Consider the following 461,373-nt stretch of genomic DNA (forward strand, 5'->3'; position numbering starts at 1 on the left):
AATCCGCATTTTTACATTTTAAACATATTGGCACAGGATGCCACGACACATTCCACTCCAAAATCGTCCTTAGTCACTTCCTGTCCCGGCTCGATCACGGCCACCCGGTGATCCCATTTAAGCGACAGAAACATTTCCAGGATTTCCACATCACCCTGGGTGATTACAAAATCCAGTTTCAGCACCTGGCTTAGGTGGCGGGCACAATGAATCCACTCATCCAGATCATAGGCACCTGAATCAATCATCATCAGGGACTTGTAGTTTTTAAACATAATTTCCATGATCATTTCAGCCCGCTTGGGCCCATATTTGTTGATGGCATAATGATATTCTTCTTTTAAAGACTTTTTCCCCATCATCCAACCGCGGGTGATAAAGTAGGTTTCACCCCGGATCGATTTGAGTTTCTCCTTATTATGAAGCAGAATCTGGATACAATCCTCAGAGCGCAACAGCGCCAATCTGGCATGGTCACTACGCAATCCGATCAGGGCTTTGCCGCAATTCCCGTAGCTGAGCAGAATGGTGTCGTATTCCTGATGATTGTTAATCTCTTTCTGCAGTTCCTGATTTAGCATATCCGGGTTGTTATGAAGTTCTGCACTCATCCAAATGGTGTCATAATTGATGCCGGTATTTTTCATCGCCAAGCTCATCTCGTCCTGAATCATTCCACACGCAATTAATAAGATACTTTCTTTCATCCCATACCTCAGTTATTCATAACTAATCGAAGGAAGCGACTGCCTCCAACCCTGAATCGTCACCGGTAAAGTACATAAGACCCCATCCAATGGGGTGATCTTTTTCATCCATCAGCTTCTGTTCCACCACCAGCACCGGATCACCTTCCATGATATCCAGCACCTGACTAACTTCGCCGGTTGCTGCCATGGCCCGAATCTTCAGCTTTTTGGTCATCGCAAAAATGGAGTTCTTTTTGGCCACCATTTCGGGAAAGGTCGCATAGCGAATTTCTTTCTCGACAATCGGAATGCCCCGGTAATACGGAATATACTTAACATCAAAGGCCTTTACCACCCCATCGCTGACAAATACCCGTTTGACCACGATGACATGTTTGTTTTCGGGGATTTCCAGGTTAAAGCCCACTTCATAGCTGGGCTTCACGACGTTGACTTCAATCAGTCGGATTTCCTCACCTTTTTTTTCAGTCGTCATCATTTCATCAAAATGAAGGGTGTACGAATCCAGATTCGGCTCACAGACATAGTTTCCTTTACCTGGTATGGAGTAAATATACCCTTCATTGACAAGTACAGCCAACCCTTTTCTGACCGTCATGCGACTGACATTAAATTCTTCACAGAGAAGATTCTCAGATTGTATGGCATCACCCGGTTTAATTTCTTCACTGGTTATTCTATTTTTTATTGCATCGACTATTTTTAAATATTCGGGGGATCCCATTTCTCTACCACCTTGGTCTATTTTCTATTTATTGTTTTTTCCGGTTTTTTCAATCATCCATAATTTGCATTTCTCGACCCCAGTCATCACATCTTTAGTGGCAAAATCGGCACCAACTATCTGAGCTGCCTTTTCATCAATGACAGCACCACCGATAATGACCCGGTAATCATCCCGGATGCCCCGGTTAACCAATTCACAGACTACCGCCCGCATTTCATAAATGGTTTCCTGCTGCATACCACTCATGCCGATGATATCCGGTTTGACGGTTTCAATAGCTTCGATGACCTGATACAACGATACATCCGTCCCTAAATCAATGAGTTCGAATCCGGCAGTTCTGGCAAAGGAACCAAAAATATTTTTGCCAATATCGTGACAATCTCCAAACACCGAAAAAAGCAATAGTCGCCCGATCTTATTTTTAGGGGTTACCTTAGTAACTTCTTTTAATTCTTCCAGCTCCATCACTTCCTGAAAAATGATCCCGGCAAAAATCAAATCCGCAATAAAATAATCACTGGTTTCGTATAATTTACCAACCCGTTCCATTCCGGTTTGGAGCCAATTAAAAATGTCAATTGGTTTAAACCCTTTTCGAATAGCAATCCGTACCAGTTCCAGGGTTCGATCCTCATATAATCCTTCGATGGATCTTACAATGCTATGTTTCATAATTTAAGTTCCACTCCCTTAAAGGTGTAAATTGAATACCACCACCACGTTTATCAACCTGGCTTTATCTAAATGATCACACCTGGAATTTCTAGTTTAATATTTTTCAAAGTTCTTTTAATTATAACCTAAATTATTTTTTTGATAATGGTATAATTGATATTTATCATACAAATTTTTATTTCTTTAAGTTTAGAGGCCTTTGCTCTTCTCTTAATGAAGAGCAAAAGTTACTAAACTGTCAACTTTTATGCCGCTGATTTTTTAGCATAGGTAAAATGATAGCAAGCAGGAATGATAACGGCCCCACCAATAATATTTCCCAAGGTTACTGGAAGAATATTGTTCAGAAAAGCCTGAGCCCAGGTTACATCTGCGCCGCAGAAGATCCCCATGGGAATAAAAAACATGTTGGCCACACTATGCTCAAAACCAGACAAAACGAAGAGCATGATGGGGAACCAGATCGCAAAGATCTTACCGATGATATCTTTGGCCCCGGATTGCATCCAGACCGCCAGGCAAACCAGCATATTACAGAAAATCGCCCGGATGATCACTGGCATTAAAGGAATCGCGCATTTCGCTTCGGCAATCCCGATGGCTTTGGCCGTCATGGCCTCACCATAAAGACCACTTTGGGACATCAACCAGGCCAATAAAACCGACCCGATCAGGTTGGCCATCCAGACCACCCCCCAATTACGGAGCATTGCACCAACCGTAATTTCTTTTTGAAAAGTGATAAGGTCATCAGGTTGTTTCCAGTAAACAGTTCTGCACCACAAATAACCACCAGCATCAAGCCCACCGGGAAAACCCCAGCCCCAATATACTTGGCAAAGGTCGCTTCAAAACCAGTACCGGCACCCGATGTAATAACCGTAAAACCATAAGCCCCAAAACCAATAAAGACACCAGCAAAAATACCCAAAACGAGCATTTTACTGATTGGTAGCTTGGCTTTATTATTACATCCGTTCACCATGTTCTCGCAGATTTCTGCGGGACTAAAAAAATTATTCACCCTCTCCTCCTAAACATAAAGTTTTCCGATTTTGATGAAATCGTTTGTCGAAATTATACCATACTTATATCGACCTGTATATACAAATATCTACAAATCTTATAAATTTAGCGCTAATAAAGATGTCTCTATTTGATCAAAAGTCATCCTATTTCTCTTCCGTGTAAATAAAAAAAGGATAAAGATCCGAGCTAACGCTCCCCTTTATCCTCGTATTTTTATTTTATTTTGGGGTTATTAAGGCTTAGACCCATCCCTGACAGATTTTAACGCCTTCTGCTGCATTGGTGGTAAATTGATCAGCACCCACATATTCACAGGATTCTTTCGTAACCGGATTTCCGCCAATGATCACTTTAGCATCGATGCCAGCAGCTTTGAGCGCATCGACCGTTTCTTTCATCGAATCGATCGCTAATGTTAAGACTCCACTCATACCAATGATCGCCGGATTGCAATCTTTGGCTTTTTCGACAAAGATTTCTGGAGCCACATCAATCCCCAGGTCAATCACTTCAAATCCTGCCGCTTCCGACATACTCTTAAAGATATTTTTTCCGATATCGTGTAAGTCACCATGAACCGTTCCGATAACGATCGTTCCAGCAACTGCTGAATCATCACCGCCTAAAACCGGTTTTAGCACATTGATAGCTTCGGTTAACAATTCGCCAGCAAAGATCAGATCGCCAACAAAATATTCGCCTTTTTCAAACAGATCACCAACCAGTGCCATACCACCCTGACAGGCAGCAACGGCTTCCTGTGCTTCTGCTTCAGAAGGATTCGTCGCCACAAAATCATTGAGCAGATCCATTACATCTTCTTCTTCTAAATCTCCAACTGCCTGTGTTAATACCTTTAAATCCAGCATTTTAATACCCCTTCTTTAAAAAAATCATCTCATAAAAAACTTGTGTGACATGTGTGTACATGTTTAGTCGTATGATACACCTTTAACATCCGATTGTCAAGTAAACGCTTCCAATTCTGACGGGTAAATTTTAACCAAAAAAAATCGCCGATAAACAGCGATTTTTCATTTTTTCTATTTTGTTTTCTGCCAGCTTCCCCGATAACGGAGAATCCGGGTGGTATTTAAAATAGTCAGGATGGCGGCACCAACATCGGCAAAAATTGCCAGATACATCTCACCCATGCCAAAGAAGGTCAAAGTCAGTACCGCAATTTTAATCCCCAGAGCCAGAACAATATTCTGAATCATAATCCGGCGAGTATATTTGGCAACGTCCACCGACTTGACAATATCCATGGGATCATCCTTCATCAGAATGATGTCGGCTGCCTCAATGGCGGCGTCTGAACCCAGGGCCCCCATGGCGATCCCCGCATCAGCCATCGCCAGCACCGGGGCATCGTTCATGCCGTCGCCGACAAAGATGGTTTTACCCTCCGGATTGTCAGCCTTGATTCGCTCAAAGGCCGTCACCTTATCCTGGGGCAGGCAATCGCCCATCACTTCATCAAGCTGCAGCTGCTGACCGATCTGGTTGGCAACCTGGGCATTATCCCCACTGAGCATCACGGTTTTTTTGACGCCCAGTTTTTTGAGCTGTTGCAAGGTGGCAAAGGTATTATCTTTGACTTTGTCCCCCAATACCAGGTACCCAGCCAGTTGCTTATTGATGGCAATATAGACAATGGTACCCGCCTCATCATTTTCGGCCAGTTCAATCTGATGATCGATCAGAAGACTCTTATTTCCGGCCAGGATTACCTGATTGTCCACTTCCACCCGGGTACCTTTGCCGGGAATTTCGGCATAATTTTTTAACCGGGTTTCATCAACAATAATTTGGGCATGGGCCGTAATTGCCTTCCCAATGGGGTGGTTGGAATAGTGTTCCCCGGCAGCTGCGGTACCGCTAACACTTCTGCTTCGCTAAAGCCTGGAGCCGCTACAGTTTTGATGACCTTGAATTCACCCTGAGTCAGGGTTCCGGTTTTGTCAAAGACAAAGACATCCGCTTGATAAAGAACATCCAGATAATTTCCACCCTTAATCAGAACCCCTTCCTTGGAAGCCCGGCCAATCCCACCAAAATAACTGATCGGAATCGATAATACCAGGGCACAGGGACAAGACACCACCAGAAAGATCAGGCTCTGGTAAAACCAGGTTTCCCAGGACGCACCAGGAATCAGAAGCGGCGGAATAATGGCCATAGCAATTGCTGAAAAGACCACAATCGGGGTATAATAATGAGAAAACCGGGTGATGAATTTTTCGGTTTTACCTTTTTTATCACTGGCTTCTTCAATCAGGTGCATAATTTTCATGGCCGTGGAGTTTTCGTAGTCTTTCTTCACCCGCATCTTCAGCACCGCATTACCATTGATCATCCCGCTGAGGATTTCATCCCCCTTTTCGACCTTCCGGGGATAGGATTCACCCGTCAGCGGCGAGGTATCCAAATGGGAAATCCCATCCATGATGATCCCATCGGCAGGGATTTTTTCGCCGGGTTTGATCACCAGCACATCACCCACCTTTACTCGTTTGGCATCAATAACTACCTCCCCTTCGGGGCCAACCCGATTGGCAGTAATGGCATTAAAGCTGATCGTTTCGGCAATCGAACGGCGGGCATTGTCGACAGCCCGATCCTGGAAATATTCGCCGATACCAAAAAAGATCATAACCCCGGCAGCTTCCGGCCATTCGGTTAAAACCAGGGCCCCAAAGGTGGCGATGGTCATCAGAAAATTTTCATCAAAGATCTGACCCTGTCCGATATTACGAAAGGCCAGTAGAATCACCCGATACCCGGCTAATAAATAGGCCCCCAGAAAAATCCCAATCGTGACGACTTCCAGATTTGCGGGCAGAAACGCCTGAAACACAAAACCCAGAATAAACAATCCAATGGCCGTAATCAGTTCCAGTTTCTGCCGTTTATCCATATCGCCCAGAGCTCCTGCGTGGGAATGCCCTGCGGATTGAGATATCTCACCCGGATGATGGGTATGTTCGTGACCATGCCCATCACAACCACAGGGCTCGGCTGCTGCCGTTGATTTGCGATTTTTGGAAACCACAACATGGGGCTCCAGCGAATGCACCAGTTTGACAATGGCATCATAGGTTTCGTCCTGAGCAAATCCCTCCCCTTCATCAATCACCAATGATCCGGTGGCCAGAGACAGACTGGCTGCCTGAACATTTGGCATTTTACCAACCAATTTTTCAATTTTTCCGGCACAATTGGCACAGTTAAGTCCTTCTAAAAATAGCTTCATGCTGATAACCTCTTTTCAATACTCCTAATGATGGCTTAAATGGGTGATGGTTAAGAGGACAATCACTTCCACGTGCGCATCATCCAGATGATAAAATTTCATTTGACCTTCTTTTCGATAACTAATGATCCGTTTGTCTTTAAGAATTCGCAATTGATGAGATACCGCCGTTCGGGTGACATCCACCAGGTTGACAATATCATTCACACACAACTCGCCATTTTCAAACAGCGCCGAGACGATTTTTATGCGGGTTGGATCACCCAGTACCTTAAAAAATTCAGCCACCTCAAACAAGGTTTCCTCGGTATGATCGTTTTTCAAAACTTTACTCATTGTATCTCCTTAATATGTGAACACTTGCTCACTTATTAACATCATAATAGCACATTTTGGTGCCCGAATCAAGCCTTATTTTCAAACACTTTTCGTCTCAATAAAGATTGACAATTGTCAAAAATAATGATAATTTGAACACATACAATATTTCAGCTGATTTCAACGCAAAAGGATAAAGGTCGCAATAAATGAGTGATGCCAAAGGATTATTGGACGAACGATTGATCCGTATTGAAAAAGCCGTAAATCTGGAAAAACCAGACCGGATCCCTATTTTTGCCTTAAACAGCCCGGAAGTGGCGGTAGACTATTGTGGTCAGCACCTTAAAACAGCCACCTGGAATCTTGAGATTCTCCGGGAATGTCTGCCCGTTTACTATCAGGATATGAAGGTCGATGCCGCCTTTGCGGCTTTTTTGCGCTGTCCGGGAATGTACACCATCATCGAATCTCAGAATTTCGTGCCCAATAAGGATGGCTTTATGCAGCATCCTGAAGTCTGCGGAATGCTGCCCAGTGAGTATGAAGAGCTGATCAAGGATCCCTTTAAAACCCTGGTAGAAAAGGTTCTGCCCCGGCAGTACAAAGCCTTTGCAAAACCCGGAATGCTGGGCGGACTCAACCTGGCCAAAGGCGCCCTTAGTTATCTGCGCCACAGCCAAATTCTAAAGGAAATTGATGCCCATTGCCGTGATACAGCGGAAGTTCCAATTATTTCTGACAATATGATCGAAGCCCCCTTTGATTTTCTGGCCGATCAGCTCCGCAGTTTTATGGGCATTTCGGTGGATATGCACCGCTGCCCCGAACTGGTGGAGCAGGCCTGTGAAGCTCTGCTGCCGCTGATGCTACGCTGGGGGGTGACCAGCTATTCCGGTCCGCCAAAAAGAATCCCTGCTATTTTTATGCCCTTGCACATGCCCGCTTTTTTAAGTCCCCAGCAGTTTGAGCGTTTTTACTGGCCGACCTTCTCCCGATTGGTCAATACCCTCACTGGGATGGGTTATACCGTCGCCTTATTTATTGAGGGGAATTGGTCGAAGTTTTATGATCACCTGGCCAGTCTCCCCCCCCATGTGATCGGAATTTTTGAATACGGCGACATGCAGACGATTAAAGAAAAGGTCGGTAAAACCATGTGCGTCATGGGCAATTATCCCATTGAAGTCCTGAAATCCCACTCCACCGCAGAATGTATCGATATTGCAAAAAAGATGATCGATGCCGGTGCACCCGGCGGCGGCTATATCTTTACCACCGGTAAAGCAATTATCCGGGGCAAAGGCCTGGATCTTAAGAAACTCCAGGCGGTTCATCAATATGTAGTCGATCACGGAAAGTACTAGCGAGGTATGATATGGAAACCATTGACTCTGAATATCTGAACTATTTTAAAACCCATATGGCCCAACATCCAGAATTAACCGAAGCGGATGAAAGCATTATGGCGGATCCCTGGGACATTAATGAAGATGTCCTGTTGGGTTATGTATTATCCCTATTGATCTAACTCGATACGAATCAGAGCGCCAGTTAAGGATTTGCTCCAGACAACAAAAAAGCAGAGATGAGTCAGCCATCCCTGCTTTTTTTGTGATACACCGAACTTTCCCCCGGATCTAAAAAGATCGGAGCAATTCGATTTCTTTTTGATAATCCTGCGCCACTTCCTGGGGCGTTTCCAGAAAAAAAGGCAGGTCTTTTAGTTGGGGGTGGATGACAATCTGCTTAAAGGCATTAATCCCCAGGGTTCCCAAACCAATTTTTTGATGACGGTCTTTGTTGCTGTTAAACGGCATCATGCTATCATTTAAATGCAGACATTTGAGATAGTTCAAGCCAATGATCCGCTCAAAATCTTCCAGCACCCCCTCCAGATTTCCGACCACATCATATCCTCCTGAGTAAACATGACAGGTATCCAGACAGACCCCCATTTTATCTTTTAATGCCACCTGATCGATGATCATTTTCAATTCCTCAAAGCTTCGGCCAATTTCGGTGCCTTTGCCGGACATGGTTTCCAACACCACGGTGGCCTTCTGCTCGGGCCACATTTCCTCATTGAGAATCTGGGTGATCCAGCTAATGCCTTGCTCCACCCCCTGTCCGGTGTGGCTGCCGGGGTGAAAATTATAAAGCTCACAGGGCAGCTCTTCCAGTCGCAGCAAATCTTCTTTAAATACCATCCGGGCAAATTCCCGGGTCTTCGGAGTTGCCGAACACATATTTAAAGTGTAGGGTGCATGAGCCAATAGATCACCAAACTGGTGCGCTGCCATAATCTGCCGGAGTCCGGCCACATCCTCCGGGTCGAGTGCTTTGGCCTTACCACCCCGGGGATTTCGGGTAAAAAACTGGAAGGTATTGGCATTAATTTTTACGGCTTCCTGACCCGCCTTCGTAAATCCACCCGCAATTGACAGATGGGGTCCGATTATTAACATTTTTTCTCCTCGTTCGCTGGTCTCAATTTAACTGCCAGTCTTAAATTTTATCCCAAAGCCACATCCAGTATCATCATCAGGGTGAAACCAAACATGACGCCGATGGTAGCAATATCGCCTTCATGACCCAGCCGAGCTTCCGGAATCAACTCTTCTGCCACCACATAGATCATGGCACCGGCGGCAAAGGCCAGGGCAAAGGGCAGCATCGGGGCGATAAAGACTACTGCGGCTGCCCCAATCACCGCTGCAACGGGCTCCACCATACCAGAGAATTGACCAATCAAAAAGGCCTTGCGTCGACTCATGTTTTCTCTCCGCAGGGGAATCGATACCGCTGCTCCTTCCGGGAAATTCTGCAGACCGATCCCCAAAGCCAGCGATACGGCCCCGGCCAGGGTCATTGCCGGAGAACCGGAAGCCAGACCACCAAAAGCCACCCCCACCGCCAGACCTTCGGGAATATTATGGAAAGTAATTGCTAAAACCAGCAATACACTGCGTTGCCAGGAGGTTTTAATCCCCTCCCGGTGATTGGTACCAGGATGAACATGAGGCAGCAGGCGATCCACCAGCCAAAGGAAAAAACCGCCCCCCAGAAAACCCAGAGACACAATCACATAAGCTGGCAAGGGACTTCCCTCGGCCATCTCAATGGCTGGGGCCAACAGCGACCAGAAGCTGGCAGCAATCATCACCCCGGCGGCAAAACCCAACATGGCATTTAATACCTTAATGTTAATTTCTTTGAAAAAGAAGACCAGAGATGCCCCTAAAGCGGTGACAAACCAGGTGAACAATCCGGCAAATAGAGCCAGCAAAACTGGCGGATATTCCAATAAAAAGTCCATTTACTCGCTTCACTTCCTTTCGTTACAGTGGATAATTTAAATCATTCTAATTTATTATCAAGTATACTATAAAATGGCGTCAAAAATCCATTCTTTCTTTTAAAACGGTTTCGCCCAAATTTCTTGTCTGGTTTTGCAAATAAACCTTGTTTATTTGGCTTCCCGCTCCTATAATTAATTTATCAGTCGGCACCGGCTGAAATAACGCTGAAGAAGGTAATAACAATGAAAAAAAGTGAATTAATTACAGTCTTTAACACGGTTCAGGAAAAGTTTGAAGATGCCATTACCGAAGAATTTTTTCTGCAACGACTCAAACCGTATGCTGATGAAGATGGTTTTGTCGATTACCACAAACTGGCAATGTTCGCCCACAACGAATCGCTGGCTTCTGCAAAAGGTTTCTTTTTTGAAGTCCTTTCAGAAATTTTAGTCGACGACGATGATGTGGTGCTCGAAGAAGATCTTGACGAAATCACCAGCGACACCCCCGAAGTAACTCCAGAATAAGAACTGAGTAATTTTCTACTGCAGTCTTTATCCGCAGTTATTAAATTATCCTGATTTCCCTTAATGCCCAGGCAGAAATACTTTTCTGTCCGGGCATTTTTTTACTAAACACGAATCACCTTGGCAGTGATCCCCGGTCATTCGCCGAAGGATACCCCCAGACTTTTGGCCACCTGAATCAACTCCGAATCAACGCCCACTTGTTTATTGTTGCCGATCACCTCTTCCAACGGGGCACTGGTCATCTTGCCATCCTGGAGCGCCACCATATTTCCAAACTTACCCTCAGCAATCAGCTCCACCGCTGCCACCCCATAACGGGTCGACAGGAGTCGATCATAAGCCGAGGTAATGCCCCCCCGCTGAAGATGACCCAAAACCGTACTGCGAATTTCGTGATCAGTGATTCGTGCTTCCAGCGCTATGGCCAGCTTATTGCCAATGCCTCCGAGACGCACCGGATCCGGAGAGTCACTGACAATTTTGGCAACCGTCAGCTCCCCACCCTTTTCCATGGCCCCTTCGGACACCACAATGATGCTAAAGGGCAGGCCCCGCTGGCTGCGCTCATTCATTTTTGTGACAATGGCATCCAGCGAAAAGGGTATTTCCGGTATCAGAATCACATCGGCAGAACCGGCAATCCCGGCATGGAGGGCAATCCAGCCGGCATTTCGACCCATTACTTCCAGAACCATAATCCGATGGTGGGACTCTGCTGTTGTATGCAGCTTATCCAGGGCATCCACCACCACATCAACCGCTGAATTAAAGCCAAAGGTCACATCCGTTTTAGATAAATCATTATCGATGGTTTTAGGCACCCCAATAACCTTGACTCCTTTCCTGGCAAAATCCCGGGCACTGGTCAGGGTCCCGTCCCCGCCGAGAACCACCAGGACATCCACCCCTTCTTTCTTCATATTTTCTACCGCCACATCGGACACATCTTTTCTAACACACTGGCCATTTTCTTCCACCTGGTAGTCAAAAAGATTATCCTTATTTGAGCTATAAAGGATGGTTCCTCCTTTGTGGAGAATTCCTGATACGCTATGGGCATCCAATTTGATAAAGTCATTATTGTATAACCCCCGGTACCCAAACTTATAACCAATCACCTCGTAACCGTAATTGGCGATCGCCGCTTTGGTTACTGCCCGAATTACGGCATTCAAACCGGGACAGTCGCCACCACCTGTTAGAATTCCAATTTTTTTTACCTGATTGTTCATTGTTTTGCTCCATTTCCTGGGTAAATAAATTTAATCTGCCCAAACCAGCCGTCTTTCGTTGCCATCAACCAGCCCGATGCATGATCGGGATCTTTATGCAACTCTAAAATAGCATTGATCCCTTCGATTGTTATCATCTCATACTGATATTATATCGGAGCAACCAAAAAATTACAAAGATTATCGGGAATAATTGCATAATTTTTGTTCCATGCTAAACAAAAAACCATCCACTGATTGGGATGGTTTTTTATGTAAATTCAACGGGCAAAAATTCTGCAAATTAGACTGATACCAAAAGCAATCAAAGAAAAAATGACGGCAATCATTAAAAATGAGGTCATCAGAACATTGTATCTCAGTATATCAACAGCCAGTATGGATTGAAACAAACCAATGGCATTGAGAATCAGCAAGACCAAAAATATAAAAACCAGGCCCTTGAAGGCACCCTTGATATCCGCCGGACTCAGGGAGATATGGGAAGAGATACAAATCGCTAAAAACAAAAACAGGTAAAAGCGACCGTTTTTAAAATTCTCGCTGGAGAAAATTAACTTCAGCAATTCCCCATAAGCACTGAACAGGTCACTAAATGAGGCCACGCTCAAGGTTTCAACCGCCAGACTCTGGGTCACCACTCCCATAAAACTTTCCAGCACCTGGGGTAGCAACAGCGCCAGCAATGCCATGATTACCAGCAGTCCACCAAAAATCGGGGCAATACCAATAAAAAAATTCCCCACCTGATGGTAGATATTTTTAGGATTATAGGCATGATTCACATACCCCATCACCCCATCCCGATCCGGTCGCTGAAACAATTTGATGGCGGTGATTTTATGACCAAAAAGCAGCGCCATCAGGGCGTGGCTGAGCTCGTGAACAGGGGTTCCAACAATCCCGGTGACCATGATGGCATTTCTGCCCAAGCCCTTGTGAAAATTGCGGTTGGATTGTGTTTCCAATATTCCCAGCAGTAGTCCGGCGAGGATAATGACCCCAGTAAAATAAAGGGTTTCCAGACCGGTTTTAGAAAACAGATCAATAATAAACATCGTTTTTCCTTTTGATTATGATTTTTTTGCCCCCGTCCCTTTACCAGGCAGACGGAGATTTTAACCATTATACCGAAAAAAGATTTAGAATTTCATTAGACGTATCCCTCATCGGCTTTTCTGGAATTTTACTAAGTTAGTGATTATCCCTGTCTTTCTGGGGTACACAATCTGTTAAGAGAAACCGGCCTGTCAATCACGGTTTTCAATCAAAGAAAAGAAGGAGACTATCATGGCAAAACTAAATTTTGGCAATCTTGTGCAGGGAGCAATGGGAAATGCGATGGAAGTCAGTGCTGAGGAACTGACAAATGAGTATTCAAAATTTTTGTTTGAAGGTGAAACCATTCAAAGTGGATTCAAGCTGATTCGAGATGTAATTATCTTCACCGATATCCGAATTATTCTGGTGGATAAACAAGGAACATCGGGCAAAAAAACAGCGATTCAATCGATTTATTTATCTCACATCATTAATGTGGATATGGAAACCGCAGGTGGCGGTCTGGATGACAGCGAAATCACTGTCACCTATCTGGAAAACGTGAATCGCATCAGCAATAATGAAATTTTCGGATCTCAGAAGTTTGAATTCGGAAAGAAAATGGATATTACCCCACTTTACCGTATGTTAGGCACACTGGCACTTAAAAATCGGCACGAAATCAACAATAAATGAAATGGTACTTCGATTTTAACATCACCAAAAAAATCGCCATTTATGTAAAACAACTCAAAATGAAAGAAAGGACTGCGTAAACAAATGAAAAATCATAAAGTAATTCTAGTTTTTTTTATTATAATGTCGGCCTTGCTTCTTGCCGGTTGCAGTGGTAGCAATGAGAGCACCAAAACCGATGAAAGTCAAAGCAACGGCGAAAAAAGCGCTACCCTCGATGAAAGCCTCAGTGGCGCAGCGCTCCTCAAAAGCTTGAATTTTAGCTATCCAGACTCTCTTAAGATGACCACAAAAACAGTTATGACCGATAATCTCAGTACCACCTCCACCACCTATACCAAAGGGGACAATTTCCGGATGGAAATGGAAATGCCGGAGATCGGCAAACAGATCACCATCTATAATGCCGCAGAAGGGATAACCTACCAGTATACCGAAGGACAGACAACGGGATTTTCATTTAAGGATCAGGAAATGACCACTGATCTGGGCGATCTGAACCTGGATGAAGGCGTCACCAGCATTGACGACATCACCGACATTTTCCCGGATAACGTGGTAGCCCGGGTAGAAACCCTGGACGGTGAAAAAGTGATCTATATTGAAACCACCGAAAACGACCCTGAAAACGGGGTAATGGATATGCATATGTGGTTTTCAACTAAATATGGCGTACCGCTGAAAACCGAAATTCTCAGCAATGGCACGGTGGTTATGAGCTCGATCGTCACCGATATTTCCGCCGATAACATTGCCGACAGTCAGTTTACCCCGCCATCAAACGTTGTCTTCACTGATTTTTCATCGATGAACCTGGATGATCTCACGACTATCCCCGAACCCTGATCGAGACTGTATCCATCACACCGCAAAAGGCCTGGGCACATGCTCAGGCCTTTATTCGTCTAACGATCAGGGACAGCGAATAAAATATCGAACCCACAAACAGTCTGAACAGAAGAGGTTATTGAAATAACAGTCGTATTTGGTATCTTCCACCAGACTACAACCACTGCGGAGATCGCAGTCAATGCAGGAAGGATACTGATTGTTGTAAACCGTGTTCCAGAAGTTCATTGTGAAGTTCTTTTTAAAAAAAGCTTTACTTTTTGTAAGGATTCAGGTAAAATGATCAAGCAGTAAAAAGTGATCTCGTAGCTCAGCTGGCAGAGCACTACCTTGACATGGTAGGGGTCGTTGGTTCAAGTCCAATCGGGATCACCATATTTCGCATATTAACGCCGTTTGCAGGTTTACTGCAGACGGTTTTTTTATGGAATTAACCAAATGGGATGATGTTTAGCTTTCTGTCATTATCATTATCTTCGTCATAAATGGAATCAATTAAGGTGGCAGTTTGTTTTTTTGCTGTTCCAGCACGTGGGTATAGGTACCCAATGTCTGACTTACGTTGCTGTGGCCCAGCAATTCCTGCACCGTTTTCGCCGGCTCTCCCAGTTCAAATAAGCGGGTTGCATAGGTATGCCGCAAATCATGAAAAGTCTTGTCAGTAATACCAATACTGGCATAGACTTTTTTTAGTTCCTGTAAAACGTTGGAAGAATCAAGCGGTGTATTCACAGGCGTTTTTAAAACTTCACAGAAAATATTATTAAATTGGGAGTTTTGAAAACAAATTTTGAGAGTGTGTTTAATTTTAAGCAGTTTTATCATACTCCATAATGGTCAGCTCACTGGCCAGTGCTTCAGCTTTATCGACGAGAATATCCAATTTTTCAGCGACAGAAGATGAAAAGTATTCTTCACCACACTGATCGCATTTATAACAGGGAACATTCTTAATAATGATGATGCAGTTTTTTAGGTTGGCAAAATAGGTGGTGGTCGCTGTTTCCATTGTGCCATTTTTACAGGTTAAACATTTCATTGTTCGAACTCCTTTCTTGTCTTCATATCCGACATCCATTTATCCGGATCTGGATAATAGGCCGTTACGATTTTTGCAGATTCCCCATTACTGGCAATTACGATATGCAGTGGGGTGTCTGGTGCAATGTAACCTAAGATTAAACAGCTTGGTGTCGGGAAATCATCTGGATAGTCTTCAATAATTGAACCTGACATAACGGCAATCCGTATATGCTTTGGTCGGATATTGCGCTGTTTGCATCGTTCAATAACGTGTTGAGTAAAAAAGACAACGTCTTTTTCATATAGTCCTCTTAAATCTTCAATTTTCATATTGTTACAACCTTATATCTGCTAATTGAAAAATATCATTTTCAGCTTCTGAAGTCTGCAATATCATCTTAAATTTCATAAATTTTGAGCTTCTCCCTGATTTTTTTAATGGAATCGATTAAAAAAATCGTTTGTCCCAATTCCATTTCATCAATTCCTTTATCAAGTGCCTTAAACAGTTCTTGTTCAAATAAATTTTGTTTGGGTTCTTTTACTGGTGAGGTCATACAAATTAACGCCTTTCCATTGTTTACCTGGCCAGCAAAATGCCCCCTGCCAGGAAATGTATCTCGTTTTAAACTAACGCATTATCACCAACGCGATTAAAAAGTCGTTTCTGCTGTCAGGGTAAAGTAATTCCGTTTAATATAAAATTCATTATAGCTGATGGGCATGTTATCTTCCATGGAAATGATATTTTGAGATACCAGAAAACAACAGTCGTCATGATCAAGCTGCAGGTTTTCCCGAACTTCCAGAGGGGGGTGAACGATATCGATGTTGAGAATTTTTTTATGCTGGAACTGCAGTTTCCCCTTTTCCATCAGCCCATGAAAATTAGCAAAGTTGATCACGTCTTCCACAATCGGATTTCCCTTCTGATAGGGTAGAAAAATGGACGCATATTGGATCACCTCTTCTTTTATTTTGGTGGCTTTCTGAATTTTAATGACCTTTTCAAAGGAGCCGATCTTCAGTTCCCGCATCAGTTTGCGACCCGGGGTAATAACGCCCACACTGACCAGTTTGACTTCTTCCACTTCCCCCTTCAGGCTGTCGATTTCATCAAAATAGAACTGGTACTGATTGGCCGTGGGTTCACATACATAGTTCCCCTTGCCGGGAATGGTGTAGATATATTTTTCATTTACCAACAAGGCCAGACTTTTGCGCAGAGTGGTTCGGCTGACATCAAACTGCTCAGCCATTTCGTTTTCCGATGGTAATAGATCTCCGGGTTTTAAGATACCTTTTTCAATTTTTCCTTTGATATCATTGACAATATCAAGATATAGAATTTTTCTCATTGCCCATCACCCATTCACTTCAAAAGCCATTGCTTGCAGATACTGACCCCTTCGATGGCATCGCTGGAGTAGTCATCGGCACCTACATATTTGGCATAATCAGTTCCCGCCAGAGCACCTCCTAAAATGATTTTCAGATCTTCCCGGAGCCCCTGGACAACGATTTCATCAATGACTTCCTTGATATTCTCTACTACTGAGGTGAGAATTCCGCTGATTCCCAGAATAGCGGGCTTTTCTTTACGGATAATTTCGATAAACCGTTCCGTGGAAACATCAGTTCCCATGTCAATGACTTCAAACCCTTCAGCTCGGAGCATACTGATAAAGATGTTTTTTCCAACATCGTGGATGTCGTCAAAAACCGTACCCACCACGATTTTTCCCAGACTCTTGCCATTAATGAGCTGGGTACTGTCCATGCCCATCATGCTCAGCAGGTTGGATACCAGTTCCCCGGCCATAATCAGATCGGCGATATAGTACTCCCCTTCTTCATAACGAACCGCCACCCGCTGCAGAGCAAAATTCAGTTGATTGGCAATTGCTTTTTTGTCTTTTCCGCTCTCCAGTTCTGCAGCCACCAGGGCCATCGCCCGTTTCTCGTCAATTGCTTCTACTGCGGCAATAATTTTTGTCTCCATTTTTCCCACCTGTATATTAAAACTAAAATTTGTGATCGTTTACCCGGTCTTTTTCAGACTGGCCTGCTATTTCATGTGTCTCATTTTATCACGGAATCTGACTTTTGTCTTTAGCTGACCTTGATATTTTTTAATGGCTTTTTAATGGTTTCAAGTGTATAATCAGGACGAAAACATTTACATCATAATTTGAATTTTAAAGATAGAGGTCGATATGAACGGTTATACAAAAACGCAATTACAAGAAAATCAAAAATATCTGGAGCTGTTGTCTCAAAATTTTCCTAATATTACCAGTGCCGTAGGCGAGGTAGTCAATCTCAAAGCGATCCTCAACCTGCCCAAGGGAACCGAACATTTTCTTACCGATATTCATGGTGAACACGAAGCCTTCAATCACGTCATGCAAAACGCTTCCGGTGCCATTAAGCGCAAAGTTCATCAGGAACTGGGCAACACCATTGCCTTTGAAGAACTGGAAGAGCTATCTACCCTGATTTACTATCCCGAAGAAAAAATTGATCTGATAAAAAAAGAACGGAGCCGGGAATCTCTGGATAATTGGTATAAACTGACCATTTACCGGCTGGTAAAGGTGTGTCGGGCAGCCGCTTCAAAATATACCCGTTCCAAGGTTCGCAAAGCCCTCCCCAAAGATTTTGCCTATATCATGGAAGAACTGCTTCAGGAGGACGAACACCGTTTTAATAAACGGGAGTATTACCATGAGATTATTGAGAGCCTGGTTAATCTGGAACGAGCCCAACACTTTATCGTGGAGATTTCCGGGGTGATCAAACGGCTGACCATTGATCACCTTCATATTATTGGCGATATTTATGACCGGGGGGCCGGTCCTGACGAGGTCATGGATACCCTGATGCGCCATCATTCACTGGATATGCAGTGGGGCAACCACGACATTCTATGGATGGGCGCTGCCGCCGGCAACGCAGCCTGTATCGCCAACGCCGTCCGAATCGCCCTGCGCTATGCCAACATGGATGTGCTGGAAAACGGCTATGGCATTAACCTGTTACCGCTGGCTTCATTTGCCAACCGGGTTTATGGTGACGATCCCTGTACCAAGTTTACTCCCAAAATTTCTGACAGCCACACCGTCTCCGATCAGGAAACAGCGCTGATGTCCAAAATGCACAAGGCCATTGCCATGATCCAATTCAAACTGGAAGAAACCATGATCGACAACCACCCTGAGTACAACATGGCCAAACGGCAACTGTTACGCCGCATTAACTTTGACAATGGCACCGTCGATGTCGAAGGTATTGTTTACCAGCTTAATGACACAAACTTCCCCACCCTGAATCCGTCCGACCCCTGTACCCTGACTGAAGAAGAAACACTGGTAATGGATCGTCTTGTTTATGCTTTTTTACACAGTGAAAAGCTTCAGAAACATATCCGGTTTATGTATGCCAAGGGCAGTATGTACAAGGTCTTTAATGATAACCTGCTTTTTCACGCCTGCGTCTTGCTAAATGAAGACGGCAGTTTTAAAGCCAAAGAGATCGCCGGGAAAACCTATGTCGGCAAAAGTCTGATGGACAAGTTCGACCAGATGGCTCGGGAAGCCTATTTCGGTAAAACTGACCAGGATGAAAACCCCACCCGCACCGACTTTTTGTGGTTCTTATGGTGCCATGAGGATTCACCCCTCTTCGGCAAAGACAAAATGGCCACCTTTGAGCGTTATTTCATTGATGACAAGGTGCCCCATAAAGAACATCATGCCCCCTTCTACCTGTTAATTGACGACGATGAAGAACTGGCCCGAAAAATTCTGATCGAATTTGGGGTTGACCCGGATCATGGTCACCTGATCAACGGCCATATTCCGGTGAAAGCCACCTCTGGCGAAAGCCCGATCCGGGCCAAAGGGAAACAACTGGTCATCGATGGTGGTTTTGCCCGGGCCTACCAGAAAACCACCGGCATCGCCGGCTATACCCTGACCTACAATTCCTATGGGCTGATTCTGATCAGCCACGATCCTTTTGAATCCGTGGAAAAGGCCATTTCTGACGGGGTTGATATCAAATCCACCCTAATGGTAGTGGAAAAAACCACCGAACGAAAACGGGTTCGCGACACCGATACCGGCAAAGCCATCATGGCTCAAGTGGAAGATCTGGAAATGCTAATCACTGCCTACCGCAAAGGCCTGATTAAGGAAAAACAATACTAAAAGTGAACCCCTAAAAAAAGAATCTCCACCAGACTTTGGCAGAGATTCTTTTTCTATTTTCAGCCTTAATTAAGCTGCTTTTTTAGCATAAGTAAAATGATAGCAAACAGGGATGATAATAGCTCCGCCAATAATATTTCCCAGGGTTACCGGAATAATATTGTTGAGGAATGCCTGAGCCCAAGTCACGTCTGCGCCACATAAAATGCCCATGGGAATAAAGAACATGTTGGCCACGCTATGTTCAAAACCGGACAAAACGAAGAGCATGATGGGGAACCAGATCGCAAAGATCTTACCGATGATATCTTTGGCTCCGGATTGCATCCAGACTGCCAAACAAACCAGCATGTTACAGAAAATCGCCCGGATAATCACTGGCATTAAGGGAATGGCACATTTAGCTTCGGCAATACCGATAGCTTTTGCTGTCATCGCTTCACCATACAGGCCGCTCTGGGACATCAACCAGGCCAGTAATACCGAACCGATCAGGTTGGCCATCCAGACCACGCCCCAGTTACGCAGCATTGCGCCGACGGTAATTTCTTTTTTGAAAAGTGATAACGTCATCAGGTTGTTACCGGTAAACAGCTCGGCACCACAAATTACTACCAACATCAGGCCAACCGGGAAAACCCCCGCACCGATGTATTTGGCAAAGGTCGCTTCAAAACCGGTACCAGCACCAGACGTAATAACTGTAAAGCCATAGGCCCCAAATCCGATAAAAACGCCGGCAAAAATGCCCAGTACAATCATTTTACCAATTGATAGTTTGGCTTTATTATTACAGCCTTTTACCATATTATCGCAGATTTCTGCGGGACTAAAAAAATTCATATTCGTTCTCCTCTTTCAATCAATAAAGTTTTAAGGATTTGTTCAAGATTAGTTTATTCTTTCACACTGACCTGTTTATGAATAATGAATTAAGAGGAATCCCGAAGGATCCCTCGATTTTCTGCTGAATTTTAGCTGTTTCTAGAATAAACCAGCAATTACGCCGTTTTCATCAACATCAATTTTTTCTGCTGCTGGTACTTTTGGCAGACCAGGCATTTTCATGATTTCTCCGGTCAGCGCGACAATAAAGCCAGCTCCGGCTGAGATATTAACCTGACGTACTGTGATTCTAAAACCAGTTGGACGACCCAGTTTGGTCTGGTCATCGGTTAAAGAATATTGGGTTTTAGCCATACAGATTGGCACCTTGTCAAAGCCAAGGGATGTCAGTCTTTCGATTTCTTTGGCTGCGGTCGGAGTAAAGTCTACGCCGTCTGCTCCGTAAATACGGGTGGCAATGGCTTCGATTTTAGCTTTGATTGGCATATCCAGTTCGTAACAGTATTCGAAGGTGCCTTCGCTTTCGTCAATTAAACGAACCACTTCTTTGGCCAATGCTTCCCCGCCTTCGCCGCCTTTTGCCCATACCTGGGAAATGGCCACGTTAACGCCCAGCTTCTGGCATTCTTCTTTAACCAGTGCCAGTTCAGCTTCGGTATCCAGTGGGAATTCGTTGATGGCAACAACCGCTGGCAGTTTAAAGACCTGGGTGATGTTTTCAACATGTTTTAACAGGTTTGGCAGACCGGCTTTTAAAGCGTCCAGGTTTTCGTTGTTCAGGTCAGCTTTGGCAACGCCGCCATTGTATTTAAGGGCTCGTACGGTAGCAACAATGATTACGGCATCCGGTTTTAAACCAGCCATCCGACATTTGATATCGAGGAATTTTTCAGCGCCAAGGTCGGCTCCGAATCCACCTTCGGTAACTACGTAGTCAGCAAAATGCATGGCCATACGGGTTGCGATTACTGAGTTACAGCCGTGAGCGATATTGGCGAATGGTCCACCGTGGATAAAGGCGGGTGTGCCTTCCAGGGTTTGTACCAGGTTTGGTTTTAAAGCATCTTTTAACAGGGCTGCCATGGCGCCGTTGGCTTTTAACTGTTCAGCGGTGATGGGTTCTCCGGCAACGCTGTAACCAACGATGATGCGTCCCAGTCGGGCTTTTAAATCAGAGATATCACTGGCCAGACAGAAGGCTGCCATAACTTCAGAAGCTACTGTGATGTCAAATCCATCTTCACGGACAACGCCGTCTCCGGATCCACCTAAACCATCAACGACGTTTCGCAGTTGACGGTCATTCATATCAATACATCGTCTCCAGGTAATTTTCTTGGCGTCGATTTTCAGTTCATTTCCTTGTTTGATGTGGTTATCCAGCATTGCTGCCAGTAAATTGTTGGCAGCTCCGATGGCATGGAAGTCACCGGTAAAGTGAAGGTTGATATCTTCCATTGGCACAACCTGAGCGTATCCGCCACCTGCGGCTCCACCTTTGACACCAAATACTGGTCCTAAGGATGGTTCTCTCAAGGCTACCAGGGTATTTTTTCCAATTCGTGATAATCCATCAGCAACCCCGATTGTGGTGGTCGTTTTTCCTTCACCGGCTGGTGTTGGATTGATGGCAGTGGTCAGGATTAACCGGGCTTTTTTTCCGGTTGTTTTCTTTAACAGGTTATAGTCTACCTTTGCTTTATACTTCCCGTATAAATCCAGATCGTCTTCTGTTAAACCCAATTTCTTTGCTATCTCACGAATATCCTGTGGTGTAGCTTCTTGTGCAATCTCAATGTCTGATTTAAATCCCATTTTTTCTCCTCCAATACTTTGATAAATATTTAACAACTACTATAAGTTTAACCGATTCGATAATAAAAATCAAACAATAGTTATGATAAAATTTTACTATAATTTCATCTGCAATCCCTGTTTCAATTGTTAATTTTGTATCATTTTTTACTCTAGATGCTTTTGGCTCATTATTTTCTTTAAATCTGTGTATTTATTCTCTATTATTAAATTTTATTTTCATTTTTATATCAATTTTTTTACAAATACACCATTTTATAATCTTTGAAAGCGTTTTATTATTGTTTTTGTAAATAGCATTAATCTTACAACTTTTAATCTTCCTATCCTTTCCGGGTAAAAGAAAAGCCGCCACCAGATCATAAAAAAATCCGATGAAGGCGGTTCATTTACTTAAGCATCAGCTGCAGTTGACACAAAATGATATCGTCCTGATTAACAATATCAATCCGATACTGGTTTTCCCCCAATTTCTCACCGAGCGCCCGGATCTGATCGCCGTAAAAGCATTGGGCCTTATAAATCATTTTTGCTTCAGCCAGGACCTTGCTTTTAACCACCTCCAGGGGCAGAACCTCAATGGCCCAAGCCAGATATTTGACATGGTTGACATGCTGATTAAAATCAATATCGAGAAACCGTACCGAGAAACACTTTTCGAGATCGACTTGATTGATTTTTGAAAGCTTCTTGAAGATCGGTTCCCCTTTATCAAAACACTCATAGGCATCCATCTCCGGATGTTCGTCAATACGCTCCATTTTTTCGGTCTCCCGGTTAATCAGCAACCACTGAGTATCGGCGGTAACCTTAACTACGCCACTTGCATCCTCGACGGTGAACCGTCTTGTGGCACAGAATTTCTCCATCCCGGTCGCCCGGGTCGTCACCATCACCTCATCCTGGTAGCGAGGATAATCGTAGAAGCGGATCGCATATTTGACCAGAAACCAGGCCAGATTGTTTTCCTTTAAGTAATCCCCACCCAAACCCAACTGATTGCCCTGGTTGGTGGAGGCTTCCTGAAAATAGTTCATGGCAGTGGTGGGCAGCATTTTCTCGGTGGAATCCGATTCGTAACAGGCCACCCGCTTTTTTTCCTGATAGACAAGGCTCATAAGCTGCTCCTATAAAAAACTACGGCGATACAGACTGATTCCGTCAAGGCTCCAATTGGCTTCAGTGAAGCTTCCCGGCTCCACCCGGTTGAGGGCCTGTTCCATGGTATACATCCGGGCATCGATCATGTCAATGTGATGGAGGAGTTCTGCTTCCGGAAACATTGGCCGTTTGGGACTGCCAAATTCCGGCTGGTAATGATGGGAAAGAATCATGTGTTTAAGCATCATCAGAACCTCCGGATCGGCGCCCAGAGACTGACCGACCAGCTCCAGTTCGACAATTTCCTGGGTGATGTGCCCCAGCAGTTTGCCCTCAGGGGTATAATCGGATACCGATCCGTTTTCATCCGAAACCATCTCATTGATTTTTCCGATATCGTGGAGGATGATGCCAGCATACAGCAGATCCCGGTTGATCAAGGGATAAATTCCCGCCAGACTCTTGCCGATACGGAGCATCGAATAAATATGATAAAGCAGTCCGCCCTTTATGGCATGATGATGCTTTTTGGCGGCTGGAAAATAGCTCAGAATCTCGGTTTGATCACTAAAGATTTTACTGGTGATGGCAGCAATGTCAGCATTGGTAAAATCATCAATGGTATCATTGATATAACCCAGCATTTCATCAATATCCACCGGTACGGTTTCAATAAAATCATTGATACTTACCTCATCTGATTCATCGACCAATCGCATTTTTTCGACGATCAGCTGTAGCCGGTTGTTGAATTCCTGAACCTTGCCCTTTATTTTTACCAGTTTGCCATTGGTGAAGATTTCCTCTTCCTCTGGTTTTACGTCCCATTTCTTCCCATCGATTTCGTCAAAATCGGCATCATTCAAGACCATATTAAAATAGCGACTGCCATTGGTAGCGGTTTTGGTCATCTGCGACTTTATAAAGAGAAAGCCCAGATAATTTTGCCCCTTCTGTACTGACTTGATTTTCAATTTATTCTCCTCTTGTTTTTTTATTTACACTGCTCTGGAAAAGCTTTTTCATACGTAGACAGACCATGCTTTAATACTTCCATACTCTTTTTCATATCCTCGCCATTAAGCACATAGGCAATCCGAACCTCATCAGCACCGTCCTGGGGGTTTAAATAAAAATCATTGGCCGGGGATAACAGCACTGTTTCACCCTGATAATCAAAATCAGTGATCAGCCACTCGATAAAATGACTGGCTTCTTTGATTGGCAACTTGGCCATAAAGTAAAAAGCCCCCCGGGGTTCTTTGCAGATAACCCCAGGAATTTCCTGAAGAGCAGCGTAAACAATCTCCCGGCGACAGGTATATTCCTTTAAAACCCCATCAAAAAAATCCCCATCCAGCTTCAGCAACGAAACCGCTCCAATCTGATCGATTGTCGAAACCGACAGCCGCATCTGAACCAATTTTTTAAGCTGATTCATCAGGGTTTTATTTTTGGAGACAATAAAACCGATCCGGGCCCCACAGGCGCTGTAGCGTTTGGAAATACTGTCAATCAGAATAAAATGCTGGGCCAGTTCGTCATACTGGGCCGGACTCAGATAGTCCTGACTGTCATAGACAAACTCCCGGTAAACCTCATCAGAAATCAGATAGAGATTGTGTTTGATGGCCAGTTTCACCATCACCTCAATTTCTTCCCGGGAAAAAACCTTACCGGTGGGATTCCCGGGATTGGTCATCAACAGCGCCTTGGTTCGGGGTGTAATGGCTGCTTCAATCACCGCAGCCGCTGGCAGGGCAAAGCCGTCTTCAGCGTAGGTTTTAAAACCAACCAGATTAACATCGGTGGCCGCCGCCATTTCCTTATAAATGCTATAGAGCGGTTCGGCGGTGAGGATTTCATCCCCGGCATTGCAGATTCCGATAAAGGTAAACAGCAAGGCTTCGCTGCCGCCGTTGGTGACAAAAAGATCCCCAACATCGTAATGAAGACCCAGCCGCCGGTAATAATCGCAAGCTGCTTGCCGAAGCTCGATGATCCCCTCCGGAGCCTGGTAGGATAAGACTTCCTGATCAATACAGTTAACACTGTCTAAAAAACCGGCCGGGGTTTTGATATCCGGCTGACCGATGTTTAAAAAATAAACTTTCTTGCCCTTTTTCTGGGCCTCACTAACCAGTGGATAATATTTTAAAAGGGCAGGTTCTCCCATTTTTTGGATACGCTGAGATGTTTTCATTTTTACTCCTGTTTTTTTGTATAATCACAATGACTCTTAAAAAATTATAAGCTTTATCGCTGAAAATTGCAAATATCTGAAGCCCATTTAATTGTGCAGTTTTAAAAATCGTGTTAAACTGATCATAATATACTATACTACCGGAGGCTTTATGAAACGATCAACACCAAACATTCCTCCTGTTCTGGAGTTCACCGAGGATTTTTTCTCCCTGCTGGCCTGGGCCCGGGATGAAGAAGAGGATATTGAAGGCCAGCATTTTAAAGATTTAACATTTAATAATGAGGATTTTTCCCAGCTCTCATTTCGGGAATCACTTTTTGAAAACTGTGACTTTTCGGACTGCAATTTTGAAAAAATCGACGGCCGGGATCTGCGTTTTAAGTCCTGCAGCCTGTCCAACAGCAGTTTTGCCGAGGGTTATTTCAATCGCTGTGAGTTTTTTGCCTGTAAACTGGTGGGTGCTGATTTTTTTCAAGCTCAGCTGGAAAATTTTCTGGCCACGGACTCCAGTTTTCAATATGCCAATTTTAGCAAGGCCAAACTCAAGGCCCTGGAAATTTCCCAATGTGATTTTAGCGAAGCCACCATTTCCGAGTGCAAACTCACTCAGATCAAACTGGATGATGTCAATTTCAGCCAAACCAGTTTTTTTAAAACGCCGCTGAAAGGACTGGACTTCACCAGCTGCCAGATTGACGGCCTGATCGTCTCTATCGAAGCATTAAGCGGGGCTGTTGTCACCACCTTCCAGGCCGCCGAATTGGCTAAGCTAATGGGTTTGATTGTCCGCTAATAACGCACTAACGAAAGGTCGCTTATGGAAACCATCCCGGCTAAAAATATGCTGACCCGAACCAAAAATAATTTCTGGTTCGGCACCGACTATAACATGAATATCTACCGGGGCTGCTCCCATGGCTGTATTTACTGCGACAGCCGCAGCGACTGCTATGGGATCAACGCCTTCGACCAGGTTCGGGCCAAAGAAAAAGCCCTGACCATTCTGGAGGATAACCTGCGCCGCAAAACTTTAAAGGGCGTGGTAGGTACCGGCGCCATGAGCGACCCCTATAATCCCATGGAAAAGAAACATCAGCTCACCCGTCAGGCCCTGGAGCTGTTTAAACGCTATGGTTATGGGGTGGCCATCGCCACCAAAAGCCCCCTTGTTACCCGGGATAAAGATCTGCTTGCCGCGATTCAGAAGCGATCACCGGTGCTGGTCAAAATCACCATTACCTGTGCTGATGACCCGCTGGCTAAACTCATCGAACCCCACGTAGCCCCCAGCAGTGCCCGCTTTGCGGCAGATAAAGAATTGTCGGACAGTGGCATCTTTGCCGGAGTCCTGCTAATGCCGATTCTCCCCTTTATCAATGATACCCCGGCAAATATTAAGGCCATTGTGACTGCTGCAGCCGAGCAGGGCGCCCGGTTTATTTATCCTGCCTTCGGGGTGACTCTGCGGGATTCCCAACGCCTTTATTATTACGATCAGCTGGATGCCCATTTTCCCGGCATCAAAAAAGAGTACCTCCGCCGTTTTGGCAATGCCTACAGCTGCGCCAGCCCTCAGGCCAAAAGTCTCTGGACGATCTTTACCAGGGAATGCCAGCATTATGGGCTACTCTACAAAATGGAGGACATTGTCGGCCATTATAAACTGGAGCACGGTAGCCAGCAGTTGTCATTTTTTGATTAGGTTCCTTGTACCGCAATTAAAAATTGATTGCTGCGTACCAGCCTCAAAAGGCCCTTTTCACAACCAGCAGACAATCACAGTCTGCTTTTTTTATACGACATAATGCAATATATATTTGACTTTTTGTTTTTTATAGTATACTATAAATCATGTCAGGAGTGATTAGATGAAAAATATAAAATTGAAGGTAGCCCGGGTTGAAAAAGATATCTCCCAGGCAGAACTGGCCACACGGGTTGGCGTCACCCGCCAAACCATCGGTATGATTGAAACCGGTAAATTCAACCCCTCTTTACAATTATGCATCGCCATCTGTAAAGCGCTGGGAAAAACGTTGAACGATTTATTCTGGGAGGAAAACGACAATGAAAAAATTTAAAAAAGTAGTTGATGAGCGTCAGGAACTGGAATTGTATAAAATCGAACATGTTTGTTTCTGGATTGTTTTCTGGCTGTTGCTTGGCAGTATTATCGTCCAGTCGATGTTTCTCAATGCCCCTTTTAGCCAATGGGGATTTGAGTGGGCCATCTTTATGATCTGCTGTGGCGGGGTCATGGTCGGCTGTTATAAAAAGGGTCAATGGGATTTCTACAGTAAACCCACCACCAAAAACTACCTGATCTACAGCCTGATCGGCTCCGGTTCTTTTGCCGTCATTTATGCCATTACGATGTATCTAAATCACGCTTATTTAAAAGACAATTTGCTGGCCCTGGGCGCTCTGACGGCCTTTATCTTTGCGATGTTGTTTGCCCTGATCTTTGTCGCCCTGTTTATTACCGGCACCCTGGTAAAAAAACGCCAGAAAAAACTGGAAAACCAGTTCAGCGATGATGATCTAAACTAGTCTATTCCCTAACCAACACCCTTTGACTGCACAAGGGGTGTTTTTCTTTCTGCTTTTTACCGTTTACTAAAAAATCAAACTTTACTTAAGTCCCAAATTTCTGCAATCGTTTTTCACCGGATTTCGTGTTAATTGCGTTTCGCTTTTTTATTTCTGTGCTATACTACAACTAATTTACACTGGATTTCGTATTATAAGATTTAATCGTAAGAGGTAAACAAATGAAAGAAAATTTAAACCTGATGGCGGTCTTTTGTGATGACAACGGCCAACTGGCCCGCTTTGATGAGATGTCGAATTTTGTCTTCTTTTCCAAAGAAGCAGCCCACTGGAGTCCATCCGAGCGGATTCCTTTTTCATGTGATCTATCGGGTGGTTTGGCTTCGATCCGGGAAAACATCAGCCAGATGCTGGGTGCCTTCAATGACTGCCGGATTATTATTGCCAAATCAATCAGCGGCGTCCCCTATCAGATTTTTGACCGTTCCGGCTTTGTTATCTGTGAATCTGAAGATTTTGATCCCGAACTTTTGGACGCCATCCAGGCCGATCTCATCAGCCAGAATGAGGACGCACAGGCCGATGCTATTTTATTATCCCGGACACCGGTAGAAACCGAGATCCCCGGATATTACCATTTTGATTTAACCGAGGTACAGAGAAAACACCCGGAGCTCAGTTCAAAAGCAGCGCTGTTGCCGTTTTTAAAAGAAACGCCATTTTATGCCCTTAAGCTGGTTTGTGATCATATCCCGCCATGGTTTGAACACCAGTTACCGGCAATGCAGATGCAATACCGGGTCGAAAATAAAAACAATTCCGCTACGCATGTGGTGATTACCCATGTCGTCTGTGAATAGAAGGAGCTTATTATGCCAACCTGCCAAACTGAAAACTATGGCCCCCTCGCCGGGGTCACCTATTTAGAAACCTATACCGACGGCTCACCCAAAGGCTGTGCCTTCGACGAACCCAATACCATCAATACCCCAGTCGGGATGCTGATTCCCCACTATGGTCCGGCCAACCTGAGAAATCGGGAGGGGCTGGCCCTGGAATTTTTTAAAAGCGGCCAGATTAAAAGTATCGATCTGGAAAATGCGACTGAGGTGATCACCTCTCTGGGAAACCTGTCCGCCGAACGAATCAGCTTTTATGAAAATGGCCGGATCCACCGTTTGTTCCCCTTAAACGGTCGGATTAACGGCTACTGGACCGAGCATGACGAATATACCCTGGCCAAACCAATGGCCTTTGATCTGGCGGTGGGAGCCTTTTCCGCCAAGGTCGTGAGCCTCTGCTTTTATGAAAGCGGGGCACTGAAGAGTCTGACCATGTGGCCTCAGGAAACCATCGAAATCAATAGTCCCGATGGGCTGGTGAAGGTGCGCTACGGTTTCTCCTTATATGAAAACGGCATACTGAAAAGTTTTGAACCCGCCCTGCCCGAACCCATTGTCACCCCGATCGGGATTGTGATCGCCTATGACAGCAACGCTCATGGCATTAATTGCGACGAAAATTCAGTGAACTATTCCCCCGCCGGGAAGGTCCGCTCCCTGATTACCGGCAACAACGGTTTGATGATCACCGCCCCGGAAGGCAAGCAGTTCGTCCAGCCGCTGATGAAACCGGGTACTCTGGATCCGGAGGTACTTGTTCCCGAACCGATGACCATTGTTTTTAGTGATGGCAAAATGGAAATCATTCAGGATAATATTGTAACAGTTGATTTAAAAACCGCCACCGTCCGGTCCATACTGGTTCATGATCCAATGAAAAAATCCTGCGGCGACTGTTCTTCCTGCTCCAGCTGTGGCTGATCGTTTGGGTGATATTTAAGGATCTCTTAAGTTTTATTTAAGCAAGAATTTGTCAATTGATTCAAAATACATTAGCAACCCGTGAAAATGATTTCATCCTATCTGACAGTTATTAAACGCATCAACAAACTAAAGTACAATCCCGGTTTGGGCTCAAAAAAAACACTCGCACTGCCAGCCAATTCTTAAACCCATTTCACTTTGAAAAGGGTTTACAAGCGAAGCAGCTTGACTTATCCCTTAATTCCATGGATAATAAGCCCATAGAAAACAATGCAATACGGATTTGACAAAGACAATGTGGTCTCAGCTCCTTACAATTGGGTAAGTGCTGAGACCTTTTTGTTACCCTCACATCTATCCCTATTTAGACAAAGAGGTCTTAATTTGGTGCTCAATCAGGGCGGCCGATTAAGACCTTTTCGTTTATGCAAAACAAAATAAGTTTTTTAGACAAGGAAGTCTTACCATTTACACTGTTGTGAAAGGCCAGGACTTCTTTTATTTTTGCTCAAAAACTTGCATTGGATCTTAAATTTTTCACACTCAGGAGGAACAGATTATGAGACAAATCGCTATTTATGGAAAAGGTGGTATTGGTAAATCAACCACAACCCAGAACCTGACAGCCGGACTTGGCTTAATGGACAAAAACATTATGGTAGTCGGATGTGATCCAAAGGCGGATTCAACCCGGTTGTTGCTTGGTGGTCTGGCACAAAAAACCGTTTTGGATACCCTTCGTGAAGAAGGCGAAGAAATCGAACTGGAAGCGATCTTAAAACCAGGATTCCGGGGCATTCAATGTGTGGAATCAGGTGGACCGGAACCCGGTGTTGGCTGTGCTGGCCGGGGAATTATTACTTCCATCGGGATGCTGGAACAACTCGGTGCCTACACCGACGATCTGGATTATGTCTTCTACGATGTATTAGGTGACGTTGTCTGTGGTGGTTTTGCCATGCCGATCCGTGAAGGTAAAGCGCAGGAAATCTACATCGTCGCATCGGGTGAAATGATGGCCTTATATGCTGCCAACAATATCGCAAAAGGGGTTCAGAAATATGCTTCAAGTGGCGGCGTTCGACTTGGTGGGATCATCTGTAACAGTCGTAATGTTGATGGCGAAAAAGAACTGGTTGATGCCTTTGCAAAAGAGCTGGGCAGCCAGATGATCTACTTTGTACCCCGTGATAACATGGTTCAACGGGCCGAAATCAATAAAAAAACCGTTCTGGAATTTGATGACACTGCCAACCAGGCTCAGGAATACCGTAATTTGGCTGCTGCTGTCGACAGTAATGAAATGTTTGTAGTGCCTACCCCAATGCATCAGGATCGTTTGGAAGAACTGTTGATGGAACACGGCTTGATGGACATTTAGTCGGTACATTAAGATTAATGCTTTAAGAGCGAAAGGAAGGTTTTACATATGTTAATGGTACGCGCAATTATCAGACCTGAAAAAACAGGCGTTGTTTTATCCGAAATGTTGTCCGCTGGATTCTCAGCTGTAACAAAACTGGATGTATATGGACGAGGAAAACAAAAAGGTATTAAAGTTGGGGACGTTTATTATGATGAAATCCCCAAAGTCATGCTGCTTTGTATTGTCAAAGACGAAGACAAAGATGATGTTGTAAAAATAATTATGAAATATGCAAAAACTGGCAAGGAAGGTACTTTTGGAGATGGTCGTATTTTCATTTCTCCCGTAGAAGAAGCGTATACAATCAGTACTGGAACAGCCGGCCTGTAAAAGGAGGAATTGATATGAAAGAAGTTATGGCGATTATCAGGCAAAATAAAGTAAACCAGACCAAAGAAGCCCTTGTCAACGAAGGCTATCCTGCTTTTACCTGTTTAAAGGTGCTTGGTCGTGGCAAGAAAAGTATTGATTTATCGATCATTCAGGATATTGTTGACGCTGGTGAGATGCCCGTCTCATCCATGGGTGAAGCATTAACCGAATCCTCCCGTTTAATTCCGAAACGATTTTTCACCGTGATTTGTGAAGACGAGGATGTCAGCAAGGTTGTTTCCATTATTATTGACAACAATCAAACCGGGAACCCCGGTGATGGTAAAATTTTTGTCATCCCAATTGAAGAGTCCATTCGGGTACGAAGTGGCGAAAAAAATGCGGATGCATTTTAGAAAGAGGTGATTTGAATGGATTCTAGAGATAAAGTACTCGATAAATACAGCTCTAAAATATATAAAAACCGAAAAGAACATGTCATAGAAATTGAAAGCGGTGAACCGCAAGTCATCGCTGCCGATACCCGAGCGATTCCCGGGATTATGACCAATCGTGGCTGCTGCTACGCTGGATGTAAAGGGGTTGTTATCGGCCCATTAAAAGATGTTGTCAACATCGTTCACGGCCCCATCGGTTGTGCCTACTACACCTGGGGAACAAGACGAAACAAAGCCAAGGGTGATGAAAACACCAAAGACTTTACTCAATACAGTTTTTCCACTGACATGCAGGAAACCGACATCGTCTTCGGCGGTGAAAAAAAATTACGCCAGGCCATCAAAGAAGCGGTTGAAATTTTCAACCCGGAATGTATCATGATCAGCTCCACCTGTCCGGTTGGATTAATTGGTGATGACATCCATGCGGTGGCTGCAGAATCTGAAAAACTGTACGGCATCAAGGTTTTAGCCTTCAGTTGTGAAGGGTATAAGGGCGTCAGCCAATCCGGCGGTCACCATATTGCCAACAACGGTTTGATGAAATACATTATCGGTACCGGTGATGCCGAACCTCAGAAATACTCGGTTAACCTTTTAGGTGAATACAACATCGGTGGTGACGGCTGGGAAGTTGAGCGGATCTTAAAGCGCATCGGTTACAACGTGGTCTCTGTCATGACTGGTGACGGCAGCTATGATCATCTTAAAAATGCCCATACCGCCGATCTGAACCTGGTTCAATGCCATCGTTCAATCAACTATATTGCCGAAATGATGAAAACCAAATACGGCATGGACTGGATCAAGGTTAATTTCATCGGTGTCGATGGGATTAAAAAGTCTTTAATGGATATTGCTCTGTATTTTGATGATCCCGAATTACTGGCTCGTACCGAAGCAGTTATTGCTGAAGAACTCGATGAAATTTCCGAAGCAATGTCTTATTATAAATCAAAACTGGATGGTAAAAAAGCCGCTGTTTACGTTGGCGGATCACGAACCCACCACTATATCAATCTGTTAAAATCGTTGGGAGTGGAAGTTATCCTGGCTGGTTACGAGTTTGGACATCGTGACGACTACGAAGGTCGTGATGTGATTCCGACGATTAAAATGGATGCCGATTCCAAAAACATTGAAAGTATTACGGTCACTAAAGACGAAGCAAATTACAAAACCTTCCATACGCCCGAAAAACTTGAAGCTTTGAAAGCCGCCGGTGTTCCGCTGGAAAAATATGATGGCTTATGGTCTGATATTTCCGAAGGTGCCATCATTACCGATGACTTTAACCATTTTGAAACAGAAGAATTTTTAAAACTATTAAAACCTGATATTTTCTTCTCGGGAATTAAAGACAAATTTATTATTCAAAAATCAGGAGTTCCCTCACGACAACTACATTCCTATGATTACAGCGGTCCCTACGCTGGATTCAGAGGAGCACTCAATTTCGCCAAAGACATTACAATGGCCACTTATACCCCGGTTTGGAATATGGTTCAAGCCCCATGGAAAAGTGAACCCACGTTAGTTGGCAGCTTAGGAGGTATGGAATAATGTTAGAATTAACCCCAAAAAAATTATCGGACCGATCCACCCTACGAATCAATCCGATAAAAACATGTCAACCAGTCGGTGCGATGTACGCAGCCCTGGGCGTCCACCAATGTATGCCCCACAGCCATGGCTCTCAGGGATGCTGTTCATTTCATCGGATGTTTTTAACCCGACACTTTAAAGATCCAGCTATTGCATCTTCCAGTTCATTTACTGAAGGAGCATCCGTATTCGGCGGTGGCTCCAACTTAAAAACGGCGATTAAAAACATTTTTGATATTTACGACCCTGAGATCATTGCAGTGCATACCACTTGTCTGAGTGAAACCATCGGTGATGACCTGAGTGGTTACATCCAGGATGCCAAAGTACCTGAAGGCAAATTGGTCGTTCACACCAATACGCCAAGCTATGTTGGTTCACATATTACCGGTTATTATAACATGATCTCCGGATTTATTAAATATCTATCTGAATCAACTGGCGAAAAAAATGGCAAACTGGCCCTCTTCCCCGGCTTTGTCAACCCTGGCGACATGCGGGAAATGAAACGGCTGATGAAGCTGATGGGTACCGAGTTCATTATGCTGCCCGATACCAGCGGCGTTTTAGATGCCCCAATGACCGGCAATTACACCATGTATCCCAAAGGCGGCACCACTATTGCTGATATCCGGGATCTGGGCAACTGTGAAATGAGTCTGGGCTTAGGCGAACTGACCTCTGAATTTGCCGCTGACACCCTGGAGAAAAAATGCAAGGTGCCTTACAAAACCCTGCCACTGCCAATTGGTGTCGAAAATACCGATGCCTTCATTATGGCTTTGAACCAGTTCTCTAAAAATGAAGTGCCTTATGAAATTGAAGAAGAACGGGGCCAGTTAATGGATATCCTCTTGGATTCTCATCAATACACCCACAACAAAACCGTGGCTATTTTCGGCGATCCGGACACTGTTTTGGGGATGGCTCAGATCGTTCTGGAAATGGGCATGATCCCCAAGTACATGGTAACCGGTACCCCCGGCGCTGCGTTTGATCGAAAAGCGTACGCTTTACTGGAAAAATTCGGCGTTGAAGGCTGTACTGCCAAGCAAGCCGGTGACCTGTTTGAACTGCACCAATGGATTAAAAATGATCCCGTTGACCTATTAATCGGCGGTACCCATGGCAAGCAAGTCGCCCGGGCCGAAGACATCCCGCTGGTTCGGGTTGGTTTCCCGATCATCGACCGTTATGTTCACTCTTACATGCCGATCGTTGGTTACAAAGGTGCCATCCGACTGGCTGAACTGATCCTCAATGCGCTCATGGACCGTCAAGACCGTGACTGTGAAGATGAAGATCTGGAAATGGTAATGTAACAATTGTCGGTACTGGGTTATCTCATTATCTACAACTGGGGTTAATCTTATATATACCCCCAGATAGCAAACAGAAGTAAGTCCGGAGACAATCATAAATCAGGTGTCTGCATCAAGGCGAACAGGCGCGCCTGTCCGATCTTGTAGCAGACAACGATTTGGTGATTGTCTCCAGGACGATTCTTAGAAACAAACACCAGGGGGGATTTTCTTCCCCTTATTTGAAAGGAGGCTGTACAATGAAAAATGATGCGGCAATTTTACCAGAAAGAGCCCAGTCGATCCGTTTTTCGGAATGCAGCGGCGACGGCATCAAGTGTGAGTCCGCCAGTGTCTCTGGGGCTGTCAGTCAACGGGCCTGTGTTTACTGTGGCGCCCGGGTCGTTTTAAACCCCATCACCGATGCCTTCCATCTTGTTCATGGCCCGATTGGATGTGCCAGCTACACCTGGGATATCCGCGGCAGTCTATCCAGCGGCGAAGAAGGCTATCGCAACTCGTATTCCACTGATCTGCGGGAAACAGACGTCATTTTCGGCGGCGAAAAGAAATTGGTGGCCGCCATTGATGAAATCATGGCCAGTCATGCCCCAAAAGTCATTTTTATTTACGCCACCTGTATTGTCGGCGTCATCGGTGACGATATCGACGCCGTCTGTCGCAACGCCGAAGCAAAGTACGGCATCCGGGTCATCGCTGTTAAATCCCCAGGATTCTCCGGAACCAAGAAAACCGGCTATAAAATGGCCTGTAATGCCATCATGAGCCTGGTTACCCCAGACGTTTTACCCGAAAAAACATGTGGGGTCAACATACTCGGCGACTTTAACCTGGCCGGGGAAATGTGGATCATCAAAAATTATTTAAGACGGATCGGCGTGGAAGTCGTTGCCAATATTACCGGCGACGCCAAAGTCGAGGATTTAAAACAAGCCCCTACAGCCCAACTCAATCTGGTTCAATGTGCCGGTTCAATGACCTATCTGGCCAAACAGATGGAAGAAGCCTTTTCAATTCCTTTTATTAAAGTCAGCTTTTTCGGCGTCACCGACACCTCCGATTCACTGATGCGGATTGCCTATGCGGTCGGTGATAAAGACGTGATCAAGCGCGCTAAAACCTTTATTGAAGAAGAAAAAAATAGAGTCATTCCTCTTTTAAATAAATATCGCAAAAATCTTGAAGGAAAAAAAGCCGCTATCTATGTCGGTGGCGGCTTTAAAGCAATCTCTCTGATCCGCCAGTTTCACGAATTTGGCATGAACACCGTGATGGTCGGCACCCAAACCGGGAGCAAGGATGATTACGAAGTTATCTCGCATCTGGTCGACGAGGATGCCGTCATTTTAGACGATGCCAATCCAGCCGAACTGGAAGCCTTTATGAAGGAAATGGGAGCCGATATATTAGTCGGCGGCGTCAAGGAACGGCCGCTGGCCTATAAACTGGGGGTAGCCTTCTGTGACCACAACCATGAACGGAAGCATCCTCTGGCGGGCTACGAAGGAACCCTGAACTTCGCCTCAGAAATCAACCTGTCGATGAACAGTCCGGTCTGGGAAATCATAGGAGGTATCAACAATGTCTAAAAATTTAGTCAACCTAAATATTAATCCCTGTAAAATGTGCATGCCGATGGGAACCGCCAATGCTTTTTATGGCATTCAAAAATGTATGAATATCCTCCATGGATCCCAGGGCTGCAGCACCTATATCCGCCGCCATATGGCCACCCATTACAATGAGCCGGTGGACATCGCCTCCTCTTCCCTGACTGAAGAAGGGACCGTTTACGGCGGTGAAAAAAATCTGATCATCGGCCTGGAAAATCTGATCAAACTTTATCAACCCGAAGTCATCGGCGTTTCGACAACCTGTCTGGCCGAAACCATCGGCGAAGACATTGAGTTTATCATCAAAAATTTCTACGCTTCTCATCCTGATGAGACGGTAAAAATAATTCCGGTCAAATCAGCGGGTTACGGCGGCACCCAATTTGAAGGCTTCACCCGGGCGCTCCAGGCGATTGTCTCCCATGTCGAGATGGACACTGCCAAACATAATAAGATCAACATCGTCACGACCATGATTTCCCCGGCAGATACCCGTTATTTAAAAGATGTGCTGGATCAGTTTGGACTGGAGTATATCCTCCTTCCAGATCTTTCCGAAAATCTCGACGGTGTCCACCAGAGTTCTTATTATCGGCTGCCGATGCATGGCACCCCTATTTCAGAAATCCAGAAAATGGCCGGAGCCCGGGCTACCATCGAACTGTCCGACACCATCAAGCCTGACGAATCCCCGGGGGTTTATCTCTACGAAAACTATGGCGTGCCCTACAAACGGCTGAACCTGCCAATGGGACTCCGGGATACCGATGCCTTAATGGACCTCTTGTCCGAACTGTCGAAAAAGAGCATTCCTGAAAAAATCGTTAAAGCAAGAGGGCGTTATCTTGATGGTATGGTCGACTCCCATAAATACAATGCCCTGGGTCGCATTGCCATCTTCGGCGAACCCGATTTTGTCGTTTCGGCGGTTCGGCTCTGTTGTGAAAATGGCGTGATGCCCGTGATCGCCGCCACTGGTTCTGCTTGTCCCCAGCTTAAAGAAAAGATTGAAGCCGAGCTTTCCAAACTGGCTGATGTGCTTTTTGTTGACAACTACGTGATCTTAAATGATGTTGACTTTGAAACCATTGAAGAAGAGGCCCTGCGACTCGGTGCCAACCTGATGCTGGGGAATTCCGATGGCCGCCGGATTGAAGAAAAACATGGGATTCCCTTGATCCGCTGTGCCTTTCCGATCCATGACCGCATCGGCGGCCAGCGGGTTCGGACCTTGGGCTATGAAGGCTCTCAGGTTCTCCTGGATCAGATAACCAACACCATTCTTAAAACAGTGGAAGGGGGATTCCGGGAAACCCTATACAACACCTATTATAATGAAGGGCCCAAATCCAAATACGGATTAGAGCCGGAAACGGAGGCACAAATGAAAGTTCTGGAATACAAAAAAACTACTGACCCACTAACCCCGCAGGCTCAGACCATTGAGGAAAAAACCGCCAACCATCCCTGCTATAGCTGTGGTGCCTCCCAGAAAAACGCCCGGATGCACCTCCCCATTGCCCCTAAATGTAATATTCAGTGTAATTACTGTGTCCGCAAATTTGATTGCCCCAACGAGAGCCGTCCCGGCGTGACCACCGACATTCTTTCCCCCGAGGCCGCTTTTGAAAAATATAAACTGGTTAAAGAAAAGGTGCCCAACCTCACCGTTGTCGGCATAGCCGGCCCCGGAGATGCGCTGGCAAACTTTGAACAAACCCGAAAAGCCCTGACATTAATCCATGAGCATGACCCCAATGTTACCTTCTGCGTATCCACCAACGGCTTAATGCTCCCCTACTATGCCAAAGAGCTGGCCAAACTGGGGGTATCCCATGTTACCGTTACCGTCAATGCGGTTGATCCGGCTATCGGTGCCAAAATCTACAAACATGTGGATTTTATGGGAAACCGCTACCATGGCGAAGCCGCTGCTTCAATTCTTCTGGCCAACCAGCTTTCCGGGATCAAGCTCCTGATTGATGAAGGGGGGATTGTCAAAATCAATACGGTCACCCTGATGGGAATCAATGATACCCACATCGAAGAAGTGGTCAAAACGGTCAAAGACATGGGCTGTTTTATCTCCAATGTGATGCCCCTGATTCCCGTGAAAGGCTCCGCCTTTGAAGGTTTAAAAATCGCCACCAACCGCGAAATCAATGCGATTCGTGATAAGTGCGGTGTTCATCTAAAACAAATGTATCACTGCAAACAATGCCGGGCTGATGCCATCGGCAAGCTGGACAGCGACATCTCCCTGGATTTCCGGGAAAATGAAGCCAGAAGTGAATCAAAGACCATAGTGTCCCCAAAGGGATTGCGCTTTGCGATCACCTCCAAAGGCGGGATGCTGGTGGATCAGCATTTCGGCCAGGCCTCTGAACTGTATATCTATGACTACCTTGACGACGAGGTTCAGTTTAAAGAAAAACGGGTGATCGGCAAGTATTGCAGCGGCGAAGAAGAATGTGACGAAAAGGAAGATAAGATCGGCACCATTCTAAAAGCCCTAAATGATTGCGACGGTACCATCACCATGCGTATCGGTGATCTACCCACCAAACGGTTAGAAAGCAAGGGTATCAAGGTCTTCACAACCTACGACCGGATTGAAGATGCTGTTAAAACCGCCGCCCAGGAAATCTTAAAGTCCGAACTGCGCACGGCCGGTAATTTCTAGCATTGCTCTATCGTACCGACCAATTATTAATCTGTTGTTTGCTGCGGAATCGGACAGGTTTATCAACCTGTTCGCTCCGATGCAAACAACATGATGTAATAATTGTCGGTACTGGGTTAACTTTTAGACAGACTTTCCGTCGGTAAAGTTGACAATTATTATCATTTAAAACTATTTATAAACGTATCAGGAGGAATTTAAAAATGGTTAGTCCTAAACATCATATTTTTATCTGCACCAGCTGCCGGATCAACGGCACCCAACAGGGGTATTGTTTTCAACAGGATTCAGTCAAAATCCTGCAGACCTTTCTTGAAGAAATCGACGAGCGGGAATTATCCGGTGATGTCATGTTAAACAACACCGGCTGTTTCGGCATCTGCGACAAGGGCCCCATCGTGGTTGTTTATCCCGAAGGCGTCTGGTATGGCAAGGTGACCGTCGACGATGTGGAACGGATTATGGACGAACACATCGAAGGCGGCAAGGTGGTCGAAGACCTGATTATTTAGCTCTCTTGGGGTAGTGCCATACTACCGTACCGACCAATTGTTAATCTGTTGAATGCGCACAATTCGTACAGTTGCGAATGCAAGAATGCCACCCTATTATGTTATAGCTCCGCAACTGTTCGCCTTGAGGCACACAACATGATATAACAATTGTCGGTACTGGGCTAATCTTTTATTTTATACTACACCAATTGATGCTGCCCTAACATTGGCAGCATCAATTTTAAATTAAAACAAACGAAAGCGGGGTACACAAATGGTTACTATTATTGATCGAACCTTGACAACCTTTAATACGTCCGGGATGACCAGCCAGGATCTTAACCATTTCTGTGACCTGCTTTTTACCTGTGGCGTCACCAAAATCGAATTGATCCCGGAGCTGGTTGACCGGCTTAATTTTCCGGTCACTGCTGCCGGTTTAAAACAATGGTTGGGGCAGCGACGTTTTTTTCTAACCCGGATTCTTCCCGAATCGCTCGCTTCGGCTGGCCCAGGGACGAAAGAACCGAAAGCCCTCTGGAAACTGGAGCCAAATGAGCTGGCGGAAAAAAATATTCCCGTTGGCAAATTACATTCCTGTCACCATCAAAAGATCCGGATCACCGGGCTGGAAGACCTGATGACCCGTGATTATTCAGAAGTTTTTAAGGCCCTGCTGGACAGCGGTATTGACACTCTGGATCTCTGCCCCGGCAATCACCACCATTGTGCCACTGCCATCGCTCTGGAATGGCTATTGGCTGGCGGGCAGAGTATCAGCTGCGGTTTTGCCAACCATCATAACTTCCCACCGCTGGAAGAAGTGCTGATGGGGCTAAAACTAAGTCAACCTGATTTGTTTACCGGTGACTTATCGGTTTTAAGTGAGCTGCGTGACCTTTATGAAAAACTGTCCGGCCAGCCGGTTGGCAAAATGAAGGCGATCATCGGAACCGATATTTTCAAGGTCGAATCCGGTATTCATGTGGATGGGGTATTAAAAAACCCCAATACCTATGAACCCTTTAGTCCCCAAAGCGTTGGTAACCAGCGAGAAATTGTCCTGGGCAAACACTCCGGCCGCCAAAGCCTGTTGTATAAACTAAACGATTCGCAATTATCTGAGTCAGCCGCCCATAGCATTTTAAAACATATCAAATCCCACTGCACTCAGTTAGGCCGAAACCTGTCCGATCGGGAACTGCGAACCCTTGCCAGAGAGGTGCAAAATGACAAACAGATATATTGTTGATACGACCTTAAGAGACGGCGAGCAAAGCCCCGGGATCGCCTTCTCTGTCCGCGAAAAAGTCACCATCGCCAAAGCTCTGGATACCCTGGGGGTTGCCCGGATCGAAGCCGGTACCCCGGCCATGGGCAGAGAGGAATGCCGGGCCTTTGAAAAAATCAAGCTGGCCTGTCAGAAAGCGCAGATTATTGGTTGGAACCGGATGAACCGCTCTGATATCAGCCAGTCCATCGGCTGCGGCGCCGACATTATTCATGTTTGTGTCCCGGCTTCAGATCTGCTGATTCGCGAGAAGCTGCGCACCACCCGAGGCCGGGTGCTGGAAACCCTAAGTGCCTGCGCCGCGGCTATCCACGATGAGAAAAGAGAACTAACCATCGGTTTGGAGGATGCCTCCCGGGCCGACTGGAATTTCGTCGTTTTACTGATTGAAACCGCCCGGGATCTGGGAGCTACCACCCTGCGTTTCTCCGATACCGTGGGGATCATGTCGCCCAGCCTCTGCAAGGCAACGATCAGCCGGATTCCCGACAACATCGACATTGAGGTACACATGCACAACGACCTGGGCATGGCCGTGCCCAACTCCATCCAGGGACTCCGCTCCGGCGCCAAATATGCCGATACCACCCTCTTCGGCATCGGTGAGCGGGCCGGCAACTGCAATTTGGAACATCTCCTGATCGCCACCCAGGGTCAACTGGACTTCGGTATCAACCTGGACGAACTGCAGTGGCGTCAAGCCGATCTAAAATCGATTATTTACAAAAATAACCCGGGGCGTATACCTGATCGAATATCCGCCCACTAAAAAAAACACCTCACGGTGTTTTTTTTACGTCTTATAATAATTACACTTCACCAAAACCACTGCCGACGAGTGCCACCAGGGTTTCCACGGCCAGCATTTCATCTTCACCGGTGGCAAAAATTTCAACCACATCGCCCTGCCCAATCCCCGTTGCCATAATACTCAAGAGCGATTTGGCATCACCCTCTTTGGAATCGTCGCCCAGTTTTTTAATGCGGATATCTGCTCTGAATTCTCCGGCCTTCTGACAAAACTCCGCCGCTGGCCGGGCGTGTAAACCGCTGGGATTAATAATCGTAACTGTTTTGCTATGCATACTTCTTACCTGTTAATGAATCTTTCATTCCTTTCCGTTTATTCATTTATTCGTTCCCGTCATCAACATGTTCGATTCGTCTTCTTATTATCTTCCCCTTTTTGACTAAAATAAACAGGCTTATAGATAGTTGATCATTTCTTTCAGCGAGTCAAAAACACAATCCGGAACCACTGCTGAATTCGCGACATCCGCCATTTTTGTCTCTCCAGTCAGCACCAGAAAACCCTTACCGCCGTTATTGACGCCAGTGGCCACATCGGTATAGATACGATCGCCGACAAAGGCCACGTCCTCTTTTTTATGCCCGGTAATGGCTAAAATCATCTCCATGGTTTCGGGAAAGGGCTTACCTAAATATTTTGGTTCCACTCCGGTGGATTTGGTAATTAAAGCACACATCGAACCGCAATCGGGGATAAAACCAGTTTCGGTGGGACAGACCAAATCCAGATGGGTGGATAAAAAGACTGCGCCATTGTTAATAAAGGTGCAGATTTTTTTGAGCTTTTCGTAGGTCAGGGTGGTATCAAAGCTGGCGACTGCCACATCTGGCTGCTCCTGGACCAGGTTGATGCCATGTTCCCGGAAGCGCTCCTCCAATAGCGGCGTGCCCATCAGATAGACCGATTGTCCGGGATAATAGGTTTTTAAATAGTTTATGGTCACATCCCCGGAGGTAATAATCTGGTCGGCTTCCACAAAGCAGCCCATTTTTTTTAGTTTCTCCTGATAAAAGCTGGATCCCCGGGATGAATTATTGGTGATAAAAATAAAATCTTTTTGATGGCTTCTGAGCGCTTCGATAAAATCCAGTGCCCCATCAATTAAACCGTTTCCCAGATAAAATGTTCCATCCATATCCAGAGCAAATAATTTAACATCTCTTAAGGCTTCCTCTTTTGACAATATCATTTTCAGTCGGCCCTCTTTATTTCTGGAGTCCCGAATCCAATTTTTTCCACGTGTTCAAAAACGTCATCGAATTCCAGCAATTTTTTTCCGCACTCCACGTCAGTAACCAGGACATTAATGAAACCGCCTTTGATGGCCCCCTGGATCGCCCGGGCTTTTTCAGAACCACTGGCAACACCAATGGAATGGGGAACCCGCCGAAGTTTCTTGATGTCAACCCCAATCACACAATTATCAGACTCAAAGGCTTCAGTGCTGCCATTGATATCAAAAAATTGCATACAGACATCACCCACCACATTTTTTTTGCGCATGGTTTCCATGTCTTTTTCATCGTAATAGCCGGTAGACATAATCGCCGATCCGCGATTGGGCACGCCGATCCCAACCACCGCTACGTCGAGCCCATCGCCCATTTTAATGATCCGCTTAATATCCGGCTCCTTCATTAATTCTTCTTTGATCTTGATTCCAGACACTCGGGCCGGGGCGTGGAGCAAATAAGAAACGCCGCCAAAAGCCTTTGCCAAAGCTTCGACAATGGTATTGGAGTGCAGCTCCATACCCAGATGTCCGATCCCACCGATGAGGGGAATGAAGGTCACCCGCTTTGAGGTTCCCTTTGAGATAAAACGATAGATCTGGCCAATGGAAGAACCCATCGAAACCCCGATAATCGTATCATCTTTAATTAACCGCTCGAGATAATTGGCAGTCGCTTTAGCCAACTCATCCTTCTGATCCCGGCTGTCCTGTTTCATATCCACAATGAAAACTTCTTTCAAGCCATAGCGACTCTCCAGCTTTTTTTCCAGATCCACATAGTTGTTACCAAAAATAGGATCGATAATAATTTTGACAATCCCTCGCTCCTTGGCGTTCTGAAGAATCCGGGACACCGTTGGACGGGAAAGACCCAACTCTTTGGCAATCAACTTTTGATTGATATCCTGGTTATAGTACATCTCACAGATTTTCACCATCAGACGTTCATCATCCACTACTTTTTTCATTCCCTCACCTCGCTATCTGTACTTTTTTTTATATTCATTTCTGAAATTTTGCAACTATTCCTTAATTATAGTATTATCGATGAAAATGTCAATCCTTTCATTTGTTTTTGTAAACGAGCAAACATAAAAGAGCCCCCCATATTTACCAATGCAAATATAGAGAGCTTCATTAAAACGATTAGACCCCATTTTTTACAATGCGATATCGCCTCGTTCTCCGGTTCTAATCCGGATACATTCCTCGACTGACTTAATAAAGATTTTGCCATCGCCAATTTCCCCGGTTCGCACCACACTCATAATCAACTGAATTATTTCTTCAACCTTGTCGTCAGCTACTACAATTTTTATTTCAATTTTGGGAATCATGTTCATCATTACCGAGGTGCCACGGTTATGAGCTACCCAACCATACTGGTTACCACATCCCAGTACTTGCCGGATATTCATGCCATTGACCTTTGCTGCCAAAAAAGCATCCTTGAGCGGTTCCAGCTTTTCCGGACGAATAATCGCTTCGATCTGTTTCATTTCTTTATCCTTTCGTTTTAGAATTACTGTCTTCTGGTATTTTAGTCGATCAGCCACTATTGGTCAATTCCAGAAAAAGCGGGATAACCTTCTTCACTATGTTCACTGATATCCAGACCCAGGGCTTCGGCTTCGGGAGCGACCCGGATTGCCATGACCTTTTTGAGGATTAGCATAATCACTGCCGTCATTGTTCCCGAATAAAGCACCGCAATCAGCAGCGCAATAAGCTGAACCACAAATAACTGGGTGTCACCAAAGAACAACCCATTCCATTGTGCTACCGGATTGATGGCTGTCTGAGCAAACAGCCCGGTGGCAATAACCCCCCAGATCCCACTGATACCATGACAACCAAACGCATCCAGGGTATCATCATAGCCGAATTTAACCTTCACCTTTGTTAAAAAGAAAAAGCAGATTGGACTCACCACAGCGCCGATAAACAAAGCCGCTTCGGTCGGTACAAAACCAGCTCCGGGCGTAATGGAAACCAAGCCGACGATCGAACCGGTAATGGCACCCATGACCGTCACTTTTTTATAAGCGACCATTTCAACCAGCATCCAGGTTAGCATCGCTGCTGCCGATGCCAGCAGGGTGGTCACCACTGCGTGAACCGCTAAACCGTTGGCAGCCAGGGCAGAACCGCCATTAAAGGCAAACCAGCCAACCCATAAAATCGCCCCACCGATGACAAACAGCGGAATATTATGGGGATGATAGGACTTAATGCCATATCCTTTTCGGGATCCCAAAATAATACAAGCCACCAGGCCAGAAATCCCCGAACTTATTTCGATGACAAAACCGCCGGCAAAATCAACCGCACCGAAACCGGCAATCAAACCACCCTGACCCCAAACCATATGAGCCATTGGATAATAAACCAGCAGCATCCAAAACGTTACAAAAATAAACAATGCCGAAAACCGCATTCTTCCCGACAGCGAACCGACCACAATCGCTGGCGTAACCATACAGAATACCAGTTGAAAAATAGCAAATAGCTGACCCGGGATACTACCCGCATAGGGGCCTGGCGCCGATGCACTAATGCCCCTGAAAAACACATTGCTTAAATCACCAATCACACCAAACCCGCCAAAATCCGGACCAAAAGCCAGGGAATATCCCACCATATACCACATCACCGTTGCCAGTCCGCAGCAAAACACCACTGACATGATCGTATTAAGCACATTTTTCCGTCGCACCATCCCGGCATAGAATAGTGCCAGTCCTGGGGTCATAAAAAAAACCAGCATGGTACAAATCAGAATAAATGTTACATCTCCTGAATTAATCATAATTTCCTCCATAATTCTCTTTTTTCGTTATTTATGCCAATCACTAAATCGGGTTCAGTGATTATCTGATCAACCCACTTTAAAACCTGCACGTATGGCCGGCCGCTATGCTTATCGCCTTTGATAAGTTGATTGAATTATCTGATAAATCAGTAATTCAGACGCTCAACGCAAAAAAAGACGACAACAAAAAAACTGTTATCGCCTTTGATCATCGCAATTCAGATCCGGTTCATCGCTGGGTCGATCCTCTTCATTGACAATCGACTGAACCTTTTCGCTATTATTTAAGGTTGATGCTACTATTTAATTTTAGCTGACCCATTTCCGACTCAGCAAGTCGAATTATAGCATTACTCAACCCGGGAGTCAATCCTAGAATTTCAAGAATCACAAAGCTGACAGTTATTTAAAATACGCCACAAAAAAAAGACGATTATATTTAAATATAATCGTCTCAGTCCTCAATCACTAACTTTTAAAGTGCAATATCGCCCCGCTCTCCGGTTCGAATCCGAATACACTCCTCCACCGGTTTGATAAAAATTTTACCATCACCAATTTCACCAGTTCGGACGGTATCCATAATCAGTTGGACAGTTTCCTCAACCTTATCATCGGCAACCACAATCTTTATTTCGATTTTAGGTAGCATATTCATCATGACCGAGGTTCCCCGATTATGGGCTACCCATCCAAATTGGTTCCCGCATCCGAGTATCTGACGGACGTTCATACCATTGACCTTTGCTTCTAAAAATGCGTCCTTTAAAGGTTCCAACTTTTCCGGACGGATAATTGCTTCAATCAGTTTCATAAGTTTTTTCCTTTCTTTACTGATTGCGAAGCCATGATGGCATGACTCCTCAACCACATTTCAATATCGTTCTATTGATCAATTCCCGAGAAAGCCGGGTAACCTTGTTCGCTGTGTTCGCTGATATCCAGACCCAATGCCTCTGCCTCCGGCGAAACACGGATAGTCATGACTTTTTTAAGCACCAGCATTATGACTGTGGTCATCGCAGCTGAATAGATAACAGAAATTCCTACGGCCATCAATTGTGCCACAAATAATTCGGTTGCCCCGAAAAACAAACCGTCCCACTGCGCAATCGGGTTTATGGCTGACTGAGCAAACAGACCAGTCGCTATACCACCCCAGATTCCGCCAATTCCGTGGCAACCAAAGGCATCCAGTGAATCATCATAGCCAAACTTCTGTTTGACCTTGGTCATAAAAAATAAGCAGATGGGGCTAACCAGAGCGCCAATCACCAGTGCCGCACTAAATGGTACAAATCCTGAACCCGGAGTAATGGCCACCAAACCGATAACAGCACCAGTCACCGCCCCCAGAACCGTCACTTTTTTATAAAGAATTGATTCCATCAGCATCCAGCTTAACATTGCAGCAGCCGATGCGATCATTGTATTACCCATCGCCTGAACCGCCAATCCATTAGCGGCCAGCGCTGATGCCCCATTGAAGGCGAACCAACCAACCCAAAGAATCGCGCCCCCGGTGAAAACCATTGGAATGTTATGCGGATGATACGCTAAAATACCATAACCTTTTCTTTTACCAAGGATGATACAGGCAATCAAACCAGAAACTCCGGAACTAATATGAATAACATTTCCGCCAGCAAAATCGACCGCTCCCAATCCGGCGATAAAGCCGCCTAAGCCCCAAACCATATGAGCCAATGGGTAATAGACTAGCAATAACCAGAAGGCAATAAAAATAAACATTGCAGAAAATTTCATTCGGCCTTCTAAGGCTCCCACCAGAATAGCTGGTGTAATAATACAAAACATCAGCTGGAAAATCGCAAACAGGGCACCCGGTATATTGGCCGCATAAGGTCCGGCTTCTGTGGCACTGACCCCACTAAAAAAAGCATTGCTCAAATTTCCGACAACACCCAGACCGCCAACATCTTCTCCAAATGAGATTGAATAACCGATGGCAAACCACATAACGGTCGCCAGTCCACAACAAAACAATACCGACATTAATGTATTAATGACGTTCTTTCGCCGAACCATCCCTCCATAAAATAATCCCAGGCCGGGGGTCATAAAGAATACCAGCATTGAACCGATCAGAACAAATGCGACATCACCAGAATTAATCATCTTAACTTCCTCTTTTCTTAATTATTTTGATTCAATCATTTAAATATGATAATCTTAAACCATTTAGTCATCTTCTTATGCAATTTATAATTTCAGTCTTTTGGGGAATTCGCCTAATGTTCTTAGTTCACTGGCAATTCATTGTCTTATTCTCATTCAAACAATAGTCAAAGACAAATCCTTCAAAAAAAGGCGATAACATTCATGACTGTTATCGCCTTTGATAAATTAATTTGCCTATTTTAGTTTGAAAAAAAGGTGATAACAGAAACTTCTGTTATCACCTTTGATAAGCGTCTTAAATCCCAGGTATCATCTTAATAGTCCGGTCTTCTTTGACTTCTATTAAGCTTACCTTAAGATATTTTTGATTATAACACCATAAAAATCGACTGTCAATGTGATTTTCATAAATTTTCAATGCAAACGGTTTTCTCTTTATTGCCCCGCCGTCACAACCACATCTTTTGTCTGACTTTGCCCATTCCGTTCAAAGGTCACACTGACCTTATCACCAGCATTAACTGCATAGAGAATTTCTTTCATTTTCAGCATGGTATTGGTTTTGACACCATTGATCTCTTTAATGATGTCCCCGGCAGCCAAACCTGCATTGGCGGCCCCACCGCCTTGTTGTACCGAAGCAATATAAATCCCTTCGTTAAAATTGACATCACTGTCAGTCAGATAATAATCAGCAATCGCCCGATCATAAGCGGTAATACCCATCACGGTGGAATCAAATTTACCGGTTGCGACAATTTCATTGAGAATCGGTTTTAAAATATTGATTGGAATGGCAAAGCCCATACCTTCCCCAGTGGTTAGTTTATAGGTATTAATCCCGATTACCTCACCGTTTTTGTTAACTAACGGGCCCCCACTATTTCCTGAATTGATTGACGCATCGGTTTGAATCAGATCTTCTGCCAGCCCGTTTTCCAATGGGATGCTCCGATTAAGAGCGGATATGATTCCTGCCGTAACGGTTCGCTCAAAATTAAGTCCCATCGGATTTCCAACCGCTACTGCCAGTTCTCCAACAACCACATTATCCGAATCTCCCAATTCCAATACCGGTAAATCCTTGGCATCGATTTTGATAATGGCCATATCCAGGGTCGCATCCGACCAGACCAGTTTGGCATCATAGGTATTCCCATCGGCCAGCGAAACCTTTAATGCCGATACATCATCCGATGCCACATGCTGGTTGGTCGCAATATAGCCATCACTGGTTAGGATGAATCCCGAACCCACGCCACTCGCCTCCTGAGGTCCATAAACAGTCATAGACACTCCGGTTGTTTCAATCCCCACCACTGATGGTGGCACGGTTTGGGCAATGGCTTCAACTACCGTGTCCGCCGAACCCTGATTGACAATAATTTCGTTCTTGGCACCTTGGATTACACTATTACTGTCGAAAAAAAAGTTGACACCTAGAAGCAGTACCCCAACAATTACGCCACCAATAATGGCTCCGATCATGCCGATGATCAGGGAGTTCGGTTTTTTTTCTTTTTTCAGATCGTCGTTCATCGTTTCACCTCAATCTTAGTTGAAGTTCTTTATAGATTAATTGCCTCACTCACACAGCTTCGCTTTGCCACCGAAAGTTTCACATCTCCATCCAATACCACACCGGAACCAGTAAGAATCCGGGCAGTGGTTTCATAGGCCAACAATGGATAGTTATTTTCCTGACTAAGGTGGGCCAGCACCAGTTTCCGGGTCCCTTCCTGTACCAATGCCAAGGCCAGATCTCCGGCTGTTTCATTGGATAGATGACCAAAATCACTTTTTATCCGCTGTTTGAGGTAGAAAGGATACGATCCGGCTTCCAGCATTGAAACATCATGATTGGACTCCAGCACGACCAGATCACAGCCGCACAATGCACTGCGCATTTCTGGCGTAATAATCCCTGAGTCGGTGGCGATTCCCAACCGGCTTTTGCCGTCAGATATGACAAAACCGGCTGAATCCGCTGCATCATGAGATGTTTTAAAGGCTTCAATTTGAAGATCCTGAATAATAAAAGGCTCTTCAAAATCAAAGATCTTTACATTATGCTCGGCAATTTTTCCCAAGTCCTTTTTCATTGCTGCCCAAGTTTTTTCATTGGCATAAATCGGCAGGTCAAAACGCCGGGACAAGACCCCAACCCCATGAATATGATCACTATGTTCATGGGTCACCATGATGCCACCGATTTCCCGGGGATCTTCTTCAATGGCGTCCATGGCAGACTGGATTCGTTTTCCGCTGAAGCCAGCATCAATGAGTATTTTGGTGCTGTTGTTTGAGACAAATAAACTATTTCCTGAACTTCCACTATATAAACTGCAAAATTTCAATCCTTGCTCCCTTGTTCATTTTAATATCTTGTAAAATTATTCCATTTAAATGCGCCAAGGACCAGCTGAATTGTTAGGATTATCCTAGCGAATGATGCTTAAACCTGACTTAACCTAACTTTACGGGATTTAAGATAGTCATCGTATCGTGCCCCTAAAAACCTCTAAAGGCAAGCTGGATCTTTCTCGGAAACCCGACGAATAACCGCCCCAAGATTTCGCAGATTTTCCTGAAGATTTTCGTAACCCCGGTCAATATGGACAATTTCAGTGATCTTTGTTTCGCCATCAGCAATTAAACCAGCAATCACCATGGCCGCCCCGGCCCGCAGATCCGTGGTTCGGATTTTGGTGGCAGATAAGGACTTTACCCCGGTAATACTGGCGGTTCGACTATTAATGGAAATATTGGCCCCCATCCGTCGTAATTCGTCCACGTATTTAAATCGGCTTTCAAAAATACTCTCGGTGATGGTGCTGGTGCCCTGGGCAATCGTCATTAAAACCGCCATCGGTTGTTGTAGATCGGTGGGAAAACCCGGATAAGGCATGGTCTTGACGTTGACTGCCTTTAATGGATGTTTTCCAATAACCCGAATTCCGTCGTCCTCTTCCAGAACGATGACCCCCATTTCGCTGAGCTTAGCCGTGATCGCCTCCATATGCTTGGGAATGACATTTTTAATTAAGATATCCCCTTCGGTGGCTGCTGCGGCCATCATATAGGTACCCGTGGTAATCTGATCCGGGATCACCGAATACTCGCAGCCGTGCATTTCTTCAACGCCGACAATCTTAATAACGTCTGTTCCCGCACCCTTGATGTTTGCTCCCATCAAATTCAAAAAGTTAGCCACATCAACGATGTGGGGTTCTTTAGCGGCATTTTCGATAATTGTTTTGCCATCAGCCCGAACGGCTGCCAACATAATATTGATGGTGGCGCCAACGCTGACAACATCAAGAAAAATATGGGCTCCTCTCAGTTCCGGAGCTTCCATTTTTACCTGGCCATGTTCAATCACCACGGTTGCACCCAAGGCCTGAAAGCCTTTGATATGCTGGTCAATCGGGCGATCCCCGATGTTGCAACCGCCGGGCAGGGGCACAATCGCTTTGCGGTATCTTCCCAGCAGCGCTCCCAGCAGATAATAAGAGGCCCGCATCTGGCCGGTTTCCTCTTCATAGTCTGACACATCATAAGAGATCGGTTTTTCGGTATTGATGATTAAGGTATCTTTTTCTCTATATATTTCAGCTCCCAGTTTTTCCAGAATAACAATCATTTTGTTAACATCTTTAATATCGGGAACATTATCTATTTTACTTGAGCAGGCACACAGTACTGCCGCCGGAATAATCCCCAGCACCGCATTTTTCGCCCCGGAGATCGCAACCTCGCCTTGTAGGGGGTTACCTCCTTCTATAATAAAAGCATCCATATTTATTCCTTTCAGTGCAAATGTATATGCAATATCCAATTGGTTATTATATCATAAGTTTCAGTTTTATCAAGAAAAGTATCGATTTTATGCCGTTTTTTTATCAACAAAGCCGTTTTTCTTATACTCTTTAAGAATTCTTTTCCCAGCTTAATGAAAGCAGGAATTCCTCACAAATTATTTTCAATGTGATATAATAGCTTAACACACTATTTATCAAAACTAAAGATTTTTAGTCGTGAGAAAGTATATTAATCCATAACTTGAGGTAACAAATGAATCGTTTTGAATTAGTTTCCAGCCATGATGACTTGGGTGTGACCCCACTCGAAAATATTTTTATTAATCACTATATGCCAACAGCCCGGGGAGACTACGTGAAGGTCTATCTTTACGGCTTAAAGCGATGCTTTAACCAGGGCCTGACCCCCATCAGCAACGAAGATATCGCCAAAGATCTGAATCTATTGGAAACCGATGTGAAAAAAGCCTGGGACTATTGGGCCGCCGAAAAAATCATCGCCATTGAATACACCGGCACCCGGGATGCCCTGGTCCGTTTTTATAATATCACCGGTACCATTCTTTATAAAAATGAGGCGATCCCCGAGACGACCGTACCTAAAAATATCCAGTCTTCCAATAGCATGGAAGACCGGATTCAACGGATGTACACCACCATCCAGGATATGTACGAAAGCCGGACGATCACAAAAAAAGAAACGTTGCTGTTTAAGCGCTGGCTGGATGACTATAATTTTACTCCGGAAGCGGTAATTCTGATTGTCGAATATTCCATTAACATGATCAATAAAAAAGATCGCACCTTTACCCCGACCCAGGTCGTCTCGTATCTGGAAACCGTAGCCAGAAGTTTTTATACGGCTGAGGTTCGTGATCATATCGAAGCCGAAGCCTATATCAAAAACTCAGCGCATCAACGAACGGCCTATTATCAGATTTTCAAATATCTGGGTATCCAGCGAAATCCGATGGTTTCTGAGCGGCAGATGATGGATACCTGGTTTAATGACTATGGTTTTTCAATGGAAATCATTGTCCAGGCCTTATCCCGCACCAACAAACCCAATATGAAATATATTGACGGCATTCTGAAGAATTGGCACGAACAAGGCTTTAAAACCCTGGAAGATATCAAAAATGACAAGCCAAAACAAAAATTTGCTCATAAAGAGTCCCTTGAACCGATGAGCGATGCCCGAAAACAGGCTTACCTGGATATGGAAGTTGATTATGCCGAGGATTTATGGCCGGAACTGGAGATAAACAATGAAGACCTATAATGAAGCCTATGCCCTGCTGCAAGAAAAGCAGCAAGCCTACCAATTTAAACAGCGACAGAAAAAAGCCATTCTTTATAACCAGATTCCCGAGCTTTCTGAACTGGATAATGAAATCAACCGCTTGGGGGTTGCCCTGACCCGAGCCACCATCGCCAAAGAAGTCAATAAAACCGCTCCTATCCGCCAGCAGATGAGTGCGCTTGAAGACAGAAAAAAAACTCTGGCCGGAGCAAAAGCCGCCCTGCTTGACCACTCGTATTACTGCTCCCTTTGTCGTGACTCAGGGATTCTCCCCGAGGGAATCTGTGCCTGCCTGAATCAGTGTCTGGCTGAACTCAGTTTTTCCAGCTATGATTTAAAAACCCGGGCCCAGCGGGAAACCTTTGAGAGCTTTAACCCTGACTATTATTCCCAACAGCCGATTGGTTCGGGATCAGCCAGTCATCGTTCCAACGCTCTTAGTATTAAACAGAATATGCTGAAATATTGTCAGAATTTTGAAAACATCGAAGACCAGCTGCTTTTTACCGGTCCGCCCGGAGTCGGCAAAACCTTTATGTCCAATTGCATCGTCAATAAACTCACCGAAAAAGGTTATGGGATTGTCTATGTCACTGCTGCCCACCTGGTGGCCAGCATTCAGGATCAGCTGTTCCGGGAGAAGAAGACCTCAACTGAGATTTATGAACCGCTGCTGCTCTGTGATCTTTTGATTATCGATGATTTAGGAGCTGAGTTTTCTTCAGAATACAGTCAAAAACAGCTCTACGAGGTGATTGACAGTCGCCTCAATGCCGAAAAAAAGATGATCATTTCCTCTAATCTGTCGGTTCTAAAAATCAAGGAGCTTTATGACGAACGACTTTCCTCCCGGATCTGTGGCCATTTTAAAACCATCCCCTTTCTGGGGGAAGACATTCGTATTCTCAAGGCCCGACGGGGCCGTTCATAAAAGAAGGTGTCCGGATCTTAATTCTGGACACCTTTTTTATTGGCAGCGTTTCTGATAAATTTGGGCATTTGAGACCACCGCTTCAAACTGATCGGCTAATTCGGCTGGCAACTTTTGCGTTTGCTCCATGGCCAGATAGCCCCCATCCATCAGCGAATCATGAAACATCCGTAGCACATCAATGCGTTCCTGTTCATTAAAGTGCAGCAGAACATTTTTGCAAACGATCAGGTCAAAATCATTGCCAATGCTTCTCAGGGTCAACAGGTTATGCTTCTGAAAACTTACCGCCCCCCGGATCTCATCGTTGAGCCGATAAAAATCCCGGTTATCGACCTTGATAAAATATTTTTCAAAAATTTCAGCGGGGATCCGCTGCACCTGCTCCCGGGGATACTCAGCCTGACAAATAATCTGATCAAACAGGTCACTGCCATCAATATCGGTTGCTTGGATCTTCACTCTTTCAAAACCACCCTGATCCAACCGCTCCCGCAGCAACATCGCCAGGGTGTAAGGCTCTGGCCCCATAGCGCAACCGGCATCCCAGATCTTAATCGTCGGCTTCGACCAAAGTTCCGGGATAGCATGGTTGCAGATCAGCTCCAGGGTATGTAAATCTCTAAAAAAATATGTAAATGCCATCGATTCCTCCCGCTTTTTTTCTGGGTGTCAAAAGTCATGAGCACTGGTCTATTCCCACCGCTACCGAAATTAAATCGTTTGACTATTCCGGCTTTTTCATCCCATATATATCATAAATTTCCTGGGTATATGCACCATCTTGCTGATAAACAATCAGGGGGGCATCGGTTTTTAACCCTGGCTTCCCACTTTTTCGCCCCTCAATCAAAACCAGATTCGCCTCTTTTTTTATTGAAGGATATACAAATTGCAGCTGCTTGACCTCGATTTTATAGAGTCGCATCAATGAAATAATGTCGCCTAACCGTTCCGGCCGGTGAACCAGAAACAGACGCCCCCGATCTTTTAACATGCGTTTACTGAAAATGAGAATATCTTCGATGCTGCATAGAATTTCATGTCGGGAAATTGTTTTTGTTTCGCAATTGTTCTTGAGTCCATCCTTGGCCCGCATATAAGGCGGATTACTCACCACGACATCATACGTGTTTGGTAGTATCTTATCATCTGGCGCTTTAATATCGCCTTGGATAATCTGGATCTGCTCTGATAAATCATTAAGTGCCATACTCCGCCTGGCCATTTCTACCAGCGGTTCTTGTATTTCCAGACCGGTGATCGAAGCCGCTCTGGTTTTGCCATAAAGCAACAAAGGAATAATCCCCGTACCAGATCCCAGATCGATGATATGAGGAGATCCTTTTATCCGACGCGAAACGAACCAGGATAATAAAACCGCATCCATTCCAAAACAAAAAAATTCAGGATTTTGGATTATTTTCAAATTATTTAATCCTAAGTCTTCGATTCGTTCCCCTTTTTTTAAAAAGTTATCCACAATTAACTCCTCCTAATCGTCGTCATTTCAGTATTTGGCGGGGTAATCAACAAGTTTATCCACAATTCCGCCAATTATATCCACTGTTTGTGGATAACTTTTGAAATTTTCCCACCTTTTCCCTGTAACTCCCTAAATTGCGGGATTTTTTTGACCCATCATTTTACAATCCGTTTGTTGATTGTTTTTTTGAAACTTATCCACATATACACAGCTAAAAGTTGAAACAACTCATCCCCTGATCAAAATCCCAATAAATAGCGGTTTTCAACTTTCAGCTTGAGAATTAAACTGGTCAATCACTGTTGATAAAAAATATTTTTTTGTATTTACTGGCTTTTTTCGATTTTCCCTTTAATGTAAGTAAAATCTTTGCTATAATGTGTAGTTGTAGAGGACTATTTCAAATTTATTGTAATGATTCGCCCTCCTCTAAAAGCTCCTTTATCATCCACGATTATGGTGATAAAGTCAATAACCAAAAAATATTGCATTGAAATTATTAGCGAAAGCGATGGATACTTATGAATAATGACAAAATCCAACCCAACAAATTGGATATTATTCTCGAAAAAAAACAGCTTCTGGATGCCACCATTCAGGAATGTGAAATACGAATTGATGCGAAGCTTGCTTCGCTGACTGATGACGGTTTCATTTCCCGTGAAGTCAGCTCCGATGTTTTTGAAGCATCCATCCAGAATCCCTACCACCCCGGAGAACATTTTCTTTCCGGGGTGGATATTTCAGATGATGACGCTCTCGATCAGGCCGTACTCAATTCCCGTCCTTTTGAAACACGTACCAACAGACTGGCCTTTGATGGTGAACACCTTACGAATCCATCCCCCCCCCTAAACCAATGGGTGGCTTTTCGACACCCATTGGGGAAATCGAGGATGATGACGAACTGCCCACCCTGTCAAAAATACTGGGTCGCACCACACCATACGCTTTCGAATCGGAACGGACAACTGCGATCCCCAAGGCATCCGTGGAGCCAACCACAACCGAGCTACCGCAGCCAAATACTGTCGATGCCATTCTCAATGCCAGATTTTCGGAAACTGAGCATGCATCACCTCCTGCTGGATCTGTTTTGGATGCCCAAATCCCTACCCAGACGCCCGAACCGGAATTTACCCAACCAATTGCTCCGGAACAACCCGTTTTAGCAACCGAAACGCCAGCTCATAAAAAACCGCCACCCCTTCCCAAGAAAACTGAAACGACTCAAGCGAAAACGAGCAAAGAAAAAAAGATTAAACCTGAAAAAAAAGCAAACCAATCCCCCCTCAAAAAGCCCAGCCTAACCGACATGGTTCCGCCGCTTGTTTTTTTCTTTATGGGATTAATGGTTTTTGGTACTTTTCTGATTTTCACCGCTTCCGAGTTTACTTTCATTGATTATTGTGTCGTATTTATTTTGTTCACCTGTCTGATCTTTACCATCGCCATGCCGTATGGAGCCAGTATCTTTTTTATGATTCTACTCCTTTGCAGTTATGTGGTTCTGTCACTAATTTCGGTTTTCTACCTGGAGATTCCTTTTGAATTCTATCAGATTGGTTGGCTGCTTGTAATCCCGATGGTATTATTGAGCAGTGCCTTGTTAATCCGAAAGATACGAGAATTGTTCCGTTTTAAAAAAATCTCGAACAGCAGCTTGCTTCCTATGATAATCTGGAAGAAAGTCCCGGACTGACCATTGAAAAAGCTTATTACAAGGATCTGAAATATGCCATGGAACGGGCTTCCCGGGGCGAAACCATCCTGACTCTGGAAATGATCACGATTCGCCATCTGGATGAACTCAAAACCATGAATGGCCCAAGACTTTGGGATGAAATTCTCTATAAAACCTTAAAGATCATCAAAACCCATTGCTACAGCACGCACCTGATTTATATCCTTGATGGCAGTGTTTTCAGCATTCTGATGGAAAACACATCGGTCAAAAATCAATTGCTGATCAATCAGGAAATCACCGATGCTTTTAATACCCTGATTTTGGATTATGAAAGCATTGAACCTGAAGTGACGCTCAACATCGCTTCGATTCCCTACACCCGGGATATCGCAAATCCCTTTGACTACCGTGCCCAGGTTCTCAGACATCTAAAAAAATAAAGCAGAAACCGTGTGATCGGCTTCTGCTTTTTTAATTCCCCAAAATGATGAAACAAAAAAGGGATGTGCCACGGCACATCCTTTTTTATTTAATAAACGATATAGGCTTCCAGATTCTGACGACCAAACTGAATACAGGCATCATAGGAATCCATATAAATATCAACGATTCCTTCGGTAACTGCACCACCCCGGTCTTCCACTGTATAGGTAGTGCCCATGGCCGGGATATAGATCTTGGTTCCGAAAGGCAGACCACTCCAGGCTGCTACGGTATGATTAGCTGTTGGCATCACGCCTGATGCCGTGGCATTTCCGGTTGCCGTATAAGCCGTACACTGGATCGTCATTTTTACCGCCCCTTCAGGAATGGTATTCGTGGCGGTTGACGGTGTCGCCGCTGGCGTCTGAACCGCTGGTGCCGGTGTTACTGGCGCTGGCGTCACCGGTGTTTCCACTACTGGGGTTTCCACCACGGCTGGCGTTTCCACCACTGGAGCGGGAGTTGCCGCAGCTGCCTTTGTCCCTATTTCGACAATTTCGGGAATCGGCGCTGTGACAATTTCATCGTAAATCACTTCCCGTTTGACTTCCACCCCGTTTTCGTAAAGAACCCGCTCAACCTGGCTCGATTCGCCATTAACACCAACCTGAACCACCTTTGTTTTACCTACTTCCATTTCTGGATTATCTTTGTTCTGGATCGTATAGGCAATGACCTGTCGACTCGGCAACTCATCTACCTGAACTCGGATGACCTTAACTTCTTCAACATTTTCCAAGGCGGTTGATTGTCCCGGGACCACCCGATCCAGGTCGCCCAGTTCAATATGATACTCTCTAAGTAAATCACCGACAGTTTTTGCTTCAGACTGATAAATAATGGTTTTTCCATCAAATGACAATTCACCGCTGGCTTTACTCTTCACTTCGACCGTGTCAACGGTAAACAGCACCGAGTTGGTATCCACATTGACCGTATATTGATCACCCAATTCAATGCCGTTATCCTCCAGCACTTCCCCGACATTCTGGAACATTCCACCGCTGAGCACGCGTTCCTGGTCATCAACGGTTACCTTGATCTCCTTGGCAAAAACAAAGGAACTGGCCGTTCCCACCACACAGGTGATGATCACGCTGGCCATTCCGATTTTTAAGATTGACTTTTTTCTTTTATGCGGGCTTTTATTCGCTTTTTCTATCATAAAACCTCCCTATCCATTTCAATCGACAGATTGAAACTCCGTTTCGTTACAATTTCTTTACAAATTGATTGTACTTCATTTCCGAATAATTGTCAAGATTAGAATTTACTGATTGACTTTTCTTAATTTTTCATTTAGAATATATCTAATTAAATTAATATAAACCGTTGATGCGGAGATAACGTTGGAAAATGCCCTTACAGAGAGCGAGGTAAGCTGAGAGCCTTGCAGAACGCAATCCTTCAAATGGACCGCTGAGGGCATGGTCAAAGGCTTAGGCCGAGTATTCCATGACGTGACAACTACGTCAGTGTTGAGGAATATGTTGGTATTCTGCAGAGGCAGGTTTGATCCTGCGAAAAAAGGTGGCACCACGAGTCGTTATACTCGTCCTTTACGTTTAGTAGAGGACGAGTTTTTTGTATTTACAGACCCCCTGTCTGTAATGAGTTAATCGCAGTAAGAAAGGAAAATACCATGGAAAAGATACCTTATAAGATTTATTTAAGTGAAGATGAGATGCCCAAATACTGGTTCAATCTTCGGGCCAAAATGAAAGAACTGCCGGAGCCTTTTGTCAATCCCGGTACCGGTGAGTACTGCACCAAAGACGAACTGCTGCCGGTCTTCTGTGAAGAACTGGTTGATCAGGAACTCAACACCACTGATGCCTACATTGAAATCCCCGAAGAAATCCGTGATTTCTACAAAATGTACCGGCCTTCACCGCTGGTTCGGGCTTATTGTCTGGAAAAAGAATTGGATACCCCAGCTGAAATCTACTATAAATATGAGGGCACCAATACCTCCGGATCGCATAAGTTAAACTCCGCCGCCGCTCAGGCCTATTATGCCAAAAAGCAGGGACTCACCTCCTTAACCACTGAAACCGGTGCTGGCCAGTGGGGGACGGCGCTTTCGATGGCCTGTGCCTACTTTAATCTGGATCTGTCCGTCTATATGGTTAAGGTTTCCGCCGAACAGAAACCCCATCGTCGGGCCGTCATGGAAACCTATGGGGCCAAGGTCATTGCTTCGCCTTCTGATACCACGAACGCCGGACGAAAAATTCTGGCAGAAACCCCGGACACCAACGGATCGCTGGGCTGTGCCATCAGCGAAGCCATTGAGGTAGCCGTCACCACCGACAACTGCAAGTATGTGTTGGGCAGTGTCTTAAACCATGTCGGTCTGCACCAGTCGATTATCGGTTTAGAAACCAAGGCTGCCTGTGACAAATATGACATTAAACCGGATATTATCATCGGCTGTGCCGGTGGCGGTTCCAATTTACTGGGACTGATTGCGCCATTTATGGCTGACAAAATTGAAGGCAAAAATGACATTGATTTTGTTGCCGTTGAGCCAGCTTCCTGCCCCTCATTAACCCGGGGCCGTTATGCCCTGGATTTTGGCGACACCGGGAAAACCACCCCGCTGATTCGGATGTACACCCTGGGCAGCGGCTTCATGCCATCTCCCAATCATGCTGGCGGGCTGCGCTACCATGGCATGAGCCCGATTATTTCCAAGCTTTACCACGACGGCTATATCCGGGCTAAAGCCTATACCCAGAATGAAGTCTTTGAAGCGGCCACCCAGTTTGCCCGGGTTGAGGGGATTCTGCCCGCCCCGGAATCCTCACATGCCATTAAAGCAGCAATTGATGAAGCCCTGGCCTGCAAGGCCTCCGGCGAAAAGAAAGTTATTGTCTTTGGTTTAACGGGAACCGGCTACTTTGATATGACCGCTTACATGAACTATAATGCCGGTAACATGACCGACTACGTCCCCACCGATGAAGATCTCCAGAAAGGCTTCGACAGTCTGCCCGAAATTGAACAAAAATAATTTTCGACCAATAAAGGCCGCCCGGCAATGGATGCTTTCCATTACCGGACGGCCTGTTTTTTTAAGATTATCGCAGGCGCCCCTGTTTTCTCAGGGCCGCTTTAACAGTGGGATAGAGATCAAAATCAGTATGCGGTAAAAAACGGGAGGCGTACATCCGGGAGATAAAGTCGGTGGCGGCACCAAATTCCAGATACTCGATCCGTTCCTGGAGCCTCGCAACAGCATCCATTTTTTCCCCATTGATCAACAGAGCATAAGCGCCCTCCAGGGAACTGTTCCCCAAAAACACAAAGCGTTCCCGGGGTAAATCCGGGTAAAGACCGATGGTAATGGCCGATTCCAGATTGATATAGGTTCCAAAAGCACCCGACACATACAATCGTTCAACATCCATCGGCGCCACCCCCAGTCGTTCCAGCAAATAAGCAACCATCGTGCTGGCGGCAGCCTTGGTGTCAATAAACTGACTCATATCCCGTTGGGTAAACAGCAGTTCTTGACCATTTCCGGATTCATCCTGACTGGCGTAGAGCACCCCGAATTCTCCATCACGGCTGACAATCCGCCGGGATTTTTCGGGATTAAAGCGGCCGGAAAAATCGATCCAGCCATTTAACAGCATTTGGGCAATCAAATCAACAATCCCTGATCCGCAAATGCCCAGCGGCCGGTGTCCGCCGATGGTCGTCAGAACAAGCTCATTCTCGGCAATCACAACCGAATCCACCGCACCGGCGGTGGCCTTCATGCCATTTTTGCTGATGCCGCCCTCCAGTGCCGGTCCGGCGGCCCCAGCGCCAGCTACCAGAAAATGCCGATTTCCCAGCACCATTTCGCCGTTGGTGCCAATATCAATAAACAGACCCAATTCTTCCTTCTCGTGCAGTCCAGCCACCAGCAAGCCGCTGACGGTATCGCCACCTAAATAGTTAGCCACCGAGGGCATACAATACAGATAACCACCGGCGTTAATACCCAGCTCCCGGGCCTCCAGATACCCGGTATGGTTAAACACCGGTGCAAAGGGATACTCAAAAATCGGCCAGGGATCAATCCCCAACAAAAAGTGAATCATTGTGGTATTGCCGGAAACAACCATGATAAAGGATTCCTGAGCCGTGATCCCAGTGGTTGTTTCCAGCCGCTGTAACAGTTCATTAAAGGTATTGACGGTTGCCTGCTGGACGGCGATGAGATGATCGGGTTTATTCTTGGCATAAAAGATCCGACTGAGAATATCATCACCATACTGGATCTGATGGTTTAAGCTGCTCTCCTCGCCCAATACCTTGCCGGTATTCAAATCAACCAATTTCATAGCGACCGAGGTGCTGCCCAGATCAACTGCTAACCCAAAATGCCGTTCACACTGATCACCAGCTTCCAGTTGTATCAGCTCCCAGCTTATCCCGTTATTTACCAGGGTCAGGGTGATTTCCCAATTGGCCTCCCGGCAGAGCGGATATACTTTTTTGAGCAGGCCACGGGAAAAACGCACTGTCCCAAATTCCTGGGTCAATGCGCTAAGAATCCGTTCCTGATCACCGATAATGTCGCCATTCCCCGGTGGCGACAGTTTAAGAAATACTTTCCTGGTTAATGCCTTAATCTTTTGTTCTCCCATACCCACCTCATTTAAGTTTTTATTTAGTGGCTTCCACTGACGGTTTCATATCGCCAACCATTGATGCCACCCAGATTATAGACGTTCTGATACCCCATTTTGACCATCTGGCTGGCTGCCCCCTGGGATCTGCCACCGCTTAAACAATAAACAAAGACGGTGGTGTTTTTTTCCGGTATGATTTCTTCCACCCGCTGAACCTGACTTAATGGCAGATTAATGCTGCCGGGAATATGCGCATTGGCATATTCAGCTGCTTCTCTGACATCGAGCAGCACAATTGCTTGATTGGTCTCCAATTGTTGCTTCGCTTCATCCGGGGATATTTTCTTAACTGAATGCCGTGATTCTGATTTTCTTAATAATAAGTTTAACATAATAATACCTTCCTTGCATAATTTATTGGTGTAAATTTTAACGCTTCTTGCTATGACTAGTTTACCTTCTTTCCCAATTTGTATCTGTGATAATGTCACACAAGGAAAATTTTTCAGCCATTAATCAGCGCCCGTTCACGTAATAAACACTTAGCAATATTATTCTGTTTATATTATAATGAGCAAAAGAGGTGAAGAGGATGTATAAGATATTAATAACCGATGATGAAGAAAAAATCAGAGCACTGATTAAAAAATATGCCATTTTCGAAGGTCATACGGCCGTGGAGGCCGCCAACGGCATGGAAGCGGTGGAGCTGTGCCGCAAAGAAACCTTTGACATTATTATTATGGATATTATGATGCCGGAACTGGATGGTTTTTCGGCTGTCAAAGAAATTCGAAAAAACCAGAACATTCCGGTATTGATGCTGTCAGCCCGGGGCGAAGAATACGATAAAATTCACGGTTTTGAGCTGGGCATTGATGATTATGTGGTGAAGCCCTTTTCGCCGAAAGAATTGATGATGCGAATTGATGCCATTATGAAACGAGCCGGCCGGGACCAGTCCCAGGAACACGACATCTTTGTGAAGGACGGCCTGACTGCTGACTTTACTGCCCGAAGAATCCTCATTGATAACGAAAATATTGACATGTCGCCCAAGGAATTTGACCTGATTTTTTATATGATCCGCAACAAAAACATTGCCCTGACCCGGGAAAAACTGATTACCGAAGTATGGGGTTATGATTTTTACGGGGATGACCGAACCCTCGATACCCACATTAAATTGCTCCGCAAAAGCCTTGGCGACTATGCCAGCCTGATCACCACGCTCCGGGGCGTGGGCTACCGGTTTGAAGGCTAGACCATTGAAAACAGCCAGGACATCATCCCCAAAGAAAAACAGCCCCCTTCAGATCAGCGTCAAATGGAAAATCTTTCTCTTCCTGCTTGGCTTTTGCGGCGTATTGCTGATGCTTCTGTGGTTTTTTCAGGTTGTTTTTTTGAATAGTTTTTACAAAGGTATCAAAATCAATGAAATCAAGGCTACTGCCAGCACCATTGAAAAGAGCATTAATGACGAAAATATAGAAACCATCATTTCGACGGTTTCAGAAAACAATGATATTTGCATCAAGGTGTTATCCTCTTCCGGAGAGACAATCTATTCTTCTCATGTTGTCAAGGGCTGTATTATCCACAGTAAACCGGACTTTGATGAAAAAGTCCTGCATACCCAAGTGACTGACAACAATGGTGAATTGTTTCAATACTACAACCACGATGGCTATAATAAAGAGACCCTACCGGAAGCGGCTCCCGATTCAGATCCGGCGCTTTCTGAAAACTCTGACGTTCAGACCAAACCGCCAGCCGAGGAAAAAGAAAAAGAAAAGGATACGCTTATTTATTCTAAAACCATCATAGACAATAACAATCAGGAATTAACCCTGGTACTGAACTCAATGATTTCCCCGGTAAATGCGACAGTAAATACGCTACGGGTGCAATTATATTATATTACCGGTTTCATGATTCTGTTCTCAGTAATCCTGGCTCTGGTAATCGCCAGATTAATTTCCCGGCCCATCGAAGCCATCAATAACAGTGCCAAAATGCTGGCTACCGGCGATTATTCAACCCGGTTCAAAGGTACCGGCTATAAAGAAATTGCCGAACTCTCGGATACCCTCAACTACACTGCCCGAGAGCTTTCCAAGGTTGAACTGCTGCGTCAGGAGCTGATTGCCAATATCTCTCATGATCTGCGCACCCCGCTCACTCTAATCAGCGGCTATGCCGAAGCAATGCGCGATTTACCGGATGAAAACAATGCCGAAAATGCCCAGATTATCGTCGATGAAACTAAACGCTTAACCACCCTGGTTAACGATGTGATGGATATCTCCAAGCTGCAAACCGGCAATCTCAGCATTCATCCTGCACCTTACAACTTGACTACCAGCCTCGGCGACTCGATAAACCGGATGAACAAACTAATGGAAATGGAAGGCTATACCATCGAATTTATCGCCGACCAGGAGGTCAATCTCGTAGCCGATGAAACCCGCATCTCCCAGGCCTTTTATAACCTGCTGACCAATGCCATCAACTATACCGGCGAGGATAAAAAAATTACCGTTACCCAATCCATCTTCCCAAATCCGGCTGATGATCTAACCGACTGGGTTAAGATTGAAGTGTGTGATACCGGCGAAGGGATCGCCGAAGAAGACCTCCCCTATATTTGGGATCGCTATTACAAAGTCGATAAAACCCACAAACGGGCAGTCACTGGCACCGGTCTGGGCCTGTCGATCGTCAAATCGATTCTGGATATGCACCATGGTGATTACGGCGTCACCTCCAAACTCAATGAAGGCTCGGTTTTCTGGTTTACCCTTAAAATTTAATCCCGAAAGAAGCTCCCCCAGTACCGACAATTGTTACATCATGTTGTACGCATCGGAGCGGACATGGCATCGCCTGTCCGATTCCGCAGCGAACAACAGATTAACAATTGGTCGGTACGGTAGTATATCGACAACCTTGAAGATGCACCTTTGGTGTGTCTTTTTTTATTTTCAGAACGTTCACAAAAAAAACACAAAGTTAACAAACGCTTAACAAACTGCTGGCGTATACTTTAGAAAAGCAGCGATAACGCAGAGAAATAACTATAAACGTTACGGAGGTAATACCATGATCACCAAAACATTTAAACGCTATGAAAATAAATATCAATTGAATGAAACTAAGCTCAAACAGCTGATGCCAGTTCTGCTGACGCAGATGAAACCCGACGCCTACACATCCCAAAATGGCAGCTATTCCATTTACAATATTTATTATGATACCGATAACTACGACATTATCCGTCACTCTCTTTCCAAGCCCTATTACAAAGAAAAACTCCGTCTGAGAAGTTATTCCATTCCCAACTCCCCGGAAGATCAGGTTTTTCTGGAGCTGAAAAAGAAAATCGGCGGGGTTGTTAATAAACGGCGGGCTACCCTCAGTCTCAACGAAGCTTCCCGTTTTATTTCAAAGCTCCAATACCCCCGGGAAATCAACACCATGAATCAACTGGTGTTGGAGGAGATTGAGTATTTCCTGAAAAATCATCCGGTCACCCCCAAAGCCTACATCGGCTATGAACGGATTGCCTTTGTCGGAAAAAACGACCCCGAACTCCGGGTGACCTTTGACTACAACTTAAAAAGCCGCCAGCATTGTCTCTCTCTGGAAAAAGGTGATTTTGGCAATTTGCTCATCCCCGCCGATCAATACTTGATGGAGATTAAGATCCTTGGAGCCATCCCCCTCTGGCTGACTCACGCTTTAACCGAACTTGATGTTTACAGCAGCAGTTTTTCAAAATACGGAAAAGCCTATAAGGATTATCGCAAACAGAGTATCGGTAAGCTGATTCCGCTACCCATTTATACCACCAATCAATTGACACCCTGTGTTAATAACTAAAAGGAGACTTACATGATTGAATCACTTTTTTCTACTACCCTGACCGAAACCCTGACCATCCAAACGGCTCTAAGCGTTATTTTTGCAGCATTGGCCATGGGCTTGTTTATCAGCTTTGTCTACACCCGCACCCGGGGCAAAGACGGGTATTCCCCTGGTTTTGTGGTTACCCTGATTATGCTACCGATGATTATTGCCATTATCATTTTGTTAGTCGGCAACAATGTTGCCCGGGCCTTCAGTCTGGCCGGTGCCTTCAGCCTGATCCGCTTTCGTAGTGCCCCTGGCGACCCTATTGATATTTCCTATGTATTTTTTACCCTGGCCGTCGGCCTCGCCTGTGGCATGGGCTATATCCTCTATGGCGCCATCTTTGCCGTGATTCTCTGTACCGTCATGGTCATCCTAAACATCACCAAATATGGCAAACCCAAGGTCAAGAACATGCAGTTAAAAATCACGATTCCTGAAGATATTGACTTTCAGGATTGTTTTGATGACATTCTTAAACACTATACCGTCAGTCATAAAATTCAACGGGTCAAAACCAGCGATTTTGGCGCATTATTTGAAATCATCTATTGCATCTGTCTGAAGGACGATGTCAATCAGAAAGAATTTATTGATAAATTACGCTGCCGTAATGGCAACCTGAGCATTGTCCTCAATACCGAAATCATAGATGAAAAAGTTTATATTTAATACTTCAAATTTGATTCAAATCGAAAACGACAGAAAGCGATATTTAAATCATTTTCTCGTCGTTTTCGTTTTTTATTCCAATCATTGAGAGGTCACTGGCAGATCAGCGCAATTGTTCACGTTATCATTCGTAATAAGGTGTACTCTATTGACTTTATTCCCGTTTGATTTATAATGGTAAAGTAAGTTTTTTTATCAGTTCATCTGGATAGGGTTGTTTTCAATGGCGAGAACAACCGTTACGTTATGCCTGCTGCCTGATAAAGATAAAACTAATTTTCAAGGGGGAAAATTTATGAATCTTCAACAACCGAATGGCAATGATGCCACAGGTACTTTCAACCGATCTAAAAGTGTTGTCCCATGCTCCGGACTCTGTTCACGCTGTGTGGACGGCTGTCGCGGAAATTGCGAAGTTTTCAAGGCCACTTTCCGAGGCCGGGAGCTGATTTATCCAGGTCCCTTCGGCGATGTCACCGCCGGTGGTGATAAGGATTATCCGGTCGATTATTCTCATTTAAATATTCAGGGTTATGCCCTGGGTGCCAAAGGCTTACCCAACGGCGAAGTGGGGACACCCGACAATACCCGCTTCCCCAACGTCAGCACTGAATGTGCCTATGGTTGGGACTCTAAAGTGGCCATGAATGTTCCAATCTTTACCGGTGCTTTGGGATCAACTGAAATTGCCCGGAAAAACTGGGATCATTTTGCTGTGGGTGCGGCCGTTTCTGGCGTAACCATTGTATGTGGCGAAAACGTCTGTGGGATTGACCCACGTCTGGTTCTTGATAAAAACAACATGGTTATTGAAGCACCCGACATGGATCGCCGAATTGAAGCCTACAAACGATATCACAATGGCAAGGGTGAAATCCTGATCCAGATGAACGTCGAAGATACCCGTCTTGGTGTTGCAGAATACATCATCAACAAACACCAGATTGAAACCATTGAGCTGAAATGGGGCCAGGGTGCCAAATGTATCGGTGGTGAAATCAAGGTTAATACGATCGAACGCGCGATGGAGCTGCAGCGACGTGGTTACATTGTCACCCCTGATCCAATGGATCCCGTGATTCAGGCCGCCTTTAATGACGGCGCGATTCACGAATTTGAACGCCACAGCCGTCTGGGCTTTATCAGCGAAGAAAGCTTTATGGCCGAAGTTGAGCGTTTAAGAGCCTTAGGTTATAAACGAATTACTTTAAAAACCGGCGCTTACGGTTTAAGAGAACTGGCGATGGCAATCAAATGGTCTTCAAAAGCTAAAATCGATTTGTTAACCATTGACGGTGCTCCTGGCGGAACCGGAATGAGCCCATGGCGAATGATGGAAGAATGGGGGATGCCTTCTATTTACCTGCATTCAGCCGCCGTTGAGTTTGCTCAAATTCTGGAAGCTCAGGGCGAGCGCGTTCCTGATCTCGCTTTTGCTGGCGGATTCAGCAGTGAAGACGGTGTTTTCAAAGCATTAGCACTTGGTGCGCCTTATGTCAAAGCCGTTTGTATGGGCCGGGCACTGATGATTCCGGGAATGGTTGGTAAAAACATCGAGCAATGGATGAAAGAAAACAACCTGCCCAAAACAGTCAGCGAATTCGGTTCCACAGCAGAAGAAATTTTTGTCTGCTACGAAGCTGTCAAAGAAATCGTCGGGGCCAAAGAAATTAAGAACATTCCTCTGGGCGCCATTGGGATCTACAGCTACTCTGACAAAATCCGGGTTGGTTTACAGCAGTTAATGGCTGGGGCCCGATGCTTCAATACCGACAGCATCACCCGCAACGAACTGATGTCCTTAACAGAAGAATGTGCCAAGGTCACCAAAATTCCATACCTGATGGACTGTGGTCGCGAAGAAGCGCTTTCGATTTTAAAAGGCTAAAAAGCATTAACTGAATGGCTTTATCAGCCGTCTGAATTTTTCTTAAGAAAAATTCAGACGGCTGTTTTAATTTGCTATTTTACTCCTTCACGGGTAAAATAAAATTAATTCTTTATAATGAAAAAGGAGATCACTCATGGGATTAAAAGATCTATTTAAAGATGTTACCGATCTGGCCAAGGAAAGTATTGATTCAATTCAAGCCGATTTAGCCCTTAAGAAAGAAGAACAGGAACGGTTAAGAGCAGAAATGGACCAACGGATTAAAAGCTATACCGATACCCTGGTGGAACAACTTATTAGTTCGACTGATACTTCGGCCCAGCCCCTGATCAATGCCGATGATGATGCGCTACTCAGCTTTACCAAAAATTTTAGCGAGAAACTGTTAATGCCTGTAAACAGTCCGGTGTCAACAAAAATCAATCTCCACCCCGATGAAGAAAAAGCCCTGAAGAATGTAACCAAAACCTTCCCCGGTTATAACATTCAGGAAAAGTTCCTGTTTCAATTCAAAGATGGCAAGGGACAAACCCTGCTACTGACCACCAGTAACCTTTATTTTAAAATTCTTTTCCCTGAAAACCCGTCCTTTTTTGCGGTGGGCTCAATCCCCCAAGAAAAACTCTTTTGCATCACCATCAATCAGGGCGATGCCCACTGCACCCTGCTGGTTAACGGCATTACCTTGATCACCACTCCAGTGGAAGAAATTAAAACCATCGACATCCTCACCCTTACAGAATACTTAAAGCGCCTGGGCAGTAACGATTTTGTGATTGATGACAATCAGATTGATGCCTTCATCACTGCCAAGCTCGATCCCACGACCCGGGAAATTGTTGCGGGTTTTCTGGAACCGGAGGAAAAGCTGGTCTATTTTGCCTGGGGACTGGGTAGCCTGGTTGCCAAAAAGTTCATCACCTGCACCAGCCAAAAAATTGTTCTTTATGATCGGGAATCAAGTTCCAAAAAAAGTTTTCCCTACGACCAGATCGTGTCACTGACCACCCAGCCCAGTACGGTTTCTTTTCTGGACTTGTCACTGACCCTGGGCATGAACCCCAATGACACCGAGATCAAAACCATTGATGCCATCGAAACCATCAGCATCCTTTATGCCCGGGAAGCCGAGCGGGTCATCCAGATTTATCAGTCCCATAAGCCAGACGCTGCCACTGCAGCAGCCCCAGAGCAGGCCCCAACTGAACCAGGCCAAACCGAAACCACCGAGCCGACAGCCGAAGACCCGATTGTGATGATCGAAAAACTGGCCGGTTTAAAAGAAAAAGGCATTATCAGCGAGGAAGAGTTCAATCAGAAAAAGCAGGAATTGTTGGCTAAATTATAAGCTCGTCTCCGCTTTATATTGATGCCACCTAAAAAACCGAGAACCGCACTTTTACGTGCGGCTCTCGGTTTTTTTGATTTTTAAACTATTTCGGTTAACATCGTCAAGCAACCATTCCCAATAACAGTTTGCAGGCTAATTACAGACCAATGTTGATTTTTACCGCTTAGTACTTATCCATTTCCATCGCATCCAGTATAATCTGGGGTTGATTCGATTCTACTTTGGTACTGTTATTGATACCAGTAGTGCGTTCTTTTGGGCGCTGGGACTGTTCCTTAAGCTTAAAGGCTCCAACCATGGCCTTAAGCATTTCGGCCTGACCGGTTAATTCTTCACTGGCGGCAGCACTTTCTTCTGCTGTTGCCGAATTGGTTTGCACCACCTGAGAAACCTGTTCAATCCCCTGAGTGATCTGGGCAATTTCTGAGGCCTGATCATTGGACGCCTGGGCAATATTGCCCACCAGGCCGGTTACCTTCTCAATTTCATTTAATATTTCTCGCAGGCTTTCCGCCGTTTCATCAGCAATCCTTGTCCCAACCTCGACCCGTTCCATCGAACCTTCAATCAGTCCGGTGGTTTCCTTGGCAGCTTCGGCACTGCGGGCCGCCAGAGTTCTGACTTCTTCGGCAACAACCGCAAAGCCTTTGCCATGTTGTCCGGCCCGGGCCGCTTCGACGGCCGCATTCAAGGCCAGGATATTGGTCTGGAAGGCAATATCATCAATAACCTTGATGATTTTTGAAATATTGTTTGATGATTCATCAATGTCACCCATAGCCGAGATCATTTTGCTCATCTGTCCATTCCCCACCTCGGCATTTTTACGAACTCGCACCGCCAGCTCGTTGGCCTCATTAGCCCGGCTGGCGTTTTGTTTGGTTTCACCAGCCACTTCTTCGATGGAGGCAGTCAGTTCCTGGATCGAGCTGGCCTGCTCGGTGGTTCCCTGGGCCAGCGCCTGACCACCATCAGAAATCTGTCGGGCGCCAATCTCCACCTGGGCAGCAGCCACATCGATATCGGACATGGTGCTACTCAAGCTGGCACTGATGCCATTTAGGGCTTCCTTAATCACCAGAAAATCCCCGGAATAGGTGGAGGTGATCTCCTGATCCAGATTTCCCCGGCTCATTTCTGCCAGCGTAATGGCAATCTCATCGACATAACGTTTCAGATTCGCAATGGTCTGATTCATCGCTTCTTTAATGATGGCATGGTCTCCCTGATAATCGCCGCTCATTTGAGTATTGAGATTTCCGGCTGCCAATTCTTTGAGCGTTTCGGAGGCCTCGTTGATGGGATGAATCACGGCATCCAGGGTCTGGTTAAAGCCAGCAATGACTTTTTCGTACTCCCCATTAAATTTTGTCTGATCCCCTCTAAAACTCAGATCTCCCTTAACGGCAGTGACCGCCATTTTTTGAGTTTCAGCCACCAGTAGAACAATGTTCTCCATCATTCCAATCAGACTCGGTATCAGGGTATCCTTATCACTTCGTTTACCGATGGCTTTTAGTTGCTGTAAGTCACTGAGTTCACCGGCCTCAATATGGTTGGCAATCGCAACAATTCGAACCAGCTGATCATGAACGGCATTAATGCCATTTCCGATCTCACCATAAATCCCCAGGTACTGATTCTCAATTTTTTGACTGAGATCATTCTGGCTCATCAATCCCAGGATCCGGTTGCCCTCCTGAAGTGCTCCCAGTCCCTCAATGCAGGCGTTGATGCTTTGTTTCAGCTTATCAAAATCACCCTGATAGGCTTTATTGATTTTTTCGGGAATTTCACCCTGACCAATACGGTTGACATATTCAGCAGCAATGTTTAAGGGTCCCACAACCGCATCCAGGGTGGCATTCACCCCTTTTACAATATCCCGAAAGCCCCCGGCAAATGCTTCGGCATTGCCTCTGGTTTCCAGTTTTCCCGCCACGGCTGCCTGAGACAATCGGGTTGCCTCGACGATCAAGTCGCGAATCGTCTTAATGGTTTGTTTCAGGGCTGGGGTGATTTCATCCAGATCATCTTTTTCTTCCAGATCAGCCGACACATCCCCAGCTGAGATCTGGTTCATGGTGCCAATCACAACGTTCTGAAGATCATCGGCAAACTCATCCATGGCCATTGCCATTTCGCCAATTTCATCCTCGGATTCCAGATTCAGGCGAATCCCCAGATGCCCCTTACCCATTTCTTTAATCATATGGTTGACACTGGCAATCGGTTTTGTGATGGACGTCGACAGTTTGTATAAAATAAATCCCAAGACCAGAAAGACAAACAATCCCGCCAGGGCGATCAACAGAATATTTTTGGTGATGGCGGCTTGAACACTGGCCATGGAATAACCGATGTTCAAGGCCCCCTGGAGTTCGCCATTGATGACAACCGGATACACCACATTATAAACATTGGCGTTTTCCGTTTCATTAAATAATTCCTGCGCAATCATTTCACCATCAAGAGCGACCGTTTTTATAACTTCATCATCCTGATAGCTTTTGCCTATATTGTCTTTGTTGCTGTCTGCCACCCCGACTAAATCTTTATCAATAAAACTGGCATAAACAATGTTTTCATCCGCTACCAATTCATCAATCAACGCCTGGTAGCCGAATTTTTCGGTCAGTTCCAGCACCCGATCGGCTGATACCCCAGCCTGCACAAATTCGCCGGTATTGCTCCTCACATAACCATACTTAAATAAGTTTCCCGTTTCGCTGTCGGCCCGGATTTCTTCCATCAGTTCCGGAGCCCCGCTGACCATAAACTCATGGATGGGATGATCTGCCGGTACAGTCCAGCCCAGATATTCACCATAGGCGGCCGTAAAAATGGTTCCTGCCGGATTATAGAGGTAAATGGGATTAATCCCGGTTTGCTGGGATAACTGGGTTAAGTATTCGTCGTTGACCCGATCACGGTTGGCAAAAATAATATTTCCGACACTGCGAAGCTGCGCCTCCAGCATTTCATTCATGGTTTTAACAGCTTCAGTATTATCCTCGATCCGACTGACAAAACGCTGGGATGACGAAAAACCATTTTCCCGCATCTCCGCCAGTAAGCTCTCCCGGGTCAGATACGACGAAATCGCCCCAATCATTAAGACCCCTACAAGCACGCAGATCAGCGGCACAAACAGCAGTTTTACTTTAATCGACTTTCTTTTCTGGTTACTTCTTTCTTCCATCTCCAATTACCTTCTTCCCCTTTTATTTGATTATTTCATCCGATCATTGATCGTTTCGGGACACAATTTAATTGTTTTTCTCGCTGGCAAATGCCTTGTAGATGGCCACACACATCATGATAATAATCAGTAAAAACGGCAGGGCCATAATGATTGAGGTATTTCGCATGGCAACCAGGCCACCACTAAAGAGTAGCACGATCGCCATCAGGGAGAGCAGCGTCCCCCAGATAATTTTAATGCGGGTATCCGGATTCAAATCACCATTTCGGGAAAACATCCCAATAACAAAGGTAGCCGAATCGGCCGAGGTCACAAAAAAAGTAATAATCAGAATTGTTGCCACAACGGAGATGATGCTCCCCAGCGGCAAATGGGCCAGGGTCGCAAACAAGCCGATTGTCACATCACTCGTCACTTTGGCGACTAAATCAACTCCGTCAAAAATTTCAAAATACAAGGCAGTTCCGCCAAAAACCGTAAACCAGATACAGCAAAAAATCGCTGGTAGAATAATGACGCCCAGGACAAATTCTTTCACTGTCCGACCCTTCGATATTCTGGCGATAAAGGTTCCCACAAAGGGACCCCAGGACAGCCACCAAGCCCAATAAAAAATTGTCCAGGTACCAATCCAGGGATCTTTTTCAAAGGGTGATAAGGCCAGACTCATGGGCAGCAGGTTCTGCAGATAGCCGCTGAGACTGACAAAAAAAGTATCAAGAATAAACACGGTGGGGCCAAAGATAAAAACAAACAGCAAAAGCAACACGGCAATAATGATATTGGTGTTGCTGAGTATTTTTATTCCCTTGTCCAGGCCGGTGGTTGCTGAAATCAAAAACATAATGGTGATCACAATAATAATAACAACCTGGGTCGTGATATTGTTGGGGATATTAAATAAGGTGTTTAAACCGCCGTTAACCTGCAGGGCACCCATTCCCAGCGACGTTGCCACCCCGATGACGGTTAATATCAGCGCCAGGATATCGATTACATGACCAATCGGCCCCTTGCTTTTTTCTCCTAAGAGGGGGTAGAGGGTGGAACTGATCAGGCAGGGCATTTTTTTTCGGAAGGTGACATAGGCCAGAGCCAGTCCGACAATCGCATAGATCGCCCAGGGATGAAGTCCCCAATGCAAAAAGCGTAGCGAAACGCCATCATCGCCGACTGATTTGAAGACGGTTCGATCCCCATCGGTGGTTGGGCATAATGAAAAACCGGTTCGGCGACGCCCCAGAAAACCAGGCCAATCCCCATCCCAGCGCTAAAGAGCATGGCAAACCAGGAAAAGTTGGAATACTCGGGACGGGCATCGTCATCCCCCAAACGGATTTTTCCAAAGCGGCTAAAGGCCAGATAAAGTGAAAAAGCCAGAATTCCCAGCACCGTTACCAGGTAAAACCAACCCAGATCATTGGTAATCACTCCAAACAACTGACTGGTGGCTCCCAACAGCTGTTCCGGGAATAAAAAACCAAAAATGAGAAACAACAGAATTAGTATAATTGAAACGTAGAATACCATCGTGTTCACTTCCTTTGATGCCAGAAAGGTGCCAAAATTAAAATCATTTTGGCACCTGTTCGGCAATGTTAAATTATTTTATCATCGTTTCAGATAATAGTCTAGGCTAATAATTGTTTACACAGTTCAACCGCTTCATCAGCTGTTTCGGCCCAGCCATCAGCGCCAATGTCTTCGCCCCATTTAGCACTGGTCGGGCCACCGCCGATAATAATTTTGTACTTGTCACGAAGATTATTATCATTGAGGTACTCAACCAATGTTTTTTGCGATTTCATGGTGGTGGTCAGCAGGGCGCTGGCAGCGATAATTTTTGCTCCCACTTCGTCCGCTTTAGCCACAAAATCTTCGGCTTTCTGATCGATCCCGATATCGTAAACTTTAAAGCCAGCCGAGGTCAGCAGGGCTCCGACAATATTCTTGCCGATGTCATGAATGTCCCCTTCAACGGTTCCCAGTACAATTTTACCCTTGTCTTCATAACCGCCTTCGCCTTCACCGGCAGCCAGCACTTCTTCAAGAACATCCATCCCGGCTTTCATGGCATCTGCCGCCATCATAACATCTGGTAGGAACGCTTCGCCATTTGTCCAGGCTTTACCCACTTCTTCAATCCCCCCGATAAAGCCCAGCTGAACGGCCTGTACCGGGTCTACTTTTTCAGCGATGACTCGTTCAGCCAACTCAACCGCTAAATCTTCATCACCATCCACAATTGCATCTTTAATTTCATCAAAAATTGTACTCATTATTCTTCTCCTTTTTACCTTTATTATTGTTATTTAATCAATTCTTTGGTTCGTTTTTCAATAAATGCTTCAATTTTGGCTTTCACGTCAGCATCCAGTTCTGGAGCAGTGTAATTTGCCAACACTTCCTGCCATCGGGCTTTGGCTCGCTGGTTGGTATCCAACCCATCTTTGGCCCACGCATCAAATGACTGTCTGTCACTTAAGGCTGGTCGGAAGAATTCGGTTTTAAAATTCTTACGCGTATGTTTCTGAGTCAGGAAATGTCCGCCTGGTCCTACAGTCTTAATGACGTCAAAGGCCATTTTTTCATCGCTATCACAATCAAAACCTTTTAGGTAGCGCAATACCATACCGGCGATTTCATCATCTACCATGAACTTTTCATAAGACATGGCCATGTAATATTGCAGAATCCCGGCTGTATGTAACACAAAGTTGACGCCGGTGGTGCTGGCTGCAAAGAGAACCATCATCGATTCATAACCGGCCTGGGCATCAACGGTTTTAGCATCACTCAAACCGCCGCCCCCACGACACGGAACACCATAGAACCGTGATAACTGGGCACTGGCTGATGCGAACAAGGCATTTTCCGGATTACCAATTGATAATGAACCGGTTGACATATCTGAGGCGGTAGAAGTTGATCCATAAACAACTGGAGTCCCGGGGTTGATACACTGAGCCAGGGTAATTCCTGCCAGAACTTCCGCATTCTGTAATGATAGCGCCCCTGCCATGGTAGCTGGTCCGGTTGATCCGGCCATTACCAATGAAGCAATAACCATTGGCTGTCCCGTTTCAGCGTAGGCCATTAAACCACCCAGCATTCGATCGTCATATTTAAGCGGTGTCACCGAGTTGATCAGGCAGATCAGAGCCGGTTTTTCTTTGATCACATCCAGTCCCCCATGAAGAATGGCGGTCATCTCGATGGAGTCTCTGGCAAATTCATAGCCAGATGAGCTACCCATAAAGCACTTGTCCGAATTGGTGATATGGCTGTAAGCCATTTTAAGATGACGGATGTCATCGGGCACATCAGTCGGTTCAACAACTGTCCCGCCGGTCATATGGATATTTTTGCTGGCACCAGCCAGTTTTACAAAATTATCATAGTCGGCCATGGTCGCATCGCGTTTACCACCATCTGCATCATAAATAAAGGGAGCGCCATAACCAGGCATGTAAATGGTATTACCATCGCCACAAACCAGATTGTGTTCAGGATTACGGGCATGCAGGGTAAACTGAGCTGGGGCCTTTTCAACCATTTCTTCGACAAAGTCCGGTTCCAGAAAAACGCGGTGTCCTTCGACCCGTTGACCATGTTTTTTGAAAATTTCGATGACCGGATCATACGAAAACTCAATCCCAATTTCCTTTAGAATTCTCATACTGTTCTTGTGAATCTTATTAATTTGTTCATCCGTTAATACATCAAATTTTGGTAACATCTAAAATACCTCTTTCTTTATTTATTCTTGACCTTCCACAGCCTGCTGTGCACTGCCAATGTTGTTTAACTCTTTACTGTTTATCAGTCCCTGGCTTTCATTGTAGTCGGCTTTCAGGGCTTTTAATATACTGACGCACATGACCAGCATGACCAGCATATAAGGGAAGGCGGCAACAATTGAAGCGGTTTGTAAAACTTTTAAAGCTGATGTTCCACCAACCAGGATCAGTACGATGGTAATGAGACCCTGGGCAATCCCCCAGCCGCCGCGAAGCTTTTTATCCGGATCCATATCGCCGCCGGAAGTCAACATTGCCAACACGTAAGTGGCTGAATTGGCTGCGCCAACAAAACAGACGACAATCAGGAAGATCGCCAGAATTGAGGTGATCCCATATGCTGGCAGCTGTTGCAGCAGTGCATAGAGTCCAGTCGTATAATCTGCGCCAACGGCAGCTTCAATGGCACCATTGCTTATTGCGTTTAGATTAAAGGCGGCACCACCATAAATGGCAATCCATATTAATGAAAAACCGGAAGGCAGTAAGGATACAGCAATAACAAATTCTCTGATCGTACGGCCTTTCGAAACCCGGGCGACAAACTGTCCTACAAACGGTGCCCAGGCAATCCACCATGCCCAATAGAAGACGGTCCAGCCGTTAACCCATTCAACATTTCCCATCCAGAAGGTTTGTCCCACCAGGTTTTGCAGGTAGGCGCCCAATGAATTGGTAAAATTATTTAAAATGTAAACACTGCCACCAAAAACAAAGATAAACACCATAAAGGCGATTGATAGCCAGATTTTAATATCTGCCGCCAACTGCATGGCTTTATGCAAACCGGAAACAGTCGCCAATGTAAAGATGGCTGTCATAATTGCAATGATAATCGAAATGGTCATTGGTGTCGCTTCAATGCCCCAGATGTAGTTAAGTCCAGTAGCAATCTGGCTTGATCCAAAACCAAGGCTGGTTGCGACCCCAAAAATAGTGGCAAAAACAGCCAGAATATCAATTGTTTTACCAATCGGCCCTTTTACCTTATCACCAATCAAGGGATAAAAGGCCGAACTGATCAGAAATGGCATGCCTTTTCTGAATTGGAAATAAGCCAGACCTAAACCACCGATGGCAAAAATGACCCAGGGGTGTAATCCCCAGTGAAAGAAAACGATTCGCATCGCCAGCTCCTGAGCCGCCTGCGTTCCGCCTTCACCCATTGGCGGGGTCAGATAATGCATGATCGGTTCTGACACCGACCAGAAAACCAGACCAATCCCCATTCCGCCTCCGAACAGCATCGAAAACCATTGAAAATTCGAAAACTCCGGTTTGTCGTCATCTTTTCCCAGTTTGATTTTTCCAAAGGGACTGACCACTAAACCGATGGCAAAAACGATAAAAATCCCCACCGCAACTAAATATAACCATCCAAAATTCGTTGTAATGATTGCAAACAGCTGATTAAAAACAGCGCTTGTGCCTTCAGTAAAAAGCAAGCTTAATAATACAAATACTAATGCAATCCCCGCTGAAACATAGAATACGGTTTTATCCTTCATCTTGGCAGCTGGTTTTTTTTCTTCCATCACACGTAATCCTCCTTCTAAATTTGTTTTTAGAATTTTTTTAGAATATTTTCATTAGTGGTGTTTCCAAAGTACCCAGTTTTGTGCCGGTAATTTTGTTGCAATAAGCCATCATGGCATCGGTTGTCGCAGTTGCCTGATATACCCAGCCTGCATTTGCCATTGGTCCATAAAGAATGAAATCAGCACCATGAGTAACTGGGAAAGTAAATACTGAGGCCCCTGCCGCTTCAAAATATGGGCTTCCTTTGGATCGCATTTTTTTCCAGAGGTATAAAGCATTTGACGCTGCACAGCCACCTGGTAAACCATATTGTTCCTTGATATCGCGAATCGCCATCGCTGTCCAACTGCTGCTGGCAACATCGAGCACGCCGGGGTCAATCAGGAATTGTTCCACGCCAGCTCTTTTTGCTTTGGTCAGCAGGCCCTCATGCTTTTCATCACCGACTAGCAGTTTAACCCGTTTGGCCGGTTGTAGATGCTTTTTACTAAACGCCAGAATAACGGCGGTCTTCACGCCGCAGGCCTGCATCACTTCAAGCTCATGCTCGGTACAGCTTTCTTCGAGTGAATTGTAGATGATGCGACTCATCGCTTCCGGGTCATTGGCAAAGTGCTTTAAGGTGTCAATTCGCACCTCAGGGCTGGGGCTGTCAAGCAAAATCGGCGACGTGGTATGCTTCAGAACAAACTCCACATGTTTGGTCAATGCCACCTCGGTGTCGCCAAGGACATCCACAATTCTAGGATTGCCAGTTTCTGCTGACAATTCCGCTTCAGCATCCAGTAAGACTTTGGCTGCATCTTCATCAAAGACACCTTTTTCTGAATCCTTAATAATTTTATGCCCCCGATAAAAAATACTGCCAATTAAAACCGTCGGATACTCCCCCGGTTGTCCACCAATTTTGGTGCCATTAATGTCGTAAACAAATTGATCTGTAGTAAATCTAAACATTTTGTACTCCTTCTAAAATAGAACTTAATAATTGCGAAACTCACAAACAAAAAACAAACTGCCCTTCTCCTCTAATCATCAGACCTTATGCGATGGCTTCTGTTTTTCTTTCTCGTAGTCGTATCGATTACAACTGCTTTTTTCTCCTTTCTTATATATTTACGAGATGTCGTGTTTGATCTGCCAATATGTATCGCAATTATCGTGCCAAAACAGCAAAATACCTTATATTCTATTTATAGCCATTTTTGACCATTCGTAACGAATTATTTTTTTCAGAAATGAAAAGCGACCCGTTTATTTTTCACTTTTGAAAAATCACGATTATTTTCTTTTTCACTTGAATAACAGACGATTTTGATTTATCATCAGTTCATTGATGAAAACGATTTGTATCTGGCGGTGTTTTCCCAGCTATGATGAAATCACACTAAATAATAAGGAGAACATATCTTAGGATATGTGATATGAAAATAATGATTACCAATGCCTTTAATCACAGTCCGGAATATCAGGCGTATCTGAAGACCCTCTCCAGCGAATTTTTTCTGGATATTCTGGAGAATAGTTTTATAGAGGTGACCGTTACCGATAAGGATGGCAAGGTTCTCTATGCCAATCCGGCCTGTCTGGAATACCATGGCATTTCTGCCGAAAAAATGTGGAAGTTAAATTTCTTAACCTCCTTCCAGGGCTTCTGGACTCCCCCTTCGACGGCAACTGCCATCAAAAAAAACACACCATTATCTCCCGCCAGCGGTCTCTGCTTACCGATGAGGAACACATCACCATCACCACTCCACTTTATAATCCCGATCACGAGTTGGTGATGCTGGTTTACAATACCTTAAAACGGGAGTCGTTTGTGGAGTTTGACCTGGACTATCTGAATCCTGAAAAAGAAACCGATGACGATGACGAACTCAAAGCCCACAAAGGTTCCCGTGAGGAACGAACCAAGGCCAGCAACAACATTGTTGGCCGCAGCTACATTCTCTACCAGACCCTGCATAAACTGAAGAAAGCGGCCAAATCCGATATCCCGATTCTGCTATTGGGTGAAAGCGGGGTTGGTAAGAGTCTGGTGGCCAAGTTTATTCATGATTGCAGCCCCCGGAAAGCCAACCCGTTTATTTCGATTAACTGCGCTTCCATTCCCGATAACCTGATTGAAAGCGAGCTCTTCGGCTATGTCCCCTATGCCTTCACCGGTGCCAGTCCCAAAGGAAAAAAGGGCCTGGTGGAAATGGCTGATAACGGCACCCTCTTTCTCGATGAAATCGGCGAATTGCAGCCCAATATCCAGGTTAAACTGTTGGATTTTCTGGAAAACAAACGCTTCACTTCGGTCGGTGGCTTGGAATCCAAAACCGTCAATACCCGGATTGTCACCGCCACCAACAAGAATCTGGAGGATCTGGTCGCTAAAAACAGCTTCCGGGAAGATCTCTACTGGCGAATTAACGGCATCACCCAAACCATCCCCTCCCTTCGGGAACGGCGGGACGATATTTTTCCGATTGCCCAGTATTATTTGAAGGAATACAATAAAAAATATAATCAGAATAAGGTTTTCTCAAATCCGGTAATCGAATCTCTGATTCAATACGACTGGCCGGGAAATGTCCGGCAATTGAAAAACGCCGTGGAGCAGATGGCAGTAATGAGTCTTGGCAGTGTTATCGGCATTGATAAACTGCCCGAACAACTGAGTTCCTTTTTCGCCAATGAGGGAATTAAAAAAAGACAGGTCATTTTTGATGACCTGGTTGAGAATTACAAACGGGGACTGATTGAAGATTATTTTGAGATCTACGGCAACATCAATGACCTGGCCGATTCTCTGGGGTTAAGCCAGACGACAGCTTATCGCCTGGTGAATAAGTACATCAAAAAATAACAACACCATAAACAGGGGGCTGAAAAGCTCCTTTTTTGGTGTTGTATTTAAGTGGGCCGATCCCACCAAGTCACGGTTTAATATGCTGTTTAAAATACCAGGGAACGATCCTTTGACCAGAACGATTTCTTATCCCAACTAAACTCGACATCGGCATGAATCTCGGTAAAATAATTCTGGATCAACCCATTCAAAACATCCAGGTTATCAAACCGATTATCTTTATCCATCGATTCAATCCACATGCTCTGCCCGCCGCAGGCATCACTCAAGTGCACCTTATACGCCAAATCCCGTTCTGTAATACGCCTATTTATCTCACTGATATTATCCCAGGTAATAATCATCTCCTGACACTCCTTTCATTAACGATTTCTCATTAGTTCTTGTACCCCAATAAGCTAATTTTATTCACTAATTTTTTATTATTTCTTTTTTAGCTGACAAACGGCCGACTGGTCGATCCGGGTGCCGCCGCACCTTTAGGGACAATGCGAATTTCGATCGCCTCCAGTCGCAGCGACTTTCCCTGAGTTCCGGAGCTACCGCCATTTTTGGCCCAATCCAACCAGCCGTAATTCTGGCTGTGAACCCGATAATAGACATCATAGCTGGTTGCCGCAGCGCCGGTCAAACGAATTTGAATCGCCTCCAACCGCAGGGATTGGCCAAAGGTTCCACTGGTTTGACCATCTCGCTTAAAACCCTGCCAACCAATGTTCTGAACATGGGTCTGATACTCAATCCCGAGATCATTGCCCAGATTATTCATTTTTATCTCAATTCCCTCCAATCGCAGGGATTGGCCTGATGTACCACTGCTCTGACCGTCACTTTTCCAGTCCTGCCAGCCGATATTCTGGACGTGGGTACGATAGGTCGACCCCACTGTGTCACTTGAATGAATGGCTGCCACCGCCAAACCCAACTGAATCAACCCACTACCATAGTAAGGATCGCTACCGGTTGTTCCCAGATCCAGGGCTGTACTTTTTAGAAGCGTTTCAACCGCTTCGGCATCGAGACTGGCATCCGCTGCCATCAATACTGCACAGGCGCCAGCCACAATCGGACTGGAAAAAGACGTACCACTGGCATATTCGTAGCCGCCACTTCTGGCGGTGGTTAAAACGGATTGGCCTGGGGCCACCAAATCCACCCGATCATTATACTGAGAAAAGGAAGCCCGGTTGTTATCCTTGTTTGTAGCACCTACCGATATAACATGGTCATAAGATGCCGGATAGGCATATTGTCCCACCCGGGAATTCCAGGACTCACCTTCGTTACCTGATGATGCCACCACTATTTTACCGGCGCTGACCGCCTCACTAACTGCTACCGCCAGTGAAGAAAAGGTTCCGTATCCGCCAAAACTCATATTGATGACCTTTACCTCCGGTCGCTCTGCAGCCGAAAGAATGGCAGCGCAAATATAGGCCACATCCAGCTGAGTATCCCCGCTATACATCCCCCCGGTACGGTAAGGGGCAATTTTAATATTGGCCAAACCGGAAATTCCCGCTGTGCCAATTCCATTATTGGTAACCTGCCGCAATACACCCACTGACAGCAGTACCGTGGCCAGCCAGATCCACCACGTTTGTCTTGCCGGTCACAAAATCATACCCGGCCACGGTGTTGCCAATCAGATCCGGATGATTGACATTTAATCCAGTATCAATCACAGCCACTACCACCGGGTCGGCATTGGATATCTGGTTCCAGATCTGATCGGCACCGATTCGTTGAAACTGCCAGGCCGAACCATTGGTCACATAAGGATCATTGGGCAATGATGTCACTTGAATTTTGTCGTTTTTATCCACCGTCAGGACATTGGGATTCTGGGCCAGATCAGCCATCAGCACATCCACATTTGTTTTATCACTGACTTCGATCAGATCAACCCGGTTCGATAGCTGCTCTCCAGAAGCCACCTCCTCGGTAGTCAATGCCAGCTCTTTAACATTGTCTTCACCACTTTTGGCGTAAACAATAATGATTTGCTGCTCCAGATTTTCGTTGGTATTCACTTCCGGCAGCTGTTCCATGGTTTCAATCTCGGTAGGTTCTCCATCACCGGATTCCGCCCCGTCACCCCCTGGCGCACTCATTTCCACTGGCGTTGTCGTCATAATAGACTGAACTGCCGGATTAACTGAATCTTCTGCGTGGCTCGTCGCTGGAAACAACAAACAAAAAACGGTCATGATTGCCAATCCTCGTTTTAATATGCCAAATCTCTTATTCATGATGTCCTCCTGCGCTGTTTCTGGCGTTGGTTTTGTTTACATTATCATTCATGATGTAATCCTTTACTCTTCTAATACTCATGCCATTTAGGATATATTACTATAACATAAATACTTTATTTTCTGCATCATTTCAGACAATGCTTAAAGATTTTAATATTATATTTGCTTAAACGGAACGATTTCTTTTGTAAATCAAACATCATAAAATTATTCCATATATTTTTAACATCACTTACTCTTAATACTGTCTTAAAGCGCCTCACATTATTGAAAGGGTCGCCAAAAAAAGAATCTACATCCATAGACTTTTCTTCATATCATTTTGTTTCTTAATATCTAATAACCAGCTTTATGTCAGCCTCACAATAATCCGATGCAGTACATCCACCGTTTCTTCCAGGTTTGTTGAAGCATCTTTGATATGATGATAAACTTCCCGTTTCTTTAGAGCCTCCATGGGGTCGGTTCCAGCAAATACAAACACCATGCCATCCATATAGAGTTTTTCGATTTCCCGGTGGGTCGCTCTCATTTTGCCCACCGCTTCCTCAGATTTGCCATGGTTCTTTTTAAGATCTTGAACCGCCTCAGCAAAAATTTCCACGCCTAAGTTTAACTGTTCCACCATACTGATGATGGTTTCATTGGCTTTGACATCAAAGGTTTTCATGGAAATCAGCGTTGACTGCGCGTATTTAAGAACCCGGTTCATCCCTACCGATATGGAGTAGATATCCCCCCGGTCAAAAGGCGTTGCAAATGCTTCCGTCAGATTTTTTTCCATTTCCATCCGGATTTCATCCGCTTCCTTTACATATCGGGTCAATGCTTCACAATCCGATTCTGCTGAGCTTTTCAACCAATCATATAATGCACCTACCCCCAATGCATTGCTTTGGGCCTGCATAAACAGCATCTGATGAAAATGATATTTTATTGGAAAAATCCGATCAATTATATTTCTTTTCTCCATTATGTTTTTCTCACTTTCTAAATCACATTAAAAATAACTGTTGTTATGGTATAAATAAAGGCGGATACCAAAGCCGACAAGGGAATGGTAATACACCACGCTACCAGAATTTCTTTAACGATACCCCAATGAACCATTTTATATTCATCGCCAGCACCTACTCCCATAATCCCACCAACGACAACATGCGTTGTTGAAACCGGTGCCCCAACCAGGTTTGCCCCTAAAATCGAACTTACCGAGGATAATTGCGAATTTAAGCTATGCAGCGGTTTAATATCAAAAATGCCCCGTCCCAGCGTCTTCATGATACTCCATCCACCCAGCAAGGTGCCCATGAACATGACAATTCCACCACTGACCCGAGCCCATAGCGGTGCCGAATGAACAACCGTGCCGCTCCAGGCGACCAGAGCCAATGTGAATAGCCCAATAATCTTTTGGGTATCATTGGACCCATGGCTGTAAGCAAGACCCGCCACGATGAACCACTGAATTTTATTGATCCGCTTATTGATGGAAACCCTGGCATTACGCAACAGCAGCTTTGTCATTTTTTCCAGAAAAAAGGCAATCGCAAAACCAATAACCGGAGACAAAAACAAGGCCATAATCACTTTTACAATACCGGTGATTTGGTGGCTGTCACCAATCAGCTCTGCCCAGCCCCATAAAATATGTTCATAACCAGAAGATACAATCACAGCACCAATGATTCCGCCGATGAGTGCATGGGTGGAACTGGAAGGCAACCCCAATTTCCAGGTTATTAAATTCCATAAGGTCGCTCCGAAAACTGCCGCAAAAAGAATCGTCAATAAAGCAGCATCGGTTGGCAGATCAATCAGCTCTGATATCGCATCAGCCACCAGATTCCCGCCGACTACCGCCCCAATCAGACCAAAGATAGAGGCGACCGCAATGGCTTGTTTCGGGCTGGCGGCTCCACAATTGATAAAGGTTGCCACCACCGAACTGGCATCGTGAAGCCCATTTGTCAATGCAAAAACAAGGCCGATTATAATGACTAAAACTAATATGATTGTGGCACTTACTGATATCATTTCTCCACTCCTGAAATCTTGCGAATATTCAACCTAATTTTATTTTTATTACCATATCAGCAGCCGGATAAGATGCCATAGTAATTACCCGATAAAAAATATCTCAAGCTGCCAAAAGACAGTTTGAGATATTGTTCTCATTAATCGAAAAACATCACATTACTGGTGGTTCCATCCGTTAGAAAGACAGCCTGAAGCATGGTTCCATCCTGGTTAACCCAAACCCTTATATAGCTAACCTTATTATCTTCAAAGGGAATCTGCGTTGCACTGGTTTCGGTCCCATCGCCGCCGAGGATATTTTTAACTTCGTCGTACGTTGCTCCATCGGGAATACTCTCTGCCTGCGCCTCGGTTACCGGCTTTGTTGTTAAAAAAGCCAGATCTTCGGTCATCGGATAAAACAAGGTTTTACTGGTAGCCAATCCATTTTCGTCAAACAAAACACTCACCCCAAAACCGGTGTTATCATTCACATATGCAAAGCTGTTTTTCATTTGGGCACTTTCGGTCGGAAGCACACCCAATTCGGCATCGACCTGTTCCTTGTTCTGATCTAATTGCACCTTATCATAAAACTCATACACGGTATCTCTCGAAACATTAGATTGACCGGTAGCACTGCCACTAGTTGTATTTCCGCCGCATCCTACCAGAACAGACACCAATATCATCACAACACCCGACACAAGCAATAACTTCAGTCTATTCATTCCATAACCCTTGCCTTTCTTAATTTCAGGATTGAATCAGCTTCAAAATTTCGGCTGTTATTTAATTATATAATTTTTACCCGAATATGTACATCTTAAATCTTAATTCGCTTCTTTTTATCTTTTTGTCTTGTTATAATTTCAATAACTTAGCACAGTCTCCATACAAATAAATTAGACATGGACGACGTTTCATTTTTTATGCTATTATATCCTTATACTACAAAAGAATGAGGACAGCCACCATGAATACCAGAGATAAAATCTATAATACTGCCAAACGGCTATACCTGGAAAACGGTTACGCCAACACACCAAACACCATGATCGCCAAAGAAGCTGGAGTCAATCTGGGTTTGGTCACCTATTATTTTAAAACCAAAGACATTATCGCCAGTGATATGCTCAATTACAATTATGAGACGCTCTATTCGCATTTGCTTAAGTATCTCCCCACGGATGATGAATTGTTACAGTTAATCACCTTTTTTAAATTACATTTTAAGCTGACCGGAATTGACCCGCACTATGACCGCTTTATTTACGAAATGAATAAATTCGATTTACTTGAAAAAGCCACCCGGGATGGCAATCTTTATGAACTATATAAAACATTGGTTGCCCAGAACAATCAAATTGCCAGCTCCGACAAAGGTCTCACCCTGGATTGTGCTGTAACTGCCTCTTTTGGAGTAATTCGGGCCTTAACCATGAAGCAGTACGAAAAGGAAATCCAAATTTCAAAAGAAGAAATTTTCGATCTCTGTATCAATCAGATGTTTTACTCGCTAAAAATTGATTCGAATCATTTGCTAATTAAGTCTCTAATCAGCTCAGCCAACTGTACCATTGATCGATTGCTCGAAGAATATCCCCAATTAACGCAAGTAAAAAATTATTTGTATATCGAAGATGCCGCTATTGTTCGCAAACAATAGCGGCATCTTTTATTTTTGTTTTATTGAGATATTAATCGTTTTCTTAAGGCTTTTTTTGGTTGTTTATTTTTATTTTACGAATTTAGTTGACTTTTTGCGATCGATCATATATATTGTAATTGCTCGCAAGCAATTACAATATTGGTTGTAAACGTGTTCGTTTTACTCATCACTTTAATGTATTTGACGATTCGCTTACGCACACACGTAAGCATCGCTAATAAAAACACCACACAAGGAGGAAAATATGTCAAAAATTCAAGAAGTCAAAGCAAAGGTCGAAGCTGGAAAATCAAAACTGGTCCCCGGACTGGTACAGGAAGCACTCGACGAAGGCAGCTCACCTGCAGAAATTCTCCAGGCCATGGTTGATTCCATGGGCATCGTTGGGGACAAATTCTCATCCGGCGAAATTTTTGTCCCGGAAATGCTAATTGCTGCCAAAGCCATGTCAAAAGGCGTGGAAGTATTAAAGCCACTGATGGCTGGCGATGGTTCCACCTCGCTGGGCACCTGCATCATCGGTACGGTTGCCGGTGACCTTCACGATATCGGTAAAAACCTGGTTTCGATGATGATTGAAAGTGCTGGTTTTGATATGGTTGATTTGGGCGTTGATGTCCCTGCTGATACCTTTGTTCAGGCGGTTAAAGACAATGCCAATGTCAAACTGGTGGCCTGTTCCGGTCTATTGACCACCACCATGCCAGCCTTAAAAGAAGCAGTACAGACCATTAAAGCCGCTCATCCGGAGATGAAAGTGATTGTTGGCGGCGCCCCGGTCACCCCAGAATATGCTGCTGAAGTCGGTGCTGATGGTTATGCCCCTGATGCCGGTAGCGCTGCCGTTAAAGCGAAAGAGCTGGTTACCGCTTAAATTCATCCTTCTTAAAAAATTAATTACAACAATTCCAAAAACCTAACATTTCCACCATTCTATTAAACATACCAAAATTTCAGGAGGTATTATTATGTTAACAAAACGACAAAACTTAATGGAAACCATCAAAGGCGGAAACCCCGATCGCTTTGTCAATCAATACGAGTTTATGGATCTGATCATGGAGGCTCCCATGGATTTACCGCTGGCACCTGCTCCTGGTACACGAGTAAAAAACAAATGGGGCATCACCTTCGATTGGCCTGCCGATCAAATCGGTTCATTTCCCATGCATGATGACGAACACAAGGCCTTAAAAGATATCACCGATTGGAAGAACCAAGTCAAAGCTCCGGCCATTGAAACCTCAGAAGAAGCCTGGGCTGCTGCCGTTGCCCATGCCAATTCAGTTGACCGCAACGACAAATTTGTCACCGCATTTTGTGCTCCTGGTATTTTTGAAATGACCCACCATCTGATGAGCATGGAAGATGCTCTGATGGCTTTGTACGAAGAACCCGAAGCCATGAAAGAACTGATCGATTATGTTGTTGAGTATGAATTGGCTTATGCCAATGAATATCTCAAACATATTCAACCCGATGCTTTATTCCATCATGACGATTGGGGCAGCCAAATCTCTACATTTATCTCTCCGGCAATGTTTGATGAGTTCATTCTGCCTGCCTACAAGAAAGTCTACGGCTTCTGGAAAGCCAATGGTGTTGAACTGATTGTTCACCACAGTGACTCCTATGCTGCGACGCTCGTTCCAGAAATGATCGAAATGGGTGTTGATATCTGGCAGGGCGTTATGACAACGAACAACGTGCCAGAATTGATCAAAAAATACGGTGGTCAAATTTCGTTTATGGGCGACATTGATAGCGGCCGGGTTGATTTCCCTGGCTGGACCCGTGAAAAAATTTATGAAGATGCGAAAAAAGCCTGCGAGGAATGTGGCAAACTCTATTTTATACCAAATTTAAGTCAAGGATTAAATATCAGCTCGTTCCCTGGGGTTTATGAAGCTACCAGCGAAGTGATCGACCAACTCAGTAAAGAAATGTTTTAAATCTTAATAGAAAAAATCAATTAGCTCTATCGGAAGCAAACTCAATGGGTTCTGTTTCATGATAGAGCTATTATTATTGAATAAAATCTTAAAAAAACATTTAGCCCGAACCCATACATCGTTGAGATTTAATCAACGTAATCTGTAAATGAATACAGGGCTTAACTGTGCGGTTTTGGCATACAATTGAACGCCATTCAAAAACACTGATTGCATTAATTTGCAAAATACATTATAAAAAAAGCGCCATTTATTCGATTCGATCAATAAATTTTTGTGGTAATTATCTGTCTTTATAGTATAATTATAAGACTCCATCTTGTCTATAACAATCGGGGATTTTTTAAGCTTAATATTTTACTAATATTTCTTTCGCTGACGATGGATACTTATAATATATATAGAAGGAAATAATAAATTCCCGTTTTATAATAATAAATACTATTGAATGTTTACTCAACCAATAGTATTCTGGTCATAACAAAAGATTTTTCTGAGGAAGGTTAAAATGCGTATGAAACACACTAGTTTACCACCAAAGCAGGGACTTTATGATCCCGCTTTCGAACATGATGCCTGTGGTATTGGAGCGATTGTCCATATCAAAGGAAAAAAATCCCATGATATTGTAAAGCAGGCCTTAACAACACTTGTTAATTTACAACACCGTGGCGGTCGGGGCTCCGAACAGAACACTGGCGATGGTGCCGGAATTCTGATCCAGATCCCCCACCAGTTTATGGAAAAAGCTTCGATTAAAGAAGGCTTTACTCTGCCCCAACCTGGCGACTATGGTTTGGGGATGTTATTTATGCCCACCGATGTCAATGAAAGAAACCAATGCGAAAGAATTCTGGAAGACATTATCATCGAAGAGGGTCAAACCCTGCTGGGCTGGCGTGATGTTCCGGTGGATCTTTGTGATCTGGGAAAAACCGCCGTTGACAGTATGCCTTTCCTCAAACAGGTGTTTATTCAAAAAGATGCGGCTTTAACCGATACCATGGATTTCGAGCGCAAGCTTTACACCATTCGAAAACAGGCTGAAAAGAAAACAAAAAAAGCCGGACTATCCTTTTACGCTGCCAGTTTTTCATCCCGTACCATCGTCTATAAAGGGATGCTAACCGAAGATCAGGTCGGTCAGTTTTATCTGGATTTACAGGATCCCGATGTGACCACTGCCATTGCCATGGTTCATTCCCGTTTCAGTACCAATACCTTCCCCAGCTGGGAAAGAGCGCACCCCAACCGCTATGTGATCCATAACGGTGAAATTAATACCCTTCGAGGCAACGTCAACTGGATGTACGCCCGTCAATCCCTGCTCCAGAGCGAGCTTTTTGGCAATGAGCTGGAAAAGACCTTCCCGGTTGTTGATGTCGATGGTAGTGACTCGTCCATCTTTGATAACACCTTTGAATTTTTGAGTCTGACCGGACGTTCTCTGGCTCACAGTGCCATGATGATGATCCCTGAACCCTGGGCCAAGCACCAAACCATGAGTCCTGAGAAAAAAGCCTTCTATAATTACCACGCCAGAATGCTGGAACCTTGGGACGGACCTGCCGCCATTGCGTTCACCGACGGTGTTCGCCTGGGTGCCGTTCTTGACCGTAACGGCCTCCGTCCTTCCCGCTACTATGTGACCAAGGACGACATGGTTATTCTTTCCTCAGAAGTCGGTGTTTTAGACATTCCCCCTGAAAACATTCTTTGCAAGGAGCGTTTAAAACCAGGACGAATGTTGATGATTGACACTGAAAAAGGTGAAATCATCAACGATGAAGATCTGAAACACGCCGTTGCATCGCAACAGCCTTACGCCGAATGGCTTGAAAAACATAACATCCCGATCACCAAATTACCAGAACCAAAGACAAAGTATGTCACTGATAAGGCAACCCTGATTCAGCGTCAAAAAACTTTCGGCTACACTTATGAAGATTTAAAAGCATTGATTATCCCAATGGCTAAAGACGGTGTTGATCCGATTGGTGCAATGGGTAACGATATTCCACTGGCCGTTTTGTCCGATAAATCCCAGGTTCTGTTTAATTACTTCAAGCAGATGTTCGCTCAGGTAACCAACCCGCCAATTGATGCCCTGCGGGAGGAATTGATCACCGGAACGGAAGTCTATCTCGGCGGCGAAGGTAACCTGATTAATCCATTGCCTGAAAGCTGCCATCAGATCAGTCTGGATATGCCTATTCTTAGCAATGAAGATCTGGAAAAAATCCGGGAGCTTAATGATCCCCGAATTAAAACCATTACCTTATCCACCTTGTTTGAAAGCAATACCGGTGGTGACGGTCTGGAAAAAGCCCTGAACGACATTTTTGCTGCCGCTGATCAGGCAATTGCTGACGGCAATACGATCATCGTCCTTTCTGACCGGGGCGTCAATGAAAAAATGGTTCCCATCCCATCGGCACTGGCGATTGCTGGTCTCCATCATCATTTGGTCAATAATTTGACCCGAACCCGAGTCAGTTTAGTTGTCGAGTCCGGCGAACCCCGGGAGGTTCATCATTTTGCCGTACTGATCGGCTATGGCGCCACCGCTGTTAATCCCTATCTGGCTTTCGAAAGCGTTGCTGATCTGATTGATCGTGGCATGTTAACCGATGTAGCCTATGAAAAAGCGGTCAAAACCTATATCAAAACCGTCAGTAAAGGGGTCATCAAGGTTCTGTCAAAAATGGGTATCTCAACCATTCTGAGTTATCATGGTGCCCAAATTTTTGAAGCCGTGGGGATCAACTCCGAAGTTATTGATAAATACTTCACTCGAACCCCTTCGCGAATCGAAGGGATTGGCATCAACGAAATCGCCCGGGAATCACAAATGCGTCATGATGAGGCCTACCGTAATCCCTTTGGCGATGCCAATGCACTGGAATCCGGCGGTAATTTTCAATGGCGGGCCGATGGTGAATATCACACCTATAACCCCGAAGCTGTTTATAAACTGCAAACTGCCTGCCGTAACGGTGATTATCAGACCTATCAGGAATACACGGCTCTGATTAACGAACAAAGTCAACGAACCTGTACGTTAAGAGGCATGATGACTTTTAAAGATCTTGCGCCGATTTCCATTGATGAAGTTGAATCCGTCGAAAGCATTTGTACCCGCTTTAAAACCGGAGCGATGTCCTACGGTTCGTTAAGCAGCGAAGCCCATGAATGTCTGGCCATTGCCATGAACCGGATTGGTGGCAAGAGTAATACCGGTGAAGGCGGTGAAGATCCCGAAAGACACATTCCTCTGCACAATGGCGATTCCCGACTCAGTGCCATTAAACAGGTGGCGTCCGGTCGCTTTGGAGTGACTAGCCACTATCTGTCCAGTGCCCAGGAAATTCAGATCAAAATGGCCCAGGGTGCAAAACCAGGGGAAGGTGGACAATTGCCTGGACGTAAAGTTTATCCCTGGGTTGCCAAGACCCGATATTCAACACCTGGTGTCGGTTTGATTTCACCACCGCCACACCATGATATTTATTCCATCGAGGATTTAGCCGAGCTGATTCATGACTTGAAAAATGCCAACCGTGAAGCCAGTATCAATGTCAAACTGGTTTCTGAAGTTGGTGTTGGAACCATTGCCGCTGGTGTTGCCAAAGCAAAAGCCGATGTGATTCTAATCAGTGGTTACGATGGCGGTACTGGCGCCTCACCGCGAACCAGTATCCGACACGCCGGTTTACCCTGGGAACTTGGACTGGCGGAAACCCATCAGACGCTGGTACTCAATAACCTGAGAACCCGGGTAAAAGTTGAAACGGACGGTAAACTGCTTACGGGTAAAGATTTAGCGGTGGCAACCTTACTGGGCGCTGAGGAATACGGCTTTGCGACTGCACCACTGGTTATTCTTGGTTGTGTTATGATGCGGGTCTGCCATCTGGATACCTGCCCGGTTGGGGTGGCAACACAAAACCCTGAGCTACGCAAGCGATTCACGGGTGATCCTGGTCATGTTGTTAACTTTATGAAATTTATCGCCCAGGAACTGCGGGAAATCATGGCCGAACTCGGTTTTCGAACCATTGATGAAATGGTTGGCCGTTCCGATAAACTGGAAATGAACAAAGCCATTGATCATTGGAAAACCAAAGGGCTGGATTTCTCCAGTATTTTATACCAACCAGCCATTCCAGAAGGCGGCGGTTTATATTGTCAAATCAAGCAAAACCACAATATCGAAAAATCCAAGGATCTAACCGAACTCCTGGCACTCTGCCAACCTGCTTTGGAAAAAGCTGAAAAAGTGGTCATTAACACCACAATTAAAAATGTCAACCGGGTTGTCGGTACCATCGTCGGAAATGAAGTTACCAAACGCTATGGTGAAGCTGGTCTTCCTGAAGACACCATCACCATTAACCTCAAAGGTTCTTCCGGACAAAGTCTTGGTGCCTTTATGCCCAAAGGCATGACCATCAAGCTGGAAGGTGATGCCAACGACTATTTCGGTAAAGGCTTATCCGGTGGAAAAATGGTCATTTATCCACCTAAAGAAGCGACCTTTGTTCCAGAAGAAAACATCATCGTTGGAAATGTCGCCTTTTATGGCGCCACCGAAGGCGAGGCTTTTATTCGAGGTGCCGCCGGTGAACGTTTCTGTGTAAGAAACAGCGGTGTTACTGCCGTTGTTGAAGCAGTGGGCGATCATGGTTGTGAATACATGACCGGCGGAAAGGTCGTCATTCTGGGAAAAACCGGGCGAAATTTTGCCGCCGGAATGTCCGGTGGAATTGCTTATGTGCTGGACTTGGATGAAAACTTCTGTGAATCCTGCAATGCTGAAATGGTTGATCTGGTAAAAATCACCGATGCGGTCGAATTGGCTGAGCTTAAAGAGTTGATCATCAAACACCATGATTATACCAACAGCTCACTGGCTCAAAAAATCCTGGAGGACTTTGATCACTACGCAAAACAATTCACCAAGGTTTTACCTCGAGATTATAAACGGATGCTGGATGCCATGGAACGGGTTAAAGCCCTCGGTCTTACCGGCGATGAGGCCTTAATGGCGGCTTTCGAAGAAAATAACCGGGATCTGTCCCGGGTAAGTGGAAACTAGAGAGGAGGTAAACAATTATGGGAAAATCAACAGGATTTTTAGAATATAACCGGGAAGTGCCCAAGGATCGGGAACCTCTTGAACGGATTAAAGACTGGCAGGAATTTCATTTAGAGCTGCCGGAAGAAAAACAACGTCTTCAGGGCGCCCGCTGTATGGATTGCGGCGTACCCTATTGCCACTCTGGCATGATGATTGCTGGCGGTGCCTCTGGCTGCCCAATTCATAATTTAATCCCTGAATGGAATGATATGATTTACAAGGGGTTGTGGAAAGAAGCCCTGATTCGACTGCTTAACACCAATAATTTCCCTGAATTCACTGGCCGGGTTTGCCCGGCTCCCTGTGAAGGGGCCTGCACCGTCGGCTTAAACCAACCACAGGTAACCATCAAAACCAATGAGTGCACCATTATCGATCATGCTTTTAAAGAAGGCTGGATTACGCCAAACCCGCCAAAACTGCGAACCGATAAAAAAATCGCCGTGGTGGGCTCCGGACCAGCTGGCCTGGCCTGTGCGACGGAACTCAATAAAGCTGGCCATAATGTTACGGTTTATGAGCGGGCCGACCGGATTGGGGGACTGCTGATGTATGGTATCCCCAACATGAAGCTGGATAAGATTAATGTCGTTCAGCGTCGGGTTGACTTGATGACCGCCGAAGGAATCAACTTTGTCACCAGTACCGAGGTCGGTAAAGACTACGCCATTGCCGATTTAAAAGCCGATTACGATGCGGTGGTTTTATGTGGTGGCGCCACCAAACCCCGGGATCTGCCAGTGGAAGGCCGAAATCTTAAAGGCGTTGATTTCGCAATCAACTTTTTATCAGCCAACACCAAAAGCCTGCTGGACTCCAACCTGACCGATGGTAATTTTACCTCTGCAAAAGACAAGCATGTGGTCATCATCGGGGGTGGTGATACTGGTACCGACTGTGTTGCCACCTCGATTCGTCATGGCTGTAAAAGTGTGCTGCAATTGGAAATCATGCCCAAACCCCCAGTTAATCGAGCTGAAAATAATCCCTGGCCGGAATGGCCCAAAACCTACAAGCTGGATTATGGTCAGGAAGAAGCAGTGGCCCTGTATGGCAGTGATCCCCGCCAGTACTGTACCACCACTAAAAAAATTGTCGGCGATGCCGAAGGCCATGTTATAGAAGTCCATACCGTGGAAATTGAGTGGATTGCTGATGAAAACGGACGAATGACCATGAAGGAAATCCCCGGAACTGAAAAAATTCTGCCAGCAGATCTGGTTTTACTGGCGATGGGCTTTCTGGGACCGGATGACCTGCTGGTTGACCAACTGGGTCTGGAACGAGATCCCCGCTCCAATGTCAAAGCCGATTACGGTGTTTACCAAACCAGTGTGGACAATATCTTTGCTGCCGGTGATATCCGTCGGGGCCAAAGTCTGGTGGTCTGGGCCATCAATGAAGGCCGTGAAGCCGCCCGAGCCTGTCACAATTATTTAACTAAAAAATAAATTGCTCCATAACGCATCTAAAACAGCCACAAAATCCGCACTGGATCGTGTGACTGTTTTTTTAGGTTCATCTTAATCTTTGGGTGAGTGTTTTAGACAATCACAATCTCACCTTCCAATATGCCGGCACTGTTCTCTTTTTCAAAATAGTTAAAGAGGGTCGTTCGGATGTCCTGAACCACTTCCAGGGTATAGCCTTCCAATCCATAGTCGGCCATATTTGTTGTGATCCGGTCAATCTGATCTGGGCTATAAACTTCCCCAATCAAATCCAGTCGCAGATTTTTTCTTTCCGGGTCAATGGTTGCTCGCATGGTGGTGGTTGTCGATGAATTGACTTCCGCATTGACAAAAGTTTCAACCTTGCTGGTCAAATTATTATCAATAATCGAATCTATTGCCACATAAGCAGCCGAAACGGCGGCCGGAATGGTGATTAGAATCATCCCGAGAATGAACCCCCGCTTTAAAATTTTATTGAAGCGCTCTTTAACCACCGCAGCTTGCTTGAGCTGCAGCAGCTTACAAAAAGCAAAGGTTGCCAGCATAATAAAAAAAGCATTAATCAGAAATAAATAAGCCGCCGGGAAAATATAATCCGGGTTGCTGTTGGCGATGCCATAGCCAACGGTACACATTGGTGGCATGAGTGCAGTGGCAATGGCAACACCGGGAATGACATTGGTTTTTTCTTTTCTAGTTATTCCGATGACCCCGGCGGTTCCACCAAAGAAGGCAATCAGCATGTCAAAAAAAGAGGGCCCGGTTCTGGCGATCAATTCACTGGTAGCCTCATGAATCGGGGTCAGCGAGAAATAAATGGAAGCGCCAATCAGGGCAATAATAATCTGAATCATAAAATTAAGGGCGGCGTTTCGTAGCAATAACCCGTCATAGGTCGCCAGACTATAGCCCATGGCAATGATCGGATTCATCAGCGGTGATATGAGCATCGCTCCAATAATAACCGCCGTTGAATTGGTGTTTAAACCAACCGAAGCGACAATAATGGCACAGAAAAGAATAATCAACGGGGCACCCTTTAGCTTCACACCAGCTACAATACTTTCGTGGATAGCATCGGCACCCATCTGATCGGATCGGATATCAAATAAACCATTTTTAAGATAATCAATCATGCTAAATCTCCCAATCTCATTTGCTTATTGTCTTTTATTACCCAATCGAGCATTAAACAAACCTCACTTTTTTATGATTATCAAAAAACTGACTTCTAAACTCCACCCATTTTCTGGCGCTCATTTTTATAGATCCGTCCAACCACAAAAAAGCTGAAAGCCGATTCCACAATTAATTCTGTAGAATCGGCCTCAGCTTACAATCTCAGTTGTCATTTTTTGGGACTCACCCCTTTCTGCTTATCAAAAATCTTCCGCTTCGCATTTCCAATGTAAATAGTTCACTTGCTCCAGGGATTATCTTACTTTTTATTTCGCTTTTACGATCCTTTTCTGCCGTTTTTGCATTGGGGATTTTTTATGAAATAAATTTCTGAACAATCTGTTCTCTCGTCCAAATTTCTCCCGTTTGTTACGCTGAATTTCAATTGAAAATCATCTTCTCTTCTCACGTTGATTACCTATTCTTGATCTATTATTTTTATTATGAACACATCGTTTTAAATGTGCTAATCATAATGTCAATACCGATCGCCAATAAATCTGACTGTGTTTAACGATGTACTCCTCAATTCTTATGACTTTAAGAATTTTTCCACCGTAGAGTCCATGATCGATAAAATCAATTCCTTGAAGTTTATCTCTGATCTTCTTTCAATCTGATAAGCTTCTCCCTGATTTTTTCATTCAGTTAAGTGATTCTTTACTTTTCTATGACCCTGTCATTTTATTGGAAAAGGATTTGGTTGATCCTTGATTCAATTATATTGTATCATGTTTATGGCAAAAGTAAACAACTGTGCTGTAAACGTTTGTAACTCTTTTGTAAAGAATCAATCTGGCTTTATTATGCCATTTTTAAAAATAATGCTTTGATCTTTTTTTTAATATTTATCGCCTTTTGTTAATAAATTCCTTCATTATGGGTATTAAATAAATGGCTATTCTTTCAAAGAGAGGTGTTGTAATGGTAAAAGTTGAAGACATTAGTATGAGCTACCGAGTTTATGGATCCGGATACCCTCTGCTTTTAATAATGGGTTATGGTGGAACCATGAACCTGTGGGAGGAACGGTTTTTACGTTCGCTGTCAAAAAAATACAAGGTGATTGTCTTTGACAACCGTGGCATGGGTGAAACCAGTTCAGGTCATAAGCCTTTTACAATTGAACAGTTTGCTGAAGACACCTATGAAATGCTGGTTGCATTAAAGATAGAAAGTGCCCATGTGCTGGGATGGTCCATGGGGGCATCAATTGCTCAGGAGTTAGCCTTAAGGCATCCTGAAATTGTTAACAAACTGATTCTATACGCTTCACTTTGTCATCCGGAAATCTTTCCTCCTGAACCAAAGGTTCTTTTCCGGCTTGAAAACACACTGGGAATTCCCTCTGAAAAAGGTTATGAGTGGCTGCGACTGATCTTCCCTCCTGAGTGGATAAAAAATAATCCGGATCGCATTCGGGAAATATTTCATCGCCCGCTGGGGGTTATGAATCCTGATTCGATCCTGAAACAAGCTGATGCGATCAACAAGTGGGAAGGTTCCTGTAATCGCATTCCTTTTCTAAAACACGAAACTCTGGTTATTGATGGTAAAGACGATTTGATTCTCCCTTCCGAAAATGCCGAATATCTGGCCAGTCGATTGCCGAACTCCAAGCTCATTTTGATCCCCGAAGCAGGACATGGCTTAATGTTTCAAAAACCGGATAAATTCACGTTAATCATTAATCTATTTCTTGACTGATACAACCGGTTCGTCCTTTAAATTTTGCAAACTCACAGCAACGCTGTTCCATAATAGATAATTCATTGCATGACTTGAGGCTGGTTTCTAAACGAAGAGACCAGCCTTACTTATATATCATTTTTTCTGGCTATCGGTTTATGCTAAAGATTTCCTCACAGACCGGATTTTTCTGCATAATTTCAACAAATAACGAAACAATATCGGGATCAAACTGTGAACCCGCATTTTTCTGAATTTCAGCTAAGGCATTTTGGCAATTTGTTGCTTTTTGGTAGATTCGGTTCTCAGTCATTGCATCATAGGCATCTGTGATTGCGATAATCCGTGACAACAGCGGAATCTCTTCTCCGACTAGGCCTTTCGGGTAACCACTACCATCCCAATGCTCGTGATGGCAAAGAATATACTCAGCGATCGATACCAGCTCTGGTGAAGCGCAAGCAATACGATAGCCAATTTCTGGGTGCTTTTTCATTTCAATCCATTCTTTTTCAGTCAGTTTTCCAGGTTTTACCAGAATCCGATCATCAATTCCGACCTTGCCAATATCATGAAGTGTCGCCAGTAATTCCAGATTGTCCAGTTCGATTTGGGAAAGATTGAGGGCTTGACCAATCATTCGCGACAAAGCCGCCAAGCGTTCAGAATGCTCCTCGGTTTCATGGCTTTTTTCATACATCGTCGCTTTGATTGAAGCAATAATAGCGCTATGTGAGCTGCGTTGCTCCAGTAGTTTGCGCTGGTTCATGTATAATTCAGCTCTTTTGATGGTTTCCTTCAAATCGCCATGGGGTTCTTCTTTTGTTCCCGAACCCAAGGCCACATTAATATGAAATGCCTCATTCAAAATCCGCCGATTATGTTCAGCAAAACTTTGCTTTATTTCTTCCATCTGTTTCAGCGCCGCTTCCCGGGATGTTTTTGGCATCAGGATGCTAAATTCATCACCTCCGGTTCTGGCAACTATTTCACCCTTCTGACAACTGTTTTTCATGATCCGGGATGTTTCAATGATCATCCGATCTCCAGCTTCATGGCCAAAGGCATCATTCATCAGTTTAATCCCATTGATGTCACCAATTATAATTGAAATCGGCAACTGTTCATTGATGTTAATCCGCTTTTGCTCTTCCTCCCAAAAGAGACGATTGTACAACCCCGTCAGATGGTCATGATAACTTAAATATCGGTATTTTTGCTCACTGGCTTCCAGACTTTTTTGGGATCTGATGATGATTTTTGCTTGTTTCTCAAGCCCCTCATAAATGATTTGGATAACAAATAACAAACCAATTCCCAGGATCTGACTGCTGATGGCAACGATCGGCCATCTTGATCCGTAATCAGCAATGGCAAATTCATTGAAAAAACTGCTGAACAACAGCACTGTAATAACCAGAAAAGCAAACAGATTAAAAGCAATAAATTTCAAAACCCATTTTTTATCCAGCAGCGACCCGGATAACACCAGCACCACTGTCACACATACCATTCCGGCTCCCATGGGTCCAGCCACAATCAGCACCAGCACACTGGCAAAATAGCCGGTCAGCAGGAAAAAGAGTTTTTTGATTCGCAGATTGATCTTATGATTAAGCAGAACAAAGACGGAGACAAAATACAGTAAAAACTCCATAACCGATACCACATACTTGCCTTCCTCATAAAACAGATAGGCACCGTAAAAGAACAGAATCGGCCCCAACAGAATAAAATAGAAGGTAATATCATAAAATAAATGATTCTTTAGATAATTGAGATCCCGATCTCGATTCCCCTCTCCGTTGTTTTTTATATTATAAGTAATGGCTCTCAGGTTTTTTAACCGCATTTTTATGAAGCCCATCATAACAGCAATCTTTTGTCTGATTATCTGATTCATCCTTCATAACCCTTTCAACACATACTGGAACTGTCATATTTCTATAGATATAAATGCTTAGTAATTTGATACCCCCTGTTTATACGTTTAGTCACCTGCCTTTTTAAATATCCCATTTCTGATCGTTTTTAAGCATTAAAAAACCGCCAATTGTTCATTGACAGACAATTGACGGTTTTTTATTTACTATACTTTTTCAGCAATGGTTCGAATTAACTCTTCTGAAGCTTTCCATCCCAGGCAGGAATCAGTAATGGATTTGCCATATACCCCACCATCGACTGGCTGGTTCCCTTCTTCAATGTAACTTTCAATCATCAGACCCTTCACATACTTTTTCAAGCTGGCGTCATAATGACGATTACGCAGGATTTCCCTGGCAATTCGGGGCTGTTCACCAAAACGCTTGTTGGAGTTGGCATGATTCAAGTCAATGATAACGGCAGGGCAGGAAAAATCCCGCTTTTCATATAACTTAATCAGATGCATAATATCTTCATAATGATAGTTGGGATAGTTGCGTCCATGCTGATCCACCGATCCGCGCATAATCGCATGGGTCAGCGGATTTCCATTTGTTTTTACTTCCCAACCCCGGTAGATAAAGGTGTGTCCTGCCTGAGCGGCCTGAATGGAATTCAGCATTACTGTAATATCACCACTCGTCGGGTTTTTCATTCCCACCGGAATTTCCAGACCCGAGACCGTTAACCGATGTTTCTGATTTTCCACCGATCGGGCCCCGATCGCCACATAACTGAGCAAATCTTCCAGGTAGGCATAGTTTTCGGGATATAACATTTCATCCGCACAGGACAAACCTGTTTCTTCAATGGAACGGATATGCAATTGGCGAATGGCTTTAATCCCTTCAACCATGTTTGCCTCTTTGTTTGCATCCGGTTGATGAAGCATCCCCTTATACCCTTCGCCGGTGGTTCGTGGTTTATTGGTATATATTCGCGGAATGATGATAATCTTATCGGCCACTTCCTTCTGAATTGCACTTAAACGATTCACATAATCAATCACGGCTGTTTCATTATCTGCTGAACAAGGCCCAATGATTAAGATGAAGCGATCGTCCTTTCCTTCAAACACATCTCGGATCATCTGATCCCGCTGGGTTTTTATTTTTTTGCCCGTTTCAGATAAAGGCATCATTTTCAAAATTTCACTGGGTGAGGGGATTTCCTGGATCAACTCAAAACTCATTTGTTACTCCCTTTTTCACAATTTTTCGCCAAAATTTACCCCGATCTGACCGCTGCCGGTAATTCTGACCGTTGTATCGACACTTTTAGTTTGTATTTATTATAGTGATTAATGTTCCAACTGACAAGGATTATTATTGATTCCCCGGCCATCCCAGATCGATAGACGATCCGGAGCCATTGTCCGGCTAGTATTGGACAGTACAACCGCCACGCTAAAGATCTGATCATCTGCTTCAAATCGAGCTTCGCCGTCATATTTTTGAGCGATGGCGGTCACCGACGCAATCCCAATACCAGATGACTGCTCTCTTTTCTGGGAAAGGTAGACGCCATTTTTCATTGAGATTTTCCCACTAAAACGATTGTCCACCGTAATATATAACTTGTTGCCAATAAACTGGGATGCCAGTTTAATCATCTTTTCCCCTGAGGTGATTCGCCGGTTGGCTTCCAGGGCATTTTCCAGAACATTTCCAAAAACCACACATAAATCCGTTTCATCAATTTTTAAATCCTGGGGCACCATTGCTTCAATGGTAAAATCAATCGCTTCCAGTTTACAAATATTGGCGTAATAGCCTAATATGGCATTAACAGCATCATTTTTGCAATACATAATATCGGCGATACTCAAGCGGTTCCCCAGCAATTCGGCGATGTAGCTTTCTGCCTTGTCCCCATTCTTCTGTTGGATCAATCCCAGTACTGCGTTTAAATGATGCCTCAGGTCATGTTCACCTTTGCGGGTCTCTTCAATACAGATCCCAAATTTCTTATAATACTCCGACTGAAATAGCAATTGTTGTTTAATAACCTCGTTGCTTTCGGCCAAAAGGATGTTTTTCTGAGTTTGTTCCAGCATTTCAATGACTACATAATAAATCAGGTAAAAGCCTAAAAAAGAAACCAAATTAAACACCAGAAACTGCCATTGTGCAATCAGGGCCGCATTCAGAGCGCCAAAGGCCAGACTGATAATATAGTAAACCATCGGGATAATCCAGAGGTAGCTCCAGGCCTTGTTGCGGGTCGCCATCACTTGACTAATTTTCTTTCTGAAAAAAATCCATACCAGGGGATACGTCAACGCCAGGATTACGCATTGAAACAGGTTAAAGTAGAAAGAATAGGAGGTTTGAACATAAACCCGATGCAATCCATACGTCAGATAAGCAATCTCCAGAAATTTGGCCATGGTAACAATAAACTCGGCATAGCTTTTAACCAGCAGTCCAACAAACAAAAGTTTAGCAGGCGTTCCCCGAACCATTGCGGTATAAACCCCCAGGTAGAGCAATAAAAAAAAGACGCTGTGAAAAGCACGCAAACTGTTCCAATTCGGAACCCATTCAATGATCATGATCACTGAAATGATGTTTAATACCATACACAAGGTACCCGCAGCGATTACCGTTTTTTTTGAATACCGGAGCTGCTTCCAGACCGGTATAAAGGCTAGAATAAAATAGGGGCCTATTGATAAAGCAATCCCCCAAACGATGTTCAGATTACTGCTTAGCACTGACTTCACCTCTGACTTTTGTAAACATAAAATCCAAATACCTTTGGCGAACTGCGACACTGTTACTACGGGGGATTCCCACCCGATCACCATTGTCCATGATAAAATCAGTGACCGTATAATTTGCAACGTGATTCATATTAATGATGCTGCAACGATGGCAGCGCAAAAAGGGTCTACCGCCTAGCATATTTTCTAGCTGAGATAAGGGCAGATAGGTCTTGATTTCTTCATTTTCCGTATGGATTACCGAGATCTTATTAAACACTTCCACATAAATAATATCTTTCAATCGAACGGCTACTTCCAGTTTTCCATTGGGAACCCGGATCACCTGAAGCTCCTTAGACAAAACTACCAGACAACGATCTAATGCTTCAAATATTTTTTCTTTCGTGATCGGTTTGATGATGTAGTGCTGGGCTTTTAACTCAAAGCCTTCGATGGCAAAATCCCTGCTTGATGTAATAAAAACCATTTGGCAGTCTTCACCTGAATTTCGCAGCCTTTTCCCAATTTCGATGCCATTGCCCTCTTCCAAATATATATCTAAAAAGACGATACAAAATGATTCGGGCTGATAATGGGCCCAAAAATCCACCGCCGTCGAAAAAAAAGAGATTTCGAAATCACAGCAATTAATGGCACTGTATTCTTTTAAATACCACTCAATTCTTTCCTGGTGTTCCTGTTCATCTTCACAAACTGCTATATAAACCATGCTGTCCTCCATCTGACCGTTGATTCATTAACTGTTTTTTGATAATTTTATCATATTCAATCCGATTTCACAATTTATTTGCAACTTTCCAGACAGCGTGAAACGGCTATTTTCACCGTGAATTTGAATTGTTATCACATTTGTTTGCTGTTATGATTGTCTTATGTTAAATTTATTTATGAGGTGAAAAGTATGAAAAAAATGAAATTTTTCAGTATCCTAATGGTTTTTGCTCTGTCGCTGTTTATTTTTACCGGCTGTAGCGGTTCATCATCTTCTGATGATTCCGATGATGCCACCGTTTATTCTCAGGATTTTACCATTGTTAATGACACCGGGATCGAGATTTACGCAATCTATGTTTCTCCCACTGGTGAAGCCAGCTGGGGTGATGATCTCCTGACTACTGATACGTTGCCAAGCGGAAGTTCAACGGACATCGTTTTTGATACCGAGGTTGAAGAACAATACTGGGATTTGATGGTTGCCGATTCGGCAGGTACCACCGTTGAGTGGTCGAACATTGATTTGTTCTCAGTTTCCGAAATTACCTTAAAAATTGAGAACGGCAATCCCACGGCTACCTTTAAGTAAAATTCAAAACCCGCTGAGAATCAATAAAAATTCTCAGCGGGTTTTTTAGTTCTATTTTTGAGTCGTTTTTCTTAAAACATTAAGGCGCTCATTTTATCAATGGCTTCATCGTTTGATTCATAAACACCTGGGAAGCAGCCAAAATTCAAACCATGGCTGGCCCCCGGAATAAAGTAGAGTTTACCACATCGTTCGCAGGCTTCCTTTGTTTTTTCAAAGACAATCTCCGGTGTCCAACCTGGGAAGTCAATGACACCACTGTCAATATCACCCATAAACGAAATTTGACCACCATATTTTTTGATCAGTTCGGGTACGTTATTGGTTGTCATGACCCCCTGCCAAATGTCGATTCCCATTTCAATCATCGCTGGAACCAGGTTGGCGGCATAGGAATCGCTATGATGAACAATCAACTCTACCCCGTTATCCTTGTAAAAACCATAGATTTTTTTATAAGCCGGAACAAAGAACTCCTCAAACATTTCCGGTGATACAAACGAAGAACGTTGGCTACCCCAGTCATCATGATGGAAAATACAATCGGGATGGAGGCGGCTAACCATTTCTTTGGCATAAGCCAGTTCATACTCAACCAGATAATCAATCAGATCATGCATCGCTTCGGGTTCTTCATACAGGGCCATCAAGGCATCTTCCATGCTCATCAGATGATGGGTCATTTCGAAGATTCCCGGCGCTACAAAGGCAGTTACAAATTCTTCATTGCGATCGACGGCATTCGCATGAGCAACCGCTGCTGCCCAGGCTTCATCTGACGTTTCCACCGCTGGTGCTTTTACCTGACTGCGCCAATCGGTGATATCTTTTAAAACCTTGTGCGCATCATCATGAATCGGAAAACCACCCAATTGACCTTCCGGCCAGGTAAAGGTAATTCCCCAGCCATTTTTTATTGTCTGTCCCGGCCCGCACATGGCTCCGATGGGCGCTTCCATAATCAAATTCATAAACTCATATTGTTTTACAAAGCGATCGGGATTTCCACCTTTAATGGTTTCCAGTAAATTCTGTCTTTTTGTCAGCATTCTAATACCTCCTAAAATTATATGGATCGTTGTGAACCTGCCTTGAGCAACGCCCGCTTGTTCTTTTAAACCGATACTGTTATGCGGTTACCAATTCTTTGGCTTTAACTGCCGCACTTCCGGCATCAGGAGCATAGCCATCAGCACCAACTTCAGTTGCGTACTCTGGCGTAACTGGCGCCCCACCAACGATTACTTTTAAATCCGGATACGCCATTTTAATCGTCTGAACCGCTTCTTTCAAGGCTGGCATGGTCGTCGTCAACAGACCGGAACAGGCTACCAGCTTGACATTTGCATTATCCTTTACTGCTTGAACAAAGGTATCAGCCGGGACGTCAACGCCCAGATCGACCATATCAAAACCGGCACTTTCAATCATCATCGAAACCAGGTTTTTACCGATATCATGAAGATCACCAGCCACCGTTCCGATAACACAAGTACCCAGCGAAGCTGAACCGTCACCAGCCATCAGCGGTTTTAACACTTCTACACCTTTAGACATGGCTTTAGCGGCAATCAGCATTTCCGGTACAAAGATTTCCCCGGATGAGAATTTATCCCCGACCACACCCATTGAATCCACCATGGCCTGAAGAATTTCTGCCGGTGCACTGCCTTCATCTAGGGCTTCCTGAACCAATACCGGAACCAGCTTTGACTTTCCAGCTTCAACCTTTGCTTTTACTTCTTCGATTTTTGACATTTTTTCCTCCAATTTTAAAATCGATTTATGATATCTGGATGATATCGGTTATATTAACGATTCCACGTGTGTGCGTGTAATCCCTAATTTCTGATACGATGACGTAACGACTGATGCTAGTTTTACAACTGTTAAGTTCTCAAATAGCCGTTATCTCGGGAATGTGATAGCGATTACATCGCTTGACTGGATCACTTTTGTGCCATTCTTTTTTACAGCACTCGTTGGCTGCCTGATTTAATCACTTTCGCAACTGAGACAATTTTAAATCAATTTAATGTTTATGTCAACAGTTATTTATAAAATCAATCGCTTTTACTAATTAGGAAATCATGGCTATTTACAAATCAAATCAGTCTCCATTTTTTCCGACTATTAAGTTAATATAAAAAATCTCCCTTTCCGGGTTGGCGCTTACAGCCAGACGGAAAGGGAGATCATATTTGCTATCTGTTAAAAGGGTTCCGTGGCAAACTGACTAGTTAAATAATACACACCCAACATAGGTTAGGGTATTAGGGCCATAGTAATATTCAAGCTGATTTAGTTTACACAAGTCACTAACAAGAATTCCAAAGGCTTCCATGGATGAGAAGGCTTTCTCGGGAAAGCGGCAGGCATCTTCTGGATAGGTACATTTTTGACACAGTGAACAACATCCATCGCCCAGTGGAAGCATATCCGCTTTTTTTTCAAACAGGGCTTCAACCAGCCGATCAAAGCTGGCATTGTGCTTGTTCTTGATCTCTTCCATCCCTTCAAAATCAAAACTGTCTTCTAATTCGCCGGTGGTTTGAACAATCACGCCATGCTTGTAATTTTTTACCTTTGTTCCACATTCTTCCAATGTTCCGCATCCCGGTGGACATGCCCAATTGGTATCATAGATCTGACACTTATTATCGGCACACATTTGTCTGACTTCGGGGTTTAAATCAATGGTGGAAACCTCAAGTTTGGCTGCTCTCGTAAATCCACTTTTATCGGCCAGATCCAATACTTCTGCTAATTCGATCATTTCGTTTTCTCCGCTTTCCTGTGATAACTATTTTTAGTTTTCACTAAATTAATGATAATTCTAGCACATTTTTTCGTATAAATATAGCCTTTTCTTGAACAACCATACAATAACAAACTCTTACTCGCATTTAATTTCAAAGCTTGAAGAAAGATTATCGGGAATCTGTACCGATCGTTCACATTAACAGAAATGCGATCATTGGAATCGTAACAACCGAAGCCAGGGTCGTGATAAAAACGCCTTTTGTAGCCAGCGCAACATTGTTTTCGTAGCGATTGGCAAAAAGTACCGAAGATGTTGCCACCGGCATCGCAATGATGATAATCACAATTCCCAGTAAATAGGGATTTATGATCACATTTCTTAAAATCACCCAGGCCAATAAGGGCAACAAGACCTGCTTAATAATCACGTAGGGATACAGTCTGAACTCGGCAAAAACGCTCCGAACTGAAATCCCTGATAAAGCAATGCCGATTACAATCATGGCCAGGGGCGTCGTCGTCGACCCGACGGTTTTTAACGTATCGTTAAGAAGCTCCGGAAATTTAAAATGGCAGGCAAACATAATAACTGCAATAATCGATGACACCATCCCCGGGGATAAAAACTTTCTTACATCCAGCGCATTTCGGCCCTCTTTTGACATCAGCATAATCCCCAGGGTAAAGTTGCTGACATTAAAAATTAGATTAAAGATCGTTGCATAAAAAATAGCGCTTTCCCCAAAAATCGATGCGATCACAGGAAAACCCATAAAGCCAACATTAGACCAAATGGTCATATACATGTATAAGTAACGGTCTTCTTTTGGCACCATCAGGATTCGGACAATCAAATAAGCAATAAACGGCATCACCACATAAAAAAGAATGGAAATTATAAACATCATAATGACATCCGAATTATTGGTATCCGCTGGCATGGTTGCCACCGAGGCCAGCATCATACATGGCAGCGTAATACTTAAAATAAAATTCGAAAGCTGTGATCCGAAATTTCCACTGACAACTTTTTTCTTTGCTGCAATATATCCAAAAGCCAAAATCAAAAATAATTCCAACATCTGGCTGATCACCACCATTATATCCATCGGCCTGCTCCTCAAATAAAAATAGCCTATCACAAGCTCGGTTTAAATTCAACCCAATTGCCAAAAGGAGCTCAAACTTGAAACCGTTTAAAGGTTTTGACCGATTCTCTTAAGCCTTGTCTAATGCTGCAGTAATCGCTCTTTGCGGTAACAATGTGAATTCAATATTTTTTTTAAAAAAACAAGAAATAAATTACACATTTAGTTGGTTTTCTGCTACAATCAACTTTAGACGGGTTAGCCTCGGCGAGACTGCCCGATGTTCTGATTTTAAAACAATAGAGGTAGCGATGAGAAAGAAAACCACCCCAAAATTACGAATCAAAAATTTACCCCGTTTCCTGATTTTTTCGGCAATGAGTCTGATTATTCTCGTTATCATTACCATGTCTTTGTTTTTTTTAATGAATAAAATGGCCGAAGCCTTTAATACCCAAAAACAGATCCTTCAGACTTCATCTGCCAATTCGTCCGACCCCAATGCTGCCAAAACAGAAACCGTAATCAGTAATAATCAGCAGAATGCCAAAACGGAAACCAAACCCCAGGTGACGGATGATGATCCCCTGGCCGATATAAAAGCTCGACTTCGGAGTGGAGACACTGCCGGGATCAAGGTTGTTTTTCTGACCTTCGATGATGGCCCCAGCGAAAATACCGGAGCACTTCTTGATATACTCAATGAATATGATGCCAAGGGCACCTTTTTTACCACCCTCCATGACAATGACAATGCCAAAGCCATGTATCGCCGGATTGTTGATGAAGGCCATACCCTGGCTAATCATACCAGCAGCCACGATTACGGCCTTTACAGCAATCCGGAAGCCTTTTTTGCCGATGTTGAGGAGCTGGATCAGTTCCAAAAATCAATAACGGGTCAAAAAGAAACCAGCCACGTTTTTCGTTTTCCAGGTGGTTCAACAAACTCCAATGAGGCCTGTGTTCAGGGCATCGTTAGTCGGGGCTTTAATTACAGCGACTGGAATGTTTCTTCCGGAGACGGCTGCTCTGATCCACCGCCAAGTGATGTCATTGCCCAAATGATTATTGAAGGATGTCGGGAAAACGATGTATCGGTTGTTTTATGCCATGCTGAACTCAAAGAATCCAGCCGAAATGCCATTCCCATCGTTATTGAAACGCTCCAGGCTGAAGGTTATGTCTTTTTACCGATGGAGAAGGACTATACCTATCCCCGCCATTTAGAAGTTTAACCGGCCGTTTTTACCCGGAATAACCAATAGACCCAAATAGTAAACCCACCGTTTTTGCGGTGGGTTTACTATTTGGGTCTGGGTCGTATTGCCGTACTTTCATATTGCTTATGACGGTACATATCATCTTCCGCCCGTTTAAATATTTCTTCGATATCTTCTGCCTCGTTATTTTTTGTTTCGTAGCCAAAAGAAATGGATACCGCCAATCCACCGACTTTTTCCGCTGCCGCTAGGCTTTTGATCTTATTGATCATCATTTCGATGACCGAACCCGCTGTTCGTGGTAAGATCACAATAAATTCATCCCCGCCCAGTCTAGCAACAATATCGTCCTTGCGACAGACCTGGCTGATAATGCTGGCCGTTTTGATTAACAGCTCATCCCCCATCAAGTGTCCCAACGTATCGTTGACGAATTTTAAGCCATTAACATCTCCCAGCAGAAGGGTCAATGGTAAATTTTCTTTTTTATCCAGTCTCGCCAATTCCTGTTCATAATACCGGCGATTATAAAGCCCCGTTAAATAATCATGATAGCTGAGATAGAGAATCTCTTTTTCATTTTGCCGTTTTTCATTAATAAAGCGGGCTTGAAGCAGATTCTGGAAGGCCATATTTGACAGCTGATTGGCAATGGTATGGAGTAATTTTGCAATTTTTTCAAACCGTTGGATGGACATCCGGGGCACTTCTCTAAATGCCCGCAAGACATCATCTTCATCGGCACCGATTTCCCGGGCATAAGCGACTAATTGGGACTCTTTGATGTTTTCATCCCGGACCTGACCGATCAGCCAATTGGCTACGTGTTTACCACCCACTGTAATCGCCGCCCCGGCATCCCACAGACCACCACTTAAACATCTTTTAATGATGGGCCCGTCGACTGAATAGGCACCAATTGCCGCATCCGATTTATAACAATTCTGACAGCCACGTACAGTCTTGCGAATAATATCCCGACAAAGCCTGGTGAAGTTGGAGGGTTCGGTTATTGGGGTGCCATCGGTCAGGGTGATCACTGAAGCAACACCGGTTGCCTCAGAAAACTGATCCTGCAATCGCTGAATGGTCTCCAGATCGATTAATTCAGAAAAGTCAATTGTGCTGGTATCTTCAGCTGGTCTGGTCAACTCCAGCATCCGCCTTTCTAATCGCTGTTCGATTTTTTTGCGATCCGTAATATCCCGGGCAGCCGCATAAACCAACTTTCCCTGGGGCCGGGAAGACCATTCAATCCAATGATATGTTCCATCTTTGGCCCGGTAACGATTGGTAAAGTTAACCACCGGGTTCTGTTCATTAAGACGATTCATCACCTCCCGGGTTACCTGAACATCATCCGGATGGACAAAATCCAGATACTTTGTCCGGATCAATTCTTCGCAACTGTACCCCAACACCTCTTCCCACGCCCTGTTTGTTTTGACAAAATATCCATCCATATCAGCAATGCACAAAAAATCCAGGCTCAATTCAAAGAAATTGTTCAATTCCTCCAATTGTGTCTTTTCCTTCGTGATATCGATAAAATGGGTAATAAAAAAACCTTTTTTCGGGGCATATGCAAGGACCCGACACCAAATGTTAAGGGCCGCCGTATATTGATCAAACTCTTTTTTGCCACCATTTAAAGCAATGTCACCATAGAAACGGATCCAATCAAAGCTGTCATTAACAATTTCTGGCAAAACCTCTGTGATTCGTTTCCCAAGTATTTTAGCCCCAAAGAGCCCTGTCAGTTTTTCAAAAGCCGGATTGACTTCAATAAACTCATAATCACACGGCTTACCGGCTTCATCACAGACAATTTTGTGATAAGCATAACCCATCGGGGCATGTTCCAGAATCGATTGATACATAGCGTCATTCATGCGGCTTCACCCTTTCAGCTAACTTTTATGAACCATAACAATTCTTATATACCCCAATGCTGGCGATTTATGCCTGGATCTTCTGCCAATCACTTCATTTTCTTCAAATTTTATCCGTTTCTGCATCTGTTCAACTTTGATCCCATTCATTGAAAAAGAGGATCTATCCCGGTTCGGACAAATCCTCTTAACTTATTATCGTGTCTATTTTCTGCTTATCTCAATCAGGCGATTTCCATACCCAAAATTAAAATGCTGCCTTGTAAATGGCAATCACATCATCTTTGGTTGGGCATTTGGGATTTCCACCGGTACAGATATCAGCCAGAGCCAGGTCAGCCAATTCGCTGAAATCTTCTTCTTTAACGCCGATTTCTGCCAGTCCAGAGGGAATGCCAACATCTTTAGACAATTGTTTGATGGCTTCAATGGCCAGTTCGTTAATTGCTTCTTTGCTTTTGTGCGCTGTATCAACGCCCATTGCTTCTGCCACCGCTTTTAAACGATCACCCACCGCATCGGCATTGAAGGCTGCAACATGAGGCAGTAGAATGGCATTGCAGACACCGTGAGGCAGATCATAAAAACCACCCAGCTGGTGAGCCATGGAATGGACGATTCCCAAGCCGCCGTTTGAAAAGCCCATACCGGTGACAAATTGTCCATATGCCATCTCATCCCGAGCCGCCACATTTTCTCCGTTGGCAACCGCTTCTCTTAAACTACCAGCGATCGCTTTGATCGCTTCTAAGTTGAATAAATCAGTAAACCGGGAAGCTCCGGCGGTGGTATAGCCTTCAACGGCATGGGTCAAGGCATCCATCCCGGTGGCTGCTGTTAATGATTTTGGCATTTTTACCATTAAATTGGGGTCATTAACCGCCACTGTGGCCAGGCAGTTTGGATCGACAATAACCATTTTCAGTTTACGATCTTCATCAGTGATAACATAATTAATCGTTGCTTCACTGGCGGTTCCCGCCGTTGTATTGATCGCTACGATTGGTAATGATTTATTGGCGGTTTTGCCAACACCTTCATAATCCCGCAGATCCCCGGGATTAGTAGCTAAAATGGCAATTCCCTTGGCCGTATCCTGGGGTGATCCGCCACCGATGCTGATTACAAAATCGCATTCGTTATCTTGCAAGGCCTGAAGACCGGCGTTGACATTGGTAACTGTCGGGTTTGGTTTAACATCAGAAAACATGGCATATGCCACTTCAGCATTATCTAACACATTGAGTACTTCCTGGACAATTCCAGCATCGATGAGCACCTGATCGGTTACAACTAATGCTTTTTTGACATTCATCCGTTTGATTTCCGGGGCAATGAGTTCGATTGCGCCGGGTTCCATAATTACGACTGGTGGAAAATAATAGGTTCTTGCCATTTTGGGTACCTCCAAATTTTTTCGACTGTAAACAGTTACATTTCTTTATCATTTTATCAAATTTTTGATGTGATTCAATTGACATAGCTCTCTAACTGTCACATAAGTGACAGTTAATAAAATGTGTCACTTTTCTGCGGCAAAAAAATAATCGTTATCTGATGACAGGGCAGCTGTTATCAAATAACGATTGTCATAAAAAATATTAACCTACAAAAACAATAAGTAGTGTCTGAGCTTTTCCGGAATTGCCTCAATCAGTAATTTAGCAAATTCAGCTGGCTCCATGACCATCCCCTCGGTCACCCATTTAAAGGTCATATCCATGGATCCCTGACAATACATGTCCAGTAGGAATTGATCATCTTTTTCCAGGGGCTTTCCGGTTTTTTGGACAATCCGATTCGTATAATAATCCGTTATCAGCTTTAAATCGTAATCAAAAATCGAATTGCAGTCACTGGATTTAAATGCCGCTGTAAAAAAATCTTTCTCCGCCCGGACAAAGGCAAATTTACGGGTTAGGCCTTCTTCCAGCGTGAGACTGACCCCCATCTGCTTAATTGATTGTTGCGCCAATTTATCAAAATACCAATTAACTAAGTCATATTTATCCTGAAAATAACGATAAAACGTCTGTCTTGTTAATTCACATTGATCAACAATTTCTTTAACGGTTATTTTATCTAAAGGCTTTGTAACCATTAGCGTTTTAATCCCCTGAGCCAACCGTTCTTTTGTTCGATCATTTGCATCCATTGATAACCCTCTTAACTAAATATTTAAATTTTTTACAAATTTATCACCAGTTTCTCTTATTAATCTTATCGACCTCGGTAATCGATGTCAATGAAATATTTTATCAACTCACATAAAATAATCTCGATTGCGCTCTTTTTAGATGGATCACTTAAAAAGAACTCCTTTTATTGACCGTTTCGCGATGCGTCGGTCAGTAATCGGAGTTCATTTTTAACAACCAGTAAAGTCAGCTAAAACCAATGGTTTTCGTCTACTGTACTGCTTTTTTGTGAATAGTGTGTGTATTTATGCTTTGATTTCTTTTTTGCTGATCAGATAAGCCATACCCATCAGTGCCAATAAGCCCATTGTAGCCATTAATGCATCCTGACCCATATCCTGAGTACCAGTTTTGGGGTTAGAAGATTTGCAATGTTTCCAATGGTGACAGCAATTAGGTTCCAGATATAGACAGGATGCGGTCAGATCGACATCACCGTAGCAAGGACTGATCCAAACACCTTCGCCGCCATAGATAGCTAACGGATTAACACCACCAGAGGTACAAAGATCCAGAATACCATCTCGGATTACAACCCAGCTAGCTGCATATAATGCAGTTGCTACACCAGTTTCGGTGGTTGATTTAACAGTTGTGTATCCGCCTTTAACGATGGCGTCATCGCCAGCGCCAATACCCATGCTCTGGCCACTAACTGAATCAGTAATGACATCGACATCGCCGCCGTTGATTACCAGGTCATTGTCTGCCCAGAGACCATAGGCTCCGCCGGTTCCAGTATGGACTGCCGTTGCATCAAGCCATCCGTCATTGATGATTAAATCGCCATTGTCAACAAGTATACCATAGGCATTATGGGTATTGTCACTTGTTAAAGCGGTTAATTCATAATCACCATCATTAAGCACGAGATCGCCGTCCATGACATGAATTGCTGAATATTCGCCGACTGCCGTCAGTTCGCCAGGTCCGCCCATGGTCAGGTTTCCGACAACTTCAACTGCGCAGCCATCCGGATTCACAACAAGGTTTTCACCTTTGAGGATCATGGCAAAATTGCTACCCATATCAGCTGCAACAACCTGTTTGCCAACAAAACCGTTTAAGGTTAAAGCATTGGTTATCGCATCATAAGAGTAGTCAGCACCAACGGTGTTCAGGAGTACATCAATAAAAGTTGTTGCATCTCTCCATAAACCGAGTGCGGGAACTGCTTTTACCTCAATGGTTCCTTCATCTGCTGCAGTTTCGATTACTGGTGCTTCTGCAACGGCTACAACCGGTGCATCAGCAGCTGGGGTTTCAGCAGCTGGCGTTTCCACTGCCGGCGCTGCTGCCACTGGTTCAACCATGCCGCTGGCGTTTCCACTGCAGGCGTTTCTGCTGCTGGCGTTTCTACTGCGGTATTTAGCACCTCATCAACTGGTGCTCCCTCAACTTCCAGAACCACGAGTGTTGGTTCTTCAACAACTTCTTCTGCGGCAAATGTTGATACCGGTATTAACATTAACACCATCATCACAACCAGCAACAAAGCCATCAATTTCGACATTTTTTTCACTTCACTATTCCTCCTTTCAATGGAATTGTTTTCTGTGTACATCACACCCCAACTGGTGTGAAATTACACAGTTATCACTACGATATTGTTTTTACCCTCTTTTATCATAAATAACAAAAATATTTAAAAAAAATAAATTATTTGAAATCTTTTTTTGTTAGCCGTTGGCATTCAAGTCCAGCATTTCACCAAAGTCTTTTTTTGACTTAGTTTTGTTAATTCAAGCTGCTGGCAAACGGTACAACGGTGGCTCCCGGGGCCGCCGAACCACTTGGCACAACGATGATCTGAATGCCTTCCAACCGCAGTGCCATCCCTTCGGTACCGGCACTAGCACCGTTTTTAGCCCAGTCCAACCAGCCATAATTCTGGGCATGGACACGATAATAAACATCATATTTACCCACATCGACACCATCGAGCTCAATCCGGATTCCTTCCAGACGCAGACTAAGACCGGTTGTTCCACTAAGGTCACCGTTGCTGACCATTGGTTGCCAACCGATATTCTGAACATGGGTCTGATACTGAATGGCCACATTGACTTCGCTGTTATCCACCAGAATTTTGATTCCTTCCAGGCGCAGGCCCTGGCCAACCGTCCCACTGATTTCACCATTTTTTTTGGCACTCTGCCAGCCGACATTCTGAACATGCGTGGAATAGTACACATCCACATAGGAAGCAGGCAGGCTGATAAAGGGTCGCATATTTGCATACGCATACGATTCTGCGGTCGATTCGGCATAACCATAGATGGTAAGATGGGGAATGGTTCCGAACACCTGTCCATCAAAAGTCAGGGTACTGTTAAAAATAGTAATTTTAGTCAGGGCATTGCAATTGGCAAAGGCCGCATAACCAATGGTCGTAACGGAACTGGGGATAATGATGCTGTTCAGCGCCTGGGCACCCCAGAACGAACCATTTCCGATGGTTGTTAAACCGTTTCCTAAAAAGACCGAATCCAGATTGGGACAATTGTAAAACGAACGCATCCCCAAACTTGTCACACTGTTAGGCAGGTTCACACCCGTTAAGCTGGTGTTTCCGTTAAATACATCGCTGCCTATTTCCAGCACACTTTTGCCATCAAGTGTAGCTGGGATATCGACATTACCACCGCTTCCCGTATAGGCAACAATCCTGATCCCCCCGACGATCGTATCATACCAGTAATCCCCGGCATGAATGCTGTTAAGCGAAATTTCTGACCGTTGTGTTCCTTCATTTAAGCTCTGGTTTTCATCACTGGCTTCCAAATCCAGGTTTTTGATTAATTCAGTATCATGATTCTGTTCTTTAGCTATAATACCGATTGGAAACACACAGATACCAGCAATGATCAGCCCACAAAAAACTTGTTTTACTAACCCGTTCATTTTTGGCCTCCTTTTTTAAAAATACGCATTCGTGCTTGCGAAACTAAAAACACCGCTTACGGTACTTTCGCAATTGTCTAAATTAATTCTTTACCATGTTCTTCAATGAACTAATCTGATCGCGATCTGTTCATCGTCTTCTGTAAAACCTTTGCTTATATGATCATCTTACCCTGAACTCATGGATTTAAACGATGGGTGTCGTTTTACTGATGCCATAAAAAAAGATCCGCTACCAGGTAACGCATCTTTTTTTGGTATAATATCACTATCCAAGCTTTCTTAATACAATTCAGGTCTCCGATCTTTAAAAACGGTCATGCTCTTTCTGGTTTGATCCAGTTCAGCCACGTCCACATCGGCGATAATCAATTTTTCTTCCGGATCAGCTCCAGCATCTGCCAGCAGCTTGCCCAGAGGATCAATGATCATCGAGTTGCCAGCGTTTTGTTGATCCTTTACTGCCGCACCACAGCCATTAACGGCGACCACAAAAAACTGGTTTTCGATGGCCCGGGCCTGATTCAGAACCCGCCAATGACGAACCCGGGGTAAGGGCCATTCAGCCGGGACAAAAAGCACCTTTGTACCAGCCAGCGCCTGTTTTCTGGCCCATTCGGGGAAACGGATCTCATAACAGATGATGATCCCGCAGGGAATGCCGTCAAGGTCAAAGGTAACCAACTGCTGGCCCGCCCCAAAACGCTTGTCTTCACCAGCATAACTAAACAGGTGGGCCTTGTCATAATCGGCAATAATTACTCCCTGCCGATTCACCACGTAGCCGGTATTATAAAACTGGCTGCCTTTTTTAGTGGCCACCGAACCACCGACAATGTTTATCTGCAATTCCCCGGCCAGTTGGCTTAAAAACGCTTTCGCCCGTTGTCCATCGACATCCGCCAACCGCTCATCCAGATCATCGGTAACAAATCCACCGCTCCACATTTCCGGCAACACCGCTACATCTGCCCCAGCGGCTGCAGCCTGACGAATTAAGCCCTCAGCATTACGATAATTAAGGTCGATCTGTTTTAGGATCACCTGCATTTGAATTGCACATATTTTCATTTGATATCCTTTCAATTACATCAAGGGTGCCATAATTCTTAAAACTGCCTGCCCCACTTTTGTTAAAAATGCGGTTTGCTCCCAATCCGAATAATGCACTTCCCGACTCGCATTGATACAATCCAGCAAGTCCGCCTTGATTTCCTGCACTGTTGGCGAGCTGCAAACCCAGGTACCGCATTCGTAATTCCAGGTCAGGCTGCGATAGTCCATATTGATGGAGCCAACGATAGCAACCTGATCGTCGGTGACCAGTACCTTGCCATGAATAAAGCCCGGGGTGTATTCATAAATCCGCACCCCTTCAGCCAGCAGATCGCCGTAAAATGCCCGGGTGGTGGCATAAACCAGTTTTTTATCGGGAATACCCGGGGTAATGATGCGCACATCCACTCCGCTACGGGCTGCCAGCAAAATACAGTTCGTCAGATCCGTATCCAGAATCAGATAAGGGGTCGTCAAATAAAGATACTCTTTAGCATTGGCAAAAATTGTCATATAGGTGTTGGCCGCCGGATTTCGGGGGTTCATCGGCCCATCACAAAACGGCATCACCAATTCATTGCCTGTTTCCGGGGCGGCTGTCCCCTTAAAAGCGTCCAGTTGCGAAATCGCCCCGGTGGAATAGTCCCACATATTAATAAACATGGTGGTGAGGCTAAAAACCGCCGCCCCTTCGAGCCGAATGGCCATATCCTTCCAATGGCCGAAACGCACCTTTTGATTGATGTATTCATCACCGATATTAATGCCACCGGTGATGGCCACCCGGCCATCAACTATGGTCATCTTGCGGTGATCCCGAAAGCTGATAAACTTAAACAGTGATGGCGAAAAAGGGTTATACGGAATACTCTTTATCCCGTGTGCCGCACAGCTTTGATAAAAATCTTTGGGCAGGGTCGACAGACTTCCCATCTCGTCCACCAACATCCGGATTTCTACCCCAGCAGCCGCTCTTTCATAGAGGGCGGCCATCAGTTCATCGTACATTTTACCACCGGTAACAATAAAATATTCCAGAAAAATAAATTTTTCAGCCGTTTTAATGGCTGCCAGGTTCGCCCGATGCATGTCCTCGCCCAGCTTCAAATAGGTCGTTCGGGTATTTTGCCAAACCGGCAGATCACTCAGCCGATGAACCAGCTCCACCTGTTTTCTGATGCTCTTGTCATCAATCGATTCCAACACAGCCTGGTTCTGTTCCAATCTTAAAAAGGTACGCTGATTCACTTCATCCCAGCGTTTTTTTGATTTTTTGGGAACCCGCTGCCGTCCCCAGATAAAATAAATAACAATCCCGACGGCTGGAAATGCCAACACAAAAATGATCCATGAAATTTTATAGGCGGCCGTCTTTTTGCGATAGACAATATTAAGCACCACAAAAACAGCCACCCCTTCAATGATCCAATAGGCAACCACTGCATCTTCAGAAAACTGCAGGATAACCAATCCGATGATTCCTAATTGCAAAGCAATTAAAACCACATTGACGATCAACCTGAACCTGTTTTGATAATGGTTCGACGAACTTCTCATTGCAACCTCTCTCCCACTCATTTCATAAAAAATCGGATCTCCCCGATTTCGCTGACTACTTTTTTTGTATTTTTATGCTTTTTTAATTATATGCTATGTTTAAGTCAGACACAACCAGCTAACGGCGTTTTTAGCGGATTAACAAAACCTATTGACTAAGCAGCTTTTATCGGTAAGCTCTGCCTTACTTGTCTCACTTACATATTTTGAATTTATTTAATAATCGCAGTCACCATCAATCGATTTTTTTTAACCGAGAAGCTTTTACTTGCTGACCAGTTCACATATTTTTTAGGTATTGCATCATTTTATTATGATATCAGGACAACTATCGTTTATGAAAACGATATTATAGTAAATTTATTTATTATTACAAATGTGTTGACAAAACCGTATTTGAATATTAAACTTGTTTATAATTCAACCATTAAGGAGGACAAGCATGACAGCTCATTTAACTCAGAAGGAAAATTTTTTACGGGTAGCCCGGGGCGAAATGCCGGAATATGTGCCGGTTTCATCTTATTTCGGTCCTAATGCACCGCTTCTTACCATGGCCGACCCCTGTATTTTAGGCAGTTTTCGGGGGCCTGGGGGCGGTGTCGACCCTTGGGGCGTCACCTTTGTAACCGGTGAAGAAATTAATTTTGCCGCCCTGCCAAAACCCAATGACTTTATTTTGACCGATGTGACTAAATGGCGGGATGTGATCAAAGCTCCGGACTATACCGGCTTTGACTGGGAAGCAGCAGCACGGGATGACCGTAAAAAATACGTTCAGGATCCTGACCAAACAGCCTTTGTTCTCAGTGGATTTGCTGACTTATTTCAGCAGTTCATCGGGTTTATGGGCTTTACTGAGGGGCTTTGCGCCATCTATGAAGAACAGGAAGAAGTTGAAGAGCTGCTTGACTACATGCTGGAACACTCCCTCTATATCACCAAAAATCTGCTTCACTTTTATAAACCGGAAGGCTATTACCTGCTCGATGATACCGCTTCAAAACTCAACCCCTTTATTTCGCCCAAATTATTTGAAGAGATCTTTGTACCCCGTTATAAAAAATGTCTGGATCTGGTCAGAGACGAAAATATTCCAATTTTTTACCATAATTGCGGTCGCTGCGAAGATTTGATCCCCTCAATGGTGGACATCGGGGTCAACGTTTGGGATCCGGCTCAGGTTGAAAATGATCTGGTGGGAGTAAAACAAAAATATGGCGCCAAGCTGGCAATCAACGGCGGTTTTGAATTTAGAATGCCCAGCACCTGGCCAGTGGTCGATGAAGAAGAAGTCCGGGAAGCGGTTCGGAACACCTTTGATCGACTTGCACCCAACGGCGGTTTTATCTTCAATGGGATGCTGACCTCGCTGGATTATTTTGACCCCAAGGTTCAGGAAGTCAACGGCTGGATCGTCGATGAAGCAAATCGTCTGAGCAAAACAGTTTACAATTAATATGAACATTATTATCTTAGGGGGATTTCTGGGTTCCGGAAAAACCAGCGTTTTATTGCAGCTGGCTGGCCATCTGATCGGGAATCAGCCTTCCAATACGACCCGGGTGGTCATTCTGGAAAATGAAATCGGTGAGGTCAGTGTTGATGACAGCTTACTCAAAAAAAACGGCTACCAGGTAACCAATCTATTTTCCGGCTGCGTCTGCTGTACCATGTCCGGAGAACTGATTCTGAATCTGCATCGGATCAGAACCGATTTCAATCCCGAGCTGATAATCATGGAAACGACTGGCGTGGCCTTTCCCGATAACATCCGCCAGACCATCAACCAGTCGCTGCCAGAACTTACGGTTCAGGTCACCTGTATCACCGATGCCAAACGCTGGTTGCGGCTGCTGCAGCCTATGGAGATGCTCCTGGAAGGGCAACTGGAAGCTGCTGATGTGATTCTGATCAATAAGATCGATCTGGTCGACGACCAGACCTTGTCCGAAGTGGAGACTTCCATCCGATCCTTTAACGACCACGCCAAATGCTTCAGAATCAGCGCCGCCCAGCCGATTGACCCGGTCATTTGGGGAACCATCTTGAATACCGAACAGGAGGCACCAATCAATGAATAGCCACCAACCTCACCATCGTCATGACGAAAATTGTGGTTGTCATGGTGACCATCACCATGCTGCGCCCGCCCATCAACCTGAGCGCCATCAACACAACCCTCAAGCGATTACGGTAAAAACCCATGATGCCAGCCTGGTTGGCTCATATCGCTTAACGATTGAGTTGAGCTTTGAAGAAGCAGTAACCACCCTGGATGCGGCGCTTAAAAAAATCGCCGCCCAAATTACTGAACGGGGGGGGATCATCGGCCATATCAAGGCCAATCTGACTACCGAAGGTCAAAGCTGTATGATTTCCCTCACCGAAGAAAAACCCGATTGGCATTACAACGACAGCCGTCGCTGTCAGGTAGAAGGAGTGGCGATTGTCTTCGGTATTTTACCTGAGCAGTTGACTGCGATTCTCAACACCGTTCTGGGCCCTTACCGCTTGGCCTAATGCCGTATCTAAACGAACTTGAAAAATACCTGTTACCGCATTATTATATGCTGCGTAACAGGTATTTTTGTTATTTTAGTAATTCCCGGATCACCCTGGGAATATCGGTGTTATTGATATAGGCACCCCGAACCGGGTCGGAACCCACAGCATATTTTCTAAACAAATCGGAACCCGGCCCTTTGGCAAAAATAGGCACCAGCTGATTCGTATGGCTTTGGCTGTTCCAGACCATCGTCGGCATGACCCCTTTTCCATTATTGACCACCTCATTATAAATACCACTACTGCCTGTTAAATAGCCGGTTTCGTGATCACTGGTGACAATCACCAGGGTTTCTGACCAACTGCTGTTACCTTCCACCCAGTCACACACCGCGGCAACGGCCTGGTTAAACGCAGTTTCTTCTTCAATCATTCGACCACTCTGATTCTTACTGGCGGCCCAATCAACAGCGCCGCCTTCAATCATCAGGAAAAATCCCTCCTCGTTATTGTCCAGTACATTAAGGGAAGCCCGGGCCATTGTCGCCAGCGAGGGCACCTGATTATTCAACGCAACCGCAAAAGGCTGGGCATTAACATCGCCAGTCCGGCCATACTGCAGGGTCGTATAAACCGGTGGCACGCCGATCACCCGATCCGGTGCGGCTCCGCTCTGGAGGGCTTCAAAATCGGCCTTGGTCTGGATCAGCCGCCATGAGTCAGGATCGCCATCACCATCAGCATCATTGCCCAAGGCTCCCGCCTCCAGAGCCTCCCAGGTTTCCTGACCTCCAACAAATTGATAATGCTCGGCTTCAATGCTGCTACGTTTAACGCTGTCATCATTATATAAAGGATTTCCAGCGCCCATGATCACATCAATCCTACTATCTCTGATCATTTCATTGGCAATCCCACTGTAATTACTGCGATCCGTGTCATGCGCCACAAAAGCTGCCGGGGTGGCATGACTGAGTTCCACTGAGGTGACCACTCCGGTGGATTTTCCGTTTGCTTCAAAATCTTCAGTCAGATTCCGTAAATTATTCTGATTGGGATCGACTCCGACCGCGCCATTATAGGTTTTAGTACCGGTGGCCATGGCGGTGGCAGAAGCGGCGGAATCCGTCGGCCTGTTTTTCAACTCATCAAAACTGCTCCAAATCGTGGCTGGATCATAGGTATAACGGGCATCATCTGCAGATTCGATTTTTCCGGTCGAGTAGGTGCTCATAAAATACTGGGTTGGAAAGTTCTCATATACCTGGATTCCGCCCTGACCACCGGTGAAATAGTCGGTAGCAAGAATATGGTTGGCACCGCATCCATCTGAAATCAGCACGATTACGTTTTTAAAAGCAGTTGTGTCGTCCGGCGGGGCTGCTCCTTTGGGGGTGATCACCATCCGGATCGCTTCCATCCGATAGGAAAGCCCTTCGGTTCCTGCTAACTCACCGTTTTTAACCCATTGTTGCCAGCCCTGATTCTGAACATGCGCCTGATAATACACGTCAAATTTCTCCGCTTCAGAACCAGTGAGTTTGATGCGGACTGCTTCCATCCGTAATGACCGGCCTGTCGTCCCAGCCTCGGCACCGTCATCAACCCAGTTCTGCCAGCCGATATTCTGAACATGGGTTTGGTAGGTAATTCCTAAATTAGGGTGATCGTTGATTTTTAATCTGATCCCTTCCAGGCGCAGTGAGCGGCCGGTCGTTCCGCTGACACCAGCATCCGACTGCCATTCCTGCCAGCCGACATTCTGGATATGGGTTTGGTAACTGCTCTGGAAAGTCACAGCCTGCGGCTTTGTTTCCACTGCGTTGACACAAACCGACAAGGAAATCATTAGCATCAATCCGAGCAGCATCATCCACATTCCAGTTCTTATCTTTTTCATGGTTTCATCTTCTTTCATCGTAAAGAGATTATCCCCAACATCAGCGATGGCTTTTTTTGCTTTTAACTGCTAAAACCTCAGTTCAGGTTTTTGTAGAAAAAGATGGCCAACTGAGTCCGATCCCGGAGATTCAGTTTTTCCAAAATCACGCTAATGCGGTTTCGCACGGTTCCTTCACTTAAATACAGGCTCTCGGCAATTTCCCGGTTACTAAGCCCCTGGGCCACCCGGTCGAGCAGTTCCCGTTCCTTCTCACTCAGATCAAAATAATCTACCGACCGGGGTTCTTGCTGATTAATCAGTCCCGGAATCTTGGTCACAATATCCTGGCCAAAGACACTTTGACCGATCTCTACTGCTCTTAGGGCAGGTACAATGCTTTCAAAATCCTGTTTGATGATATACCCTTTTGCTCCCAGTTTAAGCGCTTTGATAATATATTCATCATCTAAAAAAGTAGTTAAAAATAAAATTCGGGCCGTTTGATCAATGGCCAGGATGGCCGCAGCGGCTTCCAGCCCGGTCATCACCTCCATCCGGATATCCATCAGCAGCACATCCGGTTTAAGCTTACGGTATAAGGCAATCGCTTCTTCGCCATTGTGCCCGATTCCAATCACTTCAATATCCCCCTGAGCTTCAATAATGGTTTTTAGCGATGCACAGACCAGCCGGTCATCATCGACAACAAGTATTTTCATGGTTCCCCCTCTATTTTATACTTTAGGCAATTTAACAAACTGCCACGAGCTTCGCTGCCGGTTTACGCTAAACAACCAGAAGAAATCGCAAAGCGAATTTCTTCTTTGTCGCGGGCAGTCGCCAACTACAAGCAAGCTTGTGATTGGCTCATTGCCTTCGCGAATTTCTACACTGTACGGCGGACAGTCTATCGACTGTTCGCCTGCACGTTACTAAATTGTTTGCAAAAACCAACATCAAAGCAAATTCCGTTTGATGTTTTAAATTATAAATTCATTATTACTCGTCATTTTTAGGCACGGAGATAAAGATCCGAAATCCCCGCTCCGTGGTGATATGAACGTTGCCATTCAGGGCAGCCACCCGGTCACCGATATTTTTTAGCCCGATACCATCGCCATTAAGATTTCCGCTGCCGCTGCCGTTATCCTGTACCACCAGCTGGATCAATCCCGGATGTTCCCGAACCACCAGTTCGACCTCATTAGCCTGAGAATGACGGATCGTATTGGAGAAGGCTTCCTTGACCACCGCGATAAAACAATATTTCACTTCTTTATCCAAGGGTGATTCCACATCATAGTCAAATTTAACCGGACAAAATTCAAAATTCTTAATCAGTTTCTGCAGTTCCAGCTGCAAATCCAGAGATTCATCGTGGAGATCGTGGACGCTGTTTCGAATGCTATCCATGGCTTCTGAAAGGGTTTCTTTGATCTGAATTAACCCTTCCCGGGTTTTTGCTTCTTCACTGATTGCCAACAGTGCCCCGGTTTGCAAAATACTCCGGGACAGCATATGACCAACATTATCATGAATATCCCGGGCGATCCGGTTGCGTTCAGTCAGAGTGGCCAGATTCAGTTCATAATCCTGCTTTTCCAGTAGCATCTGATTCTTTTTTTCCAGCTGCAGGGCCGTTTCCCGGGTGGTATCCCGAAGGGCCTTATAATCGTGTCTTAATTTTTCCAGCGAAAGCGAACGCATTTTAAGAAAATAGGCCACCAGCATAAAGATTGGTATCAGCACCACCGCAGTGCCACTCAGCGCTGTAAAACCGGTTGCGGCTGGCAGCAGCGCCAGCGTCCACAACCATTTATAGCGGGAAATCAAAATGTCATAGCCGATCAGTGGCACAAATAAAAGATAAACCGGCTCAAAAAAACAGATTAGCAGATAGCCGCCAAACAATCCCACCGTCACCGGCCCTTCCGTTAAATAACTGGAGGCCGCTGCAAAAATCACCGCCACCAGTACCGGAGCAATCAGCAGCACATTATCCACCGTGGTTAGATACAAGGCCAGACAGAATCCAAAAACAATTACCTTATCAATCAGCTTATTCATTTTTACCTGCCTTTATCAGAATCGTATCGTTATCAGCACTACAATTTTATCACTACTTTAACATAAATGGTGACATTTGTCATACCCGATCGGGAGGCTTATCACTATTAAAGCGTGTGCCAATGGCGTAAAATAAAAGCATCAACCAATATAAAACTGTTTGCGCTGCTGCTTAAGCAGGCATACCGATAAAGGAGAAAGAAAATGGTCATTAATGTCAAAAATCTGGTAAAACGTTACGGCGATCTGATCGCTCTCGATCACTTCAATCTGGCGGTACAGGAAGGGGAAGTCCTCGGGCTGCTGGGCCCCAACGGTTCAGGAAAAACCACCGCCATCAACTGTATTTTATCGCTCTTAAAATACGATAAGGGAACAATTGATATCTTCGATCAACCGATGTCTCCGGATGCCTACCATCTTAAGCGGGACATCGGGATTGTCATGCAGAATGTCGCTGTTTTTAATGAACTGACGGTGTATGAAAATATCGACTACTTTTGCGGTCTGTACATTTCTGATAAACAGACCCGCAAAAAACTGGTGGCCGAGGCCATTGATTTTGTCGGTCTCAACGATTTTAAAAAATTCTACCCCAAAAAACTCAGCGGTGGTCTCCTGCGGCGTCTGAACATCGCCTGTGGAATTGCCCATAAACCGAAACTGATTATTCTGGACGAACCGACGGTAGCCGTCGATCCTCAGAGTCGTAACAATATTCTGGAAGGGATCCAGAAGTTGAATCAGCAGGGCGCTACGATTATTTACACCTCGCATTATATGGAAGAGGTGGAGCAGATCGCCAGCCGCATCGCCATCATGGATAAGGGTAAGATCATTGCCATGGGCACCAACGAAGAGCTTAAGAAAATGATTAAGTCCGGAGAACACATCAACCTTGAACTGCTCAACCCCGAAGATCTCGACCTGGCCGGAATTAACGCCCTACCCCATATCATTTCAGCCGAACGCCGTGACCACCAGTTGGTGATCAAGTCTGAGCGTGGTAAGAATAATCTGATCCCCATTCTGGATCACCTGAAAGATCAACAGATTGCCATTGGAAAAATCTATTCCGAGCCACCGACACTTAACGATGTCTTTCTGGAAATCACCGGCAAAGAGCTGCGAGATTAGGAGGAGTCATGTTTTTATTTAATTATCGCTATCGCCTCAAGTGCATTCTTCGGGATCGGGAATTGATGTTCTGGACCCTGATGTTTCCAATTCTTTTGGCCACCCTGTTCAATCTGGCCTTTTCCAATATTACCAGCGCCGAAGAATTTGTTAAAGTCAAGGTAGCCGTCGTAAAAAATGAAGAGCTGGCTGCCAACCCGGCTTTTACCGCTGCTCTGGACGACACCGGTAATATTTTTGAGGCGATCTACACCACCCGAACAGAAGCAGAGGCACTGCTCACCGACAATCAGATTGACGGGTATATCATTTTCGACCCGGATCTCAACCTGGTAGTCAACCGATCTGGTCTTAATCAGACCATTATCCGGAGCTTTCTGGATGATTTTTTACAATCTTCGGCTACCATCGTCACCGTCATCACCAAAAATCCCGCTGCCCTGGATCAAGGCATCCTGGCCGGGATTGCCAATCGCATCGAATACTTGCGGGCTGTTTCGGCCAGCAACTCCAACCCCGATCCTGTTGTCAATTACTTTTATGCGTTAATTGCAATGACCTGTTTATACGGCGGCTTTCTGGGCGTCAAAGAAGTGGTGGCTATCCAGGCTGATCTTTCGGATGTCGGGGCCCGAATCAATCTGGCTCCAACCAATAAGCTAAGTGTCTTTATCTCTTCAATGCTGGCGGCTACCACTGTTCAACTGGCAGAACTGCTGATTCTGCTGGCCTTTGTGATCGGCGTGTTGGGAATCAGCTTCGGCAATCAGCTGGGCTACATCGCTCTGACCTGTGTCGTCGGAAGCCTCACCGGAGTAACCTTCGGGGCCTGCGTCGGTGTCATCGTCAAAAAAGGTGAGGGACTAAAAACAGGAATCCTAATCGGTTCCACCATGACGATGTGCTTTCTGGCCGGAATGATGTTTGCCGACATGAAGTATATTGTCGCCACCAAAGTCCCGATTCTTGGCTACCTCAACCCGGCCAACCTGATCACCGACAGTTTTTATGCCCTCTATTACTATAATACCCACACCCAGTTTTTCACCGATATTCTGTTGTTGTGTGGATTCACCGTTTTATTCAGTGCAATCACGTACTTTGTGTTAAGGAGACAGAAATATGCAAGTTTATAAAGCTTTTTTTCGAATTATCCAGAAAAATCGTGGCCAGATCCTCATCTATCTGGTGGTCTTTATGGTGCTGGCACTGCTATTGACCAACGCCTACAACCCACCCCAGGATACTGATTTTACCAAAACCCGGGTCAATATTGCCTTTATTAGTGACGATGTTGATTCCCAGCTGGTGGCAGGACTTAAAAGCTATCTGGGCGAATACGCCAACCTGGTGGATCTTCCTGATGATTCCCAAAAACTTCAGGATGCGCTTTTTTTCCGGCAGGTGGTATACATCCTGCGGGTGCCGGAAGGCTTCACCACAGCGATGCTAAACGGCCAGGATGTCCAACTGGAAAAAAACATCGTCCCTGATTCCCCCAGTAACATTTATATGGATCTGCTGATCAACAAATACTTGAATACTGCAAAAACCTATATCACTTATCTACCCGAACTAACCCAGACCGAACTGGTCAGCTACCTGAAAACAGATCTGACCAAAGAAACCGAGGTCACGGTGATCTCGAGTGTACGCCACTCGGACAACGCCGAAAAATCCGGCTACTATTTTAACTATCTTTCCTATTCGCTGTTTGCCATTCTGATTCTGGGGGTCTGTTCGGTGATGCTGGTCTTTAATGATACCGATCTAAAACGGCGCAACCTCTGTTCGCCGATGCGCGCAGCAACAATGAACGTTCAGATGATTCTCGGCAACCTCAGTTATGCGGTGCTGACCTGGTTGGTGCTGATCTCCGCCAGCTTTGTGATGTATGGCAGCTACATGTTCACCACTAATGGCCTGCTGCTGTTGCTTAATTCCTTTGTCTTTACCCTGGCAGCACTTTCAATCAGCTATCTGATCGGTAATCTGGTTAAAAGCCGGGGCGCCATGTCAGCAGTGGCCAATGTCTTCGCCCTGGGCACCAGCTTTCTCAGCGGTGTCTTTGTCCCCCAGGAGCTGCTCGGCCCCAATGTCCTTGCGATTGCCAGCTTTACCCCAACCTACTGGTATGTTAAGGCCAATAATGAAATCGCAGCTGCCGCCAATTTCAATACCGACACGCTCCAGTCGATTTTTACCAGCATGGTACTGGTGCTGGCCTTTGGGGTAGCGGTCCTGGGGGTAACCCTGGTGCTGATTAAGCAGCGTCGAGTGGAAGGGTGATTGGTTGGATCGATACATAGAAAGTAAAAAACAGGTTCGGGACAACGGCGAGGTTGTCCTGGACCTGTTTTGTATTGTGGAATAATTGGCAGTTTGTCTGACCTGATAGTAGTTAAACCGCTACTACACGTTTACGAGCAAACATCCGTTAAAATTATAAGCGACCTGAATTTTTCTGATTGCGTCAGGATTTCCTCATGTTTTCAATCATTATTTTTTTCTAACCCCATTATCGCATTATGGTATAATGACAACAACAATAGCCGAAAACTATTAGTATGATCCACACCAAAATAAAGGAGCCCCGATGAAACCACCGATTACCATCATCCCCGGCTTGGGCCGGAGCCATCACTTTAATCAAGGTTTAACCCCCATGTTATCCCCAAGCGTCGTGGCCGCAGTCCGCCGCTTTCATCAATCATTGCCTCAGTATCAGCCGACGCCGTTGATGGCTCTGCCCGATTTGGCCGAGAAATTAGGCGTTCGCAATATTTTTGTTAAGGATGAATCCCACCGCTTCGGACTCAACGCCTTCAAAGGCCTGGGGGCAGCCTACGCCATGGCTACCATCATTGCCGGACAGATCCAGGCCGATATGGCCGACCTTACTTTTCCGGTACTGAGCTCTGCGGCCATTCGCCAGCAGATTAAGAATCTGGTTTTTATCACCGCCACCGATGGCAACCACGGCAAGGGGGTGGCCTGGGCCGCTGCTCTTTTTGGCTGCCAGGCGATGGTGCTGATGCCTAAGGGCACAAAGCCCAGCCGGGCGGCGGCGATCCGGGCCATCAATGATACCCCGGTTGAGATCACAGAACTGAACTACGACGAGTGCGTACGCCGGGCGGCCCAACTGGCAAAGGAGAAGGGTTACATCCTCATTCAGGACACCGGCTTTGACGGCTACGAGGCCATCCCCAACGCCATCACCCAGGGCTATACCACCATGGCTGGCGAAGCTCTGGAGCAATTGCAGGAATGCGGCATCGCCAGACCCAGCCATGTTTTTCTCCAGGCCGGGGTCGGCTCGATGGCCGGAGGCGTACTGGCTTATCTGAGCCAGTATTACAATCAGGATCCACCGATCACCACCATTGTTGAGCCGGACACCGTTGCCTGCATTTTCAAGTCGGTGCAGCAGGGACAGCCAGTGGCGATTGGCGGTCACCCGGAAACGATTATGGCCGGTTTAAACTGCGGCGAACCGAACCCTCTGACCTGGCCGATTCTTAGAGACTTAGCCAGCTTTTATGCCAGCTGCCCGGATTGGGTCACTAAACTGGGGATGCAAACCCTGGCCCATCCCGGAGGCACTGACCCGGCAATTATCTCCGGCGAATCCGGAGCCGTCGGTCTGGGGCTGCTGATTTCTTTGTGTACCGACCAAAGTCTTACCGCCCTGAAACAATCGCTTAATCTTGATCGCAACTCCACCATCTTACTGTTCAGTACCGAAGGCAATACCGATCCCGAAGGGTATCAGGCCATTGTCAAGGGGCCTGTTTAAGCTGTCCATCGAACCGTAAATAAACATCAAAAGGTGCACCCGCTCTCCGGTCGTTATCTCAACCGGATCCAAGCGGACGCACCTTTTTTGCTTTTTTTAGACCCGTCCCGCCTCCCGGTTGACCAGCCAGATCCCCACACTGACACAAGCCAGGGAAACAAGAATCCGCAGGCTGAGAAATGCCTCACCCAGAAAAAGCCCCGATAAGATTACCCCAAAAACCGGAATCATAAAGCCATAAATGGCCACTACTCCAACTGGGTTGTGCTTTAATAGGATCGTCCAGATGGTAAAAGCGGCAGCTGACAAGGCTGCCAGATAGCCAAGTAAAAGCAGTCCCGGGACGGTAACCTGCGTGATCGATCCCCCCATCAATAACCCGATCATCACCAGCACCACCCCGCCGATCATCAGCTGATAGGCGGTCAGAATCATTGAATCGCTTTTTTGCGTATAGATTCGGGTCATCACTGCCCCCAGCGCCGAGGCGATGCAGACCAGAAAGAGAAAACCATCCCCCAGCAGCGAAAAACTGCTGTCGATCCGGCCACCCTTGAGCTGAATAATGATCACCCCGACCATCCCCAAAATGCAGCCAATGATCTTGGCCCGGGTCATCTTCTCGTTTTTCAGAATCAGATGGGCAAAAAGAATCGCAAAAAAGGTGGAGGTGGCATTGATAATCGATGCCTTTACCCCGGTGGTATTGGCCAGGCCGATGTAAAAGAAAATATACTGGAGGGTCGTCTGCACCAACCCCAAGCTGATCATCCGGCCCCACTCATCTCTTTGCGGCAGCGCAATTTTCTTTACATAAAGGCTGGTGATGATCCATGTCAGTATTCCTGCCAGAGTAAAACGATAACCGGCAAACAAAACCTGAGCTCCGGTAGTGGTGATTCCAAAAAGTGCATAGCCAATTTTAACCGCCGGATAGGCGCTGCCCCAGAGCAGGCAGCAAAGGGTTGCCAGGGCCAAAACCACGCCCTTGTTTTGCAGTCGATCTTTCAAATTTCTCTCCTGTTAATATATTATCTCTTGCTAAACTAAAGCTGAAGTTCTGCTTCTTACTCCAGTATCAATTTCTATTTTCGGCCTACCTTTTTCGATCAATTTGATTAAACTCTCCCGGCCACTTCATTGGCCGCACCGATAGCCGCCCGAATATTTTTTACCGCCTGACTATCACCAAGCTGATAAACCTGAGGATAGTTATGCCGCAGTTCTTTAAATAAAGAAGGCGCAGGTTCAAAACCCACGGCAATCATCACGTGATGAACCGGGATCAGCCGTTCCTGACCATTGGCTTCAATCATGGCACCATCTTCTGTGACTGCTTTGAGTCTGGCACTGGTGATGATTTCGCTGCGATAAAAGGCCAGCAGATCCCTTAGCATCTGTTTGTTGGCTGGAGCCAGGGGAATCCCGGCGGACAGAATATCCGGAGATGAGTCCACAATGATCATCTTATGGCGATGCATCGCCAGATGGAGGGCCGCCTCACATCCGGACAGACCTCCACCAATGGCAATGCAACGGGGCCCAACATAGGTTTTGTCGGTAATCACATCAAGGGCGTTGGTCACTTTGTCGCTGTCGTTCCCCGGGAATGTAACCTGTCGGGCTTCTGCACCCTGAGCAATAAAGAGGATGTCAGGATTGATGGCAGCAATCTTTTCCGGGATAGCCAGCTCATCAAGGCAGATCTCAACCTTTAATTTTTCCAGCTGGATTTCATACCAGCGGATCAGCTCATCATCAGCGGTTTTTAAAATCCGCTTGCTGCTGTATTTAAGCTTGCCCCCCAGCCGATAGCTTTTTTCAAAGAGGGTGACCTGATGACCCCGCACCGCACTGACCCGGGCCGCTTCCATACCGGCCGGACCGCCGCCAATTACCACCACTTTTTGGGGGATTTGTGACTGTTTTGAACATCGGCTTCAGCTCCCGGTTGCAGTCCGGATTAACGGTACAGGATGCTTCATGCCCGGCAATTAACTGGGCCAGACAACCGTCATTACAACCCAGACAGGGCCGGATATCTTTGCTCTGGTCGTTTTTTAACTTGTCTGGCAGCTCGGGATCGGCCAGCAAAGGCCGACCCAGGCCGACCATATCCAACCGACCAGTTTTTAGCGCCTCGGTTGCCAGCTCGGGGTCAGCCATTTTTCCAGCGACCAATACCGGTACCGCCACCACTTTTTTTAGAACCTCACAGAGTTCCAGATAAACCCCTTTACCAAAATAAACCGGTGGATATTTCCAATAAGAAGCGCTCTCAAACATGCTGATGCCAGCTGTCACATCAAAGCCATCACAGCCCGCCGCAACCAGCAACACTGCTGCAGCCAGGGCTTCTTCCCGATCCCGTCCCTGTTCCACAAAGGTTTCATCCGGCAGGGCCTGATGCCCTCCTTCTTTGAGATAGCTTTTCATCACAAATCGCAGAATCACTGGAAAACTACTGCCGCAAACAGTTTTAATGACAGATATAATTTCACACACAATCCGGAAGCGGTTTTGCAGCACCCCACCGTAGCCGTCGCAGCGCTGATTTAAATGGGCCAGCGTTAAACCATCCAGCAACTCCCCGGTCTCAATTTCGACGCCATCAAAACCGGCGGCCTGGACAATTTTAGCTGAATCAGCAAAGGCTGCCACCAACCCCTGAATTTGAGCCGTGGTCATCGCATTGCACCCTTTATACTGTTCAGCCAGAGAGCCCCAACTGGCAGCCAGCTGCACAAAAATTTTTGTGCCCTGCTCATGAATGGCCCGGGTCAGCTCCAGACCGGCAGAAGTATAAGCTTCGGGATTAGCCAATGGTGTCGGAAAAGAACAAACCGTCTTTTTACCAGCCAAACCGGCCACCTGATTGGCGCCAGTAATGATCAACCCAACCCCACCACGAGCCCGGGCCCCATAAAAGGCGATGGCAGCTTTCGTATAGGCCCCATTTTCATCGGCGGTGACAATTCCCATCGCTGGCATAAAAAGCCGGTTTTTCAGTTCCAGCTGATTGATTTTAACCGGTTTAAATAAATCTCCGATCTTCTTATCCATCATTTTACGGCGTCTCCGAACTTCCTGATATGCTCCACCAGTTCCTGATACGTAGTCTTCATCAAGTCCGGCGGCAATTCATAGAGTTCAATGCTGTGGCGCAGCTTGACCATGCCGTTAGCAATAATTTCGTCATCGGTAGTGATCACAAAATCAGCTTCGTAAACGACCTTGCAATCGATACTGGCGCCGAATTTACTGGCCAGTGAGCCCAGCAGCAATTGCGCCAGCTGATATTGCCCGTCAATCACATAAAAATCGACATAGCTTTCCGGGCAATGATCATCCCGTTCGTCTTCAACCAGAAAGCCCTGGCAGGCACTCATCGAAAAGAATACCGGAATAGCATTAATGGCATCAACCAGCTCCCGAATCCCATCATCGATATCCTCGGGATTCCGTAAATAAGTTGCTTTGTCTGCCTGGGTAAAAACGGTGATGGGATTGGCTTCAATCCCTAAAAATGATAAATCCATCGTGCACCTACTTTCTTCGTATAATCAATACCTTCTAAATCGGCAAATTATTGCTGATAATGTTATTTAAAAAAAGATCATCCCAAACCAGGTAATTACATTGTATCCATTTAAAAATGACAGATTGTACTTTTCGCAGAGATCCGTCACCGAGATGGCATGACTTTCCACACAGGGATACATTTTTTCCTGATGCTTGCAGGCTTGTTCGGGATAGCCACATTCCTCACAGATGGCGCAGGATTCGGCCGTCAGAATCAGCTTGTTCTGATACATATCAAAAACATTGTCCTTAATTGCCTCGACGATTTCAATATGTTCACAGCGGGTTGCCAGCATTTCGTCCATATTGAGAATATCACTGACCTCCGAGATCGTGCTAAAAATAAAGGCGTGTTCATAGCCCAGACACCGGGCTTTGCATTCTTCCAGGGTTCCGACCGCTGGCGGGCAGGACCAGGAGTTCCCGTATTGCGGACATTCCAACTTACAAATGGTCCGCACCGCCTCATAAAAATTGATTTCTGATGGATCAAAAAACGCATATTCGAATATCGGATATTCAGTAATTTTCGTTTCAATATTTGCTCTTGTCATTGTTTTCCTCATAATTTAGTATTTTATCCTAATCGGATCAAATTGTCCTGATCATTACTCAAAATCTTATTTGACTGAATTGATTGTCCCATTGTATAATGAAATAAACCTAAACGCAATACATCGGGACATTAAAGCATGACCTCTGATTATCTGAATTTGAAAAACCCTTCACCATTGGAGGCGTGATCATCACGTCTCCATCTGACTTTTAGGCCAATTAAAACACTCTCGCTTTGGCCCTCGGAAAGGAGCCCTCATGATCAAACGCAGTATCGTCTTATCGATTATTTTTTTGATGTTTTTTTTGCTGGGGGGCTGTTCCGCACAACCAACTGAGATCGAGAAAAAGGCTGACAACGGTCGTCTTGATTTAACCCAATACGATCTCAATAATCAGATCATTGCTCTCGATGGCGACTGGGCTTTTTACTGGAACCAGCTACTGGAACCAGCCAGTATCGACCAAGGTACGCTCAGCGCTTATGTCCCCTTTCCTTCCTCATGGAATAAATATCAAATCGACGACGAAAAAATACCCGGATCCGGGTATGCTACCTATCGACTGAAATTTACTGCTGCCGACAATCAAATCCTGGCGCTGAAGATTCCCAAGGTTCGCACCGCATACAAGCTTTTTATCAATGGTGAGCCGATTACCACCGTCGGTACCATCGGTACCACCCGGGAAACCATGGTTCCCAAATATCAGCCCCAGGTCGTCGCTTTTAATGCCGTGTCGGGAGAAAACGAGATTGTCCTGGAAGTATCCAATTTCTACCGCCCCAGTGGCGGTCTGCTCAATAGCATTCAACTGGGCGGAGAAAGCCAACTCCTTACTATTCGCTACTTCGGCCTGACCTATGAATTGTTCCTTTTTGGTGCCCTGATGATGATGGGGGTTTATCACCTGGCCTTATTCTGTTTTAGAAGAAAAGACCGGGCTCCACTGTATTTTGGGCTGTTTTGCACGCTGGTGGCTATCAGAACATTGTTTATCGGCGAAGCCTTCTTATTCTCATTTTTTCAAAATCTGAATTTTGAGATTATTTATAAAGTGCAGACTCTGTCATTCTATTTAGGGGTTCCATTGATTCTGATGTTTTTTCGATCGATTTTACCACAGTATTTCAATCAACTCATTGTCCGAACCACACAGATAATTGCTGGTGCCTATACCCTCGTCGTTCTTTTTACCCCAACTTGGATCGCCGCCATCATCAATCCTCTTTATCAGATATGGACAGTTTTGATGATTGTCTATCTTTTTGCGATGCTGATTAAAATTGCGCTTCATCGGGAAAAAAACAGCGGCCTGATCATACTCGGTGGTCTGTTTCTGATTGCGACCTGTCTGATGGACATCATTACCCTTAGTCCCTGGATCAGCGACAACTGGCTATCGTTCCTTCAATCAATCTTTCAGGGCGATGCTAACTCTTCTACCGGCCAACTGATCTTTGCGGTCCTCTATTCGCTGTTACTGGCTAAAACCTTTACCGAGTCGCTGGAGCAACGCACCGTCATGAGTGAACAGCTGGCCGAGATGAACGACCATCTCGATGAACTGGTGGCCCAGCGTACCCGGGAGCTAACCGCCTCCAATGACCGGATTGAACAACAGAATTATGAACTGGAATTGATCAACCATGAGTTACAGCGTCTTTCCCTCCGGGATCCGCTGACCGAACTGTGGAACCGCCGGAAATATGATGAAACCATTGTCATGGAATGGAACCGCTGTTTAAGACAGCACCGTCCGATCTCGCTGCTTTTTATTGATGTCGATTATTTTAAAAACTATAACGATTTGTATGGCCACGTGGCTGGAGATGCCACCCTGATTAAAATCGGGAATACCCTGCGAACCGCTTTGTCCCGCCCCACCGATATGGTGGTTCGTTATGGAGGTGAAGAATTTATCGTTCTCCTTGCCGAAACCGACAAAGAAGAAGCTCTGAGTAATGCCCATCGCCTGCTAAAAAAAGTCGAAGCTCTGGCCATTCCCCATGAGGGATCGGTGGTTAAAAATTGTATTACCGTCAGTATTGGGGTTGCCACCCTGCTACCCGATCATCATTCCCGTCATGAAGACCTTGTTAAAATGGCTGACGAGGCGCTCTATCAGGCTAAATCCAATGGTCGCAACCAGGTTGTCACTCTGAATCAATAACAAACAACAAGACCCAGCCGACAAAACAGCTGGGTCTTGTTAATTTAATGAATAAAACCGGATGGTCCTTTATTTCCGGTATCCTCGCCATGAACGAGTAGCTTCGCCGCATCCAGTTCTTTGATCGCCTGGTTAAAATCATTGATAAATTGGGTTGCAATTTGCATATTGAAGTCCTGCCTTACAACCACCCGTTGAATGATGCAATCCGCCATATTTTCCGGTAATGGGTAGGCCGGAACCTGCCACCCGTTCATTCTCACCCGATCTGCCAAGTCATACAGACTCCAGGGTTTATTTGCCGTCTCCCTGAGCGTCCAACAGACAATGGGGATATTTTTCCCATCGTTGTAGATTTCAAAGAGACCCGTTTTCTCAATTTCGGCAGCGATATAAACCGCCACATCCCGGGTTCGCTGATGGATGCTGATATACCCCTGTCGGCCATAGCGCAGGAAATTATAATACTGGCCAATGATCTGACTGGCCGAACGGGAAAAATTAATGGCCATGGTCGGCATGCTCCCTCCCAGATAGCTGACGTTAAAAATCAGCTCGGTCGGCAAATATTGTTTATCCTTCCACAGAATCCAACCGACCCCAGGATAAACCAGGCCATATTTATGCCCCGAGGTATTAATGGAAACAACGTTTTTGAGTCTAAAATCCCACTTTAAATCGGGATAGATAAATGTCGCAAACATTCCTCCCGATGCCCCGTCGACATGGATATAGACCGGAAGATCATGGCTGTTGTTATATTCCTCCAGAAGGTTATTCAGACCTTCCACATCATCATATTTACCGGTATAGGTAATCCCCATTATAGCGACAACACCAATGGTATAATCATCGACGAATTCTAACACCCGGCCCAGATTAAGGCTCATGTGATTTTTATCCAGGGGCACCAGGCGCATTTCAATATCCCAATAGACACAAAATTTTTCCCAGCAAACCTGGTAACCTGAAGATATAACCAAATTCGGCTTCCGAGCCTGAATATCCAGCCCTTTTTCTGCGGCCCGCTTGCGCCAGGCAAACTTCAGGGCCATCCCACCAAGCATACAAGCCTCCGATGAACCCACCGTTGAGGTTCCGATAAAATCATCCTGATCGGCAGCATGCCACAGATCGGCAATAATATTAACACAACGATTCTCCAGATCGGCGGTTTGGGGGTATTCCGATTTGTCGATAGCGTTCTTTTCCAGCGTCTCCGCCATTAGTTTCACCGCTTCCGGTTCCATATAGGACTGACAAAATGTTGCCAGATTCTGGCGGGCGTTACCTTCATCGATCAGGTCATCTTTAATCAAGCGATAGGCGATTTCCGGCGCCAATGGATTTTCCGGCAGCGTATACTGGGGAATCGGTTCATCACTGGCCACCGAGCCCATCACCGGGGTCGCGTAAACATTTTGCAGTTGTTCTTCCTGACATTTTCTTGATACTAACATTCTTTCCTCCTTTTGATGCGGTCTATAACGATTGTTTTTTATATACCCATAATCGCCGCTGGAACATAGCATTTGCAAAGTCGTTTTTTCTGCCGGTTCTCAGAAAAAAATTATAATGACCTTGTCAAAGACCATTTAAAATTTTACATGCGCTAATTCCCACTCGACCGTTTAAACAGATCCAATTGATTCATTGATCTTATTATTTCGATACTTTCCCAAACGACGACTTTATTTTTTAATGAATATTGACTAATTATTTCTCCAATTAACTGTTCATCATTTTCGGTATTTCGATACTTGTCATTTTTGCTGATATCCTGGCAGATATTTTTATAATCTTTGATGCAGTTTTTATTTGCCAGCAACCAGCGGTATTCGTTATAGATATTAAGGATCAATGCATGTCTGACGCCAATAAAAGACGTGATCATTTCCGCATTTGAAACTTTTATCAACGCCGATAATTTATCCTCAATCATGCCGGTAAAAAGCATAAAATTCATTATCTTATGTTTAAAATCATCCGTATAATTCTGCGCACTTCCAATATCATTGAAAAAGCCAACAATAATCTCATCATACATTTTCTTCAAATCTTTTTCTGCGTCAGATTCTTGATAGGGTAAAACGAGTTTACTCAATAACACGGCACACGCGCCCCCAATAATAACATAGATAATTCTGTCAAGGCTCAGATTCGTTGAATTCTCCACTAACACAAACGAACTGATTGCCGTTATTGTTGAAAAAATCATTGAATAGGTGTAATTATCCATAAAGAAAATTGTCAAAAATAAGGTGATTACCATCACGATTATTCCTGCATCTCTTAGTTGTAAAAACGAAAAGAGTATAATAACAATAATTCCGCCAATTATTGTACCGAAAATTCGTTTTCCCGTTCTTTGCCTTGAGATTTCATAGAATGGATAGGTTAGTGAAGAAATTGTGAACAGAATCCAATTGCCATGTTGAAGGTTAAAATAGTTTACGATAAATGCAAATACAGAAATTGCAAAGGCCAATCGAAACGCATATGACCGACTTAATGGATCGATCGAAAGTTTTACCTTAAATTTTTTTGTTGACTTAAAATTATTTGTTCGTTGTTCATTTTTTGTAATCTCTTTTTTATTAATTTGATCCGACTTCTTCATTTTATTTAAATAATCGCTTAAGCACTGCAACTGATAAACCAATTTCATCATCACTAGATCTTTTGTATTATCGAGATTATATTTTTGAAAAAAGGCATCAAACAACGGATCTAAATGATTTGTTTGATTGACATCGCAATCTTTTACAGATCGTTTAAAACTATTTATTAAAGCCACTGCCTCATCAAGGAAAGCGTCCGCTTCGCTGTCTTTTTTAAGGCGACTTAACAGGTCATTTATATTTTCCAAAGCAATCAGAACATTAAATTTGATTTCACTTTCATTATTAAAATAATAGTTGTCCTTTCTCGATTCATAAATCACTTGTTTCAGACGACTGATATATGCTTTTATTTTACAATCAACCAATTCATCATTCAGATTATTTTTGACATTGCTGATCTTATTTTCGAGACCACTGCAAATTTCTGGAATTATAATTTTGCTTTGTTTTTTAACACTGTCCTTGTTTACCACTAATTGCACAAACATGATGCAAACAGCGCTCGCTGCTAAAGCAGCCAGTCGCAGTGGCATTTCTTCCAAACTAACTGGAAATGAAATTAAAAACACATACTGTAAACTAAACGGGGTAGACATTGGTGAACTAATGGTGTAGCTTAGTGCGCTTGCAATCATGAACAGAGTTAAAAAATCAATCGGAATGGCCAAAAAAATATTAATCGAAGAAATATATGCAACAATGCCCATGACAACATTAAATGTTACCAATCTTATAAGATTTTTTATCGGATTCGCAGTCATATTTTTCGACAAGTATATCAGTATTGCAAAGACGGTACTAATTGCAATGACAAGATTCGCACTCCCGAACACCATTGCGAAAAGTGCAATAAATGTTACGATACTGATAAATAAAACTGCTGTTTTAATAAGTTTCTTTTTCATCTTCACGTCCTTATCTCTGTCTTTTTTGATAAAACCTACTTTCTATCGGCGCAGTGTCTGGGATGTGGGGATCACTTAATTTGGGTTAATTCCATATAATATGCTTTCTACCTCCATTTTCTGTCATAACTCATATAGCCATTTCCATCGATTTTAAACAGCTCGCAATATACATCACCTTCAAAAAGCAGTTGATCAATGACACCAAACATGACTGGATAAACAATACTGCATGACAACTATCAGAATAATCCTAAAAATTAGCTTATTGACAGAATACCTTTAATTGAGATAGAACACCCCATTATTATTAAATTCAGATGCACCCTTTATGACTAAGCCAAAGCGCGTGTAGATCGTACCTGATTCATCCATGTCAATCCAACGGTTTTCGAGATCACTCTGAGACATCAGGCAATAACCAACGCAGGCTGGATCATTAAAATAGAATTGATATCCATCATTTGTCTTTTGATAGCCCACACAAATCACCCAGTGACCATCGGAAAGATAGGCGTGGTCTGATGCATTGGGATCGGTTGTGTTATATTTATCACTCCAGGCTTGAATACACATCATCACCGGATCGCCAGCATCAATCAATGAAACCAGTTCTTCAATTGAAATATTTTCTTTTTTCTCAACATTAACCCCTTGGGATTTAAAATAATTGTAAATCTGCTGAGGCGTCGTACCATTCTCAGGCGTGGTTCCCAGATCATGTTCGTAGGTTGACAGATTCTTATCCCCAATCTGTGGATATAGATAATTCATCAGCATCTGCACACAGGTGGTACCGCAGGTATAATCGCCATATTGGCGGAGATTCGGGACATCAATGAATTGATCGGCATCGGTTGTGTAACTAACATAAATACCACTTTTTTCATTCGCTGACTTTTCTTTGATTTGAGTACTGCAAGCCGCGAGTGTGACAACCATACATAACACCAGAAGCACTGCCAATTTCTTTTTCATAAATAATACCTCGTACTGTTTTATTTTTAATTATATCGTCACATCAAACAAAATACCAGATAATCGCCAAAAGTAAGAATAGCATTTCTTTTTTCCAAATAAAAAACCTGCTACAATCGTAACAGATTCTATCTAACATCAATTTTGATGCGTAGTTCATGGTGGCGGAGAAGGTCATACTCAAAATCAAAAACCGCTTCAAAATTAGTCGTTTTTATACAACTAAATCTCTTAACACGCATCTGCTACATCTATAATTTAATCCGTAAAAATACCATAATGCTAGGATACCTATACCTTGTATTCTTGGCATTCCTTCTGATATCAACTGACATGACCTATGAATAACCGTATTCACATTCAATCAAACCAACTTGCCAAACCGGGCATTTACCTTATTAATGTGCTTAATGAATATATCATATTTTTCTTGACCTCACCCTAAGAGTGAGGTTTATAATGTTTTTAAGGAGGACGAGTGTGATGAGCGATATAACAATTGGAGAATTTGCAAAACTGACAAGATGTACAAGTAAGACCATTTTGTATTATCATAAAATCGGACTGTTACAAACACCAAGGCGATCAACAAATGGGTATCGTATCTATGGGGCAGAAGAGATGGCAAGGATGAGTATGATTCAGCATTTAAAGGGGTTTGGTTTGGATTTGACAAAAATCAAAGAAATTTTGGGTGATGCAGGAGAACCGCATAATCTAGGAGAATTTCTTTCTTCTTGGAAACAGGAGCTAATAAGAGAAAAGGTAAGAATTGAAATGCAGTTATTGAAGGTGGATGAGTTGCTAAGAGACACACTTATTCCAATAGAGCAGGCCACTTTTCACTCTGATACTTTCCAAGAGATAACTAAGATACTTGAGCCCATACAAGAGGCTTATAAAATTCGGGAAAGTCCAGAAGCAATTCAACAGCATCATAAAGCCTTTGGGATCATAGAGGATTTTCAGTGGGGCGACCAGTTTAAGGAGAATTTACACGGTATTGCGCAATATTTCAAAGAACATCCCAATGACTATCAGAGAGCGGTGGCATTTGGGGAACGTTTAGCTGCTTTACGTACAATGGCAGAGAATGATCCAGAAGTGGAGCGTCTTGCCAGAGAAGGAAGCGAATTTATTAAGGCCGTGCCAGAACTGAAAGAAATGCTTTATGGTCAGATTGGATTGGGTGAGTCCAAAGAACAACTGATGGATGATATGGCAAAGCAAGTGCTATCACCAGCACAAATGCGTCACAAGGCACTTATTCAAAAATATTTAAATTATAAAGGAACGGAGGATTATTTATGAAAGAAAAAAAGATTCTAGTTCCATTAATACTGACTATATTATTGTGGGTAATCTTTTTTCTGCCAGCAGGAAGTCTGCATTTTTGGGAGGCTTGGATGGTATGGGGTGGTTTCACTCTGATTACACTTGGAATCACTCTTTATTTTTCAAAAAAAGCACCTGAATTTCTAGAGCGAAGATCAACGGTTCAAAAAAAAGATAAAACCAATCAATCGCCAGCTATATTTAAATTATTCTATCTCGGATTTATTTTACCAGGACTTGATTATCGTTTTCACTGGTCAGTAGTGCCACTATGGCTTATCCTTACATCAGCTGTCTTGGCACTTTTGGGATATCTTTTTATATTTATTGTCTTTCGGGAAAATATGTTTGCGTCCGCAGTTATCCGGGTGGAAAGAGAACAGAAAGTGATAGAATCAGGGCCGTATGCACTGGTGCGACATCCGATGTATACGGGAATGATTGTAATATCCCTATTTCTTCCGTTGGCTTTGGGCTCTTACGTTGCGATTGTACCGATGCTTTTAATTGTACCAATGTTAGTGCTTCGCATCCAAAAAGAAGAAGCTTTGCTAAAAGATGAGCTAAAGGGATATGATGCGTATTGCAAAAAGGTAAGATATCGATTGTTGCCGTTGGTTTGGTAACTGTTGTTAAGCGCTTACGAAAGAAGTTAATGAACGGGAGAAGCAAAAACAGAATTCCCGAGAACACGTAACGAGGAATTTCGAAACCCCTTTAAATCAAAGGTTTTGAGAGGAGATATCTTGAAATGAAATATTTCTATAATTATTTGGTGTTGGCATAAAAATTCTTCTTCTGATTATAAATAAGCCCAAATCTCTTATAATCGAGATTTGGGCTATTATTTTTTGATCGTATCGGCTTTCATAACCTGAACCTGAAACGACCCTGGGAGCATTTCAAATATCTATTGGGGGGGCCACTCATATATAGAACCAACTCTATCTAGGAATTCAATCGGCAGTGCCTAATCACTTTGCAAGCACTGTACTATAACTAGTTTCAAACTGAAACCGATAGTTGGGTTAAACCAACATACTGGCTTTGAAATTCAATCAAAGTCAAGGCTTTGATTTTTTTACAAATTTATTTCCATAAATCGTCTAGGGTACTTGCTTCGATCAACTTTGCATATGATGTATATCTAGGCGCCTGAGGAGCTTTCCCTTTTGTTGCTCCAGATAGAAGTACCTTTTTTATTTGTTTTGCATCGTCTTTAAAGTATAGTATATATTTATCCGTATCCTTATATTTTTCTATCCGTTCAACCTCAGCAACATAGGTTATTGCCGATATCGGGGCGACCTGATAGACTGCAATATATTTGATTTTGTCCAGCATAGCCGCTGAAATCCTGATTTGATACCAGCATTTTTCAGCAATGAAGACTTCTTTAAATCCATCTTCTTTTGCCGGAACCACTATAGTATCCAATTCATCCAAATCCGTAGATGGAAGTACAGCCTCCAATACATCTTCTTGGAACGGAGTAAACCGATGTAACATTTTCCCGTTAGCAATAAAGCTTTGAGCCTCAATTATATCTGCTGAAATTTTAATTTTTGACAGAACTCTTGTCAGCTGCTCACTTGTTTCATTAATGACGATAATTACAGCGACATCTTTATCAAATATCAGTCTATCCAGCAATTCATTAATGTTGCTGAACTTTGAGGACACCTTCAAAAAGTCTTCTATCTTTTTACTCTTAGCAGGATCTTTATCTATATCGTCAATCAAAATGGTTTTAATCTTATGCTTGCTCATTTCAGAAGAAATAGCAAAGCGCAATACCTGCTCACCTATATGACCATAGACATCATGGTCACTCAGTTCTATTTCAACAAAATACAAAACCGGTTCATCGTGAAATTTCAAGTCCAGATAATAACCATCTGGAATAGCAGCGCCTTCCTTTGACTTTCCAATTTTCTTTTTTATATCAAAATATATGCCCTGTGACCCAAAAATTAATTCTGAATTGACAACTACCATTTTTTCGTATTCTGCTTCATATGCATATTGATATTCGCTAAATAAAACGCCATTTTCATCAATTATTTTGTACATCCGCACTTCCTCCACATCTTATATAAAACGTTTATTTGAGTATTCAATCGCAAATTTCTCAAACATCTTTCGCTTTAAACACTTATCTGGATATTCTATAAATTCAACTTTCCGCTTGGAAACTCACAACCGCCCTCAGTTTTTTTCTTTCGGAGCTCCTTAAACAATTAATGTCGCCTGTCTAATCCCGGTTAAGTTTCACAGACAAATTTTTGGCATTGAACTTTTGGATCACTTTATTATCGAACCGAACAAGACCTTCTTTAGCATACGATAAAATGAAAAAATAATGAGTTTTTATGTTCTAAAATAAACTATCAGCGTAGCTATAATCTCGAATACTATATGTTTAGGTGTTTTTTTATTTTATTCATATGTCTTTTCGTCCCACGATCAATCGGTTCATTTTGACCGAATTCTTTTTTCGCTCTATCAACATAGGTAATAAAATTACCTATGTGTCCCTTCTTTTACATAAGCGCCCTTCCTCGAATATTTCAAATATATTTTTTTACAACTAACTCTTTTCCCGTTCTTAATTTGTCTGACTGTAGCTTTTGTTTTTCTGTATAAACGATAGTAATATTTGCTTACTGTTTTATCTCTAATTGTTATTTCTGAACCATTAAAGGTAAATCCTAGATAACTTAAACTTACCTTTTCCGAATTAGTTTTTTCATTTCCTGAGGATGTTTCCAAATTCAGATTCTGTAACTCACCATTTTATTTAATTCTGGTAACATATTCCCCCCCAAAAATAATTGTACTCTAAAAAAAACCTGCTACAATCGTAACAGGTTCTATCATCATATTTGATGCGTAGTTCATGGTGGCGGAGAAGGTCATACTCAAAATCAAAAATCGCTTCAAAATTTAGCCGTTGTTTTGCATAAAAGTATATTTTTGTCACGGTAAAAAATCGCAAGTCTTATACTATTCAGGGTGATTATCAAGACCTTTAGAATCCGTGGTAACGAAATAAACAATTTATATGACGACATACCCAAAAACGTCAAACATGATATCAAATAAATCAGCTTCTCGGCTGAAGCTATAACTCCAAAACGGTAGAGTTCTGTCAAAAATATAAGAGCGGACTCCTGTTGTATTAATTATCACTTATCACTCACTAAAGTTCTATTTGATAGGGTTTCGCAGGTTTATTTTTTTCTAGAATAATCGAATCTTCGTCATACTCGTTTATCTCATCGACATGACGATAAAAAAGTTCCTTTTTGTGAATTTTATATTGCATGAGAGGTTTTATTTTGTTTGAGCTTTCATCAATAATAGCTGGAATAAGATAATACTCTCCAAATTTTTGATATTTCTGTTTGAAAATATTAAAAAATGCAAAATTATCTGTTGGATTGGCTCTAATAAGGCGCGTAAAATTAAGCAATAGCATTTCATCCATAGGAACACCTTGTCTTTCTGCTCTTTTTGCAGCGGTTTTCAGATTTGACCCAATCACAATATAATATCCGGCCTCTTCGTTAGGAATATCACCTTCAATTAGGGCAATCCTGATATCATCACTTTTATCGTCAACTCCAACGTCAGAAATCCAATCTTTGAAAATTTTTACTGCATATTCTTCATGAATAAATAGCAATAACAAAATCGGCAAATCAGTATTAACAATGAACCCAGCTCCGCGCCATACAGCTTTATCCCAAGTTTCTAAATCTATCATTGATGTAATAAACAAAGTTTTACGTTCTTTTTCTGGCAACGGACGTAATTTACCCAATGGCGGTTTTTGCTTTGTCTTTATTCCTCGCAATCGCCAGTATAAATCGTCAAATCCTTTTTGTGTGCTGACGTCATAATATGTGCTCCCTTGAATTGGAGTAGGAATATAGTCTATATCAGCTCTGCTAAAAATCACAGGAATATATTTCTTATTTATTGAATCTGCCATATATAATTTCTGGTATATAATATGGCCTTCCCATTTTGCACCCCTACCAATACCAGCTTCAACTGTCCCTGCTATTTTATTTTGATATCCTATTGACCCAACAACCAAGACGTAATCTGCAATATCGATACTTTTTTCCATCCACCGGGGCCATCCCTCAGGGGGTGACTCCTCGTATTGGTCTAAAATAGTATCTATTCCGTCGCTACGTAATTTATTAGAAAATTCCAAAACTTTATCAGCAAAGGAAATACTATCTTGAGAATAACTAATAAAAACTTTAGGACTATACTGATTTTCCATAAAAACACCTCTACACAACTTTTTATCCGATTTAATTATATCATGAAAAGAGATGATTGGAATAAAAATCAACATAACTTTGCCAAATACGGGAGCGCGATAGCTTACATTGGCTGTCGTATCCTTGTATTCATTTGTGATTTAATTGACTGTCAATATTTTTCATGGGCTAATTTCCAATAAGCTGCTAGATTTAGATATCCTAATGACGAGTGTATTCGAATATTGTTATTACAATTGAAATAATCCAAAAGCTTCAGATTTAAATTTTCAAGTATGTCAAAGCTGTATTGATTAGAAAATTCGGTCATGAAGACTTTAAAGCACTTTATGCAATAGCAGTAATTTTCATAATACCTTCCGTACATGCTACCATGTTTGACCTTGTGAATAATAATTAAACAAAAACAACTTGCACCGCTTTACTTTTTAATATTAGCAATAAAACGATAGATTTTTTAGCTAAAAATAATAAAACATTTATTTTTATAACTCATTCTCACAACTTTATTTCATCTATGTTTTGTTTCATCAGCTCAGTATGCAAAATTCTTTGAATAATTATCGAATTTTTATTTACCTCAGTATTTAAAAAGTTTTAAATTTATCTGCCCTATCTGCCCTTTTTTCTCCACAATTTTGAAAAAAAAGAGCTGCCTTAAACAGCTCCTCATTCGATCACCAATGACCACTTTCTCATATCGCTTCTCCGATATCATACCAACATTCGCAAAGACTTCCCCGTGATAATATTTTCTTAAACCGATAGGTAGCACTTTTTCTGGTTCCAAAAGAAAAAGCCACGTTTAACGTGACTTCGACTGTCTCTTTAAAGACGACAACTTTATGAACATACTTATCAATGAATCGACGAACTTCAGGAATGTTTTTCGTTCGAACCCATTCCCGGCTTTTATCCAGAATACTCTGGACTTCATTTGTGGTTAGCTCAACGGTTTCCTCAACCCGAGAAGCTTCTGATAGCTTTCCTTCCAGCCTTTCTCGCTCTTTCTCCAGTTCTTTAATCCGATCGAACATAGCTGCATTGCTGACCCCCTGGGCAATCGCATCGACTAAATTTTTTACTTTAATCTCATTGGCTGTAATCTGCTTTTTGACCGTCTGAAGATCGGAATCAAGATTTAACATCAATGCTTTGCGATGAGTATTCAACTCATTGGTGATCGTTTCTACGTCATCGTATAAATACTTGTAAAGCAGCTCCAGAACAGCATCGTCAATACTTGTCTGTTCAATCCCTTTATTGCTGCAGTGGTGATCTTTATGGCTGCTCTTATACCCGCAATGATAGGAAGAATATGCCTTATGACCTGGCCTTTCCTTTCGATAGCAACTGACGTAAGAATAACCGCATTCACATTCAATCAGACCTGTCAGCAGGACTGGATGCTTTAATCTGAAACGTCCATTTGTTTTTTTATTTGTAGCCATGATTTTCTGAACTGCCTCAAATGTGTCTTTGTCAATAATCTGGGGAATCCCTCCCTCAATTCGGATCATATCTTCTTCCGGTTTAAAGAGATGTCCATTCCGGCCATTAGCTCCTTTTGCTGACAATCGATCATAAATATAAACACCTGTGTATCGCTCATTATGCAGCATCCAGTTAATTGCAGATTTGGAAAGTGTGTTTCCTTTTTTTGACTTGTTCAACCCTTTTGCTTCAAGCGCACGAATAATTTCAGCATAACCGTAGTTTTCCTTTTTCATTTGGAAAATCAATTGAACCGTCTTCATTTCATCTTCATTTTTGGCCAGAATAAATTTCTGCGTTTCAGGATCAACATCATAGCCCAGTGGGAGGTTTCCGCCTGTATACAAGCAATCCCTGGCTTTTTGAAGCAGCCCTTTTCGCACTTCTCTGGCCAAATTTCGTGAATAGTATTCTGCCATCGCTTCAGTCAAGCCCTCCAGCAATACACTTTCCGGTTCACTGCCAAAACATTCGGTTACTGAAATAAACTCGATCTTATTTTTAGCCAATATTTCTTTATAGGTCGATGACAGATTTCGTGATCTGGCAAACCGGTCTCCCTTATGAACCATCACCGCCTCAAATTCGCCCTTCTTACTGTCTTCAATCATTTGCTGAAACTGGGGTCGCTGATCGGTTGTTCCGGATATTCCAAAATCAATGTAGGTATTGATCAGACAGTAGCCATGTTTTTCACAATATTCTTTAATCCCATAAATCTGAGCATCAATCGATGACTCATTTTGCATATCTGTTGATACTCTGGCGTAACCAACAGCCCGTTTAATTGTTCCTTTTTTTGACATTTTTTCCTCCAGTCCTCTATCTGAAATATATTTTCATATATATAATATGCGTTTATGCTATTTTCTGATTTTTGCTTTTTATGAGGAAAAGTCTTCATGATTTAAGACCTTTCCCCCTTTATTTCATTAGCCAGTGCTGATTATTCTGCTTCGTTTAAAATACAATCCAGTAATTTGACCAGTTCACAATAGAACCGATTGTCATCAGTATTGCAGTTTTCTTCAATTTTTTCGTTAAGAATATTAACATTTCTGTCTTTAATTGATTTTCGATCAAGGGTGTAGTATGTTAAGAACGACATTGCTTCCATCTCCTCCCGTCTCAGTTTTAAAATCATTTTTTTCCTTGAAACCGGACAAATAACGAACCCCATTACTTTTGGGTAGTGAGTATGCAATTTTTTTATTCTTCCATTCCGTTTTTAAAGTTCTCCAGAAAGTCTGTACATTGACCGGCTCTTTTCCTTCCACCTTTGACCAGTGTTTATACTGATCATACAAATCAGTTTTTAGTATGCGATTTCCTTCGCAGAATTCATATGTCTCTGTGAAAAATTGCCAGGCCGGTTTTTGTGCCATCTCATATTTCAGCGTTTCCTTTTCAACCGCTTCGCAATAACTGAATTTATAATCATTAGCTTCCAGATTTTTCAACGCTTCCAGTGCCAAATTCAGGATTCCCGGTAATTCACTTTCGAGTTTTTCTTGCATGTTAATATCAATGTCGGCCCCTTCAAATTTGGCATTGAAAGGAATAACCATGACGCGTCTCCAGAATCCATAGGATAAATCGGCAACCTCCGGCAAATTGTTTAACACCTGTACCAGCTTGATTGGAAATCTCATTTGAAGTGCAGCTTTGTATTTTCTCTGGACATCAAAAACATCACCAGTCACAAACTTCTTTAAATTTTCAGTGTTTAATTTGCCTTGAAACTCATTTTCAGCTGCTATATTTACATATTTTCCAATCAATCCTTCCAATACAAACTTATTGCCCGTTGATGACAGATCCGTCAAACTGATTGCAGCAACATTATGAGCTCCAACCAGACTGGTCAGGCAATTAACAAGGACCGATTTTCCATTGGAACCGCCTCCCAAAAAGAAGAACATTTTTTCCGCTTTAATAATTTTCGTCAAGCAGTACCCGATTATTTCCAGAATAACTTTGACCAGTTCCAGATCGTAACAACAAATATCCTTGAGAAATTTTATAAAGAACGGCGCCTCTGCTTTCGGATCATAAACGGCATCGACCTGACCCAGGCATAAATACTTCGGATCATGCGGTATGAGTTTTCCCGTCTTCAAATCATAAATTCCATTTTTCAAATTGATAACCTCATCTGTATCAAAGGCGATTACCATCTCATTCATTATTCGTTTGTACGCATCAATCACCTTTCGTTCATTAACACTTGACCAGAAGCAATAACCACATTGGGTCATCAGATACATGCAGATCTTGCCAAGAATCAGATCCGTTGCAGGCTTATAATAACCATGCTTCTTCAGATACAACACAATGTCTCCCGTTTCCAAAAGCTTTGCGGTTATGCATTTCTTTAGGTATTCCGCAAATTTGGTCGGGATTACCGTAAAGCATAATTTTTCGTCTTTTTCTTCTGTTTCAACACCAATTTTCTTAAATTTTGCAGTCAGATTTAATCCATGCATCTGATTGCATAACATCTGACTTTCGTCAATAAAATCCAGTGGGTTAAATTCATATTCTACTTCTGCTTGTTTCATCTTTTTCTCCTCGTTTCTTTTTTTCCCGGAATAGCTTCACACTATCCCGGGTTATCTGCTTATGCACTTACAATAATTTCTTCATCAAATTCAGGGATATAGTTTGTTACTCGGGAAATTTCCCAGCCACTTGTTTCTTTTTGGCTCTCTACCGTAATCCTGCCGATGGTTCCTACCATCTCATCTAGCCTAATATGTTTATCTCTGGCAAAAGAACGAAGGCCATCAAGAAAGTTTGGCTCATCAGATTGAAACCATTGTTCCAACGGAATCATCTGATAATTGATAACGGGATGGTCATGCTTAAGAAAAATACTGAACTCAGCAAGCACGTCATGAATGCAGCCATCTACTTCGACGAAAACCATATTGTTAAATTCACCATAATACTTGCCATCCGGAATTCTTTGATCTTCTGACTTCTGTACAACCTCATCCAGGTCACTGGTTCTTTTAATTAGTTTCATCGTTATTTCCCGCCTGTTCTCTGTAGAATAAACTCAATTCCTTGACCCATTCTTCCTTATCCATCGGTATGAAATTGACAATATTTGAGAACGCTGCGCCTTTTGCATCATTTTCAATTGTTACGATACCTGTTTGTCCGATCATCTCATTAAAAGCATAGCCTGAATGAGCATTCTTATTCATTCCAAAATTATAGAAAAATCGATCGAACATACTCTCAGGATTACCGGACATATAAAACATCTGCGACTTTAATTCTACTCGATCTTGCAAGTAAATTTTATAAATCAGCCAAATTTTTGTTGTTTCGTCATGGCGGGGATTTACAAAAATGTCCGTTAGGATTGCCAGAAAATGACCGTTTGGCAGATTTCCTTTATTTAAACCAAAGTAATGATAGTTGATTTCTTTTGCCATTTTTATTATTTTCATTTGTTTTCACCTCATTTATTTTTTTTGCTGGTTTGATGACAGGCCTTATTGATTCAACAATGAAAAAGACCGACTTTAATTGTCTTTTTGTTCGTCTCACTGCTGTTATCAGCGCAGCCTGTCATCAGCCAGCCCTATGACAGAATTTATCGCATAGTAGTTGTTACAAAATCTGAAATTATTAGCGCCAATTCACCCTCAACCTTTTCTGTCATCAGGGTAATTTTTCCTTTCATCCCGATCATATCCGAAGCATAAATAGGGTCAAAACCGAAACTCAGGCTCAGTTCTGCCATGAATTGCTGGTATTCCGTCCCAACTTCATTCGACACTAACAATGGCTTTATTATTTCCAAGCCGATATCGTCCAGCTTAAACTTGATCAGCATTTCGTGTTTTTCGAAAGTTCTAAACTTATAGCGTCGTATTTCGATGCTTTCAATTTTGCCGTCAAATTCCTTGCTGTGACTTTTGGTGCTGTAAATGTATCGGATGAATTCATCCATTGTTACTATTTCGTTGTTATTATTTTTTTTCATCTGCTTATCTCCTGTTTCAATACTTCCAGTTGCTGCTGATCCGGTGTGAATGCCAGAATTTCCATCTTTTCTCGGCCATCGACAACCTTAGTTTCTAAGGTCAAAATCCCCTCTAGCAACACCAGTTTGTCAAGGTCGATTTCAGTTGTCCCCAAATACTTGACTATCGGCTCCATAAAAGCATCGTATTCTTTACCTGGAAACGAGAAAAATTTTGTGATCTCAAAATCAAGCCCCGCTGAAACTTCGAATTCTAACTCGACCTGTTCCTGCTCAAATGTCAGTCCACAGCATTTTTCTTTACGGACACGTACAATGCTGGCTTCATAATCCCCGTCTTCGCATGGTTCGAAACAGCTGTACGCTAAGAATTTATTGGGTTCGATTAATGAATACGCCGAATTGGCTGATACATTATGACCGGCTTCCATATATGTTGCCGGCACGATTTTATTCAGATTAATTTTTTCTTTGTTTTTGGTCATGTTATTTTCTCCTGACTGGTCATGGCTGCAGTCCACACCGCCTGAATTACGCGTTTTCCAAAAGCTTTATTTGATATGACCATTTTATATGATCGACACTCTAATGTCATCGGAAGCACTTCCTTTGAAAATAAAGAAAAAATTTCCGTTGACTTATTCTGATATTTATGATTTTTTTGCAAAAAAAACAGCCGATTTCACGACTGATTTTTTCCCTGATAAATCTCTTCCAATTTATATGATTTTCATGCTTTGCCTTAGTAAGTTTTTTGATTCCTGATCAGCTGCTTTCTTAACGTTCTCCAACACATTTACAATTTCGTCAGTTGCTCTCGAATATGCCGACTCATCTTTTTTCAATTCTAATCGCTGCTTATAAAATTTATCACTTGAACTTTTCCCTAAAACTTCATGGATATTTTTAAATGGCTCTTCAGTAAAATCTAAAAGAAATACTATTGCTATTTTATCATCGGAGCGAACATCTAAATGACAAACTATTTCATTTATTTTATCCATACTATTCTTATATACAACTTCCGAATAAATTCTTAACATTCTGTCTGCCATGATCAACAACTCACGAACTTTTCTGTCTTCATCTCTTTTTTCGTTTACAATATCCAAATATATTCTTTTGAAATCTTCGATCTCATTTTTCACAATTTTCGCATCCAAATTTATTTCCTGTGGTTCTTTATTGATTTCCTTTCCTTCAACTTTCCGTTTTTCGATAAGATAATGGCCTTTTTCAAAAATAATCTTATAATTAAATTTCGGGATTTCCTTCATATTCCTTTCATTTTTTTCGGTGGTAAGATTAAAAAAATATTTTAAATTTTCTACCACCCTAAATATAAAATAATTATATTCTTCTCCTTTTATAATTTTCGAATGAAGCAAAAATTTTTGTATTGTTTCGTTAGCATTATCTGGAGATACTGCAATCATCTGAGTTGGACTTAATGATCCATATTTTTTAAGATCAGCAATTGCTGCAAAGGTCGCTGCAACAATTACAGGAATCTGCTTTGATTTTTCATAATAAATTAATGGCGATTTTAAAATTTCCAATACCTTACGTACATCTTTTCTTGCTTTGTCTTTGAATTTCTCATAGCGCACACGAGCTTCTTCTTCCGTTTCTAGTTTTTTCTTATATTTTACTTGCTGAGCACCTTCATTTGAATCACCAAATTCATCATTAAAACCCAAATCTTCCCAAACTTTACCAAAGTAATAATTCCCCTCATATTTATCTTCATCCTTTAATTTCTCGTATTCCGTTTCGGTTAAGGGAATTTTATTCTTATTATAAATTTGCCACACCTGTTCGAAAATAATCCCTTTATCAATCAGTGTATTATATAAAATTTGGTCGACATTTTTATAATGCATGTCATCACCTCCATTTTCTTATTAATTTGATTATAACCAGCGAATTAAACAGCTTCAATAAAAATATATTATTTCTTTAATGTAGATAAATTAAAAAACGAAAGTGCTAATTTTTCACTAAAACGCTTAAAAGGGCAGATGGGGCGGAGGTTTTACAAAAATTCTTAAATTATTATCTGTGATCCTTTTGTGCGTTACGACGTTTCTCTACATTAATATAGCTAAAAAGGAGGCATTTTATGTACCAGTTAATCAATGCGGTAGATCACTTGAACGAAGCCTGTGTTCCATTTTGTTCACTACCCAACGAAGTCCAAATTTTTATCAATAACGTTCTGGCTGTACTTGACGAAAATTATCATTCAACACGAGACCCGATAAAGGATCTTGGGGGATATGTGATTGGTATCGAAACCACAGATGACTTAAACCGTGTCACACAAATGACAGGCATCAGTTTCGACACCGATGTTTGTGAACTTGTGGATTTTATCAACGGCTATTATTGCTGTCTGGTTCTTCTCGGCAGTGACTATGGTTTGTATTTTATCATCCCTGAACACCTCGCCCCTGCAAATATCAGAGATCAGCAAAATCAAACCTGAGTTAACCTGTTGTCGGACTTTACAATCCCTATCCCAAATATTCAGGAGGTTTACCCATGCCATTTAACAATCCATGTTACATGACCCGGGGATTTCAAGCTGAAATTCCGATTGAAACGCAGCAGATGATTTTCACCTTAATGAACAAAGCCAAGCAGACCTTGCCAGCGATGGATTATCTCCAGGTTTTTAAGCTGGCCAAGGTTTCTTCAAATGGTTCATATCTCCAGCGCCTAACCCACACCCAGGAGATCCCGCCTTTTGAGGAAACTGTTTTTCTTGTATTACCTGAAGATCAAATCATCACAACTAAGATTTTTGTCATCGATGATGGTGATCATCATACATTTTTACTGGCATCCGAGTATTAAATTTGATTCAAATCTAAAAGGAGGATTTTCCTATGTGGTATATTGTTGGATTTTTCGGCACCTTAAGCATTGTTGTCGGCATTGATCAGTACATGCGCACGAGAACGGCTTAACGGTGCATATTATTTAAAACAGGATTTCGGGTTGCCTTGATTAACCCCAATCATTCAATAGAGGAGTTTTGTGATGTTTATGTTTGCAACAACGATCGCTGCTTTTAGTGCAGCTGAATTTTTTGAAGGAGCAATGGCAGCCATTGCTTTGTATGTGGCTACTAAGCCAGCTGTCCGGTCTCCTAAAAGACCGACTAAAAAATAACTGGAGGAAAATAAATTGAAATCAGAAAAAATTGTTATCAAAGCGGAATCGCTGTTTTCTGATGATGGTGATCATCGCTATACGCTCAGGAAAGAATGGGACAAGTCTTTGCCGACTGCAACCGTCATTTCCATTTCACCAAGCGGACTTTCCAATGTATCAGCTGATTTAACTACCCAGCTGATTACCAATAACATTGAAGCGTTGGGATTTGGTTCATTTGAATTATTAAATCTCTATTCCAAGGTTGGGGTGGATGTGAAGAAAATTAAAGATCCTGTTGGATTGTGGGATGAAACAACGGATGCCTGCATTAAAGCCAGCTGTGACAAAACGTTTAAGGACGAAGGCGGAAAGATCATCTTTGCCTGGGGGAAACTGACTGAAAACAATAAGAAGCATGCTGAGCGTGAAAAACAGGTACTCGCTCTGTTATCCATCTATTTCGACAAGGTATACTGCATTAAGGATTATGGAATCCGGCACTTTCTCCACCCCTTAACCCCGAGTGTTCGAAATGAATGGGTTCTGGAATCCTGGAAGGATTACCGCGGATATAAATCAGCAGAACTAAAAGCCATTGATGAACGGGAGAAGCAAAAACTGATGACTAACCCTGTATAAACCGTTTCGACTCTGTTATTCTTCACCAATCAAAAATTAAGCCATAATCTCAAACGTCTGCGAGATTATGGCTTTTTATGATTCAAAATGAAAGGACTATTCTTATGTTAAAAGAAACACCCGCTAAACGGGTTAATATCGTGTCCCTGAAAATGGTTAAAGAAGGGCATATCCTGTATGACGTGCGAAAACTGTCATCACCTTCGGACGCTGCCGGACTGGGCCGTAAGTTCCTTGATGAGGCAGATCGGGAGCAGGTCATTGTTTGCTGTCTGGATAATAAGAACCAGCCCGTATCCGTTAATATTGTCAGCATGGGAACAGTGAACAGCTCCCTGGTTCATCCCAGGGAAGTTTTCAAAACGGCCGTTCTTTCCAATGCTGCCAGTATTATTCTTTTCCACAACCATCCATCGGGTGATCCTGAACCTTCTCAGGAAGATATCAATATCACTGAACGAATTAAAGAAGCTGGGAAAATCCTCGGTATTGAGCTTCTGGATCACATTATTATTGGTTCAGAGAACCAGTTTATCAGTTTTAAAGAAAAAAATATGATCTGACTTATTTCACAAAAATAATCGGAACAAAATTAACAAAAGGACAATTTCTGTCTAGGAGGTTCTTATATACTATGATTATTCACTCTGATTGTATTTGTGGCTCTTCGGCCAAGTCATTTAAGGCATATTCACAGCACTGGACAATCAATTGATTCAGGGATATATCTTTCTGACTGGCAATGGTTTCCAATCGTTTAAGCAATTCTTCGGGCAAACGTATCGTTTTATTGACGGTTACCGGTTTTTTAACGACAAACATTCTGGCAACCTCCTTTATTTCTTTTGAGAACATTGTACGTTTAAATTGCCTTTGCTGATATACGTCATATTTGCATTATTTTTTGCACTTTATTTTTAGTTGCATTTTGCATTTCGCTGCTATATAATGTCGTTATATTGCTTTTTATCTTCAACTTCATTCGCAACTTGAACAACCGTTAATAAAAATCCAAAATCTATGGAGCCGCTTTTTAGCTCTATGATTAATAAATTTTTAGGAGAAAAAACATGACCTTAACTAAAAGCCACTATTGTTTACTTTTTGGTTTTATGGTTCTGCTGTTCCAACTGATTCATGACTGGTTTACTAATTTTGGAGACTGGGGATTTATTACAACACTTGTGTTTTCAGCTTCTTCCATCGCTGTCGGCATTCTTGCCTTTAAAGCGCTTTCAGAAAATGCCAATGATTACAAATCAGCTCTTGGTCTAGCCATGGTTTTGGCTGCAATCATTACACATATTTAGAAAGGAGACGATAAATGGAAAATTTAATTCTAAAATATTTCGGTTCTTTTTCACTTGGTTACGGTGTTATCGCATTATTACTGCGATTTCTATTATTTTTTGATATCGGCAGTCGTTCCCCGATTTATATGATCCTGTATGTCTTATATCTAACTGCCTTAATTCTATGTCTCTCCAATGGAAAAAATGAGTGGTCGGCAAATAACCAAACACTTCAAACAAAAATCGGCCTTGGAATTGGAGTTGTTCTGGGGATTTACCAGATCATTAAATTCTTGTTGGTGCTAATCATGCCTTGATTGACAACTTTTTTATAATTGCAATTTTAGTTTAAATATCACTTTTAATATTCTGATCTTTAATTCAATAAATTAATTGCCTTAAATTAATATTTGCATTTTTTAAATTCACCGCTATATAATTAGTTGTAGTGAATTTATTTCTTCTCAATAATCATTTAACTGCTCTTTACAAGTTAAATGATCAACATTTTAAAAGATGTGTTTTTGAAATCGTTTCCTTTTATGGCTTAGTTTCAAAAATATCATCTATTAATATATATATTAAAAACACAGAGAGAGGTTTAAAATGAAAAGAAAATTAAAAAATAGTATCACGATCTTATTTTGTCTGATTCTTTTTTCTGCTTTGTTTACAACGTCAGCGCTGGCTGAAAACAAAACAGATACAAATTCAATTTCATCAGTTGAAAACAACATCGATGTTAAAACAACTAGTGTCAATGTTGAATATACTTCTGATTTCAAAGACGGATTTAAAGTGAATTCTCTGACCGCTGAACGCTCTGGCGATTATATTGTTTTTACTGTAAATTATGAAAGCTTAGACGATGGTGGTTTTGCCTTCTTTGACTCGCCAAGTGGGGCTACCATCATGAAAATTGATAATAGCGGTATCAAATCTGGTACAAATACTTCCGAACTTGATTTGACTTCAGATGAATTTGCAAAAGTATTATCTGTTGATACCATTTCAATGAATTTCAAATGTAATGGCATCTCCAGTTATATCAGCTTTAAAACCGAACAGCTTCAATCCCTTTCAAATACCAGTTTTAATGGCAATGTCGATTTTTCCAGCCAGTATCAAGAAGGTTTCAAAGCCAGCTCACTTACTGCTAAACGTACTGGCGATAACATTGCTTTCACAGTAAGTTATGAGAGTCCCAAAAATGGTGGCTTGAGCTTGTTTGATCCACCCAATGGAAGCACCGTATCAAAGATGAATGAATCTGGAATTAAAGTCGGATCAAATTCTGCTACTTTAGAGTTATCACTAGCCGATTTTAAGAAGGCTTTAACTTGCGATAACCTCACTATTTCTTTCTGGTCTGATAATACTTCTCTGGGTTGGATTAACTTTAAGACCGCTCAGCTTCAATCTCTTTTAAACGCTGATCCTGACAGTGAAAAAATATCTCCAACAAACATCGCTTTAAACAAAACCACGTCCAGTATAGCTGTAAATGGAAGTGAAAAGCTCACGGCCACACTCAGTCCGTCCAATGTCACTGAAACTACTATCACCTGGAGTTCCAGTGATCCAACCATTGCAACCGTTGACTCAAATGGAAATGTTACTGGCATTAAAGCCGGAACTGCGACCATTACCGCAACAACCGTCAACAGTCTTTCAGCAACATGTCAAATAACGGTTACTGCCAATACAACTGAAAAAAGCATCTCTTATCAAACCCATGTTGAAAATGTTGGCTGGCAGGATTGGAAAATCAATGGAAATATGAGTGGCACTTCTGGCCAATCTTTACGTTTAGAAGGAATCAAGATCAAGTTAAACAATTACGAAAACCTTGGTGTTACGTATCAAACCCATATCCAGAATATCGGATGGGAAGCGGATACAAACAGAGGTTGGAAGAGTAGCGGAGAAATGAGTGGAACCCAGGGACTTTCCTATCGTTTGGAAGCCATTCAGATTAAACTAACCGGTTCCAATTCAGATAATTATGATATTTATTATCACGTTCATGCTCAAAACGTCGGTTGGATGGGTTGGGCTAAAAACGGAGAAAGCGCAGGTACCGCCGGTTATGGTTATCGGCTGGAAGGAATTGAAATCAAAGTTGTCCCCAAAGGCGATTCTGCTCCGAGTAACAATGTAACTTATGCAAATCCGTTCAAAGAAAATACAAATGATAAATTAATAAATTCAATTGTCGGACAATGGACAGATGGGAAAAATCATATCTATTTCCAAGCTGTCGATAAATCCTCTCTAAGTGGTAAATTCCAATTTAAAGACATACGCGATGGTGTGACAGGAAAATATAAAATATTAAGTGTCAATGACAATGTTATAAACATTCTTCTTTATGATCAAATAAACGGTGGCATAACCATTACTAATACAAATTTTTCAATCGATACTGGAACACAAGGAGATGGCATTATGAATTTCTGGGGTAAAACTTGGACTTATGTCAGCGATTCTCCAATATTTAGCGGGCAGTAATCAAATTGATCTGAGCATGACACTTATCAAATCTCCAGAGAAAGTTTGTAATTGTCGAATTTCCCGTTTAATAAACAAACAGCTGTTGCAAATTAACCATTGCAACAGCTCTCTCCTTTTCTTGAATATTAGCCAACATCATTTAACTGATAATACACCATCCCATCCGGAAATTTAATATTTGGTATCCATAGTTTCTTCCCGTCCCATCCTTTTTTGCCTGTTACTTTGTAAAGAGTTAAAACAATTTGGTCATTAAACTGTTTTCCAAGTTGCCTGTCATTTGGAGACAATAATGTTCCTGTATCTTTAGAAATATTTCGATCTCTACGCACCATTATTATTCCCTGGGCAAGCGGATTTTCTGCAATATATGCCTTAATGAAGGAAATAAAAGCAGTATTGGACCAATCATCATTCTCTGAAACAGTCTGTTCTAAGATTTTTATCATCATGTTTAAATTGATTGAATTGTATTCATCATTGAATGGTTCAAGCATGCTGTCTAACTCAAAAATAGAAATGTTCGATGGCGCTATCGGAAAATAATTCACACCTCCGGAAATCAAAGCAACACTCTTTTTTGAGATTACATTTGCCCTCGTTGGTTTAAGACCTATTGGATAATACATTTTAACTGATTCAAGGCTATGATATTTTTCAATTTGTGCTATTAGAATATTATTGGTTTCATTGATATTAGCGAATAGTTTCGCAATCATTTTGGGCATGAAGACTCTTACTAATCCCTGATCTCGATCATACCCAAACATGCGGGAGTGCTGCCACATTGTATCAGCTTGGGGATTTTTTGCCACACGACAATAGTATATTGTCTGCAGTTTTGGAAAAGTAATTCCCCTTCCCAAGCTGTTTCCCCCAATTATGATGTTTATTCCTTCACTGTATTGCGTATTTTCTTTATAAGAGCTTTTAGAATTAATCAGCAAAATATTAACTTTATCAGTTTCCAGTTTTTCTTTGACCAACCGATGAATTTCTTTAAAGTCACTCAAATCATTTTTTGTTTGCTTTAAATGATTATAGTTATTCTTCAAAGATTCGATTGCTAACGGGTTGTTGATGTTAATACTTAATTCATTGAGATAATCCCCAATTTTTTCGGCAAATTTTACGTGTAAGTCTGTCTTCATACTAGGATGAACTAGAAAATTACAAACATCTCCGCCTTTTAGCAGTATGTCTGCCGAAGATATCAAATGCATTATCAAGGCGTTTTTTAATCCATTTTCCGGATTCTCATCATCTTCAAGAAAGTTATCCGCTTCATCATTATCCGTAATAATTAAATGATCATTTTTCTCTCTAAAAAAGAAATCCCCTCCGATATAATTTCTTCCTGGTTTAAAATAGTAAATATATTGGGGTTTCCAACCGCTTATTGTTGTTTGAAGCAAAATCGATTGGGGGGTTGCCGTTACCTGCATATAAATACTGCAAGATGTGGTTCTTTTTATTTCATCAAGATTTTTGTTGATTGTGCTTTGTCTTTTTTTATTGACTAGTGTATTTAAACTTGCAGCATCAGCCTCATCATCCATAATAAACAATGGATTTCCTATACAAAATTGTGTGGATGCGAAATTATTCTTCCATTTTTTTAATACATTGCCATTTTTTTTCAATACAATGAGCGTTGGCTTTCGCAAATTATTATTACTAAATTTTATATAATCATCCTCATCACAAATACAAAAATTTAAAAGCTCGGCTTTTGCTCTCTCAAAAGTTTGTTGTTGAAGAAGTACATTGTCTGTAGTCAATAAAAGAAAAATACCAAAACCTTCATCAGCAGCTGCACTTATTACGCCAAACATATGACTTGTTTTTCCACTTTGAACATTTCCAACCAATAACGAGACACTATGTTCGCGGTAATTAAACTTTTTTAATGTGTTACTTGAAACCGCATCGGTTGTGTCTTTTATGGCCAGAGCTAAGTCAATATTCGCAGTCCTTACTCGATTTAGATACTCTTCTAAATAAATCATCTGTCTACACCAAAATCAAGAAACCAGAGTCCATTTTCTTTTGTTTTTGTTAAAGAAAAATTGTCTCTTCCATATTTTTTGAAGACTTCTGGCGTTACCAATTCACCTACTTTAAGTGCTCCGGCATTTTCAAGACGCCCTTTAATCCATTTTCCTAAAATTTTCAGATCATCCGCCGATCTAAAATTTTTGCTGAAATCTCCGCTGACTTTGCATTTAAATCTCCAACCGTCATCAGTCACTACGTCAAATTCTGCGGAATCTGTTTTACTTTTCGGATATTCAGATTTACATGTCAATTCTTTTGGAACAATTAGCTCAACTTCATACCAATGGCGTGGCTTAATTAATCCATTTCGCGCTTCGCGGCCTTTGCCGAAAAAAACATTCAAATTTGACCGAAGCGTACTCTTTAATGGTATCGTAAAAGTTATTGAAGTCAAATTATTTTTGATACTCTCTATTCCTGCTGGCGGAACTCCAAAGACATTCTCGTGATTTTCCAATAATGGATTTTTTTTCTCTTTGAAATCACAAATATCTAAACAATCAATTTCTTCTGTTGCTTCCTTATCTAATTCATTAATAAAATGAATTAATTCGCAAACATCTTGCTGATCTTTAAATAAAACTGAGGCTTCGTAAACTCTACTACTGTTCCCAATAATACTGCTTAAATTATTAGATCCAATAACGCCTGCGTAAGGAATTCCGTTTCTTTCATAAGCATAAAGTTTTCCATGAAACCTAAATGGAGTTACTAATTTCACAGAACCTCGACTAGAATTTTTTAAAAAAGAATTTAGTTCCATTGCTGAATGGTATTCCTGTTCAGTAAACTTATCTAAAAAGTGCATACCAATGATCAACCTTAGTCGTGATAATTTATCATTCATTTCAACCGTCTTTTTAAGTTCAGCTAGTGAATCGGCAGTTACGTAACCCACCGCGATATCTAAAGCGTCCGATTCAGAGAGCAATAAATAAAATTCGTCACTAAAAGAATGCTTCGTTGTCTTCAGAGGGGGAAAATTAGAATATAAAAAATCCATATTTACTCCATTTCATCATTTACTGCTTTTAATCTTTCTTTTACTGTCATTTTATGATATCGTTCAAATTCTTTAACTAAATCTATTTTATCATACTCCCCCGTAAAGAGAGGAAACAAACGTTTTGCAAGAGCATGTACCCCTTTGGGCGGGACTGCATTCCCTATCTGTCTTCTCGCCTCTGTATTTGAGCCTTCAAACACGAAATTATCTGGAAATGTCTGCAGTCGGGCTCTTTCTCGATTTGTCAAAGCTCTAGGCTCTGGATAATGATAACCCCAAGTCCCGCCACCGCCGGCTGCGATAATTGTTTTGGCCGGTTCATCTCTCTTAATTCTTCGATACACATGACTAATCATTCCTTTAACATAGTAAGGACTGTCTTTTGGAATATCCGTGAAATTTCCACCTTCTGGAATCAGCTCCAACATCTTCGTTGTCTTTTCCTTCTGATTGATTTGTTGATTGTTGTGCGGTACTAACTCGGCACCAGCTATAGCTTCTCCCGCCGTTACATAAGGTAATTTCCCGTTTGGACCATGAGTTGGTTTCGGGTGGACAAAATTAAAACCAGTATCAACACGAATCCCAACAATTAAAACTCTCTCTCTAAACTGGGGAACGCCATAATCAGCAAAATTATATAAATGAGGTTTAATTAAATAGCCAGGGGCTATATTTTCAAAATCACTTATTATAGTTTCGATTGCCTTACTTTTATTTGCAGTCAAAAGGCCTTTTACATTTTCAGCTACAAAAGCTTTCGGTCTTTTAGCCGCTACGAATTCAAGAAAATTCTTATACAATCCTCCACGCTCTCCACTTAATCCTGGCTGTTTCCAAATTATTGAAAAATCCTGGCACGGGAAACCGCCTAATACCAAATCACAATCAGGAATCGATTTATCGGTATAAGGATCAATTTTTGTTATATCTCCATGAACAATTACATTACCCAAATTTCTACGGAAAGTTTCCACTGCCCATTCAGAAAAATCATTAGCCCATACAGTTTGATATCCACAATCGTGAAATCCTAAGTCCAAACCACCACAGCCTGAAAATGTTGAAACTATTGTTGGACTATACTTTTTTTCATTTTTTTCCTTACTCACAAATACTCCACTTCCCTGCATTATTTTAATATTTTATCTTAATTGTTATCAGCAATTCACTAAATCTAGGCCCCAATATTTTGATCAGTTATTATATCATATCACATAAATTTATCTCTTAATGACAGAAATTCAACTAGCTTATTCAGTGTTTCACTCTGCTTTTCTTTCTTCAATTCGCATTCCCAAATAATATACACATTCCATCCTTGCTCTTGAAGCAACTCTATGTTCTTTTTATCTCTTTCACTGTTTCTTCTTAATTTCTCTTCCCAGTATTCAATGTTTGACAATGGTATTTTTGCGTATTTGCAATTTTCATGCATATGCCAGAAACAGCCATTTATAAAAATGATAGTATTATATTTTTTCATTACAATATCTGGTTTTCCAGGCAGATTTTTTTGATTTAAACGATATCTATATCCTTTTGAAAACAAGTATTTTCTAACAATCATTTCAGGTTTAGTATCTTTCGAATGAATTTTTGACATATTAAGACTTCGGTCTTCTTTACTTTTTGTATCCATATTCTATCCAGCTTTATAATTCTAAAATTTCACACTTCAAATAACAAGACTCTTTAACTTTTGTCCCTATTTGAGTATTTAGGACTTGCTCTTCTTTGCAAGGATAACCATTCTACCTTTTACAAGCTCTGTCCTTCCTAGATCAATGTATTAGTAATTATAGCGACTATCCCCTGAAACAAGTTCCAAATTGGTACTAAATACCTCCAGAAAAGTTGTTATTTTTCTGACCAAAATAATTGCTACATTAATAATGACAATGTTTGAACCAAATTTGAAGTTTTAGACTAAACCGCTATATGGATTTAATTGCTTGAACCGTGGCATTTTTAATAAGGTATGCGACCTGATATTCATTTATTTCAAGACGATCAAATAAATCGTGATATTCAAAATAAAGAAATATATGAACATCTTCTTTAGGAAAAATATTAAAAAAAACTGACCACATAATTTCAGTTTTAGAAAGAATATCTATTTCTCTTGTTTCGGGGGAATAATATGTCTTTACAGCGCATTTATTCGTGTTTATTTTTACTTTACTCAACTTAAATCCCTTAGCGATATTTTCAGTGGAATTCTTTAATTCAAAATCTAATCTAAAATAATTACGTATTTCCTCCCCTGCAGGCAAGACATCTTCAATTTTTGAGTATAAATCAGATTTTTGCATAGCTCTGATAACATCAGATTGATGATATAATTCTACTGTTGGATTTCTAAACTCGATTACCGGCTTGAATTTCATCTCTTCAATTAAAAGAAGTCTTTCATTTACTTTGCCAAATTGCTTATTTTGATAAAAAGCCAACAGTCCTAAACCCAATGTTGCAAATACTGGGAGCAATTCTACATAAATCTTCAAATATTCTATATTAAAAATTATTGCAAAAATGATTTTTATAAATAACCACTGATGAAATCCTAAAATTCCAAACATATTCTCCTCCCTTCTAGAATTTTCAAACTATTTCTTTCCTTTCAAACATGACGACAAAAAAATTATTCTTTTCCTAAATTAAATTAGTTCAATTTCTCACCTTATTCATTGATACCTAACCTTAATTGTATCAAAAATTCTTAATAATGATAGCTTTTTATTTAGAAAAAAAAACCTGCTACTTACGTAACAGGTTCTATCTAACATCAATCTTGATGCGTAGTTCATGGTGGCGGAGAAGGTGGGATTTGAACCCACGCACCGCGTTAACGGCCTATACCCTTAGCAGGGGCACCTCTTATAGCCACTTGAGTACTTCTCCAAAGGTAATAATGCAAATGTGATTATTTACTTTTCAAGCATTTGATGGCCGAGAGGGTGGGATTCGAACCCACGTGGGCTTGCACCCTAACGGTTTTCAAGACCGCCCCGTTATGACCACTTCGGTACCTCTCGTAATTCAAAATGCAAGACTAATATTACCAGTGAAAACGCCTATTGTCAAGTGTTTTAACAAACTTTTTTAAATTTTTAATTTTTATAATTTAACAATCCAGTTCAGCGGATCTTCCTTGTTGCCGGTTTGGACATCATAGAGGGTATCATATATTTTTTGCGAGTATTCGCCGATTTTACCGTCGTTAAAGGTCATCTCCACATCTTTCCACCCTAATGTGCCAATCGGCGCAATAACGGCCGCTGTGCCGGTGGCAAAGGCTTCGGTGATTTTTCCCTGCTGATAGGCCTGATATAATTCGTCGATGGTGATCCGACGTTCTTCCACGGTTTCGCCCCAGTGCTTTAATAGTTCGATCACACTTTTTCGGGTAATGCCGTTTAAGATCGTTCCCTCCAGTGACGGGGTAACAAAAACGCCATCGATTAAAAAGAAGACATTACTGGTGCCCACTTCTTCGATGTACTGTCTTTTTTCGCCATCCAGCCAGAGAATCTGTTCAAAACCCATTTCATGAACTTTCTGCTGAGCCGCCAGACCACCAGCGTAATTACCACCGCATTTGGCTTCACCGGTACCACCACGAACCGTTCGGGCAAATTCTGACTCCACATAAATGCGACTGGGAACCATCCCACCTTTATAATAAGATCCCACTGGCGACATGATAATCATAAATTTGTAGCGTTTGGAAACCCGCACCCCGATAAACGGATCGGTGGCAAAAACAAATGGCCGGATATAAAGCGATGTTCCCGGGGATTTAGGAATCCAGCTTTCATCCATCTTAACCAAGGCTTTTAAGGCTTCCAGCAAAAAATTCTCATCGATTTGCGGAATACACATCCGGGCATTGGAGCGGTTCATTCGTTTGAAGTTTTCATCTGGTCGGAACAGCTGAATCTCACCAGCTGGCGTTTTATATGCTTTTAAGCCTTCAAAAACTTCCTGGGCATAGTGAAGCACCATGGCTGAAGGCATGATCTCAATGGGGCCGTAGGGCTTAATGACGGCATCATGCCAGCCAATCCCTTCAGTATAGTCCATCTCAAACATATAGTCCGTAAATTCGACACCGAAGATCAACGAGTCCTCTTCTGGTTTTTCCTTGGGGTTTGCTGTTTTAACAATTTTAATTTCCATGTCTTCCTCCGAGTTCCATAGCAAAACAACACGCTATTTCGTATATAGGAGTAGTATAACAAGCATTGTATACAAAGTACAAGTGTATTTTTTTAGAATAATGTTTTTTCTGAGTACAAAAACGATACCTCTATTTTTTCCCAACATCACCTTTTTCGGTCCGCCATTTTACATTTGCCTCCAAACCACCATTGCTCCGCTAAAAATCGGCAAACAAAAAGACGATGAAAATCATCGTCTTTTTTACTACTCAACAAAGTATATTTCAATGTTTTGTCGGCCCCAGGCTTCGCATTCAGCTTCGCTATCCATATAAATATCGATAATCCCATAGCCGACTGCGCCACCCCGATCTTCAACGGTATAAATACCGCCAAGCGCCGGGATGTAAACTTTGGTTCCGAAAGGAATTCCTCCCCAAGTGGCAATCGTTCGGCCTGACTGTGGCACAGTTCCCGAAGCAGTGTTATTGCCAGTGGCGGTGTAAGCAGTGGCACTGACCACCATACTCCCTTTAAAACCACTTTCCTGATTTATGCTTGTACTGCCGTCACCGGTAGCACTTTTTTCGACATTGACATTCCCAATAACCGAAGATACTTCTACCGCCTCCGGCATTGTTATGGTTGTCGAGGGACCCACTTCAATAATTTCTTCCACCGCTGGCATAATGACTTCACAGGTAATCACTTCCCGACTGACTTCGACACCATTTTCGTAGCGGATCTTTTCTTTCTTGTTGGCTTTGCCGTTTTGTCCAACCTGAACAACAATTCGGGTGCCCATCGGCAACTCAGGATTTTCTCTGATGGTGGCCTTCATCGGCACATCTTTAATGCCAGTTGATTCCACGTAGGATATCCGGGTTACTTTGATTGTTCCGGTTTTCTCAGTTAATGGGGTATTTAATCCCGGTTCAACCTTGTCATCCTCATCCGGCTTGACCCCGTTCTCTTCAAGAACATCACCAACAGTGGCGCCGCCTGACAAGTAGGCAATGGTTTTTCCATCAACTTGGATATTTCCGGAAATCTTCTTTTCAATTGTTACATCAATGACATCTTTAAACAAGGTTGTCAACGGCACGCTATATTTATATTCGTCACTGACCGGAAGTTCATTGGCAATCAGAACTTCTTCCAGGGATTCGAGTAGTTTTCCATTGGCAGTGTATACCTTGCCTTCGAAGTTGACCGAAACTTCTTTTTCAACGGTAAAAGCACTGGAAACACCCACGACCAGAAGCAGAATCAAAGCAATGATTCCGATCTTGACGCCGGGATATTTCTTGAGAAAACCACCGGTTTCTCTCTCTCTATTCATAAATAAAACCTTTCATTTTGTCAAAATTGCATAAATAAAAGTTACACGTTTGTTACAGCAAGTTTACCATCCTACCCATTTTATGTCAAGTTTTTTGTGGCGTTTACGGGTCTAAATGGTGACCCCATCCCAATTACAAACCGTGTTTTCGCCCATTCTAATGCCATAATGGGGGATGGGGTAAATTCTTGTCCTGGCCTTTCGGGGCTGTTTGACACCGGACAAGATAGTTTTTAGGAAACTGTTCTATACTACATCTTGTGCCTTATTTTATACTTTGAAATGAATGAACTTTAACGAACGGAGACCAAATGCTCGATATCAAAATAAATCAGCAGCAAATTGAAATGTTACAGACCGATCTACTTAAATGGTTTCAAAAAGCGAAGCGGGATCTGCCCTTTCGCCAAACCCGGAACCCCTATTATATCTGGATCTCGGAAATTATGGCGCAGCAAACCCAGATTGATACATTAATACCCTATTATAACCGATTTATAGCAACGTTCCCCACTGTTTTTTCCCTGGCGCAAGCCTCGGTCGATGAGGTCATTAAGACCTGGGAGGGGTTGGGTTATTATTCCCGGGCCCGCAACCTCCATCAGGCGGCCCAGATTATTGTCTCTGACTATGAGGGTAACATGCCCGAAACCTTTGCCAAACTGCTTAAGCTCCCGGGCATTGGCCCTTATACCGGTGGTGCCATCGCCAGCATTGCCTTTAATGAGAAGGTTAGTGCCGTGGACGGCAATGTTCTCCGAGTAATCAGCCGTTATGGCAACAGCTTTGATGATATTGGTGATGCCAAAACGAAAAAGCGGATGACTGCCTTTATTGAAGGCATTCTACCGGATGCCGCCGGCGATTTTAATGAAGCACTGATGGAGCTGGGCGCCGTGATCTGCACTCCCCAAAGTCCCAAATGCCTGATCTGCCCGATCCGCAGTGGCTGTCAGAGTCATGCCGCCGGAACCACCGAACAGCTTCCGGTCAAAAAGAAAAAAACGAAGCAGCTCACTAAAAAAATGGAAGTTGGCATCGTCAAACAAAACAGTTGCCTATTTTTTGTGCGCCGGCCAGATTCTGGTCTGTTATCCGGTCTGTGGTCCTTTCCGATTACCGAAACCGTGGCTGGTCATGGCCAGGACATCAAAAAAAGCTCGCAGAAAATTTCCACGAGCTAAATGAACCTATCTTTATCGGCACCAACCGCCATGTTTTTTCCCATATTGTCTGGGAGATGTCCATCTATGGTTTTGATTTGGACAATGCAATCCGGGAACCAGTGTCAACTTCCCACCTCGTCTCCAACCAGGCGCACACACGCACAGACTATCAGTTTAAGGCGCTGTCCGAGATCGATGACCTGGCCTTACCGGTTGCCTTTTCAAAACTTTTAGATCAATTGACCAATTTTTAATGCTTACTGATGCCGGATCACTTGAAAGCGCTGCAAAATCACATCGCTGTCACTTTCAGCGATACCGGCTTTTCGTTTGGCAATGGCAATCTGTTCTTCCGGCGTGTTGACCCCTTCCAGATCAGGCAGCAGCAAACCCCGGTGGAGATCCTTCTCAACAATAACCCCATACTTTTTGGCATCCAGTTCAGCCAAACTGTTTACCACTTCGGGCACACCCAGGACATCCACCTTGATTTCCAGCTCCATCAGTTCCTGCTCTTCCACCGGCATAAACCGGGGATCATAGGTGCATGCCTCAATGGCATTGCGGATAATTTCCTGAGCGATACTTTCGGTCACCGGACCGGTGGTGCCGATGCAGCCCCGCAGTTCACCATGCTTATGCAGCGAGACAAAAACCCCGGCCTGATTGTTTTCCAGTTCACCCAGAACATCGGCTTCGATTTCAACCTGACTTTTGTAATGATCAAAATTCAGCTTCCGGCCCCGTTGTACCCAGGTATTGATGGTCGCCCTGGCCAATGCTACCAGGGGGCTTTCGTTTAAACGCCGTTCTTTATAGGAAAGCACTTTATCTTCTTCATAACGACTAAGCAGACTGGGGATTTTTTTATCGGTCAAATCGATAAAGGCCGACATATAACCAACCCCAAAAGGTCCTTCATAAGAAAAGACCGTGGCTTCGGTATCCAGACCATCAGTGGCGCCCAATCCCATCACGATCGGTTTTAACCCGCATTGACCGGCTGGTTCATAGACCTGGTGGGGAACGGTTAGAATCGAGTAGTAATTCTTGGTTTTGATGCCATTAACAATATTTTCATCAAACAACGGCCCCATCGGATTAAAGGCATATGGCCCCTCATCTTTAAGACAGTGCGAAAGATCAGCCGAAACCAGAATCATCGCTTCTTTGCCCCGGGCTTCGATGGCTTCTCTTATTACTGTCCCCATTTTATAAAGCTCAATCAAACTCAGATCACCAATGGTTACATGGACAATCTTATAGCTTCGATAGTATTTTTCGATAAAATAAAGTGGTATCAACACCCCATGATCAAGCTCCAGACCAATTTTATACTCTTTGGCAATTTTATGATTCAAAAAAATGGTGTGGCAGTTATTTTTGGCAAAACCCACATTCAGCTCATCCAGTAGCCCCATATCGCAGTCTTTTGTCAGGCTGATCTCCGGATATCCAAAATTTCGCAAATCACCACTGATCTGATTTTCATAAACCACTGCTGCGCCATCGCGAAATACATTGCCGTGGGGCGTAATACAAACAATCACCTCCGGTTTAATTTCGGCCACCTTCAGCGCCAGATCCCGTAATCCCCGGATCGTTTTTTGTGCTTCATTTTCTCGGCCTTGCCCAACCTCCGGGATCAACACCGGCGGATGACAGGCAATACCCAATCCTTTTAAATACATTGTTTCACTTCCTTATTTGTGTTTTCTTTATTTGATATTATAAAACGCATCTTTCCCAGCGTAGTCACCCAGCAGACCCAGCTGTTCTTCAATCCGCATCAGCTGATTATATTTGGCCACCCGGTCAGTTCGGGATGGTGCCCCGGTTTTAATCTGTCCGGCATTGACGGCCACCACCAGGTCGGCAATGGTAACATCCTCGGTTTCACCGGAGCGATGGGAAACCACCACGGTATAACCGGCCCGTTTAGCCATTTCAATGGTATCCAGGGTTTCCGTCAGGGTGCCGATCTGATTAACCTTAACCAGAATTGAATTGGCCACCCCAGTGTCAATGCCCCGTTTAAGCCGCCCGGTATTGGTGACAAAAATATCGTCCCCAACCAGCTGCACCTTTTTTCCCAGCCGCTCGGTCATGATTTTCCAGCCATCCCAGTCCTCTTCGTCCAGACCGTCCTCAATTGAAATAATCGGATACTTGTCAATTAACATTTCATAAAACGCAATCATTTCCTCGGCAGTTTTTTCAACCCCTTCACCAGCCAAAAAATATTTTTTGGTTTCTTCATTATACATTTCCGAAGCTGCTACGTCCATCGCCAGTTGGACATCTTCACCCGGAAGATAGCCAGCGCCTTCAATGGCCTCTACAATCAACTGCAGCGCTTCTTCATTGGATTTGAGATTCGGGGCAAAACCGCCTTCATCGCCCACTGAGGTGGCCATCCCTTTTTCGCCAAGCACTTTTTTGAGCTGATGAAAGATTTCTGAGCCCATCCGCACCGCTTCCCGAAAGTCCCGGGCACCCACCGGCATAATCAGAAACTCCTGAATATCAACATTGTTGTCGGCATGTTCCCCGCCGTTTAAAATGTTCATCATCGGGGTCGGCAGCAGTTTGGCATTAACGCCACCCAGATATTTATAAAAGGGCAACCCTAATGATTTGGCCGCCGCATGGGCCGTAGCCATGGAAATCCCCAAAATCGCATTGGCACCCAGCTTACTTTTGTTTTCAGTGCCATCCAGAGAAATCAGCACTCCATCAACGGCTATCTGATCGGAAGCATCCATGCCCACCAGAAACTCCTGGGCATAAGCCACGCTGTCGACCGCCTTTAATACCCCTTTACCCTGATAGCGACTGCAATCTTTGTCCCGTAGTTCCACCGCTTCAAAGGCCCCGGTGGAGGCCCCTGATGGGACAATGCTGCGGCCCATGGTGCCATCTTCCAGTATCACATCCACTTCAATGGTTGGGTTTCCCCGGGAATCCAGTATTTCTCTGGCAAAAATATCTTCAATATAAGTATTCATTTTTTCCTCCATTTTTTTATTCTGGTCTCTGCCAAACACTTCGGTGCTAAATTCTTGGGTTCAATTTTTTATATCCTTTTTTGTTTATACACCTATTTTATGGAAATAAACTTTTACCGGAAATAAAATGCATACAAAAACCCTGAAAAAGAAAATCTCTTTCAGGGTCTGGGTATTTTATTTTTCAGGGGCAACTAAAGGTTCACCTTCTTCATCAATCAGTACCGTGAGTCCGCCGCCAAATTCATCAAAATGATATAAGTAATTAATTCCTGTTTCGGTATCTTCAATGATCTTACACCCGGAACTCTCGCCAGTGGGTTCGTTGAGAACGATTTTGAATCGGTTTTTCTTTTGTTTTTTTGTTTTCATTTTTTTCTCCTCTTAAATCAAGGTGGCCGAATTCATTATACCCAATTCCGGATAAAAAATCAATTTTTCTGGTAACTTTTTAGAAAGACGGCTTTTCGAAACGATCTGATCCCCGGGGTTGTCTACTTAACTGAAACGACGATCAATGATCCGGATGCTTTTTTTCTCGGATCGGGGCAAGGAGCCAATCGAGCTGGCCTGAGGAATGACACTTAAGCCCACCCTGGATTTAAACTGACGTTTGACCTCCTCTTCGATTGCTTTTTGATCAATGCCGTTTAAGACTTCAAACGCCAGAACAACCCGGTCTTTACCGTCCTGATGATCGACCGTGGCCAGATATTCACTGCTGACCCCCGCCACCGTTTTTAAGAGCTCGTCAATCTGGCCAGGGTAAATGTTGACCCCCTTGACCTTGACCATGTCGTCAGTGCGGCCAATAATCCGGTCATGGCGGGGAAAAACGGAGCCACAGGCACAGGGGCCGGGAATAAAGCGGGTGATATCATGGGTGCGGTAGCGCAATAGCGGTGCCCCCTCCTTTCGAAAGGTAGTGATCACCAGTTCGCCGTACTCGCCTTCCGGCACCGGTTTTAGGGTTTCCTGGTCAAGAATTTCAAAATACAGATAATCCGACCAGTAGTGGAGCCCGTCGTGTTCGCTGCAGTCAATGGAAATGCCCGGACCATAGATTTCGGTCAGGCCATAAATATCAAACAGCTCAATTCCCAGCTCTTCGGCAATCCGGCTGCGCATCTTGTCGCCCCAGCGTTCCGAACCGATGACACCCCGTTTTAAATGAATCTGATCGCCCAGATTCTGGTTGGCCACCTCTTCGGCCAGCAACAGAGCATAGGATGAGGTCGAGGCCAGCACCGTAGCTTTTAAATCGACCATCATCTGCAATTGTTTCTGGGTGTTCCCCGGCCCCATCGGAATCGCCATGGCGCCCATTTTCTCGGCCCCGGCCTGAAAGCCGATCCCGGCAGTCCAGAGCCCATAGCCTGGGGTAATCTGAATCCGGTCTTCATCGGTCATCCCGGCATAGTGATAACAACGGGCGAACATTTCCGCCCAATCAGCTACATCGCTGGCGGTATAGGGAATGATCACCGGCTGGCCGGTGGTTCCCGATGAAGAATGAATCCGTACCACCTCACTGTCCGGTACCGCCTGCAAACCGAGGGGATAGGCATTGCGGAGATCACCCTTATCAGTAAAAGGCAGCTGCTCAAAATCAGCCATGGTGTTAATATCATCCGCCACAATGCCAGCGGCTTTAAACCGTTGCTGATAAAAAGGACTCTTCTCTTCCAGTCGCTTGACCAGCGCTTGTAAATTTTTTAATGTTTCCATTGTTCTTTTCCTCTTTCCTGTAATAAAAAAAGACCCATCCCATTATTGTCTGCAACAATAAAAGGATGAGTCAAAATAACCCACGGTACCACCTTTATTCACAGGCTAATCTAACCTGTGCACTTGATCTGCAAATGCCATCACATCTGCCATCCCTTAACGTGGATGAAACGTTGTGAAATACTCAGGCCCTGCCCTTTCCTCACACCCTCAGGTGCCCATTATGCCAGTCCGCTTCCTGTTTGGCTCTCACCATCCCCAACTCGCTTTAAATGCGCTGCTGACTTTACTCCACCATCACCGGTTTGTTTTTTCTGAGTATAGCCCTAATTTATATTTTTGTCAAGAAAACATTGCTGATTTGACGATTTACAACAGCTGTACCAGTAACGACAAATCATGTTGTATGCATCAGAGCGGACATGACGATAGCCTGTCCGAGTCTGCAGCATACAACAGATTAACAATTGACCGGTACGGCAGTTTGCCACAACCTGATTAAATACAACCCATCATTTAATCACACCGTTTTCCAGGCAGACAGCCAGATTCATTTTCTTTTCCCCGGCGCTCTCAAAATGGATACTGGCAATATTGCCGTTACGGGTCAGAATGGTACCGGCCCCAAAACGCTGATGGATCACTACCCGACCCTGCTGATAAGCCTGTAGATCGACGGTGGCGCCGCTGGCCGCACCGGTATGATAATCTTGCCATTTACCCTGCTGACGGCCAAAACTCTCACGATGCCGAAGCCCCGGTTTTTCGGTTGGCGATTTTTTTCGGGGCAGGCCATCAATTAAATAAGAAATAAATGGCGATGGTTTGATGTCCTTGTCCCGGTGTTTGACACAGAGAAATATCAGCTCCTGTTTGGCCCGGGTGGCGCCGACATAAAAGAGCCGGACTTCTTCGGCGTAGGCCTTGGCATCTTCCGGGGTATTGGAGACATTGGGAATCTGCCCTTCGGTGGCATCAATGATAAAGACCTTTTCAAATTCCAGCCCTTTGCTGGAATGGAGGGTCGACAGGGTCACTCGGGGTGTTTTCGCTTTTCTGGTTTGAGGCTCCTGCAGCTTTTCAGACAGCATTTCCAACTTAGCAAAAAAGTCCGGAAAATTGTTAACCCGACCCCCGAGAATTTTAAGCACCGTCAGCTTCTGCTCTATACTTTCTTCTGATTGCCCGGAACTGATCCTGAAATTGAGATAAGAGCGGTACCCCAGGCTATCCAGAATCATCACAATTCCCCGCTGCGGCGGCACCGTCTGTAGTTTTTCAAACCCGTCCTTAAGCTCTTTGAGCCGTTTAACCTGCCAGGCCCGGTCGCCACTAATCTTGATCAGGGTGTCAAGGACATTTTCGCCAGGTTTATGTCGCCGCTCCAGCTGGTTGATGGTTTCCCGGGAGATGGCCGTATCCATCTTATAGTAAACCTGGGTGAATAAATTGATATCATCCGGATTAATTGCAAACTCATAAAAAAGCCGGATATCCTTAATTAGAAAATGACCGAAAAACTGTGGACTATGTTCCTTGATCTGATAAGTGATTCCAGCCACATCGAAGAGATCCACCAGGGGAATAGCCGACTCATTGTTGCGATAGAGCACCGCGATTTCCTTGCCTTCCCGGCGGATTGCTTCAATGATCAGCTGATACTGAGCTTCGCTGGACGTCACCCATTCCCGGGCAATTGGCACCCCAGTAAACGACCTGTCCCCAGGCACCACCATTTCTTTTTGGTAGCGCTCATGGTTTAGCTTGATAAAGGCATTGGCCTTGTCAACTATCTGCCGGGTGCTGCGGTAATTGGTTTCCATCAGCAAGACCTCGCCCTGGGGCCAGGTCTCTTTAAAGGTCAGTAAAGCCTCAGGAAAAGCGCCCCGAAAACCATAAATACTCTGATCCTCATCCCCCACCATAAAAAGATTCCCGTTTTTCCCGGTTAATAGTTCAATGATTTTAAACTGAATCTTTGACGTATCCTGGGCTTCGTCCAAATGGATATAGGTATACTTATTCTGAAAAAAGGCCAGCATTTCGGGGTACTTTTTTAATAGTCCCCAGGCATATTTTAATATGTCATCAAAATCCATCAGTTGTTCCTGGCGTTTATAGCTTTCATAGGCTTCATAGATTGCCAGAAAATCAACCTCCAGTGGTGGCAGCAGTTTTATTTCTGCCTCGGTCAGCATCATGTTTTTACAAAATCCGATCCGTTGACAAATTTCGCCCAGTTCAACTTCCCCCGGATGCTCCTGAAAAAGCTGCCGGTATAACTCCCGGATCACCGGCGTGATATTCCCCAGTACCGTATGGGCCCGGCGCCGGTAGCTCCGCTCATAATGACGGATAACCCCCAAAGCAAAGCTGTGGATGGTGCTGAAATGGAGGGTTTTTGCCTGGGATTCGCCAAACAGTTTGGTATATCTAGCTTTTAAATCCCGGGCCCCCATCCGGCTGAAAGTCAGGGTCAGAATTTCCCCCGGATCGATTTGTAAAACCTCCAGCAAATAGGCGATCCGGCAGATAATCACTGTCGTTTTACCACTGCCCGGCACCGCCAGCAAGAGTCTCTGACCTCGGGTTCGCACCACCGCCTGTTCCTGCTGGAGATTTAGTTTTATTTGATAGGACTGTTTAAAGGTTTCAAAATTTTTCATGACCCCATTATAGCTGAAATATATTTTTTTATCCAGTCTATCAGCAGTCAGGCTATCACAATGTCTGCGTCAGCGCGCTAAAAAAAACCACATCGTTTCATTTCCCGACCACTAAAATTTGTTAAATCTTGATTTTCTAATAAATTACTCGTTTACAGCTATTCTTTTCGGGTATAATAAACTCAGAAACAATTTTGAAATAGGGAAGGAGTATGATTATGAGTTTTGAAGATGGAATGAAGGGGTTTACCTTTGGCATTATTTCTTTAATTTGTATTGGTGTCAATATCATTTTGACAACGATCGGTCTGAGTACCATCGCCTCAATTGTCAGCCTGGCTGGTCTAGTCACTGCCATCATGGCTTTTGTCTACGGCAAAAAAGAGTATGCCGCTGATCCGGATAATAAAAAAGCCAAGACCGGTAAAACCATTGGTCTGGTGCTGATTATTATCAACATCGTCTTTGCGGTTATTGCCATTGTGGCAATGATTGCACTGTTTGGCTTGGCAGCTTCACTGAGTTAAATTTTTCAAATCCACCATTAAATCAAAAGACACCTTCATCAATGAAAGGGTGTCTTTTTTATGTGGTGCTGCCACCGTTAGCTATTGATTCATCTTGCGGGCCAACTCATAGATCTGCCGCTCATCCGCATCGGTGAGAATTCTTTCCATACTATAGGCAATCACCAATACCCCGATAACATCCATCACCAAACGGATCAGGGTAAACTGCCAGCCCATCGCCGCCACTTCAAAAAGCAGCAAGGGTATTTTCATCGATGCCCAGGCCCCGACGATAATAAAAACATTGGCCAACCGACTGCCTTTGTTTAAGAATACCCCAGCCACCGGAAAGGCCCCGTAAAGCGGACCGGCGGCGGCAGCTCCCAGAAAGAATCCCAATAATACCCCAATAATCCCCGAATCTTTGCCCATGTATTTGACCATTGTTTCTTTTTTTACCCAGACATCCAATAGACCAATTAAAATAAAGATCGGCGGCAGTACCCCCAGCATTTCTAACACACTGCTGATTGCCAGGCTGTAGACCTGAACCCCCATGGCTGGTCTGACAGCCAGTATAACCAGGGTGACCGCAATCATTATCCCAAAAAAGCGATACCGCTTGACCAATTCGACGCTCTTCTTTTTCATGACAAAATCCCTCCAATGACCAGCGCAACCAATATCGAAAAGACTAACCCCATGCCATTTCTTAACAATGTGGCCTTTTTCCCGAAATACAGAAATTCAACCGGCATGGTCACAATTCCCACCATCATCAAACTGGATACAAAAGCGCCAATTTGCATATATCCTGCGCCGTTTTGAAGTAGTGCCGCTGCCAGGGGAAAGGCCAGAAAACCCGGTATTAATGTAATTGAGCCAATCACTGTGGCAATGACCACCCCCACCCATCCTGAGTTTTCTCCGATAAGTTGGGAAATTTGCTGCGGTGACAATAGGCTGAGGATCACCCCAATCAGCAACACAATCCCCAAAAATTGGGGCAAAATATTCTCAAAGGCTTTTAAAGCCTTCATCAAGGCCATTTTTGTTTTTTCCCGGCTTTTGACCAAGGAAAAAACGAGCCCAATGGCCGCCAATCCATAAAAAACAATCGTCATCATATTTAATCCTCTTTTCCTTTTCTGCATTCGATCCGGCTATTTCATCCCAATAAAAAATATCCGCTTAAATTCAAACAGAATCTTTCCGTCTTTCTGAACAGTATACCCCTTTTTTATCTCATTCAATACTTTACTATAGAATTCAGCCTTTTGATTCTCTGCGAATCGATTGGCATAAGGCCTTAAGCCGGTACTCATACAAAATTCTAAAATATCTTCATGGCCATTCATCTGATGAAAATAGTTTGTTTGCCATAATTCGATTTTACAAAAATGATTGGTCAATATATCGTAATAAAATCCCGGTGCATAAGACCGGTGTAAGTCTTTTTCAATTCCCTTGAATATATCTGGATCATATGTCTGCACGGCTTTCTTAATACAATCAGCAATCATCATCGCCGAAAAATAGGGGATTTGAACCGCTAATAATCCTCTTGGCAGCAACATGCCACTTAAGTTTTTTATCACCTTTGCCTGATTTTCAAACCATTGCAGGGCAGCGTTTGAAAAAATCAGATCAAACTGTCCTAAATCATCCATCGGTTTGCTGCAGTCTCTTTCCAGCCAGGTTACATCTTCCACCGTTTCTTTTGCTTGAGTTAACATTGATGGTGACGAATCTGCTCCGAAAATTTCAGCTTCTTTAAAGCGATTTCGCAATGGCAACGTACTCATTCCCGATCCGCACCCAATATCGATGATCCGTTTAAAGGAATCGCCTTCGATTCTATTTACCAGATCGATTGACGGTTGTGCCCGCTCTTTTTCAAATTGACGATATAGTGTTACATTCCAATCTTCCATCTTTGATCCTCCCGGGAATTCTTTTTTGGATTGATTGTTTAATTATAATTGATGTTGTATAATTTGTGAAATAGATCTTATCGATCTTATTAATTCGAATTATTGATCAAGGAGTTCTTATGGATACCCAGCATTTAAAAACATTTATCCAATTGTCATCCACCAAGAATTTTACGCAGACTGCCAAATTGCTTTTTGTGGCCCAATCCACCGTTACCAACCGGATAGCTGAGCTGGAAAAATCCCTGGGAAAACCACTCTTTATTCGGGATAAAAAACAGGTTGTCCTGACGCCCGAGGGGAAACTATTTTTAGGCTATGCCAAGCGTCTTCTGGAATTGGAAGAAAGTGCCATCGAACAAATCAATGCCTCTAATTTTAGCCGCAAAGTACTACGTTTTGGAACCACCAACTCGATTTACGAAAATTATTTGTATCCCCTGATCCGTTCGGTGCTGACCAACGATCTGAATATGTCTACCAAAATCATTATTAATCATTCCTTTGAAATACTTTCATTTCTTCAGGACGGTTTAATCGACATCGCTTTTACCTATATTCCTTTTACCAAAAACGGCTATATTTGTACACCCTTCAAAGAAGATGAGCTGATTCTAGTAACCGCCAAAAGCAATGCCGATTTTGCTGGCGGCATTGTTCAGAAAGATCTGATTGCTCTTGATTATCTTTTCTGTAATTTTGCCCTCCAGAAAGTCGGGCTATTCATCCGTGAATTATTTCCACCCCACCATCAATTCAAATTCGAAATTGACAATAGTAGTAAACTGATTCCCTTCTTATTAGATGGTATTGGCTATAGTTTTTTGCCTAAAAGTCTGATTTCTCATTACTTAGAAAACCACTCGCTGATTTCAATCCCGTTATTGGATTTTAATACCCCTACTATTAAAAGTTACTATACCTATAAAGATGATGACGCCGTTGTTTTATCTAAAATCATTCCCTTGATTAAAGCCTAGTGGGTTATCGAAATAACCCCCTCAAGCAAAAACACCCGGTTAAAGACAAAGGTCTTTAACCGGGTGTTTTTTGCTTGATACTTTTTGGGCAATTTATTTAGAATCCATAATAGGCCTGATCCATAACGCCTCCCAGTTTTTCTCTGGTCACTTCCACCGGGTTGGTCGTCGTGCAGATATCAGCCATCGCCTTATTAAGCATTTCTTCCCGGGCGTCCAGATAATCCGCTTCCGAAACCCCTGAGGCTTTTAGCGAAGCTGGAATATTCAATGAAGCACTGAGCGCTACCACACTGTTAAAAAGGGTTTCAGTGGCGTTACCGGAGACATTCAAAATACCAGAACCACTTAACAACCGGGCATACTGATGCTGAACCTTTTCATCCTGACCGTTAAATTTGATCACATAGGGCAGAACAATGGCATTTGCCAATCCGTGGGGCAGATGGAACATCGCACCAAAGGCATGGGCAATACTGTGGGTAATACCCAGACCGGCACTGTTAAAAGCAATCCCGGCCATACAGGAGGCAATCTGCATGCTGCCCTTGGCTTCCAGATCGGAGCCATTCACATAACTGGGATAGAGGCTGCGAAAAACCAGTTCCACGGCCTTATTGGCATAACACCGGGCAAAGGGATTGTTCTGGGTGGAAATAAAAGCTTCAATGGCATGGGTCATGACATCCATTCCGGTTGCGGCGGTGGCCCCGGCTGGGACGCTTTCAATCAGCTGCGGATCAAGAATCGCCTCATCCGGCATCATCAGGATATCGGTCAAGGGAATTTTGGTATTCTTCTGTTTGTCGGTGATGACTGCATATTCGGTGACCTCAGAGCCGGTTCCGGCGGTGGTCGGAATAGCAATAAAGGTTGGTTTATGAACATAACGGTCTTCGAAAAAGATCCGTTTGAAATTGACACAGTAAAAGATAATCGCCTTGGCGGCATCAATGACCGATCCACCACCAATGGCTATCAGCGCGTCGGGTTTATTCATGATTATATGCATCAGACCCTTTTCGACGATTTCGGTGGAAGGGTCGGATTCGATATCAGCAAAAACATGATAGCTAATCCCTTTGGCATCCAGTTCATCGGTCAGTTTTTTTAGCAAGCCAAACTTGACCATGCCCTGGTCAGTGGCAATGCAGACATTTTTAAAATTATGTTTCTCAATTTGTTTCAGGGAACCTTCCCCATAATAAATTGCTGGCTTCACTTGAAAAAATCGCATGGGTTTTTCCTCACATTCTTAATTTAAACTTTCGTTACGGTTCTTTCTGCCACAGCGGTATCCGATTCTGGTCAGATTGAACTTTTTTCATTATAGCAAGAATGCTTGTTAAAATATAGATTATCCCTAATTTTTATTCCATGATGACCATTAAGTATCATGATTCTGCCGCAACGCAAAAAGTCTATCGGATACCAAACTCTGTTTGACATTCAATAGACTTTTTTGTCGTGCACCCCACTTCGACTACCAATTTCCAAGCGTTACACAGGTAGTTGGCTCAAATCAGATAATCCTCCGGCACATAGAAGATCCTACTTACCGCTGCTTCATTCCTGACCTGACGGGGTTCATAAGTTTCTATTGCGAAGGGTCCAACTCTCAACGCCACTTTCCTCTGGCAGACCTCAAACCCTGGCGCCTCGATGGGGAATTCAACCCTGCTACAGCGGATTGCAGGTTACAAAGCACCGCTAACTCTCCATCTAGCACGACCTGTATATTATAGCCTATTAATTTGTAATTGACAAGACAAAATAAATCACTTAAGAAAGTCTCAGGATGCCTTGCTCAGATAATTAGCAATCCGCTGGGTGACGTTTTCCTGGAGGTTGCGATAAAAGAACTGGTAATCGTAAAGATGGTACACGCCATCCGAAAAAATATCCAGCACCGGGGGATAATCGGCCACTGCGACATCGGTAACCCGAAGTGTACCCCGGGCGGGATCCAGATAGGCCCCAGTCAGGTTGGGAATCTCTTTGATGATGGCCCCGGTGTAGTCGGTAAAGACGGCCCCCCGATTTTCTGCAGCCGTTGCCGGGGTACTGTCGGTTTTCCAGTTCAAGGGATTAATCCCCAGGGTTTGGTCGGGAACAATTAGCGACGTTTCAACCCCCACCGCCTCGGAATTAAAGCTGACAATCACCCCGGTATCACCGGCCTGCTGGGCCATTTTCAGATGCGGATACTGAGCCAGATCCGCCGGCGTCACCCGCCAGCCAATTAAGTAGGCGGCCACCAGTTGCTCGCTTAAGGCCGGATCGGAAAATTTCTCTTCCAGCAACCGCAACAGCATTTCTGATCCCTGACTGAACCCAGCCAGCACAAAGGGGCGGCCCTGATTGTAATCTTCCATGTAAATATCAAAAGCTTGAGCGACATCGGCATAGGCCAGATCAAAATACGGCTCGGCTTTATCCGGATCCATAGTATAGGCATTCAGTCCGGCCTGGCGGTAATAGGGGGCAAAAAAATTGGCTGACCCGTCATACAGTCCCTTTTCCATAGTGGTAGCCCCCAAAAACTGGGCTTTGGTAGTTTCGTCGGTCAGATCCATGGAATGAACCTCAGCCGTACCCAGATAAACAGTCGGCGCCACAAAAAATACATCGCACGCCTTGATACGGTCGCTTTCAATCGGCAAATAGGCCCAGTTCTCCGGCTTGCTGTAATCCACCGACACTGCTGACTGGACACAACCTCCCAGAAGCATCCCCATGAGAATCAGAACCGATAAAACTGCAAGCGATCGCTGGCGCTTTGTTTGTGTTGACATAATTTTCCCCCTTTTATTTCGAATTCATTGCTACTGCCTATTCTATCTTTTTTGATCAGCCAAATCAAAACTTTTTAGCCATCCTGAATTAAAATGCAAGAAAATCAGAATCATTCTTTTAGAACTCCAATAATTGGGTAATCAGTAACAAAGCCTATTTTCTTTTGGGCTATTATCTTTGAATGGAGGGTTTTGTATGTATAACATACTTTTTAGGCATGCCGCTGGCGATGGCATTGAAACAATGTCCGCAATTTTTGAAAAAATGCTGAAACAATCGGGTTGTCATCTTTTTACAATCCGTGATTTTATGTCCCGGGTCCGAGGTGGCCACAATTTCACCCAGATCCGCTTTGGTAATCAACCCTTTCACGCCCATCGGGACACCTTGAACGGAATCTTTGCCATCGATGAGACCACCTATTTGGAACACCAGTCCCGATTATCCTATGATGGCTTTATTTTATGCGATGAATCGTTAGCAATTGATGATTTCAGGGCCATTAAATGCCCCCTGAAAAAGACTGCTGCCAACCTTGGCAATCCCAAGGTTATCAACAGCGTGGCTACCGGGGCCCTGCTGAAACTTTTTGATATTCCCCTTGATCAAGCCGCCGGTACTTTAAAAGCAAGTCTCCGGGCTGACCTGGTTGAGGTCAACCTGTCTGCCATCAAAATGGGTTATGCTTTGTTAAACACCACTCATCATTTATCGCCGGTTGTAACGTCAGAACAGCTTTTACTGTCCGGCAATACCGCCATTGGCCTGGGGGCTGTAGCCGCCGGAATCCGGTTTTACTCGGCCTATCCGATGTCACCATCGACCAGTCTGCTTGATTTCTTTAATGCTCAAAGTAGCTCCATGGCCATTGCCGTCGAACAGGCTGAAGACGAAATTGCCGCCATCAACATGGCCATTGGAGCCGCCTATGCCGGAGCCACTGCCATGACTGGCACCTCCGGCGGAGGCTTTTCGCTGATGGTGGAAGCCCTGGGCTTTGCCGGTATTGCTGAAATCCCGCTGGTGGCAGTTGATGTCCAACGTCCCGGACCGGGCACCGGTTTTCCCACCCGAACTGAACAAAGTGATCTGAAATTTGTCATCTCGGCCTCCCAGGGGGAATTCCCCCGGATGGTCATCGCTCTTCGGGATCATGCCGATTGTTTCTATCAGACTGCCCGGAGTCTGGCTTTGGCCAAGAAATACCAGATTCCGGTCATTCTCTTAAGCGACCAGTATCTGGCCGATTCCACCACCACCGTCCCGCTTTTTGATGTCAACAAAATTGTCCGCTTTGACCAACCAGACCCGGCGGTTCCGGCAACGGACGATCCGCCATATCAACGCTACGCCCTCACCGAAAACGGCATCTCACCACTGGCCATCCCGGGGAAAAGCCCAGCCCTGGTCCGGGTGGACAGTGATGAACATGATCCCTGGGGACAGATTACCGAATCGGCAACCATCCGCAATCAGATGGTTGACAAACGGCAAAATAAATTAAAAGCCTTAAAAGAAGAACTGATCGAACCGGAATTCTGGGGCTCCCATCAATGCCAGTCACTGCTGGTAGGATTTGGTTCCACCAGTGGGGCCATTAAAGAAGCCGTTGACATTCTCAATCAAAACGAAAATAACTATGGGGCCCTGATTTTCGGCGATATTTATCCCCTGCCAACCGAACGGCTTCGTCATTTTGCCGCCCAGGTGGTCGAAATAATCAATGTCGAACAAAACGCCACTGGCCAACTGGCATCGTTAATCCGGGAAGAAGCACTGATCAGCTGCGACCACAGCATTCTCAAATATGATGGCCGCCAGTTATCTGTAGACGATATTCTCAATGGTATTAAAAATCTTAAAGGAGGCTTTTGACATGAACAAACCAGCATTTACCACCTACGATACCGCCTGGTGCCCTGGCTGCGGCAACTTCGCCATTCTCGAAACCCTCACCGGAGTGTTGAATCAGCTGGCTACCCCACCCCATCAGGTAGTTCTGGTCGGAGGGATCGGTCAAGCCGCCAAAACCAACCAGTACATTACCGCCAATGGCTTTAGTGGGCTTCATGGCCGTTCTCTGCCAGCAGCAGCCGCCATTAAAATTGCCAACAATGATCTGACCGTTATTGTCAATACCGGTGATGGTGATTCCTACGGCGAAGGGGGTAATCACTTTCTTCATAACATTCGCCGTAACGTCGATATTACTCATTTTGTCCACGACAATCAGATCTATGGCCTGACCAAGGGCCAGCCCTCGCCCACCTCCGACCCCTGCGATCCGCTTCATAAAGCGGCTGCCTGTAACATGGGCGCAACCTTTAATCCACTGTTGGTTGCCCTGGCCGCAGGCGCCACCTTTGTGGCCCGTTCCTTTTCCGGCGACAAAAAACATCTGGCCGACATGATGGCCGCCGCAATTAAGCATCCCGGCTACGCTTTGGTCGATATCCTCCAGCCCTGTGTCAGCTTTAATAAAATCAACACCTTTGCCTACTACAAGCAACGGGTGAACCCCCTGGATGATCGCCATGATCCAACCAATAAACTGGCCGCCATCGAAAAGGCAATGGAATTCGGTGACACCATTCCGATTGGCATCCTTTATCAACAAGCCACCCCCACCTACGCCGATAAGCGCCCGGAACTTTTTGATAACATTCCCCTTGTTGATAAACACGTTCCCCAGAGCGCTATCGAGACCTTGATTAAAAGCTATATCTAAAATCAAGAAGAAAGAGGTAATCGTATGGATCCCAAGTTATTTTACCAATGCAACGACTGCAACGCCGTGCTGTTGGAACTAAACGGCACCCTGACTCAATACTGCAATCACTCGCAGACGCTACTGGCCCCCAATACCGTTGATGCCGCCAAAGAAAAACACCTTCCAGTGCTTGTTTTTTCGGACCACCAGCTTCAGGTTAAGGTAGGAAGCATTCCCCATCCGATGACAACCGATCACTCCATTTTATGGATCTTTGTTCAAACCCGAAACGGTGGCCAATATGTGCAATTGACCCCCGAACATCCGCCGGAAGCCTTCTTCACCGTCGAATCACTGGATGTTATCCGGGTTTATGCCTATTGTGATGTTCATGGCCTCTGGATGGTCAACAATGCCGAGCTGGATTATGAAGAAATTGTCTGCTCCCCTGAGTTCCCCCAGGGCTGTATTGAATAATAACCCGCCTTTTTTGGTGTCGTTACTGGTTTACTTAAGCCTTTATGATGACCTGTCATCACCGGGTTCCGGGTCGAAACCGACCCGATCCCGGATTTATCCCAAAAATGTCAAAATTCTTTATAAAAACTTAAGTTTCAACCATTTAATTTCTTTATTTTTCGTTGTGATATAATGAATAACATATTTAAGCCAAGGGATGATTCCTGAACGATAATAAACTTGACCTTGTGCTTTCGATCCCTAAAGCTCTAATCAATGCTACCGTAACAAAATGGAGGTTATCTGATGCAAAGAGTACTTAAGACCATTCAAAATGCTCCTTACCGCAGTTCTCAGTTAGTCATGAAGCAATTCGCCCAGGTGTTGCCCCTGCCGATTCCTCCGGTCCTCCAGGGCCCTGGCATGGTTCGCCGTTTTCCCGAAATCATTTTGATTTCCGGGGTGAATAAAGTTCTGGTTGTCACCGACAAACCCCTGTATAAAATGGGTTTGCTGGATTCCTTTTTATGTGCTCTGGAAACCAATGGCATCGACGCCATCGTTTTTGACAAGGTTCAACCCAATCCCACTTTCGAAAATGTCGAGGACGGTCTGGCTCTGTATTACAGTTCCAACTGCCAGGGTGTAGTCGCCTTTGGCGGTGGTTCTCCCATCGACTGCGCCAAGATTATTGCCGCCAAAGTCACCAACCGCAAAAGTATTGAAAAAATGCGGGGGCTGTTTAAGTTGACTCGGAGATTGCCGCCTTTTTTTGCCATCCCCACCACTGCCGGTACCGGTTCTGAGGCAACCATCTGTGCCGTAATCACCGATGTTAAAAATCATGAGAAATTTGTAATTAGCGATCCCAAACTGGTTCCCCTGGCTACGGTTTTTGATCCGGAGCTCAGTGTCGGTCTGCCCCCTTCCCTGACAGCCACGACCGGAATGGATGCCCTAACCCACGCAGTGGAAGCCTACATCGGAAAATACGACACTGCTTTTGTTAAAGAAAAAGCTCTGAATGCCACTGAAATTATTATCAATAATCTTGAAGATACCTATCATAATGGCCAGGATTTGGAGCTCCGTCTGAAAATGGCTCAGGCTTCCTTTGATGCTGGATTGGCTTTCACCCGGGCCTATGTGGGCTATGTCCACGCCATTGCCCATGCCATGGGTGGCTTTTACGGGGTTCCCCACGGTTTAGCCAATGCCATTATTTTGCCCTACATTCTTGAGTTTTCCAAAAAAGCCGCTGAAAAAAAACTGGCCGAACTGGCTTTCTATGCCGGTCTGGGCGAAGCCATGTATGATGACGAAACCCTGGCGGAACTCTTCATTGAAAAAATCAAATCGATGAACATCCATATGGGTATCCCCACCACCATTTACGCTCTGAAGGAAAAGGATATTCCCGAACTGGCCAAGCGGATTCTAAAAGAAGGTAATCCCACCTACCCGGTTCCCCGGATCATGAATTATCAGGAATGCTGCGACATCCTGAGACTGCTTTGCCCGGAAAGAACTCCCGAGGCTTAAATGAAAGTCCAGGTCTTTCCCCCACCCCTTGCCAGCCTGACCCATCTGGATGAGGATGGTATGATGACATTACCCCCAGGCGCTCGATTATTGACTGTTTACCGCCGGCTGAAAATTCCCCTGGTGCTGCAGCCGCTGCTGATCTGCCATGTCAATTACCAACGAGTCAAATTAAGCACCCCGTTAAAACACGGCGATGTGATCAGTTTTATACTGCCCCTGGCGGGAGGATGAGAGGTATTTTTTGAAAGGTTATTGCGGAACAATCCTGATGGTGGATCTCTCAAATTCCACCTTTGACGAAATCAAAATTCCCGATACGGTATATGAACATTTTCTTTCCGGGGTCGGTCTGGGGGCCTATATTTTATACAAATATATACCTAGCGGAGCTGATCCCCTGGGGCCTGACAATATTCTCGGCTTTGTCAGTGGCCTCCTCACTGGCACTGGCTGTTTTATGACTGGCCGCTGGCTGGCAGTCTGCAAATCGCCACTTACCGGGGGCTTCGGTGATGCCAATTGTGGTGGCACCTTTTCGCCAGCCATTAAACAATGCGGTTATGATGGCATCTTTTTTAAAGGCCAGGCTCCCAAACCGATGCTGCTCTATATTGATAACACCGGCCCCCAGCTCATGGATGCCGGTATGCTCTGGGGGCTGGATACCGTCGCCACCGAAGCGGCCATCAATCAGATGATTACCGCCAACAAAAAGCTGGCAATTGCCACCATTGGCCCGGCTGGTGAACACCAATCGCAAATCGCCGGGATTTCCAACGATGGCGGCCGGATGGCAGCCCGTTCCGGGGTGGGTACGGTGATGGGTTCTAAAAAACTGAAAGCCGTTGTTCTGGCAGGTTCAAAGATGATCCGTTCTGAGAATCCGGAAACCCTCAGAGCCATCAGCCAGGACTATGCCCGAAAAATCAAAGCTTCCAACTTACCACCACTGACGACCGGGGCAATCTTACCTTTGATGGGCAAATCCATGGTTGCCACGGATAAAGCAATCCCCATCGACGGTATGTTATCCACGGCTATCATCAAAAAATGGGGAACTGGTTTTACCAATACCATGGGGATGACCATGGGTGACACGCCTGTAAAGAATTGGAAGGGTTCGATCACCGATTTCCCTTATCGCAAGTATCGTCAAATGAATCCGGATCTGATTCAAAAACATGAAATGCAGAAATATCACTGTTATTCCTGCGTCATCGGCTGTGGGGGCCTGTGCGATATCAGCGCGGTAAGCAAAGGTCGCTTCACCCATACCCACAAGCCCGAATATGAAACAGTCGCCGCCTTCGGTGCCCTGCTTCTCAATAAAGACCGGGATTCCATCTTTACGATCAATGAGCTCCTCAATCGGGGTGGGATGGACAGCATCTCTGCGGGAAACACCATCGCCTTTGCTATGGAGTGTTATGAAAAAGGCTGGTTAAGTCCGAAAGTCACCGGCGGCCTGGATCTCTCCTGGGGCAATGCCGCTGCCATTATTACCCTGGTTGAACAGATGATTGCCGGAACCGGTTTCGGGGCAATTTTACAGCACGGTGTTAAAAAAGCCAGTGAAATTTTAGGTGTCGAATCAGCGCCCCTGGCCGTCCATGCTGGTGGTCAGGAACCCGGTATGCATGATCCCCGGCTCGATCCAATCCTCGGTATTCATTATTCCTGCGACCCCACTCCCGGCCGCCACACCATCGGTGCTGGCAGTTATTACACCTATATGCGAATCTGGGAGGATGTCACCTGGGCGCCCAAGGTCAAACTGGGGGAGGATAAAAATAGCGAATACGAGGCGACCAATCAGGTCGGCCTGAAATCGATGATTAATGCCTGCATCAAACAAATTCTGGATGGCTCCGGTGGTTGTTTTTTTGCGCTGGTCAGCGGACTGAATCACTTTAAACTATTTAACTATCTCAATGCTGCTACCGGCTGGAATAAGACCCCCAACGAATACATGACCATCGGTCTGCGGATGCAAACCCTGCGCCAGGCCTTTAACGTCCGGGAGGGGATCAATCCCCGGGATTTTAAAATGAATGACCGTCTCAGCGGCAAACCGCCCTTGACTGAAGGACCATTAAAAGGTAAGCAGTTTAACATGGATGAAATGATGGGCATTCACTACCAGTTTATGGGTTGGGACAAAAAAACCGGCATCCCCACCAAAACAACCCTGGAGGATCTGGACTTTTGCGATCTGGAAATGGAGGGCATAACCCATGGCTGATAAGAAAAAACCGGTTATCAACTATGAACTCTGTATGGCCTGCGGGATCTGCTCCGGCGATTGCCCTTTAAGCTGCATTGTCCTACGAAAAACCGACATCGACAGCTACCAGAAAGCCTATCCGGTGCTGGATGAATACTATCGCTGTACCGGCTGCACCCGTTGCGCCAAAGCCTGCCCGATGGAAGCGATACAAATGATCTAATCAAAAAGATGCTGAATGATTTTTACCTCATCCAGCATCTTTTTGCCATTTTATTATTCTATTTATTTAATCAGGGCATACATGCAATAGTCAGTGATCTTACCGTTTTTGAATATCGCTTTCTTACAGATTCCTTCCAGCTGGAAGCCTGCCTTTTCCAGCGCTCTTCGGGAACCGATATTATCAACGAAAGGACGACTATAGATTCTAAAAATATCAAAATTGGCAAAACCATTTTCACAGGTTTGCATAATCGCTTTGGTCATAATCCCTTTTCCCCAGAAAGGTTCGCCCAACCAATACCCCAATTCGGCCGTCTTGCAGCTGACATCATCCTGCAGCAGCAATCCTACCGAACCAATCGGTTCATTGTCAATGACAATGGCTTTAATTGACTGTTTGGTCTGGTCACGGTGCATACACTGGTCAATAAACATATGGGCATCATCCAACGTGTAGGGTGATGGAAACGAGTTTCGCAAGAAGCAGGCAACCTTGGGGTTATTGGCATAGCGAACCAAATTTTCCGCATCATCCAGTTTCCAATCTCTTAATTCAAATTTCATCTTTCTTCCTCCTGTATAGAATTAGTCATGCTATGTCAAACCAATGCCCTGGTAAAAAAAAGAGCTTTTGTCTGGCAAAAACATGCGAGTTGACATTTTTTGACAGATCAGTTTACCCTTTGTAAAACTGATCACTCATTCTTTAATCGGCATTACAATTTTAGTGAGCCATTCACTTTCCGGAAACGCGGGATCATTATAATAATATTCGTAGGCAATTCCTTCCGGTTGACAGTGATTGGTCTCAAACCATTGTGCCATCTCCCCATAAACCGGTTCCATTTCAGCGTAAGGCCCCCGATACATACAAAAGATGATTTTTCCTTCCGGAATCAGGCCCGGTTTGACATCGCCCTGTCCGGGAAATGGTTTGGCGACCGGAAATCCGATTTCTACATCAAGTTGCTGCATATCCATGTTATGATAAGCAACAAATGGTACATCAGTCATCAATTCCCCGATCTCGTTGAGATAGGCAACAATCTTTCCGTAGCTCTCACCGATTAACTGCGGCAATTCTTCGACCCTGGTAATCGTTCGAATAACCAGAGTGGGCTGTTCCCTCTGTTTGATCGTTTCAATATTTGACATTTTCGGCATGTCTGACCCTCCTTAAAATTTTTTAACTAAACTCAAATTGCGCTTTTTAAATATTGTTACCCTCTTTTTGCCTAAATATTGAAATAATTTTATATTAAAAAACACCCCTGTTCTTTAAATTTCATTCATTAAGAAACTTAAAGAACAGGGGTGTCTTGTCGTTTATGACCACAACTGAAAAGACTTTCAATTGTCTAAACAGGTTATTCTGATTTTTTATTCGTGGTGACTAACATCAACTTTACCATCTTACAGGCTGGGTAAGGTTCCCGAAATCACGGCTGGCTCCAGCGCATTGATAACAGCCTGCATAATTCCCGTTGAGGTGTAGGTTGCCCCGGAAACGGTATCAACCAGCGGAGTCTGGGCGGCAATGATGGCGGCCGGTACCGCATCAATGGCCTTGCCATAATATTTGACATTGTTTTCATTATGAGAAACCACCGACACATCAGTAATCACATTTTCAGCCACCGTCACACTAACGGTCAGCTCCGGTCCGTAACCTTCGGCCACCCCGGTATAGGTGCCATCCTGCAAATCGACGCTGCCCAAAAATAGATTGGCTTTGGTCACCACCGTATCGGTCACCGAGGCATCCGGTGTCGTTACCGGGGTGCTTTTCATTGTCGACGAACTGGAATTTTCTGTGGTTACGGAATTGCCCTGATCAGCGGCTGTCGCCGAAACCGTTTTTGTGCCATATAATTTTTCCACCGAAGCCTCCACTTCCTTTAACGAACTGTTAAAAAAAGCTTCTGGGCCCATGATTCCGCCAACCTCCCAAAGATGAACCCCCAGAAAAACAATCAGTACCACGGTTAACCAGCGGTGCGGTTTAATCCAGGCACACTTACCCCGCAGCATTTTTCTGAGAAAATAGGTTAGTCCCAACAGAACTCCCATGACCATACAGAGGGTTCCAAAGTTAAATGACAGAATTGCTCCCGAGGAAAAGAACCCATGAACACAGGCGGTGATCACAAAAGCGATTCCCATGGTTTTATGTGAATTTCTCAAATTTCGATTGATTTTTGCGATGAATTCATTTTTTCTGGTGCCCTTATTGACAATTCGCAATAAGTAGATGATGGCCAACAAAGCGGCAAAAATGACGCTTAGCCAGGCCGTTAATACATTAATGATAACAGTCATCTCAATTCCTCCTTTTTTATTTATCATAGCAGGCGATTATGACATCTTTGTGTCAATTTCATTAATATATCATGCTTTTGTGATGTTTCTGTGATCATCACACCCTTTTAATTATTCCTTAAGTCATTTCTGCCAAAATCGCATCGGCGTTTTTGACAAAAAATAAGATCTACTGCATAGCAGTAGATCTCGGTACCTAATAAAACATCGGCACTACCCCAAAAACAACATCCCCAAGGCCGCAGAGATCAGAATCAGTTTGATCGGATGGAGTTTGTAGCGGAAATAGACAAAGACACCAATACTAAAAATAATAATTTCCAGATATTGGAGACTGGCAAAGAAATCGCTGACCGAGTGAATTTTGGCCTCATGACCAATAAACCCACTGGACATCAGCAGCAATACTGCCGAGGCAATCAACCCGATTACCACCGGTCGCATTCCATAAAGAGCGCCCTGCACCCATTTGTTCTGCTGAAAGTTGGTAAACGCTTTGGCAATCAGCAAAATAATGATAAATGAAGGCAACACCACCGCCGTGGTGGTGGTCAGTGCTCCCGGAAGCCCCCCCATTTCCATGCCCACAAAGGTGGCAATATTTACCGCAAAGGGCCCCGGGGTCGATTCCGCCACGGCAATAAAATCAGTCAGCTCCAATAGCGTCAGCCATCCGTGAGCCACCACTTCCTGCTGAATCAAGGGAATCATCGCATAACCGCCGCCGATGGTAAACAATCCGATTTTGAAAAAGGTGATAAATAAATCGAGATACATCATTTTTTCACCTCATCACGTTTATCATCCGCTTGTTTTCGGTTTAACCAGACCTGATAAAAAAGCCCCGTTACAGCACCACCCAGTAACAGGTAAATGACACTGATGTCAGTAAAGGAAGCTAGACAAAAGGCCAGCATCAAAATCAGCACCGTCAGGGGTGTGTACTCCCCCTTTTTGCCCATTTTAACCACCGCCCCCAGAATTAACACAATAACCCCGGCCCGAATCCCTTTAAAGGCATACCCTACCCATTCCAGGCTTTGAAACTCCTGGAAGAACAGAGCAATTACACTGATAATTGTAAAGGACGGAATCACCACCCCAAGGGTTGCCAAAAACGAACCCCAAAAACCAGCCACTTTGTAACCAACAAAGGTTGCCGTATTGATGGCAATGACTCCGGGGGTGGCTTCGGCGATGGCAAAAATATCCAGAATATCCTCGCTTTTTATCCACCGATGCCGTTCGACTGTTTCGTATTCGATCAGTGGGATCATCGCATAACCGCCACCAAAGGTGAACAGACCGATTTTAAAAAAGGTAATGAACAGGGTTTGCAGTTTTTCCTTTTGATTTGTTGATATTCCCATTAATTCGCTCCTATAATGTGATCCATTCCAGACACTCCTGAAAAGCACCTGTATCCGTGACAGCCCAGATAACATAACCTTCCAGCTCCGGATAATTTTTAATCACCACGGATATTCTATCCCCTTCAAAGATGCTAGCCGTTGCGGCGGTTATTGCCGTTTCCCGGTGACAATCGATCGCAAAAGTATGTAGCGGTAAAGCAAAGCCCTTGCCAGTGTATTTCATATACGCTTCTTTTAGCGCCCAGAGATCATAAAAACCCTGCTGCTGTTTTTCCTGTGGCAAAGTCAGGAGCCAGTCTACTTCACTCGGGGCAAAAAAACGTTTAGCCAGCCTTAGTTTCGGCTGAGCCATTTTTTGAATGTCCACCCCCACCGGTCGGGAACCCAGACCGCAGACCACATAATCGCAGGAATGGGAGAGATTAAAGCAAATCTCCGGATAATCAACCAGCCATGGTTTACCAGCTGCTCCGGCCGAAAGCATAAGTGGTCCATCGATACCATAACTCTGCGCTAAAGCCTTTTGCAATAATATTTCAGCACCCACCGATAGCGCCTTGGCTGCCGGGGTTTTTAACCGCCGGGCTTTTTTCTGCCGTTCTGTTGATACCGCCCTCAGGGCTGCTGCTAAACGGTGGGGTTTAGATAAGCTGCGGACATCGGCGATAAAAATCCGGTTTTTTTGGTTTTCCATTTCTTCTCCCTCGCTGACCTGATTCTTTCGTTGGGCAATCCCGCTTACCACAGGTCAATCTTCATCAGGCGAGTCGGGATCATTTCTTTGTAGCGATATTTAGATTATACTAAAAAAGATAAGAGCGGGCAAACAATGCTGATTGTCTGCCCGCTCTTTAGTCTCTGGTTACATCCATGAGTGTCTGAATTTCCTGGCGGTTTTTTTCATACTGGTCACCTCTAAGGGCTGAACAGCCGCCAATGTTCTTTTTACCCTGCAGCAGTTTTTCAGCAAAGGCCATACAGTTATTTTCACCACAATTTTTACAGTTGGTATGCGGCAAATACTCATAAATATCAAAAGCGCTGATTTTCTGATCCGTCATCTTGTTCTCCTGATTATTACTTTGTGCAACGGGTCTTTCCAGCTGCACAGATATAACAAAACCTGCTTTTTAAGGTATCTTAAAAAGCAGGTTAGCTTTCATTTGGCAGAGGTAGCAGGATTCGAACCTGCGAGTGATGGAGTCAGCCCATAACAAATTTCTACCAAAAGCACCGCTAATCAATGCGAGTATTATACCATTCCAAATATTCAATGGCAATAGATAAACATCCGCAAATTTGCCCCTTGTGGGAAACTTTTGGGGAACTTTTAGTCAAAAGTATGGCTTTGTTATGCAATTCAAAGGAGAAAAGACAATGAACAAGAAAGAGCTTTTAGCCATTTATGTCCAAGAAAACGAGATCGTCCGTGATAAAAATACCGACGCAAAGATACTGGGTGCTGCTGAGTATGCCTACCTGATCGGCGTGATCGATGATCAGGAATATGAGTTTTATAAAATGAAGTATCGGAAATCAGCCGTCTTTTGATGGCTCTTTTCTTTGCAAATAAAAAAACCGGCGGTTATGCCGGTCTCCAAATCATTCTTCTTTATAACCTTCTGAAAAATCAATAAATGGCAAATTCAATACTGGATACCTTGAACTATTTGTAATGTTTGAAACTATTGGTCTCATGTATGACATTAGCAGTGAAGACATGTTTATTTCAAGAAAAGCTCTTATTTCACTGTCATCACAATCCGCCCATTTGCAATCCGCGGACATTGTTATTTCGATATAAAATGGATAATCTTCGCACTTACTTCCTAATTTCAAAGTCAAACTTGCAATAGCCTCATCGATATTTACTCTATCAATTTTCAACTCAGACCCAATGTCTCCAAGCCTGTCAAAATTGTTCGAGTCAAAGTCGTCGTTAATTTTAAATACTAAATTTGTAAGCACCGGTGACCTAAATTGAAATTTACTAGTTTTTAATTCCATAAACAACCCACCTACGCCGCCTTATCCGTTCGGATATCCATTCCCTCATTTTTTTTGCTTTCCAAATTATAACTAAGTGTGGTTTTGCTTTCCAAGGTACCAAAAGGAATTCTTATTTTTTTGCAGATCGGCGCTTGATCATCTGTAGAAAAAGGAAACACTAATTCAATATCTTCTACACAATCGTAATTTACACTTTCCATCTTCAAAAAATCATTTTTTATTTCATTTAATTTCTCTGAGGAAAAATTATTTATTTCTTCCATTGCTTTTCTTAAAATATCACTACTCATTTTACACCTCAATAATTTCTTCACTAAATTCAAATAAACATTTTTCAGTTTTCGCATTATATATAATCTTGTTCTCTGTGGTTACTTCGCAAAAATTATTTTTATTACCATCAAAATGATATTCAAACAAATTACTTTTCGGAGTTTTAGGATATCTCGCTGCACACTTTATCACTTCATAATTTAATTTATACGTTTCAATATGTAAAAAAATTAAATTCAATTTCTTCCCAGATTCAGCCTTATTCAAGCTGTTTTCGAGCTCCGGATGATCTTTGATTAGTTTATTTTTTAAAAAATCCCAAAGCAAACTAACAGATTTACATATGTCTAAATCAGTAAGATCTAACATATTTTCGATAATTAGGTTTCCCTTTAATATTTTGAATTCTTCAGCCTTGCTGTCTTTTTTTATTCGAATACCAATATTTAGCATTTGAAAGATTGTCCCAAAAGTACATTCCGCTACCCAACCATCTTCCTTCTTCATGAGATATTATCATTTCATCCGTATTTAGAAGAAATTTTTCGCATCTTACTTTGTCGTTGCAGTGGTATACTTTCACATTTTGTTGCATACAAAACCCCGTGTTATCAAAATACATAATGTAAAATCAAATATAAATCACTTTTGAGACTTGTATTAAGTAATATAAGAACTCATATTGAATGAAATAATCTTTTCTCATGACAAAAGCAGAATAATTTGTCAATGCCCGAATTGTAATACAAAAAATACTATTTGACAAGTTTTTTAAACAGTAAAATATGTTCTCGATAAAAATGTCAATACTAAATTTAGTATAAATTTTTGCTTTCATGAGAATTTTACCCTATTAAGCTTTATTTATTCAAAAAATAAAAAAAGACCACCCGAAGGTGGCCTCGAATTTACGCTGCTTGATTTGCGTAATTGCAAATGCCTTTTGCAATTGCATTTCCGTAATTCTGAACATCTTGCAGCGTTTTGATATCCTCTCTGATCGATCCGGTTTCGAATATACAGGCAATCATGTTTGTATCAGCAACTTCCCAGTCATCACGCTGGATAATACCGCGTGTTTTTAAACCGTATTCCTGGCATGCTGCAATCATGAAGTTTGCAAGCTGAACGCCCTGAGTGCTGCCAGGATAGGCGATCGGCAACGTTCCGGACGGCGCCTGGTTATAATCACAATGAAGCGAAATATATGCATCCGCCCCCCAGTTATTTGCTTCAGCCACACAAGCAGCGATGTTTTTATTGTTATCGTGATCCGCATCTGTAAGGACAGTGAAGCCCATGGTGCGAAGATCTGCAACAACAACTTTTCCAAGTTCCAGCATCAGAGCTGCTTCAGTGTATGGCCCATCAACGCAGCCGGAGTCCCAGCTTCCATCCTGGCTAATGCCGTGCCCAATAGCAAGATATAGCTTAAACGCTTTTAGCAGTCGCAGTTGATCTATTGCAACAACTTTCGGCGGATCTGGAACAACTACCGGGGCAGGGGCGGGTTTAAATGTTTCGGCACTATCTACCTTAATCGGTTCTGGTGATCTCAGCAAGCGGATTGCTTCAATTCGCAATGACTGCGCTTCTGATCCGGCCGTCTCTCCATCTCTGGCAAAATCTAACCATCCATCGTTCTGAATATGAACCTGGTAATTGATATTTTCGCCTTCAATCTCGATCGCTTCAATGCGCAGCGCCTTGTCAATTGTTCCGGCAACTTCGCCCTCATTAACCCAATCCATCCACCCAATGTTCTGAACATGGACCCGGTACCGCTTTACACCTTTGATCCGGATCGCTTCCATTCGCAAGCTTTGTCCGATTATCCCAGCAAGGCGGCCCTCCTGGACCCAACCTTGCCAACCGAAGTTTTCCATATACACTTGGTAAAGAAGGGTGTTTAAGATAGCTTCCATCACTGCACCGCCTTTTCGGCAGCAGCATTGACCGCTTCTTCCTGTTCAGCTAACAGTCGATTTGATTGATCTAATATAATTTTGACTGCTGCTTCTTTCAGATTCTGCATCATAATATCCGATTGTTGAGCCGATGCAGTTAGGCTATTATTTTTCCAAGCTGCCCATAAGGCTGCAAAGATGGCCACCACCCCGGACAGTGTGACATACATCTCTGTTTCTGAAATTGCAATGGGGTTTAGCCCGGAAGCGGTCAGGAACTGGTTCACCAGCGCCAACATTAACACTACCAACCGGATCCATACGTCTGTTTTTACATCTTTTAGATTCATTTTATTTCTCCTTCCAAACTATCAATACGCTTATGCGCCTGTTTTGCCGATGCTTCCACGTCACAGACCCTTTCAAGCAGCTCTATGTGCTTGTCGGCCTGCTTTTCCAGCTTCTTATCAATCCCGTCTACGCTTGATTTTATATAACCCATATCGGACGTGATTGTCGCAATGCTGGCCCCCTCGGCCTTGTCATCTTTGGTCTTATTCCTGCCGAATACTAACCACGCGAGCACAAAACCACCAACCGTACAGACTAGGCTTGTCACAACTGTAATGTCTACATTCATAAACCGTCCCCTTTCAAATAAATAGGGACGGTTCCCCGTCCCTGAGCAATAGGAAAATAGCCTATTAGACTGTTTTACGGCTTTCAATTTCTGCCGTGACTCTTACCCGGTATACTGCCGGAACCATAGGGCATCCCCACGCTGTTGCGTCCGCTTCGGTAAGAGCTCGAAGTTCGAGCGCTACCAAATCTGCATACATTTTTACGATCATGCTATTCCACCTCCTCCCGCAATAATTTCAATCAATTCAGCCATGGCAAGTTTAGTGTTGAGAAGTTCCGTCTCAATTTTTGTGATTTTATCTTCCGGCGATATATACGGTACATAACTCTCATTTTTCACAAACCCACCGGCTTTGGTATATTTATAGGCTTGTGAAGTAACGACCTCTGGAACCGTCACGTTTTCAAAAACATTGTATAAACTTGCGTTCCCGAAAATCGTAGAATTGTCAACTAAAATTCCATTGCTTACCGTTTCGGTCGTGTTTGCGATGTAGACAACTACATCATCTTCTTTTCGTGTTAATATATTCATTTGCTTTCTCCTTTATTCTGATAATGTAAAAGCTTTTATAGTTTCACTTTCAATACCTTTGGTCTTAGCAACACCACAAATATTATTTTGCAACAATGCTGCCTTGACATATTTTGCAATGCCAACAAAAACACTACCAGCTTTTAATGTTGAATTATTCCTAAAAAGTTCTAATATTCTTCCGCTGTTTAGTTTCACCGAAATACCAAAGTTTTGAGCCGTTGCATAAAAAACATAGGTTGAATCATATGTTATAAATTCAGCATTGTATATTCGGGCCATAATTGCACACCCATAGTACCCTACCGTAAGAGAATAACTTATTAGAACTCTTGATTGAGATAGTAAACTCAATGAAAATGTATTGATGGCGGATGATGTATCTCCCGCAAAAATTCTTGATGGCCCTGCTACCAATGCGGTACCACTTATAGTAACAACGACACCATAACCAGATCCATTTGTGCTAAATCCCACAAACATACTCGTGGAGTTAAGTTTAATAGACTCAATTATATTAGTTGCCATTGTCGTTGCTAATAATGTTATGGCTGTCCCATAAGTAAAGGAATCTACACTGACTGTTAGTACGACAGCTTTAACATTAGCTGAGTTAAGACTGAATGCTAGAAAAACTCTGCTTTCATCAATAGCAACCGCTGATACCGCCTGAACTATTGATGAAGAATATAGCAAATCTGCACTTTTGCTTATTGCTGTCCCATTTAACGTTAATATAACACCATAAAGGCCTCCTGTACCACGCCGATATAGAACAATCGCTCTTGTATCTGTTAGTCTGACAACAGAATGCTCAGTTGAGGTTAAACCCATAGTTGTATAATCAATAGCTGTACCTGCCGTTATAATGTTTCCATTTATTGATAACACAATTGCTTGTTGATACTGCGATGAATTATTCCTAAAAACAATTAATATTGATGTTTCACTCATTTTAACTGATTTTAAAACGCTAATTGCTAGTGATCTAAAAATAACTGGCGTGCCTAATGTAATTGCATCGCCACTGATGGTTATTATTACCGCTTCGCCATAACCTGTTGTGTTATCAGTATAGGCAACAAAAACACTTGTCTCACTTAATGCAATAGCTGTAATATACGTCGTTTGTTTATCAATATAGAGATTAACATCTGTATTAGTAAATGAATAAACAAAATCGACAAAATCACCGGCCGAAATGGTTGATCCTGCTTGGACAATGTACTCCTCGACGATGCCGTTTATTTTCGCACCGCCGCTTTGCCCATTCAATATTCCTCTCATATCACACCCCCACGATCTGCAATGGAATATCCACGGTCAGCTTGTCTTCTAAACAGGTGAATGTGATCGTTCCGGACCCGGTGTCATAATGACTAATCATGCAATATGCTTCTCTTTGCGAAATCGCCGTTGCCGTTGTCGCTGAATATTGCGGTATGATCTTATCCGGCAATCGTCCGGCGGTTATGCCGGTGACCGCTACGGTCTGGGTGTAGGGCGCTGAAGCAGACCACCCGGCGGCGGTGAGGGTGACGGCGTTGAGGATTTCTTTGTTGTCTAGGCGGGTATCGATGGTGGCGATATTATCAGCATTTTCTTTCAGTTCGGAATCAATAATATCCATATTGTCACTATTTATCGTCTCGGAATAAAACTCATCCTCATCCTGTTTTCGTAATCCGTAATTTGGCGTTAATGTCTCCATTACGATATCACCTCATTTCTTAATTGATTGTTTGTATACGCCGATAATTGGGCGTTTGTGAATGGGTGGAGGGTTTTGTTTTGGTTGTAAAGCAGGCTCAAATCAACCACCATGTTTGCCGGCCTGATTCGCAATAACAGATTTTCTATTTCATCGTACATCCCCTTGGCCGTTAATGCCACTCTTACCGCTATTTCACGAGCCGCATAATCAACTGAAAAGCTATAGCCATCAGCCCCGCAAAGCGTCTCTAATTGCTGATCAATGATATTAAACGAATAAGGTAACTGCTCATTATTCTTTGCCGCAATCCTGAATCGCCGCACCTCCAAAGAGTCCGTAGCCTTAACCTTAAGACCCATGATCCCCTCGTTTCTGGCAGCTCCAGCGGCGGTCAGCGACTCAATAAATAGATCGTTTCGGATATTGTCACATCCTTCCCACAAATCTTCTATTTCAGGGGTCTCCATTCCAACGACTACTGCAAATTGTTTATCATCCTGGAATTTATCCAGAACGTATTTTGTCAAATCCCTAGCCACTGATCGTACCTCGAACTGCAATTGAATCAACGCCCAGTGTCAAATTTGCAGCCACACCGTTGATGGTTGTCCCGCCAATGTCTAAAATCCCCGTTATGTTTAATAACCGGGTTTCAATTTGCGAAATCCTCACAATTAAACCGGTGTTTGTGGAGAATGTCTTGGTGCTTTGCCATGTCTGGTTTAATTCAAGCAAATAGGCGTCAATCGCCGCATTTATGGATGGTTCAACCGCGGCAAAGTTCCAGCCGTCCTCGTAGGTGATGGTAGTTACGATATCGATATCGGTATCCGTCACGCCGGTTATCGTAACGGTGTGATCGATCGGCGCAGTTCCGGCTCCCAGCCCCGCCAATGGCACCGGGTCAACGGCCAGTTGCACCGCTGCAATCAGTTCCGCTGACGGAACGCCATAACTGGAATTAATAATCGTGCATTTCACCGTACCGCCACCAGCCCAAACTGGGTACACTTTAACGCCGCCAACTCCTGTGATGGCGTTCACTTTCTCGATGTATTCTGCCACGTTGCCACCAAACGAATTAGAGTTAAAAGACGCCTTATATCTCGCCCGGAAAACCTCGGTATCTTCCACATCTTCCCCGGGGATCAAAACCTCTGTCAATTGACAGGTCGCCAATCCGGGGACGTTTAGAACTGGTACCAGGTCGCCCAGATATTGGTTTCCAGCAACCCCGCCTGTTTCACACTCAAGCTTATACAGTCCGGCGCTTATTTCTTCGGTTATGGCATAATTCAGGGTGGCACCCCTAAACCGTGTACCGATGGTAATTTCCAGCGTATCGGGTGTAAACAGCCCTTTTAGAATTGCTTTGGTTGGTTCTGCAGGAGTGGGATATATCCCTCGTTCAGCTGCCCGCTTAATCAGATATTCTCTAGGCGCGGTGTCAGCAAAGGCGATATTTAAAACCGTGTCCAGCTCAATGTAAAGCTGGGCTTGCTCCGCAGCATCGATAGCAGACGTCAGGTAAATTAAAGAGCCTGTTCTGGTATCCACCGTGGGGTCGATCTCCTTTGCCTTTGCCAGTTTTCGGGCCATTATAACCTCGAGGGTTTGATCTTCATACATTTATAAACTCACCTCTGTTTCTCTTGTAAAGTCGCCGTATATCGTCACAACGCGGTAGGACGCCAATAAGGCCCCGCCGTTTTCTGTAAATTCAAAATCAACCACATCAGTTATGCGGTCATCCTGTTTCAGTGCTTCTTTAATATATCGCTCCGACTCAATGGCCGCAAAGTCCATCGGTTCACCGATCAGGTTCCGCATTTCATTACCGAAACTCCATGGTAGTATTGGCGACTCAAAACGATTGACATCGAGAATGATATCGACTGCTTGTTTTACTGCTTCCAGATTGTCAATCATCCCGGCGTTTTCATCAATCGAAAAAGTCTTGGAGGGCAAAACCTCAGTATCTATTGTTACTGCATTATTATATTCAGGTAGCATTATTTCACGTCCTATCTATCACGGTATATTTTTGGCCGCCCTGGTCCCGAACCATAAAAACAGATTCCCCGACCTTTAAGGCACTAGCAACCGAAACGGTCACTAAGCCAACCCCCGGTATAGCCATATCAGTAGTGTGGTCTTTGACTGCATTGGTCAACCTCAGCATTGATTCCAGCAGCGTTGTTTTTTGGTCAATTTGAATTTTTAACGGATCAGCGGAAACCACCACCCCCGTTGCACTAATTACCGGATTTAAGGTCGCCCCTGTATCAGCCGATAATTGTCTTAAAGCCTCAACCAGATCAGCCATGTTCAAATCCTCCTTCCAGATCGAGATCCATTACATGGAACCCGGTTTTAAATCGATGAGTTACTTTCGTAACCATCATCCAACCATGGTAGGTTATACCGTTATAGGCAAACCCCATATTGGCGTAAGTATCCAGATTGATTACCACACTTGATCCGCCCCTGACTCTGGCATCACCGAAGCAATCAATCATCCTCAGGGTTATCTTGTTCCATTCTTTTTGCTTTAGCAAAATCTCTGCTTTGTTATCGCCGTTTTCTTCGTCGGTCAGGGTGTCGCTATACTGCAACAGCCCCCACTGTTTTATCCTCGCGGGATTCGATTTTACAAACACTTCACGGGTACCGTCGTCTTTTTCCCTAAAAAGCTTAATCTGGTTATAGGTATCATCATCGATGTTTGTTTCAAAATCAAAATCCCCGGCGGTATCATTTCCGATCACCATCGGTACTTTATGAAATTCTGTATCGTGAAGGGCCACCTCCCCGAAATTATCCCAAAGAATGTATTCTTTCCCGGCATTTTGCTGTGTTAGTTGAATACCCGACACAACCATGTCAAGATACGCTTTTTGTTCTTCGATCCGGGAAGGGATCACATAACCGGTTGCCATAATGTCAGCGCCCGCCTTGATCTGGCAATCGCCACAAATCATTCTTAATAGTTCTGTTAGGGTCTTATTTTCATAAACATAGGTATCTGTGTTTTTTAGGTACCTGATCTGATCGTAAGCCGTCACGCTGATAAAACCGTTCTTATCGGGCCTGAGCCGAAATATAAAACCTTTAAAAAGATTGTGAATTTCTCCTTTTGGCTCAATTTCATCCGATGTGAAGGTAACAAGATTCCCTTCAACTATTTCAAGGTTTTTCTTGTCGGATAGCAGTTTGAATTCCAACACAGACACACTGTTTTTCTCCCGGGTGAGTGTGATATCGCCCTGAACAACCGGTAAATACACCCGATCGCCGCTTTGTATTCTTAATTCAGTAGACATGTCAGAACCCCGTCAAATCAATCACTTGGCCAACCGATATATGGTTTGGCTCAGCGATGTTATTTTTTCGCGCCACATCCCAGCATAACCCGCCATTACCTAATTGAGTCGCGCAAATAGCCCACAACGAATCGCCCGACTGCACAGTGTACGTTCGGCGTTGGTTCGGCAAAACAACCAAATCAGGCTCCACTGGACGGTCCGGTTCTTCGGGTGTCACCACCTCTTTTTCAATCTTAAAAGTCTTGGTGCCATAATCAGGATGTGCTTTTAACACAATGCTCATCACGATATCAAAACCGTTGTCGGCACTTTCTTTTTGCTGTAGGTCTTCAATTGCGACTTTAATGTTTGTGCTGAAGGAGGTGTTAATCCTTCCTTTTTGCTCATCACTTACGAAAACCGCCCGGGACAGAATAAATTGAAAGGGTGTTTTTTTAGCCCTCAGGTCGCTGAATTTTTTAATGTAATATTCCGCGGTTTGAAATCGGTTCTTTTGGTACACCGCGAATGGGTACCGCGTTTGAGGTAACATAAAATCAAAGGTTATTTCTTCCAGCCCCGGGGCCCTCAGGATATTAACCTCAGAGCCGTCAATTAATTCAAAGGTTTCATTTTTTCCCGGAGCGTGAATACTGATCTCGCCCGGGGTGACAGGGAGCAAAATTTTATTAAGATATACTAGATATGACATTCTACCCCTCCTATGCCACGCTTGCGCGCGTTCTCATTTTTTCAACAATCAGCGAACCCAAACGATCCGCTACCACTTCGATATCCATATCGTTTGATATTTTGACGCCGTTCATATTAACATGTACCGTTACGCCGCCAGAACTCGCAGCAATACTATTCGGCCCCCGTCTTCCGGACTCAAATAACTTTGTTTTCTTGGAATTGAGGACTGTTTCACCGCCACCAAATCCGATAAGTTCTGGCCCGTTTTCACCGACTCTGGCAATCCCTGCCCTGGCTGACATCGTCCCGGATGAGTAGCCCCAAAGAGCGCTTGGGTCAATCGCTTGACCGTCCTGGTATAGCCCAAAGTGAAGATGGGCGCCGGTTGAATTTCCGGTAGAACCGACGTAACCGATTGTTTGGCCGGCTGAGACAGTCTGGCCCAGTGAGGCCGCAATGCTTTCCATATGCGCATAAAGTGACGTTAACCCGTTGCCGTGGTCAATTTCGACCATGTTACCGTAGCCGCCATTCCATCCTGCAAAGATTACGGTACCCGCCCCAGCAGCTCCAATCGGTGTGCCGAAGCCTGCGCCGATATCAATTCCCGGGTGCCAACCGCTCGACAACTGGCCGCTATCTGTCATGAATTGTTCACGAGAACCAAAACCTGATGTCACATCACCCGCTAAAGGTGTAATTAATTGGCCCAGTGATGCACCGCCTATCCCGATGGATTTGAAAAACTCAGCAGCACCGCCGCCAAGGTACTCAATCCCCGCCTGAAGGTTAAAGTTTCCAGACTCAAAGGCGGCTTTCATATCTGCTACAATACCTTCGCAGAAAGTCATCAGTTCCGTAGACGACAGGCCTTCTATCAATCCGTCAATTGCATAGTAACCAAAACCTCTAAATACAGTTGATGGCGAGTTAATGCCCATTGCCGTTTTGAAACTGTCCTTTAATGCCGTTGCTGCGGAATCCCCGCCTGCTGCGATTGAGGCCTCTCTCTCTGCTAGGCCTTTGATCAGACCGTCACCGGTGTAATTCCCCATAGTTTGAAACACTTTTGACGGTGAATTGACGTCAAGTGTTGAGCTTGACGCATCGATCAGCGCTTGGGCTGACGTTTCACCCGCTTTCGTAACCCCGCCTATATTGCCCAAAGTACCTTTTATAAAACCTGCGGTTGTCTCTTGCCCGGCTTGTTCGCTAGCGTAAGGCAGAGCCGCAAATCCCGCTTGAAAACCGGTTGACATACCGGAGCTGACGCTACTTCCAACACCAAGACCGATTGTATTTCCGGCCGCTGTTGCGTTGGTTGTCAGTTCAGTCAATGGCGTGGTAACTGACGTTACCATGTTTGCGGTGGCAGTATCCACTAATCCACGATTCGCTTCCATCCCGCTCGCTAAAACGGAGGCGGGATTAGGCGCTTCACCAGATGCCTTAGCGATGTTTTCGCTCATCCTGATTAAGTCTTGATCAAACTGAATAGCTGCTTCTTTGAATTCGTCAGGACCCTGCCAAAAGGCGGTCTTCATATTCTGAACGTTTGTCATGATGGTGCCTAAATTAGTAAACATTGAAATCATCGAGCTTATTTTGTCGATCTCAAAATCCATCGCTGAAACAAGGCCGTCCTGCCAGTCGACGCCCTTCAGGGCTTCGTTATCTGCGGTGATACGATCATAAAATAAAGTCCATGAACTTTTTGCATGATCTACTGATTGAATCATTTCTGGTGATTTTTCTTTTATTTTTTCGGTAATCTGATCAATGTTGGTTTTAAACATCGATGACGCAGCACTGAAACCCGTGCCGATATCCGTTGCCAAACTCTGAACTTCAGGGATGCTGAAAACAGCACCGATGCCACTGCCGATTGAGGTTAAGGCGCTTGCGGCCATCCCGACGCCCCCAGCCAGCCCATCGAGAAAAACACTTAGCTCATCACTGTTGGCCAATTGACCCATCTGGGTAAACACACCCTGAAAAGCCCGTCCTGATTTATTCTGAAGGATTGTCCAGGCTTGGCCAAACGTCATCCCCATGGCTTCAAACTTGGCGTCTGTAGCGTTTGCGGCCTTAAACATCGAGTTTTTAATAATATCCGCGGTGATCTCGCCTTCGGACGCCATGTTCCGGATCTCACCGATCGGCACGCCTAAATAATCCGCAATAGTCTGAATCAAAGTTGGGGAGTTTTCAAAAATACTGTTAAGCTCATCGCCCCTTAAGACCCCGGATGCCATGGCCTGTGTTAATTGAAGCATAGCATTACTGGTTTCCCCAGCGCTGGCCCCTGAAATAACAAACTGTTTACTGACCTGTTCAGCAAAATCTACAATCTCATCATTGTTTGAAAAGGCGTCGCCTGCCATCAGGCCCAGCTTGGAAACCATATCAGACATTGACTGGTAGCTGGCATGGGAATCATTGGCAGCATTAAATATATCCGTCTGTAATTCAGCCGTGGTCTGCAATCCGTCATTCATCAGCCCCAGCCTTGCTGTGGTCTGAGAGTAGGTATCCGACATATCCATAACGCCCTGAATAGCCTGCAGTGACATATAACCGGCAGCCAAGGCCCCGACTTTAGTAATCAGGCCGCCCATGGATGCTGTCGAAGCTTTAGCAGTATTATTGAAAGTTTTCTGACTATTCTCCGCTTCATTGACTGCTTTTTCAAATTGCTGGAAGGCCGCCTCCGGCTTTTGCCATTTCGGTTCGGGCCATCGCCATGCTTTTGGTATCGATGGCCCCGGCACTGGCGGTCTCCATGCGTTCGAAACCAGCGATCATGCTGTTCATGCCGGTCATCATAGACTTAATGGCCGGTGTCATTTGGTCGGATAACCGGATACTGCTGGAAATTGAACTCATCGCTTACCTCCTTTCTGGCGTTTTTTTGCTTCTTTTGCGGCTTTTTTACGCTGCTTAGTTATAATATCTGCTGCCGCCATGATATAGGCTTTTTCCCATACGTCCATCGCCATAAATTCAGCGGGACGGATATGGTACTCATTCAAAACAAAAAAAGCGTAATTTGCGTCTGGGTCGCCACCCTCAATTAGTTTTTTGCTTCTTTGACCTTCTTATCGATATTGACTTTAAAACCGTTAATTTCCTGAATCTTGTCAACTAGCTGCTTATATTCGTTAATATTCAGCATCGCATTGACCAAGTCTCCGGGTTCTTTTACCTTGTAAAAATCCTGCAATTCCGCATTGTTCAGGTTTGGAAAAATCACCGACTCAACGATCAGGTTTTTTCGATACAGGCTCTCTTTAAATTTCATGATCGGATTGCCTTTTGCATCAAAATCAGCAATCATTGAATCACCGACAAGCTGGTCATTCGTCTCAGGTGGGACTGGTCTGAGTACCCATTCCATTGGTTCGCCTTTTTCGTCTACAAAATCCACCGAAGCTGGATATTTAGTCGGTTCCTTAATTGCTCTATTTTTCACCATAAATGCTTTTAAATTATCTGCCATGTTGTTTACTTCCTTTCAAATTAAAAAGAGACGCATTAAGCGCCCCTTATAGCATCCCGTCAAGTAGGGAAAATTCTTCTGGCATTTCCACACTCTCGAATGTGAAATCAAGTGTTTCCGTCAAGTATGTGGAATCTGCATCAAACTGGGCCATCGTTGCTGAATCGAGGTTGCAGTCCTTCAGGATAACAGTTTGTCGGCCGACTGAAGATGTCGGGTCTTCATTTGTTACCTGAATATCAAAATAAAAATCCTCGCCTGTCTTAGCATATCGGATCATTAATTTTCGCAACATAGAAGTGTTGTAATGCACCTCCATGCTCCCCGAGCCTTTGCCACCGGTTGCTTTATTACCTTTTGTCTGTCTTCCAAGAATTGGAATTTCTTCTTTTGTTTTTTCAAAAGTCGATTCCAGGCTCAGAGCGTGCATGAAATTGTATCGGTTGCCGTCGACGGTCACATAACACTTTGCGTTGGACCCGGAAATCGAATCCTGCACCCGCATGATCGCATCAGCGAATAATTGTAGGTTCATTGATTTCTTCATTTTTCAACCCTCCTTAATTAACCACAATGGTCTGGTATAACTGACGCATTGCTTTATTCGGCGTGATGGCATCGGAGACATACACCTGATCACCAGCGTCATTACCAGTGACTACAATATCAGCAGGGTCAAAGTTCTTAATAGCCTTCCCCATGGACTCATGCTGTTTTACAATGTCGTTCCACAGGCTAACCCGCCCGTCTTCATCACCATCAATTTTGCCCAAATATTTCGCATTAAAGATCAGCGAACCGACTTCAATTGCGACCTGATCCAAAACCCTGATAACCTGGTTTTCTGAAAAACTCTTACCTTTTTCCTCTGTGAATGAAACAAAGCTGTTAATATCATCCAGCACCGATACAACGGCGCCGGTTCGGTGGTAGGCATAAACACCGCCGGTAATAAATGCCGCCAATTCTGTCTGCGTATAGTCGGTATTAATCGTATACTCGCCGGTATAGGTCGAATTAAGCAAACTGTCAGTAATCGCGCAATTGGCCTGAGCGCCGGTAGTATAAAACACCAACTCATAACCAGTGGCGCCCGCATCAGTTACGGTATTTGCGATTTGAATCACACCCTCGTAATCGATGGCTGTTGCTGATTTTGGTCGGATCGTCTGGAATTTAACCCCCATATCATCCCGCAGTCGTTTGGTGTAATTATCAAACAAGGCGTGAATAGCGGCATCCGCTGACGGGCAACCCAAAGCGTTAAACGAATACTGCTCCAATTTCGCCAAAAATGTCGAAAAGATTTCGCCAGTGATGGTGGTTACATTGGTACCGCCGGTTAAAGCAAGCCCCGCATTTGCTGCCAGCGTTGCACCTGTTTTGAAATCAACAAATGCATTACTGACAAGAGCCGTGGCTGCTGCAACAGTTTGCGTTTCATAAACAACGTCATCAATCAATGTTTTGACATCGAATTTAGTTTCGTCATCAACATTTACTGCTATTGCAATTTTAAAATCATTGCCCCGAATCCCCGCATATTTTGCCGTCGCAAAAGTGTTTTCAGCCTTAACGCCACCGCCATTTAAGCGGTAACAATAAACCTTAACTGCATTTGCAAATAACTCCCGTAAGTTTTTCATATTTGCGTGAGTGTTTGCATACCCGAAAATCTGAGCACATTCAGTCACAGACAAAAACTGTTCCTGACTTACCTCGAATACATCGCCACTTTGCCCCCAGTCCAAAAGTAACGGCATTGCTGCAACACCTCTGGATGACGCCCCCGCAGCTGCTCGCTTTCCGCTAATATTATTAATGTATGCCCCAGGGAGCTTTTTGTTATAGGCTGTAAAAGTTCCGCCTCCTAATGCCATTACTTCACCTTACCTTTCAAGAATTTATCAACCAATTTATCAACCTCACTGGTCGAATAGGTTTCAGAATCCAATAAAACAGCCCCCAAAACATCAGCTTTAGGGGCATATTTCTTAGACTTTATCAATTGTTCTTTTGTAAATCTATTTTCAGTCGTTTCAGCGACCGATTCTTTTGTAGCCATTTATTTTATCCTTTCCGTAATTTCAATTGTTTGCATTTTTGCCACTGATGGTCCTTGAATATAGAGGGTGGCGTCATAGGTCACAAAGATATGACCTTCCCCATCAATCGGCTTTCCGTTGATCTCGATTCCTCTGATCTTTGTACCGTCAGGAAGCGTCAAGAGCCTTAATGCCGGGGTTAGTGTTTGGATGGTCGTATAGATATCGGCCAGCCCATTTAACGGGAAATAGACCACCTCAAAAGGCATAGACTGCCTGAACCGACCGGCTATCAGATCGGATTGATCCACATTAATACAGTGTATATAAAACGCTGGCTCAACTAAGCCCTGTTCAACTGGTTCTGTATAGACCGTGCAATCCGGATAGAGCCCGGCTATTGTCGTGGCTATTCCTGTGATAATCTGATCGATCATTTAAACGCCTCCTTCATATACTCCATTAGTCGCTTTTCAAGTAGAGCCGGAGCCAGAGCATTGACTTCATTCTCGCTGATGGTCAGAAAAAACTGGCCATCCACCCAGCCGTCATGGCTCGGTGTCCGGTGGCCATACTCGACATAGCTGGCATATAAAACCGGGTTAAAAATAGCACAGCGATATTCGCCATTGTGGTACACCACATTAATCTGTGATGCCGCTTGGCCGCTTTTACCACCGACTCCTATAACGCCGCCTTTATCACTCACGTTCTCATTTCCACCAGTCCAGCCACGCCTTAAAGTCCCGCCGTCTTCTTTTCCAACAGGGGTTCTCTTAATCACCCTAGATAATAACCGGGCGGCCAACTCTTTGGCGCAGTCTTCCATAAACTTCTGCCTTGAATCATCGCTTAAGGTCTTTTCCAGCTTCTTTTTGAATTGTTCAAACTGTTTGTAGTCAACATTCTTTCCCATTATCCGTACTTATCGAAAATGACTAACGATATCTCCTGATGTGATGGGTAGACGGCGGGAAGACCTGACCGTTTAAAATCAGCCGTTCGGCCATCCTGGGTAATTGTTACTTTAGAACCGGGCTTAATATCAAGATCCGGGGAGATCAGCAGTTTGATCGATTGCGACTGTACCGCCACTCCATTTACAACGGTTGTGGTATCGGAGGACTTGTGCGTCATTCTGCAGGGTTGGTCAGCCAGGACAACCTTCGGTGTCTGTTTCAAGATGTTCGTGCCCGGTTCTTTGACACCCTGCATTTCTGTTACGGTACATTTACCGGTATAACGGCTTTCAACCGCTGTTCTCATATCCATGACAGCACCCTGTAGCGATTAAGCTGAGAATAGTAATTCTTAAGCAAAGACTTTGTGAAGGTCTCGTTAACCCGGAAACTAACAGAAGTATCACCCTCTGATTGACTAGCAATTAAGCCGCCGTCAGGGGCCACAGAACCAAAGTTTTCACCCCGGTAAAGATCCATGGCCATTCGGTAAGCCGTGTTTTCAAGCCCCGCTGGCAGTTCTTCCAGGTTGCAATAGTTAAGAATCGCCTCGGTAGTATTGCTTAAGCAAAATTGCAAGGCGAAATTCTTATCATCGCTAGTAATCCCCAGTATTTCTTTTAATTTTTCAATATCCATAACTTAACCTCTCGTTAAAAAAGAGGCTGTTATTAGCCTCTTGAAAGAATTCGTGCAATTGGGATCGCTTTGTGGTCGAAATAGGTTCCAGCACCATCGTTCACCAGTTCCCAGTTAGCGCCGTTTTCAAATTCGGCATTTGTTGGGGATAGTGTGGCCTGTACTGCTTTTTTATACGAGAACCCATAAGGAGCCAGGCATTTTCGTTGACGGCTGTATAGCGTATCCTCGCCACCATTAACTTTAGGATCTCGGTCCATTTCATAGGCTACTTTTGCGCCGATATCTTCATAATCGAACGCTCCTAAACCCATGGTGTAGGTCGTGTACTCGGTGTAGGCAGCAGCAGCAGCGACAGCAGCAACAGCGGTTACGCCTTCGGTTGTTTCAGTGATGGTTGCTACCAGGGTTCCGTCAGTATCGTTTTTATTAACGATCAGAGTTGGTACATCTTCAGCCAATGCGACCTTTTGGGTAATAGTAATAGATCCGCCAGTGCCACCAAAGGTGTATTGCGGGAAGTCCACGGCCAGTAAGGCTTTCAAGGCGGTGGCATCGGCTGTAACGTTGGCCCCGGCATCCCAACCGTCGGTTGTTCCGCAAACATAGGTTTTTTCACCCAGTGTTAAGGCGTCGCCTGCGATTGCTTTAGTAGTAACCGCCAGTGTGTACACTCCGGGAACGCCAGTAACAGCGGATACAGCATCAACTGCAGGAACTTCACGAACTGGCATGGAATCGTCAACTAAGACGGTCCGGCCATTCCAGGTCGCAATGTTGAGTGATCGCTGAATCCCATTAGCGTCGGTATACTTCATGTACTCTAACAATCCCAAGTTTTCCAGATTAGTCGCTACAACAGAGTGCATCAATACGATCTGGAATTTATCTTTGTTCTGGCCACAGGCTTTCTGGATCGCTGAGTTAAGCGTTGAAGCGCCAACAGCTGTTGCGATTTCGTAGGTGTGGTTAGTTGAGAAAACAGCACTCCCGGGATCAGTTGTGGCATAAATCCCTTTGATCATGGAAAGCAATACTTCCTGGTCCACTTCTTCCCAGTAACCAGCTACCTGATTCCCGACATTCGACATGAATTTCACGCCACCGGTGATGTCTTCGGAAAAGTCTTTTTCGGTCCATGCTTTTGCTCGACCAAAGACAACAACGCCACGCTCAAAAGTCGCGGTGCTGGTTGACGTAATGTCGGTCTGGCCGTCATAGTTCAGGGCCTCGCCGCCAAGGTTGCCAAACATGGGAATAATCCCGTAAGCGGTGGTTGTTTGGGAATTAAACAGGGCTCTGATCTCAGCATTGGGTGTCAATGCTCTGGATTTCAGCAGCTCGTTTCGTTTCAGATTAGGGACTTTTTCAACATACTTCCCAAATGCTTGGGGGTTGAATGATTTAGAATCAAATTTTGACATAAGTTAAATCTCCTTTTAATTTTTTATTCTTATTCTTTGGGCAAGATGGCGCATAATTCCTCGTAGGAAGGATTTGCCGGGTTGCCTAAGTTCTTCGGTGTTCCGTCTCCACCTTCGGCGGGGTTAATCCCCCTAAAGTTGGGCTTCGGGTCTTCTGCAGCATCAAACAAAAACTTAGAATCCTCGCCGGTGGTCAGTGCTGTGATCTGGTCGTCAAGTCCTTTGAGGTTATCCCCGTCAAGCTCGACCTTTTCCATATCCAGCAGGGCTTTTACCGCTCTGAGGTTCTTTGCTTTCGCGCCGGATAACGCTTTTTCAATCGCATTATTCAGCTTGATCTGTTTGATTTCTTCCTGGTACTTCGCTTCTGCTTTGGTGTTTTCCTGTGCCATCGTTTCGATAGTCGTCTTCAGGGTTTCAATATCACCAGCAGAGTCTTTCAACTCTTGCAGCTGGGTGTCTCTGGTTGCGATGTCTTTTTTAGCCTGTTTCAGGTCGTTGCTGACAGCGTTAAAGGTTTCCTTTGGTACTGCCTGTTTCGGGAACTCTGCGCTAATCTGGGCCATTAATCCATCTATATCAAGAACACCGTCATTAATCTTTGCTGCTTCTAATAATTTCTTTAGCCATTCCATCTGTATCCTCCATAGCTTTTTATGCTGGTCGCTGCCAGCTGGATTTGGTTGTTCTTTATGCCCTGCAACGTATAAAAGGGCAGTGGAGCCGTAACCCCGGCTCAGAGGGAGATATTTTTCACCCCATTTCGATTAAGATTTTGGGTATAAAAAAAGCACCGTTAAGGTGCGGTGCTAGATTTTACTGGTGCCTTCAACGCCTCGGGCTTCTCGGTCAAGAGTTCTTTTTCTTAACCACATCAATGCTTCTTCAAGTTTTGTGATTGCGACGGCATTTTCTCTGCAAGAATATTCGCTGCCCTGGAAAGATTGAAGTCTTGTTAAAACCATCAATATTAAATCCTCATTGCAAACACCGTTGATTCCGTTTTCTTTTATTGGGCCTTCTTGAAAATTAACCGTCTCGATGACTTCAAGTGTTTCTGCATTGGCTACCTCGAAATGATGAGGTGCATTGAACTTTTGCAATTCTTTATCTTCACAACCTACTTTTGTGTATTTTTGAGTACACAATCCGTTAATTATTTCCATTTTATTTTTCTCCTTCTCTCTGGCAAATACCATTCTCTTTATACTTGCAATCCCACCGATCAATACAAAACTTACAGTTTTCATCTCTGGGATAGTCTGAAAAATTTACCCCAACATACAACAGGCAGCCGGTTTGCTTATAGGGATCTTTTAACGCCGGATCAAGGCAGGCGCCGGATCGGTTGTGCGGGCACATTGAGTGAATGCAGTCGTTCATGGGATCACTATTTTTCGTTGAAACAAGCAAAAACACCAGTTAAACAAATTAATCTGAATCCATGAAACGGCATAATGAATGCCGTCTTCCCAATATTTTGTAATGTAGTGATGCATGGTTTTACTCTCCTTTCAAATTCCGGGCATTAAAAAACCACCTAACTTTTTACAGTTGGTGGTTTTTAAACTTAAATTATGTTTTCGCTCGCTAGTAAAGCTTCTATGTTTTTTGTTGTGTATGGTATTCTGATTAATTTTATTCCGTTTTCTTTGCAATAATTATTTTTAATCGAGTCCCTATACTGTGTTCTTTTAAAGCCTTCTTCGCCGCCAAAAAACTCATTTGCTTTAAAATGCTGAACGCCGTCGTATTCTATACATACGTTTTTACTTGGTAAATAAAAATCAAACGGCAATGCTCTTTTCAACCTGCAATTATCAAATTTAAACTCACGTTTATAATTAATTGAGTGTGTTTTCAAAATCTTTGATATTTTCTTTTCTCCGTGGCTTTCTTTGCAAACTGCACAACCAAACCCAATTAATAAGCTATATGGTGCGGAATACCATTCATGTCCGCATACTTTGCATTTACACTTTAATTTATCTCTGGCCCTCGTGTATTCACCCAATACAATCACATTGGGATTTATTTTGGCCAGTTCATTTTTGAAATCTTCTGTTGTTCTTCTGGTTTTGCCTGAACATTTTGGGCATTTTGAATCTGTTGATATTAATGCGTGTGGGGTTCCGCTCCATTCGTAACCGCAAACCTTACATCGCAATTCTATTTTTTCTCCACTGTGGGTGTACTCGCCCACAACTTCTATTGATGGCTTTATTTCGAGTAAATCTTTTCTAAATTGTTGAGTTGTTTTGGTGCTTCTAATAACTTGCTTTGTTATTCTGCAAGACGGGCATCCTGATCCATGAAGTATTGCGTCTGCGGTGGGACTCCATTCATGCCCACAAATATGACAGCGGCATTTAATTTTCGTTCTGTTGTTTTTATATTCGCCTATTATTTCTATACTTGGGTTAATCAACTGCATTTCGGCAATTAAAGTATCTTTAGATTTTCTTATCCTCGACGCTGCTTTATTCGCAGAACATCTTTTACAACCGACCCCTGAGCTTGTGATGCCCCTTGGTAATGTCTCCCACTCAAGTCCACAAACGTTACATCTCAATAATATTTTTGTATTGTTGTTTATGTACTTTCCAATAACCACCAAATTAGGCTGCTTTTCAGACACTTCTTTTTCAAATTGCTCTTGTGTCTTCTTGTTTTTTCGCATTAAAAATAACCCTCCCTAGGTTCAATTATTTCCCAATATTAAATTGTCGGTATGCAGGAAGGTACTTGGGAAAATACTTTTCGCAAAGGGTAATTAATCCTTTGCTATCCTGCCCCTATATTATATCATTTTTGCCACTATTTTACAAACTTCTTTTCCCATTCCCTATAGGTCATGCTGGCAGGAACGGTTATCGTTTTTCCGTTTTCGTCCCTTGCCGCTCTCATCTCAGGAACGCCGAAATCATCGTCAAATGAGGGTGATTGAAATGTCCTGCAACGGCCGTGAAAGGGACTTGCGGTAACGCCCGGCTCAAAATCTTTTAAGTCGAACACCCGCTGATTCATATCTCGACAAATAGAACTTGTTTTAGAATCTAAGGTGGCCACAATCTCATACTTTTCAACCCCTAAATTAGAGAAACTGTCTCTTTGCGAAACACTTGAGAAAAAAGCTGACTCCGTAATGACCAGATTCTTAGCCTGCGATTTTGAGACGTTGAACCGTTCGGCCAATAGCTTAGACGTCTTTGCGTATCCATCGCCCCTGATCGTCGCCTGAGTGAGAATAGAGGGCATCTCTGTCATGAGCTTATTCTTGTCTCGCCAGATCCTGGACGAAAAGTTTTGACCGTCAGGTGCCCATGGTTTTGATATCAGCTTAGCAATCTTATTATCATCCAGCTTCATAACATCGAAACCGACGCCGAAACCTTTCTGAAACTCAAACATTGTTTTGTAATACCCTGCTTTGTATTGATTGGCAATGAACTGATCAAAAGTGTCGAGCTCATAGCCGTACATGACCTCGATCTGCTGTTGCATCTGTAATTGTAGGGCTTCAAGTCTGGTCACATGAAATTTAGCAGATGCCCGTTCCAGTTCTTTTGTCCATTGGTCAGAGTAGGGAAGTGTTTTGCCCTTCTTGATATAGTCATCAACAGACATTTTAAAGGCGCTCAGTTCGCCTTTGGTCAGGACCTGTTTCGCTTCAGCAAAGGTAATACCTTCGTTTTTAGCAAACCGGGTATACCAGGCGGCAAGTTCTTTGTCTACATTGCGTGCCGCTCTGCTGAACTCATCTTCCAGGGTAGAATAGTAATCCAGGGCTTTTTGATTTTGAGCTTCTTCTAATTGTGTGAACCGGTTCTTCCAGTAATCAGCCTGTTTCATCGGTATTTACCTGGTCGCCTTGCTGTTCCAACGGGAAAGCCCCATAAGAATCAATGGCGTCAGCTTTTTCCTGCTTAAGTTCGTCTTGTTCTTTTTCCACGTCATCTACAAAAGGGTGATTGGTTAAGATTGTTTTATTACTCACGATTCCGGTTGATTTTTGGCAATTATCAATCAATTCACCGGTGTTAATTAAAACGTTCCGGTTGAATGTGATATCAAAATCAACAACCGAGTAATCTTTCCCCTGGGTATTGTTAATGTGGGCGTCAATGAAAAAAGCAAGCTCTTCCAGGCTTGCTTGATACTCGGTTTCCATATCGTCAGCATCCAGATCGATATCTGAATACATGCTTTGAATATTCATTTGATTCGGATTCCCGCTCATGCGGTCGTCTTTGGCATCGTACCCCCTGGCGTTCTCAATTAAAGCTTTTTTAAACAGTTCTAGAATCGCTTTGAAGTTATCTGCTGTAAATGCAATATTTAGGGTGGATACTCCGCCCTTGCTGGCAGCATCGGTTCTAACCTTTATCGCACCGAATTGAGCGAGGTTCTGTCTGAAGTCGCTGAGGTCGGCGCCATCGTAGTTTTCCAGCACGATGATCGTGTTCCAAGCATCCTCCTGCATTCGATTCTCAAAATCAGATAACATGATGTTTATGCCATCCTGAAGACTTTTAACCCGCTTAATCAATGGCATTTCCTTGTTGTTGGCCTTGAAGGCGATCAGAGGGATCTTTTCCCAATTGTAATTTTCAGCGACCTCATTAGCATGAATTTGAATGTAATCACTATGCGGGTTTTCAGTATCAGACATTAACCTGCCATCATCCAGGGTATAGTGGTCAATCCCCTGCTTAGTGTAAACCTCAACCTTTTCAACAATTTCTCTATTTTCTTTATTTGTGTAAGCATCCACTTCATAAAGCCGAACAGCATATTCCAAATCAGTGTGATCCTTGTCGTTCCAAAATGGCAGGATTTCATAAGCTTCAAACCGCTTAAATTTAAGTTTTCCATCGACCCCGTAAAAAGGGTGCACCCATCCTTTACCCTGGTTAAATGCGTCCTCTGTGACGTTTTTAAGCATACGCATGAATGATTTATCAAAGACATTTTTTAAAATATCTGCATAACCTTTATCATCACTGGTAACTGTGAATGGTTTACCAACCAGGTAATTCTTTTTCTGGTCTACCATTTTTGCATACTGATTATCAATGACCTTATTATTTGTTAGATTCTCAAGCTCTATAAGCTCGCCATTTTTCCCAATCATCGTTCGCTTTCGAAATAGGATATCATGCTCATTTGAGTAGTATTCCTCACCACAAATTTGCAGATTACGTTCTGGGCTGGTCTTCCATCGGGAAATTTCCAATTCTAGAAATCTCAAATCACTAATGACATTTTGAGCGCCTTCGGTCACAATTGCGTTGATCCTTGATGTTTCTGTTATTAACAAATTACCGCCTCCTTTCTGTGTAAAAAAATAACACCATGAGGTGTTTAATCGAAACTGAATATTGGACCAACAGTATAAGATTCTAGTCCATACCGCATAGCATCCATGAGGTGATTGAAATCATCTATTGGCCTATTTAACTTACTTCCAAATTTATCAGTATCCCATGAATAATTGTTAATCTCAGTTATAAAATTGACGCATCTGGGATGAATTATTATTTTGTAATTTTGAATAAATTGAATCCCGTTATTAATGCTGTCTTTACCTTTTCTTGCTCCTTTGACTCGATATAATCCATGATCTCTTAATTCTTGTATCGATTTAGGCTCTGCGCTATCAGCAATAATCTTTTCTTTGATGTAACCCAATATATTGATTTCATCAAATATCATTTTGTTGGTGAGGCCTGTTTTATAAAGCTCGTCAAACACATAGATTATTTCTTCTTTTTGGTCAATTAACCCGCAAAACAAAGCTGTTGGATCATTAGTGTACCCAAAATCCAAACCAAAGACAGCCTTTATATCGTCTCGGTCTTTGATGATCTCTTTATAATTAAAATGTTCTTCCACAAAGTTTTCATAGACGAGGCCTTCTACAACTCCCCAATTGCCAAGCCCAGCAACATGATATCGGCGGGGGTTATTGGCTTTCATTCGCTCAAACAAAGCTAAATCTGATTCATCCAGCCATTCATTGCATCGGTAATCAGTGGTCAAAGACATAATATCTAAATCATCCAATGCGTCAAAGAAACGTGATTTTATCCAGTGTTTCTCATTCCATGGATTTAGCGTTAATGTGATTCGTTTAAAATAACCGGGCGGTAATTGACCCCTAATACCTTCATCCAACTTGTCAAAGTCTTCTTCTTTTGTAATCTCATAAGCCTCATCAATCCAAACAAAGTTAAGAACGCCTTTTGGGACTGATATAGATGTGATCTTGTAACCATCATCCAGGCCTCGGAATAATATCTTTTGCCCGGTGGGAGTGTACACCAGCTCAAGGGGATGTGTTGTTGCTTTCCAGTAAGGCTCAATTCCAAGTCGATGGATCGCCCAAAGTAAATCAGAATAACAACTATCTTTCAGTGTGCGTTCTGTTTTTCTTATTACCAGAGTATTCGATTCAGGATACTTAATCATCTGGACAATATGCCATAGTGCTGCTGTTTTAGATTTCTTAGATGCTCGAGAACCCTTAACAACGCAATAGCGGCCTTTGAAATTCCAGAATTTCTTATACCCTTTTCCGATAATTGTGGGAAGTGATATAATTTTATTCTTCAAGTAAATCCTCACCGCCGATCACGATAACCTGGCTAGATCCGGAATGTTCAATATCCCGCTTATCCCTAAATTCGTTCGGCTTCCGGTTCTTTAACCAAAAAATTTGGGCTGTTGTGTCGGGGGCAACCATCTTAGTGACTACTTTAGTAACGACAAGCCGATCTGATCCGCCTTTTCGGAAAAGATTCTGACCGTGAACTATCACAAAATTCAAATAACTGTGGATTTTACTCATTCTGTACTGATCGTAAAAACTTGTTGCTTGATACCAGCTCATCATTTCTTTATCTTTTTTTGATGAGTTACAGGATTGGCACGCTGGGAGTACATTATCAAAAGTCAATTTCCCGTCATCCTGCAACGGCTTTACATGATCCTTAGTCAATTTACTGGTAATTGTTCCGCAGTAACAACACTCATGGTTAAAGTATTTTTTTGCAAATTCCCATTCTTCCTGCGTTAACTCCTGCCATTCATCATGTCGCTGGGCTTGTCCAGTATCAACGATCCGTTCTTTGGTCACTTCTTCATACTCAAAACCAAGGGCTCTTTTTAATAAAGCATTCTCGACTTGACGGTCAATGACTTCTTTGCCCTTTTTTAGGGCGTTAGAAATGTTAGGATACTTGTTCTTCCAAGCATATAAAGTTTCTCGTCTTATGTCTAAATTTTCAGCAATCTGTTCATCTGTCAGTCCGTCCCGAGCCCAACCTTCAAGCAAGGTGAGGCCATCTTCAGTTAACCAATATTCATATTTTCCTTTGGCCACTGGCCTCACCTCCTTTTCTGGGCATTAAAAAAGACACCGGTTTCCCGATGCCTCAACGTTTTTATTTCATGCTACCATAATACCACGATCATAGGGCTCATTGTGGCTCATGTTTCAAAATTGCTATTGCTTCGTTGTGCAATCTCTTAGCGTGCTGATAAGAATACTTCATTTTGCAACATATTTCTTCAAGATACAATCCGTCCACGTACTTGTAATAAAGCACCAACTGTAATTTATCGTCAGGGACTCCGTCAATGGCCTTTCCTATATCCGACCTAACTTTTGTCGACTGTGAGATTTTCTCTTTGATTTGGCACTGTATGTCTGAAATTTCAGCTATGCAGTCGTCGATTCCTAACCCACTTGACCCACGGACCACAACCGGCATCATGTTGTTTCGTCTCAACTCTTGCCGTGTCATTGCAGCAAGAAATTTCTGATCGTTTTTATTGTTGCTGTCATAATACTTAAAATGTACCGGGGCGGGTACTGTATTCGCCGCCCGGGACCGCCACCGTTCGGCTTCAGCTTCCAGGCGCTTAATCTGATTTTCCAAGATCCGGTACCGGCTTAACCATTTTACTTTTGCTTGTCTTTCTTCTGGTGTCATACTTCCTCCATAAAATTTTCTTCAAGATGCTCATTCGTAATCTCAATCCAACCAAAATCGACACAACCGCTTATGCAAACCAGATGGACTTCTCCACCAAGAAGATTAGACTCGCTTACCTCCCATATTGACCCAGCAGGTACATTGCGATAATCATTATCTATCATGAAACAATCGTCATCGCACATTTGTATCTCAAATTCATTTATGCATTTATATTTCATTCGTCACCTCCATACTTCAAACTAATCCAGTGATAAACTAAAATTGTGGCCATCAATGAGATCCAGGTCAAAAGACCACAAATATCGTGAATTGTTTCGGGTGTCATTCAGTAGCCCTCAGCTTTCTTCCGCACATCGGGCAATAATGAACCTCACCAATATCAAACGATGCTTCATTTTGAGAGTCAGCGTAGTATATTATTATTTTGTCATCTTTTACTCCTGCACAAATGAATAAGTCCCGGCTTTCAACAATTGCATTGTCATTAAAGTTTTGTATATTACAAAACTCGCACCCACTTTCAATCCCGTTCCATTCCCAATTTGAATAATTTGGTTGTGCTCGATGTAACGTGCAATCTTTGCAGACGCCGTCAATGCCAATCTTATAATTTTTACAGGTCTGGCAGTTTCTCATTAATATTTTTTCACTCATACTTCCTCCATCTCAATCAAAAACGCAATATTGCAAGCGCAATGCCAAATATGTGGCAACCCACTCTCTGGATCGTTAACCTCACCCTCCAGGTAAGCCAACCAATGCCGGTATAAAGCGTCCTGGTATCGTTGTGGTTCAACCTTTCGCCAGTTCTCGGGGTCATGGTATTTCTGGCATCCATACTCACGAATCGCTGTCACGGCCCGGATTAGTGACGGTGGTACTAATGTTGGCCGTGGCTTGCCGTTGTCTGCCTTAGCGGAATAATCGATCACATTCAAATCAACTTCGGCAGGGTGCCAATAGTAACCACCCCTACAACCAACGCAGGTTGTGTGATATTCGCCGCCATTCCAGTACTGGCAGTCTTCACATATTCTGTCTTCTTCCCACGGCATAATCATCTCAACCCTAACCTTTCCAGCCCCTGAAGCTGCCCGTAACTTAGGCCCTGGGATCTGGCCCGTTCGTTGTATTCGACGTAAGTTATTTTGGCCCGTTTCTGCTTGGTTTTTGCTTTCTTTTTTTCACTATACCGTTTATTAATCCCCCACGGTCTACCGGTGTAATACTCTGAACACTCACTACTGCAATGGTGCTGGTTTGATGATCTCTGAACGTACTGTTTACAACATTCGCAGGCGCTATAGATAATATATTGCTCGCACACATCGCCCAACACTGTTGTTAATTTCTTTGCTGTTTGGGGGCTGTATTCGTTATGTCGTCTAATTTTCGAAATGTGATTCGGGTGTACCCCGGATCGCTTCGACATTTCTGCACCTGATAAACAATATTTTTCCATGTGCTTGTTTAGCATTTCTTGTAGGGTCATGACCGCACCACCTGGTACCCGGCCGGTTCTCCTATCCTGATCGGCAAGATCAGTCCCAGCAGATCGTCACCATACCAGATATAGATTGGCGACACAGAGCTGTGTTGGGTATATCGGTAATTGGTATAGTCGTCCAGGATGTCCAGATACTTCTGCTGACAAGGGACCTCGACGCCGTCTTGATTCAGGAATATCCGGGCATCGTATTTATCTGTTTGATAGATGTATGGCGTCACCTCCAGAGGTTTAGCGTCCCTGTAATCTTTCTCGATGATCTTTGAAAACGGGAAGGCTGTTGGTTCTTCAAGGTTGTTGCGAATATAAACGGACTCGGTTTTATAAAAAGCATCCGTCAGAACTGATTCCATTGCCGGGCTTTTGGTGGTATACATGGCGTAACCATCAACGATCCAACCTTCTTTTTTATCAAAGGCCAATACATATTTTTTACCGTCTGCGATAAACTTTTTCAGTTTTGATTTGTTGAACATTTCCTCAATTCCTCCAATACTCTATTATCTTCAGCAATTAGCTTTCCAATCAGATCATTGATCTGAATCACTTCACCAGACCGGGTTAGTTTCTTTATGTTTAGATCCCGGTATTTCTTCAGCGCACTCTGAATAGTTTTGTGGTAAGAAATGACTTTCCAATTCTCTTTACCTTCCTTTGTTACTTTTCGTTCGTACAATGTATAACAGATATCATCGTTATCAACTTTATACTCATCATTTATCATTATCATAGATTTTTTCCTCCAAATTCCCGAAACCAGGGTGTAACCATTTGGTGTAACCTTTTTTTGACAAAAATAGCCTCACAAACGGCTTTCTTATGTAATGTAACCTGTAACCATTTAAAATGCCAAAAAACTTTTTATATACTATAAACCCATTTACGTTTATATATACTTTTATTACTATAAAAGAGGTTACAAGGTTACACCCCTTAAGAAACGGGATACGCTAGCCGTTTAAAGGCGTAACCTTTTTGTAACTTTTTCTGATTTTGTAACCTAAATTTGGTTACACCCCTTGTCTTTTTCCACATAAATCTTAGCGGGCTTACCCTGAATCCGTTTCAACTTCACCTCAAGTTTTTTCAAATCTCGCAATGTCTCACCAAACAATCTGGCACTTTGAACATTCATTCCATTTTCTTCGGCCCAGGTTTTATATAGTTCATAGACCTCTGGTGGCCGTTTACCAATCACGCTTTTAAGATCCAGATCATCAACATAAACAATAGCACTGTTGTTTTCTTCGTGGTATATCTGGTTAAATTCCGTCACCTTGTCCGACTCTGTAAATTTCTGGTTCTTATAGAGCCTCATATAACCCTCAACAATAAACCGCACCCAATATTTCAGCGCTTTTTCTTCGGTCAGCATGGTTATAAAATTCTTTTGCTTACTCTTGGGCTTTCCATACATCGGCAACCAATCGACCCGGCGCTTATAGGATTCACCTTTTTCAAATGTCTTCAGCACATGATTACTGGTGAAAATCAGCGTCGGCGTCAGCTCCACGCTGTTGGCATTCTTATAAAGTTTCCGGATCTCGACAAAATCACAGGTGCTGATATTTTTAAGCATTTTCATCTGTTCATTGTTGATCGGTTCGTCCTGGATGTCGTCGCCCAGGTTTGATAACTTCCCTTGCAGCACATTGAGATACCGTTCGTCAGTTAGATTTCGGATACTCAACCCCGAACAGTTCTTTGAGTTGAGTATCGCCCGGATCACCGCCAACAATGTCCCTTTACCGTTTCCACCGTCGCCCACAAATATAAAAAACTTACCCATCAACCGTTTAAACTCTTTATTGACAATCAGGCAATGGCCCAATACTTCCATCAATCGTAGTCTGTAATTATCATCATGATCGGTCAAATGCCCCAGATAATCATCAACCATCGCCACCGGTTCGGCTGCTGGGTCATATTCAATATCAATCGAATATGGTGTGAAGTCCGTATAATCAACCTCAATAAACTCACCATTTCTCAAGATCCCGTTTTTAAACTTAATATCAAAAGTCTTTCCGGGGTGAATAATCTTGGCCCGGTACTCCATTTGTTTAATGACTTCATCCACATAATTGGTTTTCATCCCTGGGCAATAAGTAAACACCAGGCGTTTAATCAGATCATCATCACCCAAATATTCACCGTTCTCATAAAAATAAAGCTGTTGGGAATACTTAACCACCCTTTTCTCACTCATGATCAGATCAGCAACAATGGCTTCACCATCTTTGACGGCATCCATTGACATTTCCCTGCAGATGGTTTCAAGTTCTTTTTCCGGTAATGGCTCTGAAAAAACGTGACTATTAATAAAATTAACGATCAACCGCCAATTATGAAATGCGCCTAATTGCTTTCGATGTTTGAACAGCGCAGCGTTCCGACCATCGCTCTCACCTAAACCCAACAACTCCGAATAAGCATTCTTTCCGGACGCCGGTGTCAGGAAGTTTGGCAAGGGTAATAAAACTCCCTCGTTATCCGTTTTCCTTTCAACCCCGTTCTGCTTAACCGTCACCGCATAGGTGTTTTTCTTGTGTTTATACTCAACCTCAAACCCCAGTGGCGTCATTCCTTTGGCTCTGGTGAACCCCGGTGGTTTAACAAAATACATATGACATCCGCGGGTCGTCCAAACGGTCTTTGTCTGCAACCCAAAACAGTCAATCATCGCTTTGATCTGATCCTGACTTAATTTGTCAAAATCGACCACCACCTCGTCATCAGACAGAACATAACCGGCATCGTCAAATGTATCCAGTGAATCAGATGTTTCAGGGTTTTTACCCCCGTGTTTTTGTCCAGCTATGAATTCCGCATACATTCAATCACTCCCAACGTTGCAAAACTTTATTGATCAACTCATAATAAAAATTAATATCCACCGTTTTTCTAAAATCTTTTAACTCCTCACAATCGTCATTCCATACCAACATCTGCGCCGGCGAATCTGGGAAGTTAACCATCCCGCCATCGGCCCTTTTTTTATAAAGTTTCACGCCGTTTTTCTTAACCGGAAATACTCGATTGATCTTGTTATATTTCACATCATGTTCGTCAAATGTCCCCTGATAAGTGCTACCGGCCTGTAATATGATCTGAAACAACCGTGGGTTATCAAGATTCTCTTGAATGGTTTCCAGAACATCTTTGTCATAAATCAGCTTATTCACCACCGCAATATCAACGATCCGCATACTGTTATTTCTGAACCAGGTATCGCCACCATATCTCCCAACGTCGCCGCCCTTGCACTTGATCTGATCACCAACAGTGGCGACATAATTATTTACATCCTTTTGAATGAATAGATCAAACCGATCTTCTTCGAGAACAAAACCATAATCACTTTCCCACTCGTGCCAGACATTAATGTATTCGTCGCTATTGGTCGTAAATGCCACGCCATCGGTATTTATATTAATCAGTTTACAAGTGGGTGCCAATCTTTTACAGAGGTCATACAGGATGATCTGGCCGTAAATACAGACACTCTTTGCCGCCTTGGGGTTGAACAGCACCGAATACTGATTGTTCAACAACCCATAACAGCTATTGATAACCAGTTTCAGCGCATCCGACAATGTTTTATCACTATGTTTCACCGACAACCGCTTTTCAACGATCCCCCGGTAAGTTTCCGTTGCCTGACCAAGTCCATTGAGTTTCATAATAATATTAGGATAAAGTGAAGCCACATCCAGCAGCTTCACATTCTCAAACCGTTTTTGTCCGTTGCTGGGAACCCCATGAAGCCCTCCAAAAGCAAACTCAATATCACAACCAAATTCTTTATGAGTATATTTTCCTTTATCTTTGTTAAGCCACAACTCAACCGCTTCAGGTGGTGCTTTTTTCAGTATCTCAAAGTTTCCATCATTGTCCAGTTCTCCCAGTCTCACATCGGCCCATTTCGGCATCGGTTTGCGTGTCAGAACATTGGCTGAAATTGTCGTCGTGTTCCATCGCTGGGCCTTGTCTTTTTGATCGTCTCCCAGTAGATCCACAATTGACCGTTTCGGTGTAAAATATGATTTCTCCCTGATTTTGAAAATATCAATAGTCGAGTCAACATCATAGGAACAATAAGCAATTGTTTCTTCCAGTTCTTCGGGGGTTAATTTTCGATCAATGTTAAAATCAATACTCGACTCAACAATTGACTTTCCAAAGTTACCCTCAATCTTTTTAAGACCCGGCATCGACACGTCGATCTGTTGGAAGCAGTCCAAGGAATTGATATCTTTGTGAATTTTATAGCACCTTTGGCCACTGATGATCCGGTCATTTAATTCCTTGATCTGGAAAACACTGTGTCCATTGATCATGGCTGTCAATATGAAATCATCATAGTAATAACCGTTGTAAGAGATCAGGGTTTTACCCCTGATCAGCTCACCAACGCCATTGAAGTCATTGTGGAAGATCCCCACGGTGTTTTTGTCAAGATCCTTAAAAACCACCAGTGCATCTTCTTTAAAGATTTCTATATCGTAGGCTAGATATTCCATATCCAGCACCTTATTTCTTTTTCGGCAATGGTTTAATATCTGCGTAAACGAATTTCCCAAAGGCAGCTTTGACCTCAACCATGATTTCCTGTCCGGTCAAGCATCCGGTTTCGATAGCTTCAGCGACCCCAACATGAAACTTTTCTTCAAACTTCTTGTACTGTTTGGCCTGTTTTTGGGGGTTTTTAAACCACTTTTTGAGGTTCTCCATGTACTCTGAGTAACTCATATTTGATTGATAGGTTTCGTCCTCATAGTCGAATTTAATGTGAATACCAACGCCGTCGTCGGTGATTTCTTTGATTTCTGTCTGGATGATCTGTCCGACCATATCCTTATCAAATTTCTTAATTTGTTCAGATTCCCAGAGACTGTTGAAGGTGTCATAAGCGTACACATCTTTTCGGGTACCGATGGCTTGGCTCAACTTATCAAAAGTCAGGTTGAAATATTCCTGGCACCATTCTTCTACTTTGGCGGCCTTATCGGCGTCTGGAATGAATTTTCCAGAACCTTCGTCATATACATTTTTATTAAAATTTACTTCCCGGATCTCCCCACGTTCTTCATGCAAAAATGTCAGTGTCGCTTTTCCGTCGTTTGTTGTTACTTCCACTAATTCCAAGTTTTTTAACAGTTCCATATATTATTTACCTACTCTTTCAAATTTAATTTTTGTGTCGTTCATGAATGCTTCTATGATCATGCTATCTTTTTTATCGAATATTTTGTAAATGAAAACCTTAACATCGGCCACCACTTCACCAACCTTGCTGTTCAACGCTTTTCGATCACTGACCGTTTTAATCGCCTGATTCAGATCTTTACAGGTTACGTATTCCGTCATAACTTCTTTGCTGTCCGGGATGATCTGAATGGTGGTCATATCCCCCTGGATCTTTTCCAACCACTCAACCAGTTCCTTTTCAACGGTTTCAATGCTGACCGTCTTATTCAGGTGCCGATTCTCTAGGAAATCCTCAAAGATAAAGATTTCTGAAAAAGTGTATTGCTTAATTCTCCGGTTAAACAGGTGTTCGATATCCTCCCTTTTATGATCCCGTTCGATTTCTTCCAGGTCTTTGATCTGATCCCGGACCAACGTATCGGCCTCCTTGACAATCCCGACGATCTCCTTGATCTGACTCTCAAAACCGGTATAAGGTTCCAATAATTCCTTCTTAACTCTGATCCGTTCATCTTCCAGCGTCTTGATTGATTTGTTGACAGCGGCGACCAGTTTCTTATTGGCTTTGACGGTGTCGTCGGTGGCTTCCACTGTTGACAGGTAATCATAAACCTTTTGGGCATCCTCCTTTAATTCGTCGTATTGGGGGAATTTGATGTTTCCTTTAGTGACAATTATCTGGTTTATTTCGTTTATTTTGATTTCGTTCATGTGATATCCTTTCCTACATATATCCCTTTTTGACAATCTTTTATGTACTTTGGAGATTTTACACAACATTCCCACGTTGCGCTCCCTCGGCTGTATTTTTTATCAATATGCTCCGTGTTATGAATACATTTCTTTAATTCACAATATTCACTTCTAGAGCATTTAATATCTGGATAAAAAGGTGTTCCCATTTAGTTTCCTTTCTAATAGAACCTGGAAGAACGGTGTAATTCTATCCATTCACTATCTTTGTGTCGTCGATTTATGTAATAAAATGCTTTACTCTTTTGGGTGCTAAGGTGTCTTAAACTGCTTCGATACACGTTATATCCATATTTTCTGATCTGTTTTCTTACCAGCGCCAACTTTGTTTCATCGTGGTTCGATTCCAGAAACAAATAATCGTATGGCCCCGGTGGCGCATTGTCCAGGTTCGATAAATCAGTAGCGTAAATGATCCGCTGCGATTCATGTTCCCATACATAACCATGACATAAAACATCGTGATCCCCCAGAAAAGGGGTGAACACTGTTTGACCGACGCCGGTGTCAAAACCTTCATTGGTGATAAGATCAACCCCGTATTCCTGGTGAACTTCATAGTTACCCAATATCGTTATCCGGGGGAACTCTTTTTTTATTTTCGTCAGTGTTCCGCTGTTGATGTGATCACCGTGAGTGTGGGTCAATAACAGGGTTTTAATGTCGTATAGGTAATCTTTGATAATCTTATAAGACACCCCGCAATCGACCATCACATCGCCAATAATCACACAATTTCCGCTACTGCCTGATGCTACGATCTCGTAATTAATCATCTTCCTCGACCCATTTCAGGCAGTCGTGAGCGTATTCAACCAGTAACGACACAGTTCGTTGGATTGACATATCTGTCTGAGCGCTTATTTCAACAACTTTGTTATAGGCTTCTGCACTAATCTTTACTGTTTCAGCTTTTGTTGCCCGCCCTGTTCTTTTTTTCTTACTAAAACCAGTGGCTGAATTTCTTGATTCATAGTTTATTCACCCTTTCCAAAACCATCGGCCAATGCTTCGGCTTTTTTATAATCAGCCAATTCACTTTCAATTTCTTCCAACTTTTCGTCCTTATATTTGATCGCCCATTCAAGGGTTTCAATTTTTTCGAGTAGTATTTCAACCAGTTTACTGTCCATATCGCTCCTTTTCTACCCGGGCATTGTGTTCCCGGACTTCAATTTCTTCCTGTAACTCTGCAATCTTTTCTTCCAAAACTTTGACCTGTGACTGAATATAATCCCAGATCTCCGGCTCCAAATGATCCTTCAGGTCTTCCAGGGTGAACACCGTTACCGGCTTACCCTTGATCATGAGCATTTCTTTTATTACACTCATCTCGCCCCCGATCGCTCCAACGCCTTATCTAATCTCGTCAGCATCCAGCCATTTGTCCGGAACAGATGCCCGCCGGCAAAACCTTCAACAATCTTGATATCGTGACAGCCGGGCTTAGAGTAAATAAGGCCCCTATCATTTTTTCCGTTATAGCCGTTTGATTCCAGGATCTCCTTGATCCGTTCAGTAGATAAAGTGTAATCAATCGCTTGATCTGCACAGATTTCCATTAATTGACCCCCTCAAAATACTCCGGGCGCTGGTTTTTTAAGAAGTTAGTCGCGTCAAGGGCCGTCATGTCACCAATTTTAATGCCGTCTTTTAAGATCATTTTGCGACCCTGATACGGGGCTTTTTCGGTTGTGTATCCTAGATCTGTCAGCATTTGCGTTGTGGTTTTTTCCGCTGATTTATTCAATTTGCAATTTCTCCTTTTCCGTTGTATAATTTTGATAAGTTATTTCCACGATCCCCTGATAACAGTTCCCGCTGTTTTGGGGATTTTTTTTAACTACAGACATATACTTCATCCCATAAATCGTGTAAATCAATACCAGAATCCATAACCTCGATAATTTCCTCATTTCCAAAATCATCATCCATCATTTGCTGAGCGATACTTTTGCCTCTTGTACAGGAGCAACCAGCGCTTTTCTTATGCCAGATTTCAGAATATTGCTTTCCGGCAATGTCTAAAGAGATTTTCATTTCTCTTGATAATTCAACTGTAAGTTTTACCATTTTCGTTTCTCCTTTCATTTAACTCCGCATTTCTTTTTATATACTGTGTATCCTCCGACGGCTACATCATGGTCGCCAACATCATGTGGTTTACGTTCCTTGTCAAAGCAATCCCAAAACTGAACATCTGTAATAGTGGTAAATTCACATCCGTCAACCGACATCAATTTCACATTAAGCTCTTTGCAATATCCCCCATAAAGAAAATTAGGACAAAACTTATAATCAGCATTGCAGTATTTACCTTTAGGAGGTATCATCAGCGTCTGGATCTCTGGAACATAGGGCGCATATTTTTTAGCGGCCTGTTCAAGACGGTACTTGACGTGCTCATGTTCTTCAAGCATCCGACTGTCCATATTTCCCCTTACACCTTTCCAGCTTTTTCTGAGCTTTGCAATTATTCGGCTCCTGTAATCTCACCCGGAATTCACGGTTATCGATCATATACGGGCTGTCAGCCACATAAGGAACGTCAGCAATGTGTTCTAATTGCTCTCTGGTCATCTCAATTAACTCATTTTTTCGACAATCACGATATAGCTTAACTGAATACGCCATCTGCCGATCTGGTATCATCTCACACCTCCCCAATAAATAGGCCGACTCATAGCTTGCTGGTCAAGTGCGATTCAGTCAGACAATTGCTTTCTCGGTCTTATTTTCTGCCCGATTGCTCTTTGAATCTCACGGTCGGCGCTTTGCACTCGTTTAGCCTTCTTCTGGTCCTGGTAGTCTTTGCATCTCATTTATCGTTCCCTCCGCTTAATTACAATAATCTGACCGGCAAACACGCCTAGTACAAATCCGACAATAACACTTGTAATGATTGTAGAAATCATCCCCTCACCCCTCTCAAGGCATCCAACCCACTCTGGGTAATACGGGTCTCTCCACAGCAGTTGATCATGAACCTGATCAACCCTGCCATGATAGCGACCTCGACACTTTCAACCGGCACGCCGACGATCAGGGCCGCCTGGTGGATGGTGTAGTTTAACTCTGGCTTCACTGCTACACCCCTAACTGTTCTTGCAGGGCGATAATGTCATCCTGTAATCCCGCAATCTTACCCTGAAGCCGCACATTTAAGTCACACTCTCGGGTATTTTGCTCTTTTAGGACTTCCAGCGTCTTCCGGTACTCAGCGTAATCCGCTGCCCAATCGGCCTGTAGGTCATTCAGGTCGTCCAGCAGCTCGTTAATCTCACAATTCAACTCAGGGATTTCGTGACAACAACAGTCTTTCATTGTCTTTATCGCCTTCTCAAAATACTCCTGATTTTCCTTTTCGAGTAATCGGATATAGTTATCTTTATTCATTGTTTGTTTCTCCCTTCTTTGTCCCATATTTGTAAAAAATCCCACAACAGGTCTGCATTAATGACCCATTTTCTGCCGATCCGCACACCCGGGAATTCAGGGTGCTTCGAAAACTGTTCAATTCGCTGTGGGCTGAGGTGTAAGATTTTACAGGCCTCTGCTTTAGTTACGATGTTCGGCATTTTGGTTGCCTCCTTTTCATGACATTATTTGTTGTTTTCATGACATCACCGTGGTTTCTTTTTGTTCATACTCCTATACTTAGGTTATCAGCGTCCTACCGCTGGTAAATCTGCGAAAGGAGGTGAATGTTATGAACATGCAACCAGTTTCTTCATCGAATATTAGTAGCATCGGTTATGAAAATGGAATTTTGTATATCCGGTTTCACGCGGGCGGCTTATATTCTTATTCAGGCGTTCCTGAATCGGTTTACAATTCGTTGATGTCAGCTTCATCCCATGGTGGATATTTAGCGGCTCACATTAAAGGAGTTTACCCGTATACAAAAATTGGTTAGTCGGTAACTACTAGAATAATTGCCGGACCATTTTGTTTTATGATTACATCTTGATATGGTTCGGCAATTATTTGTTTAACACCCTCACGTTTCAATAATTCCTCTACTAAATCTTTAGTAGGTACTTGGTTTAGATTCTGCATGCTATTTACTCCTTTCTATTCTTCCACTAATTCAATCCGTTCCATTGCGAAATCGACCATCTGCTTTAGGATCGGGCCCATGGCCACACCGGTTTCATTTTTGAGGTTATTAAGCACCTCCCACGTCGCCAGGTCGATTGTTACCAACTTACCGATGTTTTGACGCCGTGGGCATTTGAGAATAAATTTGTCATTCAATTTTTTACACCTCATTTCTCTTGTTTCTTTTTGTTCAACCTCTTATACTTAAACTATCAGCGTCACACCGCTGAAATTCAAAGAAAGGAGATAATAAAATGGATTTTCAAATATTTTGCGGATTTGCTAACGATACAGTGACGATTGATTACAAGGAAACTGTAATAAAAACGACGCGTCCTGCAAGCGTAGGCAACAAACCATTTCCCGTAAAGAAAACTGTCGAAACCTGTTCGCATGGCGATGACTGCAATATCGGTTACAAAGATTGCCCAGCGACTTATGAAGTTTTAAAACAATGATTCTATTGTCGGCGGGTCTTTTGTGACTCGTCGACAATTTCAATGTAACAGTCATTGTTTTCATTTATGAATTCGTCAACGCCGCTTGACGTTTCAATTGTGACAAGATCCCCTCGAACAACCTCCACCCCGTTATCATTTTTACGTGTGACAACTTCGTTGGGGGCCTGCGGTCTTATGGTGATCTTGCATACATCATCCTCAACCCTTATTGGGATCTTATTATTTTCTTCAGGTCTTGAGCTGTAGAAGGTTACTTTCAAATTGTTTTCCTTTCTGTGCCCTCTCGATCTGATATAATTGAATATCAGGAAGGAGGTGAATGGTTGTGGATATAAAACACATTACCAAATCTTATTCTGATCATTGTCCTCACGCTGATGTCGATTACGAAATTGAAGTGGATATCAACTGTATCAAGCAGCTTGGCAATGATCACGAAGACCGCTACATTGTCGGCTATTCATGCGATAATAGTGATAATTGCACTTACCACCATCGGGACGAATGTCCGGTAATCGCTTCAGCAAAAGAAAATTTAATTCTTTAGCCCTAGCAGTTTAAGAGTTGCCTCTGTCACTTGCTTGACGGAGGTAATTTTTTCTCCCAATCCTAACCCGAATACCAGTTGATTCAATAGCAGGTTTCATATTTTCATGCCATTCACCTGGGCGGCAAGTGTTGCCAACATATAACAATGGGCAGAACGTGCACGCAGTGACGCACCAACTTTGAGGGAAGCAATCAACGTCCCGACTCGCTTCAACGTGTCTTAGGAGACAGACCAGAGTTTTATAGCTGACTTCAATCTTTTCATCCGGATCTCTTTTTTCCGCCGCTTCAATCTGCTCGTTTAAGATTTTGAGCATGATCTCTAATTCCTTGTCGGGTATTTCGACATGAGATTTGCGGGCATCTTCAATTGTTAGTTTTTTCAATATTGTTGCTCCTTTCTTAAATGTTACTTAAACGCTTAAAGCGTTATTTTTCGGTAAAAAAATTATGTCGTCATATTTAACGCCATAAACCTTTTCGATTTTTTTGATCATTAACGCATCTGGGTATGACTTTCCTCGCTCCCAGTTGCTGACCGTATCTTCTGTAACTCCCAGTATTTCAGCCGCCTGTAATTGGGTGAGCGACTTATTAACCCTTGCGGCTTTTAATGTCATTTTCACTCTCATCACCTCGCTTTCATGCTCTTATTGTATTACGCTTTAAGCGTCTTGTCAATGCCTAAAGCGTAATTTTTTTAGAATTTAATTGATTTATTTACGCTTTTAACATATAATCAGCTTAATTAAAATTTGAAAGGGTGTTGAGAAATGAGTGATTTAGGAAACAAACAGGTATTGGCTGAAAATTTAAGACATTATATGGATTTACACGGCAAATCGCGAAACGACCTGTGCTCTGCGCTTGACTTAAGCTACACTACTGTGGCCGACTGGGTCAATGGGAAAAAATACCCCCGCATCGATAAGATCGAATTAATGGCAAATTATTTCGGCATACAAAAATCCGATCTCATAGAATCGAAAGGCAAGCATTCTGACATTTCCAACATCACCCCCATCACCATCCCCACAGACACCATCACCATCAAAGTATATGGATCGGTTCCAGCAGGTCAACCGATTGAAGCTGTTGAGGACGTGATCGGTTATGAAGAAATTCCCGCTGCATGGACTCGTTTCGGCAAAGAATTCATCGCTCTGATCGTCAAAGGTGACAGCATGTACCCAAAATATTTTGAAGGTGATGTCGTAATCATTGAAGTTACACCCGACTGCAATAACGGTCAGGACGCTGTCGTTTATGTCAATGGTTACGATGCCACCCTCAAAGAAGTTCACAAGAATGATGATGGATCTGTTACTCTAAAGCCTTTCAACCCGGAATACCCTCCTAAAACATATCAGCCCGGTAAAGATGGTGTTACGATCCTCGGAGTGGTCAAAGAGTTAAGACGAAAAATGTAAATCCATTGCAATGCTTTTCAGTATGATCTATAATAAACTTATCTTATTTAGGAGGTAAGTTGTTATGAAATTTTGTTCAGAATGCGGCGCAAGTGTCGAGGGAAAGAAGTTTTGTTCCGAGTGCGGAGCGCCTGTTGTACAAGCAGCACCAGTACAAGAAGCCCCAAAAGTAACCACGCAACCGACAGATGTCAAAGAAGAAACGAAACGAAAAATAAGACGGAATAATTGGATCACATTAGGCATTGTTTTGGTTGTCGTACTATTCGCATCGATGTGGGCCAATATCATGAATACTCCGGCCAGCGGTTCGTCGCCAAAATCACAAACTACTCAACAAACGGCAGTCAAAGAGATTTCCGAACCTGATTTCAAAGCCGCTTGCGTCGCCCAACCTTATGATGATCTAGCCAGAACTCCCGACAGTTATAATAATATGAAACTTGTTATCACTGGTAAAGTCGTCCAGGTAATGGAAAAATCAAACGGTGCTCAATATAGAATAGCCATTGACGATAATTATGATCAGATGTTTTACGTTGATTATACGGGCGCATTCGGTCAAGGTAGAATACTGGAAGAAGACACCGTTACGCTTTGGGGCACTTATGACGGCCTGATGTCCTATAATTCAACTCTCGGCGGCAAAATAACAATACCGTCATTGATTGCTAAATATTATCAAATTACACAATAAATATAAAAAAACCGCCCGGGTATTACCAGTACCCGAACGGCTTTACATATACCGGGATATAAATCACAGTATACACACACCAATATTATACTTTATATCCCGGATTTTTACAACATCCGGGTATTTTTATGCCCAAAATTCAGGAGGTATAATAAATGAAGTATGACAAGAAGGTCGTGAAAGGCCACACCTATTTCAGGCATCGCCTTTATGATCCAGTAACCCAGAAAACAAAAGACATCACCGCCAAAACACTAAAGGAATTAAAAGAGAAGGTCCGTATTGCTGAAGAAAAGACCAGATTCGGAATTGTGGAAGACAAAGTCACTTTCGGCGCTTATTTTGACGATTGGCTTACAAATGTTCACCTGATCGATAAGAAGCCAGCAACCGTAGAGCGCTATAAATCATGCCATAGAAACCACATCAAAGGTTACCGGATCGAGTTAATCAAATTGAAGGACCTCAAAATCAACGACGTTCAGGATCATTACAATACGATCTTCGAAAAAAAGAAATCCAGTAAGACGGTGGAGACCATGCACCGGATCATCAAGCCTTGCATTCGTTATGCCTATGAGACCCAGCGGATCTTAAAGGACTTCTCAGGAGCACTTAAGATCCCTGTTGACAGCGCCACACTGATTGATAAAAAATCAAAGGTCAATCCATTATCTCTGGAAGAACAGTTTGACTTTATTAAGCGAACCAATGATCATAAATTGCATGCACTATTCAATACAGCCCTGGACACCGGGATGCGAATGGGCGAACTGTTTGCTTTAAATTGGGATGATGTGGACTTTGACAAAATGGAAATCCGGGTCACAAAGACTTTGTCTTTCATCAAGGACCAGGAGGCCAACAAATGGAAGCAGGATATCTCCACCACCAAAACAGTGTACTCCCGCCGGGTTATCCCCCTGCCGTTGCGAACAAAGGGCATTTTATTGGAGCACCAGATTAAGCAGAAAAAAGAAATGAAGCGAATGGGTTTTGATCAGGATAATGAGACCCTGGTATTCTGCACACCGATCGGCACGGGGTATGAACGAGGGAATGTTTTAAAGCGAATTAAAAAGGTGTATACTGACATGGGAATACCAGAAAAGACCTTCCATGACCTCAGGCATACATACGCCACCCGCCTATTTGAAATGGGCGAAAACCCAAAGACGGTCCAGGTGCTTCTTGGTCATGCCAATGTTTCGACCACATTAGGAACTTATATCCATGTTTTGGAATCGCTAAAAGTCCAGGCGGTACCGCCAAAATTGACGGGCTATATGCACCAAAAAAGACAAAGAAAAAAGCCAACCGTAAAATCTTGTGGGAAACTTCTGGGAAACCGTTAAGGTTAGTGAAGTGACCACAGTTTACAGATGGCTGTTTCAATACAAATTGGCAGAGGTAGCAGGATTCGAACCTGCGAGTGATGGAGTCAGAGTCCATTGCCTTACCGCTTGGCGATACCCCTTAATTCATTTTCTGTCCCGAAGGTACGCTAAACATTTTATCTGAATTTACATTGATTGTCAAGGAAAATGAATAATTGATTTGCTTTTTTTATTTATTTCGTCTTTTCACTGATACCAAACACTCTTTTGGCATTACAGGTGGTAATTTCGGCCACCTCTTCCACCGCCATCCCCCGGATCCGGGCAATTTCGGCCGCCACCAAACCCACATAGGCTGGCTCATTCCGTTTGCCGCGATGGGGGGTGGGTGTCAGATAGGGACTGTCGGTTTCGATCAGTAACCGCTCCAAGGGCATCATGGCGACGACTTCCGGCAGTTTCCGGGCGTTGCCAAAGGTCAGTGGCCCGGAAATCGATAGATGAAAGCCCATCTCCAGAAAGACCTTGGCCATTTCCACCGAGCCACTGTAGCTGTGCATGATGCCACCGTACTCCGGCGCAAAATATTCCTTTAAGATCCTAATCATATCCTCCATCGATTCCCGGTTATGAATCACAATCGGCAGCGCCACCGCTTTGGCGATGATCAGCTGGCGGATAAAGACCTCCTGCTGGACATCCCGGGGGGAATAGTCATAGTGGTAGTCCAGACCAATTTCGCCAATCGCCACCACCTTTTCTTTTTTTGCCCATTCCCTTAACAGGGCATCATGTTTTTGGGCATCGTAATCCTTGGCGTCATGCGGATGAATCCCCACAGTGGCATAAACCATCGGATATTTTTCACTCATTGCCACGGCCCGGAAGCTGGAGGCTTCATCAGCACCGGGATTAATGATCAGCTCCACTCCGGCAGCCCGGGCATTTTCCAGCACCGCTTCCCGGTCCTCGTTAAATTTCTGATCGTCAATATGGGCATGGCTGTCAATTAGCATTTGTGTATCTCCTTTGCTTTTTCAATTAAAACTTCTTTTTCATTTTGATAAACTTCATCCATGACACCGGCCAGCAGTTGATTAAGAATCCAACCGATTTCGGCCCCGTTGGTGATCCCCAGGTCAATCAGATCATGACCGTTGACAGCCAGATCTTTTAGTGAAAAGCAGGCCGCTTCGGCAATCACCTGATCCAGCAGCACTTCCAGTCTTTGCAGCGATGCCAACCGGTCACGATACTCTGGCGCCTGGGCCAGGTTATCAGCCCGCTTAATTGCAATCAGATCCCGAAACAGGGGCTCCGACAAACGGTTCAGCCAGCGCTTGACACTCTTTTTATCAGACTCAATCAGGGTATCGTGGTATTTTATCAGCAGACAGACCGAATCAATAATACTTTTACGGATCCGCAGAGCAGTTAATCGCGCCCGGGCCATCGCTTCCGATACCTTGCTATGACCTTTAAAATGACCAACACCAGCTTCATCCCGGGTAAAGGTTGCAGGTTTTCCCAGATCGTGAAACAACATCGCCCAGCGCAACCGGGGCACCGGCGCCAAGGTTTCCATGGCCACCGCCGTATGGGTCAGGACATCATAGCAGTGGTGGGGATTCATCTGATCAAAGTTTTTAGCTGGCAACAGCTCCGGGATCACCACCCCCAGCACGGCGGTTTCGGCCAGGATGATTGCTTTGACATTTTTTCCACAGATCAGTTTATCCAGTTCAGCGGCAATCCGCTCGGCCGAAATATGACAAAGTTGTCCACAATTCTGCCGGATTGCCATGCCGGTTTCCATTTCCAGGGTAAAGCCCAGAACTGCGGCAAAACGCAGGCCCCGCAGAATCCGCAGGGCGTCCTCGGCCAGTCTCTGGTGCGGATCGCCAACACAGCGGATCATTTTATTCTTAATATCCTGACTGCCCGCAAACAGATCAATTAGACCTTTTTTAGGATGATAGGCCATCGCATTGATGGTAAAATCCCGCCGGGCCAGGTCATCGGCCAGATTTCGGGTAAATACTACCGTATCCGGACGGCGATTGTCCGAATAATCACCTTCAATCCGATGGGTGGTTATTTCAATCGCCATTCCTTCAATCATGACGGTTACGGTACCGTGGCGGATGCCTGTTTCAACGACCCGATGGTCAGAAAAACAGGCGATAATTTCATCTGGGGTGGCGTCGGTGGTCATATCAAAGTCCGTCGGCGGGGTGCCCAGCAGAAAATCCCGGACACAGCCGCCCACCAGATATCCACAGAATCCACAGCTTTCCAGTTGTTTAAAGGCCTTTTCTACCGCAACCGGAAGATTAAGCTTCATTACTTCCCAGGCCGATCTCATCGGCCACGGCCCGCATACCCAGAATCGTTTCCTGCATCAGCTCATCCAGCGAATAACCGGCCATTTCGGCGCCTTTGGTAACCACCTCACGATTAACCCCGGCGGCAAAACTGGCAGTTTTAAATTTCTTTTTCACCGATTTCAGTTCCAGATCATTAACGCTTTTGGATGGCCGCATATAGGCACAGGCAGTAATCAGTCCGGCCAGCTCATCGGTGGCATAGAGAATTTTTTCCATCTGGTGGGTGGGCTCGACGTCGGCGCAGAGACCAAAGCCATGACTGACCACACTATTGATAAAGGCGCGCTCGTAATCGTTCGCTTCCAGAATTTCGACCACTTTAACACAGTGCTGATCGGGGTACTTTTCATAATCCAGATCATGCAGCAGTCCGACAATGCCCCAGTACTCCGGATCTTCCCCTTCCAGTCTGGCAAAATGTTCCATCACCCCCGAAACCGCCAGGCCATGATTAACCAGAGATTCACTTTCATTATATTCTTTTAATAATGCCAGTGCTTTTTCACGATCCAATTGTGTACTCATTTTATCACCTCATGCTTTTTAAAATTAATTGATAACTTGCCATTTTCCAATGCCAAAACAACCATTGCCTTGGTTTTGCTATTTACTTCGCTTATTAAAGGTATTTTAACACAGTTTGCGTCCAATCGACAAAAGCGGTCACAAATTATTACGCTTTTTATCATCAACAAAAAGCCCTGCCACGAATTTTTCTCTCCATAGCAAGGCTGGTGCTTAATTTTGTTGATTAATAATTCAAACTATGCCACCTCTTAACGCTGCCCCCAGGCTTGTTGAAATAACCCATCGATCCGGGCCGTCAGGGTTTCTGGGCCAACCCCGTAACATCGTTTATCGAGCTGCTTCACCGGCATGATTTCCATCAGCGAATTGGTGATAAAAACTTCATCCGCTGCCAGCAAGCAATCACTGCTGTAGTACCCCTCTGCGATTGGGATCTGATTGGTTTTTAGCAAGTCAATTACCCGGTTGCGGACAATCCCGGCCAGCAGCCCGCAATCCCTTGCCGGGGTGCCGACTTGGCCGTTTTTGATTAAAAAGATATTGGTCATACACCCCTCAGCCAGATGGCCCTGGGTGTTATAAAAAACCGCTTCGCTAAAGCCTAGGGCTTTGGCTTCATTTAATATCAGCAGGTTCTCCAGATAATTGTTGGACTTAATACTCACTAACCGGGATTTTTCATTGCGGATCGTATCAGCGGTGCAAATTTTCACACCCTGCTCAAACATCCGACGGTCATAATGGTTTTCCCGGGCCGTGATCAGCAGGTTATCAGCGGTTAGTCCCTTACTGAGAGTAACCCTTAGGCCACCCCGAATCATCGCATTTTTGTCAATAATCTGCTGACACTCGCTTCGGATCTGATCAGGATGAATGGTCAACTTCAGGCCCAACACCAGGGCACTCTGTTTGAACCGTTCCATGTGATCCTCAAAGAAAACCAGCTTGCCCTGGGCCACGTTGATGGTTTCGAACACCCCATAGCCATAAAGAAAGCCCTGATCCAGCGGCATCTGCGGTTTTTTTAAAATTTCCCCGTTATAACTGACGTAGTCCATTTTAATACCGTTTCAATGCATCCATCAGGGCTCGCCCCTTATCAAAGGTTTCCTGATACTCGGACTCGTTGTCGGAATCCCAGACGATCCCGCCGCCAACCTGAAAATAGCCTTTGCCATCCTTGCAGACAATCGTGCGGATGACGATGTTCAGATCCAGATCACCGTTAAAACCAATATAGCCAATCGAACCGGTATAAATGTTTCGCTGGGTCGGCTCCAGTTCATCAATAATCTCCATCGCCCGAATCTTTGGTGCCCCGGTAATTGAACCGCCAGGGAAGGTCGCCTTAACACAGTCAATGGCATCCAATTCGTCCTTCAGTTCGGCCGTCACTGTGGAGACCAGGTGAAAAACGGTCTGATATTCTTCCAGCTTAAACAATTCCGGTACCTTGACGGTGCCGGTTTTGGCAATTTTACCGAGATCATTCCGTTCCAGATCGACAATCATCAATAGCTCGGCTTTGTCCTTTTCACTGTTGACCAGGGTCTCACGATTGGCCGCATCTTCTGCCGGAGTTTTGCCCCGGGGCATGGTGCCCTTGATCGGTCGGGTTTCAATGTTTTTTCCCTGAACCAGAATAAAACGCTCCGGCGAACTGGAGACAATCTGACCGACCCCAAAATCAATATAGCTGGCAAAGGGAGCCGGGTTGATTTTTCTAAGTTCACTGTATAATTCCAATGGGCTTAACTGTAAATCAGCATTAAAGCGCTGAGTCAGATTGGTCTGGTAAATATCTCCAGCTAAAATATATTCATGCACCGCATCCAGGGCTTTTAGATATTCCGGTTTGGTAAAATTACCCCGGAATTCCAGATTTTCATTGATTTTAAAGTCCGAACGAATGGCGACCTTGGGATCACCGGCAAATCGAGCGGCTAAGCGGCTGACAATATCGGCTTCGTTTTCTTCAATCCCCAGAGCCGCCGCATAGGTTTTTTCTTCTTTATGATCGATAATCACAATGCCATCGTAAAAGCCCATAAAACAATCCGGGACATTAACATCATCCACTGCCGTCCGGGGGAAGGCTTCCAGATGATGACAAAGATCATAGCCAAAATAACCGACCGCCCCGCCAATAAACGGAAACGGCGATGAATAATCCATTTTATACTGTTTTAATAGTTTTTGCAGTTCATCAAAAGGATCGCCAGTAACCGTTTTCGTCTCCGTCTTGGTTTTAATGGTGATGTCATTATCCTTGCTGGTAAAGACCAGCAGCGGATCCCCGCCGATAAATGAATAACGTCCCAAGCTGTCCGGGTCTCTCCCGCTGTCGAGGAAGAAACTGTAGGGCTCATCCTTAAATAAAAGATAGCTTTCAAAACTTGTTAGGTCGGTTTTTATTTCTTGTATTAGCATCGCACACCATTTTCTTTTGTCGCTTGAAAAAAGTTATCCAGTAATTCCATGCCCATTTCGGTGAGAATCGCTTCAGGATGAAACTGCACCCCTTCGATATGATAATCCTTATGGCGCATCCCCATAATCTCATTTTGATCGGTTCTGGCGGTAATCTCAAAAAAATCGGGAATATCCCGGTTTTCCACCACCAGAGAATGGTAGCGCGTCACCTTCAGGGGATTATTAAGACCGTCAAAGACTCCGACATTGTCATGGGCAATGGCATGAACCTTGCCATGCACTGGCTCCAGCGCTTTGGTAATCGTACAGCCAAAGGCCTGACCAATGATCTGATGTCCCAGACAAATTCCCAGAATCGGGATTTGTCCCTTAAAACGGTGAACCACATCCAGACAGATGCCGGATTCGTTGGGGGTACATGGCCCCGGCGATAAAACAATCATCGACGGTGCCATCGCAGCAATCTCGTCGAGAGTGATTTTATCATTTCTTTTTACGATCACCGTTTCATTGAGTCCCTCCAGATACTGGACTAAATTATAGGTGAAAGAATCATAGTTGTCGATCATTAGAATCAATTTTTATACCTCATAGTATTAATCATTTTGAGCTGTATTGTATCATACTCCAAGGGTTTTAGACAATGAATTATAGCTGGAATATTTGGCGATAATTTTCGGTTGGTCCGGTTTTTTCGGGTTTGATTTACACCAGAATTTACCCCCAATCCCGAAATTCTTAATTCCCGCTTTGCTTTTTTGCTTGTACTGATTATTAGTCCCGGTCAATTTTAATTTGACAAGCCAATCCCGGATATGCTATTATGCTTCCATGTAAATAAAGCTTTTTTGGTGCCTTGTAAAAGGAGAATAGGGAAACAGGTTAAAATCCTGTAGGGACCCACCACTGTATCGTTGGAGCACTTGTCATCACCACCTCACGGGAAGGGACAAGATGCGATGAAACGGACTCAGGAGACCTGCCAAAAATGATTCCATTTGGACGACGGTAAAGTTCACATCTGTATTGGATGTGGGCTTTTTTGTTTGGCACCGGAATCGGTTCGTCTTTTCTTTGGCCATCAAATGCTTTATAATAAAAATCAAGGAGTTCGTTATGAAAATCAACACCCGACAATTAGTTTTTATGGCACTTTTAATTGCCCTTTCTTTTGTAGGCGCCCAGTTAAAAGTTTTTGGCACCATTGCCTTTGATTCACTACCGGCTTTTTTAGGCACCCTGCTGATGGGCCCTGTGGCGGGCGCAATTATTGCGATTATTGGTCATCTTTTAACCGCCCTTACCTCGGGATTCCCGATGACCCTACCGGTTCACCTGGCCATTGGCCTGGGAATGGGGTTAATCATGGTAGCCACTTGGTATACTTATGTTTTTGTTAAAAAGGCCAGTAGCGAAATTGTCGCTCTGATTGTCAGCGTTATCGTTGCCGCCGTCTGTAACGGCCCGATCCTTTTGTTACTGTGTTCGCCGCTACTGATTCCAATGTTAACCTGGCCTGGAGTTATCGCAATGATGTTTCCCCTGGCGCTGGTCGGCGGCATCAACGCTCTGATTGCCGCTCTGATCTTTAAAGCCTTACCACTGTCAGTTAAAAATCAGGTCGCTTCGGTAACCTCAACCCAGGTTTAACTGGCTAGTGTTTACCCTACTGCCGCTATTACCAAATGACTCACCAAGCCCAGGACACTTTCACTATTAGCAAACCAATCCCCCAAAGGAGGATCTGATGAAAACTTATCAATATCGTGACCTGTCGGTCCTTGAGCTTCCCGATACCCTCCTGGTCACGGCCTGTGACAGCAGTGGTGGTGTCGGAGAGAAGCCCGGGGACGAATTGTGTGTTCCTACAAAATATATTTCGATTTTTGCCGCCCGGGTCTGTCTTTTTGAGCTGCTATCCTGCGGCACCGAGATTATCAGTCTTTCCAACACCATCGTCGGTGAAATGGAGCCCACTGGCGCTGCCCTGATCCAGGGAATTAAGGAAGAACTGGCGCGGGCTGGCATCGGGGAACTACCCATTAACGGTTCAACTGAAGAAAATTTCAAAACCTGTATGACCGGCTTTGGCATTTTTGTTGTGGGCATCGCCAAGCGATTACGAATCACCCCCTCTGCACCCGGGGATTTAGTGATCTGCATTGGCAAACCCAAATTCGGGGCCGCTCTTGTTCTCGAAGGTGATCCGGAAATCGCCGATTATCAGGATCTTAAAACCTTAACCGAAAATCCCGCTGTTAATGAGATTGTCCCCTGCGGCTCCAAGGGAATTTTATACGAAGCCACCAATCTTGCCGCCATTCATCAGTACCAATTTGAAGCGATGCCCAATAATCTGAATGTAGTGGATTCTGCCGGTCCGGCCACCACCGTAATTGCCAGTATCAAACCTTTTGCCTTACCCGAACTGGCGGCGGTCTTCAACGCAAAACTGACGGTAATCGGTCATCTTAAATAATTTTTTTTACTAAAAAAAGACCACCTGGTATTCGGGTGGTCTCTTTTTTAAGGGGAGGGGTAATTATATTTTAGTTTGTCCAGACGTCACAAAAATCCAGAATAAACGTAAAACCTATGGTTTGAATAGCATATACAAAAAACTTGATACTTTAAACTTCTGATGGTCATTACCCGGTTTTTCTGCCTCGGTGACCAGCTCTTTTTCTGTTTCTGATCCCTCATCAGCTGACTTTTCGTCGCATTCCGGAACCTTGATAAAACGATTGATTAAAAACGCCACAATGATCCCAAATGCTGTTTCCAGCAGCCTTAACATTGCCAGCATGTAGCTGCCAGCGTCCTGGGGATAGGTGGTCATGACACTGAGAAACATCACACAGGTAATAACAATGGCACCTGCTTTATGAAAATTATTACATAGATAGATCAGTAACATAATACCCAGCGGAATAATAGCCACATAGGCAAATTCATAAGGAATTAAGTTAGCGGCAAAAATGCCCAGCAGTCCCGCTGCTCCACCAAAGATGGTTCCCAATATCCGATTCCAACCAGTTTCGATGGAATTTTCAATGCTCGGCCCCATGGTAAGCACCGCTGCAATTGCAGCAAACAGTGGATTAAACTCCGGTCCCATTATTGCAAATACCACCACACAGATGAATACTGCCAGCACCGTTTTTATGTTTCTCATACCAAGGGATGGCAGATGACATAATTTCATGATCTTTTTGCTCCAATTATTTATTTAACTTTTACCCTCTTCGTTTTGTTCCCACTAAAAATTATGATTTCAAATGTTTCTTTACCTAGAGTATACTCCCATATTTAATTAAGTCAATAGCGTAATCATTTTCAGGCTGATGTAATAGTTTTCACAGCGCATCTCTTAAGCAAACTCACAGATTTTTTAAGCTTTTCGCCGCCCGAATCTCCCCCATGGCAATGCGTTTTTCCCGTACTGATTGAAGTCGATCAATCAATTCTTCCTTTTCATCCAAACGGATCATGTCTTTCATGGCAGCCAGGCTGGTCTCAAATTTCTCAATCTGATCAAGCAAATTTTTACGGTTGCACATAAACAATTCCGTCCACATGGGGGCATTGATCATGGCAATCCGGGTCAGATCACCAAAGCTGCCGCCCTCAAAATCAGTAATCGACAGATCATCATCACAATCAACCAGGGCCGCCGCAATCACATGGCAAAGCTGGGAGGTGAAGGCTATTTTCTGGTCGTGAATTTCGGTGGTGGTTTCAACAATATGATTAAAACCCAGATCCGTAACAATGTCCCGGATCAACCCAATATTCTCCGGCTGATTGGAGGGTAAGGGGGTCAAAATATAATTCCGGTTCTTAAAGATCCGATCATCGGCCCCGCCGAAGCCTTCTTTTTCACTGCCCGCCATCGGGTGTCCGGGAATATAATCGATATCTTTGCGCAATAGATTGCCGAGGTTTTTAAAGACCACTTCTTTGACCCCGATAATATCCGTGACAATCGCCCCCGGCTTGAAGTCTTCCATGTACAGGGCTAAAAAAGCCAGGGTGTCCATTGGGGTCAGGCAGATAAACACCAGATCGCATTGGGGCAGCATTTTTTGAAGCCCCGCTGAGTCCCAGACCCCTTGATCAATCACGCCCTGATCCAAGGCCTTTTTAATCACCGACGGGTTTAAATCATGAGCCCAGATTTCTCGGGGCCCCTGCTTCCTGAGTCCCATGGCCAAAGCCCCACCCATCAGACCCAGGCCGATAAAGCCAACGATGGAATCTTCACGTTTTTTCATTACATCACCTTGTTCTCAAATTCGGCGTATTTTTTGACCGTGATCATAATTTTATGGAATTGTTCCGGGGTAATCGACTGTTCGCCGTCACACAGGGCTTCTTCCGGATTGTTATGAACCTCAATCATCACCCCATCGGCACCGGCAGCGATGGCGGCCTTGGTCAATGCTTCAACCGTCCAGGACAGCCCGGTGGCATGACTGGGGTCAATAATAATCGGTAAGTGACTCTTTTGCTTGAGCACCGGAATACAGCTGATGTCCAGGGTATTTCGGGTGGCGGTTTCAAAGGTGCGAATGCCCCGTTCGCAGAGAATTACCTTATCATTGCCCTCCTTCATGATGTATTCAGCCGACATCAGGAATTCCTGCATCGTCGATGACATCCCCCGTTTAAGTAAGATCGGCTTGTCAATTTTTCCCAATTCCCGGAGCAAATCAAAATTCTGCATGTTTCTGGCACCTACCTGAATAATATCGACATCTTCAAAAGCTTGCAAATGCTCCAGCGACATCAGTTCGCTAACAATTGGCAATCCGGTTTCTTTTCTGGCGATCTTAAGTAACTCCAATCCTTCATATCCCAAGCCCTGAAACGCATAGGGTGAGGTTCGTGGCTTGAAAGCTCCGCCCCGCAAAAAGGTTGCTCCGGAAGCTTTGACACTTCTGGCAATCGCTACAACCTGTTCTTCGCTCTCCACCGAACAGGGGCCAGCCATCACACTGATTGTCCCTTCACCGATTTTTCGGCCCTTGACGTTAATGATGGTATCATCGGGATGAAAGAGACGATTGGCTTTTTTATAGGGTTCCTGAACTCTAAGTACATTTTCTACAATACGGTTTGAACGGATTTTTTCCACATCTGCCAAGGTTGTATCCCCTACTATTCCTAGAATGGTGTGATCCACACCTTTTGAGTAATGAATGTTTAATCCCTGTGTTTCAATCATCTTGATTAACCTCTGAATATCTTCTTCTTTGGTGTTGGGTTTAACAACTATTATCATTTTCTTCCTCCATTAATTTACGAACTGATCACTCGGCCCCATTTTTATCTTCTGTGCACCGAAGACCACCAGAAAGCGCCTTACTGATTTCTGGTGATTCGCAGTCAGCATCCAAATTGCCAGCATGATCTTTGGCCTTTGACTTGCGAAAAAAAAGGAGACTTCCTAAGAAGCCTCCTAAAAATCAACTTTTATTCAATACACCGGTATCGCTAAAAATTTCTCATGGGTTGGGATTCTCAAAGGAACTTAATTGATTGTACGCAAAATAACCAAAGCTAAAAAACCAATAGCTTTGGGTGTTAACGTAATAATATTCATTTAAGTTTCTTCTTAACTCTGCCATGATATTCCTCTCAGGACACCTTACAACAAAGAAAATGAACTTTTCCACAACCTTGTTGACCTGTAACGTGTATTTTGGTTTATTATAGACCTAATTTTTATCAATGTCAAATAAATAGTGATTAAAAACGTGTTAATTTTTCATTCTTTGCTTTACATATTGACAAGATCTGGTTATTTATGTTATATTGCTTATAATTCCTACTGGAATGATATGTAATTTATTAATAATGATATAAGGAGATACGATTATGAAGGATACCCGAAAATTTGAAACGCTCCAACTCCATGGCGGTCAAAGCCCTGATCCCACCACCCATGCGGTGGCGGTTCCCATTTATCAGACCACCTCTTATGTTTTTGACAACAGCGAACACGCCCAAAGGCTATTTGGCCTGGAAGAACCGGGCAATATTTATACCCGGATTATGAATCCCACCACCAGTGTTCTAGAAGAACGGATGGCGCTTTTAGAAGGCGGCGTCGGTGCCCTGGCCTTTGCTTCCGGCTCGGCAGCCATTACTGCCACCATTCTCAATATCGCCGGTAGCGGAGATGAACTGGTGGCCGCATCCACCCTTTATGGTGGTACCTACAATCTCTTAAGCGCCACCCTGCCCCGGCTCGGCATTACAACGACCTTTGTTAACCCGGATGACCCTGAGAATTTCCGCACTGCCATCAATGAAAATACTAAGGCCATCTATATCGAATCACTGGGGAATCCGGCTATTAATATTGTTGATGTCAAAGCCGTGGCCCAAATCGCCCACGATAACGGGTTGCCACTGATTGTTGACAACACCTTTGCCACCCCCTACTTATTTAGGCCACTGAATTTTGGTGCCGACATCGTAGTTTATTCGGCTACCAAATTTATCGGCGGACACGGCACCACCATCGGCGGCATCATCGTTGACGGCGGCAGCTTTGACTGGGCTGGCAGCGTACCGCTTCCCGCTGTTTACCACCCCGATGCCAGCTATCACGGCATTACCTACGCCACCGACATTGGTGCCGCAGCCTTTATTGTCAAAGCCCGGGTTCAGTTGCTCCGGGATACCGGTGCCTGCATCAGTCCCTTTAATGCCTTTCTACTGTTACAGGGTCTGGAAACCCTGTCGTTGCGCCTGGATCGGCATCTTGAAAACACTCAGAAAGTGGTCTCTTACTTGACCAACCACCCTCAGGTTTCCTGGGTTAACTATCCGTCACTTTCTGATAATCCATATAAGTCTCTTTCTGACGAATACTTTAAAAAAGGCCCTGGTTCGATCTTCACCTTTGGCATCAAAGGCGGCATCGCCGCCGCCCGTAAATTTATTGACAGCCTGACCCTGTTTACCCATCTGGCCAACGTTGCCGATGCCAAATCGCTGGTGATTCATCCCGCCACCACCACGCATCAGCAATTGTCTGGTGATGACCTGATTGCTGCCGGTGTTACTGAAGATATGATCCGATTGTCGATTGGACTGGAACACAGTGACGACATTCTGGCTGATCTCGATCAGGCCTTTTCTCAGGCGCTTTAGTTTTTAATCAATCACCCGGAGGTGAACCAATGCCGATAAAAATACCCACTAATCTGCCCGCCAGTCAGATTCTGACCAATGAAAACATCTTTGTGATGGATGCTGACCGGGCCAGTCATCAGGATATCCGGCCCTTAAAAATTGCCATTCTCAATCTGATGCCGACTAAAATCACCACTGAAACCCAGCTGTTGCGGCTTTTAGGAAATACACCGCTGCAAATTGAGGTAACCCTACTGCAAACAAAAACCTATGAAAGTAAAAACACCCCGTCCGAACATCTAGGCTCTTTCTATTGTTATTTTGAAGATATCAAAGCGCAACGGTTTGATGGCCTGATTATTACCGGCGCCCCGATTGAAACCCTGGAATTTGAAGCGGTAGACTACTGGGACGAGCTCACCGAGATTATGGACTGGAGCAAAACCAATGTCTTTTCCACCCTGCATATCTGTTGGGGTGCCCAGGCCGGACTCTATTATCATTATGGAATTGAGAAGTATTTGTTGCCCGAAAAAGCCTTTGGTGTTTTTGAACACCACCTGGAACAGGCCTATGTCAAACTCTTTCGGGGCTTTGACGATACCTTCTATGTGCCCCATTCCCGACACACCGGAATCCGCCGGGAACTACTTGAGGCCCATCCCGATCTGGAAATCATGGCGGCATCCCCTGAATCCGGGGTCTATATTGTCATGGCCCAAAACGGTCGCCAGATTTTTGTCACCGGCCACAGCGAATACGACCCCCTAACCCTAAAGGGTGAATATGACCGTGATGTTTCCCAGGGTAAACCAATCAATATTCCCATCAACTACTACCCCAATGACGACCCGACTCAGCCACCGGTGGTGCGCTGGCGGGGCCATGCCAACCTGCTGTTTAGCAACTGGCTGAATTATTATGTTTATCAGGAAACGCCGTTTGAATTATCTAACGCAGCCTTTTAAGGGCATTATAAAAGCGCAGGCGACCTGCGCTTTTATTTTTTTACTTAACCGTAAATTCAGTAACCGTATCGGGATCTTCCCGGTCATCAATATAAATTTCAACGGCATAGTTGCCTGGTGTGGTAACCAGCTCAGCTGGCAGAATGCCCCACAGCGGTGCATCACTGACATCACCGTTATTGATGGTCACAGAATCGACTACCTGATCTTCCAGATACCAGATAAAGGTAATATCGGTATCATCCGGGGCGTTGTGGAGTTCCGCTGCTACATAAACGTCGGTATTGACTGGAAATGAAGTGACTTCATCAATCGGCAATGAACTGTCATCTACCCCGGTTGTCATCACTGCATTGCTGACGTTGGCTGATGTTGCGCTGCAGCTGGCCCCCATCAAAAGAACCGAAACCATCATAATCGTTATGGCCACAAGATAAAGTGTTAATTTATTTTTTTTCATGACTTTTTCCTCCTGAATGATAATTTTACGCGAATAGCTGGAATCCCCTTTCTGCCTGTTATCCTAAATTCTTAACTGCAGCTTGACCGGCTAATTTACTTGCAACCGATTTCAGACATGCTTTCAGTTACTCATCCGGCTTTTTATAACCCCTTGTTTCTTTTAGCCCTCCTTTTTTATAAAAAAGATTTCCGTTCGTTCCAACCTATTTTCGTATTCTTATTCTACCACATTTCCGTAAAAATAAACATTCCCCTGCCGACATTTCAGCAAACAAAAAACTCAAGCCAAAAATCGCTTGAGTTTATGATTCCTTCTAATTTGCCTGGCCGCTTTTACTGCGGTTCTTTAACGCCTTCATCACATCAAAATAGCGGTAGGTTATGGTTTCGATTAAGGAAATGATGTCTTCTACCGATTCCATTTCTTCCCGTTTCATAACCAACGCATCAGCAATCAGCAACGACAGACGTCTTGCACAGTTGCGGCTGACCGGGTTTTTAATCACATCAAAATCCGGCAGTGGCACAATGTTACCGACCCGACTGATAATCTGGCAACCAGCGAAACCGCAGACCTCTTTGATGTAGGTACGTAACAGCTCATCGCGATATTCGGTATACTCACGATACATTGGTTTAGCATCCTGATCCCAGCTTGCACAGTAAACCCGCTGATACTCGCTGATGAAATCGCGGATGTAGCCCAGTATTTCCTGACGATAGGCTTTCCGAGACGATTTGGTTCCTTCATCATGGTGGAACCAGGCAATATATTCATAGATCAGGTTCCCCAACAGATAGCCGCTATCAGATGAGGACGGCCCCATGAAGGGATATTCCATGTCAATGATCTTCATTTCATTTTCGTCAATCATAATGTTGGAGGTATGCAGATCGCCATGCACCAGACACTCACTCTTTTTCATGAAAATGCCCCGCAGCTTCAGGAGCTCAACCCGCAATTCCCGTTTTTCCCAGAGCAGATCACTCATCACCAGATGATTGGGATCTCCCGGCGGTAAATCGACTTCCCCCTCAATAAAAGATTCCCGCAGGAACAAAATGGTTTCCATAATCACCCGCATTTCCGGGTTCATAAATTTACATGCCAGTACCTTGTGGGCAACCTGATCCAGATAGATCTCAGAGGTATAAAAATTCGATTTGGCCAAAAATTCACCCATCTGTTGGGGGAATTTAGGAAACCGTTTCCCCTTGGTCAATTCAAAACGCATAATTTTCAGGCGTCCGCAGTCTTCATAAATAAAAAGATTATTGTCTGGATCAAGGTGATACATTTCCGGCAGATATTCCGGAGTGATAGCCGTTCTTAACTTGATCATTTCCGATTCCAGCTGGTTGCGCTTGGCCGTCAGCGGAGCCCCTTCGCCAAATAGTTTCAGGTAAGGTTTGGCCTGTTTAAGAATAACCGATCGCCCGCTTTCATCCCATACCCGATAGATGTGATTGACAAAACCATCGCCGTCGTCTTCGCCGCCGCCAACTTCATAAACTTCAAGTTTGGCCGCAGCTGGAAAAATATCCGTATTTACTTTGATGTATTCAATGACGGTACTGGGTGTTAAATCTTTATAGGACATCTGCTACCTCGCATTTTTAAACGAATTCAATATTCTATAGTTTACCACGTTGCGAGGGCGAAATAAATGAACTAATTATTTGACTAATGGGAATTTTTTGCATCGATTCTACCGGATTAACCGATCATAGTCATCAAAGGCCTGCTTCCGGGTTAATAAAATCGAGAAATGAATGCCGAAATAACGGGAAATCAGAATCGCACCCATGATCACAATCTGGTAGACAATGGCTGTCATCGGCATCGAACCGCCAAGAATCTGGCCCGTCATCATGCCGGGCAGGGATACCAGACCAATAGTTTCGGTGGAAGCAATGATGGGGTTCATACAGGCAATGACGGCTTCTTTATACCAGGGCAGGGTGGCTTCCCACTGATTGGCGGCTAAAGCCAGCCGATACTGATAGAGTCGTTCATTTTGCCTTAAGCCATTGTAAAAAGTATTGATGCCGATAATGTTGCCGCTGAGGCTGTTGCCCAGCAGCATTCCCATCAGGGGAATATAATACTGGGCGTCAAAGATGTTGTCCAGGCCGATGACAAATTGATTGATAAAGAGAATCATCCCCAGGTTGGGCAGACCAAAGCCGATGACAATCGGTAATAACTGTTTTTTGACGGTTAATCCACAGGTTTTAACGGTGGATAAACCGGCCGCCCCAATCATAAATAAAACATAAGCCGAGTTTACCCAGAGGTTGTTGAACAAGAAGATGTACTGCAGAAAAAAGCCCACCAGCACCAGCTGGATGGTCATCCGGAAGAGGGCATAAATCGTCCGTTTATTAAGGCCGATTCCCAGTTTAAAATTGATAATGGCCATCGGCAGCACAAAAATCAGCAGATAAAAAGGGGTATAAAAGGGTATTTCCTGAACGCCCATTACCAGCTCACCTCCCGGAGTCTCTGATTTTTATAAATATCGTCGTGGGAGACCACTAAAATGGTTTTGTCGTAGCTTAAAAGCAGCTCCACCATTTTTTTCTTCAGCTCCTGATCCAGACCGGTGGTAATTTCATCAAGAATCCAGATCTCCCGATCCAGCAGAATCCCCAGAACCAGGGCCAGCCGTTGCCGTTCGCCGCCGGAAAGAGCATCGATGTTTTTCTCGAGGGTATCTTCCGGCAGGGACATGGTTTTAAGCCAGTCCCGTAAAACCGTTTCCTGATAACTTAAATGACGGTTGACCGGAAAATTAAAAACGCTCGCGAAAACTTCACTGACTATTCCCCTGGGAATATCAGCATCCTGACTCACATAAGCAACTTTGCGGCGAATGTCATTAACCGTTTTCCCGGTCAGCCGCATCCCGTCAACCAGGATTTCCCCGGCTTCCGGTACCACAAAACCCAGCAGCATTTTAACCAGACTGGTCTTGCCCCGGCCGGACGGCGCACAGAGCAGAACCTTTTCCTGACGCTCAATTTCCAGATTAAAACCGGAAAAGATCGTCCGCTGATCATAGTTTAAGAAAATATTCCGAAATTCCAGATAGGCCATCTTTTACCTCATTTTAAACGCTGTTTCACTCCGGCTGATCGCCTTATCGCCAGGATACTACCGGCTTCTTTCGGGGCACGGTGCGCTGATAAGAGACCTTGGGATAGCCCATCACCTGACAGGCAATCACTTGTTTGTTGGTCTCTTCAAGCCCCAGAAAACGTCTTATTTTTTCGCTGTTGGCCGCAGCCCGGACAAAAAAGCCACTGTAGAACATTCCCAGTCCTTGGGCATGGGTCATCAGTTCCATCGACGATGCAGCCAGGCCACCATCAATGGGTGATTCCGAGACGATAATCACAACGGCTTGGGCATTAAAAAACAAATCGGTGGTTTTTTGCGGATTTGCCAGATAGCCTTCATACATCTGCAGCCACCGCTCCGCATAATAGGCAATCAGCGGTGGGGTCTTTTCCCTATCGGCCAGCAGCACTTTTCCCAGATTGTTAAGGCTTTCCAGGGCCAGTCCGGTCAACTCTGAAAGTTGATCCTGAACCACCACAAAAGACACCGGCTGACGGTTTCCGCCAGTTGGGGTAAATCGGCCAGCCTCAATAATCGCCTCCAGTTTTTCTTTTTCGATGGGCTGATCAGTAAACTGTCGAACCGACCGTCTGAATTTAATAAAATTCAGCAGTTTTTCCGGTTCAATATCAAAACTTGTAGCGTCGTATTCCTTCACTTCGTTCATATCGTAGTCGGTGATGCTGACGGCATTTACCGGACAGATGGCGATACAATGGCCGCATTTAATACAGGTTTTGTTAAGGACTATGGCCTTGTACGCTTCAATCACCAGATCCCGGGTAAAGCAATCTTCAACACATGCGCCACAACCAATACATTTTTCCTGATCAATCTTAATCATTTTTTCTTCCTTTCAACATCAAATGCCATTTCAAATTATCCTAATTACCGGTGATAAAGAAATAGAACAACACGATGACACCCAGTACAATGCGGTACCAGCCGAAAATTTTAAAATCATGCTTTTTAATATAGGTCATCAGAAATTTAATGGCCAATATGGAAGTAATAAAGGCCGAGATCATTCCTACTAATAATATTACCACTTCCCAAAGGGTAAAGGCAAAACCAAATTTAATCAGTTTTAATAAACTGATCCCGAACATGACCGGAACGGCCATAAAAAAGGTAAATTCGGCAGCCACCGTTCGGGATGTCCCCAAAATCATCCCCCCCAGAATGGTTACCCCGGATCGAGATGTCCCCGGTACAATCGATAAAGCCTGAAAGGCACCAATCTGCAGGGCCCGTTTATAACTGAGTTCCGATAACTTGACAATCTCCGGTTTACGCTTTTTGTTGTAATTTTCAATCACAATAAAAAGAATCCCATAGAGAATCAGCATCGCTGCCACAACGATTGAATTCATAAAATAGGTATCGAAGAGACTATCCAGCAGCAAATAGGCCAGGATTCCCGGAATACAAGCCACCGCAATTTTTGACCAGAGGATGACCGTGTTTTTACGGATCATTATTTTTTTATCTTTAAATGAAAACGGCACCAGTTTATGCCAATAGATATAAACCACTGCCAGAATGGCGCCCAACTGAACGACGTATAAAAACATTTCAATGAACGGGTCGGACATATTCAGTTTTATAAAATCATCCACTAATATCATATGCCCAGTGCTGCTGATTGGCAGCCACTCGGTTACACCTTCCACAATCCCCAGAAAGATTGCCTTTAAAATTTCTACAAACCCCATTTTTTCCTCTCTCTTGCCTGTAATTTTAAGTCGCTTTGTCTCGAAGACCGATCCGATTGCGATCACATCTCCTTGAAACAAAAAATAAACTCATATCATTTAGTTTACTTTTTTATGCCCGAAATTACAATGTTTTTATGGAATAATGCTGAAAACAGACCGGAATCTTAAATAAAACCAAAGAAAAAAAACCGGTGCTATCAGTCATAATAACACCGGAATTAATTATTATTTACTTGGGTCAAACACCGTTCCCATAAAAACAATGGCTCCGGTTTTGCTGTCCTGAATGACATAGAAAAATGGTCGGTCGAATTTAAGTTCAAAATCATAGGCAGGCATGCTGGTAACGCTGATTTCCACCGATGTCACGGCGGCGGCTTCGGTACCGGCCTCATCTACCTGAACAAAGGTCTTGTGCTTAACATCGCTGATATAAATATCAGCTGCGGTGTCGGTTGCTGCCATTCCCGAAAAATCCGCTTTTCCCGGTTGGAAAGCAACTCCCATCCCCAGATCCGTTAAGGCCTGGTTCAATGAATTTTCATATTCCAAAGTAAACCTCGGCAGCATCAGGCTGCCCTCTTTTTTTCAAAAAAGACTCATCCAGTTTGACCAGTTATCCTGATTGAGCTGCTGCTGGAAGTCACTCAGGCTGGAATCTTCGTTGGGTAAAAATAACACCATGGCCATCTGCTCATTTTCACCATAGGGAAGCCGCAAGGCCTGAAAACTGGCTGTTTTTAAATAGTCAAAGGAACCGGTCTGGTACATTGTCGGCACCGTCACGCTCTGTCCATCAGCCAGAGTAAAACTCTGATCGCTGGTAAGATCCTTTTCAAAAGGACTGCTCCAGGCTCCTTTAAAATAGACGGCATTTATCAAAAACATGATCGTTTCCGGGTCAATGGGCGGGGTAACAATCTGATCAATATTGCCCTGAGTTTCATCTTTAACCCATTTGTTAATGACATCGGCCGACTTGGGATCAGCAAAATCCAATTTTTGGGCATCCGCCTGATAATCTTGCTTCACGGTTTTGACAAACGCTTCTGAAAATTTAAAGTCTTCCCTCATCCAGATCGAATTGGCAATATTTAAGGTCAGCTTGGGGTCTGTCGAGGTTAAAAAATACAACAGGGCCTGATTGTTTTCGTTTAGACGGTCACCATCAATGCCCTGAATATTTAAGGCTTTTGCCATCGCCTCCCGGGTTTCTCCGGTTGCGCCATTATAGGCCATTTCCATGGCCAGGGAGATGCCAACAGGTGAGATCATGCTGTTTTTCTTTTCCGTTGCCAGCTTTTTATAGAGATTGAATCCAAAGTCATTGGTCTTTTCAACCAAGGATGTGTCAAACGAATTCAACACCTCTGTCGATGGTTTTGATATCTCGTTTTTTTTGCAACCAGAGCCCATAAATAACAGAGCCGCCATTCCAAACACGCCCATCAGTATTAGCAGTTTTCGTTTCATCTTGGTCTCCTTTTTCTTTAACCCCACTGGCACACCATAACTACGTTTTACTTTAAGCGATTACCCGAAAAACTCCACGACTCCCGATTCCAGATTGTATTTTGCACCCAAAACCCTGACCTCGCCCGCATTGATTCGTTCATTAATGGCCTCACTTTGAAGAATTCTCTTAATGCTATTATCAATGTTAAGGTTTTCACATGTAGCAACATTTTCCTCGCCTACAATGGCTGGTTGTATTTCTTCCACAATCGATGTAATATACCCGTGACCATGCCCCTGCATGGCGGCAGCCACTGCCCCACAGTGATTATGCCCCAGCACCAACACTACGGATGTCCCCAAATGACCAACGGCATATTCAATACTGCCCAGTTCAAAATCACCAATCACATTGCCAGCCGTTCGAATCACAAACAACTCACCGATTCCAGCCGAAAAAATATGTTCCGGCGGCACCCGGGAATCCGAACAGGTCACAACTACCGCATCGGGTTTCTGACCCGCTTCCACATTTTTGCTTCGTACCTTTGGAGAAACATCACCAGGGTTTTTTTCCGCTGTCACAAAGACCTGATTCCCCTGTTGTAACTTCTTTATTACCGCTTCAATGACATCCTGTTTTTTTTCACACATAGCAAACCTCTTTTCAAATTTAGTCGTGATTTATATATTTCATTGAGTGATCTACTCAATGGAGGTTATCGACGCACTTGCTTAAAACCCTGCCTGGAGTTTTATCGTATCAACAATCGCCATTGAGTATTTTTTAATCAATCACTTGGGCGGGATACTCATTTAAAACTTTTTCGATAAAGACATTGGCGACTTCCGGATCAAACTGACTGCCAGCACATTTTTTTATTTCAGCCACCGCCTCATGAACACTCAACCCTTTACGATAAGCCCGGTCACAGGTCATCGCATCAAAGGCATCCGCCACCCCGATAATCCGAGCCTGGATTGAGATTTCTTCCCCCATCAGTTGTTTCGGGTAACCTTTTCCATCCCAGCGTTCCTGATGCTCCAGTACGTATCTGGCCAACTCTGAAAATTCGCTGGATGAACTTAAAATCCGATAGCCAATTTCAGGATGTCGTTGGATTTTTTTCCATTCGTCCGGATTCAGTCCCCCAGGTTTATTGAGTATTTTTTCATCGATCCCCATTTTTCCAATGTCATGAATTAATCCGGCGGCCTTTACCTGACTGATATCATCCTGATCAAAATTCATTTTTGCTGCGATTTTTTCGCAGATTTCACTGACTCGCTGAGAATGCAGCATTTCACGGCTGCTTTTTTCATAAAGCGTATTCATAATCAAATCGATGGTTCTGTTTTTAATGCTGGCACTTTCATAGAGTTTGTGACGATACATGTTATCTTCAGCGTTCTTTAGCACCTCCTGAATAGTCTGGTGACTTTCGGTTTTGGTTTCATAGCCAAACGAAATCGAGAAATCAATGTTTCCAACGGATTGTTCCAGTGCTGCGACTTTCATCCGTTTGACAATTTTTGCCGTTTGATCCTCATCCGTCTGGGGTAGCAGTACAATGAATTCATCCCCACTAAGCCGGGCCACCACGTCCTGATTCCGGCACTCTGCCTGGATGATCCCGGCCACTTTTTTTAGCAACTCATCACCCAAGGCATGCCCAAACGATTCATTAACCAGCTTTAAACCATTGACATCAGAAATAACCAGACTCAGCGGCAGATTTTCATCCCGATCAATGTTAATCAGGGCTTCTTCATAATAGCGGCGATTGTAAACCCCGGTGAGATAATCATGATTGCTTAAGTAGCGGATCTTTTCTTCGGTCTGTTTTCTTTCGGTAATGTCGGAAATAATCACCGCCACCTGCTGGGGCTCTGGGGAATAAGCCACCACTTCAAAGTATTTTGCAAACTGCTCAAAATACATTTCATAGCGCATTGATGCGCCTGTTTTGATTAGTTGCGCATATTTTTCAACCAGAAAATTCGTTGAATCGGGCATGATTTCTGATAGGGTTTTCCCCAGAATATCCTGACTTTTTAATCCGGTCAGCCGTTCAAAGCTGGGGTTAACATACAAAAAGTTGCAATCTGCTGGTTTCCCATTATGATCGACCAGAACCTCATGTACGGCCAGGCCCTGCTCCATCTGAGTAATCAGTCGGCGGTTTCTTTCTTCACTGATTTTAAGGCTGTTAAGCAGTTCCATGGTCTTGATATGGGCGGCCTTCAGGGCCGCCGTTTTTTCTTCCACCATCTGGGTCAAGCGGCCTTGTTCGTCCTGCTTTTGACGGTTGGCGGCTTTTATTTTGACCATCGCCCGGAGTTGGGCAGTCAATTCTGATTCATCGATGGGTTTGGCTAAAAATGCTTCCGCACCAGACTCAAGCGCCAGAATACGATGCTCCCGATCCCCTTTAATGGCGGTGACAAAAACAACTGGAATTTCTTTTGTCTGAGGATCGCTCTTAAGTCTTTGACATACTTCAAAGCCATCCATTTCCGGCATCACAATGTCCAGTAGAATGACATCGGGATCTTCTGCCCCGGCAATCGCAATCCCCTCGATTCCGGTGGTGGCTGTCAGCACCCTGGCTTCGGAAAAGGCTTCCCGGATCAGTGCCCGCATGGTGATCAGATTATCCTGATTATCATCAATTGCTAAAAATTTCAATTGTCTATCAGCCATAGAGTACCTCCCGTATTACTTTTAAAAACTCCCGTTCAATGATCGGTTTTGGGATAAAGGCATCAAAGCCCTGGGCTAAAATTCCTTCCCGATCCTGGGTCATGGCACTGGCGGTTAACGCAATGATCGGGATCTTCTCCAATCCCGGCACGGCCCGAATCGCTTTAAAGGCCTGGACCCCATCAATTCCCGGTAGGGCAATATCCATCAAAATCAGATCGGGAACAAACTGTTTGGCCATCTCAATACTCTCCTGACCATCGGCTGCTTCCAACACCCGAAAATGATCGCTTAGCAAAGCTTTCACCGTGATCATATTGTCCGGGTTATCTTCCACCGCCAGCACCAATGGCTTACGCTGATCCGTCCGGGGTTTCCGGGGCTTAATCTCTTTTTTATGCGTTACCGGATAAAGCATGGAATCGATGGCTTTTTTGAGTTCATCCCGGTTGACATCACCTTTTTGAATCAATTGATGAATGTTATTTCTAGTCAGACAGTTGAGCTCATCCTGGGTAATATGCTTAGCAGTCAGAATCAGCACCGGTACATGCGCTGTCGCTTCAGCTTCCCGGAGGGTCTGAAGCAGTTCAAATCCATCAATTCCCGGCATCATCAAATCCAGAACCATGGCATCCGGAATCACTTCTTCCATGATTTCAAACGCTTCTTGGGCATTCCGGGCTACCTTAATCGTATGGCCGCTTTCAGCCAGCAAATCTCTAATCTGAATCACCGCCGGTTCGCTATCCTCAACCATCAACAGGGTTTTGCTTGAGGGATCTGCTGAAGGTTTTCCGGACAATTGGGGTGCTGATATACTCGTTGCTGATTGACCGCTCCCCCGTTGTCCTTGATAGGCGGGTTCTCCTACCTTTTTATCCGGTGCGTAATTCATCGGTAGTGACAAAATAAATTCAGATCCCTCATTGACCACGCTTTTCACACGAACGGTTCCCCCTAACAGGTGGGCATATTTTTGTGCAATGGCCAACCCCAGCCCGGTGCCCCCAAACTTACGGGAAGTACTACCATCTCCCTGTCTGAACTCATCAAAAATATAGGGCAGATAGTTTTCATCAATTCCGATGCCGGTGTCAGTAACCCGAATCTCTATGTTTTCGTCATCTTGACCAATGAATAACTCGACCTGACCCTGCTCGGTGAATTTAACCGCATTGCCAGCCAGGTTTTCCAGAATATGACGGCACTTATCGCTGTCACTGTTAATATAAACGGCCGTGTTGCCCGATCCGTTACGACAGATCACATTTTTCTCACGGGCCTGAGGTGCCAGCATTTCCACCACCTCATCGATCAATTGGTTAATATTAAAGGTGGTGATTTCAACCTCTTCACGACCCGCCTCGATCCGGGAAATGTCCAGAATATCATTTATCAGTGCCAACAGATTTTTACCATTCCGTTCGATGACTTCAAGATAGCTGTATTCTTCTTCGGGAATCTCATTTTTAAGGCGCCGGTTTAAAATTCCGGATAGGGCAATGACCGAGTTAAGCGGTGTCCGCAATTCATGACTCATATTGGATAAAAAGTTCGTTTTAAGTTGGTTCGCCTCATTGAGTTCTTTTTTCTGCATTTCCAACTCGATGTTCTGATGAATGAGTTCCACCGACTGTTCTTCCATTTCATTCTTCTGCGCATCCAGCTCCCGATTCTGATGTTCCAACTTCTGGGAAAAGGCTTTGATGGTACGATAGGCTAAAATCCCTTCAATTCGGGCACTCATGGTGCTAATGGTCTTTTCGATAAAATCAATGGCTTTTTGATTGTATTTTCCGATGGCGGCCAGGGACACCACAGCAATAACCTCACCGCCAAAAATAATCGGAATGGTGATAATTTCCCGGGGCATAAACTTCCCACTGACCGTATAAAAGACAAATCGAGAATCCTCCGGGATATCCTTGATATGGGTGTAATGACCACTGGCAAGCGATGCTCCGAATTCTCCTTCCAGGGTGTCTCCGGCAAACGCCACCCGGCCTATTTCATCCAATCCGATTGATTCAAAATGCTCAAATTGATTCGTATCGGCGTTTCTCAGATAAACCGCCGCCACCTGGGAATCGGTATAGCGGGACAGGGTATTGAGGGTCTTTCTAAAGAAAATTTGGGCATCTTCTTCAGCTAGCATAATTTTAATAAAATTGGCTGTTCGTTCATTCAGCTCCAGGTTTTTTTGAATGTCATCAGCCAGCGTATTAAAAGAAGCCGATAGGATCCCAAATTCATTCGTGTAAGCATAAACACTTCGGGCATTGTGATTTCCGTTTTGAAATTCATCCGTTGTTCGGGTGAGCTCATTTAACGGTTCCTGAATATTTCGAAGTAAAAGAACGCTTATCAATACGGATAACACCATAATGATTAATACAATCATGGCTAATTGCAGTTTTATTCGGCTATATAAGTCCGTTGTGCCCTGATAGAGTTCATCGGCTTTATTACTGGCGAAATTTTCTACCACTGACATTTTTTCAGTTAAGGTCTCCCGATAGACTCCCACCTTTTCACCCGGCAGCAGACTTTTTCGGGCGGTTTCCAGGTCTCCGGCCAGAGCATTTGCCACGATATCGGCCCGGGCCGTTTCCCAGTTGATGTACGCATTATAGGCCGCATCCACATCCTGTTTGGGCCCTAGATAAAGCTCCCGCAAAATATCAAATTGGATCTGGATATCAGCATCATATTGCTGCATCGCTTCAATGGCGCTATTACGTTCTTCCTGGGTATTGGCCAAGAGCAGATCTCTAACGCCCACCCGCATACTCAAAATGTCCGCATCCAGCCGATCAATTGCCCGGGTAACCTTAAAGGGGTGGTCATACATGGTTTCGGCCTGATTTACAATGGTATTGGTTTGCATATAAACCAAAATCCCCAATAAAATAACAAAAAATATGATAATCACAAAACCAATCGCAAGCTGAGTCTTTACTTTTAAATTTTTAATGTTCATCTTTTCTCCCGGAACCATGACTATGAGGTGCAACAATTTTGACAACACCGCACAATGGTAGTTAGTCTTTCTTTTGTGCAAAAGAGTTTTGGTATTATATTCTGTTCATCCCATTACCGACTGATCTGAAAAATAGGCACACTGGAAGACAGCATCTTTAAATCCTGATCTTTTGCCATAAAGATGGATTCAGCCTCGCCCGTGACCAAATAACCGCCTTTGGCCAGAGAGCGTTTTAGTTTTCTGATTATTGACCGTCTCACATCAGTGCTATAATAAAAAAGCAGATTACAACAAAATATGATGTCAAAATCACCAAAAATGCTATCTGGAGGATTGCTCGAATGGGAATCCAATAAATCATACTCCGAAAAATCGATTTTTTCTTTTAGTTCCGATCCAATGGCGTAAGCATCACCCTGTTTTTCGAAATAATTTTTCAGCTGTTTCATACGAATATTTGCAATGTCATCACCATCATAAAGGCCCGTTCTGGCGACGCTTAAGGCTTCCGATGAAAGATCGGTGGCAAAAATTCGAAATCGCCTCGGCTTTGACACAGACTTGATCCCCTCATCTAGCAAAATTCCGATTGAATAAGCTTCCTGGCCAGTGGAACAACCTGCCGACCATACTCTGATTTCACCGTTATCCGGTTTATGACTGAAGAGTTGCGGCAAAATCAGCTTTTCGAGCACCGCAAAGGTCAATGCGTTTCTAAAGAACTGGCTGTAAGTGATCTGAAAAGATGCCATTAATAAATCGGCTTCCAAGCGATTTTGCTGTAAATACAAGGGGTATTCCGCAGCACTAAGCTTAATGCCTGCCATCCGCCGCTCCAGTGATTTAATCAGAAAAGCATCATCATAAATAGTCAGATCTTTTTTATAAATCTCTTTCATAATCCGAATCAGCTCAAAAATGGTTTTATTTGCCTGTGTTCCCATCCGTATCCCCCTAGTATCCTACCTGATGTCCAAATCAGCAGGTGTCGCTAACGAATCATTTCCGAATGCACAACTTCAACCAGCATTTTGGCCACCAGGGGATCAAAATGGGTTCCGGCACAGCGTTTGATTTCCGTAATGGCCTCATCATAAGCCAGTGCTTTGCGATAGGCCCGATCACTGGTCATGGCATCAAAGGAATCGGCCACCGCCACAATTCTTCCCTGCAGCGAGATTTCTTCCCCCTTTAAACCTTTTGGATATCCATGCCCATCCCAGCGTTCATGATGTTCCAGGATACAATTGGCCATTTCCGAAAACTCATTTGCCGAGCTGAGAATCCGATAACCAATTTCAGGATGTCGCTTAATTTCCTGCCACTCTTCATCGCTCAGAGCGCCAGTTTTATTCAGGATTTTTTCATCAATTCCCATTTTTCCGATATCATGGATCAGTCCTGCTGTCCGGATCTGATTGATTTCATCCTGATCCAGTTTCATTCGCAAACCAATTTTTTCACAAATGTGACCAACCCGGCTTGAATGCATCATTTCCCGATTGCTTTTTTCATAAAGGGTGTTCATAATCAATTCGATGGTTTTACTGCGCATGCTGGCACTTTCGTAGAGCTTATGACGATACATATCATCTTCGGCATTTTTTAATATCTGCTGGATATTCTCTTCTTTTCTGGTTTTCGTGCGGCTACCAAAAGCAATGGAAAGTTTCAATCCGCGAATTTTTTCCCGGGCTGCCAACACTTCCAGTCTTTTGATAATCAGGGCCGCTGTTTCAGCATCCGTTTTAGTTAAAATAATAACAAATTCGTCACCACCCAGTCGGGCAATCACATCGTTCTCACGACAGCCGTTTTTGATGACATTGGACGCTTTCTGGAGCAATTCATCCCCAACAGCGTGGCCAAAGGAATCATTGATCATCTTTAAGCCATTGACATCGGCCATAACCAGGGTTAATGGGTAATTATTTTCCGTATCCAGTTTTATCAGGACTTCTTCATAAAAGCGCCGATTGAAGAGACCGGTCAGATAATCATGGTAACTCAAATACCTGATTTCTTCCTCCGTTTTTCTGATTCGGGTAATATCCTGAACGGTTCCAAAATTTCCAATATGGTTTTTCTCTTCGTCAAACTGGGGAATCATCCGCATATTGATAATTCGCTCTTCGCCATCCTGACGAAAGATCCGGAAAATAAAATCAGCCGTTGATTTTTCGACCATAACCTTATTGATATTTTCAAGAATAACAGGGATCTCTTCCGGCTGGGCAAACCGGAGAAATTGCTCTTTGGTATTTAATTCATCAACGGAAGCAACCCCAAAGATATTCAACACTTCTTCCGAACAATTGATTTTGTCATTTTTGAAATCAAACTCATAACTTCCCAGATGCGCCAGTTTTTGCGCTTCTACCAGCGCTTTCTCACTTTTTTTCCGGGCTTCATTTTCTTTTTCCAGCGATTTCAGCAGTTTGAGGGTTCGGGCATGGGCGGCCTTTAGGGCCACATTCTGCTTTCTGACCCGGTTGTTAAGCCGCTCTTTTTCATTGCGTTTTTGAAGATTGGCCCAGCGGATTTTTGCCATTGCCCGAAGCTGAGAAAGCAGTTCCTGTTCATCAATCGGCTTTGATATAAAACCTTCACCGCCGCATTCCAGCGCCAAAATCCGATGTTCCCGATCGCCTCGGGCAGCGGTCACAAAGACCACCGGAATATCGGCCAGATCGGGGCTGGCTTTTAATTGACGACACACCTCAAAACCATCCATCTCCGGCATGATAATATCCATGAGAATAATATCCGGGTCTTCCGACACCGCCATTTCAAACCCCGTTCGCCCAGTAAAAGCCATCAAAACAGTAGCATCTGAAAACACATCACGAATCATGGCTTTTAAGACAATCACATTATCCTGGTTGTCATCAATCACTAAAATCTTTAATTGTCTTGTTTCCACAGGTCACCTCGTCCATGATTTTTTATATTATTGATCACTACTGATATTCCACCCTGTTTTGCCCCTTCTCTTTCGCCCGGTTTCGGGCTGTATGGGCTCGCGAAATCAAGGTTGCCGGCAGTAAGTCTTTGCGATAGGCGGAAACCCCAAAACTGGCGGTAAGCTTGCCAACGGTATTGAAACGAGTATTTTCAAGTATTGTCCGGATTTTTTCTGCCAGTGTAACGGCACCTTTTTCATCGGTGTCGGGAAGGATCACTAAAAATTCCTCCCCGCTCCAGCGGCCCACAATATCCGTCACCCGAACGTTGTCCTTAAGCATTGCGGCCACTGCCACCAGCATCTCATCCCCAACCTGATGCCCGTAAGTCTCGTTGATCGTACGGAGCGAGTCCACATCAACTAACATCACCGCAAAAGGCATTCTTGTCCGCTCGGAGCGTTCCAGTTCAAATTGCAAAAATTCATCGAGTTTTTGACGATTAAACACCTGGGTCAGTTTGTCCTTAATCGACAGCTTTTTGATTTCCTCTTCCAGTCTTTTGATTTCAGTAATGTCCCTGATGACACTCAAGATGTGCGCTTCACCCTCAATGCTGATGGCCTGGGCTGATACTAGTCCGACAAACATTTCACCATTGACATCATTTACCATGATTTCCATGTTCTCACTGACACCGGTTCGCTTCAATTCTTCAATTAGCTGATCCCGTTTATCCAATTCAAAGTATAAATCATGAATATTCGTCACACCAGTCATGATATTTTTCCCTCTGGTTGTTATCAATTTATGGAAGGCCCGGTTATAGGACACTAATTTTCCATCTTCCATGGTGGTGATAATGGTTGGGTCAGGAAATAAGTCAAAAATCATCTCAAAATGCTTTTTACAGGCACTGCGAATACCCCCGATCATCTCATTGAGCTCAATAAAATCCGGATCATTTCCGTATTTTTCTAAAACATCATTGTCCGGTTTTTCCTCCGCAACGATGCTTTTCAGGTATTTAATCAATTCTCTGATTTCAGCATTTAACATGATCTTCCCTTCATAACTTTCTGACTCATCATCGAAACGTTTTTTTGCCAATCTGTTCCCATTCATTTTATTCAGATAATAACATAGTAATACGAATCCAACAGGTAGGTTTGCTCATACTTAACCGTCATTTTCCACAGATTTTTCTTCACCTTTTTAATGGAGGCTTCCCCTTTTTCGTATTGATCCAGCAGTTTTAGAAAATACTTCTTCTCACTGGGCAAGGCAATCGTTCTGAAATACCCCCAGATATGTTGCGCCACATTAATTGAGTTGCCCATAGTGGTTTCTTTTTGAAAAGATGCTTCAATCAGATTATAAAACTCCATGCAGGGATAGCTGTCCTTATTGTTCAGCAGTTTTCGAATCTCCAGATAATCAAGGGGAGATCTTTCCAATACTGCATATTTATATTTACTCCACTCATGTTCCAAGCGATTAATTTCTTTCTTTGTGGTTATGCAATTAATGCACTTCATCGCCGATAAATTCTTGTCTTTCACTTCCAGCATGATATCCAGATCTCTGCCATCCAGCTCCTGATGAAAGGCCATAAATTCGTTTATTCCGATGGTCTTGGAATGCGAACCCGGTTTTTTATCGGGATGCTGCTGGGAGTAATGGATTTTTTGCTTACCATCCTGACTTTTCCAGGTAGTTTTGCAAATATCAATCCAATATGTATCCGGCTGCTTTTCATCACACGGATTCACCTGGTGATGCAGGTTGTCAAAAATCACCGGAATGTCCAGGGCTTTTCCAATGATTAAAACATCACTGATGGTGTATGATTTATCGTCGTTTTCAATTACCAATCGTTTTTTAACCGTTTCACTCAACCGCTGGTAATTTTTTAGAAAGCGTTTAATTGCCTGTTTTTTATCATTATATATTCCCCCGACGTGGAGGATAATCTTATTTTCCGGACCCAGTCCCAGGCTATCCATGACACAGGCATGATAGTCCAAATCGGCAATGGCATTCGCCACAATATTTTCGTCCGCCGAGTTTAACACAGTATACTGTCCCGGGTGCATGGAAACGCGCATGCCACTTTTGGCAATTTTCTTGCTGATTTTTTTAAACTGTTTTTCAAAAACTTCCCACCAGACAATCCGGTTGACTGGATTTGATCCAAACGGAATCAGTGATGAGCTGATGCGAAACAACTCAATCTGATTTTCGATATTATAGTCAATCATCTTTTCCAGGGCGTTCAAATTGTGCTTAATCAATTCAGTCAATTTTTCTTCGGACGCATTTTTCAGCAAGCACGTTTTCAATTCCGTATTAAGCACACCCACCGTTAAACATGCATATCCTATCCTCATCATAACCTTCTTTCCTATCCGTTCCCACTACTTTAATCGCTTTTTACTTTCAAAGTGATTATTAAAGCCTAAAAAATAACCATTATCAAAAATCTCCATCCAACAGCCACTTATGTCGCATAAATAAACCCGTTCGATCCGATATCCCCAATGATTTCGTTCATTATATCAGAAATGATTGCGAAACTGAAGTGAAATGGTCGTTAAATCAATGATATTTCATTTATTTTCGACCTAAAAAAGAGCCAGATTTCAGGCTCTTTTTGCTTTTTTGTAGACAGGTAACTTTTACCTGCCGTTCTTTTTCTAATTCGGTATCCGTGATTTGCCAACAAATTATCATTTTTTAGTCAGCACTTTTTCAATAAAGATCCGTGTCACTTCCGGATCAAACTGCGTACCGGCATGCTTTTTTAGTTCATGAATGGCATCGGCCTGACTCAATCCGCTACGATAGGAGCGATCACAGGTCATGGCATCATAGGCATCCGCCACCCCAATAATTCTTGCCTGCATCGATATTTCTTCCTGCTTCAATTTTTTTGGGTAGCCTTTCCCATCCCAGCGTTCATGATGTTCATAGACATACCTTGCCATTTCGGAAAATTCACTGGAAGAACTCAAAATCCGATAACCAATTTCAGGATGCCGCTGCATTTCCTGCCACTCCTCGAAATTCAAATGGCCGACCTTGTTGAGGATTTTTTCATCAATCCCCATTTTGCCAATATCGTGCATCAGCCCAGCCGCCCCAATTTGGTTAACCGCATCCTTACTCAGGTTCATCTCGATCGCAATGGCTTTACAGATCTCGCTGACTCTCCGGGAATGAAGCATTTCCCGACAACTCTTTTCATAAAGAGTATTCATAATCAGTTCGATGGTTTTATTTTTGATGCTGGCACTTTCATAGAGCTTATGCCGATACATGTCATCTTCAGCCCGCTTATATATCTCCTGAATGTCCTGGTTTTCGCTTTCCTTTATTTCGCAACCAAATGAGATCGAAATATCAAAGGCGTCGATTTTTTCATTTGAGGTCTTTGCTTTCAGGTCATTGATCACCTCAACGGCCTGAAAAATATCCGTCTGTGGTAAAATCACAATAAATTCATCGCCCCCCAGTCTGGCAACAATACTGTTCTTTGGAACTGCTTTTGTAATCAATTGGGCGGATTTTTTTAACAACTCGTCTCCCATCGCATGACCAAAGGAGTCGTTTATCAGTTTAAGACCGTTGACATCGGCCATGATCATCGTAATAGGCAGATTATCCGGAACATCCAGCCGCTCCAGTTCCTCTTCATAAAACCGCCGGTTATGGAGACCCGTGAGATAATCATGGTAACTCAAATAGCGGATTTCCTGTTCAGCCTGTTTGCGCTCCGTAACATCTGTAATAATCACCGCAAATTGCTTGAATCGGGGTGAATAGGCAACAACTTCAAAATATTTACCCACAAACTGGTCATAAAACTCAAACCGCACTGGCTGACCGGTCATGGCTACCTGACCGTATTTTAAGATCCACTGCTTATCCATAGCCGGTGCCACTTCCAGGGCAGTCTTGCCGATAATCTCCTTCCGTTTCATACCAACCAGCTTTTCATAGCTTTCATTGGCATCCAGATATCTAAAATCCACAGGATTGCCGGTCTGATCAAAAATAACTTCGTGCACCGCCAGTCCCTGGGCCATTTGGGTGATCAGTAGCCGGTGTTTTTCTTCACTTTCTTTTAAAGCTATTTCTGCCTGATGACGATCGCTAAAATCCACCAGCATATAGCTGACCAGCTTTCGCTTAAGATCGAAATCATTTTTATTTACATAAAACCAGCGGATGGTTTCATCCGTTCTGATCTTTACCGGTGTGCGTTTATGATCCCCCCGATTTAGAATTCTCAGTATTTCAGAAACACTTTCCTTGTTTCCCGCAAAAAAAGCCTGGCAGCGGGATTCATACAAATAATCTCCGCATCACCATTGATCAGAAAGGCGACCTCGCCGATATTCCAGAAGGTTTGTTTCCAACGATTGATTTCCAATTCAAATAAATCATTTTTTACTTCGTTTAAACCAATCATGGCTGAAATGTACAAAATCACCACTGGCGTCGGATCGACATATTTATCACCCCCCATCAGGATCACCAGTACCGCAAGCCATGACACCTGTATTGACACAAGGATGAAACGATAACTTTTTTTCAAACTTGGGGAATTCGTTTTTTGATATGCTTTGATCAATGTGACTATTAAAAACAGCAGAAAAACAATGTAGTAGGCAAGAATCAGATAATAGCCAATGTTTTTGGAGGTACTGGCAACCGAAAAACCATTAACTTTGATCAATTCCACCCAGTTAAACGCCAGATGATGAATCGGATTGGTAATATATAGTATCCAGAGTCCCCCTGAGAGAGTTACCAGCAAATATTTAATTGGCTGGGAAATTTTGACTTTTGCAAATTGGGAAACAAATAAGATTCCAAACGTTGGAATAAATATCACGCCCAGATTCGCAAGATCCCGGGCCAGGATCATCATTTCAATGTTTTGCGAGTTGAGCGACAGAAAGTACCCCAATGCATAAATTGCCGAAGAAAACATCAGGGCCGAAAAATAATTAAACTGGCCCTCGACTTTTTGCTTTAAGAGTTTTATTCCCACAACACTATAGCCGGCCGCAATGATCGGTAATGCATATACGATTAAATTTAAGAATACCTTTTGTAAATCCATCCACTTCCTCATTCCAGAACGCGTCCGAAAATTCTGCTGTTACCAATCAGCTGATAAAAAGCAGCATTATCAATCTTGACTGAACCTGTATAATACCAGACAAAGGTTAAACGAACCTTTGTCTGGTATCATTTTTTACATAAAATATACCAAGTTTTACACCTGGTCATCCAGATATTTTATATGAATGTGGGTCGCATCACAAAAGGGCTTATTGACCGATTCGCCACAGCGACACAATACCAGCCGATTGCGCTTTTCATATAGGCTGCCATCTGCCGATTGAAGGGGAATCCCCCCCTTAACAAAAATACCACAACTGGCCCCCCGCTCCGGATCCTGAAGAATCACAATTTCGGGTTCATATTCCGGTTCAATGAATGCGCCACTTTTTTCTACTGCCACTAACCGCCCGGCCGGACACTCGCTGGCGGCTTTAATGGCTTCATTTTTGAGGGTGGGATTATCGGACTGCCTGATCAGCTCCCATGCGGTACCATCATTGCGGTGACAGAATCTGGCAAATGCACAGCGGTGGTCATCGAGCATATCCAGATCAGCCCCGGTAAGGACTTCAGCCCGATCGACAAAATCGGCTTTTGATGCGGTTTCATCACCATGAAAATCACATTTTGAATGGGCGCCATCACAAAAAGGCGGATTCTTTGACTTTCCGCAGCGGCACAGGGTATAGGTCTTCGCCTGCGGCAACTCCCGCCCCTCCCGATAAACATAGCCTTTTCCCTGGGACGTAATTATTTTCTCTGACAGTTTTATATTTCCGGTAACCACATAAGGCCCGTCTTTTAAAATTTTAATTTTTCCAGTCATTCCATTCTCCACGATCAACCTCCGTGCTTAAATCAAATTTACGGTTTCTTAAAAGGTCGCAGCACCTTGATCAAACCTTCCATTCAAGAATTTTATTTAAAAAATTTTGCAGTTCCTCGGTTTGCGGATTTTTGAATATCCGGGAACTGTTGCCGCTTTCAATGATTTGTTTATTTGCTAAAAAAACAACTTTCTCACAGGCATTTTTTGCAAAACCCATTTCGTAGGTGACGATAATCGTTTTAAGCCCCTCATTTTGCAATTCTCCCAGCATATTCAATACCTCTGCTGTATATTCAGGATCCAGGGCTGAGGTTGGCTCATCCAGCAGCAACAGTTTAGGCTTAACCGCCACCGCTCTGGCAATGGCAATTCGCTGTTGCTGACCGCCCGAAAGTTGAAAGGGATACTTACTCTTTTCATCAGTCAAGCCAAACCGCTCAAAAAGTTTACTGCTGATCTCCAGCGCCTGAGATTTACCCATCCCAAATGTGTGTACCAACGGTAATATGATGTTTTCAAGCGCAGTAAGATGTTCAAACAACCCTTTGGACTGAAAAACGAACCCGATATTGCGACGATAGCTTTGCAGATATTTATTGCTGAACCCGATGATCTCTCCATCGATTTTCAAGCTGCCGGAATCGGGCGCCAAAAGCCCCCCGATGATCCTGAGCAAGGTCGATTTACCACCCCCGGATGGTCCGATCACAGCAATGGAATGAATATCAAAGGAACCACATACATCCTGTAAGACCAGTTCATCCTGAAAGGTTTTACAGATATTGATTAACTCGATATTCATGGTTATACCTCCTTTCCAACACCCCGGAAAACAGCGAAACACCGAAGGTCAGAATAAAGTATAAGGCCCCGACAAAAAGGTAGTTTTCAAACATTCTAAAATTATCTGCCGAAATCTCCTGAACTGTTTGGGTGAGTTCGATGACCGCGATCACCGACAATAATGAAGAATCCTTGATAATCGAGGCAAACTGACCCGCCAGGGCGGGAAGAATCCGCGCCATTAATATCGGAACAGTAACCAGCTGAAGGGTTTTTACCGGTGTCAGCCCAATCGACCTGGCCACCTCATATTGTTGACGGTCAATACTTGCCAGGCCCCCGCGGATGATTTCGGAAATATAAGCGCCTTCAAAAATCGATAAGATCACCACGCCGGCCACATAGCGGTTGTCCACACCCCAGGCAGTGCCAATGATATAGTAAAAAAAATAAATCTGCACCAGTAATGGCGTTCCCCGAATAATCTGAACATAGGCCCGGCAAAAATAACTGATAATCAGGATTCTCGAATTTTGTCCCATGGCAGTGAGTGAACCAATAACCAGACTGACAAACAAGCTGGCTATCGAAATAATTACCGTCATCAAAAAACCTTCCCAAAGTCGCTGCCGATATTGGTAAAGCGTAGAAAAATCCAGTTCCAGTCCAATCGAATTCACTGAAAACCAGAGAAATCCAATCAAAACGACGGCCACAAAAATAGCACTGACCACCTTATTTGCTAATGAAGGTTCTTTATTAACTGTCTGTTTCATCGATCACCTTAATCAAAAAACCATGGAAAGCCAAGTGCATCAAAGGTTTGTTTTTCTTCCTTCAGGTATTTATCGGTCAATTCTACAAAGCCCCCCTGAGCTTTGAATTCTTCAATAAAACTGTCTATTTGTATCAAAAGTTCTTCATTCCCCTTATTCACCGCAATTCCCCAGCTTTCACTGTCCTGAAAGGGAATCAGAATGGCTTTAGTGGTATCCGGATTGGCTTTATTTTGGCGGTAAATAGTCAGCTGATCATAAATAAAGGCATCCGCTTTTCCCTGGGTTACTTCAGTGACACAGGCAGTTTCAGATGAAAGCGCATTAACTGTGGCATTGGTTAGATTCTTTGTAGCATAAATATTTCCGGTGGTTCCTTTTTTAACATCCACAACTTTGCCTGGCTGATTCAAATCTTCGGCCTGATTGATATTGGCATTTTTATTAACCAGCAGCGCCAGATAGGACTTGGCATAAGGCACCGAAAAATCCACCACGTCTTTTCGTTCATCGGTGATGGTCATTGACGAAATAACCACATCTACCTTGCCCGTCTGCAGTGATGGAATCAGTCCATCCCAATTGGTATTTTCAATCTGAACCGGCCGGCCCAGATATTCACCCAGTGCATAGGCCAAATCAACACTGATCCCGCTGGGATTGCCCTGCTCATCCTTTGTTTCAAAGGGTGGGTAAGCCAGTTCCATCCCAACGGTCAACATTTTTTTTCACTTTCCGTTCCTTTGCTGGCGGTGCTGCATCCCATCAGCAGTGATCCGGCAATAGCAAGTACCATTATCATTAAGCCTAGTTTCTTCATCATTTATGCTCCTTCTTTGCAAACCTAATAAAACACGCATAACCAGATACAGGGCGGATCGGCTGAGGTGTAGGCGACCCGATGCTTCTGGTGGGGCGGGATTAACAGGGTGTCCCCTTTTACCAGGACGACTGTCTTGTTGCCTTCAAATACCAGTTGAGCCCGTCCCTCCAATAAAATCACATATTCGGTTTCCGCCTGATCGTACCAGTCAGACGTTTGGCCGGTACTGACAATCCGTTCAATCCGGACCACATCGTTCTGCGCCAGAACCGATGTCACTTCGTTTTCCATGGGAAATCCGGGCATTTCATAAATATTCATTATTACCTCATTATCCAATCATATCATAAAATTGAGCTGGAAAACAATTCCCTTTATTTCCTGATCAGATCTTCCATTTTTCCCGAATCACTGATATCCATCAGTTCTTCCGGAAACGGGGCCCAGATGGTCTGCTCCAGAAGATAGGGATCGTTATATTTAATGACATAAGACTTAAGGACATTGATCGGTACACTGAGGGGAATTTTCCCGCTCTTATATTTTTCAAAACTATCCAATACAAAGTTTTTTTCGCCACTGGAAAGGTATTCTGAAAAATAACCAAAAATATGCAGCATCACATTAATATAATTACTATACCGGGGAATTCTCAAAAAAGCAATGCCAAGATGGGCTTTATAGCTACTAAAGACCTGTTCGAGTGGTAGCTTATCATGATTGGCAACAATTCGGCCCAATTCTTTCTGCTCTTTCTGACTATAAGCCATCAGCAAATATTTGTTTTGGGCCTGAAATTTAACCAGCGCCGCCATTGTTTTGGCTTTTTCCACCTGGCGATAACGGCACAGCGTATAGAGTTTAGCCAGAAAATGCTCTCTAATTCTAAAATTAGTTAACCGGCCCTCTTCTTCGATGGCCAGATAAGGATAGCGTTTAAATACCTGACCCGCAAAAATGCCCTGACCTTTAATCGAACCCGTGGTCTTAGCTTTACCCAGATAAACTTTGACGTCTTTGGTACCGCAGGATGGTGAACGCCCTTTTAAAATGAAACCGTCCACGGCCTTCAGGCTGTCAAAAAAAGCATCACTAAAGGCAATCATTTCTCCGGTATATTCGGTATCCGAGGCTGGTTGATACAAAACAAGCTGCTCGTTTTCCATCACCAGGCGAACCGGGTTGCGGGGCACCCCCAGGCCAATTTCCACCTCGGCGCAAACCGGATGATAGTCCACATAGTCTTTTAGTTTTTCGACAAACTTATCCGGCAGTGTTTGTCCATTATATCGGCAGGCATCAAAGCCCATGCATTTACTGACCACAACCTGGGGTCTTAATTCCTTTTCCATTTTGGTCACCTCGTTTCTTTATCTCAAACCCTATTTACCCATTTGCCAAAAGCTTCAATCATCAAAGCTCTCAGTCCTGTTGCCGAAAAAAAACAGACACGCTCTGCGCATCTGTTTTTGGACTGCCCGGTTTAACTCAACAGGTAATTACTACCCGGTTTTTTCTTGCATTTCTTTTTAATTTTTGCGGCTGTTTCGGCCAGTTCAAAAATCGTTTTGCTGTGATCGCTGGCCACACCGGCAATTGAAACTGACAAAAAGGGGAAATTCTCCTCCACATCCTTGCGATCTTTGGAGGTGATATAGCCTTTGTCAATGTCTTCCTTACTGTAATATTTAATCACGGCCTCGTTAAAGGCATGCATGATACTGATACACAGCTGCTCGGTTTTCTTTTTGGGGACAATGGCAATAAAGTCATCCCCACCAATATGACCAATAAAACACTCGCTTGGAATCCGGGTTTTTAAGATCTCAGCAAATTCCTTTAACACCCGATCGCCATTTTCAAAACCATACAAATCATTATAAGCCTTAAAATTATCCAGATCAAAATATAGAATCGTTTTTTTGTCCTTGGATTTAAGGGCCTTTTCCAGCTGTTGTTCAATCATCAGGTTTCCCGGAAGTTCAGTCAGCGGATTCAGGTGTTTCGCATAGACAAACTCAATTTCGATCAGTTTTTCCATCAGGTCTTTAACCGTCACAATGCCCTGAAACTGATTATCCCGGGTTACCACAATAAAATCATAAATTTTATCAAAATCCCGCTGCATCGCATTTTTCCCGACAACATCAATGGTGGCCAGGCAATCCACGTCCATAAAATCGGTATCCATGATATTGCGAACCGGTTTATTGGCATAAAGAATGTAGCCGTATTGACCGCTAATCCGTTTATAAAGGGCGTTTCGGGTAATCACCCCGATCGGAAGCTGATCTTCAACCACACAAAAGCCGGAGCGGGTTTCATTTTCTTTAAACATTTCATGAACCTGTGAAACGAGGATATCCGGCGATATGGTTTTCTCCTGCTTACAGATGCTCTCAATCCGATCATCAAGAACCCGATTATCCAACAACTTTCTTTTCCTGGCATTCTCTTTCATAACAATTTCAAGCACATCCTTTGAGATTGAATTTAGAATTCCATTGGGCTTTTGAATAAAATAACCTTGTCCATACGAAACCCCAATTTCGATGAGTGTCAGCAGTTCTTCCTTCGTCTCGATCCCCTCGGCAATCAGTGCCGTTTCAGTATATTCTGAAAACTCATTCAGACATCTTACCAGAGATTGTTTTGTCATGTCTTTGTCGATATCCCGGATCAGTTTCATATCCAGCTTAATATAATTGGGATGAATATCCGAGATCAAATTCAATCCCGAATACCCGGCCCCGGCATCATCGATGGCAATCCGATAATCCTGCTCTTTATAATTGTCAATGGTTTTAATAAAATCCGCCAGGTGATTAATGGCCTCGCTTTCGGTAATCTCGAAAATAATACGCTTGGGATCAATATCAAATTTTTCCAGATACTCCCGGGTAAATCCTTTTCTGAATTGGACATCCTGCATAATATTAGGGTTCACATTTAAAAAAAGTTTGAACTCGCTTTCGATTTTAAAGGCCGCTTCAAAGGCTTTTGACCGACACAAAAATTCCAGCTCCCAAAGCTTATTGAATTTCTGGGCACATTTGAACAGCATATCCGGATTATGAAGCAACGAAGCAACCGGCCCCCGACTCAGCGCCTCGTAACCATGGACGGTTCCGTCTTGCAATGACACAATGGGCTGAAAAACGGTGCTGATTTTCTTCTGATAGAGTATTTCCAAGAGCTCTCCTCTCAACCGCTCTTCTTCTTTATTCTGATTGATATCCAAACACATTCCTCCCCATTGTTGATGTCACAAATTATAACCATGGGAGTTGGTCATTAATGTTATCATCCGGTTAAATTTACGTTAATTTTTATCGGATGCGGGTACCTATAATAGATAAACCTTTCTTTGATAATGATATTTTACATCAGCGAAATGTTTACAGAAAGAATTCCAACTGTTATACTTAAGTAACAGATTTTCAGACGAGAATGAGAGGTTATTGTTATGGCTGAAACCCTACTGGAACTAAGAAAATTTGTGATCCCGGAAATAATCATCGGTGTCGATGCCCGTTTGTTGATTGGTCGTTACATATCTCATTTTAATGCCAAAAAACCGCTGATTGTAACCGATAAAAATATTCATGACTTTGACTGGTATCACGAAACCATCGATCAGATCCGGCCCCATGTTGAAAAACTGTGTGTTTTCGATGAAACCACCCCTAATCCTAAGGATATCGAAGCGATGATCGGAGCAAAGCTTTTTTTATCGCTGGGTTGCGACCTGATCATTGCCATTGGCGGTGGCAGTGCCATCGATTGCGCAAAGTGCATCAGTATTGTGGCTACCAACGGCGGCAATGTCCTGGATTATGAAGGGGTCGATGAAGTTCAGATGCCCGGACCACCGCTGATCTGTATTCCCACCACTGCCGGATCCTCAGCCGATGTTTCTCAGTTTGCCATTATCAAGGATACTGCTGCCAATATTAAACGGGCGATCATCAGTAAAAAGGTGGTTCCCGATCTGGCCCTGATCGATCCGGTTCCGTTGATGTCCATGGATCCCTATTTAACTGCCTGTACTGCCATGGATGCCTTGACCCATGCCATCGAAGCCTATGTATCCAATACCCATTCAGCCCTGACTGACGTTCATGCTCTGGAGTCGATTGGTCTGATTAATCAAGCCGTCGAACAATCCGTTACCCCTACACGAAGCATTGAAACGATGTTTCAGCTGATGCTGGGTTCTCTCCAGGCCGGATTGGCCTTTTCCAATGCCAGTCTCGGTGCTGTCCATGCCATGTCCCATTCCATGGGCGGGCTTCTGGATTTACCCCATGGCGAATGTAACAGCATTCTGCTTGAGCACATTATCCGCATTAATTTTGAAACTGTACCTGACCGCTATCGGGATATCGCCAGACAACTTGGTCTGCTGGTAGATAATGTCAGTGATTATTTACTGCTTGAAATGATTACGACCCGGATCGCTTCGATGCGGCAAAACCTAAGTATTCCTGCCAGTATTATGGTGCCAAATCTCAAAGAAAGCACCCTTGACTATCTGGTAGAAAACGCTCTCAATGATCCCTGCATGGTGACCAATCCCAGAGTCTTGACAAAAGAAGAGGTGAGAATGATTTATGGACGAGTCTTGGAATCACAAAAATAAAAAAGAGATCACCCGGGAAACGATAATCGGCCTGGGGGAAAACTCTTTTAAAAAGAATTACTACTCTGAACTCCAAACAAAACTGCTGGATCTGGAACGAATCAACAGCCGAACCCGAGCTTTAATCGCCACCATCCCCGATATTCTGCTGATCAGCAATGGCGAAGGACAGATTACACCCCTTAATCCTTCGTTGAATACCGGATCGTATGCCCTTCTGGAAATCATGCGCAATCCGATTCTGATGGCCGATTTAAAGCAGGTGATTGACCTGGTTATGCGAACCCGGGTTTTATCGGATTATTATTTTTCGATGACCTTTAAAGATTCCCTTCATTATTTTGAAGTCCGGGTTCAGATTTCCAGCTTTGATGAAGTTCTGATTATGATCCGGGATATGACCGAACGGGTCATCATGGAAAAGAAACTCCGGGATCTGGTGGATAAAGATACCCTGACCCATATCGCTAACCGCCGCTTCTTTGAGGCTGAATTGGAACAGCTCAACAACCGGGACATCAAAAATTTAACCATTTTATTGCTGGATATAGACGGCCTCAAATTTGTCAATGATACACTGGGACATTTGCTGGGCGATCAGGTGATTGTCTCGGCCAGTCAGGTCATTGGCCGGTGTTTTCAACCATTGGGAATTGTATCCCGAATTGGTGGTGATGAATTCGGGGTCATTGTCAAAAATCAGCACTCGGATACCATTGAATCCGCACTGGAAAAAATGAATGCCCATTTAAAGTGCTTAAATGAACTGCCGGATGCAACCTTTAAAATATCCCTTTCCTACGGTTATTCCTATCACCCTTGCGGCCTGGTTAATACCAACTTTCTCTTTCAGGAAGCCGACAACAATATGTATCAGAACAAGCTGCTAAAAGAATCCAGCACCCGAAACAATCTGGTTAAAACACTGATGAAGGCCCTGGAAGCCAAAGATTATGTCACCGAAGGCCATACCAGTCGCATGGATACTCTTGCCACCCTTATCGGACAAGCGCTTCGTTTACCCCAGAATGTCATGGATCGGATTCAGTTGCTGACCAAATTCCATGATATCGGCAAGGTCGGCATTCCCGACAGTATCTTAAAAAAACCCGGTGCTTTAACCCCTGACGAATGGAAGGTGATGAAAACCCATTGCGCCATCGGCGAGCGGATTGCCAATGAGTCCTCGGAACTAAAAGAAATATCCCATCTGATTTTAAAACATCAGGAAAAATGGGATGGTAGCGGCTACCCCCTGGGCCTCGCCGGTGAAGATATTCCGATTGAATGTCGAGTTTTATCAATTGTCGATTCCTACGACGCCATGACCAATGACCGCCCCTACCGGAGTGCCCTTTCCCCTGAAACAGCCATCCACGAGATTATCTCCTGTGCCGGATCCCAATTTGATCCCGGCATGGTAAAAATTTTCTGCAAAGTTATTGAACAACATTTAAGACCTCAGCAATGATATATTACTGAGGCCTTTTTGTACCCTTAGCGGGTTATTTTAGTTGTATAAGTTCGCTCGTCACGAATCACTTTTTCCAGGGCCGCAACAACCTCCGGATCATAATGGGTCCCTACATTCCGTTTCATTTCCTCCAGTGCATCATCGATGCTGATCGCTGGTCGATAGTCCGTTTCCGCTGTCATATCATCAAATCGTTCTCCGACTGCAATAATCCGGGCCAGCTTGGGTATTTCTTGACCCATGAGCCCCTGGGGATAGCCGCTTCCATCCCAACGTTCATGATGTCCCAAAACAATATTGGCCAAATCGACGGTATGATCAAAGGCATTGAGAATCCGAAAGCCAACCACCGGATGCATTTTCATCTCTTTATAGGTGTCATCAATCACATATTCATTTTTTCTGGCGATCTCTTTATCCAAGGCCACTTTTCCAATATCATGAAGATACGCAGCCTTTGACACCTTGTTAATCTCAGCTTCAGACAAATTCATTTTGCGGGCAATTTTTTTGCAAATTTCACTGGTTCTCCGGGCATGCTCAGCTTCGGCCGGCAATTCACCATACAGCTTATCGAGAATATTATTAAAGGTATCTTCCTTCTTTTTCCCCCGATTTATGGTTTTTTTCATATACATGTTGTCTTCAGCGCTGGCAATAATGACTTCAATATTTTCTTCCGGCTCATATTTTGTCGCAACACCCAGGGACACATTTCCCTGGATCGACTTAATTTTTTCTTTGCTGAAATTATCTTTAACTCGATCCGAAAGCCTTTGGGCATCTTTTTTTTCGGTTTGCGGCAGCAAAATGGCAAATTCGTCTCCGCCCCAGCGGGCAATAATATCATCGGCCCGACAGACCTTTTTAAATATTTCCGAAACCTTTTTGATCAATTCATCGCCAGCATCATGGCCAAAAATATCATTCGTTAGTTTTAACCCGTCCACATCACCAATAATAACTGACAGGGGCAGATTTCTTTCGGTATTGAGGCGAATCAGTTCTTCTTCAAAAAAGCGTCGATTATATAAACCGGTGAGGGCATCATGAAAACTGTTATACTCAATGGCCGCTCTTTTTTCTTTCTTTTCGGTAACATCTCTAAAGATGACAATGGCTCCGTCAATATGGCCCTCTTCGTCACTGATGGGGGCAACACTGTCTTCCAGGTGATATTTTCTTCCATCCCGGGAAACCAGCAGCACATGGGTGTCGAATTCTTTCATGGCGTTATCTCGAAAGGCTTCTGCAATATGATCCGGCACGAGATCCGCCTGTTTTTCGTCCTCCAGGACGAAAACCAGAGAATAGTGTTTCCCCAGCGCTTCTCTGACCGGCCATCCGGTCATTTCCTCCGCCGTGTTATTAAGCATCTCAATCTTACCCAGGGGATCAACAATCATAACCCCATCACTGATTGACATCAATGTTTTTAGGTATTTTTCCCGATTCTTCTCCGACGCCGAGCGGATATAGGCCCCAACCCCAAACTTGCCGTTTAGCAGATCCACTGGAAATTTGGTGGTTTTAAAAATCTTACCCTTCCATAACATCTCATCGGTCACAAAGGTTTTGGTCGCTAAAACCTTTTTATCGGTTTCTCGCTCTTTGATCGCCATCTTTTCTTCCAGGATTTCGAAATCACCCTGACCAATAATATCTTCGGAGTTGATCCCATAAAAATCTTCCATGGCCAGGTTGATAAAAATATAGTTTAATTGATCATCTTTTAGGGATACCGGAATCTCCTCAGACTCGATGAAGGTCTGAACCAGCTCATTAAACCGACGTATCTCCCGTTCTTTTTTTCTTTTTCTGCCTCTTTTAAGAATAAAATACAGCCCCAGACCAAATAAAAAAAGAATAATCAGGATAACTGCAATATTCAATACTGTTATATTCATATTTTTCCTTCTTCAATCATCAGGTTAACGTTTAACCGTGGTGATTTCTTCCTGTTATCTCTAATTTTATGAAAAGGTATGCTTTTGCGCAGAATATTTTACGATAATTAAATATTATATCAGTTTTACATTATGATCTGTTTAAAGAAATGGTTTTTCTTAATTATTTTCGATTTTTGACGCAATCCAATTAGTTCTAGTATGCCATTTTTAGGCAATGATCGTCAATAGAATTAATAAAAATCAAGTTACCTAAACGCTAGTTTATCTACCTCAGACAACTAAAGACAAAAAACAGGTGCCGTTTCTTTAACAGCACCTGTTTTGTATTAATAATTATTGATTTATCCAATCATTCGTGGTATCATCTAATGAATGAACAAAATAACCCATTTTATTATTTTATGAACTTATCTTATCATATTTCGACACCTTTGTCAACAGTTAATTTATTTTTTTGTAAGCCCGGGAGGTAACCATATGTCGTTTGAACTGATGCTGTTTGATAATTTTCTGATTGAAAAACAGGCCGTTTCGGAAGTGTTGCTATGTAATAAAATTACGGCCGACTATTCACTGGTCTTGTCTGAAGAGCAGGCGCTGGAACTGGTTGAAACCCGCTCCTATTCGCTGAAGAATGTTGGCCGGGTCGAATTTGGCGATGGAATTATTGAAAAAGTCATTCTGACCTTTGCCGACAGCCCCTATATCGCCCAATATCGCTATGCAGAAATCATAAATGAGCTGGTTGAAATCTTTTATTATTTCAAGAATGAAACCCTGGATTTAATGAGCGATGATGATCTGATTGGCTATATGAAAAAATACTATGATGGGGTCTGTCAGGGTTCTCTGGATCAACTTAAATATCGGGAACTGGAACGAATGGCTAAAAATGTCCGGCTGGGACTTGATCCTGATTATAACGATCTTTATGATAGTGAAAAATTGATGGAAGATGAGGATGAAGATGAAGAATAAGATCAAAAAACAGTCTATGATCGATGGCGACAAGCTCAGTGGCGAATTTTATTTTCAGTCACTGCTCCAGGAGGCCTATGTCAAGGGTGTCCTAAGTTCTAAAGAATCCGAACGTATTCAACTGGAGTGTCTTAAACTGCTGGCCGACAGTACTGAGCGGTTTACCCGGGGCCAAAGCAGCTCGATCCGGGTTGAAATCGCTCAGGGCATTATGGCTTCCAACCTCTTTACCATCGGCATCTACCTTAAATCACTGCCCGATCTAGACACCACCATCTTTCATATCCAAAATGAACCGCTTGAAAAACTCTATGAATATGGTTTAGCGGTACTGAAGCGAAAAATAAATGTGGCCCATTATTTTTATAACCGGGTTTGCAAAAGCAAGCTAAAAACCGCAAATCAAGCCTACAATCTCACCATTGACCAGGGTTTTAAGCCCTTTTTTGAAAGCTATGAAATCAATTTTCATGCCCATGAAATCCCCAGTGACATCGACTATCAACTGATCCATCCAGTCACGGATCTGGCCGGGGTTGAGTTCGTCATCAAGTATCTGGAAAGCCTCTATTATGAAAATCTATTTTGTTCCTATTTTGATGCCGATACTATCCATGAAGTGATGAGCGGTTATGATCCGTCCTACAAATATCTCCTCGATAATATCTGTGCCCAGGTTTTGCAAAATGCCCTGGGTTGTCAGTTATTGACTGCGCCCCCAGACCGGCTGGATTTCAGCCCGGCCGATCTCAATGCGCTGGATAAAAAATTAAAAAATCACAGTCAGGCTGAGCTCCAAACGCAGTTGGAAACAGCGACCCGGGAACTTATTACCGATCTGAAACTAACCAATCGGTCTCTGAAAAAGTACCTGCTAACCAGCCTCCCGAAAATCACCCCCACTGTTTTTCAGGGTCTGGCCACCCACTCTCTTAATAAGGTTTTTGTGCCCCGGTATAATCCTAATATCAAGTCCATTGTCCATTACAATATGGGCATTAAAATGGATGACAAGGCTTATCGGGAAATGATTATGGAGTTTTTGTCCTGCCGTTTTTTCGACGACAAGCTGGCCATCATTAAAGAACAGATTAAAACCCTGGCCGATATGGAAGACCTGCTCATCGCCGGCGAACTGGAGCCCACCGAAGCAGCCATGATCTTTGATCTGCTGGAGGACATTGAGCTGGCGGTGCTGACCAAACGTCATCCCCTCCATCCGGCCATTGACGCCATTGATTTTTCCGCTTCCGAAATCCGGATGCAGCAAAATCTGGATGCCTATCTTAGGACACTGCCCCGGGAGCGGTTGGCTAAAATTCTCAGTATGACCACCACCATTGAGGTCGTCTAAATTTAAAAGGGCTTCGTCCCACTTAACCAGCCCTGGGCTTCCCAGTGGTTGCGATCGGTGGGATTCCAGTCGTTCTTTTTCATCATATCTTTCATCAACACAAACATGATTTTTCGAAACAGGGGCGCAGCGCTGTGTTCGATATTAGCCACCGCTGCGGTGGCTTTTTGGGCCAACTGGGCCATGTCTTTTTCAATTTGACTACGCTTTTTGTCGGATATCTCACGCCAATTCATGGCGGCCACTGCCTGCTTACTGGCAAACCGTTTTTTTACCCCCCAGAATTTCAGACTGTTCTGCATCGTTTTGGTGGTGTGGGAAAGACCCGCACCGGCCGTGGTGGCAAAACTGATACCCACCTTATTAAACATCTTCGGATTGGGTCGGTGGCTGAGCCACATAAAGCAGAGATGATCCAGTAAAGCTTTTAACTGACCGCTAACATCCAATCCATAAACCGAAGAGGTCAGAATCACCAGATCGGCCTCTTCCAAAGCGGTAACAATGGGCCGGATCTGATCGGCGTGGGGGCAGGTGTCTTCCCCCTTTAAGAAGCAGGAAAAACAACCGCTGCAAAAATTGGACATGTCTTTGGGCAGATAAAACTCCGTTATCTCAGTAACTACCTGTTTTGAAATATTCTGAACCAGCAACTCTTTACAATTCCAGGTGCTGCCATGACGCATGGTGCCATTGATTACGGTTATTTTCATCTTCTTTTCCTTTCCTGAACTTAGCTTAGCTTCAAATTTTCGAACCGGGTATTAGTTTTTGCTAAAGCCGGTAGCCGTGAATTTGGCAACCAGCACCGCATTGTCTTCATCAAAAATATCCACTGTATAGTTGCAAAGACTTCGGCCAGAAGATGTTTGGCTGGCTTTAGCCAGCAGTGTTTTCCCTTTGGCCGGTTTGAAATAGTTAATATTGGCATTAATGCCGACGGTTACTTTTCCGCTAGCATTGGCTGCCGCCGCAAAGGCAAAATCAGCCAGGGTAAAGATGGCACCGCCCTGGACAATCCCAACCCCATTAAGGTGCTTTTCCTGAATCGCCATTCTGACTTCGGCATAGCCCAGTTCCACTTTGACCAGTTCCAGCCCGACCAGTTTGGCAAACTGGTCGTTTTCGATGATCACAATTTTCTCTTTATCCATCTTTTTTCCTTTCTGATGTCTTAACTGTTAGGTAATTACATAACTGCCGTGAGTATTGTGTTCATTTTACAATTACCTGGTCTTCACTGTTCTTCACTGTTCTTCACCAGCACCAGGCCATAGAAATTTTCAGTGAAAGACTGGGTTTTCTGGCAATAAAAGCCAATTTCTTCCAGCATCGCAATGACGTCATCTTTGTCAATGCGGTGATCAATCGGTGGTCCCATTTCGGTTTGGGCTTTTTCCCAATCAATAATCGCCAGCTTACCACCAGGTTTTAAAATCCGGCTAATTTCTTCCAGAAACTGATTCTTATCAACAATTTCGTGGATCACATTGACCAGTAGTGCAAAAGAGACCGCTTCATCAGGAATCAGCAGATCCAGTTCTTCGGATTTTACGGTTTTTATATTGTTCAAACCCGCTGCCTCGCTACGCTGAACAACCTCTGCCAGCATTTCCGGGGAGGTATCCAGGGCATAGGCAATGTTATCAGCAATCATCTTAGCGGCCGGAATGGTAAAATAACCAATCCCACAACCAATATCCGCCACACTGTCGCTTGCTTTTAATCCTAATTTTTCTAGGGTTTCAACTGGCGGCAGGTTTTCCCGGCGCCACTCATTATCCAGTTTCGTTTTATTGTCGGGGTTAAATTTATGTACCATCTCTTTCTCCTGTTCATACATTCATCTCGATAAAATAATTCTAATTTGAGCCATTATACCATAAAGATGCCCGGGTATAGTAACTAAATTTCCCATAAAAAAACCGCCTGCTCTTTATGACAAGCGGTTTTTAAAATCAGTATAGCCAAATTGTTTGACCATCTGAATGGTTTTTTCTCTGGTAAAAATAGCGATTGCTGGGAGATTCATGCCGTTAAAGGTATTGTTTTTAACCATCGAATAAATGGCCATATCACAGAAGATCAGGCGATCACCAATTTCAAGTGGCTTATCAAAGCTGTAATCGCCGATAATATCCCCAGCCAGACAGGTCGGTCCGCCCAGCCGATAGGTAAATGGTTTTTGATCTGGTTGGGCGGCCCCGATAATGTTGGGTCGATAGGGCATTTCCAGCACATCCGGCATATGACAAGCCGCAGAGGTGTCAAGGATGGCGTTGTGAATGCCATTCTCGACGAGATCCAGCACCGTCGCCACCAGAAAGCCGGTGTTCAGCGCCACCGCTTCCCCGGGCTCTAGATAGACCTTCAGCCCGTATCTCTCCTGAATCCGCCTGATACAGGCAATCAGTTTTTCAATGTCATAATCAGCCCGGGTAATGTGATGGCCACCGCCAAAGTTGAGCCATTTCATTTCTGGTAAAAATTCGCCGAATTTTTCTTCCACCGCTTTCAGGGTTTCCTCCAAAGCGTCGGCATTCTGCTCACAGAGGGTGTGAAAATGCAAACCGCTGATACCTTCCAGCAATTCCGGTTTAAACTGAGCCCGGGTGACCCCCATCCGGGACCCGGGTGAACAGGGATCATAAATGGCGTGATCCTGGGTAGACCACTCCGGATTGATCCGAATCCCACACTCCCGGCCGGCCCTTAAGGCCTGATCCTTGTATTTCTGCCACTGATTAAAGGAGTTAAAAACGATATGGTCGCAGAGTCCGACGATTTCGTCAAACTCATCGTCACGATAGGCGGTGGCAAAGACGTGGGTTTCTCCGCCCATTTCCTGATGGCCCAGCCGTGCTTCAAAGAGTCCGCTGGCCGTGGTGCCGGCCAGATAGCGGCCGATCAGGGGGTAGAGCGAAAACATCGAAAACGCCTTTTGAGCCAGCAGAATCCGACACCCGGTGGCTTGCTGGACCCGATCCAGAATTTTTAAGTTTTTAATCAGCAGGCTTTCATCAACCAGATAACAGGGCGTCGGCAGTTCCTTGAAAGCGTCCGTTAATTCCATTTGTGCCATGCTTAATCAACCAGCTCCGGTTCAAAACTTTCCTGCCAGGGCAGGCCCCATTTGTTCAGGGCTTCCATAAAGGGATCGGGATCGAACTCTTCAATGTTGTAAACCCCCGGTTTTTGCCACTGGCCGGTCATTACCAGCATTGCGCCGATCATCGCCGGAACCCCGGTGGTATAGGAGATCGCCTGGGAACCGACTTCTTTGTAGCATTCTTCGTGATCACAGACGTTGTAGAGGTAGTAGGTTTTATCCTGGCCGTCTTTTTTGCCCTGAAAGATGCAACCGATATTGGTTTTTCCTTTGGTGCGGGGGCCGAGGGTTGACGGATCGGGTAAGACAGCAGCTAAAAACTGTAGCGGAACGATCATTTTGCCCTCATATTCAATCGGCTCAATCGACGTCATGCCGACGTTTTCCAGACATTTCAGGTGGGTCAGATAGCTTTGTCCAAAGGTCATAAAGAAACGAATCCGTTTGATCCCCTTGATATTTTGACCCAGTGATTCCAGTTCTTCATGATGGAGCAGATACATATCTTTAGGGCCAATTTCCGGGAAATTATAAACCCGCTTGATTTCCATCGGCTCGGTTTCAATCCACTGTCCGTCTTCCCAGTAGCTACCGTTAGCGGTAACTTCACGAATATTGATTTCGGGATTGAAGTTGGTGGCAAAGGGATAGCCGTGATCACCGGCGTTGGCATCGAGAATATCGATATAATTGATCTCATCAAACTGGTGCTTCATGGCATAGGCTGAAAAAACACCGGTCACACCGGGGTCAAAGCCACTGCCCAGCAGGGCGGTAATCCCGGCTTTTTCAAACCGTTCCCGATATTCCCACTGCCATTTGTATTCAAATTTAGCAGTATCTTCCGGCTCATAATTGGCCGTATCAACATAATGGGTTTTCGTGGCCAGACAGGCATCCATAATGGTCAGATCCTGATACGGCAGGGCCAGGTTCAAAACCACATCCGGCTTTTCCTTTTCAATCAGCGCAATCAGCTCATCAACATTGTCGGCGTCAACCTGGGCGGTGGTGATTTTGGTGGCTCCGCCATCCAGTTTCTCTTTTAAGACATCGCACTTGCTTTTGGTTCGGCTGGCAATGCAGATTTCGGTAAACACATCGCTGTTTTGACAGCATTTATGAATGGCCACACTGGCAACACCGCCGCAACCGATAATTAATGCTTTTCCCATAATTTGTTCCTCCTTAATATTTTCTCTAACTACTTAGATTATCGGGTAATTGCAAAACTGCCGTGAGCTTTGCGCCCAGTTTCGCACGAAACAATTTCTACACTGTACGGCGGACAGTTCCCTGAACTGTTCGCCTACACGTTACGTAATTGTTTGTGGAAACTGTACTCAAAGCAACAATTGTTCGACTTTTTTCATTTCGTAATTACCTAAATTATGTTATCTCTCAATTACCGTACCGACCCATCGTTAATCTGATCTCGGTACTGCGTTCTGATTCTATTTTCATTTGTAATTTTCTAACTTTATTAGGCCATCGCCAATAAGAGTTCCCGCAGTATCTTGCAGGCGACAGCGGTGGAAGCGCCGCTCTGGTCATAGACTGGCGAAAGTTCGTTGATGTCACAGCCGACCAGATTCAGCTGGCTGACTTTCCGGATCGCTTCAAGCAGCTCCATAAAGCTGACGCCGCCGGATTCCGGAGTCCCGGTACCGGGGAAGACGGATGGGTCTAATACATCCAGATCCAGGGTGAAATAGACCGGCTGGCCCTGGAGTTTTTCGACCACTTCAGCCAGGCCCTCAAAATTAAATTTCTGAGTGCTGACGTGCTCTTTCGCCCACTGAAACTCACTGCGTTCGCCGGAGCGGATCCCGAATTGATAGATCCGGCCATCCCCTATGATATCCCAAACCCGGTGCAGCACCGTGGCATGGGACAAGGGGGCCCCCAGATAGTCATCCCGCAAATCGGCATGGGCGTCAAAATGGATCACCTTGAGTTCCGGATATTTCCGGGCCACCGCCCGGACTGCCCCCAGGGTCACCAGATGCTCGCCGCCAATCATCACCGGCCGCTTATTATCTCTTAATACCCGGGTGGTATAGCTTTCAATCGCTGCCAGGGCTTTTTCGGTATCGCCAAAACAAAGTTCCAGATCACCGCCATCAAAAATGGAATAATCTTCCAGGTCTTTATCCTGGTAGGGGCTGTAGGTTTCCAGTCCGTAGGATTCGCCCCGCATCGTGCGGCTGGCAAAGCGGGCGCCGGGACGAAAGGAGGTAGTGGAGTCAAAGGGTGCTCCAAAAACAACAATCCCGGACTCGCCATATTCGTTGTCACAACCTAAAAAAGTCTCAATATTTTTATTCAACATCTTTTAACAACTCCTCCACATAGTTTGGCAGGGCAAAGGCGCCAATATGCAATTGGGTATTATAGTAGCGGGTTTTAAAACCCATGGCATTCCACTTCACCGCCTTTAAATCCTCAAGCGGATGGTATTTCTTCGAGGCAAAGCCAAACAGCCAGTGTCCCGAGGGATAGGTGGGGATATGGGCCTGATAGACCCGGCTGATCGGAAAAGACTCGACAATCCGTTTGTGAGCCCGCTGCATGGCTACCGCATCATCCAGATAAAAAGCACTTTCATGCTGATTGACCATGATTCCGTCTTCTTTTAAGGCCTTATAGCAATTACCATAGAACTCTTTGGTAAACAGGCCTTCGCCAGGGCCAAAGGGATCGGTGGAATCAACAATGATCAGATCGTATTCATTTTCGCAACGGCGAATAAATTTCAGACCATCCTGATAGTGGACGGTGACCCGCTCATCGGCAAAACAGCAGGCCGTTTGGGGCAGATGCTTTTTACAGACTTCCACCACCAACTCATCAATTTCGACCAGATCAATCTGTTCAACCAGCGGATAGCGCACCAGCTCACGGATGGCACCGCCATCACCACCGCCGATAATCAGCACTTTTTTGGCGGCTGGATGAACGGCCATGGGAATATGGACCATCATCTCATGATAGATGAACTCGTCTTTTTCAGTCAGCATCATGTAACCATCCAGAGTTAAAAAACGGCCAAATTCTTTGGAATCAAAGATATCGATCCGCTGAAATTCACTTTGTCCACAGTAAAGCTGGCGATCCACCTGAATGGAAAATTTGACGCTAGGTGTATGTTTTTCGGAAAACCATAATTCCATCTTTAATCCTCCTTCAGCACGTTAAGTTTTTTGATTTCCATGTCTTCGGGGCCAGTTAAAAAACAGCCTTTGTCCTTGACGTATTCAATCGAATCAAGAATTTCTTTGGTAATCATTTCACCGGGAGCCAGAATTGGAATCCCCGGCGGATAGCACATCACAAATTCGCTGCAAATCCGGCTGCCGCTTTTTTCCAGTGGCAGGGCTTCCTTATCGGCATAAAAGGCTTTTTGTGGGGCCACTGCCACCGCCGGGTTAATGTATTCATATTGCAGCATACCGGCCTTATCTTTTTTATAAATCCGACGGATTTCGGCCAGTGCCGAAACCAGCCGTTCCAGATTGCGTTGACTGTCGCCCACTGAAATGTAAGCCAGAATATTGCCTACATCCCCAAATTCCACCTGAATGTCGTATTCGTCCCGGAGAATATTGTAGACTTCAATTCCCGCCAACCCGACGTTTAAGGTATTAATCGACAGCTTGGTGGCATCAAAATCAAAAATTGTATCACCATTAATCAGCTCTTTTGAATAGGCGTAATAGTCGCCGATCTGATTGATTTCATCCCGGGCGTATTGAGCCATTTCAGTCACTTTTTTAAAGATCTCCTTCCCGTTAACCGCCAGATTTTTGCGGGAAATATCGAGACTGGAAAGTAACAGATAAGAGCCACTGGTGGTCTGGGTCAGATTGATAATCTGGCGGACATAGCCGGGGTTCATCCCGGCCCCCACCAATAAAAAAGAGCTTTGCGTCAGCGAGCCGCCGGATTTATGCATACTGACCGAGGCCATATCCGCTCCCGCTGCCATCCCACTGATCGGCATGTTTTCGCCAAAATAGAAATGGGTGCCATGGGCCTCATCGGCCAGCACCAGCATCCCCGCAGCGTGCGCCAATTCAACGATCGCTTTCAGGTTGGAACAGACCCCGTAATAAGTGGGATTATTGACTAAAATCGCTTTAGCATCGGGGTTTTCCCGGATCGCTTTGGCGACGGCAGACAGCGTCATCCCCAAGGAAATACCGATTTCATGGTTGGTTTCAGGATTGACATAAACCGGAATGGCACCGCCCAGGATCATGGCGTTAATGACACTACGGTGGACATTGCGGGGCAGGATAATCTTCTCCCCTTTTTTACAGGCTGACAATACCATGGTTTGAACCGCCGAAGTCGTGCCGTTGACCATAAAAAAGGCTTGCTTAGCGCCAAAGGCATCGGCTGCCAGTTCCTCGGCTTCTTTGATCACCGAAACTGGATGGCAGAGATTATCCAGCGGCTTCATCGAATTGACATCCAGGGTCATACATCGTTCCCCTAAAAATTCCGTTAATTCCGGATTCCCCTTGCCCCGTTTATGGCCGGGTACATCAAAGGGCACCAACCGATTCCGCTTAAACTCATTGAGTGCCGCCATAATCGGCATTCGTTGTTGATTTAATTTTGGCACGTTTTTTTCCTTCCCAAATTTGAATACATCATCTAAACTGATGTAACTTTTTAAAGAGTTATTGTACTTTTGCTATACACAGAGATATTCGTAGTACCGACAATTGTTATATCGTGTTGTGTGCATCAGAGCGGACACGGCGATAGCCTGCGTGAAGGCAACGAGCCAATCACAAGCTGGCTTGTAGTTGGCGACTGCCCACGACTCATGAGAAATGTTTCATTTCTTATGAGTGTCCGAGCTGTAAGCACACAACTGATTAACAATTGGTCGGTACGGTATCCCCAGACAACCCCAAAAGTTGTTAATAGACATTACTGCCGCTGAAGATTTCGATCATTTCGCGGCGCAGGTTTTCAGTGATCTGCAGCCGGGTGCGGGGCGGCAGCTCATAGGCATCGGTATTGAACAGATAATTCTGGAGGGTAATTTCCTTTAACAACATCTTGGTGTGAAAAAGATTGGACTGATAAACGTTGATATCAATGGCATCATACTCCTTAAGGGTTTTATCATCGATATAATCCTGAATCGAGGTGATTTTATGATCCATAAACAGTTTTTTGCCACTGACGTCCCGGGTAAAGCCCCGAACCCGATAATCCATGGTAATAATGTCCGAGTCAAAGCTGCCAATCAAAAAATCCAGGGTGCTCAGCGGCGTTATTTCACCGCAGGTCGCCACATCAATGTCGACCCGAAAGGTGGCAATGGAGGTGTCCGGATGGTATTCCGGATAGGTGTGCACCGTCACATGGCTCTTATCCAGATGAGCCACCACCGTATCGCCCTGAAAATTATTTTTTTCAATATTTTCTTCCCGGTATTCCCGCAAAAACGTTTCTTCGGCAATCAAAAAAGTAACGCTGGCCCCCTGGGGATCATAATCCTGCTTGGACACATTGAGTACCCGGGCCCCGATCATCTCAGTAACGTGATATAAAATATTTGTCAAGCGATCCGAGTTATACTGCTCGTCAATATAAGCAATATAGTCCCGCTGCTCCCGCTCGCTCTTGGCATAGCATACATCATAAATGTTAAAACTCAACGATTTTGTCAAATTATTAAAACCATTCAACTTCAATTTATTATCCATAATCCACCCCGTTTCCTGTTTTTATCGTGATTGTGCGGTAAGTTTAAAAAACAAAAAACTCAAGTGATCCTTCAGCATCTGCTGTTCATCCACTTGAGTTTATTTCTACTGATTCGTTATTGACACCGGCACAAACTGCACCGTCTATCCATGATCCCAAACGTAGAAATTAGAGTCTATATAGCAAGAACTTACTTTTACTACTCTTATTGATTGTTTCACAAGTGTGATGTGCAAAAAGCACACGGTTTTAAGTAACCAACTTATAAAATTTGAGCGGTTGCTCAATCAATAAGGCAACGAAAGTTGCCAATCGGCATTTGACCTAGCTGTCCGTATGGCATTCAATTTCTTTTCCCGGGTTAAACCGATCAAGAAATGGTCAAAAGAATTCTTTGCTGTATCTATAAAATCTGCTTATAAATACGCCAAATAGACCTTATATCTATTTCTATCATTCGTTTCGAATTGTACTATAAAAGGTTATGAAAATCAAGAAATATTTGTAAATTTAACCAGTTTCCAACATAATCCTTAGTCACTTTAAAGGCTTTTAAAAAATTCCTGAAGTACTGCCGAAGACGATCGCAATGTTTCCAGGGCTTCCCGATAATCAAATTCATGAATCTGTCGTTCCAGTTCAAAGCCAGCATTTCCCAGAGCAGGAATCAGTTGGTCTTTGTGTTCTTCAAATAAGTCATAGGCCTCTGTATCGTTATTTTCAAGCAAAACCGCCAACTGGCTCAGAATCCCATTGACCTGATCCCTATTATCAACACCTTCTTTAATCCTTTCAGGCGCATAACCTGCTTTTGGCAGAGCCTCGACAAAACTGCTTAACGCATTAACAAAGTTATCAATTTGTTTTTCGAACTGCGCTTTTCCTGATCCAATCCGGACTGCCTGCTCCAGATCAGCGGCCAGCTCCTGAATTTTGATGGCACCCAGATTTCCGGCCACCCCCTTGATTGAGTGAACCGTCTGCAAAATACTCGGGTAGTTTTCGGCGGCATTCTGACTTACAATATAATCGGTATCGGCCTGACACTTCTGCGCAAACTGTTGGATCAGCCGCAAATAAACGGAGGCATCACCGCCAAGAATTCGCAATCCGGTTTCCACATTCAATCCATCTACCTGCCGCAGAATTTTTAACTGATTTTGTATATCCGGCGACACAATTGCTTGCCTGACCAGGTCTTTTTCCGTATGACTTCGGGGTTTATCTTTATGCTCCGATTGAACGCTTCGAACTGGTAACCACTTGATCAGACTCTTGTATAGAATCTCCGGTTCCACCGGTTTGACCAGATGATCATTCATCCCTGCTTCAATACATTTTTTCCGGTCTTCTTCAAAGGCATTGGCGGTCATCGCCAAAATGGGGACCGCTTCCCAACCCGGCAAACTTCTGATCTTTGTTGTTGCCGACAAACCATCCATAACCGGCATCTGAACATCCATCAGGATTAAATCAAACTTTTTCTGAGTAATCCGATCAATTGCCTCCTGGCCATTTTCAGCCAGTTCGATTTTGAAGTTAAAGGGCTCAAAAAGCTGCCTGACAATTTCCTGATTAATCTGGTTGTCTTCAACAATCAGGATATGTGCGGGTTGATAGTGCTTTAAACGCGTCTCCAGATCATTGAGGGATGAAGGTATTTGAGCATCCAGATTGTCATCCAGCAATTCCATTAATGCGTCATTGAGCGTTGAGGGTGTCATTGGTTTGACAAGAATCCGGCTGATTCCGGCCCGCCGAGCTTCTTCAGCAGAAATCTGGTTGCCATATCCGGTGATCAGATAGACCTCTGGGCGGGTCTTCAGTTCCAGTGATTGCAGCATCAGCGCCGTGTCAATCCCATCCATCTCCGGCATTTTCAAATCCATCAATACCAGACGATAGGGCACCGTCATCTGGTCAGCTTTCTTCACCGCTGCCAGCCCTTCATTTCCCGAATTAACCGCATCACACTGAATTCCAAAATCAGCAAGCATACTAATCACCAACTCCCGGGCCTCCTGCATATCATCAATTACCAGAACCCGCATTGTTTCTGAAGACGCGATATTGATTCTATTTTTAGGAAGTGCCGTTGATTTTTCAAATGGCAACTCAAACCAAAACCGGCTTCCCAACCCCAGTTCACTATGAACCCCAATGTCACCACCTAAAAAGTTCACCAACCGGGAACTGATTGCCAGTCCCAGGCCAGTTCCCCCATAGAGACGGGTCATCGATTCATCTGCCTGGACAAAATCCTGAAAAAGTTTATTGATCTGATTTTTTGACATCCCGATTCCGGTATCACAAACCTCAAAGCGCAAGCGAATTTGTTTGTGATCCTGATTAATGATTCGAGCCACAATTTTGATGCTTCCTTTTTCGGTAAACTTCACGGCATTGCTCATTAAATTAAGTAGTATTTGGCCAAAACGAACTGAATCGCCTTGTAAAACCGTCGGAATATGATCCACATCCACCAGTATATTCAGATTTTTTTTGCCGCTTCATCCGCTAAAAGATTACAAACCCGGTCAATTTCCCGGGTGGGTTCAAAATCATGGGCGTCCAGCTGCATCTTTCCGGCTTCTATTTTCGAAAGATCCAGCACATCATTTATGATATGAAGCAAGTGATTCGCCGCTTCTGTCAGCTTATCAAGCTGTTCCTCCTGGCGCATGGTCAGTGGATCCCGTCGGATCAGATGGGAAAGACCAATGATCGCATTCATGGGGGTTCGAATTTCATGGCTCATATTGGACAAGAATGCGCTTTTGGCCTGGTTAGCGGCTTCTGCATCGAGCTTTGCTTTTTCCAAATCAGTGGTTCTGGAAATAACCATTTCCTCAAGATGCTTTTGGTAATTCTCAAGTTCTTTTAGGTAGTTCATCTTTTCAGTCACATCTGCAACGGTACCCCAACTGGCAACCGGATTTCCCTGCTGATCATGCTCAAATTCCGATCGTTCTTCCACCCAACGAATTTGATCACCAGCAACAATCCGATGAAGCACAGTAAATGGTTGACCCTCCACCGATTTTTTCGTCCAGTTCTCAATAATATTTTTGCGATCATCCGGATAAACAAACCCCATATATGATTCGAACGTTTGTGGTGTTCCTATTTCGACACCAAAAATTCGATAGGTTTCATCAGACCAGGTCAGACAATTTGTTTCAATATCAAAATGCCAATGACCTGTTTTTGAAACCTGCTGAGCCCGATTTAAAAACGCTTCATTTTTCCGCAATGCTTGGGTTATCGCCATTCGCTCCCGGTTTAAAAAGGCCGTTCCGATTTGATCGGCGATATGACAGCCGAATGTGATTTCATCACTTCCCCACTCGTGTTTTCGATTGACATACATAAATCCAATGGAGCCAATCGCCTTTCCATTACATAAAATACTGCAAACCAGTAGTGTCGTTCCCCCCAAGGGTTTCATATACGCCTGCCAATAATCCTTCTCCTGGGGTTCAACCGACTTGTTATCAATAATCATGTATCTGTTTTTAATCAGATACTCAAAGGTCAGGGGTTGATCGGCTCGATTCATGGTCATTTTTTTGCTGTGGGTTTGCTCTTTTTTTACATAAAGATCGAGACATTCCATCATTGTCATTTCATTATTATATTGCCAGATTGACACCCGATCCGCTTCCAGTCGATTGCCCAAAAGTTCCGTTATTTCTTCTGAAAAACCTTCAATATCGCCATTGATCCCTGACTCCATCTGGCTGATTTCCCTAATCAGTTCCGTATGGAGATACAATTGATCAATAATTTTCTCTCGTTGATCCAACCCGGTATTTGCTTGATCTGCCATCTGACTCCCCCCTTCTGGTTCCGCCGTACTTCTATTATTCTCTCGGCTGTCCCTGGCTCATAACCTGTATAAAAGACTCAACTTCGGCTTCAAAAGCTTCTACCACATCCGGATCAAACTGCAAGCCTTTTTGTTCCAGAATATAGTCAACCACCGCATCCACACGCCAGGCTTTTTTATATGGCCGTACCGTGGTGAGGGCATCAAAAACATCAGCCAAAGCCATAATCCGGGCAGACAGCGGGATTTCATCACCATACAATTCTTCCGGATAACCTTTTCCATCCCAGCGTTCATGATGATAATTCATGATTTTTTCAGCCTCTTCCAGAAAGGATAAAGCGGTTACTTCGCCCAGTTTGTTTTTTGCCTGGTTACCTGACAGAGTTTTATTGATTGCCAGCCGAATGGCATTGCCACCGATTTTACAGTGATTTTTCATCACCTCATATTCCTCATTGTTAAGTTTACCCGGTTTTAATAAAATGGCGTCGGGAATCCCGATCTTGCCAATATCGTGGAGGGGCGCTGCCTTAACAATCCGTTCGATGACTTCTGCACTTAAGTGATTTTCAAACCGTTCATACTTCTGCAATCGCTCAGCGATAATCCTAACGTAATTCTGGGTTCGCATAACATGATTGGCTGTATCATTGTCCCGGGTTTCAACCAATTCCGCAAAGACATTCAAGGTCGTATCCTGGATCAGCTGATTTTCCACCATCCGTCGCTTAACCTCGGCCTCCAGCCATTCATTCTGGTTTTTAAGCCGATCTCTGGCATGTTTGAGTTCCAGATGCGCATTGACTCTGGCTAACACAATCCCCGGACGAAAGGGCTTGGTGATGTAATCAACCGCACCCAAATAAAACCCCTTTTCTTCGTCAATCAGACTATCCAGGGCAGTAATATAAATGACCGGAATTCCCTGATTATCTGGGTCTTTGCGTAATTCCGAAAGGGTCTCGTAGCCGTCCATTCCTGGCATAATGATATCCATCAGAATTAAATCTGGCTGAATTCCCTTTTTAACCGAATCAAGCAACTCCGCTCCAGATTTATAAGCCCGAATCAAAAAAGAGGGACTCAGTAGTTTTTTTAAGATCATTAAATTGATGGGTTCATCATCGACAATTGCGATTTCATCCTTTTTCATACTTCCCTCTCAAAATTTATCATTAACCAATCGGTTTTTGTATGTTTGTACCCCCAATGATCAAAATAAATCAAAAAAACCTGATACAACACCCGAATAAATCACCCAACTTCAATGTGCTACCAAAAGGACGTCACCGTTTTAGTGGTCTGGTCCTAAAATTTTGGCCAGATCCTGAAGATCCGCCGCATGAATGATTGCCAACACCTCATCAGCAGGTAATAGCCGGGTATCCCCATGAGGAATCAGCAACTGACCGTTTCTGATAATGGCCACCAACACCGATTCGGTGGGCAAACCAAGCTCCCTAACCATCTTTCCCACTGCCCGGGATGACGGATGAACCTTTTCTTCAACCAACGAAAACTGTCCCTGGTTGAGTTTAAGTAAGGTCATCATATCCCCCACTGACATTTCTTCAGCCACCAGCGTCGCCATCAGCTCAGCCTGGTTCAACGCCACATCCACGCCCATTTCCGGAGTGAACAGCCAGGCATTTTTGGGATTTTTGATCCGGGCCAGAATCCTTGGCACCTGATATTCCAGTCGGGCAATAGTGGCCGCCACCAGATTGATCTCATCGGCGCCGGTTACCACTGCCAGCACATCCGCCGAACGGATTCCAGCGGCTTCCAGCACCTCGGGGTCGGTGCCACTTCCTGATATCAGCACTTCTTTGGGCAGATCACATGCCAGCCGTTCCAATTGATGGGTTCTGATTTCGATCAGCTTAACCTGATGACCGCCGCCTTGCAACAGTGAAGTCAGATAAGCCCCCACCTTTCCACCACCTACGATTATTACGTTCATGATCGGCTCCTCTTTTCTATCCTAATCCCAACAGCGATTTTAGCCGTTCGCCGGATGCCGTGGCCACTGCCAGATGGACCAGATCCCGGTCTTCAAACACCGTACTAATCACCGGAATAATCGAGCGATTGCCGCGACTGATTGAAACCACGCTGACTTCGCCAGGAATTGTCAGCTCACCAACCCGACGTCCGACCAACAAGGCCGGGATCTCGATTTCCATTATATCCACATCTCCATTGCCGATGCTCATCGCCACATTAACCGGGGCGAAGCTCAGCAGATCCGCCACCCGATTGACGCCCCAGGACATAGGATCGAAGACCTGCAGTCCCAAACGCCGATAAATTTCGGCTTTCCGGGGTTCATGAAGCGCTGAAACCACTCGCGGAACCCCAAAAATCTGACTGGCGATTCGGGCGGTGAGCGCATTGGCCTCGTCGTTGGAAGTGACAGCAGCCAGCGAGTCCGTCCGCTTTATCCCGGCGGTAAGCAGCACCTCCCGATCAAACCCCACGCCAGCGATAGTTTTTCCTTTGAATCCGGTGCTCAGATGTTTAAACGTCAGCGGCTCCTGATCGATCACAATGATCTCATTGTCACCTTGACTTAACTTCATGGCTAAACCGGAACCGATTCGGCCGCAGCCGACGATAATGATTTTCATTTAGCTCTCCCCTTTCATAACTTCTGTTTTTTTCTGTAACCGGCGCCGATCCCAATATCTCAGGAATGCTTTGCGCAGTTCATCAATCAGAATCACTATCGGTACCCACATAAACAAATATGCCCACTCAATCAGACCGATTGGAGCGGTATTAAAGATCGCATGCAAAAATGGGGTATAGACCAGAATCGAAAAGACCGTCAGTTCACAAACAATCCCAATTAAAATCATATGGTTACTGAACAGCCCCACCTTAAAGACCGAAGCCCGTTCGGTTCGGCAATTAAAGACAATTCCGATTTGCGTTACCACAATGGCTCCCAAGGTCATGGTGGTGGCCATCCGGTAAATCTCCCCTGAATCTGCCATTGGTACCCCCGGCCAACCATTTTGCCAATACAGAAAGAAAAAGGCTGACATCGCAATGGCTCCTTCCATAATCCCATAGAATAAAAATGCCCGAATCAGTAGGGGGCGATTGAGCAAATGTTCTTTTCGGGAGCGTGGTGGCCGCTGCATGACGCCTTCCTCGGGGAGTTCAACCCCCAGAGCAATCGCCGGAATCATATCAGTGCCCAGATCCACCGCCAGAATCTGCATAACCGTCAATGGCAGCGGGATCTGACCTTTAGCGAATAAAAATACAATAAACGGTACCGCCTCCGGTACATTACTGTTTAAAATATAGGTCGCAAATTTGCGGATATTATTATAGACCCCCCGACCTTCTTCCACCGCATTGACAATCGAGGCGAAATTATCGTCGGTGAGAATCATATCGGCGGCTTCCTTTGCCACATCGGTTCCGGAAATCCCCATGGCAATACCAATGTCGGCTTTTTTAAGGGCTGGCGAATCATTGACCCCATCCCCAGTGACTGCCACCACATTGCCCATTTCCTGAAGGGCGGAAACAACCCGCAGTTTTTGTTCTGGGGCCACCCGGGCAAAAATAATTTCCTCGGACAAGGCCTTTTTAAGATCGGCGTCATTGATTTCATCCAACTCAACACCGGTGACAATCCGGGGCTGTGCGCCATGAATAATGCCAATCCGCCGGGCAATGCTTTCGGCCGTCAAGCCATAATCCCCGGTAATCATAATAATTTTTATCCCGGCCTGATGACATTTTTTTACTGCTGCTGCCACTTCCACCCGAGGTGGATCAGCCATCACAGTCAGGCCTAAAAAAGTCATATTATTTTCAATCAGCTCCGGAGTATAATCACTAAGGCGCTCCGGCAAACCCATGTCCTTGGTTAACCTTCGCATTGCCACCGCCAAGACCCGGAGTCCTTTGCGGGCATAGTCGTCATTGGCTGCCATGATTTTTTTGCGGATCTCCCCATCCATTGCCACCGCTTCGCCATCGTTAAGATAGTGGCTACACAAATCCAGCACTTCTTTGGGTGCCCCCTTGATATAGGCCAGCTTTTCCAGACCTGAACGATCTCCAGCAACCTTGTGGATCGTCGTCATCCGCTTGCGCTGGGATTCAAAGGGCAGCTCCCGGAGCCGAGGGCTAAATTTCAGTTCCTGATCCAGATCAATTTTCCCCTTCCGGGCGGCCACCACCAGTGCCGCCTCGGTGGGATCCCCCAGAATATTCCAATGATTGATTTCCGGGGATGGCGGTAATAAGCGGGAATTATTACAAAAACTGGCCGCTACCAATAAGGTGCGCATGTCGCTGTTTTCGGCCAGCGAAATCGGAACATCGCCTGAGAGCATTTCACCTTCCGGGGCATAGCCAACCCCGGTTACCTTCATCTGTTGATTGACCATCCAGCAGTCGCTGACCGTCATTTCATTCTGGGTCAGGGTTCCGGTTTTATCGGTGCAGATCACTGTGGTGCAGCCCAGCGTTTCAACAGCCGATAGGCGCTTGATCAGGGCATTGCGTTTGGCCATCCGTTTGACGCCCATGGCCAGGGATAAGGTCACGGTTGGCAGCAGTCCCTCGGGGATAAAGGCGACAATCATCCCCATGGCAAAAATAAAGCTTTCGGTCACATTGACATGGGCCAACAACACTGCCAGCACAAAAAAGATGACCCCCATACTGATCGCCATGGCTGAAACCAGTCGGGTAATCCGTCCCATTTCAATCTGCAGCGGACTGGGTACCTCAACCATGTTCTGGGTCAAATCGGCAATTTTTCCGAACTCGGTAGTCATACCAGTAGCAAAAACCACTGCCTTACAAGCCCCTGAAGCGGCATTGGTTCCGGCAAAAATCAGATTGGGCTGCTCCGCACGCCCCAAGTCGGTACGATGGCCAACATCCCTGGTTTTGTGGGCAGGATGTGATTCCCCGGTCAGAATCGATTGATCGGCTCTAAAGTCATTGTCCTCCACCAGACGACTGTCGGCTGAAATCCGGTCACCCTCAGCCAGAATAATCAGATCCCCGGGAACCAGCTCCTCCGCCAGAATTTTGACTTCTTTGCCGTCCCGGATTACCCGGGCATAGGTCGGCAACAGTTGACCCAGGGCTTCCACCGCTTTTTCTGCCTGAAACTCCTGCCAGAAGCTGAACAGTCCATTAATCAGATTGACCAGCCAAATCGCAATGGCCAATTGGGGCAACTGGGCAACCAGAGCAACCACGCCGCCAATCCATAAAAGAATGGCCATCAGGTGCGTAAAATTGGCCAGAAATTTCCAGATCAGCGGCTTGCCCTTCTTTTTTGAATGCTGTTCTCACCATAATGGGCCAGTCGTGCGGTACCGCTTCGTCAGAGCTCAAGCCTTGTCCACTTGTTTTTAGTGCAACGTACACATCCGCAACGGATAAGCTCTCAATGGGTTTTTCTGGAACCGCTCCCATCGATTCGTAATCAGTCTGCTGCATCGTCAATCACCCTCTTTTTAATTATATTCGACAATTTCTCTCGGGAAAAATCGGTCTTTATTTTTGTATACCCATGCCTCCGGCTATCCAATCAATTTTTCGTATTTTCATTATGATGCTACCATTTTTATATTTGTTGATTCCTGCTATGATATCAGTATTGCATGACCGTCAGTTAACTAAACATTAGTCAATCAAGAAAACAATGTGGCGATATGGTACTTACTCGTTATAACACAGAAAAAACCGGTAGTGCGTAATGGCATTACCGGTTCGTTTTTTCAGACTATTTATTTTTTTTAAATCAATCCTTGAATTCGAGTGCTTCATTTGGGGAGAGCTCATTATCGAATCACGCCTATTATCCTTTAAGCAGTGGGCTCGGTTGACCTTCCCACAGCAGATACAACCGATGCAGGGCCCGGGTACAGCTGATATAAAGCAGCCGCTGGTCTGCCTCACTCTGATAATTGGCCTGGTTGACATCACAAATAAACACCGCATCAAACTCCAACCCTTTGGACAGATACACCGGCATGATCGAGACCTCCTCAATCTCCGCCACCGTTTCATGGCGAATCAGATTGACTTGCATTTTTTTTGATAAGGCATCAAAAAGCACAGTGGTGTTTTTCTGGGTTTTTAAAATCAGCCCGATTGATTGGTAGCCTTCTTGTTTGCACTGATCGATCGCTTCCGTAAGCCGGTCAACCAGCTCCACAAAATTGGGCACCCCCAGCAACACCGGTTCTGCGCCACTACGGTTAAAACTCTCCACCGGAATCTCATCATCAATAAATTTCTTACTAAAACGCAAAATTTCGCTGGTACAGCGATAACTTTTGTTCATTGTCACCAGGGCATTTTTCTTGCGGTTTAAACGCTTTGTGATCTGCTGATAAAAGCTGAGATCTTCACTTTTTTGCAGAGTCTGGTTGATATCTCCCAAAATAGTGAGCTTGGATTTTAAAAACAAGCGGTTAATAATTTCATAATGAAGGGGATAATAATCCTGGCCTTCATCGATGATCACCTGTTTGATGGTGCTGTATTCTTTGGCCCCAAATAACCGTAAGCTTAAGTAACCCAAGGCTAAGGCATCATCATAGTTCAGGTTTTTATGAGCCAGATTGCGTTTGGTTCCCGCCAGAATTTTATTGATGCCGTCCGGCAGCTTAATCCCGGTAGCCAGTTTAAAAAAGTTGCGCTCGCTTTCATAAAGCTGTTGATACAGATAAAATGTGTCAATTTCGGTAAAGCGCATCATTTCACTGCGCAGCGAACTTTTAAGGGGACGGCGCCATTTTTGATAGACTTTTTCATTAATGGCTTCTTCCAGATAACCCAGTTTGATTTTTAAGGGCGTATCCGGATTGATTTGCAGGCGGCTGATTATTTCAGTTCGGGTAAAAATCGTTTCACCTTTATAGCTTATATCCCGGATGTTCATAAAACGCTCGGGGATTTCGGCGATAAAGCGATCAAGAATTGTGATAAAATCGGCTGAGCCTTTAAAGGTCATCGCATCCCTTTTTAACCCACTCTGCGAACCATTTGATAAGACCCGTTCCAGAAAGATATTTTTGGTTTCAAATTTTCTGTCGATCAGATCTTTGAGAATTTGGTCAAAGATAACCGTTCGAACATTTTCTTCACCCAGTTCGGGAATCACATTCGCGATGTACTGCTCAAAGAGTTTATGCGGCGAAATGATCAAAATTTCCCGACCCTCCAGCCGGTCTGACAATCCCTGATACATCAGATAGGCCGCCCGATGCAGGGCAATCGACGTTTTACCACTGCCCGCCACGCCTTGAACAATCAACAGGTCATTTTCCATATCCCGAATAACCAGATCCTGATCCCGCTGGATCGATTCCACAATGGTTTTCATTTTGGGCGAGGTATTGTGCGATAACAGTTTTCGGAGAAAATCATCAAAAACCTGCAGATCCGCATCAAAAAAGTACTCCAGTTGGCCATCCTTTATTTCAAATTGTCGTTTTAACAGCAGTTTGCCCTCAATCCGGCCAACCGGTGCATCATAATGGGCATTTCCCGGGGCAAAACGGTAAAAAACGCTGGCAACCGGTGACCGCCAATCATGGATAAGCAGTTTATAAACATTTTCTTTTTTAAGCGAATGGTGGCCAATATAGATTTGCTCGGTATGATCCCCCTCACTGAAGCAAAAGTCAATGCGGGCAAAATAGGGTGATTCCATAATATTCTGGAGTTTTTTAATCTTGACTTCAGTAAATTCATAAATGGCCGTTCGTTCGGTCACCGGATTCATCGCCTGACTTAGCTCAACCAGTGCTTCAAAGCCATCAGAGCCCCAGAGATTACCAATACTATGGGAGGTGTTTTCACGTATTTCTTTTTTTGCCGCCTGAATCATTTCCCGGTTTTTATCATTCGCATTGATCGCATCATCCAACTGAAGTCTGGCCTCTGCCATGGTTTCCTCCAGTTTTTCTTCTTCAATAGACCAATCTTTTTGTTTTTCGTTCATCTCAATACCCCTTTTTCATGAATCGGCAATGCTCATGCAGCAGCTTCGATTGGTAGTTTACCATAATTGGGCTATTTAGAACAGTCTTGTAGTTTTTGGGGTTCCATGCTATCATATAAGTGAAGAAAAGTTGTCTACTGAGAAAGTGCCGTAGACTTTTCTCGATCACAGTCCCAAGCGATGGTGGCAAGCCTGTTGGTTTTGCCAAGCCAACATTGAGTGAAAAAATTAACCCCTGGATCGCCAATCTAAATACGATCCAGGGGTTTTTATACGCTTATTTAAAACTCTTCCTTGCTCATTTCATCGATGCATTCATCGATGTAAGCAATCACGCCTTCAAAGTTTTCGATTGGCAGTCCAGAGGTCTGGCAGGGAATGAAGTATTTATGGCCGTTGGCTTTACAGGTTTCTTCCACCTGTTTTTTAACCACTTCTTTTTCCCAGCCAGGATAATCAACGGTACCGCTATGAAGACCGCCCATAAAGGTGATCTTTTCGCCGTATTTTTCAATCAGTTCAGGAATATTATTGGTGTTCATGACCCCCTGCCAGATATCAATACCCACTTCGATCATATAAGGCACTAAATTAGCTGCGTAAGAGTCACTGTGGTGGATAATCAGTTCCACCCCATTGTCTTTATAGAACTGATAGATTTTTTTGTACGATGGTACAAAGAATTCTTCAAACATTTCTGGTGAGATGAATGATGAAATCTGGCTACCCCAGTCATCATGATGGAGGATTGCTTCTGGCTTTAATTTTTCCATCATGACGGCAGCAAATTCCAGTTCATATTCAGTCAGATAGTCAATCAGTTCCTGCATCGCTTCAGGCTCTTCGTAAAGCGCCATCAGGGCATTTTCCATACCCATTAAATGATGGGTCATTTCAAAAATTCCTGGTGCAAAGAATGCTGTGGCAAATTTTTCTTTACGGTCAACGGCATTGGCATGGGCAATGGCTGGCGCCCAGGCTTCGTCGGAGGTGGCAATTGCTGGTTTTTTAACCACACTTTTCCATTCGGTAATATCCTGAATGACTGCCAGGCCATCATGGTGAACTGGGAACATTCCCAATTGTCCTTCTGGCCATTGCCAGGTAATCCCCCAATGATCCTTCCATGTCTGACCATAGTTAAATTCCAGACCCAGTGGTACTTCCATGATCAGATCAATGAATTCGTATTGCTTGACAAAACGATCCGGGTTACCACCCTTCATTGTTTCTAGTAAATTTTCTCTGATTGTTAACATTATTTCTCCTTTATATGCTATATTCAGCAAATCCTAAATAAATGTGTGTTTTAATTAAGCGCCAATTAGTTCTTTGGCTTTAGCTGCGGAGCTGCCAGCATCTGGAGCATAACCATCAGCACCGATTTCATCCGCGTATTCCTGAGTAACTGGCGCACCACCAACGATAACCTTCATGTCCGGATAAGCTGCTTTAATGGTTTGGACTGCCTCTTTTAAAGCAGGCATGGTCGTTGTTAACAAACCGGAACAAGCAACCAGAACCACGTTGTTATTTTCTTTTACGGCTTCAACAAACTTATCTGCTGGCACATCAACGCCCAGATCAACCATATCAAATCCGGCACTTTCCAACATCATCACAACCAGGTTTTTGCCGATATCGTGAAGGTCTCCAGCAACGGTTCCCATAATGCAGGTCCCCAGTGAGCTGGATCCATCTCCGGCCATAACCGGTTTTAATACTTCTACGCCTTTTGACATCGCTTTAGCAGCAATTAACATTTCCGGAACAAAAATTTCGCCGGATGAGAATTTATCGCCAACTACACCCATGGAAGCGATCATCGCATCCAGAATATCCTGTGCTTTATCACCAGCATCCAGGGCTTCCTGAACGGCTGCAGCAACTTTTTTTGATTTACCAGTTTCGACCAATACTTTTACATCTTCAATTTTTGACATCTTCAATTTCTCCTTTGATTTTTGATTTAATTTATTTACTTTTATTTAAACCACCCGGAACCTGTGTGAGTGCCGGATTTTTTGTTAACTTATCTAAATAACCGCTTATTGCTTTGCTATCGGTTTACGAAATTGTTTGGCGTAAACCGGAGCAAGTCAACGGCTGTTTTTATTTTACGAAAATACCTTCCCGGAAGGCACCAATATATTCCATGCAATATTCATCTTCGCCCATCATCGCTTCAGTGGCAAAGAGCATTCCCATCATGTCCTTGTTCAGGGGATCGAGAATAAAGCTGTCCATGCCAGCACTCATAGCCAGAACAGCAAAGGCCTGATTGGCAATCCGACGGGCTGGTAAATTGAAGGAAATATTGCTGACAGCGCCGGTGACATGAATGGTTGGATATTGCTTTTTAATTTCCCGGATGACTTCAGTAACCATGGTAATACCATCTTCCGAAGTACACAGCATTTCAATCAAGGGATCAATATGCATGCGAGAAGGGTCAATGTTATATTCCTTACATTTTGCCATTAAGTCGGTGAACACTTCCAGCCGATCCTTGGCGGTTTTCGGGATACCCTTGTCACTGTTTAAAAGCGCAACGCATTCCCACTTGGTATCGGCCAACACCTTAAAGGCCACATCGACTTTGTCACCTTCTAATGATACTGAGTTGAACAGTCCTGGCTTATTGCAGTATTTCATCGATTCAATGCAAGTATAGACATTGGGGCTGTCCACCGCAATCGGTGTATCCACAGCATCCTGCACGATGTCGATTAACCATTTCATCGTTTCCAGTTCGATGTCATCATCCACCGAAGCACAGACATCGATAAAATCAGCTCCGGCTTCCGCCTGCTTGATGGCCAGATTCCGGATGAACTCAGCATCTTTTTCCGCAATTGCCTTCCCGGTTGAGGGAATGGCGCCGTTAATTTTTTCGCCAATAATAATCATTTTTTACTCCTTCTTTAACGTGCTGGTTTTTCGTAATCCGAAACCGATTTCACACGTTCTTAAAATTTCCCGGGTGATCAACGTTTACAACCCTATTATGATGCTTACCCTCTGCACGCTCACTGTCTGCTTTATTTTGCACCATTTCTTTTTTGATCCGTTTGAATTTAACCGGTAAAGTAATTGCAGTATAGTCTTATTTTTACGAATTGTCAATCATTATTTTACCGGTAAAGTTTTTTTCTTCACTTCTTAGTTTTGCCTTGATCTCCCCATGATTAAAGGCTACAATAAACGCATCAAGAAAAGAGAGACGCCGATGAAAAATCAAAAAGAAAACATCCTCCAGACTGCCACCAAACTTTTCTATGAGCAAGGCTATACGGCAACCTATCTGGATCAAATTGCAGATATCTGCAAAATTACCAAACCCTTAATTACTTATTATTTTAAATCAAAATCGAATTTAGCCCGGGAAGTGACTGAGAAATTTCTGATTGAGCATAAAAACAATGTGGCATTAAAACTTTATTTGGAATATTTTCGAGAAAGAGAAACCGATTTACAGGTGAGTACCGCAGTGGAAATTCGCTTATATGATCGGCTCCACCTATGTGACCCTAATGTCATGCGCTTTGTTAAGGAGCACGCCGATGAAAAGCATGACGATACCTTTTCCCGAAGTGCTGTTCATCTTTATAAAATCCACGACCGCCACTATGGCTTGAAACTAAAACGCTGTCCCGATGAAATATCAATGATTGCCCGATCGGCCATGGCTTCCTCCTTAGCGGTTAAATTAGCTTATGCCAACGGTGAGTTTAACTGCTCCCTGGAAGAATGCCTGGATTACCTGACCAGCCTTCATTTTGTGCTAATGCACATTGAGGAAAACCGCATTGATGAAATCATTGCTGAAAGCAAACACATTTTACAATTAATCCCTTTTGAGATTAAACCTTATTTTCGGGTTGTCTAATTGGTTATTTATATCTCCCGCAAATAAAAAAAACTTAGCCATGGCTGCTAGTAGCAGAACGGCTAAGTTTTTTGTGCAATTTAATAACATTTATCCGGTAACTTTAATGCAAATGCCGATGATGCACATCCGGCAGATGGCAATGACTGTGAACCGTATTATTGTGGGTATGCTCATGACAATGCTCACCCTTAACCGGCGGATGATCGGCATGAAGATGGTGTTCATCATCATGGTTATGGCTGTGATCATGGGTCTCTTCAAGATGAGTGTGGGCATGTTCGTGATCTTCTGACAAAGCCAGCCAGGTTCCCAGAAGCATGATGGCCAGGGCCATTAAAAACGAAACCGTGATCGGTTCCTTAAGTACCAGCCAGGATATCAGAACCCCCATAAACGGAGCAGCCGCATAGTAGGCACTGGTTCTGGATGCTCCCAGCCCCCGCTGGGCTTTGACATAGAAAAAAATACTCAAACCATAAGCGACAAAGCCTAAGGCCATGGCCAGAATGATATCAATCAGTGAACCTGACAGGTCGCCCCAGATTGCGGCAATCAACAGCGCACCCAGCCCTGATCCAAAGCCTTTAAGGACAACCACCTGAACCGGATCTTTGATTGATAAATTCCGGGTGCAGTTATTCTCGAAACCCCAACAGATACACGCAAGAATTACAAAAACAGCCCCAATCGATAAGTTAATCGTCATCGCATCACTAATCGTCAGGATGATACTGGCCAGTGAAATAAAGCCAATGGCCATCCACATCCGTTTACCAATGGCTTCTTTAAAGAAAATCATGGCTATCACTGAGGTTGCGACAATCTCAAAATTGCCTAGCAAAGCAGCGGTGCTGGAATTGGTCAGATTGATTCCCAGTAATAGAAAAATCGGCGCTGCGATATCCAGTAAAATCATCAGCACCACTGAAGGCATTTCTTTTTTGGTAAGTCTGGCTTCTGCAGTTGCCGTCCGTCGGGTTTTATTTAGCAGAGTCAACACGGTCATTCCCAGCCCAGCCCCTAGATATAAAAGCGCTGCCAGAAACAAAGGATCAATTTCATTGAGCAGCAGCTTGGAAAAGGGCGCATTCATCCCAAACAGCAGCGCTGCCAAGATTGCATACACCACTGCAGTATTTTTCTTCATAAATGACCAAACCTCCGCTTCTGAGTTTTAGTGTTGTTTACCTTATTTTACCATAAAAATTTTACCCACTTCTAATTAATTTTCTAATCCTCAGATAAGCTTAATTCAAAACGGTTTCCTGCCCCCGCTCTGCTTTTATCTCAATCTGATCCAACCGCAGAACAATGGTTTCAAGTTCATTGTTATCCAGTTTCTCAACTTTTCCCGTCACCCGAATCCAGTCGTTTGGTACCGGTTTATCGCCTTCAAATAGAATCTCAAAACCGACTATCCCATCGTTAGCGCAGCACCCTGGACCATTGCGAATGACATAGGTGTGAACCTGATTGGTTTTCGGATCAGTATACTCGTAGTACATCCCTTCCAGAACAATGGTCTTGTTCGTATATTCATCTGTGTTGATATACACATCGTTGCATTGCGTAATAAACATCCGCTCACTGATCTCAACCACTTCAGTAGCCTTGTCAGTAGCGCACCCGGTCAACAGGCTTGCAAGGATTACCAGCATTAATAACCATCCGCTTTTTTTCAACCGCTGAACCTCCTAATACTTTTTCTTCAATAAACCAATGGCTGAAAAAATGCCAAACATCAGCAAATTGATCACGACCACGCTGGCCCCGGTGGGAAAAGAGAAAATAAAGGACAGGACAATTCCCGCCACAAAACAGATCACCGATAAAATGGCCGAGCTGATTACCACCTGCTTAAAGGTTTTAAACAAGCGCATTGACGTCAGGGCCGGAAAAATTATCAGACTGGAAATCAGCAGCGCTCCCATCATCCGCATCCCCACCACAATGGTCATCGCCGTTAACAGAGCTATCAGGGTGTTGTAGCGGCTGGCATTGGTACCGGTCGCCCGGGTAAAATTCTCATCGAAGGTAACGGCAAAAATTTTGTTATAAAACAACACATACAACACGATCACCACAATCGAAACCGCTACACTGAGAATAACATCGCTTTTGCTCATCGCCAGGATACTTCCAAACATATAATTGCAGGTATCGGTGTTCATTCCCGATGTATAGGAGATGATAATCACGCCAATGGCCAGCGAACTGCTGGAAATCAGGGCAATCGCCGCATCGCCTTTGATCCGGCTGTTTTCACTGATCCGTAACAGCACAAAGGCGGCCACCGCCACCACCGGAATGGCCACTTCCAGCGGCGACAGGTTTAACGCCATCGCCAGGGCCAGGGCCCCAAAACCGACATGAGACAAGCCATCTCCGATCATCGAATAGCGTTTTAAGACCAGACTGACACCCAGCAGGGCGGCACACAGAGAGACTAGAACCCCAACGATCAGGGCTCTGACCACAAAGGTGTACGATAGTAATTCAGTCAGCAATTCAATCATATCTTAGCCCCCATCATCCGCTGACACATCTCTGTTTTCAGGTAATCGGCGGTTGAACCAAAGAAGGCCGTTTCGGTTTTCATGTGCAGAATTTTGTTGCCATATTTGATGGCACTTTCCAGATCATGTGAAACCATCAAGACCGTAATCCCCTGGGTTTGATTAAGCCTTGCTACCAATTGATACAAATCGGCGGTCATCACCGGATCCAGACCGGAAACCGGCTCATCCAGCAGCAACAGTTTTTCGGTGGCACAGAGGGCCCGGGCCAGCAACACCCGCTGCTGCTGGCCTCCCGACAAGTCCCGATAGGATTTCTTTTGAATATCAGTGATATTAAGCTGCTTCATCTTATCAGCGGCCCGATCTTTTTCTGCCCGGGAATAAAACGGCAACAGCCCGCGCCGATTAAGGCAGCCGGAGATCACCACCTCGCCAACGCTGGCTGGAAAGTCCCGCTGAATCACTGTCTGTTGCGGTAGATAGCCGATTTCATTTGGCGCAATGCCGTTAAAGGTGATGCTGCCCTCCTGAGGTTTAATCAGTCCCAACAGACCTTTGACCAGGGTACTTTTTCCTGAACCGTTTTCGCCCACAATACAAAGATAGTCACCCTGCTCCAGATCAAAGCTGACCTTGTTCACGGCCCGTTGTCCATCATATCCGATGGTGACCCCTTCACAGGAAATTAGTTTCATTTGTTGGCCAACCCCTTTCGCAGGTTTTCGACATTTTGCTGCATAATTGAAACATAGGTTGCGCCAGCATCAAAATCGTCCTTTGTCACATTATGAACCGAATGAAGTTGCAGCAGCCCGGCTCCGGTTTGTTCGCTGATGGCTTTGGCAATATTTTGATTGCTGAGTTCGATATAATAAACATACTTAATATTATTCTCTTTGATGGTGTTCATCAGATAAGCCAAAGTGCCCGCACTGGCCTCGGTATCGGTGCTACAGCCCGGAAATGCGGCTTTATAGTCAAGCCCAAATTCGTCAACAAAGTACCGAAACGGAAAGCGATCACCAAAGACCAGCAGCTTATTGGGAGCGGCTGCCACAATCCCGGCAATTTCATCATCCACGGCCTGAATCTGAGCCGTATAGTCAGCGGCATTCTGAGTATAGACAGCAGCATTTTGGGGATCAATTTCAGCCAATGCCGCAGCGATTTCATTGACCATTAAGATGGCATTTTTAGGTGAGGTCCAGATATGTTCGTCATACTCGATTTCTTCCTCAGCCGGTTCGGTTTTATTTTGAGTCGTTTCAGGGGCCACTTCCTCTTCTTCAGCCTCCATCCCTTCCACCGTTTCCTCTTCAACCGGTTTAACCGCATCCATCAGCCGAATAATTTTCTTATTGCTGGTATCCATGGATTCCAGAATGGTGCTGACCCAGGCATCATTCTCGCCGCCAATGTAGATAAATACATCCGCTTCCTGAATTTTTATTATATCTGCCGGTGAAGGATCATAGGAATGAACTTCAGCAGCTGGTTTTACCAGCATCGTCAACTCAGCCTGACCCCCGGCAATCGCTCTGGCAAAATCATAGACGGGAAAAATAGTCGTGACAATGCTGATCTTTCCTGCACTCTCGGCGTTTTTTGCCGCTGTATTCTGGGCACAGCCGGTTACACCCACTGCCAAAACCAGTAGAACCATAAAAACAACAATCTTTTTTCGCATCATAATGCCTCCGTATGGTTTTTTTTATCTGAACAGCCTTTACATAAACCATAAAAAACTGTTTTGAATGAATTAATATCAAAGGCGTGGTGTTTCAACACATGGGTGTAGAGATCATTCATGTAGCCACATTCCAGATGAATCAGGGTTCCGCAATTTTCGCACTTCAGATGAAAATGCTCATGGCAATGGGCTTCATCGCCGATATACTGAAAACAGGCACTGGTTACTCCATCGATGATATATTTTTGCAGTTCGCCCTGTTCCACCAACTTGTCAAGATGTCGATAAATGGTTGTTACGCCCACCGGTGTGCCCTGCTTTTCTAAAAATTCAGCAATCATCGTGACAGTAATGTGCTGATTTTTTTGGAAATCAAATACTTCAGGATTGTATCCTGTTGCTTTGTTTTGTAGTAAGACGGTTTTCCCATTTTTTCCCCCGCTTAAAATGAATTTGAAAATCATTTTCATATTACATCAAAATCCCACCGCTGTCAAAGCAATTTGAAAATCATTTTCATATTAGTATTTTTTAACGATCGCTGTTTCTTTTTATCAAATCGGGATATAATAATCATAAATAATCCTTTTTTAGAATGCGGGCATCTGTTGTTACACGTTATCCGTCTTCATCCGATGAGAGGCAACTATGAATATCGATCTGGCTACCATTGCCCTGATTTTAGTAATTTCCAGCGTCTTTCAGGCAATCTTTATCTTTTTTTTGTCGTCCAAATATCCCGGCGTTGATCACTTTGGAGCCAGCTGCTCCTTTTTTGCCCTGGGGTTTCTTTTTGTGATGCTTCAGGGCAGTAGCGATAACGGCCTGGTCACGGTTGTGATTGGAAACGCTTTGCTCCTACTGGCACTGATTTTTCAGTATCTGGGCTTGGTGAATTATTTAGATCTGCCGGAAAATAAATGGCTTCCATCCATTGTTTTCGGATTTTGTCTGGTCCTGCTTATCTATTTCGAGTTTGTATTTAACAGCATTTCGCTGCGCATCTTTTTTGTCTATTTATCCTTTGCTACGATTGCTCTGCTGATTGCCACCACCCTTTTTAATATCCGAAAGCCCCCCTTCCCCCGCCAAATTCCGCTGCTCTTTATGATGTATGCTGTCATGAGTGTTTTTTCCGGTTTTAGAGCCATTTTTGCTTTGTTTTCCGCTCCGATAAGTAATGCCCTGACGCCAACTATTTTTCAAATTTTTTCTTTTTCCGGCGCCTTTATCTTCAACATCATTGTGACCTTCACTTTTATTGTCATGAACAATGAACGGATGAGTGCCGATATTCGCACTGCCAAGGAGCAGTTTGAGCAAATCTTTAACCTCAGTCCCGATGCCAGTCTGATCACCAATCTGCCCAACGGCAAAATTATCAATTTCAATCTTGGCTTTTTAAATTTTACTGGCTTCTCCCGGGAAGAAGTTGAAAACAAGAGTTTATTGGAGCTGAATCTTTACGAACAGCCCGCCGATCGGGAAAAGCTGCTCAAAGCCATCACCGACAATCAGTCTGTTGATGACTACGAATTGAATTTTCGCACCAAAAATAATGATATCCGCATCTGTTCCGTTTCTGCTAAAATTATCATCATGAACAACACCCCTCACATCATCAGCATTATTAACGATATCACTGAACGGAAGAAAGCTGAACTGGCCCTGATTAAAAGCGAAGAAAAATACCGTTTCCTGACTGAATTTGCCTCTGATGTTATTTGGCTTTTCAATCTTACCCATAACACATTTACCTACATGAGCCCCTCAATTTTTCAGTTGCGGGGTCTCACGCCCGAAGAAGCGATGGCCGAAAATCTGGCCGACTCGATGACGGCCGATTCCCTACAGCGGGTTCGGGCAAACCTCAAAAAAAATGTCCAAACCTTTATTGCCAACCCCAAAGCTCCCAATACCTACCTGATTGAAATCCAGCAGCCCTGCAAAGATGGCCGCCTGATCTGGGTTGAGGTTTCCACCAAATACCGCTACCATGCCAGTGGTGATATTGAGTTGGTGGGAGTCAGCCGCAATATTGACAAACGCAAAAAAGCCGAAGAAAAAGTGCTTTATTTAAGCTATCATGATCAGTTAACCGGACTCTACAATCGTCGTTTTTATGAAGAAGAGCTCCTCCGTCTGGATACCCTGCGAAACCTGCCAATTGCCCTGATTATGGCAGATGTCAACGGGCTCAAGCTGATTAATGATGCCTATGGCCACCAAATGGGGGACAAGATTTTAAAAGAATTTGCCCAGATCTTAAAAAGTGAATGCCGCCACGATGAAATTGCCTCACGGGTGGGCGGCGATGAGTTTGTGATCCTCTTTTCAAAAACTGACCGCAACAGTGTCGAAAATATTGTTAAGCGACTCAATGCTGCGATCAGCAAGGTCCGAATTGACAACATCATCCTATCTGTTTCGATGGGCTTTGCCATTAAAACCGATCCTCATGACGACCTGACCGATGTTTTTAAACGCGCCGAAGATGCCATGTATCAACATAAACTGACTATCAGTCCCAGTATTAAAAAAGCCACCATCGAATTAATTGTCAATTCCATTTACGAACGGAACCACCAGGAAGTGATTCATTCCCAATTAGTCTGTGATTACTGCCAGGCCATTGGCCGAGAACTGGGCTTGGAAACAGAAGCGCTCAATCAGCTCGGCCTGGCTGGATTGCGTCATGATATTGGCGAAATTGCCATCGACGCTGCCATTTTAAACAAGTCTGAAAAACTCAGCGATGCCGAATGGGCCGAAATCAAGCGCCACCCTGAAATCGGCTACCACATTCTCCGTTCCGTCACTGAATTGGCTGAAATTGCCAAATTTGTGCTGGAGCACCATGAGCGCTGGGATGGTAAGGGCTATCCCAAAGGTCTGAAAGCCAATGAAATAACCTTACAGGGTCGGATCATTGCCATTGCCGATGCCTACTGCACAATGACCACCGAGCGGCCTTATTGCCGGGCCTTGACTGATGAAGAGGCGATCATCGAAATTAAAAAATGCGCCGGTCAGCAATTTGACGAACAGCTGGCCCGGACTTTTGTCGAAAAAGTGCTTAAGAAAGAATGGCCAAAAGCATAAAAAGCCAATAACTTACCATCAAACAACGCATCAAGATGGCTAAGTAATCGGCTTTTATTTATTTGCAGATGGTTTTGAAAAAAAGCGCCGGGATTTTTTTACGGCTCCCAAATCATCCAAAAACCATGATCCAGAGGGCCGCTGCCTGCTCCCAAATCGAGGTTGGCCGCCAGTGCTCCGGAGACATAGTCTTTGGCTTTTTTTACGGCCTCTTCTAAGTCCTCGCCAGCGGCCAGATTACAGGCAATTGCCGTGGAAAGGGTGCAACCGGTGCCGTGAGAATTGGGATTCTTTATTCTTTCCCCAGGCAACCAGATTTCAGCTCGTTGATCACCATTCTGAAGCAACAAAAAATCATCAGCAGATTCAACCAGATGACCACCCTTGATCAGAATGTTACCAGCGTAGATTGTGGCAATTTTTTTTGCGGCGCTAACCATCTCGGCTTTTGAGCGAATGTCAAAGCCACATAAGCATTGGGCCTCGGGAATATTCGGCGTGATGAGATCCGCCAGCGGCATCAGCTCGGTTTTTAATGCTTCAATGGCATCATTACTCAACAGTTTTCCCCCACTGGTGGCCACCATCACCGGATCAAGAACAACATTTCTGGCCTGATGTTGCGTTAGTTTTCTGGCAATGCTTCTGATGATTTCGGCACGATAAACCATTCCAATTTTAACGGCATCCGGAAAAATATCAGTAAAGATACAATCCAGTTGTTGTTCGACAAATTCACTGGCCACTTCGGCGATCCCATAGACTCCAGTGGTATTTTGGGCGGTCAACACAGTGATTGCGGTCATGGCATAACTACCATGAGCCATGATCGTTTTGATATCGGCCTGGATGCCAGCACCACCACTGCAATCCGACCCGGCGATGGATAAGACTTTTTTTCTCACAGCAACTCCTTAAAACTCATAATACTCAAATCCGAAAGCTTCTGAATCTCATCCCAATCATTTTTGGAGGCTTCATCATAAACCCCCACCAGCTGACAGCCGGTCGCTCTGGCAGCCCGGATACAATACAGGGCATCTTCAAAAATGGTAATCTGCTGGGCCGGTATTTGTAGCTGGGACACCGCCCGATGGTAAATCTCCGGCTGACTTTTGGGTAAACCAGTCATCCCGGACGTCAGAATAAAATCAAAATGATCCAGCAGACCAAAGCGCTCTAAAATTAGTTCTGTCAAGGACTTGTGTGTAGCGGTTAAAATTCCCATTTTGATGCCCTGATTAAAATACCGATTAAGCACTTCCCGGACAAAGGGTTTTAGTTCGATGTGTCTGGCATAATTATCCCGGATCATCCCATTAATTTCATCCCCCACCTGTTCTTCGGTCATGGCGATCCCATAAACTTCAATAAAATACCGGGCCGATTCAGCAAAACTCATGGTTTTGATGGTCTCATTTAAATCATCCGGGGGAGCAATCCCGTGTTTTCTTAAAAAATCACTGCCAATGTTTTCCCAGGCTGACATCGAGTCAATCAAGGTACCGTCCAGATCAAAGATGATCCCCTCCGTGTTTATACTTATCGGATTCATGCCCTGGTCATCGCCTCAGATAATTGTCGAAGTTTCCGGGTTGCTTTGCGAATATCGGCTTTTGAAAAAATCGCCGATACCAGGGCAACCCCGTCCACTCCCATGCCTGCTAAGCAATGAATATTGGTTTCGTTAAGCCCGCCGATGGCCACCACCGGAATCGATACTGCCTGACAGATCGCCGCAATCGTTTCAAAAGCCACCACCGTGGCATCGGCTTTGGTATCCGTGGCATAGATGGCCCCAACCCCGATATAGTCGGCACCATCGGCTTCGGCTTTTAATGCCAGCTCCACCGTATCCGCCGAAACACCGATGATTTTATCCCCGATCCGTTTTCGAAGCTCTCTGGCATCCATATCGTCCTGACCAACATGTACCCCATCGGCATCCACTGCCAGAGCCACCTCAACGGCATCATTAATAACAAAGGGAACTTTGTAGGCATCGGTCAGTTTTTTAATGGCCCGGGCTTCCCGGATAAAGTCCTCAATTTCCAGCTCCTTTTCCCGCAACTGAATAAAAGTGGCCCCACCTTTTAAGGTTTCTTCCACCTGCTCCACCAGGGTTTGATCACCCAGCCAACTGCGGTCAGTAACCGCATAAAGCAACATTGCTTGCTTATCGAGTTTCAATCTTGATTCCTCCTGCTAATGTTTGAGCATCCATTCGGCTCATGGCGTCAATCAGGTAGGTACGGAAGGATGCCGTTCCGGCCTGCTCAGCCGCAACCCTGGCAAAGGCCAGCTCACCGCACAGGCCCATGCAACTGACGGCAGCGGCGGTAGCCAGCAGCAGATCATCGGGATTGGCGCCACAATAACTGCCAATCACCGTGGTCAGCATACAGCCGGTGCCGGTAATCCGGGACATCATCGGGTGACCGTTGCGAATCAACAGGGCTTTCTGGCTGTCGGCGACAATGTCGATGGCGCCGGTGATGGCAATAACCGCCCCGGTTTTTTGGCTGAGGGCTTTGGCAAAAGCAACCATCCCGTCCAGATTATCTTCAGTGATGGCATCGCTGATATCGGCATCGACCCCTTTGGTTCTGCCACTGCCTGAAGCGATGGTTTTGATTTCCGAGACATTGCCCCGGATCACGCTAAACTGCACTTCCTTTAACAGCTTAAAGACGGTCTCTGTTCGCAGTGTCGAAGCCCCGGCACCGACCGGATCGAGAATTACCGGCCGACCGAGACGGTTGGCTTCTTTCCCAGCCTTAATCATTGATGCCACCGTCCGTTCGTTAAGGGTGCCGATATTAATGACCAGGGCATTGCAAATGGCAATAATTTCTTCGACCTCATTGATATCGTCAGCCATAATCGGAGCCCCTCCGCAGGCCAACACGATGTTGGCGCAGTCATTCACGGTCACATAGTTGGTGATGGAATGAACCAGCGGCGGCTGATTCCTGACATTTTCCAGGATTTTTCTTAACATAAGCTTACCTCTTTCCACTAATAAAATTCTCTTTCCTGATCGTGACACTCCTGATTTAAACAAAAAAAACTGTACACGAATGCACAGCAGCTTGACATAATTTCCCTACGCCGGCATTATCCGTATCAGGTGCATGGGTCGAAACAGCGATTTGCTTCCTCTCAGCCTAAATGCATAAGCTCCCCAACTCTTTAATTGTGATAAAGGTTATCATATCACCAGATTTTTGTCAACGGGGTTCCCGTTTGATTTGACTGTTTGAATCGGCCATTCAATTCTTAATTTAACTTAAACTTAACCTCTTTCAAAGTTTGGCTAAAGGTTCAAGGCCTAAGATAAACACAAGAGATAAACATCTCCTCTTTTTCTTTTCATTCCTAATATAAAAAAACAGCACGGTCATTCGGACCGGCTGTTTTTTTTGCAACTTTTTACTTTCTCAAATCAAAAATTGCTCCGGTTGGACATTTTTCCAGACAGGTTGGATTGCTGCATTTTTCCAGACAAATTTTCGGATCAACCACCGCCAGATTATTTTCAACTGTGATGGCATCGTACAGACAGCTTTTTGTACACAGTCCACAGCCCAGACAATCCACCGAACACAGTTTACGGGCTATTACGCCCTTGTCCCGGGAATTACAGAGCACCGCCACCGGAGCCCCAATAGCCGTCATATGAATAATCGCCTTGGGACAAACAGTGGCACACTTGCCACAACCGGTACACTTCTTTTCATCCACCAACGGCAGATGATCTGTACCCATGGTCATCGCCCCAAAAGGGCAACTATGAACACAGGTCCCGAAACCAACGCACCCATATTTGCAGCCCTTGGGTCCGCCCTGAATCAGGCTGGCGGCAATGCAATCTTCCACCCCAGCATAATTGTATTTTTTGATGGCATGGGTAATGGTATTTTTACAGCGCACCTGGGCAATCTGCGGTTCAATTTCCGGCGCCGACTTTCCGGTTAATTCCGCCACCAAATCAGCCACTGGCTTTTTCCCGGGGATACATAAATTGGGGGTCACCTCCGGGTTTAACACCACGGCCTCGGCATAAGCCAGACAGCCAGCATAACCGCAGCTACCACACTGACCTTTGGGCAAAATGTCATCGACAATGTGAATCAGCGGATTCACCTCAATTGAGAATTTTTTGTCGGCAAATGCCAGAATCAGACCGAAAATCAATCCGATTGCAGACATCACAATGACAACTAATAATGCTGTTTCCATCTCTGTCACTCCTCTACAATGTGATCATCCCGGAAAAACCGGTAAACGCCAGGGCCAGCATCCCCGCCAGAATAAAGGCAATGCCCAGTCCTTCCAGTGGTTTGGGGACATCGGCCAGCCGCAGTTTTTCTCTTAAGCTGGCCATTAAAATAATCGCCAGCGCAAAACCCAGGCCCGAACCCACCGCATAAACTACACTTTTTAAGAACGAAAAACTGGATTCGGCATTAAGCAGCGGCACCGCCAAAACAACGCAGTTGGTAGCAATCAGGAGAAGATAAATGCCCCACATATTATAAAGGGCTGGTGCCTGTTTTTTAATAACCATTTCCAGCAACTGAACAAAGCTGGCAATCAGCAAGACAAACACCGCTGTTGTCATAAAGGTCAGATTCAGTGGTACCAGCACAAAATTGTATACCACCCAGGCCAGCATTGAACTCAGCGTCATTACCGAAGTGACCGCCATCCCCATCCCAATCGACGCACTTAAGTTTTTTGAGACGCCAAAAAAGATACATAATCCCAGAAATTTTGTTAAGACAAAATTATTAACAATTACCGCACTAATAAATAAAGTAACGTATTCCATTATCGGTCACCCTTTTTTGTTTCTGCTTTCTCCATATATTCAGTCAGCATTTTAAAACCACCCACCAGATAACCAATTAAGATAAAACCACCAGCTGGTAAAATCATAATTAAGGCCGGATCATACCAATCACCAATCACCGGGATCCCAAAAATCGACCCGGCCCCCAACAGTTCCCGGATGCAGCCAATCAGCAGCAGCGCCAGGGTAAAACCGGCCCCCATTCCCAGGCCATCAAAAAACGACGGGATCACCGAGTTCTTCGATGCAAACACTTCTGCCCGGGCCAGAATAATGGCAAACACCACAATAAGCGCCAAATAAATCCCCAAGGCCTTGTAAAGCTCCGGCGCAAAGGCCTGGAGCAACAGCTGCACCAGCGTAACGATGGTGGCAATCGAGGTAATATACACCGGTACCCGAACTTTGGGGTTGACCAGCTTGCGGGTCAGTGAGACTACCACATTATTGGCGGTAATCACAAACATCACTGACAGCCCCATAGTTAAAGCGGTGATCGCCGAGGCAGTGACTGCCAACGCCGGACACAAACTAAGTGCCAGCACAAAAATCGGATTTTCGACAATCAGACCTTTTTTAAAAATATCCCATAAATTTTTCATCTCAGTTCTGTGCCTCCAAGTATTCCATAACTTCTGTCTCGGCTGTCTTCACCCCAGCGGTTACAGCCCGGGACGAAATGGTAGCACCGGTGATAGCCTGGATATTCTCGGTATTGGCTGGATCTTTGGTCACAACCATGGCCGCCGCTGTTTTTCCGTGGAATTGCTTCTTAAACTCATCTTTCGCAACGCCATCGCCCAGTCCCGGGGTTTCGTTGGCCGACAAGATCTGATAGTCAATCTCCTTGCCTTCCGGCGAAACTGCCACCAGCATTTTAATGGTGCCACCATACCCCTTGGTATCGGCCGGGATAACATAGGCGATCGCCGCACCGTTTTTGTTGGCAATAAACCAATCGGTTTTTCCTTCCACCGGGATGAATTTATCCGAATCGGCCACCAGCTGCTGCATCATTTCGGTTTTAGTATTTTCGGTATTCTGCCGGGTGATCGGGGCCGTGAAATAATACGTTATTGCAATAATTGATCCCGAAATAAAGCAAGCAATGGCCAGATTGATAGCGATCTTAAAAATAGAATCGTGTTTGCTTCCATGTTCTACTGTCATTTTGCTTCCCCCCTCAGTCCAAATCGGACTGGCTGAACAAATCGATCTATCAGCGGTGTGATGCTGTTCATTAATAAAATCGAATAGCAAACGCCTTCCGGATAGCCACCCTTTAAGCGAATCAGGACGGTGAGAATCCCGGCCCCTAAGGCAAAAATCACCTGACCTTTAATGGTAATCGGGATGGTTACCATATCGGTGGCCATAAAAAAGGCACCGATGATCAGTCCCCCGGCCATCATATGAAAAAGCGGATCGCCGGTAAAGAGTCCGGCCGGACCAAAGACCCAGGTCAGAATTCCCACCGTTCCCACCATCACCACCGGCACTTGCCAGTTAATGTATTTTTTATAGATTAAAAAGCCTCCGCCCAGTAGCAGCAATACCGTTGACGTTTCGCCAATGCTGCCGTTTCTGGTGCCCAGGAATAAGGCCTGATACATGTCCGGGGCGGAACCAAAGGTCTCAATCAGTTTCTGATAGCCCTGCTGTTTTAAAATATTAAGGGGCGTCGCCGTCGACACCACATCCACCCCGGTGGTCATCTTACTCCACGTTGTCATCGCCACCGGCCAGGAGATCATTAAGGCCGCCCGCCCGATATGGGCCGGATTAAAGATATTAAAACCCAGGCCGCCCATGGCGTGTTTGGCGATGACAATAGCAATAAATGAACCCACAGCTGGCATATAAAAGGGAATCGTCGGCGGCAGACACATGGCCAGCAGCAGTCCGGTTAAACAGGCACTGCCGTCACCGATGGTGATGGTCTTTTTTCTGATTTTCTGGGTCAGATATTCAAATAAAACCGCTGATCCCATCCCAATTAACAGCACAATCAGAACCCGATATCCGAAATTAAAGGCGCTAAACAGGGCTGCCGGCGTCAATGCAATGATCACCGTCCACATTATTTTAGCAATGGACTGATTATCCCGAATATGGGGGGACATCGAAACATTAAATATTTTATCATTCATTGTTGTATCGACCATGATGCTTAACCTCGATTTTCTTTCAATTTTGCAGCTGCATTCTGCGCTTTGCTGTATTTAACATACTGGACAATATTCCGTTTGGCTGGACAGGCAAAAACACAGCTGCCACATTCGGCACAATCAAAAAGTCCGTAATCTGCTTTGGCCTCTTCATAAAGTCCCCGCTCACTTAAAATACTGAGCATACTGGGATTAAGTCCCATCGGACAGGCATTGACGCAGCGGCCACAACGGATGCATGAGGCCTCTTTACCGGTATTGGCTTCTCCTTTGGCAATCGCCAGAATTCCGGATACACCTTTAATAATGGGAATATCAATACTGGGTTCGGCCATCCCCATCATCGGTCCGCCCATGATTATTTTTTCCGGACGGGTTAAGAATCCATCACAAAATTCAATTGCTTCCCGAAACGGAGTGCCGATCCGAACCCTGATGTTTTTCGGATCTTTGATACTGCCGCCGCTGACTGTGGTGACCCGCTCAATCAGCGGAATTCCCTGGGTTACGGCATCACAGATGGCTGCCACCGTGCCGACATTCTGAACCACCACACCGACATCCATCGGCAATCCACCGGAAGGAATAATTCTTCCCGAAACGGCATTGATCAGCATTTTTTCAGCTCCCTGGGGATATTTCGTCGGCAGCGCCACTACTTCCACCGGTAAACCGGAAAAGGCATCAGTCATTTTTTTAATGGCATCTTTTTTATTATCCTCAATTCCCACCAGACATCTTTCCACCCCCAGAACTTTCATGGCGATTTTTACGCCAGTGACAATCCGGGGCCCTTCTTCCAGCATCATCCGATGATCGGCGGTTAAATAGGGTTCGCATTCGGCGGCATTCAAAATCAGTAGATCGACATGCTTGTCTTTTTGCAGGGTTGATTTTACGTGGGTTGGAAAGGTTGCGCCTCCCATCCCGACAATTCCGGCATCACTGATTATTTTTAATAATTGGGCAGCATCCAGTTCTTCCCAATTGCGTGTTAGCGGGAGCCCTTCTTGCCACTTATCTTTGCCATCACTGCTGATGACAACCGCCTCGCATTTTCCAAAGATGGGATGGGGATGACTGCCCACATCGATGACCTGTCCCGATATGGAGGCATGGACATTGCTTGAGACAAAGCCATCGGCTTCGCCAATCACCTGTCCTTTTTTAACCAGATCGCCCTTTTTTACAATCGGCACACTGGCGGCACCAATATGCTGCCGCATCGGAATCACCGCTACCTCCGGTAACGGCGCCGTTTCAATTGGTTTTCCCGCCGTAGCGGATTTGTTGTCTTTGGGATGAACCCCGCCGCGAAATGATTTAATCATTTTTCCACCTCTTTTTTCCTTTGCTACTTTTATTTATGCTACTTTTGGTTTGTCAGACCCGGTTTAACTAATACAGGATTTTGGTGATCACTGGCAGCAGCTTGTCATTCTTTTTTACTGCCTGATCGTAGCGTTTCAGATAGATCACTGCGACAGTGAAGAACACACTTCCGCCGACGATCTGAAACGCCAGCACTGGCTGTCCCAAATTCGTCCCGAGAATGCCACCACCAAGAGCTCCGACAAAAAGTGCCAGCAGTGGTAGCAAATAAACCACAAACGCTGCCCATAACATGTTTGCTTCCTGGATTTCGAAAGCCACCCGTTGACCAACTTTGGCACCAATCAAGTTTTGAGCCTCGACAACCATGGCATTATCGCCGGGGCAAACCCCACAGTTTTCACAATCACCATGGCGACTGGCCTTAACCTTAGCCTTATTTTCACTGGTTTCGATGACAATTCCGGTCTCTTCTCTGCGCATTTCGGTTCACTCCAACATTCTACTCGATTTATTATGAATCCTCGCCAGTTCATTGCATTTAATTCACTTAACAAGCTATTAATAAAACTATTTATTCGAACTTCGGTAAGTGATTCTGCTTTTTTGATCAACTTTCTTCTTATTAAATAAGGCATTCTGGTTTTGCCTTTTTCGGGGCCTCAAATCGAACTTAATTATACATTTAAAAAATTGAATTACAAGGGAAAATATGGAATTTATCCGAGGTTGTCTTTTCCTGTTCACTCCCGGGATCATCGAGTAATAATTAACCATTTTTCACTGCTTTACGAAAATTCATTAAAACGTTTTCTTTAAATCCCGCAATTAAACCAATCATTTAAAATCTGTTCATTTCGGCTTTTTTCTGCGATAGTATAAATATTAACAATCGACTTTTTTCGTAATCATCACCCAGCTGGCTTTGAACGAATTTTTACCCTCAGTATTTCACCTGGTTAATCAAAGCGAAAAAAAGTTTGCGGTTCTTTGGGAAATTTTCGATTTAATTTCGTCATTTATTTAACAAATCATTCCTTTTATTAAGTCATTCGATCCTATTTTTACTAAAACAGCTTTTATTCTTAAGACTTAATTGTCATAATATCGCTAATGTGATCTGGTTACGGAGAAAAAAATAAACTTTTGTTATAATAAAAAAATCATAATTGTTCAATTTTAATTAAAGTTCGCTGATCCCAATCCTTAAAAGGAGGTTTCATGGATTATTTTATTGCCTTTCTGGAAGGCATCATTACCTTTATCTCTCCCTGTCTTTTGCCGATGCTGCCCATTTATATCTCCTATTTTGCTGGCCAAACCCCGGGTGATACTAAGCGTGCCGTTATCATTAATGCCCTGGGCTTTGTACTCGGCTTTACGGTTATTTTTGTTTTGCTCGGTGCTTTTGCCGGAAAGCTTGGCAGTATCCTGATTGAATACAGCACCGTTATTAATGTGGCTGGCGGTATTATCATCATCCTGTTTGGCCTGAATTTTATGGATCTGCTGAACATACCGTTTCTGAACACCAACCGTCAGATGAACCTCAATCATTCGCATCCCGGGTTCTTTTCGGCCCTGCTTTTTGGGATCGTCTTTTCCATCGGATGGACGCCCTGTGTTGGTGCGTTTCTGGGATCGGCCCTGATGATGGCCGCCTCCAGCGGTGATACACTACACGGTATTTTGATGCTGTTTTCGTTTTCCCTTGGCCTGGGGATTCCCTTTATGGTTTCAGCTATTTTGATTGATCGGATGAAATCAACCTTTGATTTTATCAAGCGGCATTATGAGGTCATCTATCGGATTTCCGGCGGGCTGCTGGTTGTCATCGGACTACTGATGGCCACCGGACTGTTGGGAACTTTTCTGTCACTCTTAACCTTTTAAGGAGCTTATTATGACTAAACAAACTAAAACGCTTATCGCCATCGTCGTCTTTGGGGCCTTTCTGGCCATCGTTTATTGGGGTTACACGGCCTTATCACAAAACTTTAAGCCGCAAACACCGGCCGCTAACAGCAACGACACCGGTCAAACCGAAGAACTTCAGACAGCTCCGGATTTTACCGTCTTTGATCAGGATGGCAATCCGGTCAAGCTGTCCGATTTTTCCGGAAAGCCGGTGGTGCTCAACTTCTGGGCCTCCTGGTGCCCACCCTGTAAAAGCGAAATGCCTCATTTCAACACCGTCTATCAGGATCAAAAAGATGCAGTTATCTTTCTGATGATTGATCAGACTGATGGGCAGCGGGAAACAAAAGAAAAGGGACTTCAATACGTCGCCGATCAGGGCTTCGCCTTCCCCGTTTATTTTGATACCAAACTGGAAGCCAGTTCTGCCTATGGCATCTCATCAATTCCCACCACCTTGTTTATTAACCCCGAGGGCAAAATTGTCACCGGTTATCGTGGTGCCATCGATGAAGCGACCCTGCGCTCCGGAATTGAAGCAATCAAAAAAAACGATTGATGCTCATATCAACCGTTTTTTTTATTTAGATATAATCGGAGAAATAAATTTTCTCATTGGCGATGACACTCTCCAGGATCGCCACTGTTTTTTTACTGGCCTCAATCCGTTCAATCTGCTGCAGGTAGGTGGGTCGCTTATAACCCAGCAGCATGCAGGTTAAAATCCCGATTTCTAACTTGACCCGGTTTTCTGAAGGTTCATCAACTAAAACCGGAGCCTGACCGGGGCTGAACTTGACGGTAAAACTGCGATTATTCCATTCCAATACGGTGTCAATAACCTCAAAGGTCACCGCTTCATTGATATCGGTATTGGAAAAGTGATACTGCCTGAAAAAGCCTTCGAAATCCACAATCCGAGCCATAATATAAGGGCGAATGGTTTCTTTCATATCGCTGTCACCAAACAGAAACGAAATGGTATGGTTGTTGTAATTGCTGCCAACCACCTCGTTGATCATCGATTCATGAGCCGCAATATAACCCCACAGCCCTTTGCGGGCCTCCTGATTTAAATAAACCATTTCTTTGACATGGAAGACATCATTTTCGATCAGGTAGACCAGATAGCCCAACGGACGATCATCTTCGCCATAATAAATCGCTACCGTAACATCTTCCACATCCCAGCGCCAGTATTCCTCCCAGACCAGTTCATTGCGAACCAGACAACCGTGGGTCTGCCGGGCAAAGGTGTCATGAAGGGCAATCAGATCGGGGCTGTTTTCACTGACCCGCTTCACCCGTCCCGGTACATCAATATCCCGAGGCAACTGGTGGTCACGGATCTGATAAGTCATCTTATCCGAGACCACCTCCCAGCCTTTATGCCGATAGAGAGGATGGGAATAGGGATATAAAAAGGATATGCACTGGTTGCGTTCATACATCGTTTCCAGACTTTTTTTCATCAGCCCGGACATTAACCCCAGGCCCATGTATTCCGGATAAGTGGCCACGCCGGTAATATAACCCATCTCATAAATGCTGCCACTGATATTGACCTGCAGCGGGTAAACAGCGATCTGGGCCGCCAACCGCTCATCCTCAAACCAGCCGATGACCTCGGCTTTTTCCAGAATCGGAAATTTTGACCGCTTAATCTCATCGTGCTTCCAACCGACTTTTAGCAGCTGTTCATCCGTCACCTGAAAGGCATACCTCAAAATATCATTAAACTGCGTTAAATCCTTGGCTTCCAGCTGCTTTAGATGCAAATCTCTTTTTATCGCTTTATTCATTTGACGCTCCTTAGTGTTATTATTTTATTTTATACCCGAAATATTAAATTAGACTCAATGTCAACTTATGGTATACTAGAAAATATTCGATTAAGCGAGGTATCAATATGCTAAAAGAAAACGATCAGACATTTCTTCAATCCGTTCTGACTTTTTGGGATCATTTAACGCCACAGCAACAGTCACAACTGACTGATAATGCTATCCCCATAAAATACCGCCGGGGTGAAAACATCCATCGTGGCGAAAACGATTGTGTCGGCGTGCTCCTGATTAAAAGCGGTGAATTGCGCACCTATATTTTATCCGAAGACGGCCGGGATATTACCCTTTACCGTCTGGGCCCGGATGAGGTCTGTATCTTATCGGCTTCCTGTGTCCTTGAAAATATCACCTTTGATGTGCATATTGATGCCGAAACGGATTGTGAAGTCCTCCTGATTAAATCCTCGATCTTCCAGCGTATTTGTAATGAAAACATCCATGCCGAGAATTTTTCCTATAAATCGATGATTGACCGTTTTTCGGACGTGATGTGGGCGATGCAGCAGATTCTCTTTATGAGTTTCGATAAGCGGCTGACCATCTTCCTGCTGGATGAGGTGGCCCGTACCGGTTCTACTACCATTGTGATGACCCATGAGCAAATTGCCAAATATGTCGGTTCTGCCCGGGAAGTGGTCTCCCGGATGCTGAAATATTTTGAAAACGAGGGTTATGTGCACCTGTCCCGGGGTAAAATTGAAGTGATTGATAAGGTGCAGTTAAAGGAAATTATTTAACGTCCAAAAAATTAAAAGAGCAACCAATTTCTCGGTTGCTCTTTTTGGGGCTATTGAGCCACTAAATCTAAAATATCCGCTTTGGATTTTGCTCCCACAGATTTCTTCACTACTACCCCACCCTTGACCACTGCCAGGGTCGGGATGCTCATGACCTTAAATTCAGCGGCCAGTTCCTGTTGTTCATCAACGTTTATTTTTCCGACCTTTAAAGTAAAGACCTCATCGGCGATTTCGTCGATGATCGGCGAAACCATCTTGCAGGGGCCACACCAGGGTGCCCAAAAATCGAGTAACACCGGTTTATCGGAATTGATGACTTCCTGTTGAAAATTATCTTTAGTGATTATTACTGCGCTCATATCTTTAATCTCCTTAATCGTTAATTGGTATGTCTTTATTATAACCATTTTAGATTAATACTCCGTAACTTGATCACAGAGTTACAAATTTCTTAAAGTTACTTACGCAAACCCCTGATTAATGCCCCCGATGTTTCTGCTTCTTCTTTTCCTGCCGCAGATCAAATTGGCGTTGCTTTTCTTCCTCGGTTTTCTGGCGGTTAAACGCTTTTCGGATCATCTTCTTATTTTCCTGCTCTTCTTTTAATGCCTGCTGCGCCTTGGTTCCAATGCTTTTTGCGGCCATTTGACGATTGATATCCCGCCTCATCCGCTTGGGATTGATCCGCTTCTCGGGCGCTTTTTCATCAGCAATCGGCTGACTAAATTGGAGCCGGTTATAATTTTTAAGCAGAAATTCATAGATTTCCCCGTCTTTGGGTTCCGCTCCGAACGTCACCTTGGCCACTTTCAGAGTTTCGCCATCTGCGCTTTCAAAGACGCCCACCCAGAAGGGGTCGTCAAAAAAAACCGTCAACTTGCCAGTTACTTTGTCCATATTCAATTCCTCCTAGAAAATAGTGACAAAGAACGGACAACCTTAGGAGGCAGGTTACTGACAGGATGATCCTGCGTCTGGACTACCAACCAGAACTGTGTTTTTATCTTTGCTTTTATTATAACACGATGACCGGATTGATCAAGTTATCTCATCTGTTAATTTAAGATCAAATTCCATCCACAATGTTTCTATCACTCAAACTGCGCCTGATACATCTGCCAATAATGCCCCTGCCGTTTCATCAGTTCTTCATGGGTGCCCTGTTCCACCACATCGCCTTGATCCACCACCAGAATCAGATCAGCGTTCTGGATGGTGGAGAGCCGGTGGGCGATGACAAAACAGGTTTTATCTTTCATCAGCTGACGCATGGCTTCCTGAATCTTTTTTTCGGTACGGGTATCAACGTTGGAGGTGGCCTCATCGAGGATCAGCATCTTGGCGTCCAGCAACATCGCCCGGGCGATGGTTAAAAGCTGTTTCTGACCCTTGGAAATATTGGTACCGTCATCACTTAAAATGGTATCGTAACCCTGAGGCAGATGTGCAATGAACGAATGAATACGGGCCGCTTTGGCCGCCTGGATTACCTCTGCCATGGTGGCATTTTCTTTGCCGTAGGTCAGGTTTTCATAGATCGTGCCATGAAAAAGCCAGGTATCCTGAAGCACCATGGCAAAGGATTTTCGCAGGCTGTCCCGGGTCAGCTCCTGAACCGCATTGCCATCCACATAGATATTACCGGCTTGGGTATCGTAAAAGCGCATCAGCAGATTGATAATCGTGGTTTTCCCGGCCCCGGTGGGGCCGACAATGGCAATCAGCTTGCCCGCTTCGGCCTGCAGACTTAAGTTTCTGATGATCACCTGATTGGCATCATAGCTGAAGCGGACATCCTTAAGCACAATATCACCCTTGACACTGGTTAGGTCGATCATCGTATCGGTATCCCTGGCCTCAGACAGTTCATTTAACAAGGCAAAAACCCGCTCGGTCAGCCGCTAACGATGACTGCAGGTCATTCATGATGTTGGCCATTTCATTTATCGGCCCGGAAAATTTGCGGGAGTACAACACAAAGGACGAAATCTGCCCAATCGACATCGATCCCGCCAGATATAACAGCGCCCCAAAGACACTGATACAGGCCAGCGAGACATTATTGATAAAATTAATGGTCGGATAAATCATGCTGCCATAATATTCGGCGTTATAATAGGCATCCACCGCCTGTTTGTTTTTGATGTTGAATTTCTCAATGGTATGCTCTTCCTGATCATAAATCTTTAAGGTCTTCTGACCCGATACCATTTCCTCCACAAAGCCATTAAGCTCCCCCAGCTTGCGGGAACGTCTGCTAAACAGCGGCCGGGTCTTTTTAACCAGATAACGGGACATCAAGATTGACGCCGGTACCGTAAAAGCAAAAATCAGCACCAGTTGGGGAGAAATCGCCAGCATCATCAAAAAGGAGCCCAACACGGTGATCACCGCTGAGGATACCTGAATCAGATCACTGGAAATGGAGCTGTTGACCGTATCAATGTCATAGGTGATCCGGCTGATGACATCCCCAGTCTGATGGACATCAAAATAACCCACCGGCAGATCCATCAGCTTATTAAAGACATCCTTGCGCATGGCAAAGGTTACCTGACGACTGATCCGGATCATCAGCACTTCCAGAACATAGGTCAGTCCGGCTGAGCCGATATAAAAAACCACCATCCAGCCAGCGTAGTAAAATACCTGACTAAAATCAACCCGACCCGTACCCAGCTCAATGGCATCAATGGCGTAACCAGAAAGTAGCGGCCCCACCAACGCCAGTAGATTACTGCCGATGGTTAAGACGATGGCCGCCAGCAGTTGCCATTTATAGCGCATCAGATAGCCCCCCAACTGGATCAGGGTACCCTTACGGTTTTGCGGTTTTTCAAATTTTTGTGATCGTCGCATCTCAGGACACCCCCATCTGGGAATGGCTGATTTCCCGATAAATTTCGCAGCTCTTCATTAAATGCTTATGCTTACCATAGCCAATGGCCACACCATCTTCCAGCACCAGAATGTGATCGGCGTGTTTAATGGAGCTGATCCGCTGCGCGACAATAATAATGGTGGTGTCGTCAAAGTTTTCTTTTATCGCCTTGCGAAAAGCGGCATCGGTTTGATAATCCAGGGCGCTTGATGCGTCATCCAGCACCAATATTTCCGGGCTGGCTGCCAGCGCCCGGGCAATCAGAATCCGCTGTTTCTGACCACCGCTGAGATTGGCCCCTTTAATGGTTAACTGCTCGCCGGATTTATCCGCTTTTTCATCCACAAATGCTTTGGCACCGGCGCAGACGATTGCCTTTTTTATGGCTTCTTTTGAGAGATTGCGGCCCAGATCGATGTTCTCCTCAATGGTGGCTTCAAAAATCATATCATTCTGAAAGACCACCCCGAATTTTTGATGTAATTCCCGGGGATCGATGGACCGGATATCCCGACCAGCTATTGAGATTTTTCCCTCATCCACATCATAAAGCCGCATCAGCAGATTTAACAGGGTCGTTTTTCCAGCCCCGGTTTCACCAATGATTCCCAGGGTTTCGCCCTTTTTCAGGGTAAACGAAATATTGGTCAGATTGGGTTCTTCTTTGTTGTAGGAAAAGGTGACATTTTGAAATGCCACAAAGGCATCATCTTTTACAGTTTCCCCATCTTCGGTCACTTCCTGAACTGCCAAAATATCCACACTATCCAGGGCCTGGGTGATCCGGTCGGCTGAAGCCGTAGCCTTTGGCCACATCTCAAACAATTTGGAAAGCGCCAAAACAGCATGCAGAATAATCGTGAAATAGGTCATAAAGGCCAGGATGATACCCACTTCCGAGGTGCCGTTATTGACGCCATAGGCTCCCACCACCACCACCGATACCAAACCCAAATTGAGACAGATATTCATGGCCGGAGAAATCACCGCCACCGTCATCCGGGCTTTTTTCTCCCGGTTCACCACATCGGTATTAATGGTATCAAAGCGGTTTTTCTCATAGTCGGTTTTGGACAGTGCTTTGATGACCCGGATCCCGTTGATGTCTTCTCTGACCACTCGGACAAAGCCATCCAAGGCCTGTTGCAGTCCGGCAAACAGTGGCATGCTTTTTCGGGAAACCAGGATGATAATCAGCATCATGACCGGCATAATCCCGATTAGTACCATTGCCAGCCCGGGATCCAGGGTCATTGTGATGATGATGCCGCCGACTAGCATAATCGGGGCCCGCACCCCCAACCGCTGAATCCGGATGATCATCTGATGAACAATGTAGGTATCGGCGGTTAACCTGGAAATCACCGACGGCTTCGTCAGGCTATCCATCTGATGATTGGAAAAATAGATCACCCGGGCAAACAGGTCGTGACGGATTATTTCGGTGGCATCACTGGCCACCCGGGCGGCCATCCGATTGGCAATGATGTTAAAGACCATTCCAATGATGGCACAGACCACCATTACCCCACCCCAATAAAAAATCGGAGCTTTTTGATTTAAGGGAATGACCTGGTCAATAATCAAGGCCAGAATTGAGGGAATAATCAGATCCATGATCGATCCGGTAAATTTAAAAAATACGCCAATCGCCATCCGGCCATAGAAAGGTCTTAAATATTCGGTGATAATTTTTTTCACAAGGCACCCCCTTCCGTTGTCATCATTTGTCTGCTGTGGTTTTTAAAAAATTAACTCTCTTTAATTTTACCGTTTTTTTCTGATTTATCCAGTCCTTTTTATCTTTATCAACGACCGCTCTCATAAAAAAAGCAACCTCCGCTTAAGAGATTGCTTCCTGTTTTGCTATTTCATCTGATTTTCCAGCGTCAACAATTTTTGTTTAATATCCAGTCCGCCGCCATAGCCCACCAGACTGCCATTGGCCCCAATGACCCGGTGACAGGGAATGATGATGGCAATGGGGTTCTTGTTGTTGGCCCCCCCCACCGCCCGGCAGGCTTTGTCATTGCCGATGGCCCGGGCAATCTGCTGGTAACTACAGACTTCGCCGTAGGGAATATCCTGAAGAGCTTTCCAGACCTTTTGCTGAAAGTCGGTACCCTGCGGACAAAGCGGCAAATCAAAGCTTTGGCGTTTCCCCTGCAGATACTGCGCCACTTGCTGGCTGGCTTCTTTTAGCAATGGTGTCTCCTGATGATTGACCTGGTCCGGCAACGCTTTTTCAAAACTTAAGCCGGTAATGGCTTGGCCGTTTTCAATGATTACGATTTTCCCCAAGGGGGTTTGATAACAAAAACCATTTTCCATCACGTTCACCTTTTGCCTCAATCATCCTATTCATTTAATTCAATTGCCGGTATTGCTGTTTTTGCATCATTTCCCAGACCTTTGGTTCTTTGGCATCAAGATCTTCATTAAACAGGCAGGCCCGGCCGATCTGGTTATTGTCGTAGGTTTTGAAATAATAGGTGCCGGTATTACAGACCATGCAGGCCGTATACTGGGTAAAATCGATGCCCTCATCGGTGATCACACTACCCTTGGGAATATCGACTGATGCCAAAATGTGAAAAGCGGCGTTAATACACTCTTCTTCGGTTTCGATGGGATTAATGGCCTCCCGACCAAACAGGGCCCGTAAAAACCGCGATGGCGGGGTGTAATCTCCCGGCAGACCAACACTTCCGGAACCACCGCCAAAGGGACTAAAGGTCAGGCCATTTAACTGAATCGAACCGGTTTTATTGGGCGAAACCCCAATATAATTGCGGATATTGGTTAAATGCCAATTAAAATCCGGACTGTTGGTCATCACCCCCAGGGGGTTGTCATGGATCACAATGCCCTCTTTCATCGGTTCAATCACCAGGGTTCGACCGGTTTTATCGGTAATGATCCAGTGTAACGGGGTAATGACGTTCATCATCTTAAGGGGTGTACTGACAATATTGAGCTGCGGAATCGCCGCCTTGACTTCTTCAAGGGTTGCGAAGTTGGTCAGCAGCCAGCCGACAATTTCGTGAGGCGCCAGATTAATGCGACCCGGAATGACCGCATCGCTATACTCGGCATAGCCCGGGAAATATAAGCTGGCGCAGGCCAGTCCGGCTTCATTGAGGCCATCGGCAAAAAGATAGGTGCCCAAATTTCGACCGATACCCATCATCGCATACTTGACCGCTCTTGGGGTTTGATCCACCTCCGATTCAAGCAAAAACTTCCTCGGCACACAGATCAGCTCCGGATCCAGTAAAAAAGCAAAATCCATGGTTCTGGCCAACGTATTAATCTGGTTTGTTGTCATCAGAGTAAGGCTTGTACACATTAAGAATTACCTTCTTTCTACTTTTTAACCATTATATCTGTTTTTTTAGAAATAGTAAATCATTAAGAAAGCTAATTAATAAAGGTCACCGCTTCGCCTAAAACCGCTGTTGTGGCTGTGATGGTATTTAGTATTTTATCAAGCCCATGGCCTCCAAAATTGAACTGATCAGAATTGCAACAATACAAAGTGGGGCGATATATTTAACCATAACAATAAACAACTTTTCCCGTTTAAAGGGTGAGGACAGCTTGACCTCGTCGGTGATGATCTTTGTTTCCAGCACATGACCCACCAGGATACAGGTGAAAAAGGCCCCAATCGGCATCAGTACGGAGTTCGTAATGAAATCGAAAAAGTCCAGAAAATTAAAGCCAAAAATGAGCACCTCGCTCCAGACTCCCTGTCCCAAAGAAGAGGGTATCCCAATCAGGATTGCCAGCACCGTAACTATCAGCACCCCTTTTTTGCGTTCCCACTTAAACTGATCACAGACTGTTGCCACCACGGCTTCCATTAAAGAAATCGAAGAGGTCAGCGCCGCAAACAATACCAGCAGAAAGAAAACGCCGCCCATCACATTGCCAAAGCCCATCGTTTCAAATACCTTGGGCAGGGTGACAAACATTAAACCGGGGCCCTTATTAAGCGCTGTCGGATCACCACCGGAGAAAGCAAAAACCGCCGGAATGATCATAAAGCCCGCCAGAATGGCAATCCCGGCATCAAACAGCTCAATTTGCTTAACCGATGTTTCCAGGTCATCTTTTTTGCTGAGATAGGAACCATAGGTGACCATAATCCCCATGGCCAGCGACAGCGAGTAAAACATTTGGCCCATGGCGGCCAAGACTGCCTGAAAACTGAAATTAGCCAAGTCCGGATACAGAAAATACCAGACCCCGGCCATCGCCCCAGGCTGCATGATTGAATAAATTGATAAAAAAACCGATAAGACAATCAATATTGGCATTAAGATCTTACTGGCTTTCTCGATGCCATCCTTAACCCCGCGGATCACCACAAAGGTGGTGGCCAGAACAAAAATAGCCTGCCAGATAATCGGCTCAAATGGCCTGGCGATATAGCTTGAAAAATAATCGGCGCCGGTGGTGGTCATTCCGCCACCGGTTACAAAAACTAAAAAATATTTGATTACCCAGCCCCCGATTACACTGTAATAAGGCAAAATCAAAAATGCCACCAGAGAGGCAATCACCCCCACAAAACCAAACCGTTTATCCAGGGCCCGATAAGCACCCATGGGGCTCAGCTGCGCTTTACGGCCAATTGCCAACTCAGCCGTCATGATTGTAAAACCCAGGGTCAAGACAAAAATCAGGTAGATGACCAGAAACAGACCACCCCCATATTTGGCCGCCAAATATGGAAACCGCCAGATATTCCCCAGCCCCACTGCCGAGCCGGCAGCTGCCAGCACAAAACCTATTTTACTTGAAAACTCACTTCGTTTATCCACACAATTCCTCCAACCGTTTCGATCGCAAATTTATTTTTGCTTCTTTACGCTTTTTTGTCCGCTATTCCCGAACAAATTCGCACCTTTACTATTTTAACCGTTTTGACATTTTTTGCCACTACTTTTTGTAAACATCTCAAAAAAACTCTTTTTGAACATCCTAAGCAATGGTAAATCTCCACCATCAATACGATCGTAGCTTGCCGATCATCCCATTAAAAATTTATCGCTCGGTATCCTTTACATAAGTAAAGATGTTCAATATTCAATCTCTATTGAGTTCAATTTTTCAAAAAGCAAAAATAATGTGGCACACAAAACGCCACACGTTGTTTTGAATTAAATACTATGTTAACATGCTTTCAATCACTTACTTCAGGAAAAAAGACATAAAATCAAAATAAATTACAATGAAGGAGGTTAATTAAGTAAGCCTATCAAAAATTATGTGTATCAGACAGAATTGGCACTCAAGTTTGTTATCCACTCCAATAATCTGAAATGTGAAAGGACAATTGTGAAAAAACGATGGAAAAGAAATTAAAGCGTAAAATTACTTCAGGAATGTTAATATTGGTAATGATTCTATTAATTTTTTTCTCCACTGGTGTGTTCGCTGCCAACGAGGAGGCAGACAATACCACCACGGAGGAAATTGGGGTAGCCTATCGGGGCCATGTCCAAAACCAGGGAAATACGCCTAAACCTGAGGGCACCATGGTATCCGGGCCAGAAGCCTTGGGAACCAGAGGTCAGAGTCTCCGGGTCGAAGGTTTCTGGATTGAGCTCACCGGCAATGTGCCAGAGGGGGCCAATATTGTTTACGAGGTTCATGTCCAGAATGAAGGTTGGATGACCCCGGTCAAGAACGGTACTTTTGCCGGTACCACCGGCAAAAGCCAGCGAGTCGAATCCATCAAAATTCATCTTGAGAATTTACCCGGTTATGATGTCTATTACCGTGGTCATGTCCAAAATGTGGGAAATATTCCCATGGCTGACAGCGAATGGGGTTGGCAGAAAAATGGCGAAGAACTTGGCACCACCGGCTCAAGTCTCCGCCTGGAAGAACTCCAGGTAAAACTCGTCAAGCAGCCCAGCACGACCACAACCTATGAAAAGGCTGGTACCTTCGGACCAGAAATGGGAGTCGATATCATTGAGAACGATGTCACCATTAACACTCCCGATGTCGTCTTACAAAACCTGCATATTAAAGGGAACCTGACCATCGGCGAAGGTGTTGGCGAAGGTGATGTGACCTTGAACAACATTATCGTCGATGGAGAAACCTATATCCGGGGTGGTGGCAAGAACAGCATCCATATTAATGGTGGTGAATACAATAAAATCACCATACAGCAAACATCCAGTGGGCAGGTGCGCATTGTCGCTACCGATGCAACCGGTCTGGAGGTTGTTGTGTCGGAAGATGCCACCGGTGAAGACATCATCCTGGAAGGTGCCTTTGAGAATGTCCAGATCGATGCTCCAGATGTGAAGATTTCCACTCAGGGTGATACATCCATAAAAGAAATGGTGGTCGCTGAAAAAGCGAAAGGCTCCGAGATTACCTTAGACGAAAAAACCACGGTAGCCAATCTTGATCTAAACGCCAGCGTTGAGATGAAAGGCGAAGGAACCATTGAAAAGGCCAATGTCAATTCAGATAATGTTACCTTCGAACAAAAACCTAAAGAAGAAGTGATTGCCCCGGAAGTAAAGATCCCGCCAGTGGTGACCCCACCGGAACCGCCAAAACCAACACCAACGCCCTCCGGACCTTCGGCTGAGGATCTGCTGGTAGCCGAATATAACAATGCGAAAAGCATCAATGCCATTGTGATGCTACTCTATGATAATCGTTTGGGCCTTGATCTTAAAGGATATACCAACCTTGACTTCCAGGAACAATGTGTTGTCGGGCAGACCCTTCTTGACAAGAATGGTTTTGTAAATAAAGCGGCCCTTCAGGCGGCAGTAACCGGGGGAATCAAGCTTGCCCAAGATGATGCTCAGGCCAACGCTTATATGAAAGCGGTATTTTCCTATACACCTGAATTGAGTGTCCAAGACCAAACCTGGACCATTTCGTATCCCGAACAGTTAACCAATACTCAACAAAGCCTTTTGAGCGGCTTATATGCAGATTTGATCATTATTCTTGATAAGCCTTTGACCGACGGTGAAGCCCTTGATTTAGCGGTAAACGGCACGACCAAACAATTAACAAACAAAAATCTTGTCGGCCAGGAAATCCAGCTGTCGAAACTGCTGGGGCGTAACCTGGGTGCTGAGGATCTGGTTCAAAATCAGAAGTCGACAGTTACCGTTACCGTCAAAGACGTCAGCACAAAAATCGAACGGTCCATTTCCATTTGCCCAATCACCACCAAAAATGGCGAGGAGTATTTTAAGAATTTTACCAACGCCTGCGCAATTCAGCTATCACCTTTCTGGTTAAAGGCTTATGCCGATTCGGTCGTAATTGATTGCCAGGATTCTGAATTCCTCTTTAACTATTCTGGTAATTTAACCGAAATCCAAAAACAAGCCCTGTCTGATTATTATGCTGATACGATTATTCAACTTAATCGTCCGTTAGGCACAAACGAATCCATCAAAGTATCCGCTCTGGGAAAAGAAGCGACTTTAACCAGCAATACCATTATGGATAATGAATGGAAAACCGAAATCCGCTTATCTAAATTACTTGGCATCCGTTTCGACTCAACCAATCTGGCTATTAATCAAAAGGGTACCCAGCAGGTTAGTTTAACCGATCTCAACTTAACTCAAAGCAATGGCATATCCGTTAATGCCGTTCTGGCCAAAACCACTGGTAGTCCCCTCTACACTGGCAGAGGCTACGGTTGTTCGCTTTATCCAAACTGGATGGACGAATACATGAGCTCGGTTTCGACGTCCACTGAAAACTCAAAAATAGTTGTCAGTTATGACGGAAATTTATCGTCTTCAACAAAGACCAGCTTAAAGGATTATAAAGCCGATGTTATGCTCAGTCTTAGCCGTGACCTTGAAGAAGGCGAAACCGTTACGGTTTCAGCTTTGAATAAGACCGTGACCCTGACGAATGAAAATTATAACCACCTACTATCCGAACTAACCGGCGTCACCCAGGAAGCTGCAAACAAATCTGGTGATGATCCCATTGAGTTTACGGCTGTTGGTTTAAAGCACAATCTCAACATTTATGCCAACCCGGTTCTCGTTAACAGCAATGAAACAGTCTATCTCAATAACGGGACCACTTTGCCGCTTTATCAGCCAAGCTTTAAAGCCTACAGTGACAGCATCGCTTTAATCTCCACCGACAATAAATTTTTAGTGACTTACAAAGGCGGCCTTTCTGCCGATGACCTGAAAACACTGGATGGCTATTATGCTGATGCGATGATTTATCTGGACAGAGCCCTCGGGGAAAATGAAACAGTAACCATCACGGCTTTTTCCCGAGAAATTGTCATCTCCAAAGCATCCCCGGCAGAAGACAGCTATAAACAATCCTATCGATTGTCAAAACTTCTGGAACTTGAATTGGGTGATGCCAATCTGGCGGCAAAGCAGACGGGCTCATTTGAGGTTGCCATCATCGAAAATACCCTTGAAAAACAGCTCACTGTATCAGCCGACGCCATTCTCGTAAAGAATAATACGGTTGAATCTTTAAATAACAGTATCGGCATGACAATTACCCCACCCAGTTTTACATCCTATGAAAACTCCGTAATGATCAATTCAGACAATACTGAAAGCTTTACCATTAGCCATCAAGGGGGCTTGTCTCCGGATGATGCCAAAAATCTGGCTGGTCTTTACGGCGATACGGTGATTATGTTCCAACGAACCATGCAATTTGGTGAGTCAATCAAGATTAGTGCTTACGGCAAAGAAGCTGTCATCACCAGTACGACACTTAGAAAATGGTCTGATTCCCGTATTGGTTTAACTGAATTATTGGGTATTGCCCCTGATCAGGCGCCGCTGGCCACATCACAAGGAAATGACATCAAAATCAGTTTTTCTGAAGCAAACCTAAAATCACCAATGAGTGTTTCGGCCTTTAATGGCCTGATTAAAGCCGATGGTACCTGGTTGTACCGTGCCAGTAGTGGGATTGGTTTTAATATTTGTCCACCATTTATGGAGGCCTACACCAACAATATCAACCTGGAAAGTGATGCAAATAAAATCTCGGTCACTTACCTGGATAAATTGACTCAAAACGATAAACTGGCACTCGACGGCTATTATTCCGACGCGATGATTAACCTGAGTCGACCACTGGTTGACGATGAAGCCGTAACCATCAATGCTTTTGGAAGCCCTGTAACCGTAGACCGATCAAAAATTACCGATAACAACGGCACCCAAATCAGATTGTCTGACTTGCTGGGTCTCACCCTTGGTGCAAATCAATTGGCGGCTAATCAAACCGGCGGATTTGAAATTAGCGTAACCAACAATAGCCTGAAATCGAATTTAACGATTACCGCTGAGGCTATTCTTACAAAGAATGATGACCTTCATTATATGAAAAAATATGCCACCCTTGAACTTCAATCTGAGATTTTTGAAACCGCCGTTGCTGCTTATAGCAAGTCATTGTCGGTAACCACTGTGGACAATCAATTTAAAGTTACTTATGAGGGAAATCTAAGCGAAGTTGATAAGGCTGGTCTCAATGGTTTTTATGCGAATGCCTTTATTTATCTGAACCGTTCATTGGTTGCCGGGGAAGAGGTCACTGTTAACGCTTTTGGTCAAAACTTGACCGTCAACAGCAGCATGATCAAAGAATCCGAAGGTAATCGAATCAGACTGTCTCAACTGCTGGGCCTAACTCTCGGTGAGGATCAGTTAGCAGCTAATCAAAAAGGAGGATTTGACATCACGGTTACCGACAAAAGCCTGAAATCAGAACTTATCGTAACCGCAGAAAGCATCCTGGTGAAAGGCGATGAGATTCGGGGTCTCCAGGAAAAAATGGTTTCAATGCTTATCAACTCACAGGCTTTTGAAAATGCTGTTGCCTCATATACGGAATCCATCAAAGTGGAGGCCGCCGATACCACTTTCAAAGTCTCTTATGCCGGAAATTTAAGTGAAGCCGACAAAAACGGCTTGAACGGTTATTACGCCAACGCCTGGATTTGTTTATCACGACCTTTACAAACGGGTGAAGAAATCCTTGTACATGCCTTTGATCGAGACATTCCGGTAAACTGCAGCACCTTTATCGATGAAACCGGGCAATACATTAATTTGTCGAACCTGCTTGGCATCAATCTGGATGACGCCCAATTGGCGGCAAATCAGCAAGGAACCTTTGAAATCAAAGTGACTGATCAAAGCCTGAAATCGGAGGTATCGATTAGCGCTTTTGCCTGCCTGACAAAAGGTGATGCCCGGCGCATGCTTGCCGGCTCACAAACTGCGGCAGCCATCACTTTAGGTGCCAGCCAATCACCTGCAATTATTGAACCATAACTAAGCAACCTATAATAACAGCAAAAGAGTCGGTTATTCTAACAGAATCTCGACTCTTTTTTTTATAGGCATTCTCTCCGTTGGCAGAGTTGATCATAAACCGTCTTCCCCTGCTAATGCTTCATCTAACACAAACCGTTTCGATCGCAAATTTCTTTTTGCATCTTTTACGCTTTTTTGTCCGCCATCCCGAACAAATTCGCGCCTTTACTATTTTAGCCGTTTTGATATTTTTTGCCACTACTTTTTGTCGCCACTGCAAAAAAACCTTGGTATAACACTTTTTGATCCACAAACCCAGCGAATCGGCCGATTTTAATTGCTCTGACTAACTGGTTGTATTATACTAATCTTATAATCGTTTTAGTCAGTCTTTTTGCCACATCAAAGCACTTCATATAGAAAACAGTTGTTTTTTTAGCGATTGAAAGGATGAACCGATGACAAACTTCAGAAAAATTTTTAAGTTTATTTTAAAGGGACTTTATTTTGCTCAGCTGCTTATTTTTTTTGCTGCTGTTGTACTGGGTATTTACCTTTTTGTCGACACTGACCATGTTGTTGAAGCGTTTGCCAAATATCTGGTGGTTGAAAAAAACATTCAGCCCGCCGATGTGATCATCGTCACCAGCGGTGAAGAAGATACCCTGCGAATCGCCGAGGGTATCCGGCTTTTTCAAGAAGGCTATAGCAACTTTATCATCTTTTCCGGATATTCTAAAGATAACCCGATGATTCAAAAGGCCATGACTGCCGCTGGCCTCCCTGATACGTGCTACACCATTGATGATAAAGCAACATCAACCATCGAAAACGCCACCTGCCAGCAGGCCTATGTTAACGAACACCAGGTTCAGTCAATGCTGGTTGTTTTTTCGCCACCCCAATCAAGAAGAGGGCTGTTGGCCTTTCGCCACACCTTTAACGATCTACCCGTCTATGTCAGCTACTCCGACCGCTCCAGCTACCAACCGGATGCGCTTTTTAGCAGTAAGGAAACCCGGGAAATGTTCACTGCACAGGCACCCAAGTTTGTGTATTATTTCTTCCGATACGTGTAAAGTTCTTATCTCAGATAAAAAAATAAAAAATCACTTGACAAATCGAGGTTGATGCATTAATATTACTTTAATAGAATATTTTTGGCAAACTTATCGAAAGATAGGGACGCAAAGCTTTAGGGGCCTAACCGTATGGAAAGCCAGCCAGTTGCAAAATGCATTTAAAAGATGATCTTATAGCAACGTGCCTGTGCGTTGCTTTTTTTATTCTGAATTATTCTTTTCTAAGATTTAATATTTGGCAAACTTGTCGAAAGATAAGGACGCAAAGCTTTAGGGGCCTAACCGTATGGAAAGCCAGCCAGTTGCGATCAATCATAAGATGATCTTATAAGCAACGTGTCTGCGCGTTGCTTTTTTTATTTCAAACTGTTCTTTCTTAAGATTCAATATTGGGCAAACTCATCGAAAGATGAGGACGCAAAGCTTTAGGGGCCTAACCGTATGGAAAGCCAGCCAGCTGCATTAAGACCGTACAAAAAATGTGCGACGTGCTGATGCGTTGCACATTTTTTTATTGAAACTAAAAATTTAATATTTGGCAAACTCACCGAAAAGTGAGGACGCAAAACTTTAGGGCCTAAGTAGTTTTATATGGCAGCCAGTTGCAAACCAGTCTTTATTTTGAGGACATTCTGAGCAACGTGGCAAACGTTGCTTTTTTTTATTTAAAGCAAACGGTTAAAAAAGACAAAATGAATGTGACTGCTTTTCGTGATTTAGTCACCAAACATACGTGATTTGGTTACAGATAATTAGAACGATTCTAAATAAAATAGTATCAAGAAACGTTGATCTATTGATCTGAAAGGGGAAAATAAAATGAAAGCAATTAAGAAATTAACAAGTATACTAATTAGCGCCACATTTATTCTGAGCAATCTTTCAACCGGTTTAGTTTATGCCGCAAATAACGATAAATATCCGAACGACCCTTACCTGGGTACTTCCTGGCAGTATGCTAAGGCCGGAATTGATAAAACCTGGAACGCCGTTGATACCGAGAACGAAATTGTCGTAGCTGTTCTGGACACCGGATTGGATGTCAATCTGGCTGATTTAGAAGGTCGGATCACAAACGGCTATGATTTTATAAACGACACTTCCAATATGACTGATACCCAAGGACATGGCACGATGGTGAGCAGCACCATCGCCGCAGTGGCTGATAACGGAATCGGAATTGCCGGAGCAGCCGGACTGGCCAATGTCAAAATTGCCCCTTATCGTATTGGTGATAAAAGCCTTAATAACAATGCAATCACAGCAGCCATTATGGATGCTGCAAACCGGGAAGACATTCGCATTATCAATTTAAGCGTTGGTTCCTACGAATATAACCAGAGTCATGCCGATGCAATTGCCTACGCCATCAGCAAGGGCAAGATCATCATTGCCGCAGCCGGAAATCATGGTGCCGAACAGGAAGGCGACGATCCTTACTATTATCCAGCATCTTATCCCGGGGTTATCTCAGTCGGTTCGATTGGTTTAAACGGAAAAGTTGCCTCTTTTTCGCAGTATAATGACGAGGTCGATTTATATGCACCCGGCGAAAGCCTGGTTGTGCTGCAACCTAACAACAGCTCCGGCTGGCAGGATGGAACATCTTTTTCAGCAGGGATTGTATCCGGTATTAGTGCCACTTTACTGGCTCAGGATCCTTCCTTGACACCAGCTGAAGTTGAAGCTCTCCTACGAGATACCGCACAAAGTTTAAGTGAAACCGACCAAGTATACGGTTCTGGTTTGGTACAGGGAGATAAAGCACTGGAAGCATTGAAGAGTCAAACCCCTTCGGAACAGGCTCAAGAACCGACTAATCTAGCAATGAGCCTAGGAAGTTTTTTAACAATGAGTTTTAGATAGAGCTATCATTCTTTGAAAAATTGGTTTGTGTAGATTATTAGGGAGCGTTTCAAGTTTTGTGTATTTGCGAAAAACTGATGCATCATAGAAAATTTATTTAAGAGACAATGGCTTTGAAACACTCCCCTACCTTTTTATCAAAGCATCGCAACGACCATCACCAAGACCACTCCGAACATTGGCAAAAAGTATTGGTGTACTTCCCCAAAATGCTTACCTTTGAGAAAGAGATAAATCCCATATCCTAGAAGCATTCCGATCATATTGTGAAAAATATCATCCCACTCTAGCAATCCTGTTTTAGTAAAAAACTGGAGAAATTCGACGGTTAGTGATACAATTAAACCAAATTGAAGCACCGTATTTCTTTTTTTCGTCTCATCCTCGTGCAAAATGTTTTCATACGCCCAAGGCACGAGTATTCCAACAGGTATGAACATCAGACAATTCAACAGCACTTCAAAAACGATTCTCAATTCATGAGTCAATACGATATGTTGATATGACCAAAATGGCATCACGTTAATGTCATAGCCATTTTTTCCGGTTCTCCCCAAAAACGCGTATACAAAAATCAGATACAAATAGAACCAAAAAGCTGTCCTAGACCACTTTTCCCGGGTTGTCCACTTTTCTCTATTGATGATTAGCAAAGAAATTAGGATCAGCATCACCAGAAATGTGATCACAAACGTCTTCCGGTTGGATAATTGGTCCTATGTCAAGATTTAGTACAAATTAAAATGAGAATTTGACACCCACATTTTAACCTGCTATTTGTAAATTTTCATTTTGTGTTTTAGTAAAAAGTTTTTCAAAATTATTCGGCGACATATAATTACAATGACTGTGGATTCGAGTTGTATTATAAAAGGTTTCCAGATACTCAAAGATCAGCCGGTAAGCATGGTTATAATCAAGGATTTTAAAGCGATTGAGCCATTCACGTTTAATAATGGCATGAAAGGATTCAATGCAGGCATTATCCCAGGGATATGCCTTTTTAGAATAACTTCGCTGCATTTTTGCCGTTGCCTTCTGGTATTCTTTTGAAACGAACTGACTGCCGCGGTCACTGTGAATGATCAATGGCGCATCGAGATTTCGACGGCTTTTAGCTTTATTAACAGTGTCGATTACACAGGAAACTTCCATTGTTTTTGACAGCGTCCAGGCAATGATTTTTCGAGAATACAAATCCATGATACTGGTTAGATAAAAAAATCCGTCCATTGTCCAAATATAGGTAATATCGCTGCACCAGACAGCATTGGGGCGTTCGGGATTAAATTGTTCGTCAAGAATATTTCTGAGTTTTTTACTGAAGTCAGAATCTTTAGTCGTGATCGTATAAGGTTTGATCCATTGAGCTTTGATACCCATTTGTTTCATGTATTTGCCGACAGTCCGCTCAGCAATTATTTCACCGCTCTGTTTCAATTTTTCGGTGATTTTCGGAGCTCCATAATTTTGCTTTGAGTCGTTATAAATGGTCTCAATTTTGGTTTTAAGAACTTCCTGTCGTTTTTGGGTATTCGATGGTTTTCTGTTAATCCATGATCGATACCCGGTTCGTGATACACCCAGTTTTTGCAGCATTCCGGAGACGGAAACCCGGCGCTTCTCGTGATGAGCAGCTTCCGCCTTTTTAGCAATCTCAACATAAATCGCTTCGGTTATTTTCCCAGAATGCCGATGGCCTTTTTTAGGACATCCAATGCATCTTGGGTATCACGCAACTCGCGTTTTAAACGCGCGATTTCTTTACTTTCATCCGATGCATAATTACCTGAACCACGACATTCAATACTGCCGCTGTCCTGAAGTTCCTTGCTCCATTTTCCCAGCGTGCTGTAACCAACGCCGAGATTTTCAGCGCATCCACGCAGACCGAGTTCCTTGTGTTCTTCATAGTACCGGACTGCATCCAGTTTGAATTGTTTATCATGTTGTTTTGCCATAATGAGATCCTCCTTCAGTACGATTCTTTTATCGTACCATGTTTTTATTAATTTTGGATTTTCTCATTTCGATTTGTACTATTTTTATTCTAGCACCAAATGGCCCATTATTCATAAAGAAACTAACATAAATCCATAACTCATTCATCTGATTGTTTCCATCGAAATTTACCTACCATTCGTCCTTCCCCGCTTTAGAAAAATAAACGCATCCAAAGTCGCCTTTTAATCCAAAGAGACACCATGAATCCTAACACTTTATTAAAGCCAACCTATTTAAAGACGAACCACTCGAATCTATTTTTTTCTCCACACCATCTTATTCACAACTTCAGTATAACTTTGAATAATCTTTACGACCTTAGAAGAAACATTTTCTTCGAGATAATCTGGCACCGGTACTCCATAGTCTTTGTTTTGATTCATCTGTACAGCAGTATCCACCGCTTGTAGCAATGATTCCTCATCAATTCCTGCTAACACAAAACAAGCCTTCTCCAAAGCTTCTGGTCGTTCTGTTGATGTCCGAATACAGATCGCAGGGAAAGGATACCCCTGCGATGTAAAAAAACTACTTTCCTCCGGCAATGTACCAGAATCAGATACAACGGCAAACGCATTCATTTGCAAACAATTATAATCATGAAAACCAAGAGGTTCATGCTGAATTATGCGCTTATCAAGTTTGAAATTTGATAATTTCAAACGAATTCTGCTGCGCGGATGACAAGAATAAAGAATTGGCATATCGTACTTTTCTGCCATCTTATTAATTGCAGTAAAAAGTGAGATAAAATTTTGCTCAGTATCAATATTCTCTTCTCGATGCGCTGAAAGCAAAATATATTTTCCTTTTTCAAGACCCAACTTTTTATGTATATCACACTTCTCAATTTTCACCAAATTATTATGCAAGACTTCTGCCATAGGGCTGCCGATAACAAATGTACGCTCTTTTGGTAATCCACAATCTGCAAGATATCGCCGTGCATGCTCTGTATAAGCCATATTGACATCACTGATTATATCAACAATACGACGATTCGTCTCTTCTGGGAGACACTCATCTTTACATCTATTTCCAGCTTCCATATGAAAAATTGGAATATGAAGCCTCTTTGCACCGATGACAGAAAGACAGCTATTGGTATCGCCCAATACAAGTACTGCATCTGGTTTTATCTCCGCCATAAGCTGATATGATAAAGCAATAATATTACCCATTGTCTCTCCGAGATCATTTCCTACTGTATTTAAATATACATCTGGATCTTCCAGTTCCAAGTCGTGAAAAAAGACTCCATTTAAATTATAATCATAGTTTTGCCCGGTGTGTGCAAGTATTGTATCAAAATATATTCTGCATTTTTTTATCACTGCTGCCAATCGAATAATCTCTGGTCGTGTACCAACAATGATTAACAATTTTAACTTTCCATTATTTTTAAACATAAATTCTTTTTTTTTCATATGTCTTCCTCATATTAATTCATTTTTATATGGCATAAGTACGTAAGGCAACAACCTCACCTGCCTCAACCTTTTTACAGCTTAGTATTCTGTTTTCACCCTTAACAATCGCTCCCAAACAAATGTGAACTCCGTCTTCTATTATGCAATCATGATCTATAATAGCACCACAATTAATAATACACCCTTGACCTATATAACAATTTGTGTTTACAATAGCACCCGGAAGGACAATCGTTCCGTTCCCAATGGTTGCTGTTACACTTACATATGCTCTTTTATGTATTAGAGTCGGAACTGCAATACCTTCACTGAATAACTTTTCAACCCAAATTAAGCGACTTGTGTTATTTCCAAATGCTGGATATATCTCTGTGTTTGCATCTTTGAACTTAATATAATCAGAACACTTTCCACTTGTATATGATAGATTCTCATCATCATCTAAAAATAATATAGACTCATATTTTTCACTTTGTTTTGCAATATCTGCAATTGTCTGACCATATCCACCTGCACCAATAATTATCAAACGCATCATTATTTCACAACCTTTTCAAAATAGGTATCCGGATTACCCTTATCAAACTCTTCATTTGCCCACATTACGGTCACTAAATTTTCAGTTTCTGAAAGATTAATGATATTATGTGTATAACCTGGAAGCATATGAATCGCTTCAATTCTATCTCCAGTAACTTCAAATTCAATAATCTCATCGGAATCAATTTTACGTTCTCTAATCAGACCATGACCAGCAACCACTATAAAAAATTCCCACTTACTATGGTGCCAATGCTCACCTTTAGTGATTCCTGGTTTTGAAATATTCACCGAAAATTGACCGCAGTTCTGGGTTTTCAATAATTCAGTAAAACTTCCTCTGTCATCACTGTTCGTCTTCAATGCAAACTTTATCTTATTCTCCGGTAAATACGACAGATATGTAGAATATAATTTCTTTACAAATGAATTGTTGGGGATTTCCGGCATGAGCAGTGATTTTGGCTGATTATTAAATGAATTCAACAATGTTACAATCTCACCTAGTGTTACACAGTGTGTCGCAGGCACATAACAATACCGTCCATCGACACGATCAACCGCAACCGTTTCTTCGAATTCACAGTGATGTTCTTTCCCTTCCAGGGCATCAATCAACTCTGTTACAAGATCATCAATATATAAAAGTTCTAATTCAACTGCCGGATCGTTGACTTGAATCGGAAGACCATTTGCTATATTATTGCAGAATGTTGCAACTGCAGAATTATAATTTGGACGACACCATTTTCCAAACAAATTTGGAAAACGATAGATCAAAACCTTTGCACCCGTTTCTTTGTTGTAATTTAAGAATAATTCTTCCCCTGCCAACTTCGACTGTCCGTAAATAGAACCGGCATAACGCCCAAACAACGTTGCCTGTACTGAAGAAGATAACATAACCGTTGCCTTATTATTATATTTTTTTAATGTATCCAACAAAGTAGATGCAAACCCAAAATTTCCTTTCATGAATTCATCATCATCTTTCGGACGATTGACTCCTGCTAAATTAAACACAAAATCTGCCTTTTCACAATAATAATCTAATAGTGTTGGCTCCGTATCAACATCAAACTCGTATATTTCCCCCACTTGAAGTTTTGTCCTTGTGTTGTCTTTTTTTTCTAGTAAATTTTTTAAAGAAGCAACAAGGTTTTTGCCAACAAAACCTGCCGAACCAGTTACTAGTATTTTCATGGGTAACTTCCTCCATCAAAAATTCAGAATTTTTTTTCCCACTCCTTTAATGCTTCTCTCACATAATCTGTAGTCATAAGCTTCTCAACAGTGCCTTCAACGTTCAGTCTGTGTGTATTATGACTGGTGTATGCCTCATTTGCCATCGTTTGTACTTGACCTTCTACAAAGAATTTATCATAATTTAAATCGCGTCCATCCGGAAGTACTCTGTAGTAATTTCCCATATCAATACTTCTTGTACACTCTTCATTCGTCATTAATGTCTCATACAATTTCTCACCGTGTCTTGTCCCAATTATTTTTGTACCGGTATCCCCAAATAGTTTTTGTGCTGCTTTCGCTAAATCTCCAATTGTGCTTGCATCTGACTTCTGTATAAATAAATCTCCAGGCTCACCATGTTCAAAAGCAAACATTACCAAAGCAACTGCTTCGTCTAAATTCATTAAGAATCTTGTCATTTCTGGATCAGTAATTGTAATTTCTTTACCCGCCTTAATTTGATCTATAAATAGCGGAATAACAGAACCACGGCTGCACATGACATTGCCATATCTGGTACAGCAAATAGTTGTTTTACCTGCCGCCACACGCGCATTTGCACCAATTACTTTTTCCATCATTGCTTTTGAAATTCCCATAGCATTAATTGGATAAGCTGCTTTATCGGTTGACAGGCATACAATACGCTCTACGCCTGCTGCCACTGCCGCATGCAACACATTATCGGTTCCCTCAACATTTGTACGAACTGCTTCCATTGGGAAGAATTCACAAGAAGGAACCTGTTTTAGTGCTGCTGCATTGAAAATGTAATCAACTCCTTGAACTGCGTCTTCTACAGATCTCATATTTCTGACATCGCCGATATAAAATTTGACTTTTCCTGCTAAATCGGGATATTTTACCTGTAACTTGTGTCTCATATCATCCTGCTTCTTCTCATCTCGAGAAAAGATACGGATTTCTCTTAAATCTGAATCAAGAAAATGCTTTAATACTGTAGTCCCGAATGAGCCTGTTCCACCAGTAATCATCAATGTTTTGTTGTTAAAAAATTTTGTCGTATTCACTTCATATTCTCCTTGTTTAGTTTTCAACTATGGACCTTTGTCGAGAGCTTGAATAAATTAAAATGAGAGACTTAACAACCATATTTAAACCTACAATTGGCAACTTTAAACGTGTTAACCATCATTATTTTTTCAATACCGAAATCGAATATGTCACTTCTCCCCCCCGTATCAGTTTCATTGTTATGAGCATTCGTTTAATTATATGCTTCCAATACTCTTTGGGGTAAGTGTTTAAAAAGGCTTTTTTGAAATTTTTATTATCACACACATACTCAATAAATTTTTTTCTCTGCTCAGGCATCTGCGAAGGATGCTGTAGTTGCTGATTAGCAGCTATCGATTGTTCAATATCCACATCTTCTAATTTCAGACCACTTTTTTTTACAAGTTCAAGCCCCTTATCAGATTGACACATCACCAAAGAGATCCCTTTTTTCTTTTCCTCATCGGTAAGTCTAGACCCCCACGAATCGCCTAATGTAACATCGGATACACGATCTGTTTTTGCATATTTACAACTATAACAGTTTTCGGTATAACAAACTTCGTTTAAAAACGTAAAGGAATATAGATCCTGCATTCCTTCTGGTACAATACTTATATGATTATTAAATCCATATCCACTCCTATGTAGCTGAAAGTTTGCTTTTTTTCTGAATCGAATGTCTTGTAACTGAGTCAAAGAACAACCTTCGCTTTTAAGATATAACTCCAAAATTTTAGGGGATGGGCTCCCATGACAAATCAGATCTACGAGATATAATGTATCTTCATATTTTTCACCAACATAGTTTTTCATGGCTGCCACTTGGCATGGTAGACCAATGAACAACACTTTTTTTCCGGTTTGTAGAAAACAAAGTACTTTCTTATAAGCTCCAACCGGATTGCTTTTTACATATTTAGACCCCGATAATCTTGGCAAATCATCTATTGTATTGACCATTTCAAATCCGAAAATCCCATCACTAAATACACACCCACAAACACACCCATGATTTTCAATAATGTATCTTGAAAGTTCAGTTGCTGCTCCTCCTGAAGAAGTTATCTCTCTTATTTCTTTAGAGCTGGACCACCCTTGAAACCATCTCTGCGTTTTAATAAATTCTGGTGTATTATTGTGCTGACACACCTTATTACACAAATTGCAATTTATGCATTTTTCTTCGTCTATGATTGCATTATACGCTACGCAAGCATCTTCGATGATTATCGCAGCTTTCGGGCACTTATCATAACAAGCCATACAACCAGAACATTTATCAATCTCACAAACTGTTTTCACAGCTCTTTCCCTGTTTAATGTATTTTGTTGATCCCATTACTTTTCCTTTCTTTGTTTATATTAATTTGGTTTGTCAATACAACCAGGACAGTTGAATAAGTGTGACTACTTTTGTAATTTTAGAGATTTTAAAATCACAATATTTCCCCAATTTATTTGTCTTTCACTTATTCCTAATCCTATTTTTGAGTCTTCGATATTTATCACGCCATAATGGAACACACGATTTTTTTAATAATTCCTTAAAGCTTATTTCATCAATTTGGCCGACAATTTCATTCCTTTTGACAGGTCTTAATGATGATTTCAGTACTGTAGGATTGTTGAATAAAGCCTTTTCTTTTGTCGTTTGGTAGCATTTCATTTTTTTGTTAACATGATCAAATAACAACCTTCCTTTTTCTGTATTTACAAAAACCAAGGATAACCCTTTATCGTCATCCAACTCGGGAAAAGCATACTTTATTTCCCAAAAATCAGAAAGTGTTATATCACTAGGCTTATCCAAATTTTTAAATTTGCAATCATAGCACGATTCTCTCAAAAAATAATTGCTCAAAAAAAGTCGCATATACGGTTCTTCTGCAACTTTTTTCTTATATTCCTTACTATCTGTAAATTTTAAATGCATGTTATATGAAAGCCAACCCGTAGTTTTTTCCCGAAAATTTGCATATTGGATTTCTGACTTGAATTTATTTTCTTGATATTGTAAGTATTTTCTCCATAATTTTGGCATCGGCACGCCATGGCAAATTAAATCAACAAGGAATAAATTATCGTAACTTTTATTCAAATAATTTCGCAGACCTTCTATCTGACAGGATGTCCCAGAAAATAGAACGAATCGACCATCTTCAAGCAATATTCTCGTCTGTACAAAGGTCTTCAACAAGTCACTTTGCACATATTTGCTACCTTGAAGATGGTGTATGTCCTTTTTTTCTTCAATAATAATATGAACAACATCTAAAGTCTCAGAAAACGAAGCTCCTGCTACAGCACCTCTATTGTCTATAATATATTCCGCCAACAATGTAAACACCCCTCCAGATGAACTGTTAAACACGACAGCTTCATTCGAAGCTTGTGCAGCAAAAAACAATGGATAATTTCCCCTACATTTATTCTTGCTGGCTGTAACAACTACACAATTTTTTTCGCATATTCGGCATTCAATACATGCATTACTATCTACCACTGGATATTTAAAACCTTCTCTATCTGTTTGCATTGATATGCAATGAATTGGACAAACCAATTCACAGGTGCCACAACCGCAGCAATTTTGTTTGTATTTTAATATGCTCATAGCGTTCCTTTACAAACCCAAGATATATTTCTCCAAATTGCTTTTTCAGGTAATTCAACTAACCGAATGATTTTTGAAGAAACTCATTTCCCTTCTTCTGCTCTTCCCGAATAATTTCATAAGTATGGCAATAACTATGTTTCATAAACTGATTTGTCTGAACAACATTGCTGTAACGTCTATCTTCAAGATCAAACAAATGCAGCATATTATCCAGTCTTGTGTTCATAGAGACATATTCATCTTTTCTTTCCATTACCACAAGCGGCCGATCAAACACTATTGCAAATATAGAACCATGGAAAGAATCTGTAATCATCAACTTACAATTATCAATTAAGTACAGAAAACCAGCTGGATCTGTGGTGTAATAATCGAAATAAGAATTATCCATTAGATTAATTACATTACTGTCATATTGCTTTGCGAGATCATTAACCCAATCATTCATATATTGCATACCAAGTGTGTAACAAAGAATGTAATTGCCATCTTTCAACCATGCTGGTTTTTGGGCAATTATTCTCCATGTATCTTTATCAATCATTAGTGTCGGGTCAATAGTAACCTCTGCTTCCTTTCCTGTAAGTGTTTTTACAATTTCAGTTCCCGATACTTCCCGAACACTTACATACTTAAATGTATTTAAGCACTCTCTAAATTCTTTTTCTCTCTCCTTAGGAAAATCAGTTACACCAAACGAAGGAGCCATAGTTACTTTCTTAGTCGAAGTTGCAAACATTGCAAAGTTATTTGAACCAAAATTATAAGTGCTCGGATTCCAAATTTGATCACTACCGCATACAAAATAATCATATTGAGAATCTAATAATTCTCTATGTTTTTTATTATTTAACCAGTATTTAGAATATTTAATAAACCGCACATCAAATTTATTAAATGCTCTTTCTCTACACACTTGCGATTGATACTTTTTTTTGCAATTAACATCTTAAATTTGTTCTTCATTTGATGTTTCAACTCAGAATAATTGGGATCAAATGGATTATGCAATGTCTCCACATCGTATCCCATCTTCTCTAATATCATTTGTGTCGCTAAATTTTGTAGCCGATTCCCATAGTTTGCACCAGTAAGTGTTACTATCGCAACTTTTTTCTTATCAATCATAATATCACCGCTTCCTTGCAATAATTTTTCAGGCGTTCTATGAAATCTTTGAATTCTGGCGTTTTAAAATACACTATCAAGAATACCATATTAGGAACGATGCAACAAATCACGCTCGTAATAATCAAACCTACAATTCCATCAAACGGATTTAAACTGCTAACATAATATGTTAGGCAAGCTGTTATTATAGTCACCAATGCATAACTATAATACTTTAAACAGTATTCTTTTAATCCTCCTTGAAACATATTTGTAAACAACACTTTAGTTTCCCATGGGAAATAAATGACAACCATGACTATGATTGTAGAAATAACAACTCCTTCAATACCAATCGTCTTTACCAAGACAATATTTATAACAAGATTTACTACCGAACCAATATAAGGTTTCCAAAAATCCTCTTGCCATAGTCCCGCTGCATCTTTATATGTAAGCCCAATTCTTCTAGACAGCCAAGCATAGAAATAAATAGCAAACAAAATTACCATATGGAAAGGCAACATCAAATTCTCCCCCATCCATATCTTCATGAACGGCTGATATAGACATACAAGACAAATTGCGAACCATCCAACGAGCCAATTATTCAAAAAATTAAATGTTTTAAAGTCTTTAAAATTCTTCTGTTCATCTGCTTTAATCAAACTATTTCCAATACTGGCGGTAGTTGACATATAAAAAATAGCAACCAAACTAATCAGCGAACTTAAAATAAAATAGTAATTGCCATAGATTGCTAAAATATTCAGACCTAGAAAAGCAGATATTACAATATTATCAGCAGAAGTGATAATTGTCGTTCCGATGCGATGACCAATCAATGCCCTAACATTTTTATAGATGGCATGAATATGCTCTTTGTCCACATTCCCTTTACATATAATATCCGGGTACATTTTATTAACCGTATGATTTCGCAACAAATTAATTACCAACGTACTCAGAGGCATGAAAATAATAAAAATGTAATAATTGCTCGTAATTAACAAAGCTAAAATCTGACATACGTACATAATAATACTAACAATCGTGTTAATTTTGCTTTCAATGCTATTCTGCTGACTGGCTTCAAGTAACGACTTCTTGTATGCAAAAAGAAAATAGCTAAGTACCGTATTTATCAAGTAGATAAGATACAAAAGATAAAGATTAATATCTTCAGGGTAAGCACCGTTGATCAGTTGTTTTATAAACGGCATAACAACTAAACCTATACCGAAGATAATCGCACCAATAATATAATAGAACTTTCTATACAGTTTTAATAAAGCCTGAAGTGTTTTCTTGTCATTTTCTGCCATAGGTTTATACATGCTATAAACCATAGCAGTTCCTATGCCAAGTTCAGACAAATTGAGCACCTGAAGGATTGACATAAACAAGTTATTTAATCCAAGATATCCAGCGCCAAGTTTACTTATTAATAGGCTTTTTATTACAAAAGGAAAAAACATCAGGACAACACGGTTTCCCATACCAAAAACAATGTTCTCTAAGGATTTCTTTGTTCTTCCGCTTGCTATCATACTACAACTCGCCACCTTTAGAGCAAGCAAGAATACAATTTTCAAGATATTCTTTGCTTCTTTTACGCTCTTCATCTAATCGAAAATCAACAGTTTCATAATCAATATCAGCATTCAAAATTATCTCTAAATCATCCAGATTTGATACAAATCGTTGTGTCAAATTAAATGCTTTTAGAACACCCTGTATCTTAAATTCATTGCTCTTTCTCTGCAATACTGCAAATTTAGAATGATTGATCATCGAGAAAACTATACCATGGAATGTGTCCGTTATAACATATTCAGTATAACGAAAGTAATCGAGCATATCAAAAGGCGACAATGCCACAAATTCATCAGCCCACAATTGCTGCCCACCAATACAAATAATCTTTAAGCCATTTTTTTTAGCAAATTTCCTTATCGCTTTAATTTCCTCAAAATTTGATATTCGCTCAGCATAAGCATAAACGATCATATATGGCCCTTGTTCTATTCTTTTATGTACCCTTTTGCGCAAATTTCCTACTAGAACGGGATCCACATGCTTTTCAATATCACCATCATAAATATTTGAAATATACTCCTTAGTGTGATCATCCCTGACAGACATAAACCTAAAATTTTTCAAAGAATTTCTTACTACGGGGATGTCATCGTTTGAAATATTATTAAACTGTGCCATGCCTGCCGCTGCTGCATAAGAAACAATTGCTTTTGCATTATTTATTTTGCCATATAGCTGCATGCATATGTATTTAGATGCAACGAACACCTCGTCACTCCCCACAAAAACCAAATCATAGGTTTGTCTATTATATTTTTCCTGTAAGTCTAATTCCTTGCACTGGAATTCTTTGATCTTTTTTGTGTAATTGTTTTTTTTGATTTTATTAATAAGTTTTCTTGGTACTAACCATGGCGCATTCTTCAAACTGTAGCCGTTTTTACTATAATCTTCGACAGTAGAAACTGTTCCTGAGACCAGTAATTTATCAGAATTATCTATATCAATAAAATAGACCTTTTCATTTGTAATTTCTTCAATCATTCTTTTTAACGAGTATGCTTGAAGAACAGAACCATAATTTATAACCTTTTGCATTGATAAGATTGCTATATTCATTTCATGTCTCCATTTCTGTTATTTTCTCTTGTTTCATTCCTATATGACAGAGCTACCGGAATTAGAATAAATGAATACTGAATACAAAACATGGACATCGCATTTCCAACAAAATATGTCGTAAATAAATAAACATTGAATGCCATTATTAGTCTTCCAACAGTAATCCCATATCTTTTTAATATTCTTTTAGGCACACGTATCAAATAGTGGTATAACCAAATTAAATATGGAATGAACCCAAGTTCAACATACATACGAACCATATCAGAATGCGCTGCTAAACCCATTCTCTCTTCAAACAGTTTATTAATATAACCATATCCTGTCCCTAAAAATGTAGGCCATAACGAATAATATTTTCTCAGTGCATTATAGATTGTCAACCTTCCTGAAAAATCCAAACCAATATAGTTAGCAATTAAATGCAATAAATCAATCTTAATTATAATAATATAAACAAAGCCTAAAACACCTATCATTATTCCTACTATATTTATTATTTTTTCAAACTTATCCACTCTTTTTTTTAGTAGAAACAACAATAAAAATACCACTAGTATTCCTACAAACACAACACGTTTGAAACCCACATATGCACAAAATACTAAACCGAGAATATAAAGCCACTTCTTTTTTGTTTTGTCTGGACAGAAAAACAAATAGTAAATTAAGAAAAATCCGCAAGCTAATGTTGCGTCATGAACTTCGAGCATTTGTGAAATTCGAAAGGTCGGTCTCATAACATCAAAGTCAGTAACAATAAAAGCTGATTTGAGGAATTGAGCAAAAATTGGCACCCCATAAACTTGTAAAGCTCTAACAATGTTTACTGCTGTACTTATAAAGATCGCATATAGTGATAGTTCTATAGCTTTTGCCTTAAAAATATTGCATGCAGCGATAGCACTCAGGACCGCCAAAAGCAAACATAAACTATTACTTACGCTTCTACTAATATAAGTCAAGTCAAAAACCTCAGGTCTATTTATAACCCAAACAATGAATGTCCATAACATAATCAAGAAAATAGGGACACAGTATTGTTTAATATAAAAAAGACTAGCTCCTTTAAGTAAACCATCTCTTCTAAAAACAAAAAATATCCAAATTCCAATCCAAGCCAATGCAATATAATACTTCAACCAAAAGCTAACCAGAATACCATCATATTTATATGTAAATGCTACTGCCATGCTTAGTACATAAATGATCTCAAGCATTATTTTCGTCTCCCATGATTTTATGATATTTGTTTGATAATATCTTCAAATCTTTTCAAATAGTTACTCATATTAAATTCTTTTGCCTTTTCTTGTGCCACTATTCCCATTGAAGTTATATTGCCTCTCTCATTCCTCTGCCTTAGAATTTCTAGAGCCAAAGACCTTTCCAGTCGCTCATCATTCTTTACAAAGTAAGTGCTTTCGCTAGCAGTATATTCTTTTATTCCTCCAGTTCCAGTCGTAATTATTGGTTTGCCCGCCGCCATTGCTTCGACTACTACTAAACCTGCCGCTTCTTCACAGGTACTAGGTACAACAGCAATATCAGCAACCGAATAATATTTATACAATTCGTCATTTTTTACATAGCCCGTAAAAATTACTCTAGCAGCTGTCTTCTTTACTTCTTCAACTACTAATTTTTCATATGGCGTCGCAGAACAATCCGCAAATTTTGCACTTCCGATTACAATTATTTTAACAGTATTGTCACTTATGTAATTAAGGGATTTAATTAACTCTAGTACACCTTTTTCGGGAATGATCCTTCCAATAAATATAGCAACAAAATCACTTTCGTCTAAACCAAGCTTTTGCCTTAGTATATATTGTTCGTCTTTTTTAAGAGTTCTGTTGAAATTTTCGATTTTAATGCAATTTTTCCATGTTAGATATGTATCCAGAGGGCGTTTGCTTTTTGATTTCCAGTAATCCGCTACAAACTCACTGATAGGCAAATAATAAGAAAAGTATGAGTCAATTTCTGGTATAGGCGTGATCATTCCGTGTGCATGTACCAGTACTTTTTTTGAAGGCAGGTATTTTGAAAACCTTTTTAAACAAAAAACCTCACCAGCTTCATACAAAATCCAGTCATAATTCTGTTTAGCAATCTCTTTAACTAGTTTTTTTCGGACAATCCGATCAGTGATTGAGATTTTAAATAATTTCTTTAAAACCCTATATAAATAGTTATGGATTTTCTCGATTTTTTCATTAGTTTTTATATATACAAAATCGGTATACTGATAATACTGACTTTTTTTTACCGCCTCAAAATCCCAGGCAGAATAAACAGTAAATCTAAATATAGGATTTCTTTCATTTTCATTCACTAAGTTTTCTATAATACTTTCAACCGCACCACCACGCACTGCCGGAACAGGCAATAATGCTGGTAAAAGTATCGCAATCTTCTTCATAAAACCACCTTTATCTGACTTTATTCGCAAAAAGAGCGAGAATAAATAGCATAGCACCCCATTTATGCGAAATTGCTGTATTAAAAATTCTATGCTTTATCGGATTCATATGATATGGATATTGACGGATTACCTCCACGACCAAATCATCCCTGCAGACTCTATGGATTTCTTTTAACTTATTCTTTTGATTTGTTGATGTTATTGAAACAACACGTCCTCTAACACCCGCTAAGAATATTCTCTGTTCCCGATATAGATATTTTTCTTCTGGCAAAAAATCAGACAGTCTTTTAATAATTTCTGTATACAAAACCTTTTGCCTTTCAAATCTATTTCTATCATACTTTTTTGAAAGCGAATTAGGATTTTCTCTATAAAAATATAAACAGTCTTTTATATAGGCAACTCTTTTGCTTTTTTGCAAGTAATCAATATGATAGATAATGTCCTCTGATATTAACTTCCGCTCAGAAGGAAATCTTATCTCATTTTCTTCGATAATCTTCGTTGAATATATCGCATGCCAGACAGACATAAAAACAACGTTGTCTACCTTTTCGCTCGGTAATGTTCCTACCATTTCTAACAGAACTTTGTCTATAATATCTTCCGCTAAAAATACTTCCGAATCATAGCAACCCGGTATTTCAACAATAGACCCATTAGAACAAACTCTGCTTAATCCACAAAAGACTGTATCAGAATTCGTTTCTAGTAATACGCTAAATAGTCTTTCCACCATATTAGCGGAGATATAATCGTCCGAGTCAATATACATTACATACATGCCAGTCGCTTTTTCTAATCCAGTATTTCTGGCATGACCTAAGCCTTCGTTTTCTTTATGGAAAACTCTTATTCTTTCATCTTTTTTCTCCCATTCATCACAAATTTGACCGCTACTGTCTGTAGAACCATCATCAATCAAAATAATTTCAATGTTTTGATATGTCTGTTTAATGATGCTCTCAATGCATTTTTCTAAAAACTTTTCGACATTAAATACTGGAACAATTATTGAAATTTTATCGCTGTCATTCATTGCTTACCGCTTCCTTTACTCAGATTTTTTCAATTAAGAAAGTATTTACCAAAAACCTCAAATAAGAACACATCCAGCGCCTATTTCACAATTATCACCGATCCATGAAATTATTATAACTAGTTTCATTTACTTCTACTCAAGTATTATCACCTATATGAATAGCTCCAACTTCAAAGCTTCCAGATTTGCGTCTATAATCGTGATCATAATCTACTATTACTAGATTATTTCCAAAAGTACATTTGTTTCCAATTTCTATACAACCTAACGAAGTAATTGAAGCATTCACGTTGAAAAAACAATATGAACCTAATTTTATTTTTCCTCCTTGACAAATAATATACATAGTGCCGCGATTTTGGTTGTGTGTTCCAAGAAATAAACTTCCATTTTCAGAAATACGTATATGTACTTTTTCGAATAATGGTAATAAACTTCCAGAAAAGCGTTTCCTATATTTGATCTTTGTCCATGCAACAAATATAACACTTATAACTACTTGAAATACCCGTGCCATCATTATCACCGTTTTTTATCATATACTTCAATTACCTTTTGTATATGCGCTTCTAGCGAATAACCATTTCGTACAATGTTTATACTTCCATTACCAAGAAATTTCCTGTATTCATCATTCGAAAGAATTTTTATAATTGCTTTAGCAAATCCCTCTATATCTCCTGGTCCAAAAACAAATCCATTTTCACCATTGTGAACAATTTTCTCAATTCCACCAACCGAGGTACTCACAATCGGCAAACCATATCCCATCGCATCTAAAATTGCCATGGGCATCCCTTCATTGTAGGATGGAAGAAAGAATAGACTGGCCTGACTGAGCAACTCTTCTTTTTCCCTTCCTCTAACCCATCCAGGAAATTCACAATAAGCGGATATATCGTAACGTTCAATATACCTTTTGATTAAATTCATATCTTCTTTATCACCAGACCCAGCTAATACAAATTTAACATCTGTAATACTTTGTCGTACCCGGTATATAACTTCTGGTATATCGAAGCATCCTTTTCTTTCACATAAAAACCCTAAAAATAATACACGCTTTTCTTCCCTATCAAATTTTATGTTATGTTGTAAGATACTATAGTTTTCAATAATCTCAATTTTTTCTTTCTCAACAATTTTTGAAAGATTTTCTTTCCATTCGTCACTCAATGCTATAGTAACATCGCACTTTTTGTACAGGCTTTCTATTCTCTTTTTACGGTTTTTATTTACATTAACAAAAAACTCATTAAAATCAGCACCGTGAACATGATTAATTATGAATAAATTGACTTTCGAAGCTAAAAAAACAAATGGCGCTTTTCGATAAAAACTAGCACCAAAAGAAGAATGTATGTGAACAATGTCAGGTTTCTTAAATAAAATTATAAACAAAAAACAAAAATATGCTTTGAGAGCTTTTAAAATTTTCTGGAATCTCCATCCATCGCAATATGTTTCAATATATGATATATCATATTTGTCATTTAACTTTGATTCCAAATAACCGTTAGCCACTGATGTTATTCCACCTTTTGCTGTAAAGCTTGGAATAACCATACAAACTTTTTTTTCATTGTTTTAACCTTTTTTATCTTTAGCTAAATACCAAATAAATTTAGTGTTCGTAACAAAATACCTTTTAAACAATCTTTTCGGTTCTTTCGAGAAACGATAAAGCCACTCTAAACCATGATCCTGCAACCACTGAGGCGCTCTAGGAATAATACCAGAAATAACATTGAAAGCGCCTCCCACCGCAATCCAGACCGCATTGGTCATACCACTTAATTTCTCGCAAAATATTTCCTGCCTAGGAGCACCTAAGGCTACCCAAACAAAATCTGCTTTTGATTTATTAATTCGTTCGATTAGTTCTTTTTCTTCATTATTAGAAAGAGGCCTAAAGACAGACGGTTCTACACCGACCACACTCAAATTCGGATAATAATTTGTTAAATGAGACACAAAAGCATCCAAATTCTCTTGGGTTGTTCCGTAAAAATAGTGTTTAAAATCACTGTGTTCAGTTTTTTTTATAATTGCTTCCATAAAATCTGGCCCAGTAACTCTATCCATATCATCTTCGCCACGTTTTCTTCCAACCACGGATAACGGCTTCCCATCGGGCAAAGTCAAAAAAGACTTGTTTTGTACACGTTTGTAGCTTTCATCTTCATTGGCCGTTACAGTTGTATGGACATTTGCTGCACAGATATAATTTCCCCGTGCTCTCTCAATATTATTAAACAAATACGCTAATGCCGTATTCATATTTACAGCAGATATTCCAACATCTATAATTTTTACTCTTTTTACCATTTTCATTCTCTCAACCCCGCACTAATCCTTTGATCACACCTTTTTACAGCAACTCTAGAGCAAACTTCATCTATCCAGGAATCAAACAAACATTCACCTAAACCATTTGGTATACGATGGTACCAGAGTGTACGCAGTTTTGTACAAATAATAATTATATCGAGTCGGAGTATCCTATTCTTTCAGTGATGGTCGTTGGATTATATTTTTAGTAAAGCTACAATTCACCCACCTCGACAAACAAATCTAACTGAAGTCTATATAGTGTATAATCAACTGTTTATTTGCATCTGCTTCATAAAGAAACAGCTCATTTTGACCAATCTAATTGTCCAAAGCAGAAAAGTCTTGCTGCAATGCATGATGGTGATAAACTTGACATTCCTCAACTGCCTAACTAATGTCATTTTGTAAAACTCGCATCTTACTCCTATTGGGTAGCGTACATAATATGACGTTCTTCACAATAACCACCATGTTGCACTATAGAGGTTATAATTGTCAGATTTTAACCTTTCTGATAAAAACCAGTTCAAACCGCCCCACTTCTCCCAATCACCACCATCACCGTCTTAAACAATATCTTAACATCCGACATCATCCGCCAATTACTTATATACTGATTGTCAAGGGCCACGACATCTTCGAAATTTGTCACTTCACTTCGTCCACTTATCTGCCATAAGCCGGTAATGCCAGGTTTCATCGCCAGTCTGGACTTATGGTGAAAATTATAGGCTTTGAATTCGTCAATCGTTGGCGGCCGGGTGCCCACCAGCGACATATCACCCTTTAGCACATTCCACATCTGCGGTAGTTCATCAATGCTGCTAGAGCGGATAAAATGCCCAATCCCCTTAATGATCCGGGGGTCATTATCCATCTTAAACATCAGCCCGTCCATTTTATTCTGGGCCATCAGCTCCGCTTTGCGCTTTTCGGCATCGGGGTACATCGACCGGAACTTATAAATTTTAAACGGACGTCCATTGGCCCCCACCCGGGTTTGAGCGTAAAAAATCGGCCCTGGGCTTTGAAAATAAATCATCGGGGCGACAAAGAGAAAACAGATCCCCGTAATCAAAAGCCCCACCAGGCTGCCGCAAATATCAATCAAACGTTTCACAAACAATTGTCGGGCGTTAATAACATTAATCCCACTGGTCACAATTTTATAGGGGCCAAACTCTTCAATAATTTCCTTTTTGGGATATTTTGTCTTCCGTTCACCCAGTACATAATGAACCACTACCCCCATTGAAATACAGGTTTCTTCAATTTCATAAATTAACTCGTTGTAATGATTGGCAAAGATCAGCACATCATCAACCACGTTTCGTTGGATATATTTAAACGCCGCTTCTTTTGAAGACAATCTCGGAATTTTGCATTCGATTGCATCGGGGTTATCCAGCACCACCACCCATTTAAAGTTGTAAACCTTACAATCATTTTCCTGAACTGTTGTTATAATATTGTCCAGTTCGTCTAGTCGGTCACTGAAGGTAAAGATCACACCTTTTCTGACATCCTCTCTGTTTTTCAGCCGCTTTTTTCCGATAGACCGAAAAACGCACCGCATCAGGCAACTCAAAGCGAGTGTTAGTAGATACATCAAGACCAGATTCAGCCGGGAATACATCGCCGTTGTTTTTAAAACAAAGGTAAATAAAATTACCCAGCCATAAATACTGCTAACCATAAACAACACCGCCTTTATTTCCTGCAAACAGCTCCGGCAGTAAATGTTTTTGTAGGCATCATTTAACAGAATATAAAAATAGAAACATACGCCAATCATCAAGGCTAGCTGCAAATAAGTGCCATAGTTGTTCTTGGTCATCGTGCCACTGGCAAACGGCAGCAAGAAAGGAATATACAGACAGAAGAAATCGCCGATTGCAAACTTATAATATTTTAAAAAATTTTCTTTGTAGACCTTATACATCTGGTTTCCTCATTTCATAAAACATAAAGCCTGAAAATGTCTAATTCACGTCAATCCCATCCGGATCGCCTGCCGGTCTTTCTATCACTTATTCCGATTCGGCTGGCTTGTAAAAAAGCTCCACCGTTAATTGGGCCAGCTTATCCTGATCCGGATAAAACTCAACAAACTCACGGCCTAACCGGGCTTCGCCGGCAATGGTATAGATGCCAGCCTCCGGGTAGGTTTTAATATAGTTTTGAAACTCATTTAACTGCGCATAATCACAATCGGTTGTCATATAATTTTCCACAGCGCCAAAGGCCTTGACTAAAAAATTGCCATTGCCGACAATGTTTGCTCTTAAATTGTTATAGAACCCGTTAATATACTGTTCCTGTCTGCGAATTCGTGACAGGTTTGTCCCGTCGGAGATGTCCATTCGTCGGCGTACAAACTGCAGGGCCAGATCTCCCTTTAACGTGACGGTGGAAGCTGCCAAAAAGCTCGGATCAATCTGGGGCAGATCTTCAGTCAGTGTTACATTGACCCCCCCCACCATATCGTTTAAAATCGGGATCGCATCCATTTTCATGATCGCATAGTTATCCACCGTAATCCCTCCCAGCAGATTTTCAACAGCGTTGACAGTGTTTTCGGCACTGTCTTTCAGACCCGACCCATAAGTATGGGACAGGGCGATCTGTTGATAGGCGGTTCCGGCACTTTTACCACCTAACCCCAGTACCGGAACTTCCATCATCGTATCCCGATTGATCATTAGAATGCGACATGAATTTTTGTTCTTATCATAGGCAATCAGGGCCAGAAAGTCGATCTGCTCATTATTCAAATACGAATCACTTTCGGTGACCTCACCAAATTTATCCACCCCACCAAGTAGAAAAGTATACACATCCGGATCAGGCAGATACTTTTGTCCGTTGATATAAATGGCTTTTGTCTCTTCGTAATTCGTCAGGGTTTGCCCGGCATTGGCAATTTCTTCTTTTCCAAATACTTTTTTCAAATCTTGTCCAAATAATGTCACCATTAAGCAGGCCGCAACAATTATGACCGTGCCAAGAATCAACATAACAATACGAAAATCAATATTACTGCGACCTCTATTATTTATTTTCATCGGGTCCAGTTAATTATGCGGTTTTTTTCTTCTTAAGGATCAAGAATACCACTGCTGCAACAATCAAAACACCCAAACCAACCAGCAACAAGGTTAATGTATTGCTACCGCCTTCTTCGGCAGGAACCACTGATGCTGTTTCAGCCCCCTGGTCATAAACAAGGATGGCCGCCGGACATAAATGCGGGAATTTAACTGTGATTGTTCCATCGGCATTGACTTTTACATCGCTGGTCTCGATAAAATCCCATTTTCCGGTGTCCTTGTTAAAAATTGTCACAATCACCGGGTCACCTTCTTTATAACTGCCGCTTAGGGTCAATTCCAGTTTTTGTCCATTGTCAAATGATAATTCCTGCGAATAGTCAATTTCAAAGATCTCTCGTACTACAATGTTCTCGGCCGGAATCCCCGGATAATTTTCAGTCATAAACGCTGCCAATTCATCGGCAAATTCCGATTCAGGATCCATCAACAATGCTTTTGCTTCGTCGTATACTGCTTTTTGTTCTGGGCTCAATGTCCCCGTTTTAGCATCAGGCGTGATAATAATCTTTGCTGCATCAATAACCGTTGCATTGCCCTCGGCATCAATATAGGTCGCTGTCCCCACTACCTCCGGTCCTGCTTTTTGGGCGACACTCGGGGTGACTGCTGCAAAGACCTGCCCCGCTGTCAGCATTAAAAGCGCTGCTGTCATCAGCATTATCCGGTTCCAATTCTTTTTACCTTTCATAAATCTGTCCTCCTTCTAAAAATTTTTTCTGTTTATCTTTAAAAGCACGCATGCTTTTGATGCCTATTTTTTTTTCAATTGTTTGATAGGCCTCTCCCATATTCGGCGGTCGGGAGGTCATATTATGACAATCCGAACCGACAAAATCAACAGTGCCCTCTTTAACCAGCTTTAGTGCTTTTCGCTGAGTCCAGCGGTTACAAAAATGATCGGCATTAACCTGAATAAGAAAGGTCTCACAAACATAATCAAAATGATCACTTTTTTTAAAAACGGAACATACCGTTCCAAATGAGCCAATACAACTTTAAGTCGGGTTCTTTTTTCAATGGTATGCAGTGCCTCAAGCATCCGCCTGCTCCAGATTGTCATCGGCATTTCGATCAATATGAAATCCGTATCGTCAATACTCAGTCTTTCGATCTCTTCCGAGTAATCGATGCCATCATAGTACGCGACTTCTGCCCCAGCCCGAATCGTTGAAGAAAATTGCGGCAACGCTTTGATGGCGCTGTCTCTTCTTGCTAAAAAGTCTTCCGGTTTTTCCTGCCAGGGGAAAAAGTGCGGTGTTGCGACAATTGTTTCAACCCCCTGCGCAATCGATGCTTCCAGCATTTTTATCGACTCTTCAACACTCCTGCTCCCATCATCCATCCCCGGTAAAACATGCGAATGAAAATCAATCATCCGATCACCCCTATATCAGCGGAGCATTGTTATTTTCATACTCTGCTTCGTAATAACCCTTGTAACGTTTATAATCATTGTGCGCATATTTTTTATAGTAGCCAGACTTTTCATGATTGTATCCATTAAATACAAATCCCAGGATTTTTGTATTTGAGAACTTCAACTGCCGGATTGTTTCAGTAAGCGATTTTTGATCACTGCGATCCTGTCTCACCACCACTACCATGCCATCAATATATTTAGAGGCAATCACCGCATCAGCTACGATTGTAACCGGGGGTAAATCAATCAAAATATAATCATAAATTTCAGCACAGCTTTCCAGAAAGACTTTCATCTTATTCGAATCCAGCAATTCCGCCGGATTAGGTGGAACTCTTCCCGCCTGTGCCAGGTCAAACTGACTGTTTTGTGATAACTCTACCTTTACCAGCATATCACTTAGCAATACATGGGGATCAACCAGCAGGTCGGTTAATCCAACGTTTTGTTTCATGCCGAGTTTGGCAGCGATGGTCGGTTTTCGAAAATCAGATTCAATGAGAAGCACCTTTTTTTCGTTGGTGGCAATGGCATACGCAACATTGATGGCAGTCAGGCTTTTTCCTTCAGCACTGACGGCACTGGTAATGCCAATCACCCTGCACTTTTTTTCATCCGCAAAGGAAAACTCCAAATTGGTTCTCAGCAGTTTATAGGCTTCAGCCGCCTGAAAATTCAGGTTGGTGCCAATTTTTTTTGCTCGTTGATCAGATCAAACTCACTCCCTTTAGCGGAAGTCTTTTTCTTTTTCCACCACATGGTCCTCCTCCTCTCTACGGCTTCACTTGTAGCCGTTATAATAATAATCGTTTTTGTTTGTCGTATTATCCAAATCCGGAACGATGGCCAGCAGTGGAATATCACCATAGTTTGTGATCAGGTAATTATCATCACGGATGACGGTGTCACTCAGTTCCCTGAAGATAATCATCCCCGAGGCTAACACAAAACCAATCAAGGCTCCGATTAACGCATTTTTACGTAGGCTGGGACCGCTTTTCGCCGCCGGAACAACGGCATAGTCAACAATCTTCACCGAGCTGCCTTCGACAATATTGCTGATTTTTTCAGGCAGAATGCCAGCAATGATATTGGCAATTTTTTCGGCCCGATAGGGGTCGGTATCGGTTACCACTACTTCGAACACCTCGGTTGAACTGACTGGGGCAGCTGTGATCATCCCAACCAGTTCCTCATAGGTCAAATCGAGTTGGCCTTTTCTGATGATCTCTTCAAGCACCTGTCGAGATTTAAGGATGACAATATAAGTCGCTACTAAACTTTTAGCGGCCGTAATATCGCCGCTGGTAATATTCAACGCCGTGGAATCAAAAGACAGTGAACTGTTATTGACATACATCTGTGCCTTTGATTCATAAAGCGGATCGACATAAAAATAGGTATAGCCAAGTACCAGGCTGCCGCAAAAAACAGCAGCTAGAATAATTAACCATGCCTTACGCCAGAGTGCTTTGACCAGTTTAAGTAAATCTATTTCTAAATCTTCTTCTAATTGATGTGTCGTATTTGCCATCTATTCTCCCCTAAATTAAATAGTATACGGTTTAATATAAATCCCTTGACTTTTCATGCCTATTCATTCTATCACGTTTCCTTTTTCATAACAACGTGTGGCAACCTGTGTGACAGGATATTTACGCTTTTTTTCGTTTTTATTTTATGTTGCTTTTTGCGACTTTTTTACATATGTCAATATTTTTGATGAAATTTAAGTTTATTTAATAAATGTTCATGTCTCATCATAAGCGACACAACAGCACTTAAAAAATGACCCGCCGGGACAATACCAACGTCTTGGACCAAAAAAACTATGGATATAAATAATAATCTCTGTATAAAAAAAACACCGATCATTAACGATCAGTGTTTTTTGTCCACATATTCTTAATTAATTTTACTCAATATCAGTTTACTTTTTAGCCGTGACTGGTTCACATCAATAATCCGCTGATTCTGCGAGCCCCGGAATTTCAGCAACAAGCTTTTTTGTTCCGCTTCAAATCTTCCATCCACCAGCAGATCAGTATACCTGAGCAGTCGTAGCCACCGCTGATCCTTTTTTGCCGTCAGCGTTTCATAAGTATAACCGGTATAGGTCATCACATGATAGCCGGCTGCCTGGGCACATCTGGCCAGTTCAGAAAAGCCCGCAGACTGTAAAAAGGGTTCTGCCGCTTAAGGTAATACCATCCAACAGTGGGTTCTTTTTCATTTCGGCGATAATGGTGTCTATCGCCACCAGGTGACCGCCGCTTAAATCATGGGTGGCCGGGTTGTGACAGCCCTCGCACTGATGGGGGCAGCCCTGAGCAAACACCACCAAGCGAATGCCTGGTCCATCCACAATCGATTCCTTAACCACCCCGGCGATTCTTATTTGGGAGGTCACTGCAATTGCTCCAACCGTTCCCCACCAGCCATTTGACCAGCCGCATTAAAATGATTGATCCGATCTCTTACTTCCGCTTTTTTGGCATCATTGAAACGATCCAGGGTCCCTACCAGATAACCGGTGATCCGGCGTATCCGTTCAAAGGGAACATCGTCTTCGCTTCGTCCACAATTGGGGCACGCGTCGCCGATGATGCCGGTATAGCCGCAGACCGGGTCGCGATCCACCGGATGATTGATGGAACCATAGCCGATGCCAGCTTCCTTCATCGCCCGAACCACCTTCTCAAAGGCTTCCAGATTGTCGAGGGGATCGCCGTCCATTTCCACATAGGTGATGTGTCCAGCGTTGGTCAACTCATGATAGGGCGCTTCCAGGGTGATTTTTTCATAGGCACTGGTGGGGTAGTAAACCGGAATATGGAACGAATTGGTATAATACTCCCGATCCGTTACCCCGGGAATTTCCCCAAATACCTGTTTATCCAGCTTGACAAAGCGTCCGGCGGTACCTTCGGCTGGGGTGCCCAGCAGGGTAAAGTTCATGCCATAGACCTGACTGGTTTCATCCATCCGCTTGCGCATGTGGCCAATAATGGCAAGCCCCAGTTCCTGTACGTCGGCCGCTTCGCCATGGTGTTTGCCGGTTAAAACCGTCAGGCATTCCGCCAGGCCGATAAAGCCCATACTCAGGGTGCCGTGTTTCAGTACTTCCCGGATTTCCATCTCGTCGGTCAGATCTGCAGAATCAATCCAAACGCCCTGGCCCATTAGGAAAGGAAAGTTTTTAACTTTTTTATGGGCCTGAATTTCAAACCGTTCCAGCAACTGCTCAATCACCAGATCAATTTTCTGATCCAGCTCAGCAAAAAACACGTCCTGGTTGCCCTTGCTGTTTAGGGCAATCCGGGGCAGATTGATGGTGGTAAAACTTAAGTTTCCGCGGCCATAGGTAATTTCCCGACTGGGATCGTGGACATTGCCGATCACCCGGGTACGACAGCCCATGTAGGCAATTTCAGTTTCCGGCTGACCAGCTTTGTAATATTTCAGGTTATAGGGCGCATCCAAAAATGAAAAATTGGGAAACAGGCGCTTGGCGCTGACCCGACAGGCTAATTTAAACAAATCATAATTGGGGTCCCAGGGATTATAATTGACCCCTTCCTTAACCTTGAAAATATGGATTGGGAAAATCGGGGTTTCGCCATTTCCCAATCCGGCCTCCGTTGCCAAAAGCAGATTTTTTATGACCAGACGCCCCTCAATTGAGGTATCCATCCCGTAGTTGATGGAACTAAACGGGATCTGAGCTCCGGCCCGGCTATGCATGGTGTTGAGATTGTGAACAAAGGCCTCCATGGATTGATAAACACTGCGGTCAATTTCCCGTTCGGCATTTTCCATGGCAAAATTCTGAGCCCGGCTGATGCTGTTGGCATCCGCTATCCATAACGCCAAACTCCGGGCTTCGGCTTCCAGATAATTCTTCGGTTGATTTAGCTCGGGCTTTAACCCCAGTTTCTTTTCGATATCTTCACTGATGGCCTTTACCTTGGCTAAAGCATTTTTGGTATCGGTCAATAAGGTCAGGGCCTTGGCCAAATTCTCCCGATAGAGCCGGATAAAAGTTTTTTTCACCCCCGGCACCATGGCATAGTCAAAGTTGGGAATACTCTGTCCGCCATGCTGATCATTCTGGTTGGACTGAATGGCAATGCAGGCCAGCGCCGAATAACTCTGAATATCGTTGGGTTCCCGGAGATGGCCGTGACCAGTCGAAAACCCATCTTTAAATAAGCGTTCTAAATCAATCTGACAGCAGGTAGTGGTCAGGGTTAAAAAATCCATATCGTGAATGTGGATTTCACCGGCTTTATGAGCGGTTGAATGCTCGGGATTGAGGACAAACATTTCATAAAACTGTTTAGCGCCCTCTGATCCATACTTCAGCATCGTGCCCATGGCGGTGTCGCCGTCAATGTTGGCATTTTCCCGTTTAACATCGTTGTCCTTGGCTTCTTTAAAGGTCAGATCCTCATATATTTTCATCAACCGGGTATCCATTTCCCGGATTCGGGTTCGCTCGGCCCGGTAGAGAATATATTTCTTTGCGGTTTTTGCATGTCCGGTTTCGATCAGAATTTTTTCCACCGCATCCTGAATTTCTTCCACCGTCGGGGTATTGGTGTTCATTTCCTGTTCGATATAGATGGCCACTTTTTCAGATAGCTCCATGGCGGTCTGATAATTCTGGCCGCCGATTTCACTGGCGGCCTTAAAAATGGCATTGGCAATTTTTTCAATATTAAAAGGGGCTTCTCGTCCATCTCTTTTTTTGATCTTCGTAATCATCCTGGTTTGTTTTCCTACTTTCCTGCGAGTCTTTTTTGTTGTTTCGGGCATTGAAAAACCTCTCGACGGCGTGGGTCAAGAGGTCTAAGATTGCTTGGCTCAAACACCCTCTATCACGCGTAGAGTCTGGTGTGACAAATAACGGTGGGTAATCTGACTTAGGCTTGATCTTTTTAAAAAAATCTCCCCCTTACAGCGGCGGGACCGTGCCGGATTTGCACCGGCTTCCCCCATGCTGCACCGGTTGGCACAGCACCGTTATCTTCATATTTGGTTGTTTTAATTTTATCATATACAAGATGTGGTGTCAAACCCCTTGTCACCTGCAAACGGTTATCATTATTTAAAGCTCCCCGGTTTGGCATAAAAATGGCGACTGATGGTCTTGACCACTGCATCATCGTCATTCGCTCCTATCTGCGGCCAGCCCATTTCTTTTAGTTCGATGGATGCATTTTCAACCACATAGGCAAAATCGGCGGCTTCCAGCATCGCTGCATTCCTGATGTCATTGCCAAACGCAATCACTTTATCGGTAGCATATCGGGCTTTCATATCCATGATGGCATTTTTCACCGAGGCTTCCCGGCTGGTTATTTCGAGAAAGTAATAGCCCGGATGTTGATCATCCGGATAGCACTCAACATTAACCGCTGACGCAATTTCCAGCTTCATGATGGCCGCTTTAACCTGGACGATCGTCGCCTTCTGATCCACTGCCATAATCGATAAAACGCTTTGATCATTTGGCACCTCGCCGCACACATAGCTCTGTTCCGGGAGTCGCTTTTTGGAATGATAGATTTTTTCCTCCACCGGATTAATAAGCCTGGTGTAATAAACATGGAGAACATCATTGATGATGGTGTGGGTAAAACAATTCAGCTCCCGTTTTTCAAAAACATCAATCAGTTGCTTGGCCACTTCCGGATTCATTTTCTTGCAGCTTAAATAACTTCGTTTTTGCAGATCATACCAAACCGCCCCATTCATCATGATAACGGGAACCTTTATTTCTACGCCTTCCAGCAGGGGCAGCAGGGTTTCGGCACTTCTGGTCGTGGCAATGGTAATCAAAGCGCCCTGGCGGATCATGGTGTTTAGTTTTATTCTGGAGTAACTGCTGATTTCAACCTGGGAATTCAACAAGGAACCATCCAGATTGGTGACAAAGAGCGTTTTTCTGTTTCTGCGCCGGGGCAAGTGAAAAGCATTGACTCCCAATGACACAAAGATTCCGATAAGGGTGTCCACGATCCGGTCAATGGTAAAGATCAGCGGATTCACATCGGCCCCATGGGTCACTGTAATGCTTAAAAAAACCACACAGGTAATATAAGATGCCGTTGGTTTTTTGATGGCGACTGTAAAATAAATGAGCGGGATAACGCACAAGGATACCACCAGATATTGCAGCATCGGCATATCCACCGGGATGAAGCTCCGCTCAAAAATAAGCAATCCCAACCCCATCGCCCCACCGATAAAGGTACCCAGGGTTCGATTCATGGCTACCTTAAAGCTATTGGAAACATAGGGCTGCATGCATAAAATCGCCGCAATCGCCGAATAGAAGGGGGAGCCTTGCTCGCCTCTTAATAAATAGATTAAGAAGCAGAGATAAACCGCTATAAATGTTTTAAAAATTCGCATTCCTACTTTTGGCATAACCTTCTCCTCTTTCTGATGCCTGTCTATAATAACACACATTTGAAATTTTCTGCCGCTTAAATTTCTGCAAACCCTTTCAAATACAGATACCCCTTAACTTTTTTCAGAAACAGATTAATTTTTCTAAAAAGTATTGACAGATAAAAAAAGGTAATGTATTATCAATTAAGGTAATGTATTACCTTAATTGATAAGTGGAGGTTATATTTTGGACAATATGGATTCAATGCCCGATCAAAAATTCATCTTTGGCGGTGTCCAAGTCGTCGCCAACCAGATGGACACCCTGTTGGAACGGGAACTGAAAGAATACAACTTGACAACCAAGCAATGGCTGCTGACCATTGTGGTGCAGAATATTTTTGATCACGACCCAACCCTTAAGGAAGTAGCAAAAAGCATGGGCAGTTCCCATCAGAATGTCAAACAGGTGGCGCTTAAACTGGAACAAAAAGGCTTTGTTGTGATGGAAAAAGATCCCCATGACGCCCGGATCACCCGGATTAAGCTAACCGATGCGGTTGATTCGTTTGGCACAGAAAGTCAGCAGAAATCAGAAATCTTTACCGAAAAATTATTTGATGGTATATCTGACGAAGAACTGGCAATGACCCGGTCGGTTATTGAAAAATTGCTGGCCAACCTGGAAAAAATGGACCAGGAATCAAAATAACAGGAGGAAAAGCAGATGAAAAAAGCAATAATTATTATTCTCAGTATTCTGGGAGTATTGGTACTGGTCGGCGCCGGTGGCGTTTTTTACATCACCAACGGCCTGGAAGCTGGGGAAAATCTGGCGATTAACCCCGTCGATCTGAAGGGAATTGAAGACGGCACCTATACCGGTGTTTATAAGGCCGGGCGCTGGAGCAATGAGGTCGCCGTCAGCGTGGCTGATCACCAGATTTCAAACATTGCGGTGGTCAAAACCGTCACCATGGAAAAGCCCGAGGTGACTGACGCCCTTATCCATGCGGTGATCGAAAAACAGAACACCACCGTCGACACCATCAGCGGTGCCACGGTGTCCAGCAAAGCCTATCTCAAGTCGATTGAAAATGCCTTATCCCAGTGATGCCGTTAAAGTTGTCTGATTTTATAAACGTTCTAAAGAAACGAAACAGCCTGTTGTCTTTTAATCGGCAACAGGCTGTTTCGTTTCTGTATCCTACTGATTTATCTCTTCCAGGGTGATCCCCATCGTTTCCTTACCAAACACCGCTACCACAATGGCCACCGCTGCAAACACCAGCGTCAGAGTAATAAATACATTGGTATAGCCGATTTCGGTGCCATAGTAATTATAGATCACCGGCACAATAAAGGGAGCCGAAAAAGCGCCAATCCGTCCAAATGCGGCCCAGCCAGAACCGGTCGCTCTGAAAAAGGTCGGATAAACTTCTGGCGTATAGGCATAAACACAGCCCCAGGCACCCAGACTGAAAAAATAAAGCATTGAACCATAGATCAGAATCTGTTCCACACTGCCAGCATGGCCAAATAGCCAGGCCGCCAGTGCCGTTCCGGCAAAATAAATGGCCAGCACTTTTTTTCGGCCAACTTTCTCAATCAGATACGCCGCACTGAAATATCCCGGCAACTGGGCCAGACACATGATCAGCGTAAATTCAAAACTTTTTGTCAGGGTGAAGCCTTTTGCCACCAATAGTGACGGCGTCCACAAAACAAAACCATAGTAACCAAAATTGATCCCAAACCAGATCACCCATAATACAATGGTAGATTTTATATAGGGCTTGGACCATAAATCTAAAAATGATGCCTTGATATGACTAAGTTTATCAACTTCAGTAGACTCAACCTGACTGGTAATATTGGCCTGTTTTTCCATGGTTACCAGCAATGCTTCGGCTTCAGCGGTTTTTCCCACTGATTCCAGATACCGGGGCGATTCCGGCACGGCCATCCGAAAGAAAGCTGCAAACAGGGCTGGAATACCACCCACTAAAAAGGCCATCCGCCAGCCATAGACGGGAATAAACAAGTAAGCCACAAAGGCGGCAATCAGCCATCCCCAGGCCCAGAAGCTCTCCAGAATAATAACATTGCGGCCCCGCATCCGGGTCGGCGAAAACTCACTGACCAGGGTTGATGCCGCTGGCAACTCCCCACCCAGTCCAAAACCGGTACAAAACCGCAGTACCAATAGCATCGTAAAATTGACGGCAAAACCGGACAGCGCACTGGAGACCCCATAAATAATCAGGGTCCACATAATCACCGTTCGGCGGCCCCACTTATCAGCGGCCATCCCGGACAAGCCGGCACCCAAGGCCATCCCCAGCATTCCAATGCTGCCCAGCAACCCCAGCTGACTGGGATCTAACGCCCATTCTTTACCGATGGCTGCCATCACACCGGAAACCATCCCCTGATCCATCGCATCAAACATCCAGCCGATCCCGGTTAACAAAAGAACCTTTTTCAACATTGATGTCATCGGCAGCTGATCAATCCGCGAAGCAATATTTAACATTGTTACCCTCCTCATCATACTTACGTTGTGATTATTATAGCACAACTATTGGTTTTTGCTACAAAATCCCGGTGTGAATTGGAAGAATTTGTTTATCTATATCCCTTATGGTACCCGCTGTTAACTTATCCAACCGCATTGCTCTTAATCACTTTTTATCGTCGTCAGCAATTGTTTCATGGCCTGCGAAAATAGCGGATGAAGACTGGCTATTTCCCTTTCATCACAGCTTTCCAGAGCTTTTTGCAAGGCCTTGGCCACTTCAAAAAGTTTCCTGGCGCCGATACTGCCAGAACTGCTTTTAACCTTATGAACCATTTGGGCGGCTTCCTGATAGCGCCGGTTTTTGATAGCGAGCGCCAGTTTTTCAACCACTTCCTGATTTTCAGTGAAATAGGCTGCCAGTACCTCCTGATAGAGCGCCTGATTGTTCCCCATATAACGGAGCCCCTCTGCCCGGTCAAGAACCGCAACCCCATCTGCCCTTTCCTTGTTCTGATCACTGTCCGGGTGCTTGGACTCTTTTGGAGTCGCCGTTTCGACGCTGATAATTTTGCTGATGGTTTCGACAAATTGCTCGGGATCAAAGGGCTTGCTGATGTAGTGATGAATCCCGCATGATTCGCACTTTTCCTTGACCCCCTCAATCACATCAGCGGTCATGGCGACAATTGGAATATCCGCCGAGAGCGTTCTGATTTGCTCCGACGCTTCATAACCATTAAGCACCGGCATGTGCAAATCCATCAGGATTAAATCAATATCACTGCGGTGCGCCTTAAAGAGCTCGATCCCTTCCTGTCCGTCATTACCCAGCCAAACCCGGAAACCGACTGGTTCCAACAGTGATTTGGCAATCAGCTGATTGGTTTTGTTGTCTTCCACCACCAGGATTCCATAGTAATTATCCAGAATATCTTTATTGATCGTTTCCTGCTTAAACTCCTGATTGGCGACAATTGCTTTGGTTCTAAAAATCTCCAGAATCCCATTGTATAAAACTGAGGGGATGATCGGTTTGCCAATGCCAATGTCAACCCCCTGGGTATCGAGTTGGTCAAACAAGTCTTCCCGCATCATCGGCAGCAGCATAATGACTTTGGGTTTTTTGAGGATTTTTTTGTTTTCCTGGATCATTTCAACAAATTTAAAGCCCCCACCACTTGGTGTATCGTAATCCAGAATCAGCAGATCAAAGGGCTCCGTAAATTTGCCATTTTCCAGTTCCAGCATGCTGATGGCACTGACCGACGAGGTGGTCAGCTCGCAATGCATTCCAAAGGCCCCAAGATAACTGTCAATAATATTCATATTTGAACCGGTTTTTTCCAGTACCAGGGTCTTTATATCATTGAAATAAAGTGACGAAACCTGCTGCTGATATTCCTGTTCGCTCTGCTGGTCTTTTTCCAGAGACAATTCGACAATAAAGGTTGATCCTTCACCTGCAGTGCTGTAAACCTGAATCTCGCCCTTCATCATATCCACCAGACTTTTGACAATCGAAAGCCCCAGCCCGGTCCCCCCAAAACGGCGGTTAATGCTGGCATCGCCCTGAGCAAAGGGTTCGAACAGATTTTTTATCTGCTCGTCGGTCATCCCGATGCCGGTATCCCGGACGGTAAAGGCCAGATGATAGTAATTGGATTCCCTGGCCACCAGACGGATATCAAGGGAGACTTCTCCGGTGTTGGTAAATTTGGTGGCATTATTAATCAGGTTCAATAAAATCTGCTCAATCCGTTTGGCATCACCGAAATAACAGTTGGGAATTTTGGGATCCTTGGTCAGTTTAAAACCGATCCGCTGTTCTTCGATTTTATAGGATACGATGTTAATCACATCCTGAATCACCTGATCCAGATTAAAAGAAACCCGCTCCAGCTCGATTTTTCCGGCTTCAATCTTAGAAAAATCAAGAATATCGTTAATAATACTCAGCATCGTATTCGCCGACTGAGTGATCCGATCCAGATACATCTTCTGGGTCAGAGTTACCTGGGTTTTTTTAACCAAATAGGCCATCCCGGTAATCGCATTTAGGGGCGTCCGGATTTCATGGGACATTCGGGCCAAAAAACTGGATTTTATCGTGTTGGCGGCCTCGGCTTCCTGGCGGGCAATTTCCAGATCACACTGAATTTTCTTGCGCGTGTCAATTTCCCGACGGAGCCGTAAAATCCAATAAATCGACACCAGCCAGATCAGAATAATGACCCCACTGACCATCATGACTACCTGATAAACCGGACCATAATCCGGTTCCACATCGGCCCCAACCCACTTGCTGTTAATCGCAATCCGCTCTTCCGGGGTGATGGTCGCCAGGGTTTTATCAATGATGCCAATCAAAACCGGCCAATCGTTGCGTACCGCAAAATATAGGCCCTGCTGTTTTTCGGCTTCGAAGGCGACATACTTCAGATTAGTCAGACCCGTTGAATTGATCAGATAATTGGTGGTCGCCAGATTTCCCACAAAAGCCGTTTCACTACCATCGGCAACGGCCGTTAAGGCGGCTTCGACCGAGTCGTACAAACTCAGGTTAAGCTGCGGATAGTCTGCCAGATAGCTGTGATGGGAACTGTTTTTTTGAACCGCCACGGTTTGACCGAACAGATCTTCAAGGCTGCTGATTCCCTGGGTGGAATCCCGCACCACAATGACCCGCTTAAAATAATAGTAGGGTTCTGAAAATAAAAAATATTGTTCCCGGGCCGGTGTTTTTGAAACCGCCGGGAGCATATCGACCTCGCCATGAAGGGCTTTTTCATAAGCTTCAGTCCAGGTCAACCCGGGGGTAACCACCATCTCCAAACCGGTTTTTTCACTGATTATTTCCAGATAGTCCGAGGTAATACCCTGATAGGTGCCATCTTTATCAAAAAACTCAAAGGGCACAAACTTGGGGTCGATCCCCAGCCGGATTACCGGGTGCTCTTCCATAAACGCCAGTTCTTCAGGGGTCCAGCTAATGGTGTCATCTCGGGCATAACAAAAAGAGGGCCAGCCCAGAATAATGATCAGTATCACCATTACCCTGGCCAACCACTTCATGACCAGACCTCAGAATCATCGGTGTCCTGAATGAATTTACGGGAAATCTCTATTACTTTTTCCTGGATTTCCAGAAACCCCGTCACAATCTCCGGATCAAAATGTTTCCCGCTTTCGCTTCGGATCAGATTGATGCTATAATCATAATCATAAGCTGGCTTATAAACCCGTTTGCTGGTCAGCGCATCATAGACGTCGATAATCGCCATCAGACGTCCCGGCAGCGGTATCTCTGCTCCCGCTAATCCCCGGGGATATCCACTGCCATCATATTTTTCATGATGGGCCCCGACAATTTCCATGGCAGTTTTGATAAAGCTGGGGACATCCTCATCGCAGTAAATTTCATTTTGCAGGGCATTGACCCCGTAATCCACATGTTTTTTCATGATTGTAAATTCATCCTCAGTAAGTCTTCCCGGTTTTAATAAAATATTATCAGGAATGCCGACCTTGCCGATATCGTGAAGCGGGGTGGTGGTCACCAACTCCTTTACGTAGTTTTCACTGAGGATATCCTGGTATTTGGGTTTTTCACTTAAATGGTCACAAAGAATTTTCATAATTAATTGGGTGCGGATGGTATGTTTTGACGATTCAACATTGCGGACTTCCAACAGCCCGACCAACGCCTGGATGGTGATGTCCCGGGTGGCTGCCACCTCTCTGGTTTTCTTTAACACCATGGCATCCAGCCGTTCATTATCCTGTTCGATCATTTTCTGGATCCGCTTTAATTTGATATGGATGTTAATCCGGATCAGCAACGACTGAAGATTAAGGGGTTTTCTGACATAATCCACCGCTCCTAATTCCAGGCCTTTGACCTCATTATCGATTTCATCATAATTAGTCAGAATAATGGTACGGAGTTTGCGATATTCCGGATTTTTCTGTAGTGCTTCCAGCACTTCGAATCCGTTCATTCTGGGCATGTTTAAATCAAGAATGACCAAATCAATGTCCGGGTTTTTGGCAATTGATTCCATCGCCTCCAACCCATCACAGGCTGTCAACGTCTGATAATCCGCCAACATGGTACTGATAATCAGCCGATCTGTGGTCGAATCATCCACAATCAATATCTTTGTGCTCATTGTTCCCCCTAAGCTTTTATTATTTACCCAATTCCAGCTGTTCTTTATCCCTTTACGTCCTTTTTCTTTGTCTTGCTATCTTATACGCTGTTAACATTCAGTATACCCCTTTTACATACCCCCTTGCACTATATTTTAAACGCAGAAAAAGTTTCAAGATAAAAATAATCCTGAAACTTTTTCTGTTGGAGTCAGCTTATAAATATTTTTTATTACTTTGCCATACTGCTTTTTATATGGTACCACTGTTGATATGCGTTATCTCACTTAATCAAAGGCTTCCACTGAAACTTCTTTAGTGGCCTGCCCAGAAAAAAGCAATTCTGGGGTTTTGATACTAACTTTGGTTCCTTCCGGCACCGATTTTGTAATAAATACATTACTACCAATGACCGATCCTTTGCCGACAACCGTATCGCCACCTAAAATTGAAGCCCCGGAATAAACGGTAACTTCATCCTCCAGACAGGGATGACGCCGGATACCCCGCAGTTTTTGGCCACCCCGGGTAGATAGCGCCCCCAGAGTAACACCCTGATAAATTTTGACATGTTCCCCGATAATCGCCGTTTCACCAATAACCACACCGGTCCCATGATCAATAAAAAAGTATTTACCGATGGTCGCCCCAGGATGGATATCGATCCCGGTAATGTTATGGGCATATTCGCTCATAATCCGGGGGATCAACGGCACTGAAAGTTTATACAACTCATGTGCCAGACGATGAATACTGATGGCAAAAACACCGGGATAGCAGAAGATGATTTCGTCCTTACTCTTTGCCGCCGGATCACCGTCAAAGGCGGCAATAACATCGGTTGCTAAAAACTCCCGAATCTGCGGAATTCTGCTCATAAACTCATCGCAGATTCGCAACGCTTCCTGATGATAATGCTCCTCGCCCAAATTTTCCTTGCGGCTGGCCTGATGCTTCAAGGCCAGGGTAATCTGCTTGGTTAAGCTCTCAATAATACAGACCAGCAGCTCGCCAATATGATAATCCTGAATTTCTCTACGAAAATTGGTTTTCCCGAAATAACTGGGGAAAACAAGCTGGCGCAAAGCTTTAGTGGTATCAATGATTACCGTACGGTTTGGTAAAAACCCTAAATCATGCGGGGCAATATAGCACTCCTTTCGATAACTTTCTGAAATGTTGTCAACCAATTTACCTATTTTTTCTTTATATTCGTTACTCATTGTGTTCCCTTTCACTTTCGCTTATTTTTACACATCAACCATTTGATAAAATATCTGTTTCTATAAAATTTTCTTTTATTATACTACAAAATCCGACTTAATCCGGAAAAATAATAAGGATTAACCCCTTTAAATATTAGGAGTTAATCCTCAATTAATTTGTTGCTGTAATCAGATAGTCAGTACCGATACACTGCTGCCAGCTCCCTTTCGGTGGGCATTTCATCTTTACTCAGAATCAGCACCTCACCACCCCGGCTCAGCACCACCTCAGCCATATCATCATAGACATCGCCAACACGGGGATCGGCAATTTCACCCTGCATAACCGTGCCCAGCTGGGGATCAAAGCGGCCGGGATGAACCGTGTTTTCTTCCAGATAGAGGCTTGCGACCTTGCCTTCGACAATGGCCCGGCCAATCTGTATCACATCATCAGACCCCAAATCCTTGGCGTGGGCTTCAGAAAAAGCGGCCATCCGGTCTTTCAATTCTTTTTTAAATCGTTCCTGCATCACATCCTGAACCTTTACATACAGGCTTTTCTTGTCCAAAGAATCGCCATCAATTTTGATGCCCTCATCAATCAGGAAATTATTTTTTGACAGCTTTCTGAATTCACCCTGGTGTTCATCGGGACTAACCAAAATCAGGGGTATTTTTTGTTTTTTGGAATACTGTTCCAGCACAAAGGTATCGACATGCCGGAAGAACTTTTCCTGATCCACCTTGCGCTCATCCTTGGCCCCGCCATGACCGTGATACATGGACTGGTCGCCGCCAATGCTGGCCACAGACAGATGGGGGGCGGTTTTCTCCGTTCCCAGTACCCCTTCCATGGTGGCATCGCTGGCATCCACCGGAATTTCGGTAATACCGTAACGGTCGGCTTCAAACAAAACAAAATTATCCCGATTCAGTCCCAGCACATGATAATGGCCATTAGACTGAAAACTTCGCAGCAGGGGTTTTATATAAAAACTGTCTGACACAATCGCCAGGCTTTTGACATTCACCGGCAGCTTATAGACAATACATTCGTCTTCATCTCCCAGAATGGCCATACTTTCGGTGGCCCCTTCCCAGAACAAAGCATCTTCTTCCATTTCTTTAAACAGCGAAAACAGATCCTTAAATCCTTTGAATTCTTTCTCTTTCAAAGACGCTTGGGCTTCTTTAACGAGATTTTTAAAACGGATGGGATTTTCCAGACGATCCGGTTTCTTGATATGGGTATCCACATAAATGGAGATCACCGGCCTCTTTCCTTTTTCCATCATCGGATGGGGAAATTCTTTAACGATTTGATAGTTCATCCACAAATCCTCCTCTCTGGTTTATGGAGTATTTACCCGTTTTTTTTATAAAATCACATCGTTTCAGTTATCCTCTCAAAGAACTGTTGCCGAAATAGTAATTTTGCTATAAATTAAAAAAATAGTTTTCATCAATAATAAAGACCGGCGTTTGATCTTTTGATCGTTTTCCCAGACCAAGGCTCTCATGGGACTTATGGGTTACTGAATCAAGGGAATTTTCCCGATCTTCCAGAATCGGTTCAATGGCAATGACCCGATCCACCGTCAGACCTATTTCCAGATTTTGTTTTGGATCCTCCAACACGATCGCCAATTCCCGTTTGGATTCTGTAAAATCATTCACCAATGTATCAAACAGTTTGATCATTTGGATTAACTCGTTATTTTTTGCTTTTCTGATTACATCAAAAGCCTTTTCTCGCTCGCCCAGATCCACCAGTTGCCTGACTTCAACGCCCACTTTATGAATCCGCTTATGGGGCGCATCAAATTTTCGCAAAAGATATTCCAGCGTTTGGTCATTGGTTTCAAAATGATCATACCATCTTCCAAAGGCACAGGCGTGAGGATCGGTTGTTAGCTTGAACTCCCGGTTTTCCACAACTGAGTCTTCCAATTCTCTAATCCAATTGATATGATCCTGTTTTCGCTGTCCTAACAGTTCTGTCAATCCGTTAATTTCCTCTGCAACCGACTGAAACCCATAAAATTTTCGCGTATCAATAATCGGCACAATTTTCCCGCGCATGTTCACTGCACCCCGCATGTAGTCGGGCATACCCGGCATCTTTATTAAATTTTCAATTTTAAAAATGGATTTAATATATTGACTGGAAACACCATAAACACCCTGTTCCAGGTTAAACAATGCCCATGGGTATGCTGTTTCTAATTCACTCATTGCTGCCTCCCGATTTCTAGTAATTATTCTTTTTAATCAAATAATCATTATAAACTAATCATACTCTATGTTAATTAAACCGGTTTAATTAGTCAAGAAAAAAGTATGTTAAGTCAAATTTATTATTTGACTCCTCAATATTGATCCCACTTGATCGCGACAAATATCAATTCAGACTTTTTTACAAAATAATACCCTAACCCGACTTTGACAAAGCTGTCAAACAATGCTAAGATTGCCTTATTAAACTGAAAACGTTATAGTGTTGCTATTATCCTGACCGAAAAGATTTTTTCTGACCGGAAAGGTGCGAAATTGGCAAGTTTATTGATAATGCACGTGTTTGCTTTATTTTTTAAACATCCTGATACAATTGCGCTCTCTTTCCGCCTATTTTTCGGAAAGAGAGCTTTTTTGTATTTGAAAAGAGGGAAAACATGCGAATTGAACATGATTTATTAGGACCGTGTGAAGTACCGGCGGATGCCTATTTTGGTATCCATACGGTGCGGGCTAGGGAGAATTTTCATCTGACCGGCCAGCCGATTCACAAAGAGTTGGTGGCCGCTCTGGTGGTCATCAAGAAAGCGGCAGCGCTGACCAATCTAAGCATTGGCGCCCTGGCGCCTGACAAAGGCGAAGCCATCATCGCCGCCTGTGACGAGATTCTGGCGGGAGCCCTAAGTAACCAGTTTGTGGTGGATTGTCTGCAGGGCGGTGCCGGTACCTCGGCCAATATGAATGTCAACGAGGTGATTGCCAACCGGGCCATTGAACGCCTGGGTGGACAAAAAGGGGATTACCGCCTGATACATCCGCTGGATCACGTCAATCTTCACCAATCGACCAATGATGTCTTTCCGACTGCGGTGCGAATTGCTGCCATCCGGCTGTTAAAACCGGTGACCGAGTCCTTTGCCAACCTGCAGTCGGCCCTTCAGGAACAGGAAGAAGCCTTTTCCCGGATCATCAAAGCCGGGCGAACCCAGCTTCAGGATGCCGTACCAGTAACCCTGGGTCAGGAGTTTGGCGCCTGGGCCCAGGCCATTTCCCGGGATCGCTGGCGGCTTTACAAGGCTGAAGAACGGCTCCGGCAGGTGAATATCGGTGGTACTGCCGTGGGTACCGGCCTCAATGCCCCCCGGGCCTATATCTTTACGATGATTGAAAAACTTCGGGATCTGACCGGCATCAGCCTGTCCCGAACCGATTACATGATGGATCCGACCCAGAACTGCGATGTCTTTGTGGAAGTTTCAGGACTGTTAAAAACAGCCGCCGTCAATCTTTCAAAAATTGCCAATGATCTACGGCTGCTGTCCTCCGGACCCTACACCGGCCTTGGCGAAATCACCCTGCCGGGAGTTCAGGCCGGATCTTCAATTATGCCCGGTAAGGTCAATCCGGTCATCCCTGAAGCGGTCAATCAGGTTGCCTTTCAGATTATTGCCAATGACACCGCCATCACCCTGGCAGCCATGTCCGGACAGCTGGAGCTTAATGCTTTTTTACCGGTGATTGCCAAAAACCTGTTTGAGGAACTGGATCTGCTCCGTCATGCGCTGCCGCTGTTTAGCAAGCGCTGTATTGCCGGGATTACCGCCAACGAGCAGACCTGTCGGGAACATCTGGAAAACAGCACCGTCATGCTCACCGCTCTGACTGCCATCATCGGCTATGACAAGGGCACCGAAGCAGCCCTGATTTTAAAAGAAACCGGAAAGCCCATCCGGGATATCATTCTCGAAAAAAATTGGATGACCGTTTCGGAGCTCGATGCAGTATTAAAACCAGAACGGCTGACCTCACCCAGCATGGATAAAAAACACTGATCAAAATCTCTGATCGAAAGGAAAAAATTATGAATTTAAATAGTATGAATGAAACCCCGATGTCCAGCCGGATGGCGATTGGCCTTTTTGGCAAACGAAATGCCGGTAAATCCTCTTTGATTAATGCACTGACGGACCAGTCGGTGGCGGTTATTTCGGACGTGGCCGGAACCACCACCGATCCGGTTTATAAAACCATGGAGCTGTTGCCGATCGGCCCGGTGGTCTTTATTGACACCGCCGGTCTGGATGATACCGGCGAACTGGGACTGCTGCGGATTGAAAAAACCTATGAGGTCCTCCGGAAATGCCATTTTGCGATTGTCGTGGCAGATATTGAAACCGGCATCACTGACTTTGAAGAAGAATTCATTGATCAACTGATCAAGCGCAAAATCCCCAGCGTTTTTGTGCTCAACAAGGCCGACAAGGGCTGTCCTGCACCGGAAGAGATCGAAGCCTTGAAAAAATCCCTTAAAATCCCCTTATCCTTTACCAGTGTTTATAATGGCACCGGGATTAAAGCCGTTAAGCAAATGATCATCGACCATGCCAATTATGAAGATGTAGAACCGGCCCTGGTTGGCGATCTGATCGATTCCGGAGATATGGTGGTACTGGTGACCCCAATTGACAAATCGGCCCCCAAGGGTCGGTTGATTCTGCCCCAGCAGCAAACCATCCGGGACATCCTCGAAAAGGATGCGGTGGCGATGATCACCAAGGAGCATGAGCTCAAACACACCCTGGAAAGCCTGAACAAGCCGCCAGCCATTGTCATCACCGACTCCCAGGCCTTCCTGAAGGTCTCGGCCGATACCCCTGCCGATATTCCCCTGACCTCTTTTTCGATCCTGTTTGCCCGACAAAAAACCGATTTGGCCGAAATGGTTCGGGGGATTAAACGAATTGAACAACTGGCCCCCGGGGATAAGGTGCTGATTGTTGAGGGCTGTACCCATCACCGCCAGGCCGATGATATCGGCAAGGTTAAAATCCCCCGCTGGATCCGCCAGATTGCTGGCTGTGATATTGACTTCCATTGGGCCTCCGGGGCCCATTATCCCAAGGATATTGGCGAGTATGCGGTGATTGTCCATTGTGGCGGCTGTATGCTCAACCGTCGGGAAATGCAATACCGGGTTCACACCGCCCGACAAAAAGGGGTTTACATCACCAACTACGGGATGCTGATCGCCTACGTTCAGGGAATCTTAAGCCGGGCGCTGGAGCCTTTCCCGGCAGCCAAACTGGCCCTGGAAGAAAACAATCTAAATTAACACAATTTAAACCCTGATTAAGCATCAGGGTGTGAGGTTGTTGATAAACTGCCGTACCGACCAATTGTTAATCTGTTGTTCGCTGCGGAATCGGACAGGCGATGCCGTGTCCGCTCCGATGCGCACAACATGATGTAACAATTGTCGGTACTGGGTTATCTTTTTTAACAGTCTGAATAGATCCGTTTAGCGGGTCTATTTTTTTTGCATTTTTAACCGCTATCACCGATTTATTTGAATGCTCACATCAAATTGGATCAATGAAGGTTCGTTCTTTTGCACTTGAATATTTAGGAAAGTTCGTTTGACACGAAGCAAGGCTTTATTGTACAATATACAAAAACAATTTAAACATAACAAAAACTAACTAAACAAATTAAATCGAAGTTTATCAAGGAGACAGTATGAAACAGTTTAACCGTAATACTTTAATCATCCTCAGTCTGGGCATTATTCTGATTCTTACAATCATCGTTTCCTTCTGGATTGGTCGCTACCCGATTTATACCAATGAGCTGCTGGGCATTCTCTTTTCAAAGCTTATTCCCATCGAACCCTTTTGGACTGAAAAAATTGAAACCGTCTTATTCAATGTCCGCTTACCCCGAATCGCATTGGCCTGCCTGGTCGGTTGTTGTCTATCGGCTGCTGGTGCCGCTTACCAGGGCGTTTTTCAGAATCCCATGGCCGCCCCCGATATCCTGGGGGCCTCTGCTGGTGCCGCTTTTGGTGCTGCTCTGGCGATCCTCCATTACGGCAGCAGCTTTATGATCACGATCTCAGCCTTCGGATTCAGTCTGCTAACCGTTGCCCTGGTCTATCTAATCAGCAAAAAAGCCAAGGGCAAAAACATTTTAGCGCTCATTTTGTCCGGCATAATGATCAGTTCGCTGTTCTCGGCCGGTACCTCCTTTATCAAACTCATTGCCGATCCCAGCGATCAACTCCCTGCCATCACCTACTGGCTGATGGGTAGCTTAAACGGTGCCAAAATCAGTGAGGTGACCTTTGTCCTGATTCCCATGGCGCTGGGCCTGATCCCCTTATTATTATTAAGGTGGCGGATGAACGTCCTGACCATGGGTGACGATGAAGCCCGCACCATGGGAGTTAATTCAAACCAAATTCGTTTAATCGTCATTATCTGCGCCACCCTTGTTACTGCTGCCAGCGTGTCGGTCAGCGGCATGATTGGCTGGGTTGGCTTGGTCATTCCCCACTTAACCAGAAAACTGGTGGGGAATAACTTTAATCATCTGATGCCCGCCACGATGCTGTTCGGGGCTATCTTTCTCTTGCTTGTGGATGATGTATCCCGAAATCTGTTCACCACCGAGATCCCCCTGGGGATCTTAACCGCCTTTATTGGTGCCCCCTTTTTCATCTATCTAATTACCAGAACGGAGGAAATCTATTGAGTATTGAAGTCGCAAATCTCAGCTTCAGTTATGGCGCGCATCCGATTCTCAAGCACGTCAGTTTTGCCGCTCAGGAAAATCAGTTGTTGTCCATTCTGGGCGCCAACGGTGTCGGCAAAAGCACCCTTTTTCGCTGCATGCTGGGTTTACAAAAAGGGTATTCCGGCCAAATACTCCTTCATGGTAAAAACCTGAATGCCATGAGCATTATGGATATCGCCAAAGCTGTTGCCTATATCCCCCAATCCCACAATCCGTCCTTTAACTACAGTGTCTTCGACATGGTCTTGATGGGCACCACCCATCAGGTCTCGGTGATTTCAAAACCGGGGAAAAAACAGCTGCAACTGGTCGAACAGGCCCTGGAACGGCTGGGGATCAGTCATCTGAAAAAGCGGGGCTATACCCAAATAAGCGGCGGTGAACGCCAGCTGGTGTTGATGGCCCGGGCCCTGGTGCAAAAGGCAAAAATTCTGATTCTGGATGAACCGACCGCCAATTTGGATTATGGCAACCAGATCCGTGTTCTGACCCAGATAAAATCCCTGGCTCAAGAAGGTTACACGATCATCCAATCAACCCATAATCCGGATCAGACCTTTTTATTCTCCGACACGGTGATGGCCATGAAAGATGGTGAAATCGCCGCCTGGGGGCAACCCGGCGACATTTTTACCGAAGAGCTGATTCGCAATCTCTACGCTGCTGAGGTAACCATCAATAGCCTTTATGATGACCGGGTCAGAGTCTGTGTTCCCAAATGTGCCATCTGATTATCTGGTAATCCGCTCTTGGGTCAGCCTCTAGAATTGATAGACACTGACTTTAAACCATTGTCAATGGTTTTGATATAAAGAACATAAACGTCTAAAGAGGAGAAAATGAAATGAAGAAAAAACTTGTAGCCCTATTACTGGTAGTTTGTCTGGTGATGACGATGGCCACCGCCTGCGGCAGCAGCGGATCCGGCACGGCATCAGCAAATGCCACCACCAGCTTTACCGACTCTGCTGGCCGGGTGGTCGAGGTTCCGACCAAAATCACCCGGATTGTCCCTTCCGGGGCGCTGGCGCAGATCGCCCTTTTTGCTTTAGCTCCGGAAATGTTTGTCGGTCTTTCCAGTAAATGGGATGCCACTGCTCAAGAATACATCGACACCCAATACCTGGATCTGCCCGTTTTAGGCCAATTTTATGGCCAAGGTGATTTAAATCTTGAAGAAATTGCCAAGGTCGACCCCCAGATTATCATTGATATTGGCGAATCCAAATCCACCATCGTCGAGGATATGGATGGCATTCAGGAACAGGTCGGCATTCCCACCGTTCACATCGAAGCAACCATCGATACCATGGCCGAGGCTTATCGAACATTAGGGAAACTGCTTGGTAAAGAAAAAGAAGCCGAAGTTCTGGCAAAATACTGTGAAACGGTCAATGCCGATACCCAAAAGATTATTGACAAAGTTGGCGAAAGCGGCAAAGCAAAACTGGTTTACTGTACCGGCGAAGATGGCCTGAGTGTGCTGGCCAAGGGTTCTTTCCATGCTGAAGTAATTGATTCCCTCAGCAATAATGTGGCGGTTGTCAGTGATATTTCCAGCAAAGGCACCGGCAACCCGGTGGATATGGAGCAGCTGATGCTGTGGGATCCGGATGTCATTATTTTTGCCCCCGGCAGTGCTTACAGCGCCGTGGCAACCAGCGAAGCCTGGCAGAATCTTAAGGCCATTAAAAACGGCACTTATTATGAAGTCCCCAATGGCCCCTATAACTGGATGGGCAGCCCGCCATCCGTTAACCGTTTGATGGGGATGATCTGGATGACTCAGTTATTATATCCCGATCAGGCTCAATATGATGGCTATAAAAAAGCCGCTGAATATTACAAATTGTTCTACCACACCGATTTAACCCAGGATCAGTACACTAAACTGGTTGCTAATTCACTGGGTAAAACAGCCAAATAATTCCACCACTGATACGGCAAAGCAGCCACCCCGCTGCTTTGCCGTTTTAAAAAATTAAGGGTCTGTGACCCCTTACACGTCATGATAAGCAAAGATAAAGAAGGTAACGAAATGAAATTAATCACCATCGCCGGACCACCCTCCTCCGGCAAGACTGCTGTTATTTTAAAATTGATTGAAGCCTTTAAGATGCCCCAGGGCAGCATTGGCGTGGTCAAATTTGATTGTCTCACCTCCTTCGACAATTTAAGCTATGAGGCCGCCCAGGTTCCCGTTCAAATGGGTTTTTCCGGGAAAACATGTCCCGATCACTATTTTGTCAGCAATATTGAAGACGCTGTTCAATGGGGGATTGAGTCCGGCTTTAAACTGTTGATTACTGAAAGTGCCGGTCTCTGCAACCGCTGCTCCCCTTATATCAACAGCATTGCTTCGATCTGCGTCATTGATAATTTATCCGGGGTCAATACGCCCCGCAAAATCGGTCCGATGTTAAAATTCGCCGACATTGTCGTTGTCACCAAGGGAGACATTGTTTCTCAGGCCGAGCGTGAAGTCTTTGCCTTTAACATCAAACAGGTCAATTTAACCGCCCGGATTATTTTTATCAATGGCATCACCGGCCAGGGGACTTTTATGCTGGCTAAACACCTGAAAAATGCCCTGGAGATTGACACCATCCGGGACATGCGGCTGCGCTTTACCACCCCGGCGGCGGTTTGTTCCTATTGCACCGGCGAAACCCGAATTGGGGAGCCCCACCAGCGGGGCATGCTAAAAAAAATGGAGTTTAAAAAATGATGACTGTTTCCGATTTTATGACTCTTCTGAATAACGACTATCTGGCCCTTGTGATTGAACGCTATCCGATCACCCTGGATTTTCTAGCCAACTATCGGTTAAGCGATCTTGCCACCGATGGGCTGCTACTTGATGCCCTGGCGAACGTTGAAGACGAAATTCTGGAGGAATTTGGTCTGGAACCTTATGATCTGCTGCTGAACCTGGCCGTCTTTCTAAAAACATTTTCCGAAACCCGATCCGCCATTGGTGGGGTCACCTCAATTACCATTAATGGCGGCATCAATAAATTAAAGCAGCCGGAAAATATCAGTCTGACCATTTCTGCCGGGGAAGTCATCAGTATTGTCGGTCCCACCGGATCAGGAAAAAGCCGATTACTCAATGACATCGAATGTCTGGCCCAACGGGACACCCCTACCCAGCGTCAGATAATGATTAATAATCATCCGCTGGATGATACCCAACGTTTTGAAATGGATGGCAAACTGGTGGCCCAGCTTTCCCAGAACATGAATTTTGTGATGGATCTGACGGTTCGGGAATTTCTAGAAATGCACGCTAAATGCCGGTTATCTCCCAATGTAAATGAAGTGGTGGAAACGTGTTTTTTATGTGCCAATGATCTGGCCGGGGAGACGTTTTCTGATGATACCAAGGTCACCCAGCTCAGCGGCGGACAGTCCCGGGCCCTGATGATTGCCGACACCGCCTACATGAGCGATTCCCCCATTGTTTTAATCGATGAGATTGAAAACGCCGGAATCGATCGCCGGAAGGCCATTATGCTGCTGGCCAAGCGTGAAAAAATCATCTTCGTATCAACCCATGATCCGCTACTGGCACTCAATGCTGACAAACGAATTATTATCAAAAACGGTGGTATTGACCGAATTATTGAAACCTCGACGGAAGAACGGCAAAGCCTGGCGCTGATCGAAAAACTGGATAATCAGCTACTCAAACTGCGAAATCATTTGCGTAGTGGTGATTTGATCACCAAAGAATTAATAAATCTGTAAGGAGAATCGCTTATGTGGGAATTATACGATGCCCTGATTGATGGCATCCCAGAAAATTATGGAGTTGATGAGTTGATCTGCGGAAAAAAACGGGCCTATGTCCGCAGCGGTAACGGTGTCGGAATCGCATCACCCCGGCTTTGCGAAACCCGGCTGCCGATGTTGACAAAAAACATGCTGGGCCTGCCCTTACGGGAGGTTGCCAGCTGTGCAAAATCCTGGAATTTTGTTGAGGCAGCCGTGGGCATTGCGGCTATCAATGCCTATTACAACAACCCCCAAATTGCCCGAGCCAATGGCATTGAATTTTCAGACAAGCCGCGGGTGGAGGATCGTAACTTTGATCCTTTCATTATGTGCCAAAACGATATTAAGGATAAAAAAGTCGCAGTGGTCGGCCATTTCCCCTACATTGAAAAGCTGATGGCACCGGTTTGTGATTTTTCGATTATCGAATGGAACCCGGAGTCTGGTGATTACCCCATCTCGGCCAGTGAATATATCCTACCGGACTGCGACTATGTCTATATTACTTGTGCAGCCCTGCTTGATAAGACCCTACCGCGCTTTCTGGAGCTGTCAAAAAATGCCCGACGCATTACCATTGTTGGGCCCGGAACGCCCCTGGCTCCAGCATTATTTAACTTTGGCGTCGGTGAGCTATCCGGATTTATGGTCAAAGACAATTTGCGGGCCGCCCGGATTGCCGCCGGGGCTGAAAATGTCAAGATTTCTGTCACTGGTCAAAAGGTGGCTTTTAAAAGAGAAGCGAAGGTGAAGACGCAATGAATTTCAGCTGGGATCCGACAACAATTAAATGGTATCAGGACGCCAATGCATACTCGCAATTTTTTAAAAACATTGCCGATTTTATTGCCCCCAGTTTAAACGGCTATACCACTTTATGCGACATTGGTTGTGGACTGGGCCTGATCGATCTGGAATTAAGCAAACATATCGACCATATCACCTGCATTGATATTAATGAATTTGCCCTCAATTCTCTAAAGACAACCATTGCCAAACAAAGAATTACCAATATTGAGCCCCGCCTGCTAAATTGTGATGACATACAAAATACGTGGGATGTCATCTATACCAGCTTTTTTGGCAGTCGTGAACCCGAAAAATTCCTACCCTACTGTCGCAAGCAAATTTCTGTCGTAAATCAAAAGAGCGCCAACCATTCATCAATAGAAAAATATAAATCCTTTCACAAAAACACCTGTGACCTGGTTGCTGCTGCCTTAGATAAGAAAAGAATCCCCTATTCCGTTACTGAAATCACGTTTGAATTTGGCCAGCCACTTGCTTCCTTTGAAGAAGGAAAACACTTTGTCCGCAAAAACTATCCCAAAGTCACTGAAGCAGATCTGCACCGTTTTCTATCGCAAAATCTGGTTGAAACCAATCAGACTGACTACCCCTTCTACCTTCCCAAAAAGAAATCATTGGGGATTTTTGAAATCGAAGGGAGGTGTCAATAAATGCATATCTTTTTAACCGGCCCGATCCAAGTCGGAAAAAGCACCATTATCCGCCGAACCCTGGGGCAGTTAAATCAGACCTACGGTGGTTTTAAAACTTATTTTGGTCCGGATCGACGTTTTCAAGATCGGTTACTGTATCTAAATGGCGCTGCTGAACCCAAATTTTTCAGCACCGATCACGGTATTGCTATTTTTAAGAAGGATTGTTTACCACAAGTTGATGACGCTCGATTCAATACCGATGGTGTTGCCCTGATCCAGAGAGCCAAAGCCAATGCTGCCATGATTATCATGGATGAGTGCGGAAATCTTGAACGCAATGCCCTTACCTTTCAGCGTGAAATTATAAATACCCTGGATTGCGACAAGCCTGTTTTAGGGGTGATAAAATGCGATAGCAACGGTTGGACGGATACGATTCGAAACCATAAAAAGGTAACACTAATCACCGTTACCTACGAAAATCGTAATGATCTCCCCGCTTACCTTGTCAATTATTACCTCCAAAGGGGCAGTTTCAAAGGCCTCTGATGTTTATTTGCTGTCGTAGCACCTCCTCGATTTCCACTGCCTGCATTGGCTTATGGTAGTAAAAGCCCTGAACCGTATCACAGCGGTTTTCTTTTAGAAAATTGACCTGTTCGATGGTTTCCGCACCTTCAGCAATGACAGCAATGCCTAAATTTTTAGCCAGCTGGATGATCGTATTAACAATGGCCTGATCTTTTTCATCGCCAACAATCCCATCAATAAACTGCTTATCTATTTTTAACTGATCAATGGGCAACAGTTTCAGACGGCTCAGCGAAGAATATTCAGTGCCAAAGTCATCGATTGAGATGTAGACCCCTATTTTTTTTAGTCGGTTCAATACCCTAATCACATAGTTGGCTCTGTTGATGGCAATACTCTCAGTCAATTCCAGTTCCAGATATTTGGGTTTCAGCTCTGTTTCTTTGAGTAATTTTTGAATTTGATTGATTAACAGCGGATTGCGAAATTGGGTGGCCGAGACATTTACAGCAATTCGAACATGAGCTAGCCCCATGTCCTGCCAACTTTTATTTTGAAGACAGGCTGTTTTTAATACCCATTCCCCAATAGGATTGATGAGCCCGGTTTGTTCCGCCAGGGGAATAATCACCTTCGGCGGAATCAACCCCAGCTCCGGATGCTGCCATCTCAACAACGCCTCAACGGCAACAATTTTACCGGTTTCCAGAGAAATCTGGGGTTGATAATAAACCCGCAACTCATTATTGTCCAAGGCATGATACAAATGACTGATGAGTTTATTCTTAAATTCTACCTCCTCATATATGGTGTTTGAACACAGTACGTAATTATTTTTGCCCTTATCCTTTGCCTTATACATGGCAATGTCAGCATTCTTAATCAGTTCCTCGGCGGTTTCCCCATCCTTGGGAAAAATAGCAATACCGGCATTAGCCGCAATATAAAATTCCTGGCCGTTGACTATAAAGGCATACTTGAATAAACCAATGATTCGGTTAGCTACCTTTAGCACCTCTTTTTCCCGGGCGATGTTATTGAGCATAATGACAAATTCATCCCCTTCAAAGCGGCAAACTGTATCGGTTTTTTTGATCGTTTGGGCCAGTTTCTGGCTGACCTGGATCAGCAATTTGTCCCCTCCTTCATGCCCCATCATATCGTTAACGGTTCTGAAGCTGTCAATATCCAGATAGATGAACCCGATCATCTTTTCGGCTGTCCGGGATACCTCGATTTGTTTTGCGATGCGTTCACCTAACAACAATCGATTTGGTAATCCGGTCAGTTGGTCATAGTAGGCCCGATACCGGATTTCCCGTTCGGACTGAATCTTCGACATCGCATCTGCCAGCAGATTGGCGATGATTTCCAACATATCCGCATAACGATCATCAATGACTGCAACTTCTCGGGACAAACAAAATACTAAAAATCCCCGAACATCGCCCCCCCGGCAGGAAATGGGAATGGCCATGGTTACATTGCTGTTGCCGCATATTTTTTGTTCTTCCTGTTTTTCCCCTGATTGATTCGCTTGCTCAAAACAATGCACCACCTGATTGGCAAGTATCCGCTTAATCCAGGCCGGAGCATTTGCCACCGGGATCTCCTGATGACAATGCTTTTGCGGTTTTAGCCCGTCTCGGCACCATTCATCGGTACAACTGAAATTTGTTTTATCCAGACTGAAAAAGCACAGACAGGCCCGATCCATATCAAAAGCTTCGCCGCTTTTTTCCAGCCATTTATTGGTGATGGTTTCAAAATTCTCACTACTGACCGTCAGGAACTCTGCGGAAATTTGCGCAATCATTTTCTGAATCTTAATTTGCTCGGTATTTTCTTTTAGTCGCTGAACATACAAAGAGTTGACAAAAAAGGCCACCCAGATACCGATACCAAACAATCCAATTCTGACCACATGCTCGTTGCTGTCAATCACCACAATCGCCTGCGGCATAATGATAAAGACCAGAATCTGGGTCAAAAAAATCGACACCGTGATTCCCACGATAGCAATCCGGTTATTAAATACAAGGGCCATAATAATTAAAATAAAGGGAAAAGCCCATACTGTCAGACTGGCTGAGCTGATAAACCGAAGGGTAATCAACGGAATGGCAGCTACCAGTATCACCATGATGATCTTATTCTGATGCTTTCTTAAACGATTGCTCCGCTGGGTAATCTGAATCACCAGCCCAACCAGTAATAGCAGGCTGCTAAAGCGGAAAATGGCAGTGAGCTCATCAGAGCTGGCCATAAAATACTGGGAAATAATATTCAGCAGACTTCCGGCAATAAAGACCACCGTCAGATAGTTATAGATCTGTTCACGGGTGCGGTTGTTTAAGATCATTTCATAGGTACTGAGGGGTTTCATCTTCACCAGGCCGTATTTTTTGATTGAAAAAAAGATACTCAACGTCACGATATACATAATGTTTGGCAGTATTTGGAGGATTGACATCAGTGAAAACAATTGACTGATGACTTTAAAAACAACTGCTACTGCCAGAGAAACTGAAAAGCACAGCAAAATATAGCGGCCCTGTTTTTTATATTGTGGATTTTTTGTATTTCTGATCCAATCAATCAATAACACCAGCCCCAACAAAATGCCACCAAAATAGTATAAATTATACAGCCGATCCCAGCCGTTATTCCCTGGGGTATTGATCCAGCCAAAGGGCGTGTTCGTTAAATTATATTGAATAATTGCTAAGTCCCGTGACAGGGAGAACACATAAATTAAAACTGCTGCCGGTATGTAGATCAAAAAATAAAGCCACCACTGTTTTAACAGCTTGTTACGCTGGGTTAGTACCAGAAAAAAATGAAACAGCAGCCCCGGAAAGGTCGCCCACCCCAAGGCCGATACCCGGCGCCAGAATAAACAGCTTTCCAAATCCGGTGCCGATATCGCCAGAGCAAATGCGAAAGCCCAAACGCTTAGGAATGTACACAACACAAAAAAAAGACGGTTGCTTTTCTCTTTTGAATTAGTCAAAACAATATTGCTGCCAAAAAAAACATAGCTGCCGCCAATCACAAAAAATATAAATGAAACCAGATACGGTATTATCTCCACAATTGCTCCTTTCCCATGATATGTATTTGATCACAAGAACAAACCATCATTGTTTTTATGCTTTATACCCACAAATATTCAATTTCTACATAATTTGTTGCTATTTCATGATTAAAACCGCTTGTGGATGCTTTTGGGTACACAAAGCAACTCACTCCCCACGAGTATTTGAGGCTCCCAAAGAATGTCAAACAAATTCAAGCACCCCATTCTGAAAAAGAATTGGGGTGCTTGAACTTGTTAGTCATTCTGTTGGCAGTCATTATTTTCAATCGCATTCTCTGCTACTTCACCACTTCATAGGGCCAATCCACAATCCCTCCAAAATCATAGATATTGCTATAGCCGAGATCTACCAGTTTTTTTGCCGCCTCGGCACTCCGGCGACCGGTGCGACAATAAACAAGAATGGTCTGATTCGAATCGGCTAAAACAGTGGGAGCCTTAGCGCTGATCTCGGTGTCCGGAATCAGTACGGCATTCTCAATATGACCTTCGTTATATTCCTCCTGAGTCCGGACATCCAGGATGACCAGGTTTTCACCCTCATCGATCATGACTTTGGCCTCTTCGGCCGTAATTTTGTTAACTGACACTATCTTCTCCTTTGTTTGTTGCTGACTTGAACATCCCGCCACCAAAATGACCACAATCAGCATCAGTATTCCTAACTTTTTCATCGCTTTGCCTTTCATAAAAACCAAATCATCTGCTCAGTTAGTAAATTCCATAAAATTCTTCCATCGTTTTACCGCTGTTGTAAATGGCCGTGGCAACCGGAACCCCCAGGTACCGCAGATGCCAGGGTTCATAGGCATAGCCGGTGATATTGGTTTTGCCCTGGGGATAGCGGACAATAAAGCCATACTCATGGGCATGATCCCGGATAAACTGACCCTCCGCCGTGGCTCCAAAGCTTTCCACCAGATCAAAATCAACGGTGGCGGAGGTGACATCCATGGCCAAGCCCAGTTGATGCTCACTCATTCCCGGCCGGGCACTGACCAGCTCCGCCCCGGCGACTCCATACATCTCGACATTCCATTGATACAATGCCGCCTGAGTCGCATAAGAGCGATACCCGGAATTGCAGTAGAGGGTCAGGCCCTGAGCACTGGCACCATTAAATAACTGGATCAGCTGCTCGGCGGCATCAGCCCGCAGTTGGGTGTCCCGGGTGGAAGGCAGATTAACCCAGACCAGATCATCCGGTACATAATCCGCTGGGATATGATGGTTTTTATTGACCAGCTGGGCCAGTGAGCCCAATTCGTTGGCGGTATTGTCAGGTATCGGCAAGCCTTTTAGTTGAACAATTATTTTAATGCCCTCCAGGCGCAGCCCCAACCCTTCAGTCCCGGCACTTTCACCATTCATCACCCAGGGCATCCAGCCAAAGCCTTCCACATAGGCTTCATAATACACGTCGAACAGATTGGCATTGGCTCCCGTCAATCGAATCTTTATTCCTTCCAGTCGCAACCCCTGGTTTGCGGTGCCGCTCAATTCACCGTCCTCTTTCCAACCCTGCCAACCAAGATTCTGGACATGGGTCTGGTATTCAAAACCAACATTGCTTTCCAGGTTTTCATTTATTATTTCGATGGCTTCCAGACGCAGATTCTGTCCTGTGGTACCACTCATTTCGCCATTTTTCTGCCAACCCTGCCAGCCAATATTCTGGATATGCGTTCGATAGGTCGATTGGGTGTTGGTGGTGACAAAGGGACGATCCGTTGCCCCCGGTGCCGGATCACCCTTGGGTACCACCATGATTCTGATCCCCTCCAGCCTTAAACCAAACCCTTCGGTTCCGGCGCTGGCATCATTCTTAGCCCAATCCAGCCAGCCAAAATTCTGGGCATGAACCTGATAGTACACGTCATAATTCTCAGCGCCAGCCCCGATCAGTCGGATTTTGATGGCTTCCAGCCGGAGTGACTGGCCCGAGGTACCGCTCATCGCACCGTTTTTTGCATAATTCTGCCAACCGATATTCTGGACATGGGTGGTATACTCAATGCCCACATCACCGCTGACATTCTCCAGGTTGACTTCAATACCCTCCAACCGCAGCCCCTGGCCTTCCGTGCCACTCATGGCTCCATTGCTGACAAAATCCTGCCAACCCACATTTTGTACATGGGTACGATAGGAACAGCCCATCATCGCATTCACCGCACGCTCCGAGGTCACGACCCGCTCCACCGAATCGGCTGTGACAGCGTTTTCAGTTTGTGTCGAATTATCTTCGGCGCTAACCCTGCTGATATGCGGCGTCATCGCCAACAATAAAACCAGACCGAATAAACCAATCAGTGTGATCCTCATTGCCCTTAATCTTAACATTTCATTCAACCCTTCCTTTTATAGTATTATCTTAAAAAATTAATTCCCATGATTTATTTTATCATAAATCATGGGAATGGTCAGATAATTTGTTGGCATTCGCTGTAAAATCATGTCTGCTCGTATTTCCTGTTAGCTGATTTTTTCAGTTTTTTCGGTCATCCTATTTTTTCCCGGAGCGCTCTGCTTTTCAGAAATGATCAACCCCAGGAGGGTCAGCCCAATTCCCAGTACCGCCAGCCCGGTTAATCTTTCCTTAAGAATCAACACCGATGTTGCCACGGTGATGACCGGCACCAGATAAATATAAACCGTGGTTTTGGTGGCTCCCAATCGCTTGACTGCCAGACTCCAGGTGACAAAGCAGAGCGCCGAGGCCAGCAGTCCCAAAAACAGCAGATTAAAGAAATAAACCGGCTGAGTCAATGGTTTAAGACTCCAATTGACATCAAAAAAGGGCAGGGCCGGCAGCATAAAGAGGAGCCCGTAAAAAAAGATCCGCCTTGTGGTTTGAATGCTGTGATACCCCAGGCCACTAATTTTACGGGTCAGCACCGAATAAACTGCCCATACTCCGGCTGCCAGCAGCGCCAGTAAGTCACCAATGGGGTTGAGTTGCAGCACCATGATCCCAATCCCATTAAAGCTGATCAGAAAAATTCCGATAATGGCAGCCAGAAAACCGATGAAAAAATTCAGGCTCAGTTTTTCGCCATCCAGAAAGAAATGGGCCAGGATGGCGGTGAAAAAGGGGGCAATCGAAATAATCACCCCAACGTTTGAGGCATAGGTATAGGTAAGGGCAATATTCTCCAGTAAAAAATAGAGGGTAACCCCACATAAACCGGCAGCCATCATCAGCCTTTCCTCGGCCCAGCTGCGTAGGCCCATGCGCCGGGGATAGACCAGGGTCAGGGCAAGATAACCGATGACGAAGCGAAAAACCAGAATCTCGATCGGGCTAAAAACATCCAGTAAAATTTTTGTCGAAACAAAGGTAATGCCCCAGATAAAAATCGTAAACGCCGCCGCCAGATGGCCGGTCAGCCGATACTCGCCGCTCAATTTTTGCTCCCTTCATCCCTGCTCCGGAATCCCTGGGGTTGCGGATCATTCGAAATAAATATTTTCTGGTATTGTTTTGGCGTAATCCCGATGAATTGCTTGAAAAAATTAGTGAAGTGACTCTGATCCGAAAATCCGGTCTGATAAGCTGTTTCAAGCGGCTCCAGCCCTTTTTCCAGCAACTGCTTGGCCTGGTTGATGCGCACAGTCTCCAGATAACGGTAGGGGGTGATCCCCTTTGTTCTGGTAAAGGCCCGGACCAGATAATACTTGCCGCATCCGGTTAAAGCACATAAGTCTGCCAGTGTGATCCGCTCCTGATAATGTGCTTCCAGGTAGGCGCAGATCATTTCAATGTTGCCATCACTTTCCGGCTGATCACCATCGGCTTCCCGGATTCCATATTCTTCGACCAGCTGCTCGATCAAAAACAGAAAGGCTTCTTCTTTGTTAAATTCGCCTGCTTCCTGCATGACCATCTGATGCAGTTCCTGAAGGGCCTTGACCTGCTCGCACTGGGCTACTACCGGCTGTTTAAAAATCAGCCTGTCCGGCTTCCCGGTGATTTCGTAAACCACCTCCCTCATTATTTCCGGCTTGATGTTGAGGCATCGGTAATCCAATGGTTTTTCATCAATTTGTTCGCAAAAATGATTATCATAGGGGTTAAAAAGCAGCAAGTCCCCCGGTTCCACCCGGTACTCCCTGTTCTTACAGGACAGTTTTCGCTGTCCGCTTTCAATAAAACCAATCACATAATGCTCATGAAAGTGATTGGGAAATTTTTGAATAATGCCTCTTAACCGCAAGGCTTCGATTTTCAGTTCGCCATCATAACGGACGATCCGTTCTTCATGGTGTTTCATTTAACTACCTCCGCTTCCATCCCAGTGTAGCATTAATCTTCTTTTATCTCTTGGATGATATTGCAGTTCCGAAAAAAAAACAGGAAATTACTTTCCTGCATAAAGATTCATTCGTTTGCCTCTGACAAAGCCAATCAGGGTGAGATTAAACTGACGGGCCAGTAAAACCGCTTCGTCAGTAGGAGCTGAATGGGAGGCAATTACCGGGATACGGCTTCTGATCGCTTTGATAACCATATCCGAGGGAATCCGGCCGGTGGTAAACAGGATCGCCTCAGCGATATTCTTTTCTTCCATCATGGCCTGACCAATGGTTTTATCCACTGCATTGTGGCGGCCGATATCTTCGCAGATAAACGCCAGTTCGCCACTAATGCTCATGGCACAACAATGGGTTCCGCCGGTTTCGGCAAACAGCCCGGTATTCCGGTTGCAGGCATTGGCCAGCATCAACACTGTTTCGTGGGACCAGTCATGAACCGGTAAGGGCATCAGGCTTTTGGCGTAAGCAGCCTGGCGAATTTTCCGGTTATTGCCACAGGAAATCGAGTTGCTGCCGGTATCATGATCAATTTCCGGCAATGCCAGTGGTTTATGCAGCTGGACCTTGACCCGCTCCCCACTTTCACAGACATAAATAAATTCAATTTCATCGGGATTTTTGATATAGCCCTCGCTTAGCAGAAATCCCAGCACCAGGGCATCCAATTTTTCTGGGGTACAAACCAGTTTAAAGGCCAGTTGATCATTAATATAGGCATTCAGATGATGTTCGACAATCACCATATCGGTTATTTTCTCTTCCGTCAAGGGATAGTCTCCTGACTGCCGGATGCGTTCGATTGCAAAACTTTCTTTTAAACTTAAGTTGTGGCTTTCATTGATTATCTTCATTGCGCTTTTTCTCCACTTTTTTACTATAAACAGGCTAAAATATCATTCACCTTCACTGAGAGCTGAATGTTGAACAAGGTTTCGCTATCGGATAAATCAAGCTCGGTTAGTTCAATAATCCGATTAATCCGGTATTTGAGGGTATTGTAGTGAACATGCAAACTTTTCGCAGTCAGGGTGGTATCCTGATTATGATTAATATAGGCCACCAGGGTTTCCAGAAAATTGCTGCCCTTTTTCTCATCCAGGTCTTTAAGTGTTTTCACCACCGGATGGATTAAGTTTTTAATATTGGTTTCCCCTCTAAAGCTTAAGATCATATGGGAAATAATCAGATCATCATAGTTGCGAATCCGCCCTGGTTTTTTCAGCTGATCACCTAAGGTCAGTGCATTATGCGCCTGTTTATAGTGCTCACAAAAATCGTACAGGTGATAAAATATTTTGCTGATACCAACAGTGCAGTCATTTTCTTCCAGCAGGTTTTCAAACGATGCCATTTCCCGCTCATTCTGAATTTCTGCAGTGATGGTGTCCAGCAAAATCACCAATTGGCCATTATAAATAATCACCGTTTGACGATTAAAGAAATTCTGATAAATCCGCTTTAAGTAATACAACCGATCATTGGTATTCTGGCGATTATCGATGCGGATAACCAGGGCGAAGAGATTTTTATAGAGCTTTAGTCCATAAATTCTTTCCCGTTCTTCAATGGCTGCATGATCATACATTTTCTGGTTCAGCAGGGCAATTAAAAAGGTGTCACTCAGTGAACTGGCAGTCTGGCTGATGCCGTTGGCATCCTCCATTGTCATCGCTACAGCATGACACAGCATAATCAGAATTTCCTGATCACTTTCGCTAATCGGATGGTGGTATTCCAAAAGCTTCAGATAGGCCAATGGACGATTGTTTTTTAAAACCCGGCCAACCAGTTGCCGGTGGTTTAACAAGCCCGTCTCCCAAATGACCAGCACCTCTTTGCCCTGATCGATTTCATTTTGATTATCATCCGTCATCACCGATTTGGCATACTCTTTATTGACATAGCCCTTGGACAAGGTCCACTCCCAGAGGGGTTCATTGTCAATGTTATTTCCCCCGGAATGAGCAATAAAACATAACGAAACATCAACCAGCAATAAGGGATTGCCCAGCAGCTGATAGCCCAGATCCAGTAATTGCTGGATGGTATAGCCCTTCTGACAGGACTCAAGAATCTTTATTGAGCTGTCGCCAATCCGATACTGATCCTCAAATAATTGTCTGACCCGCTTAATCACCGTTTCCGGGCTCCAGGCTTTGTCCACCAGAATGGCATTCGTGCCACTTTCTCCAGTATACTTTTCGTCCAGGGGCTGATCCTCGATGATAATAAAACAGTTTTTGTGATCCAGCCGTCGCTGTACGTCAGACGCCTTCATAACATAGGCATAGTTCGGCGACAAATCTTGTTCAGTAAAATAGTCAATGCCTTTAATTTCAATCGTGTCGTCATTTTCATTGATGCGCATTCTAACAGGACGCCCATTTAATACCGACCTCATTTTTTTTAGTGTTACAGCCATCAGAACCACCTTATCATCTTATCGAATTTGACTCATTATATCACGGGGTGAAACCCCTGTACATCAGGGTCTTAAATAAAAACGATTGACCTTTCACGGATCTCACTTTTAGGAATAATTTACCAATTCAACCTCCTTATTTTGTCACTTTTTACAAGCCTGCTTTGTCAAACGACTTCTTTTTTGATCACTAAAATCTCAAACCCTCACAAAGACGGCGCCACCCCCAACTGCTATACTGGTGCCAGCTCGAAATGACAACGCTTTAACAAAATCAAGGAGGATTTGAGATGGTACAACGATACTCACAATTATGTCCGGTAGCTTTCGGTGCTGGCGCTGTCAGCACCACCGGAGATGTAGCCAAAGAATTAGGATTTAACAGGGTTTTAATCGTCACGGATGAAAACGTAAAAAAAATGGGGCACTCTCAAAAAGTAGTCGACAGTTTAACCGCAGCCGGAATGGAAACCTTTTTATTTGCTGACTGTGAAACGGATGCCCCGGACTATACGGTTCAGTCTGGTGCCAATCTGGTAAAAACCCACGCCATTGATGGGATTATCGGCATTGGCGGCGGCAGTGTTCTGGACACCGCCAAAGGAATCAGCACCTTGGGCGCCAATAATGTCAGTGTTTCAGAACTGCTGGATTCAGCCCGAAACATGATGCCACTGGAAAACCCGCCCATAAAGCTGATTTTAATCCCCACCACCTCTGGTACCGGCTCGGAAAGCACCATAATCGCCGTCATCAGCGATACCAAAAATCATGAAAAAATCGGTGCCATTGCACCGCCCAGCTTTGCGATTGTTGACCCTGAATTGACCTTGGGGCTGCCAAAAGAAATTACGGTTTACACCGGTATGGACGCTTTTTCCCATGTTTGCGAAGCATTAACCAGTGTACAACCCAATCCCCACTCCGATATTCTCTGTTATGATACCATTGAACGGATTACCAAATGGCTGCCAATCGCTGCTGCCGATCCCTTGAATCTTGAAGCCCGGGAAAATCTTGCCCTGGCCAGCAACAATGCCGGCATTGCCTTTAATGATGCCATGGTTCACTTGGGTCACGCCATTGCTCACGCCATGGGCGCCACCTTTCATATTCCCCATGGGATTGCCTGCGCGCTGGTCACACCGGTTATCCTTGAATTAACAGCTCCCGTTTATCCCGAAAAAGTCAAAAAAATCGGCACTTGCATGGGCCTAACCATCAGTGCCACTGATCCCCAGGAAATTGGAATCGAAGTCGCCAATGGATTACGTCAATTTCAGAAACAATTGGGGATTCCAACGCTTCCGGACTTAACTATATCCCGGGAGCAAATCATTGGTTGTACAAACTATGTCGCCAACGAAGGGTTGCGCTTTCTCTGTCCGGTTCCGGCCACTGAAGAATGCATTGCCGCATCACTGGCCAAGATTTACGACTGCTATCAGTAAATCGATTTATAAAATTTAAGGAGAATCTCTATGACTTTTGAACATTTATTGTCCCCCATTAATATTGGTACCTTAAAAATCAGAAACCGGGTGGTGATGGGCGCCATGGGTTCAGGAACGGCTCATGACAATGCCACGGTTTCGGAATGTGAATGCGCCTACTACGCCGAGCGCGCTAAAGGCGGGGTCGGACTGATTATCAACGAGGTCACCCGGGTCAATAATGAAACCGGCGTGATGATGCCCCGCCAAACCTCCGCCGCCACCGATGACTGTATCCCGGGACTGGCAAAATTGGCTAAAGCCGTTCATTTTTATGACGGAGCCATCTTTATTCAGCTGCATCATCCCGGTCGCCAGACTGATAACATGGCCATCGGTGGACGGGCGACCATCTCTCCCAGTGGCATCAAAAGCATGCTGACCCAGGCCGAATGCCGGGAAATGACCAATGCCGAAATAAAAAGCTTTGTTCAGGATTATATCAATGCCGCGGAACGTTGCTACAAAGCCGGAATCGACGGGGTTGAACTGCATGGCGCCCATGGCTACATGCTAAACCAGTTTATTTCCCCGCTGACCAATAAACGGACTGACGAATACGGCGGCAGCACCGAAAACCGGGCTCGCGTCGTTAAAGAAATTATCGAAGGCATTCGCGCCCGCGTTGGCCGGGACTACCCGGTGATGTTCCGGATTTCAGCCGATGAGTTTCTCCGGGAATCGATGTTCCCCTTTTCCGAAGACGGTTTACTGCTGGATGAAGCGGTGGAAATCTGTAAATACCTGGTGCCCTTTGGTCTCGATGCCATCAACGTCTCGGCCGGTATCTATGAAACCATGAACCAGGCCTGGGAACCAATTTCTTTTGCCGAAGGCTGGAAAATCTATCTGGCCGAAGCCGTTAAAAAAGCGGTGGATGTACCGGTCTTTGGGGTCGGTGTGATCCGCAACCCCGAGTTTGCCGAACAAATCATTGCCGAAGGACGGGTAGACGGGGTTACCATCGCCCGGGGTTTATTGGCCGATCCCGATTGGGTCAATAAAGCTGCTGCCGGACAGGTGGACGATATCCGCCGCTGCATTTCCTGTCTGAACTGCATGGATTCGATGATTGCCAATGGCATGAAGGGTGAACCCTTTGCCTGCGCCATCAATGCCCGGGCTGCCCGGGAATGGTTCTACAATGATGCCCGCCTGGATGGCGATGGCCGTTTAGTGGTTGTTATCGGTGGTGGTCCGGCGGGCATGGAAGCGGCCCGCAAGCTGGCCGAACGCCAGTTTAAAGTCGTCTTATTTGAGAAAGACGGCGAACTGGGTGGCCAACTCGGTCTGGCCAACAAGCCGCCCCATAAAGATAAAATCAACTGGCTGATTGACTACTATAAAACCCAACTCACCAAGCTGGGGGTCGAAGTTCGCCTCAATACACCTGCCACCCATAATGCCATTACGGCTCTGAACCCTTATGCTGTTTTTGTGGCCACCGGTTCTGAAGCGATTGTTCCCCAATCCATCAAAGGCGTCAAAAAAGCCCATGTCTGCACCAGCACCGATATTCTCACTGGCAAGGTCCAGCTCACCGGTAAAAAAGTCGCTGTGATCGGTTCTGGCATGACCGGGGTTGAAACGGCTGAGCTGCTGGAAACCCAGGACAATGAGGTTTTTGTGGTGGAGATGGCTGATCGCATTGGCCCCGATGCCAGCTGGCAGAGTTTCAGCGACGTTCAGGCCCGCCTGATTAAATTTGGCACCGTCTTTATGCCAGCCCATAAACTGGTATCAATTGATGATCAATCGATTAAATTGAAGCAGACCAATGGACAATACACTGATCTTTCTGTTGACTATGTGGTTCTATCCTTAGGCGTCAAAGCTGATCAAACCTTGGCCGATGCGCTCGTTCTTCATTTTGATCGGGTTGTCAAGATTGGTGACACGGCTCAGATTGGCCGCATTGCCAATGCCGTCGAAACCGGTTTTGTCGCCGCTTATCAGTTGGTTTAGATTTTAATACTATCATATTTTTAAATTTTTCGATAAAAATTGGCGAAGCCTGAGGCTTCGCCAATTTTTTCATGTTTTTATCCGTATTCTTCTCATGTCTCAAGCGCGTCTTCCCAAACCACAGCGTTTCTACCTGCATTTTTGGCCTGATACAAAAGCTTATCGACCAGATTCATGGTTTTGCTGTAATCTGCCTTATTATACCAGCATAAGCCAATCGACACCGTACAGGGAAAATCCGTCTGTCGGGATTGGAAAGCCGCCCTGAACGCTTCGCCCCGGTTTCTGGCATTTTCAAGGCTTTCCCCTTCAATCAGCACCGCAAACTCTTCCCCACCGTAGCGACAAATCACGCCATCGTAAAAATGCTCACTCAAGCAATCGGCAAGTTCACAGAGTACGGTATCTCCGGCCTGATGTCCATATTGATCGTTCACCAGCTTAAAGTGGTCAATATCCAGCAACATAACCACGCCCGCCTTCTCCAGCTGATTGAATCGCTGGACAAAATGATGCCGATTATAGAGTTGAGTTAAGTGATCAGTGATAGCCAAAATCTCAACCTGTTTTTTTGCCTCAGTAATTTCGGTCACATCGGTAAAAACAACGATGGTACCATGGTGTTTTCCAATCGCATTCAAGCGAATCTGATAATGTTTATCACCCATGGCAACGGTCTGTGAAGCATTAGACTCCAAAATATGCGCCAAAACCATATAACGGTTTATGGGCTCTCCAATCTTTAATTGACCAAGGATTCCAAACAAGCTTTGCATCGCCCGATTCATTTTCAGAATATAGCCTTCGCTGTCAACCACAATAACCCCCTCACCAATGGTATTAAAGATCATTTCATGGGTGACTTCACTCAAAAAAGAATATCATAGCGATAAATACCACTGGCCACCAACACACTTAAAAAGATAAATGAAAAAGGTATCAGATCAATTTCACCAATTCCCCAGCCCAATAAATAACAGGTGCTGGCAATCATCGGAACCAGCATTCCGGTAAAAACCAGAAAGGCCCGCCTTCGGGTCACCCCTCTGGTATTTAGGATCTGTCCAATCAAAACAACCAGGGCATAAATCATCGCAAAATACAAGGCCCCTACCTGAACCATATACCATTGACCTTTTTGTGTCATCACGATGGGAAAGCCAATGCTTCTATCCACCCCCATTTGAGCATAATATAAACCATGCATCGCATTTGTCTCAACCAAAAACAAGGTAGCCGTACAGATGGCCAGCACAATTCCCATCGCATAATTGTTGGCAAAACGTCGCTCCCCGGCATACTCTCTGGCAAACCAGAGAATGAGAATGGGATAAAAAGACACGCCCAGATACTCAACTCGAATCCATTGATACATGGTTTCCCAATCCGAGCTCATCAATTCCATCCCATAGGCAAAACTGTGAATTGCCATGGCAAACATTAATAGCGTAATCGCTTTAACCCCAGAAATTCCCCGATGCCGAAAGCCAACGATCCCCAAAACAATCAAGACCATTGATGAAACCACCAATATTGTGCTTAAAATTATATTCATCTAATTAGCCTCATTCAAAATTATCGTTGTCAAAAAAACACCCTTGCTAACCGAACTTATCGACACGCTGTTTTTCTATTCGGCCTTTTTTATCGTTGGCGGTTGCCAGCTGCCATCAAACACTGATTCCTGAGGCAGATAAATCCGCAGGTACAAATGAAAGTTATCGGCTGAGATCGGCAACCAGTTATTTGCCAATGTGGCATCAGCTGGGGCCTGGGTTTGCAGCAATAAATCCAGTGATCCATCCTGATTATAGGTGACGGCACTGCGGTCATTGATGCTGTAGCGATTAATCGGATTATCAATTAAAAAATTATCACTGTCATAGGCGGTGATCGACCAGAAACCGGTGTCTTTGGTTGGTGGGAGCTGCTCTTTGTCAAAATGGATCACATAATTGTTGGTGCCATCAAAGGTGACGCCATCACTAGTGGTGCTGGCATTGGGATAAATGGCGACGGAAACCGGATTGGCTGCCAAACCGTTTAAAGCAATCAATGCCCGATAATCGTATTCGGTGCCAAATTCGGCCACCGGTTCACCAAAACCGCCAGTTATTCATCTTAACCAGAAAATCCTGAGAATCATTGAACAAGGTGGTCGACAGATCATTGATCATCGTATTCCACTCGTCCTGTCCGGAATCCCCCAGTATCGCCGGGTCAAATTCAAGGCCCGGGCCGACGCCCACCGCACTGATTTTTTCGATCATGGCCTGATCGGCGCTGGCAGGAGGATTGGCAACCATTAACGCATTGGCGGTATTAAAAAACTCCGCCGGAGTCATCTGCAAAACATGTTCGATGGGAATAAAGTTATTACTTTCACTATAGCTGCCCTTAGCTGGAATATAGGCTTCCCCCGACAAATAATTCGTCAGCGGCAGCAATTGGATGTTATTTTGAATGGCATAAACATTGTCAAGATCGGCTTCGCCGTAGCTGAGCACCCGACACAGAATCCAGGCCATATTGGTAGGCATGGCAACATGAACCAGGTCTTGGGGAATTTCACCACTGTAATCCGGCCCGGTAATCAGAAAAGCCGTCTGATCCGGATTATCGCTGCCGGAGCCGGTAATTTTGACGGCATTGGTATAAGCATCCATGATCTCCCCGGAACAAAATCGGTCAGCTTTGGGCATCACAAAAACCATTGCCGTATCCGACAGATCAAGAAAGGCTTGGGAGTACAAGGTATCGGTATTAAGGGTGACCACATCCTTGGCACTGGCATTGGCCAGATTATGGCTGTGGAACAACTGATTAGGCGGTGCCTGGGTCGTCGTTGGCTCTACCGTATTGGTCATCTTTTCCATGGTGGCATTCACCAGCACCAACGGAAAGGCATAAACGTAGGCATCGTAGATGGTCTCTTTGATACTTTCTGTTTTGGGTCCATTCTGGCTGGCGGTACAGCCACTCAAAAACAGCAACGAAAGAAATAGACAGATAATCTTGGTAATCTTCTTCATGACAAATTTCCCTTCTTATTCAAATAAGCTAGTCTGCACTCATCCTGGATAATTTTTCGACTCATGATCAATTGCTCTATTTCATTCATTGTAACCCAATTCCGACAAAAAAATAAGACTCAAAATATTAATTTTGAGCCTTATTGCGGTAATAGCTATTTAAAAGCTGTACTGATAGACAAATTCATCGCCTTCGTTGCCGATAAACATCAGATAAGCACCCGCTGGTACCGGCATTTCTTCGATTGTAGCATACATGGTATCAGCTAACACCGTCAGTGTCGGATCATAGATCACCAACCGTCCCCCATCTGGCAGGGTGACGCTAAAGCTGCCATCGGCCGCCAGCTTTCTGACGATATTTTCGCCAGTTTTTTCAATCCTGATTTTTTCATCACTGGCCAGCACGGGGATGTCGGCCACATCCACAAAAACATAACCCATTGCCGTCATTGTGGTTGTTCCGTTTTCTTCTGTAAGGGTTGGCTCAACCAGATCCCGGGCGTAGGGCAGGTTGTTATAGGCGGTATTTTCGTCTTTCAGGGGATAGGGTGTAAAGCTGCCGTCACTGCCAAAATAAATAGTTCCCGGAAGCTCCGGCAGACTGCCAGTCACAGCAGAAAATGCATATAAATCAATGGCACTGAGATTTTTGGGAATCCAGGCTTTACCGGCAAAACGACTGGTATCGATCGGGTTATTGGCCGTAATACCCTGACCGATGACCAGCGAATAATCGGCCGTATTCATCGACTGCAGCACCAGTTTTTTGCCAAAACTTTCAGAAAAAGACATCCGATATCCGTTTTGCATATCAAAATAGCCCTCACCGCTGTAGGAATAACTGCCAGCGGTGGTAAAGCCATTGCCATCGAAGCGTTTGTATTCCAGCGTGTTATTCTGCTGATTAAACTCAATTTTGATGACACTGCCGCTGGCTCCATAATATCCGGCAAAGCTGAGTATTTCGCCTGGTATCGCTGTGGTAGTGGTTGTTTGCTCGGCTTCTGCCGGGGCGGAAATAATTTCCTTCTCTTCCAGTAGTGTCTGGGTGATGGTTTCGGCAATTCCCGAAGCATCCCCGGTACCAGCAAAGATCAGAGCCACAGAAAGTTTCTCTTCAGGAATGACATACAGCTGAGAATTAAACTGCAGCGTTCCGCCATTTTTGCTCAGTACATGGACACCCTGTTCGGCAAAACTGGCAACGTCCACCATATCCCAACCCAAACCATAATTGGTAATCGGGGTGCCTGTCGGCACTGTTTCTTTTCCATACTGGGGACTGGTATACTCGGTAAAGGATTCGGCACTCATCAGCATGTTTTCCAGCAGAGCATTGCCAAAATGGCATAGATCCACTGCCGTTGCGGAAATTCCCCCGGTGCCCATCAGATTAATGATTTCTGCTGGCAGAGCGGTGCCATCCTCGTTGTTATACTTCAGGGCAATATTGGGATTTCCAGCCTTAAAGGAACAGCTGCTGTCGTTCATCCCGGCTTTTTTAAAAATATTCTGCTGCAGATAGTCGGAATACGTCTGGCCGGACACCTTTTCAATTAACACCTCGGCCAGAGTGAATCCATCATTACAGTAAACACTGACCACCCCAGGATCAGCCTTGAGACTGGAACCCGCCAGATAATTCATAAATTCCGTCAAAAACTGGGAATCTTTGGCCGATGCAAAGCCATTATACATCATCGTTCCCGGCAACCCCGAGGTATGGTTAAGCAGCATCCGAACCGTGATGTCCTTGTAGCGGCTGTCCGCCATGGTGAAATCCGGCAGGTAGCTAACCACCGGTTTATCCAGCTCCAGCTGACCCGCCTCCACCAGCTGCATCACGGCCGCAGCTGTAAACACCTTACTGACCGAACCAATATTAAACTGAGTGCTGGAATTTACCCCCAACGCCTCAGTCCGGTTGGCCATGGCAAAACCTTCTTCATAAACAATTTTACCATTGTCCATAATAGCCACGGTGGCACTGGAGGCCCCACCGCCAGCGATGGCTTTCCAGATTTCGGTGCGTGCCGTGGTGATGGTTTTTTCATAGCTCTGACTCTGGGATGGGGCGGTCGTACATCCCGCCAAAGGAACAAGAATCAACAACAAACCAAGCATCACAACTGTTAATCGTTTTTTTAACATTTTCTTTATCCTTTCGTTTTTTTATAAATTGTTCCCTCTTTTAATACCAGTCTTTAACCGCTTTTATAATTCCTGTCGATGTTGCCCCACTAAACGGTATACGCGTAAGTGAATGTCGCTCCCGGCGCACCGATAAAGACCAGATAAGAACCGGCTGTCACTGGGATTACTTCGGCGACGCCACTGCTGCTGTCGTAATCTCGCTGCAGATCGGGACCATAAATCACAATCCGGCCACCTTCTGGCATAACCGCACTGAAGGTTCCATCATTATCCAGCTTGCGGCAGATACTTTGCCCATCACTGCCAATTACAATCGCTTCATCGTTCTGCAGCGACGCCACGGAAGCGGTATTGATAAACTGATAATCCATGATGGTTAAGATCCTTTGGCCGTTGTTTTCGGCAATCGTCGCCTGGGCCAGATCCCTGCCGTAGGGCAGCACCATTTGGGTTGTGGTCGCATCTTTTAAGCCATAGAGGGTGTAGCCGCCATTGGCCGTGTGATAAAGATAACCCGGCAGCTCTGTCACAACCCCGGTTTTTACGCCCATCGCATTGGCGTCAATGGCCGAAAGATTGGTGGGAATCCATGATTTTCCGCTAAACTGGCTGGTATCCAGCGCTGCTGCTGCTGCCGCCATTTTCTGCCCTGAGACAAAACCAGCATCGCTGCTTTGATCATAGATCATAAAAAATTCCTGGCCGAAATTTTTGGCAAAACCAGCTCGATAGCCCACCGGTAAATGAAAATAACCATCACTGAGATAGGGATAGGTGCCCTGGGTTTCAAAGGTCTTGCCGTCATATTTTTTATAAATCATGGCATTTTTCTCGTTATTGAATTCAATCTTTACAATCGCTCCACCATCGCCATAAATCCCGGCGTAAGCCAGAAACTCATCGGGGATGGTGGCTGCCGTTGGTTCTGCTGTCTCCGTTTCCAAACCCTCACTGAGACCATTTTCATCAAGCAGCGCCTGGACAATATCATTGGCAACGCCAGTGACATCGGCATTTCCGGCAAAAACAATGGCCACCGAGATATTTTCCTGCGGCAGCAGATATAACTGCGAATTATATTGGGGCGAGCCGCCGTTTTTACCAATCACCGTCACCCCCTGGCGCTCAAAATCGGCCACCGCCACACTGTCCCAGCCCAACCCATACGGATACAGGGGTGTTCCAGCAGGCACGGTTTGGTCCCCATATTGGGGACTGGTATATTCGGTGACCATCGCTTCACTTAAAATTTTGCCCTGAAACAGGGCCTGGCCATAACGACATAAATCAGCGGCGGTGGCGGCTATCCCGCCGGAACCAAGGCTGTTTATATATTCCACTGGAGCAGCGCTGCCATCTTCGTTGTATTTCCGGGCAATGTCGGTGTTATCGGCTTTAAAATAACAACTGCTATTTTTCATCCCGGCTTTTGTAAAAATATTGGTCGCCAGATAATCAGAAAAAGATTGGCCGGAACTCTTCTCGACCAGAATTTGGGCCAGCGTAAAACCATCGTTGCAGTAGACACTTACCTTCCCGGGATCGCCCTTTAACTCAGTACCAGCCAGATAGGCCAGAAATTTTTGGGTATAGTCTGGGTCCGGCTCCGTTGTTTCGGCATTGGTGGTATAGGTTCCGGGCAAGGCGGCGGTATGATTTAACAGCATTCGAACCGTGATATCCTGATAGCGGCTATCAGCCATGGTAAACTCCGGCAGGTAATCAACCACCGGTTTATCCAACTCCAGTTTTCCGTCTTCGCAAAGCTGCAAGACTGCCGCAGCGGTAAACACCTTGCTGACCGAACAGATATTAAACTGGGTGTCTTTGGTTACCGCAAGCCCGGCTTCCCGGTTAGCCATGGCAAAACCTTCTTCATAGACCAGATTACCATTGTCCATAATCGCCACGGTGGCACTGGAGGCCCCGCCTGCTGAAATGGCATTCCAGATCTCCGTTCGTGCCGTCTCAATGGTTTTTTCATAGCTTTTGGGTTCTGCCTTGGAGCTACACCCCGAGAACATCAATCCCAGCATTATCAAACAACATCCCCAGATCAAAATTCTTCTTTTCATTACCGTTCCTTTCAAAAATCATCCACAATTTTTTCTGCTATTTCTTTTTTACCCCAACACGTTTAGTTTATCAACCTTTTTTCGTATAAAAAAACAGATAGTTATTACATATCTGTTTTTAGGGCTTCCTATTTTCAGTTTTCTTGATTATAAAATAAAAAACGACACCGCCATAATCAGATAAACTGCCAGCAGCTGAACCCCTTCCAGCCAGTTGGATTCGCCGTCACTAGCCACCCGATTGGCAATCAGTACCGACAATACCAGGGCCACCAGTTCAAACTCGTTAAAAATGATGCTCATCGGCGTAAACAGCAGACTCAAAAAAATCAGCACTGGCGTAACAAAAAGAATCATCTGGAGACTGGATCCAATGGCGATCTCCATCGCTACATCCATTTTATTTTTATAAGCCATCACAATCGCGGTGCTGTGTTCAGCCGCATTGCCGATAATCGGCACCAGAATAATCCCGACGAAAAACTCACTGAGGCCAATGGCTTCGGTCATCGGTTCAACTGCTCCCACAAACATCTCACTCTCAACCCCAATCAGGACCGTTGCGCCAATTAAAACAGCAATCGCCTTATTAAGCGACCACTTGGGCGTAGCTTCCTCCTCTGGTATCGCCGCATAAATATCTTTATGGGTGTAAAAAGAAAAGTACAGACTCATCAGATAAATGGCAAACATGATTATTGCTACCGTAATGCTGAGACCCTCATAACGGGTATTGAGAAGATCGGCGGCCACGGTATGAGTAAAGATCGCCGGAACGGTTAAACCAATGACCGCAAACAAGAGCATACTGGACGACACCTCAATGGATTGCTTATTAAAGGTTTGGGATTTAAACTTAATCCCTCCCATCAGCATGCTGGCCCCTAACACCAGTAGAATATTACCAATCACCGAACCGGCAATAGACGCTTTGACCACGTCAAACAAGCCAGCCTGCATGGCAAAAAAGGCGATGATCAGTTCGGTGGCATTGCCAAAGGTGGCATTGAGAAAGCCGCCGACACGGGGTCCCGAATAAAAAGAAATTTCTTCGGTTGCCTCACCCATGATGCCTGCCAGGGGGATAATCGCCAAAGCTGACAAAATAAACATCACGGTGGGTGAAAAGTGCATGAATTCTCCGACAATACTTATCGGCACAAAAATCAGTAAAAACCTTAGTATCTTCATCTACACTCACTATCCTCGTTCTTAATTTCTGATTCCCTGACACTGGTAAAAGAATACCACAAACCTTAAAGAAAATAAATGCAAAGATAACAATATCAGGCTATAATAAGTATTAACTCTAAACCGTTAATATTTAATTTTCTGGAGGTATTTCCATGAAACTGGATAATGACCAGTACCGGATCATTGTTGAGTCCTCACCCAATATGATCTGGCGGGCTGGAACCGATACATTGTGTAATTATTTTAACACCACCTGGTTGAAATTTACTGGCCGGACAATGACTCAGGAAATGGGAAATGGCTGGGCCGAAGGTATTCACCCCGAAGATTTTGACATGTGCCTGAAAGTATATTTGGAAGCCTTTGCCAAACAAGAATCCTTTGAAATGGAATACCGGCTTAAACGCCAGGATGGTGTTTATCGCTGGATCAATGACCGGGGCGTTCCCTACTATATCGGTGACCATGAATTTGCCGGCTATATTGGTAGCTGCATGGACGTGACCGATAAGGTGGAAGGCCAGAAGCTGCGGGATCTGGCACAGCGTGACGGTCTGACCCGAATCTACAATCGCCAGTATTTTGAACAATTGGCCAATGTTGAATTTTCCAAAGCCAAACGATTTGATGCTGATCTTTGTGTTGTCATGATCGATATTGATCACTTTAAGACGATCAATGATACTTTTGGCCACCATGCTGGGGATCTGGTTTTAAAAACGGTGGCTAAAACCATCAATGAAAGCATTCGGGCCTTCGATCTGTTTGGTCGCTATGGTGGTGATGAATTTGTTTTGCTGATGTCCAATACCAATTATGTTGAAGCTTCGATCCTGATCGCCCGATTAAAGCATGTCCTTGAAACCATCGAAATAAAATATAATGATACCCTGATCCGTATCAGTGCCAGTTTTGGATTATACCAGATGCATCATGAGGTGATCCTGGAAAAGGTCATCATTGAGGCCGACAAAAAATTGTATGAGATCAAAAACAGTCGCTCCAAACAACCCCCACATTCAGTTGAGCAGCGACCTGCTTTATGATCGATAACCGCTTTTCCCCCTGTTTATCGAGTATCAAGCAAACTCTTGTCCGCATACCAAAAAAGCAAGTGAGCTTTCAAAAAGCGCTCTCACTTGCTTTTTCTGATGCTGCAATGATTATTCTAAACGGATTCACCTTATTCACGAATGACCGTCTCTTCTGTTTTTTTCATTCTTTTTTCAGTCTTTAACAACCGCTGGTTGGTCACTGCCAGAAAGCCAAATACCATCAATCCGATGCCAACCGCTACCCAACCCAGGAAGAAAAAAATTATCAGATATGGGGAATTCGTACCGGCAATTTCCAGAATCCCTTTAAGAAAACTCCCCACCGTTAGAGCGGCAAGCCCCGAATTGTAACTGTTATAACCCATGCGATAAACGACAAACCGGGTAATAAAGGCCAGGTAGCGACCAATCAACAAATACCCCAACGCACCACCCAATAATGGGTATAAAAACATCCATGTCATGGCCGCTGCACGGACCCCGTGTCCAAAAAAACCATAGATCAGATTGACGGCCACAGCCACCAGCGCCAGTAGCAGGTAAACCACGATGGTTTTACGGATCCTATTATTGTTGCTTTTTATTTTAATACCCGAAATAAACAATATCACTGACCTCCCGTTCTGCAATACTGCGGCCGTCGGTGGGATTATTGACCACTTCGCCATTAAAAACCATGGTGGATGATCCGCCGCCATCCAGATTGTAGGCAATGGTGCAGCCTCGTTCTTTAAATTCCTGGGCCAACTGAAGTAGTGAAAGCCCTTCGCTCTCATCCGTCCGGCCATCCGAAACGATCACCAGATAATGTCCCGCTGAAATCTGTCCGATGGCCGTACGGGGATTGCTTTCCTTGGCTTGCCCCACTTCGCTGCTACTATCAACCATGATGTCACCATTTTCAACCAGGGCTGGCCCAAATGATAGCACCTGCCAATTCTCACTTAATGATGCCATACTGACGTCATTTTCATCGGCAATCGAAAAATTGCCATTCTGATCAATAACCAAGGCCTCATTCTCACTGGCACTATCCCGATAGATAATGCCATTACGCAAAACATAGCCGTCGTCCCGGAAGCCGTAATAGTCACCATTGATGGCAAAGATGGCATTTTGAGCAGCGGCGATATCTGACGTTTTGGCCTTGACATTTCGCCCATAGGTATTATTGGCAAAGGCTGTTTTCAGATAGGCCGCATCCGAAACCTGAATATCCGCCACATAAATGGTCGAATCATATTTCAAAATGGTTTCAATGCTAATCTGGATATTTTCATCACTATAAGATGTTGCGGTAATCACCGGTTCGGTTTCTGCCGCTGTGGACGTTTCGGCACTTGTTTCTGGTGCCACAATCACCATTGATTTCTGAAGCACAAAAGTATCCATTAGCACAAAGGTAAACAACCCCACCAGCAGGAGCGAAAATATCCCTGCCCAACGATACGGTTTTGAAAAGAACTTGATCATTTAAGACGATACTCCTTCCTCGATTCCCCGAAAATAAAATTTTTCTGAATCAGGTAACTGCCGATAAATAATCCCGTGTCAACGCATATTTTTAACACCGTCAGGTGAATCGGTAAACTGCTTAAACTGGAGACAAAGAACCAGCTTAACAGCATCTGACTGATAAATAAAATGGCGTACTGCAATGCCGCCTTCCCTTCCCGATCGGTATTTTGAAAAACCCAGTGCTTATTAAGCAGATAGTTGACCCCGCCGGACATCACCCGGGCGATAATGGTTGCCTCCAGGATTCCCAGTGAGGTCGCTCCAAAGGCAATTTGCATCAGTAGCGTAAAGACCGAGTTATCCACAATCGCCGAGACAAAAGATGATAAACTGAATTTTAGAATATTCAGGTAGATCCGGGCTGAATCTTTAATCGCATGAAAATGAGATGCTTTGTTTTCATTCAAATAAATGGTCTCAATCGGGACTTCCACAAAGGGAATTCGGCTTTTACCAGCTTCCAGCAGCACATTCATTTCATACTCATAGCGGTCACCGGGAATCTTTAGTAACTCTTTTGTCCAACTCATCGGAATTCCCCGCAGTCCGGTTTGAGTATCCGGACACCGCTCTCCGGTACTCAATAAATAAGCCAGCGATGTGATGCGGTTACCCCACTTGCTTTTAAAGGGAGTTTTTACATTATTGAAATCCCGGGTTCCCAGAATCAGGCTGGCCGGGTTTTCTTCCAGCATCCTGGCTACGTTTAAGATGTCCTCCGGTGCATGCTGTCCATCGGCATCCGCCGTTACATAGCCCGGCGCATCGGGATAAATATTGGCAGCATAGGCCATCCCCGTTTTTAATGCGACGCCTTTACCCATATTTTTGCTGTGAACCCGAACCACACAGTCAAGCTTTTCTCTTAAAATATCAAAGATGATTTCATACCCGGGGGCACTGCCATCATTTATAATAATTGTTGTTAAGTCATAGTGTTTTAGTTTTTCAACTAAGGTGATCAATTTTTCGTCCGGATTCAGAGCCGGAATAATCACAACAGCTTTCATAATGCTGACCTCCTTTATGTTCTTGTCAGCATTCTATCGTCCTAAAGTGATTGTTTTGTGATTGGGTTCTGAATTTTAACGCTTTGTTTCAAAAGCCTTCCCGATTTTGATGCGATTTTAGCCAAACACAAAAAGGTCGGAAAAGAGATAAACCGCATCTCTTTTCCGACCACGTAAAACATCAAGTTAAACCATTTTATTTTGTGAACAAATTAATAATCACAAGGAGAATTACTGCTCCCACTGAGGCAACAAAAATACTCCAAAGATTAAATCCGGTTACTCCCGTGGTTCCGAAAAAGCCAAATACAAAACCACCAATCATGGCGCCCAGTATTCCAACGACAATATTTTTAATGAGTCCCATTTTTTCATTGTTTTTTGTCAGCATGCTGGCCAGCCAACCGGCTAAACCACCAAGGATAATCCAGCTAAAAAACCCCATATTATCACATCCTTTCTTAATTTTGAGGTACTTGCAACGCTTCCTTCCATCTTGGATTTTATTTCGCAATTACCTAATTTACTTCTATTTGCTATTATACCCGCTTATCTTTAAACAAACCTTCCAACTTCATCGTTTTCATCTGCCCCACTTTCTCTCCACTCTATTATTTAAAAACTTTTTTAGTCGGTTAAACTTAAATTGCATCTAAGCTTTTAGCGTTAAAATAATTAGTTGTAGCCTCTATTGAGATTACCACGTTTTGCGATTCACTCTTTACCATAGCCACGATTAACTATAGAAAGGCACTTTCTACTCTTAACTGATAAAAGTGAAATACAATCATGCAGATTAATTCGACTGAACTCCCCTTTTCTGAAGACCTGGACATGAATGGTAGTTTAAAGGAGTTTCTCCTACAGCAGCAGATTTACCGGGCTGCCATCAAAGAAATAAAAACTAAGCTGGAAATTTTGGATGAAGAGTTCCAGGCCAGATATGACCATAACCCGATCCATCATATGGAGTACCGGCTGAAATCCCCCCAGAGCATCGCCGGAAAGATGCAGAAAAAAGGGCTGGAAATCACCGCTGAAAACATCCGTAAAAACCTGACGGATATTGCTGGCGTTCGTGTTATCTGCAACTATTTACACGACATCGATCGGATTGCCAACCTGTTGCTGCGCCATGATGACATTACCCTGATCCGTAAAAATGATTATATCAATGAGCCCAAAAAAAATGGTTACCGCAGCCTTCATCTGATTGTACTGGTGCCCATCTTTCTGGCCGAGCGAACCGAATCCGTTCCGGTGGAAATCCAAATTCGTACCATCGCCATGGATTTCTGGGCCAGTCTTGAACATCAGCTCAAATACAAAGGTCATAGCGATATCTCCGAAGGCCTCCGGGAGCGGCTCAAATACTGTGCCGAATCAATTACCCGACTGGATGAGGAAATGCAGATGATCTATGAGGAAATTACGACAAACGACTGCGACCAATAATAATCGATACCGAGGCCATCACCTCGGTTTTTTTATGTTTTTTTTGCATATCTTATTGACACTCTGATTATTCTATGCTATCTTATTTATATTCATTACTGTTTAGTAATTATTATTTTATAAGTTGATCTAATTTTCTTCTGGATTGCACCCCTAACTTTCCAGAATCTTGATCAATTATACTACCTAACTAAAATATTAATATGGAGGAAAACAAATGTCAGAATCAAAAACACTTAATAATCTTATGGAGGCGTTTGCCGGAGAGTCCCAGGCAAACAGAAAGTACACCGCATACTCAAAGAAAGCTGAAGCTGATGGAAAAATCAATGCGGCTAAATTATTTAAAGCTGCCGCCGATGCTGAAACCCTGCATGCCTTAAAACATTTTGAAGTCGCCGGAAAGATCCATACCACTGCTGAAAACTTAAAAGACGCCGTGGCTGGCGAAACCCACGAGTTTACAGAGATGTATCCGGATTTTCTAAAAACAGCGGAAGCTGAAGGTAATCAGGATGCCATTAAAACCTTTACCTTTGCCATGAAAGCTGAAGCGGTTCATGCCCGACTCTATCAGGAAGCCCTGGAAAACCTCGATCAGAGCGAAGAAGTTTTCTACTACCTCTGCCCCCTCTGCGGTAATATTGAAAAAGCCGTACCTGATAAATGCGCCATTTGTGGCGTTCCCGGAACCAGCTTTATTAAATACTAAACCCTGCGTCTTTCTTATCTCCTAACTTGATAAAACCAGAAGTATCGTGCTCATGAGTAGCATAGAACTTCTGGTTTTTTTAATCGATTATCGTTTAATTGCTTGCGTTCTTTATTATAAAAAGGTATACTTAACCCGAAAAGTTCTCGTTCTAACTATCCCTATTGAATCAAACACTGTATAATCTTTTTCAATTAGACCTGCAACCGTATTTCAAGGTTGCCTTTTTATTAAATTTTTCAACAATGGAGGTAAAAATGAAAACGAAAGAAAACCTACTACTAAATGTAACCTATACTACAAAACCGGGAAAAAGAACCGAGTTTATTAAGACATTAACTCAACTTGGCGTTGTTGAACAGTCAAAGCAGGAATCTGGAAATATCAGATACGACTATTTTTATCCACTTAATTCTGATGATCAATTATATCTTGTAGAAATTTGGGAAGATAGTAAAGCTTTGGCTTTACATACCCAAACCGAGCACTATAAACAATTACAGTCTTGTAAAAATGAGTATTTGATGCATACCCAGATTGAGAAATTTTATATCTGTACCACTCAGTAAAATAAGCTCAGCCATCCGAAAGTGATTGTCGAAGTACTGAGCTTTATTACCATTTTATACGATCAGATGTCTAACTTTTGAGGATTACTTCTATTAAAAAAAGAGCTTCAATGCGACAATTGCTGTCATCCCAATAATTAAATACCGGAATGCTTTTTCATTGATTCGTTTAATTATAAAAGCCCCAAAAACCGCACCGATGCCAATAAAGGGGATCATTAACCCCGTCAGTACAAAGGTCTGAACCGTAATATTATGCCAGATGAATACTTGCATGGGAAGTTTCGTGACGTTGACGATAAAAAAGAACCATGCTGTCATTCCCAGAAAATTTACTTTATCCACGCCTTTTGCCAGTAGGTAGACACTAAAAATGGGACCGGCCGCATTTCCGATCATCGATGTAAACCCAGCAAGAATTCCCACTGAAGCATGCAGCCAGGTTTTGTCGGGGATTTTCAACTGATCGCCTTTTTTTTCGAAATAAATCAATAAAAACAAACAAAGTAACACTGAAAGTGCAATCAGGCTTTTGAACTGTTCATCATTGATATACCCACCAATGATTAAACCGAATATCAGTCCCATAAAAGTCCACGGTAGTAATTTAAGAATATCTTCTCGTTTTGCATTATGTTTATAATAAAAAAGTGCAAAAACATCTCCCACAATCAGCATCGGTAGGATGATTCCTGTTGATGCTTTTCCGCCGAATACAGCTGCTAATATCGGGATTACCAATGTAAGCAAACCACTGATGCCTGTCTTTGATACACCAATTAAAAGTGCCGCCAAAATAACCCAAAGCCACTGAACCAGTTCTAAATCCGGAAATATTTCCATCGTATTTCTCCCTACGTTCGTTATGTATGACATTTAATTTTTTGATTCCATTAAATCATCCGCCAATCATATTCATTCTTCGTGAGGATGTAAAATCCGCTCCGAAATGATGTCCTTTTGGCTTATCCAAAATAATCTGTCTGACAATTTGATTGAAATTATCAGCTTTAAGGTCAAGGGCTTCCCGAATATCTACTTCTCCGTTATTTCCCAGACAAGGCCGGATTTTTCCATCGGAAGTCAGACGAATGCGGTTGCAGTCGGAACAAAATTGGTGGGTCATGGGTGAAATAAACCCGATTTTACCGGTGTAACCGGCCATCTGATAATAAACCGCCGGTGAACCCTTATCGGTTCGTTCCAGATATTGAAGACCGGGTCTTGTTGCAATTAAATCATCATTGTGAATAATCTTATCCCGGTTATCTTCGCCAAAACTCCCCATCGGCATCAGTTCAATAAAACGGATTTCAATCGGCCGATCCCTTGTCATTTCGATGAGGTCATCAATTTCATCATCATTGATCCCCTTAATCAAAACGGTGTTAATCTTTACTGGCGTCATCCCTAACGACAAAGCCCGATCAATTCCAGCCATGGTTTTTTTCAGATCTCCGCCACCGGTAATGAATTTAAATTTCTCTGGCTTCAGGGAATCCAGGCTGATGTTGAGACGGTGAAGTCCAGCTGCTTTTAAATCAGCCGCCATTTTCAAGAGCTGAATACCGTTAGTTGTCATGCCAATGTCTTCAATACCATCGATCTCCGATATTCTGTAAATAATTTCGCAGATATCCCGTCTCAACAGCGGTTCTCCGCCAGTAATTCTGATTTTTTTAATCCCCGCCTCAACCATGGACCGGACAACCTTTTCAAATTCTCGTGGTGTTAAACTATCATCTTTGCTGTCCTTGCAGTTTTCACCATCCGGATCACAGTAAATACACTTCAGATTACATTTCTGAGTCACTGAGATCCGCATATATTCAATTTTTCTTCCATATTGATCCAGCATAATTTTATCCAACTTTCTTTTTATCGATGGTCACCGCATCATTGATCCGTATTTTTCTGGAATAGCTATTATAACCCAATGCTTTCGAGAAATACTTCGATAATCCCCCCGCAAACCATACCTTCTTCTTCTGCCTGCCATCCCGTCATATCAACTTGATGCAGCTCCGATTTTTCTTTTTCACTGCTTAGCATACTCAAGGCTCTTATTTTTATGTCTGCTTCAGCACAACCACCACCAAGGGTTTCCACGGTTCGGCCATCCGGATAGATTAGCATCTTAGTTCCCACTTCCCGGGGGGCCGAACCTTTCCGGCTGATAATCGTCGCCATGACTTTTCTTTCGCTTGACTCTTCAATTGCATTTAATCTCTCAAGTATTTTTTTGGAATAACCGCTGCTTTGCTTTTTTAGATTCTTTTCCTGGACAATTTCGGCCATAATGGATATCGCAATCTCAACCGGCGTTTCTGCGCGAATATTTAAACCGATGGGTGTATGTACTCTTTCCAGTTTTTTTATATCCACACCTTTTTCGGCCAACTGATCCTTAACTTTCTTTACCCGGACTTTGCTGCCGATCATGCCGATGTAAGCATGCTCTTTTTTGATGATTTCTTCCAGACAAATCTGATCATAACGATGTCCCCGGGTGACAATGACAAAATAGGTATTTTTATCCCCATCGATTTTTTTAAGTCCCTGTTCAAAGGGTTCACAGATCACCTGTTTTGCCCCAGCCCGAAGGGCATCATTTGCAAAGGTAAAACGATCTTCAATGACGCTAACCGAAAAATCAGCCAGTAGTCCTATTTTTATAATCGGAATGGAAACATGACCAGCCCCACAGATCACCAACTTTTTATCCGGCTGTAATATTTCGCAGAAAATCCGGTTCCCTTCAACAGTAATAACTCCTGTTTCCAATTGTTTTAATATTATTTTAATATGATGTTTCAAAAAACTGCTTTTTCCCGTTTCATAAACAATTTTATCCAGGGATACAAATACCTTTTCACCCAAATGCTCACCTTCCACCACAGTTGCGACCAGATATTTCTGGTTAGCATCGCTTTTTTTAATTAGTTCATATAGATTACTCAAAACTTATCCCCTACTCTTTATCTGTCTTTATTTTTCGCATTTTTTAAAACCACAACCTTTTTAAACGCCTTTTCCAAACCCACAGTTCGGGAATGTACAACTGTCACAGGAAAGACAAAGGCCACCTTGCCCCAAAGCAGTAAAATCTCCTTTTCGCAACCGTTCGTCAGTCATGATCCGCGGCAATACCAGATCAAAGATGGTCCGTTTGGCATACATCACACACCCGGGAAGGCCCACAATGGGGATGTTGCCTTTGTAATATGCCAATAAAAACATCGCTCCGGGAAGCACCGGGGCCCCATATGTGATCATTTTTGCGCCAGTATTTTTAATCGCCAGAGGAGTACGGTCATCGGGATCGACACTCATTCCTCCGGTACAGATGATCATATCAGCTCCCTGGTTTAGCAGCGTCATAATGGACTCGGTAATCATCTCATGATTATCGTCTGTAATCTGATGCCCGATGATTTCGACATCAAATTCAGCCAACTTTTCTTCAATAACCGGGGTAAAGGTATCTTTAATCCGACCGTTATAGACTTCACTGCCGGTGGTAACAATCCCCACTTTTTTATGGACATACTGCCGGATCTGAAAAATCGATCCTTCTCCACAGACTTCTTTAGCCCGATTCATTTTGCTTTCAGCAATCACCAGCGGAATAACCCGGGTTCCCGCCAGTAAATCTCCCGCTTTAACCGGGAAATTTCCATGTCGGCTGGCTATCATCATCTCGCCCAATGCATTCACCCGATTCATTTTATCATAATCAATTTTAAGCACCCCATCGCAGGTAGCGATGAGTTCGATTTTGCCTTCTTTGATTTCTGATGGCCGCATGTTTTCGCCTTTACAAAGGCCATAAAGAATTTCAGCCGCTTCGTTTTCATGAAGCATCCCCTCTTCTTTTTCCCAGACATAGAGATTTTCTTTGCCGACCGATAATAATACCGGAATATCTTCTGCTCTAACCATATGGCCTTTTCGAAATACTGCATCCTTGGTGACTCCTTTAATGATCTGGGTAATATCCTGACAGAGTACATGGCCAACAGCGTTGGTTGTTTCAATTAATTGCATTGTTCTTCTCCTTTTAATAACCCATCGCTTCTTCTAACAGACTCTCTACTTTTTTTGCCTGTAGATAAGCTAAACGATGTTTAACTTTTCCTACCAAAGTAGTACATTTTTTTCTACTTTTATTAAACCGTTCATCAATACTGATCCGTTGGCACCCTGATACCTTTTTATCTGCCAAATAGACAATGGTTTTTTCTGTAATTCGCTCTTCATCATAACTTGAAAGAAGATGATGAAACTCAATCACCTCCGCAACACGGGGGTAACCTTCTCTGTTAATCCAATCTGCACCAATTTGTGCATGCTCTTTTTCAGCCCGGGCAATATCATGAAGCAGCGCTGCTAAGCAGCAATCAAGTTACGATTCAGATTATAATTTTTCTGTATCAAAAGATCCGTCCATTCCAATGCCAGTTTGCAGACACATCTTCCGTGATTTCTAACGTCCTCACCGACATGAAATCTTTCTAAAATAGCCTGGCACTCATCTTGATCCGGAATTGCCTCTAAATTTTTTCCTACATACTTTACTTTTTTAGAATGTTCATCCATTTCAATCAGACTAATGCTCCCATATGATTGGTGTAGCCCAAGCGCCTGCTCCAAATCCAACCCCATCCACTTGCTCAACAATCCCTGATTGACGCAGGCATGACCAACAATGGCCAAATTTCCATTGTATTTTTTCATCATTTTCTCAATACACGGCTCTGTCCGCATCAAAACTTGATGATACGATTCCCCCTTCGGAAAGGGTACTCTAGCCAAATTTTCTCCCCTCTGCTGATAATCATCTGGATACTTTTGTTTTATCAAATCAAACGGCAATCCGTCCCACAATCCCGTATCAATCTCCTCTAATTCAGCAACAGAGACAATAGGATATCTGCCATTTGAAATAATTTCGGCAGTTTGCCGGCTCCTCGCCAGCGGGCTGGTAATAATCATAGATAATGCGATCTTAGAAAAATAGTCTGCCAACTTTTTTGCCTCAAGTCGCCCTTCTTCACTCAATGACAAATCAAGTTTCCCAAGACAACATTTTACCCCGTTTGGAAACGCTGGCTGGCAATGACGAATTAGATATATGCTTCTCATGTCCTTTAATCAACATCTATGCTTTGATGAGCATGGCAGTACCATGAAAATCGCAGAGCGGAATTAAAAATAACTTCTGCTCATTTAAATACTCATCAACCGCTTTTTTCACCCCGGGAAACTGCATACTGTTATAATCATGGATTAACATTACTCCACCGGAACTGAGCCGGGGATAAAAATACGAAAGGCCTTGCCGAGTGGGTTCATACAAATCAGCATCCATACTGACAAGGGCATATTGAATTTCCTGATCTGGAATAGTTTCGGGGAATCGACCTTTTATAATCACAACTTGCCCCGGAAAGGGCATTTGATTGAGAATAGCTGCTTCACTGGTATCAGAAAAATCCCCAACTTTGGCTTTGGACAAACCCCTTTCAATGGCAATGTCTTCCGGCTTAAAGCCCTCAAAGGTATCAAAGAGATACAGTTTGCGATCCGGAAAATTCTGATTCAGTTCCCGGGCAAATTTTCCCTGATAGACGCCTAATTCAGCAATGGCTCCGGCGATCCGGCGCTTTTGTATTTCATCGCCAATCAGCCGCAACTCCGCCAGTCGGAGATCATATTTTGTCTTAAAATCACTGGCATGTTTAATGATTCCGCCAAACCCCAGGCCTCTAATTTGATTCTCTATATCAATTGCCGCATCAGCGTTTAAACTGCCAGTCCAAATAATCTCCGGGTTATCATCCAGAAGTTTATCCGGCGGCTTGACGCTTAATCCCGAAACAATTGACCCCCACTTGTCAGGGTTATTATCAAAACAGGCAACAATTTCATAATCACTGGATATTAAATTTATTAAGGCATTTCCGCCCTGTCCGGCTCCGAATATTGCAGCTTTCATATTATATACCTCCTCGTTTTGCGCTTTTTCAAAACATTGATCATCCTAAAAAAACCTTATCAAATATTTAACTTTTTCCTTACTCCTAAGATCGAGTTATTTCAAAAAACAATTCGTTTTTAAAAAAAATAACGATCAAATATTTCATTAACGCTCTTTTGAGATTCCTTTTCAAATCTCTGATACTTTTCCAAAAATTCGCTTCCCTTTTCCGTTAAGATCGTTTTTCCGCCGTTCATTCCCCCACGCTTCCGATAAACGACCGCAAAACCCAGTTGTTCTTCAACCTGATTAATCATTTTCCAACCCTTACTATAAGAAAGATTCATTTTTCCACAGGCGCTTTTAACCGATTCGCCGATCTTGATTAGAGTTAGCAATTGTTCAGTACCGGTACCGAAAAAGGATGCTTCCTTTTCCACGCTGACTCGAACTTTTGGTTTTAATTTTCGTTTATAATATAAATCCAACAAGCTTTTAAATTCATCTTTGGTATCCGCATCCAGCAAAATGCCTTCGTCTTCGACTTCAACCTCGATCTGTTCATAATTACAGCTCTCAACAGCGCCCAGTAAGCCTTTGTTTCCGGTATAAGCTAATATTTCTGGCAAAACCCGGGTGTCAATCATAAAGGGATGCCCTTTTACACCACAATGCACAGGATTCACAAACACCCCTTTTGAAGCCGTCAGTTTCATCACCGTTTCTTTCGTAAACAAAGGAATATCGATGGGCGTAATGAGAATGCGTTCACACTGATGTTCCAGGTATCGCAAACCGATTTTCACCGAATCAAACATTTGAGTGGTGGCAAAATCATGATTATGAAGACAGGTAACGTTCAGTTCTTTAACCAATTCTTCCACAATTCTGGCCTTATTTCCGGTAATCACAATAATTTCTGTGATCCCGGCGTCCTGAAAGGTTAAAATGATTCGCTCTAAGATTGAAAAATTGCCTATTTTAAGGACCGGTTTAAAGTCACCCATTCGCGAGGACATGCCAGCTGCCAGAATGATAGCACCTTCCTTTATTTTTTTCACTTAATCACCTCTTTCGCATAAAACCGACTCCTCCATTGAAGGAGTCGGCCTATAAACAAATACTAATAAACAAAACTTTGATGATAATGCTATTGTTTTAAAATTGGTAGGGTTGAGCCACCATGGGGCATTACCAGGACTTTACAATCGTGACCCAGTTTGTTAAAGGCGGCCTTTAAGGCCCCCTGAACGGTGATATAGGGCTGCATAAAGATGGATTCAACCACTTCCGGTTTCATTTTTGAAACAAAAAAGATCTCGCTCTTTTCCAGAACCATGGCAATGGCTGCCGCTTTATGCCCCCCCAATTGAAAATCATTTTTGATCCGTTCAATTAAAGATTGGGAATCATCAGCTGCCAACAGCCATTTTTCAAAGACACCTTCGCCAAAGCCCTCTTCACAAGCCCCTACCAGAATGATGATGCCGCCATCTCTGACGGCATGTTTAGCATTGTCCAGGGCTTTCTGAGTTTGATAGAGATTTAAATCCTTGGGTGAACCTCCCTGCGAGACAATCACAATATCTGCCAGGGCAGCGATCGGCTTACTGTACAATTGATCCAGGAATTTACAACCTTCCCGATGGGCTTCGATATAATGTCCGGCCACGGCATGGATAATATTTTTTTTCTCATCAAGAATGACGTTGACAATAAAGTCAATGGGACAATATTCAATTGCTTCTTCCAGATCCTGTCGCACCGGATTGTCATCAATTTTTCCAGCCACCGCCAATGGATCGACCATACAGCTGTGATTCTTCTGAATAGCGGCCCGGGTTGAAACGCCAGGCATAATTGCCTTGGCCCCACCACTGTAGCCGGCAAAATAATGGTATTCTATATTACCCAGGCAAATGCGGCGATCTGCTTCAGCTACAATCCGGGTCACATCTACTGGAGTGCCATGCTTTGTTTTTCCCATATTCACAAAATCTTTTGGATCGCCATCCACACAGCGGACGGTTGAATAGATGTAATCTCCCACCAGTTTTTTCATTTCTTCGGGGCTATGTTTTCGGTGACTCCCCAGAGCGAAGACAATGGTTATATCTTCACACCGGATGCCCTTCTTTTTCAGTTCATGAAGAATCGGCGGTAATACGACATGTGATGGCAATGGCCGGGTAATATCGCTGGTAATAATCACAACCTTTTCACCTGGTTTAATAAGCTCTTTTAACGCGGCTGTCCCAATGGGATTTTGAAGCGCCGCACAGACGGCCTCTTCACCCTTTGTTGTCACTTCGATAGGATTTGGTGTTAAGATTGCTGCCAGATTTTCGTCAGGAATATCAACCACTTGTTTTTCTTTTCCAATTGCTATATCTATTTTCATAACTGACTCCAACCCCTAGATGCGGCTGACACCGCTTTCCTCAGCCGCCTTTGCCACCGCTTTGGCGACTGCGTCTTTAATGCGGGGATCAAAAGCATTGGGAATGATAAAATCAGAACGGAGCTCGTTATCGGTTACCAAACCGGCAATGGCGTAAGCGGCGATTTTCATGGCGTCATTGATATCGCTGGCTCTAACATCCAGTGCTCCCCTAAAAATCCCCGGAAAGGCTAAGACGTTATTGATCTGGTTGGCAAAGTCACTGCGTCCGGTACCAACAACCGCTGCTCCGGCTTTCAAGGCCAGATCCGGCATGATTTCCGGGATGGGATTGGCCATTGGAAATAGTATCGGATCTTTTTTCATGGACAGCACCATTTCTGGGGTGACGGTACCCGGTGCGGATACCCCAATAAACACATCGGCATCCTTGATTGCAACGGCAAGACTTCCTTTTATTCGTTCTTTGTTGGTTACCCGCGCAATTTCCTGCTTATCCGGCGTCAAACCCGGCTGTCCATCATAAATGATACCAACGCGGTCACACATGGTGATGTCAGAAACACCCACCTGCAAAAGCAGCTTGGCTATGGCTATACCCGCCGATCCGGCGCCGTTCATGACCACTTTCATAGTTTTAATATTTTTACCGGTTAATTTCGCAGCGTTTAACACCGCCGCCAGGGTGACCACCGCGGTACCATGCTGATCATCATGGAAAATGGGAATATCGCAGATTTCCTTGAGTCGTTTCTCAATTTCAAAACAGCGGGGAGCGGCAATGTCTTCAAGATTCACGCCACCGAAACTGCCAACCAGAAGACTAACCACCTGAACAATTTCATCCACATCCTTGGAACGGATACACAGCGGAATGGCATCGACATCGCCAAATTCTTTAAACAAAACGCATTTACCTTCCATGACCGGCATGCTTGCTTCCGGGCCAATGTCCCCCAGACCCAGAACCGCAGTTCCGTCACTGATGACGGCTACGGTGTTCCAACGGCCAGTCAGTTCATAACTTTTGCTGATATCTTTTTGAATTTCAAGACAAGGTTGGGCTACCCCCGGGGTGTAAGCCAGAGACAGATCCTCCTTGTTATTTACGGAAACCTTAGAATTAACTTCCAGTTTCCCTTTCCATTGATAGTGGCGTTTTAGTGATTCTTGTGCATAATCCATTTTAATAACCTCTCTAAATTTCCTTCTTAGTGTCTGGTGTCCGTTTTTATTTTTCCTTTATCGTTGAACCATGCATCAATGCTTTGACAACCGGCAGGGTTTCGCCGGTTAAAAACCGGATCAGGGCACCACCGCCAGTGCAGATATAATCAATTTTTTCGCTTAAATCATATTTGTTGGTAGCAGTAATGCTGTCACCGCCGCCGATAACGGTGTAAGCTGCGGTTTTTCCCAGGGCATCCCAGACACTTTTGGTGCCGTATTCGGTGATTTCTTCTTCAAAAATCCCCATTGGTCCGTTGGTGAAAACTGTTTTGGCGCCAAGGATGATCTCCTGAAATTTTTGGGTTGATTCGTGCCCAATATCCACCAGCATTTCATCAACCGGCAAATCAGACAGTTTCACTTCTTTTCTGACCCCGTCATCCAGATAGGCTAAATCCGTCGGTAATTCAATCATCACCCCATATTTTTCCAGTAGTTCTTTGGCATCTTCAATGTATTGATTAAACCCTCTTTTTTCAATAAAGGCTTTTGAACTTGCGCCGATGTCATATCCTTTTGCCAGTAACATGATGTTTCCCACTAAACCACCGGCCAGAACCGTGTCGGCGATTCCTTTTCCCAGCACCGAGTTCATCATGATAAAGGCATCCGATATTTTGGCACCGCCTAAAACAAAGACTGATGGTCTGCCCGGATTTTCGGTAATTTCCGACAGGACACTGTACTCTTCTTCAAACAATCTTCCCATCGCTGACGGCAGTACCTGTTCAAAACCGCAGAGGGAGGGTTGATCCCGGTGGGCAGCTGCAAAAGCATCACAGACATATAGATCAGCCAGAGGTGCCAGTTTTCTCACCAGGAGGGTTTTAGCCTGGTCTTCGTGGCTTAATTTTAAATTCGTTTCAAATAAGGTCTGTTCTTCCGAGACAAAACGAACGTTATCCAATAGCAGAATTTCGCCATCATTCAAAGCTGCAATCGCAGTTCTGGCAGTGGGTCCGCAGACATCCTCAACAAATTTCACTTCTTTATTAAGCAGTTCGGTTAAAACTTTTGCATGCGGTTCGGTGGTATAAAAGTTTTCATATTCGATATCACTGCCCTGATGGGCCAGAATAACCACCTTTGCGCCCTTATCCGACAATTCCCGGATGGTCGGTACACAGGCTTTGATCCTCGTAATATCTTTTAAGATATTTTTTTGTTTGTCCACCGGCTGGTTAATATCCACCCGCAGAAGCACTGTTTTTCCCGAAAACTGATAATCATCCAGAGTTTTAATTCCAAATTTCATTGGTCCACTCCCCTTAACGGCATTGGCAATTTAAATATTTGTTGGTAGCTGCTGTACCGTCTTCTCGGGTTTGCTGCATCCCGGTAGCCGCTCTGACCGCATCTATTGTTTCGGGAATGGTGACGCTTTCCTGAGGAATATTGATGGCAAACATAATATCGTTTCCGCTTTCGACGATACAATCTTCCCATAATCCTATTTCATACATGTCACCTCTGGTATTGCCCAGATCTCTGGCATATCGGAAGAAGGAGGCATTTCCCTGGAAACCATCATCAATTTTTACCACCCGAATACGGGGATGTTTTTGAATGCTTCCAAGGCCATTGCTTTGGTGATTTTTTTCTTACCAGTGGCCAGAACGGTGATAATATGCCCATGGGTTACTGGTGTATGAACCAGCACGCCTGTGGCTTCAACATGAGGCATAATGGTCATTAAATCAACAGCCTGATGGGAAGGCGCCTTGTCAACCTGTAGCGCATTGGTTAAACCACGGTGATAATCACCGGGATCGGCAACCCGACGGATAATGGTTATGGCTACTTTTTCGACCCCACCACAGTTTCGATCCAGACAATCAACGGCACGAATCAGGCCGGTGGTATTACAGCTGGTGAGTTTCAAATAATCCTGGTCAACGCCCTGTTCGTAATTGGCATAGCCATGGAAAAAGACATCAGCGACTGAATTCTTTTCGCCACCCTGAAAAATAGCTTTCACGCCTTTTGATGCGTAGAGTTCTTTGTTTTTAACGCCGACACCGCCTGGTGAAGAATCCAGCATAATATCAACCTGATCGACCAGGTCTTCAAACGATCCGGCAATAGGAATTTCCAGGCCTTCAAACTCTGGTTTCCGGTTCATGTCCACTAAAAACAAGTTGTAAGGCATCCCTTTTTCTTTTAATGCCCGGATTGACAGAGTCGGTGCTAAATCAGCAACCCCTACCAATTCCATATCGCCTTGCAATGCCACTGCGTCGGCCAGTCTCTGACCAATGACGCCATATCCTGCTACGCCTACTTTAATTTTTTTCATTATATTTTCCTCCTGAATTTTATTTCTTTGGTGGTGCATTACAGCACAGCCCTTCCACATCGTGAGCCGCCTCTAGAATAATTTCGCAAACGGTGGGGTGAGGATGAATGGTGTCTGATAATTCTTCAATGGTACCTTCGCATTCCATAATTATTGCAATTTCTCCGATCATATCAGTGGCTCTGGGGGCCATGATCTGAGCACCGTAAACTTCGCCAGTGGCATGGTCGCAGACCAATTTGATCAGTCCCTTGCTATGTCCCATGACACTGGACTTGCCATTGCCGCCGACACCATAACGTCCGATTTTTATGTTCTTTCCAGCCTTGATTGCTTCCTCTTCACTGAGGCCAATCCAGGCTATTTCCGGATTGGTGTAAAGACAGGAAGGTACCACCTCATAGTTCATCCGCTGCTGTTTGCCGATAATGTTTTCGGCAGCAACCATCCCCTGTTTTGTGGCAACATGAGCCAGCTGGATTTTTCCGGTGATATCACCAATCGCATAGATGTTAGGGATATTGGTTCTCAGATAGGCATCAACTTCAACAAATCCGCCATTGCGCTTAATGCCAACAGATTCCAAACCGATCTGATCGATTTGCGCTTTTCGACCAACACTGACAATGCAATGGGATCCGGTAGCATGGTTCAGCTGTCCATCTTTTTCATAATTCACGGTAATTTCTTCCGCTTCTTCAATCCCAGTCACCTTGGCACCAGCGATAATCTGAACCCCTTTTCGCTTAAGAATCTGGGACAGTTCCTTAACAATTTCCTTGTCAATTCCCTTTAGAATATCCGGCTGCATTTCGATAACTGTCACTTTTTTTCCCAGCGATGCGTATAAGGTAGCAAATTCGATGCCGATAATGCCGCCTCCGATAATCACCAGACTTTCCGGACACTGTTTCATTTCCAGAACTTCGTCGCTGGTCATAACCGATTTATTCTCAACGCCTGGAATGGGTGGTAAAAAGGGGGCGGAACCGGTGGCCAGAATGATGTGATCGGCAACAACCATTTCCCCATTTACTGCTATTTCATTCGCATTTTTTAGTACCCCAAAGCCTTTAATGACGTTGACGCCATGGGCTTTTTCAAGACCTTCAATGCCCTTTCTTAATCTGCTGACGATCTTATCTTTATGGGCTGCCAATTTTTCATAGTCAAATGCGAGATTGTTAAAAAGCACGCCAAACTCCTGGGCACCCTTTGCTTCATCGTAAAATTCGGCGCCATGAAGCAAGGCTTTGGTCGGAATACAACCACGATTCAAACAGGTACCGCCAAGTTCTCTTGCTTCGATGAGCACTGTTTTGAGACCGTACTGAGAACAGCGAATCGCTGCTTCGTATCCCCCGGGGCCTCCTCCTAAAACTGCAACATCATATTTCATAACGTCATTCTCCTTAAATCAGCAACATTGGATTTTCCAGTAATTCTTTAATCCGTTTCAAGAACTGAGCTGCCGGCGCACCGTCCACGGTACGATGATCAAAGGTCAGGCTGAGCTGCATCATCATTCGGATAACAATTTCATCACCGTTTACTACCGGTTGTTTGGCCAGCTTTCCAACCGCCAGGATACCGGCCTCTGGGGGGTTAATAATGGCAGTGAAGCCATCAATATCAAACATCCCCAGATTGGAAACGGTAAAAGTTCCGCCGCTATAGTCTTCCGGCTGAAGTCTGTTTTCTTTTGCTTTTGAGGCCAGCTCACTGGATTCTTTGGAAATTTGATCCAACGATTTGAGGTGAATATTTTTAATGACCGGGACAATTAAACCCTGATCAATCGCTACCGCCATACCCATATTCACATATTTCTTAAGCACAATACCCTCACTGGTCCAGGAGGAATTCATCATTGGGAATTCAGTTAAGGCTTTGGCCACGCAGCGCAGCACGATGTCGTTGTAGCTGACCTTTCTGCCTACTGCTTTGTACTGTTCTCTTAAGGCTACCGAATTGGTCATATCGACGGTGATGCGATGGTTGGCCTGGGCCATTTCACCAAGACTTTGTTTCATCCGTTCCGCGACAATTTTTCGCATCCCTTTGATGGGAATCAATTCTTCATCAAGTGGCGCTACCATCTGAATCGGTCCCTGACTGACTGATGCCGATAAACGCACATCGTCTGCTAACACTTTATTGCGGACGCCAGATCCCTGAACCCCATTGATATCAATATTTTCCAACTCGGCAATTTTTCTTGCCAATGGCGTTGCAGCTGTTTTTTGTGCCGGATTAAGCACATAATCCAGAACATCTTTTTCAATGACCAGTCCCTCCGGACCAGAACCATCAAGATCGGCAACATCAATCCCTTTTTCTTCCGCCAGCATTTTAGCCCGGGGAGAAGCAAAAACTCGTCCAGTTCGTGGTGCCTTAACGGTTGCTGTTTCGATCGCTGCTTCCTCAATCTGCACTGGCTCCGCACTTTCAGCAACCGCTGCAGCGGCTGCCGGTGCCCCGATGGAATCCAATAAGGCGGAAAAATCTTCGCCTTTGTCACCAACAATGGCAATCGGCTCGGTGATTGGAACCACGGCGCCAGCTTCATGAATTATTTTTAACAAGGTGCCACTGATACTGGCGTCAATGGAGATGGTCAGTTTATCCGTCTCCATTTCAAATAACGGCGCATCGGCAATGACTTCTTCTCCTTCTCCAACCAACCATTCCATAATGGTTCCTTCGGTCATCTGGAGACCTTGTTTGGGCATAATTATAAATTCTGCCATGCTATCCTCCTAACTATCGAATCTATCGATAACATACTTTTTTTGCTGCTTCAACGATCTGCTGCACACTGGGTACCACGGCATTTTCCAATTCAATATTAAAAGGAAGCGGACAGGCTTTGGCACCCAGATGAATCGGTGCGGCATCTAAATATTTAAATGCGCCATCAACCACCTGTGAAACAACTTCTGCTCCCCAACCGGCGACCTTATGGGCTTCATGAACAACCACCAGTTTGCCGGTTTTTTTAACCGATTCGATAATGGTGTCCATATCAAAAGGTACCATTGTTCGGGGGTCAATCACTTCGGCATCAATCCCCATTTTTTCCAGTTCAGCTGCCGCTTCCAGTGCTCTGCTGACATAAAGCAGTGAACCTACAATGGTGACATCTTTACCGGTTCGCTTAATTTCAGCCTGACCAAAAGGGATACAGAAATCCGGATCATCCGGTACTTCGAATTTCGAAGCATAAAGCGCCTTATGTTCAAAGAACATTACCGGGTTATCATCGCGAATCGCGGTTCTTAAAAGTCCTGCAGCATCGGCGGCATTGGACGGACAAGCTACCTTGATCCCGGGGAAGTGCATAAAAATAGTTTCCAGACTCTGACTGTGGGTGGCGGCATTTCCCCGTCCAATTCCCTGTTGTCCCCGGATGACCAGGGGAATCTTTGCTTTACCGCCAAAAATATAGCGGGTTTTGGCAGCCTGGTTAATAATCTGATCGGCAGCAACTAAGGTAAAGTCCATGTACATCAGTTCGACAATGGGGCGCATGCCAGCACAGGCGGCCCCTACACCGGCTCCAATCATCGCTGCTTCGGAGATCGGCGTATTTCTGATCCGATCGGTGCCAAATTCCTTGTATAAATCCCGAGTGCATCCAAAAATACCACCCAGCAACTCAATATCTTCTCCCATTACAAAAACATTTTCATCCCGACGCATTTCTTCTGCAATAACGTCCCGAATGGCTGTTGCGTAAGTTTTTTTACTCATTTTTGCTCCTTTCTCAAGCTTCGTAGAAAACATCGTCCATCACATCGGCAGGATCCGGATTCGGACTGTTAATGGCAAACTCGGCAGCCGCATCTGCTTCCACTTTTGCGGCTTCTTCAATCGTATCCAGTTCTGCGGCCGTGAAATCGCCAGCATCAACCAGAACTTTTTTAAACAATTGAATCGGATCTTTGGTATCCCGCCACATCTCAACGTCTTTTTTATCCCGGTAGGTTTGAGGATCTCCGGTCCAATGGCCAAGGGTTCGATACGTTTTACATTCAATTAAAGTCGGACCGTCGCCAGCTTTAGCCCGTTTAACGGCGGTTTCAAACGCTTCATAAACAGCAAAAACATCATTGCCGTCAACTGTTACCCCAGGAATCCCGTAACCAACAGCACGATCGCTGATGTTTTCAACCGATGTTGACTGTGCAACCGGTACTGAAATTCCAAAACCGTTGTTTTCACAGATAAAAATGATGGGCAGTTTCCAAACCGCTGCCAGATTCAGACTTTCATGAAAGGTTCCTTCGTTAGATGCTCCATCCCCAAAGAATGAAACCGCAACCTTGTCATTTTTCTGAAGCTTGGCCGCCAGTGCTGCGCCAGTGGCAATCGGGATGCCCCCGCCGACAATGGCATTTGCACCAAGGTTTCCCTTGGTGAAATCGGCAATGTGCATCGAACCACTGCGGCCTTTACAATAACCGGTTTCTTTACCCATGAGTTCAGCCATGGCTTTATCCAACTGAGCCCCTTTCGCAATGCAATGACCATGACCCCGATGGGTACTGGTGATATAATCGTCATCGGTCAATTGCGCACAAACAGCGGCAGCAACGGCTTCTTCGCCAGCATATAAATGAACCGATCCACGCAGTTTATTTTCTTCAAACAGGCGCAAAGCCTTTAATTCAAAATATCTGATTTTATTCATGATCTCGTAGATCCAAAGTTTTTGTTCTTTTGATATCACGTTGATACTCCTTTCAATCCTTACTGTTTTTATTCTTCCTCAGGCAAACTCCAGTTAAAAAATTCAAAATAAGGTTTTGCAGCTTTCATCCGGAATGCGTCCATATCCACCTGGGACCAGTCGTAGACACCTAAACCAGTTTTCTGCCCAAGGTCACCTTTTTCAAAGCGTGACCGGATGTAATCCGGGGTTTTGTCGGCATTAGAAAGATCCGGGAAAAGATAGTCATCAATGCTGACGATCATATCCAAACCGGCATAGTCAAAATGTTCAAAAATACCGATGGAGGTATAACGAGGTACAAAACTGTATTTTAAGGTTTTGTCAATGTCTTCCGGTGACGCGATGCCCTGTTCTACCATGTGGACGGCTTCCCGGTATAGGGCGTGTTGCAGACGGTTGCCAATAAATCCGGGAGCAGCTTTTTTCATGACCACCACTTTTCGTCCGACTGATTCCAGAAATTCATAAATGGCCTCAATAACCCCTGCTTCTGACCATTGACTCGGTACCAGCTCTACACAGGGAACCAGGTGGGGTGGATTCCATGGATGAGCCACTACCAGCTTTTCTTTTTGCTTCAAGCCTTCAGCCAGATCATCCGCTGAAATCGCTGATGTCGACGAGGCAATGGCTTTAAAGTTTGGACAGTTCGCTTCAATGGCCTGATAAACACTGTGTTTAACCGCCAGATTTTCAACCACACATTCAAAAATCAGCTCCGTATCAACAAGATCCTGATAATTGGTTGTTATCGTCAACAGTTTTTCGCAAGCCTTGTATTGTTTTTCGGTAACTAGCTTTTTTTGCACTAAATCTTCAAAACAGGCCTGATAACGTTGTTTACCGGCTTCTATTTCGGCATCATTATGTGCCAGGATGGTTGTTTTATAGCCATTCCCGGTAAACAACACGGCCATACTGGCACCGATCATGCCAGTTCCGATAATCGAAACGTTATTAATTGAATTCAATTTCATCTGTAAAATAGCCTCCTTTTTTCTTTTAGAAAAACGCTCGGTCGCTTATCCCTGGGTTAAGTAGTTGTAACACTTGATGATATTTGTTCGTTGAATGTATTCCATCATTTCATCCTGACCAATATCCACCGGGCATCGGTTGGCAAAGCTGATCCGTGCGATACACTCTTCCTGAGTCCAGCCATTTTTTATACCATCGGCAACCGCTGTGATCCATTCATAAATAAACGAGAGCTGGTTCATAATATATGACTTTTTAACAACCGGACCATGTCCCGGGACAACGTGATCCACATCCAGAGAGTAGATAAACTTAAGTGATGCAATCAGTTCATCGATATTAGCCGAGTGGAGCCAGATTTGACAATCGGAAAAGACAGTATCTCCGACAAATACGGTTCGTTCCTCTGGTACATGTACGGCAATCTGCGAATCCGAGTGTCCTGGTGTGTGATACAGCTTAAAAGTGTGATCTCCAACTTTCAGGGACAGATCTTTTGAAAAGGTAATCTGCGGTTTGTTAATAATGTAATCTTCTCGGGAGGGCATTAATTCCAGCCCCTTGGGATCCTGGCGGGTTAGTACATCAACACTGTAGTCATAGCCGTCCATTTCCCCCGGCACCAGAAAGAAATCTTTGTTCATCGCTTCGTGTCCGATAATTGGGCATTTACCGGCAAACCAATGATTCCCAAAAATATGGTCAATATGTGGTTCGGTATTAATCATGTATTTAATGGGCCCTTTTTGCTCAGCAAAGGCGATCATCTCAAGCAAACTGCTTAACCACTGAGCGTTATCGATAAACACTGATCCTTCTTTGGTAAAAACAATACTTGGGTTACACCCCCGAATCTTTGTTTCGGTATAAACATTTGGTGTTAGTTTTTCCATTTTAATTTCCTTTCTCAACAGGTGAGGTTGATTTATTTGTAAAAAAAGGAGCAGCGATGCCTTGCGGCATCATTTCTGCTCCTTAACTGGCTTAGTTTTTTTGAGCTTCCTGTGCCGCATCCTTTAGTACATGTCGTACCCATACCTTGACCATTTCTTTTCGATACTCTTTTGTCGCACGAGCATCGGTTATCGGTGTACACGACTCTGAAGCGATCACTGCTGCTTCTTCAATTAATTGATCGGTTAGCTTCTTTCCTGATAATAGGGCTTCCGCTTTTGGCACCCGGATGACAGTTGGGGCGACACCACCCAGAGCGATTTTTACATCCACCACTTCATCTTGCGCATTCAAGGTGACTTTTCCGGCGACACCGATAATGGCGATGTCCGTATCGCCCCGAATTGAATATTTTTTGTAAACAGCGCCGGTTTTGTCGGCATATTTAGGGATCTTAAAACTGACCAGCATTTCGTCATCGGCTAACACAGTTTTGCCCGGGCCGGTAAAGAATTCTTCCAGAAGAACACTTCTGTTGCCATTTTTGCCAACGATGTTGGCAATTGCTCCGGAAACGACCAAACCCGGAACGGTATCAGCACTGGGCGATGCATTACAGCTGTTTCCACCAAGGGTGGCAATATTTCGGACCTGCATGCTGGATACATTTCCGGCACCGGTTTTAACAATTTTCCAGGCACCCGTTAACAGTTCTGATTTGGAAACATCCATCAGACGAGCCATGGCACCGATATAAAGGCCATCTTCTTTTAAAGAAACTTCGCTTAATTCAGGAATGGCATTTAGACTCACCACTGTTTTTGGTTTTAGCGCACGGCTTCTTAAGCGAATAACCAGGTCGGTTCCACCGGCCAGCATTTTAACATCTGATCCCTGCTCGCTTAAAATTTGGACACATTCTTCAACAGTTTTCGGTTCGTAATATGCATTAAATTTCATTAGTTCACACCCCCGGCATTAATCTTATCGCGTGCATCTTCAATGGCTTCGACCACTTTTACATAACCGGTGCAGCGACATAAATTCCCATGTAGACCTTCCCGAATATCTTCTTCGGTGGCGTTGGGATTCTCATTTAAAATAGCAATCGCCGTCATAATCATTCCTGGTGTGCAGAAGCCACACTGAATCGCAAAGTGATCAATAAATGCCTGCTGCATCGGATGGAGCACATCACCATTGCTCACTCCTTCAATGGTCGTTATTTTTTTATTTCTCGCCTGTCCAATCAGCATCGAACAACTTTTTGCCGCTTTCCCATCAACCAGAATGGTGCAGGCACCACAATTGCCATCATCGCACCCTTGCTTTGTTCCTGTCAAACCCAGCTCGTTTCTTAGAACGTCAACCACAGTCCGATCTGGTGAGACTAGTAAATCGACTGCCTTTCCATTTATTTCACACTCAACTTGAATATAATTTGCTCTATTTTGCATCACTGGCCTCCTTATCTTTAATCAATTTCAATACTCTTTCTGCTGTCATTGGCATTTCTGTCGGTCTTACCCCAATGGCCTGATAGATGGCTGCGGCAATAGCCGGTCCAACCGGAATCATAATCGATTCTGCCATCCCTTTCGCGTTAAATGGGCCATCTGGCAATGGATCTGGAAGAATTGCCCGCATAAAGTTTTTCTGAAGTGGTGTTTCCAGAGTTGTTGGCAAACGGTAGTCTGACATATTAGGATTCATCATTTTACCGTCCTGGAACATGTGATGATCCATGATGGAGAATCCCAAGGCCATAATCACACCACCATCAATCTGACCTTCAACCAGTTTTGGATTAATCGGATTACCGGTATCAGCGGTGCTCATCAGCTTCAAAATTTTAATTTGCCCGGTTTCTTCATTCACAGCAACTTCAGCACCAAAAGCACTGTACTGATACCAGTTCCACATTCTCGGTGTCCGTCCATCTTCATGACCAGGCCCAAACCACTCAACTGCAGGCGCTGGACAAAACACCCCGCGTCCTCTGACTGGTGTTCCTTTTAAAAGACCCCAGGTCTGTTGAGTGAAGAAACTAAACGGTTCATACAGATCAGCAATATCAATAGACTCAATATTTGATCCGACAAAATAAGCTTTACCATTTTTAATGGTCACCTGTTTCTTGGCCAGACCAACTTTCCGACCAGCTGCTTCCTTTAACTGGTCGATGGCATCCTGACAGGCAATGATCACAGCATTCCCGGTTGTGTAGGTGGTTCGACTGGAGGCTCCAAAATTATCATACGGTGTTATCGCTGTGTCTGCTCTGGTAACTTTTACTTTTTCAATATCAATCTGGAATTCCGTTGCTGCCATTTGTCTGAGGGTTGTCTGAACTCCCATCCCCTGTTCATCACAGCTGACCAGTAATTCGATGCTACCATCACTATGAACCAGACAATCCGCTTCGGCTCGCCCAAGTGGTGTATTTTGTTTTCCAGCAGCCGCAATTCCTTTTCCATATTTCCATGGACCACCATCCTGTTGGCAAGGTTCATCAATATTAATGGCATCGGCAACTGCTTCCAGGCATCTTCCCAAACCAATACTGGTCACTTTTTCGCCATAAGGATTGGTTTCGCCTTTCTTTAAAATATTTTTTAAGCGAATCTCCAACGGATCCATATCCAGTTTTTCAGCTAATACATCGATCAAATTTTCCATTGCCCATTCTGATTCAGCACAACCCAGTCCACGATATGGTCCGCATGGCATAGTGTTAGTTCGTACTGCATACGAATCGCATTGAACATTGGGAATGTTGTAGACACACATTAAACCGGAAGAAGATAGGCGGCCATCAAAATAACCCCGGATTTGAGCCCCGGCATCCTCTACTAGCTCAAGTTTTTCAGCAATGATAGTACCATCTTTTTTTGCTCCCAATTTTAATTTGGTGTAGACCGGCCAATTCGATGGTGATGACGTATACATTTCTTTTCGGGTTAAAACATATGAAACGGTTCTTTTTGTTCTTAAGGCCATCAACACTGCCAAGGGTTCTACCAGAGGAAACAAACGATTGCCGAAGCTACCACCAGTAACCGGTTGAATAACCCGAACCTTATTTGATGAAAGCTGTGGATACATGGTTAGAATATGATTCTTGACAACCCCGTGAACTCCACAACCATTGGTAATAATAGTCACCCCACCACCTTCGTGGTATTCAACAATGCTACCGTTACACTCGATTTGGGAGGTTGATTTTTTACCAGCCTGATACTCTTCTTCAACGATTACATCCGCTTCAGCAAAAGCTTTTTCGACATCACCATGGGTTAATTTGTAACTCCCCATTACATTCGGACCTTCTGGTTGAACCCCACCATAGCCAGCAGCAATTCCCAATTCTGGACTGGTAACCGATACGGCATCCGCTTTGAAGGCTTCGCGCTGATCAACTACATAAGGCAATTCTTCATATACCACCTTCACCAGTTCCAATGCCTGCTCAGCAATTTCGATACTTTCTGCAGCCACCGCCACAACAGCCTGCCCCGCCCAGATAACTTCATCTTTTGCCGGATTTCCATAATAACTTGACGCATAAGGGATATCCGCCCATGCAATATCAGGATCACTTCCTTTTACAACAGTTGCAACACCTGGTAGCGCCTCAGCTGCACTCGCATCAATACTCACAATTTTTGCATGGGCATGCGGACTCCGTAAAACCTTTACATGCAACAAATCCCGATACTGAACCTGATAGTCCTCAAAGTACTTTGCTTTACCAGTCGCCTTTTCGTATACGTCGACTCTTTGAACACTTTTTCCAATGTAATTGGTCTTTTCACAATCAGACATAATTGAACCTCCAAATTTAAAGTAAAAATTTAAAAATACTTGAAAAACTAACAATAGAATTTTTAGCATTCATCAGCAGCGCTTTAAGTACTACAAAAATTAGCGTTTTCATACCATTGCTATTCATACAATATTTTAATTTTCCTTTGTACGGCATATTTTTTTAAATATTATATATAATCGATTATATTTTATAGATGAATAGTAACACCTCCCTTTGCTAATGTCAAATGATATTTCGCAAATTTTGTATAATTAATTTTACGTAAAAAAAATCTGTTTAACAGAACTCGCACAATGACTACTCTTTAATCATTATGCGAATTTCTGTTAAACAGATTCGAATTTTTTTTATTGTTCTTCTCAACTTCCTCTTGTCAGGAAATATTATTCATTTCTTCAATCAATACTTCAAAATGCTCGGTGACCGCTTCCATGGCCATTTCTTTACTTCTTGTTTTTAATGCCTGATAAAGACTGTTATGCCGTTCAGCTAATGTTTCCAAAGTAAGATCTGAAATCCAGGCACTAATACTGGTATATTCCCGTATTTTACATTGATTCCAAAGCTTGATTAGCAGCTCATTATTAGAGATTTCCATAATTTTTTCGTGGAACAAGCTGTCTTTTTCAACAAAAAGTTCAAAGTTTCCATCTTTAACCGCTTGTTTCATTTCATCCATTACATTGAGGATATCCTCCAGCTGATCATCGGTAATGACTTCAACGGCATAGCGCATGGCGGCCATCTCCAGAGCTTCCCGGACATAATAAGCATCAATCACATCTTTCTTATCCATTTTGCGCACAAAGGCACCCTGATAAGGGCGGTTCTCAATAAAGCCCATCATCTCGAGATCTCTGATGGCCTCTCGCACAGGTGATTGGGAAACCCCCAGTTTTTTCGCCCAGCGCGTTTCTACCACCCGCTCTCCGGGCTTTAACTCCTCACTGATAATTGCCTGTTTGATTACTTCTCGTATTTCATCACTATATAAAGTTCGTTTTTTTAATTTACCGTCTGCTTCAACCACAATAAATAACTCCTTACTTTGCTTTCATTCCAGTTTAATTATAGCACAAATTCTTTACTTGTCAAAATTATCTATAATCGTTAATGGATTCTTTTTATATTTTTTAAATGTATTTAATTTCTATATTATACCCAGATGTCTTAATTGATTTATTTATGTCAAACTCGACGATACATTTTCAAATGCATATAATTTTTATGCGTTCAATAGTGAAATGTGCCAGTTTGCTTTAACTAAATAAAAAATTCTTTGCATAAAAATCCAAAAGAAATTAGCCCAATCAAAAAGACGTATTGCTTCTTAACATCGTGTTATTCGGCAATACGTCTTTTTGACTGTGATCGGTCATCGTTTTTACTTATGCGATTATAAACTTCAGCTGATTTTGATAATTTTTACACTTGTTGTTCTGCTACTGCTTTTTCAGGAAATTTTTTTGCAATTAAACCGGCAAGTGGGCCCGCTGCTTTTTCAGCAACCCATCCCATTACTGCTCCCAGTACCAGTGCAATGACTACACCGACAATATTTCCGCTTGGAAAATCGGCGGATGCAGTGCCAAAAAGACACGCCGCACCAATGAATGCTCCTGGAATAAATGATAAGATTTCAATTTTTGCCTGGATACACATCATTACAACTGCAAGAAATACAGCTAAACCCATGGCAAGTGGTGAAGCCCATGCACCAACAATAAAAAAGATAACCGCCGCCCAGAATACTCCGGCTAGGTTTGAAGCAAGTCCCTTGACGAAACCCATATTTTTCCCGCCAGCTGCAAAGAATGTTGCTTCACCAGCAAAAGCAACCCATACAATTACAGGCAATACTCCCGCAATAAAAACCAAATGTGAGAATACCCCTGCAATAATTCCTGCGGTTAGACCAATTGCTACTAAATAACCCATTATAATTCCACCTTTCAATTTTACCATTTCGGTAATGTAATAATACTAATCTGATTGCTCCTGGTGTCCTTTTCGAATCGCATAAGTCTCGACACATGATTCATTTAGCATTAATTCTAGCCTGGATCAATTGTGCTATATTACATATAATCGATTATATGTAATATACAGTATGTTGATGTAAACGTCAATCATTTTTTTTGCATTTTTATTTGATCCGTCTTCATTGCGATTATCACTTATACTAACCGAGCTTATCTGGATCATATTTTTCAATCGTGATCAGCTCTTTTCCCAACGCACTACACTAAATTTTTAATTCAAACGTGTCTACCATTTTTTTAAGGAGTTCTGCCTGTCCCGAGAGTTCTTCACTGGCTGCCGCACTTTCTTCAGCCGTTGCAGAATTGGTTTGTACTACCATTGAAACCTGTTCAATCCCCTGAGTGATTTGAGCAATTTCAAGTGCCTGATCATTGGACGCCAAAGCGATCTTGCCGATTATATTTGCAACTTTTTCGATTCTACTTAGAATATTATTCAAGCTTTTAGATGTATCATCAACAATGCTACTGCCAACTTTTACTTTTTCAATGGACCCTTCAATTAGACCGGTTGTTTCCTTCGCCGCCTCAGCACTTCTTGCCGCCAAGGTTCTGACTTCTTCCGCAACAACTGCAAAACCTTTGCCATGCTGACCGGCCCGTGCCGCCTCTACCGCAGCATTTAGAGCCAAAATATTTGTTTGGAAGGCAATATCGTCAATGACTTTGATAATTTTTGAAATGCTATTTGAAGATTCATTAATCTCAACCATGGCAGTAACCATTCTACGCATTTGTTCATTCCCTGTTTCTGCACTTTGGCGAACCGCCAACGCCAGTTCATTCGCCTCATTGGCATTTACAGCATTCTGTCTGGTTTCACCTGCAACGTCTTCTATCGACGCCGTAAGTTCCTGAATAGCACTGGCCTGTTCGGTGGCTCCCTGAGCCAATGCCTGACCCCCGTCTGAAATCTGCTGGGCTCCCACATCAACCTGGCTGGCCGCCAAAGTTATCTCTAAAATGGTTTCACTCAAACTTTCTGTGATTTGGTTTAATGAATTCTTGATCGGCAGAAAATCTCCCCAATACTCGGCTGTGATTTTTTGATTTAAGTTTCCTTTTCCTATTTCTTCCAGTGTCATGGTAATTTCTGACACATATTGTTTCAAAAAAGTAATGGTCTGGTTTAATGCATTTTTAATTTGAGCGTGATCGCCCCTATAATCACCAGCCATCTCTGCATTTAAATCTCCTTGTGACAACTTTTTTAAGCTATCTGATGCTTCCAGAATTGGGGCAATAACTGCATCCAATATTTGGTTAAAGCCGTTGATGACCTTTGCGTATTCGCCATTAAATTTCTCGACATCGCCCCGATTGCTAAGATCCCCTTCAACTGCAATATCAGTCATAATTTTTGTCTCATCCACCAACTGGATAATATTTTCAATCATCCGAATCAAACAGGGTATGATCTGATCATTTTCACTTTGTCGAGGAACTTTTTTCAGAGCCTCCAAATCACACATATTTCCATTTCCAATGTTAGTTGATATTTCTACAACACGAACAAGTTTAATATTTACCAAATTAATTGATCTTGCCAGATCGGAGTATATCCCTACGAAATCACCTTCAATATTCTGGGTAAAATCATTTTTACTCATCAGTGAGAGAATTCGATTACATTCTTCTAAGGCTGTCATCCCTTTTATACAGGAGTTAATATTATTTTTCAGAACTTCAAACTCCCCATCATACGTTTCAGTTATAACGTCTGGCTTATCGCCCTTTCCAATCTGATAGATATATTCAGAGAAAGTACTTACTGGAACGGTAAGCGAATCAAGCATTCTATTGACACCTATGATTATTTCTTTGTATTTTCCATTAAAATGCGCCACATCGCCTCTTGTATTGAGTTTACCTTCTTGGCAGGCCTTAACAATACCATCGATTTCAGAATACAGGCCTTCTATCGAATCTGCTATAGACAGTAATTCGTCGCTAATTAGCGATTGGGTATTTTGATTTTTAGAATCGATAGTTAAATCACCTTCGCCAATTCTTTTAATCCGCTCCACCAGATCCATCTCAAGATACTCAGCCAACTGGTTCAGATTCACTATCATCTGTTCATTTTCATTCGAAGCAGTTTGTTCAATTTCTTTTTTTGAATAAATTCTATTTATTCTATTAATAGTTTTATTCAGCTCACTTAATGCCATCAACCTACTCTTTAAAAATGAATAGGTTATGCACAAACCCACTAATACAAACCCGACTGACGTAATCAGAAGCACACTGATTTGGTTTAAAACTAAATTAAAACTAAATGACACCATCATTATTAACACCGATGTTGCAATAAGCAGTATCGATATAAAAACTAGTAATTGCTTAAACAAACTCATCAAACAATTCCTCCTGCTGCTTTGCTACTAACCACTTTGTTATACCTCTGTTGCTTTTCTCCATCTTCTTACTCCTTTTCAATTAATCGATTATCGTTTATGTTTTATGCACTATATTATAACTCTATGTCACGATAATATGCAAATAGATACTTAAAATTACAGCAGAAATATTTGTAAATAATTATTGCTTCCTTGATCTTTCCTACATACCTTGTTATTTCGACAAAAAACAGACTTCTGCGTCATCGCTTATTTGCGATGATGCAGAAGTCTGTGTTCTTAGACCAGCTGACGCTTGGCATACTTATAAAAATAGGCTTCTTTTTTCATCAGTTCGTCATAGGTGCCGGATTCAACAATGCTGCCCTTTTCCAGTACCAGAATGCGGTCGCAATCCATAATCGTGCTAAGCCGATGGGCAATCACAATCCGGGTGGCGTCGAGGTTTTTCAAACTTTCAGAAACAATCTTCTGGGATCGGTTATCCAGGGCGCTGGTCGCTTCATCGAAAAAGAGTATGGCCGGATTGGCGGCAATGGCTCTGGCAATCAGCAACTTCTGGCGCTGGCCTCCAGACAGGGTACCGGCTCCCTCCGCCACCATGGTTTTCAGACCCATGGGCATTTCCCGGATTTCCTCATCCATACCGACTTTTTTAAGCAGTTCCCAGACTTCATCTTCCGACAGTTCTTTTTTTGAACCGGCAATGTTTGATAAGATATCCCCGGGGATCAATTGGCTGTCCTGGAGTACCACCCCCATTTGCTTTCTGATTTCCCGGATATCCACACTTTCCAGATCAAAGCCGCCACAGTAAATGCTGCCACTGGTGGGTTTTTCAAAGCCCAAAAGCAGCCGCAACAGGGTTGACTTGCCACTGCCGGAAGCCCCAACAATAGCCACATACTCGCCATGTTTGATATGGAGAAAAATATTATCCAGAATCGTGGCCCCGCCCTGATAGTAGGAAAAATAGAGATGCTTAATTTCAATGTCTCCCTGAATTTTTCCGGGGGTGGTTTTAAAGCTATCCACTTCGGGCACACCGTCGATGATCGGTTTGGTATTTTCATACTGGGGCACCACACTATTGATCGAAATCAATGTTTGCACCAGTCCCAGCAGCGACGAGATAAAAATGACAAAGGCCGAATTGATGGCCACAAAACCCCCAGAGGAAATGCTATTGACACTGACATAATAGTAGATTACACACATTGACAGGGTTGGCAGAGCAATGGTCATCAACCGCAGCAAGGCCATCAGCTGACCACGCTTATATTCCACCTTCCGCTGTTTGGCATATTCCCGAACCCATTTCAGATAAGAGCGACTTTCAGCGCCAGCCACCCGTAGCCGGGAAACCGAGGTGATCAGCTCAAACACCATCCCCGAAATATCATTAGACATTTCCAGTGAGATCCGCTGACATTTCATTTGCGCTTTTCCGATGACCAGGGTGATGGCCACACTGACCGCCGTTAAAGCCATGGCGATCCAACCAATGGTGGGATTGATGGTGAAGATATACAATCCGTTAACCAATGAAAATGAGCTGGTGATGATCATCGTGATGACATTCACCGATAAAATTTTCTGGATCATTGCAAAGCCAGTGGCTCGCATCGCCAGCGCGCCCGAAGAGTACTGTTTAAAAAAAGAGGCCGGTAGCGATAACAGTTTATCCAGCAGGGAATTCTGCAAAATTGACAATTTCCCCTGAATGCGGAGCACACAGATGTTTTGCACCATTGCAAACAACCCCCGACTGACGGCTACCGCCACCAGAATAAAGCCTACTACCAGAATCGTCACCGACTGATTCTGAGGAATCCAGACGTTGAAAGTCTCCTGCATCGCCATCGCCGGCAACAGCGAAAGCAGCGCTGCCGCCAGCGCCAGCACCAGCGTTAAGACCAGGTCGCGACGACGGAACAGTTTTAAACCCAGCTTTACCATTTCCCAAAAGGTCACTGGTTCCTTGGGCAGGGGCGGGTAAAAAACATAGGCCCGGTCGAATTCCGACTGGGCATCCACTTCCTGAAAGCCCCCATCACCCCGCCAGCACCGATAGCGGCTGGGGGATTTGGGAATCAGAGCCACCGGCTCCCCGTCTTTGGTAAAAGCCAGCATCGGGCCGTTATCGCGCTGATACCAATCCGCTTTTAATTCCACCTGCCGAAAGCGAAAACCCGATTCATCGGCAATCAGTTTAAAGGGATCGCCGCCACTAAGCTTTCTAAGCGGGGGAATTTTCACAACAATACCCATCGCTTCAGCGACTCTGGCCACAGCGGCAATCAGGGGATTGTCGTCCAGCGTGGCGGCCGATTTTTGGGGCGATAACACGCTGTCGAAGGCTTTTTTAGCACTGTTATCATATTTTTTATTGAGCTGTCGGATTTCTTCTAATTTTTTGGCCATCTTATCCCTCAGTTCTGATCAGACTTGCATATTCGCCGCCTAAAGCCATTAAATCTTCATGGGTACCCCGTTCAACCACGGCACCACCGCTTAACACGATAATCTCGTCACAATCCCGAATTGTCGACAACCGATGGGCAACCAGAATGGTGCTGATGCCCCGACGCCGAATGTTTTCACTAACCGCAGCTTCGGTGGCGGTATCCAAGGCACTGGTGGCCTCATCCATGATCAGAATTTTCGGGTTTTTGCACAGTGCCCGGGCGATTTCCAGGCGTTGCCGCTGGCCGCCGCTTAAATTCTTGCCGCCTTCGGTTAAAATGTGGTCAAAGGCATTAGGCAGGGCCAGAATATCCTCATAAATGCAGGCATCTTTGGTGGCCTGGATGACATCCTCGACGGCAATGGTCTCATCCCACATGGTAATGTTATCCAGCACCGAAGCTGAATACATGACAATTTCCTGGTCAACCGAGCTCATTGTATTGACCCGCAGCTCAGCTGGAATCGCTTTAATATCCATGCCATCGATGCGAATTTCGCCGCTCCAGGGCTGATAAAGGGTGGTTATCATTTTGGCAATGGTCGATTTACCGCTGCCCGACGAACCCACCAAGGCAATCGAGCCGCCCGCCCGGAGTGTCAGGTTCAGGCCCTGAATAATCGGAGCCGATAAGCGGTTATAACCAAAGGTCAGATCCCGGATCTCAATCTCACCTTCCAATTGATCGCAGTCAAACCCCTCCAATGAAAGCTTTTCGGCTTCCAGGGCGACATCTTCCGGATATTTTTCAACATCATCGAGGCGTGAAATATCGGCGATCATCCCCTGCAGGGCAGCGCTGGTGCTGACCAGCTCGCTCATTGGCTGGGTAAAACCGGTCATCAGGGTGTTAAAGGCCACAAAGGTACCGATGGTCATGGCCCCCATTAAGACATATTCACTGCCGATGGTAAAAATCAAGGCCGTTAAAACACTGGTCATCAGGGTCGGCAGCACCGAAATAATCGCTTCCATCCGGCCCATTTTCTGTTCCACCGCCAGGGTTTCAGCACTGAGTCCGGCGATCCGGGTAAAAAAATTGTCTTCTTCGCCAATCGATTTAATGGTTTCGATGGATTTTAGATTGACCATGATCCAGCCAATTGATTTTCCCTGATACTGCAGCAGCACCCGGTTGTTATCAGCATTTTTCTTGGCGGTGTACTGTAGCAGAAAAATATTGATTGCAGTGATGACAATCCCGATCAGAGTCAAGATGACATTATATTGAAACAGCAGAATCAGGTATAAAAAGGCCGTGACCAGATTGACCAGAATCCGGGCCAGATTGGAAGATAAGGCGGTGGCAACCGTATTGATGCTTTGCATCCGGCTGTTGATGTCCCCGGATTGGCGCTGATTAAAAAACTCCACCGGCAACCGCAGCACGTGCCGCAGATAAGCCCCGGCACTGTCGATGGCAATATAGTTCTCCATCCGCACCAGCGCATTTTCCTTCAGCCAGTTGAGGATCGCCTGGAGCACCACCGTGTTTAAGAGGATAAAAATAAAGATCAGAATATCAAATTTTTCGGTGTTGTTCAGGAAATAATCGACAAAAATTTTAGCATAATTGGCGATGATCAGACCGGGAATCACCAGCAGCACCCCCAGCACCAGGGCATAGAAAAGCGGCGACACGCCGGTTTGGGAAAGCCGTTTATAGAGGGCCTTCCAAACATTGGGTTTTTCTCCAGCTGGCGTGAACTCCGGTCCCGGGCGGGATTCAATGACGACTCCGGTAAACATCTGCCCCAGTTCCTCGTTGGTGATCACCCGTTGTCCCGAAGCCGGGTCGCACAGATAAACCTTGTCGTTCTTAAACCCTTCCAGCACTACAAAGTGACTAAAATCCCAGTGAATGATCACAGGCATTTCCATTTCTTTTAACTTATCAACGGTGCAGACAAAGCCCTGGGACTCCAGACCATAAAGCCGGGCCGTTCTGGCAATGTTCCCGGCCTTGACACCATCCCGGGATACGCCACAATCGATCCGCAGCGTTTCCAGGGTTTCGTAGCGTCCATAATAAGCCAAAATCATCGATAGTGAAGCGACCCCACATTCCACCGCTTCCATTTGCAATACCACCGGAACCTTGGCTATTTTAGGTAGTTTTCCATGCTCATCCCGACTTTTTTCAGTTTCTGATTTCGTCATCCGTAAGCCGCCTTTCTAGGAAATAATCAGATCAATGAGATAAAGCTGATCGGTGAAAATCGTCGCTGTACCGGAGGTTCCGGCGGTAATTTCACCGTTAAAGCCATTGTTTTCTTTGGTCCAGATATAATTCCCCTGATCATCAACCTTGGGATCGATAATAATCAGCATTTCGATGGGGCTCTCTTCATCCTGGGACAAACCACTGAGCGTAACGCTGCGGACAATCCCTCTTAAATACCCATACTGATCACTGTTGACCGATTCCAGATCAACAAAAACCTTATCCCCCTGCTTGACGTTAACCGCTCCTTCATAACTGGAATAGGCCTGAACCACCACTGTGGTGTCTTCATTCTCCCGTTTGACAATTTTGCCCAGGGTCGAGTTTTTGGGAATATATGCCCCATCCTGAAAATTCAGGTTGGAGATCACACCGCTTTCCATGGCTACAATCATGGTTTGCCGTTTCACCAGACTTTTTTGCTGATCAGTCAAGACGGCGCCATTATTGATTGATGTTGCCGTTGCTTCGGTGGTCAATACCCCCAGCAAATCCCCCCGTGTGACATAATCGCCATTGGAGACGGCCAGTTGCGAGAGGATTCCTTCGTTTTCAACTACCACATCCACGGTTCCCTCACCATAGGCCACCACCGCATCGGTGGTGGTGGTAATATTAATGGGAACGGTCACAGCATAGATCATCACACCCACCAGAAAAATAATAATGCCCAATAAAATCAGGAGATTTCCCGGACCGATGACCGTCATCAGAGCTGCATGTTCACTTTTGGGAGTGCCTTTATCCGCTTTATTCCGAAAGATTGATTTATTCACCACCGTTACCTCCCCCTGTGATATTATTACGGGGCACCAATTGATCGTTTAAATAGATCTTCTGAAATACCGGTATCCCACCGATTAACCGTTTATCAAAGCTTAAGCTACCATAGACGGTCTCAAAACTGTTTTCGGCCAACACTTTTTTTATCGCCTCCGTTTCCAGACTTTGGGCCTGGTTGGCCGCATCGGCTGCCAGATGCATGGTCATATAGGCCTGGGCGGCTGGTAGATCCGGATTCTGGCCATAAGCCTGCTGATAGTCCTGAATAAATGCGGCCTCAGCACCAGCGGTGGCGGTATTGTTAAAGTAACTGGTGACCTGGATCAGGTTTTTCATACTTTGGGGAATGGTATACGCTTGAACCTCAATGTCATAACTGGCAAAGACTGGCCGGGTATTGCCGGTTTTCTCCAGGTACTCATAAAGCGCTGTGATGTCATTGCCGACACAGGCACTAACAATCGCCTGAGCCCCCATACTGTCCCATTTTTTAACATAATAGCGGAAATAATCGAGATTTGGCAGATACGAAACCGCATCGACAATTTCGATTCCCATCGCATTGGCATGTTCTTCTACCTTTTGAATAAAGTCTTTGCCATAGGTATTGCCAGCGCTATGAACGACCGCAATCCGGCTGATTCCCTGAGCCGCGATGCTGCCAACCAGCTCACTGGCCATGGCATCGTCGGACGGCGCACAAAGATAAGCCCCCGGATTTTGAGCCAGATTCAGTTTCGAGCTGGCAATAATCGGGGCAAAAAGCAGCTTGTTGTTCTGGTGATAAATGCTGCCCACCTTTAGCACATCGTCGGTACTGCGATGGCCGATGACAATTGGAAAACCCGGATTTTCGGCGATTCGGGTGGCTACCTCTACTGCTGTATTGGTGTTGTTCCCATCATCATTGTAGTTTACTTCGATGGCCAGATTAAGAATTCCGCCCTGATCGTTGATCTCCCGGGCGACCAGTTCAATGCCATTTTTGAAGGATTGGCTATAATCTTCCGAGAATGGATAAACCACATCCACTGACAGTGTACTGGTTTTGGTGGTTTCTGTTGCACAGCCAAAGCAAAGCAATCCACCGCTGACTATTATAGCTAGTATCGATAATACCATCAGGTGTTTTTTCATAACCTTCTCCTTACGTTGGGATAATTCTTAGTCTAAATAAACGCTGAAAATAAAATCAGATAGCGGTCACTAAGGCTTTTTAGCGGTATGTTCAGATCCGCCGGGGTACAGTTTAGCCTGGCTACCGTTTCTGCGATGGTAAAGCGGCCAGCTCCAGCCAGAATGTCAAGTTCGACCGGACTGAAACCATTGATATCCAGCAGCGAAAAATCCGGAATCATCTGGATCACTGCGTTATTTTTCTCCCACTCACTCAGTTCATGCCATTCTTTTAACAGGCCTTGATACTCGATCAGTTTTTGATAATAGGCCACCATAATCGGGTCTTTGGCATAGATAAATTTAAGATAGCCCGCGGCAATGCCATAGTTAAAGGCCAGCTTAAAGTCCGTGTAAATCCGTGTTTTAGGAATCAAACCCTCTTTAAACTGCTGTTTCATTTTATTAGAAACCGCCGTAATCAATCGGGAACGCGCCATGCAGATTTCCGGTAATGACAGGGCCTCGGTATGGTTGACCGGAAAATCCTCGAGGTTGGTCAGACATTCGCGATCTTCCAGCGTGATTCCAAATTTTTCGGGGTGCTGATAAATCTCGGTACCGGGCAGGGGCATAATAAAGGTAGTTGAGATGTCGAGCATCCCCGGTGCCAGCTCCAGCAGCGCCAGCACTGTCTTTGTGGTCTCAGCCAGGCTAGCAGGGCTTTCAAAGGCCCCACCAATAATATAGTTGCCAGTTAGCTGGGGTAAGCCCTCGGCGTAGCAAAGCTCGACCACTTTTTTGATATCAGCGGGGCTGGCCTGTTTACCATAGGCTCTCAGCACATCAGCCACTCCAGATTCCATCCCGATCTGCATCCGCACCATGCCGCTGTCAATCATTTCCCGGATCAGCTCGGGGTGTTTGACCAGGAATCCGGGATGGCCTTCACAAAACCAGACAAAATCATATTTTTCCCTAAGCGCTTTCAAGCCAGCTAAGATCTGCTTCAGTCTGACCGGATGGGTAGTAAAGGTATCGTCACAAAAAAACAGGTAGCGGGGGCGGGTGCTTCTTTTGAGTCGTTCTTCAATTTCAGCCAGAACATCTTCGGCCCGACGCAGCCGCAGGTTTTTGGAATTTCCGCCCTCAAAACAGAAGGCACAGCGATAGGGACAACCGCGTGCCGTAATTACTGACAACAGCGGTACCGCTCCTTAAACTCAAGGACGTCTTCGTTGCGGGGGCATTCATATTTGGCGAAATCCTCCAGATAGACGTAATCGGCATTCTCATCTAACCGAAGTTCGCCCGGGATAAGCACATCTTCACCCCGAACCCTGGCACTTAGCCAGGCTAAGAGGGTTTCTTCACCTTCGCCCTTAATAATCGCATCGGCCTGATATGTTTTTAGATCTTTTTTCGTCATATGCAGGGTTTGGGGACCACCCACCACCACATAAAAGTGCTCATGCTTTTTTAAATCACTACAAATCGCCGCCACTGCCGAACGATTATCAAAATCACAGTAGAAACAGACCGCAAAGAGGCGGTCTTTCAGATTTTTGATGGTTTTTACCACATCGGTTGTAATGCCGGTGTAGGCTTTGGCCTTAAAACCATTGGCATTGAGCTGGGCCGCCAGGGTTAAAATCCCCAGGTTTTCAATCATTTCAAAGGTTCGTCCCCGGATCATCCGTTGGGTATAAATGAGTAAAACTTCGGGTTTACTGCTTATGGTTTCCGGTATAAAATCCACTTATAACCCTCCATTTTATTCAGGGCTTGCTGGGCCTGATTGTAAAAATCAGGATTTTTGCCCAGGGGATCGAGCTTCATTCTGCCCTGCCTCAGCACTTCCTTTTTTGACAGTTTGCCATTGCAAAGTTTTAGCAGGGTATAGTCGATTTCATCCAGCACCTGATTAAATATCTGCGGCTTTTTCGCCGCTGATATCAGTGTAAAGCCATAGTTCGAAGGTGCGGTGAACGACAGCATCTTCATCATTTTTTCCCAATTGAGCATGAAGAAGGTACTCCTCCGAGGCCCGCATTTTCCAGTAGGCATCGTCAATCGGAATATTTTTATAGACATAATCATTCCAGCGGGTAAAAACGCCATATTGTCGACCGAGACGATACGAATCGAGAATTACCGCTTCGGGAATTTTTCCGTCAAAGTAAATTTTACGCATTTCATTCTGTAACCGCTTATTGGCCTGCAGGCGAATCGTTGTCAGATCGGTAAAATCCAGTGTTTCGGTGCGGGACAGGGGAATATCCTCATTACAGCAGTCAATCAAATTCTCATAAATGGCCATCCCGAATTTCTCCGGATGAAGGGTAATTGGGGTTTTGGGGTAGGGCAGAAACGAAAAATAAGCGGTTTCAAACTGACCCGGGGCATTATAGAGCAGTTCCATAATCAATGACTCCGATTCGGCGATGGTTTCCCGGGTTTCATGGGGGCCGCCCAGAATAATATTGCCGGAGATCCCGTGAATCCCCGATTCAACACAGTGATTGATAACATCCACCGCCATCTTCCGGGTGATTTTTTTATTATAGCTTTTTAACACCTGGTCACTGCCGGATTCCAGCCCAAAAAAGATTTTGACAAGACCGGCATCAGCCAGATGCTTAGCCATCTCGCGATGCTTATCAATGGTCGAAATGTGAGCGCTGGCAAACCAGACAAAATCGTAGTCTGTGCGGATTTCACTTATTTCGTCACAAATCTGATCGACCCGCTTATGATCAAGGGTAAAGGTATCATCGAGAAAGTTAATATAATTAATGGCCGGGTTGCGTTTGAAGTTGGCTCTGATTTCATCCATCAAGGATGGCACAGAGTGACGGCGAACCCGTTTGGCATTGGCCCCTTCATAGCAGAAGGTACAACCAAACGGACAGCCCCGACCGGTTAAAATCGGCAGTAGGCCGAAATGCTTGTAATCATTGGTCAGGGTGATGTCGGGCCAGGGAATTGCATCAAGTTCTTCCGGCGGCTTTCGCGGCTCATTTTCCACCAGGGCGCCCGTTTCATCAAGGAACACAATTCCCTGAATCGCTTCGAGCGAACCCTTCCTGCCTATAAAATAATCCATCAGCTCCAGGATCGTCTCTTCCCCTTCACCGATACAGGCTGCTGCGATGGCGGTATCCCTTAAAAATTCAGCGTCCATC

General features: G+C 43.9%; 447 protein-coding genes, 4 tRNA genes, 1 other RNA gene, 4 pseudogenes and 7 riboswitches (1 of these 463 cut by a window edge). Of the genes and pseudogenes, 113 read left to right on the forward strand and 343 right to left on the reverse strand.

All coding sequences use genetic code 11. The features are described 5' to 3' along the window. Nucleotides 1-11: 11 nt before the first annotated feature. The 8 genes and pseudogenes from CHL1_RS14635 to CHL1_RS14675 all read right to left on the reverse strand — a co-directional run bounded on the left by CHL1_RS14635 (nucleotide 12) and on the right by CHL1_RS14675 (nucleotide 6,736). Nucleotides 12-707 (reverse strand): DUF1638 domain-containing protein, encoded by a 696-nt coding sequence (locus tag CHL1_RS14635; protein WP_148638449.1) that lies wholly within the window; start codon nucleotides 705-707, stop codon nucleotides 12-14. Between the two features lie 22 nt (nucleotides 708-729). Continuing rightward, on the reverse strand, nucleotides 730-1,434 hold the full coding sequence (locus tag CHL1_RS14640) for a GntR family transcriptional regulator (RefSeq protein WP_070370445.1): 705 nt from the start codon (nucleotides 1,432-1,434) through the stop codon (nucleotides 730-732). Nucleotides 1,435-1,458: 24 nt separating this feature from the next. After that, nucleotides 1,459-2,112, reverse strand: coding sequence for a cobalamin B12-binding domain-containing protein (locus CHL1_RS14645; protein WP_148638448.1), 654 nt, complete (start codon nucleotides 2,110-2,112; stop codon nucleotides 1,459-1,461). Nucleotides 2,113-2,360: 248 nt separating this feature from the next. Next, a pseudogene (locus CHL1_RS18585) lies at nucleotides 2,361-3,100 on the reverse strand (formate/nitrite transporter family protein). 283 nt (nucleotides 3,101-3,383) lie between these two features. After that, nucleotides 3,384-4,013 carry a cobalamin B12-binding domain-containing protein gene (locus CHL1_RS14660; RefSeq protein ID WP_070370442.1) on the reverse strand — a complete coding sequence of 210 codons (630 nt, stop codon included), beginning with the start codon at nucleotides 4,011-4,013 and terminating at the stop codon, nucleotides 3,384-3,386. Nucleotides 4,014-4,187: 174 nt separating this feature from the next. Next, a complete protein-coding gene (locus CHL1_RS14665; RefSeq protein ID WP_338078319.1) occupies nucleotides 4,188-4,985 on the reverse strand; it encodes an HAD-IC family P-type ATPase in 798 nt (265 codons plus the stop codon). After that, nucleotides 4,931-6,400, reverse strand: coding sequence for a heavy metal translocating P-type ATPase (locus tag CHL1_RS14670; RefSeq protein ID WP_250933661.1), 1,470 nt, complete (start codon nucleotides 6,398-6,400; stop codon nucleotides 4,931-4,933). The genes CHL1_RS14665 and CHL1_RS14670 overlap by 55 nt, the downstream gene beginning before the upstream one ends. A 24-nt stretch (nucleotides 6,401-6,424) precedes the next feature. Continuing rightward, complete coding sequence (locus tag CHL1_RS14675) at nucleotides 6,425-6,736, reverse strand: ArsR/SmtB family transcription factor (protein ID WP_070370440.1); 312 nt, start codon at nucleotides 6,734-6,736, stop codon at nucleotides 6,425-6,427. A 191-nt stretch (nucleotides 6,737-6,927) separates the two neighbouring features. Between CHL1_RS14675 and CHL1_RS14680 the strand changes: the two genes are divergently transcribed. Both CHL1_RS14680 and CHL1_RS14685 read left to right on the forward strand, forming a co-directional pair. Next, nucleotides 6,928-8,085, forward strand: coding sequence for a uroporphyrinogen decarboxylase family protein (locus CHL1_RS14680; protein ID WP_228881222.1), 1,158 nt, complete (start codon nucleotides 6,928-6,930; stop codon nucleotides 8,083-8,085). Between the two features lie 11 nt (nucleotides 8,086-8,096). After that, nucleotides 8,097-8,249, forward strand: a complete 153-nt coding sequence (locus tag CHL1_RS14685) for a hypothetical protein (protein WP_228881208.1) — start codon at nucleotides 8,097-8,099, stop codon at nucleotides 8,247-8,249. A gap of 109 nt (nucleotides 8,250-8,358) precedes the next feature. Here the strand turns inward: CHL1_RS14685 and CHL1_RS14690 are convergent, their stop codons facing one another. After that, nucleotides 8,359-9,186: a deoxyribonuclease IV gene (locus tag CHL1_RS14690; RefSeq protein ID WP_228881205.1), complete on the reverse strand. Its 828-nt coding sequence runs from the start codon at nucleotides 9,184-9,186 to the stop codon at nucleotides 8,359-8,361. Nucleotides 9,187-9,233: 47 nt separating this feature from the next. After that, a complete protein-coding gene (locus CHL1_RS14695) occupies nucleotides 9,234-10,037 on the reverse strand; it encodes a ZIP family metal transporter (RefSeq protein WP_070370437.1) in 804 nt (267 codons plus the stop codon). Nucleotides 10,038-10,262: 225 nt separating this feature from the next. On the opposite strand from CHL1_RS14695, the gene CHL1_RS14700 reads away from it, so the two are divergent. After that, complete coding sequence (locus CHL1_RS14700; protein ID WP_070370436.1) at nucleotides 10,263-10,547, forward strand: hypothetical protein; 285 nt, start codon at nucleotides 10,263-10,265, stop codon at nucleotides 10,545-10,547. Nucleotides 10,548-10,684: 137 nt separating this feature from the next. Here the strand turns inward: CHL1_RS14700 and CHL1_RS14705 are convergent, their stop codons facing one another. From CHL1_RS14705 to CHL1_RS14715, 3 genes are all read right to left on the reverse strand, one after another. Next, a complete protein-coding gene (locus CHL1_RS14705) occupies nucleotides 10,685-11,782 on the reverse strand; it encodes a 6-phosphofructokinase (RefSeq protein WP_250933663.1) in 1,098 nt (365 codons plus the stop codon). After that, entirely contained in the window at nucleotides 11,779-11,919 is a 141-nt protein-coding gene (locus CHL1_RS14710) for a hypothetical protein (RefSeq protein ID WP_175440908.1), read from the reverse strand. The genes CHL1_RS14705 and CHL1_RS14710 overlap by 4 nt, the downstream gene beginning before the upstream one ends. 123 nt (nucleotides 11,920-12,042) lie before the next feature. Continuing rightward, nucleotides 12,043-12,840 (reverse strand): M50 family metallopeptidase, encoded by a 798-nt coding sequence (locus CHL1_RS14715; protein WP_070370434.1) that lies wholly within the window; start codon nucleotides 12,838-12,840, stop codon nucleotides 12,043-12,045. 232 nt (nucleotides 12,841-13,072) lie between these two features. Between CHL1_RS14715 and CHL1_RS14720 the strand changes: the two genes are divergently transcribed. From CHL1_RS14720 to CHL1_RS14730, 3 genes are all read left to right on the forward strand, one after another. After that, the gene (locus CHL1_RS14720) at nucleotides 13,073-13,519 is read left to right on the forward strand and encodes a PH domain-containing protein (protein WP_250933665.1); all 447 of its coding nucleotides are present in this window, start codon (nucleotides 13,073-13,075) and stop codon (nucleotides 13,517-13,519) included. A gap of 84 nt (nucleotides 13,520-13,603) precedes the next feature. Then, on the forward strand, nucleotides 13,604-14,365 hold the full coding sequence (locus CHL1_RS14725; protein ID WP_250933668.1) for a hypothetical protein: 762 nt from the start codon (nucleotides 13,604-13,606) through the stop codon (nucleotides 14,363-14,365). Nucleotides 14,366-14,667: 302 nt separating this feature from the next. Continuing rightward, a tRNA-Val gene (locus CHL1_RS14730) sits at nucleotides 14,668-14,743 on the forward strand. Between the two features lie 120 nt (nucleotides 14,744-14,863). On the opposite strand, the gene CHL1_RS14735 is transcribed toward CHL1_RS14730, so the two are convergent. The 6 genes from CHL1_RS14735 to CHL1_RS14760 form a co-directional block, all read right to left on the reverse strand. Continuing rightward, nucleotides 14,864-15,193 (reverse strand): tyrosine-type recombinase/integrase, encoded by a 330-nt coding sequence (locus CHL1_RS14735; protein WP_276520385.1) that lies wholly within the window; start codon nucleotides 15,191-15,193, stop codon nucleotides 14,864-14,866. Beyond that, the gene (locus CHL1_RS14740) at nucleotides 15,177-15,407 is read right to left on the reverse strand and encodes a type II toxin-antitoxin system MqsA family antitoxin (protein WP_070370429.1); all 231 of its coding nucleotides are present in this window, start codon (nucleotides 15,405-15,407) and stop codon (nucleotides 15,177-15,179) included. The genes CHL1_RS14735 and CHL1_RS14740 overlap by 17 nt, the downstream gene beginning before the upstream one ends. Then, a complete protein-coding gene (locus CHL1_RS14745; RefSeq protein ID WP_148638430.1) occupies nucleotides 15,404-15,721 on the reverse strand; it encodes a DUF4258 domain-containing protein in 318 nt (105 codons plus the stop codon). Before CHL1_RS14745 ends, CHL1_RS14740 begins: the two co-directional genes overlap by 4 nt. A 68-nt stretch (nucleotides 15,722-15,789) precedes the next feature. Then, a complete protein-coding gene (locus tag CHL1_RS14750) occupies nucleotides 15,790-15,948 on the reverse strand; it encodes a hypothetical protein (protein WP_187389321.1) in 159 nt (52 codons plus the stop codon). A 96-nt stretch (nucleotides 15,949-16,044) separates the two neighbouring features. Continuing rightward, nucleotides 16,045-16,749 (reverse strand): GntR family transcriptional regulator, encoded by a 705-nt coding sequence (locus CHL1_RS14755; protein WP_070370427.1) that lies wholly within the window; start codon nucleotides 16,747-16,749, stop codon nucleotides 16,045-16,047. Between the two features lie 14 nt (nucleotides 16,750-16,763). Further along, nucleotides 16,764-17,393, reverse strand: coding sequence for a cobalamin B12-binding domain-containing protein (locus tag CHL1_RS14760; RefSeq protein WP_250933672.1), 630 nt, complete (start codon nucleotides 17,391-17,393; stop codon nucleotides 16,764-16,766). A 214-nt stretch (nucleotides 17,394-17,607) separates the two neighbouring features. Between CHL1_RS14760 and CHL1_RS14765 the strand changes: the two genes are divergently transcribed. Beyond that, nucleotides 17,608-19,602 carry a fructose-bisphosphatase class III gene (locus tag CHL1_RS14765; protein WP_070370425.1) on the forward strand — a complete coding sequence of 665 codons (1,995 nt, stop codon included), beginning with the start codon at nucleotides 17,608-17,610 and terminating at the stop codon, nucleotides 19,600-19,602. Nucleotides 19,603-19,671: 69 nt separating this feature from the next. On the opposite strand, the gene CHL1_RS14770 is transcribed toward CHL1_RS14765, so the two are convergent. The 5 genes from CHL1_RS14770 to CHL1_RS14790 all read right to left on the reverse strand — a co-directional run bounded on the left by CHL1_RS14770 (nucleotide 19,672) and on the right by CHL1_RS14790 (nucleotide 25,567). After that, nucleotides 19,672-20,445 (reverse strand): formate/nitrite transporter family protein, encoded by a 774-nt coding sequence (locus CHL1_RS14770; RefSeq protein ID WP_250933674.1) that lies wholly within the window; start codon nucleotides 20,443-20,445, stop codon nucleotides 19,672-19,674. A 141-nt stretch (nucleotides 20,446-20,586) separates the two neighbouring features. After that, nucleotides 20,587-22,263: a formate--tetrahydrofolate ligase gene (locus CHL1_RS14775; RefSeq protein ID WP_250933572.1), complete on the reverse strand. Its 1,677-nt coding sequence runs from the start codon at nucleotides 22,261-22,263 to the stop codon at nucleotides 20,587-20,589. Between the two features lie 389 nt (nucleotides 22,264-22,652). Then, entirely contained in the window at nucleotides 22,653-23,381 is a 729-nt protein-coding gene (locus tag CHL1_RS14780; protein ID WP_250933676.1) for an acyl-[acyl-carrier-protein] thioesterase, read from the reverse strand. Between the two features lie 9 nt (nucleotides 23,382-23,390). Continuing rightward, nucleotides 23,391-24,338: a 3'-5' exoribonuclease YhaM family protein gene (locus CHL1_RS14785; RefSeq protein WP_084633490.1), complete on the reverse strand. Its 948-nt coding sequence runs from the start codon at nucleotides 24,336-24,338 to the stop codon at nucleotides 23,391-23,393. Nucleotides 24,339-24,358: 20 nt separating this feature from the next. Further along, nucleotides 24,359-25,567, reverse strand: coding sequence for a pyridoxal phosphate-dependent aminotransferase (locus CHL1_RS14790; RefSeq protein ID WP_070370197.1), 1,209 nt, complete (start codon nucleotides 25,565-25,567; stop codon nucleotides 24,359-24,361). Nucleotides 25,568-25,718: 151 nt separating this feature from the next. Between CHL1_RS14790 and CHL1_RS14795 the strand changes: the two genes are divergently transcribed. From CHL1_RS14795 to CHL1_RS14870, 16 genes are all read left to right on the forward strand, one after another. Beyond that, a complete protein-coding gene (locus CHL1_RS14795; RefSeq protein WP_250933679.1) occupies nucleotides 25,719-26,363 on the forward strand; it encodes a pentapeptide repeat-containing protein in 645 nt (214 codons plus the stop codon). Between the two features lie 24 nt (nucleotides 26,364-26,387). Next, complete coding sequence (locus tag CHL1_RS14800) at nucleotides 26,388-27,272, forward strand: SPL family radical SAM protein (protein WP_250933682.1); 885 nt, start codon at nucleotides 26,388-26,390, stop codon at nucleotides 27,270-27,272. A 166-nt stretch (nucleotides 27,273-27,438) separates the two neighbouring features. After that, entirely contained in the window at nucleotides 27,439-27,651 is a 213-nt protein-coding gene (locus CHL1_RS14805) for a helix-turn-helix transcriptional regulator (RefSeq protein ID WP_070370200.1), read from the forward strand. Next, entirely contained in the window at nucleotides 27,638-28,120 is a 483-nt protein-coding gene (locus tag CHL1_RS14810; RefSeq protein WP_070370201.1) for a DUF6773 family protein, read from the forward strand. The genes CHL1_RS14805 and CHL1_RS14810 overlap by 14 nt, the downstream gene beginning before the upstream one ends. A 221-nt stretch (nucleotides 28,121-28,341) precedes the next feature. After that, nucleotides 28,342-28,980, forward strand: coding sequence for a Fe-only nitrogenase accessory AnfO family protein (locus CHL1_RS14815; protein ID WP_070370202.1), 639 nt, complete (start codon nucleotides 28,342-28,344; stop codon nucleotides 28,978-28,980). Nucleotides 28,981-28,992: 12 nt separating this feature from the next. Continuing rightward, complete coding sequence (locus CHL1_RS14820) at nucleotides 28,993-29,943, forward strand: toxin-antitoxin system YwqK family antitoxin (protein ID WP_070370203.1); 951 nt, start codon at nucleotides 28,993-28,995, stop codon at nucleotides 29,941-29,943. 562 nt (nucleotides 29,944-30,505) lie between these two features. Beyond that, complete coding sequence (nifH, locus tag CHL1_RS14825; RefSeq protein ID WP_070370204.1) at nucleotides 30,506-31,327, forward strand: nitrogenase iron protein; 822 nt, start codon at nucleotides 30,506-30,508, stop codon at nucleotides 31,325-31,327. 48 nt (nucleotides 31,328-31,375) lie between these two features. Next, nucleotides 31,376-31,702, forward strand: a complete 327-nt coding sequence (locus CHL1_RS14830; RefSeq protein ID WP_148638407.1) for a P-II family nitrogen regulator — start codon at nucleotides 31,376-31,378, stop codon at nucleotides 31,700-31,702. Nucleotides 31,703-31,716: 14 nt separating this feature from the next. After that, nucleotides 31,717-32,100 carry a P-II family nitrogen regulator gene (locus tag CHL1_RS14835; protein WP_070370206.1) on the forward strand — a complete coding sequence of 128 codons (384 nt, stop codon included), beginning with the start codon at nucleotides 31,717-31,719 and terminating at the stop codon, nucleotides 32,098-32,100. Between the two features lie 15 nt (nucleotides 32,101-32,115). Next, nucleotides 32,116-33,705, forward strand: a complete 1,590-nt coding sequence (nifD, locus tag CHL1_RS14840; protein ID WP_070370207.1) for a nitrogenase molybdenum-iron protein alpha chain — start codon at nucleotides 32,116-32,118, stop codon at nucleotides 33,703-33,705. Further along, nucleotides 33,705-35,069 carry a nitrogenase molybdenum-iron protein subunit beta gene (gene nifK / locus CHL1_RS14845; protein WP_250933684.1) on the forward strand — a complete coding sequence of 455 codons (1,365 nt, stop codon included), beginning with the start codon at nucleotides 33,705-33,707 and terminating at the stop codon, nucleotides 35,067-35,069. Before nifD ends, nifK begins: the two co-directional genes overlap by 1 nt. Nucleotides 35,070-35,308: 239 nt before the next feature. Further along, on the forward strand, nucleotides 35,309-36,658 hold the full coding sequence (nifE, locus tag CHL1_RS14850) for a nitrogenase iron-molybdenum cofactor biosynthesis protein NifE (RefSeq protein WP_148638402.1): 1,350 nt from the start codon (nucleotides 35,309-35,311) through the stop codon (nucleotides 36,656-36,658). After that, the gene (nifB, locus tag CHL1_RS14855) at nucleotides 36,651-39,365 is read left to right on the forward strand and encodes a nitrogenase cofactor biosynthesis protein NifB (protein ID WP_250933686.1); all 2,715 of its coding nucleotides are present in this window, start codon (nucleotides 36,651-36,653) and stop codon (nucleotides 39,363-39,365) included. The genes nifE and nifB overlap by 8 nt, the downstream gene beginning before the upstream one ends. A 203-nt stretch (nucleotides 39,366-39,568) precedes the next feature. After that, nucleotides 39,569-39,877 carry a 2Fe-2S ferredoxin gene (locus tag CHL1_RS14860; RefSeq protein WP_070370211.1) on the forward strand — a complete coding sequence of 103 codons (309 nt, stop codon included), beginning with the start codon at nucleotides 39,569-39,571 and terminating at the stop codon, nucleotides 39,875-39,877. Nucleotides 39,878-40,133: 256 nt separating this feature from the next. Beyond that, on the forward strand, nucleotides 40,134-41,111 hold the full coding sequence (locus CHL1_RS14865; RefSeq protein WP_250933688.1) for a homocitrate synthase/isopropylmalate synthase family protein: 978 nt from the start codon (nucleotides 40,134-40,136) through the stop codon (nucleotides 41,109-41,111). Continuing rightward, nucleotides 41,089-41,919 (forward strand): beta/alpha barrel domain-containing protein, encoded by an 831-nt coding sequence (locus tag CHL1_RS14870; RefSeq protein ID WP_250933690.1) that lies wholly within the window; start codon nucleotides 41,089-41,091, stop codon nucleotides 41,917-41,919. The genes CHL1_RS14865 and CHL1_RS14870 overlap by 23 nt, the downstream gene beginning before the upstream one ends. 40 nt (nucleotides 41,920-41,959) lie before the next feature. On the opposite strand, the gene CHL1_RS14875 is transcribed toward CHL1_RS14870, so the two are convergent. From CHL1_RS14875 to CHL1_RS14920, 10 genes are all read right to left on the reverse strand, one after another. Next, on the reverse strand, nucleotides 41,960-42,235 hold the full coding sequence (locus CHL1_RS14875; protein WP_228878349.1) for an HPr family phosphocarrier protein: 276 nt from the start codon (nucleotides 42,233-42,235) through the stop codon (nucleotides 41,960-41,962). A gap of 120 nt (nucleotides 42,236-42,355) precedes the next feature. After that, nucleotides 42,356-43,150: an HAD-IIA family hydrolase gene (locus CHL1_RS14880; RefSeq protein WP_250933691.1), complete on the reverse strand. Its 795-nt coding sequence runs from the start codon at nucleotides 43,148-43,150 to the stop codon at nucleotides 42,356-42,358. Between the two features lie 2 nt (nucleotides 43,151-43,152). Next, nucleotides 43,153-44,163 (reverse strand): sugar-binding transcriptional regulator, encoded by a 1,011-nt coding sequence (locus tag CHL1_RS14885; RefSeq protein WP_070370215.1) that lies wholly within the window; start codon nucleotides 44,161-44,163, stop codon nucleotides 43,153-43,155. Nucleotides 44,164-44,355: 192 nt separating this feature from the next. Beyond that, on the reverse strand, nucleotides 44,356-44,694 hold the full coding sequence (locus tag CHL1_RS14890) for a P-II family nitrogen regulator (RefSeq protein WP_070370216.1): 339 nt from the start codon (nucleotides 44,692-44,694) through the stop codon (nucleotides 44,356-44,358). A gap of 56 nt (nucleotides 44,695-44,750) precedes the next feature. Further along, a complete protein-coding gene (locus tag CHL1_RS14895; protein WP_420840499.1) occupies nucleotides 44,751-46,007 on the reverse strand; it encodes an ammonium transporter in 1,257 nt (418 codons plus the stop codon). 475 nt (nucleotides 46,008-46,482) lie between these two features. Then, the gene (locus CHL1_RS14900) at nucleotides 46,483-46,821 is read right to left on the reverse strand and encodes a P-II family nitrogen regulator (RefSeq protein ID WP_070370217.1); all 339 of its coding nucleotides are present in this window, start codon (nucleotides 46,819-46,821) and stop codon (nucleotides 46,483-46,485) included. 71 nt (nucleotides 46,822-46,892) lie between these two features. Next, nucleotides 46,893-48,146 (reverse strand): ammonium transporter, encoded by a 1,254-nt coding sequence (locus CHL1_RS14905; RefSeq protein ID WP_250933695.1) that lies wholly within the window; start codon nucleotides 48,144-48,146, stop codon nucleotides 46,893-46,895. Nucleotides 48,147-48,584: 438 nt separating this feature from the next. Beyond that, the gene (locus CHL1_RS14910; protein ID WP_070370219.1) at nucleotides 48,585-49,688 is read right to left on the reverse strand and encodes a S1C family serine protease; all 1,104 of its coding nucleotides are present in this window, start codon (nucleotides 49,686-49,688) and stop codon (nucleotides 48,585-48,587) included. A gap of 29 nt (nucleotides 49,689-49,717) precedes the next feature. Further along, the gene (locus CHL1_RS14915) at nucleotides 49,718-50,506 is read right to left on the reverse strand and encodes an MBL fold metallo-hydrolase (protein WP_250933697.1); all 789 of its coding nucleotides are present in this window, start codon (nucleotides 50,504-50,506) and stop codon (nucleotides 49,718-49,720) included. A 164-nt stretch (nucleotides 50,507-50,670) separates the two neighbouring features. Continuing rightward, entirely contained in the window at nucleotides 50,671-51,948 is a 1,278-nt protein-coding gene (locus CHL1_RS14920; RefSeq protein WP_148638385.1) for a UDP-N-acetylglucosamine 1-carboxyvinyltransferase, read from the reverse strand. A 275-nt stretch (nucleotides 51,949-52,223) separates the two neighbouring features. Here CHL1_RS14920 and CHL1_RS14925 point away from each other — a divergent pair, with 275 nt between their 5' ends. Next, nucleotides 52,224-53,252 carry a DnaD domain protein gene (locus tag CHL1_RS14925; RefSeq protein WP_070370222.1) on the forward strand — a complete coding sequence of 343 codons (1,029 nt, stop codon included), beginning with the start codon at nucleotides 52,224-52,226 and terminating at the stop codon, nucleotides 53,250-53,252. Beyond that, nucleotides 53,239-54,204 (forward strand): ATP-binding protein, encoded by a 966-nt coding sequence (locus CHL1_RS14930; protein WP_228878328.1) that lies wholly within the window; start codon nucleotides 53,239-53,241, stop codon nucleotides 54,202-54,204. Before CHL1_RS14925 ends, CHL1_RS14930 begins: the two co-directional genes overlap by 14 nt. A 36-nt stretch (nucleotides 54,205-54,240) precedes the next feature. On the opposite strand, the gene CHL1_RS14935 is transcribed toward CHL1_RS14930, so the two are convergent. Together CHL1_RS14935 and CHL1_RS14940 are read right to left on the reverse strand one after the other, a co-directional pair. Beyond that, nucleotides 54,241-54,849, reverse strand: a complete 609-nt coding sequence (locus CHL1_RS14935; RefSeq protein ID WP_250933699.1) for a CheR family methyltransferase — start codon at nucleotides 54,847-54,849, stop codon at nucleotides 54,241-54,243. Nucleotides 54,850-54,931: 82 nt separating this feature from the next. Further along, entirely contained in the window at nucleotides 54,932-55,687 is a 756-nt protein-coding gene (locus tag CHL1_RS14940) for a tRNA1(Val) (adenine(37)-N6)-methyltransferase (RefSeq protein ID WP_070370225.1), read from the reverse strand. A gap of 862 nt (nucleotides 55,688-56,549) precedes the next feature. Here CHL1_RS14940 and CHL1_RS14945 point away from each other — a divergent pair. Together CHL1_RS14945 and CHL1_RS14950 are read left to right on the forward strand one after the other, a co-directional pair. Beyond that, nucleotides 56,550-57,392 (forward strand): hypothetical protein, encoded by an 843-nt coding sequence (locus CHL1_RS14945; protein ID WP_250933700.1) that lies wholly within the window; start codon nucleotides 56,550-56,552, stop codon nucleotides 57,390-57,392. A gap of 26 nt (nucleotides 57,393-57,418) precedes the next feature. Continuing rightward, a complete protein-coding gene (locus CHL1_RS14950) occupies nucleotides 57,419-57,817 on the forward strand; it encodes a hypothetical protein (protein WP_276520500.1) in 399 nt (132 codons plus the stop codon). An 89-nt stretch (nucleotides 57,818-57,906) separates the two neighbouring features. On the opposite strand, the gene CHL1_RS14955 is transcribed toward CHL1_RS14950, so the two are convergent. Then, nucleotides 57,907-59,025 carry a G5 domain-containing protein gene (locus CHL1_RS14955; RefSeq protein ID WP_250933704.1) on the reverse strand — a complete coding sequence of 373 codons (1,119 nt, stop codon included), beginning with the start codon at nucleotides 59,023-59,025 and terminating at the stop codon, nucleotides 57,907-57,909. A 477-nt stretch (nucleotides 59,026-59,502) separates the two neighbouring features. Here CHL1_RS14955 and CHL1_RS14960 point away from each other — a divergent pair, with 477 nt between their 5' ends. After that, nucleotides 59,503-60,876 (forward strand): TrpB-like pyridoxal phosphate-dependent enzyme, encoded by a 1,374-nt coding sequence (locus CHL1_RS14960; protein WP_250933706.1) that lies wholly within the window; start codon nucleotides 59,503-59,505, stop codon nucleotides 60,874-60,876. Nucleotides 60,877-60,943: 67 nt separating this feature from the next. On the opposite strand, the gene CHL1_RS14965 is transcribed toward CHL1_RS14960, so the two are convergent. Together CHL1_RS14965 and CHL1_RS14970 are read right to left on the reverse strand one after the other, a co-directional pair. Beyond that, entirely contained in the window at nucleotides 60,944-62,503 is a 1,560-nt protein-coding gene (locus CHL1_RS14965; RefSeq protein WP_250933708.1) for an ASKHA domain-containing protein, read from the reverse strand. A gap of 23 nt (nucleotides 62,504-62,526) precedes the next feature. Continuing rightward, nucleotides 62,527-62,880, reverse strand: coding sequence for a rhodanese-like domain-containing protein (locus CHL1_RS14970; protein WP_228878313.1), 354 nt, complete (start codon nucleotides 62,878-62,880; stop codon nucleotides 62,527-62,529). Nucleotides 62,881-63,080: 200 nt separating this feature from the next. On the opposite strand from CHL1_RS14970, the gene CHL1_RS14975 reads away from it, so the two are divergent. The 6 genes from CHL1_RS14975 (at nucleotide 63,081) to CHL1_RS15000 (ending at nucleotide 70,311) form a co-directional block, all read left to right on the forward strand. Then, nucleotides 63,081-63,752: a response regulator transcription factor gene (locus CHL1_RS14975; protein ID WP_070370230.1), complete on the forward strand. Its 672-nt coding sequence runs from the start codon at nucleotides 63,081-63,083 to the stop codon at nucleotides 63,750-63,752. Between the two features lie 139 nt (nucleotides 63,753-63,891). Next, entirely contained in the window at nucleotides 63,892-65,301 is a 1,410-nt protein-coding gene (locus tag CHL1_RS14980; RefSeq protein ID WP_250933710.1) for a sensor histidine kinase, read from the forward strand. Nucleotides 65,302-65,590: 289 nt separating this feature from the next. Next, nucleotides 65,591-66,370: a polyphosphate polymerase domain-containing protein gene (locus tag CHL1_RS14985; RefSeq protein WP_148638371.1), complete on the forward strand. Its 780-nt coding sequence runs from the start codon at nucleotides 65,591-65,593 to the stop codon at nucleotides 66,368-66,370. 12 nt (nucleotides 66,371-66,382) lie between these two features. Then, nucleotides 66,383-67,072, forward strand: coding sequence for a DUF4956 domain-containing protein (locus CHL1_RS14990; protein WP_070370233.1), 690 nt, complete (start codon nucleotides 66,383-66,385; stop codon nucleotides 67,070-67,072). A 295-nt stretch (nucleotides 67,073-67,367) separates the two neighbouring features. Further along, nucleotides 67,368-68,960 (forward strand): FMN-binding glutamate synthase family protein, encoded by a 1,593-nt coding sequence (locus CHL1_RS14995; RefSeq protein ID WP_250933712.1) that lies wholly within the window; start codon nucleotides 67,368-67,370, stop codon nucleotides 68,958-68,960. Between the two features lie 136 nt (nucleotides 68,961-69,096). After that, entirely contained in the window at nucleotides 69,097-70,311 is a 1,215-nt protein-coding gene (locus CHL1_RS15000; protein WP_250933713.1) for an SHOCT domain-containing protein, read from the forward strand. A gap of 166 nt (nucleotides 70,312-70,477) precedes the next feature. Here the strand turns inward: CHL1_RS15000 and CHL1_RS15005 are convergent, their stop codons facing one another. The 6 genes and pseudogenes from CHL1_RS15005 to mtgA form a co-directional block, all read right to left on the reverse strand. Further along, nucleotides 70,478-73,516: a methyl-accepting chemotaxis protein gene (locus CHL1_RS15005; protein WP_250933715.1), complete on the reverse strand. Its 3,039-nt coding sequence runs from the start codon at nucleotides 73,514-73,516 to the stop codon at nucleotides 70,478-70,480. A gap of 67 nt (nucleotides 73,517-73,583) precedes the next feature. Beyond that, nucleotides 73,584-75,049: pseudogene (locus tag CHL1_RS15010) on the reverse strand (glycine betaine uptake BCCT transporter). A 101-nt stretch (nucleotides 75,050-75,150) separates the two neighbouring features. Further along, nucleotides 75,151-75,798 (reverse strand): glycine betaine-specific corrinoid protein MtgC, encoded by a 648-nt coding sequence (mtgC, locus tag CHL1_RS15020; protein ID WP_228878302.1) that lies wholly within the window; start codon nucleotides 75,796-75,798, stop codon nucleotides 75,151-75,153. Between the two features lie 29 nt (nucleotides 75,799-75,827). Next, nucleotides 75,828-77,258, reverse strand: coding sequence for a glycine betaine--corrinoid protein methyltransferase (gene mtgB / locus CHL1_RS15025; protein WP_070370239.1), 1,431 nt, complete (start codon nucleotides 77,256-77,258; stop codon nucleotides 75,828-75,830). A gap of 21 nt (nucleotides 77,259-77,279) precedes the next feature. Beyond that, nucleotides 77,280-78,854 (reverse strand): glycine betaine uptake BCCT transporter, encoded by a 1,575-nt coding sequence (locus CHL1_RS15030; RefSeq protein ID WP_070370240.1) that lies wholly within the window; start codon nucleotides 78,852-78,854, stop codon nucleotides 77,280-77,282. A 40-nt stretch (nucleotides 78,855-78,894) separates the two neighbouring features. After that, nucleotides 78,895-79,815 carry a [methyl-Co(III) glycine betaine-specific corrinoid protein]--tetrahydrofolate methyltransferase MtgA gene (gene mtgA / locus CHL1_RS15035; RefSeq protein WP_250933719.1) on the reverse strand — a complete coding sequence of 307 codons (921 nt, stop codon included), beginning with the start codon at nucleotides 79,813-79,815 and terminating at the stop codon, nucleotides 78,895-78,897. 467 nt (nucleotides 79,816-80,282) lie between these two features. On the opposite strand from mtgA, the gene CHL1_RS15040 reads away from it, so the two are divergent. Both CHL1_RS15040 and CHL1_RS15045 read left to right on the forward strand, forming a co-directional pair. Next, nucleotides 80,283-80,645 (forward strand): PAS domain S-box protein, encoded by a 363-nt coding sequence (locus tag CHL1_RS15040; RefSeq protein WP_250933721.1) that lies wholly within the window; start codon nucleotides 80,283-80,285, stop codon nucleotides 80,643-80,645. Continuing rightward, nucleotides 80,645-81,715, forward strand: a complete 1,071-nt coding sequence (locus CHL1_RS15045; RefSeq protein ID WP_250933723.1) for a sigma-54 interaction domain-containing protein — start codon at nucleotides 80,645-80,647, stop codon at nucleotides 81,713-81,715. Before CHL1_RS15040 ends, CHL1_RS15045 begins: the two co-directional genes overlap by 1 nt. An 89-nt stretch (nucleotides 81,716-81,804) precedes the next feature. On the opposite strand, the gene CHL1_RS15050 is transcribed toward CHL1_RS15045, so the two are convergent. From CHL1_RS15050 to CHL1_RS15075, 6 genes are all read right to left on the reverse strand, one after another. Then, the gene (locus CHL1_RS15050) at nucleotides 81,805-82,062 is read right to left on the reverse strand and encodes an RDAC family protein (protein WP_070370243.1); all 258 of its coding nucleotides are present in this window, start codon (nucleotides 82,060-82,062) and stop codon (nucleotides 81,805-81,807) included. An 89-nt stretch (nucleotides 82,063-82,151) separates the two neighbouring features. Beyond that, a complete protein-coding gene (locus CHL1_RS15055) occupies nucleotides 82,152-83,273 on the reverse strand; it encodes a S8 family serine peptidase (protein WP_250933725.1) in 1,122 nt (373 codons plus the stop codon). After that, nucleotides 83,254-83,970, reverse strand: coding sequence for a S8 family serine peptidase (locus CHL1_RS15060; RefSeq protein WP_250933727.1), 717 nt, complete (start codon nucleotides 83,968-83,970; stop codon nucleotides 83,254-83,256). Before CHL1_RS15060 ends, CHL1_RS15055 begins: the two co-directional genes overlap by 20 nt. 352 nt (nucleotides 83,971-84,322) lie before the next feature. Further along, nucleotides 84,323-84,946: a DUF47 domain-containing protein gene (locus tag CHL1_RS15065; RefSeq protein WP_070370245.1), complete on the reverse strand. Its 624-nt coding sequence runs from the start codon at nucleotides 84,944-84,946 to the stop codon at nucleotides 84,323-84,325. Between the two features lie 17 nt (nucleotides 84,947-84,963). Beyond that, nucleotides 84,964-86,010 (reverse strand): inorganic phosphate transporter, encoded by a 1,047-nt coding sequence (locus CHL1_RS15070; RefSeq protein WP_250933729.1) that lies wholly within the window; start codon nucleotides 86,008-86,010, stop codon nucleotides 84,964-84,966. A 140-nt stretch (nucleotides 86,011-86,150) separates the two neighbouring features. Next, nucleotides 86,151-86,723, reverse strand: coding sequence for a hypothetical protein (locus tag CHL1_RS15075; RefSeq protein ID WP_250933731.1), 573 nt, complete (start codon nucleotides 86,721-86,723; stop codon nucleotides 86,151-86,153). Nucleotides 86,724-86,968: 245 nt separating this feature from the next. On the opposite strand from CHL1_RS15075, the gene CHL1_RS15080 reads away from it, so the two are divergent. The 5 genes from CHL1_RS15080 to CHL1_RS15100 all read left to right on the forward strand — a co-directional run bounded on the left by CHL1_RS15080 (nucleotide 86,969) and on the right by CHL1_RS15100 (nucleotide 96,207). Then, nucleotides 86,969-87,661: a TetR/AcrR family transcriptional regulator gene (locus tag CHL1_RS15080; protein WP_070370248.1), complete on the forward strand. Its 693-nt coding sequence runs from the start codon at nucleotides 86,969-86,971 to the stop codon at nucleotides 87,659-87,661. A 247-nt stretch (nucleotides 87,662-87,908) separates the two neighbouring features. Next, nucleotides 87,909-88,538 carry a corrinoid protein gene (locus CHL1_RS15085; RefSeq protein ID WP_070370249.1) on the forward strand — a complete coding sequence of 210 codons (630 nt, stop codon included), beginning with the start codon at nucleotides 87,909-87,911 and terminating at the stop codon, nucleotides 88,536-88,538. A 94-nt stretch (nucleotides 88,539-88,632) separates the two neighbouring features. Continuing rightward, nucleotides 88,633-89,616, forward strand: coding sequence for a uroporphyrinogen decarboxylase family protein (locus CHL1_RS15090; protein WP_070370250.1), 984 nt, complete (start codon nucleotides 88,633-88,635; stop codon nucleotides 89,614-89,616). 514 nt (nucleotides 89,617-90,130) lie between these two features. Further along, the gene (gene gltB / locus CHL1_RS15095) at nucleotides 90,131-94,714 is read left to right on the forward strand and encodes a glutamate synthase large subunit (RefSeq protein ID WP_250936300.1); all 4,584 of its coding nucleotides are present in this window, start codon (nucleotides 90,131-90,133) and stop codon (nucleotides 94,712-94,714) included. A gap of 17 nt (nucleotides 94,715-94,731) precedes the next feature. Further along, the gene (locus CHL1_RS15100; RefSeq protein ID WP_250933733.1) at nucleotides 94,732-96,207 is read left to right on the forward strand and encodes a glutamate synthase subunit beta; all 1,476 of its coding nucleotides are present in this window, start codon (nucleotides 94,732-94,734) and stop codon (nucleotides 96,205-96,207) included. Nucleotides 96,208-96,299: 92 nt separating this feature from the next. Here CHL1_RS15100 and CHL1_RS15105 read toward each other — a convergent pair whose 3' ends face one another. After that, complete coding sequence (locus CHL1_RS15105; RefSeq protein ID WP_148637171.1) at nucleotides 96,300-97,346, reverse strand: DUF389 domain-containing protein; 1,047 nt, start codon at nucleotides 97,344-97,346, stop codon at nucleotides 96,300-96,302. Nucleotides 97,347-98,313: 967 nt separating this feature from the next. On the opposite strand from CHL1_RS15105, the gene CHL1_RS15110 reads away from it, so the two are divergent. Further along, nucleotides 98,314-99,096, forward strand: a complete 783-nt coding sequence (locus CHL1_RS15110; RefSeq protein ID WP_250933735.1) for an alpha/beta fold hydrolase — start codon at nucleotides 98,314-98,316, stop codon at nucleotides 99,094-99,096. Between the two features lie 130 nt (nucleotides 99,097-99,226). Here CHL1_RS15110 and CHL1_RS15115 read toward each other — a convergent pair whose 3' ends face one another. From CHL1_RS15115 to CHL1_RS15130, 4 genes are all read right to left on the reverse strand, one after another. Beyond that, nucleotides 99,227-100,981, reverse strand: coding sequence for a bifunctional diguanylate cyclase/phosphohydrolase (locus tag CHL1_RS15115; RefSeq protein ID WP_250933737.1), 1,755 nt, complete (start codon nucleotides 100,979-100,981; stop codon nucleotides 99,227-99,229). Between the two features lie 186 nt (nucleotides 100,982-101,167). Next, complete coding sequence (locus tag CHL1_RS15120) at nucleotides 101,168-102,196, reverse strand: 3-deoxy-7-phosphoheptulonate synthase (protein ID WP_070370255.1); 1,029 nt, start codon at nucleotides 102,194-102,196, stop codon at nucleotides 101,168-101,170. A 108-nt stretch (nucleotides 102,197-102,304) separates the two neighbouring features. Continuing rightward, nucleotides 102,305-103,720, reverse strand: coding sequence for a sensor histidine kinase (locus tag CHL1_RS15125; RefSeq protein WP_250933744.1), 1,416 nt, complete (start codon nucleotides 103,718-103,720; stop codon nucleotides 102,305-102,307). Beyond that, the gene (locus CHL1_RS15130; protein WP_250933746.1) at nucleotides 103,707-104,441 is read right to left on the reverse strand and encodes a LytR/AlgR family response regulator transcription factor; all 735 of its coding nucleotides are present in this window, start codon (nucleotides 104,439-104,441) and stop codon (nucleotides 103,707-103,709) included. Before CHL1_RS15130 ends, CHL1_RS15125 begins: the two co-directional genes overlap by 14 nt. A gap of 192 nt (nucleotides 104,442-104,633) precedes the next feature. Here CHL1_RS15130 and CHL1_RS15135 point away from each other — a divergent pair, with 192 nt between their 5' ends. Continuing rightward, a complete protein-coding gene (locus tag CHL1_RS15135) occupies nucleotides 104,634-105,035 on the forward strand; it encodes a hypothetical protein (RefSeq protein ID WP_250933748.1) in 402 nt (133 codons plus the stop codon). A 71-nt stretch (nucleotides 105,036-105,106) separates the two neighbouring features. Here the strand turns inward: CHL1_RS15135 and CHL1_RS15140 are convergent, their stop codons facing one another. The 4 genes from CHL1_RS15140 to CHL1_RS15155 all read right to left on the reverse strand — a co-directional run bounded on the left by CHL1_RS15140 (nucleotide 105,107) and on the right by CHL1_RS15155 (nucleotide 108,907). Beyond that, entirely contained in the window at nucleotides 105,107-106,084 is a 978-nt protein-coding gene (locus CHL1_RS15140; protein ID WP_070370258.1) for a uroporphyrinogen decarboxylase family protein, read from the reverse strand. A 79-nt stretch (nucleotides 106,085-106,163) separates the two neighbouring features. Continuing rightward, a complete protein-coding gene (locus CHL1_RS15145; RefSeq protein WP_148637165.1) occupies nucleotides 106,164-106,793 on the reverse strand; it encodes a corrinoid protein in 630 nt (209 codons plus the stop codon). Between the two features lie 478 nt (nucleotides 106,794-107,271). Next, nucleotides 107,272-107,811 carry a DUF2284 domain-containing protein gene (locus tag CHL1_RS15150; protein WP_070370260.1) on the reverse strand — a complete coding sequence of 180 codons (540 nt, stop codon included), beginning with the start codon at nucleotides 107,809-107,811 and terminating at the stop codon, nucleotides 107,272-107,274. A gap of 178 nt (nucleotides 107,812-107,989) precedes the next feature. Beyond that, on the reverse strand, nucleotides 107,990-108,907 hold the full coding sequence (locus CHL1_RS15155) for an AEC family transporter (RefSeq protein WP_070370261.1): 918 nt from the start codon (nucleotides 108,905-108,907) through the stop codon (nucleotides 107,990-107,992). Nucleotides 108,908-109,197: 290 nt separating this feature from the next. Here CHL1_RS15155 and CHL1_RS15160 point away from each other — a divergent pair, with 290 nt between their 5' ends. Then, nucleotides 109,198-110,124 carry a polysaccharide deacetylase family protein gene (locus CHL1_RS15160; RefSeq protein WP_250933750.1) on the forward strand — a complete coding sequence of 309 codons (927 nt, stop codon included), beginning with the start codon at nucleotides 109,198-109,200 and terminating at the stop codon, nucleotides 110,122-110,124. A 68-nt stretch (nucleotides 110,125-110,192) separates the two neighbouring features. Here CHL1_RS15160 and CHL1_RS15165 read toward each other — a convergent pair whose 3' ends face one another. From CHL1_RS15165 to cls, 8 genes are all read right to left on the reverse strand, one after another. Next, nucleotides 110,193-112,001: a PocR ligand-binding domain-containing protein gene (locus CHL1_RS15165; RefSeq protein ID WP_250933752.1), complete on the reverse strand. Its 1,809-nt coding sequence runs from the start codon at nucleotides 111,999-112,001 to the stop codon at nucleotides 110,193-110,195. Nucleotides 112,002-112,248: 247 nt separating this feature from the next. Beyond that, nucleotides 112,249-113,397: an iron-containing alcohol dehydrogenase gene (locus tag CHL1_RS15170; protein WP_250933754.1), complete on the reverse strand. Its 1,149-nt coding sequence runs from the start codon at nucleotides 113,395-113,397 to the stop codon at nucleotides 112,249-112,251. A gap of 210 nt (nucleotides 113,398-113,607) precedes the next feature. Continuing rightward, the gene (locus CHL1_RS15175) at nucleotides 113,608-114,156 is read right to left on the reverse strand and encodes a TetR/AcrR family transcriptional regulator C-terminal domain-containing protein (protein ID WP_070370265.1); all 549 of its coding nucleotides are present in this window, start codon (nucleotides 114,154-114,156) and stop codon (nucleotides 113,608-113,610) included. Nucleotides 114,157-114,444: 288 nt separating this feature from the next. Continuing rightward, entirely contained in the window at nucleotides 114,445-115,512 is a 1,068-nt protein-coding gene (locus CHL1_RS15180) for a carbohydrate-binding domain-containing protein (RefSeq protein WP_250933756.1), read from the reverse strand. After that, complete coding sequence (locus tag CHL1_RS15185; protein ID WP_250933757.1) at nucleotides 115,434-115,721, reverse strand: hypothetical protein; 288 nt, start codon at nucleotides 115,719-115,721, stop codon at nucleotides 115,434-115,436. Before CHL1_RS15185 ends, CHL1_RS15180 begins: the two co-directional genes overlap by 79 nt. A gap of 215 nt (nucleotides 115,722-115,936) precedes the next feature. After that, on the reverse strand, nucleotides 115,937-117,103 hold the full coding sequence (locus CHL1_RS15190; protein WP_250933759.1) for a leucine-rich repeat protein: 1,167 nt from the start codon (nucleotides 117,101-117,103) through the stop codon (nucleotides 115,937-115,939). A 282-nt stretch (nucleotides 117,104-117,385) separates the two neighbouring features. Further along, complete coding sequence (locus CHL1_RS15195; protein WP_250933761.1) at nucleotides 117,386-118,174, reverse strand: carbon-nitrogen family hydrolase; 789 nt, start codon at nucleotides 118,172-118,174, stop codon at nucleotides 117,386-117,388. Nucleotides 118,175-118,189: 15 nt separating this feature from the next. After that, nucleotides 118,190-119,716 carry a cardiolipin synthase gene (cls, locus tag CHL1_RS15200; RefSeq protein WP_250933763.1) on the reverse strand — a complete coding sequence of 509 codons (1,527 nt, stop codon included), beginning with the start codon at nucleotides 119,714-119,716 and terminating at the stop codon, nucleotides 118,190-118,192. Between the two features lie 442 nt (nucleotides 119,717-120,158). On the opposite strand from cls, the gene CHL1_RS15205 reads away from it, so the two are divergent. The 3 genes from CHL1_RS15205 to CHL1_RS15215 are packed head-to-tail and all read left to right on the forward strand — an operon-like array spanning nucleotide 120,159 to nucleotide 122,239. Next, nucleotides 120,159-121,175, forward strand: coding sequence for a uroporphyrinogen decarboxylase family protein (locus CHL1_RS15205; RefSeq protein WP_070370270.1), 1,017 nt, complete (start codon nucleotides 120,159-120,161; stop codon nucleotides 121,173-121,175). Nucleotide 121,176: 1 nt separating this feature from the next. Continuing rightward, the gene (locus CHL1_RS15210) at nucleotides 121,177-121,800 is read left to right on the forward strand and encodes a GTP-binding protein (protein WP_070370271.1); all 624 of its coding nucleotides are present in this window, start codon (nucleotides 121,177-121,179) and stop codon (nucleotides 121,798-121,800) included. Further along, the gene (locus CHL1_RS15215; RefSeq protein ID WP_250933765.1) at nucleotides 121,793-122,239 is read left to right on the forward strand and encodes a hypothetical protein; all 447 of its coding nucleotides are present in this window, start codon (nucleotides 121,793-121,795) and stop codon (nucleotides 122,237-122,239) included. Before CHL1_RS15210 ends, CHL1_RS15215 begins: the two co-directional genes overlap by 8 nt. A 70-nt stretch (nucleotides 122,240-122,309) precedes the next feature. On the opposite strand, the gene CHL1_RS15220 is transcribed toward CHL1_RS15215, so the two are convergent. The 3 genes from CHL1_RS15220 to CHL1_RS15230 all read right to left on the reverse strand — a co-directional run bounded on the left by CHL1_RS15220 (nucleotide 122,310) and on the right by CHL1_RS15230 (nucleotide 126,173). After that, nucleotides 122,310-124,124: an alkaline phosphatase gene (locus CHL1_RS15220; RefSeq protein ID WP_250933766.1), complete on the reverse strand. Its 1,815-nt coding sequence runs from the start codon at nucleotides 124,122-124,124 to the stop codon at nucleotides 122,310-122,312. A 77-nt stretch (nucleotides 124,125-124,201) separates the two neighbouring features. Next, nucleotides 124,202-124,825, reverse strand: a complete 624-nt coding sequence (locus CHL1_RS15225) for a response regulator transcription factor (protein ID WP_250933768.1) — start codon at nucleotides 124,823-124,825, stop codon at nucleotides 124,202-124,204. Between the two features lie 280 nt (nucleotides 124,826-125,105). After that, entirely contained in the window at nucleotides 125,106-126,173 is a 1,068-nt protein-coding gene (locus CHL1_RS15230; protein ID WP_250933770.1) for a sensor histidine kinase, read from the reverse strand. A gap of 204 nt (nucleotides 126,174-126,377) precedes the next feature. On the opposite strand from CHL1_RS15230, the gene CHL1_RS15235 reads away from it, so the two are divergent. The 4 genes from CHL1_RS15235 to CHL1_RS15250 all read left to right on the forward strand — a co-directional run bounded on the left by CHL1_RS15235 (nucleotide 126,378) and on the right by CHL1_RS15250 (nucleotide 131,109). Continuing rightward, nucleotides 126,378-127,310: an ABC transporter ATP-binding protein gene (locus tag CHL1_RS15235; protein WP_250933772.1), complete on the forward strand. Its 933-nt coding sequence runs from the start codon at nucleotides 126,378-126,380 to the stop codon at nucleotides 127,308-127,310. Nucleotides 127,311-127,318: 8 nt separating this feature from the next. Continuing rightward, complete coding sequence (locus CHL1_RS15240; protein ID WP_250933774.1) at nucleotides 127,319-128,446, forward strand: ABC transporter permease; 1,128 nt, start codon at nucleotides 127,319-127,321, stop codon at nucleotides 128,444-128,446. Next, nucleotides 128,433-129,599, forward strand: coding sequence for an ABC transporter permease (locus CHL1_RS15245; protein WP_250933776.1), 1,167 nt, complete (start codon nucleotides 128,433-128,435; stop codon nucleotides 129,597-129,599). The genes CHL1_RS15240 and CHL1_RS15245 overlap by 14 nt, the downstream gene beginning before the upstream one ends. A gap of 307 nt (nucleotides 129,600-129,906) precedes the next feature. After that, nucleotides 129,907-131,109 carry a diaminopropionate ammonia-lyase gene (locus CHL1_RS15250; RefSeq protein ID WP_250933778.1) on the forward strand — a complete coding sequence of 401 codons (1,203 nt, stop codon included), beginning with the start codon at nucleotides 129,907-129,909 and terminating at the stop codon, nucleotides 131,107-131,109. Between the two features lie 96 nt (nucleotides 131,110-131,205). Here the strand turns inward: CHL1_RS15250 and CHL1_RS15255 are convergent, their stop codons facing one another. From CHL1_RS15255 to CHL1_RS15275, 5 genes are all read right to left on the reverse strand, one after another. After that, the gene (locus CHL1_RS15255; RefSeq protein ID WP_250933787.1) at nucleotides 131,206-132,120 is read right to left on the reverse strand and encodes a DMT family transporter; all 915 of its coding nucleotides are present in this window, start codon (nucleotides 132,118-132,120) and stop codon (nucleotides 131,206-131,208) included. 107 nt (nucleotides 132,121-132,227) lie between these two features. Then, entirely contained in the window at nucleotides 132,228-132,983 is a 756-nt protein-coding gene (locus tag CHL1_RS15260) for an FAD-dependent oxidoreductase (RefSeq protein WP_250933789.1), read from the reverse strand. Then, nucleotides 132,931-134,175 carry an oxidoreductase gene (locus CHL1_RS15265; RefSeq protein ID WP_250933791.1) on the reverse strand — a complete coding sequence of 415 codons (1,245 nt, stop codon included), beginning with the start codon at nucleotides 134,173-134,175 and terminating at the stop codon, nucleotides 132,931-132,933. The genes CHL1_RS15260 and CHL1_RS15265 overlap by 53 nt, the downstream gene beginning before the upstream one ends. Then, on the reverse strand, nucleotides 134,172-134,648 hold the full coding sequence (locus tag CHL1_RS15270; protein ID WP_250933793.1) for a hypothetical protein: 477 nt from the start codon (nucleotides 134,646-134,648) through the stop codon (nucleotides 134,172-134,174). The genes CHL1_RS15265 and CHL1_RS15270 overlap by 4 nt, the downstream gene beginning before the upstream one ends. Nucleotides 134,649-134,714: 66 nt before the next feature. Continuing rightward, a complete protein-coding gene (locus CHL1_RS15275) occupies nucleotides 134,715-135,245 on the reverse strand; it encodes a DUF2284 domain-containing protein (RefSeq protein ID WP_250933795.1) in 531 nt (176 codons plus the stop codon). Nucleotides 135,246-135,504: 259 nt separating this feature from the next. Between CHL1_RS15275 and CHL1_RS15280 the strand changes: the two genes are divergently transcribed. Next, nucleotides 135,505-137,418 (forward strand): sensor domain-containing diguanylate cyclase, encoded by a 1,914-nt coding sequence (locus tag CHL1_RS15280; RefSeq protein WP_250933804.1) that lies wholly within the window; start codon nucleotides 135,505-135,507, stop codon nucleotides 137,416-137,418. Between the two features lie 44 nt (nucleotides 137,419-137,462). Here CHL1_RS15280 and gad read toward each other — a convergent pair whose 3' ends face one another. The 3 genes from gad to CHL1_RS15295 all read right to left on the reverse strand — a co-directional run bounded on the left by gad (nucleotide 137,463) and on the right by CHL1_RS15295 (nucleotide 141,925). Beyond that, entirely contained in the window at nucleotides 137,463-138,878 is a 1,416-nt protein-coding gene (gene gad, locus CHL1_RS15285) for a glutamate decarboxylase (protein ID WP_250933806.1), read from the reverse strand. A gap of 152 nt (nucleotides 138,879-139,030) precedes the next feature. After that, nucleotides 139,031-140,947 carry an FUSC family protein gene (locus tag CHL1_RS15290; protein WP_250933808.1) on the reverse strand — a complete coding sequence of 639 codons (1,917 nt, stop codon included), beginning with the start codon at nucleotides 140,945-140,947 and terminating at the stop codon, nucleotides 139,031-139,033. Between the two features lie 282 nt (nucleotides 140,948-141,229). After that, on the reverse strand, nucleotides 141,230-141,925 hold the full coding sequence (locus CHL1_RS15295) for a C39 family peptidase (protein ID WP_250933810.1): 696 nt from the start codon (nucleotides 141,923-141,925) through the stop codon (nucleotides 141,230-141,232). Between the two features lie 483 nt (nucleotides 141,926-142,408). On the opposite strand from CHL1_RS15295, the gene CHL1_RS15300 reads away from it, so the two are divergent. Continuing rightward, the gene (locus tag CHL1_RS15300) at nucleotides 142,409-143,236 is read left to right on the forward strand and encodes a MerR family transcriptional regulator (protein WP_250933812.1); all 828 of its coding nucleotides are present in this window, start codon (nucleotides 142,409-142,411) and stop codon (nucleotides 143,234-143,236) included. Beyond that, nucleotides 143,233-143,886 (forward strand): methyltransferase family protein, encoded by a 654-nt coding sequence (locus CHL1_RS15305; protein WP_250933813.1) that lies wholly within the window; start codon nucleotides 143,233-143,235, stop codon nucleotides 143,884-143,886. Before CHL1_RS15300 ends, CHL1_RS15305 begins: the two co-directional genes overlap by 4 nt. Nucleotides 143,887-144,349: 463 nt before the next feature. On the opposite strand, the gene CHL1_RS15310 is transcribed toward CHL1_RS15305, so the two are convergent. From CHL1_RS15310 to CHL1_RS15355, 11 genes are all read right to left on the reverse strand, one after another. Further along, nucleotides 144,350-145,333, reverse strand: a complete 984-nt coding sequence (locus CHL1_RS15310) for a hypothetical protein (protein WP_250933815.1) — start codon at nucleotides 145,331-145,333, stop codon at nucleotides 144,350-144,352. Nucleotides 145,334-146,462: 1,129 nt separating this feature from the next. Beyond that, nucleotides 146,463-147,560 (reverse strand): SEFIR domain-containing protein, encoded by a 1,098-nt coding sequence (locus CHL1_RS15315; RefSeq protein ID WP_250933817.1) that lies wholly within the window; start codon nucleotides 147,558-147,560, stop codon nucleotides 146,463-146,465. Nucleotides 147,561-147,712: 152 nt separating this feature from the next. After that, nucleotides 147,713-147,928, reverse strand: a complete 216-nt coding sequence (locus CHL1_RS18590) for an IS3 family transposase (RefSeq protein ID WP_420840476.1) — start codon at nucleotides 147,926-147,928, stop codon at nucleotides 147,713-147,715. A 328-nt stretch (nucleotides 147,929-148,256) separates the two neighbouring features. Then, nucleotides 148,257-149,861 (reverse strand): recombinase family protein, encoded by a 1,605-nt coding sequence (locus CHL1_RS15320; RefSeq protein WP_250933819.1) that lies wholly within the window; start codon nucleotides 149,859-149,861, stop codon nucleotides 148,257-148,259. 140 nt (nucleotides 149,862-150,001) lie between these two features. After that, nucleotides 150,002-150,163 (reverse strand): hypothetical protein, encoded by a 162-nt coding sequence (locus CHL1_RS15325; protein ID WP_250933821.1) that lies wholly within the window; start codon nucleotides 150,161-150,163, stop codon nucleotides 150,002-150,004. Further along, nucleotides 150,135-151,616: a DNA primase family protein gene (locus CHL1_RS15330; protein WP_250933822.1), complete on the reverse strand. Its 1,482-nt coding sequence runs from the start codon at nucleotides 151,614-151,616 to the stop codon at nucleotides 150,135-150,137. Before CHL1_RS15330 ends, CHL1_RS15325 begins: the two co-directional genes overlap by 29 nt. Before the next feature lie 59 nt (nucleotides 151,617-151,675). Continuing rightward, the gene (locus tag CHL1_RS15335; protein WP_250933824.1) at nucleotides 151,676-152,083 is read right to left on the reverse strand and encodes a hypothetical protein; all 408 of its coding nucleotides are present in this window, start codon (nucleotides 152,081-152,083) and stop codon (nucleotides 151,676-151,678) included. Further along, complete coding sequence (locus tag CHL1_RS15340) at nucleotides 152,070-152,516, reverse strand: hypothetical protein (protein WP_250933826.1); 447 nt, start codon at nucleotides 152,514-152,516, stop codon at nucleotides 152,070-152,072. The genes CHL1_RS15335 and CHL1_RS15340 overlap by 14 nt, the downstream gene beginning before the upstream one ends. A 146-nt stretch (nucleotides 152,517-152,662) precedes the next feature. Next, a complete protein-coding gene (locus tag CHL1_RS15345; RefSeq protein WP_250933827.1) occupies nucleotides 152,663-153,055 on the reverse strand; it encodes a hypothetical protein in 393 nt (130 codons plus the stop codon). Next, the gene (locus CHL1_RS15350; protein WP_250933829.1) at nucleotides 153,052-153,540 is read right to left on the reverse strand and encodes a hypothetical protein; all 489 of its coding nucleotides are present in this window, start codon (nucleotides 153,538-153,540) and stop codon (nucleotides 153,052-153,054) included. The genes CHL1_RS15345 and CHL1_RS15350 overlap by 4 nt, the downstream gene beginning before the upstream one ends. Nucleotides 153,541-153,774: 234 nt before the next feature. After that, nucleotides 153,775-154,938, reverse strand: coding sequence for a hypothetical protein (locus CHL1_RS15355; protein ID WP_250933838.1), 1,164 nt, complete (start codon nucleotides 154,936-154,938; stop codon nucleotides 153,775-153,777). Nucleotides 154,939-155,177: 239 nt separating this feature from the next. On the opposite strand from CHL1_RS15355, the gene CHL1_RS15360 reads away from it, so the two are divergent. The 5 genes from CHL1_RS15360 to CHL1_RS15375 all read left to right on the forward strand — a co-directional run bounded on the left by CHL1_RS15360 (nucleotide 155,178) and on the right by CHL1_RS15375 (nucleotide 157,419). Continuing rightward, the gene (locus CHL1_RS15360) at nucleotides 155,178-155,543 is read left to right on the forward strand and encodes a hypothetical protein (RefSeq protein WP_250933840.1); all 366 of its coding nucleotides are present in this window, start codon (nucleotides 155,178-155,180) and stop codon (nucleotides 155,541-155,543) included. Between the two features lie 56 nt (nucleotides 155,544-155,599). Continuing rightward, a complete protein-coding gene (locus CHL1_RS15365) occupies nucleotides 155,600-155,914 on the forward strand; it encodes a DUF960 family protein (RefSeq protein WP_250933842.1) in 315 nt (104 codons plus the stop codon). A 186-nt stretch (nucleotides 155,915-156,100) separates the two neighbouring features. Continuing rightward, nucleotides 156,101-156,232 (forward strand): hypothetical protein, encoded by a 132-nt coding sequence (locus CHL1_RS18360; protein ID WP_276520445.1) that lies wholly within the window; start codon nucleotides 156,101-156,103, stop codon nucleotides 156,230-156,232. A gap of 15 nt (nucleotides 156,233-156,247) precedes the next feature. After that, nucleotides 156,248-156,856 carry a DUF1643 domain-containing protein gene (locus CHL1_RS15370; RefSeq protein ID WP_250933844.1) on the forward strand — a complete coding sequence of 203 codons (609 nt, stop codon included), beginning with the start codon at nucleotides 156,248-156,250 and terminating at the stop codon, nucleotides 156,854-156,856. 104 nt (nucleotides 156,857-156,960) lie between these two features. Then, entirely contained in the window at nucleotides 156,961-157,419 is a 459-nt protein-coding gene (locus tag CHL1_RS15375) for a JAB domain-containing protein (RefSeq protein WP_250933846.1), read from the forward strand. 79 nt (nucleotides 157,420-157,498) lie between these two features. Here the strand turns inward: CHL1_RS15375 and CHL1_RS15380 are convergent, their stop codons facing one another. Next, nucleotides 157,499-157,678, reverse strand: a complete 180-nt coding sequence (locus tag CHL1_RS15380; RefSeq protein ID WP_250933848.1) for a toxin-antitoxin system HicB family antitoxin — start codon at nucleotides 157,676-157,678, stop codon at nucleotides 157,499-157,501. Between the two features lie 248 nt (nucleotides 157,679-157,926). Between CHL1_RS15380 and CHL1_RS15385 the strand changes: the two genes are divergently transcribed. The 3 genes from CHL1_RS15385 (at nucleotide 157,927) to CHL1_RS15395 (ending at nucleotide 160,659) form a co-directional block, all read left to right on the forward strand. Further along, nucleotides 157,927-158,166, forward strand: a complete 240-nt coding sequence (locus CHL1_RS15385; RefSeq protein WP_250933850.1) for a hypothetical protein — start codon at nucleotides 157,927-157,929, stop codon at nucleotides 158,164-158,166. 14 nt (nucleotides 158,167-158,180) lie between these two features. Next, entirely contained in the window at nucleotides 158,181-158,465 is a 285-nt protein-coding gene (locus CHL1_RS15390) for a hypothetical protein (RefSeq protein WP_250933852.1), read from the forward strand. 289 nt (nucleotides 158,466-158,754) lie between these two features. Next, nucleotides 158,755-160,659, forward strand: a complete 1,905-nt coding sequence (locus CHL1_RS15395; RefSeq protein WP_250933854.1) for an Ig-like domain-containing protein — start codon at nucleotides 158,755-158,757, stop codon at nucleotides 160,657-160,659. A 128-nt stretch (nucleotides 160,660-160,787) separates the two neighbouring features. Here CHL1_RS15395 and CHL1_RS15400 read toward each other — a convergent pair whose 3' ends face one another. From CHL1_RS15400 to CHL1_RS15440, 9 genes are all read right to left on the reverse strand, one after another. Further along, complete coding sequence (locus tag CHL1_RS15400) at nucleotides 160,788-162,671, reverse strand: Z1 domain-containing protein (RefSeq protein ID WP_250933856.1); 1,884 nt, start codon at nucleotides 162,669-162,671, stop codon at nucleotides 160,788-160,790. After that, nucleotides 162,668-163,723 (reverse strand): restriction endonuclease PLD domain-containing protein, encoded by a 1,056-nt coding sequence (locus CHL1_RS15405; protein ID WP_250933858.1) that lies wholly within the window; start codon nucleotides 163,721-163,723, stop codon nucleotides 162,668-162,670. Before CHL1_RS15405 ends, CHL1_RS15400 begins: the two co-directional genes overlap by 4 nt. Nucleotides 163,724-163,725: 2 nt before the next feature. Then, nucleotides 163,726-164,838 carry a DNA cytosine methyltransferase gene (locus tag CHL1_RS15410; protein ID WP_250933860.1) on the reverse strand — a complete coding sequence of 371 codons (1,113 nt, stop codon included), beginning with the start codon at nucleotides 164,836-164,838 and terminating at the stop codon, nucleotides 163,726-163,728. A 101-nt stretch (nucleotides 164,839-164,939) separates the two neighbouring features. Then, the gene (locus tag CHL1_RS15415) at nucleotides 164,940-165,368 is read right to left on the reverse strand and encodes a very short patch repair endonuclease (RefSeq protein WP_250933862.1); all 429 of its coding nucleotides are present in this window, start codon (nucleotides 165,366-165,368) and stop codon (nucleotides 164,940-164,942) included. A 295-nt stretch (nucleotides 165,369-165,663) separates the two neighbouring features. Further along, on the reverse strand, nucleotides 165,664-166,308 hold the full coding sequence (locus tag CHL1_RS15420) for a hypothetical protein (RefSeq protein ID WP_250933871.1): 645 nt from the start codon (nucleotides 166,306-166,308) through the stop codon (nucleotides 165,664-165,666). Between the two features lie 230 nt (nucleotides 166,309-166,538). Then, a tRNA-Ser gene (locus CHL1_RS15425) sits at nucleotides 166,539-166,630 on the reverse strand. Nucleotides 166,631-166,675: 45 nt separating this feature from the next. Then, a tRNA-Ser gene (locus CHL1_RS15430) sits at nucleotides 166,676-166,764 on the reverse strand. An 82-nt stretch (nucleotides 166,765-166,846) separates the two neighbouring features. Then, nucleotides 166,847-167,908 carry a branched-chain amino acid aminotransferase gene (locus CHL1_RS15435; protein ID WP_070371017.1) on the reverse strand — a complete coding sequence of 354 codons (1,062 nt, stop codon included), beginning with the start codon at nucleotides 167,906-167,908 and terminating at the stop codon, nucleotides 166,847-166,849. Nucleotides 167,909-168,154: 246 nt separating this feature from the next. After that, nucleotides 168,155-169,231 (reverse strand): 3D domain-containing protein, encoded by a 1,077-nt coding sequence (locus CHL1_RS15440; RefSeq protein ID WP_070371016.1) that lies wholly within the window; start codon nucleotides 169,229-169,231, stop codon nucleotides 168,155-168,157. A 311-nt stretch (nucleotides 169,232-169,542) separates the two neighbouring features. Between CHL1_RS15440 and mutY the strand changes: the two genes are divergently transcribed. Further along, on the forward strand, nucleotides 169,543-170,415 hold the full coding sequence (gene mutY, locus CHL1_RS15445) for an A/G-specific adenine glycosylase (protein ID WP_250933872.1): 873 nt from the start codon (nucleotides 169,543-169,545) through the stop codon (nucleotides 170,413-170,415). Between the two features lie 239 nt (nucleotides 170,416-170,654). On the opposite strand, the gene amrA is transcribed toward mutY, so the two are convergent. From amrA to CHL1_RS15470, 5 genes are all read right to left on the reverse strand, one after another. Continuing rightward, complete coding sequence (gene amrA / locus CHL1_RS15450; protein WP_228881708.1) at nucleotides 170,655-172,088, reverse strand: AmmeMemoRadiSam system protein A; 1,434 nt, start codon at nucleotides 172,086-172,088, stop codon at nucleotides 170,655-170,657. A 27-nt stretch (nucleotides 172,089-172,115) separates the two neighbouring features. Beyond that, nucleotides 172,116-173,405 (reverse strand): phosphopyruvate hydratase, encoded by a 1,290-nt coding sequence (eno, locus tag CHL1_RS15455; protein ID WP_070371013.1) that lies wholly within the window; start codon nucleotides 173,403-173,405, stop codon nucleotides 172,116-172,118. A gap of 177 nt (nucleotides 173,406-173,582) precedes the next feature. Next, nucleotides 173,583-173,777, reverse strand: coding sequence for a DUF6440 family protein (locus CHL1_RS15460; protein ID WP_070371012.1), 195 nt, complete (start codon nucleotides 173,775-173,777; stop codon nucleotides 173,583-173,585). 126 nt (nucleotides 173,778-173,903) lie between these two features. Beyond that, a complete protein-coding gene (locus tag CHL1_RS15465) occupies nucleotides 173,904-175,133 on the reverse strand; it encodes a phenylacetate--CoA ligase family protein (protein ID WP_070371011.1) in 1,230 nt (409 codons plus the stop codon). Nucleotides 175,134-175,645: 512 nt separating this feature from the next. Then, nucleotides 175,646-177,799 carry an ATP-dependent helicase gene (locus CHL1_RS15470; protein ID WP_250933874.1) on the reverse strand — a complete coding sequence of 718 codons (2,154 nt, stop codon included), beginning with the start codon at nucleotides 177,797-177,799 and terminating at the stop codon, nucleotides 175,646-175,648. 218 nt (nucleotides 177,800-178,017) lie between these two features. On the opposite strand from CHL1_RS15470, the gene CHL1_RS15475 reads away from it, so the two are divergent. Next, the gene (locus CHL1_RS15475) at nucleotides 178,018-178,326 is read left to right on the forward strand and encodes a hypothetical protein (RefSeq protein WP_070371009.1); all 309 of its coding nucleotides are present in this window, start codon (nucleotides 178,018-178,020) and stop codon (nucleotides 178,324-178,326) included. Nucleotides 178,327-178,407: 81 nt separating this feature from the next. On the opposite strand, the gene CHL1_RS15480 is transcribed toward CHL1_RS15475, so the two are convergent. Genes CHL1_RS15480 through CHL1_RS15490 form a run of 3 tightly spaced genes read right to left on the reverse strand, consistent with a single transcriptional unit; the run spans nucleotide 178,408 to nucleotide 180,242 of the window. After that, complete coding sequence (locus CHL1_RS15480; RefSeq protein ID WP_070371008.1) at nucleotides 178,408-178,959, reverse strand: permease; 552 nt, start codon at nucleotides 178,957-178,959, stop codon at nucleotides 178,408-178,410. Beyond that, entirely contained in the window at nucleotides 178,956-179,435 is a 480-nt protein-coding gene (locus tag CHL1_RS15485; RefSeq protein WP_228881700.1) for a permease, read from the reverse strand. Before CHL1_RS15485 ends, CHL1_RS15480 begins: the two co-directional genes overlap by 4 nt. Before the next feature lie 36 nt (nucleotides 179,436-179,471). Further along, a complete protein-coding gene (locus tag CHL1_RS15490; protein ID WP_250933876.1) occupies nucleotides 179,472-180,242 on the reverse strand; it encodes a methyltransferase domain-containing protein in 771 nt (256 codons plus the stop codon). Between the two features lie 119 nt (nucleotides 180,243-180,361). Between CHL1_RS15490 and CHL1_RS15495 the strand changes: the two genes are divergently transcribed. After that, nucleotides 180,362-181,222 carry a LysR family transcriptional regulator gene (locus CHL1_RS15495; RefSeq protein ID WP_228881693.1) on the forward strand — a complete coding sequence of 287 codons (861 nt, stop codon included), beginning with the start codon at nucleotides 180,362-180,364 and terminating at the stop codon, nucleotides 181,220-181,222. 97 nt (nucleotides 181,223-181,319) lie between these two features. On the opposite strand, the gene CHL1_RS15500 is transcribed toward CHL1_RS15495, so the two are convergent. The 3 genes from CHL1_RS15500 to CHL1_RS15510 form a co-directional block, all read right to left on the reverse strand. Beyond that, complete coding sequence (locus tag CHL1_RS15500) at nucleotides 181,320-182,459, reverse strand: 1-propanol dehydrogenase PduQ (RefSeq protein WP_250933878.1); 1,140 nt, start codon at nucleotides 182,457-182,459, stop codon at nucleotides 181,320-181,322. 228 nt (nucleotides 182,460-182,687) lie between these two features. After that, nucleotides 182,688-182,953, reverse strand: an RNA gene (gene ffs, locus CHL1_RS15505) — signal recognition particle sRNA large type. Nucleotides 182,954-183,015: 62 nt separating this feature from the next. After that, a complete protein-coding gene (locus CHL1_RS15510; RefSeq protein WP_084633586.1) occupies nucleotides 183,016-184,017 on the reverse strand; it encodes a DUF3089 domain-containing protein in 1,002 nt (333 codons plus the stop codon). 196 nt (nucleotides 184,018-184,213) lie between these two features. Here CHL1_RS15510 and CHL1_RS15515 point away from each other — a divergent pair, with 196 nt between their 5' ends. The 7 genes from CHL1_RS15515 to CHL1_RS15545 all read left to right on the forward strand — a co-directional run bounded on the left by CHL1_RS15515 (nucleotide 184,214) and on the right by CHL1_RS15545 (nucleotide 191,179). Continuing rightward, a complete protein-coding gene (locus tag CHL1_RS15515) occupies nucleotides 184,214-185,893 on the forward strand; it encodes a 2-oxoacid:acceptor oxidoreductase subunit alpha (protein ID WP_250933880.1) in 1,680 nt (559 codons plus the stop codon). Nucleotide 185,894: 1 nt separating this feature from the next. Next, nucleotides 185,895-186,746 (forward strand): thiamine pyrophosphate-dependent enzyme, encoded by an 852-nt coding sequence (locus CHL1_RS15520; RefSeq protein ID WP_250933882.1) that lies wholly within the window; start codon nucleotides 185,895-185,897, stop codon nucleotides 186,744-186,746. 24 nt (nucleotides 186,747-186,770) lie between these two features. Next, a complete protein-coding gene (locus CHL1_RS15525) occupies nucleotides 186,771-187,205 on the forward strand; it encodes a desulfoferrodoxin family protein (RefSeq protein WP_228881678.1) in 435 nt (144 codons plus the stop codon). A gap of 288 nt (nucleotides 187,206-187,493) precedes the next feature. After that, complete coding sequence (locus CHL1_RS15530) at nucleotides 187,494-188,729, forward strand: iron-containing alcohol dehydrogenase (protein WP_250933884.1); 1,236 nt, start codon at nucleotides 187,494-187,496, stop codon at nucleotides 188,727-188,729. Then, nucleotides 188,730-188,963, forward strand: coding sequence for a MoaD/ThiS family protein (locus tag CHL1_RS15535; RefSeq protein ID WP_250933886.1), 234 nt, complete (start codon nucleotides 188,730-188,732; stop codon nucleotides 188,961-188,963). A 10-nt stretch (nucleotides 188,964-188,973) separates the two neighbouring features. Further along, nucleotides 188,974-190,974: an aldehyde ferredoxin oxidoreductase family protein gene (locus CHL1_RS15540; RefSeq protein WP_250933895.1), complete on the forward strand. Its 2,001-nt coding sequence runs from the start codon at nucleotides 188,974-188,976 to the stop codon at nucleotides 190,972-190,974. Next, nucleotides 190,967-191,179: a 4Fe-4S binding protein gene (locus CHL1_RS15545; RefSeq protein WP_070371000.1), complete on the forward strand. Its 213-nt coding sequence runs from the start codon at nucleotides 190,967-190,969 to the stop codon at nucleotides 191,177-191,179. The genes CHL1_RS15540 and CHL1_RS15545 overlap by 8 nt, the downstream gene beginning before the upstream one ends. Before the next feature lie 62 nt (nucleotides 191,180-191,241). On the opposite strand, the gene CHL1_RS15550 is transcribed toward CHL1_RS15545, so the two are convergent. The 7 genes from CHL1_RS15550 to CHL1_RS15580 form a co-directional block, all read right to left on the reverse strand. Next, nucleotides 191,242-191,745 (reverse strand): GNAT family N-acetyltransferase, encoded by a 504-nt coding sequence (locus CHL1_RS15550; protein WP_070370999.1) that lies wholly within the window; start codon nucleotides 191,743-191,745, stop codon nucleotides 191,242-191,244. 135 nt (nucleotides 191,746-191,880) lie between these two features. After that, on the reverse strand, nucleotides 191,881-192,345 hold the full coding sequence (locus CHL1_RS15555; protein WP_250933897.1) for a GyrI-like domain-containing protein: 465 nt from the start codon (nucleotides 192,343-192,345) through the stop codon (nucleotides 191,881-191,883). A gap of 249 nt (nucleotides 192,346-192,594) precedes the next feature. Then, entirely contained in the window at nucleotides 192,595-193,500 is a 906-nt protein-coding gene (locus tag CHL1_RS15560) for an FMN-binding protein (protein ID WP_250933899.1), read from the reverse strand. Nucleotides 193,501-193,713: 213 nt separating this feature from the next. After that, nucleotides 193,714-194,280, reverse strand: a complete 567-nt coding sequence (locus CHL1_RS15565) for a chromate transporter (protein ID WP_250933901.1) — start codon at nucleotides 194,278-194,280, stop codon at nucleotides 193,714-193,716. Beyond that, nucleotides 194,277-194,870 (reverse strand): chromate transporter, encoded by a 594-nt coding sequence (locus tag CHL1_RS15570; protein ID WP_250933903.1) that lies wholly within the window; start codon nucleotides 194,868-194,870, stop codon nucleotides 194,277-194,279. Before CHL1_RS15570 ends, CHL1_RS15565 begins: the two co-directional genes overlap by 4 nt. A gap of 10 nt (nucleotides 194,871-194,880) precedes the next feature. Then, nucleotides 194,881-195,567 carry a 4'-phosphopantetheinyl transferase family protein gene (locus CHL1_RS15575; RefSeq protein ID WP_250933905.1) on the reverse strand — a complete coding sequence of 229 codons (687 nt, stop codon included), beginning with the start codon at nucleotides 195,565-195,567 and terminating at the stop codon, nucleotides 194,881-194,883. Nucleotides 195,568-195,724: 157 nt separating this feature from the next. After that, entirely contained in the window at nucleotides 195,725-195,934 is a 210-nt protein-coding gene (locus tag CHL1_RS15580) for a (Fe-S)-binding protein (RefSeq protein ID WP_250933907.1), read from the reverse strand. Between the two features lie 316 nt (nucleotides 195,935-196,250). Between CHL1_RS15580 and CHL1_RS15585 the strand changes: the two genes are divergently transcribed. Further along, a complete protein-coding gene (locus tag CHL1_RS15585) occupies nucleotides 196,251-196,424 on the forward strand; it encodes a hypothetical protein (RefSeq protein ID WP_250933909.1) in 174 nt (57 codons plus the stop codon). Between the two features lie 51 nt (nucleotides 196,425-196,475). Here the strand turns inward: CHL1_RS15585 and CHL1_RS15590 are convergent, their stop codons facing one another. From CHL1_RS15590 to CHL1_RS15860, 54 genes are all read right to left on the reverse strand, one after another. After that, nucleotides 196,476-196,880 carry a protein-export chaperone SecB gene (locus CHL1_RS15590; RefSeq protein ID WP_250933911.1) on the reverse strand — a complete coding sequence of 135 codons (405 nt, stop codon included), beginning with the start codon at nucleotides 196,878-196,880 and terminating at the stop codon, nucleotides 196,476-196,478. A gap of 11 nt (nucleotides 196,881-196,891) precedes the next feature. Further along, nucleotides 196,892-197,173, reverse strand: a complete 282-nt coding sequence (locus CHL1_RS15595) for a hypothetical protein (protein WP_250933912.1) — start codon at nucleotides 197,171-197,173, stop codon at nucleotides 196,892-196,894. 1 nt (nucleotide 197,174) lies between these two features. Further along, nucleotides 197,175-197,663 carry a hypothetical protein gene (locus tag CHL1_RS15600; RefSeq protein WP_250933914.1) on the reverse strand — a complete coding sequence of 163 codons (489 nt, stop codon included), beginning with the start codon at nucleotides 197,661-197,663 and terminating at the stop codon, nucleotides 197,175-197,177. Between the two features lie 401 nt (nucleotides 197,664-198,064). Then, nucleotides 198,065-199,081 (reverse strand): N-acetylmuramoyl-L-alanine amidase, encoded by a 1,017-nt coding sequence (locus tag CHL1_RS15605; RefSeq protein ID WP_250933916.1) that lies wholly within the window; start codon nucleotides 199,079-199,081, stop codon nucleotides 198,065-198,067. Then, complete coding sequence (locus tag CHL1_RS15610) at nucleotides 199,081-199,413, reverse strand: phage holin (protein WP_250933917.1); 333 nt, start codon at nucleotides 199,411-199,413, stop codon at nucleotides 199,081-199,083. The genes CHL1_RS15605 and CHL1_RS15610 overlap by 1 nt, the downstream gene beginning before the upstream one ends. Then, the gene (locus CHL1_RS15615) at nucleotides 199,410-199,703 is read right to left on the reverse strand and encodes a hypothetical protein (protein WP_250933919.1); all 294 of its coding nucleotides are present in this window, start codon (nucleotides 199,701-199,703) and stop codon (nucleotides 199,410-199,412) included. Before CHL1_RS15615 ends, CHL1_RS15610 begins: the two co-directional genes overlap by 4 nt. 64 nt (nucleotides 199,704-199,767) lie before the next feature. Then, nucleotides 199,768-199,914 carry a CD1375 family protein gene (locus CHL1_RS15620; protein ID WP_250933921.1) on the reverse strand — a complete coding sequence of 49 codons (147 nt, stop codon included), beginning with the start codon at nucleotides 199,912-199,914 and terminating at the stop codon, nucleotides 199,768-199,770. Next, the gene (locus CHL1_RS15625; RefSeq protein ID WP_250933922.1) at nucleotides 199,911-200,240 is read right to left on the reverse strand and encodes a hypothetical protein; all 330 of its coding nucleotides are present in this window, start codon (nucleotides 200,238-200,240) and stop codon (nucleotides 199,911-199,913) included. Before CHL1_RS15625 ends, CHL1_RS15620 begins: the two co-directional genes overlap by 4 nt. Nucleotides 200,241-200,252: 12 nt before the next feature. Continuing rightward, complete coding sequence (locus CHL1_RS15630) at nucleotides 200,253-201,527, reverse strand: hypothetical protein (RefSeq protein ID WP_250933933.1); 1,275 nt, start codon at nucleotides 201,525-201,527, stop codon at nucleotides 200,253-200,255. Nucleotide 201,528: 1 nt separating this feature from the next. Continuing rightward, a complete protein-coding gene (locus CHL1_RS15635; protein ID WP_250933935.1) occupies nucleotides 201,529-201,951 on the reverse strand; it encodes a hypothetical protein in 423 nt (140 codons plus the stop codon). Further along, the gene (locus CHL1_RS15640; RefSeq protein WP_250933936.1) at nucleotides 201,951-202,493 is read right to left on the reverse strand and encodes a putative phage tail protein; all 543 of its coding nucleotides are present in this window, start codon (nucleotides 202,491-202,493) and stop codon (nucleotides 201,951-201,953) included. The genes CHL1_RS15635 and CHL1_RS15640 overlap by 1 nt, the downstream gene beginning before the upstream one ends. Continuing rightward, nucleotides 202,486-203,583 (reverse strand): baseplate J/gp47 family protein, encoded by a 1,098-nt coding sequence (locus CHL1_RS15645; RefSeq protein WP_250933938.1) that lies wholly within the window; start codon nucleotides 203,581-203,583, stop codon nucleotides 202,486-202,488. Before CHL1_RS15645 ends, CHL1_RS15640 begins: the two co-directional genes overlap by 8 nt. Beyond that, nucleotides 203,584-203,967 (reverse strand): DUF2634 domain-containing protein, encoded by a 384-nt coding sequence (locus tag CHL1_RS15650; protein ID WP_250933940.1) that lies wholly within the window; start codon nucleotides 203,965-203,967, stop codon nucleotides 203,584-203,586. A gap of 4 nt (nucleotides 203,968-203,971) precedes the next feature. Next, nucleotides 203,972-204,280, reverse strand: a complete 309-nt coding sequence (locus CHL1_RS15655) for a DUF2577 domain-containing protein (RefSeq protein ID WP_250933942.1) — start codon at nucleotides 204,278-204,280, stop codon at nucleotides 203,972-203,974. Beyond that, nucleotides 204,273-205,277 (reverse strand): XkdQ/YqbQ family protein, encoded by a 1,005-nt coding sequence (locus CHL1_RS15660; RefSeq protein ID WP_250933945.1) that lies wholly within the window; start codon nucleotides 205,275-205,277, stop codon nucleotides 204,273-204,275. Before CHL1_RS15660 ends, CHL1_RS15655 begins: the two co-directional genes overlap by 8 nt. A 1-nt stretch (nucleotide 205,278) precedes the next feature. Continuing rightward, entirely contained in the window at nucleotides 205,279-205,971 is a 693-nt protein-coding gene (locus tag CHL1_RS15665) for a LysM peptidoglycan-binding domain-containing protein (protein WP_250933947.1), read from the reverse strand. Between the two features lie 10 nt (nucleotides 205,972-205,981). Then, complete coding sequence (locus tag CHL1_RS15670) at nucleotides 205,982-208,726, reverse strand: tape measure protein (RefSeq protein WP_250933949.1); 2,745 nt, start codon at nucleotides 208,724-208,726, stop codon at nucleotides 205,982-205,984. Beyond that, complete coding sequence (locus CHL1_RS15675) at nucleotides 208,644-208,841, reverse strand: hypothetical protein (RefSeq protein ID WP_250933950.1); 198 nt, start codon at nucleotides 208,839-208,841, stop codon at nucleotides 208,644-208,646. Before CHL1_RS15675 ends, CHL1_RS15670 begins: the two co-directional genes overlap by 83 nt. A 187-nt stretch (nucleotides 208,842-209,028) precedes the next feature. Next, the gene (locus CHL1_RS15680) at nucleotides 209,029-209,454 is read right to left on the reverse strand and encodes a phage tail assembly chaperone (RefSeq protein WP_250933952.1); all 426 of its coding nucleotides are present in this window, start codon (nucleotides 209,452-209,454) and stop codon (nucleotides 209,029-209,031) included. 46 nt (nucleotides 209,455-209,500) lie between these two features. Next, nucleotides 209,501-210,001 carry a phage tail tube protein gene (locus CHL1_RS15685; protein ID WP_250933954.1) on the reverse strand — a complete coding sequence of 167 codons (501 nt, stop codon included), beginning with the start codon at nucleotides 209,999-210,001 and terminating at the stop codon, nucleotides 209,501-209,503. A gap of 13 nt (nucleotides 210,002-210,014) precedes the next feature. Beyond that, entirely contained in the window at nucleotides 210,015-211,217 is a 1,203-nt protein-coding gene (locus CHL1_RS15690; protein WP_250933955.1) for a phage tail sheath subtilisin-like domain-containing protein, read from the reverse strand. A 116-nt stretch (nucleotides 211,218-211,333) separates the two neighbouring features. Continuing rightward, entirely contained in the window at nucleotides 211,334-211,519 is a 186-nt protein-coding gene (locus CHL1_RS15695; RefSeq protein ID WP_250933956.1) for a hypothetical protein, read from the reverse strand. Next, nucleotides 211,520-211,936, reverse strand: a complete 417-nt coding sequence (locus CHL1_RS15700) for a phage tail terminator family protein (protein WP_250933957.1) — start codon at nucleotides 211,934-211,936, stop codon at nucleotides 211,520-211,522. Continuing rightward, nucleotides 211,933-212,415, reverse strand: coding sequence for an HK97 gp10 family phage protein (locus CHL1_RS15705; RefSeq protein WP_250933958.1), 483 nt, complete (start codon nucleotides 212,413-212,415; stop codon nucleotides 211,933-211,935). The genes CHL1_RS15700 and CHL1_RS15705 overlap by 4 nt, the downstream gene beginning before the upstream one ends. After that, nucleotides 212,415-212,771: a hypothetical protein gene (locus CHL1_RS15710; protein ID WP_250933959.1), complete on the reverse strand. Its 357-nt coding sequence runs from the start codon at nucleotides 212,769-212,771 to the stop codon at nucleotides 212,415-212,417. Before CHL1_RS15710 ends, CHL1_RS15705 begins: the two co-directional genes overlap by 1 nt. Then, nucleotides 212,762-213,097: a phage head-tail connector protein gene (locus tag CHL1_RS15715; protein ID WP_250933960.1), complete on the reverse strand. Its 336-nt coding sequence runs from the start codon at nucleotides 213,095-213,097 to the stop codon at nucleotides 212,762-212,764. The genes CHL1_RS15710 and CHL1_RS15715 overlap by 10 nt, the downstream gene beginning before the upstream one ends. 32 nt (nucleotides 213,098-213,129) lie before the next feature. After that, the gene (locus CHL1_RS15720) at nucleotides 213,130-214,521 is read right to left on the reverse strand and encodes a phage coat protein (RefSeq protein WP_250933961.1); all 1,392 of its coding nucleotides are present in this window, start codon (nucleotides 214,519-214,521) and stop codon (nucleotides 213,130-213,132) included. Between the two features lie 29 nt (nucleotides 214,522-214,550). Beyond that, nucleotides 214,551-215,156, reverse strand: a complete 606-nt coding sequence (locus tag CHL1_RS15725; RefSeq protein WP_250933962.1) for a phage scaffolding protein — start codon at nucleotides 215,154-215,156, stop codon at nucleotides 214,551-214,553. A gap of 174 nt (nucleotides 215,157-215,330) precedes the next feature. Further along, nucleotides 215,331-215,687 carry an Acb2/Tad1 domain-containing protein gene (locus tag CHL1_RS15730; protein ID WP_250933963.1) on the reverse strand — a complete coding sequence of 119 codons (357 nt, stop codon included), beginning with the start codon at nucleotides 215,685-215,687 and terminating at the stop codon, nucleotides 215,331-215,333. A 404-nt stretch (nucleotides 215,688-216,091) separates the two neighbouring features. Continuing rightward, the gene (locus tag CHL1_RS15735) at nucleotides 216,092-217,201 is read right to left on the reverse strand and encodes a hypothetical protein (protein ID WP_250933964.1); all 1,110 of its coding nucleotides are present in this window, start codon (nucleotides 217,199-217,201) and stop codon (nucleotides 216,092-216,094) included. A 137-nt stretch (nucleotides 217,202-217,338) separates the two neighbouring features. Further along, the gene (locus tag CHL1_RS15740) at nucleotides 217,339-218,373 is read right to left on the reverse strand and encodes a minor capsid protein (RefSeq protein WP_250933965.1); all 1,035 of its coding nucleotides are present in this window, start codon (nucleotides 218,371-218,373) and stop codon (nucleotides 217,339-217,341) included. After that, complete coding sequence (locus CHL1_RS15745) at nucleotides 218,360-219,841, reverse strand: phage portal protein (RefSeq protein ID WP_250933966.1); 1,482 nt, start codon at nucleotides 219,839-219,841, stop codon at nucleotides 218,360-218,362. Before CHL1_RS15745 ends, CHL1_RS15740 begins: the two co-directional genes overlap by 14 nt. A gap of 44 nt (nucleotides 219,842-219,885) precedes the next feature. Next, on the reverse strand, nucleotides 219,886-221,124 hold the full coding sequence (locus CHL1_RS15750; RefSeq protein WP_250936301.1) for a PBSX family phage terminase large subunit: 1,239 nt from the start codon (nucleotides 221,122-221,124) through the stop codon (nucleotides 219,886-219,888). 1 nt (nucleotide 221,125) lies between these two features. Then, nucleotides 221,126-221,905 (reverse strand): HNH endonuclease, encoded by a 780-nt coding sequence (locus tag CHL1_RS18595; RefSeq protein ID WP_420840478.1) that lies wholly within the window; start codon nucleotides 221,903-221,905, stop codon nucleotides 221,126-221,128. A 97-nt stretch (nucleotides 221,906-222,002) separates the two neighbouring features. Further along, nucleotides 222,003-222,518, reverse strand: coding sequence for a DUF1492 domain-containing protein (locus CHL1_RS15770; protein WP_250933967.1), 516 nt, complete (start codon nucleotides 222,516-222,518; stop codon nucleotides 222,003-222,005). Continuing rightward, nucleotides 222,515-222,742, reverse strand: coding sequence for a hypothetical protein (locus tag CHL1_RS15775; RefSeq protein ID WP_250933968.1), 228 nt, complete (start codon nucleotides 222,740-222,742; stop codon nucleotides 222,515-222,517). Before CHL1_RS15775 ends, CHL1_RS15770 begins: the two co-directional genes overlap by 4 nt. Nucleotides 222,743-222,845: 103 nt before the next feature. Beyond that, nucleotides 222,846-223,178 (reverse strand): hypothetical protein, encoded by a 333-nt coding sequence (locus tag CHL1_RS15780; RefSeq protein ID WP_250933969.1) that lies wholly within the window; start codon nucleotides 223,176-223,178, stop codon nucleotides 222,846-222,848. Beyond that, complete coding sequence (locus CHL1_RS18600; RefSeq protein WP_420840479.1) at nucleotides 223,175-223,585, reverse strand: dATP/dGTP diphosphohydrolase domain-containing protein; 411 nt, start codon at nucleotides 223,583-223,585, stop codon at nucleotides 223,175-223,177. The genes CHL1_RS15780 and CHL1_RS18600 overlap by 4 nt, the downstream gene beginning before the upstream one ends. Before the next feature lie 427 nt (nucleotides 223,586-224,012). After that, nucleotides 224,013-224,507 (reverse strand): hypothetical protein, encoded by a 495-nt coding sequence (locus CHL1_RS15785; protein WP_250933970.1) that lies wholly within the window; start codon nucleotides 224,505-224,507, stop codon nucleotides 224,013-224,015. Next, complete coding sequence (locus CHL1_RS15790) at nucleotides 224,486-224,761, reverse strand: hypothetical protein (RefSeq protein ID WP_250933971.1); 276 nt, start codon at nucleotides 224,759-224,761, stop codon at nucleotides 224,486-224,488. The genes CHL1_RS15785 and CHL1_RS15790 overlap by 22 nt, the downstream gene beginning before the upstream one ends. Nucleotides 224,762-225,031: 270 nt before the next feature. Beyond that, complete coding sequence (locus tag CHL1_RS15795; RefSeq protein WP_250933972.1) at nucleotides 225,032-226,867, reverse strand: DNA primase family protein; 1,836 nt, start codon at nucleotides 226,865-226,867, stop codon at nucleotides 225,032-225,034. Between the two features lie 4 nt (nucleotides 226,868-226,871). Beyond that, entirely contained in the window at nucleotides 226,872-228,554 is a 1,683-nt protein-coding gene (locus CHL1_RS15800; RefSeq protein WP_250933973.1) for a DNA polymerase domain-containing protein, read from the reverse strand. A 10-nt stretch (nucleotides 228,555-228,564) separates the two neighbouring features. After that, entirely contained in the window at nucleotides 228,565-229,197 is a 633-nt protein-coding gene (locus CHL1_RS15805) for a hypothetical protein (protein WP_250933974.1), read from the reverse strand. A 3-nt stretch (nucleotides 229,198-229,200) separates the two neighbouring features. Further along, entirely contained in the window at nucleotides 229,201-229,953 is a 753-nt protein-coding gene (locus tag CHL1_RS15810) for a DUF1351 domain-containing protein (protein WP_250933975.1), read from the reverse strand. A 203-nt stretch (nucleotides 229,954-230,156) separates the two neighbouring features. Continuing rightward, nucleotides 230,157-230,771 (reverse strand): MBL fold metallo-hydrolase, encoded by a 615-nt coding sequence (locus CHL1_RS15815; RefSeq protein WP_250933976.1) that lies wholly within the window; start codon nucleotides 230,769-230,771, stop codon nucleotides 230,157-230,159. Nucleotides 230,772-230,972: 201 nt separating this feature from the next. Continuing rightward, the gene (locus CHL1_RS15820; RefSeq protein WP_250933977.1) at nucleotides 230,973-231,128 is read right to left on the reverse strand and encodes a hypothetical protein; all 156 of its coding nucleotides are present in this window, start codon (nucleotides 231,126-231,128) and stop codon (nucleotides 230,973-230,975) included. Then, nucleotides 231,118-231,327, reverse strand: a complete 210-nt coding sequence (locus CHL1_RS15825; RefSeq protein ID WP_250933978.1) for a hypothetical protein — start codon at nucleotides 231,325-231,327, stop codon at nucleotides 231,118-231,120. The genes CHL1_RS15820 and CHL1_RS15825 overlap by 11 nt, the downstream gene beginning before the upstream one ends. Continuing rightward, nucleotides 231,324-231,557, reverse strand: a complete 234-nt coding sequence (locus tag CHL1_RS15830; protein ID WP_250933979.1) for a hypothetical protein — start codon at nucleotides 231,555-231,557, stop codon at nucleotides 231,324-231,326. The genes CHL1_RS15825 and CHL1_RS15830 overlap by 4 nt, the downstream gene beginning before the upstream one ends. Further along, the gene (locus tag CHL1_RS15835) at nucleotides 231,557-231,745 is read right to left on the reverse strand and encodes a hypothetical protein (protein WP_250933980.1); all 189 of its coding nucleotides are present in this window, start codon (nucleotides 231,743-231,745) and stop codon (nucleotides 231,557-231,559) included. Before CHL1_RS15835 ends, CHL1_RS15830 begins: the two co-directional genes overlap by 1 nt. Before the next feature lie 89 nt (nucleotides 231,746-231,834). Continuing rightward, a complete protein-coding gene (locus CHL1_RS15840) occupies nucleotides 231,835-232,068 on the reverse strand; it encodes a hypothetical protein (protein ID WP_250933981.1) in 234 nt (77 codons plus the stop codon). 14 nt (nucleotides 232,069-232,082) lie between these two features. Continuing rightward, nucleotides 232,083-232,415, reverse strand: a complete 333-nt coding sequence (locus tag CHL1_RS15845) for a hypothetical protein (RefSeq protein WP_250933982.1) — start codon at nucleotides 232,413-232,415, stop codon at nucleotides 232,083-232,085. Beyond that, complete coding sequence (locus CHL1_RS15850; protein WP_250933983.1) at nucleotides 232,408-232,647, reverse strand: hypothetical protein; 240 nt, start codon at nucleotides 232,645-232,647, stop codon at nucleotides 232,408-232,410. Before CHL1_RS15850 ends, CHL1_RS15845 begins: the two co-directional genes overlap by 8 nt. 435 nt (nucleotides 232,648-233,082) lie before the next feature. After that, complete coding sequence (locus CHL1_RS15855; protein WP_250933984.1) at nucleotides 233,083-233,391, reverse strand: hypothetical protein; 309 nt, start codon at nucleotides 233,389-233,391, stop codon at nucleotides 233,083-233,085. After that, complete coding sequence (locus CHL1_RS15860; protein WP_250933985.1) at nucleotides 233,388-233,573, reverse strand: helix-turn-helix domain-containing protein; 186 nt, start codon at nucleotides 233,571-233,573, stop codon at nucleotides 233,388-233,390. The genes CHL1_RS15855 and CHL1_RS15860 overlap by 4 nt, the downstream gene beginning before the upstream one ends. 131 nt (nucleotides 233,574-233,704) lie before the next feature. Between CHL1_RS15860 and CHL1_RS15865 the strand changes: the two genes are divergently transcribed. Then, complete coding sequence (locus CHL1_RS15865) at nucleotides 233,705-233,911, forward strand: KTSC domain-containing protein (protein ID WP_250933986.1); 207 nt, start codon at nucleotides 233,705-233,707, stop codon at nucleotides 233,909-233,911. On the opposite strand, the gene CHL1_RS15870 is transcribed toward CHL1_RS15865, so the two are convergent. After that, nucleotides 233,908-234,054 (reverse strand): BC1881 family protein, encoded by a 147-nt coding sequence (locus tag CHL1_RS15870; RefSeq protein ID WP_250933987.1) that lies wholly within the window; start codon nucleotides 234,052-234,054, stop codon nucleotides 233,908-233,910. The two genes, CHL1_RS15865 and CHL1_RS15870, sit on opposite strands and share 4 nt — an antisense overlap. Before the next feature lie 15 nt (nucleotides 234,055-234,069). Next, a complete protein-coding gene (locus CHL1_RS15875; RefSeq protein ID WP_250933988.1) occupies nucleotides 234,070-234,252 on the reverse strand; it encodes a hypothetical protein in 183 nt (60 codons plus the stop codon). Nucleotides 234,253-234,350: 98 nt separating this feature from the next. Between CHL1_RS15875 and CHL1_RS15880 the strand changes: the two genes are divergently transcribed. Beyond that, nucleotides 234,351-234,554: a hypothetical protein gene (locus CHL1_RS15880; protein ID WP_250933989.1), complete on the forward strand. Its 204-nt coding sequence runs from the start codon at nucleotides 234,351-234,353 to the stop codon at nucleotides 234,552-234,554. Between the two features lie 2 nt (nucleotides 234,555-234,556). On the opposite strand, the gene CHL1_RS15885 is transcribed toward CHL1_RS15880, so the two are convergent. After that, on the reverse strand, nucleotides 234,557-234,817 hold the full coding sequence (locus tag CHL1_RS15885; protein ID WP_250933990.1) for a hypothetical protein: 261 nt from the start codon (nucleotides 234,815-234,817) through the stop codon (nucleotides 234,557-234,559). A gap of 65 nt (nucleotides 234,818-234,882) precedes the next feature. On the opposite strand from CHL1_RS15885, the gene CHL1_RS15890 reads away from it, so the two are divergent. Next, nucleotides 234,883-235,104 carry a hypothetical protein gene (locus tag CHL1_RS15890; RefSeq protein ID WP_250933991.1) on the forward strand — a complete coding sequence of 74 codons (222 nt, stop codon included), beginning with the start codon at nucleotides 234,883-234,885 and terminating at the stop codon, nucleotides 235,102-235,104. Between the two features lie 10 nt (nucleotides 235,105-235,114). Here the strand turns inward: CHL1_RS15890 and CHL1_RS15895 are convergent, their stop codons facing one another. Both CHL1_RS15895 and CHL1_RS15900 read right to left on the reverse strand, forming a co-directional pair. Continuing rightward, nucleotides 235,115-235,492 carry a hypothetical protein gene (locus tag CHL1_RS15895; RefSeq protein WP_250933992.1) on the reverse strand — a complete coding sequence of 126 codons (378 nt, stop codon included), beginning with the start codon at nucleotides 235,490-235,492 and terminating at the stop codon, nucleotides 235,115-235,117. A gap of 27 nt (nucleotides 235,493-235,519) precedes the next feature. Continuing rightward, a complete protein-coding gene (locus CHL1_RS15900) occupies nucleotides 235,520-235,726 on the reverse strand; it encodes a helix-turn-helix transcriptional regulator (RefSeq protein WP_338078320.1) in 207 nt (68 codons plus the stop codon). Between the two features lie 153 nt (nucleotides 235,727-235,879). On the opposite strand from CHL1_RS15900, the gene CHL1_RS15905 reads away from it, so the two are divergent. The 3 genes from CHL1_RS15905 to CHL1_RS15915 all read left to right on the forward strand — a co-directional run bounded on the left by CHL1_RS15905 (nucleotide 235,880) and on the right by CHL1_RS15915 (nucleotide 238,588). Next, nucleotides 235,880-236,536 carry a LexA family protein gene (locus CHL1_RS15905; RefSeq protein WP_250933994.1) on the forward strand — a complete coding sequence of 219 codons (657 nt, stop codon included), beginning with the start codon at nucleotides 235,880-235,882 and terminating at the stop codon, nucleotides 236,534-236,536. A 64-nt stretch (nucleotides 236,537-236,600) separates the two neighbouring features. Continuing rightward, nucleotides 236,601-237,233: a hypothetical protein gene (locus CHL1_RS15910; protein ID WP_250933995.1), complete on the forward strand. Its 633-nt coding sequence runs from the start codon at nucleotides 236,601-236,603 to the stop codon at nucleotides 237,231-237,233. Nucleotides 237,234-237,388: 155 nt separating this feature from the next. After that, nucleotides 237,389-238,588, forward strand: a complete 1,200-nt coding sequence (locus CHL1_RS15915) for a tyrosine-type recombinase/integrase (protein WP_250933996.1) — start codon at nucleotides 237,389-237,391, stop codon at nucleotides 238,586-238,588. A gap of 47 nt (nucleotides 238,589-238,635) precedes the next feature. On the opposite strand, the gene CHL1_RS15920 is transcribed toward CHL1_RS15915, so the two are convergent. From CHL1_RS15920 to CHL1_RS15950, 7 genes are all read right to left on the reverse strand, one after another. Beyond that, nucleotides 238,636-238,710 (reverse strand) — tRNA-Gln (locus CHL1_RS15920). A gap of 93 nt (nucleotides 238,711-238,803) precedes the next feature. Beyond that, nucleotides 238,804-239,586: a TatD family hydrolase gene (locus tag CHL1_RS15925; protein WP_250933997.1), complete on the reverse strand. Its 783-nt coding sequence runs from the start codon at nucleotides 239,584-239,586 to the stop codon at nucleotides 238,804-238,806. Further along, nucleotides 239,580-240,935, reverse strand: a complete 1,356-nt coding sequence (locus CHL1_RS15930; RefSeq protein ID WP_250933998.1) for a CCA tRNA nucleotidyltransferase — start codon at nucleotides 240,933-240,935, stop codon at nucleotides 239,580-239,582. Before CHL1_RS15930 ends, CHL1_RS15925 begins: the two co-directional genes overlap by 7 nt. After that, on the reverse strand, nucleotides 240,904-241,482 hold the full coding sequence (locus CHL1_RS15935) for an HDIG domain-containing metalloprotein (RefSeq protein ID WP_070370991.1): 579 nt from the start codon (nucleotides 241,480-241,482) through the stop codon (nucleotides 240,904-240,906). Before CHL1_RS15935 ends, CHL1_RS15930 begins: the two co-directional genes overlap by 32 nt. 251 nt (nucleotides 241,483-241,733) lie before the next feature. After that, on the reverse strand, nucleotides 241,734-242,543 hold the full coding sequence (locus tag CHL1_RS15940) for an aminotransferase class IV (RefSeq protein ID WP_250933999.1): 810 nt from the start codon (nucleotides 242,541-242,543) through the stop codon (nucleotides 241,734-241,736). A gap of 1 nt (nucleotide 242,544) precedes the next feature. Then, on the reverse strand, nucleotides 242,545-243,915 hold the full coding sequence (pabB, locus tag CHL1_RS15945) for an aminodeoxychorismate synthase component I (RefSeq protein ID WP_250934000.1): 1,371 nt from the start codon (nucleotides 243,913-243,915) through the stop codon (nucleotides 242,545-242,547). Continuing rightward, on the reverse strand, nucleotides 243,909-244,496 hold the full coding sequence (locus CHL1_RS15950; protein WP_070370987.1) for an anthranilate synthase component II: 588 nt from the start codon (nucleotides 244,494-244,496) through the stop codon (nucleotides 243,909-243,911). The genes pabB and CHL1_RS15950 overlap by 7 nt, the downstream gene beginning before the upstream one ends. A gap of 254 nt (nucleotides 244,497-244,750) precedes the next feature. Continuing rightward, nucleotides 244,751-244,919: riboswitch (cobalamin riboswitch) on the forward strand. 115 nt (nucleotides 244,920-245,034) lie between these two features. Here CHL1_RS15950 and CHL1_RS15955 point away from each other — a divergent pair. Continuing rightward, on the forward strand, nucleotides 245,035-245,568 hold the full coding sequence (locus CHL1_RS15955) for an ECF transporter S component (RefSeq protein WP_084633582.1): 534 nt from the start codon (nucleotides 245,035-245,037) through the stop codon (nucleotides 245,566-245,568). A gap of 97 nt (nucleotides 245,569-245,665) precedes the next feature. Further along, nucleotides 245,666-246,397, forward strand: coding sequence for a hypothetical protein (locus CHL1_RS15960; RefSeq protein ID WP_070370986.1), 732 nt, complete (start codon nucleotides 245,666-245,668; stop codon nucleotides 246,395-246,397). A 114-nt stretch (nucleotides 246,398-246,511) separates the two neighbouring features. Here CHL1_RS15960 and CHL1_RS15965 read toward each other — a convergent pair whose 3' ends face one another. The 3 genes from CHL1_RS15965 to aroF form a co-directional block, all read right to left on the reverse strand. Further along, the gene (locus CHL1_RS15965; RefSeq protein WP_070370985.1) at nucleotides 246,512-247,123 is read right to left on the reverse strand and encodes an FUSC family protein; all 612 of its coding nucleotides are present in this window, start codon (nucleotides 247,121-247,123) and stop codon (nucleotides 246,512-246,514) included. 175 nt (nucleotides 247,124-247,298) lie between these two features. Next, entirely contained in the window at nucleotides 247,299-248,192 is an 894-nt protein-coding gene (locus tag CHL1_RS15970; RefSeq protein ID WP_250934001.1) for a prephenate dehydrogenase, read from the reverse strand. Continuing rightward, nucleotides 248,192-249,202: a 3-deoxy-7-phosphoheptulonate synthase gene (aroF, locus tag CHL1_RS15975; RefSeq protein WP_070370983.1), complete on the reverse strand. Its 1,011-nt coding sequence runs from the start codon at nucleotides 249,200-249,202 to the stop codon at nucleotides 248,192-248,194. The genes CHL1_RS15970 and aroF overlap by 1 nt, the downstream gene beginning before the upstream one ends. Nucleotides 249,203-249,798: 596 nt before the next feature. Between aroF and CHL1_RS15980 the strand changes: the two genes are divergently transcribed. Together CHL1_RS15980 and metA are read left to right on the forward strand one after the other, a co-directional pair. After that, entirely contained in the window at nucleotides 249,799-251,082 is a 1,284-nt protein-coding gene (locus tag CHL1_RS15980) for an O-acetylhomoserine aminocarboxypropyltransferase/cysteine synthase family protein (RefSeq protein WP_250934002.1), read from the forward strand. A gap of 29 nt (nucleotides 251,083-251,111) precedes the next feature. Next, nucleotides 251,112-252,032 (forward strand): homoserine O-acetyltransferase MetA, encoded by a 921-nt coding sequence (gene metA / locus CHL1_RS15985; RefSeq protein WP_250934003.1) that lies wholly within the window; start codon nucleotides 251,112-251,114, stop codon nucleotides 252,030-252,032. A 40-nt stretch (nucleotides 252,033-252,072) separates the two neighbouring features. Here metA and CHL1_RS15990 read toward each other — a convergent pair whose 3' ends face one another. The 23 genes and pseudogenes from CHL1_RS15990 to CHL1_RS16100 all read right to left on the reverse strand — a co-directional run bounded on the left by CHL1_RS15990 (nucleotide 252,073) and on the right by CHL1_RS16100 (nucleotide 278,972). Next, a complete protein-coding gene (locus tag CHL1_RS15990; RefSeq protein ID WP_070370980.1) occupies nucleotides 252,073-252,492 on the reverse strand; it encodes a hypothetical protein in 420 nt (139 codons plus the stop codon). 316 nt (nucleotides 252,493-252,808) lie between these two features. Further along, on the reverse strand, nucleotides 252,809-254,095 hold the full coding sequence (gene mtnK, locus CHL1_RS15995) for an S-methyl-5-thioribose kinase (RefSeq protein ID WP_250934004.1): 1,287 nt from the start codon (nucleotides 254,093-254,095) through the stop codon (nucleotides 252,809-252,811). A 108-nt stretch (nucleotides 254,096-254,203) separates the two neighbouring features. Beyond that, nucleotides 254,204-254,977 carry an ABC transporter permease gene (locus CHL1_RS16000; RefSeq protein WP_070370978.1) on the reverse strand — a complete coding sequence of 258 codons (774 nt, stop codon included), beginning with the start codon at nucleotides 254,975-254,977 and terminating at the stop codon, nucleotides 254,204-254,206. Then, on the reverse strand, nucleotides 254,977-255,594 hold the full coding sequence (locus CHL1_RS16005; RefSeq protein ID WP_250934005.1) for an ABC transporter ATP-binding protein: 618 nt from the start codon (nucleotides 255,592-255,594) through the stop codon (nucleotides 254,977-254,979). Before CHL1_RS16005 ends, CHL1_RS16000 begins: the two co-directional genes overlap by 1 nt. A gap of 43 nt (nucleotides 255,595-255,637) precedes the next feature. Then, nucleotides 255,638-256,462 carry a nitroreductase family protein gene (locus CHL1_RS16010; protein WP_250934006.1) on the reverse strand — a complete coding sequence of 275 codons (825 nt, stop codon included), beginning with the start codon at nucleotides 256,460-256,462 and terminating at the stop codon, nucleotides 255,638-255,640. Between the two features lie 40 nt (nucleotides 256,463-256,502). Beyond that, nucleotides 256,503-257,333, reverse strand: a complete 831-nt coding sequence (locus CHL1_RS16015) for an undecaprenyl-diphosphate phosphatase (RefSeq protein ID WP_070370975.1) — start codon at nucleotides 257,331-257,333, stop codon at nucleotides 256,503-256,505. Between the two features lie 228 nt (nucleotides 257,334-257,561). Next, nucleotides 257,562-258,809, reverse strand: a pseudogene (locus tag CHL1_RS16020) (serpin family protein). A gap of 60 nt (nucleotides 258,810-258,869) precedes the next feature. After that, the gene (locus CHL1_RS16025; RefSeq protein ID WP_070370973.1) at nucleotides 258,870-259,445 is read right to left on the reverse strand and encodes a carbonic anhydrase; all 576 of its coding nucleotides are present in this window, start codon (nucleotides 259,443-259,445) and stop codon (nucleotides 258,870-258,872) included. Between the two features lie 133 nt (nucleotides 259,446-259,578). Continuing rightward, nucleotides 259,579-261,495, reverse strand: coding sequence for an HD domain-containing protein (locus CHL1_RS16030; protein WP_148638136.1), 1,917 nt, complete (start codon nucleotides 261,493-261,495; stop codon nucleotides 259,579-259,581). Then, the gene (locus tag CHL1_RS16035) at nucleotides 261,488-264,478 is read right to left on the reverse strand and encodes a response regulator (protein WP_250934007.1); all 2,991 of its coding nucleotides are present in this window, start codon (nucleotides 264,476-264,478) and stop codon (nucleotides 261,488-261,490) included. The genes CHL1_RS16030 and CHL1_RS16035 overlap by 8 nt, the downstream gene beginning before the upstream one ends. Nucleotides 264,479-264,591: 113 nt before the next feature. Continuing rightward, nucleotides 264,592-265,425: a CheR family methyltransferase gene (locus CHL1_RS16040; protein WP_250934008.1), complete on the reverse strand. Its 834-nt coding sequence runs from the start codon at nucleotides 265,423-265,425 to the stop codon at nucleotides 264,592-264,594. Between the two features lie 47 nt (nucleotides 265,426-265,472). Beyond that, nucleotides 265,473-267,404 (reverse strand): HD domain-containing protein, encoded by a 1,932-nt coding sequence (locus tag CHL1_RS16045; protein WP_250934009.1) that lies wholly within the window; start codon nucleotides 267,402-267,404, stop codon nucleotides 265,473-265,475. A 37-nt stretch (nucleotides 267,405-267,441) separates the two neighbouring features. After that, entirely contained in the window at nucleotides 267,442-268,494 is a 1,053-nt protein-coding gene (locus tag CHL1_RS16050; protein ID WP_250934010.1) for a sensor domain-containing diguanylate cyclase, read from the reverse strand. A gap of 20 nt (nucleotides 268,495-268,514) precedes the next feature. After that, nucleotides 268,515-269,777: a UV DNA damage repair endonuclease UvsE gene (uvsE, locus tag CHL1_RS16055; RefSeq protein ID WP_338076090.1), complete on the reverse strand. Its 1,263-nt coding sequence runs from the start codon at nucleotides 269,775-269,777 to the stop codon at nucleotides 268,515-268,517. Nucleotides 269,778-270,113: 336 nt separating this feature from the next. Further along, nucleotides 270,114-271,739 (reverse strand): sensor domain-containing diguanylate cyclase/phosphohydrolase, encoded by a 1,626-nt coding sequence (locus CHL1_RS16060; RefSeq protein WP_250934011.1) that lies wholly within the window; start codon nucleotides 271,737-271,739, stop codon nucleotides 270,114-270,116. Beyond that, the gene (locus tag CHL1_RS16065) at nucleotides 271,676-272,515 is read right to left on the reverse strand and encodes a histidine kinase N-terminal 7TM domain-containing protein (protein WP_250934012.1); all 840 of its coding nucleotides are present in this window, start codon (nucleotides 272,513-272,515) and stop codon (nucleotides 271,676-271,678) included. Before CHL1_RS16065 ends, CHL1_RS16060 begins: the two co-directional genes overlap by 64 nt. 156 nt (nucleotides 272,516-272,671) lie before the next feature. Beyond that, nucleotides 272,672-273,346 (reverse strand): CDGSH iron-sulfur domain-containing protein, encoded by a 675-nt coding sequence (locus tag CHL1_RS16070; protein WP_250934013.1) that lies wholly within the window; start codon nucleotides 273,344-273,346, stop codon nucleotides 272,672-272,674. 70 nt (nucleotides 273,347-273,416) lie between these two features. Next, nucleotides 273,417-274,151 carry an amino acid ABC transporter ATP-binding protein gene (locus CHL1_RS16075; RefSeq protein ID WP_250934014.1) on the reverse strand — a complete coding sequence of 245 codons (735 nt, stop codon included), beginning with the start codon at nucleotides 274,149-274,151 and terminating at the stop codon, nucleotides 273,417-273,419. Then, nucleotides 274,123-274,908 (reverse strand): amino acid ABC transporter permease, encoded by a 786-nt coding sequence (locus CHL1_RS16080; protein WP_148638143.1) that lies wholly within the window; start codon nucleotides 274,906-274,908, stop codon nucleotides 274,123-274,125. Before CHL1_RS16080 ends, CHL1_RS16075 begins: the two co-directional genes overlap by 29 nt. Nucleotides 274,909-274,916: 8 nt before the next feature. After that, nucleotides 274,917-275,630, reverse strand: a complete 714-nt coding sequence (locus tag CHL1_RS16085; protein WP_250934015.1) for a transporter substrate-binding domain-containing protein — start codon at nucleotides 275,628-275,630, stop codon at nucleotides 274,917-274,919. A 122-nt stretch (nucleotides 275,631-275,752) separates the two neighbouring features. Beyond that, nucleotides 275,753-276,052 carry a cupin domain-containing protein gene (locus CHL1_RS16090; protein WP_148638144.1) on the reverse strand — a complete coding sequence of 100 codons (300 nt, stop codon included), beginning with the start codon at nucleotides 276,050-276,052 and terminating at the stop codon, nucleotides 275,753-275,755. Between the two features lie 53 nt (nucleotides 276,053-276,105). After that, the gene (locus CHL1_RS16095; protein ID WP_148638145.1) at nucleotides 276,106-277,083 is read right to left on the reverse strand and encodes a YbgA family protein; all 978 of its coding nucleotides are present in this window, start codon (nucleotides 277,081-277,083) and stop codon (nucleotides 276,106-276,108) included. A 131-nt stretch (nucleotides 277,084-277,214) separates the two neighbouring features. Next, on the reverse strand, nucleotides 277,215-278,972 hold the full coding sequence (locus CHL1_RS16100; RefSeq protein ID WP_250934016.1) for a GGDEF domain-containing protein: 1,758 nt from the start codon (nucleotides 278,970-278,972) through the stop codon (nucleotides 277,215-277,217). Nucleotides 278,973-279,197: 225 nt separating this feature from the next. Between CHL1_RS16100 and CHL1_RS16105 the strand changes: the two genes are divergently transcribed. After that, on the forward strand, nucleotides 279,198-280,373 hold the full coding sequence (locus tag CHL1_RS16105) for an iron-containing alcohol dehydrogenase (RefSeq protein ID WP_070370964.1): 1,176 nt from the start codon (nucleotides 279,198-279,200) through the stop codon (nucleotides 280,371-280,373). Continuing rightward, a complete protein-coding gene (locus tag CHL1_RS16110) occupies nucleotides 280,345-281,844 on the forward strand; it encodes a bifunctional diguanylate cyclase/phosphohydrolase (protein WP_250934017.1) in 1,500 nt (499 codons plus the stop codon). Before CHL1_RS16105 ends, CHL1_RS16110 begins: the two co-directional genes overlap by 29 nt. Nucleotides 281,845-281,870: 26 nt before the next feature. Here the strand turns inward: CHL1_RS16110 and CHL1_RS16115 are convergent, their stop codons facing one another. Beyond that, complete coding sequence (locus CHL1_RS16115; RefSeq protein WP_250934018.1) at nucleotides 281,871-283,754, reverse strand: sensor domain-containing diguanylate cyclase/phosphohydrolase; 1,884 nt, start codon at nucleotides 283,752-283,754, stop codon at nucleotides 281,871-281,873. Nucleotides 283,755-284,234: 480 nt separating this feature from the next. On the opposite strand from CHL1_RS16115, the gene CHL1_RS16120 reads away from it, so the two are divergent. Continuing rightward, nucleotides 284,235-284,735, forward strand: a complete 501-nt coding sequence (locus CHL1_RS16120; protein WP_250934019.1) for a DUF6323 family protein — start codon at nucleotides 284,235-284,237, stop codon at nucleotides 284,733-284,735. Next, nucleotides 284,725-286,089 carry a DUF6179 domain-containing protein gene (locus CHL1_RS16125; protein ID WP_250934020.1) on the forward strand — a complete coding sequence of 455 codons (1,365 nt, stop codon included), beginning with the start codon at nucleotides 284,725-284,727 and terminating at the stop codon, nucleotides 286,087-286,089. Before CHL1_RS16120 ends, CHL1_RS16125 begins: the two co-directional genes overlap by 11 nt. 2 nt (nucleotides 286,090-286,091) lie before the next feature. Here CHL1_RS16125 and CHL1_RS16130 read toward each other — a convergent pair whose 3' ends face one another. The 20 genes from CHL1_RS16130 to CHL1_RS16225 form a co-directional block, all read right to left on the reverse strand. Beyond that, nucleotides 286,092-286,802 (reverse strand): flavodoxin family protein, encoded by a 711-nt coding sequence (locus tag CHL1_RS16130; RefSeq protein WP_250934021.1) that lies wholly within the window; start codon nucleotides 286,800-286,802, stop codon nucleotides 286,092-286,094. A gap of 51 nt (nucleotides 286,803-286,853) precedes the next feature. Next, entirely contained in the window at nucleotides 286,854-287,243 is a 390-nt protein-coding gene (locus CHL1_RS16135; protein ID WP_250934022.1) for a PaaI family thioesterase, read from the reverse strand. Between the two features lie 83 nt (nucleotides 287,244-287,326). Beyond that, the gene (locus CHL1_RS16140) at nucleotides 287,327-287,911 is read right to left on the reverse strand and encodes a class I SAM-dependent methyltransferase (RefSeq protein ID WP_250934023.1); all 585 of its coding nucleotides are present in this window, start codon (nucleotides 287,909-287,911) and stop codon (nucleotides 287,327-287,329) included. 114 nt (nucleotides 287,912-288,025) lie between these two features. Beyond that, nucleotides 288,026-289,162: a carboxynorspermidine decarboxylase gene (gene nspC / locus CHL1_RS16145; protein ID WP_250934024.1), complete on the reverse strand. Its 1,137-nt coding sequence runs from the start codon at nucleotides 289,160-289,162 to the stop codon at nucleotides 288,026-288,028. 11 nt (nucleotides 289,163-289,173) lie between these two features. Beyond that, nucleotides 289,174-290,373: a saccharopine dehydrogenase family protein gene (locus CHL1_RS16150; protein WP_250934025.1), complete on the reverse strand. Its 1,200-nt coding sequence runs from the start codon at nucleotides 290,371-290,373 to the stop codon at nucleotides 289,174-289,176. Nucleotides 290,374-290,681: 308 nt separating this feature from the next. Continuing rightward, a complete protein-coding gene (speB, locus tag CHL1_RS16155; RefSeq protein WP_250934026.1) occupies nucleotides 290,682-291,530 on the reverse strand; it encodes an agmatinase in 849 nt (282 codons plus the stop codon). Then, complete coding sequence (gene speE, locus CHL1_RS16160; protein WP_250934027.1) at nucleotides 291,520-292,371, reverse strand: polyamine aminopropyltransferase; 852 nt, start codon at nucleotides 292,369-292,371, stop codon at nucleotides 291,520-291,522. Before speE ends, speB begins: the two co-directional genes overlap by 11 nt. A gap of 2 nt (nucleotides 292,372-292,373) precedes the next feature. Then, nucleotides 292,374-293,804: an aminotransferase class I/II-fold pyridoxal phosphate-dependent enzyme gene (locus CHL1_RS16165; RefSeq protein ID WP_250936302.1), complete on the reverse strand. Its 1,431-nt coding sequence runs from the start codon at nucleotides 293,802-293,804 to the stop codon at nucleotides 292,374-292,376. Between the two features lie 328 nt (nucleotides 293,805-294,132). Then, nucleotides 294,133-294,927 (reverse strand): adenosylmethionine decarboxylase, encoded by a 795-nt coding sequence (gene speD, locus CHL1_RS16170; protein ID WP_070370929.1) that lies wholly within the window; start codon nucleotides 294,925-294,927, stop codon nucleotides 294,133-294,135. A 543-nt stretch (nucleotides 294,928-295,470) separates the two neighbouring features. Further along, on the reverse strand, nucleotides 295,471-297,411 hold the full coding sequence (locus CHL1_RS16175) for a response regulator (protein ID WP_338078254.1): 1,941 nt from the start codon (nucleotides 297,409-297,411) through the stop codon (nucleotides 295,471-295,473). Between the two features lie 8 nt (nucleotides 297,412-297,419). Continuing rightward, nucleotides 297,420-298,757, reverse strand: coding sequence for a histidine kinase dimerization/phospho-acceptor domain-containing protein (locus tag CHL1_RS16180; RefSeq protein WP_250934029.1), 1,338 nt, complete (start codon nucleotides 298,755-298,757; stop codon nucleotides 297,420-297,422). A gap of 34 nt (nucleotides 298,758-298,791) precedes the next feature. Beyond that, nucleotides 298,792-299,913, reverse strand: a complete 1,122-nt coding sequence (locus CHL1_RS16185) for an HD-GYP domain-containing protein (protein ID WP_250934030.1) — start codon at nucleotides 299,911-299,913, stop codon at nucleotides 298,792-298,794. A gap of 141 nt (nucleotides 299,914-300,054) precedes the next feature. Further along, nucleotides 300,055-300,723 carry a potassium channel family protein gene (locus CHL1_RS16190; protein WP_070370923.1) on the reverse strand — a complete coding sequence of 223 codons (669 nt, stop codon included), beginning with the start codon at nucleotides 300,721-300,723 and terminating at the stop codon, nucleotides 300,055-300,057. A gap of 16 nt (nucleotides 300,724-300,739) precedes the next feature. Continuing rightward, nucleotides 300,740-301,390, reverse strand: a complete 651-nt coding sequence (locus tag CHL1_RS16195; protein WP_070370922.1) for a potassium channel family protein — start codon at nucleotides 301,388-301,390, stop codon at nucleotides 300,740-300,742. Next, nucleotides 301,391-304,000, reverse strand: a complete 2,610-nt coding sequence (locus tag CHL1_RS16200) for a cation-translocating P-type ATPase (RefSeq protein ID WP_250934031.1) — start codon at nucleotides 303,998-304,000, stop codon at nucleotides 301,391-301,393. Then, entirely contained in the window at nucleotides 303,936-304,244 is a 309-nt protein-coding gene (locus CHL1_RS16205; protein ID WP_250934032.1) for a hypothetical protein, read from the reverse strand. The genes CHL1_RS16200 and CHL1_RS16205 overlap by 65 nt, the downstream gene beginning before the upstream one ends. A 361-nt stretch (nucleotides 304,245-304,605) precedes the next feature. Then, nucleotides 304,606-306,759 (reverse strand): HelD family protein, encoded by a 2,154-nt coding sequence (locus CHL1_RS16210; RefSeq protein WP_250934033.1) that lies wholly within the window; start codon nucleotides 306,757-306,759, stop codon nucleotides 304,606-304,608. Nucleotides 306,760-307,040: 281 nt separating this feature from the next. Continuing rightward, nucleotides 307,041-308,018: a uroporphyrinogen decarboxylase family protein gene (locus CHL1_RS16215; RefSeq protein ID WP_070370916.1), complete on the reverse strand. Its 978-nt coding sequence runs from the start codon at nucleotides 308,016-308,018 to the stop codon at nucleotides 307,041-307,043. Nucleotides 308,019-308,072: 54 nt separating this feature from the next. Beyond that, complete coding sequence (locus CHL1_RS16220) at nucleotides 308,073-308,702, reverse strand: corrinoid protein (RefSeq protein WP_148638161.1); 630 nt, start codon at nucleotides 308,700-308,702, stop codon at nucleotides 308,073-308,075. A 169-nt stretch (nucleotides 308,703-308,871) separates the two neighbouring features. After that, complete coding sequence (locus tag CHL1_RS16225) at nucleotides 308,872-309,669, reverse strand: methyltetrahydrofolate cobalamin methyltransferase (RefSeq protein ID WP_070370914.1); 798 nt, start codon at nucleotides 309,667-309,669, stop codon at nucleotides 308,872-308,874. Nucleotides 309,670-309,988: 319 nt separating this feature from the next. Between CHL1_RS16225 and CHL1_RS16230 the strand changes: the two genes are divergently transcribed. Next, a complete protein-coding gene (locus CHL1_RS16230; protein ID WP_070370913.1) occupies nucleotides 309,989-310,648 on the forward strand; it encodes a TetR/AcrR family transcriptional regulator in 660 nt (219 codons plus the stop codon). Nucleotides 310,649-310,751: 103 nt separating this feature from the next. Here the strand turns inward: CHL1_RS16230 and CHL1_RS16235 are convergent, their stop codons facing one another. The 6 genes from CHL1_RS16235 to CHL1_RS16260 all read right to left on the reverse strand — a co-directional run bounded on the left by CHL1_RS16235 (nucleotide 310,752) and on the right by CHL1_RS16260 (nucleotide 315,330). Continuing rightward, entirely contained in the window at nucleotides 310,752-311,798 is a 1,047-nt protein-coding gene (locus CHL1_RS16235; RefSeq protein WP_228880391.1) for a DMT family transporter, read from the reverse strand. Between the two features lie 100 nt (nucleotides 311,799-311,898). Continuing rightward, the gene (locus CHL1_RS16240; protein ID WP_250934034.1) at nucleotides 311,899-312,333 is read right to left on the reverse strand and encodes a TIGR03943 family putative permease subunit; all 435 of its coding nucleotides are present in this window, start codon (nucleotides 312,331-312,333) and stop codon (nucleotides 311,899-311,901) included. A 12-nt stretch (nucleotides 312,334-312,345) separates the two neighbouring features. Then, a complete protein-coding gene (locus tag CHL1_RS16245) occupies nucleotides 312,346-313,167 on the reverse strand; it encodes a metal ABC transporter permease (RefSeq protein WP_070370910.1) in 822 nt (273 codons plus the stop codon). After that, nucleotides 313,164-313,865, reverse strand: coding sequence for a metal ABC transporter ATP-binding protein (locus tag CHL1_RS16250; RefSeq protein WP_070370909.1), 702 nt, complete (start codon nucleotides 313,863-313,865; stop codon nucleotides 313,164-313,166). Before CHL1_RS16250 ends, CHL1_RS16245 begins: the two co-directional genes overlap by 4 nt. Continuing rightward, complete coding sequence (locus CHL1_RS16255) at nucleotides 313,862-314,860, reverse strand: metal ABC transporter substrate-binding protein (RefSeq protein WP_250934035.1); 999 nt, start codon at nucleotides 314,858-314,860, stop codon at nucleotides 313,862-313,864. The genes CHL1_RS16250 and CHL1_RS16255 overlap by 4 nt, the downstream gene beginning before the upstream one ends. Further along, nucleotides 314,857-315,330: a Fur family transcriptional regulator gene (locus tag CHL1_RS16260; RefSeq protein ID WP_250934036.1), complete on the reverse strand. Its 474-nt coding sequence runs from the start codon at nucleotides 315,328-315,330 to the stop codon at nucleotides 314,857-314,859. The genes CHL1_RS16255 and CHL1_RS16260 overlap by 4 nt, the downstream gene beginning before the upstream one ends. A 178-nt stretch (nucleotides 315,331-315,508) precedes the next feature. Between CHL1_RS16260 and CHL1_RS16265 the strand changes: the two genes are divergently transcribed. Further along, nucleotides 315,509-317,962 carry a diguanylate cyclase gene (locus CHL1_RS16265; RefSeq protein ID WP_250934037.1) on the forward strand — a complete coding sequence of 818 codons (2,454 nt, stop codon included), beginning with the start codon at nucleotides 315,509-315,511 and terminating at the stop codon, nucleotides 317,960-317,962. A 98-nt stretch (nucleotides 317,963-318,060) separates the two neighbouring features. Here the strand turns inward: CHL1_RS16265 and thiD are convergent, their stop codons facing one another. The 11 genes from thiD to CHL1_RS16320 form a co-directional block, all read right to left on the reverse strand. Beyond that, entirely contained in the window at nucleotides 318,061-318,867 is an 807-nt protein-coding gene (thiD, locus tag CHL1_RS16270; protein ID WP_250934038.1) for a bifunctional hydroxymethylpyrimidine kinase/phosphomethylpyrimidine kinase, read from the reverse strand. Next, nucleotides 318,864-319,517 (reverse strand): HAD family hydrolase, encoded by a 654-nt coding sequence (locus CHL1_RS16275; protein WP_250934039.1) that lies wholly within the window; start codon nucleotides 319,515-319,517, stop codon nucleotides 318,864-318,866. The genes thiD and CHL1_RS16275 overlap by 4 nt, the downstream gene beginning before the upstream one ends. Then, on the reverse strand, nucleotides 319,514-320,152 hold the full coding sequence (thiE, locus tag CHL1_RS16280; protein WP_250934040.1) for a thiamine phosphate synthase: 639 nt from the start codon (nucleotides 320,150-320,152) through the stop codon (nucleotides 319,514-319,516). The genes CHL1_RS16275 and thiE overlap by 4 nt, the downstream gene beginning before the upstream one ends. Next, nucleotides 320,139-320,963: a hydroxyethylthiazole kinase gene (gene thiM, locus CHL1_RS16285; RefSeq protein WP_250934041.1), complete on the reverse strand. Its 825-nt coding sequence runs from the start codon at nucleotides 320,961-320,963 to the stop codon at nucleotides 320,139-320,141. The genes thiE and thiM overlap by 14 nt, the downstream gene beginning before the upstream one ends. An 84-nt stretch (nucleotides 320,964-321,047) precedes the next feature. Continuing rightward, nucleotides 321,048-321,159: riboswitch (TPP riboswitch) on the reverse strand. A gap of 235 nt (nucleotides 321,160-321,394) precedes the next feature. Continuing rightward, nucleotides 321,395-322,204 carry an RnfABCDGE type electron transport complex subunit B gene (gene rnfB, locus CHL1_RS16290; protein ID WP_250934042.1) on the reverse strand — a complete coding sequence of 270 codons (810 nt, stop codon included), beginning with the start codon at nucleotides 322,202-322,204 and terminating at the stop codon, nucleotides 321,395-321,397. A gap of 13 nt (nucleotides 322,205-322,217) precedes the next feature. Next, on the reverse strand, nucleotides 322,218-322,796 hold the full coding sequence (locus tag CHL1_RS16295) for an electron transport complex protein RnfA (RefSeq protein WP_070370900.1): 579 nt from the start codon (nucleotides 322,794-322,796) through the stop codon (nucleotides 322,218-322,220). Beyond that, on the reverse strand, nucleotides 322,796-323,419 hold the full coding sequence (gene rsxE, locus CHL1_RS16300) for an electron transport complex subunit RsxE (RefSeq protein ID WP_148638171.1): 624 nt from the start codon (nucleotides 323,417-323,419) through the stop codon (nucleotides 322,796-322,798). The genes CHL1_RS16295 and rsxE overlap by 1 nt, the downstream gene beginning before the upstream one ends. A 1-nt stretch (nucleotide 323,420) precedes the next feature. Next, nucleotides 323,421-323,987 (reverse strand): RnfABCDGE type electron transport complex subunit G, encoded by a 567-nt coding sequence (locus tag CHL1_RS16305; RefSeq protein WP_250934043.1) that lies wholly within the window; start codon nucleotides 323,985-323,987, stop codon nucleotides 323,421-323,423. Next, nucleotides 323,984-324,982, reverse strand: a complete 999-nt coding sequence (locus CHL1_RS16310; protein WP_070370897.1) for an RnfABCDGE type electron transport complex subunit D — start codon at nucleotides 324,980-324,982, stop codon at nucleotides 323,984-323,986. Before CHL1_RS16310 ends, CHL1_RS16305 begins: the two co-directional genes overlap by 4 nt. A gap of 5 nt (nucleotides 324,983-324,987) precedes the next feature. Beyond that, entirely contained in the window at nucleotides 324,988-326,316 is a 1,329-nt protein-coding gene (gene rsxC, locus CHL1_RS16315) for an electron transport complex subunit RsxC (protein ID WP_250934044.1), read from the reverse strand. A gap of 67 nt (nucleotides 326,317-326,383) precedes the next feature. Further along, nucleotides 326,384-326,800, reverse strand: coding sequence for a SoxR reducing system RseC family protein (locus tag CHL1_RS16320; RefSeq protein ID WP_148638174.1), 417 nt, complete (start codon nucleotides 326,798-326,800; stop codon nucleotides 326,384-326,386). 738 nt (nucleotides 326,801-327,538) lie between these two features. On the opposite strand from CHL1_RS16320, the gene CHL1_RS16325 reads away from it, so the two are divergent. Together CHL1_RS16325 and CHL1_RS16330 are read left to right on the forward strand one after the other, a co-directional pair. Further along, the gene (locus CHL1_RS16325) at nucleotides 327,539-328,210 is read left to right on the forward strand and encodes a cytochrome c biogenesis CcdA family protein (RefSeq protein ID WP_250934045.1); all 672 of its coding nucleotides are present in this window, start codon (nucleotides 327,539-327,541) and stop codon (nucleotides 328,208-328,210) included. A gap of 10 nt (nucleotides 328,211-328,220) precedes the next feature. Next, entirely contained in the window at nucleotides 328,221-328,793 is a 573-nt protein-coding gene (locus CHL1_RS16330; RefSeq protein WP_250934046.1) for a TlpA family protein disulfide reductase, read from the forward strand. Between the two features lie 25 nt (nucleotides 328,794-328,818). Here the strand turns inward: CHL1_RS16330 and CHL1_RS16335 are convergent, their stop codons facing one another. Then, complete coding sequence (locus CHL1_RS16335; protein ID WP_250934047.1) at nucleotides 328,819-330,036, reverse strand: GNAT family N-acetyltransferase; 1,218 nt, start codon at nucleotides 330,034-330,036, stop codon at nucleotides 328,819-328,821. Between the two features lie 107 nt (nucleotides 330,037-330,143). On the opposite strand from CHL1_RS16335, the gene CHL1_RS16340 reads away from it, so the two are divergent. Further along, nucleotides 330,144-330,818 carry a Crp/Fnr family transcriptional regulator gene (locus tag CHL1_RS16340; RefSeq protein ID WP_070370891.1) on the forward strand — a complete coding sequence of 225 codons (675 nt, stop codon included), beginning with the start codon at nucleotides 330,144-330,146 and terminating at the stop codon, nucleotides 330,816-330,818. A gap of 50 nt (nucleotides 330,819-330,868) precedes the next feature. Here the strand turns inward: CHL1_RS16340 and trxA are convergent, their stop codons facing one another. From trxA to CHL1_RS16380, 8 genes are all read right to left on the reverse strand, one after another. Further along, a complete protein-coding gene (gene trxA / locus CHL1_RS16345) occupies nucleotides 330,869-331,180 on the reverse strand; it encodes a thioredoxin (protein WP_070370890.1) in 312 nt (103 codons plus the stop codon). A 118-nt stretch (nucleotides 331,181-331,298) separates the two neighbouring features. Beyond that, nucleotides 331,299-331,718 (reverse strand): YjdF family protein, encoded by a 420-nt coding sequence (locus CHL1_RS16350; protein WP_250934048.1) that lies wholly within the window; start codon nucleotides 331,716-331,718, stop codon nucleotides 331,299-331,301. A 194-nt stretch (nucleotides 331,719-331,912) separates the two neighbouring features. Next, on the reverse strand, nucleotides 331,913-332,698 hold the full coding sequence (locus CHL1_RS16355; RefSeq protein WP_250934049.1) for an ABC transporter ATP-binding protein: 786 nt from the start codon (nucleotides 332,696-332,698) through the stop codon (nucleotides 331,913-331,915). Continuing rightward, complete coding sequence (locus CHL1_RS16360) at nucleotides 332,688-333,680, reverse strand: ABC transporter permease (RefSeq protein WP_250934050.1); 993 nt, start codon at nucleotides 333,678-333,680, stop codon at nucleotides 332,688-332,690. Before CHL1_RS16360 ends, CHL1_RS16355 begins: the two co-directional genes overlap by 11 nt. A 1-nt stretch (nucleotide 333,681) precedes the next feature. Next, nucleotides 333,682-335,403 carry an ABC transporter ATP-binding protein gene (locus CHL1_RS16365; RefSeq protein ID WP_250934051.1) on the reverse strand — a complete coding sequence of 574 codons (1,722 nt, stop codon included), beginning with the start codon at nucleotides 335,401-335,403 and terminating at the stop codon, nucleotides 333,682-333,684. Between the two features lie 165 nt (nucleotides 335,404-335,568). Further along, nucleotides 335,569-336,033 carry a methylated-DNA--[protein]-cysteine S-methyltransferase gene (locus CHL1_RS16370; protein ID WP_250934052.1) on the reverse strand — a complete coding sequence of 155 codons (465 nt, stop codon included), beginning with the start codon at nucleotides 336,031-336,033 and terminating at the stop codon, nucleotides 335,569-335,571. 34 nt (nucleotides 336,034-336,067) lie between these two features. After that, nucleotides 336,068-337,051 (reverse strand): linear amide C-N hydrolase, encoded by a 984-nt coding sequence (locus tag CHL1_RS16375; protein ID WP_250934053.1) that lies wholly within the window; start codon nucleotides 337,049-337,051, stop codon nucleotides 336,068-336,070. A gap of 127 nt (nucleotides 337,052-337,178) precedes the next feature. Continuing rightward, nucleotides 337,179-338,531, reverse strand: a complete 1,353-nt coding sequence (locus CHL1_RS16380; RefSeq protein ID WP_250934054.1) for a sodium-dependent transporter — start codon at nucleotides 338,529-338,531, stop codon at nucleotides 337,179-337,181. Between the two features lie 528 nt (nucleotides 338,532-339,059). On the opposite strand from CHL1_RS16380, the gene CHL1_RS16385 reads away from it, so the two are divergent. The 3 genes from CHL1_RS16385 to CHL1_RS16395 all read left to right on the forward strand — a co-directional run bounded on the left by CHL1_RS16385 (nucleotide 339,060) and on the right by CHL1_RS16395 (nucleotide 346,972). Further along, nucleotides 339,060-344,042, forward strand: coding sequence for a hypothetical protein (locus CHL1_RS16385; RefSeq protein ID WP_250934055.1), 4,983 nt, complete (start codon nucleotides 339,060-339,062; stop codon nucleotides 344,040-344,042). A gap of 440 nt (nucleotides 344,043-344,482) precedes the next feature. Next, a complete protein-coding gene (locus CHL1_RS16390; RefSeq protein WP_250934056.1) occupies nucleotides 344,483-345,103 on the forward strand; it encodes a YdcF family protein in 621 nt (206 codons plus the stop codon). Between the two features lie 73 nt (nucleotides 345,104-345,176). Next, a riboswitch (cyclic di-GMP riboswitch) is annotated at nucleotides 345,177-345,259 on the forward strand. 74 nt (nucleotides 345,260-345,333) lie between these two features. Further along, nucleotides 345,334-345,416: riboswitch (cyclic di-GMP riboswitch) on the forward strand. A gap of 72 nt (nucleotides 345,417-345,488) precedes the next feature. Further along, a riboswitch (cyclic di-GMP riboswitch) is annotated at nucleotides 345,489-345,571 on the forward strand. A gap of 62 nt (nucleotides 345,572-345,633) precedes the next feature. Beyond that, a riboswitch (cyclic di-GMP riboswitch) is annotated at nucleotides 345,634-345,716 on the forward strand. Between the two features lie 209 nt (nucleotides 345,717-345,925). Continuing rightward, nucleotides 345,926-346,972 (forward strand): S8 family peptidase, encoded by a 1,047-nt coding sequence (locus tag CHL1_RS16395; RefSeq protein ID WP_250934057.1) that lies wholly within the window; start codon nucleotides 345,926-345,928, stop codon nucleotides 346,970-346,972. A gap of 137 nt (nucleotides 346,973-347,109) precedes the next feature. Here CHL1_RS16395 and CHL1_RS16400 read toward each other — a convergent pair whose 3' ends face one another. The 29 genes and pseudogenes from CHL1_RS16400 to CHL1_RS16535 form a co-directional block, all read right to left on the reverse strand. Continuing rightward, complete coding sequence (locus CHL1_RS16400; RefSeq protein WP_250934058.1) at nucleotides 347,110-347,661, reverse strand: VanZ family protein; 552 nt, start codon at nucleotides 347,659-347,661, stop codon at nucleotides 347,110-347,112. A 76-nt stretch (nucleotides 347,662-347,737) separates the two neighbouring features. Then, nucleotides 347,738-348,691 carry an IS3 family transposase gene (locus CHL1_RS16405; RefSeq protein ID WP_338076062.1) on the reverse strand — a complete coding sequence of 318 codons (954 nt, stop codon included), beginning with the start codon at nucleotides 348,689-348,691 and terminating at the stop codon, nucleotides 347,738-347,740. Continuing rightward, nucleotides 348,649-348,933, reverse strand: coding sequence for a transposase (locus CHL1_RS16410; protein ID WP_070370063.1), 285 nt, complete (start codon nucleotides 348,931-348,933; stop codon nucleotides 348,649-348,651). Before CHL1_RS16410 ends, CHL1_RS16405 begins: the two co-directional genes overlap by 43 nt. Before the next feature lie 297 nt (nucleotides 348,934-349,230). Next, nucleotides 349,231-350,403, reverse strand: a complete 1,173-nt coding sequence (gene wecB / locus CHL1_RS16415) for a non-hydrolyzing UDP-N-acetylglucosamine 2-epimerase (protein ID WP_250934059.1) — start codon at nucleotides 350,401-350,403, stop codon at nucleotides 349,231-349,233. A gap of 25 nt (nucleotides 350,404-350,428) precedes the next feature. Continuing rightward, nucleotides 350,429-350,944, reverse strand: a complete 516-nt coding sequence (locus CHL1_RS16420; protein WP_250934060.1) for a PglD-related sugar-binding protein — start codon at nucleotides 350,942-350,944, stop codon at nucleotides 350,429-350,431. After that, nucleotides 350,944-352,149 carry a polysaccharide biosynthesis C-terminal domain-containing protein gene (locus CHL1_RS16425; RefSeq protein WP_250934061.1) on the reverse strand — a complete coding sequence of 402 codons (1,206 nt, stop codon included), beginning with the start codon at nucleotides 352,147-352,149 and terminating at the stop codon, nucleotides 350,944-350,946. The genes CHL1_RS16420 and CHL1_RS16425 overlap by 1 nt, the downstream gene beginning before the upstream one ends. Before the next feature lie 23 nt (nucleotides 352,150-352,172). Next, nucleotides 352,173-353,189, reverse strand: a complete 1,017-nt coding sequence (locus tag CHL1_RS16430) for a polysaccharide biosynthesis protein (protein ID WP_250936303.1) — start codon at nucleotides 353,187-353,189, stop codon at nucleotides 352,173-352,175. Nucleotides 353,190-353,349: 160 nt separating this feature from the next. Continuing rightward, on the reverse strand, nucleotides 353,350-354,516 hold the full coding sequence (locus tag CHL1_RS16435; RefSeq protein ID WP_250934062.1) for a Coenzyme F420 hydrogenase/dehydrogenase, beta subunit C-terminal domain: 1,167 nt from the start codon (nucleotides 354,514-354,516) through the stop codon (nucleotides 353,350-353,352). A 163-nt stretch (nucleotides 354,517-354,679) separates the two neighbouring features. Then, nucleotides 354,680-355,828: a Coenzyme F420 hydrogenase/dehydrogenase, beta subunit C-terminal domain gene (locus CHL1_RS16440; protein WP_250934063.1), complete on the reverse strand. Its 1,149-nt coding sequence runs from the start codon at nucleotides 355,826-355,828 to the stop codon at nucleotides 354,680-354,682. Nucleotides 355,829-355,886: 58 nt separating this feature from the next. Beyond that, nucleotides 355,887-356,747 carry a polysaccharide pyruvyl transferase family protein gene (locus tag CHL1_RS16445; protein ID WP_250934064.1) on the reverse strand — a complete coding sequence of 287 codons (861 nt, stop codon included), beginning with the start codon at nucleotides 356,745-356,747 and terminating at the stop codon, nucleotides 355,887-355,889. Then, entirely contained in the window at nucleotides 356,681-356,959 is a 279-nt protein-coding gene (locus CHL1_RS16450) for a polysaccharide pyruvyl transferase family protein (RefSeq protein WP_250934065.1), read from the reverse strand. Before CHL1_RS16450 ends, CHL1_RS16445 begins: the two co-directional genes overlap by 67 nt. Next, complete coding sequence (locus tag CHL1_RS16455; RefSeq protein WP_250934066.1) at nucleotides 356,956-358,491, reverse strand: lipopolysaccharide biosynthesis protein; 1,536 nt, start codon at nucleotides 358,489-358,491, stop codon at nucleotides 356,956-356,958. Before CHL1_RS16455 ends, CHL1_RS16450 begins: the two co-directional genes overlap by 4 nt. 1 nt (nucleotide 358,492) lies before the next feature. Further along, nucleotides 358,493-359,599: a polysaccharide pyruvyl transferase family protein gene (locus CHL1_RS16460; RefSeq protein ID WP_250934067.1), complete on the reverse strand. Its 1,107-nt coding sequence runs from the start codon at nucleotides 359,597-359,599 to the stop codon at nucleotides 358,493-358,495. After that, a complete protein-coding gene (locus tag CHL1_RS16465) occupies nucleotides 359,596-360,822 on the reverse strand; it encodes a hypothetical protein (RefSeq protein WP_250934068.1) in 1,227 nt (408 codons plus the stop codon). The genes CHL1_RS16460 and CHL1_RS16465 overlap by 4 nt, the downstream gene beginning before the upstream one ends. Nucleotides 360,823-360,842: 20 nt before the next feature. Further along, nucleotides 360,843-362,027 (reverse strand): glycosyltransferase family 4 protein, encoded by a 1,185-nt coding sequence (locus CHL1_RS16470; RefSeq protein ID WP_250934069.1) that lies wholly within the window; start codon nucleotides 362,025-362,027, stop codon nucleotides 360,843-360,845. A gap of 10 nt (nucleotides 362,028-362,037) precedes the next feature. Then, nucleotides 362,038-363,072 carry a glycosyltransferase gene (locus CHL1_RS16475; protein ID WP_250934070.1) on the reverse strand — a complete coding sequence of 345 codons (1,035 nt, stop codon included), beginning with the start codon at nucleotides 363,070-363,072 and terminating at the stop codon, nucleotides 362,038-362,040. Between the two features lie 139 nt (nucleotides 363,073-363,211). Then, on the reverse strand, nucleotides 363,212-363,592 hold the full coding sequence (locus CHL1_RS16480) for an acyltransferase (RefSeq protein ID WP_250934071.1): 381 nt from the start codon (nucleotides 363,590-363,592) through the stop codon (nucleotides 363,212-363,214). Between the two features lie 5 nt (nucleotides 363,593-363,597). Beyond that, nucleotides 363,598-364,641 (reverse strand): glycosyltransferase family 4 protein, encoded by a 1,044-nt coding sequence (locus CHL1_RS16485; RefSeq protein ID WP_250934072.1) that lies wholly within the window; start codon nucleotides 364,639-364,641, stop codon nucleotides 363,598-363,600. Between the two features lie 21 nt (nucleotides 364,642-364,662). Beyond that, a complete protein-coding gene (locus tag CHL1_RS16490) occupies nucleotides 364,663-365,409 on the reverse strand; it encodes a WecB/TagA/CpsF family glycosyltransferase (RefSeq protein ID WP_250934073.1) in 747 nt (248 codons plus the stop codon). Nucleotides 365,410-365,935: 526 nt separating this feature from the next. Continuing rightward, on the reverse strand, nucleotides 365,936-367,351 hold the full coding sequence (locus tag CHL1_RS16495; protein WP_250934074.1) for a sugar transferase: 1,416 nt from the start codon (nucleotides 367,349-367,351) through the stop codon (nucleotides 365,936-365,938). An 88-nt stretch (nucleotides 367,352-367,439) separates the two neighbouring features. Beyond that, entirely contained in the window at nucleotides 367,440-368,474 is a 1,035-nt protein-coding gene (locus tag CHL1_RS16500; RefSeq protein WP_250934075.1) for an LCP family protein, read from the reverse strand. 13 nt (nucleotides 368,475-368,487) lie between these two features. Then, complete coding sequence (locus CHL1_RS16505; protein ID WP_250934076.1) at nucleotides 368,488-369,210, reverse strand: LPXTG cell wall anchor domain-containing protein; 723 nt, start codon at nucleotides 369,208-369,210, stop codon at nucleotides 368,488-368,490. After that, nucleotides 369,200-369,436: a CpsB/CapC family capsule biosynthesis tyrosine phosphatase gene (locus CHL1_RS18605; RefSeq protein ID WP_420840500.1), complete on the reverse strand. Its 237-nt coding sequence runs from the start codon at nucleotides 369,434-369,436 to the stop codon at nucleotides 369,200-369,202. The genes CHL1_RS16505 and CHL1_RS18605 overlap by 11 nt, the downstream gene beginning before the upstream one ends. Then, complete coding sequence (locus tag CHL1_RS16510) at nucleotides 369,382-369,897, reverse strand: CpsB/CapC family capsule biosynthesis tyrosine phosphatase (RefSeq protein ID WP_250934077.1); 516 nt, start codon at nucleotides 369,895-369,897, stop codon at nucleotides 369,382-369,384. The genes CHL1_RS18605 and CHL1_RS16510 overlap by 55 nt, the downstream gene beginning before the upstream one ends. 10 nt (nucleotides 369,898-369,907) lie before the next feature. After that, the gene (locus CHL1_RS16515) at nucleotides 369,908-370,633 is read right to left on the reverse strand and encodes a CpsD/CapB family tyrosine-protein kinase (RefSeq protein WP_338078321.1); all 726 of its coding nucleotides are present in this window, start codon (nucleotides 370,631-370,633) and stop codon (nucleotides 369,908-369,910) included. A gap of 90 nt (nucleotides 370,634-370,723) precedes the next feature. Continuing rightward, complete coding sequence (locus CHL1_RS16520) at nucleotides 370,724-371,476, reverse strand: YveK family protein (protein WP_250934079.1); 753 nt, start codon at nucleotides 371,474-371,476, stop codon at nucleotides 370,724-370,726. A gap of 371 nt (nucleotides 371,477-371,847) precedes the next feature. After that, a pseudogene (gene nrdG, locus CHL1_RS16525) lies at nucleotides 371,848-372,352 on the reverse strand (anaerobic ribonucleoside-triphosphate reductase activating protein). Continuing rightward, on the reverse strand, nucleotides 372,349-374,709 hold the full coding sequence (locus tag CHL1_RS16530; protein ID WP_250934080.1) for an anaerobic ribonucleoside triphosphate reductase: 2,361 nt from the start codon (nucleotides 374,707-374,709) through the stop codon (nucleotides 372,349-372,351). Before CHL1_RS16530 ends, nrdG begins: the two are co-directional and overlap by 4 nt. A gap of 126 nt (nucleotides 374,710-374,835) precedes the next feature. Beyond that, nucleotides 374,836-374,984, reverse strand: a riboswitch (cobalamin riboswitch). A gap of 64 nt (nucleotides 374,985-375,048) precedes the next feature. Continuing rightward, a complete protein-coding gene (locus tag CHL1_RS16535; RefSeq protein ID WP_070370882.1) occupies nucleotides 375,049-376,377 on the reverse strand; it encodes an HAD hydrolase family protein in 1,329 nt (442 codons plus the stop codon). 211 nt (nucleotides 376,378-376,588) lie between these two features. Here CHL1_RS16535 and CHL1_RS16540 point away from each other — a divergent pair, with 211 nt between their 5' ends. Both CHL1_RS16540 and CHL1_RS16545 read left to right on the forward strand, forming a co-directional pair. Next, entirely contained in the window at nucleotides 376,589-377,053 is a 465-nt protein-coding gene (locus tag CHL1_RS16540; protein ID WP_420840480.1) for a MarR family winged helix-turn-helix transcriptional regulator, read from the forward strand. 15 nt (nucleotides 377,054-377,068) lie between these two features. Then, nucleotides 377,069-377,455 carry an FMN-binding protein gene (locus tag CHL1_RS16545; protein ID WP_250934081.1) on the forward strand — a complete coding sequence of 129 codons (387 nt, stop codon included), beginning with the start codon at nucleotides 377,069-377,071 and terminating at the stop codon, nucleotides 377,453-377,455. Between the two features lie 93 nt (nucleotides 377,456-377,548). Here the strand turns inward: CHL1_RS16545 and CHL1_RS16550 are convergent, their stop codons facing one another. From CHL1_RS16550 to CHL1_RS16575, 6 genes are all read right to left on the reverse strand, one after another. Further along, nucleotides 377,549-378,877, reverse strand: a complete 1,329-nt coding sequence (locus CHL1_RS16550; RefSeq protein WP_250934082.1) for an MFS transporter — start codon at nucleotides 378,875-378,877, stop codon at nucleotides 377,549-377,551. A gap of 144 nt (nucleotides 378,878-379,021) precedes the next feature. After that, nucleotides 379,022-381,934 carry a response regulator gene (locus CHL1_RS16555; RefSeq protein ID WP_250934083.1) on the reverse strand — a complete coding sequence of 971 codons (2,913 nt, stop codon included), beginning with the start codon at nucleotides 381,932-381,934 and terminating at the stop codon, nucleotides 379,022-379,024. Next, nucleotides 381,931-383,031, reverse strand: a complete 1,101-nt coding sequence (locus CHL1_RS16560; protein WP_250934084.1) for an HD-GYP domain-containing protein — start codon at nucleotides 383,029-383,031, stop codon at nucleotides 381,931-381,933. The genes CHL1_RS16555 and CHL1_RS16560 overlap by 4 nt, the downstream gene beginning before the upstream one ends. 267 nt (nucleotides 383,032-383,298) lie before the next feature. Then, entirely contained in the window at nucleotides 383,299-384,234 is a 936-nt protein-coding gene (gene epsC / locus CHL1_RS16565; protein WP_228878448.1) for a serine O-acetyltransferase EpsC, read from the reverse strand. Nucleotides 384,235-384,413: 179 nt separating this feature from the next. Further along, nucleotides 384,414-385,550, reverse strand: coding sequence for a baeRF3 domain-containing protein (locus CHL1_RS16570; protein ID WP_250934085.1), 1,137 nt, complete (start codon nucleotides 385,548-385,550; stop codon nucleotides 384,414-384,416). A 106-nt stretch (nucleotides 385,551-385,656) separates the two neighbouring features. Continuing rightward, entirely contained in the window at nucleotides 385,657-386,454 is a 798-nt protein-coding gene (locus tag CHL1_RS16575) for a chemotaxis protein CheW (protein ID WP_250934086.1), read from the reverse strand. A 437-nt stretch (nucleotides 386,455-386,891) separates the two neighbouring features. Between CHL1_RS16575 and CHL1_RS16580 the strand changes: the two genes are divergently transcribed. From CHL1_RS16580 to CHL1_RS16625, 10 genes are all read left to right on the forward strand, one after another. Continuing rightward, nucleotides 386,892-388,286 (forward strand): aspartate ammonia-lyase, encoded by a 1,395-nt coding sequence (locus tag CHL1_RS16580; RefSeq protein WP_250934087.1) that lies wholly within the window; start codon nucleotides 386,892-386,894, stop codon nucleotides 388,284-388,286. Nucleotides 388,287-388,315: 29 nt separating this feature from the next. Then, complete coding sequence (gene hydF, locus CHL1_RS16585; RefSeq protein ID WP_207648647.1) at nucleotides 388,316-389,566, forward strand: [FeFe] hydrogenase H-cluster maturation GTPase HydF; 1,251 nt, start codon at nucleotides 388,316-388,318, stop codon at nucleotides 389,564-389,566. Nucleotides 389,567-389,970: 404 nt separating this feature from the next. Beyond that, nucleotides 389,971-390,984: a FecCD family ABC transporter permease gene (locus CHL1_RS16590; RefSeq protein ID WP_250934088.1), complete on the forward strand. Its 1,014-nt coding sequence runs from the start codon at nucleotides 389,971-389,973 to the stop codon at nucleotides 390,982-390,984. Then, entirely contained in the window at nucleotides 390,981-391,757 is a 777-nt protein-coding gene (locus CHL1_RS16595; RefSeq protein WP_250934089.1) for an ABC transporter ATP-binding protein, read from the forward strand. Before CHL1_RS16590 ends, CHL1_RS16595 begins: the two co-directional genes overlap by 4 nt. 113 nt (nucleotides 391,758-391,870) lie before the next feature. Then, on the forward strand, nucleotides 391,871-392,953 hold the full coding sequence (locus CHL1_RS16600) for an ABC transporter substrate-binding protein (protein ID WP_250934090.1): 1,083 nt from the start codon (nucleotides 391,871-391,873) through the stop codon (nucleotides 392,951-392,953). Between the two features lie 111 nt (nucleotides 392,954-393,064). Beyond that, on the forward strand, nucleotides 393,065-393,754 hold the full coding sequence (locus CHL1_RS16605; RefSeq protein ID WP_070370871.1) for a GTP-binding protein: 690 nt from the start codon (nucleotides 393,065-393,067) through the stop codon (nucleotides 393,752-393,754). Next, nucleotides 393,754-394,776, forward strand: coding sequence for an ATP-binding cassette domain-containing protein (locus tag CHL1_RS16610; RefSeq protein WP_250936305.1), 1,023 nt, complete (start codon nucleotides 393,754-393,756; stop codon nucleotides 394,774-394,776). The genes CHL1_RS16605 and CHL1_RS16610 overlap by 1 nt, the downstream gene beginning before the upstream one ends. A gap of 12 nt (nucleotides 394,777-394,788) precedes the next feature. Further along, a complete protein-coding gene (locus CHL1_RS16615) occupies nucleotides 394,789-395,565 on the forward strand; it encodes a DUF364 domain-containing protein (protein WP_070370870.1) in 777 nt (258 codons plus the stop codon). Further along, nucleotides 395,562-396,263, forward strand: coding sequence for a methyltransferase (locus CHL1_RS16620; RefSeq protein ID WP_250934091.1), 702 nt, complete (start codon nucleotides 395,562-395,564; stop codon nucleotides 396,261-396,263). Before CHL1_RS16615 ends, CHL1_RS16620 begins: the two co-directional genes overlap by 4 nt. Further along, nucleotides 396,264-396,797: a nucleoside-triphosphatase gene (locus CHL1_RS16625; RefSeq protein WP_250934092.1), complete on the forward strand. Its 534-nt coding sequence runs from the start codon at nucleotides 396,264-396,266 to the stop codon at nucleotides 396,795-396,797. Here the strand turns inward: CHL1_RS16625 and CHL1_RS16630 are convergent. The 7 genes from CHL1_RS16630 to CHL1_RS16660 form a co-directional block, all read right to left on the reverse strand. After that, the gene (locus tag CHL1_RS16630; RefSeq protein ID WP_250934093.1) at nucleotides 396,784-399,873 is read right to left on the reverse strand and encodes an EAL domain-containing protein; all 3,090 of its coding nucleotides are present in this window, start codon (nucleotides 399,871-399,873) and stop codon (nucleotides 396,784-396,786) included. The two genes, CHL1_RS16625 and CHL1_RS16630, sit on opposite strands and share 14 nt — an antisense overlap. 284 nt (nucleotides 399,874-400,157) lie before the next feature. Further along, a complete protein-coding gene (locus CHL1_RS16635; RefSeq protein ID WP_250934094.1) occupies nucleotides 400,158-400,469 on the reverse strand; it encodes a rhodanese-like domain-containing protein in 312 nt (103 codons plus the stop codon). A gap of 121 nt (nucleotides 400,470-400,590) precedes the next feature. Further along, nucleotides 400,591-402,222, reverse strand: a complete 1,632-nt coding sequence (locus CHL1_RS16640; protein ID WP_250934095.1) for a D-alanyl-D-alanine carboxypeptidase family protein — start codon at nucleotides 402,220-402,222, stop codon at nucleotides 400,591-400,593. Nucleotides 402,223-402,354: 132 nt separating this feature from the next. Further along, on the reverse strand, nucleotides 402,355-403,287 hold the full coding sequence (locus CHL1_RS16645) for a DMT family transporter (protein WP_250934096.1): 933 nt from the start codon (nucleotides 403,285-403,287) through the stop codon (nucleotides 402,355-402,357). Beyond that, a complete protein-coding gene (locus CHL1_RS16650) occupies nucleotides 403,284-404,153 on the reverse strand; it encodes an AraC family ligand binding domain-containing protein (protein ID WP_250934097.1) in 870 nt (289 codons plus the stop codon). The genes CHL1_RS16645 and CHL1_RS16650 overlap by 4 nt, the downstream gene beginning before the upstream one ends. Before the next feature lie 87 nt (nucleotides 404,154-404,240). After that, on the reverse strand, nucleotides 404,241-405,047 hold the full coding sequence (gene fdhD, locus CHL1_RS16655) for a formate dehydrogenase accessory sulfurtransferase FdhD (RefSeq protein WP_250934098.1): 807 nt from the start codon (nucleotides 405,045-405,047) through the stop codon (nucleotides 404,241-404,243). Between the two features lie 23 nt (nucleotides 405,048-405,070). After that, complete coding sequence (locus tag CHL1_RS16660) at nucleotides 405,071-406,618, reverse strand: PucR family transcriptional regulator (RefSeq protein WP_250934099.1); 1,548 nt, start codon at nucleotides 406,616-406,618, stop codon at nucleotides 405,071-405,073. A gap of 290 nt (nucleotides 406,619-406,908) precedes the next feature. Here CHL1_RS16660 and CHL1_RS16665 point away from each other — a divergent pair, with 290 nt between their 5' ends. Further along, complete coding sequence (locus tag CHL1_RS16665; RefSeq protein ID WP_250934100.1) at nucleotides 406,909-408,069, forward strand: iron-containing alcohol dehydrogenase; 1,161 nt, start codon at nucleotides 406,909-406,911, stop codon at nucleotides 408,067-408,069. Nucleotides 408,070-408,099: 30 nt separating this feature from the next. Further along, a complete protein-coding gene (locus CHL1_RS16670; protein WP_250934101.1) occupies nucleotides 408,100-410,076 on the forward strand; it encodes an NAD(P)/FAD-dependent oxidoreductase in 1,977 nt (658 codons plus the stop codon). Between the two features lie 92 nt (nucleotides 410,077-410,168). Here CHL1_RS16670 and CHL1_RS16675 read toward each other — a convergent pair whose 3' ends face one another. The 7 genes from CHL1_RS16675 to cax form a co-directional block, all read right to left on the reverse strand. After that, entirely contained in the window at nucleotides 410,169-410,948 is a 780-nt protein-coding gene (locus CHL1_RS16675) for a diguanylate cyclase (protein WP_250934102.1), read from the reverse strand. After that, the gene (locus CHL1_RS16680) at nucleotides 410,945-411,631 is read right to left on the reverse strand and encodes a histidine kinase N-terminal 7TM domain-containing protein (RefSeq protein ID WP_250934103.1); all 687 of its coding nucleotides are present in this window, start codon (nucleotides 411,629-411,631) and stop codon (nucleotides 410,945-410,947) included. The genes CHL1_RS16675 and CHL1_RS16680 overlap by 4 nt, the downstream gene beginning before the upstream one ends. Nucleotides 411,632-411,706: 75 nt before the next feature. After that, nucleotides 411,707-412,168, reverse strand: a complete 462-nt coding sequence (locus tag CHL1_RS16685) for a DUF1214 domain-containing protein (protein ID WP_250934104.1) — start codon at nucleotides 412,166-412,168, stop codon at nucleotides 411,707-411,709. Between the two features lie 4 nt (nucleotides 412,169-412,172). Further along, complete coding sequence (locus CHL1_RS16690; RefSeq protein ID WP_250934105.1) at nucleotides 412,173-413,108, reverse strand: DUF1254 domain-containing protein; 936 nt, start codon at nucleotides 413,106-413,108, stop codon at nucleotides 412,173-412,175. Nucleotides 413,109-413,267: 159 nt separating this feature from the next. After that, a complete protein-coding gene (locus CHL1_RS16695; protein WP_250934106.1) occupies nucleotides 413,268-415,262 on the reverse strand; it encodes a serine hydrolase domain-containing protein in 1,995 nt (664 codons plus the stop codon). 89 nt (nucleotides 415,263-415,351) lie between these two features. Further along, complete coding sequence (locus CHL1_RS16700; protein WP_250934107.1) at nucleotides 415,352-417,340, reverse strand: serine hydrolase domain-containing protein; 1,989 nt, start codon at nucleotides 417,338-417,340, stop codon at nucleotides 415,352-415,354. A 147-nt stretch (nucleotides 417,341-417,487) separates the two neighbouring features. Next, nucleotides 417,488-418,531 carry a calcium/proton exchanger gene (gene cax / locus CHL1_RS16705; protein WP_070370857.1) on the reverse strand — a complete coding sequence of 348 codons (1,044 nt, stop codon included), beginning with the start codon at nucleotides 418,529-418,531 and terminating at the stop codon, nucleotides 417,488-417,490. Between the two features lie 155 nt (nucleotides 418,532-418,686). Between cax and CHL1_RS16710 the strand changes: the two genes are divergently transcribed. Continuing rightward, nucleotides 418,687-419,580 carry a sensor domain-containing diguanylate cyclase gene (locus tag CHL1_RS16710; RefSeq protein ID WP_250934108.1) on the forward strand — a complete coding sequence of 298 codons (894 nt, stop codon included), beginning with the start codon at nucleotides 418,687-418,689 and terminating at the stop codon, nucleotides 419,578-419,580. A gap of 137 nt (nucleotides 419,581-419,717) precedes the next feature. Here the strand turns inward: CHL1_RS16710 and CHL1_RS16715 are convergent, their stop codons facing one another. The 4 genes from CHL1_RS16715 to CHL1_RS16730 form a co-directional block, all read right to left on the reverse strand. Next, on the reverse strand, nucleotides 419,718-420,200 hold the full coding sequence (locus tag CHL1_RS16715) for a hypothetical protein (RefSeq protein WP_250934109.1): 483 nt from the start codon (nucleotides 420,198-420,200) through the stop codon (nucleotides 419,718-419,720). Continuing rightward, nucleotides 420,175-421,062, reverse strand: coding sequence for a phosphodiester glycosidase family protein (locus CHL1_RS16720; protein WP_250934110.1), 888 nt, complete (start codon nucleotides 421,060-421,062; stop codon nucleotides 420,175-420,177). Before CHL1_RS16720 ends, CHL1_RS16715 begins: the two co-directional genes overlap by 26 nt. Then, nucleotides 421,059-422,117 (reverse strand): bifunctional glycosyltransferase family 2/GtrA family protein, encoded by a 1,059-nt coding sequence (locus tag CHL1_RS16725; RefSeq protein ID WP_148638208.1) that lies wholly within the window; start codon nucleotides 422,115-422,117, stop codon nucleotides 421,059-421,061. Before CHL1_RS16725 ends, CHL1_RS16720 begins: the two co-directional genes overlap by 4 nt. Before the next feature lie 196 nt (nucleotides 422,118-422,313). Then, nucleotides 422,314-422,562 carry a GlsB/YeaQ/YmgE family stress response membrane protein gene (locus CHL1_RS16730; protein WP_070370849.1) on the reverse strand — a complete coding sequence of 83 codons (249 nt, stop codon included), beginning with the start codon at nucleotides 422,560-422,562 and terminating at the stop codon, nucleotides 422,314-422,316. A 344-nt stretch (nucleotides 422,563-422,906) separates the two neighbouring features. On the opposite strand from CHL1_RS16730, the gene CHL1_RS16735 reads away from it, so the two are divergent. The 3 genes from CHL1_RS16735 (at nucleotide 422,907) to CHL1_RS16745 (ending at nucleotide 424,853) form a co-directional block, all read left to right on the forward strand. Next, nucleotides 422,907-423,572 (forward strand): GTP pyrophosphokinase, encoded by a 666-nt coding sequence (locus tag CHL1_RS16735; RefSeq protein ID WP_070370848.1) that lies wholly within the window; start codon nucleotides 422,907-422,909, stop codon nucleotides 423,570-423,572. Nucleotides 423,573-423,789: 217 nt separating this feature from the next. Beyond that, nucleotides 423,790-424,284 (forward strand): rubrerythrin family protein, encoded by a 495-nt coding sequence (locus CHL1_RS16740; protein ID WP_250934111.1) that lies wholly within the window; start codon nucleotides 423,790-423,792, stop codon nucleotides 424,282-424,284. 257 nt (nucleotides 424,285-424,541) lie between these two features. Then, a complete protein-coding gene (locus CHL1_RS16745) occupies nucleotides 424,542-424,853 on the forward strand; it encodes a putative quinol monooxygenase (RefSeq protein WP_070370846.1) in 312 nt (103 codons plus the stop codon). Between the two features lie 93 nt (nucleotides 424,854-424,946). Here the strand turns inward: CHL1_RS16745 and CHL1_RS16750 are convergent, their stop codons facing one another. The 33 genes from CHL1_RS16750 to CHL1_RS16910 form a co-directional block, all read right to left on the reverse strand. Then, nucleotides 424,947-425,696 carry a sulfite exporter TauE/SafE family protein gene (locus tag CHL1_RS16750; protein WP_250934112.1) on the reverse strand — a complete coding sequence of 250 codons (750 nt, stop codon included), beginning with the start codon at nucleotides 425,694-425,696 and terminating at the stop codon, nucleotides 424,947-424,949. Nucleotides 425,697-425,751: 55 nt separating this feature from the next. Beyond that, complete coding sequence (gene moaA, locus CHL1_RS16755) at nucleotides 425,752-426,711, reverse strand: GTP 3',8-cyclase MoaA (protein WP_250934113.1); 960 nt, start codon at nucleotides 426,709-426,711, stop codon at nucleotides 425,752-425,754. Between the two features lie 68 nt (nucleotides 426,712-426,779). Then, on the reverse strand, nucleotides 426,780-427,814 hold the full coding sequence (locus tag CHL1_RS16760; protein WP_250934114.1) for an XdhC family protein: 1,035 nt from the start codon (nucleotides 427,812-427,814) through the stop codon (nucleotides 426,780-426,782). Between the two features lie 60 nt (nucleotides 427,815-427,874). Beyond that, nucleotides 427,875-428,900 (reverse strand): molybdopterin-binding protein, encoded by a 1,026-nt coding sequence (locus tag CHL1_RS16765; RefSeq protein WP_250934115.1) that lies wholly within the window; start codon nucleotides 428,898-428,900, stop codon nucleotides 427,875-427,877. A gap of 13 nt (nucleotides 428,901-428,913) precedes the next feature. Next, nucleotides 428,914-429,237, reverse strand: coding sequence for an HD domain-containing protein (locus CHL1_RS16770; RefSeq protein ID WP_338078322.1), 324 nt, complete (start codon nucleotides 429,235-429,237; stop codon nucleotides 428,914-428,916). A gap of 5 nt (nucleotides 429,238-429,242) precedes the next feature. Further along, nucleotides 429,243-429,998 (reverse strand): histidine phosphatase family protein, encoded by a 756-nt coding sequence (locus CHL1_RS16775; RefSeq protein WP_250934116.1) that lies wholly within the window; start codon nucleotides 429,996-429,998, stop codon nucleotides 429,243-429,245. Nucleotides 429,999-430,014: 16 nt separating this feature from the next. Next, nucleotides 430,015-430,851, reverse strand: a complete 837-nt coding sequence (locus tag CHL1_RS16780) for a TylF/MycF/NovP-related O-methyltransferase (RefSeq protein ID WP_250934117.1) — start codon at nucleotides 430,849-430,851, stop codon at nucleotides 430,015-430,017. 119 nt (nucleotides 430,852-430,970) lie between these two features. Beyond that, a complete protein-coding gene (locus CHL1_RS16785) occupies nucleotides 430,971-431,894 on the reverse strand; it encodes an NTP transferase domain-containing protein (RefSeq protein ID WP_250934118.1) in 924 nt (307 codons plus the stop codon). Between the two features lie 89 nt (nucleotides 431,895-431,983). Then, complete coding sequence (larAH6, locus tag CHL1_RS16790; RefSeq protein ID WP_250934119.1) at nucleotides 431,984-433,234, reverse strand: nickel-dependent malate racemase, LarAH6 family; 1,251 nt, start codon at nucleotides 433,232-433,234, stop codon at nucleotides 431,984-431,986. A gap of 15 nt (nucleotides 433,235-433,249) precedes the next feature. Further along, the gene (locus tag CHL1_RS16795) at nucleotides 433,250-434,419 is read right to left on the reverse strand and encodes an NAD(P)-dependent malic enzyme (protein ID WP_250934120.1); all 1,170 of its coding nucleotides are present in this window, start codon (nucleotides 434,417-434,419) and stop codon (nucleotides 433,250-433,252) included. 46 nt (nucleotides 434,420-434,465) lie between these two features. Beyond that, entirely contained in the window at nucleotides 434,466-435,719 is a 1,254-nt protein-coding gene (locus CHL1_RS16800) for a phosphoglycerate kinase (protein WP_250934121.1), read from the reverse strand. A gap of 13 nt (nucleotides 435,720-435,732) precedes the next feature. Then, nucleotides 435,733-436,008 carry a hypothetical protein gene (locus CHL1_RS16805; RefSeq protein ID WP_250934122.1) on the reverse strand — a complete coding sequence of 92 codons (276 nt, stop codon included), beginning with the start codon at nucleotides 436,006-436,008 and terminating at the stop codon, nucleotides 435,733-435,735. Beyond that, nucleotides 436,002-436,760 carry a type II glyceraldehyde-3-phosphate dehydrogenase gene (locus CHL1_RS16810; protein ID WP_250934123.1) on the reverse strand — a complete coding sequence of 253 codons (759 nt, stop codon included), beginning with the start codon at nucleotides 436,758-436,760 and terminating at the stop codon, nucleotides 436,002-436,004. Before CHL1_RS16810 ends, CHL1_RS16805 begins: the two co-directional genes overlap by 7 nt. A 19-nt stretch (nucleotides 436,761-436,779) precedes the next feature. Beyond that, nucleotides 436,780-438,159, reverse strand: coding sequence for a dihydrolipoyl dehydrogenase (lpdA, locus tag CHL1_RS16815; protein ID WP_250934124.1), 1,380 nt, complete (start codon nucleotides 438,157-438,159; stop codon nucleotides 436,780-436,782). A gap of 13 nt (nucleotides 438,160-438,172) precedes the next feature. Further along, nucleotides 438,173-439,510, reverse strand: coding sequence for a 2-oxo acid dehydrogenase subunit E2 (locus CHL1_RS16820; protein WP_250934125.1), 1,338 nt, complete (start codon nucleotides 439,508-439,510; stop codon nucleotides 438,173-438,175). A 22-nt stretch (nucleotides 439,511-439,532) separates the two neighbouring features. Next, nucleotides 439,533-440,513: an alpha-ketoacid dehydrogenase subunit beta gene (locus tag CHL1_RS16825; RefSeq protein WP_228878548.1), complete on the reverse strand. Its 981-nt coding sequence runs from the start codon at nucleotides 440,511-440,513 to the stop codon at nucleotides 439,533-439,535. A 13-nt stretch (nucleotides 440,514-440,526) separates the two neighbouring features. Beyond that, complete coding sequence (locus CHL1_RS16830) at nucleotides 440,527-441,498, reverse strand: thiamine pyrophosphate-dependent dehydrogenase E1 component subunit alpha (RefSeq protein ID WP_276520503.1); 972 nt, start codon at nucleotides 441,496-441,498, stop codon at nucleotides 440,527-440,529. A 23-nt stretch (nucleotides 441,499-441,521) separates the two neighbouring features. Beyond that, nucleotides 441,522-442,472 carry a 3-hydroxyacyl-CoA dehydrogenase family protein gene (locus CHL1_RS16835; RefSeq protein ID WP_070370832.1) on the reverse strand — a complete coding sequence of 317 codons (951 nt, stop codon included), beginning with the start codon at nucleotides 442,470-442,472 and terminating at the stop codon, nucleotides 441,522-441,524. A 45-nt stretch (nucleotides 442,473-442,517) separates the two neighbouring features. Then, on the reverse strand, nucleotides 442,518-443,366 hold the full coding sequence (locus tag CHL1_RS16840) for an MBL fold metallo-hydrolase (protein WP_228878558.1): 849 nt from the start codon (nucleotides 443,364-443,366) through the stop codon (nucleotides 442,518-442,520). A gap of 91 nt (nucleotides 443,367-443,457) precedes the next feature. Then, nucleotides 443,458-444,327 (reverse strand): FAD binding domain-containing protein, encoded by an 870-nt coding sequence (locus tag CHL1_RS16845; RefSeq protein WP_070370830.1) that lies wholly within the window; start codon nucleotides 444,325-444,327, stop codon nucleotides 443,458-443,460. Then, nucleotides 444,327-444,824 carry a (2Fe-2S)-binding protein gene (locus CHL1_RS16850; RefSeq protein ID WP_070370829.1) on the reverse strand — a complete coding sequence of 166 codons (498 nt, stop codon included), beginning with the start codon at nucleotides 444,822-444,824 and terminating at the stop codon, nucleotides 444,327-444,329. The genes CHL1_RS16845 and CHL1_RS16850 overlap by 1 nt, the downstream gene beginning before the upstream one ends. Continuing rightward, nucleotides 444,814-447,192 carry a xanthine dehydrogenase family protein molybdopterin-binding subunit gene (locus CHL1_RS16855; RefSeq protein ID WP_250934126.1) on the reverse strand — a complete coding sequence of 793 codons (2,379 nt, stop codon included), beginning with the start codon at nucleotides 447,190-447,192 and terminating at the stop codon, nucleotides 444,814-444,816. The genes CHL1_RS16850 and CHL1_RS16855 overlap by 11 nt, the downstream gene beginning before the upstream one ends. A 377-nt stretch (nucleotides 447,193-447,569) precedes the next feature. Then, nucleotides 447,570-448,226, reverse strand: coding sequence for a GntR family transcriptional regulator (locus CHL1_RS16860; RefSeq protein WP_228878562.1), 657 nt, complete (start codon nucleotides 448,224-448,226; stop codon nucleotides 447,570-447,572). A 395-nt stretch (nucleotides 448,227-448,621) separates the two neighbouring features. Beyond that, nucleotides 448,622-449,134 (reverse strand): DUF1097 domain-containing protein, encoded by a 513-nt coding sequence (locus CHL1_RS16865; RefSeq protein WP_228878566.1) that lies wholly within the window; start codon nucleotides 449,132-449,134, stop codon nucleotides 448,622-448,624. 307 nt (nucleotides 449,135-449,441) lie between these two features. Beyond that, nucleotides 449,442-451,595 (reverse strand): methyl-accepting chemotaxis protein, encoded by a 2,154-nt coding sequence (locus CHL1_RS16870; RefSeq protein ID WP_228878569.1) that lies wholly within the window; start codon nucleotides 451,593-451,595, stop codon nucleotides 449,442-449,444. 282 nt (nucleotides 451,596-451,877) lie between these two features. Beyond that, nucleotides 451,878-454,022: an NHLP bacteriocin export ABC transporter permease/ATPase subunit gene (locus CHL1_RS16875; RefSeq protein WP_070370819.1), complete on the reverse strand. Its 2,145-nt coding sequence runs from the start codon at nucleotides 454,020-454,022 to the stop codon at nucleotides 451,878-451,880. A 1-nt stretch (nucleotide 454,023) separates the two neighbouring features. Continuing rightward, nucleotides 454,024-456,225, reverse strand: coding sequence for an NHLP family bacteriocin export ABC transporter peptidase/permease/ATPase subunit (locus CHL1_RS16880; RefSeq protein ID WP_250934127.1), 2,202 nt, complete (start codon nucleotides 456,223-456,225; stop codon nucleotides 454,024-454,026). Between the two features lie 15 nt (nucleotides 456,226-456,240). After that, nucleotides 456,241-457,065: an HlyD family secretion protein gene (locus tag CHL1_RS16885; RefSeq protein ID WP_250934128.1), complete on the reverse strand. Its 825-nt coding sequence runs from the start codon at nucleotides 457,063-457,065 to the stop codon at nucleotides 456,241-456,243. Next, a complete protein-coding gene (locus CHL1_RS16890; protein WP_250934129.1) occupies nucleotides 457,058-458,209 on the reverse strand; it encodes an ABC transporter substrate-binding protein in 1,152 nt (383 codons plus the stop codon). Before CHL1_RS16890 ends, CHL1_RS16885 begins: the two co-directional genes overlap by 8 nt. A 32-nt stretch (nucleotides 458,210-458,241) precedes the next feature. Continuing rightward, on the reverse strand, nucleotides 458,242-459,390 hold the full coding sequence (locus tag CHL1_RS16895) for a B12-binding domain-containing radical SAM protein (protein WP_250934130.1): 1,149 nt from the start codon (nucleotides 459,388-459,390) through the stop codon (nucleotides 458,242-458,244). Next, entirely contained in the window at nucleotides 459,381-459,947 is a 567-nt protein-coding gene (locus CHL1_RS16900) for a radical SAM protein (protein WP_250934131.1), read from the reverse strand. The genes CHL1_RS16895 and CHL1_RS16900 overlap by 10 nt, the downstream gene beginning before the upstream one ends. Beyond that, nucleotides 459,923-460,213 carry a hypothetical protein gene (locus CHL1_RS16905; RefSeq protein WP_250936319.1) on the reverse strand — a complete coding sequence of 97 codons (291 nt, stop codon included), beginning with the start codon at nucleotides 460,211-460,213 and terminating at the stop codon, nucleotides 459,923-459,925. Before CHL1_RS16905 ends, CHL1_RS16900 begins: the two co-directional genes overlap by 25 nt. Further along, on the reverse strand, nucleotides 460,113-461,373 hold the 3' portion of the coding sequence (locus tag CHL1_RS16910) for a B12-binding domain-containing radical SAM protein (protein WP_250934132.1). 302 nt of this gene lie beyond the right edge of the window; only the last 1,261 of its 1,563 coding nucleotides appear in the window; its start codon lies off the right edge, out of view; its stop codon occupies nucleotides 460,113-460,115. The genes CHL1_RS16905 and CHL1_RS16910 overlap by 101 nt, the downstream gene beginning before the upstream one ends.

The sequence above is a fragment of the Acetobacterium wieringae genome, from assembly GCF_023700225.1.
Taxonomy (GTDB): Bacteria; Bacillota; Clostridia; order Eubacteriales; family Eubacteriaceae; genus Acetobacterium; species Acetobacterium wieringae.

What these genes read in the sequence shown, in the direction of transcription:
- CHL1_RS14635 (WP_148638449.1), bottom strand. Translation starts at nt 707, where the DNA reads ATGAAAGAAAGTATCTTATTAATTGCGTGTGGAATGATTCAGGACGAG.
- CHL1_RS14640 (WP_070370445.1), bottom strand. Translation starts at nt 1,434, where the DNA reads ATGGGATCCCCCGAATATTTAAAAATAGTCGATGCAATAAAAAATAGA.
- CHL1_RS14645 (WP_148638448.1), bottom strand. Translation starts at nt 2,112, where the DNA reads ATGAAACATAGCATTGTAAGATCCATCGAAGGATTATATGAGGATCGA.
- CHL1_RS14660 (WP_070370442.1), bottom strand. Translation starts at nt 4,013, where the DNA reads ATGCTGGATTTAAAGGTATTAACACAGGCAGTTGGAGATTTAGAAGAA.
- CHL1_RS14670 (WP_250933661.1), bottom strand. Translation starts at nt 6,400, where the DNA reads ATGAAGCTATTTTTAGAAGGACTTAACTGTGCCAATTGTGCCGGAAAA.
- CHL1_RS14675 (WP_070370440.1), bottom strand. Translation starts at nt 6,736, where the DNA reads ATGAGTAAAGTTTTGAAAAACGATCATACCGAGGAAACCTTGTTTGAG.
- CHL1_RS14680 (WP_228881222.1), top strand. Translation starts at nt 6,928, where the DNA reads ATGAGTGATGCCAAAGGATTATTGGACGAACGATTGATCCGTATTGAA.
- CHL1_RS14685 (WP_228881208.1), top strand. Translation starts at nt 8,097, where the DNA reads ATGGAAACCATTGACTCTGAATATCTGAACTATTTTAAAACCCATATG.
- CHL1_RS14690 (WP_228881205.1), bottom strand. Translation starts at nt 9,186, where the DNA reads ATGTTAATAATCGGACCCCATCTGTCAATTGCGGGTGGATTTACGAAG.
- CHL1_RS14695 (WP_070370437.1), bottom strand. Translation starts at nt 10,037, where the DNA reads ATGGACTTTTTATTGGAATATCCGCCAGTTTTGCTGGCTCTATTTGCC.
- CHL1_RS14700 (WP_070370436.1), top strand. Translation starts at nt 10,263, where the DNA reads ATGAAAAAAAGTGAATTAATTACAGTCTTTAACACGGTTCAGGAAAAG.
- CHL1_RS14705 (WP_250933663.1), bottom strand. Translation starts at nt 11,782, where the DNA reads ATGAACAATCAGGTAAAAAAAATTGGAATTCTAACAGGTGGTGGCGAC.
- CHL1_RS14710 (WP_175440908.1), bottom strand. Translation starts at nt 11,919, where the DNA reads ATGATAACAATCGAAGGGATCAATGCTATTTTAGAGTTGCATAAAGAT.
- CHL1_RS14715 (WP_070370434.1), bottom strand. Translation starts at nt 12,840, where the DNA reads ATGTTTATTATTGATCTGTTTTCTAAAACCGGTCTGGAAACCCTTTAT.
- CHL1_RS14720 (WP_250933665.1), top strand. Translation starts at nt 13,073, where the DNA reads ATGGCAAAACTAAATTTTGGCAATCTTGTGCAGGGAGCAATGGGAAAT.
- CHL1_RS14725 (WP_250933668.1), top strand. Translation starts at nt 13,604, where the DNA reads ATGAAAAATCATAAAGTAATTCTAGTTTTTTTTATTATAATGTCGGCC.
- CHL1_RS14735 (WP_276520385.1), bottom strand. Translation starts at nt 15,193, where the DNA reads ATGATAAAACTGCTTAAAATTAAACACACTCTCAAAATTTGTTTTCAA.
- CHL1_RS14740 (WP_070370429.1), bottom strand. Translation starts at nt 15,407, where the DNA reads ATGAAATGTTTAACCTGTAAAAATGGCACAATGGAAACAGCGACCACC.
- CHL1_RS14745 (WP_148638430.1), bottom strand. Translation starts at nt 15,721, where the DNA reads ATGAAAATTGAAGATTTAAGAGGACTATATGAAAAAGACGTTGTCTTT.
- CHL1_RS14750 (WP_187389321.1), bottom strand. Translation starts at nt 15,948, where the DNA reads ATGACCTCACCAGTAAAAGAACCCAAACAAAATTTATTTGAACAAGAA.
- CHL1_RS14755 (WP_070370427.1), bottom strand. Translation starts at nt 16,749, where the DNA reads ATGAGAAAAATTCTATATCTTGATATTGTCAATGATATCAAAGGAAAA.
- CHL1_RS14760 (WP_250933672.1), bottom strand. Translation starts at nt 17,393, where the DNA reads ATGGAGACAAAAATTATTGCCGCAGTAGAAGCAATTGACGAGAAACGG.
- CHL1_RS14765 (WP_070370425.1), top strand. Translation starts at nt 17,608, where the DNA reads ATGAACGGTTATACAAAAACGCAATTACAAGAAAATCAAAAATATCTG.
- CHL1_RS14770 (WP_250933674.1), bottom strand. Translation starts at nt 20,445, where the DNA reads ATGAATTTTTTTAGTCCCGCAGAAATCTGCGATAATATGGTAAAAGGC.
- CHL1_RS14775 (WP_250933572.1), bottom strand. Translation starts at nt 22,263, where the DNA reads ATGGGATTTAAATCAGACATTGAGATTGCACAAGAAGCTACACCACAG.
- CHL1_RS14780 (WP_250933676.1), bottom strand. Translation starts at nt 23,381, where the DNA reads ATGAGCCTTGTCTATCAGGAAAAAAAGCGGGTGGCCTGTTACGAATCG.
- CHL1_RS14790 (WP_070370197.1), bottom strand. Translation starts at nt 25,567, where the DNA reads ATGAAAACATCTCAGCGTATCCAAAAAATGGGAGAACCTGCCCTTTTA.
- CHL1_RS14795 (WP_250933679.1), top strand. Translation starts at nt 25,719, where the DNA reads ATGAAACGATCAACACCAAACATTCCTCCTGTTCTGGAGTTCACCGAG.
- CHL1_RS14800 (WP_250933682.1), top strand. Translation starts at nt 26,388, where the DNA reads ATGGAAACCATCCCGGCTAAAAATATGCTGACCCGAACCAAAAATAAT.
- CHL1_RS14805 (WP_070370200.1), top strand. Translation starts at nt 27,439, where the DNA reads ATGAAAAATATAAAATTGAAGGTAGCCCGGGTTGAAAAAGATATCTCC.
- CHL1_RS14810 (WP_070370201.1), top strand. Translation starts at nt 27,638, where the DNA reads ATGAAAAAATTTAAAAAAGTAGTTGATGAGCGTCAGGAACTGGAATTG.
- CHL1_RS14815 (WP_070370202.1), top strand. Translation starts at nt 28,342, where the DNA reads ATGAAAGAAAATTTAAACCTGATGGCGGTCTTTTGTGATGACAACGGC.
- CHL1_RS14820 (WP_070370203.1), top strand. Translation starts at nt 28,993, where the DNA reads ATGCCAACCTGCCAAACTGAAAACTATGGCCCCCTCGCCGGGGTCACC.
- nifH (WP_070370204.1), top strand. Translation starts at nt 30,506, where the DNA reads ATGAGACAAATCGCTATTTATGGAAAAGGTGGTATTGGTAAATCAACC.
- CHL1_RS14830 (WP_148638407.1), top strand. Translation starts at nt 31,376, where the DNA reads ATGTTAATGGTACGCGCAATTATCAGACCTGAAAAAACAGGCGTTGTT.
- CHL1_RS14835 (WP_070370206.1), top strand. Translation starts at nt 31,717, where the DNA reads ATGAAAGAAGTTATGGCGATTATCAGGCAAAATAAAGTAAACCAGACC.
- nifD (WP_070370207.1), top strand. Translation starts at nt 32,116, where the DNA reads ATGGATTCTAGAGATAAAGTACTCGATAAATACAGCTCTAAAATATAT.
- nifK (WP_250933684.1), top strand. Translation starts at nt 33,705, where the DNA reads ATGTTAGAATTAACCCCAAAAAAATTATCGGACCGATCCACCCTACGA.
- nifE (WP_148638402.1), top strand. Translation starts at nt 35,309, where the DNA reads ATGAAAAATGATGCGGCAATTTTACCAGAAAGAGCCCAGTCGATCCGT.
- nifB (WP_250933686.1), top strand. Translation starts at nt 36,651, where the DNA reads ATGTCTAAAAATTTAGTCAACCTAAATATTAATCCCTGTAAAATGTGC.
- CHL1_RS14860 (WP_070370211.1), top strand. Translation starts at nt 39,569, where the DNA reads ATGGTTAGTCCTAAACATCATATTTTTATCTGCACCAGCTGCCGGATC.
- CHL1_RS14865 (WP_250933688.1), top strand. Translation starts at nt 40,134, where the DNA reads ATGGTTACTATTATTGATCGAACCTTGACAACCTTTAATACGTCCGGG.
- CHL1_RS14870 (WP_250933690.1), top strand. Translation starts at nt 41,089, where the DNA reads ATGACAAACAGATATATTGTTGATACGACCTTAAGAGACGGCGAGCAA.
- CHL1_RS14875 (WP_228878349.1), bottom strand. Translation starts at nt 42,235, where the DNA reads ATGCATAGCAAAACAGTTACGATTATTAATCCCAGCGGTTTACACGCC.
- CHL1_RS14880 (WP_250933691.1), bottom strand. Translation starts at nt 43,150, where the DNA reads ATGATATTGTCAAAAGAGGAAGCCTTAAGAGATGTTAAATTATTTGCT.
- CHL1_RS14885 (WP_070370215.1), bottom strand. Translation starts at nt 44,163, where the DNA reads ATGAAAAAAGTAGTGGATGATGAACGTCTGATGGTGAAAATCTGTGAG.
- CHL1_RS14890 (WP_070370216.1), bottom strand. Translation starts at nt 44,694, where the DNA reads ATGAAACAGATCGAAGCGATTATTCGTCCGGAAAAGCTGGAACCGCTC.
- CHL1_RS14900 (WP_070370217.1), bottom strand. Translation starts at nt 46,821, where the DNA reads ATGAAACTGATTGAAGCAATTATCCGTCCGGAAAAGTTGGAACCTTTA.
- CHL1_RS14905 (WP_250933695.1), bottom strand. Translation starts at nt 48,146, where the DNA reads ATGATTAATTCTGGTGATGTCGCATTTGTTCTGATCGGTTCAATGCTG.
- CHL1_RS14910 (WP_070370219.1), bottom strand. Translation starts at nt 49,688, where the DNA reads ATGAACGACGATCTGAAAAAAGAAAAAAAACCGAACTCCCTGATCATC.
- CHL1_RS14920 (WP_148638385.1), bottom strand. Translation starts at nt 51,948, where the DNA reads ATGGATGCTTTTATTATAGAAGGAGGTAACCCCCTACAAGGCGAGGTT.
- CHL1_RS14925 (WP_070370222.1), top strand. Translation starts at nt 52,224, where the DNA reads ATGAATCGTTTTGAATTAGTTTCCAGCCATGATGACTTGGGTGTGACC.
- CHL1_RS14930 (WP_228878328.1), top strand. Translation starts at nt 53,239, where the DNA reads ATGAAGACCTATAATGAAGCCTATGCCCTGCTGCAAGAAAAGCAGCAA.
- CHL1_RS14935 (WP_250933699.1), bottom strand. Translation starts at nt 54,849, where the DNA reads ATGGCATTTACATATTTTTTTAGAGATTTACATACCCTGGAGCTGATC.
- CHL1_RS14945 (WP_250933700.1), top strand. Translation starts at nt 56,550, where the DNA reads ATGGGTGGCTTTTCGACACCCATTGGGGAAATCGAGGATGATGACGAA.
- CHL1_RS14955 (WP_250933704.1), bottom strand. Translation starts at nt 59,025, where the DNA reads ATGATAGAAAAAGCGAATAAAAGCCCGCATAAAAGAAAAAAGTCAATC.
- CHL1_RS14960 (WP_250933706.1), top strand. Translation starts at nt 59,503, where the DNA reads ATGGAAAAGATACCTTATAAGATTTATTTAAGTGAAGATGAGATGCCC.
- CHL1_RS14965 (WP_250933708.1), bottom strand. Translation starts at nt 62,503, where the DNA reads ATGGGAGAACAAAAGATTAAGGCATTAACCAGGAAAGTATTTCTTAAA.
- CHL1_RS14970 (WP_228878313.1), bottom strand. Translation starts at nt 62,880, where the DNA reads ATGTTAAACTTATTATTAAGAAAATCAGAATCACGGCATTCAGTTAAG.
- CHL1_RS14975 (WP_070370230.1), top strand. Translation starts at nt 63,081, where the DNA reads ATGTATAAGATATTAATAACCGATGATGAAGAAAAAATCAGAGCACTG.
- CHL1_RS14985 (WP_148638371.1), top strand. Translation starts at nt 65,591, where the DNA reads ATGATCACCAAAACATTTAAACGCTATGAAAATAAATATCAATTGAAT.
- CHL1_RS14990 (WP_070370233.1), top strand. Translation starts at nt 66,383, where the DNA reads ATGATTGAATCACTTTTTTCTACTACCCTGACCGAAACCCTGACCATC.
- CHL1_RS14995 (WP_250933712.1), top strand. Translation starts at nt 67,368, where the DNA reads ATGAATCTTCAACAACCGAATGGCAATGATGCCACAGGTACTTTCAAC.
- CHL1_RS15000 (WP_250933713.1), top strand. Translation starts at nt 69,097, where the DNA reads ATGGGATTAAAAGATCTATTTAAAGATGTTACCGATCTGGCCAAGGAA.
- CHL1_RS15005 (WP_250933715.1), bottom strand. Translation starts at nt 73,516, where the DNA reads ATGGAAGAAAGAAGTAACCAGAAAAGAAAGTCGATTAAAGTAAAACTG.
- mtgC (WP_228878302.1), bottom strand. Translation starts at nt 75,798, where the DNA reads ATGAGTACAATTTTTGATGAAATTAAAGATGCAATTGTGGATGGTGAT.
- mtgB (WP_070370239.1), bottom strand. Translation starts at nt 77,258, where the DNA reads ATGTTACCAAAATTTGATGTATTAACGGATGAACAAATTAATAAGATT.
- CHL1_RS15030 (WP_070370240.1), bottom strand. Translation starts at nt 78,854, where the DNA reads ATGGAAGAAAAAAAACCAGCTGCCAAGATGAAGGATAAAACCGTATTC.
- mtgA (WP_250933719.1), bottom strand. Translation starts at nt 79,815, where the DNA reads ATGTTTAGATTTACTACAGATCAATTTGTTTACGACATTAATGGCACC.
- CHL1_RS15040 (WP_250933721.1), top strand. Translation starts at nt 80,283, where the DNA reads ATGAAAATAATGATTACCAATGCCTTTAATCACAGTCCGGAATATCAG.
- CHL1_RS15045 (WP_250933723.1), top strand. Translation starts at nt 80,645, where the DNA reads ATGCTGGTTTACAATACCTTAAAACGGGAGTCGTTTGTGGAGTTTGAC.
- CHL1_RS15050 (WP_070370243.1), bottom strand. Translation starts at nt 82,062, where the DNA reads ATGATTATTACCTGGGATAATATCAGTGAGATAAATAGGCGTATTACA.
- CHL1_RS15060 (WP_250933727.1), bottom strand. Translation starts at nt 83,970, where the DNA reads ATGAATAAGAGATTTGGCATATTAAAACGAGGATTGGCAATCATGACC.
- CHL1_RS15065 (WP_070370245.1), bottom strand. Translation starts at nt 84,946, where the DNA reads ATGGAGAAAAGAAATATAATTGATCGGATTTTTCCAATAAAATATCAT.
- CHL1_RS15070 (WP_250933729.1), bottom strand. Translation starts at nt 86,010, where the DNA reads ATGATATCAGTAAGTGCCACAATCATATTAGTTTTAGTCATTATAATC.
- CHL1_RS15075 (WP_250933731.1), bottom strand. Translation starts at nt 86,723, where the DNA reads ATGAATAGACTGAAGTTATTGCTTGTGTCGGGTGTTGTGATGATATTG.
- CHL1_RS15080 (WP_070370248.1), top strand. Translation starts at nt 86,969, where the DNA reads ATGAATACCAGAGATAAAATCTATAATACTGCCAAACGGCTATACCTG.
- CHL1_RS15085 (WP_070370249.1), top strand. Translation starts at nt 87,909, where the DNA reads ATGTCAAAAATTCAAGAAGTCAAAGCAAAGGTCGAAGCTGGAAAATCA.
- CHL1_RS15090 (WP_070370250.1), top strand. Translation starts at nt 88,633, where the DNA reads ATGTTAACAAAACGACAAAACTTAATGGAAACCATCAAAGGCGGAAAC.
- gltB (WP_250936300.1), top strand. Translation starts at nt 90,131, where the DNA reads ATGAAACACACTAGTTTACCACCAAAGCAGGGACTTTATGATCCCGCT.
- CHL1_RS15100 (WP_250933733.1), top strand. Translation starts at nt 94,732, where the DNA reads ATGGGAAAATCAACAGGATTTTTAGAATATAACCGGGAAGTGCCCAAG.
- CHL1_RS15105 (WP_148637171.1), bottom strand. Translation starts at nt 97,346, where the DNA reads ATGATTGATTATCTTAAAAATGGTTTATTTGATATCCGATCCGATCAG.
- CHL1_RS15110 (WP_250933735.1), top strand. Translation starts at nt 98,314, where the DNA reads ATGGTAAAAGTTGAAGACATTAGTATGAGCTACCGAGTTTATGGATCC.
- CHL1_RS15115 (WP_250933737.1), bottom strand. Translation starts at nt 100,981, where the DNA reads ATGAATCAGATAATCAGACAAAAGATTGCTGTTATGATGGGCTTCATA.
- CHL1_RS15120 (WP_070370255.1), bottom strand. Translation starts at nt 102,196, where the DNA reads ATGAGTTTTGAGTTGATCCAGGAAATCCCCTCACCCAGTGAAATTTTG.
- CHL1_RS15130 (WP_250933746.1), bottom strand. Translation starts at nt 104,441, where the DNA reads ATGGTTTATATAGCAGTTTGTGAAGATGAACAGGAACACCAGGAAAGA.
- CHL1_RS15135 (WP_250933748.1), top strand. Translation starts at nt 104,634, where the DNA reads ATGAAAAAAATGAAATTTTTCAGTATCCTAATGGTTTTTGCTCTGTCG.
- CHL1_RS15140 (WP_070370258.1), bottom strand. Translation starts at nt 106,084, where the DNA reads ATGCTGACAAAAAGACAGAATTTACTGGAAACCATTAAAGGTGGAAAT.
- CHL1_RS15145 (WP_148637165.1), bottom strand. Translation starts at nt 106,793, where the DNA reads ATGTCAAAAATCGAAGAAGTAAAAGCAAAGGTTGAAGCTGGAAAGTCA.
- CHL1_RS15150 (WP_070370260.1), bottom strand. Translation starts at nt 107,811, where the DNA reads ATGATCGAATTAGCAGAAGTATTGGATCTGGCCGATAAAAGTGGATTT.
- CHL1_RS15155 (WP_070370261.1), bottom strand. Translation starts at nt 108,907, where the DNA reads ATGGATATAATGGTGGTGATCAGCCAGATGTTGGAATTATTTTTGATT.
- CHL1_RS15160 (WP_250933750.1), top strand. Translation starts at nt 109,198, where the DNA reads ATGAGAAAGAAAACCACCCCAAAATTACGAATCAAAAATTTACCCCGT.
- CHL1_RS15165 (WP_250933752.1), bottom strand. Translation starts at nt 112,001, where the DNA reads ATGAATGACGCTATGTATCAATCGATTCTGGAACATGCCCCGATGGGT.
- CHL1_RS15170 (WP_250933754.1), bottom strand. Translation starts at nt 113,397, where the DNA reads ATGGCAAGAACCTATTATTTTCCACCAGTCGTAATTATGGAACCCGGC.
- CHL1_RS15175 (WP_070370265.1), bottom strand. Translation starts at nt 114,156, where the DNA reads ATGGATGCAAATGATCGAACAAAAGAACGGTTGGCTCAGGGGATTAAA.
- CHL1_RS15180 (WP_250933756.1), bottom strand. Translation starts at nt 115,512, where the DNA reads ATGGTTGAACCAGTGGCAGCAGCGCCGGCAGTGGAAACGCCAGCTGCT.
- CHL1_RS15190 (WP_250933759.1), bottom strand. Translation starts at nt 117,103, where the DNA reads ATGAACGGGTTAGTAAAACAAGTTTTTTGTGGGCTGATCATTGCTGGT.
- CHL1_RS15195 (WP_250933761.1), bottom strand. Translation starts at nt 118,174, where the DNA reads ATGAAAATATGTGCAATTCAAATGCAGGTGATCCTAAAACAGATCGAC.
- cls (WP_250933763.1), bottom strand. Translation starts at nt 119,716, where the DNA reads ATGAGAAGTTCGTCGAACCATTATCAAAACAGGTTCAGGTTGATCGTC.
- CHL1_RS15205 (WP_070370270.1), top strand. Translation starts at nt 120,159, where the DNA reads ATGACAGCTCATTTAACTCAGAAGGAAAATTTTTTACGGGTAGCCCGG.
- CHL1_RS15210 (WP_070370271.1), top strand. Translation starts at nt 121,177, where the DNA reads ATGAACATTATTATCTTAGGGGGATTTCTGGGTTCCGGAAAAACCAGC.
- CHL1_RS15215 (WP_250933765.1), top strand. Translation starts at nt 121,793, where the DNA reads ATGAATAGCCACCAACCTCACCATCGTCATGACGAAAATTGTGGTTGT.
- CHL1_RS15220 (WP_250933766.1), bottom strand. Translation starts at nt 124,124, where the DNA reads ATGAAAAAGATAAGAACTGGAATGTGGATGATGCTGCTCGGATTGATG.
- CHL1_RS15225 (WP_250933768.1), bottom strand. Translation starts at nt 124,825, where the DNA reads ATGAAAATACTTGTTGTCGATGATGACCGGCTGGTCTGTGCATCGCTA.
- CHL1_RS15230 (WP_250933770.1), bottom strand. Translation starts at nt 126,173, where the DNA reads ATGAATAAGCTGATTGATAAGGTAATTGTTTTTGGATTCTGTCTGGCC.
- CHL1_RS15235 (WP_250933772.1), top strand. Translation starts at nt 126,378, where the DNA reads ATGGTCATTAATGTCAAAAATCTGGTAAAACGTTACGGCGATCTGATC.
- CHL1_RS15240 (WP_250933774.1), top strand. Translation starts at nt 127,319, where the DNA reads ATGTTTTTATTTAATTATCGCTATCGCCTCAAGTGCATTCTTCGGGAT.
- CHL1_RS15245 (WP_250933776.1), top strand. Translation starts at nt 128,433, where the DNA reads ATGCAAGTTTATAAAGCTTTTTTTCGAATTATCCAGAAAAATCGTGGC.
- CHL1_RS15250 (WP_250933778.1), top strand. Translation starts at nt 129,907, where the DNA reads ATGAAACCACCGATTACCATCATCCCCGGCTTGGGCCGGAGCCATCAC.
- CHL1_RS15260 (WP_250933789.1), bottom strand. Translation starts at nt 132,983, where the DNA reads ATGGAAGCGGCCCGGGTCAGTGCGGTGCGGGGTCATCAGGTCACCCTC.
- CHL1_RS15265 (WP_250933791.1), bottom strand. Translation starts at nt 134,175, where the DNA reads ATGATGGATAAGAAGATCGGAGATTTATTTAAACCGGTTAAAATCAAT.
- CHL1_RS15270 (WP_250933793.1), bottom strand. Translation starts at nt 134,648, where the DNA reads ATGGATTTATCATTTTTAGGGATTGAAGCCAATCCCATCACCGTTTTT.
- CHL1_RS15275 (WP_250933795.1), bottom strand. Translation starts at nt 135,245, where the DNA reads ATGACAAGAGCAAATATTGAAACGAAAATTACTGAATATCCGATATTC.
- CHL1_RS15280 (WP_250933804.1), top strand. Translation starts at nt 135,505, where the DNA reads ATGATCAAACGCAGTATCGTCTTATCGATTATTTTTTTGATGTTTTTT.
- gad (WP_250933806.1), bottom strand. Translation starts at nt 138,878, where the DNA reads ATGTTAGTATCAAGAAAATGTCAGGAAGAACAACTGCAAAATGTTTAC.
- CHL1_RS15290 (WP_250933808.1), bottom strand. Translation starts at nt 140,947, where the DNA reads ATGAAAAAGAAACTTATTAAAACAGCAGTTTTATTTATCAGTATCGTA.
- CHL1_RS15295 (WP_250933810.1), bottom strand. Translation starts at nt 141,925, where the DNA reads ATGAAAAAGAAATTGGCAGTGCTTCTGGTGTTATGTATGGTTGTCACA.
- CHL1_RS15300 (WP_250933812.1), top strand. Translation starts at nt 142,409, where the DNA reads ATGAGCGATATAACAATTGGAGAATTTGCAAAACTGACAAGATGTACA.
- CHL1_RS15305 (WP_250933813.1), top strand. Translation starts at nt 143,233, where the DNA reads ATGAAAGAAAAAAAGATTCTAGTTCCATTAATACTGACTATATTATTG.
- CHL1_RS15310 (WP_250933815.1), bottom strand. Translation starts at nt 145,333, where the DNA reads ATGTACAAAATAATTGATGAAAATGGCGTTTTATTTAGCGAATATCAA.
- CHL1_RS15315 (WP_250933817.1), bottom strand. Translation starts at nt 147,560, where the DNA reads ATGGAAAATCAGTATAGTCCTAAAGTTTTTATTAGTTATTCTCAAGAT.
- CHL1_RS18590 (WP_420840476.1), bottom strand. Translation starts at nt 147,928, where the DNA reads ATGTACGGAAGGTATTATGAAAATTACTGCTATTGCATAAAGTGCTTT.
- CHL1_RS15320 (WP_250933819.1), bottom strand. Translation starts at nt 149,861, where the DNA reads ATGTCAAAAAAAGGAACAATTAAACGGGCTGTTGGTTACGCCAGAGTA.
- CHL1_RS15325 (WP_250933821.1), bottom strand. Translation starts at nt 150,163, where the DNA reads ATGTCGTTCTTAACATACTACACCCTTGATCGAAAATCAATTAAAGAC.
- CHL1_RS15330 (WP_250933822.1), bottom strand. Translation starts at nt 151,616, where the DNA reads ATGAAACAAGCAGAAGTAGAATATGAATTTAACCCACTGGATTTTATT.
- CHL1_RS15335 (WP_250933824.1), bottom strand. Translation starts at nt 152,083, where the DNA reads ATGAAACTAATTAAAAGAACCAGTGACCTGGATGAGGTTGTACAGAAG.
- CHL1_RS15340 (WP_250933826.1), bottom strand. Translation starts at nt 152,516, where the DNA reads ATGAAAATAATAAAAATGGCAAAAGAAATCAACTATCATTACTTTGGT.
- CHL1_RS15345 (WP_250933827.1), bottom strand. Translation starts at nt 153,055, where the DNA reads ATGAAAAAAAATAATAACAACGAAATAGTAACAATGGATGAATTCATC.
- CHL1_RS15350 (WP_250933829.1), bottom strand. Translation starts at nt 153,540, where the DNA reads ATGACCAAAAACAAAGAAAAAATTAATCTGAATAAAATCGTGCCGGCA.
- CHL1_RS15355 (WP_250933838.1), bottom strand. Translation starts at nt 154,938, where the DNA reads ATGCATTATAAAAATGTCGACCAAATTTTATATAATACACTGATTGAT.
- CHL1_RS15360 (WP_250933840.1), top strand. Translation starts at nt 155,178, where the DNA reads ATGTACCAGTTAATCAATGCGGTAGATCACTTGAACGAAGCCTGTGTT.
- CHL1_RS15365 (WP_250933842.1), top strand. Translation starts at nt 155,600, where the DNA reads ATGCCATTTAACAATCCATGTTACATGACCCGGGGATTTCAAGCTGAA.
- CHL1_RS18360 (WP_276520445.1), top strand. Translation starts at nt 156,101, where the DNA reads ATGTTTATGTTTGCAACAACGATCGCTGCTTTTAGTGCAGCTGAATTT.
- CHL1_RS15375 (WP_250933846.1), top strand. Translation starts at nt 156,961, where the DNA reads ATGTTAAAAGAAACACCCGCTAAACGGGTTAATATCGTGTCCCTGAAA.
- CHL1_RS15380 (WP_250933848.1), bottom strand. Translation starts at nt 157,678, where the DNA reads ATGTTTGTCGTTAAAAAACCGGTAACCGTCAATAAAACGATACGTTTG.
- CHL1_RS15385 (WP_250933850.1), top strand. Translation starts at nt 157,927, where the DNA reads ATGACCTTAACTAAAAGCCACTATTGTTTACTTTTTGGTTTTATGGTT.
- CHL1_RS15390 (WP_250933852.1), top strand. Translation starts at nt 158,181, where the DNA reads ATGGAAAATTTAATTCTAAAATATTTCGGTTCTTTTTCACTTGGTTAC.
- CHL1_RS15395 (WP_250933854.1), top strand. Translation starts at nt 158,755, where the DNA reads ATGAAAAGAAAATTAAAAAATAGTATCACGATCTTATTTTGTCTGATT.
- CHL1_RS15400 (WP_250933856.1), bottom strand. Translation starts at nt 162,671, where the DNA reads ATGATTTATTTAGAAGAGTATCTAAATCGAGTAAGGACTGCGAATATT.
- CHL1_RS15405 (WP_250933858.1), bottom strand. Translation starts at nt 163,723, where the DNA reads ATGGATTTTTTATATTCTAATTTTCCCCCTCTGAAGACAACGAAGCAT.
- CHL1_RS15415 (WP_250933862.1), bottom strand. Translation starts at nt 165,368, where the DNA reads ATGGATACAAAAAGTAAAGAAGACCGAAGTCTTAATATGTCAAAAATT.
- CHL1_RS15420 (WP_250933871.1), bottom strand. Translation starts at nt 166,308, where the DNA reads ATGTTTGGAATTTTAGGATTTCATCAGTGGTTATTTATAAAAATCATT.
- CHL1_RS15435 (WP_070371017.1), bottom strand. Translation starts at nt 167,908, where the DNA reads ATGGAAATTAAAATTGTTAAAACAGCAAACCCCAAGGAAAAACCAGAA.
- CHL1_RS15440 (WP_070371016.1), bottom strand. Translation starts at nt 169,231, where the DNA reads ATGAATAGAGAGAGAGAAACCGGTGGTTTTCTCAAGAAATATCCCGGC.
- mutY (WP_250933872.1), top strand. Translation starts at nt 169,543, where the DNA reads ATGCTCGATATCAAAATAAATCAGCAGCAAATTGAAATGTTACAGACC.
- amrA (WP_228881708.1), bottom strand. Translation starts at nt 172,088, where the DNA reads ATGTATTTAAAAGGATTGGGTATTGCCTGTCATCCGCCGGTGTTGATC.
- eno (WP_070371013.1), bottom strand. Translation starts at nt 173,405, where the DNA reads ATGAATACTTATATTGAAGATATTTTTGCCAGAGAAATACTGGATTCC.
- CHL1_RS15460 (WP_070371012.1), bottom strand. Translation starts at nt 173,777, where the DNA reads ATGAAAACAAAAAAACAAAAGAAAAACCGATTCAAAATCGTTCTCAAC.
- CHL1_RS15465 (WP_070371011.1), bottom strand. Translation starts at nt 175,133, where the DNA reads ATGGAAACATTAAAAAATTTACAAGCGCTGGTCAAGCGACTGGAAGAG.
- CHL1_RS15470 (WP_250933874.1), bottom strand. Translation starts at nt 177,799, where the DNA reads ATGAAAAATTTTGAAACCTTTAAACAGTCCTATCAAATAAAACTAAAT.
- CHL1_RS15475 (WP_070371009.1), top strand. Translation starts at nt 178,018, where the DNA reads ATGAGTTTTGAAGATGGAATGAAGGGGTTTACCTTTGGCATTATTTCT.
- CHL1_RS15480 (WP_070371008.1), bottom strand. Translation starts at nt 178,959, where the DNA reads ATGAAAAAGAAGAGCGTCGAATTGGTCAAGCGGTATCGCTTTTTTGGG.
- CHL1_RS15485 (WP_228881700.1), bottom strand. Translation starts at nt 179,435, where the DNA reads ATGATGACGATTGTTTTTTATGGATTGGCGGCCATTGGGCTCGTTTTT.
- CHL1_RS15490 (WP_250933876.1), bottom strand. Translation starts at nt 180,242, where the DNA reads ATGGAAGATTGGAATGTAACACTATATCGTCAATTTGAAAAAGAGCGG.
- CHL1_RS15495 (WP_228881693.1), top strand. Translation starts at nt 180,362, where the DNA reads ATGGATACCCAGCATTTAAAAACATTTATCCAATTGTCATCCACCAAG.
- CHL1_RS15500 (WP_250933878.1), bottom strand. Translation starts at nt 182,459, where the DNA reads ATGCGATTTTTTCAAGTGAAGCCAGCAATTTATTATGGGGAAGGTTCC.
- CHL1_RS15510 (WP_084633586.1), bottom strand. Translation starts at nt 184,017, where the DNA reads ATGTCAACACAAACAAAGCGCCAGCGATCGCTTGCAGTTTTATCGGTT.
- CHL1_RS15515 (WP_250933880.1), top strand. Translation starts at nt 184,214, where the DNA reads ATGTATAACATACTTTTTAGGCATGCCGCTGGCGATGGCATTGAAACA.
- CHL1_RS15520 (WP_250933882.1), top strand. Translation starts at nt 185,895, where the DNA reads ATGAACAAACCAGCATTTACCACCTACGATACCGCCTGGTGCCCTGGC.
- CHL1_RS15525 (WP_228881678.1), top strand. Translation starts at nt 186,771, where the DNA reads ATGGATCCCAAGTTATTTTACCAATGCAACGACTGCAACGCCGTGCTG.
- CHL1_RS15530 (WP_250933884.1), top strand. Translation starts at nt 187,494, where the DNA reads ATGCAAAGAGTACTTAAGACCATTCAAAATGCTCCTTACCGCAGTTCT.
- CHL1_RS15535 (WP_250933886.1), top strand. Translation starts at nt 188,730, where the DNA reads ATGAAAGTCCAGGTCTTTCCCCCACCCCTTGCCAGCCTGACCCATCTG.
- CHL1_RS15545 (WP_070371000.1), top strand. Translation starts at nt 190,967, where the DNA reads ATGGCTGATAAGAAAAAACCGGTTATCAACTATGAACTCTGTATGGCC.
- CHL1_RS15550 (WP_070370999.1), bottom strand. Translation starts at nt 191,745, where the DNA reads ATGAAATTTGAATTAAGAGATTGGAAACTGGATGATGCGGAAAATTTG.
- CHL1_RS15555 (WP_250933897.1), bottom strand. Translation starts at nt 192,345, where the DNA reads ATGCCGAAAATGTCAAATATTGAAACGATCAAACAGAGGGAACAGCCC.
- CHL1_RS15560 (WP_250933899.1), bottom strand. Translation starts at nt 193,500, where the DNA reads ATGACTGTTATCATTAATGTATTAACGGCCTGGCTAAGCGTCATTTTT.
- CHL1_RS15565 (WP_250933901.1), bottom strand. Translation starts at nt 194,280, where the DNA reads ATGATGTATCTCGATTTATTTATCACCTTTTTCAAAATCGGATTGTTT.
- CHL1_RS15570 (WP_250933903.1), bottom strand. Translation starts at nt 194,870, where the DNA reads ATGGGAATATCAACAAATCAAAAGGAAAAACTGCAAACCCTGTTCATT.
- CHL1_RS15575 (WP_250933905.1), bottom strand. Translation starts at nt 195,567, where the DNA reads ATGGAAAACCAAAAAAACCGGATTTTTATCGCCGATGTCCGCAGCTTA.
- CHL1_RS15580 (WP_250933907.1), bottom strand. Translation starts at nt 195,934, where the DNA reads ATGACGGATCAGAAAATCAGCGCTTTTGATATTTATGAGTATTTGCCG.
- CHL1_RS15585 (WP_250933909.1), top strand. Translation starts at nt 196,251, where the DNA reads ATGAACAAGAAAGAGCTTTTAGCCATTTATGTCCAAGAAAACGAGATC.
- CHL1_RS15590 (WP_250933911.1), bottom strand. Translation starts at nt 196,880, where the DNA reads ATGGAATTAAAAACTAGTAAATTTCAATTTAGGTCACCGGTGCTTACA.
- CHL1_RS15595 (WP_250933912.1), bottom strand. Translation starts at nt 197,173, where the DNA reads ATGAGTAGTGATATTTTAAGAAAAGCAATGGAAGAAATAAATAATTTT.
- CHL1_RS15600 (WP_250933914.1), bottom strand. Translation starts at nt 197,663, where the DNA reads ATGAAGAAGGAAGATGGTTGGGTAGCGGAATGTACTTTTGGGACAATC.
- CHL1_RS15605 (WP_250933916.1), bottom strand. Translation starts at nt 199,081, where the DNA reads ATGGAAGCTATCTTAAACACCCTTCTTTACCAAGTGTATATGGAAAAC.
- CHL1_RS15610 (WP_250933917.1), bottom strand. Translation starts at nt 199,413, where the DNA reads ATGAATCTAAAAGATGTAAAAACAGACGTATGGATCCGGTTGGTAGTG.
- CHL1_RS15615 (WP_250933919.1), bottom strand. Translation starts at nt 199,703, where the DNA reads ATGAATGTAGACATTACAGTTGTGACAAGCCTAGTCTGTACGGTTGGT.
- CHL1_RS15620 (WP_250933921.1), bottom strand. Translation starts at nt 199,914, where the DNA reads ATGATCGTAAAAATGTATGCAGATTTGGTAGCGCTCGAACTTCGAGCT.
- CHL1_RS15625 (WP_250933922.1), bottom strand. Translation starts at nt 200,240, where the DNA reads ATGAATATATTAACACGAAAAGAAGATGATGTAGTTGTCTACATCGCA.
- CHL1_RS15630 (WP_250933933.1), bottom strand. Translation starts at nt 201,527, where the DNA reads ATGAGAGGAATATTGAATGGGCAAAGCGGCGGTGCGAAAATAAACGGC.
- CHL1_RS15635 (WP_250933935.1), bottom strand. Translation starts at nt 201,951, where the DNA reads ATGGAGACATTAACGCCAAATTACGGATTACGAAAACAGGATGAGGAT.
- CHL1_RS15645 (WP_250933938.1), bottom strand. Translation starts at nt 203,583, where the DNA reads ATGTATGAAGATCAAACCCTCGAGGTTATAATGGCCCGAAAACTGGCA.
- CHL1_RS15650 (WP_250933940.1), bottom strand. Translation starts at nt 203,967, where the DNA reads ATGCTACCTGAATATAATAATGCAGTAACAATAGATACTGAGGTTTTG.
- CHL1_RS15655 (WP_250933942.1), bottom strand. Translation starts at nt 204,280, where the DNA reads ATGGCTGATCTGGTTGAGGCTTTAAGACAATTATCGGCTGATACAGGG.
- CHL1_RS15660 (WP_250933945.1), bottom strand. Translation starts at nt 205,277, where the DNA reads ATGTCTACTGAATTAAGAATACAAAGCGGCGATCGGGTGTATTTACCG.
- CHL1_RS15665 (WP_250933947.1), bottom strand. Translation starts at nt 205,971, where the DNA reads ATGTCATATCTAGTATATCTTAATAAAATTTTGCTCCCTGTCACCCCG.
- CHL1_RS15675 (WP_250933950.1), bottom strand. Translation starts at nt 208,841, where the DNA reads ATGAGTTCAATTTCCAGCAGTATCCGGTTATCCGACCAAATGACACCG.
- CHL1_RS15680 (WP_250933952.1), bottom strand. Translation starts at nt 209,454, where the DNA reads ATGGCAGATAATTTAAAAGCATTTATGGTGAAAAATAGAGCAATTAAG.
- CHL1_RS15685 (WP_250933954.1), bottom strand. Translation starts at nt 210,001, where the DNA reads ATGAAGAAATCAATGAACCTACAATTATTCGCTGATGCGATCATGCGG.
- CHL1_RS15690 (WP_250933955.1), bottom strand. Translation starts at nt 211,217, where the DNA reads ATGCCGTTACTTTTGGACTGGGGGCAAAGTGGCGATGTATTCGAGGTA.
- CHL1_RS15695 (WP_250933956.1), bottom strand. Translation starts at nt 211,519, where the DNA reads ATGGCTACAAAAGAATCGGTCGCTGAAACGACTGAAAATAGATTTACA.
- CHL1_RS15700 (WP_250933957.1), bottom strand. Translation starts at nt 211,936, where the DNA reads ATGATCGATCAGATTATCACAGGAATAGCCACGACAATAGCCGGGCTC.
- CHL1_RS15705 (WP_250933958.1), bottom strand. Translation starts at nt 212,415, where the DNA reads ATGGGAAAGAATGTTGACTACAAACAGTTTGAACAATTCAAAAAGAAG.
- CHL1_RS15710 (WP_250933959.1), bottom strand. Translation starts at nt 212,771, where the DNA reads ATGGATATGAGAACAGCGGTTGAAAGCCGTTATACCGGTAAATGTACC.
- CHL1_RS15715 (WP_250933960.1), bottom strand. Translation starts at nt 213,097, where the DNA reads ATGGATATTGAAAAATTAAAAGAAATACTGGGGATTACTAGCGATGAT.
- CHL1_RS15720 (WP_250933961.1), bottom strand. Translation starts at nt 214,521, where the DNA reads ATGTCAAAATTTGATTCTAAATCATTCAACCCCCAAGCATTTGGGAAG.
- CHL1_RS15725 (WP_250933962.1), bottom strand. Translation starts at nt 215,156, where the DNA reads ATGGAATGGCTAAAGAAATTATTAGAAGCAGCAAAGATTAATGACGGT.
- CHL1_RS15730 (WP_250933963.1), bottom strand. Translation starts at nt 215,687, where the DNA reads ATGGAAATAATTAACGGATTGTGTACTCAAAAATACACAAAAGTAGGT.
- CHL1_RS15735 (WP_250933964.1), bottom strand. Translation starts at nt 217,201, where the DNA reads ATGCGAAAAAACAAGAAGACACAAGAGCAATTTGAAAAAGAAGTGTCT.
- CHL1_RS15740 (WP_250933965.1), bottom strand. Translation starts at nt 218,373, where the DNA reads ATGAAACAGGCTGATTACTGGAAGAACCGGTTCACACAATTAGAAGAA.
- CHL1_RS15770 (WP_250933967.1), bottom strand. Translation starts at nt 222,518, where the DNA reads ATGACACCAGAAGAAAGACAAGCAAAAGTAAAATGGTTAAGCCGGTAC.
- CHL1_RS15775 (WP_250933968.1), bottom strand. Translation starts at nt 222,742, where the DNA reads ATGAAATATAAATGCATAAATGAATTTGAGATACAAATGTGCGATGAC.
- CHL1_RS15780 (WP_250933969.1), bottom strand. Translation starts at nt 223,178, where the DNA reads ATGAGTGAAAAAATATTAATGAGAAACTGCCAGACCTGTAAAAATTAT.
- CHL1_RS18600 (WP_420840479.1), bottom strand. Translation starts at nt 223,585, where the DNA reads ATGATTATGCCGTGGGAAGAAGACAGAATATGTGAAGACTGCCAGTAC.
- CHL1_RS15785 (WP_250933970.1), bottom strand. Translation starts at nt 224,507, where the DNA reads ATGTTCAACAAATCAAAACTGAAAAAGTTTATCGCAGACGGTAAAAAA.
- CHL1_RS15790 (WP_250933971.1), bottom strand. Translation starts at nt 224,761, where the DNA reads ATGATAATGATAAATGATGAGTATAAAGTTGATAACGATGATATCTGT.
- CHL1_RS15795 (WP_250933972.1), bottom strand. Translation starts at nt 226,867, where the DNA reads ATGTATGCGGAATTCATAGCTGGACAAAAACACGGGGGTAAAAACCCT.
- CHL1_RS15800 (WP_250933973.1), bottom strand. Translation starts at nt 228,554, where the DNA reads ATGGAATATCTAGCCTACGATATAGAAATCTTTAAAGAAGATGCACTG.
- CHL1_RS15805 (WP_250933974.1), bottom strand. Translation starts at nt 229,197, where the DNA reads ATGGAACTGTTAAAAAACTTGGAATTAGTGGAAGTAACAACAAACGAC.
- CHL1_RS15810 (WP_250933975.1), bottom strand. Translation starts at nt 229,953, where the DNA reads ATGAACGAAATCAAAATAAACGAAATAAACCAGATAATTGTCACTAAA.
- CHL1_RS15815 (WP_250933976.1), bottom strand. Translation starts at nt 230,771, where the DNA reads ATGATTAATTACGAGATCGTAGCATCAGGCAGTAGCGGAAATTGTGTG.
- CHL1_RS15820 (WP_250933977.1), bottom strand. Translation starts at nt 231,128, where the DNA reads ATGGACAGTAAACTGGTTGAAATACTACTCGAAAAAATTGAAACCCTT.
- CHL1_RS15825 (WP_250933978.1), bottom strand. Translation starts at nt 231,327, where the DNA reads ATGAGTGTAATAAAAGAAATGCTCATGATCAAGGGTAAGCCGGTAACG.
- CHL1_RS15830 (WP_250933979.1), bottom strand. Translation starts at nt 231,557, where the DNA reads ATGGAAATCTGTGCAGATCAAGCGATTGATTACACTTTATCTACTGAA.
- CHL1_RS15840 (WP_250933981.1), bottom strand. Translation starts at nt 232,068, where the DNA reads ATGGTAAAACTTACAGTTGAATTATCAAGAGAAATGAAAATCTCTTTA.
- CHL1_RS15845 (WP_250933982.1), bottom strand. Translation starts at nt 232,415, where the DNA reads ATGCTTGAAGAACATGAGCACGTCAAGTACCGTCTTGAACAGGCCGCT.
- CHL1_RS15850 (WP_250933983.1), bottom strand. Translation starts at nt 232,647, where the DNA reads ATGATACCAGATCGGCAGATGGCGTATTCAGTTAAGCTATATCGTGAT.
- CHL1_RS15855 (WP_250933984.1), bottom strand. Translation starts at nt 233,391, where the DNA reads ATGAATAAAGATAACTATATCCGATTACTCGAAAAGGAAAATCAGGAG.
- CHL1_RS15860 (WP_250933985.1), bottom strand. Translation starts at nt 233,573, where the DNA reads ATGCCGAACATCGTAACTAAAGCAGAGGCCTGTAAAATCTTACACCTC.
- CHL1_RS15865 (WP_250933986.1), top strand. Translation starts at nt 233,705, where the DNA reads ATGAACATGCAACCAGTTTCTTCATCGAATATTAGTAGCATCGGTTAT.
- CHL1_RS15870 (WP_250933987.1), bottom strand. Translation starts at nt 234,054, where the DNA reads ATGCAGAATCTAAACCAAGTACCTACTAAAGATTTAGTAGAGGAATTA.
- CHL1_RS15880 (WP_250933989.1), top strand. Translation starts at nt 234,351, where the DNA reads ATGGATTTTCAAATATTTTGCGGATTTGCTAACGATACAGTGACGATT.
- CHL1_RS15900 (WP_338078320.1), bottom strand. Translation starts at nt 235,726, where the DNA reads ATGACATTAAAAGCCGCAAGGGTTAATAAGTCGCTCACCCAATTACAG.
- CHL1_RS15905 (WP_250933994.1), top strand. Translation starts at nt 235,880, where the DNA reads ATGAGTGATTTAGGAAACAAACAGGTATTGGCTGAAAATTTAAGACAT.
- CHL1_RS15910 (WP_250933995.1), top strand. Translation starts at nt 236,601, where the DNA reads ATGAAATTTTGTTCAGAATGCGGCGCAAGTGTCGAGGGAAAGAAGTTT.
- CHL1_RS15915 (WP_250933996.1), top strand. Translation starts at nt 237,389, where the DNA reads ATGAAGTATGACAAGAAGGTCGTGAAAGGCCACACCTATTTCAGGCAT.
- CHL1_RS15925 (WP_250933997.1), bottom strand. Translation starts at nt 239,586, where the DNA reads ATGCTAATTGACAGCCATGCCCATATTGACGATCAGAAATTTAACGAG.
- CHL1_RS15930 (WP_250933998.1), bottom strand. Translation starts at nt 240,935, where the DNA reads ATGAGATCGGCCTGGGAAGTAATGAAGCTTAATCTTCCGGTTGCGGTA.
- CHL1_RS15935 (WP_070370991.1), bottom strand. Translation starts at nt 241,482, where the DNA reads ATGAGTACACAATTGGATCGTGAAAAAGCACTGGCATTATTAAAAGAA.
- CHL1_RS15940 (WP_250933999.1), bottom strand. Translation starts at nt 242,543, where the DNA reads ATGGACTACGTCAGTTATAACGGGGAAATTTTAAAAAAACCGCAGATG.
- pabB (WP_250934000.1), bottom strand. Translation starts at nt 243,915, where the DNA reads ATGCTAATACAAGAAATAAAAACCGACCTAACAAGTTTTGAAAGCTAT.
- CHL1_RS15955 (WP_084633582.1), top strand. Translation starts at nt 245,035, where the DNA reads ATGAAAATCAACACCCGACAATTAGTTTTTATGGCACTTTTAATTGCC.
- CHL1_RS15960 (WP_070370986.1), top strand. Translation starts at nt 245,666, where the DNA reads ATGAAAACTTATCAATATCGTGACCTGTCGGTCCTTGAGCTTCCCGAT.
- CHL1_RS15965 (WP_070370985.1), bottom strand. Translation starts at nt 247,123, where the DNA reads ATGAAATTATGTCATCTGCCATCCCTTGGTATGAGAAACATAAAAACG.
- CHL1_RS15970 (WP_250934001.1), bottom strand. Translation starts at nt 248,192, where the DNA reads ATGAAAAAACGTGAAGATTCCATCGTTGGCTTTATCGGCCTGGGTCTG.
- aroF (WP_070370983.1), bottom strand. Translation starts at nt 249,202, where the DNA reads ATGATAATAGTTGTTAAACCCAACACCAAAGAAGAAGATATTCAGAGG.
- CHL1_RS15980 (WP_250934002.1), top strand. Translation starts at nt 249,799, where the DNA reads ATGAAGGATACCCGAAAATTTGAAACGCTCCAACTCCATGGCGGTCAA.
- metA (WP_250934003.1), top strand. Translation starts at nt 251,112, where the DNA reads ATGCCGATAAAAATACCCACTAATCTGCCCGCCAGTCAGATTCTGACC.
- CHL1_RS15990 (WP_070370980.1), bottom strand. Translation starts at nt 252,492, where the DNA reads ATGAAAAAAAATAAATTAACACTTTATCTTGTGGCCATAACGATTATG.
- mtnK (WP_250934004.1), bottom strand. Translation starts at nt 254,095, where the DNA reads ATGTCCTATAAAGATTTAACACCCAGTACCGTCATTGAATACATCAAA.
- CHL1_RS16000 (WP_070370978.1), bottom strand. Translation starts at nt 254,977, where the DNA reads ATGGGCGTTCAGGAAATACCCTTTTATACCCCTTTTTATCTGCTGATT.
- CHL1_RS16005 (WP_250934005.1), bottom strand. Translation starts at nt 255,594, where the DNA reads ATGGCCTATCTGGAATTTCGGAATATTTTCTTAAACTATGATCAGCGG.
- CHL1_RS16010 (WP_250934006.1), bottom strand. Translation starts at nt 256,462, where the DNA reads ATGATTAAGATTGATCAGGAAAAATGTATTGGTTGTGGCGCATGTGTT.
- CHL1_RS16015 (WP_070370975.1), bottom strand. Translation starts at nt 257,333, where the DNA reads ATGGGGTTTGTAGAAATTTTAAAGGCAATCTTTCTGGGGATTGTGGAA.
- CHL1_RS16025 (WP_070370973.1), bottom strand. Translation starts at nt 259,445, where the DNA reads ATGTGTGAAAAAAAACAGGATGTCATTGAAGCGGTAATAAAGAAGTTA.
- CHL1_RS16030 (WP_148638136.1), bottom strand. Translation starts at nt 261,495, where the DNA reads ATGGCTGATAGACAATTGAAATTTTTAGCAATTGATGATAATCAGGAT.
- CHL1_RS16035 (WP_250934007.1), bottom strand. Translation starts at nt 264,478, where the DNA reads ATGAACATTAAAAATTTAAAAGTAAAGACTCAGCTTGCGATTGGTTTT.
- CHL1_RS16040 (WP_250934008.1), bottom strand. Translation starts at nt 265,425, where the DNA reads ATGGGAACACAGGCAAATAAAACCATTTTTGAGCTGATTCGGATTATG.
- uvsE (WP_338076090.1), bottom strand. Translation starts at nt 269,777, where the DNA reads ATGATGAGGATAGGATATGCATGTTTAACGGTGGGTGTGCTTAATACG.
- CHL1_RS16065 (WP_250934012.1), bottom strand. Translation starts at nt 272,515, where the DNA reads ATGGATTTACAAAAGGTATTCTTAAATTTAATCGTATATGCATTACCG.
- CHL1_RS16070 (WP_250934013.1), bottom strand. Translation starts at nt 273,346, where the DNA reads ATGACTGGAAAAATTAAAATTTTAAAAGACGGGCCTTATGTGGTTACC.
- CHL1_RS16075 (WP_250934014.1), bottom strand. Translation starts at nt 274,151, where the DNA reads ATGAATATCGAGTTAATCAATATCTGTAAAACCTTTCAGGATGAACTG.
- CHL1_RS16080 (WP_148638143.1), bottom strand. Translation starts at nt 274,908, where the DNA reads ATGAAACAGACAGTTAATAAAGAACCTTCATTAGCAAATAAGGTGGTC.
- CHL1_RS16085 (WP_250934015.1), bottom strand. Translation starts at nt 275,630, where the DNA reads ATGTTGACCGTTGGGATGGAACTGGCTTACCCACCCTTTGAAACAAAG.
- CHL1_RS16090 (WP_148638144.1), bottom strand. Translation starts at nt 276,052, where the DNA reads ATGAATATTTATGAAATGCCCGGATTTCCCATGGAAAACGAAGTGACA.
- CHL1_RS16095 (WP_148638145.1), bottom strand. Translation starts at nt 277,083, where the DNA reads ATGGAAAAGGAATTAAGACCCCAGGTTGTGGTCAGTAAATGCATGGGC.
- CHL1_RS16105 (WP_070370964.1), top strand. Translation starts at nt 279,198, where the DNA reads ATGGCTGAAACCCTACTGGAACTAAGAAAATTTGTGATCCCGGAAATA.
- CHL1_RS16110 (WP_250934017.1), top strand. Translation starts at nt 280,345, where the DNA reads ATGGACGAGTCTTGGAATCACAAAAATAAAAAAGAGATCACCCGGGAA.
- CHL1_RS16115 (WP_250934018.1), bottom strand. Translation starts at nt 283,754, where the DNA reads ATGAATATAACAGTATTGAATATTGCAGTTATCCTGATTATTCTTTTT.
- CHL1_RS16120 (WP_250934019.1), top strand. Translation starts at nt 284,235, where the DNA reads ATGTCGTTTGAACTGATGCTGTTTGATAATTTTCTGATTGAAAAACAG.
- CHL1_RS16125 (WP_250934020.1), top strand. Translation starts at nt 284,725, where the DNA reads ATGAAGAATAAGATCAAAAAACAGTCTATGATCGATGGCGACAAGCTC.
- CHL1_RS16130 (WP_250934021.1), bottom strand. Translation starts at nt 286,802, where the DNA reads ATGAAAATAACCGTAATCAATGGCACCATGCGTCATGGCAGCACCTGG.
- CHL1_RS16135 (WP_250934022.1), bottom strand. Translation starts at nt 287,243, where the DNA reads ATGGATAAAGAGAAAATTGTGATCATCGAAAACGACCAGTTTGCCAAA.
- CHL1_RS16140 (WP_250934023.1), bottom strand. Translation starts at nt 287,911, where the DNA reads ATGGTACATAAATTTAACCCCGACAATAAAACGAAACTGGATAATGAG.
- nspC (WP_250934024.1), bottom strand. Translation starts at nt 289,162, where the DNA reads ATGGAATTAACGGACGCTTTCAAGGAACTGCCGACGCCCTGTTATCTG.
- CHL1_RS16150 (WP_250934025.1), bottom strand. Translation starts at nt 290,373, where the DNA reads ATGGGAAAAGCATTAATTATCGGTTGCGGCGGTGTTGCCAGTGTGGCC.
- speB (WP_250934026.1), bottom strand. Translation starts at nt 291,530, where the DNA reads ATGTTGAATAAAAATATTGAGACTTTTTTAGGTTGTGACAACGAATAT.
- speE (WP_250934027.1), bottom strand. Translation starts at nt 292,371, where the DNA reads ATGGAATTATGGTTTTCCGAAAAACATACACCTAGCGTCAAATTTTCC.
- CHL1_RS16165 (WP_250936302.1), bottom strand. Translation starts at nt 293,804, where the DNA reads ATGCCGATTATGGCGGCACTCAATGAGTTTAAGCGGAATCGGTTGGTG.
- speD (WP_070370929.1), bottom strand. Translation starts at nt 294,927, where the DNA reads ATGGATAATAAATTGAAGTTGAATGGTTTTAATAATTTGACAAAATCG.
- CHL1_RS16180 (WP_250934029.1), bottom strand. Translation starts at nt 298,757, where the DNA reads ATGGCAGATCAAGCAAATACCGGGTTGGATCAACGAGAGAAAATTATT.
- CHL1_RS16185 (WP_250934030.1), bottom strand. Translation starts at nt 299,913, where the DNA reads ATGAAAAAGGATGAAATCGCAATTGTCGATGATGAACCCATCAATTTA.
- CHL1_RS16190 (WP_070370923.1), bottom strand. Translation starts at nt 300,723, where the DNA reads ATGAACGTAATAATCGTAGGTGGTGGAAAGGTGGGGGCTTATCTGACT.
- CHL1_RS16195 (WP_070370922.1), bottom strand. Translation starts at nt 301,390, where the DNA reads ATGAAAATCATTATCGTCGGCTGCGGCCGAATCGGTTCCGGTTTAGCC.
- CHL1_RS16205 (WP_250934032.1), bottom strand. Translation starts at nt 304,244, where the DNA reads ATGCAGCAGACTGATTACGAATCGATGGGAGCGGTTCCAGAAAAACCC.
- CHL1_RS16210 (WP_250934033.1), bottom strand. Translation starts at nt 306,759, where the DNA reads ATGAACGAAAAACAAAAAGATTGGTCTATTGAAGAAGAAAAACTGGAG.
- CHL1_RS16215 (WP_070370916.1), bottom strand. Translation starts at nt 308,018, where the DNA reads ATGTTAACAATCAGAGAAAATTTACTAGAAACAATGAAGGGTGGTAAC.
- CHL1_RS16220 (WP_148638161.1), bottom strand. Translation starts at nt 308,702, where the DNA reads ATGTCAAAAATTGAAGATGTAAAAGTATTGGTCGAAACTGGTAAATCA.
- CHL1_RS16225 (WP_070370914.1), bottom strand. Translation starts at nt 309,669, where the DNA reads ATGATTATTATTGGCGAAAAAATTAACGGCGCCATTCCCTCAACCGGG.
- CHL1_RS16230 (WP_070370913.1), top strand. Translation starts at nt 309,989, where the DNA reads ATGAAAAATCAAAAAGAAAACATCCTCCAGACTGCCACCAAACTTTTC.
- CHL1_RS16235 (WP_228880391.1), bottom strand. Translation starts at nt 311,798, where the DNA reads ATGAAGAAAAATACTGCAGTGGTGTATGCAATCTTGGCAGCGCTGCTG.
- CHL1_RS16245 (WP_070370910.1), bottom strand. Translation starts at nt 313,167, where the DNA reads ATGATTGAATTGCTGACTGAATTACTATCGTACACCTTTGTGGTCAGA.
- CHL1_RS16250 (WP_070370909.1), bottom strand. Translation starts at nt 313,865, where the DNA reads ATGAAACTAATTTCCTGTGAAGGGGTCACCATCGGATATGATGGACAA.
- CHL1_RS16255 (WP_250934035.1), bottom strand. Translation starts at nt 314,860, where the DNA reads ATGATGCGAAAAAAGATTGTTGTTTTTATGGTTCTACTGGTTTTGGCA.
- CHL1_RS16260 (WP_250934036.1), bottom strand. Translation starts at nt 315,330, where the DNA reads ATGAAAATGATTTTCAAATTCATTTTAAGCGGGGGAAAAAATGGGAAA.
- CHL1_RS16265 (WP_250934037.1), top strand. Translation starts at nt 315,509, where the DNA reads ATGAATATCGATCTGGCTACCATTGCCCTGATTTTAGTAATTTCCAGC.
- CHL1_RS16275 (WP_250934039.1), bottom strand. Translation starts at nt 319,517, where the DNA reads ATGAATCCGATAAGTATAAACACGGAGGGGATCATCTTTGATCTGGAC.
- thiM (WP_250934041.1), bottom strand. Translation starts at nt 320,963, where the DNA reads ATGTTAAGAAAAATCCTGGAAAATGTCAGGAATCAGCCGCCGCTGGTT.
- rnfB (WP_250934042.1), bottom strand. Translation starts at nt 322,204, where the DNA reads ATGGAAACAGCATTATTAGTTGTCATTGTGATGTCTGCAATCGGATTG.
- CHL1_RS16295 (WP_070370900.1), bottom strand. Translation starts at nt 322,796, where the DNA reads ATGGAATACGTTACTTTATTTATTAGTGCGGTAATTGTTAATAATTTT.
- rsxE (WP_148638171.1), bottom strand. Translation starts at nt 323,419, where the DNA reads ATGAAAAATTTATGGGATATTTTTAAAAAAGGTCTGATTGTCGAAAAT.
- CHL1_RS16305 (WP_250934043.1), bottom strand. Translation starts at nt 323,987, where the DNA reads ATGACAGTAGAACATGGAAGCAAACACGATTCTATTTTTAAGATCGCT.
- CHL1_RS16310 (WP_070370897.1), bottom strand. Translation starts at nt 324,982, where the DNA reads ATGGTCGATACAACAATGAATGATAAAATATTTAATGTTTCGATGTCC.
- rsxC (WP_250934044.1), bottom strand. Translation starts at nt 326,316, where the DNA reads ATGATTAAATCATTTCGCGGCGGGGTTCATCCCAAAGACAACAAATCC.
- CHL1_RS16320 (WP_148638174.1), bottom strand. Translation starts at nt 326,800, where the DNA reads ATGCGCAGAGAAGAGACCGGAATTGTCATCGAAACCAGTGAAAATAAG.
- CHL1_RS16325 (WP_250934045.1), top strand. Translation starts at nt 327,539, where the DNA reads ATGGATTATTTTATTGCCTTTCTGGAAGGCATCATTACCTTTATCTCT.
- CHL1_RS16330 (WP_250934046.1), top strand. Translation starts at nt 328,221, where the DNA reads ATGACTAAACAAACTAAAACGCTTATCGCCATCGTCGTCTTTGGGGCC.
- CHL1_RS16335 (WP_250934047.1), bottom strand. Translation starts at nt 330,036, where the DNA reads ATGAATAAAGCGATAAAAAGAGATTTGCATCTAAAGCAGCTGGAAGCC.
- CHL1_RS16340 (WP_070370891.1), top strand. Translation starts at nt 330,144, where the DNA reads ATGCTAAAAGAAAACGATCAGACATTTCTTCAATCCGTTCTGACTTTT.
- trxA (WP_070370890.1), bottom strand. Translation starts at nt 331,180, where the DNA reads ATGAGCGCAGTAATAATCACTAAAGATAATTTTCAACAGGAAGTCATC.
- CHL1_RS16350 (WP_250934048.1), bottom strand. Translation starts at nt 331,718, where the DNA reads ATGGACAAAGTAACTGGCAAGTTGACGGTTTTTTTTGACGACCCCTTC.
- CHL1_RS16360 (WP_250934050.1), bottom strand. Translation starts at nt 333,680, where the DNA reads ATGCGACGATCACAAAAATTTGAAAAACCGCAAAACCGTAAGGGTACC.
- CHL1_RS16370 (WP_250934052.1), bottom strand. Translation starts at nt 336,033, where the DNA reads ATGGAAAATGGTTTTTGTTATCAAACCCCCTTGGGGAAAATCGTAATC.
- CHL1_RS16375 (WP_250934053.1), bottom strand. Translation starts at nt 337,051, where the DNA reads ATGTGTACAAGCCTTACTCTGATGACAACAAACCAGATTAATACGTTG.
- CHL1_RS16385 (WP_250934055.1), top strand. Translation starts at nt 339,060, where the DNA reads ATGGAAAAGAAATTAAAGCGTAAAATTACTTCAGGAATGTTAATATTG.
- CHL1_RS16390 (WP_250934056.1), top strand. Translation starts at nt 344,483, where the DNA reads ATGACAAACTTCAGAAAAATTTTTAAGTTTATTTTAAAGGGACTTTAT.
- CHL1_RS16395 (WP_250934057.1), top strand. Translation starts at nt 345,926, where the DNA reads ATGAAAGCAATTAAGAAATTAACAAGTATACTAATTAGCGCCACATTT.
- CHL1_RS16410 (WP_070370063.1), bottom strand. Translation starts at nt 348,933, where the DNA reads ATGGCAAAACAACATGATAAACAATTCAAACTGGATGCAGTCCGGTAC.
- wecB (WP_250934059.1), bottom strand. Translation starts at nt 350,403, where the DNA reads ATGAAAAAAAAAGAATTTATGTTTAAAAATAATGGAAAGTTAAAATTG.
- CHL1_RS16420 (WP_250934060.1), bottom strand. Translation starts at nt 350,944, where the DNA reads ATGATGCGTTTGATAATTATTGGTGCAGGTGGATATGGTCAGACAATT.
- CHL1_RS16425 (WP_250934061.1), bottom strand. Translation starts at nt 352,149, where the DNA reads ATGAAAATACTAGTAACTGGTTCGGCAGGTTTTGTTGGCAAAAACCTT.
- CHL1_RS16430 (WP_250936303.1), bottom strand. Translation starts at nt 353,189, where the DNA reads ATGATTACTGGTGGAACAGGCTCATTCGGGACTACAGTATTAAAGCAT.
- CHL1_RS16440 (WP_250934063.1), bottom strand. Translation starts at nt 355,828, where the DNA reads ATGAGCATATTAAAATACAAACAAAATTGCTGCGGTTGTGGCACCTGT.
- CHL1_RS16450 (WP_250934065.1), bottom strand. Translation starts at nt 356,959, where the DNA reads ATGATTGATAAGAAAAAAGTTGCGATAGTAACACTTACTGGTGCAAAC.
- CHL1_RS16455 (WP_250934066.1), bottom strand. Translation starts at nt 358,491, where the DNA reads ATGATAGCAAGCGGAAGAACAAAGAAATCCTTAGAGAACATTGTTTTT.
- CHL1_RS16460 (WP_250934067.1), bottom strand. Translation starts at nt 359,599, where the DNA reads ATGAATATAGCAATCTTATCAATGCAAAAGGTTATAAATTATGGTTCT.
- CHL1_RS16465 (WP_250934068.1), bottom strand. Translation starts at nt 360,822, where the DNA reads ATGCTTGAGATCATTTATGTACTAAGCATGGCAGTAGCATTTACATAT.
- CHL1_RS16470 (WP_250934069.1), bottom strand. Translation starts at nt 362,027, where the DNA reads ATGAAGAAGATTGCGATACTTTTACCAGCATTATTGCCTGTTCCGGCA.
- CHL1_RS16475 (WP_250934070.1), bottom strand. Translation starts at nt 363,072, where the DNA reads ATGAATGACAGCGATAAAATTTCAATAATTGTTCCAGTATTTAATGTC.
- CHL1_RS16480 (WP_250934071.1), bottom strand. Translation starts at nt 363,592, where the DNA reads ATGGCACGGGTATTTCAAGTAGTTATAAGTGTTATATTTGTTGCATGG.
- CHL1_RS16485 (WP_250934072.1), bottom strand. Translation starts at nt 364,641, where the DNA reads ATGGTTATTCCAAGCTTTACAGCAAAAGGTGGAATAACATCAGTGGCT.
- CHL1_RS16490 (WP_250934073.1), bottom strand. Translation starts at nt 365,409, where the DNA reads ATGAAAATGGTAAAAAGAGTAAAAATTATAGATGTTGGAATATCTGCT.
- CHL1_RS16495 (WP_250934074.1), bottom strand. Translation starts at nt 367,351, where the DNA reads ATGTATAAGGTCTACAAAGAAAATTTTTTAAAATATTATAAGTTTGCA.
- CHL1_RS16500 (WP_250934075.1), bottom strand. Translation starts at nt 368,474, where the DNA reads ATGAAAATAAATAATAGAGGTCGCAGTAATATTGATTTTCGTATTGTT.
- CHL1_RS16505 (WP_250934076.1), bottom strand. Translation starts at nt 369,210, where the DNA reads ATGAAAGGTAAAAAGAATTGGAACCGGATAATGCTGATGACAGCAGCG.
- CHL1_RS16510 (WP_250934077.1), bottom strand. Translation starts at nt 369,897, where the DNA reads ATGATTGATTTTCATTCGCATGTTTTACCGGGGATGGATGATGGGAGC.
- CHL1_RS16520 (WP_250934079.1), bottom strand. Translation starts at nt 371,476, where the DNA reads ATGGCAAATACGACACATCAATTAGAAGAAGATTTAGAAATAGATTTA.
- CHL1_RS16530 (WP_250934080.1), bottom strand. Translation starts at nt 374,709, where the DNA reads ATGATTACGAAGATCAAAAAAAGAGATGGACGAGAAGCCCCTTTTAAT.
- CHL1_RS16535 (WP_070370882.1), bottom strand. Translation starts at nt 376,377, where the DNA reads ATGCCAAAAGTAGGAATGCGAATTTTTAAAACATTTATAGCGGTTTAT.
- CHL1_RS16545 (WP_250934081.1), top strand. Translation starts at nt 377,069, where the DNA reads ATGAAAAAAGCAATAATTATTATTCTCAGTATTCTGGGAGTATTGGTA.
- CHL1_RS16550 (WP_250934082.1), bottom strand. Translation starts at nt 378,877, where the DNA reads ATGTTAAATATTGCTTCGCGGATTGATCAGCTGCCGATGACATCAATG.
- CHL1_RS16555 (WP_250934083.1), bottom strand. Translation starts at nt 381,934, where the DNA reads ATGAAGTGGTTGGCCAGGGTAATGGTGATACTGATCATTATTCTGGGC.
- CHL1_RS16560 (WP_250934084.1), bottom strand. Translation starts at nt 383,031, where the DNA reads ATGAGCACAAAGATATTGATTGTGGATGATTCGACCACAGATCGGCTG.
- epsC (WP_228878448.1), bottom strand. Translation starts at nt 384,234, where the DNA reads ATGAGTAACGAATATAAAGAAAAAATAGGTAAATTGGTTGACAACATT.
- CHL1_RS16570 (WP_250934085.1), bottom strand. Translation starts at nt 385,550, where the DNA reads ATGAACTATCAAATCGTTAAAGAATTTCCCCATCCGATGATGGAAAAA.
- CHL1_RS16575 (WP_250934086.1), bottom strand. Translation starts at nt 386,454, where the DNA reads ATGAGTGAATTAGAAACAGCATACCCATGGGCATTGTTTAACCTGGAA.
- CHL1_RS16580 (WP_250934087.1), top strand. Translation starts at nt 386,892, where the DNA reads ATGCGAATTGAACATGATTTATTAGGACCGTGTGAAGTACCGGCGGAT.
- hydF (WP_207648647.1), top strand. Translation starts at nt 388,316, where the DNA reads ATGAATTTAAATAGTATGAATGAAACCCCGATGTCCAGCCGGATGGCG.
- CHL1_RS16590 (WP_250934088.1), top strand. Translation starts at nt 389,971, where the DNA reads ATGAAACAGTTTAACCGTAATACTTTAATCATCCTCAGTCTGGGCATT.
- CHL1_RS16600 (WP_250934090.1), top strand. Translation starts at nt 391,871, where the DNA reads ATGAAGAAAAAACTTGTAGCCCTATTACTGGTAGTTTGTCTGGTGATG.
- CHL1_RS16605 (WP_070370871.1), top strand. Translation starts at nt 393,065, where the DNA reads ATGAAATTAATCACCATCGCCGGACCACCCTCCTCCGGCAAGACTGCT.
- CHL1_RS16610 (WP_250936305.1), top strand. Translation starts at nt 393,754, where the DNA reads ATGACTGTTTCCGATTTTATGACTCTTCTGAATAACGACTATCTGGCC.
- CHL1_RS16615 (WP_070370870.1), top strand. Translation starts at nt 394,789, where the DNA reads ATGTGGGAATTATACGATGCCCTGATTGATGGCATCCCAGAAAATTAT.
- CHL1_RS16620 (WP_250934091.1), top strand. Translation starts at nt 395,562, where the DNA reads ATGAATTTCAGCTGGGATCCGACAACAATTAAATGGTATCAGGACGCC.
- CHL1_RS16625 (WP_250934092.1), top strand. Translation starts at nt 396,264, where the DNA reads ATGCATATCTTTTTAACCGGCCCGATCCAAGTCGGAAAAAGCACCATT.
- CHL1_RS16640 (WP_250934095.1), bottom strand. Translation starts at nt 402,222, where the DNA reads ATGTTAAGATTAAGGGCAATGAGGATCACACTGATTGGTTTATTCGGT.
- CHL1_RS16650 (WP_250934097.1), bottom strand. Translation starts at nt 404,153, where the DNA reads ATGAAACACCATGAAGAACGGATCGTCCGTTATGATGGCGAACTGAAA.
- fdhD (WP_250934098.1), bottom strand. Translation starts at nt 405,047, where the DNA reads ATGAAGATAATCAATGAAAGCCACAACTTAAGTTTAAAAGAAAGTTTT.
- CHL1_RS16660 (WP_250934099.1), bottom strand. Translation starts at nt 406,618, where the DNA reads ATGGCTGTAACACTAAAAAAAATGAGGTCGGTATTAAATGGGCGTCCT.
- CHL1_RS16665 (WP_250934100.1), top strand. Translation starts at nt 406,909, where the DNA reads ATGGTACAACGATACTCACAATTATGTCCGGTAGCTTTCGGTGCTGGC.
- CHL1_RS16670 (WP_250934101.1), top strand. Translation starts at nt 408,100, where the DNA reads ATGACTTTTGAACATTTATTGTCCCCCATTAATATTGGTACCTTAAAA.
- CHL1_RS16680 (WP_250934103.1), bottom strand. Translation starts at nt 411,631, where the DNA reads ATGAATATAATTTTAAGCACAATATTGGTGGTTTCATCAATGGTCTTG.
- CHL1_RS16690 (WP_250934105.1), bottom strand. Translation starts at nt 413,108, where the DNA reads ATGAAGAAGATTACCAAGATTATCTGTCTATTTCTTTCGTTGCTGTTT.
- CHL1_RS16695 (WP_250934106.1), bottom strand. Translation starts at nt 415,262, where the DNA reads ATGTTAAAAAAACGATTAACAGTTGTGATGCTTGGTTTGTTGTTGATT.
- CHL1_RS16700 (WP_250934107.1), bottom strand. Translation starts at nt 417,340, where the DNA reads ATGAAAAGAAGAATTTTGATCTGGGGATGTTGTTTGATAATGCTGGGA.
- cax (WP_070370857.1), bottom strand. Translation starts at nt 418,531, where the DNA reads ATGAAGATACTAAGGTTTTTACTGATTTTTGTGCCGATAAGTATTGTC.
- CHL1_RS16710 (WP_250934108.1), top strand. Translation starts at nt 418,687, where the DNA reads ATGAAACTGGATAATGACCAGTACCGGATCATTGTTGAGTCCTCACCC.
- CHL1_RS16720 (WP_250934110.1), bottom strand. Translation starts at nt 421,062, where the DNA reads ATGATCAAGTTCTTTTCAAAACCGTATCGTTGGGCAGGGATATTTTCG.
- CHL1_RS16725 (WP_148638208.1), bottom strand. Translation starts at nt 422,117, where the DNA reads ATGAAAGCTGTTGTGATTATTCCGGCTCTGAATCCGGACGAAAAATTG.
- CHL1_RS16730 (WP_070370849.1), bottom strand. Translation starts at nt 422,562, where the DNA reads ATGGGGTTTTTTAGCTGGATTATCCTTGGTGGTTTAGCCGGTTGGCTG.
- CHL1_RS16735 (WP_070370848.1), top strand. Translation starts at nt 422,907, where the DNA reads ATGCAGATTAATTCGACTGAACTCCCCTTTTCTGAAGACCTGGACATG.
- CHL1_RS16740 (WP_250934111.1), top strand. Translation starts at nt 423,790, where the DNA reads ATGTCAGAATCAAAAACACTTAATAATCTTATGGAGGCGTTTGCCGGA.
- CHL1_RS16745 (WP_070370846.1), top strand. Translation starts at nt 424,542, where the DNA reads ATGAAAACGAAAGAAAACCTACTACTAAATGTAACCTATACTACAAAA.
- CHL1_RS16750 (WP_250934112.1), bottom strand. Translation starts at nt 425,696, where the DNA reads ATGGAAATATTTCCGGATTTAGAACTGGTTCAGTGGCTTTGGGTTATT.
- moaA (WP_250934113.1), bottom strand. Translation starts at nt 426,711, where the DNA reads ATGCTGGATCAATATGGAAGAAAAATTGAATATATGCGGATCTCAGTG.
- CHL1_RS16765 (WP_250934115.1), bottom strand. Translation starts at nt 428,900, where the DNA reads ATGCAATTAATTGAAACAACCAACGCTGTTGGCCATGTACTCTGTCAG.
- CHL1_RS16775 (WP_250934116.1), bottom strand. Translation starts at nt 429,998, where the DNA reads ATGAGAAGCATATATCTAATTCGTCATTGCCAGCCAGCGTTTCCAAAC.
- CHL1_RS16780 (WP_250934117.1), bottom strand. Translation starts at nt 430,851, where the DNA reads ATGAAAGCTGCAATATTCGGAGCCGGACAGGGCGGAAATGCCTTAATA.
- larAH6 (WP_250934119.1), bottom strand. Translation starts at nt 433,234, where the DNA reads ATGAAAATAGATATAGCAATTGGAAAAGAAAAACAAGTGGTTGATATT.
- CHL1_RS16795 (WP_250934120.1), bottom strand. Translation starts at nt 434,419, where the DNA reads ATGGATTATGCACAAGAATCACTAAAACGCCACTATCAATGGAAAGGG.
- CHL1_RS16800 (WP_250934121.1), bottom strand. Translation starts at nt 435,719, where the DNA reads ATGAAATTTGGAATTAAAACTCTGGATGATTATCAGTTTTCGGGAAAA.
- CHL1_RS16810 (WP_250934123.1), bottom strand. Translation starts at nt 436,760, where the DNA reads ATGAAAAAAATTAAAGTAGGCGTAGCAGGATATGGCGTCATTGGTCAG.
- lpdA (WP_250934124.1), bottom strand. Translation starts at nt 438,159, where the DNA reads ATGAAATATGATGTTGCAGTTTTAGGAGGAGGCCCCGGGGGATACGAA.
- CHL1_RS16820 (WP_250934125.1), bottom strand. Translation starts at nt 439,510, where the DNA reads ATGGCAGAATTTATAATTATGCCCAAACAAGGTCTCCAGATGACCGAA.
- CHL1_RS16825 (WP_228878548.1), bottom strand. Translation starts at nt 440,513, where the DNA reads ATGAGTAAAAAAACTTACGCAACAGCCATTCGGGACGTTATTGCAGAA.
- CHL1_RS16835 (WP_070370832.1), bottom strand. Translation starts at nt 442,472, where the DNA reads ATGAAATTGAATTCAATTAATAACGTTTCGATTATCGGAACTGGCATG.
- CHL1_RS16840 (WP_228878558.1), bottom strand. Translation starts at nt 443,366, where the DNA reads ATGGAAAAACTAACACCAAATGTTTATACCGAAACAAAGATTCGGGGG.
- CHL1_RS16845 (WP_070370830.1), bottom strand. Translation starts at nt 444,327, where the DNA reads ATGAAATTTAATGCATATTACGAACCGAAAACTGTTGAAGAATGTGTC.
- CHL1_RS16850 (WP_070370829.1), bottom strand. Translation starts at nt 444,824, where the DNA reads ATGCAAAATAGAGCAAATTATATTCAAGTTGAGTGTGAAATAAATGGA.
- CHL1_RS16855 (WP_250934126.1), bottom strand. Translation starts at nt 447,192, where the DNA reads ATGTCTGATTGTGAAAAGACCAATTACATTGGAAAAAGTGTTCAAAGA.
- CHL1_RS16865 (WP_228878566.1), bottom strand. Translation starts at nt 449,134, where the DNA reads ATGGGTTATTTAGTAGCAATTGGTCTAACCGCAGGAATTATTGCAGGG.
- CHL1_RS16870 (WP_228878569.1), bottom strand. Translation starts at nt 451,595, where the DNA reads ATGAGTTTGTTTAAGCAATTACTAGTTTTTATATCGATACTGCTTATT.
- CHL1_RS16875 (WP_070370819.1), bottom strand. Translation starts at nt 454,022, where the DNA reads ATGGCCAAAAAATTAGAAGAAATCCGACAGCTCAATAAAAAATATGAT.
- CHL1_RS16880 (WP_250934127.1), bottom strand. Translation starts at nt 456,225, where the DNA reads ATGACGAAATCAGAAACTGAAAAAAGTCGGGATGAGCATGGAAAACTA.
- CHL1_RS16890 (WP_250934129.1), bottom strand. Translation starts at nt 458,209, where the DNA reads ATGAAAAAACACCTGATGGTATTATCGATACTAGCTATAATAGTCAGC.
- CHL1_RS16905 (WP_250936319.1), bottom strand. Translation starts at nt 460,213, where the DNA reads ATGCTCAATTGGGAAAAAATGATGAAGATGCTGTCGTTCACCGCACCT.